Origin of the sequence: Tepidimonas taiwanensis (assembly GCF_020162115.1) — a bacterium.
Classification (GTDB): domain Bacteria; phylum Pseudomonadota; class Gammaproteobacteria; order Burkholderiales; family Burkholderiaceae_C; genus Tepidimonas; species Tepidimonas taiwanensis.
Genome location: NZ_CP083911.1, coordinates 1304975 through 1750273, shown reverse-complemented (window position 1 = coordinate 1750273; position 445299 = coordinate 1304975). Strand labels below are relative to the sequence as shown.

Sequence of the window (445299 nt, the reverse complement as noted above, 5' to 3'; positions counted from 1 at the left end):
TCTTCCGCCTGCGTGGCGTTGATCAACATGCGTTTCATCGTTGGTTCCTCGAACACGGTCAATACGCGCCCGATACGGGCGCACCTGCCGCGAACCGCGGACCGGTCGAGCGAACGGGGAGGAATTGCCGGAGAGCCACGGGGGGACGCGAGGTCTGCGCGGCGGCACGGCCGGGCAGGGGCTCACGCGCTCCCGGGCATGGGCGCGTGGATCACGGTGAACTGGGACGTCGGGCCGCAGGTCGTCACGGCGGGGGTGGGCGTCTCGGTGGTCACGTCAATCCGCGTGCAGCCGACCGGCTCACACCAGGCATCGCGGCCCGGCTGCACGTTGGGGGTATTCCGTATCGGGTTCGCTACAACAGCACGTCGGTTCAGCCCGGCGAAGACGGGTTGTCGCGATACCCTCGATGGCGCCATCGCGCACCGGGCAGGGGACAAACCGCCGCTCCGTCGGGGGATCGGCAACGGGTCGTCCGGCGGGCGCTGGGGGCGGGCGTGCCGTACACTTCGCGGCAATTCGCGCCACCGTTCGTTTCGCTTGGCGCTCGACCAGACCCGCCAATTATAGGCGCCGCGGCGCGTGCGTGTGCGCCGGGGCCGCCTCCCCTTGCCGTATGCCCGATGCCGCCGTCCGCCACCTGACCGTCGACGCCGAATCCGCCGACCAGCGGCTCGACAATTTCCTGCTGCGCGAGCTCAAGGGGGTGCCCAAGACGCTGGTGTACCGCATCATCCGCAGCGGCGAAGTGCGGGTCAACAAGGCGCGCGCGCGGGCCGACACGCGCCTGCGTGCCGGCGACGACGTGCGGCTGCCGCCGGTGCGGCTGCCAGAGCGGGCGGTGGCCGCGCCGGCGGCCGTGCCGGCGCGCACGTTTCCGGTGCTGTACGAGGACGAGTGGCTGCTCGCGATCGACAAGCCGGCAGGGGTCGCGGTGCACGGAGGCAGTGGGGTCGCCTTCGGCGTCATCGAGCAGCTGCGCCGGGCGCGGCCGCAGGCGCCGCTGCTGGAGCTCGTGCACCGGCTGGACCGCGAAACCAGCGGCGTGCTGCTGGTCGCCAAGCGTCGCAGTGCGCTCAAGCGGCTGCAGGACCAGTTTCGCGACCGCAGCACCGGCAAGACCTACCTGGCGCTGGTGCGGGGGGCGTGGCCGGCGCAGCGCAAAGTGATCGACGTGCCGCTGCACAAATACCTGTTGCCCGATGGCGAGCGGCGTGTGCGCGTGACGGATGCGGCCGACCCGCAGGGGCAGCGGTCGATTTCGCTCGTGCGGATCATCGGGACGGTGCATCCGCCGGCCGATGCGCCGGCGGATGCGCCGGTGATGAGCCTGTTGGCGGTGACCATCAAAACCGGCCGCACGCACCAGATTCGCGTGCATCTGGCGCATGCGGGGCATCCGATCGCGGGTGACGACAAATACGGCGACTTTGCCTGGAACCGGTGGCTGGCGCGCTGGGGGTTGAAGCGGATGTTTCTGCACGCCTGGCGTCTGTCCGTGCGACATCCGGTGCACGGCACGCCGTTGCAATTGGAGGCCCCGCTGCCGCCGGAATTGGGCGATTGGCTGGACGTGCGTCGGTTTTTGGCATTACAATAAAAACGCTGTTTGCGCGATCAGCGCATTTTCATCAATCAGGAAACGTCGTCATGCCCACTTACGCAGAACTCAAAGCCCAAGCCGAAGCCCTGCTCGCCCAGGCCGAGCAATTGCGCCAGCAGGAGCGCGCCGGTGTCATTGCCGAGATTCGCGCCAAGATGGCCGAGTACGGTATCACGGTCGACGAATTGAGCGGGTCGTCGCGCGCCAGCAAGGGCGCCGGCCGGCGCCGTTCCAAGGCCGAGCCGAAGTACCGCGGCCCGAATGGCGAATTGTGGTCCGGCGGCCCGGGGCGCAAACCCGAGTGGGTGCGCAAGATCCTGGCCGCTGGCGGCAATATCGAGAACTTCCGCATCGCCTGACGCCTCTCACCGACGTGGCCGCAAAAGGCGCCCGGTGCGCCTTTTGCTTTTTTGGGCGCGCGCCCCGCGGCGTAGCGCCCGTTGTCTCTCGTGGATCGAAGACCGATCGTGACCGCCGTTGCCGAAGGAACCGCCGAAAGGGCCGCGACGCCCTTGCGGCGTCGCTATGACCTGATCGCGTTCGATTGGGATGGGACGCTGTTCGATTCGACCGCGCTCATCGTCGGGTGCATCCAGGACGCCGTGCGCGACGTCGGCGGGCGGGTGCCCTCGCGCGAGCGCGCGGCCTGGGTGATCGGCATGGGGCTGGCCCAGGCGCTGGCGCACGCGGCGCCCGACGTGCCGCCCGAACGCCAGCCGCTGCTCGTCGAGCGCTACCGGCACCACTGGTTCGCGCGCCAGCACGCGGTGACGCTGTTCGACGGCGTGTTGCCGCTGCTGCACGAGCTGCGCGAGCGCGGCCACTGGCTGGCGGTGGCCACGGGCAAGAGTCGCCGCGGGCTGGACGTGGCGCTGCAGTCGGTGGCGCTGCATGGGGTTTTCCACGATTCGCGCACGGCCGACGAGACCGCGAGCAAGCCGGATCCGCAGATGCTGCACGAGCTGATGGCCGCCTTCGACGTGCCGCCCGAGCGCACACTGATGATCGGTGACACGACGCACGATCTGCTGATGGCGCGCAACGCCGGCTGCAATGCGGTCGCAGTGACCTACGGTGCCCATTCGCACGAGGACCTGCGCGGCTGCGACCCGGTGTTCGTCGCCCACACGGTGGCGGAGCTGCACGACTGGCTACGGGCCCATGCGTGAGCGCGGGATGACCCAGGGTCCGGCGGGTGTGGCGGCCGCGGCGCTGGCGGCTGCAGCGATGGAGGGGCGGCCCGCTCGTCGCGTCGCGCTGTCCGGTTCACGGGGCGTGTCCGACGCGGCGGGACCCACGGAGGCGCTGGCATGAGTGTGCAATGGTTCCCCGGCCACATGCACGCGACGCGCAAGGCGCTCGCGGAGCGACTCAAGACCATCGACGTCGTGATCGAGCTGCTCGACGCGCGGCTGCCGGGCTCCAGCGCCAACCCGCTGCTCGCGGAGCTGATCGGCGAGCGCCCCACGCTGAAGGTGCTCAACAAGGAGGACCTGGCCGACCCGGCGCGCACCGCGCAGTGGCTGGCACACTACAACGCCCAGGCGCGCACGCGCGCCATCGCGCTGCATGCGCACACCCCGGGGCCGGCGCGCGCGCTGGTGGCGGAGTGCCGCCGCCTCGCGCCGCACCGGGGCGGGATGGTCAAACCGTTGCGCGTGCTGATCGCGGGCATCCCCAACGTCGGCAAATCGACGCTGCTCAACACGCTGCTCGGGCGGCGCGCGGCCAAGGCCGCCGACGAGCCCGGGGTGACCCGGCAGGAGCAGCGCGTGGCGCTCGCCGACGACGTCTATCTGTACGACACGCCGGGCCTGCTGTGGCCGAAGATCGTCGTGCCGGAAAGCGGCGACTGGCTCGCCGCGAGCGGTGCCGTCGGACGCAACGCCTACGACGAGGAACTGGTGGCGCTGGCGCTGCTGCGCGTGCTGCAGGCGGACTATCCCGACCGGCTGCAGGCGCGCTACCGGCTGCCGCAGACGGCGGACGCGATCGCCGCGATGCCCGCGGACGAATTGCTGGCCGCCATCGGCCGCAAGCGCGGCGCGTTGCTGGCGGGCGGGCGGCTCGATCCGCACAAGGCCGGCGAGGTGCTGCTGGCCGATTTCCGCGCCGGGGCGCTGGGACGCATCACGCTGGAGACGCCCGAGCGGTACGCGGCGTGGCGCGAGGCCGCGCTGCAGGCCGAAGCGCGGCGACAGGCCGAACGGGCGGCCCGGCGCCCGGTGCCCGCGGGGCCGCGGCCCCGTCGACCGTCAGCGGCGGAGGGCGGCCCTGCGGTGCCGCCCGATCCCGGGTCTTGATTCGCCGCGAGGGCCGTGTGGCGGAGGCAGGCGTTCCACGGGGTCAGTGGCGCGGGCGGACCGGCGCGAACGCCACGGGCGGTGGTCGGGGCCATCGCATCTTGCTACAGTCGCTCCCGTGATGCGCCATCGCAAAGCCCTCCTGGACACCGCGTCCGCCGACGCGCCGGCGGACGACGGCCTGACGCCGCGCCAGCGCGAGGTGCGTGACTTCATCGAGCGCCACGTGCGCGAGCAGGGCGTGCCGCCGACGCGCGCCGAGATCGCGCGCGCCTTCGGCTTTCGCTCGCCGAACGCGGCGCAGGCGCACCTCTTGGCGCTGGAGCGCAAGGGGGTGCTGCAGCTCTTCGACGGCAGCGCGCGCGGCATCCGGCTGCTGAGGGTGGCGGGCCCTGGTGCGCCCGCGGCCGATGCGGTGCCGGTGGCCGACGGTGGCGCGGCACCGGGGGTCGCCACGGGCGAGTGGCGCCTGCTGTCGCTGCCGCTGATCGGCCGCGTGGCGGCGGGGTCGCCGATCCTCGCGCAGGAGCACGTCGAGGCGGTGTACCCGGCGGATGCGCGCTGGTTTGCGCGCCGACCGGACTACCTGCTGCGCGTGCGCGGCTGGTCGATGCGCGATGCCGGCATCCACGACGGCGACCTGCTCGCGGTGCAGGCGACGCGCGAGGCGCGGCCCGGGCAGACCGTGGTGGCGCGGCTCGGCGACGAGGTGACGGTCAAGCGCCTGCAGCGCGAAGGCCGCGGCTGGCGGCTGCAGGCGGCCAACCCCGAGGTGGCGGATATCGTCGTGCGGCCCGGCGACGCGTTCGCCATCGAAGGGGTGGTGGTCGGGCTGCTGCGCCCCCACGGGTGGGTGTGAGTGCACCAGGCATACACAGGCGCACGGACGACAGGCGTACGGACGGCGGCGGGCAAATTGGCGGGCGCGTGGCGATCGAAACGACGCGACGCGCATGGAAAACGACGCAAGGCGCATGAAAAGCCGCGCTTCCCACAACGTTCAGTGAAAGTCGTGGCTGGCCACGGGCAGCGTGCCGAGCCGGTCGCTCCAGTCCTGTACGTGGCCGGCGATCAGGTGGCACACGGCGTGTTCGCCCTCTCCCTGGCGCTGCCACTGGCCGCGGATGGCCAGCAGCCGGCCGTGCCGCAGCGCCTGCGTGTGGCAGGCCTGCACGCCGCGCCAGACGATCACCTGCACGGTGCCGGTTTCGTCCTCCAGCGTCAGAAAGAGCACCCCGTTGGCCGTGGCGGGTTGCTGGCGCGTGATGACCAGCCCGCACGTGGCGACCAGCCGACCGTGTGGCTGTTCGCGCAGGCGTGCCGCCGACAGCCACGGTCCTGGGGGCAGGTCGGACCGCAGCAGCGCCAGCGGATGGGCGCGCAGGCTCAGGCCCGTGCCGGCGTAGTCTTGCCAGACATCCTCGCCCATTGGGGCGGGGGATGGTTGCCAATCGTCATCCAAGTCCGTTTTACTGATCCAGTACGAAAAAGTTTTGACTCTCCCGCAGCGTTCTGTGTTCACACGGAAAGCGGGGGACTCAAGACAAAACCGTGCCGGCGCAATAGCGGCTTCGGTGGATTCGGTGGGGGCGTCGCGTGAGGGGACGATGGTTGTGCAAGGGGCGCTGTGCGGCGTGACGTTCGTGGCCGCGCCGATCGCGACCGCGCTGATGGCCTTTGCGGCGGGAGGCTCCGCCACCGCCGCGCGCTCCAGTGCCAGTGGCGGTGACCAGCCGCTCACCGCCCACCACTGCACCCGCCGGTGACCCGCGAGCCCCTGCAGCGCGTCGGCGCGGGCGAGCGCCTGCAGCGCCGCGCGATCCAGCGCCGCGCGCCGGGCCAGATCGTCGACGTCGGCAAACGGCCGTTCCTGCCGCGCCGCCGCGATGTGCCGCGCGCTGGCCTCACCCAGCCCGTGCACCAGCCGCAGCCCCAGCCGCACCGCGGGCTGGGCCGGGTCGTCGCGGCGCGGCTCCAGCGTGCAGTCCCAGTCGCTGTGCCGCACGTCCACCGGGCGGACCTCGACGCCGTGGCGCCGCGCGTCCTGCACCAGTTGGGCGGGGGCGTAAAAGCCCATTGGCTGGGCGTTGATCAGGGCGGCGAGGAAGGCCGCCGGCTCGTGGCATTTGAGCCATGCACTGGCGTAGGCCAGCAGCGCAAAGCTGGCCGCGTGGCTCTCCGGAAAGCCGTACGAGCCAAACCCGCGGATCTGGCGCACGATCGCGTGGGCAAACGCGGCGTCGTAGCCACGTGCGGCCATGCCCTCCAGCAGCCGCTGCTCGAAGCGCTCGAGCTCGCCGCGGCGACGCCACGCGCCCATCGCGCGGCGCAGCGCGTCGGCTTCCTCGGCGGAAAAGCCGGCCGCCAGCATCGCGATCTGCATCACCTGTTCCTGAAAAATCGGCACGCCCAGCGTGCGCTCCAGTGCGGGGCGCAGGTCCTCGCGCGGCAACTGGAGGGGCTCGCCGCGGCGCTGGCGCTCGCGCGCGGCCAGATACGGGTGCACCATGCCGCCCTGGATCGGCCCCGGGCGCACGATGGCGACCTGCACCACCAGGTCGTAAAAGCACGCCGGGCGCAGCCGCGGCAGCATGCTCATCTGGGCCCGGCTTTCGATCTGGAACACGCCCACGGTGTCGGCACGCTGGATCATCGCGTAGGTGGCGGCGTCCTCGCGCGGGATGTCGGCCAGCGTCAGCGTCCGGCCGCGCCAGTGGCTGACCAGCCGCAGCGCCCCGTGCAGCGCGCTCAGCATCCCCAGCGCCAGCACGTCGACCTTGAGCAGCCCCAGGGCGTCGATATCGTCCTTGTCCCACTCGATGACGGTGCGCCCCGGCATGGCGGCGGGCACTACCGGCACGGTGTGGGTCAGCGGCTCGCGCGTGAGCACGAAGCCGCCCGTGTGCTGCGAGCGGTGGCGCGGCGCGCCGACGAGCGCCTGCGCCAGCGTCAGCCAGCGCTGCACCGCGGGGTCGTCGGCGCGCAGGCCCGCCGCGGCGAGCGCGCTGGCGTCGAGGTCTCGCGGCTCGTGGCGGCGGCACTGGCGCGCCAGCGCGTCCACGGCTTCGGGGGGGAAGCCCAGCGCCTTGCCCACGTCGCGGATGGCGCTGCGGCCCTGCCAGCGGATCAGGCTCGCGGCGAGTGCCGCACGATCGCGTCCGTATTTGGCGTAGAGGTACTGAATGACCTCTTCGCGGCGCTGGTGCTCGAAGTCGACGTCGATATCGGGCGGCTCGGCGCGCGCGCGGCTGATGAAGCGCTCGAACAACAGCGTGTGCTGGCTCGGGTCCACTTCGGTGATGCCCAGGCAATAGCACACGGCCGAGTTGGCCGCCGAGCCGCGGCCCTGGCACAGGATGTCGCGCGCGCGCGCAAAGCGCACGATGTCGTGCACGGTCAAAAAATAGTGCTCGTAGCGCAGCTCGGCGATCAGCGCCAGCTCGTGTTCGAGCTGGGCCTGCACGCGCGGCGGCACGCCGCCGGGGTAGCGCCGCCGGGCGCCGTCCTGGACCAGCGCGCGCAGGTGTTGCGTCGGCGTGAGGCCCTCGGGGACGACCTCGGGCGGGTATTCGTAGCGCAGCTCGTCCAGGCGGAACGTGCAGCGCGCGACGATCTCGCGTGTGGCGTCGATGAGCGCCGGGGCAAAGCGCCGCCGCCAGCGCGCCAGCGGCCACAGGTGCGCGTCGGCGTTGGCGCTGAGCGCCAGCCCGCACGCCGCCAGCGGACGCTGCAGCCGGATGGCGGTGAGCGTGTCCAGCAGCGGCTGTTCGTCGGGGCGGGTCATGCGCACGGGCGGCGCGGCGACCGCGGGAACACCGGTGCGCCGCGCGGCCGCGACCAGCCGCGCCTGCCACGCCGCGTCGTCGAGCCGGCCTTCGGCGGTGACGCCCAGCCAGACCCGATCCGGCCCGCGCGCGCGCAGCCAGTCCAGCACAGCGGCCAGCGCCGCGTCCCACGCCACATCGTCCGCCAGCGGCAGCGCCCAGGCCCACGGTACGGCCATCAGCAGGCAGCCCGGCAGCTCCGGCGCCTCGGCGGCGTCGGCGTGGGTGGGCAGCGCCTGTGCGTCATCGGGCAGCGGCGCTCCATCACCGCGCTGGCGCAGGCGGCTGATCCAGGCGCTGAGCGCTCCGTAGCCGGTGCGGTCGGCGGCCCAGGCCACCAGCGTCAATCCCCCGCCGGGCAGCGCCGGCCAGCGCAATCGCCAGTGGCTGCCCACGAGCAGCGGCAGGGCGCAGCGGCGCGCCGCCACGTGCGCCTGCACCACGCCGCCCAGGGTGTTTTCGTCGGTCAGCGCCAGCGCGGCGTAGCCAAGGTCGTGCGCACGCTGCACCAGCGCCTCGGGGCTGGCGCTGGCGCGCAAAAAGCCGTAGTGGCTCTGCACGTACAAAGCCGCGGGGGCACCTGTGTCGGTGCCGCGTCGCGGAGTCATGCGTACACCCCGGCGACTTCCCACGGCCCCCAGGTGCCGTCGCCGGATACGCGCGTGCGCTGCAGCCACCAGCAGCGGCCATCGGGCGTCGTGGCCACACACACGAGGCGCTCTACCGGCGCGTCCCACCAGCCGGTGGCCACGCGCTGGGGAGCCAGCAGCCGGCGCAGCGGCTGGCCGTCGAGCCGTGGACGTCCGGCCGCGTCCTCGCTCAGGCAATGCGGCTGCGGCAACCACCACGGCGGCTCCCAGTGGCTGGCCCGTACAACATGGCGGTGGGCTGCCGATGCCGTCTGGGGCTTCGGCCGGGCATCGGTTGCCGCGTTGCCGCTGCGCACCGGCTGCCAGCGCTGCCGCTGCACCGGGTCTCCGTGGGGAATCAGCGTCACCTGTTGCACCCGCTCGGCTCCCAGCCGGGCCGAGAGGCGCTCCAGCAGCGCGTCCCACGGCAGCGCGTCGGCCCCCGGCTGGCCCGGCAGCAGCCCCGCGGTGTCCGGCACCCACGGCGCGGTTTGCAGCGTCTGCAGCCACACGCCTTCGACGGCGTCATTCAGTCGGGTGCGCGCCAGCGCCTCCTGCACCAGCGCGCGCAGCAGGCCGAGGTCTTGTAGCGGCCGGCGGTGCTGGAAGTGCAACGCCGCCTCGGGCGGCTGGCCCTGCCAGCCCAGCCGCCAGCGCAGCACACCCCATTGCCGCTGGCGCAGCCAGTGGCACAGCCGCACGAGCAGCCGCTGCGCGGCAAAGCCCAGTGCTGCGGCGTCCGTGGTCGGCGCGGGCAGCGTGACCGTGTCCTCGAACACCGGGGTGGCCGTCCATGGCGACAGGGGCTGCGGCGCATGGCCGTACAAAGCGTCCAGCGCCACCAGCAGGGCAGGAGCGGTGCGGCGCGCCAGCGCGGCACGCGGGCAGCGGCGCAGCGCCCCCAGCGTGCGCAGCCCCGCGGCGGCCAGCACCTCGCGGTGGGGTTCCGTGGCGTCCAGCCGCTCGATCGGCAGTGCATCGAGCCGTGCCCGCCAGTCGGCGCCCAGCGCACAGCGCCAGCCACCATCGGGCGGGGTGTCGCGCGCCAGCGCCAGCGCCGCCAGCGCCGTCGGGGCCACCCCGATGCGCGGCCAGCCGCGCGCGGCGGCTTCCGTGCGCAGCCGCTGCAGCAGTGCCACACGTCCGCCGAACAGGCGCGCGCTGGCCGACAGCTCGATGACCCAGCCCCCGCCCAGCGGGGCCGGCTGCGGGCCGTAGCGGGCCAGCCACGGCCCGGCCTCAGGTGCCGACGAGCCGCAGCCGCTCAGGCACGCGAACCACAGGGGTGTCGGGGGCATCGGTGTTCTGCTTCTCATCGTCGTCGGCGCACGGGTGCGTGAGCCGCGTCAGCGGCAGCGGGGCGCGCAGGCGCAGCGGCCCCGGCAGCGGAGGGCCGCGCCGCTTGTGCACGTGCACGGTCACGCCGTCGGCGTCGCTGTCCAGCAATTCCAGCCGCAGTACCGCCGCCGACGTCGCCAAACCGCGGGTGGCGTCGAGGCTGGCCAGCACCAGCGGGGCTGGCCACGCACCGGGCCGCGTGGCGTCACGCCGGCTGGCCGCCGCCGCGAGTTGCAGCCGCCGCATCGCCGCGCCCGTCGGACGCCGCCAGTGCACCCAGCACGCGGCCACATCCGGGCAGCGCAGCACCTGCTCGGCGGCCCACAGTGCCTGGGCGTCGTCGTCTGGCGTAAGCCGCAGCAGCCGCTCGGGCGCGATCCCGTGCGCCGCCCACACCGCGGCGTGCGGCAGCAGCGGCAGCCCGATCAACACCACCGGGCCTTGTGCCGCGGCGGCGCGTAGCGCCGGCTGCCACAGCCGCCACGGCAGGGCATGGGCCGACGGCACTGTGCATTCGACGACCGCGCCCAGCGGCCACCCCCCGCCGGGCAGCGCGGCGTCCAGCGCCGGCCAGCCCGTGGGGGTGACGGGCTGGTCCGCGGGGGCGACCTGATTGGCCCACCAGACATCGGTGCGGGGCAGCGGCAGCGACATGCCAATACTGTACAAAAAAACAGTATTGGTGTCGCGCGGTGGGCCCAACGGTGTGTCCGGCCCGCGGCACGCCGTCCGTCCACCCGCCGGACGGTCGCCGACACGTTGCCCCGTCCGAGAAGGAAAGCCCTACAATGGGCTCGTTGTCGCGTGGCCGACAGCCGGTGCGTGGCGCTCGTCGCGGCGCGGCGGTGGCACGGGGCAACATCTCTTGCGTTTGTGTTCCAAGGAAAGTCATGTCTGGATTCGAGTTGGCTGGGAATGTTGTGATCGACTTCCTCGCCCAGGGGCTGACCGCCGCCCCGTGGTGGCAGATCGTTCTGTTCACCCTGGTGATGACGCACATCACCATCGTCAGCGTCACGCTGTTTCTGCACCGCCACCAGGCGCACCGCGCGCTGGACCTGCACCCGGTGGTGTCGCACTTCTTCCGCTTCTGGCTGTGGTTGACCACCGGCATGGTCACCAAGGAGTGGGCCGCCATCCACCGCAAGCACCACGCCAAGTGCGAGCAGGAGGGTGACCCGCACAGCCCGCAGGTGTTCGGCATCCGCAAGGTGTTCTGGGAAGGCGCCGAGCTGTACCGTACCGAAGCCAAGAACGAAGAGACCCTGCGCCGCTACGGCCACGGCACGCCGGACGACTGGATCGAGCGGCACCTGTATACGCGCCACTCGCGCCTCGGGGTGAGCCTGATGCTGATCCTGGACGTGGCGCTGTTCGGCGCGGCGGGGCTGGCCGTGTGGGCCGTGCAGATGGTGTGGATCCCGTTCTGGGCCGCCGGGGTCATCAACGGCATCGGGCACTTCTGGGGTTACCGCAATTTCGAGTCGCCCGACGCCAGCACCAACGTCTTTCCGTGGGGCATCGTGATCGGCGGCGAGGAGCTGCACAACAACCACCACACCTACCCGACGTCGGCCAAGTTCTCGGTCAAGCCGTATGAATTCGACATCGGCTGGGTCTATATCCAGGCGCTGGCCAAGCTGGGGCTGGCCCGGCCGAAGAAGGTCCCGCCGAAGCTGGCCTTCGGCGACGTCAAGCCCGTGCCGGACGAGCAGACGCTGGAGGCGATCGTCGCCAACCGCTACGAGATCATGGCGCGCTACGCCCGCGAAATGCGCGCGGCAATCCGCGCCGAGTGGGACGCGCTGCGCGCGCAGGTCGGGGACGAATCGCTGCTGAAGCTCGCGCGCCGCTGGCTCCACCGGGACGAAGACAAGGTGCCGCCGGCCGTGCGCGAACGGCTGCAGCGCCTGCTGGCCAGCGCGCCGACGCTGGCGCAGATGCACGCGATGCGCGAGGAGCTGCGGCAGCTGTGGTCCAACACGGCGCTGACGCGCGAGCAGATGGCACGCGAGCTGCAGGCGTGGATCGAGCGCGCCGAGCGCAGCGGCATCCAGGCGCTGCGCGATTTTGCCCAGCGGCTGCGGGCGGCGCGCCTGTCGGCACCGGTGGCGGCCTGAACCGGACGCCCGGCAATCCCGCCGGGCCATGAACCGCCGCCATGAACGGCCGATAACGCCGGGCCATAAAAAAACCGCCAGCACGGCTGGCGGTTTTGTTTTGGGAAACATCCGCGCGGCCGGCGCTGCCGACCGCTCGTGGGCTCACTTGAGCTTGGTTTCCTTGTACTCGACGTGCTTGCGCGCGACCGGGTCGTACTTCATGAACGACAGCTTGTCGGGCGTCGTCTTCTTGTTCTTGGTCGTGGTGTAGAAGTGGCCGGTCCCCGCGGTGGATTCCAGCTTGATCTTTTCGCGTCCGCCTTTGGCAGCCATGATGAACTCCTATCGGTGATCAGGCCTGACCGCGCGCACGCAGGTCGGCCAGCACGGCATCGATGCCGACTTTGTCGATCAGGCGCAGCGCCGCGCCCGAGACGCGCAGACGCACCCAGCGGTTTTCGCTCTCGACCCAGAAACGGCGGGTTTGCAGGTTCGGCAGGAACCGGCGCTTGGTTTTGTTGTTGGCGTGGGAGACGTTGTTTCCCACCATGGGCTTCTTGCCCGTGACTTCGCACACGCGTGCCATGTGGCCACTCCAGTTATAAAACAAGCCGCCCCGGGGCATCCCCCAGGGCCGCACCTCATCCGCGTCCTGTGTTGTGCCGCCTGCCACCGGTGGAGTGCCTGATTCGAAGGTTCAATTCAAGCCCGGTGGACGGCTCCGGCTCGCGGATGGCCCATTGCTGCCCACGTGCCAAGCCGGCGATGCCGGCGTGGCGAATCGGCAACAAACTGAGCATTATAGCGGATAACGCTGGCCGCGCCCCGAAGCGCGGTGGTCGCGTGGATGGGGTGCCGGACAAATGGTGGCAGCGGCGGCGCATGGGGGAGCAGGGCACTCGCGCCTCCCGGTAGCGATTGCGCGCCGCATTGGCTTCTCTGCGACCGCGGGGGCAGGTGGCCTAACCGCGTGCCGCCGCCGCGCTTGCCCTGCACCGGCTCGCGAGGGGCGGTCAGCCCGTCTGCTGTTCCAGAAAGCGCTGCGCGTCCAGCGCAGCCATGCAGCCGGTGCCGGCGCTGGTGATGGCCTGCCGGTAGACGTGATCGGCGACGTCACCGGCCGCGAACACGCCGGGCACGCTCGTCATCGTGGCAAAACCGTCCTGCCCGCTACGGGTGACGATGTAGCCGTCCTTCATCGCGAGCTGCCCTTGGAAGATCTGTGTGTTGGGGCTGTGACCGATCGCGATGAACACCCCCTGCAGCGCGATGTCCTCGGTCGCACCGCTTTGCACGTGGCGCACGCGCACACCGGTCACACCGGTGGCGTCGCCCAGCACCTCGTCGAGCACGTGCCAGAGCTTGAGCTCGATCTTGCCCTCGCGCACCTTTTCCATCAGCTTGTCGACCATGATGGCCTCGGCGCGGAAGGTGTCACGGCGGTGGATCAGCGTGACCTTGCGCGCGATGTTGGCCAGGTACAACGCTTCCTCGACGGCGGTGTTGCCGCCGCCGACCACACACACGTCCTGCCCGCGGTAGAAGAACCCGTCACAGGTGGCGCAGGCGCTCACGCCCTTGCCCATGTACGCCTCTTCGGAGGGCAGGCCCAGGTACTTGGCCGATGCGCCGGTGGCGATGATCAGCGCGTCGCAGGTGTAGGTGCCGCTGTCGCCGGTCAGGGTGAACGGACGCTGGCCCAGATCGACCGTGTGGATGTGGTCGAAGACGATCTGCGTCGCAAAGCGCTCGGCGTGCTGCTGGAAGCGCTGCATCAACTCCGGGCCCTGGACCCCGTGCACGTCGGCCGGCCAGTTGTCGACCTCGGTGGTGGTCATCAGCTGCCCGCCCTGGGCCAGGCCGGTGATGAGCACGGGCTTGAGGTTGGCGCGGGCGGCGTAGATGGCGGCGGTGTAGCCGGCGGGGCCGGAGCCGAGGATGAGGACACGGGCGTGGATCGTCATGCGCCGCATTGTACGTAGCCCCCGGGTGCCCCGCGCCGTGCCCGGCCTTCCGGCCTCGGACGCCGGCGGTTGTGACGGTTGTGACGGCGGTGTTGATGGCAGGACGGTAACGCACCCCGATCCGGCGCGCAGAAGCTTCCTATTCCCGCAGTGCTTTGTGCCTTCGACAGAAGCGGGGGACGTACGACTCAGCCGTGGCACCGCGATCACGTGGTCTGCGGGATCCCGGTCGGTGCCAACAAGCGGCCCATCCCACGGTAAGCTAGGGGGTGTTGCCACGTGCGTCCGTCATTTTTTCCATGAGCCGATCCGCCAACGTCCTCAACGCCGATCTCTCCGTGCCCGTGCGGGGGTGGCAGCGCTTCGCGCAGGAGATCGCGCTGCTGCTCGGGGCGGTGGCACTGGGGTTCTGGCTGCTCGCGATGCTGAGCCACGACCCGGCCGATCCGGCGTGGTCCACGTCCGGCACCGGCGTCGGGGTGCGCAACTGGGGCGGGCGGCTTGGCGCATGGGTGGCCGATATCGGGTACTACGTGTTCGGGGCGTCGGTGTGGTGGCTGGTCCTCGCGGCGGGGCGGGCGTGGCTGGCCGGCCTGGCCCGCTGGTTGCGCGCGGGGGCACCGCGCACCGAGGCGCCAGTCCCGGCGCCCCGCTCCGGGTGGCAAACGGCCGCGACCGTGGTCGCGCTGGTGGGGCTGATGCTCGCCAGCGCCGTGCTGGAGTGGAGCCGCATGACGCGCTGGGACGGTTGGCTGCCGGGGCACGTTGCCGGTGGCGTGGTCGGTGGTCTGGTCGGGCCGTGGGCGCTACGCTGGCTCGGCGAGACCGGCTCGGCGCTGGTCGCGCTGGGGGTGTGGGCGGTCTGTCTGGCGTGGGTGATGCGCTTTTCCTGGGCCGACGTGGCCGAGCGCATCGGCGCGGCGGTGGAAGGGGCCGTGTTGCGCTGGCGCGCGCAGCGCGAGCGCGACGAGGATTTGCGCATCGGCCGTCAGGCGGCGCGCGAGCGTGGGCGCGGCGCGGCCGCCGCCCATCCGGCGACGGCGGCGGCACGCGAGCCGCGCTGGGACGAGCCCCCCGCCGCGGCTGGCCGGGACGAAACCCCGCCGGTCAAGTCGGCCTCGTCCGAGGAACCGGGGGGCGCGGCGGCGGCTGCCGAAGGGCGCTCGGAACGGGGCAAGGCCGCGCCGGCGCCGCGCGTTCACATCGAACCGGCGGCCGCCGCCGTGGAGCCCAGTGCGCGCGCCCTCCAGGAAAAACAAAAGCCGCTGTTTGCCGAAGCCGAGTCGCCACTGCCGCGGCTGGACCTGCTGGACCCGCCGTCGCGTCAGGCCGCCACCGTCGCGCCCGAAACACTGGAGATGACCAGCCGCCTGATCGAGAAAAAGCTCGCCGACTTCGGCGTCGAGGTGCAGGTGGTGGCCGCGCAACCCGGGCCCGTGATCACGCGCTACGAGATCGAACCGGCCACCGGCGTCAAGGGCTCGCAGATCGTCAACCTGGCCAAGGATCTGGCCCGGTCGCTGTCGCTGGTGTCGATCCGCGTCATCGAGACCATCCCGGGCAAGAGCCTGATGGCGCTGGAGTTGCCCAACGCCCGGCGCCAGACGATCCAGTTGAGCGAAATCCTGGGCTCGCAGGTGTATCACGAAGCGAAGAGCCTGCTGACCCTGGGGCTGGGCAAGGATATCGCCGGCCACCCGGTGGTGGCGGATCTGGCCAAGATGCCGCACTGCCTGGTCGCGGGCACCACCGGCTCGGGCAAGTCGGTCGGCATCAACGCGATGATCCTGAGCCTGCTCTACAAGGCCGAGCCGAAGGACGTGCGGTTGCTGCTGATCGACCCGAAGATGCTCGAGCTCAGCGTCTACGAGGGCATCCCGCACCTGATCGCGCCGGTCGTCACCGACATGAAGCAGGCCGCCAACGGACTGAACTGGTGCGTGGCCGAGATGGAGCGGCGCTACCGCCTGATGAGCAAGCTCGGCGTGCGCAACCTGGCGGGCTACAACGCCAAGATCGACGACGCCGCGGCGCGCGGCGAGTCGATTCCGAACCCGTTCAGCCTGACGCCGGAGGCACCGGAGCCGCTGCAGCGGCTGCCTTACCTCGTGGTCGTGATCGACGAGCTCGCCGACTTGATGATGGTGGTGGGCAAGAAGATCGAAGAGTTGATCGCGCGGCTCGCGCAAAAGGCCCGTGCCGCCGGCATCCACCTGATCCTGGCCACGCAGCGCCCGAGCGTGGACGTGATCACCGGGCTCATCAAGGCCAACATTCCGACGCGCATCAGCTTCCAGGTCAGCAGCAAGATCGACAGCCGCACCATCCTCGACCAGATGGGGGCGGAGGCGCTGCTCGGCATGGGGGACATGCTCTACCTGCCCTCGGGGGCGGGGCTGCCGACGCGCGTGCATGGCGCGTTCGTCAGCGACGACGAGGTGCACCGCGTGGTCGCGTTCCTCAAGGAACGCTACGGCGAGCCGGACTACCTCGACGACGTGCTGGAGGCCCCTGCAGGTGAAGGCTTCGGCGGCCCTGATGGCGCAGGCGACGGCAACGCCGGCGGCGAGAAGGACCCGCTGTACGACCAAGCGGTGGCCATCGTGCTGCAGGACCGCAAGGCCAGCATCAGCTATGTGCAACGCAAGCTCAAGATCGGTTACAACCGCGCCGCGCGGCTGCTGGAGGACATGGAAAAAGCGGGGCTCGTGAGCGCGCTGACGGCCAGCGGCCAGCGCGACATCCTTGTCGGGGGGCGCCCGGAATGAGCCCGCGCATCCGCTCCGGCGTTGGCGGGGAACCCGGCGCCCGTCTGCGACTCCCTGTGGGCATGATGCAGCGACGAATCACACTGCTCGCGCTTACCGCCCTACTGGGTGCGCTGGCGTGGCCCGCGGCCCGGGCACAGGGCCCGGCGCTGCGCGCGCTGGAGGCGTTTCTCGCCGGGGTGCAGCAGGGCCGTGCCACCTTCACCCAGACCGTGACCGCGCCGCTGCGCGACGGCGAAGCCGCGCCGCGCACGCGCACCAGCCGTGGCGAGTTCGCCTTTCTGCGGCCGGACCGCTTTCGCTTCCACTACACCCACCCGTTCGAGCAGCTCATCGTCGCCGACGGGCAGACGCTGTGGCTGTACGACCCGGACCTGAACCAGGTGACCGCGCGCCGGCAGGCGGAGGCACTGGCCAACACGCCGGCCGCGTTGCTCGCGTCGGCACCGGACCTGCGGGCGGTGCGGCAGGTGTTCACGCTCGCCGAAGGGGAGCCGCGCGACGGGCTGGACTGGGTGGAGGCCGTGCCGCTGGGGCGCGATGGCCAGGTGCAGCGCATCCGCATCGGTTTCCGTCAGGGGCAGCTCGAGGTGTTGGACATCCTGGACAGCTTCGGTCAGCGCTCGGTGCTGCGCTTCGGCCCGCTGGAGCGCGCGGCGGGCCTGACGGCGGCCAGTTTTCGCTTTCAGCCACCGGCTGGGGCCGACGTGCTGCGTCCCTGAGGCGCGCGGGCGACGCTGCACCGGTTGCCGGGTTTGGGGGTCAGGTGCAGTGGTCAGGCGCGCAGGGGCAGGGCGGCCCCCACGGCCATGAACACCCCGCCACACGCCTGATTGAAGCGCCGCCCCACCCGACGCAGCCACGGTGTCAGGCGTGACGCGGTGCTGGCGATCAGCACTTCGGTGGCCACCTCGATCGCCGCGAACGTGCCGGCCATGATCACGAACTGCCCCCAGAGGCTGCGGTGCGGGTCGATGAACTGGGGTAGAAAGGCTGCGAAGAAGAGCAGCCCCTTGGGATTGGTCACCGCCGACAGCAGGCCCTGACGGGCCATCGACGCGCCCGAGCGCTGCTCGCTGCGGGCCTGGATGTCCATCCCGATCGGGGGCGAGCGCCAGACCTGGATGCCGAGAAACACCAGGTACAGGCCCCCCACCCACTTCATGACCGTGAGCCAGACCAGCGAGGTCTGCAGCAGCGCGCCGATGCCGAACATCGACAGCGCGATGACGATCACGAAGCCTAACGCGCCGCCGGCGATGGTGTAGAGCGTGCGCCGACCGCCGTACAGCGCCCCGTGCGTCAGCGCCAGCAGGCCGTTGGGGCCGGGCGACAACGACAGGCCCAGCGCAGCCAGAGTGTAGAGTAGCCACGTCTCGAGAGCCATGCTTGCATCATGCCACCGCCACGGGCGCGGTCAACTGGCAGGGATCCGCTGCGCGACAATCCCGTCATGGCTGTCTCCCTCCCCGTTCCCCTGGCCGAGCGATTGCGACCCCGCACCTTGGGCGAGGTCATCGGCCAGGCCCATCTGCTGGGGCCCGGCATGCCGCTGCGGCTGGCGTTCGAAAGCGGCCGCCCGCACAGCTGCATCCTCTGGGGGCCGCCCGGGGTGGGCAAGACGACGCTGGCGCGCCTGATGGCGCAGGCGTTTGACGCGCAGTTCATCGCGATCAGCGCGGTGCTCGGTGGCGTCAAAGACATCCGCGACGCGGTCGAGCGCGCGCAGGCCGCGCGCGAGGGGCTGCATCCGCAACCGACCATCGTCTTTGTCGACGAGGTGCACCGCTTCAACAAGGCGCAGCAGGATGCCTTCCTGCCGCACGTGGAAAGCGGGCTGTTCACCTTCGTCGGCGCCACGACAGAAAACCCCAGCTTCGAGGTGAACGCGGCGCTGCTGTCGCGCGCCACCGTGTACGTGCTGCAGCCGCTGACCGAGGCCGAGCTGCAGACCCTGATCGATCGGGCGCTGGCCACCGGCGAGGTCCCGACGCTGGACGCCGCGGCGCGCGCCCGGCTGGTGGCGTATGCGGACGGCGACGCGAGGCGGCTGCTCAACACACTGGAGACCGTGGCGGTGACCGCGCGCGCGCAGGGGCGCGACGCGATCGACGACGCGTGGCTCCTGCACACGCTCGGCGAGCGGCTGCGCCGCTACGACAAGGGTGGGGAGCAGTTCTACGACACGATCAGCGCGCTGCACAAGAGCGTGCGTGGCTCGGACCCGGACGCTGCGCTGTACTGGTTCGCCCGTATGCTCGACGGTGGGGTGGACCCGCGCTATATCGCGCGGCGCCTGATCCGCATGGCCAGCGAAGACATCGGATTGGCCGATCCGCGCGCGCTGCGCCTGGCGCTCGACGCCACCGAGGTGTACGAGCGCCTGGGCAGTCCGGAGGGCGAACTCGCGTTGGCCGAGGCGCTGGTGTACCTCGCGGTGGCACCCAAGAGCAACGCGGTGTACCGCGCGTACAAGGCGGTGCGCACCTTCGTGGCGCGCGATGGCACCCGGCCGGTGCCGCTGCACCTGCGCAATGCCCCCACGGCGCTGATGAAGCAGCTCGACTACGGCAAAGGTTACCGCTACGCGCACGACGAACCCGACGCCTTTGCCGCGGGGGAGGACTATTTCCCGCCCGGGGTGCAGCCGCCTCCGTTTTACGAACCCGTGCCGCGGGGGCTGGAAATCCGCATCGGCGAGCGGCTGACCGAGCTGCGGCGGCGCAACGCCGAGGCGCGCGGACATGGCGCGGCGGCCGGCCCATCGCCCGGGGGCGACGAAAAGCATTAGCGAATCTAATGCTAGTCGAATCTGATTGATCCGGCTATTGCGATGCCCGCCACCGGCCCGCGAACCTCAGGGTAAACCCGCAGGTGTTCTCCCCGACCTAGGGCAAACACGCACCCGCCGTCGAAGACCCCTTCGCTACAATCCGCCCACCCGAACCCGCCCCAATGGCCCGACACGGACCGGCGCTGGCGGGTTTTTTGCTAACCCGTTCGGCCAGCAGCCGCAGGGGTTGGTGGTTCCACACAACGGAGATCTCTCATGGATGTTTTGCTACAGCAGATCATCAACGGTCTGGTGCTGGGCAGCATGTACGCGTTGGTGGCGCTTGGCTACACCATGGTGTACGGCATCATCGGGCTGATCAACTTCGCCCACGGTGACGTGCTGATGGTGGGGGCGCTCACGAGCTGGACGATCATCGCCCAGGCGCGTGACGCGATGCCGGGCATGCCGGGCTGGGCGGTGCTGATCCTGGCGGCGCTGATCTCGATGCTGGTCTGTGCGGTGCTCAATTTCTCGATCGAGAAACTCGCCTATAAGCCGCTGCGCAACTCCCCGCGTCTGGCACCGCTGATCACCGCGATCGGCATGAGCATCCTGCTGCAGACGCTGGCGATGATCATCTGGAAGCCGGCGCCGAAGTCCTACCCGACGCTGCTGCCGAGCGAGCCGTTCAACCTCGGGGGCGCGGTGATTTCGCCGACGCAGGTGGCGATCCTGGCCACGACGGCGATCGTGCTGTCGCTGCTGATGTTCGTCGTCAACAAAACCAACCTGGGCCGCGCGATGCGCGCCACCGCCGAAAACCCGCGCGTCGCGGCGCTGATGGGCGTCAAGCCCGACGTGGTGATTTCCGCCACCTTCGTCATCGGCGCGATGCTGGCGGCCATCGCCGGCATCATGTGGGCGTCGAACTACGGTACCGTGCAGCACTCGATGGGCTTCATGCCCGGCCTGAAGGCCTTCGTTGCCGCGGTGTTCGGGGGCATCGGCAACCTGGCCGGCGCGGTCGTCGGGGGCATTTCGCTCGGCCTGATCGAGTCGCTCGGGGCCGGTTATCTCGGGCCGCTGACCGGCGGCTTCCTGGGCAGCCAGTACTCGGACATCTTTGCCTTCATCGTGCTGGCCATCGTGCTGATCTTCCGTCCGTCCGGGCTGCTGGGCGAGCGGGTGGCGGATCGCGCCTGACGCACCGGGACAGGAGACGCTGACATGAGCCAATCGTCCAACAAGTCCAAACTGATCGCGTTTGCGCTGGCGGCCATCGGGCTGCTGGTGCTGCCGCTGCTGCTGCAGGCCACGGGCAGCAACTCGTGGGTGCGCATCGTCGACATCGCGTTGCTGTACGTGATGCTGGCGCTGGGCCTGAACATCGTGGTCGGCTACGCCGGCCTGCTCGACCTCGGCTTCATCGCGTTTTTTGCCGTCGGGGCGTATCTGTACAGCCTGCTGGCATCCAGCCACCTGGCCGACAACTTCCCCGCGATCGCGGCGATGTTCCCCAACGGTATTCACCTGAGCTTCTGGATCGTGATCTTCCTCGCGGCGGTGCTCGCTGGGATGACCGGTCTGATGCTGGGCTACCCGGTGCTCAAGCTGCGCGGCGACTACCTCGCGATCGTGACGCTGGGCTTCGGCGAGATCGTGCGCATCTTCATGCTCAACCTCGACCGCCCCATCAACATCACCAACGGCCCCAAGGGCATCGCCGGGGTGGATGCGGTGACGGTGTTCGGCCACAACATGGGGCAGCGGCTCACCGTCTCGCTCGGTGACTGGTCGTACACGTTCGAGTCGGTGACGCTGTACTACTACCTGATTCTGTTCTTCGTCGTGATGACGGTCATCGTCGCGCACCGCATGGGCAACTCGCGCATCGGCCGTGCCTGGATGGCCATCCGCGAGGACGAAATTGCCGCCAAGGCGATGGGGATCAACACGCGCAACCTCAAGCTCGCGGCGTTTGGCTCCAGTGCGACGTTCGGGGGGATCGCGGGCGTGCTGTTCGCGTCGCTGATGCGCGGCGTGTATCCGGAGTCGTTCGTGCTGATGGAGTCGGTGATGATCGTCGCGATGGTGGTGCTGGGTGGCCTGGGGCACATCCCCGGCGTCATCCTCGGCGCGCTGCTGCTGGCCGGCCTGCCGGAGCTGTTGCGCCACCTCGCCGGTCCGTTGCACCACCTGACGGACGGGCGGCTGGCGCCGGAAATCCTGCGTCAGCTGCTGATCGCGCTGGCGATGATCATCGTGATGCTGCTGCGTCCGCGCGGCCTGTGGCCCGCGCCCGAGCACGGCAAGGCCCTGAGCAAGTGAGGAGCGCGACATGACCGATACGATTCTGAAAGTCAGCGGCGTCTCCAAGCGCTTCGGCGGCCTGCAGGCGCTCTCCGACGTCGGCATCCAGATCCAGCGTGGCCAGGTCTATGGCCTGATCGGCCCCAACGGCGCCGGCAAGACGACGTTCTTCAACGTGATCACGGGGCTGTACACGCCCGACAGCGGCACGTTCGAGCTCGGTGGCAAGCCGTATGTCCCCACCGCCGTGCACGAGGTGGCCAAGGCGGGTATTGCCCGCACATTCCAGAACATCCGGCTCTTTGCCGAGATGACGGTGCTGGAAAACGTGATGGTCGGCCGGCACGTGCGCACGCGCACCGGGCTGATCGGCGCGATCCTGCGCACCCCCGGCTTCAAGGCCGAGGAAAAGGCCATCGCCGAGCGCGCGATGGAGCTGCTGGAGTACGTCGGTATCGCCAAGTACGCCGACTACAAGGCGCGCACGCTCTCGTACGGCGACCAGCGGCGCCTCGAGATCGCGCGGGCACTCGCCACCGACCCGCAGCTCATCGCGCTGGACGAGCCGGCGGCCGGCATGAACGCCACCGAGAAGGTGCAGTTGCGCGAGCTGATCGACCGCATCCGCCGCGACGGGCGCACCATCCTGCTCATCGAACACGACGTCAAGCTCGTCATGGGCCTGTGCGACCGCGTCACGGTGCTGGACTACGGTAAGCAGCTCGCCGAAGGCACGCCCGCCGAGGTGCAGCGCAATCCCAAAGTGATCGAGGCCTACCTGGGCACCGGAGGACACTGAAAATGGCCAACACCCTGTTGAAAGTCACGGGCCTGAAGGTCTCGTACGGCGGCATCAAGGCCGTCAAAGGCGTCGATCTGGAGGTGCGCGAGGGCGAGCTCGTCACGCTCATCGGCTCCAACGGTGCCGGCAAGACGACGACGATGAAGGCCATCACCGGCATGCTGCTGGCCGAGGCCGGCGACATCGTCTACCAGGGGCGCAGCATCCGCGGCATGGGGTCGTGGGACCTGGTCAAGCTGGGCCTGGTGATGGTGCCGGAGGGTCGGGGGGTCTTCACACGCATGACCATCACCGAAAACCTGCTGATGGGCGCCTACGTGCGCACCGACAAGGCGGGCATCGAGGCCGACATCGAGCGCATGTTCGCGCTGTTTCCGCGCCTGAAAGAACGGCGCGACCAGCTCGCCGGCACCATGTCCGGCGGCGAGCAGCAGATGCTGGCGATGGCGCGCGCGCTGATGGCGCGACCCAAGCTGCTGCTGCTCGACGAGCCGTCGATGGGCCTGTCGCCGATCATGGTCGACAAGATCTTCGAGGTCGTGCGCGACGTGCACGCGCAGGGCATGACGGTGCTGCTGGTCGAGCAGAATGCCCGCCGCGCGCTGCAGGTGGCCGACCGCGGCTACGTGATGGACTCGGGTGAGATCCTGATGACCGGCGAGGCCAAGGCAATGCTGGACGACCCGAAGGTGCGCGCCGCGTACCTGGGCGAAGCCGCCACCGCCTGAGCAGCGGGCCGCCCGGCGTGTGTCGGGCCCCGCCACCTACAATAACGGGCTTTGCGCACCGGTGCCGCAAGGCCCGTTTTTCGTTGCCGACGCCATGACCACCCAGCCCCCGACCGAACCGACCCCCGCCGACGCCCACGCGGACAGCCCGCTGATCGCCGAGCGCCGCGAGAAATTGCGGGCGTTGCGTGCCGCAGCCCAGCAGGGCGGGCCGGTGGCATTCCCCAACGATGTGCGCCCGCAGCACACGGCCGAGGGACTGCAGGCCGAGTACGGCCACATGAGCAACGAGCTGCTGGAGCCGCTGCAGGCGCGCGTGAGCGTGGCCGGGCGCATGATGCTCAAGCGTGTGATGGGCAAGGCGAGCTTCGCGACCATCCAGGACGCCTCCTTCGGGCCCACCGGTGGGCGCATCCAGCTCTACCTGACCAAGGATGCGCTGGGCGAGGCGACCTACGAGGCGTTCAAGCATTGGGATCTGGGCGACATCCTCTACGCCGAGGGCACGGTGTTCAAGACCCGCACCGGCGAGCTCTCGGTAAAGGCGGACCGGCTGCGACTGGTCGTCAAGAGCCTGCGCCCGCTGCCGGACAAGTTCCACGGCGTGCACGACCAGGAGCTGAAGTACCGCCAGCGCTACGTGGACCTGATGACCGACGTCGCGGCGCGCGAGCGCTTCGTCGCGCGCAGCCGCGCCGTCACCGCGCTGCGCGAGGTGATGGTGAGCAACGGCTTTCTGGAGGTGGAAACGCCGATGCTGCACCCCATCCCCGGGGGGGCCAACGCGCGGCCGTTCGTCACCTACCACCACGCGCTGGATCAGGAGATGTACCTGCGCATCGCGCCGGAGCTGTATCTGAAGCGCCTGCTGGTTGGCGGGTTCGACCGCGTGTTCGAAATCAACCGCAACTTCCGCAACGAGGGGATCAGCGTCCGCCACAACCCCGAGTTCACGATGATGGAGTTCTACGCCGCGTACTGGAACCACGCGGACATGATGGCCTACACTGAGCGGCTCATCCGCCAGGTGGCGCATGCGGTGTGCGGGGGCGGGCGGCTCGTCTATCAGGGGCGTGACGTCGATCTGGACGCGCCGTTCGAGCGCCTGACCATCCGCGAGGCGATCCTGCGCCACACCGACGCGGGCGAGCGCGTCGACGATCCCGAGTGGCTGCGGACGCAGTTGCGTCGCCTCGGCGTCGATCCGGTGAAGGAGCGGCTGGACAGCCGCAGCCTGGCCGGGCTGCAGGTGCTCTATTTCGAGGAGACGGTGGAGGACAAGCTCTGGCAGCCGACCTTCATCTGCAACCACCCGACCGAAATCTCGCCGCTGGCGCGTGCCAGCGACACCGACCCCACCATCACCGAACGCTTCGAGCTCTACATCACCGGGCGCGAGGTCGCCAACGGCTTCTCGGAACTCAACGACCCGGAAGATCAAGCGGCGCGCTTCCACGCCCAGGTCGCCAACAAGGACGCCGGCGACGACGAGGCGATGTACTTCGACGCCGACTACATCCGCGCGCTCGAGTACGGCATGCCGCCCGCGGGCGGCTGCGGCATCGGCATCGACCGGCTGGTCATGCTGCTGACCGACAGCGCCAGCATCCGCGACGTGATCCTCTTCCCGGCGCTGCGCCGGGAGGGTTGAGGGCGCTGACGCTTCGCGGCCGCTTTGTCGGCTGGCGTGAAACGCGCCGTGCCCTGTTAGCGTCGCCCACGTGCTAGGATAGTTGCGCCGCACGTGGCGGATCATGCTGCGCAGCCGAAGGGAACCCGAATGCATCGCCTGGATCCGGATACCGAGCGGGCCGCGCGCCAGTTCCTCGACCGCATCCGCGGCCGGTACGATCTGGCGGGTGCCATCGTTTACGGGAGCCGCGCCCGTGGAAATCCACGGCCGGACAGCGACGTGGATCTTGCGGTCATCCTGCGCGGGGAACGCCGGCGCACCCTGCCCATCAAGCTCGACATGGCCGATGCGGCCTTTGATGTCCTGCTGGCAACGAACGTCTTGATTTCGCCGTTGCCCGTGTGGCTGGACGAGTGGGAGCACCCGGATACCTTCTCCAATCCGGCGCTGCTGCGCAATATCGAGCGCGAGGGCGTGCCGCTGTGACCGCCGACAACCCCGCCACCACTGCGTTGATCCGCAAGGCAAAAACGGCCTTGGCCTCTGCTGAGGCGCTGTTCGCGCTGGGGGATGTGGACGGTGCGGTCAACCGGGCCTACTACGCGATGTTCGATGCGGCCCGCGCCGCGCTATTGGGTGTGGATGGCGGCATGGACCCCTCCGTCGCACGGACGCACAGCGGCCTCATCGCCATCTTCGGCCAGCGGTTGGTCAAGGGCGGGCACGTGAAACCCGAACTGGGCCGCTGGCTCAACCGGGCGCACGAAATCCGCATGGTTGCGGACTACGGTGGCGAGGCCGTGCAGCCGGAGGACGCCCACACCCTGATTGGCCAGGCCGCCACTTTTGTCGAGGCGATGGCTGCGTTGCTGGAATCCCGCGCGGCCTGAAGCGACCGGTCACGCCGCGTACGCTTCCAGCGCCTTGCGCAATTTTTTTAGCGCCGCCGCTTCGATTTGGCGGATGCGCTCGGCGCTCACGCCATACTCATGGGCCAGCTCCTGCAGCGTCGCGCCGCCGCTGCCGTCGTCGTTGACCTGCAGCCAGCGCGCGGTGACGATGCGGCGCGAGCGCTCGTCGAGTTGCGCGAGCGCGCGCTCGATGCCTTCGCTGGCGAGCAGCTCGCGCTCGCGCGCCTCCAGCACCGCGGTCGGCTCGTGGCGGTGGTCGGCCAGGTAGGCGATCGGGCCGTGGGTGTCTTCGCCGTCGTCGCCCGGCAGCGGATCGAGCGCGACGTCGCCGCCCGACAGGCGGGTTTCCATCTCGATGACATCGTCACGGCTGACCTTGAGCTCGCGCGCGACGACGTCGATTTCGGCGTCGCTCAGGCGTTCGCGCACGGCATCCTCGTCGGCCGCGCCCGCGCGCAGGTCGCGCTTGAGCGCGCGCAGGTTGAAGAACAGCTTGCGCTGCGCTTTCGTGGTCGCGACCTTGACCATGCGCCAGTTGCGCAGGATGAACTCGTGGATCTCGGCCTTGATCCAGTGCACCGCGTAGCTCACGAGCCGCACGCCCTGCGCGGGATCGAAGCGCTTGACCGCCTTCATCAGGCCGATATTGCCCTCCTGGATCAGGTCCGCCTGCGGCAGCCCATACCCCAGGTACTGGCGCGAAATCGCTACCACCAGCCGCAGGTGCGACAGCACCAGACGCCCCGCGGCCTCCAGGTCGTGCTGCTCGCGCCAGCGGCGCGCGCAGTCGCGCTCCTCCTCGGCCGTGAGCATCGGGATGCGGTTGACCGCGCTGATGTACGCGTCCAGATTTCCCAGCGGCGGCAGCGTCAGCGACGTGCTCGACCACACCGGCGCGGGTACCGGCGCGGCGCTCGACAGGGCAGGGGTCATCGCGGTCATGGGGCCTCCTCTCCGGATCAGTGATTGTGTGTTCATATTAGCACTCTCTTTGATCGAGTGCTAACGGCGGGGTTCCCGCCTTCGCTTGGGGTTGCCCGGCGCCGGGGCAACCCTGTTACGATCGTCAGTTGGGCGCGAGGGGAGCGCTGCATCCAGGGGTTCAACGTGTCGACGACACCTCCACGTCAAACGGCCGACAAAATCCAGCGTATCGCCAGCATCTTGCTGTCCTTGGTGCCCAGCGACGGTCGAGCGGTTGGAAACGTGTGGCTGCGGCGCGAGATCGAGGCCCGGCTCGCCACCGACGGCCTGACGCTGAGCGAAGACGAATACTGGCAAGTCCACGGCACGCTGGTCGCACAGGGCGTATTGGTCAAAGGGCAGGGGCGTGGCGGCTCCGTGCGGCGTGCCGTGCCTGCGCCAGACGGCCATCCGGCCGAAATATCCGTGTCCGAAAGCCACTCTGCGCCACCGGACGACTTTGACCTGCGACCCGTGGAGGCGCCCGCGACGGCGACCACCGCCACGACACCCCGGCGGACCAGCACGGCCGGCCGCGCGGCTGTCGGCCGGCCGCCGCGCGGCGTGGGCGATGGACCAGCGCAAATCCTCTCCTACCGGCACGGCGACCGCCGCGTGAACAACCCTGAGGTGGGGATGGTCACCCCCGCCACCGACCCGGACGCGGGCAAAACCCGCTGGACCTACGACCCCCACCTCGACCCGGCGCTGCAGTTCGACCCGCAGCGCGCCCGCATCGAGGCGCTGATCGACGACGCGCTGGCGTCCGGCGACGCCGAGCGCATGCGCGCGGCCTTGCAGGAACTCAAGCGCCTGCAAGCGCCGTATCTCAATTGGGCGGGCAAGGCCGAACGCACCAGCTTCGAGGTCGACACCGTCTCCCTGCACGTGCACGAGCGCATCGACCCGATGAGCATCCTGGCCGCGGTGCGCAAGGCGATGAAGGGCGAAGGCAAGGTCCGGGGCGAGCAGTCATCCGGCCCCTTCCAATACGGGCTGTTCAACGCGCCGTTCGAAAACCTGCCGCTGCGTGACGCCATTGATTTCTACCGGCACGAAAAAGGCTGGGCCAACCGCCTGATCGCCGGCGACAGCCTGCTGGTGATGAACAGCCTGCTGCAAAAGGAGAGCATGCGCGGTCGGGTGCAGATGATCTACATCGATCCGCCCTATGGCATCAAATACGGTAGCAACTTCCAGCCCTTCGTCAACCGGCGGGACGTGAAAGACCGCAACGACGAAGATCTGACGCAGGAACCCGAACAGATCCGCGCGTTCCGCGACACCTGGGAGCTGGGCATTCACTCCTACCTGACCTATCTGCGCGACCGGCTGTTGCTCGCGCGCGAGCTGTTGCACGAATCCGGCAGCATCTTCGTGCAGATTTCTGATGAAAATGTCCATCATGTTCGGGAACTGATGGATGAGATTTTTGGAATAGATAATTTTTATGCGCAGATAAATTTCAGAAGCATGTCCCCTTTAGGCCAAGCGGGGCTCGCATCTGTATATGACTACATCGTGTGGTACGCGAAGGACAGGTCGAGGACTAAATATCGACCGATATATCGTGCCCGTGAGATTGAGGATGAGCCTGAATTTTGCTTCCTTGACAGCGGTGGCGGAATTTTCAAGAAGATCGGCAAGGAAGAAATAGCAGAGCTAAACGCAGAGGCAAGACAAAGAATTTTCAAACGCTCGGTGCTTACCTCATCTGGATATACGCCTTCATGCACGTATGTGTTTGATGCTCTCGGTGATAGCCACTCCCCGCTTAGCGGAAAGAGTTGGCGAACACATCATGACGGCATGGCTCGACTAGTTAAGGCTAATAGGCTCGTCATCTTAGGCAGCAATCCTTATTTTCGCCAATTTCATTCGGATTTTGGTCTAGTACAACTTGAGAACTCATGGATTGATACTGCTGCTGGTTACAGCGATCAAAAGGTCTACGTAGTCCAAACATCTGACCGTGTTATTGAACGCTGTCTATTGATGACCACCGACCCCGGCGATCTGGTGCTCGACCCGACCTGCGGCTCCGGTACCACCGCTTTCGTTGCCGAGAAATGGGGCCGACGCTGGATCACTTGCGACACCTCGCGCGTGGCGGTCACACTCGCCAAGCAGCGGTTGATGACGGCGAGCTACGACTATTACGAGCTCAAGTACCCGCACGAGGGGCTCAAAGGCGGCTTCATCTACAGAGCACAGCCTTACATCACCCTCAGTACTATTGCTAATAACCAGGAAATCGACGCGATCTACGATCGCATGCACCCGGCGATCGAGGCGGCGCTGGCCGATCTCAACGCCGCGCTGCGTGCCGCGCCGCCAGCGCCCTACGTGGTGACGGAAGGCGGGCGCAAGGGCAAGGCCGTCGATTTTTCGCTGCCGGCGAGCAAAAAGGAAACCCTGCCTTGCGGCGACGAGGTGATGGCCGGCGCCCTGCTCGAATGGGAGGTGCCGTTCGACTTCCCGGCCGACTGGCCGGAAGCGGCCCGCGCCGCCTTCGAGGCCTTTCACGCCGCGCGGCAGGCGATGCAGCGCGCGATGGATGCGTCGATCGCCGCCCACGCGGATCAGGAGCTGCTCTACGACCAGCCGGCGGTGGCCAAAAACAAGCTGCGCATCACCGGGCCGTTCACCGTGGAGGCGGTGCCCTTCCCGACAGTGAAATCGCTCGACGAGCCGCTCGGGCCGGCGCAGGCCGACGCAAGCGTCGCGCGGCTGGGCGAGAGCGGTCGGCAACACCAATGGCGCGACGAGCTGCTGAAGACCGGCATCCGTGGCGGGGGCGGTCAGGTGTTGCGCTTCGCCGACCTGGAGCCGCTGCCCAGCGACCCCGCAATCCGCTACCTGCATGCGGCGGGGCACCTGGATTCCGGCGAGCGGGTGGTGGTGAGCTTCGGTCCCGAGCACGCGGCGCTGGAGCAGCGACAGGTGGCGCACGCCCTGAACGAGGCCGGCACGCTCTTTCCGCTGCCGAAGATGATCGTGTTTTGCGCCTTCGCCTTCGACCCGGAGGCGGCCAAGGACATCGACGCGATCCGCGGCATCACGGCGCTCAAGGCGCAGATGAACCCGGACCTGCTGACCGAGGACCTGAAAAGGGCGCGCGCCAGCAACCAGAGCTTCTGGCTCATGGGGCAGCCCGAGGTGGAGGTGCGCCGCCGCCGGGACGGCCTGTACGAGGTCGAGGTGCACGGTTTTGATTATTTCGATACCGTCAAGGGCGAGTTGGTCTCGGGCGGCAAAAGCAAGATCGCGATGTGGTCGCTCGACACCGATTACGACGACCGCTCGCTGTTTCCGCGCCAGGTGTTCTTCCCGATGGCGGGCAAGGGCGAGGGTTGGGAGAAACTCAAAAAGAACATCCGCGCGGAGCTGGACGAAGCCAAACTGCAGGCGTTCCACGGCACGGTGAGCCTGCCATTCGCGGCCGGCGATCATCGCAAGATCGCGGTGAAGATCGTCGACGATCGGGGAATCGAGTCGCTGAAGGTAATGCTGTTGAAGGATTGAGTATGCAAATTACCCGATTGATATTAAAAAATTGGCGGAATTTCCGTTCGGTGGATGTCACGCTCGGTCCGAGGACTTACGTACTAGGACCAAATGCCGCGGGCAAGTCGAACTTGCTGGAGGTTTTCCGTTTTTTGCGCACCATCGTGCAAGCCAAGGGCGGCGGCCTGCAGCAGGCGGTGGAACGCTGCGGTGGACTAAGCCGCCTGCGTAGCCTGCATGCGCGCAGAGACCCAGAAGTCCGCATCGAGGTCGAGGTAACGGACGATACGGCCCATAGCCCCCCCCACATATGGCACTACGTGTTGGCGCTGAAGTCCGAAGGCAAGGGGCAACAGCGACCTATCGTGACGCAAGAGCGTGTCATGCTGAACGGTCGTGAGATCGTTGTCCGTCCTAACGACGAAGACCGTAAGGACCCGGAACGGCTCACCCAGACGCATCTGGAACAGATCGCCACCAATGTCGAGTTTCGGGATTTATATGATTTTTTCGGCGCGACGACTTATCTACATTTGGTTCCCCAATTACTTAAACACGGCGACGAGATCAGCGGCCGTGTGCTGGAGCAGGATCCGTTCGGCCAGGGGTTGATGCAACGCATTGCAGCTACCCCGAAAAAGGTGCGCGATGCACGATTGCGGCGAATTCGATGGGCCGCACTCGATAAAGCCGTGCCGCTCTTTTCCGAGTTGCGTTTCGAACAAGATGTCGTAACAGGTATGTGGCATCTCGAGGCGAATTTCAAGCATTGGCGCGATAAGGGCGCATGGCAGCGCGAGAACCAGTTTTCCGACGGTACGCTGCGTCTCGTCGGCCTGCTCTGGGCCTTGCAGGACGGAGAAGGGTTACTCCTGCTGGAAGAACCCGAGCTCTCTCTGCACGAGGAGGTGGTACGAAGAATTCCACTACTCATCGACCGTGTGTTACGCGACTTGAAGCGGCGCGCCACCTCGCGACAAGTCATCGTTAGTACGCACAGTAAGGCGCTGTTGGACAGTGTATCGGATGCCACGATCTTGGTGATCGAGCCAGGCCCCAATGGGTCGACCGTCCGCCTACCGACGCCCGCAGAAACTGAACAAATGGAGCACGGCCTTACACCTGCTGAAGTCTTCGTTGCCAAAACGTGTCCTAAATCGGTCGAGCAGTTGGGGCTGTTCGAATGAAGCGGATACTCGTCGTTGGCGAAGATGCGTTGTGTTGCGCGCTGGGCAAGCGACTGGTGGAGGAAGTGATGCCTGGCTGGTCGTTGGCAGGCGAACCGATCAACAAGCGCGGCATCACAGAACTGGTACCGGCATTGCCGCGTTACCTCAATCAAGCGCGCTATGTGCAGCCCGTGTTGTGCATCGCGGATACCGATGGGCGCTGCGTGCGAGATTTGCTTCGGAAGTGGCTGTCGAGTTTGGAGATTCGGTCATGTGCATTCTATCTTAGGCTGGCCGTTACAGAGGCCGAAAGTTGGGTGCTGGCGGACAGAGAAAAGTTCGCAGTTCATTTTGGGGTCTCTGTGACTAAAATTCCTCATTGCACTGATGAAATCGATGATCCAAAGCGGTTAATTCTTTCTCTTGTTCGTAAATCGCGTAGTCGAATTCATCGGGTGGAAATGGTATCGGAGTCTGATGCCGGTAAGCCGGGTAGCGGTTATAATGAGCATTTGCAGTTTTTTGTAAAAGAGGTATGGCGTCCGTTAGTGGGTTGTTCCAATTCGGAGAGCCTTGCTCGAGCTGTTCGTCGGTTACGAGAGTTTGTTGGATCGATGGAAAGTATCTCGTGAATTATGTGTCGTTCGGTCATGATGCATGATGATGTTTGCCGGAGAGTTCTGCATTGAGACGAAGGTTACCGCGTGAATGCGTCTAAGATCATGATCGTCTATTCTAACTCCCGCCGCATTACCCGCCGTGCGCGGTGGACCACTGGCAGGCGACACGAGCAAGACAAGGCCAATTGCGTCCCTATCCACCGCGCGGTGAGCCTGCCGTTCGCGGGGGGTGAGAACCGCAAAATCGCGGTGAAGATCGTCGACGACTGGGGGATCGAGTCGCTGAAGGTGGTTCCCCTAGATTGAGCCCATGGGCATGGATTTGCTCGATCGGATCCTCGCCGCGGCGCTTGCGGGCGAGACGGACGACTGGGAGTTCAAGTCGGCCAAAGGTGGCTTGCCGCGCAGTTTCTGGGAAACCTATAGTGCCATGGCCAATTCGCAGGGGGGTGTCGTGGTGCTCGGGGCTGTCGAACACGAGGGGCGGATTCGGCTCGAAGGCTTGACGGACGCAGAGTTGTCGCGCTGCCGAAAGGCCCTGTGGGATGGGCTCAACAACCGCGGGCTGGTTAGTATCAATCTGGTACAGCCCGGACATATCCGCGTCATCGACATCGATGGCAAATCGTTACTCGTCGTCACCATTCCCCGCGCCAGCCGCACCCAACGGCCGGTTTATTTGCGGGGCAACCCGTTGGGTAACACCTACCAGCGCCGTCATGAGGGTGACTACCGGCTTGGTGACGTGGAGGTCCGCCGGATGTTGGCGGATGCCGACGAGTTACCCGTCGATCAGCGCATTCTTCCGGGTTTCGGTCTGTCCGATCTGGATGCGGCCACACTGCTGCAGTACCGCCAGCGCTTGCGTTTGGTCAAGGGTGATCATCCCTGGCTGGCCCTGCCGGACCAGGATCTGCTGGAACGACTGGGCGGCTGGCGCCGTGATCGCGTGACCGGACAGGAGGGGTTGACACTCGCGGGGCTGCTGATGTTCGGCAAAGATGCGGCCCTGCGCGACGCGGCGGCGGTTCCAAATTATTTCGTCGATTACCGGGAGAAGCTGGATCCGGCGCTGCGTTGGACCGATCGACTCTGCCCCGATGGGACTTGGGAGGCCAATCTGTTCCAGTTCTACACGCGGGTGTGGCCCAAACTGTCCGCGGGATTGCCCCAGCCCTTCCGTCTGGAGGGCGAGATGCGGCGTGATGAAACGCCCGCGCACGAGGCGCTGCGCGAGGCGTTCGTCAACGCCCTGATCCATGCGGATTACGTGGGTGTCGGAGGCGTGGTGGTCGAGCGCTATCCCGACCGGTTCGTGATCGAAAACCCGGGGACACTGCTGGTGTCGCTGCGGCAATACCACCAAGGGGGTGTGAGTGAGTGCCGCAACAAGTCGCTCCAGCAGATGTTTCTCCTGATCGGCGGTGGAGAGCGCGCGGGTTCCGGTGCCGACAAGATCCGTTCGGGGTGGCGAACGCAGCACTGGCGAGCACCGCGCCTCGATCTGTTCACGGAGCCCGACCGGGTCCGGTTGACCTTGCCGATGGTGAGCCTGATACCGGTGGAAACTTTGGAGTGGTTGCGCCGCTGGCTGGGTACGCGCATGGAGACGCTGACGTCGTCGGAGTTGCAGGCGTTGGCCACCGCAGCGCTGGAGGGTGCGGTATCCAACGCCCGTCTACAGGAACTGTTGAACGCGCATGCCGCGGACATCACGCGTACGCTGGCACGGCTGTGCGCCGAGGGGTTGTTGGTCTCCGACAACCGCCGGCGCTGGACGACGTACCGCTTGCCCGTCCATGGCAGCCAGGACGCATCGGCTGACGGCCACGAGGCTGTACGCACCGGCTCCGCACATTGGGATCCGGACTTCGCACATGTGGGGCCGGACTTCGCACATTTGCCTGCCGACTCCGTACGTTCCCCCTTGGGCTCCGCACGTTTGCGACCGGACTTCGCACACTCTCCAGAGGAATGGTCGGCGATGCAGGCCCTCGCGGCCAATGTGGCACAAACGCGCAAGGCTGCGCCAGAGCAGGTGCGACAGGCGATCATCGCGTTGTGCACCGGGCGCTTTCTGACCGCGGAGGCGCTGGGCGTGCTACTGGGGCGGCATCCCGGCGGTTTGCGCAGTCGTTATCTGAAGCCCATGGTGGAACAGCGCTTGTTGCGTCTGCGTTACCCGACCAGCGTACACCGTCCCGACCAAGCTTACACCGCGACGGAGACGACCGCGTGAATACGCCCAAGACGTTGATCATCAACTCCCCCTTCGAGCGCCCCACCCACCACTGGCGGCGCGGCAGCGACACGCGGCTGGAGCTGGTCGAGGGTCGCCGCCCGGCCGGCTACGAGATTTTCGACACGCGCAACAACACGGTGCGCGGCGTCGCGCTCGAACTCGTCAACCGCATCCGCGAGCGCGTGGATGCGTGGCGCGCAGTGGGCTATCCCGGCGTGACCGCCGTGACGCGGGCACTGCTCGACCATTGGCGCGACCCGGAGGCCAAGCGGCCCTATGCGTTTTACTTTTGCCAATTGGAGGCAATCGAGACGCTGATCTGGCACGTCGAGGCATCGCCTGAGTTTCGGCAGGGGATTGCCGTTCCCGGCGACGGTGGCCCGTTCGAGCGCCTGTGCAACAAGATGGCCACCGGCACGGGCAAAACCACCGTGATGGCGATGATCGTCACGTGGCAGGCGCTGAACGCACTCGCCTACCCCAAGCGCACCAAGGATTTCTCGCGCGCGATTTTCATCGTGGCACCAGGGCTCACGGTGAAGGAGCGGCTGCAGGTGCTCCAGCCGGGGCACCCGGAAAACTACTATGACGCCTTCGCCCTGTGCCCGAACGAGGCACTGCGGCAAAAGCTCAATCAGGTCGAACTGCTGATCGACAACTGGCACAGCCTGCTGCCGCTCAAGGACCCCGAGCGCTCGGTGGTGAGAAAGGGCGCGGAGAGTGACGAGGCGTATGTGCGCCGGGTCCTTGGCCGGCTCTCCGGCTACCGGGACATCGTCGTCATCAACGACGAGGCGCACCACGCGTATCGCAAGCCGGCCGAGGTCAAGATCAGCAAGAAGGATGCAGAGGCACTGGGCATCGACCTTGACGAGGCGACCCGCTGGATCGAAGGCCTGGACCGCATCCACAAGATGCGCCGCATCCGTCGCTGCTTCGACCTGTCGGCGACTCCGTTTGCGCCGACCGGTAAGACCAGCACCGAGGCGGCGCTTTTCCCCTGGGTGGTGTCGGACTTCGGATTGAACGATGCGATCGAGGCGGGGCTGGTGAAAACCCCGCGCGTCGTGATCCGCGACAACGCCCTGCCCAACGCACAGACCTATCGCAGCAAGCTGTATCACCTTTACCGCGAGCCCGAGGTGGCGGAGGATCTGAACCGGCGCGGTGCTGAAGCGCACGAGGCGCTGCCGCAACTGGTGCAGGAGGCGTATACCTTGCTGGGCGCGGATTGGCGGGAGACGCTACGGGCGTGGCGCGAGGCCGGCCACGTCTCGCCGCCGGTGATGCTGACCGTGTGCAACCGCACGGAAACGGCCGCGCGTATCGAGCACTACTTCCGGCACGGGGATGCGCACTGGCCGGAGCTCAATGCACCGCAGCGCACGTTGCGCGTCGATTCCAAGGTGCTGGAGAAGGCAGAAAGGGGTGAAGCCGCCTCGAGCGACAAGGCCTACGAGGAGGTGCTGCGCGCAATCGTGGAGGCTGCCGATATCCCCGAAGCGCGCAAGGTGCCCCTGCGGGAGATGAAGAAAGAGGAACTGCTGCGCGCGATTGTCGATAACGTGGGCAAGCGTGGCACGGCGGGGCAGGATCTGCAGAACGTGATCTCCGTGGCCATGCTGTCCGAAGGCTGGGACGCCAAGAACGTCACGCACATCATGGGCTTGCGCGCCTTCACCAGTCAGCTACTGTGCGAGCAGGTGATCGGCCGCGGCCTGCGCCGGGTGTCGTATGACACGGAACCGGTGGTCTGTCCGGACGGACAGATACGCGAGCTGTTCCGACCCGAGTTCGTCAACGTCTTCGGCGTCCCGCTGTCCATCTTCCAGGACATCGAGGGCGGGGGTGAGGCGCCGCCGCCGCCCAAACCCAGCACGCAGATCGAGGCACTTGCAGAGCGTGCCGAGCTGGAAATCGGCTGGCCCAACGTGCTGCGCGTCGATGTCATGTTGCGTCCCGAGCTGGTTGTGGACTGGTCGAAGATGCTGCCGCTCAAGATCGACCCTGCGCAAGTCCACGTCAGCGCCGATCTGGCGCCGGCGCTCGGTGGTGCGGCCGATCTGTCGAAGGCGGTATCCATCGACCTCGAGGCGCTGCCCGAGGAGTTTCGACTGCAACGGCTGCTGTTCCGTGCCGCGCACAAGGCCATGAACACGCTCGAGCATGGCTTCACGGGCGGTCGCGAGTTACTGATCCAGCAGCTCGTGCGGCTCACCGAGCAGTTTTTCAACTCCGACCGGCTGCAGATTCCGTCGTTGTTCCATCAGGATCCGCTGCGCAAACGCATCCTGATCGCGCTGTCCATCGACACGATCGTCGGGCACGTCGTCGCACAGATTCAGCAACAGAACCGCGAGCAAATGGAGCCCGTTTTCGACCCCGAGTTGCCAATCGGCTCGACCCGTCTGATGCGCACCTGGTACACCACCAAACCCTGTCTGGAGACGCGCAAGTCGCAAATCAGCCACGCCGTCGCCGACAGTACGTGGGAGCATTACACGACGTCGAGGTTGGAGGCGAGCGAGGAGGTCGTCGCTTACGCCAAAAACGATCATCTGGGCTATCAGATCCACTATTTGTGGCGGGGCAGCAAGCGCCGGTTCGTGCCCGATTACCTGATCCGCCTCGCAAACGGCAAACACCTAGTGCTCGAAATCAAAGGCGAGGACTCCGACCAGAACCGGGCCAAGCGCATGGCGCTGGATGCCTGGGTGCGCGCGGTCAACGCCCACGGCGGTTTCGGGGTTTGGTGTTGGGACGTGGTAAAGGCGGAGCCGTCGCGACTGTTCGATATTCTGCGGCACCATGCGCAGAGTGGAATCCACAGCGAACCGGTCGGTGAGCAGGTTCCTCGGATGGTCTGTGCTTGAATCGGGCTGTGATGGACGCGCCCCCACGCTTGCCAAACACTGGTTCCATGCACGGCATGCCAGTCAAACGACGTCGACCGCGTCCCGCGTTGGTGAGATGGGTCCGTGCAACATTGGCGGCCGGGCTGATCTCTTTGGCGAGCGGGGCCGCGTTCGGTGCCACGGACGGGCTGCGCGTCGAGGTCGTTGCCACGGGGCTCGTTCACCCGTGGGCGGTGGCGTTCCTGCCGGACGGGCGTTTTCTGGTCACCGAGCGGCCCGGGCGGCTGCGGGTGATCGGCGCGGACGGGCGCGTCGGCCCCCTGGTGGCCGCGGTGCCGCGCGTCGATGCGGTGGGGCAGGGCGGACTGCTGGACCTGGTGCTCGACAGCGACTTTGCGCGCAACCGCACGCTGTATTTTTGTTATGCCGAGCCGGACCCGCAGGGGCAGGGCAATTCGACCGCGCTGGCGCGGGCGGTGTTGTCGGCGGACGCCAGCCGGCTGCAGGAGGTGCGGGTGATTTTTCGCCAGCAGCCGCGCACCGCGAGCCGCCTGCATTTCGGCTGCCGTATCGTCGAGGCGCCGGACGGCACGCTGTTCCTGACGCTGGGGGAGCGCTACCAGCGCATGGCCGACGCTCAGACGCTGGACAATCACCACGGCAAGGTGGTGCGCGTGACCAAAGAGGGCGCGGTGCCGCCGGACAACCCGCTCGTGGGGCGCGCCGGCGCGCTGCCCGAAATCTGGAGCTGGGGGCATCGCAATCCGCAAGGTGCGGCGTGGGGGCCGGACGGGCGGTTGTGGATCCACGAGCACGGCCCGCAGGGCGGCGACGAGCTCAACCGGCCCGAGCGTGGGGGCAACCACGGCTGGCCGGTGGTGACGTTCGGCGAGCAGTATGGGGGCGGGCCGATCGGTGAGGGCACGCACAAGCCCGGCATGGTGTCGCCGCTGTACCACTGGACGCCGTCGATCGCGCCGTCGGGTATGGCGTTCCTCACGAGCGACCGCTACGGCGCGGCGTGGCGCGGCAACCTGTTCATCGGCGCGCTGCGCGGGCAGCACCTGGTGCGGCTGGAGCTGGACGGCACGCGGGTCGTGCGGGAACACCGGCTGCTCACCGGGGGGCGCGAGCGCATCCGCGACGTGCGCCAGGGGCCGGACGGCTGGCTGTACGTACTGACCGACGCGCCGGATGGTCGGTTGCTGCGGTTGCTGCCGGCGCGCTGAGCCGGTCCGAAGCCTCCCTCAGGTGGACCAGGGATTGAGGGTCACGACGGGCAGACCGGCGAAATCCTTGCTGTTGCGTGTGACCAGCACCAGGTCGTGGGTCAGCGCCGTGGCGGCCAGCAGGCTTTCGATCGCGGGCAGTGGGCGGCCTGCCGCGGCCACCAGCCGGCCCCAACGATCGGCGACGGCGCGGTCGATCGGCAGCACGCGCCCGGTGAAAAAAGCCGGCAAATCCGTTTCCAGCCAATCGAGCAGGGCCTGTCGCCGGCGGTCGTCCGTCACCCCCTCGATGCCCTTGCGAATCTCGCCGAGGGTCAGGACCGATACGTACAGCGTCGTGGCGGGCCGCTGCGCAAACCACGCGGCCACACCGGGGTCCGGAGACCTGCGCCGCAGTTCGGACAGGACGTTGGTATCGATGAGGTAGCTCAAAGCACCACCTCGCGCGTGCGGCTCGGATCACGCGCGAAAGCGATGTCCTCCTCGCCGTAGAGCGGCGAGCGCCGCATGAAGTCCAGCAGCGACTCGCTCGCCTGGGCCAGACGTTCGAACGTCTCGCGCGAGACGACGATGGCCACCGGTTCACCGTGGACCGTGATCGCCTGGGGCTGTTCGCGGGCGCACTTGACCAGCTCGGACAACCGGGCTTTGGCTTGTTGCATTTGCCATGTCTGCATGGCGTCACCTCGCTTCTGACCAGTTAGGTCAGATTCTAAGCGGCGTCGCGCCGGCCGGTGATCCGCTCGGTTCGCCGCCGGTCGGCCACGCCCGCGGTACGATCGGGGCATGACCGTTTGGACGTTGCAACAGGCCGTGCGCGCCAATCCCGTGCTCGCCGACGTGGCCGAGCGCGCGTGGGCGTCGCGCCGGCTGCTGCAGCGCGTACAGGTGCACCTGCCGCCGATGTTGCGGCCACAGGTGACGGCCGGGCCGCTGGAGGCGCAGACGTGGTGCCTGCTCGCGGCCAATCCGTCGGTCGCGGCCAAGGTGCGGCAGCTCGCGCCGGTATTGCTGGCGGCCGCGCGTGCCACCGGTGCCGACGTGCAGACGCTGCAGGTTCGGGTGATGGGCCGCGAGACCCGGGAAGGCCGCGGGAGCGCGCCGCGCTAGCGCCCGGCCGCGCGGGGCTACAATGCCCGGATCGCCGGGACCGGGTGCGGACCCGGTGTCTTCGTTGCGCCGCCGTAAAAGCGCGCGATCCACGCATTGCAAGAGCCGCGCACCCCGCTGGGGCCGGCGCGGTAGAGACTTCATGGCCATTCCTCTGTTGACCAAACTGTTTGGCAGCCGCAACGACCGGCTGCTCAAGGGTTACCGCAAGATCGTCGAGCGCATCAACGCGCTGGAGGCGGGGCTGCAGGTGCTCAGCGATGAGCAGCTGCAGGCCAAGACGGCCGAGTTCAAGCAGCGGCTGGCCAATGGCGAGACGCTCGACGCGCTGCTGCCCGAGGCCTTTGCCGTCGTACGCGAGGCGAGCCGGCGCGTGATGAAGATGCGCCACTTCGACGTGCAGCTGATGGGCGGCATCGCGCTGCACCAGGGCAAGATCGCCGAGATGCGCACGGGCGAGGGCAAGACGCTGACCGCGACGCTGCCGGTGTACCTCAACGCCCTCACGGGCAAGGGTGTGCACGTGGTGACCGTCAACGACTACCTCGCCAGCCGCGACGCCGAGTGGATGGGGCGGCTGTACAACTGGCTGGGCTTGAGCGTCGGCGTGAACCTGCCGATGATGTCGCGCGAGCAAAAGCAAGCTGCCTACGCCGCCGACATTACCTACGGCACGAACAACGAGTACGGTTTCGACTACCTGCGCGACAACATGGTGTACGAGCCGCGCGACCGCGTGCAGCGCGGCCTGCACTACGCGATCGTGGACGAGGTGGACTCGATCCTGATCGACGAGGCGCGCACGCCGCTCATCATCAGCGGGCAGGCGGAGGACCACACGGAGCTGTACCGCAAGATCCGCACGCTCGTGCCGCTGCTGACGCGCCAGGAGGGCGAGGCCGATCCTCGCACCGGCGAGGGCGTGATCAAGCCCGGCGACTTCACCGTTGACGAAAAGTCGCACCAGATCCACCTGACCGAGCAGGGGCACGAGCGCGCCGAGGAGCTGCTGGCCCGCGCCGGGTTGCTGCCGGAGGGGGCGTCGCTGTACGACCCGGCCAACATCACGCTGCTGCACCACCTGGTGACGGCGCTCAAGGCCGAGCACCTGTACCACCGTGACCAGCACTACGTGGTGCAAAACGGCGAGGTCGTGATCGTCGACGAGTTCACCGGCCGCCTGATGGCGGGGCGGCGCTGGAGCGACGGGCTGCACCAGGCGGTGGAGGCGAAGGAAGGCGTGGCGATCCAGCCGGAGAACCAGACGCTGGCCTCGATCACGTTCCAGAACTACTTCCGCCTCTATGAAAAGCTGGCCGGCATGACCGGCACCGCCGACACCGAGGCGTACGAGTTCCAGGAGATCTACGGGCTGGAGACGGTGGTCATTCCGCCCAACAAGCCCAGCCAGCGCCGCGACGAGCAGGACCGCGTCTACAAGACGACGGCGGAGAAATACCGCGCGGTGATTGCCGACATCCGCGAGTGCCACGAGCGGGGCCAGCCGGTGCTGGTCGGGACGTCGTCGATCGAAAACTCCGAAATCGTCTCGCAGCTGCTGCAGCGCGAAGGGCTGCCGCACGAGGTGCTCAACGCCAAGCAGCACGCGCGCGAGGCCGAGATCATCGCCCAGGCCGGGCGTCCCGGGGCCATCACCATCGCGACCAACATGGCCGGGCGCGGCACCGACATCGTGCTCGGGGGCAACCTGGAGAAGATGATCGCCGCGGTCGAGGCCGACGCCGCGCTGGACGACGCGGCCAAGCAGCAGCGCATCGAGCAGCTGCGCGCGCAATGGCAGGCCGACCACGAGAAGGTGAAGGCCCTGGGCGGCCTGCGCATCATCGGCACCGAGCGGCATGAGAGCCGCCGCATCGACAACCAGCTGCGCGGCCGCGCCGGTCGCCAGGGCGACCCGGGTTCGTCGCGCTTTTACCTGTCGCTGGACGACCCGCTGATGCGCATCTTTGCGGGCGATCGCGTGCGCGCGATCATGGACCGGCTCAAGATGCCCGAGGGCGAGGCGATCGAGGCCGGCATCGTCACCCGCTCCATCGAAAGCGCGCAGCGCAAGGTCGAGGCGCGCAACTTCGACATCCGCAAGCAGCTGCTCGAGTATGACGACGTCGCCAACGACCAGCGCAAGGTCATCTACCAGCAGCGCAACGACATCCTGGACGCCGAGGACCTGTCGGCGCAGGTCGCGTCGCTGCGCGAGGGGTGCCTGACGGACCTCGTGCGCCGGTACGTACCCGCGGGCAGCGTCGAGGAACAGTGGGACCTGCCGGGCCTGCAGAAGGTACTGGCGGAGGAATATGGCCTTGCGCTCGACCTCGTCGGCGAACTGGAGCGCGCCGAGGCGATGGACGACGAGGACATCGTGCGCCGCGTGGTCGAGGCCGCGCACGCCGCGTATGAAGCCAAGGTGGCGCAGGCCGGGCGTGCGGCGTTCACGCCCTTCGAGCGCGTGGTGCTGCTGCAGACGCTGGACCAGCACTGGCGCGACCACCTGAGCGCGCTGGACTACCTGCGCCAGGGCATCCACCTGCGCGGCTACGCGCAAAAGCAGCCCAAGCAGGAGTACAAGCGCGAGGCGTTCCAGCTCTTTGCGCAGATGCTCGACGCCGTGCGCGACGAGGTCACGCGCATCCTGATGAACGTGCGCGTGCAGTCGCCCGAGCAGGTGAGCGACGCGGCGCAGCAGATGGAGCACGACGCCGAACGGCTGCGCAACGTGACCTACACCGCGCCGACCGAGACCGGCGAGGCCGAAACCACCGCCGACCAGGGGCTGCTGAGCCAGCCCGCGGCGCCGGCCGTGCCGCGCGTCGGGCGCAACGACCCCTGTCCCTGCGGCAGCGGCAAGAAATACAAGCACTGCCACGGCAAGCTGACCTGAACCTTGGAGCCCCCCCCATGGCCGTCAACTGGACCGCGCCCGAACCCCACACCTTGTTGCCCGTGCCGGGCGTGCGCCTGGGCGTCGCCGAAGCGGGCATCCGCAAGGCCGCCCGCAAAGACCTGACCGTCATCGCACTCGACCCCGGGGCGGCGGTGGGCGGGGTCTTTACGCGCAACCGCTACTGCGCCGCGCCGGTGCAGGTGTGCCGCGAGCACCTGGCGGCGGATATGGGCATCCGCGCGCTCGTCATCAACACCGGCTGCGCCAACGCCGGTACGGGGGAGCAGGGTCTCATCGATGCCCGCACCGTGTGCGTGGCGCTGGCGCAAAAGCTCGGCGTATCGCCGCAGGAGATCCTGCCGTTTTCGACCGGGGTGATCATGGAGCCGCTGCCGGTGCAGCGCGTGATCGACGGGCTGCCGGCGGCGATTGCCGACCTGGGTGAGGACGGCGCGTACTGGTTGCGCGCGGCCGAGGGAATCATGACCACCGACACCGTGCCCAAGGCCGCCAGCAGCCGCGCCACCGTCGATGGCGTGCCGGTGACGGTCACCGGCATCGCCAAGGGGGCGGGCATGATCCGCCCCAACATGGCGACGATGCTGGGCTTCGTCGCCACGGACGCCGCGGTGGACCCGGCGCTGATGCCGACGCTCGTGCGCCGCGTGGCCGACGCGTCGTTCAACCGCATCACGGTCGATGGCGACACGTCCACCAACGACTCGTTCATCGTCATCGCCACGGGCCGTGCGGGGCACCCGCCGGTGACGTCGCTCGACGGCCCTGCGGGGGAGGCGCTGCTGGCGGCGCTGACCGAGGTGGCGCGGACGCTGGCGCACGCGATCGTGCGCGACGGCGAGGGGGCCACGAAGTTCATCACCGTGCGCGTCGAGGGTGGCCGCGACGCCGACGAGTGCCTGAAGGTGGCGTATGCGATCGCGCACTCGCCGCTGGTCAAGACGGCGTTCTTCGCCAGCGACCCGAATCTCGGGCGGATTTTGGCCGCGGTGGGCTACGCCGGCATCGACGACCTGGACCAAGGCCGTATCGAGCTGTACCTGGACGACGTGCACGTGGTCACGCGCGGCGGACGCCACCCGGCCTACCGCGAGGAGGACGGTGCGCGCGTGATGAAGCAAAGCGAGATCACCATTCGGGTGGATCTGGGGCGCGGGACCGCCAGCGAAACCGTGTGGACCTGCGACCTCAGCCACGACTACGTCAGCATCAACGCCGACTACCGCAGCTGACGCGCCCATGAACGAACGGTTCGAACGACTGCTCGCGCGGGCGGACGCGCTGATCGCCCGCATCGAGGCCATCCTGCCGCAGCCGCTCGGCGCGCCGGACTGGGGAGCGTCCGTGGCCTTCCGCTACCGCAAGCGCGGCGCGCACGGGGTGCTGGAGCCGGTGCGGCACGTCGCAACCATCCGGCTCGACGACCTGCGCGAGATCGACGAGCAAAAAGCCAAGGTGCAGCGCAACACCGAGCGCTTCGTCGCGGGGCTGCCGGCCAACAACGTGCTGCTCACCGGCGCCCGCGGCACCGGCAAGAGCTCGCTGATCAAGGCCTGCCTCAACGCCTACGCGGACCGGGGGCTGCGCCTGATCGAGGTGGACAAGGCCGACCTGACCGACCTGCCGGACATCGTGGACGTGGTCGCGGGGCGGCCGGAGCGCTTCATCGTTTTTTGCGACGACCTCAGCTTCGAGGAGGGCGAGTCCGGCTACAAAGCGCTCAAGTCGATCCTCGACGGGTCGGTGGCGGCGGCCAGCCCCAATGTGCTGATCTACGCCACCAGCAACCGGCGCCACTTGCTGCCGGAGTACCTGCGCGAAAACCTCACCTACACCCACACCGACGACGGCGAGGTGCACCCCGGCGAGGCGGTGGAGGAAAAAATTTCGCTTTCCGAGCGCTTCGGGCTGTGGGTGAGCTTTTACCCGTTCAGCCAGGACGAGTACCTGGCCGTGGTGGCGCAGTGGCTGCGCCACTATGGGTTGGACGAGGCGGCGATCGAGGCGGCGCGGCCGCAGGCGCTGGTGTGGGCGCTGGAGCGTGGCTCGCGCAGCGGCCGCGTGGCGTATCAGTTTGCCCGCGATTATGTCGGGCAGCGCGATCGGCAGGCGGCGCCCCCTGCATGAGGGCATGCGGTCCCCAACCGAGGTGCTCACCGTGGACCCCGCATCCGATGTGCTGATCGTGCACCCGGAGCAGCCGCGCGTGGGCGATCGGCGCTTGATCGACGTCGCAGTCGGCATCGTGTGGGACGGGCAGGGGCGGTTCCTGCTGACCACCCGTCCGCCGGGCAAGGCGTACGCGGGGTACTGGGAGTTTCCGGGCGGCAAGCTGGAGGCAGGCGAGACGGTGGCGCAGGCCCTGACGCGCGAGCTGCACGAGGAAATCGGCATCGACGTGCACGCGGTGCAACCGTGGCGCGAATGGGTGGTGGACTATCCGCACGCCCGGGTGCGGCTGCACGTGGGCTGTGTGTGGGACTGGTCCGGCGCGCTGCACATGCGCGAGGGGCAGCAGTCCGCCTGGCAGCACCTGCCGGTGAACGTATCGCCGGTGTTGCCGGGCACGGTGCCGATCCTCGAAGCCCTGGGGCACGCGCGGGACATGCGGGCATTCCCGATGACACGTCCCCCCACCCAGGGGTAAGATGCATCGCCAAGGGCGGGGAGGTCCCGCGCAGGAGGCGATGGCATGCAAGGATTGGTGACGTTCCGCTTTCCCCCGGGCACCTGCATCGTGCAGGCCCAGCCACCCGAGCGCCCGGCGGTGACGCTACTGTCGCCGGGCGTGTCCGTGATGACCGACCTGACCGAGGTGCGCGCTGCCACCACGAGCCCGCGTGAGACGCTGCGCGCCGCGCGCGAAACGATGATCCACCAGGGGGTGCGGCTGCTGTTCGTGGTCGAGACGATGCCGTGCGTCGAGGGGGTGGTCACCGCTGCCGACCTGGAGGGCGAGCGGCCGATGCAGGCGCTGCAGCGCCGCGGCGTCACCTACGACGAGCTGACGGTGGCCGACGTGATGACGCCGCTCAGCGAGTTCGATGCGATCGACTACGCCGAGCTGCGCCGCAGCAACGTCGGCGACGTGATCCAGACCCTCAAGCGCGTGGGGCGGCGCCACCTGCTGGTCGCCGAGGCCGCCACGGCCGCGGCCGGCCCGCGCATCCGCGGCATCATCTCGCACACGCAGATCGAGCGCCAGCTGGGGCAGCCGATCGACGTGCTCGACGTCGCGGCGACGTTCTCCGAGATCCGGGCGTCGCTCGCGGCTTAGTGCAGCGCCGGCGGATTGCCGGCAGCGTCGGCGTCCGGCGGAGTCGGGTCGGGGACGCGAAATCGCTCGCTCGCCCAGCCGCCCAGGTCGATCTGACGGCAGCGCTCGCTGCAAAACGGCCGCCAGCGGTTGTCCGGCGCGTAGCGCGCCGGCCCGCCACATGTCGGGCAGCGCACGGTGCGGGGCGTCGGCGTTTCGTTCATGCGCACAGGTGCACTTCAAACTCGGCGTCGGCGTCCGCCGCGTGTTCCAGCCGTCCGTCCTCGGTGCGGCGCAGCAACCGCACCGAAAAGAGCAGCCGGTTGCCGCTGATTTCCGGAATCAGCCCGCTGCTCGGATCGATCCACAACCGCAGCAGCTGGAAGGTGCGCGTTTGCGGCAGGTTCTGCTGATACTGACCCTGCGTCGCATAGACCTTTTGCGCGAGGCCCGATTCGCGCAGGAGCTTGAGCAGCAGTTGCACCGGCTCGGCCAAGCACGCGATCTCGCCGGCCCAGCGCGCCAGATCGGCCTGCCGCTGCTCCGGGGGGCGGTGCTGCCAGTCGTGGTAGGCCGGCAGGTCGAAAGCGCAGGTGCCACCGGGGATCGCGATGCGGTTGCGCACCGACGTCAGCCACTCGATGCCCGCCAGCGCGTGACCGGCCTTGCCCTCGTCGTCGCGCAGGGCGGTATAGCACGCATCGATGTGCGCAATGAGCTGTTCCAGCGCGGTTTCCGAGATGGCTGGGTTGCCCCGATACCCGTTGAAGACCTGCTTGTGCCGCTCCAAGTCCTTCAGGATTTCGGTCTTCAGGTCCGCGCGCGCCCCGACCTCCATGATTTCGAACAGCGTCTGAATCGCGAAGTGGTGGTCGAGCGGGTGGGTGCGCCCGATCAGCGCCGCCAGCCGCCGCAGCAGGTGCTCCAGCCGCAGATAGGTACGGATGCGCTCGTTGAAAGGGTATTCGTACAGAATCACGCGGGCATCATAGCGGCATTCCCCGCCATTCCCACGCGGCGCGCACGCGCGCGCGCAGGGTGTCGAGGTCGATGCCATCGTTGTCGATCACCACGTCGGCGGCGGCCAGCCGCTGCGCCCGGCTGGCCTGCTGCGCCAGCACGGCGAGCACCTGTTCGCGCGGCCAGCCGTTGCGTGCCATGACGCGCTGAATCTGTGTCTCCGGCGTGCAGTCCACCACCCAGACGCGATCGCACCGCTGCCGCCACGCGTCGGACTCGACCAGCAGCGGCAGGTCGAGCACGATGGTGTCGGCCGTGCACGCGGCGATACGGCGGTCGATCTCGGCGCGCACGATCGGGTGGATGATCGCCTCCAGCCGCGCCTTGGCCTCGGGGTCGGCGAAGACGAGGGCGCGCATGCGGTCGCGGTCCAGCGCGCCGTCCGCCCGGATGTAGTCGGCGCCGAAGGTCCGGCGGATGGCGTCGATCGCGGCGCCACCGGGCGCCGTGCTGGCGCGCGAAAGGGCGTCGGCGTCGACCACGGGGGCGCCCAGTTCGGTCAGTATCGCGGCGACCGTGCTCTTGCCGCTGCCGATGCCGCCGGTGAGCCCGATGCGCAGCGGCCGCCGGGTCTCAGGCGCGCTCACAGGCCGAGCACCCCCAACACCTGCCGCGGCCCCAGCGCCCACACCAGCAACCCGCCAAAGGCCAGAAACGGCCCGAACGGCACGTAACGCCCTTCGCGCAGCGTCTGCATCGCCTTCATCGCCAGCCCGACCACGGCACCGAGCGCGGACGCCACCAGCACGATGGGGATCAGTGCCTGCCAGCCGAGCCACGCCCCGAGTCCCGCGAGCAGCTTGAAGTCGCCGTACCCCATGCCTTCCTTGCCGGTCAGGAGCTTGAACGCCCAATACACGCTCCACAGGCTCAGGTAGCCGGCCACCGCGCCCCACAGCGCATCGGCGAGCGTCACGCCGCTCCAGCCGAGCGCGGCGGCGATCAACCCCGCCCACGCCAGCGGCAGCGTGATGTCGTCCGGCAGCAGCGTCGTGTCCCAGTCGATGAACGCCAGCGCCAGCACCGCCGCCGCAAAGCCCCACCACGCCAGCGTCGGCCACGCGGCCCCGTGGCGCGCGAACACGATGGCAAACGCCACCCCGGTCAGCACCTCCACCAGCGGGTAGCGCCACGCGATGGGCGCACCGCACGCCGCGCAGCGCCCGCGCAGCAGCAGCCAGCCGAGCACGGGGATGTTGTGGTACCAGCGTATCGGAGTCTTACACGCCGGGCAGTGGGAGGCGGGGTAGAGCAGGTCGAAGCGGGACGATTCGCTGGGTAGGGGGGGCGCGCCACTCTGGGGGGCTTGCAGCGCCGCGCACTCCGCGGCCCAGCGGCGTTCCAGCATTCGTGGCAGGCGGTGGATAACCACGTTGAGAAAACTGCCGACGATCAGCCCAAGCAGGGCCGCCGCCGACCAGCCCCACGGCCCGAGCGCGGCCGGATCGAGTAGCGTCGTGGACATGCCGCGATCGTAACCGCAACGCCGCGGCGCCGGTCAGGCCGCCAGCCGGAAGCGGTTGATCTGGCGCCGCAGCCGGTGCACCGAACCTGCTCGCGACGGGGATGCGTGCACAGCGAAGCGCTCACCCCGGCTCGGGGGCTGCCACGCAAGGGGGCCCCGGGGATCATTGGCATGGAGGTTGCTCCTGATCGGGAGTGACGCATGCGACGCTACCCCCCCCTGCTCATGGTCGCCCCCGAGCGGGGCACGCTGGGCGAAGAAGACCGGCGGGCCATCCTGGGCGTTCTGGTCGACTACCTGGCCGATGGCCGCTATAGGGCGTGGCGGCATGAGGCGCGTCGAGATCGAGTGCCACGTGCGGCTGGCGATGAACGCTCTGGCGCGCTGTTGGGAAGTGAGTACGATGTGCCGTGGTGTCTCGGCTCGCACATGCCCGCGCTATGTTGCTAAGATGTAATGATGAGCGCAGAGTACTGGTACCACCTTCACTTCAAGCTGAGGCTCTACGAGGCGGACGGCAACGCTTTCCAGCGCTTGGTGGCAGATATTCTGCACGCCGCTTTTCCGGACTTTGAGCCCGTTGCTCCGGCGGGCCGCTACGGCGATGGTGGTAACGACGGCTTCATTCGCGGCGAGGGGAGGTATTTTCAGGTCTACGGCCCGCATGCTGGGTCTGCACCACAGCCAGCCGATGTCGTGCGAAAGGTCAAGGAGGACTTTGCCAAACTGCGCCAACGCTATCCGAACTTACAGCGCTACAGCTTTGTGATGAACGACCGCTACCGAGGTGTGCCGGCGAATGTATCCGATGCGCTGCTGGCGCTCGAGCAGGAAACCGGTGTTGCCTGTGACGCCGTGGCCAGCCACGTTCTGGCCGACCTTTTCATGAAGCTGCCTGAGGTCCGGCGACAGATGATCCTTGGTGGCGTTCCCACGACGCTTCCCGAATATGTCGACCCGCGCGCGGTGGCCGAAGTTCTGCAGCACTTGGCCGATGCCCCTATGCGCGTTGACCCTAGCCGCGAACGCGCCCCCGATTTCGAAGAGAAAATCCGTTTCAACGGCCTGCCACCGGCGGTGGCTGACCGGCTGCGGTCGATGTCCTATCAGTGCGGGACTGTTGAAGATTTTCTGGCATCGCGTGGCCGGCATCTGGCGCAGGCTATCGCCATGGAGTTGCGCGAGCTGTATGCGCAAAGTCTTGCGACTGTAACGAGCGACGATGCCGATACGTCGGCATTGCGTTATGTCTGGATGATCGAGCAGCTCCTTCCGCCCGTGGAGCACCCGCACAGCCTGAAAGCCTATCGTGAGGCGGCCGAGGTGGTGCTGGCCAAATATTTTGAGAGTTGCGACGTCTATGCACAACCTGGCCCTGGCCGTTGCGCCCCATGAACATTTGGGCTTTGCCGATAGCCTGATCGGGCTTGCGGGTTGGCTCCGCACGCGGCTCGATGCGCCGCGCACGCTCGATGAGCTGTATGCCATGCTCTCGCAAGAGGAAAGCGGGTGGCCGCGGCGTCCAAGCTTCGAGCAGGTGGCGCTGGCGGTGACGCTGCTTTTTGCCATCGGCGTGGCTCGGTTTGCCCATGAAGATCGCATTGAGCGGGTGAAGTCATGAGGCTGCTGTCCCTGCAATGCGATCGCCCCTCGTTTCGGCAGATCGATTTTCGGCCAGAAGGGCTGTCGGTGATCGTGGGCGATGCGAGCCAGCAGCAGGCCAGCGCCAACGGCGTGGGCAAGACGCTGGCGGTCAAGCTTGTGCACCACTGTCTGGGGGCGCGCCGCGACGAAACACTGGCGCGTGGCGTGGGCGATTGGCGCTTTGCGCTAGAGCTTGAGCTTGCCGACGGACGGCACCGTATCGAACGCAACGGTGACGGCTCCGACATCACGCTCGATGGGCGCGAGATGAACCTGAGTGCGTTGAGGCAATGGCTCGATACGCATGGGCCGTTCGTTCTGCCGGGGGATGTACCGGGGTTTTCGTTTCGTGCGCTGTACGCTCGCTTTGCCAGACGCAACCGCGACGGCGATTTTGCCGATCCGATACGGTTGCACCGGGAAGAGCAGCATGAGGCGCTGGCGCGCACGCTCTACCTGCTGGGGGCAGATATCACGCTGGTGACACGCAAGGCGGTGTTGCGCGAGCGGGTGTCGGCCATCGAAAACGCGCGCCGCCTGCTCCAGGACAGCGACCAGCGGCTGCGGAATCTCCTGCGCACAGGAATCGACGTGCAAGCGCAGCTGGCCGACCTGGGCGAGCGCATCGAGCGGACCCGCGAAAGGCTTGAGGCCATGCAGGTGGCCGAAGAGTACGCCGCGGTGCAGCAGGAAGCCGACCGGCTGACCCGTGAGCTGCGCGCGCTCGAAACCCGCGTCGCGCAGATCGACTTTGCGCTTGTCGGGATCGCGCGCGCCCTGGAGATGCGTCCCGATATCGAGCGCGAGACGCTGCTGGGTTTTTACCGTGGCCTGGAGCACGTGTTCAGGCCCGAAGCATTGGCCGACTTCGAGCGGGTGGAGCGCTTTCACCGGTCGTTGGCCGAGCAACGCCGCCAGCGGCTCACCCGCGATAAGCTGCGCCTCATGGCCGAGCGGGAAGAGTGCGAAGCCAAGCGCCGCAAACTAGCCGGAGAGCGCGACGCGCACCTTGCCTTTCTTCAACAGCACCACGCAATCGACGACTATATGGCCGTCGCGCAGCAACTGGCGCGCATGCAGGCCGACCATCAACTGCTTGCTCAATACCGCAGCGTTAAAGAACAGTGGGAGTCGGAGATACTGGAGCTACGCGAAGCCATGACGCACGACGACCGGCTGGCAGCCGAGTACGTGGCAAGCAACCCGCTCTGCTGGGCCGATCAGCGTTTCCGCGAACTGATCCACGCACTCTACCCGCGCGAAGCAGCCGGTATCGTGCTCGAAAACAACACCGGCACCAACAAGCTACGGTACGACCTGAAGGTGCAAGTAGAGGGGCAAGGCTCGGATGGCATTCACGCCGCACGCATCATGGCGTTTGACTGGATCGTCTATCGGCACGGCTCGTATCACACGATGCGCCATCTGTGGCACGATAACCATCTCTACGATCCGGTCGATCCACACCAGCGCGCCGCTTGGTTGCGGCTGACCCATGCTGCCCTTGCTGGCAGCGGTTCGCAGTACATCCTGTCGATCAACACCGAGAACTACGGCTCGACCCGCGCATTGCTCGGGACAGAGGGGGGCTGGCTCGATGACGCAGTGGTTGCCCGCCTCTCGGGCGACGCGGACGCACACAAGCTGCTCGGGGTGCGCATTGGGGTGGCGGTGTAGGGTCCGCGCGCTGGCCGCCCAGACCGGCGAGGCGCAGATCGAAGCCAAGGGCGAGGAGGTGGCCGCCTTCGTCGGCCTGGTGCGCGACCTCATCCGCCGCGCGCGCGAAGAGGCGCGCTTTATGCCCGTCTGCGCGGCGAGCTGGATGAGGGCGGCAGGGGTGGCACTGAACGCGTCGAACGTGGCGGTTTGTTGGCCCGGCTGCACTTGGGCGGTGCGCATGGCCTGCTGCACCGAGGACCACGTTGAGGCGGTGCCGAGAGAGGCGCCCAGCGCCTGTTCTTCACGCTGCAGCGCCTCGAGCGCCGTCTGCAGCTTGGTTTGGCTCTCCGCCAGCGGTGCGTTGGCGTTGCCAGCCGCCTGGGCGCTGGCGTCGCGTCGCACGTCGAGCGACGCCAGCAGCGCGGGGTAGAGCGCGCGCAGGTACCGTACGCTCTCGCGCTCCTTCGCCGAGAACGCGATCTGGTCGCGTATCGCCAGGAAGAAAGCGGTCGCGGGCACGGCGATCGTGGCGATGAGCGCCACCATCAGGATCGCCATCTTGGGCGCAAAGCGCAGCCGGCGCATCAGCAGCACGCCCGGCGTCCAGATGCCGTGGGCGCCGAAGGCGGACACGGCGGCGGGCTGACTGAGCGGCGCCGGTCGGTCCAGGACCGTGACCGCGTCGCGCGGGGCGTGTGTGTGGGACGGTGGCGGCAAGGACGGCACGATTCCCTCCGTGGTTCGTGTGGGGTGCAAAGGTGGGCAGCCTGCTGCGTGCAGACCTTACCGCGAGCCTACGGTCGAATCGACAGCCCCATGTCCCCAAAGGTCGTGAGGAAAACGCCGCCCCGGGGTACCCAGGGGGTCCATACCCACCCATCCGGGCGGTCGCGGCACGTCAGCCCACGACCGCTGACCCCCTGCATGGCGCGTCGATCGCGTGGCCCGCGGTACCGAACCGACAAGCAAGCGCCGTGCCGGGGGGGCGCCGTGCGGGCGCGGGCCGCCGGGGCGTCCCCCAAGGCGCCCCGTGCCCGTGTAAGCGGATCACGCCGGCGCGTGCACCGCCACCTGTGCCGCCGCCACCGCCGTCATGTTGAGCACGCGCCGCACCGTCGCCGCGGGGGTGAGGATGGTGGCGGTGCCGTTGACGCCCATCAGAATCGGGCCCACCGTCACGCCACCGCTGGTCGTGGTCTTCATGACGTTGTAAAGGATGTTGGCCGCGTCCAGATTGGGGCACACGAGCAGGTTGGCGCTGCCCGACAGCGTCGAATCCGACAGGAAGCGCGCGCGGATGTCGGGCTCCAGCGCCGCGTCGCCGTGCAGCTCGCCGTCGCACTCGATGTCGGGGTGGGCGGCGACGAAGAGGTCGCGCGCGTCGCGCATCTTGCGCGCGCTGGCGCGCTTGGACGAGCCAAACGTCGAGTGCGACAGGAAGGCCACCTTCGGCACGATGCCAAAGCGCTGCACCTCCTGCACGGCCATCGCGGCGATCTCGGCGAGCTGCTCGGCCGTGGGGTCCTCATTGACGTAGGTGTCGGTGATGAAGATCGGCCCGCGGTCCGTGTTGACCGCGTTGAGCGCGGCGTACAGCGATGCGCCCGGACGCCGTCCGAGGATGCTGTCGATACGCTCCAGGTGCGTGGTGTACGTGCCCACCAGCCCGCAAATCAGCGCGTCCGCGTCGCCCAGGTGCAGCATCAGCGAGCCGATGATGGTGTTGGAGCGGCGCACGGCGGCCTTGGCGACCTCGGGTGTGGCGCCGTTGCGCTTCATCAACTGGTGGTACGCCTCCCAGTACTGGCGGAAGCGCGGGTCGTCTTCGGGGTTGACGTTTTCCACGTCCACGCCCAGGCGCAGGTGCAACCCGGCCTTGCGGATGCGGGCTTCGATGACGGCGGGCCGTCCGATCAGGATCGGCTGCGCGATGCCTTCTTCCAGCGCCAGTTGTGCGGCACGCAGTGCCCGCTCGTCCTCACCGTCGGCGTAGGCGACGCGCGCCTTGCGCGGGGCGGCCTTGGCCACGTGGAAGATCGGCCGCATCAGGATGCCGGTCTGAAAGACGAAGCGCTGCAGGCTGTCGCGGTAGGCGTCGATGTCGGCGATGGGGCGCGTGGCCACGCCGGAGTCGGCCGCCGCCTGCGCGACGGCCGGCGCGATGCGCAGGATGAGGCGCGTGTCGAACGGCTTGGGGATCAGGTAGTCCGGGCCGAACTGCAGCTCCTGTCCGGCATAAGCCGCCGCGACCTCGTCGCTGATTTCGGCCTTGGCCAACGCGGCGATTTCGCGCACGCAGGCAAGCTTCATCGCTTCCGTAATGCGCGTGGCCCCGCAGTCCAGCGCCCCGCGGAAGATGTACGGGAAGCACAGGACATTGTTGACCTGGTTGGGGTAGTCGGAGCGGCCGGTGGCGATGATGCAGTCCGGGCGCGCGGCCTTGGCCACTTCCGGGCGGATTTCCGGCTCCGGGTTGGCCAGCGCCAGGATGATCGGGCGCTCGGCCATCGTTTGCACCATCTCGGCCGTCAGTACCCCGGGGGCCGAGCAGCCGAGGAACACATCGGCCCCGCGCACCGCGTCGGCCAGCGTGCGCGCGTCGGTGCGCCGGCAGTAGCGGCGTTTGGATTCGTCCAGCCGCCCGGCCAGCGCGTCCTCGCGCTGGTCGTGGATGACGCCTTTGGAGTCGCACACCAGCATGCGCTGCGGATCCGCCCCCAGCGCGACGAAGAGGTCGAGCACGGCGATCGCCGCCGCCCCGGCGCCGGAGACGGCGATGCGCACCTCGCCAATCGGCTTGCCCACCAGCTCCAGCGCGTTGATCAGCGCCGCCGAGGCGATGATCGCGGTGCCGTGCTGGTCGTCGTGAAAGACCGGGATGTTGAGCCGCTCACGCAGCTGGCGCTCGATGTAGAAGCACTCGGGGGCTTTGATGTCCTCGAGGTTGATGCCGCCGAGCGTGGGCTCCAGCGCGGCAATGATGTCGACCAGCTTGTCGGGGTCTTTTTCATTCAGCTCGATGTCGAAGACGTCAATGCCGGCAAATTTTTTGAACAGACACCCTTTGCCCTCCATCACGGGCTTGCCCGCCAAGGGGCCGATGTCGCCCAAGCCCAGCACCGCCGTGCCGTTGGTCACGACGCCCACCAGGTTGCCGCGGCTGGTGTAGTCGGCGGCCTTGGTCGGGTCGGCCGCGATTTCCAGGCACGGATACGCCACGCCGGGCGAATAGGCGAGGCTCAGGTCGCGCTGGTTCGAGAGGGCCTTGGTCGGGGTGACGGCGATCTTGCCGCGGGTGGGGGTGCGGTGATATTCGAGCGCGGCGTCGCGCAGGGCTTGTTCGGCAGGGGTCATGATGCAAAGTCGAAACGATTGGCCAACCTATAATAAACCGCGATGACATCCCCCCGCGTCCGATGGCCTCTGTGGCTCGCCGCCTTGGCGATGCTGTGGGCGTCACTTTCTTCGGCGTTGGCGCGCGTGTGGGTGGAGGATGGCCCGGGGCGCATCGAGATCTGCACCAGCACCGGGGTCGTCTGGGTTACCCCTGATGGGGGCATCGATGGGGGCGCATCCGACGATGCGCCGTCCACGGGTCTGGCGTCCATCCACTGCGATTGGTGTCTCTTCAGTGCCGCGGCGCTGGGTTTGCCCGCGGACGCCAACCCCACGTGGGTCGACACCGCCCGGGTTGCCGACGCGCCCACTGGGGAGGGCGGGCTGCGCGCAGCCGACGGTGGCCGATGGTGGCGACCGGCGCTGCGTGCGCCACCGCATTGAATTCCTCTGTTGACCTGGGACGGGTCGCCCCCAGTCCCGCGCGCGCCCCGTGCTGACACCGGCACGATCGGGAACACGTCGTGGCATCGGGCGACCGTGTTCGGCGTGCATCGCCGTCGCGCGCCGTTGAACGCGCTGCCGCGACGGCGGAGGAGTTCAGAACATGTTCGATCGGTGTGGGCCCCAGGTGGGTCGCTGCACCCGACGTCGGGGTTTGGGGCTTGCCGTTGCGTTGGCAGCGGCTTGGACACTCGCGGCGTGTCAGCCGAGCCGGCCGGCGTTTCGCGGGATCGACGTGACAGGGGCAACGTACGGCAAAACATTGCGGCTGACCGACCAGCACGGCCAAGTGCGCACGCTCGACGACTTCCGCGGGCGCGTGGTCATGCTGTACTTCGGGTTCGTCCAATGCCCCGACGTCTGTCCCACGGCGCTGGCGCGTGCGGTGGAAGTGATGCAGCGGTTGGGCCCCGACGGGACGCGTGTGCAGCTGCTGTTCGTCACCGTGGACCCGGAACGGGATACGCCCGCGTTGCTGCGTGAATACCTGGCGGCATTCGATCCCGGGTTCATCGGACTGACCGGCACGCCCGAAGACATTGCGCGGGCGGCCCAGGAGTTCAAGGTGTACTACGCCAAGGTGCCCACCGGCAGCGGCTACACCATGGACCACTCGGCCCAAACCTATCTGATCGACCCGGCGGGGCGGTTGCGAATCGTGCTCAAGCACGAGCAAAGCGCCGACGACTACGCGCACGACATCGCGCTGTTGCTGCGCGAGTTCGACGCGGGCGCTTGACCCCCGTACGGCGCCAAAGCGTTGTTGCACGCGCTGTCGCCGCCTGACGGTTTTTTGCGGATCCAAATTGACTGTTGACCGAAGAGGAATTCCTACTATGGTGAACAAAGAATGGCTTTTTTGGCGCACTCGGGCGTGTGCCCTGCTCGTGGCGTCCGCTCTCGTGTCCGGGGCCCAGGCGTCGGGCTTGCCCAGTGCGGTGGCCGATGAGAGCTACCCCATCGTGGAGTTGATGCCCATCGTGATGAAACACGAGGCAGAGCTGGCGCTATCGCCCGAGCAATCGGCCGCTTTGGTGGAGTTTCGGCGCGCCGCGATGCCCAAACGCTTGGCGTTGCAAAGCGAAATCAAGCAAGTCCGTGCCGAGTTGCGGCAGCGCATTCTCGATGGCGCGGCGCCGGCGCAGCAGCAAGCGCTGCTCGAGCGCTGGTTGCGCGCCGAGCGCGAGCACGCCGAGATGCGGGCGCGCTGTGCGGAATTTTTGCGCACGACGCTCACGCCGCAGCAAATGGCGCTCGTGCAGCAGCGCTACGTGGAGAGCTTGCGTTGATTCCCGTTGACCCCCGTTAACCCCGATACGAAGGAGTGTCGTTCATGAACCATATTCGATCGATCATCGCCCTGGCCGCGCTGTGCGGCTTTGCCATGGCACACGCCCAGACGGTCAAAGTCGAAGAACCGTGGGTGCGCGGCACCGTCGCGCAACAAAAAGCCACCGGGGCATTCATGCGCCTGACGGCACCGGAGCCGATGCGTTTGGTGGCCGCCGAGTCGCCCGTCGCGGGTGTCGTGGAAATTCACGAAATGGCGATGGAAAACCAGGTCATGCGCATGCGCGCCATCCCGGCGTTGCCCTTGGCGGCGAACCGGCCGGTGGAGCTCAAACCCGGCGGCTACCACGTGATGTTGATGGATCTGAAGCAGCCGTTGACCGGCGGGCAGGAAGTGCCGATCACCCTCGTCTTCGAAAATGCCGCGGGGCAGCGCGTCACGCAGACGATCGCGGCACCTGTGAAGGCGCTGGGGACGGCAGGGGGCATGTCCGGCGGTCAGGGCGGGGGGCATCAGCATGGCGGCCACGGTGGGCACAAGCACTGAACACGATGCGCTCGGCCACGACAGCCCCGTGCGTCGCCTGGAGGCGGGCGAAATGTTGTTCGAGGCCGGCGAGCGCGGCGGATGCTGGCGTGTCCAGCGCGGCATCGTGCGGCTGGACCGTCCCACCGCGGACGGCCACGTGTTGGTGATGCTGGCGTTGCCCGGCGACTGGCTGGGCACCGATACCCTGTGCGATCACCCGCACCAGTGGCGTGCGACGGCCGTGACTCCCGTGCGGTTATTGCCCTGTCGGCCATCTGACGAGGATCAGCGACGCGCGTGGCAGGTCGAAGCGTTGTTGCAGCTGCCTCAGCGCTGTCACGATATGGCGCGACTGCGCACCGGTTCGGTGGCGGATCGCGTGGCGGCGCTGTTGCGCATGCTGCATGGCGTGACGGCACCGGCGTGGGTACGGCCCGAGGCGTGGAACGTGCAAGGCTTACGCGGCGCTTTGCCGCCTCTGCGCGTGATGGCGGATCTCGTCGACGCGAAGCACGAGACCGTCTGCCGTGTGTTGGGCCAGCTCTTGCCGCGAGATCCGCGTCCGATGACGGGCATCGTGGCCGTCGCCGCCGGCGCTTCAGCCGCCGACGTGTGAGGGCGCATCGGCATGCGTCACGGCACGGCCTCGGCGGTGGCGCGGGTGTGCCGCGCCACCGCCGGGGCGGGCGGCTCCGCCGCGCCGGCCCCGCGGGCGAACGTCACCACGTGGTCCATCGCCACGCGGATGCCGATCCATTCGCCGACCGCGTGGTTGTGGTGCGAGGGCACCAGCGCCATCACCGTCTCGCCGCTGGCCAGGCGCAGCGTGTAGAGAAACTCCGAGCCGCGGAAGGCCTTGCGCACGATCTGCGCCTTCACCGGCGCGTCGTCGTCGTGCACGATATCGTCGGCGCGCAACAGCACGTCGCACAACCCGTCGGGGTAGGCCGACGGCAGCGGGCACTCCTCCATGTCGAGGAGATCGCCCAGCGGGGTCTCGACCACCACGTCGTCGCCGCGCTGGCGGATGCGCGCGGGGGTAAAGACGCCGTGCCCGATGAACTCGGCGACGAAGCGCGTGGCCGGCCGGTGGTACAGCGAGTAGGCGTCGTCCCACTGGTGTAGCCGCCCCTGGTGCATGACGCCGATCACGTCCCCGATCGCGAACGCCTCCATCTGGTCGTGTGTGACGAACAGTGCCGTCAGCCCGGCCGACTTGATGATCGCGCGGATCTCGTGCGCCAGCCGTTCGCGCAGGTCCACGTCCAGGTTGGAAAACGGCTCGTCGAGCAGCAGCAGGTGCGGCTGTGGGGCGAGCGCGCGCGCCAGCGCGACGCGTTGCTGCTGGCCGCCGGAGAGCTCGTGCGGGTAGCGCCGCTGCAGGCCGTCGAGCCCGACGAGCGCGAGGGCCTGCGCCACCCGTTCGCGCCGCTGCGCCGCGTCCAGGTGGCGCAGCCCGAAGGCGACGTTGCGCCCCACGTCCAGGTGCGGAAACAGCGCGTAGTCCTGAAAGACCATGCCAACGCGCCGCGCCTCCGGCGGCAGGTGGACACCGTCGGCGCTGACGAGCCGCCCGCCGAGCGCGATGCTGCCTTGGGCGATGCGCTCCAGCCCCGCGACCGCGCGCAGCAGCGTCGTCTTGCCGCAGCCCGAAGGGCCGATCAGCACGCCGATGTCGCCGGTGCGTAGGCCCAGCGTCACGCCCTCCACCGCCGCCTGCGCGGCGCCGGGGTAGCGCACACCGACCTGGGTGACCGACAGTTCCATGCCGCCATTGTAGATAATGTGCATTCTCATTCAAAGTTCCGATGCGCGCACCCGTCCCTTCTTCCCCCGCCGCTGCAGTGCCCCCGGCCGGTCCCGGGGCCTCGGCCGTGCGACGCGCTGCCGCGCGGCTCGTGGGGCAGGGGGCGGTCGTGGCGCTGGCGGTGGCGCTGGCCTTGCCCGTCGTGGCGCTGGCGCTGGCGGCGCTGCTGGGTGAAGCGGCGTCGTGGCAGGTGTTGCGCGAGATGGCGGCAACCGTGCTGCCCGAGTACGTGCACACGACCGTATGGCTGTGCGTCGGGGTGGCGGTGGCGGTCGCGATGGTCGGTACGGCCACCGCCGCGGCGGTGACGCTGTTCGACTTTCCCGGCCGGCGCGTGGCGGAGTGGCTGCTGCTGTTGCCGTTGGCAATGCCGGCCTATGTCGTCGCCTACGCCTACACCGATTTTCTGCAGTACGCCGGGCCGTTGCAGACCGCGCTGCGTGAGGCTTTCGGCTGGCAGGGGCGGGTCTTTCCGGAAATCCGCAACGCCTGGGGCGCCGGCTGGGTGTTCACGTTCACCCTCTACCCCTATGTCTACCTGCTGACCCGCACCGCGCTGACCGAACGCGCGCCGCAGCTGCTGGAGGCGGCGCGGCTGCTCGGCGCGCCGCTGTCGCGGCGCATCCGCGAGGTGGCGCTGCCGCTGGCGCGGCCCGCGATCGCCGCGGGCGTGGCGCTGGCGTTGATGGAAACGCTGGCCGACTACGGCGTGGTCAGCTATTTCGGGGTACAGACTTTCACCGCCGGGATCTACAAGGCGTGGCTGGTGATGGACGACCGCGCGGCAGCGGCGCAGCTGGCGCTGCTGCTGCTGCTGACCGTGGCGGCGGTGTTGTGGGTGGAGCAGCGCGCGCAGCGGCGCCTGCGCTTCGCGGGGCAGCGTCCCGCCCGCGGCGGTGCCGAGGCGCGGCCGACGGCCCTGCGCGGCGCGGGCGTTGCCCTCGCGTGGGCGGTGTGCGGACTGCCGGTCCTGTTCGGTTTCGTCCTGCCGGTGCTGTTCATGCTGCGGCCGCTGCTGGAGGCGTGGGACGTGCTGCCGTGGGCGTCTTTCATCGGGTGGGCGCGCAACAGCCTGACGCTGGCGGCGGTGAGCGCGGTACTGGCCACCGGGGTGGCGCTGGCGCTCGGGTTTGCGCTGCGGCGGCTACCGACGGCGCTCAACCGCCTGGCCGTGCGGGTGGTGGGCCTGGGCTACGCGGTGCCGGGCGCGGTGGTCGTCGTGGGCCTGCTGCTGCCACTGGGTTGGGTGCAGGCGCGCTGGCCCGAGAGCCCGGCGGCCGCGTGGCTGCTGACGACCGTGCTCGGGGTCGTGTGGGCGTACCTGGTGCGCTTCACCGCGGTGTCGCTGCAGTCGGTGCAAAGTGGCTACAGCCGCCTGCCGGCGAGCTGGGACGACGCGGCGGTCACGCTGGGCGTCAGCGGCGCGGCGCTGTGGTGGAGCGTGCACTGGCCGCTGCTGCGGCGCTCGGCCATCGCGGCGTTGCTGCTCGTTTTCGTGGACGTGATGAAGGAGCTGCCGGCGACGCTGGTGTTGCGCCCGTTCGACTTCGACACGCTGGCCGTGGTGGCGCACCAGATGGCGCGCGACGAGCGGCTCGGCGAGGCGGCGTTGCCCGCGCTGACGCTGGTGGCCGTGGGGCTGATCCCGGTGGTCCTGCTCAGCCGCGCGCTGCGCCGCGGCGAGGCGGCGGCGTGCTGAGCGGGTGCCTTGGTCCCCCCGCCAGGAATCGAACCTGGATTTGCCGCTTAGGAGGCGGCCGTTCTATCCATTGAACTACGGGGAGGCACCTAGGAAGCGCTGCCAACGACGCCTCTATTTTCTCTGCGATGGCCGCTGATGCTTTGTTATGCTAGTGCTACGAACTGCTACGCGTAGCACTCACATGGCAAGCATCATCCAGCACTACGGCAAGTGGCGCGCGCAGGTGCGCCGCAAGGGGTGGCCAGTCTACACCAAGTCGTTCGACACCAAGGCTGCGGCCGAGAAGTGGGCGCGGCAGATCGAGGCCGACATCGATCGCGGCGTGCTGCCAGGCGCGTCCGTCGTAGCAGCGCGGCGCTACACCGTAGCAGACCTGATCGAGGACTACCGGCGCCTGCGCGCGCAGTCGCGCCCGGTGCTGGACACCACCACCGAGCACTACAACCTGCGCCGCCTGGCCGATCACCTGGGGACGCTCGATGCCGCCAGGCTGCGGCCAGATGATCTCGTGGGATACGCGCAGATGCGCGCCGACGAAGGCGCGGGGCCGTACACGGTCAACATGGAGGTGTCCAAGCTCGGTACCGTCATGCGCATGGTGGCCAGCATCAAGCACATGACGCTGCCGGACGTGGTGCAGCAGGCGCGGCCGCTGCTGGCGCACCTGGGGCTGATCGGCGGCGGCGGCAGGCGCGAGCGCAGGCCCACCGATGATGAGCTCGACCGCATCATCGCGCACATGCACGATACCTACGGCCAGGTGTGGGCCGATGCGGTGCGCTTTGCGGTGGGCACGGCGATGCGCCGTGGCGAGATCGTGCGCATCCGCTGGGACGACCTGGACGCCGCCAGGCGGCTGGTGCTGGTGCGGGATCGCAAAGACCCGCGCCAGAAGGCCGGCAACGATCAGTGGGTGCCGCTGCTGGCCGACACGGCGATGGGCGACATGTGGGCTTTGGTGCAGCGCCAGCCGCGCGTCGATCCGCGCATCTTCCCCATCGGCGACTCGACGCTTTCGAAGTACTTCACGTGGACATGCCGCGCGCTGAGCATCCCAGACCTGCACTTCCACGACCTGCGCCACCATGCGATCAGCCTGCTGTTCGAGCGCGGCTTTCGCATCGAGCAGGTGGCGCTGGTGTCCGGCCACAAGTCGTGGCAGCACCTGAAGCGCTACACAAACCTGCGGCCGGAGGATTTGCACCGCGGGCCGTAAGGCTCAGTGCGCCGCTTCTGAATACTCCGGCCAGTCGCTCAGCAGCGCGCGCGAGCGGTCGGTGACGAAGAGCAGGTCAGCGCGCAGCCAGTTTGGCAAATCGGGCTCACTGGCCAGCAGGCCGCCGATCTTGGCGCGCTCGGCGGCGGCGAACTCCAGCAGCGTCTCCTCGGCCAGCGGCCCGCGCAGGATGTGGCGGATGACTTGGCTTTCGATATCTTGCACGAATTCGCGCGCCTTCATGGCGTAGGCCAGCAGGCGGCCCAGCAGCGCGGCGATGCCGGGGAGCTGGTCCACGTACCACGGGTTTGGCGCAGGGTGCTGGAGTTCGCGGCGCAGGAACTTCCAAACCGCCTGGGCGAAGGCGATGTCGTGGTGGAAGCACGTGGCGATCTGCCATATGACGCGGCGGATGGCGCGCATGTCGCGCTCGCTGACGCGTTCGCGGGCCTGCGGCGCGTCGGGCGGCGGGCAGCCGTGCAGGTCCATCTTGAGCACGTAGGCGATGGCCTCCACCAGCTGGTGGCGCGGAAGTTGCTGATAGCGGGCGATGCGGAACCTGTGGTGGATGCGGCTCCAGATCTCGGCGCGGGCCTTGCCTTGCCGCTCTGGCGGCAGGCCATGGCAGCGCATGTTGACCGCCTCCTGAAGCTGCTGCTGCTCGGATGGGGTCAGCGTCTCGGTGGCGTCGGCGGGCAGTTGCTGGACGTACTGATCCAGCACGTCCAGCACCCAGCGGCGGAAGGCGCGGGCGCGCTCGGTGCGGGCGAACATGCCCAGCAGGTGCGCGCCGCGCAGGCTGAAGACGCGCACCGTTTGCTCGCCTCCAGCGGTGGGAAGCTTGACCAGGCGCGTCATCTTGTCGGTGAACTCCGAGGCGTTGGCGTTGTAGAGGTTGGTGACGCTCTGCAGCGGCTTGCTGTAGCCCAAGGCTTCACCGATCTCGTGAACCCTTAGCCACATCTCGTTATCGAGGTGCACCACGTCGAGCGTGACGCCCTCAAAGTTCAGGGTGGCGGGAAGGTGGGTGGTGGAAGCGGTCATGGCATGCCCCTTGGTTTGCCGTTGAAACCGCCTGCAACCCCCTGTCAACGGGGTGGCAGGCACGTGGCGGGTTGACAGACCGGAACCAAGGGACCGGCGGGCCTTTCGGCCCCCCGCACACGGCCCGCCAGAAACTGGCTGCGCATGCGCCACAGCCAGCTTCGGCAACGCGTGCGCCGAAGCAAAAACCGCGCAAGCGGTGCCATCTCGGCATGGCTGGCGCGGCGGCTGCGCCTTGGTTTTCCGGCTGTCACCCCGGGCCAGTGCAGCGGCACTGGCAGGGTGGAGGATACCACAGGCGCGTCGGGTGTCAATGGGCGTGTAAAGCGTCTTGGGCCTCCTGCCGCTTGATGTCAAGGTACTCGGCCACGTCGCGCACGTCGGCAAACCGCATCTTGCCGTCCACGTAGGTCGGGATGCCAAGCTCGCCACGAGCGATGCGCGCGTGCAGCGTCGCCACGGCCAGCCCCAACACCTGCGCGAGCTGCTCCATGCTCAGGCGCAGGCCGTAACGCTCGATCAGATACACGGTGGTGAGCATGCTCATAGGTCCATGACCTCCACATCGTGGGGCAGGCGCTTGCCCGCCAGAATCTCGGCGATGCGCTGCTCGGTCAGCCGGTGGCAGCGCACCATGGCGCGCGCGCTCAGCGCCTCCAGCGCATCGGCGTAGCTCTCCAGCACCGCGCGCACGGCTTGGATGCCAGCGCCATCCAGCCGTATCGGCTTGCCCTCGAGGCTGCGCCTGCCGGCCATTGCCAGCGCGGCAATCGCGTCATTCAGCAGCCCGGTGGTGTCGTGCACGTCCACCATGTCGCCGGTGCAGGCCAGCCACGGGCCGCGGGCGATGAGAGTCTCAAGCATGTTCACGGCGTCGCTGCACACGCGCCAGTCGTCCGTCGTCGGCTGCGGCGCGGTCTCCAGCGCCACCAGCCCTTGCCACATGCGCGTCAGGTGGTGCGTGCGCCACTCCAGCGGCAGCGGCTCGGTCGGGCTCGCCATCAGTTCGTGCCACGGCGTGTAGCTGCGGATCACGCGGGGCTTCTGGCGCCTGCGCTTGGGCTTGGTGCGGCCTGCCATTTCAAGACTCCGTACATTTGCTGCACCAATACGGATTTGGCGGTACTTCACGGTCGTGCCCATTGTCGGCCGGTCCTCCACAGTTGGGGCAGCGGGTTAGGTCATTGGCGGTTTCTGCTAGTCGCTCGCGCAGGGCGAGAGCAATTTCGTCAAGGAACACACAGCCGCGTTCGTGGTGGCGCAGGTGCAGTTCAATGCCTTCCAGCGCCTGCCTCAGCAGGGCTTCGTCGCGCTGCTCGCGCTCTTCCATCACCAGCAACGCTTCGGTCATGGCTCTGTTCGTCTCGGCGTGGGCCTCGCGCTCTTTCTTGAGCGCGTCCGTGGCCTGAACCGCCATCAAGCGGTTGCATTGAAGCCCTTGCTGAAAGCCACGATTCCACGATGTTTCGGCCCACCTGCGCAGTTGTTCTACTTCTGCCTGCAAGCGCTCGACCTTCCCAACAGCGCACTCGTAGTGCCCATGTCCCCTCTCCTGTTGGGTCCCCCGTGATTCGCCGCCATCCCACCTCGGGATGACCAGATGCGCATACCGCATCTCACGCTCCAGACACTCGGGGGCGGCTGGGGCTGGTTCAATGTCCACCTGTACTTCGAGTTCTGTTTGTCGAAATAGGCGCGACTCGCCAAGCGCGATTTCTTTGGCGTCGTGCTCATCCTCGTCATTTGAAATTTCGACGAGGATTTTCTCGCTGACAACAACATCGACTATGTACCACTTCCCACATCCATCGGCGCTGGTGCTGGCACGGGATTTATAGCGGTCAGTCATTGGTTGGCTCCGTTTCCATACCTGCGTCGTGGTAGTAAACGACCGCCTTGCTGTCGTTTTTGCAGGCGCGCATAAGTCGAGCGAGGTTTTCAAGACGTAAAGCGGCGCTCTCAAAAAATTCGTCGCGCGACTGGCTACCAATAACCTCAGACAGACTCACGTCGATGACGCACTCTTTTCTCGGCATGTAGTTAAGGATTCGAGCATCCTTGCCATCCTCGTCAGGCCACACCTGCAGCGGAAGGTTGTATGTCCAATAGACCTGGTTCTTGTCAGTCATTGCAGTTCTCCTGTTTCGACTCGCGCCCAACGTGTACGTTCGGCCAGTTTCCAACGGCCTCGATGATGCTTGGCATGGTGGATTTTTAGTTAGTTTGTGTGATTGTTGGCAAACGCGCGAATCAGGCGTGGGTAGTCGGCCGAAATATCCCTTGCGTATAAATCCCCAGTGAGGGCGTGACGCAGGATTACATACTCACGTCCCTGATGCTGAATCCTGCCGACTTCCCTCAGACTCCAATCGAACGGCGACAGACGCACGAGGTAGTCTTCTTCCCGATTGCCGAGCTTCAGTCGTTCGGTGCTCATGGCTTTACACCTTTCTGGCCGGTGGCCTTGGCGATTGCTGCGCGGGCTTTTGAAAATGTGGCATCAAGTTGCGACCACCCTTCCCCATCTGCTGCCGATACGATCTCTTGTAAAGCCTCAAGTAGATCAGGCGCTGCGGCAATCAGTCTGGCGTTTGCGGCGCATTCTTCGCTCCACGCCTTTTCTCCAAGCCAAGCTGGGCCAGCTTTCCAGCCCATTCCTCGCCCATTCCTTTCCTCAGCAGTCCACGGGCCGGGGGTATGTTTCGTTTCCATAATCGCTCCATGCTGATCAATGACGGTTAGCAATTCGTCCAAGCCGACGCCTTCGGCGCGCTGCGCCGTGTTACCGGCGTAGACGCCAAGGTCAACACCGGCTTGGGATGAAATGCGGTACATGTTCATGCTGCTCTCATTGGTGTCGCGCGACCAGATTAGGGCTCAGCCTTCATCGCCGCATCAATCGTGGAGTCGATATTGTTTGGATGCAACGGAATCCACTCCCCGTCGCTCGTGCAATCGCATACCGTGATCGAGTCAGCCTTGTCCCTTAGCCACCGATACCGCTCTGCATCGGTGCGGAGTGACTCGACCTCGGCGTGCAGGCGGCGCAGTTCGGCGGCGGCGTAGGGCAGCAAGTGCAGTCTCATGCCCTCGGTGTCTTCGAGTTGAGCAGCCAGCCGCAGGGCTTCGGGTTGGGTTTTGTAGGTCATGCTTGTTCCTTCATGCCTTCTGTTCCATGCCTTTTCCAAGCTGCTCGCGCAGGGCGTCCCGTTCTTCCAGCAGCGCCCGGATCGTGTCGGGGTCGCAGGCAGCGATATACACCGCGCGCGACCCATGACCGTACCGCTCGTCTGGCTGCCAGTGGACGGTGCACACCGGGTACCCCTGGACGCTCTCCACCGTATCAGTACGGCCGTCTTTGATTTCCCACGGCCCAGGCGTCAGCTCCTTCTCCAGAGCCTTGCGGATGCGTTCGTAGCGGTCAGTCATTGTCTTTCTCCTTCGCCAGCGCAGTATCTGCGATATGGTGGATGTCGCCCAACATGACGGTGAGCGCGAACGGATTGGGGTTCATCGCAGAATTAATCGAGCTTAGGCTTCGGATATCTTTCAACGCCTTCTCCATCCCCTCGGCGCGGAACACAAGGGATTGAGCGGCTTTGATTGAATCGTAGTCGCCATGAACGAATAGATTTCCGTCACCTTTCCCGATGCCAATCGTCACAGCAGTCATGGGCTTCAGCCACTCCACCTCTGTATGCAATCGGCGCAGTTCGGCGGCTGCCCTCTGTCGGGTGTCGATCTCGTGCAACCACGCTCTGGCGCTTTCCTCGCACGCGGCAGCCAGCCGCAAGGCCTCTGGTTTCGTGCTCATTCCTCTCCCCTCAAAACGCGCTCGGCGGTCTCCAGGCGCAGCTCCACCTTACCGCCCCCGGTGCTGCCAAAGCCGCCCACGCCGCGCGCCGTGGCGCTCAGTTCCTCCACCTCGGTGAAGGTCACGCGCGGCACCGCGCACACGTAGGCTTGCGCAATGCGGTCGCCCGGATCGATGCGCACCGGCGGCTCGTCTTCGTCCAGGTGCCAGCACTTGAGCAGCACCTTCACCGGCCCGCGGTAGTCGCTGTCGATCACGCCCGGGAAGGCGTCGATGCCGTGCTTGAAAGCCAGCCCGGATCGGCTGGCAATGCGGAGCATGTAGCCCTCGGGCACCTCGAAGGCCAGCCCGGTGTCCACCACGACTGGATGGCCGGGATAGCAGATGTCGCCGATCTGCGCTGCGCCGTTGACGGTGGCCGCATACAGGTCAAAGCACGCAGCGCCGTCGGTGGCGTAGGTCGGCATGGTGGCGTTTGGGTGGGTCTTCTTGATCTTGATCTTCATTGCGATCTCTTTCCGGTTACGAAAAACTGCGGCGGCTGGTACGCCACACGCTCATTGCCGCGACGGCTTGGGATGCGCTCGTGGTCCAGACACCCAGGGCGCGCGGTGGCGTGCGTCCAGTCTGTTCCTGTCCACGCTTGACTCTGCGCGATAGGCTGGCTTCTGCGTGTCGAATGAACGAGCCCGTATTTCGGCTCGCAACCTTTTTTCCAGTACTCTGAATCCATGCGTTGCACAACGCATTCAATGCACAGCAGCCGAATCGCGGATCAGCACTTCACTGACAGGCTGCCGGATTGCGTCTGCAATTTCCTGCGCAGTGGCGATTTCTGCTTTTTTCAGATGCTGCTTGATGAGGTCATGAATGGATTTCATGTTCACAACTCAAAACGGCACCCCGTCAAACCGCCACTCAGGGCACGCGCCCTCGTCGCGGCGGAATTCCTCCGGCGGCTCTGCGTTGAAGCGCCTGCACATCGGCGGCTGCGCGTAGTGCTCGCAGTGCTCGCATGTGGCGCGGATGGCGTCGAGCTCGGCAAGCCTGGCGCGCAGCGCGTCGCGCACGGCGACAAGCTCGATGGCGGTCATGGATGTCATGTCGTGATTGCCTCCTTACTCGTGTCGAACCGGCAGGCGACGACGCGCGGGTATTTGCCATCCATCTGCACGGCGATGGGGCTGGGTTCGCGCAGCTCGCTCGTGCGCGCAAGCGCCTCGTCGATGGTGTCGGGCGGCGGCATCTCGCCGCGTTGCTGCCACCACTGCCGCGCCTTCATGCGCGCGTAACCCTCGTGCTCCAGGCAAATGAACTCGCTGGCCACGCGCCGCCAGGCGCTCCAGTAGTCCACGCGCAGGGTGTCGGGTTTGCCGTCTTTGCCAGGGTGTCGTGAGTAGGCCACCTCGGTCACGCTGTGCCACACGATGTCGGTGCTGAGCACGGCGGATGATGTGTCGGCCACGCGCATGTGCTGCACGCGCTCGGGCTCCGGGAGCGCGTGCCCGCAGGCGGCGCATTTGCGCGCACCTGCGGGGTTGGGGTTGCCGCATGCCTCGCAGTGCTTGATGGGGGCTTCGCCGCCGCCTTTGGCCTGCTTGACGCGGCCCTTGACCTGATCCACAGGCCCGAGCGTGGCCGTGGTGTCGGTGAAGTCCAGCCACAGGCAGTCGCGCTTGCCCGGCGCGGTGCGCATGCCGCGCCCTGCGATTTGCACGTAGAGCACGGGGCTGCGGGTGGCGCGCAGCAGCGCGATGCAGTCGAGCTCCGGCACGTCAAACCCGGTGGTGAGCACGGCGACGTTGACCAGCGCGCGCAGCCGCCCGGCGCGAAAGTCGCGGATCAGCCGCTCGCGCTCGGCCTTTGGCGTCTTCGCGCTCACGACATCACAGGCGATGCCGTGCGCCACCTGCAGCTCCATGGCGATGTGCTGCGCGTGCTCGATGGTCACGGCAAACACCAGCCAACGCTGGCGGTCTGCGGCCAGGCGCACGATTTCGGCGCAGGCGGCGCGCACGATTTCGGTCTTGTCCGACGCCTGGGCCAGCGCCTGCACCACGTAGTCGCCGCCTTGCAGGCGCACGCCGCTGGTGTCGATGCGGGCGGAGGTCTCGGCGCGCACCAGCGGGGCAAGGTAGCCATCGTCGAGCAGCTCGCGCATGGTCACGCGCGCGGCGATGTGGGTGAACAGGCCGCTTTGCGTCAGCCATACGCCGTCGCCACGGAATGGCGTGCCCGTCCAGCCAATGACCCGCAGATGCGGGCAGTAGCGGCGCAGCTCGTCGATCAGCTTGCGGTACATGGTGGTCTCGCTGTCGCTGATCAGGTGGCACTCATCCACCAGCAGCAGGTCGAGGTGCCCGAGCTGGTGCGCGCGGTTGCGCACGCTGCCGATGGTGGCGTAGGTGATGGCGCGCCCAAGCTGGCGCGCGCCCATCGAGGCGCTATAGGCCCCAACAGGCGCATCCGGCCACACCGCGATCAACTTGGCAAGGTTTTGCTCGATCAGCTCCTTGCTGTGCACCAGCATCAGAATGCGCGTGCCGGGGTATTGCGCAATCGCGCGGCGGCACAGCTCGGCAATGAGCACGCTCTTGCCAGCGCCGACGCACGCTTCGACGATGGGGTCGCCGTCCGGGTGGTCGGCGAACCACTGCCAAAGCTCGTCGAGCACGCGCTGCTGGTAAGGGCGCAGGGTCAGGCTCATGCCACCACCTCCGCGCCTGGCCATTCGGCCTTGACCTTTTGCACCTCAGCATCGGCCAGCATGACCTTGTGCTGCGCGGCCCGGATTTCGCGGCTGGCAAAGTGCGGTGGCGCGCCGTTGACGAACTCGCCGCCGTCTGGCGTGCGGTAGCGCACGGCGGCGTTGCCGTCCGGCTCTGCCGTGGCGTCCACTTGCTCGCCGATGCGCTCGAGCAGCAGCGGGATGTAGCGGTGCCCGTCGCAGCCGGCGTGCTGGCGGCTGATGTCGATTGCCGTGTTGCGTAGCTCGCACTTCCAGCCGCCTTTACCGTCCGGAACGGGCGTGGAATGTGCGCAGGTGCGGCAGTTGACCAGCGGCGCTTGCTCGCCGTGGCACAGCCCGTGCATCGCGCAGGTCTTGCATTGCCACCATGCGGGGTCGCTGGAGATGCGCGGCGGCGGCTCAGGCGACTCGATGATGGACAAGGCCCGCGCGCGCAGGCGCTCGAACGCCACGGCGTCAAACTCCACGCGCTCGCTGTAGAGCTCGCTGGTGTTCTTGTTCTCGGCGATGTACATCGCGCGCGTCATGCCGGTCAGCCCCATGTACACCTGCATCTGCGCGTAGTGCATGGGCTTGGCATCACGCACTCCTTTTGCCTTCAGCTCTTCAAAGCTCTTGGCGTTGTGGGTTTTGAACTCGAGCACGTGCCAGGTGGCCGGCGCTTCCGGCAGGCCCAGCGCCGCACCGTCGAGGCTGCCGGCAAAGTGCCCGCCGTGGTCGGACACGCGCCACTGGCGTCCTTGCTCATCAACATCGGTAACCTGCACGCCGATGGCGCGCAGCTCACCGACGATGCGCTGCTCGAACTGCCGGCCGGCCTCGAACAGACGCAGCATGCGCCCGTCGAAGGCTTCCTTGTCGGCCCAGCGCCAAGACAGCCACAAGTAACGCGCGCATGGATGCCCGATCAGGCTGGCCCCCAGGTGCGGCCGGTGGCCGGCCTGCGCCTCGCGCTGCTCGTGCAGGCGGTAGATGGCCTGCACGGTGGCGTGAGCGGGTTGCGGGATGCTGGCCATGGCGGTCAAGCTGCGCGCTTGGCCCAGGGCGGAGTTGCGGCTGGCGCGGCAGGCTGCGCGGCGACTGGCATCGAGGGAATGGCCACCCCTTGCGCGGCCTCGTAGCCGGTCACTTCGTTGCGGTCGCCGTACTGGCCGCTTTCGTCCTTGCGGACCTTGACGCGGATGCGCACAGGCTTCATGTGCAGCTGCGTGCTGTCGGAGAGCTTGAGCACGCCGGTGGCATGGCACAGCGCCGAGAGCTGCGCCTGCGCGATGCGCTCGGCATCGGGGCTTCCACGGTGCTGGACGTTGAGCTGGGTGAACACCTTGCGGCCACGGTAGGGGCCGTCCAGCACCTCGAAGGTCAGCGCCAGGGCTTGCCCCATTCCGCTTTTGAGGGGGCGCACCTCGGAATCGATGATGTGCGCCAGGTACGTTCCGGCCGGGATGGGCGAGAGCGATTCTTGCGGGGCGACTTGCGTCGCGTCGAACATGATTTGGGCCATGATCGGCTTCCTTTCAGGTGTTGGCCGCCGCAAAGGCCGGGGCGGCGTCGGCTTGAGAGATGGAGGCACGCACCTTGTGTGCGATGGCGCCAAGGTCCGGCGGCTCGAACATGGCCAGCGCGCCGGAGCGGTCTTTGGCCTCGTGCGTGAAGTCGCGCCCGGTCTGCAGCCAGCGCGTCACGTTGCCTCCCTGGTCGCGCTCCACGCGCAGCGCGAACACGAAGTCGAAGAAGTAGGCGATGCCCTGCCCCAGCATCTGCCCAGGCAGGCTCGGGAAGTACAGCGTCGCGCCGGTCGCGGCGTCCTGCTGGCGCGCTTGCTTGCAGGACATGTAGACATTGCGCCCTGGCAGGTCGCGGAACGCGCGGATGAGCCCCCCCATCTGGTCGGCCAGTGCGCCGTAGGCTTGGCGCGGGTCTTTGGCGCCGGCTTTCTCGCGCGCCAGCACGACCTCGGCGATCTCGCTGATGCTGTCCAGGCACACCCAGCGGAAATCGCGCGCCTCGGCGCTTTCCGCCACGAAGCGGTACGCCTCGTGCACGTCCTCGATGCTGCCGACCTCGATCACCGGGATGTCGTGCCCGCGCAGGGACAGCAGCCCCGCCTCCGCGCTGATGATCACCGTTGGCTCGCCGGTGGTGGCGCACAGCGTGGTCTTGCCGGCGCCAGCCGGGCCGTGCACCAGGACCTTGATGCCGTTGTCGCGCGCGGCTTGCGCGGTGGTGGTGAGCTTGATGGCCATGGCGTCACACCTTCACAGCCACGCTGGTCTTGGCCGGTTTCACAGTGATGTGCGGGGCCAGCACACGCGCCCAGTATTCGGGCTCGTGGGCGCGCAGCCACTTCGCGCCGGTGGCGTCGAGCTCCACCACGGTCTTGACCGGGATCATGCTGGCGGGCGCGCCCGCTGCCGCGCACGCGGCGGCCAGCGCCTGCGGGTCTTCGCAGGCGTAGTTGAGACGCGCAGTCAGCGTCACCTTGACGCCGCCGGCCTCAATGGTCTGGCTGCCTTCTTCCTTGTTGAAATTGGCCAGCGCGGCGATGCGCTCCTCGGCCTCGATGCGGCGCTTGCGCGCAAAGTCTTCATCGCGCTTGGCATCGATGAGCGCCTGCACGGCGTCGGTCAGCGGGTCGGTGGTGGAGATGGGTTTGAGCACTGCGGTCATGGTTTGCTCCTTGGGTGGTGCGGGCGATCAGCCCGCAATGGGTCCGGCCAGCACCAGCGCCAGCAGGGCGATGACGATGCAGGCGGCGATCAGCACGCCGTCGATGTCGTAGCTGCGCTGCTGTTGCAGGTGCGCACGCAGCAGCGCCTCTTGCAAGCGCAGCGCGTCGCGGTCGTGATCCGGCCGCTGGCGCGACACGTAGGCGATGCCGATCTGCACCTTGCCGGTGTGGTAGGGCGGCACGGTGCGCGCCGGGCGGGGCAGGGTTGGGCGGGATGCCCCGAGGTTTGCGTTTTCACCCATGGCACTTCCTTATAAGGTTGAGGTTGACCTGCCCCGGCCGCTGCGCGCCGGCCGGGCTTGTTGCCGTGTCAGTAGTCATTCGGCCCGTCGTAGTCCTCGACTTCGAAGTCGATGCGCTGCAGTAGCGCGTCTCGTGCCGGGTCGGCCATGGCTAGAAGGGCGTGATCCGGCATCTCGACAATGCCGGTGATCTCCACCAGCTCAAGCTGGTTGGTGCGCTCGCACCAGGCGTCATCCAAGAAGATGCCGACCACTTCGTTCGGCACGCCGCCGCGCACCGTATAGCGCATCAGGGCGCTGATCGGCCCCAGCTCGATGAGCGCCTCGTACAAGCCGTCGCGCGGCTCGTACTGGACGCAGTACTCGTCCAACTGGCGATCCAGAAACCTGTCATACGCCCCGTGCTCGTACTCGTACATCTCGGCCTCCTGAAAAAAAAGCCCGCCAGCCCGGCGGGCAAGGTCCCGACGACCCCAAGTCAAAGGACGGCGTGCCGCCCTTTGGTTTGGCGCCTGAGCTCTTCCCGCGTCTTGCAGCGGCTCCCAGGCCAGTCGCCCCATCCTTGGCGGTGCGGGGGCAGCACCTTCATGGCACCTCGGGCCTTTGCGCCCTTCCCGACCCCGAGCATGGGGCCGCCGGTTGACCATCTGGCCGGTGCGCCAGCGCGTGAGTGCTGGCGTTGAGGGAAGTATAGGCAACACCTAACATCAAGTCAATAGGTAAACCTTAGTGCATGAGTAAGGGAAAACCCTAACCGTCGCCTTCCTGCAACACCGGCCCGCTGACGCAGGCAACAAAAAACCCGCCTCGGGGGGCGGGTTGGAGTGGATGGCGCGCTGGCGTTGGGTGTGGGGCGGCCTGGGTGAAAGTGGCGGCTGAAAGATTCAGCGCCGAGCCGTGGCGCTGGGACTGTCGTTACGCCAGCGGCAGCTCGATCTGCGCTGCGCCCTGGCGATGCTCCAGCACGCGCGCGATGGTGTATTCCGTGCGCAGTCCGTGCGCCGTTTGCCACTGCGTGACGCGGGTTTCGGCCAGCAGGATGTCGCCCTTGGCAAAGCGCACCAGGTTGCGGTCCACGCGGGCGAGGAAGTCACGGTCGGCCATGGTCACGAAGACGGCGTTTTGCCCATCGTGCAAGCGCCACTTGTTGTCCTCGCGGAACGACAGGCTCACGATGGAAAAGGCGATCGTGCGCACCTCCTCCATCAGCAGCACATCCTCGGGCGGCGGCGCGTGGAACCACGGTGCCTGCGCGCGCTCGATCGTGACGCTGATGCGCTCGTCATCCCCAAGCGCAAGACGTTCGATGCCATCGCGCTCGATAGGTTCGACCACCTTGGCCAGCGCCTCGCGCACCGCACGGCGCTGAAACAGCACGATCACGCGCTCTTCCACCACGGCGATGTCGCCGTCCTCCACTGTCAGGCGGCGGCCTTTGGGTGTCGTCTCCACGCGCGTGATCCGGCGCCCGCGCAGCCACTGTATCAGCCCGATCAGCCCAGCCCCACCCACGCCAATGACCTCCAGGATGGTCTTGGCGTTGGCAAACGCCGTGGCGCCATCGCCAGACAGCCACGTGATGAGCTGTTGCGCAAGCTGGGTCGAGACCGACAAATCGATGCCAAAGCTGCCGGTGCGAAAGCTCGCCCGCACATCCACCCGCACACGCAACGACTCGCCAAACAGCGCGCGGCCTGACTCTTCGCACAAGTCGCCCAGCGCCAGCAAGGCGGGAGCCAGGTCGCGCACGTCCATGGTGTGCGCCTGAAGCGCCGGACCGTCGTAGGTGATGCGGAAGGCACCCATGGTGGCATTGTATAGGCGCGCAGCACCAGAAGCCAGCCTCGGCGGGCGGGTTGGTGGCGGCGCGGTTACAGCGTCATCCAGCCGTCTCGATGACGCGCACGGCTCCTTCGGCCGCGTTGTGCACGGCGTGCCAGCGCATGCCAACGGAATCGGCCTCGCGCTCGATCTCGGCGCGGCTGGCGCGCAGCGCCTCGCGCTGCTTGGGGCCCAGCATCGGGTCGTCGTCGCGCGGCACAGCAGCAATCAGCGCGGCGCGCTCGATGCCGGCCACATCGCGTGCGCGTTGCAGCTCAAACAGCCGCGCCCGCGCATCGCGCAGCGAAGCCGGGATGCGCACAGGGTGCAGCACCGTGAAGTGCAGCACGGCCTTGGGGCTGAAGTAGCCAAAGCGCACGCGCTGCCCGCCGGGCACCAGCTCGCCGCCCTGGCCGAACCCTGGGGCCAGATCAGGCCGCAGGCGCAGCACCTCGTCGCGTACCTCGGTGCCAAAGCGCCGCCCGATCTCTTCCTGCTGCGGCACGTCGGCCTCTTCCATCTCGTCGAGCTTGTCCAGGTTGGCCAGGCTGCTGTAGAGCAGCGCTGCAGTGTGCAGCAGCTCATTGACGTTGCGCGCTGCCGTGCAGCGCAGGGGCCCAGGGTGCAGCCCCAGGACGGGGTGCTCGATGGCGTCGAGCGGGCCGGCCTTGGCCATCTCGGCATACATCTCCAGGGCGGCATCCAGCAGGTTGCGAACGCCGCTGCTGGCCTTGCCGTACAGGCAGTCCAGCACGTCGTCGCGGATCAGTCGCGCAGCCGCACCCTGGCCGCCGTAGGCGTGCACCACGCCCACCATGATGCGCTCGCCGGTGTCGGCCACCGGCTCCCAAAAGAGCGGCCGCCAGGCGTGCATGGGGGCGTTGCGGATGTCGTCGATGATCTCGCTCATGGCCCGGAGAATAAATCATCCGGCGTTGGAAAGCGAGAGATCAGCGCATTTGCCACGTTGGCGATGCGCTGGCTGACCATGGTGGCAAGCGAATGCGCGCCGAGGTGTGTCGGCACTTCTTGCGCGGCCAGCTCGACGGCATCGCGGTTGAGCGCCAGCGCCTGGGCCACGGCGCTGCGAAGCAACTGCTCCGATGCTTGAACGGCGCGCGCCATGTCGCACAGCTTGTTGGCGTCTGGCAGGCTGCCCTGGCCCAGCGCGTAGGCGTGGTCGATCCAGGCCTCGCTGGCGCCGTCCCAAAGGATGTTGCCCAGGTTGCGGTCGTGATTGGCAATGGCCTCGTCTGCGGCAGCGGCCAGCGGCGCTGTGCGCAGGCCGACCGCGATGCGGCAGGCAACCCATTCCGCGCGGCTCCTTTGCTCGCCTGGCGGCAAGCCGTGCAGCCCAAGCCGCTGCTTCAGGCTTGGGTAGCCGTCGTCCGCGCTGGCAAAAGCAGGGTGCGGGTCTTCCTCCACCAGGAATGGCTGCGGCACGGGCAGGCCCCATGCGCGCAAGAGCAAGGCCGCGAATGCCTCGGCGGCAATCTGTCCAATGGGGCCCCGCTTGACCACGGCTGCGCGCCGGCTGCCGTCTGGCAGGATGATCGCGCAGCGCGCAGCGCCGGTGCTCCCGTCACCGGCTGGCCTCTCGCTGCCTGGAACGATGGCGGCTGTCTGGATCATGGTTGCTGGATGACGGCGCAGGGCCGGCAAAGTCGCTGGTCTCGATCAGTCCTGGCGGGATTGATGGCGGCGCAGACAGCAGCTCCGCCAGCCGCGCCCGGTACGCCGGCGCGTCGTGATCCACCAGCAGCGCCAGCAGCGTGCGCAGCTCGTCGCGGTGCGGGCAGGCGGCAATGGCGTCCAGGACGACGGGGAGGGCGGCGTGAATGGTTACGCCGTTAGACCCTTCATCAGCGCTTGGATGGTCGTGCTCATGGTCATCCTCCCTTGGCCTTCCTCTCCCCCAAACGAGCCATTCAAGGCGCACTCCAAGCACTGCTGCTGCCCTGACTGCTGTTTCGAGCTTGAGCCGCTTTGTCTTTCCTGATAGCCAATCGTTGACGCTTGGCTGGGCTATACCAACGCGACGAGCAAGCTCGGCCTGCGTCATCCCGGCAGCATGCATGGCCTCCCTCACACGCTCACTGAGCGTGGTCTGCGGCGGCGATGTTGACTGCCTCATTAGGGAATCCTAATACAAGCAGATATAGGTGTTTCCTTGACGAATGCTTAGGTGCATCCTATACTCGCTCACCATGAGCGATGTCATCACCGAGCTTGGCGGCCCATCCCGCGTGGCAAGGATGCTTGGGATCAAGCCGCCTTCTGTCATCGGCTGGGGCGGGCGAGTGCCGCCTCAGCGCTGCCCCGCCATCGAGCGCGCCACCCACGGCACCGTAACGGTCGAGCAGCTGCGCCCCGACGTGCGCTGGGTGCGGGTGCCGGACACAGCCTGGCCGCACCCGGATGGCAGGCCGTGCATTGATGTGGCGGCGGTCAAAGAGGTAGCTTGAATGCACCGGGCCACCGAAATCCGCTTTGAGGTGGATGCGGCCGAAGTCGCCGTGCTCGATGGCTACTGCCAGGCTACAGGCAAGAGCCGGGGCGAGGTGATGCGCAGCCTTCTGCGCGGTTGGAGCGATGAGCAGCTTCATGTTGCCACTCTGATTTGCCGCACAGCCGGGGTCAATCCGGCCGCGCCGGAGACCAGCCGGAACAGCAGCGTGGGCCGCATTCAGTGATGGCTCAGCAGCCTTTTTCCACCGCCCCTAGGGTAGCTCCCGAACAGCACGCTCCCGCCGTGCCCGGGGCGGTGGTTCCTTTCACTCAGCGGGCAGGGGCGGGAGCCCAACACGACATGACGGATACCAAGATGCTGGAGGCCGCGCTGTCTTACGCGCGGCTTGGGTGGCACGTGTTCCCGTGCTGGTGGCCAGAGCAGCGCCACGATGGCAAATGGCGCTGCGCCTGCGGCAACGACGAGTGCAAGTCGCCGGCCAAGCACCCCATCGGGGCGCTGGTGCCCGGCGGGCAAAACAACGCCACCACGGATGAGGAAACAATTCGCGCGTGGTGGTCGCGCTATCCGCAGGCCAACATCGCGGTGGCGCTGGCCGCCTCCGGCCTGTGCGCGGTGGATGTCGATCCGCGCAACGGCGGGCTGGAGACGGTGGAGCTGCTGGAAGCCAAGTTCGGCAGCCTCCAGTCGGACGTAATGCAGTTCACCGGCGGCGGAGGCTGGCACTCGGTGTTCCAGTTGCCGCGAGATGCGTCGTCGCTGCCGGGCAGGCTCGGGCCCGGCGTGGACTTCAAGATCAACGGCTACATCATGGGCGACCCGTCGCTGCACGTCAGCGGCAAGCGCTACGGATGGGAGGCGAGCAGCGATCCGCGCGAAGGCGTGGTGCCCAGCCCGCTGCCGGACTGGGTGCGCTCGATGGCGTCAGCCGCGCCGGCGCATCACACAGCGGGCGACGGCGTGGGTTCACGCTACCTTGGCCCCACGGTGGTCGAAGACCTGCAATCGGCGCTGGAGGCTGTGCCGTCGGACGACCGCGACCTGTGGGTGCGATTCTGCCTGGCGCTCAAGCCCTGCGGCCAGCAGGGGTGGGCGCTGTGGGACGCCTGGAGTCGCAAGAGCGTCAAGTATGACCCGGTGGACGCCGCGCGGGTGTGGTACACAGCCAGGCCGCGCGGGGAGATTGGCTACGAGACGATCTTTGCCGTGGCGCAGGAGCACGGCTGGAAAAACCCGGCGCGCACGCAGCCTGCCGCGCCGGTGGCCGCCGCGCCGGTGGCCGACGAGCCTGCGGCAGAGGTTGCCGGGCAGCGCTTCGATGAGGCGCTGCCGCCGTGCCCGGTGGATGCGGTCAACCGCCTCGCGGCATGGGTGGAGGCGCGATCCGACCAGGCGCACCCACTGGTGTGCCAGGCGGTGGCGCTGTCCATCGTGAGCGCGGCGGCGGCCAGACGCTATGTGAGCGAGCACGGGGACCCGGCTTCGCTGTACCTGGGCATCATCGCGCCGGCAGCGAGCTTTGGCCGCACGGCCTTCAGCGCGGCAGAGGACGCGCTGATGCTCTCGGGCCTGTCGGAGATGGTGCGCGGTGTGCGCATTTCCAGCCCGCAGCAGCTGTTTTCATCGCTGTACAACGCCCCGGCTTTGTACTACCTGGCAGACGACTGGGGCGAGCAAATGTACTTCGCCCGCCGTCAGCCTTCGGGCTTGCTTGGGCACACGATGTCGATCATCAACGGGCGCATCTGGGCCGCGCCAGCACAGATTGCGCTGGACAACTGGGCCGAGGTGGGTCTAGGCCGCGCCCGCAGCGAGGAAGAAGGGCCCAGACCTATCTTGCAGCGCCCGACGCTGAACCTGCTGGCGCTGATTGCGGGCTCGCAGGTGGAGCAGACGCTGCGCCGCAGCGAACTCAGCCGTGGCGCGGTGGACAGCATGGTGTTTGTCTGCGCCGAAGACCCGGCCCGCTGGACAGACCGGCCCAGCCAGCGCGAGCGCCCGCTGGACGCGGCGGTGCACGAGACGCTGCGCCGGCTGCGCGGGTTTGGCCCAGGAGAGACGGCGCTGACGCACGAGCAGCTCTTTGGCGGCCTGGCCGTTGTGGTGCCGGCCATGAAAACCGTGCGTGTCACTGGCGACTTGCAGGGGGCGCAGATGGCGCTGGCGCAAGCCTATGCCCAGCGCGGCCCGCTGGCACGGATGCTGTCGGCCGGGGCCCGGCGCAACATGGCCCGCATCTGCACTGCGCTGGCCGCTGCCGCCAACCCGGACGACCCCATCGTGACCGAGCCCATGGTGGAGTGGGCCAGCGCCTTCATCCGCCAGGCGCTGGAGGCCACGCTGCGCGTCTTCCGCGACCGTGGCGGAGCAGAGGACGGCGAGACGGGCCGTCCTTCGGTCTATCACAAGGTGGAGTCCTTCCTGCGCGACTGCGGCTCGCACGGGGCCAGCAAGCGCGAGCTGGTCAAGGGCGTGCGCATGTTCCGCGAGCTGGCCGACGACAAGCGCGACGAGCTGCTGGAGCGCATCGCCAAGGACGGCGTGGCCGTCGTGCTGTCCAAAAAGGGCGTGCGCGGGCATCGCTACGTGCTGGCTGAGTTCTGCCAGCAGGGGGAGCAATCGCCGACATCGCCGACAAACGCCGACAACGTGTCGGCGATTGCTCTTGATGCTAAGTCTTTGACTGCAAAGGAGATTTCGGAGCAATCGCCGACGCCGACGTTCGCCGACGCATCTCTATATAAGGAAATGAACACTCCTTATAGGTCGGCGTCGGCGATGTCGGCGATTGCAAATTTTCCTTATGAATCAAATGGTTAGGTCAAAAGCAATCGCCGACAGGGTTGTCGGCGATTGTCGGCGATTGCTCAAAAAATAGGCAACAAACAGGCGTTTTCTGTGGATAAGTCGGCTGGAATGTCGTTCTACGACCTCAATGCAGACCAACAACGGGCCTACAACCTGCTGATGCCGGTCATTTCCGGGCGTCATGGCCTGTCAGCGACCCTGCAAGGCTATGCCGGTACCGGCAAGACGACGCTGGCGGCCTGCATGGTCAGGGCGCTGCGGGAGCAGGATCACACGGTGCTGGTCACGGCCCCCACGCACAAAGCGCTGGGCGTGCTGCAGGAGCGCATCGGCGATGGGCCGACCTACATGACCATCCACGCCGCGCTGGGGCTCAAGCTCGTCAACCAGCAAGACGGCAGCGGCAAGCTGGTCAGGCACAAGGCCCCGGTGCTGGCCGAGTACGACGTGACGGTGGTCGATGAGGCATCGATGCTGGGCGCAGACCTGTTCGCCCCGGCCATGGCCGCCTGCCAGACCTACGGCACGGGCTTGCTGTTCATCGGCGACCCGGCGCAGCTGCCTCCGGTCACGCCCAACGCGCCAGCGGCGCTGTCGCCCGCATTCGGCCCGCTGGTGCCGGTGCACGCGCGGCTGGATCGCATCGTGCGCCAGGCGCAGGACAACCCCATCCTGCGCTGGTCTGAGACGCTGCGCGAGGCCATCGAGCGCGATGCGCCGCCGGATATAGGGGTGCTGGCCGATCAGCTTCGCCGCGGCGATGAGCGTCTGTGCCAGATCGTGCACGGCGATGACGACCTCATCGCACGCTGGGCAGCAGACGCCTACGCGCATGGCCACGACATGCGGGTGCTGACCTACACCAACGCGGCCGCCGTGCGGCACAACCGGGCGGTGCACGCGCGGCTGTTCCCTGGCGGCGCGCCGTTTGAGTCAGGCGAGCCGCTGATCGCCGCCGACGGCGATATCGACCTGCCGCACGGCGGAAGGCTGTCCAACGGGCAGCTGCTGGTGGTCGATGGCGTCGAGCCCGGCGCCGTGCAGGTCGAAGGCTTCGAGGCGCGCGAGGTGCACCTGCGATCCGACGGCGGCTGGGCGGGCCGCGCACTGCTGGCCGTGCAGCCCGACGCGGTGCAGGCCGAGATCGCCGCGCGCTTTGCCCGCGTGCGCCGCGCCAAGGCCGAAGGCAAGGAGGATGAGGCTGGCCGGTGGTCACGCTCGGCCTACGCGCTCAAGGCGGCCCTGCCAGACATACGGCACGCCTACGCCATGACCATCCACAAGAGCCAGGGCAGCACGTTTGACACGGTGCTGGTGGATTGGCGCGAGGCCCAAAAGGCTCGCATGGCCGGGGCCGATCTGTCGCGTCTGTTGTACGTGGCTATCACGCGCGCATCCCAGCACTGCGTCATCGTCACATGAAGGAAAACACATGGGGAGCATGAGCCGAGAAAAGGGAAAGCGCGGCGAGCGTGAAGTCGCCGCCATCATCAGTGATCTGCTGGGGGTCAGCGCCAGCCGCCGCGTGCGCCAGCACGATGGCGACAGCGACATCCTGGGGGTGCCGGGCTGGACGATCGAGGTCAAGCGCTGGAGCCTGCTGCGCGCCTACGAGATCCACCAGGCCTGGGCGCAGGCGGTGGCGCAAGCCCGGCGCGATGGCGGCATCCCGGCGCTGTTCTTCCGCGCCAACTACCAGCCGTGGCGCGTGATGTGGCCGCTCTCAGTGCTGCTGACGATGCAGTCGGCCGACATGTGGACCGATCCGCTGTGGGCTGCCACCACCAGCCCGGAAGGCTGGGCCGCCGCCGTGCGCGAGTGCTGGATGCATGAACACGTTCAGGCCGACGCCGCGCATCCGCTTCAGCCAGCATGCGGGCTGCTCAAAGTGGAGGAACCTGCGTGATGGAGCCAATCCCGGCGTCTGAGTGGGAGCGTTACAACCGCGGCGCGCTCGACATGATCGTGCACAAGGTCAGCAAGATCGACGTGCTGGTGGAGGCCACGCGAAAGCTGGAAGATCAGCACTCGCGGTTGGAGTCGTCCATCACCAAGATGGCCGACGCCGTGACCAAGCTGGCCGTCATCGAAGAGCGGCAGGATCAGGACCGCAAAGAAATGGCTGACCTGCGCTCCATGCTGGCCGAGATGGCGCGCAAGCATGACTCGAGCATGGAGCGCGTCATGACGGCCATCGGCCGCGTCGAGGACCGCGTGGACGAGCTGGAAAAAGCCGAGCCGATGAACGCGCAGGCCAGGCGCTGGATGTTCGGCGCGCTTGGCCTGCTGGCGACGATCTTCATCTACGCCGTCGCCAACACGCTGGGGCTGCGGTCATGAGGCTGTCAGCACGTCAATGGGGCGGCATCGGCGCTACGGCTGCGCTGGTGGCCGCGCTGGCCGGCTTCGAAGGGTACCGGGAGCGCAGCTACGACGACGGCGTCGGCGTGCAGACGGTCGGCTTTGGCACGACTCGCCACCAGGACGGCCGAGCGGTGCAAAAGGGCGACCGGCTGGACCCTGTACGGGCTGTGGTGGCTTTGCAGGCGGACGCGGACCGCCATGCAAAGGAACTCGCGGCGTGCATCGGCGATGTTCCGCTGACCAAGGGCGAGTGGGACGCCTACGTCTCGTGGGCCTACAACGTCGGCACGGGCGCAGCGTGTAAGTCCACGCTCGTGCGCAAGCTCAAGCAGACGCCGCCCGACTACGCCGGGGCGTGCGCCGAGCTGCTGAAGTGGACGAAAGCGGGCGGGCGCGAGCTGCCGGGCCTTGTCAAGCGGCGTCAGGCCGAGTACCGCATGTGCATGGGGGAGCAGCCGTGACCCCGTGGCCGCTCATCATCGCCGCCGCCGCATCGGCAGCCATCGGATCCGCTGCTGGCTACCGCTACGCGCAGGCCAAGGGGCAGGCGGCGCTGGCCGCGTGCGAACAGGCGCGGGCCGAAGACTCGGCAGCCGCAGCAGCAGCCACGGCCGCGCTGATGAAGCGCGCCGAAGACGCTGAAGGCCGGGCCGCGCGCAGCCTGGCCGAAGCCCGCGCATCCGTCAACCGTCGAATCCAGGAGGCCAAACGTGAAGCTTACGAACTGGCTGGCAGCGGCTGCGGCGTCTCTGGCGCTCTCCGGCTGCGCCTCAACGCCGCCATCGCCGGCGACATGCCCGCGGGTGCCGGCCATGCTGCTGGAGCCGATGCCGGAGCTGCCGCCGATTCCGGCGAGCGCGAAGTAGCGCAGTGGGTGCTGGATGCCGTGCAGCGCTACGAGGAGTGTCGCGCGCGCATCGAAGCCATTCGGCAGTGGGATAACGCCACGCACGGGGAGGGGCCCTGATGCCGCGTCTGTCTGCAGACCAGTGGGAGACGATCCGCGCCGAGCGCGAGGCCGGGGCGAGCTTTCCTGAGCTTGCCGCCAAGTATGGCGTCAGTCATCAGGCCATCCAGAAGCGTGCCAAGGCCGAGGGCTGGGGCGACGGTCAGGACGTTGGCGAGATCGTCCGGCGCAAAGTTGCAGAGAAGGTTGCAGGGGTTGTTGCAGCCTGCAACCCGAAAAAACGCGCAGAGGCAATCAATGCCGCGGCTGAACGCAGCGCCGAGATCATCAAGCGGCATCAGGAGGAATCGAGCGAAATCCGTGAGCGGCTCTATGCTGGGCTGAAGGCGCATCGGGCAGCGGAGACGAAGGAGCAGAAGCAGCTCGCATTCGAGGACCTCAAAGCCGCCAAAATCGCAAGCGAGACGCTGCTGAACATTCATCGCGCCGAGCGGCAGGCGTGGGGACTGGATGAGGAACGCAGCCGTGCTGACGTCGTGATCCACTGGGACGGTGATGAGTAGTGGCCATCGTCATCAAGCGGTTGCGGTTGCATGATGGGCAGAGGGCAATCGTCACCCACCCTGCTCGGTACAAAGTGGCGGCGTGCGGGCGGCGGTTCGGCAAGACGAAGCTGGCGCTTTATTGGCTTACGACGCGAGACAATGGATCTGCAATCAGCGGCAAGCGGGTCGCGTGGTTTGCTCCGACGAACAAGTTGCTGATGGAAGTGTGGGAAGAAGCCGAGCGTACACTGCGGCCGGTGACGCGCAAAAGTAATAGGCAGACGATGCGCATCGAACTCGTCACTGGCGGGGTTATCGACTTCTGGACGCTCGAGGACAAGGATGCCGGGCGTGGGCGCCGCTACCACCGCATCGTAATCGACGAAGCCGCGCACGCGCGCTACCTGAAGGAAGCCTGGGAGCGGGCCGTCAGCCCGACGCTGACCGACTACCGCGGGCAGGCCTGGTTCATCAGCACGCCCAACGGCCTGAACTACTTCTACGAGCTCTTCCGGCGCGGGGAAGACCCGTCCTACCCGGACTGGGAGAGCTTTCACATGCCCAGCACCGCCAACCCGCACCTGCGGCCAGAGGAGATCGAGGCCAAGCAGCGCGAGCTGCCGGAACTCGTCTTCCGGCAGGAGTACCTGGCCCAGTTCGTCACCTTCGGTGGCGGCCTCATCAAGCCCGAGATGCTGGTCATGGGCGAGTGCCCGCCGCATCTGCGCCCGGTGCTGGGGGTGGACCTCGCGATTTCCGAGCGCGACGGCGCGGACTACACGGCCATCGTCGCGATGGCGCGCGACCCTGACACTGGCATCGTGTACATCAAGGAAGTCGAGCGCTTCCGCGCGGGCTTTCATGAGGTGCTCACGCGCATCAAGGCCGCAGCCGCGCGGCACACCCCGTCCATCGTCGCCATCGAGCAGACGCAGTTCCAGGCCGCCGTGGTGCAGGAGCTGGCCCGTACCACGACGCTACCGGTTCGCGGCGTGCGGCCCGACCGCGACAAAGTGACGCGCTTTGCGCCGCTGCTCACGCGCTTTGAGCAGCGCCTGGTGCGGCTCGACCCGTCCGGATGCCCGGCAGCCTTCCGAGATGAGTTGCTAGCCTTCCCGGACAGCGCCAACGACGACATGGTGGACGCGGCGAGCTACGCCTTTGCGGCGCTGGGCATGGGGCAAGGCGGCTACGTGGCCGCAGGCGGGAGGGTGTTCCGATGGTGCAGCGGGTGGCGGGCCTGACGATGCTGGCCGAGTACATCGGCGATGAAGCAGCCGAGAAGCTGCGCGCGGCCTTCGGCGGCTGCCAGGTCAAGGTGCCCAAGACGCGTGCGGGCTCGTGGTGGCAGAGGCTGGTGGAGACGCTGGGCGAGCGCGACGCGGCCGATTTCTGCGAGGCCTTCGGCGGCGAGACGGTCTACATCCCGCGCCACGCGGCCGAAGAGCGCGAGGCCATCCGCCAGCAGGTGCGCGACATGCTGGCGGCCGGGATGACGTACCTCGAGATCGCGCGCACGCTGACATGGACGGTTCGCTACACCGAGCGCGGGCTGCGCAAGATGATGGAAGCCCGCTGCGCTGCGGCGGCGCGGCGCGCGGATGATCCGCGGCAGATGAGCCTGCTGGCCAACTGGTCTAATCTCCAAGATGCCATGCTTGGGTCGGCGGAACGCGCTCCTGCCGACAGTCGGCCCGTCATGGCCGACCATGCCGGCCATGGCACGATCTGACCGCATCCGGGGCGACGCCCTGCCAGCCTTCGGCTCATCCAGCGCCATCGAGCGCATGCTGGCGCGCTTCGGGTGGCTGGCCGGCGGCGACTACGACGATCTGCTGCAGCAAATCGGAATCGGCCGCACCAAGCTGCGCGCGCTGCTCGCTGACGACGAGATCAGCGCTGCCGTGGAGACGCGCCGCCATGCCTGCATCAACACGCCGTGGCGCGTGGAGCACCCTCAGGCGCGCGCGCGGGCGTTTCTGACGCAGGCGCTGGAGCCGCACGCGCACGCCATCATGACGGCTGCGTGGGACGCGGTGCTGTTTGGCTACGCGGTGCAGGAAGTTGTGCTGCAGGAGCAGGGCGGGCGCATCGGCATCGCGCAAACCGTCGCCTGCCCGTTCGAGTGGTTCGCCGTCAAGCCGGACGGGACGCTCTGGTGGCGCGACGATCAGAAGCCAGCCGAAGGCGGCTTCATCCTCGCGGTGCACGAGCCGAGCCTGCGCAAGCCGATGGGCGAGGCGCTGCTGGCCAAGGCCTACTGGCCGTGGTTCTTCCGCACGCACGGCTGGCGTATGTGGGCCAAGTTCCTGGAGCAGGCGGCCGTGCCGCTCATGTACGGCACCACGGACGCCGCCGACAAGCAGCCTCTCTTGGAGCTGCTGCGCACGCTCTCCAGCGGGCCGGTCGCGGTCATCAACAACACCGACACGCTGAAGGCGCTGGAGCAGCCCGGCAACAGCCCGAACAAGTTCGCTGAGTTCGAGACCGCCATCTGCCGGCGCATCCAGCGCTTGATCCTGGGGCAGACGCTGACCAGCGGGACGGACGGCGGGTCCGGCAACCGGGCGCTGGGCGAGGTGCACGAGCGCGTGCGCGACGAGAAGCGCCGCGCCGATGTGCGGCTGGTCACCCACGCCCTGCAGCAGGTGGCCGACATCCTGGCCGACGTCAACGGTCTGCCGCGCGGCACCATCGTGCTGGAAGACCAGCACGGGCTGGAAATGGAGCGCGCCCAGCGCGACGAAATCCTGGTCAAGGCCGGCATGCTGCGGTTCACGCGCGCCTACCTGGAGGAGAAATACGGCCTGGAGTCGGACGATTTCGAGGAGCTGCCAGCCGCCGAGGCCGCTGCGATTGCCGACGTGGGCGCAGGCGGCATCGGGCGCGCCAGCCAGCCATCCGAGACGGCCGCCAGCCTCGTGACGCTGGCCGACAAGCGAGCCGACAGCACCAAGCCAGACCGCCGCCGCTTCACCGCCGCGCAGCAGGCCGTCGAGGACGAGATCGAGCGCACGCTCGTCAACCTCGGCGGCGGGCCGATCGCGCCGGGCGCCATCGCCAGCGCCATCCGCGCGGCCAAAGACCCGGAAGACCTGATGGAGCGCCTGGCGGTCGTCCTGGCCGACGCCGACGACCGTACCTTCCGCCAGACGCTGGAGCGCGCGATGTTTGCCGCCGAGATCATGGGCTACGCGGCCGCCCAGCGCGAGGCACTGAGCGATGGCGTGAAAAATGGCTGATGATGCCGACATGACCGACGCGCATCTGGAGCGCGAGATGGCGGCGCGCTTGGCGTGGCTGCGCCGCCCACAGCAGGCGCTGCCGTACAGCGGTCAGTGCTACTGGTGCGGCGAGAATGTGCATGCCCCGAAGCGCTGGTGTGACGCTGATTGCCGCGACGAGTGGGGGCGCCAGCAGCGGCGAGGAGCGTGACGCATGGCCGTCAGAATCGACTTCGATGCAGATTTTGATGAGCAGGCCGCCCAGGCGCGCGCGCAGCGCGTCATGCTGCCCAATGACTTCTACCGCCTGCCAGCCGAAAAGCGCGCGCAGGCCTTCACCGTCTCAGGCCTTGCAAGGCTCGATCAGGTGCAGGCCGTGGCCGATGCGCTGGCGAAGTTCCAGGCCGACGGCGGCACGTTCGAGGACTTCCGCAAGTGGGCCGCCGGACAGGACTGGAGCCTGCCGCGCCACCGGCTGGAGACGATCTACCGCAACGCGGTGCAGGCGGCCTACATGGCCGGGCACTGGCGGCGCTTCGATGAGGTCAAGGACGACCTGCCCTATCTGATGTACGACGCCATCAACGACAGCCGCGTGCGCCCGTCGCACCTGGCGATGGATGGCGTGATCCGGCCGGTGGATGACCCGCTGTGGAAGCGCTGGACGCCGCCCTGCGGTCACCGCTGCCGGTGCACGCTGCGGCAGGTCTCGGCCCGCGAGGCGCAGCGCAGGGGCGGCGTGACGCAATCCATCCCGGCCGAGGCGGTGCCGGATGAGGGCTGGGGGGGAGACACGAGGCGGTGGGGGGAAAGGCTCAACAAGCTGCGCGATGAGAGGCTATCCGTCTGCAAGCGGCAGAGCCTGGCCGGCAAGCGTCAAGCCCCGTCCGTCGGATGCGTGCCGCCGGCCTACGGCTGGCTGTCCGGCCTGAATGCGCAAGTCCCCAAGCCAAGGCTGGCATCGCTGGATTTCTGGGGCGAGCGGCCAAGCTTGGCGCAAATCGGCGTGGTCCCGGTGGTCGAGATCACGGGCAACGAGTTCGGGGCCAATCTCGCCTACATGCAACTGGCGCGCGCGGCCAATGCACACTTGCGCGCGCTGCAGGCCGAAAGCGGCCTGCCCAACGAGGATACGGGTTGGCTGCTCAGGATCAACAAGCGCTCGCGCAAGAAAATGGGCGACAACGCCGACCAGAGCGCCGATGAGCTGCGCGCGTTGGCCGCTTTGGAGCAGCTGGCGCTGACGGCGGTCGTCGGCGAGCGGCACGAAGACGAGCGGCACCGCAACCCAGATGTTGTAGCCGTGCTCAGGATGTGGGCGGCGCTGATGATCGGCGACCGCCTGTTCCGTGTGCAGCTGACGGTCAAAGACTATGGAGACCCGCGCCTGCTGCACGCCTTGGCTGCCGTGCAAATAGAAAGCGCCCCGCCGGGGATCTTACCGTCCTACTCCGCCCCACAAGGGGTTCAGACAGCCCAGCCGACCACGGGGCGCTTCGTCAGTATACGGGAATTGCTGCGCGGCGCCAAGCTGCAGGACGGGCGCGACTACGCATTGCGCTGAGCTGCGGCAGCAAGCCAGATGCGCCGCGACGCGATCGCTGCCGACGAACCCGTTCACGCCGACAAACCGGCACCAGCTCGCCACCATCGGCGAGCATGGATGCATACCAACGCCTGCACACCCTGACGTTTGCCGTCCGGCCCGCCGAAAAGCCGACCGAGGACGGCCCGCTGCGCTTCGAGGGCGTGGCCTACTCCGGCGGCGTGGTGCCGGCCTACGGCTGGCATGGCGACGTGGTGATCGACCTCTCGGGGCTGCAGAACGCCGACGGCGAGGAGCTGCCGGTGCTGGTCGATCACCAGGCCAGCGTCGAGGCAATTGCCGGCAAGGGGCGCATCTACCGCTTTCGCCAGCCCGACGGCACGCAAGGGCTGCGCATCGAGGGCGAGGTGCTCTCAGCCACCGACGCCGGGCGGCAGATCGTGGCGCTCTTGCAGGCCGACTTCCCGCTGCAGATGTCGGTGGGCATGAATGCCAACTTCCGCGAGGTCACCGAGCCTCTCGTGGTCAACGGCCGCGAAGTGCGCGTCTCGGGCGTCTTTGAGCAGCCGCACATCCGCGAGGTGTCCTTCGTGCCGGTGGGCGCGGACCCAGCCACGTCGGCGGCGGCGCTGCGCTTTGCCTTCGACCCCGTTTCTCAACCCAGCCCCGCAAAGGAGCAAGCCACCATGTCTCGCACTGCCGAAGACGAAGCCCTGATTGCAGGGCTGCAAGAGCAGGTCAAGAACCTGCAGGCCGAACTCGACCGCCTGCGCGAGCAGCGCCGCGTCGAGCAACTGTCCGCTCTGTTCGAGGAGGTCGGGCGCGATGTCCCGAATGGCGATGCCGTCAAGCCGTACCTCGAGATGAGCGAGGCGGCCTTCGCCGCCTTCGCTGCCGACCTGCGGGCGGTGGCCAAGCGGCCGCAGGCCAACCCGGCGCTGTTTTCGTCGCAGGCGCTCAGCCGCGCCGCCTCGACGGCCCAGGATGAGCCGCAAGACCGCCTCAAGGCGCTGCTGGCCGCCGTGGAGCGCATCAGCGCCAGCGCGCAGACCTTGAACGCCATCTGAGAGGAGCATTGCCATGCCGACCATGACCAAGACCATCGGGGACTTCCTGAAGTACGAAGCCCCGCACGGCTACAGCCGCGAGGATGTGACTGTGGCCTCCGGCCAGACGCTGGTGCCGGGCCAGGTGGTGGGTCGCATCACCGCCAGCGGCAAGATCGCCGCCTTCAACCCAACCGCTTCCGACGGCACGCAAAACGCCGTTGGCATCGCCTTCGACGCCGTGGACGCCTCCGGCGGCGACAAGCCCGGCGTGATCATCGCGCGCCACGCCATCGTGGTGGACCGCGACAACCTCGTTTTCGCCGGCAGCCCCACCAACGCGCAAAAGGATGCGGCGGTGGCGCAACTGAAAGCGCTGGGCATCCTGGCCCGCAAGACTGTCTGACCTGGAGGACAACATGAACATCAATGATTTCACCGTCGGCGAGCTGACCGCTGCCATCAACAAAATCCCGCGCCGCTGGGGCCGCATCGGCGAACTGGGCATCTTCAGCAGCCGCCCGCTGGCTACGCGCGACGTGGTGATCGAAGAGCAGTCCTCAGGTCTGGCACTGCTGCCCGATCACGAGTGGGGCGGCGAAGGCACCAAGGCGGGCGCCTCCACCCGCCGCACGCTGTCCTTCCGCATCAAGCAGACGGTGCACGAGGACTTCCTGCACCCGTCTGACGTGATGGGCATCCGCGCGTTCGGACAGGACGCCGGCATGTCTTCCGTGAACGACGGTATCGCGCTGAAGCTGCAGCGCATGCGCGCCAAGCACGACCAGACGCTTGAGTGGAAGCGCTTCAGCGCCATCAAGGGCGTGGTGACGGATGGCGCCGGGACCGTGCTCTACGACCTCTATCAGCACTTTGGAGTGACGCAAGCCAGCGTCGATTTCACGCTCGGCACCAGCACCACGAACATTCGCGCCAAGTGTGAGGCCGTTGTCAACCAGATTGAAGACAACCTCATGGGCGACACGATGACCGGCGTGCACGTGTTCGTCTCGCCGGAGTTCTGGGGCAAGCTGGTGACGCATCCGCAGGTGGTGGACTACATCAAGAACACCCCGACGGCGCAGCAGTTCATGGCGTCTGCAATGAACCAGATTCAGGTCTACGGCGTGGTGTTCGAGCAGTACCGCGCCAGCGTCAACGGCCAGCGCTTCATCGCCGCCAACGAAGGCCATGCGATCCCGGTTGGCACGACCGACACGTTCGCCACCTACTTCGCCCCGGCGGACTTCAACGAGACCGTCAACACCGTGGCGTTGCCGTTCTACGCCAAGACCTGGCCGCAGGAAGGCGACCGCGGCTACGTGCTGCATACGCAGAGCAACAGCCTGCCGCTGTGCCACCAGCCGGCCGCGCTGGTCAAGGTCTTCACCAGCAACTGATGGGAGCCGTCATGCGTGTGCTGATCCTGCAGCAGGCGGTTCTGGCCGGGCAGATGCTCGCCCCCGGCGTCGTGGTCGATGTGGACGACGCTACTGCCGCCTGGCTGATCGAGGCGGGAGCCGCGCAGGCGCTGGATCAGCCTGCGCCTGAGTCGCAGCCGCGCAAGCGCGCCAAGACGCAGGAGTGACGCGCCATGCCGATCCTCACCAGAGCGGAGCTGGAAGCGCGCATCGGCTCGGACGACATCGTGCGTCTGGCCGACCGCGACGCTCCGGCTGGCGAGGATGCGGGCGCGGTGCAGGCTGCGATCGACGACGCCGAGCACGAGGTGCTGGCCTACGTGCGCAAGGCAACGTCCGCGCCGATCCCTGATCCGGCCCCGCCGGTGCTCAAGCGCCTGGTGGCCGTGATCGCGCGCTACAACCTGTGGCGGCGCGACGTGCCGGTGGAGCACCCGGCCTATGTCGCCTACAAGGACGCCATCCGCGAGCTGCAGGCGATTGCCGCAGGCCAGGTGGCGCTGCCGTTCGATGATGGCGGATCGCCTGTGGTGAGCCTGGGCGCTGGCATCGGCTGGGCGCCGCCGCGCGTCATGACGGACGCTGCACTGGCGGGGATGGGGCCATGATCACCGTCACCCTCGACGACCGGGCGCTGAAGGTCGCCATCGATGGGCTGCAGGGGCGCATCGCCAACATGCGCCCGGCGCTGGCGGCGGCCGCGCAGGTGCTGCGCGAGGCGGCCATGCAGGCGTTCGACGAGAGCCGCTCGCCTGACGGCAAGGCATGGCCGCGCCTGAAGCCCGCCAGCATCGTCTCGCGCGCGCGGCGGCACTCGCCCAAGGGCTACGTCAAGAACCGCGCACGCACGTTGGCCCGCTACGCCGACGCCAAGCCGCTGCTGGACACCGGCCAGCTGCGCAACAGCATCCAGGTGTACAGCGTCACCGACACCGAGGCCGTGGTCGGCACCAAGCTGCCGCACGCGGCCATTCACCAGTTCGGGGGCCGGGCCGGGCGCGGGCGGCGCGTCAGCATCCAGGCGCGGCCATTCCTTGGGCTGTCTGAGCAGGCCAAGAGCGAGATCGAGGACATCATCCGCCGCCACGTCGCAGGCGGTGTGGGGGGCGCGTGATGCCAATCCTCGCCGCCCTCGCCTCCCTCAAAGACCGCATCGCCGCGGCCGTGCCGGGCGCGGCCGTGGTGGCCGTGCACGCCGAAGACCTCTCCGGACGCAAGGTCAGCGAGTGGCTCATCAAGCTGCCCGGCATCTACGTCACCTGCGAAGGCGTGGATGTCAAGGCCCGCGAGGCCACGCTGCGCTTGCGCGTCTACGTGCTGGCGCGGCTCGCTGACCTGCGCCGGGTGCCCGCCGAGGCGGGCTGGGCGATGGCCGAGGTGGCGCTGGCGGTGGTGGCCGCCGACCCGCTGGTGACCGATGCGCGCCTCATCTACCGCGACGAGGCGGGGCTGGATCAGCCCGGCATCGGCCTGTGGGAGATCGAGGCCAGCCGGCGCTACGAGCTTGCGCCCGTCGATCCGGCGGCGCTGCCATCGTGCCTGCTGCACCAGCGCTACGAGGCGCTGTATTCGAGCTGGGCGCCATGGATCGGCTCAGCCCACGAGCCCCAATACGAACGTGTTCAGGGCGACGCGCCGGGCGTGGGCGAGCAGGATATCGGCGAGCTGCTGCCATGACTACCACGCCTGACACCCTCACGCTGGAGGCCGCCGACTGGGGCCGCGGCGGCGCGGTGCGGCTTGGCACCGTGACCGACTTCGACGCGCAGCGCTGCCGCGCGCGCGTGCGCATCGCGGGCGACGGCGAGGCGTCCGTGCGCACCGGCTGGCTGCCGTGGGCCACCTGGGCCGCCGGGCACCTGCGCGTCTGGAGCCCGCCCGCGGTTGGCGAGCAGTGCCTGGTGCTGGCGCCCTCGGGCGACATGGCGCAGGCGGTGGCCGTGCCCGCCCTTTTCCAGCAGCGCGGCGCGTTCCCCGCGCCGTCAGATAACCCAAATCACACGCTGCTGGCCTGGGACGATGGCGGCTACATCCGCTACGAGCGCGACACGCACCGGCTGATCCTGCACGCATCCTGCGTGGTGCGCATCGAGGGTGATCTGCTGGTCACGGGCGACGTCTTTGCAGGCGGAGTCAGCCTGCGCCGCCACCGGCACACTGGCGTGCGCCGCGGCGATAGCACAAGCGACGGCCCGACGGGCGGGGAGGCGCCGGCATGTCAGTGATCGACCTGTCGCGCCTGCCCGCGCCGCAAGTGGTCGAGCCGCTGGACTATGAGGCGGTGCTGGCCGCGCTCAAGGCCGATCTCATCGCGCGCGCGCCGGAGCTGGAGCCGGTGCTGGCGCTGGAGTCCGAGCCGCTGACCAAACTGCTGGAGGTGGCCGCGTGGCGGGAGATGGTGCTGCGCCAGCGCGTCAACGACGCCGCGCGCGCCGTGATGCTGCCGTGGGCCACCGGCGCCGACCTCGACAATCTCGCGGCCCGCTACGACCTTGCCCGCCTGCCGGGCGAGGATGATGAGCGATTCCGCCGCCGCGTGCTGATCGGCTATCACGCGCTGTCGGCGGCTGGCAGCCGCCAGAGCTGGATGCTGCGCGCGCTGTCGGTCTCGACCGACATCCGGCAGGTGGACGTGTGGGCCGACCGCCCTGGGCGCGTCAAGGTCTGCCTGCTGGCGCGCGTAGCCGCGCAGGCCGCCGCCATGACCGAGGCGCAGGCGGCCATCGGCGAGGCGCTCTTTGGCCGCCACCCGCAGCACGACGCAGCCACGCCCATGCGCTGGCGCGCGGCGACGGCGGCGGACGCCATCGTCGCGCAGGTGGCCGCCGCGCTGCTCGCGGAGGACGTGCGCCCGCTGTCGGTGGAGGTGGACGTGACGACCGCCACCGTCAAGCCGGTGCAGGTGGTCGCGACGCTCGTGCACCCTCCAGGGCCGGACGGCGCGCTGCTGGCGGCTCAGGCGCGCGCACGGCTCATGGCGCTGGCCGCGCAGATGCGCTTCCGCGTGGACCTGACGCGCGCGCAGATCACGGCCGCCCTCATGGGCGAAGGCCTGCGCGATGTGGTCCTCGCGCAGCCGACGGCGGATGTGTCCGTGGGGCAAGGCGAGATCGCCGCCGTCACCGCGGTGACGATCCTCACGGAGGCGCGTCATGACTGAGCGCGCAGACCTCCTGCCGCTGGCGGCCACCGAGATCGAGCGCGACATCAGCCGCGCCATCGGCCCGTGGACGCCCGGCGCGGAGGTGCTTTCCACGCTGGCCGACCCGGCACGCATCCCGGCCGCGCTGCTGCCGCACCTGGGCGCGGGCGAAGACCTGCCGCCCGTGTGGCCCGGCGACGATGCCAGCCGCCGCGCGCTCATTCAATACAGCCCCAGGCTGCATGCGCTCATCGGCACCCCGAAGGGGCTGCGCGAGCTCGCCAGGCTGGCTGGCGCGCACATCGCGCGGCTGGAGATGCCGCCCGCGAAAACCTTCCTCGGCTTCTGGGACGAGGCGAGCCGCCGCCAGTGGCTGGATGCACACCCGCAGATGCGTATCCGCACGCATCGGCGCAGGAGCGGAGCAGAGGGCCTGATGCTGGGCCGCGCCTTCGTCGGCCATCCCGCCGAGCCGCCCGCCCGCACCGCCGCGATGGCGCGCTCGGCCATCGCGGCCGAGATCGTCTGGCCCGATGGCCGCACGGAGGCGCTCACCAGTCACGGCTGGACGACGCTGGACAACGATGCCAGCGGCACCGTAGATCTGGCACGGCGCGCCGTGGCCGTGGGGCAGGTGATCGGCGATCCGCTAGCCGGTCAGGTCAGCCGCGCCGATGCGAGCGCCAGGCTGTGGCGCATCGCGCGCGTGAGCTACCGCGAGCGCGTGCACCTGCTGACGCTGCGCCAGACCGCGCCGTCGCTGTCGCCGCTGTCGCCGGACGTGGAGCTGGTGGCCGAGCGTGTGCCCCGCGCGGGCGTGCTCGCATTCGGCGCGACGCTGGGTGGCGCGCACACCGTGCGCTCGGACGCCACGGCGCGGCTCTATCACCGCATCCGGCTGCACGATCCGGCCGTGGCCGCGCGCCCGAAGCACGGGCCGACCTATCTGGGCTTCACGCGCCTGACCAGCCCGCCGTTCGTGGCGCTGGCGCACGTGCGCATGCCGCCCAGGCGGCTGCCGATGGCCATTGCCTCCACCGCCATGCGTGCAGCGCTCTCGATGGGCGACGCGCGCGAGCGCATCGCGCCGGTGCTCGCGGCCATGGACTGGGCGCGCGCTGCGCACGACAAGGTGCTGGTGCGCACCCGCCTGCATGGCACCGCGCGCGCCTCCCGAATCCACAAGGCCGGCGGCGTGCTGGCCGGCCAGACCATCCTCAGGAGCTAATCGATGGAACAACAGGTCATCTACCGCGACCGGCAGGAGCTGCAAGCCGCCGACCTCAACAACACGCAAGGCTGGATGGATGAGGCGCAGCGCCACCTGGTGACGGACGCCATCACGCCCGAGCGTCAGTTCGTCGGGCTGACCGTCACCGCGCGCAGCGCCACCGAGATCGAAGTGGCGCCGGGCCGCCTGTACGACGGCTCTAGCGGCAAGGTGTTTGCCATCGAGAGCGCCCAGGTGCACTCGGTCTTTGCCATGCTGCCCTTGCAGGACAGCAAGTGGCTGGCCGTCTCCGCCTTCGGGCAAGAGGAGGACACCGACATCCAGCCGCGCGACTTCCTGATCGACCTGCAAACGCGCGAGGTGGAGCCCGAGGCCGTGGCCATGCAGCGCCGCCGCGTGGCTGTGATCCACATCGCGCAGGGGCTGGAAAGCCCCACGCCCGAGCGCCCCGAGCCGCCGACCGGCTACACGCTCTTGGCGCACGTGCGACTTTCGCCCACCGGCATCCAGGAAGTGGTGCTCGCGACCAGCCGCAAGCTGCCCAACCTGTTCGCCGTCGATCAGCGCCTGCGCGCCGCCGAGGGCTGGATCGCCAGCGCCGAGCCGCGCATCGCGCACATCATGAGCGACATCGCCGGGCTGGGCTCCGACCTGCAGACCCGCGCCAGCATCGAGCACGTGGTGCAGCTCGGCATGGACATGGCCAAGCTCAAGGAGCGCATGGAGATCCCGGACGACTACACGTTCTACGGCGCCGACCACTACCTGAACGAGGACGAATCCGATCCGGCGCAGTCCGGCTACAGCGCAGACGTGCGCGAGGGCATCCGTCCGGCCGTCGTGGCCAGCCAGACCGGTGCGCTTTCGCTGCTCAACCCCATGGACCCCGAGGCGCGCGTGTCGGCCAACGGGCTGTTGCTGCCGGCCTACGAGGAGATCACCCGCCTGCGCATGGAGACGCGCGCTGGCGAGATGGCCATCAACGCCTACCAGTACCAGACGCTGAGCGCCACGCAGCGCAGCATGAGCCGCGAGCGCATCCGCTACGGGGAGACGCTGACCTACTGCACCAACAGCGCGTTCTGGCGCTCCGGCGTCTATGACCCGGTGAGCGGCATCCTGCGCCGAGGCGATGAGACCTGGCTGGTCGATCCGGCCGACCGGCAGGCGGCGCTGCGGCACGCCTTCGTGCGTGTGACGCGCGTGTGGATCGACCACTGGGAAGAGCCGTACTGGGACATCGTGACCACCACCCACACGGTGCAGGGCTCGATTCTGGCGCAGACGGTGCTGATGGCGCAGACCGGCTGGCTGACGTCGCTGGAAGTCTTCGTCACCAGCGCCGATCCGGCGGGCGGCCTCACGGTGCTGGTCACCGAGGCAGCGCTCGGTCAGCCAGACATCACCAAGGTGCTCTCGCGCGCCACGCTCGCCCCCGGCGCCGTGACGGCCGGCTGGCTCAAGGTCACGCTGCCCGACCCGCTGCTCGTCGAATCCGGCAAGCGCTACGCCATCGTGCTGGCCTCCGGCGCCGCGCACCGCGTGGGCTACACCGCCGGCACCGAGTACACGCAGGGCCTCTTGATGTACGCCCAGGACGGCGCGTACTTCACCGCGGCCGCCGAGCGCGATCTGATGCTGCGACTGAACTTCGCGCGGTTCACCTCGCCGCGCGCCGTGGTGCAGATGCAGCCGCTGCAACTCGCCGGAGGTATTCAGGAGCTGGACATGCTCTACGAGAGCGCCGTTCCGGCTGGCTGCCGCCTGGTGTGGGAGTACCAGACGGGCGGCATGTGGCGCCCCGTCACGACGGAGAGCGCGCCGCAGTTCGGCGGCGCGGCCTTGGTGCCGCTGCGCGCGGTGTTCATCGGCACCACCGACCTGATGCCCGCTGTGCGCCACGGCACCGCGCAGGTGACCGTGCGCCGCCGCGGCACGTCTTTCGTGCACATCAGCACCGCCCGCACGCTGGCGCAGGCCTCCAGCAACATCCGCGTGCGGCTGCTGCTGGAAGACTTCTCGCCGGCCGCCGGCCACACCGTGGACTGCAAGCTCATCATCGGCGGCTCGCCGGTGACGGCGGCGAGCTACCGCGACGAGATCGTCGACGGCCGCAGCCGCTGGCGCGAGTATAGGTTCACGCCTGCGGCCACCACGAGCTACCGCATCCGCATCGAGGGCACTGGCGTGACGGCTGCCGCGCCGTGGCACGTGGCCGAGCGCTACGACCTGGCGCTGTGACGGGAGACTGACCCATGCCCACGCGCTTCGAAGCCTACCGCATGCGCGATGGCGTCACGCTGCTGGCGGAGGACTACTTCAACCCGGTGCTGGCGGACATCGACGCCCGCATCGCCGAACTCGAAGGCCGTCGCGCCGACCTGCAAGGCGTCATCGATGACCTGACGCGCTTTGGCCTGGCCCGCATCGATACGCTGATCGGCCCGGCCATGAGCGCCGTCAACGCCATGCTCGACGAACTCACGCAGCGCCGCGACGAGCTACTGTCGGCCATCGGCAACGTCGGCAACCTGGCCACGCAGGCGCAGCTTGATGCGGCCATCGCATCCCACACCCACCAAGCCAGTCAAATTTCCGATAGCACCGCCGTCGGCCGTTCGGTGCTGACTGCCGCTGATGCGGCTGCCGCACGTGCGGCGCTTGGCGTCGCGCCGCCTATCTCCATCACCGGCCCCACATCGGCCTACGTGACCACGACGGTGACGTTGACGATCACCGATCTGGACGATTTCGATGCGTACACCGTGACCGCATCGCACGGCACGGTGAGTAGGTCTGGCGCGACGATCACCTATACCGCGCCAGCTACGGTGCCATCCGGTGGTACGGCCAAGCTCACTATTCAGCGCGGAGCAGGGTCTAGGTCAGTGACCATGCAGATCTTGCCTGCATCGGTTCTGCCGCCAACTGTTACCGTGACCGGATCACCGTCTGACGTGCCAGAGTCGCCGCTGATTGGCACCAGTGCTTTCCAGACCGCAGGCGCTCCCGACACTCACGCATCGACGACGTGGCGCGCGCGTCGGGTCTCTGACGGTGTTGTTGTGTGGGAGTCGGTTAATGACACGGCCAATCTGACGCAAATCGTCGTGCCGAACGGCATCCTGCAAGAAAATACCCAGTATCGGTTCGAGGCTATTCATAACGGAGCGACGCTGGGCGCGTCTGCCGTCGGCTTTATTCAAGCCACGACCAAGGCGCAATTTGCGCTGATCATTGGCCTCCTGCAAGTTGCCACCGGCGGCGGCGCGGGCACCTACAGCCGCATTGACAAAGACTTCAACACCATCAGCAACCCCGGCGCTGCGTATTTCAACAACCACCCGACCTACGCTGGCATCGTCACGCAGACCATCGACGGGCAAGCGATGGTGCGAATCCCTAAATTCTGGTTCAAGGCAGGAGCCGTGCCGTCTGGCCCTCATGCTGGCAAGGTGTACTGGATGATCTCCGACCAGCCTGTCTCAGGATTCTCTGTGCATCCTGCCTTCATCGGCGCGGGCGGCGTTGAGATGAATCAGGTCTGGGTTGGCAAGTATCAAGCCAGCTCTTCTGGCGGCAAGCTGCAATCCGTACCAGGTGTGGCACCGCGCGTAAGCATGGACTTCCCCACGGCGCGTGCCGAAGCCTACGCCCGCAATACAGGTGGCGTGTCTGGATTTCGCCTTTGGTCGGACTACGACATTGCCGCCATCCAGATGCTCGCAAGCATCGAACTGGGCGGGCTGGACACGCAATCGCTCATCGGCCAAGGGCGTGTCAGCCAATCCTCCGCAGCCAACGTCGATGCGTCGGATGTGGCACAGGCCACCTGGCGCGGCATCGTCGGTCTCTGGGGCAACGTCTGGCAAATGGTCGATGGGATCAAGCGCAACGGCGGCAACTGGTGGCGCTGGCAGTACAACGTGCCGGGCAACACCACCACGTCGGACTTCGCAACCGGCTATGTAAATACGGGCCGAGCGGCGCTGACGTCCAGCGGGTACCCGGTGACCTTCGACACGACACTGCTGTCGGCGGGGATCATCGTCCCGGCCACCGTCGATGGCACGCAGTCCAACGGCTCGACCGGCGATTATTTCTGGAGCAACACCAACACTGATGATCGCATCGCCTACCACGGCGGCTACTGGAGCAACGGCGCGGACGCCGGGCTGTTCTCCCTGTCCGTGGGCGTCGCCCCGTCGGATGCGAACGGCACCCTCGGTGCCCGCCTGGCGAAGGTGTGATGAGTCACGACATGACGGGTCACGAGTCAAGCGCCGCGCCGACGCGCGGCGCGTATGAAGAAAGGTTGCCAGAGGCTTACATCGAGCTTTTGACGTTACTGGAAGACATGGACGTGTACGTGCATCAGATCACGCAAAACTGGCCGAAGACCGAGCGCCATGGGCTGGCTGCTGCCGCGCGGCAGCAGGTCACAGCTTTGCAGCGCCTCACCGCCGTGGCGTGGAAGCGCAAAAGCAAGTCGGGCGCGCTGTTCGATTTGGACATCGAGCTGCACGTCCTCAAGACAATCATCCGCAAGGCGTACCGGCTGGGCTACATCAACGCCAATCGGCTGGAGGTGTGGAGTCGGCACGCGGCGGAAATCGGTCGCCGCGTCGGCGCGTGGATCAAGCACGAGTCGGCCAAGGCGAAGGGGTGCGACCTATGAACGGCGGCAACTGGAGCAACGGCGCGAACGCCGGGCTGTTCTACCTGAACGTGAACAACGACCCGTCGAATGCGAACAGCAACATCGGTGCCCGCCTGGCGATGGACGATACGGCCAGAAACGGCGCGGCCACGGCTGCGCTGGCAGCGCCATATCCTTCGGGGTCGCGCTCCTGCCCACCCGTGGGCGAATGTGAACAGGCGGGCGCGGGCCAAGTGCTGGCGTCCGCCGATCTTTTTGGGCGCATTACCGCCTGGGACAACCTGATCGCCGCATGGCGCGAGGCGCGACGCGGCAAACGCAACCGTCCAGAGGTGCGCGCGTTCGAGCACGACCTGGAAGCCAACCTCATCAACCTGCACGAACACCTGCTGCGCGGCACCTGGCGCCCTGGCGAGCCGCGGCGCTTCTGGGTGCGAGACCCCAAGTGGCGCGAGATTACCGCACCGCCATTTCCCGACCGCATCGTGCATCACGCCCTGGTGCGCGTGGTCGAGCCGCCGTTCGAGCGACGCTTTATCCACGACAGCTACGCCTGTCGCAGGGGCAAAGGCACACACCTGGCGGTGCAGCGCACGCAAGCCTTTTTGCGGCGCGCCAAGCGGCGCTGGGGCGACGCCGCCTACATCGTCAAGATCGACGTCAAGAGCTACTTCGTCGCCCCTGAAATATTCATAACAGCATGATTTTTCTTGTGTTATTGTCTGTTTGCGAGTACAATTTCCCCCAGATTTGATGGTCTGATGCGCCGTTTTCTGGGAGTTTTGCGATGTTTGCCTGCCCCGCCACCGAGGACTTCTTCCGCGCCCGGCTCGATCAGATGATCGACCTGCGCCATCCGCTGGCGGTGTTGTCCTCACGCATGCCGTGGCAGGAGTTGGAAGCAAGGCTGTCGCACCTGTTCATGCGCAAAGCGCGCGCAGGTGTCGCGATGCCCGATCTGGACCTCTTTGGCGAATCTCCGGTGCGCGCAGCTCGGGCGTCCAACGCAGGCCGACCCCGCGTGCCGCTGCGCGTGATGATCGCGCTGCTGTATCTGAAGCACGCCTTCAACGAGTCGGACGAAGGGGTGGTCGAGCGCTGGGGCGAAACCCCCACATGGCAGTTCTTCTCGGGGCGGGCGTACTTTGAACATCGCCGGCCGTGCGACGCCACGACGCTGGTGAAGTTTCGCCGGCTGCTGGGCGAAGAAGGCGTGGAAGAACTCTTGGCGCAGACCATCAACGTGGCGGTGGAAACCGGACTCATCAAGCCGCAGGAACTCAAGCGCGTGGTGGTGGACACCACCGTACAACCCAAGGCGGTGGCGCACCCCACCGACAGCCGGCTGCTGGAGACGGCACGCACCAAGCTGGTGGAGGCGGCCAAGGCCGCCGGCATCGCCTTGAAGCAGACCTTTGCCAAGGAAGGCAAGGAGCTGGCCCGCAAGGCAGGACGCTATGCGCACGCGCGGCAGTTTGCGCGCATGCGCCGGGTCATCAAGCGCCAGCGCACGATCGTGGCCAGGCTGCAGCGCGAGATCGAGCGCAAGGCCAGCCGCCTGGGGCAGGCCATCCAGAGTGCTCTTGGCCACACCCTCAACAAGGCGGCGCGTCTGGTGGCGCAGACTGCCAACCGAAAGACCGCCGACGGGACTCGAAAGCTCTACGCCTGGCACGCGCCGGAGGTGGAGTGCATCAACAAGGGCAAGGCCCGCTGCCCTTACGAGTTCGGCGTCAAGGTCGGCATTGCCAGCACCCTGAAGCACAGCCTCATCGTCGCAGCCCGGGCCTTCCATGGCAACCCCTACGACGGGCACACGCTGCAAGCGCAGCTGGAGCAGGCCACGATCCTGATGCAGGACACTGGCATCAAGCCCAGCACAGCGTTTGCCGATCTGGGCTACCGCGGGGTGGAAGCCGACATTGCGGATGTGCGCCTGGTGCACCGCGGCAAGATCAAGCGCCTCACGCAGCAGGAGCGCAAGCTGCTCAAGCGCCGCCAGGCCATCGAGCCGGTCATCGGGCACTTGAAGCAGGATCACCGCATGGACAGGTGCCACCTCAAGGGCGAGCAGGGTGACCGGCTGCACGCGGTGCTGTGCGCGGCGGGCTACAACATCCGCTGGCTGCTGCGCATGATCACGAAGAAGGGCGTGCCCTTCTTGAGGCGAGCTTTTTTGCGCCTCATTGCGGCCGTGCGCCTCATCGGCCGGTGGCTCGCCCAGCGGCGGCCAACCGAGTCCAGTGGCGCCAACCCTGCCCAGCTGCGGCTAAGGGCGGCGTGAAAATGAATTTTTCAGGGACGACTACTTCGCCAGCATCGACCATGACATCTTGCTGCGCCAGGTGGTGCGTGTCGTGACGTGCGAGCGCACGCTGGCGCTGTGGCGCACGGTGCTCTCTGGCTACGGTTTCGATGGCGTTGGTATGCCGGTCGGCGCACTCACCAGCCAGCTTGCAGCCAACATCCTGCTGGACGCGCTGGATCACCGCATCAAAGATGACTGGGGTGTGCTTGAGTACGTCCGCTATATGGACGACATGGTGCTCATTGCGCCCGACAAGGCGTCTGCCGCCCGGCTGCTGGACGCCATCGCCGACGAACTCGCAGCGCTTGGCCTGCGCCCGAACCCCAAGAGCGGCTACTGGCCGCTCAAGCGCGGCGTGGACTTCTGCGGCTACCGCATCTGGACGACGCACATTCGCCCGCGCCGACGCGCCATCCGCGCGTGGAAAGCGCGCTTTCGTCGCCTGGCTGCCCTGTACGCGCGCGGCGCAGTGGCGCTTCGCCGTTGCCGCGAGGCGGTCATGTCGTTCGTGGCGGTGATGCGTCCGGCCAATGCCGACGTGACGACACGCCAGATGCTCCATCGCTTTGTCCTGAAAGGCATGCCATGCTGACCATCACCGATCACATCCTCACCATCGACGACCAATCCATCCCCTTGCCGCACCTGACCAAGCCCGCCACCGTGCGCGTCTGGCGCGTGCCGACGGAGTACCGCGAAAACGGCATTTTCGTCTCGGTCACGCCCATCGGCGAGCCGCAGGAAATTCCCGCGTGCGATCTGCGCCAGTGCGAATACCTGGGCGAAGCGCCGCTCGACCCGCACCCCGACGCGCTGCTGACCGAAGCGAAGGCTGCAAAGAAGCGCCAGATCGAAGCCGAGCGCGATGCCGCGTGCGAGCAACCAGTCACGGCTCTCGGTCGGGTGTGGGACGCCGACAAGCGTAGTCAGGAGCTACTGGCGTCTGCGATCACTCTGGCACAAGCAGGCGCACCGCTGCCGCCTGTCTGGCGCGACCACGACAACGACAACATGTCGGTCACCGGCATCGCCGACTTGCTGGCGATTTCCGGCGCGATTGCGGCTCAGGTGCAGCAAGCCTACGCCACGTCGTGGGCGCGCAAAGCGGCGGTGGATGCAGCCACCACGATTGAAGAGGTCAACGCAGCATGAAACAGCGCCTGCTCAACATCTTGATCGCGCTCGACCAGCTGCTGTGGGTGGTGTTGACGCTGGGCAAAGGCAGCCCGGACGAGACCATCTCGGCGGCCGCGTGGCGCATGGAGCAGCAGGGCAAGGTCGCCGGGCGCGTGCTGCGCCCGCTGATCGACGCGCTGTTTTACCCGCTGGAGCGCGACCGCTGCCGCCTGAGCTTCGAGAGCGAGCGCGACGGCAAACAACTCCCACCCCTGTACCGAAAGGAGATCAACCATGTCTGAAGCCTTCCACCATGGCGTCGAGGTCGTCGAGATCGACAACGGCGTCCGCCCGATTCAGACCGCGCGCAGCTCGGTGATCGGCATCGTCGGCACCGCGCCGGCGGCCAGCGATGCGAGCGTTCCGCTCAACACCCCCATCCTGCTCACCACCCCGCGCAGCGCCGCGATTCTGGGTGGCACGGGCACGCTGCCGGCGGCGGTGGCGGCCATCCACGCGCAGGGGTATAGCCCGCTGATCGTGGCGATCCGCGTGGCCGATGTCGCCGACGATCCGAATACGACTGCCGTCAACGAGCGGCTGGAGGCCATCATCGGCGGCACGGATGCGGGCACCGGTGCGCGCACGGGTATCGCCGCGCTGGAGACGGCGCGCAGCGTGCTGGGCGTGGTGCCGCGCATTCTGCTGGCGCCCGGCTTTTCGCAGCACAAGACGGTGGCCGACGCGCTGATCGCGCAGGCCATCAAGCTGCGCGCGGTGGCCCTGATCGACGGCCCCAACAGCACCAGCGCCGCGGCCATTGCCTACCGCGCCCAGTTCGACTCCAGCCGCGCCTACCTGATCGACCCCTGGGCGGTGGTCGATGGCAGCGTGGTGCCGGTCAGCCCCCATGTGGCCGGGCTGATCGCCAAGATCGACAACGAGCGCGGCTTCTGGTGGAGCCCCAGCAACAACCCGCTCTTGGGCATCGACCGCCCGGCGCGGCCGATCGATTTTGGCCTGGGGCGCGTGGACTCGGAGGCCAACCTGCTCAACGAGCCCGGCGTGGCCACGCTCATCACCGAGCAGGGCATCCGCCTGTGGGGCAACCGCACCTGCTCGTCCGACCCGAAGTGGGCCTTCCTGTCCGTGCGCCGCACCGCCGACATGATCCACGAATCCATGCTGCAGGCGCACCTGTGGGCGGTCGACCGCGCGGTTGGCAAAGCCTACATCCGCGACGTGCAAGAGTCGGTCAACGCCTATCTGCGGCACCTCAAGAGCGTGGGCGCGATCCTGGGCGGCCGCTGCTGGCTCGATGAGGAGCTCAACACCCCGGCCAACCTCGCGGCAGGCAAGGTGTATTTCGACTTCGACTTCACCCCGCCCGCACCGGCCGAGCGCGTCACCTTCCGCTCGCACCTGGTGGCCGACTATGCCGCCGCGGTCTTTGAACAGTGATGAAAGGAGCTTGAAATGGCGATTCAACACGTTTTGAGCAACCTCTCGGCTTTCGTGGCGGGCAAGGGGTATCTGGGCCGCGTGGCGGAGTTTTCGCCCCCGAAGCTCGCGCCCATCGTGCGCGACTACAAGGCCGGCGGCATGGGCGCGGAAGTCGCCATCCCCATGGGCGCGGTCGAAAAGCTCGAAGCCTCCTTCACGATCACCGGCTACGACCCCGATCTGTTCGCGCAGTTTGCCGTGGTCCCAGGGCGCCTGGTGCCGCTGCGCTTTACCGGTGCGATGGTGGACTACGACGGCACCTGTCGGCCGATCGAGATCACGCTGCGCGCGGTGCTGTCGTTTGAATCCGACGCATGGAAGCCCACCGAGGCGAGCGACCTCAAGGTCAGCGCGATGTGCCACTACTACAAGCTCGACATCGATGGCCGCACGCTGGTGGAGCTCGACCCGGTCAACATGGTGGCCGTGATCAACGGCCAGGATCAACTGCAGGCCGTGCGCGCCGCGCTGGGGGTGTGACATGGACACCGTGACCGTCACCGTGCTGGTGGGCGGCTGGTGGCTGCCCGGCCGCCACCTCGCCGCGGGCGACACGCTCACGCTCGATGCCGCCACCGCCGAGGCCCTGGCCCGGCGCGGCATCGTGCGCCTGCAAGCCGCCGATGTCGCATCGAATGCGGGCACGGAGGAAGCGCCCGCGCCCATCAAGACCCGCCGCAACCGCAAGGAGACCGCTCAATGACCATGACCATCAAGCTGCGCGAGCCGGTGCAGATCAACGGCGCCACGGTTGGCGTGCTACATCTTCGCCGCCCCAAGGTGCGCGACCTGGAAGCCATCGACAAGGTGGCGGGCGAGACCGCCAAGACCGTGGCGCTCATCGCCAACCTGGCCGAATGGACGCCCGACCAGGTGCGCGAGCTCGACGCCGCCGACTTCGCCGCGGCCAGCAAGGCCGTGGCCGAGATGCTGGGAAACGGCTGATCCAGCCGATGGACGGGCTGGAGATGCTGGCGCTGGCCTACCACTGGCCGCCCGATGTCGGGCGCGGCATGGACGTAGCCGAGTTTGCCGAGTGGGTCAAACGCGCCGAGCGCGTGCTCAAGGCGCGCGGTGGCCTGTGAGGATGTGGTGCAACCATCCGACGATGGCGCGCATGATGGCCACCAGCGGCCACAGCGCCAGCGTGAGGATGGCCACGGCAGCCGCGCCTTGCCATGACCAGCCATCCACCGCCAGCGGCAGCGCCGAGGCCAGCAACGCGAGCAGGAATGCCAGAATGAACGAGGTCATGCCATGAGTCTAGCCGGGATGACGGTTGGCGTCATCATCAGCGCCATCGACCGCGCCAGCGCCCCCATCAAGCAAATCCAGGGCGCCACCTCGACGCTTGGGCGCGCGCTGGAGTCCATCTCGACCAAGGCGGCGATGGCCGGGGCCGCGCTGCATGGCGTGGCGCTGGCCACCTCCGGCCTGTCTAGCCGCATGCAGCAGATCGGCATGCAGGCCGTGCATGCCTTCGCGGCGTTCGATGACGCGCGCGCCACCATCGCTTCGATGCCTGGCGTCACGCAAGAGGCGCTGGCCAAGATGCAGGCCTCGGCCTTTGCCTTCACCCGGCAAAACCGCGCCACGCTCGCCGACTACTACAACACCGCCTACAACATCCTGTCGGCTGGCATCCCGGAGGCGCTGGCTACTTACGCCACCGAGGTCTCGATCAAAGTCGGGCAGGCCACGCGCGGCAGCGCGGACGAGGCCGGCGAGGCGGTGGCGATCCTGTGGAACAACATGCGCGACGGTAGCCGCGATGCGGCAGCCGAGTTCGCGCGCATGGGCGACATCATCACCGCCACGCAGCAGCGCTTCCAGATCAAAAACCTGTCGCAGCTCACCGAGGGGCTGAAATACGCCACGCCGGCCGCCAAGACCGCCCGGCTCGCGGTGGACGACATGGGCGCGGCGCTTGGGCGGCTCAACAGCGCAGGCCTGCAAGGCTCCATGGCCGGAACGGCGCTGGCCAACCTGCTGGCCAACCGCTTCAAGGCGGCGCAGGAAATCGGCTTCAAGGTGGCGGTCAAGAAAGGCACGGGCGAGCTTGACCTCTTGCGCACCCTGGAAAACCTCAAGGCCAAGATCGGCGACATCAACCGCCTCACGCCCGAGATGGAGGACAAGCTGCGCAAAGGATTTGGCGAAGAAGGCTTCCGCGCCGCGATGCTGTTGCTCGGTCAGACCGAAGTGCTCAAGGAGGATTTGGCCGCCATCCGCGGCAGCGCCGGCGCGTTCGATGCCGCCAGCCGCGTGCTGAACGAAAGCGCCGGCGCCAAGTGGCAGCAAATGCTCAACCGTTTCGAGCAGCTATGGATACGCCTGGGCGAAGCGCTGATGCCGCTCAAGGACGCCATCGCCGTCCCGGTGCTGGCGGTGGTGGACAAGATAGACGCGCTCATCACCAAGTTCCCATCGCTGACCCGCTGGGTGGTTGGCGGCGTGGCCGCGCTCTCAAGCCTGGCGGCGGCCGCCGGCACGGCGTTGATTGCCATCGGGGCACTGGGCAAGCTGCGCGGGCTGTTTGGGCGCGGCAAAGCCGGCGCCGAAGCGCCAGGGGGAGGTCTGCTCGGCAACCTTGCCGGCGGCGTGCAAAAGGTGTGGGTCGTCAACATGCCTGGAGGCGGCCTGCCCGGCATGGGGGTGCCCGACACCGGCGGCAAGGCCGGAAGCGCTGCGCGCAGCATCGGCAGCCGCATCCGCTCGGCTGTGGCCGGCGTGATGATGCAGGCCAGCCTCGCCTGGCAGGCCATCGCCGCCTGGGGCGGAAAAGCCTGGGGCGTCATTGCCCGCATCGGCGCAGCGCTTGCGCCGCTGGCCGCCCGCATCTGGGCCGTGGTGTCGCCGCTCGGCAAGCTGGCTGCCGCATTCGCCGCAGGCTACGCTGTTGGAACGCTATTGAACAAGGGCATCGATGCGCTGCTGTCGAAGCTGCTGGGTGTGCCGACCTCGCTGGGCAGCGTGATCTACGACATCGTGCAAGCCGTCAAGGACGTGCCGCAGCGCATGCTGGCCATCGGAGGGCAGATCGTCGATGGTCTGCTCGCGGGATTGCGCCAGCGCTGGGCCGCGCTCAAGGAAGGCGTCACCGACATGGGGTCGGCCATTTCAGGCTGGTTCAAGGACAAGCTGGGCATCCGCTCGCCCAGCCGGGTGTTCGCCGAGATGGGTGGCCACCTCATGGGCGGCCTGCGGTTGGGCATCCAGCGTGCCGCCGGTCTGCCGCTGTCGGCCATGGGTGCGGTGGCCGGGGCGCTGGCCACGCCGATTGCCGCCGGGACGCTGGCCATGGGCAGCGCAGCGGGCGCGCTGGCTGCACCACTCACTGCCATGGCGCCGCTCGCACCGACGCCTGCCGCCGCGCTGGCTGCACCACTCACTACCATGGCGCCGCTCGCACCGACGCCTGCCGCCGCGCCGATCCACATCACTGTCAACCTCAACGGCCCCGCCACGCCAGAGGCCGCGCAGGACGTGGCCGCCGCCGTGCGCCGCGAAGTCGAGCGCGCGCTGGCTGAGTCCGCCCGGCGCGAGCAGCTCGCCCGCCGCGCAGCGCTCATCGATGGAGGGATGGCTTGATGGACGTGCTCATGACGCTTGGCGATGGCACGCAGGTGTTGCGCTTTGCCATCGAGACTGCCGCCTACCAGTCACTCACCCGCCGCACCGAGTGGCGCTGGCCCGCGCAGGATCGGCTGTGGGCGGAGCCAGCGCGCCAGTTCACCGGGCGCGGCACCGACGAGATCACCATCGAAGGCGTGATCCTGCCGGCCTACCGTGGCGGCCTTGGGCAGATCAAGGCCATGCGTGCGCTGGCCGACGCGGCACTGAAAGACGGCAGCGCCGCGCGGCCGCTGATGCTGACCACCGGCTACGGCGACGTGCTGGGAGAGTGGGTCATCACCGGCCTGGAAGAGGAGCAGCCCGTCATCGGCCCATCCGGCGCGCCGCTGGAGCAGCGCTTTCGCCTGACGCTGGCCGCCTACGCGAGGGACGCCGCATGATGCCCATCTACACCACGCAGCAAGACGGCGAGCGCCTCGACCTCATCTGCTATCGCTGGTATGGCACGCTCGCAGGCCGCATGGTCGAGCGCGTGCTGGAGGCCAATCCTGGCCTGGCCGCGCGTGACCCGGCCAACCTGCCGGCGCGCACGTCCATCGCCATGCCGCCCGCGCCTGCGCGCGCAACGCCTGCGCCGAGGATCATCTGATGCGCCCGGTGTTCTACCTCTTCAGCGTGGACGGCGCCGACCTCACCGACACGCTGATGGATCGCGTGACACGGCTGACCGTGGTGGACGCCGAAGGGCTGGCCAGCGACACGCTGGAAGTCGAGCTCGACGACCGCGGGCAGCGCATCCCGCTGCCGGCCGCTGGCGACCGGCTGCGGCTGCTGCTGGGGTATCTTGATCGGCCGCCCATCCCCACCATCGGCGATTTCGTCGTGGACGAAGTGCGGCTATCTGGCCCGCCGCTGACGGTCTCGTTTTCCGCCAAGGGCGCGGACATGGTGCGCACGTCGGTCAAAGCCCCGCGCATCGATGCCGGTGACGACGACACGCTGGACAGGCTTGCGCGTCGCATCGCGCAGCGCCAAGGGCTTGAGCCCCACATCCATCCGGACGCGGCCCACATCCCCATCGGCCACATCGACCAGCAGGGTGAGAGCGACATGGCGCTGCTCACCCGCGTGGCCAGGGCGCGCGACTGGGTGCTGCGGCTGGACGGCGAGCGCCTGACGCTGCGCCCGCACGCGGGCAACCTGCCACCGGCGCGCGAGCCGCAGCCATGGCGCCCGGCGCTGCACCGGCTGGATGCCAGGCGGATCACGCGCTACGACTACACCAGCAACAGCCGCAGCCAGTACAGCCGGGTGCGCAGCTACTACTACGACCCGGACACCGGCCGGCGCGTGCCGGTGGAAGTCGGCGACGGACAGCACCCGGATGCGCCCGTCATGGAGGTGCGACACGACGCCAAAGACGAGCGCGCCGCGCGCGATGCCGCAGCCGCCCGCCTGCGCCAGCTGCGGCGCTCAAGCGGCAGCCTGACGCTTGAGCTGCCCGGCGACACACGCCTGCTGGCGGGTCATCACGTGCTCGTGACTGGGCTATCCGATCCTGTCGGCGGGCAGTGGGTCATCCAGCGCGCCGAGCACACGCTGGATGCCGAAGGTCTGCGCACGCGCATCGAGTGCGTGCCGCCCTCCGAAGGCGGCCGCGCCAGTCAAGACCTGATCGACGAGATCATCGAGGAGGTGGAATGAGCGACGTCAGCCTGATCGACATCCTGCCACGCCGTGCGGCAAGCCTTGCCGCGCTCAAACGCTGGATCGGCCTGTCAGCGCGAAGCGCGCGGCCCATCGACGGCATCGACCACCTGCGCCAGTCGATCCTCGACATCCTCAGCACCTACCCCGGCGAGCGCATCATGCGCCCGGAATACGGCAGCCGCATCCGCGACCTGATCGACCGACCGGTCAACGCGCAGTGGCTGGCCGACCTCTATCACGAGGTGGCAGTCGCCATCCAGCGCTGGGAGCCGCGCGTCAAGGTGCAGCGCGTAGCAGCCAGCATGGACACGCCTGGCCACGTCACGCTAGACCTGACGCTGCGCATCGGCGCGCAGGAGCAGCCGCAGACGCTGCGCGTGGAGGTGTGACGGTGGGCATCCAGCAGCGCATCCTCAACGTCCTGATCGCGCTCGATCAGCTTGCGTGGGTACTGCTCACGCTGGGAAGAGGGCACCCGGATGAGACCATCAGCGCGGCCGCCTGGCGCATGGAGCGCCAGGGCAAGCTGGCCGGGCGCATCCTACGCCCGCTGATCGACGCGCTGTTCTGGCCGCTGGAACGTGACCACTGCCGGCGCGCGTACCAGTCGGAGGCTATGGGGCGGCAGTTGCCGGATGTGTACCGTTGCCGTTGATTGCATTGAGCGCGTCGGTGGTACGAATTTGCTACTGACGGCGATCAATCCCTAGCATTCAACCCATTGAACTACGGCGGGCCCGCAGGGCGACCGATTGTACCGGTCGAGGGCGGGCTGGCGCTGGGGCGCCGGGCAGAGCGCGGGCGGCGACCCGGGAGGAGCAGGGCGCGGGGCGCGCCGATCAGATGTCGCGGGCCATACGTTGCGGACCGCTTCCGGTGCGCGCAGGCGCGGGCCAGCCCGACGATGCAGCGATCATTTCGACAGCAGCCGCATTGCGTCTTCCAGGCCCTTGAGCGTTAGCGGGAACATGCGCCCGCCCATCAGCTGCTGGATGATCGCGATGCTCTGCCGGTAGGACCACACACCCTGCGGTTCGGGGTTGATCCACACGTGGTGCGGAAACGCGTGGGTCAGGCGCTGCAGCCACTCGGCGCCGGGTTCCTCGTTGTTGTATTCGACGCTGCCGCCGGGCTGCAGGATTTCGTAGGGGCTCATCGTCGCGTCCCCGACGAAAATGAGCTTGTAGTCCTTGTTGTATTTGCGGATCACGTCCCACGTGGGGTGCTTTTCCGCGAAGCGGCGGCGGTTGTTCTTCCACACATAGTCGTAGACGCAGTTGTGGAAGTAGTAGAACTCGAGGTGCTTGAACTCCGCGCGCGCGGCCGAGAACAGCTCTTCGACGCGCAGGATGTGCTCGTCCATCGTGCCGCCCACGTCCATCAGCAGCAGCACCTTCACGTGGTTGTGGCGCTCCGGCACCATCCGGATGTCCAGACAGCCCGCGTTGGCTGCGGTGGCGCGGATGGTGCCCGGCAGGTCGAGTTCCAGCTCCGAGCCCTCGCGCGCAAAGCGCCGCAGCCGCCGCAACGCCATCTTGATGTTGCGCGTGCCCAGCTCCTGTGTGTCGTCGTAGTCGCGGTAGCTGCGCTGCTCCCAGACTTTGACGGCGCTTTTGCCCCCGCCCTTGCCGCCAATGCGGATGCCCTGTGGGTTGTGGCCGCCGTGGCCGAAGGGACTGGTGCCGCCGGTGCCGATCCACTTGCTGCCGCCCTCGTGGCGCTCCTTCTGTTCCTCGAGCCGCTTGCGCAGCTCCTCCATCAGCTCGTCCCACTCCAGGCGCGGGGCGTTGGCCTTCTGCTCTTCGGACAGCAGCCGCTCGAGCGTCTGGCGCAGCCAGTCGGCCGGGATTTCCTTGGAAAAATCCGCGATCTGCTCGACGCCGTGGAAGTACGCCGCGAACGCGCGGTCGAACTTGTCGTAGTGCCGCTCGTCTTTCACCAGCGTCGTGCGCGCCAGGTAGTAAAAATCGTCGATCGAGCAGGCGTCCGGGTTGCGCGGACCGACCACGCCCGCCTGCAGCGCCTCGAGCAGTGTCAGGTATTCCTTCACGGACACGGGCAGCTTGGCCGCGCGCAGGGTGTAGAAGAAGCCGGTCAGCATGGCAGTCTCATGCGCGGAAGCGGGGGCGTCTCCGGCAAGGCGGAGCCATTCTTTCAGCGGTTGCGCTGGTTCATGAAGACGAGCTTCTCGAACAGGACGAGATCCTGTTCGTTCTTCAGCAGTGCGCCGACCAGTGGGGGCACGGCCAGCTTGCCGTCGGGGCCCTGCAGCGCCTCGGGCGCGATGTCTTCGGCCGCCAGCAGCCGCAGCCAGTCCAGCAGCTCCGAGGTGGAGGGTTTTTTCTTCAGGCCCGGCAGCTGGCGGATGTCGAAAAAGGTGCGCATCGCCGCCGCGACCAGCGCGTCTTTCAGGCCCGGGAAGTGCACGTCCACGATTTGCTTCATCGTGGGCGGGTCGGGGAACTTGATGTAGTGGAAGAAGCAGCGGCGCAGGAACGCGTCGGGCAGCTCCTTTTCGTTGTTGGAGGTGATGAACACCAGCGGCCGGTGTCGGGCGCGGATGAGCTCGCGCGTCTCGTAGCAGTAGAACTCCATGCGGTCGAGCTCGCGCAGCAGGTCGTTGGGGAACTCGATGTCGGCCTTGTCGATTTCGTCGATCAGCAGCGCCACGGGGCGGTCGGCCTCGAACGCCTGCCACAGCACGCCCTTGACGATGTAGTTGCGGATGTCCTTGACGCGGTCGTCGCCGAGCTGGCTGTCGCGCAGGCGGCTGACCGCGTCGTACTCATACAGCCCCTGCTGGGCCTTGGTGGTGGACTTGATGTGCCACTGCAGCAGCGGCATGTCGAGCGCGCGCGCGACCTCCTCGGCCAGCATGGTCTTGCCGGTGCCGGGTTCGCCTTTGAGCAGCAGCGGGCGCTGCAGCCGGATCGCGGCGTTGACCGCAAGCAAGAGGTCGGGGGTGGCGACGTAGGAGTCGGAGCCTGTGAATCGCATCGGTGATCCTGCAACGAAGGGGCGGCCCGCGCGGGGCGTGCCCTTGGGTTTCCCCGGGGGTGGGGGGCGGGAACGAGTCTATATAATCGGTCGTTGATTTTTGTCAAACGTCCCTCGCATTGTGCTTGCAAGATGAAACAAACGTTGACCTCCACGCTGAAAACCGTTGTCGCAAGCGCGACTGTTCTGTTGGCCTCGGTATCGCACGCCCAAACGGCCGCGGGGGACGTCAAGGCCGGTGAGGCGAAGGCCGCGATGTGCATCGGCTGCCACGGCATCCCGGGGTACCAGAACAGCTTTCCGGAAATCCACCGCGTGCCGATGATTTCGGGCCAGACGGCCGGCTACATCTCCGCCGCGCTGCAGGCGTACCGCAAGGGTGACCGCAAGCACCCGACGATGCGCGGTATCGCGGGGTCGCTGACGGACCAGGACATCGCCGACCTGGCGGCGTTCTACAGCGCGCACAACGCGGGCGTGACCGCGCCCGAGCAGCCCAAAGCGCCGCCCGCCGCGGTGGCCGCGCTGCTGGAAAAGGGTGCCTGCACGTCGTGCCACGGGGCCAACTTTAGCAAGCCCATCGACCCGAGCTATCCGAAGATCGCCGGCCAGCACGCCGACTACCTGTTCGTCGCGCTGAAGTCGTATAACGTGCAGGGCAACCCGTACATCGGCCGCGCCAACCCGATCATGGGCGGCATCACGCAGCAGTTCAGCAACGCCGAACTCAAGCAGATCGCCAACTACCTCGCCACCGTGCAAGGCGAGCTGGCGACCAAGCCGCAGCCGCGCTTCCGCTGACCCGGTGCCAGCTGCCGCACCGCGACCGGCCCTGCGAGGGCCGGTTTTGTTTGGGTGCTCAGTAGGGGCGTTTGTGCGCCCAGCAGGGGCACAGCCCAGGATGCCTGCCCCCGAGGCCGATTGGGTGGCGGTTCGGCGTCGGGGCGTGGTGCGGGGGGTATAATCGTTAATTTCGTCCAGGCCGGGTCGGTCTGGTGGTTCATCACGATTGGATGGGGGATCGAGCCATGCAAGGGCTTCATCTGACGGCTGATCTGTACGACTGCCGAGGGGCCGAAGGTCTGATGACCGATGCGGCGGTGCTGGCCGAGCTGTGTCGGCGCCATACGATTGGGGTGGGGTTGACCCTGGTCGATGAGAAGTGGTACCCGTTTCCGCCCTACAACGGACAGCCGGGCGGCGTGACCGGGATGCTGCTGCTGGCGGAGTCGCACCTGGCCGTGCATACGTGGCCCGAGCGCCGCGCCGTAACGCTCGACGTGTACGTGTGCAACTTCACCACCGACAACTCCGCCAAGGCCGAGGCGCTGCTGCGCGAGATCGTCGCGGCGTTCGAGCCCGGCCGCACCGAGATCCACCGGCTGCAGCGCGGCAGCGAGCAGCGCCCGCCCGCGGAGACGATCCTGGAATCGCTCAACGATGCCGGCGATGCCGTGTACGGCTACGTCAGCAGCGAGCGTGTGCTGGCCAAGCGCAGCCCGTATCAGACGATCGAGCTGATGCGCACGCCGCGCTTCGGGCTGGCGATGCGCATCGACGGGCACTTCATGACCTCCGAAGGCGAGGAGTTCTACTACCACGAGTGCCTGGTGCATCCGGCGGCGGTGGCGCACGGGGCGGTGCGCAACGTCCTCATCATCGGGGGCGGCGACGGCGGTGCCGCGGAGGAGGTGCTCAAGCACCGCGGCGTGGAACGCGTCGTGATGGCCGAACTCGACGGCGACGTGGTCGCGATCGCGAAAGAGCACCTGCACGCGGTGCACCGCGGGGTGTTCGACGACCCGCGGCTGGAGGTGAAGATCGGGGACGGGCTGGCCTTTGTCGCCGAAACGTCGGAGCGGTTCGACCTGATCCTGTTGGACCTGACGGACCCGGAGACGCCGGCCGGGTCGCTGTACCAGGAGCCGTTTTTCCGCTCGCTCAAGCGCATTCTCCGTCCGGGGGGCGCGGTGGTGCTGCACACGGGCACGCCGGTGTTCGAGCCCGAGCAGGTGCGGCGCATCAACACCGCGTTGCGCGCGGTGTTCGAGCAGGTGCACCCCTTCGGCCTGTATGTGCCGCTGTACGGGGCGTACTGGGGCTTCGCGGTGGCGTCGGACCGGCTGCAGCCGCGCGCCATCGACGCGGCGACGCTCGACGCGCGCGTGGCGGCGCTGCCCGATCTGCAGTACTACAACGCCGAGGTGCACCACGCGCTGTTTGCGCTGCCCACCTACTACCGCCGCCTGGTGACGCCGGCGGCGGGTGACGTGCGCATGGTCGAGCCGCAGCCGTCCGCGCTGCAGTGTGCGCAGGCGTGCGTGTAAACGGCGGATCGACGAACGAAACGGCCCGGCGGGTGCCTGTCACGTGCAAGGCGGCCTTCGTGCGGAGGCGCAAGCGGCGCCCCGATTGGCGCGAGTAGCCCTGTCACGGCGGGGGGTGACTGGCGACCGTCGTCGCGTCGCCCGCCGCCGTGGTGGCGTGGCGTGCCCGTCAGGCCCCGGTACCGAGCCGGGCGCGGTGGCGCGCGATCTGCCGCTGGACCTGGGCCGGGGCGGTGCCGCCGACCGTGTTGCGCGCCTGCAGGCTGCCGCGCAGGCTCAACACCTCGTACACGTCCGGCCCGATCGCGGGGTGGAAGGCCTGCAGGTCCGCCAGCGGCAGCTCGGACAGGTCCCGCCCGCGCTCGCTGGCCGCGCGCACGGCGGCCGCCACCGTCTCGTGTGCGTCGCGAAACGGCACGCCTTTTTTGACCAGGTAGTCGGCCAGATCCGTGGCGGTGGCGAAGCCCCGGCGCGCGGCAGCCTCCATCGCGTCGCGGTTGACGGTGATGCCGCCGGACTTGGCCCCCGTGGCCGGGTCGCGCTCGCCGCCGATCATGTCGACGAAGATACGCAGCGTGTCGCGCACCGTGTCGACGGTGTCGAACAGCGGCTCCTTGTCCTCCTGGTTGTCCTTGTTGTAGGCGAGCGGCTGCCCCTTCATCAGCGTGATCAGGCCCATCAGGTGGCCCACCACGCGCCCCGTCTTGCCACGCGCGAGTTCCGGCACGTCCGGGTTCTTCTTCTGCGGCATGATGGAGCTGCCGGTCGTGAAGCGGTCGGCGATGCGGATGAAGCCGAAGTTCTGGCTCATCCACAGGATCAGCTCCTCGCTCAGGCGGCTGATGTGCACCATGATCAGCGACGCCGCGGCCGTGAACTCGATGGCAAAGTCGCGGTCGCTCACCGCGTCCAGGCTGTTGAGGCACAGTTGCGGCTCGCCCCGTTCGTCTACCATGCCCAGCGTGCGCGCCACGCGCTCGCGGTCCAGCGGGTAGGTAGTGCCGGCCAGCGCGGCACTGCCGAGCGGCAGCCGGTTCGTGCGCCGGCGCACGTCGCGCAGCCGCTCCTCGTCGCGCGCGAACATCTCGACATACGCCAGCAGGTGGTGGGCAAAGCTCACCGGCTGCGCCACCTGCAGGTGCGTAAAGCCCGGCAGGATCACGTCCACGTGGCGTTCGGCCACGTCCACGAGGGCCCCCTGCAGTTCGCGCAGCAGGGCGATGAGTCCGTCGATTTCATCGCGCAGCCACAGCCGCACGTCGGTGGCGACTTGGTCGTTGCGGCTGCGGCCGGTGTGCAGCCGCTTGCCGGCGTCGCCGACGAGCTGCGTCAGCCGTGCCTCGATGTTGAGGTGCACGTCCTCCAGCGCCAGCTTCCACTCGAAGGTGCCGGCTTCGATTTCCTGCGCGATCTGCTGCAATCCGCGCTGGATGTCGGCCCAGTCCTGCGCGCTGATGATGCCTTGGGCGGCCAGCATCTCGGCATGCGCCAGCGACCCCTGGATGTCGGCTTTCCACAGCCGTTTGTCAAAGAAGACGCTGGCGGTGTAGCGCTGCACCAGCTCGCTCATGGGTTCGGCGAACAGGGCCGACCAGGCGTGGGCTTTGGCATCGAGCTGGTTGTGGGTCATGGCGTCAGGATGGCGCCGGCCCCGGATGGACGCGTCCGCGGCGCTGGCGTATAAAGTGCACGTGGCGTTGCATGGATTTTACCGGGGCGGTCCGCCGGGCCGACCCGGCCCAGGAGGGCGCACGATGGGCACGCGGGTATTGGTGGTGGACGATGAGCCGTTGGCGCGCGAGCGGCTGCGCGACCTGCTTGGCCGGCTGGGCGAGCCGGTCGACGTGGGCGAGGCGGCGGACGCCCGCAGCGCCTACGCGCGGCTGGTGAGTGAACCGTGGGACGTGGCGCTGCTGGACGTGCAGATGCCCGGGCTCGATGGGCTGGGGCTGGCGGCGTTGTTGCGCGGGCGCGCCGACGCCCCGGCGGTGGTCTTCGTCACCGCCCACGCGGAACACGCGCTGCGCGCGTTCGAGCTCGACGCGGTGGACTACCTGACCAAGCCGGTGCGGCTGGAGCGCCTGCGGCAGGCGCTGGAGAAGGCACTGCGCTGGCGCGCCGCCGCGGCCGCGCGGGGTGCCGGGCTCGAAGGGCACTCCGGGCCGCGGGCGGAAACCCCGGCGGAGCCGGACCGGGTGGGGGCCTACCTGCTGATCCACGACCGCGGCCGCACCGAACGGGTGCCCATCGACGAGGTGATCTACCTCAAGGCGGAGCTCAAATACCTGACGGTGCGCACGCGCGAGCGCAGCCACATCTACGACGGGTCGCTGCACGAGTTCGAGCGTGCGCAACCGCAGCGCTGGCTGCGCATCCACCGCAACGCGCTCGTGGCGCGCGACCGCGTGCGCGCGCTGGAGCGCGTGCACGAGCGCGGCGGTGACGGGAACGGGGAGGTTTTCGACGGCTGGGTGGTGCGGCTCGACGGCGTGCCGGAGCGGCTGCAGGTGTCGCGTCGCCAGTTGCCGCTGGTACGCGAGGCGCTGCTGGCCGAGCGGGTGGCGTGCTAGCATGCCAGGATGTCCGATGCTGCCGTTCCCATCGTTGCGTCTTCTGCTACGACCGCCCGCGCTGCCGCGCTCGACTTGACGATCGCCACCCGCGAAAGTCGCCTCGCTCTGTGGCAGGCGGAGCACGTGCGCGACCGCCTGCAGCGTCTGGGCCACCGCGTGCGGCTACTCGGGATGACGACGCGCGGGGACCAGATTCTGGACCGGGCGCTGTCCAAGGTGGGCGGCAAGGGGCTGTTCGTCAAGGAGCTCGAAGTCGCGCTGGAGGAGGGGCGGGCCGACCTGGCCGTGCACTCGCTCAAGGACGTGCCGATGGCGCTGCCGGACGGGTTCCGGCTCGCCTGCGTGATGGCGCGGGAGGATCCGCGTGACGCCTGGGTGTCGCCGCACGCGGCGGACCTGGCGGACCTGCCGGCGGGGGCGGTCGTCGGGACGTCGAGCCTGCGCCGCGTCGTCCTGCTGCGGGAGGCCTTCCAGCGGCTGGGGCGCGCCGACGTGCGCATCGAGCCGCTGCGCGGCAACCTCGACACGCGGCTGCGCAAGCTCGACGAGGGGCAGTACCACGCGATCGTGCTGGCGGCGGCTGGTCTGCGCCGGCTGGGACTGCAGGATCGCATCCGGCGCGTGTTCGCGCCGCACGAGATGCTGCCGGCGGCGGGGCAGGGGGCGCTGGGCATCGAAATCCGCGTCGAGCGCGCCGACGTCGCCGAAGCCCTCGCGCCACTGGCGGATTGGGCGACGTGGGCCGCGGTCACGGCCGAGCGGGCCGTCTCGCGCGCGCTGGGGGGCAGTTGCTCGGTACCGCTGGCCGCGCACGCGACGTGGCTGGAGGCGGCCCCGGCGGCCGCCGGTGACGTGCGCCGACTGCACATCGCCGCCGCGTGGGGGGAGCCGGAAGGCGCGGGGCCCCTGTTGCGGGCCGAGGCCGAGGCCGCGGTGGGCGATCTGGCCGCCGCCGAGGCCGCGGGCCGGTCGGTGGCCGAGCGGTTGATCGTCCAGGGGGCACGCGTCGTCGCCGCGGGGTGAGCCGTGAGTGCCACCTCGGCCACGCGGCCCACGGTCGTCGTGACACGCCCACGCGAGCAGGCGGCCGCGTGGGTCGAGGCGCTTGGCGCGGCGGGTTGGCCCGTGGTGGCGCTGCCGCTGATCGAGATCGCCCCCGCCGTCGAGCCCGCCGCGCTGCGAACGTTGATCGACGGCTGGCGCGGGGTGGACGCGGTGTTGGTCGTCAGCCCGGCGGCGGTGGCGGTGTTGCGGCAGGCACAGGTGCCGCCGCCCGCGGCACCGGTGCGCTGTTGGACGCCCGGTGCGGGCACGGCGGACGCCCTGCGGGCCTGGGGCGTGGCCCCGGCGGCGATCGATCAGCCCCCGCCCGACGCGGCCCAAATGGATACGGACGCGCTGTGGCCGGTCGTGGCACCGCAGGTGCGGCCGGGCTGGCGTTTGCGCGCGGTGCGGGGGGTCTCCGCCGACGGCTACGAAGGGCGTGACACGCTGCTGCAGCGCTGCATTGAACGCGGCGCCACCGTCGAGACCGTGACCGCCTACCGGCGCCAAGGGCCCCGCTGGGATGCCGCGCAGCGGCAGGCGGCTGAGCGGCTGGTGGGGCCGGGTGCGATCTGGCTGTTCAGCAGCAGCGAGGCGATCGGATACCTGCGGGCGTTGATGCCCGGCGCGCCGTGGTCGGCGGCGCGGGCGCTCGTCACGCATCCCCGCATCGCCGCGGCGGCGCGCGCGCTCGGTGTGGGGCAGGTCGTGATGAGCCGTCCGGCACTACCGGAGGTCGTACAGGCCCTAGAATCGATGGCGTGAGCGACGCCCCGACCCTCAACGTTCCCGCTGCCGAGCCGCGCCCCGTGCCGCGGCGGGCGGGGGCGTGGGTGGCGGGCGCTGCCCTCGCGCTCGCGGTGCTCGCGGGGGCGGTGTCGCTGTGGACGTGGCAGCGGCTCGCGCGTACGCAGGAAGAGCTGGCCCGCCGCAGCGCCGAGTGGCAGGCGGAACAGGCGACCACGCGCGCCCTCGCCGAACAAGCGCAGGCCACGGTCAACGAACTGCAGGCCCGCCTGGGCGTTGCCGAGGTCAAGTTGTCGGAAGTCGCACTGCAGCGCGCGCAGCTCGAGGAGTTGATGCGCTCCGTGTCGCGTTCGCGCGACGACGCGCTGGTGCAGGAGCTGGAGGCCGCGCTGCGCCTTGCGGTTCAGCAGAGCCAGCTTACCGGCAGCATCCAGCCCGTGGTCACCGCGCTGCAGGTGGCGCAGCAGCGCATCGAGCGCGCGGCGCAGCCGCGCCTGAACCCGGTGCAGCGGGCCATTGCGCGCGACCTCGGGCGCATTCGCTCGGCGGCGCTGGTGGACGTGCCGGCCCTGGTGATGCGGCTCGACGAGCTCGCCCGCGCGGTGGACGAGTGGCCCCTGCGCGCCGACCCGCCGCGCGACGAGCCGCCCGTGGCGCGGGACGAAGGGGCGCGCCGCGCCGCGCCGAAGGCATCCGAGGTGGCCCCCCTTCCAGCGGTCGCCGCCGGCGGCGAGGCCGCGTCGGTCAGCTGGTGGGCGCGCGTGCAGGCCACGGCGATTGCGTGGGGTCAGACCGCGTGGGCCCGGCTGCGCGCCGCGTTCGGGGATTTGGTGCGCATCCGCCGCATCGACGTGCCCGAGGCGGTGTTGCTCGCACCGGAGGAGGCGTATTTCCTGCGCGAGAACGTGCGGCTGACGCTGCTCAACGCCCGTCTGGCGGTGCTGGCGCGCCAGTTCGACAGCGCGCGCGCCGATGTGCGGGCGGTGGAGCGGCATCTGCGGCGCTACTTCGATATTGAGGCGCCGCGCCTGCGGCCGGTGTTACAGACGCTCGACGAGCTGCAGCGTGACCTGCGGCACGAGACGCTGCCCCGGCCCGATGACACGCTCGCGGCGCTGGCCGCCGCGGCGGAGGGACGCTGACGTGCGGATCGTCGCAGTGAGAGGCCCGGGGCGCGGCCGCGCCGATGGGGACGGGTGTCGGCCATGAAGGGGGTGTTCGGGTTCCTCTTCATCGCGGCGCTGGCCGTGGCGGCGGCGCTGTTCATGGGCGACAACCCGGCCACAGTGACGCTGTTTTGGCCGCCGTGGCGGGTCGACGTGTCGTTCAACCTCGTGTTGGTCGGGGTGGTGCTTGCCTTTGTGGTGGGCTACGCTGCGCTGCGCGGGGTGGCGTTGTTGCGTGCGTTGCCGCGCCGGGCGAGCCGCTGGCGCGCGTTGCAGCACGAGCGCGCGGTCGTCGGCCTGCTGCTGCAAGCCTGGGGGCAGTGGCTGGGCGGGCGTTTCGTGCGCGCGCAGCGCGCCGCCCGCGAGGCCATCGAACACCTCGCCGCCGGGAACCGCGACACGCTGCCGCACGCCGACGCGCTGTGGGTGCTGGCGCACCTGGTTGCGGCCGAGAGTGCGCATCAGCTCGGGCAGCGCGAGCAGCGCGACGCGTGGCTCGCCGCGGCGATCGACCCCGTGCGCGGACGCGAAGCGCCCCAGGCGCGCGAAGGGGCGTTGCTGCGCGCGGCGGAGTGGGCGCTCGACGCGCGGGATGCCGACGCCGCCGCGCAGTGGCTGGCGCAGTTGCCGCAGGGGGCCGCGCGGCGCATCCAGGCGGTGCGGCTGCGCCTGCGGCTGGCGCAGCTGCGGCGCGACAGCCGCTCGGCGCTGGAGTTGGCGCGGCTGCTGGCCAAGCACCGCGCGTTTTCCGCGGAAGCACTGCGCACCGTGGTGCGCGGCATCTGGCTCGAAGCGCTGCGCGATGCGCGGGACATCGACGCCGTGACCGCGGTTTGGCGCCGCCTCGAGGGCGAGGAGCGGCGCGACCCGACGCGCGCGGTCGCGCTGCTCGCGCACGTCGAATCGCTGGTGCATGCCGGCATCGTTGCCTCCGACGGGCCGGTACCACACGTCGTCGACGAGGCGATTCGCACCGCCTGGGCCGGTTACGCGACGCTGGACGCGTCCGAGCGGCTGCGCGCGGTGGCGCTGGTGGAGCCGTGGCTGGCGCGGCTGGATGCGGCGTGGCTGCCGCGGCTGGAGGAGGCGCAGCAGCGCCAGCCCGACGACGCCGGGCTGCAGTACCTGGCGGCGCAGGCGTACCGGGCGCGGGGGCTGTGGGGCAAGGCCCAGACGCTGCTGCAGCAGGCCGTGCGTGCCCTGGACGACCGCGAACTGCGCCGGCGCGGCTGGTGCGCGCTCGCCGAGTTGGCGGAGCGGCGCGGCGACGAGGCGGCGGCCCGCGATGCGTGGAAGCGTGCCGCGCAGGGGTGAGCCATCCCCCCGCGGCTTACGCGACAGGCGATTGGTTCGAGGCGGTCCCGACCCGCCGTATGCGCCGCCGACGGCGCCAACGCACGGCACCGATCCACAGCAAATGCACCGCGGCATACGTGACGACGGCGGCCACCGTTGCGACGATCATCAGCCCGACGACCAGCGGCTTGCCCACACTCGTCACCCACGCCCACATCGACGCGAGCTCCTCCCGCAGCCCGGCACCTTCGGGGGCGTCCCGGCCGGCGGGTGTGTAGGCCAGCGCCTGTGCCTCGTCCGCGGCACGTGCGTCCTGCGGGGTGTCCAGCACCCATTCGCCGAGCTTGTAGGCGCCGAAATACACCGGCCCGAACGTCACGGGATTGGTGACCAGCGTGCTGGCCACCGCCGCCGGCAGGTGCGCCCGCAGCAGCACGGCGAGCGTCGCCGAGGCCGGGATCTGGGCCACCGGAATCAAGAAGCCGAAAAACACCCCCAACGCCAGGCCGAGCGCGAGCCCGCGCCGGTTCAGGTGCCACAGGCGCGGATGATGCAGATACGGCCCCAGCCAGCGCAGCCAGCGGCTGGTGGCCAGCCGTTCCCGGCTGGGCAGGAGCGAAAGCAGGCTCGATTTCATCGGTGTTGGATCGATTTCTTTGATTGTCCCCGATTTCGCCGCGACCCCGGTGGCGGGCGCCGTTATGCTGCGGGCATGCGCTGGGAAGATGTGCTGTATACACAGGGTTTTGGCACGCGCCGCGAGTGTCGGTTCCTGATCGCCGCGGGCGCGGTGCAGGTGGGGGGCGACCGCCGTCCCGTGACCGACCCCGACGAACCCTTCGCTGGCGGCGGCCCGGCGCCGGGCATGGTGTTCTGGGTGCAGGGGCAACGCTGGTGCTACCAACCGCGGGCGTATCTGATGCTGCACAAGCCCGCGGGTTACGAGTGTTCGCAGCGGCCCGGGGCCTGGCCGCCGGTGCGCGCGCTGCTGCCCCCGCCGCTGCGCCGGCGCCCGGGGCTCGCGACCCGGGGGGTGCAGCCGATCGGGCGGCTCGACCAGGACACGACGGGGCTGCTCTTGCTGTCGGACGACGGCGCGTTCATACACCGCCTGTCGTCGCCGCGCCATCACGTGCCCAAGGTGTACGAAGTGACGTGTCGCCACCCCGTGGACGCGGCGCAGCTCGCGCGCCTGCGCGAGGGGGTCGTGTTGCGCGACGATCCGCGGCCCGTGCGGCCTGCGGCGCTGGAGGTGATCGGCGAGCGCCGGCTGCGCCTGACGCTCACCGAGGGGCGTTACCACCAGGTCAAGCGCATGGTCGCGGCGGCGGGCAACCGGGTCGAGGCCCTGCACCGCAGCGCAATCGGGCCCGTGCAGTTGCCGCCGGACCTCCCGCCCGGCGCGTGGCGCTGGCTCTCGCCCGACGAGATCGCGGCGCTGCACGCCGCGGGCGTCAGAGCGGATCGACCAGAAACGCGCTGACGGCGGCGAGCAGCGCCGCGGGTTGGTCGGGGTGCGGGCTGGGGTATTCGTGTTCGCGCACGTATGGGATGGGATCGTAAGCGTTGGTACCACATCGCTACCGTCCCGGGCCCCTCGTGGAGGAACACGAGGTGGCGCGCGCCGCCCGAGGGGGGCGGTTATGCTTACGCCTCATGCGTTTGTTGTTGGGATCGTTCTGGCGCGCCGTGGCCTATTGCCTGCACCCGCGGGTGATGGCGCTGTCGCTGCTGCCGCTCGTGCTGCTGGTGGCGGGCGCGTTCGCGCTCGGCTACCTGTTCTGGGACCAGGCGGTCGACGCCGTGCTCGCGTGGCTGCAGAGCTGGTCGCTGGTCGAGTTCGTGCTCGGGTGGCTGGAGAGCGTCGGGCTGGGCGGGTTGCGCGCGGTCGTGGCGCCGTTGCTGGTGCTCGTCTTCGTCACACCGCTCATCGTCGTGCTGTCGCTGCTGGCCGTGGCGCTGCTGATGACGCCGGCGATGGTCGATCTGGTCGCAGCGCGCCGGTTTCCGGACCTCCAGCGCCGCCGCGGCGGCGGTTTCTGGGGCGGTGTGGCGTGGTCGCTGTGGTCGACCGTGCTTGCGCTGCTGATGCTGCTGGTGTCGCTGCCGTTCTGGCTGATCCCGCCGCTGGTGCTGGTGCTACCGGCGCTGATCTGGGGCTGGCTCACGTACCGCGTCTACACCTACGATGCGCTGGCCGAACACGCGACGGTGCAGGAGCGCCGCGCGCTCGTCGCGCGCCACCGAGGGCCGCTGCTGGCGATGGGCGTGCTCATCGGGCTGCTGAGCGCCGCGCCCAGCGTGCTGTGGGCGTCCGGCGCGATGTTCATCGCCCTGGCGCCGCTGCTCGTGCCGCTGGCGATCTGGGTATACGCGCTCATTTTTGCGTTTGCGTCGCTGTGGTACGCGCACTACCTGCTGCAGGCGCTGGACGAGGCACGGCGGGCCGACGCGGTATCGCCCGCAAGCGCGCTGAGCGGCACCCCGGTGCCGGGCCCGGCCACCGCACCGTCTGCGCCGTCCGCGCCCGCTGCCGACACCGTCATCGACGTCGACGCCCGACCGTTGCCTCCCGCTGGATCATGACCACCCCACACACGCGCCCTTCCCGCTTCGGCCTCATCGTCATCGGCGACGAGATCCTCTCCGGCAAGCGCCAGGACAAGCACCTGACCAAAGTCATCGAGCTGCTGGCGGCGCGCGGGTTGCGCCTGCACTGGGCGCGCTACGTCGGCGACGACCGCGACGGCATCACCGACGTGCTGCGGCAGGCGTTCGCCAGCGCCGATGTGGTGTTTGCCACCGGCGGTATCGGCGCGACCCCGGACGACCACACGCGCCAGGCCGCGGCGGCGGCCTTGGGTGTGGAGGCTGTGCTGCACCCGGAGGCGAAGGCCCTGATCGAGCAGCGCATGCGCGAGGTCGCGGCCGAGCAGGGCGTGCCGTTCGAACCCGACCGTCCCGACAACGTGCACCGGCTCAACATGGGGGTCTTTCCGCGGGGGGCGCGCATCATCCCGAACCCGTACAACCGCATCCCGGGCTTTTCGTGCGACGGCCCTGGGGGCGGCACGGTGCACTTCGTGCCGGGGTTTCCGGTCATGGCCTGGCCGATGATCGAGTGGGTGCTCGACACCCACTACCGCGACCGTTTCGGCGCCGACGCGCAGCAGGAGCGTTCGGTGATCGTTTTCGGCGGCATCGAGGCGACCCTGACGCCGCTGATGGAGCGCATCGAGGCCGAGCACCCGGGGGTCAAGGTGTTCAGCCTGCCCAGTGTCGACCACCCCGAGTACGGCCGGCACATCGAACTCGGCGTCAAAGGGGCCGCCGACGCGGTGGGCGCGGCGTATGATGCGCTGCTGACCGGCCTGCGGGCGATGTCGGTGCGGCTGGGCCCCGAATTGGTGCGCAGCGGCGATGCATCAAAACAGGGCATGACGCACCAAAACGGTTCATCGTGATCGTGGACGGTTACGTTGTCGTGCTGACCGGTGTTGGCACGAAAACTGCTTGGACTTGCTGACCCTTTTTCGTCCCCCGTTATCTCTGCAGGAGCACACTGATGGCCAAGACCGTCGCCGACGTGATGAACATGGTCAAGGAAAACGACGTCAAGTTCGTCGATTTCCGCTTCACCGACACCCGTGGCAAGGAGCAGCACGTGACCGTGCCGATCTCCGCCTTCAGCGAGGACAAGTTCACGTCGGGCCACGCGTTCGACGGCTCGTCGATCGCGGGCTGGAAGGGCATCGAAGCCTCCGACATGCTGCTGATGCCGGACCCCAACACCGCCAACATCGACCCGTTCTTCGAAGAGACCACGCTGTTCCTGCAGTGTGACGTGATCGAGCCGAGCGACGGCAAGGCCTACGACCGCGACCCGCGCTCGATCGCCAAGCGTGCCGAGGCGTATCTGAAGGCCTCGGGCCTGGGCGACACCGCCTACTTCGGCCCGGAACCCGAGTTTTTCCTGTTCGACGGTGTGCGCTGGAGCACCAACCCGGGCAACTGCTTCTACGAGATCGAGGAGTACGAGGCCCCCTGGAACACCGGCACCAAGTTCGAGAATGGCAACCGCGGCCACCGTCCGCGCACCAAGGGCGGCTACTTCCCCGTCCCGCCGGTGGACAGCACGCACGACATGCGCGCCGAGATGGTGCTGATCCTCGAGTCGTTGGGCATTCCCGTGGAAGTGTTCCACCACGAGGTGGCGGGCGCAGGCCAGTGCGAGATCGGCACGAAGTTCAGCACGCTGGTGGAGCGCGCGGACTGGACGCAAACGCTCAAGTACGTCATCTGGAACGTGGCCAACAGTTACGGCAAGACGGCGACCTTCATGCCCAAGCCTTATCACGGCGACAACGGCAGCGGCATGCACGTGCACCAGTCGGTCTGGAAGGACGGCAAGAACCTGTTCGCCGGTGACGGCTATGCGGGGCTGAGCGATTTCGCGCTGTACTACATCGGCGGCATCATCAAGCACGCCCGCGCGCTCAACGCCATCACCAACCCGACGACCAACAGCTACAAGCGCCTGGTGCCGCACTTCGAGGCCCCGGTCAAGCTGGCGTACTCGGCCAAGAACCGCTCGGCGTCGATCCGCATTCCGTACGTCGCGAACCCGAAGGCCCGCCGCGTCGAGGCGCGCTTCCCGGACCCGATGGCCAACCCGTACCTGTGCTTTGCCGCGCTCCTGATGGCGGGGCTGGACGGCGTCGAGAACAAAATCCACCCGGGCGAGGCGGCGACCAAGGACCTGTACCACCTGCCGCCGGAAGAGGACAAGCTGGTGCCCACCGTGTGCCACAGCCTCGACCAGGCGCTGGAGTACCTGGACAAGGACCGCGCGTTCCTGACCAAGGGCGGCGTCTTCACCGACTCCATGCTCGACGCCTACATCGAACTCAAGATGCAGGAAGTCACGCGTGCGCGCGTCGAGGTCACCCCGACCGAGTACGACATGTACTTCAGTTTGTGATGGGGATGGCCGCCCCGATGGGGGCGGCTTTCTGTCACCCCGGGGGCGGCCACGTGCCGCCCCTTGCGTTTTGAACGATACTGTGGCGTCGTGTGTCCTAACGGTGCATGAAAATGACGGGTTCAGACAATCTATCAGGGATGACCAAAGCGGCCATCGGTGCGATGGCAGTCGCGATGTGGCTTGCAAGCGACGTTGTCGGGGTTGCGGTTGCGCAAGGCAGCACCATTTGGCGCTGCGGCAACGAATACACCAACAGCCCTGGCCCCAATCCGGCCGCGCGCGGCTGCCGCGAGGTGCAGGGCGGCAACCTGACGGTGGTGGAGGGGACGCGCCCCGCGGCGACGGCCGGCGCCAAGGACGGCGGGGCGCGCAACGGTGCGGGCGAGGCGGGCGGTGGCTCCGCCGGCGGCGCGCGCAGTGCGAGCGAGCGTGTGGATCCGGACCAGCAGCGCCAGCGCGACGCCGAGGCGCGCCGCATCCTGGAGCAGGAGCTGCGCCGCGCGCAGGAGCGGCTCGAACAGGCGCGCGCCGATTACGCCGATGGCAAGCCGCCGCGCCTGGCCAACGAGCGCACCGACTCTCCGCGCTACCAGGCGCGCGTGGAGGAGCTGCGCACCCGTGTCGAGCGTGCCGAGGCGGACGTCGCCGCGATCCGCCGCGAAATGGCGCGGCTCGACGGCTCGCGCTGACGCCCCGATGCCGACCACACGCGCAAGACGCGGTGGGGAGGTGGGGGCGGCGGGGTCGGCCTACGCCGCACTGGACCTGCTCGCCACCCTCGTGGCCGTCATCGACGACGACGGCCGCATCCAGTATGCCAACCACGCGCTGGAGGATGCGATCGGCCTGTCGCGCCGCACGCTGGCCGGGGTGCCGCTGGCGGAATGGATCACGCAGCCGGAGCTGCTGCACAACGCGCTCGCGGGCGCGCGCGGTCACGAGTACGCGGTGATCCGCTACGACACGCACCTCAAGCGCCTGATGCGCGCTCCGCTACCGGTGCACCTGGTGCTGGCGAGCACCGAGGCGGCGGACCGCCGCATCGTCGAGATGCTGCCGCTGGAGCAGCAGGCGCGGCTGGAGCGCGAAGAGCGGCTGCTCGAGCAGGCGCAGGCCAACAAAGAGCTGATCCGCAACCTTGCGCACGAGATCAAAAACCCACTCGGCGGCATCCGCGGGGCGGCGCAGCTGCTGCAGATGGAGCTGGCCGACCGCGAGGACCTGACTGAATACACCGCGGTCATCGTGCACGAGGCCGACCGGCTGCAGTCGCTGGTGGACCGGCTGTTGGCACCGCACCGGCGCGCACCGGTGATGGGCGATGTCAACATCCACGAGGTGTGCGAGCGCGTGCGCACCATCATCCTCGCGGAATTTCCCCGGGGGTTGCGGGTGGTGCGCGACTACGACACGTCGATCCCCGAATTCCGAGGCGACCGCGAGCTGCTGATCCAGGCGGTGCTCAACCTCGCGCACAATGCCGCCCACGCGCTCAAAGATCGCATCGCCGCCGGGGATGCGTGCATCACGCTGCGCACGCGCGTGCAGCGCCAGGTGACGTTTGGCAAGCGACGCTTCCGGCTGGCACTGGAATTGCATGTCATCGACAACGGTCCCGGTGTGCCCGAGGACATCAAGGACCGCATCTTCTACCCCTTGGTGTCGGGGCGGGAGGGTGGCTCCGGGTTGGGGCTGACGCTGGCGCAGACCTTCGTGCAGCAGCACCAGGGGCTGATCGAGTGCGACAGCCGTCCCGGGCACACGGACTTCAAGATCCTGATTCCGTTGCCGTGAGCGCGGGCGGGGTCGGAACACGTGACCAGGAAACGAGCCGCGCATGAAACCGATCTGGATCGCCGACGACGACCCCTCCATCCGCTTCGTGCTGGAGAAGGCGCTGGCGCGCGAGGACCTGCCCACACGCAGCTTCGACAGCCCCAAAGCGGTGCTCGACGCGCTCGCCGACGGGGCGGACGAGGGGCCGCAGGTGCTGGTCAGCGACATTCGCATGCCGGGGGGATCGGGCCTTGATCTGCTGGAAAAGGTCAAGCGCCGCTACCCGAACCTGCCGGTCATCATCATGACCGCGTACTCGGATCTGGACAGCGCCGTCGCGGCGTTCCAGGGCGGGGCGTTCGAGTACCTGCCCAAGCCGTTCGACCTGCCCAAGGCGGTCGAGCTGATCCGCCGCGCGGTCGAGGAAAGCCAGCGCGACGAGGTGGCGCAGGAGGCGCTGGCGGCCACGCCCGAGATTCTGGGCCAGGCACCGGCGATGCAGGACGTGTTCCGCGCGATCGGGCGGCTTAGCCAAAGCCACGTCACCGTGCTCATCACCGGCGAGTCCGGCACCGGCAAGGAACTGGTCGCGCGCGCGTTGCACAAGCATTCGCCGCGCGCCAAGGGGCCGTTCGTCGCCATCAACACCGCGGCGATCCCGAAAGACCTGCTCGAGTCCGAGCTGTTCGGCCACGAGCGCGGGGCGTTCACCGGTGCGCAGACGCTGCGCCGCGGCCGCTTCGAGCAGGCGGAGGGCGGCACGCTGTTCCTCGACGAGATCGGCGACATGCCGTTCGAGCTGCAGACGCGCCTGCTGCGCGTGCTGTCGGACGGCCACTACTACCGCGTCGGCGGGCACAGCGCGCTCAAGGCCAACGTGCGCGTGATCGCCGCCACACACCAGAACCTCGAGCAGCGGGTCAAGGAAGGTGCCTTCCGCGAGGACCTGTACCACCGCCTCAACGTCATCCGGCTGCGCCTGCCGCCGCTGCGCGAGCGGCGCGAGGACATCCCGCTACTGGCGCGCTTCTTCCTGCAACAAAGCGCCCGCCAGCTGGAAGTCGAACCGAAGCGCCTGTCGGATGCGGCGTTGCGCGTGCTGCAGGCGTTCGACTTCCCCGGCAACGTGCGCCAGCTGGAGAACCTCTGCCACTGGCTGACCGTGATGGCGCCGGCGCAGGTGGTCGAGGTCAAGGACCTGCCGCCGGAGGTGCGCGCCGCCTCGCGAGCGACGCCGGGGCGTGAGGGGGCGGGTGCGTCGCTGACGGCTGGTGTACCCGTGGCGGCGATGCCCTCGGAGCCGGCGGTTTCGGCCGCGGCGTGGAGCGTGCCGTTACCGGCCGAGACGGCGGACTTACCCACCACCCCCCACGGCACCACCGAGGGTGGCGGCGTTCCCACCACGCCGCAGGCCGCTGCGGTGCCGACCTTTCACAGAAGGGCGAGTGGGGCCTCGGCCCCAGTGGGTGCCGATTGGGAGGCCGGCCTGATGGCTGAAGCCACCGCATTGCTGGCCGAAGGGTGCCCCGATGTCTGGGATACCCTCGTACGTCGGGTCGAGGCGCGTTTGATACAGGCGGCATTGCAAACGACCCGTGGTCGCCGTATCGAGGCCGCGCAGCGCTTGGGGATCGGGCGCAACACCATCACGCGCAAGATGCAGGAGCTCGGCATGGAGTGAGGACCGTTGCGCGCATCAGGGAAATGAACGGGGTGGGATCATTGGTTGCACCTGTGCACCCCAACGTGGCCGCGCCCGCAACGCTGCGCTGTTAGCTATTTCAGGCGTCGGCGAGGGTGAGCAGCACCGGCGCATGGTCGCTGGGCTGAGGCCGCTTGCGCAGCGAACGCTCGATCGTGCAGGCCCGTGCCAAGTCTTTCAGCGCATCGCTGATCCAGATGTGGTCGATGCGCAGCCCACGGTTTTTCTGGAACGCGAGCTGGCGGTAGTCCCACCACGAATAGCTCTTGGGCGGCTGGGGAAACAGGCGAAACGCATCGTGCAGGCCCAGCGCGCGCAGCGCCGCCAGCTTGGCGCGTTCCTCGGTGGTGCAGTGGATGGTCTCGCGCAGCCCCTCGGGGTCCCACACGTCCTCGTCGTCCACCGTGATGTTGAAGTCACCCATCAGCACGAGCCGCGGGTGGCGCGTGAGCTCCTGCGCGATCCAGTCACGCAACGCGTCGAGCCAGCGCATCTTGTAGGCAAACTTGTCCGTCCCCGGCGCCTGCCCGTTCGGGAAATACGCCCCCACCACCCGCAGCGGCGCCGCGCCCGACGCCGGCTGCACGGTCGCCGCGATCACGCGTGCCTGCTCGTCCGCAAAGCCCGGGATGTTGCGTTGCACCTCGGTCAGCGTTGCGGGCGAGCGCACCAGCAGCGCCACGCCGTTGTAGGTCTTTTGGCCGAACCACGCCGCCGCGTAGCCAGCCTGCGCCAGTGCGTCCGCGGGGAACTTGTCATCGGTGAGCTTAAGCTCTTGCAGCGCCACCACGTCCGGCGCCGCCGTCGTCAGCCAGTCGATGACGTGCGGCAGACGGACGGCGAGGGAGTTGACGTTCCAGGTGGCCAGCCGCATCGGCTCATCCTTGCGATCAGCTCGACGCCGCGGGGTGCACCGTATCGGCGACCATAACCTCTCCCCGCAACGAGTGCGGCAGCGCTTGGGTGATGCGCACGTCGATCATCTGGCCGATGAGGCGCTGGCCGTGGGGACCGCCGTCGAAGTTGACGATGCGGTTGCACTCGGTGCGGCCCATCAGCTCCTGTGGGTTCTTCTTCGAGGGGCCTTCGACCAGGATGCGCTGCACGGTGCCGACGCGGCTGGCGCTGATGCGCGCGACGTTCGCCTCCAGCGCCTTTTGCAGCGTCTGCAGGCGGCGCAGTTTGACCTCGTGCGGGGTGTCGTCCGGCAGGTTGGCCGCCGGCGTGCCGGGGCGGGGGCTGAAGATGAAGCTGAAGCTCGCGTCGAAGCCGACGTCCTCCACCAGCTTCATCAGTTTGGCAAAGTCCTCCTCCGTCTCGCCGGGGAAGCCGACGATGAAGTCGCTCGAGAGGCTGATGTCCGGCCGCACCGCGCGCAGCCGCCGGATGGTGCTCTTGTACTCCATCGCGGTGTAGCCGCGCTTCATCGCCATCAGGATGCGGTCGCTGCCGTGCTGCACGGGCAGGTGCAGGTGGCTGACGAGCTTGGGGATGCGGCCGTAGGCCTCGATGAGGCGCGGGGTGAACTCGTTGGGGTGGCTGGTGGTGTAGCGGATGCGCTCGATGCCGGGGATGTCCGCCACGCACTCCAGCAGCAGGGCGAAGTCCTCACCGTCACCGCCACGCCAGGCGTTGACGTTCTGGCCCAGCAGCGTCACTTCCTTGACGCCCTGCTCGGCCAGGCCCGCCACTTCCACCAGCACGTCCTCCAGCGGGCGCGAGACCTCCTCGCCGCGGGTGTAGGGCACGACGCAGTAGCTGCAGTACTTGCTGCAGCCTTCCATGATGCTCACGAAGGCCGAGGCCCCCTCCACCCGCGCGGGCGGCAGGTGGTCGAATTTTTCGATTTCGGGGAAGCTGATGTCCACCTGCGGCCGCGCCTGTTGCTGACGCTGGCGCAGCAGTTCCGGCAGGCGGTGCAGCGTCTGCGGGCCGAACACCACGTCCACGTACGGCGCGCGCTGGATGATTTCCTCGCCTTCCTGGCTCGCGACGCAGCCGCCCACGCCGATGAGCACGCCTTTTTTCTTCAGGTGCTTGACGCGACCGAGGTCGGAGAAGACCTTTTCCTGCGCCTTCTCGCGCACGGAGCAGGTGTTGAAGAGGATCAGGTCGGCCTGCTCGGGGTCGTCGGTGGGTTCGTACCCCTCGGCGGCGGCGAGGACGTCGGCCATCTTGGCCGAGTCGTACTCGTTCATCTGGCAGCCGAAGGTGCGGATGTAGACTTTTTTGCTCATGGCGGCAACAGCGGTTCGTGGTGTAGATCCAGAGGCTGCGGAAAGCCTGCCATTGTAGGGCGCTTATGCCAACGCCGATACCCCTCATGCCGGTTGGTGCCCGCACCGTGTTCTGTAGGCCATCGTATCGGGTGAGGAAAGCGTCTGCCGTGACGGCGGTGTCGGGAAAGTGCCGGGAGTGGACCCCCCGTGGCAGCGCCGCACCGGCTGCAGGGTGTCGGTTTAGCGCAGCCTGCGCAGGATGCCCTTTTCCAGCTCCAGCGCCACCAGCACGCCCGCGCCCACCGCGGCGCTGACGAACAGCAGTTCTGGCGGCAGGGCCGCGCTGCCAAAGGCCGCCTGCATGAACGGGGCGTAGGTGAACAGCGCCTGCAGCGCACAGGCCGCCGCCACCGCGGCGAGCACGCGCGGCGTGCCGCGCACGCCCACCCAGGTAAACGAGCGCGCCCGCAGGTAGCGCACGCTGAAGAGATAGAAGATTTCCATCGCCACCAGTGTGTTGACCGCGAGCGTCTGGGCGACTGCCGTCGGGTACCCCGACGCGAGTGCCCAACGGTAGGTGCCGAAGATGCCGAGCGCGAACAGCCCCGACACCAGCCCGATGCGCCACAGCACGAAGGGCGAGAGCATCGGCTCGTCCGGGCGCCGCGGGGGGCGGTGCATCACGTCGGGCTCGGTCGGCTCGAAGGCAAGCACCATCGCCAGCGCGATCGAGCTCACCATGTTGACCCACAGGATCTGCACCGGCGCGATGGGCAGCGCGAGCCCAAAGAGCACCGCCACCAGCAGCGACACCGACTCGCCGCCGTTGATGGGCAGCAGGAACGTGACCACCTTGCGCAGGTTGTCATAGACCGTGCGGCCTTCCTCCACCGCGCGGGCGATGGTGGCGAAGTTGTCGTCGGCGAGCACCATCGCCGCGGCGCGCTTGGCGGCCTCCGTCCCCTTGTGGCCCATGGCCACGCCGACGTCGGCGGCCTTGAGGGCTGGCGCGTCGTTGACGCCGTCGCCGGTCATCGCGACGATCTCGCCGTTGGCCTGCAGCGCACGCACGAGGCGCAGCTTGTGCTCCGGCGCGGCGCGCGCGAACACATCGGTCGTGCGCACGGCGTCGCGTAGCGCCGCGTCGTCCATCGCCTCGATGTCCTGTCCCGTCAACGCGGCCCCGCCAGTGCTCAGCCCCAGCTGGCGCGCGATCGCCGATGCCGTGACGGCATGGTCGCCGGTGATCATCTTGACGCGGATGCCGGCGCTTTGACAGGCGGCCACGGCCGCGACGGCCTCCTCGCGCGGCGGGTCGATGATGCCGACCAGGCCAACGAGCACGAGGTCGTGCGCGACCGCGTCGTGGGTGAGCGGCTCGCTGACGTGCCATGGGCGCCGGGCGATGGCCAGCACGCGGCGGCCTTGCGCGGCCTGTTGCTCCACCTGCGCATGCCAGTGGTCGCGGCGCAGCGGGCGGGCGTGGCCGTGGGCGTCCAGCTCCTGGCTGCACATCGCGAGCAGCCGCTCCGGCGCGCCCTTGACCCACACCTCCGCGCCGGCGTGGCCGGTGGCGCGCCGGTGGGCCGTGGCCATGTAGCGCCGTGCCGATTCGAACGGCAGCACGCCGATGCGCGGGCGCTCCTCGGCCAGCCGGCGCGCGTCGATCCCGGCCTTCATCGCCAGCGTCAGCAGCGCGCCTTCGGTGGGGTCGCCCGACAGCCGCCAGTCGGGCGGGTCCCCTTCGCCCGGGCGCAGCTCGGCGTCGTTGCACAGCGCCGCGCCTTCGGCCAGCGCCAGAAGCGCCGGGGCCTCGCGCCACAGCTCGGCGGGCTGCAGCGGTATTCCGTGGCGTCGCAGCGCACCGGTGGGGGCATAGCCGACGCCGTCCACCTCGACGACGCCGTCGGCCAGAACCACCTGCTGCACCGTCATCTCGTTGCGGGTGAGCGTGCCGGTTTTGTCGGAACAGATGACCGTCACACAGCCGAGCGTTTCCACCGCGGGCAGACGCCGCACGATGGCGCGCCGCTGCGCCATGCGCTGCACACCGATCGCCAGCGTCACGGTCATGATCGCGGGCAGCCCTTCGGGAATGGCGGCCACCGCCAGCCCCACCGCGGCCATGAAGGTCTGCAGCGCCGGCAGCTCTCGCACGCCCCAGCCGAAACCGAACAGCAGCGCGGCCGCGGCCAGCACCGCCAGCGTGATCCAGCGGCCGAGCTGCGCCATCTGCCGCACCAGCGGCGTCGTGGTGTCCCCCACCGTTTGCAGCAGCCGCCCGATGCGCCCCATCTCGGTCGCCATGCCAGTGGCAACCACCACCGCCCGGCCCTGACCGCGCGTGACCAGCGTCCCGGCGTAGCCCATGCTGCGCCGGTCACCCAGCGGTGCGTCCGGTGTGACCGGTTCCGCCTGTTTCGCGGTGGGGACCGACTCACCCGTCAGCGCCGACTCGTCGATCTGCAGCTCGTGCACCTGCAGCCAGCGCACGTCGGCGGAGAGGCTGTCGCCGGCGGCGACCTGCACCACGTCGCCCGGCACGAGGTGCACCGCGTCGATCTCCAGCAGGCGCCCGTCGCGCCAGACTTGGGCGCGCGGTGCCAGCAGGCCGCGGATCGCCGCCAGCGCCCGCTCGGCCTTGCCTTCCTGAATCACACCGATGCCGACGTTGAGCAGCACGACGGCGAGGATGACGAGCGCGTCGATGCCGTGCCCGATCGCGACCGTGATCCCCGCCGCAGCCAGCAGCACCCAGATCAGCAGGTTGTCGAACTGCCGCGCAACGCGCCGCCACAGCGGCACGGGCGGGGCTTCCTGCAGCCGGTTGTCGCCGTGGCGTTGGCGCCGCGCGGCCGCCTCGGCGCTGGTGAGCCCCTGCGCCTCGGCGCCGAGCCGGTGCAGCACCGCGTCGGCAGGAAGCGCGTGCCAGGGGACGGTGTCGCGGGCGGACGTGTCGGCGGGCGCAGGGGAGGCGGCGTGATCTTTTACCATGACTGGATCAGGGTTTTAGGGTGGCGGTTGTCCGATGAAGGGAGAGTTGAAAGGTGTGGTTTCGCGGTGGTGCTTACGCCCTGGCAGCCGACGACTCGGCGTGCCGGATCGCAGCCGCCACCCCGCGCAGGTAGGCGGCCAGCCTCGGGTCGGCGTGGAGTTGGAGGAGCAACTCCGCCGCGCGTTCCATGTCGCGCCAGCTGCCGATGCGCGTCTGCCAGGCGCGGGCGTTGCGCTGCCAGCGGTCGAGCCGGCGCGCCGCCTTGGGCGCGAGGGTCGATGCCACCGCCTCGGCGCCGTAGCGCAGGCGTTTGGCCAGCAGCCGCGCGGCGTGCAGTGCGTCGGCCGCGTCCCCGGCGGCATCCGGGTGCAGGCGCTGGCGCAACCGCGCGTGCCAGCGCGCCAGCCGTTGCGCCGCCCAGTCGGCCGGGGCGTCGATGCGCTCGGGCAGCGCCAGCAGCCACCGGCCGTGTGCGAGCAGTGCCTGTCCCACCGCCGGATCGCCGAGGCGGGCGCGCAACGCCCGCCGCTCGCGGCGGGCCGCGGCCTGCAGCCGGCGCTGGGCGCGCTGCCACGTCCGCTCGCGCGTGGCGTCCGGTGGACTGCCGACGAACGCCGCTGCCCAGGCGGGCAGCGTCTCGGTGGCGGCGACGTCCAGGTCCCGCACGGCCCCGAGCGCATCGAGCAGCGGCTGCAACGGTTCGCGCGCCGGGGGCTCGGGTAGCCACGGGCGCAGCAGCCGCAGCAGGCTGCGCCAGCGTCGCCAGCCAACGCGTGCCTGGTGTACATACTCGGGGTCGTCACCACGGACGGCGAGCGCGAGGTTGTCGCACACTTGCCCCAGCGCATCGCCGAGCGCGGCGCGGGCCACCGCCATCGGGTCCGCATGCCGCGGCAGCGCGAGTCGCTGGGCGTGCACGGGTTGGTCCCAAGTGCCGTCGAGCAACTGCTGCGCTCGCTGGGCCTTGCTCAGCCGCGCGGGCAGCAGCGGCAGGCTTTGCGCCAGCGCGTCGGCGACGCGGTCCAGTGCGGCCGGGTCGCCGCGCAGCAACTCCAGCTCCAGCTCCAGCAGCGGCGCGTGGCGCCCGCCGGCGCGCACGGTGCCGGCGTCCAGTGCCACCTCCACGACGCCGTCGGGGGCGTGCACGACCCACGTCGTGCGCACGCAGCGCGTTTCGTACACGGCCTGGAGGCTGGCGAGGCGCTGCGCGGCTTCCGGGTGCTCGCCCAGCGGCGTGGCGAGCAGTGCCCGCCGGTCCAGCCGGGGGCGGTTGAGCGGCACGGTCCACTCCCCGCGCGCGCTCCACGCCCCGGTCTGGGTGCCGGCGGTCTTGAGCGTCTGTTCCCACAGGGCCGTGGCACGGGCTCCGTCGGCCGACGCAGGGGCCGCGAGTGGGGTGATCGCGCGCACGCGCAGCGCGCAACGCTGTTCGCGCAGCCAGCCGTCCGGCGTGTCGTAGTACCGGTTGACCAGGCGTTGCTGGCGGGCGCGCCGGCGGCGCAGCAGGGGGTGCGTCCGCAGGCGGGCGAGCGCCTGCGCGGCCCGCAGGCCCGGTAACGCGAACTTGAGCTCGATTTCTTGCGGCACAATGCCCTCCGGCCAAGTTGACCCACCGATCCTAGCCGCAAGTCGTGTCATGAACCACCCCTCCCGCGACCTTTCGCACGTGGCGCCCACCGACCGCGCCGAAATCCTGAGCCAGGCGCTGCCCTACATCCGCCGCTATCACGGCAAGACGATGGTCATCAAATACGGCGGCAATGCGATGACCGATCCGGCGCTGCAGGCCGCGTTCGCGGAGGACGTGGTGCTGCTCAAGCTCGTCGGCATCAACCCCGTGGTCGTGCACGGGGGCGGCCCGCAGATCGAGACGCTGCTCAAGCGCCTGGGCAAGCAGGGCCAGTTCATCCAGGGCATGCGCGTCACGGACGCCGAGACGATGGAGGTCGTCGAGTGGGTGCTGGCCGGCGAGGTGCAGCAGGACATCGTCGGCCTGATCAACCGCGCCGGGGGCAAGGCCGTGGGCCTGACCGGCCGCGACGGCGCGATGATCCGTGCCCGCAAGCTGCGCATGGTGGACCTGCAGGACCCTGCCGTCGAGCACGACGTCGGGCAGGTGGGGGACATCGTCTCCATCGACCCGTCGGTCGTGCGGGCGTTGCAGGAGGACCAGTTCATCCCCGTGGTCAGCCCGATCGGCTTTGGCGAGCACAACGAGAGCTACAACATCAACGCCGACGTCGTGGCGGCCAAGCTCGCGACCGTGCTGCAAGCCGAGAAGCTGCTGATGCTGACCAACATCCGCGGCGTGCTGGACAAGGACGGCAGCGTGCTGACGGAGCTCACGCCGCGGCGCATCGACGAACTGGTGGCCGACGGCACGATCAGCGGCGGCATGATCCCCAAAATCGCCGGGGCGCTGGATGCGGCCAAGAGCGGGGTGAAGGCCGTGCACATCATCGACGGGCGCGTGCCGCACGCGCTGCTGCTGGAGGTGCTGGGCGACCAGCCCTTCGGCACGATGATCCGCTCGCACTGAAGGCGCACGGCCCCGCTGCGCCCGCGGTCGCGGCACACCCGTGCGCCGGGGGGACCAGCGCTTGGACGGCGCCGGTTTGGAGTAAACCCGCGTTTCGGTAAAACGCACGTTCACCAAAACGCACGTTTCAGTCAAACCCGCGTTTCGCTACAACGCGCGTTTCACCAAAACGCAAGTTTCACCAAAAAGCGGTTGACAAGCACTCGGTGGGCTCTAAAATAGAACGATCGTTCGTTTTATTTTGAGGCTCGCATGGCCATCACCGATACCCCGTCCGCGACGGGCACTGCCCGCAAGCGCCGCCCCCACTCCGGCGGTAACGCCCGCGGCGCGAAGGCCGTCCACAAAGGCCAGCAGACCAAGGCCGCGATCATCGACGCGGCGCTTGCGATGGCGTCGCATGTCGGGCTGGAGGGCCTGAGCATCGGCGCGATCGCCGAGGTGATGCAGATGAGCAAGTCGGGCGTGTTCGCGCACTTCGGCTCGCGCGAGGAGTTGCAGATCGCGGTGGTGCGCGAGTACCACGAGCGCTTCGAGCGCGAGGTCTTTCGCCCGGCGCTCGCCGCCCCGCGCGGGCTGCCGCGGCTGCGTGCGCTGTTCGACAACTGGATGCGCCAGACGTCGCTGGAAATCGATTCCGGCTGCATCTACATCAGCGGGGCGGTCGAGTTCGACGACCGTCCTGGTCCGGTGCGTGACGCGCTGGTCGACACCGTCAACACCTGGCAGGCGGCGGTGCGCCGCGCCGTGCAGCTGGCGATCGACGAAGGGCACCTGCGCGCCGACGCCGACCCGGCGCAGATCGCCTTCGAGATCCACGGTCTGATCCTCGCGCTGCACTACGAGGCGCGCTTCCTGCGCAGCCCGGACGGCGTGCAGCACGCCCGCGCCGGTTTCGACAACATTCTGGCGCGCTACCAACCCTGAGCATCGGGTCCGCTCCCGACTTCTTCCGTTCCCAACCCTTGACACCCGCCCTCTGAAGGAGACCATACCATGCCCCAGTACAACCCGCCCCTGCGCGACATGCAATTCGTCCTGCACGAAGTGCTGCGCGTCGTCGACGAGCTCAAGGTCTGCCCGCCGCATGCGGAGGTGGACGCCGACACCATCAACGCCGTGCTGGAGGAGGGGGGCAAGTTTGCCGCCGAGGTGGCGTTCCCGATCAACATCACCGGTGACGCCGAGGGGTGCCGCCTGAACAAGGAGACCCACGAGGTCACGACGCCCAGCGGCTTCAAGGCCGCCTACGAGCAGTACGTCGCCGGTGGCTGGCCCGCGCTGAGCTGCGATCCGCAGTATGGCGGGCAGGGGCTGCCGTTCGTCGTCAACCAGGCGTTTTACGAGATGCTCAACAGCGCCAACCAGGCGTGGACGATGTACCCGGGCCTGAGCCACGGCGCGTACGAGTGCCTGCACGCGCACGGCACCGAGGAGCAAAAGCGCCTGTATCTGCCCAAGCTGACGAGCGGCGAGTGGACCGGCACGATGTGCCTGACCGAGCCGCACTGTGGTACGGACCTGGGCCTGTTGCGCACCAAGGCCGAGCCGCAGCCCGACGGCACCTACAAGCTCACGGGCCAGAAGATCTTCATCTCCGCGGGCGAGCATGATCTGGCGGAAAACATCGTCCACCTGGTGCTGGCGCGCCTGCCCGACGCCCCGGCCGGCACGAAGGGCATCAGTCTCTTCGTCGTGCCCAAGTTCAAGGTCAACGCCGACGGCAGCCTGGGCGAGCGCAACGCCATCTACTGCGGCGGCATCGAGCACAAGATGGGCATCCACGGCAACGCCACCTGCCAGATGATCCTGGACGGCGCGGTCGGCACGATGGTGGGCCAGCCGAACAAGGGCCTGCAGGCGATGTTCGTGATGATGAACGCGGCGCGCCTGGGTGTGGGCAACCAGTCGGTCGGCCTGACCGAGGTCGCGTTCCAGAACGCGCTCGCCTACGCGAAGGACCGCATCCAGATGCGCAGCCTCTCCGGCCCCAAGGCGAAGGACAAGCCGGCCGACCCGATCATCGTGCACCCGGACGTGCGCCGCATGCTGCTGACCGCCAAGGCGTATGCCGAAGGCGGGCGCGCGCTGTTGATCTACTGCGCGCTGCTGCTGGACAAGGAACTGCACCACCCCGACGAGCAGGTGCGCAAGGACAGCGCGGAGTTGCTGGCGCTGCTGACGCCGATCGCCAAGGCGTTCCTGACTGACAACGGCTTCATCGCCGTCAACGAGTGCCTGCAGGTCTTCGGCGGCCACGGCTACATCAAAGAGTGGGGCATGGAGCAGTTCGTGCGCGATGCCCGCATCAACATGATCTACGAGGGCACCAACACCGTGCAGAGCCTGGACCTGCTGGGCCGCAAGGTGCTGGCCAACCAGGGCGCGACGCTGAAGAAGTTCGGCAAGCTGGTGCAATCGCTCATCGAGGAAGAAGGCGTCAACGAGAAGATGAGCGAGTTCATCAACCCGCTGGCGCAGCTGGCCGAGCAGATGACCAAGTTCACCACCGAGATCGGCTTCAAGGCGCTGCAAAACCCGGACGAGGCGGGCGCGGCGGCCGTGCCCTACCTGCGCGTGGCGGGGCACCTGGTGTTCGCGTACTTCTTCGCCCGCATGGCGTCGGTGGCGCTCAAGGCCATCGCCGCCGGCAGCACCGATCCGTTCTACCGCGGCAAGCTGCAGACGGCGCGCTTCTACTTCGCGCGCCTGTTCCCCGAGACGGCGACGCTGATGCGCCAGGCCCGCGCCGGCGTGGCGTCGCTGCTCGACACCGACGCGGCGCTGGCCTGAACCCGCACAGACGCAACAGGAGACCGGCATGAAAACCCGTATCGTCGCCCCCCGTATTGCCGCACTGCTGCTGGCGCTGGCGGCGCCGGCCTGGGCCCAGATGACCCCCGTGGGTCGTTGGCACACCATCGACGACGAGACCAAGGAGGTCAAGAGCGAAGTCGTCATCACCGAGAAGGACGGCGTCCTGACGGGCCGCATCGACAAGCTGCTGCGCAAGGGCGCGGATCCGAACCGCCGCTGCACCGCCTGCGAGGATGACCGCAAGGACCAGCCCTTCATTGGGCTGGAGATCATCCGCGGCGTGCGCAAGGTCGAGGGTAAGGAGGTGTGGGATGGCGGCACCATCCTCGACCCCGAGAAGGGCAAGATCTACAGCGTTCGGCTGACGCCGGTCGACGGCGGATCGAAGCTCGAAGTGCGCGGTTACTTCCTGTTCATCGGTCGCACGCAGACCTGGGTGCGCGTGAACTGACGCGCCCCTTCACACGCAAGGATTCACCATGTCCCGATTCACCGTCAAACGCGTCGCCGTGTTGGGCGCCGGTGTGATGGGCGCGCAGATCGCCGCCCATCTCGTCAACGTGCGCGTGCCCGTGGTGCTGTTCGACCTGCCGAAGGACGGCGCCGACAAGAGCGCCATCGCCCGCCAGGCGATCGCCAACCTGAAGAAGCTCAAGCCCAGCCCGCTCGGGGTGGCCGACGAGGCCGACCTCATCCAGCCCGCCAATTACGACGAGCACCTGGGGCTGCTGGGCGAATGCGACCTCGTCATCGAGGCCATCGCCGAGCGCATGGACTGGAAGCACCAGCTCTATGCGCGCATCGCGCCGCACCTGGCCAGCCACGCGATCCTGGCCACCAACACCTCCGGGCTGCCGATCCGGCAGTTGGCCGAACCGCTGCCCGCCGAGCTGCGCCCGCGCTTCTGCGGCATTCACTTTTTCAACCCGCCGCGCTACATGCCGCTGGTGGAGCTGATCGCCACCGCCGACACGCGCGCCGACGTGCTCGACGCGCTGGAGGGGTTCGTGACCACGACGCTGGGCAAGAACGTCGTGCGGGCCAAGGACACGCCCAACTTCGTGGCCAACCGCATCGGCATCGCGGGGATGCTCTCGACGATGCGTGAGGCCGAGCGCTACGGGCTGACCTTCGACATCGTCGATGACCTGACGGGTAAGCGCCTCGGGCGCGCCTCCAGCGGGACGTTCCGCACCGCCGACGTCGTGGGACTGGACACGCTGGCGCACGTGATCCGCACGATGCAGACGCAGCTCAGCCCCGAGACCGATCCGTTCTACGAGACCTTTGCCACGCCGGCCGTGCTGCAGGCCTTGCTGGACAAGGGCCACCTGGGCCAGAAGACCAAGGCGGGTTTTTACAAAAAGGCGGGGCGCGACGTGCTGCGCTTCGACCTCGCCAAGGGTGAGTATGTCCCCGCCGGGGCCAAGGCCGACGAGGTCTACGGCCGCATGCTCAAAAAACCCGCGGCCGAGCGCCTGAAGCTGCTGCGCAATGCCGAAGGGCCGCAGGGGCAGTTCCTGTGGGCCATCCTGCGCAACGGGTTTCATTACGCGGCGCTGCACCTGCAGTCGATTGCCGAGACCGCGCGCGACGTGGACCAGGCGATGCGCTGGGGCTTTGGCATGAGCCAGGGCCCGTTCGAGCTGTGGCAGGAGGCGGGCTGGCTGGAGGTCGCCCGCATGGTGCAGGAGGATATCGACGCCGGTCGCGCCCTGTGCCGCGCACCGCTGCCCGACTGGGTCTTCCACGGCCCGGTGGCCGAGCGTGGCGGCGTGCATCAGCCGGAGGGATCCTGGAACCCGGCGACCGGGCGCTTTGAGCCGCCGCGCACGCTGCCCGTGCACCAACGTCAACTCTACCGCGAGCGTGTCTTTGGTGAGGGTGGCCCGGACTGGCGCACCGACGGCACGACGGTGTACGAGGACGACGCGATCCGCCTGTGGACGCTGGATCGTCCGGGCCTGGACGACGTGTTGATCGCGTCGATCAAGACCAAGATGCACGCCATCAGCCCCGCCGTGGTCGAGGGGCTGGACCGCGCCGTGGACGAGGCCGAGGCGCGCTTCAACGGTCTGGTCGTGTGGTCCGGGGACGAGCCGTTCTCGGTCGGCGCGGATCTGCAGGCGACGCTGCCCGCGTTTGCCGCGATGGGCGTGCAGGCCATCGAGTCGGTCGAAGCCGAGATGCAGCGCGTGATGCTGCGCCTGCGCTACGCCCAGGTGCCCACGGTGGCGGCTGTGCGTGGCATGGCGCTCGGCGGCGGCTGCGAACTGGCCGTGCACTGCGCGCGCCGTGTCGCGCACATGGAAAGCTACATGGGACTCGTGGAAGTGGGCGTGGGCCTGATCCCCGGCGCCGGTGGGCTGACCTATATCGCCCGCCGCGCGGCTGAAAATGCACGCGCCTCCACCGGCACGGACCTGCTGCCCTTCCTGACCGAAGGTTTCAAGGCCGCCGCGATGGCCACCGTCGGCACGAGCGCCCTGGAGAGCCGCAAGATCGGCTACCTGCTCGAGAGCGACGTGATCGTCCCGCACCGCGACGAGCTGCTGTTCGTGGCGCTGCGCACCGCACAGGCGATGCACGAAGCCGGCTACCGGCCGCCGCTCAAGCGCCTGTTCCCGGTAGCGGGGCGCTCCGGCAAGGCCACGATCCTCGGGTCGCTCGTCAACATGCGCGACGGCGGCTTCATCACCGCCTACGACTTCGAGATCGCCAGCCGCATCGCGCACGTCGTCACCGGCGGTGACGTCGAAGCGGGCACGCTGGTGAACGAGGAATACCTGATGAAGCTCGAGCGCGAGGCCTTCTGTGCCCTGATCGCGCAGCCCAAGACCCAGGAGCGCATCCTGGGCCTGCTCAACACCGGCAAGCCGGTGCGCAACTGATCCGACGCGGAGATACCCGACATGAAAACCCTCCAAGACGCCTACATCGTGGCGGCCACCCGCACGCCGATCGGCAAATCGCACAAGGGGTACTTTCGCCAGACGCGCCCGGACGACCTGCTGGCGCACACGCTGCGCGCGGCGCTGGCCCAAGTGCCGGGGCTGGATCCGGCAGCGATCGAGGACGTGATCTGCGGCTGCGCCATTCCCGAAGCGCAGCAGGGCCTCAACGTCGCCCGCGTCGCCGCGGTGCTGGCCGGGCTGCCCAAGAGCGTGGGCGGCATCACCGTCAACCGTTTCTGCGCCTCGGGCCTGTCGGCCGTGCAGATGGCGGCGGACCGCATCCGCGTCGGCGAGGCCGACGTGATGATCGCCGCGGGCGTGGAGAGCATGAGCATGGTGCCCATGATGGGCAACACGCCGAGCCTCTCGCCCTCCATTTTCGCTAAGCTCGACAACGTCGAGGATTACGGCATCGCCTACGGCATGGGGCTAACGGCCGAAAAAGTGGCCCAGCAGTGGAAGGTGAGCCGCGAAGCGCAGGACGCGTTCGCGCTGCAATCGCACCAACGGGCGATTGCCGCACAACAAGCGGGCGAGTTCGCCGACGAGATCACCCCGGTGGACGTGGTGGAGCGCGAGCTGGACCTCGACAGCGGCGAAGTGCGCACGCGCACCCGGACCGTGACGCTCGACGAGGGGCCGCGCGCCGACACGAGCCTGGAGGCGCTGGGCAAGCTGCGACCGGTGTTCGCCACGCCGCGCCGCGCCGATCTGACGCCGACCGGGCTGGGCACTGTCACGGCCGGTAACAGCTCGCAGACTTCGGACGGTGCCGGCGTGCTCATCCTGGCCAGCGAGGCGGCGGTCAAGCGCTTTGGTCTCACGCCGCTGGCGCGTTTCGTCTCCTTCGCCGCCCGCGGTGTACCGCCGCACATCATGGGCATCGGTCCGATCGAGGCGATTCCCGCGGCGCTGCGCGCCGCGGGCCTCCAGCAGGACGACCTCGACTGGATCGAACTCAACGAGGCCTTTGCTGCGCAGTCGCTGGCGGTGATGAACCAGCTCGGGCTCGATCCGGCCAAGGTCAACCCGATGGGCGGCGCCATCGCGCTCGGGCACCCCTTGGGGGCGACTGGGGCCATCCGCTCCGCCACGGTGGTGCACGCGCTGCGCCGCCGCAACCTGCGCTACGGCATGGTCACGATGTGCGTGGGCATGGGGCAGGGTGCGGCGGGCATCTTCGAACGGGTATGATGGAGCGCACCATGGCCGACATCCTGCAACACGCCGAAGGGGGGGTGCTCACGCTGACCCTCAACCGTCCCGAGCGTAAGAATTCGCTGACCAGCGCGATGTACGCCACGCTGGCCGACGCGCTGGCCCAAGCGGCGACGGACGACGCCACGCGCGTCGTCGTCATCCAGGGCAACGAGGCGATGTTCTGCGCCGGCAACGACATCGAGGAGTTTCTGCACCAGCCGCCGATGGGGGCGGACAGCCCGGTGCTGCGCTTTTTGCGGGCGATCGCGACCTTCCCGAAGCCGCTGCTGGCGTCGGTGTGCGGCCCGGCGGTGGGCATCGGCACGACGATGCTGTTTCATTGCGACCTGGTGTATGCCGGGGACAACGCGGCGTTTTCGATGCCGTTCGTCAACCTCGGCCTGTGTGTCGAGGGGGCGGCAAGCCTGCTGGCCCCGGCGATGTTTGGCTACCACCGCGCGGCCGAGGCGTTGCTTCTGGGTGAACCGATCTACGCCGAGGCCGCGCTCGAGGTCGGCCTCGTCAACAAGGTCCTGCCGCCGACCGAAGCCAACGCCTACACGCAGCAGATCGCGGCCAAGCTGGCGGCCAAACCGGCGGTGTCGCTCGTGGAAACCAAGCGCCTGATGAAAGGCAGCCAGCAGGAGGCGGTGGTGCAACGCATCGTCGACGAAGCGACGGTGTTTGCCCGGCTGCTGCGCGGTCCGGCCGCGAAGGAGGCATTCACCGCCTTCCTGGAGAAGCGCGCCCCCGACTTCAGCCGCGTCTGAGGAGGCAGGTGATGACGCGGGCCACGCAGACGCCGGTGGAAGCGGTCGCGTTCGAGCCCGCGTTCATCGCGGGCGTCAAAGAGATCTTCGAGCGCAAGATCGCCTTCAACGCCGTCTTGGGCCTGCGCATCACCGAGATCACCGCCGACCGGGTGCGGGCGCGCATCGACATGCGCCCCGAGCTGGTCGGCCACTTCGCCTACAACCGCATCCACGGCGGTGTCATCAGCGCCGGGCTGGACGCGATGGGCGGGCTGGCAGTGATGGCCGCGATCGGCGCGCGCCACATGGACGAGCCGCCCGAGCAGCGCCTGCACCGCTTCGCCAAGCTCGGCACCATCGACCTGCGCATCGACTACCTGCGCCCCGGCATCGGCGAAGCCTTCATCCTCGAAGCCGAGGTGCTGCGCCTCGGCTCCCGCGTGGCCTCGACCCGCATGGCGTTTCTAGCACTCGACGGTAAGTTACTGGCCACGGGGGCGGGGGCGTATATCGTCTCCTGACCGGCAGCGTCGATGTTGCCCATCGTCTATATCAATCTCGACCGGGATGTGCATCGGCGTGAGCGCATGGAGGCGTTGCTCGGCGCGCTACCTTTCCCATACCGCCGTCTGCCGGGGGTGTTGTGGCGTGAGCTCGACGCCGCGCAGCAAAGCCATCTGTATTCCCCGGACGTGAACGCGCGGCAGTTTTTCCGCCCCCTGGTGGACGGTGAAAAAGGCTGCTACGCCAGCCACTTGCGGGCGTGCGAGTACCTGTTGGATTCGGGCAGACCGGCGATGGTCGTGCTGGAGGATGACGTGGCGCTCGACGACGGGTTTGCCGATGTGGTGCACGCGATTGCCACCATCTCGCCGGATCGCTGGGACATCATCAAGCTCTACAGCCGGAACGACGAACGTCCTCGCGATCACTGCCCCCTGACGCTGCGTCACCGGCTGGTCAGCTACCAACGGGTGCCCAGCATGAACAATGGGTATGTACTCAGCCGCAGCGGGGCGGTCAAACTCCTTGCCGGTCGACGCCCGTTCGGGCGGCCCGTCGACGTCGACGTGCGCTATTGGTGGGAGTGTGATCTCCGCGTTCTGGGGGTGGTGCCATCCGTCGTCGGGATGGGGGCAGCGTCGGAAGCCAGTAGCATCTGGCGGGAGGCCCGGCCGCGCCGTACCTGGTCCGAGCGCTGGCGACGCTGGGTGCTGCAGGTGGATTACTCCATCCGCAACGCCCGGTATCGTGCTCGGCAGGTGACCCCCGGCAGCTGCCTACCTCCATCATGAGGCGGCGCTGCGATCGGGGCTTGCGGTGCCGTTGAAAGGGTTTCCTGCGAGCCCGGCGAAGAGATTCGTGTACCGTTGCAGCATCAACCGCCGGTCGAAGCGTGTCCGTACCACGCGCTGGCCGGCGTCGGCCAGACGCTGGCCTTCATGCGGGGTCGCCACGAGACCTGCCAAAGCATCCGCAAGCGCGTGCGGATCTTTGGGGGGAACCAGCAACCCCGTCTGGCCGTGATCGATGATCTCGCGCACCCCCTCGACGGCCGAGCCGATCGCGCAGCAGCCGCTGGCCATGCCCTCGAGCAGCGACAGTGCCAACCCTTCATAGTGCGTGCTGAGAACACAATAGCGCACCCGCCCATACAGAGTGGGTAACGCATCGGTCGCGCCCAGAAATCGCACCCAGGGGGTGACGCCCAATCGTTCGGCAAGCCGTTCTGCGCGGAGGCGCCAACGTCGGCTGCCGCCGCCGGCCAGATAAATGATCATCGGGGTGCCGCGGTCCATCAGCAGGCGTGCCGCACGGATGAGCGTTTCGTGATCTTTTTGCCGCGCAAAACGCGCCGCCATGACCACGGCGGACTCGCGTTCCCCCCATGGAAGACCGTGTCCCCAGCGTTGTGTGTCGATACCGTTGTGAATGGTTACGCACCGGTCGGCGGGATGGCCCAGCCGAATCAGCGCGTTGTGCACGGCGTCGGAGACGGCCACGATGGCATCGGTGCGGCGAGCCAGCCAAATCGACTGACGCAGGCGCCACCACGTATAACGCTCGCGCACATTGTGCTCGACGTGCACGAGGTGGGGCACGCCGGCGAGCCAGCCGGCGTACCGCCCCCACAGGTGGTCGCTGAATCCATGCGCGACCAGGATATCCGGCTGCCATGCACGACAGATTTGCCACAGTCGCCACACGGCGTACGCGTGAGGCCGCCGTGGCACGGTTTCGACGGCCAAGCCGCGACGGTGCAATTCGGCCACCCGGTTCGAGATGTCCTGGGATCGACGCCTCAACACCAGCAGCGTCTCCTGCTGCCCGTCGGTCTGGCAAAGGTCCAGGGCAACCTGCGTCGCGCCGGAGAATCCCCCGGTCACGAAATGCAAAATCTTCAGCCGGCGCGCCGTCCCGGTCGCCGATGGGGAGGGCTCACGCGGCGCTTGCATGCGGGTGGTGTGTTCCGGGGGTATGGGCGCGCAGCACACCCAGCCACAAAACGTTCATAAACAGGTAGATCATGTGGCCACTGTTGTGGGCAAACAGGACTTGGGTCATGCCGAATCCTATAAATCCGACAACCGTCACCACGCCGCACGCCGCGATCGTGACGGCCGTCTCTCGCGCCAAACCCGGTGGTTCCGAGCGCAATCGCCGCAGCGCCTGCCCGCAAATCACCAGTGGCACTGCATAAAACAGGGCCAGCGTGGCGACGCCCCATAAGCCAGCCTTGGCCCACAGGTCCAGCCATTCGTGGTGCGCGTGGCCGAATCGCAGCACGACGTTAGGAGCGGCACCGGCTTCGACGAGCCGTTGTTTCTCCGCCGCGTAGCCGGCCTCGCTCCAGCCCACCCAAGGCCGCTGCAGACCCATGGACCATGCCAGCCGCCAGTGCGCCAGTCGGTGCCCGACGGAATTGTCACTTTCGCCCGCCGTCCGGAAGCGTTCCCATTCCTGCCAGGCCAAGGCCACCCGTTCGCCGATGCTATCGCGGGTGACGGGCAATGCCATGGCGATGAACATGAGACCCGTGGCCAGCATACCGATCATGCGCCAGCGCCGTCGGAATCTCGCAGAACCCCCTGGAGACCCATCGCGCATGCGTACCCACGCGATCCAGAGCAACAGAACGGGCGCGACGATCCAGGCGCCCCGGGTGCCGGAGGCGATCGCCGCATACAGCCCGGCTGCCACCGAGCCGGCGGCCCATAACCGCATGATGCGGGTCGCTGCGTGTCGCCACCACAACGCGCTCCAGCAGGCCAGCAGGACAGCAATGTCGCCAAACTGGATCGCGTTGGTGTAACCGGCGGCGCGCTCCCAGCCCAGGCCATGCCACTGCCAGGCGGCCGTCAGCCCCGCCAGCCAGGCTCCGGTCCAGCAGCCGTGCTGTAACCACTGGGCGGGCGGCGCGTGCCGGGTGACGGCAATCCACGCCACCAGTGCGAGCAAATATTTGACGGTTCGGTCGAAATCAGATGACCCGATAGAACCCGACCAGTCCACGTCCACCCGCACGAGCCGCATCAACGCCATGGCCAGGACGGCGGTGACAAAGGCCCAGAAACTCGCATCACGGGGTAACACCAGACCGGCTCGCCACGCCATGACGCCGGCGATCACCAGCAACAGCGCGCCCCACGAGTAACCACTGGGCAGCGCCAGGCTGAATGCTGGCAGGGTGAAAGCCGCCGCCGCCACCAGGCGTGGCGGGATGGCTGCGCGCTCCATGCTGGCGGGACGGACGTCGTGGTCGGTGCGTAACGGGCTACGGCTTCAGTGACCGCTTCCCACCATCTCGCCTGCCCGCAACCGATACACCGTCCCGCAATACGGGCAAGCCACCTCACCGGTCTTGGCGACATCGAGGAACACCCGCGGGTGGCTGTTCCACAGCTCCATGCCAGCCTTGGGGTGCGGGCAGTGGATGCCGCCGTGGGCGTTCAGGTCGGCAGCGGTGAGTTCGACGACGGCGGTGGGGGTCGAGGTCGCGGTGGTCATGGACGTGTTCACACCAGGGTCAGCCAGTGGGCATACTTGGGGTTGCGCCCGTTGACGATGTCGAAGAATGCGCTCTGAATCTTTTCGGTGATCGGGCCGCGCATGCCGGCACCGATCTGCACGCGGTCGAGTTCGCGGATCGGAGTCACCTCGGCGGCGGTGCCGGTGAAAAACGCCTCATCGGCGATGTAGACCTCATCGCGCGTGATGCGTTTTTGCACCACGTCGAGGCCCAGGTCCTTCGCGATGTGCAGCACCGTGTTGCGGGTGATGCCGTTGAGCGCGCCGGCCGACAGGTCCGGGGTGTAGATCACACCGCCTTTGACGATGAACAGGTTTTCCCCCGCACCTTCGGAGACGAAGCCGCTCGGGTCCAGCAGCAGGGCCTCGTCGTAGCCGTCGTCGGTGGCCTCCATGTTGGCCAGGATCGAGTTCGTGTAGTTCGACACCGTCTTGGCCTGCGTCATCGTGATGTTGACGTGGTGACGCGTGTAGCTGGAGGTCTTGACGCGGATGCCGCGCTTCATGCCTTCCTCGCCGAGGTATGCCCCCCACGCCCAAGCGGCGACCATCAGGTGCACGCGGTTGCCCTTGGGGCTGACGCCGAGTTTTTCCGAGCCGATCCACGTCAGCGGCCGGATATAGCCGCTTTGCAACCCGTTGGCGCGGATGACGGCGCGCTGTGCCTCGTTTACTTCCTCCTGCGTGAACGGGATCTGCATGCGCAGGATCTTGGCGCTGTTGAACAGCCGCTCCGTGTGCTCCTGCAGGCGAAAGATTGCGGTCCCGCGCTCGGTCGCGTAGGCCCGTACCCCCTCGAACGCGCCGCAGCCATAGTGCAGCGTGTGCGTCAGGACGTGCACCTTGGCGTCGCGCCAGTTGACGAGTTCGCCGTCCATCCAGATCTTGCCGTCGCGGTCGTGCAGCGGGAGGGGGGTCGCCATAGCGGAAATCCTTCGATGAGGCGGGCCCGACAGGCCGCTCCACAGGGGCGGCGAGGCGCGGGCGCCGGAGGTGGAAGAAATGCGCTCATTTTACGTGGGTCACCGCAGGGGTGGCGCTCGGTGTGGGGCATGCCCAGAGCCGCGGTCGCATCGCTGGCGGGGTGTGATCAGAACGGTAAGACAAGGGCCGCAGCGCAAGGGCTGTCGTGCGGTTGTCAACACGCACGGGCCGCAGTGCTTGAAAAAAAGGGGCATTTACCCCTAAAGTCCCGCTCAAGCCGGCCGATAACCCGGATGAGCCCGGGGCGTGTAGCCCTACGTGGGGTGAGATGAGGGTAGCGCCATGTTGACCATTTCCTCGATTGCCGTGGCACCGGCGCCGCAGATGACGCCGACCGTGCGGGCCCAGCCGGTGACGCCGGCGCGGCCCGGCAACGCCGTGAGCCGGGACAGTGCGGGCGGCGCCGTGGTGGCGCCGCAGGGCGAGGCCGCGCGGGTGCAGGTCCAGGCCCCGCCGCCGCTGGCACCGGTGACGCCCCCGCAGGAGGCGCAGCGCGCCGACGGCTACCCCAACGCCGCCGCGCCGGAGCGCACCGGGTTGCCGCCACCGACGGCCGCGGCGGCCCGGGCGGGTGATCCGGCGGCAGACGGTGGCCGTGCGTCCATGCGCGCGGCCGAGGATGGCCGGCGTGCACAGGAGGCCGAGGCCCAGCAGCGGGCCCAGGCAGCGCAGCGCCGGGCGCAGGAGCGGGTACGTGCGGAGGAATCCGTGCAGGCGCGTGAGGCGGCGGACGAGCGCGCCGACGAGCCGGCGTTTCCCGAGGTCAAAAACCCCGCGCTGGAGGCGCTGGACACGCAGATCAAGGAGCTGCTGCCCAACATGTGGAAGGCCAGCCGGGCGGCGGTGGACATGGTGATCGGCGAGGAGGCGCGAAAGGCCGCCGAGGAACGCGCCAAGCGACTCGAGGAACTGCAGGCGCGGCTCAACGCCCGGCCGCTGGCCAACCTTCCACCCGACGAGGCCGCGCAGACCTACGGCGCGACCGCCAACGCGGCCGAGCGGCCTTCAGCGGGTGCGCAGATCGACCGGCTCGTCTGACGGCAGACCGGCGCCGTTCGCGCTCAGATGCGGTGGCGCACCCCGGCGGCCGCGACGCGCTCCATGATCGCGCGCGCGATCTGCTTGAGGGGCAGCACCTCGTGCACCGCACCGGCCTGGATCGCCATCTTGGGCATCCCGAAGACCACGCAGCTCGCCTCGTCCTGCGCGATGTTGTAGGCTCCCGCGTCGCGCATCTCTTTCATCGCGGCGGCACCGTCGGCCCCCATGCCGGTGAGCATGACGCCGATTGCATTGGGGCCCAGCACCCGAGCGCAGGAGCGAAACAGCACCTCGACCGACGGCTTGTGGCGGTTGACGGGGGGCGAATCGTCCACCACCGCGATGTAGTTCGCGCCGCTGCGGGCGAGGGAAAACTGCTTGCCACCCGGGGCGATGTAGGCATGGCCGGGCAGGATGCGTTCGCCGTCGCGCGCCTCCGCGACGCGGATGCGGCACAGGCTGTCCAGCCGGGCGGCAAAACTCGCCGTGAAGCCCGGCGGCATGTGCTGCGTGATGACCACTGCTGGCGCGTCGGGCGGCAGCTCCATCAGGATTTCCTTGATCGCCTCGGTGCCGCCGGTCGACGCGCCGATGCAGATCACCTTCTCGGTGGACAGGCGCGGGATGCCCGATGTCGCCGGCGGCGCCGCGCTCAACGCGGGCTTGGCGACCGGGGCAGGGGGCGCAGCGCCGGGCGCCGCGGCAACGCGCCGCACGCGTGCCCGCGCCGCGATGCGGATCTTGTCCACGATGTCGTCAGCGAGCTGCTGCAGGCCGCTGGCCACCCCGACGCGGGGCTTGGTGACGAAGTCCACGGCCCCCAGTTCGAGGGCCCGCAGCGTCGTTTCCGCCCCCTGCTCCGTGAGGGTGGAGACCATCACGACCGGCGTCGGGCGCAGGCGCATCAGGCGCGAGAGAAACTCGAGCCCGTCCATCTTGGGCATTTCGACGTCGAGCGTGATCACGTCGGGGTTGCGCTCGCGAATGACTTCGCGCGCCTGCAGCGGGTCGGCGGCAGTGCCGACGCAGATCATGTCGGGTTGCTGGTTGATGATTTCGGTGAGCAGACTGCGCACCAGCGCCGAGTCGTCCACCACCACCACCTTGATCTTCGGGGACATGGGGGATCGTCAGAATCAGAACAGATCGACCGTCCCGCCGGCGTTGCTTTGTGCGAGGCGCGTGGCCGCGCCTTGGCGCTCCTGGCGCTCCAGGACGTCCGGGTGTGCGTGTGCCAAGCGCTTGACCATCGCCTTACCGGTGACGGGGAAGAACACCACCTTGCGCGGGTAGATGTCGAGGACGTCCTTGGAGACGACCGGGATACGCTCGGTCGCCAGGTAGTCGAGCACGAACTGGGTGTTGCGCTCGCCGACGTTCATGCTGGTCATGCCAGAGATGACGGCGCCACCGCCAAACACCTTGGCCTGCATATATTCGCGGGTCGAGCCGCGCTTGATCAGTTCGTTGATCAGCAGTTCCATCGCGTACGAGCCGTAGCGACCGGACGTGTCACCGCCCCCCTCGGGCAGCATGAAGTGGTTCATGCCGCCAATGCGCAGGCGCGAGTCCCAGATGCACGCCGCGATGCACGAACCCAGCACCGTCATGATCACCACGTCTTCGTCACTGACATAAAACTCGCCCGGCAGGACCTTGACCGCGGCGTATTTGAAGTGCTGATCGTAGAAAAAGAACGACGCCTCCCCCGGCCGGCGCGGGCGTTGCTTGAGCTGCTGCACATGCTGGGGGGTGCGCACCAATGCGTTCATACTTTTTCGTAGATGGTCTTGCCACGCAGGCGAAAGAGGTCGCGCGCGTCGCTGAAATTCTCGGCGTGGCCAACAAAAAGCGTGCCGTGGGGGCGCAGCAGCCGGTGCAGCCGTGCCAGCACCCGGCGCTGGGTGTCGTGGTCGAAGTAAATCATCACGTTGCGGCAGAAAATCGCGTCGAACTCCTCGCGCAGCGGCCACGACTCGTCGACCAGGTTGAGGGTGAAGAACTGCAGGTGCTTTTGCAGCTCGGGCTTGACGCGGGCCAGTCCTTCGTTGGCTCCTTTGCCACGCAGAAAATATTTGCGCAGCTGCTCCGGCGCCACGGTGCGCAGCTGCTCGAGCTTGTAGATGCCGCGCGCCGCGGTTTCCAGCACGCGGGTGTCGATGTCGCTGGCCCAGATGCGAAACGCCCCCTGCATGCCCAGCACGTCGGCCATCGTGATCGCGATGGAGTAGGGCTCTTCCCCCGTCGAGGCCGCGCTGCACCAGATCTTCCACTCGCGCCCCGCGCCCCCTTCGCGGACCATGCGCGCGAGTTCGACGAAGTGGTGGTTTTCGCGGAAGAACGACGTCAGGTTCGTCGTCAGCGCGTTGACGAATTCCTGCCACTCGGCCGGGTCGCGCGACGACTCCAGCCAGTCCAGGTACGAGCGGAAGCTGTCGTGTCCCGTCTCGCGCAGCCGGCGCGAGACGCGGCTGTACACCATTGCCTGCTTGCCTTCGTGCAGGCTGATGCCCGCGTGCTGGTAGATCAGACGCCGGATGCGGTCGAAGTCCGCCACCGTCCACGCGAATTCGCGGGATTGCAGCGCGGCGGGCGTCTCGGCCATCATGGACGGGGCGGGGTTACTGCCGGGCGCGGCGCACCAGGGCCGAAATGTCCAGGATCAGCGACACGCTGCCATCGCCGAGGATGGTGGCGCCGGAGACGTTGGGCACCTTCTTGTAGTTGGCCTCCAGGTTCTTGATGACGACCTGCTGCTGACCCAGTAACTCATCGACCACCAGGGCGACGCGCGCGCCGTCCGATTCGACGACCACCATGATGCTGTTGGCTGACGCGTCCGTCGTCGGCCGCGGCACCTGGAACAGCCGGTCGAGCTCAATGACCGGCATGTATTCGTCGCGCACCTTGACGAGCTGCGCGCGCTGCGCGACGGTGTTGATGTCGGTCGCTTGCACCTGGAACGATTCGACCACCGACGACAGCGGCAGGATATAGACCTCGTCGCCGACGCGCACCGTCATGCCGTCCATGATCGCCAGCGTCAGCGGCAGGCGCACCTTGACGCTCATGCCGTAGCCCTCGGCCGAGTCGATCTCGACCGAGCCGCCCAGCGACGCGATATTCTTCTTGACGACGTCCATGCCGACGCCGCGGCCCGAGACGTCGGTGACGACCTCGGCCGTCGAGAAGCCCGGCGCGAAGATGAGCTGCCAGACCTCCTGGTCGCTCATGTCGTCGGAGCAGGGGATGCCTTTTTCCCGCGCCTTGGCCAGCAGCTTGGCACGCGACAGGCCACGGCCGTCGTCGCGCACCTCGATCAGGATCGAGCCGCCCTGGTGCGCGGCCGACAGCGTGATCGTGCCGACCTCCGGTTTGCCCTTGGCCAGCCGCTCGTGCGGCAGCTCGATGCCGTGGTCGCAGCTGTTGCGGATGAGGTGCGTGAGCGGGTCGGTGATCTTTTCGATCAGCCCTTTGTCGAGTTCGGTGGCCTCCCCGTGGGTAATCAGCTCGACTTTCTTGCCGAGCTTGCCCGCGAGGTCGCGCAGCATGCGCGGGAAGCGGCTGAACACCACCGACATCGGGATCATGCGGATCGACATCACCGATTCCTGCAGATCCCGCGTGTTGCGCTCCAGGTCGGCCAGACCCGCGAGCAGCTGCTGGTGCAGCGTCGCGTCGAGGTCGCGGCTGTACTGCGCCAGCATCGCCTGGGTGATCACGAGCTCGCCCACCTGGTTGATTAGCTGGTCGATCTTGCTCACCGACACGCGCAGCGTCGTGGTTTCGAGCTGGGCGCTGGCCGCCTGGCGGGCGGCCTTGGCGGTTTCGCGAGCGCGCGCATCGACGGCGGCAGGAGACGCGGCCGCAGGCGACGCCGCGGCGTCGGTGGCGGCACCGTCCGCGGCGCGGGTGTGGGCCTGCAGCTGCGCGACGTGTTCGCTGGGTGTCACGGGGTTGCCCGGCGCACCCGAGAAGAGGCCGTAGCCCTGCACGAGATCGGGTGCCGGCGTGGGGGCGCCGCCCGCACCCGGCACGGTGCCCGCCACCGGGCTACCCGGTGCTCCGGCAAAGAGCCCGTAGCCCTCTTCGATCACGTCGGCGCTGTGCTCCTCCGGGGCCGGCGCCGCGGGGGGGGCGTCGGCCGGTGGTGCGGCCACGGCCGTCGTGCCGATCGGGGTCAGCGATACCTGCTCCCGCGCCACGTGGAACGCGAACAGGTCGAGCAACTCGTTATCGCTGCTGCTCGTGTCGATCTCGTAGACGCGATGGTCGCCCTCGTCGCGCTCGGCCGTGATGGTGCCGAGGCCCGCGATGTCGCGAAACAGCTCCTTGATCGCGTCGGCCTGCTCCCGATGGGTGAGCGGCCCGATGCGGGCCAGCAGGCGCCGCGGCGCACCGGGCGGTGCAGCCGCCGGCATCCCGCCGGGGCCGGTGGTCACGGCCGGGGCTGGTGCCGGGGGCGGAGGAGGCGGCGGCGGGGGCGGCGCGACCGCTGGGCCGGGCGGTGGCGTCTGACCGCTCGCCAGGGCGCGGATCCGCGCGACGAGGCTCGCGGTCTCCGGCGGTTCGCCACCCAGCCCCTGGTGCCGCGCCAGCAGGCCCTTGAGCACGTCGCTCGATTCCAGCAACACGTCCACCATCGGCGGCGTCGGCACCAGCTCGTGGCGGCGCAGCTTGTCGAGCAGCGACTCCATCTGGTGCGTGAGCTCCGCGACGTCCTCGAAGCCGAACGTCGCCGCGCCCCCTTTGATCGAGTGGGCGCAGCGGAAGATGGCGTTCAGTGTCTCGTCGTCGACGGTGTCGAGGTCGAGGTTGAGCAGCAACTGCTCCATCTGCTCCAGGTTCTCACCGGCTTCCTCGAAGAAGATCTGGTAGAACTGGGTCAGGTCGAAGCCGTCGTTCGCGGTATCAGCCATGGCGGGGTCTCGGTCGGCGGTGTCGGTCGGCGGGGCGCGTCAGCGGATCACCTTGCGGATGACCTCGATCAGCCGGTTGGGGTCGAACGGCTTGACCAGCCAGCCGGTGGCACCGGCGGCGCGGCCCGCCTGTTTCATCTGGTCGCTGGACTCGGTCGTCAGGATCAGGATCGGCGTCGTCGCGTACTGCGGGTGCTCGCGCAGCTTGCGCGTCAGGCCGATGCCGTCCAGCCGCGGCATGTTCTGGTCGGTGAGCACGAGGTCGAAGCGTTGTTTCTGGGCCTTTTCGTAGGCGTCGACGCCATCGACCGCCTCCACCACCTGAAAGCCGGCGCCCACCAGGGTGAACGACACCATCTTGCGCATGGACGCGGAGTCATCAACGGCCAGGATCGAGTGCATGGGCGAACCTTGTCGGAAAAGAAATTGTCAGAACAGTTCGATCGACCCAGCGTCCATTTCGCTCTGGGTCACGGGGTTGGGTTTTTGCGGCAGGTAGGTGACGACCGACCCGACCTCTTCTTCGTCGGGCTCCATCGCCTGTTCCGCCAGCAGGTACGCGCAGCCGCGCAGCACCTTGCCGGTGTGCACGAGCAGCTGGGTGGCCATGTCGTGAAACTGCAGTTCGAGCACCGCCTGGTTCAGCGTCTGGCGCAGCTCGTTTACTGTTGCGTCCTCGCCACGGGCTGACAGCGCGTCGACGAGCGCGATCGCGCGATTGAACCTATCCAGTAGGTTGACCGTCGCGTGGTCGAGCAGGCCTTCGAGCCGTTTGAGGTCGTTCATCGCCACCAGCAGCGAATCCTGCAGGTCCGCCACGGCGGCGACGCGGATCGAAACGGCCGGTTCGTCTTCCACCGCCTTGGGGTCGGGCCGGGGTTCGACCACGGTGACTTCCTCCCGCGGCCAGCGTCGCCGCTGCGGGGTGGGTGTCGATGAGCAGGTGGGTGGATCGGACATGCGGGGCCCCATGCGGACGCATCGATGCGGTGACTGTAAATATACCGGTTCTGGGGCACCAGGGGGCGAGGGTTGACCCCGATTTCGCTCTTGGGGGCTGACAATTGCCGCGCAGCCCGGCGTGTGTCCGTTTGCGTGTGCACCGCCAGCGGCCGAATCCGCGACAATTAGGCCGGTGTCTTGCGGCGGGATGACACCCCGTGTCATCCCGGCCGTGGGCGAAACAACCGTCGCCGACCGTGAACGCGCTGCGCCTGTTGCACCTGGAAGACAACCCCGTGGACCATGGGCTGCTGCTGCGCGCCCTGCGCCGTGCCGAGGTCGACGCCGACGTGGTGTTGGTCGACACGCTGGAGGCGTTCCAGGCCGCGTTCGCGCCGCCCGCGCCGGCGATCGACGCGGTGCTCGCGGACTACCACCTGCAGGGTTTTTCGGGCATGGAGGCGTGGGAGTGGCTGCGCGGCGCGGGGCACGACACGCCCTTCATCCTGGTGTCGGGCGCCATCGGCGAGGCCACCGTCGCCGACGCGATGGTGCGCGGGGTGAGCGACTACGTGGACAAGGCGCAGTTGACGCGCCTGCCGCACGTGCTGCAGCGGGCGCTGGAGCTGGCCGCGACGCGCCGCGCGCAGGCCGAGGCCGCGCGCGAGCTGGCCGCGTCGCGCCAGCGGCTGCTGGAGCTGACCGAACACCTGCAGACGAGCATCGACCGCGAACGCGCTGACATCGCGCGCGAGATCCACGACGACATCGGCGGTGCGCTCGCTGCGGTCAAGCTCGATCTGGCGTGGCTGGCGCGCCGCTTGACCGATGAAGAGGCGCTCGGGCACGTGCGCTCGGCGCTGGCGATGGCCGAGCACGCCCTGGGCGCGAGCCAGCGCATCATGCGCAACCTGCGGCCGGCCGTGCTCGATCAGGGGCTGATGCCGGCGCTGCAGTGGCTCACCCGCACCTTTGCCGAGCGCACGGGGCTGGAAGTGGTGCTGCGCGGCGCGGTGCGCGCGGCGCTGTCGGCGCGGCAGGAGATGGTGGCCTACCGCACCGTGCAGGAGGCGCTGACCAACGTGCTCAAGCACGCGCAGGCGCGGCGCGTGGTGATCGACGTCAGCGACCTGGAAGGGCACCTGACGATCGAGATTGCCGACGACGGGCGCGGGGCGTCGGCGCCGGAGCTGACCAAGGAGCGCTCGTTTGGCCTGCTCGGTTTGCGCGAGCGCGCGCAGTCGGTCGGTGGCTGGCTGGACGTGGTCACCGCGCCGGGGCAGGGGATGACCTTGATTTTGTCCGTTCCGCTGGATGGCGCGGTGTCGACCAAGCAAGAGGAGGACGACGCATGATCCGAGTGGTGTTGTGTGACGACCACGCCGTGGTGCGCCGGGGGGTGCGCGACACGCTGATGGAGGCCACCGACATCCGCGTGGTCGGCGAGGCCGACAGCTACCCGATGTTGCGCGAGGTGCTGCGGCGGGAGAAGCCCGACGTGCTGCTGCTCGACGTCGACCTGCCCGGACGCAGCGGGCTGGAAATCCTGGCCGTGCTGCAGGAGGAAGGCAACCCCGTGCGCACGGTGATGGTCAGCATGTACCCGGAGGACCAGTACGCGATCCGCTGCCTGCGCGCCGGGGCGATGGGGTATCTGAACAAGGGCGGCGACCCGCAGGCGCTCATCGCCGCCGTGCGCACCGTCGCGCAGGGGCGCAAATACATCACACCGGAGATCGCGGAGCTGCTGGCCAACCACCTGCAGGCACCGGAAAGTGGCGAGTTGCACGACAGCCTCTCCGAGCGCGAATTGCAGACGCTGCGCCTGATCGCGTCGGGCAAGAAGCTGTCGCAAATCGCCGAGGCGCTGATGATCAGCCCCAAGACGGTGAGCGTCTACCGCGCGCGCGTGCTGGAAAAGCTGGGCCTGTCGAACAACGCCGAGCTCACGGTGTACGCGATCCGCAACAAATTGGTGTGATCGGGTGGGATGGGTTGCCCACGGCGGTACCGCCACGGGCGCCGCGGCCGTGGCGCTCGAAAGCGGTGGGGCCCGCTCGGCGGCAAAGGTGTCACACCCGGAGGCGTCACACCCCGTACAGGTCAGCGAGCAGCCGCATCAGCCGCGCCATCGGCTCGGCCAGCATCGGCAGCGACGCGGCGATGCCGATCAGCCCCACCGACAGCGTCAGCGGAAAGCCGATGGCGAACACGTTCATCTGCGGCGCGATGCGCGAGATGATGCCCAGCACCACATTCACGAACAGCAGCAGCGCGATCAGCGGCAGCGCGATCCACAGCCCGTGGGCGAAGATCGCCGCGCCCAGCTCGTGCAGCCGCATCTGCCGCAGCGCCGACCACGTGCCGTCGCCCACGGGAAAGGTGGCAAAGCTCGCCGCCACCGCCTGCAGCAACAGCAGGTGGCCGTTGAGCACGATGAACAGCAGCATCGTCGTGTTGCCATAGAAGCGCCCGACCGTGCTGCTTTGCGCCCCCGTGCTGGGGTCGAAAAAGCCCGCAAAGTTCAACCCCATCTGCAAGCCGACGATCTCGCCGGCCATCTCGATCGCGGCAAAGACGATGCGCGCCGCAAGTCCAATGGACAGCCCGATGGCGAGCTGTTGCACCACCGCGCCCAGCGCGCGCGGGTCGTTGAGCGACAGGTTGGGGGGCTCTGGCAGCGCGGGCTGGATACACACCGCCATCACGAGGGCAAAGCCGATGCGCGTGCGCAACGGCACCGAACGCGCGGAAAACAGCGGGGCTGCCGACATCAGCGCCAGGATGCGCAGAAACGGCCAGAAGACCGGCGTCAGCCACCCCATCAGCTGCGCTTCGGTGAAGGTCAGGAAAACACCGTCCATCGTCGCGGCCGGAGCGTGCGTTGCCTCGCGCGGGGTCAGACTGCGTACTCGGGCAGCGCCAGTAGGATGCGGCGGATGAACTCCACCAGCGTCGTCAGCATCCACGGGCCGGTCAGCGCGAGCACCGCCACCGCCGCGACGAGCTTGGGCACGAAAGAGAGCGTCGCCTCGTTGATCTGCGTCAGCGCCTGAAACAGGCTGATCACCAGCCCCACCACGAGCACCACGCCCAGCACCGGAGCGGACACCGCCAGCAGCGTGAACATCGCCTGCTGTGCCAGCGTCAGAACGGCTTGCGGTTCCATACGGGGCTCCTCACGTCGGTCGGCGGTGTCGGGTGGCAATCAGGGGGACGGTCAGGGGGTGGCAAAGCTCGCCGCCAGCGACCCGACGAGCAGGTTCCAGCCGTCGGCGAGCACGAACAGCATCAGCTTGAACGGCAGCGCCACCAGCACGGGCGACAGCATCATCATCCCCAGCGACATCAGGACGCTGGCCACGATCATGTCGATGACCAGAAAGGGGATGAAGATCATGAACCCGATCTGGAACGCGGTTTTGAGTTCGCTGATGACGAACGCCGGCACCAGCACGCGCAGCGGCGCGTCGTCTACGGTCGTCGTGGGCGGCAGTTTGGCCAGGTTGACGAAGAGCTGAAAGTCCGCCTGCCGCGTCTGCGCCTTCATGAAGGTGCGCATCGGGGCCTCGGCCGCGGCGACGGCCTGCTCGAACGTGGCCTGTCCCGTGCTGTAGGGGCGGTAGGCGTTTTCGTACACCTGATCGAGTGTCGGCCCCATGACGAAGAAGGTCAGGAACAGCGACAGCCCGATGATGACCTGGTTGGGCGGGGACGCCTGCGTGCCCAGCGCCTGCCGCAGCAGCGACAGCACGATGACGATGCGCGTAAACGCCGTCATCATCAGCAACACGGCCGGCAGGAACGACAGCGCCGTGAAAAACAGCAGCGTCTGGATCGGCACCGAGTAGCTCGTCCCTTGTGGCCCCTGGCCGATGATCAGGGGCAGCTGACCCGGCGGCGTCGCGGTCTGCGACCATGCGGCGGCACCGCCGAGGGCCGCCAGCACGACCGCGCCGTGGCGCAGCCACCGGGGGCGTCGCAGGCTCATGGCGTGGACTCCCGACCGTCCGGCTCCCCCCGCAGCGCGCGGGCGACGTCGGCGTAGCGCGGCGCGGCCCCGTTCGGCACCTCGTCAGCGGGTGCCTCACGGGTCGGCGCGCCGGCGCGCGGTGCGGTGCCCAGCGGCTGCACATGCAGCGTGCGCACGTGCTGTGGGGTGACGCCGAGCGTGAGCCGCACCGTGCCGGTGGGGCCGTCGAGCTCCACGACCACGACGCGCTGCTGCGGCCCCACCATCAGCTGGGACACGACCCGCAGCGTGGTGCCGCCCCCGCCCCCGGCCTGCAGGCGCTGCCGCCACCACTGCACGCCCCACGCGAGCAGCGCCAGCAGCGCGAGCAGCGCCAACGCTGGCAGCCACGAGGCCCAGTTGCCCGCCATCACCGCGCGCTCTCAGTGTTTGCTCAGACGCCGCAGCCGCTCGGACGGGGTCACGATATCGGTCAGGCGGATGCCGAACTTTTCGTTGACCACCACCACCTCGCCCTGCGCGATCAGGTAGCCGTTGACCAGCACGTCCATCGGCTCGCCCGCCAGCGCGTCGAGTTCGACGATGGAGCCCTGGGCGAGCTGCAGGATATATTTGATCGGCACCTTGGTGCGGCCGAGTTCCACCGACAGCGTCACCGGGATGTCGAGCACCAGGCTGATGTCGTTGTTGCCGGTGGGCGCGGGGGCGGCGCCGTCGAAGTGCGGCGCGCCGGCAAAGACGTTGTCGTCGCCGCCGCCACTGCCGCTGCTGGCGGCCTGCTCCTGCAAGGCCTGCGCCCATTCGTCGGCCAGCGCCTGCTCGTCCACCGGGCCGGCGGGCGGGTTGTCGTTGTCACTTGTCATAGCTCGTCGCTCCGTGTCCGTGCCAGCTCTGGTCACTGCTGCGGATGGTGCGCACCACCTTCAGCGCGTACTTGCCGTTGTGCGTGCCATACTCGCATTCCAGCACCGGCACGCCGCCGACCTTGGCCTGGATGATGCGCTCGCGCTCCAGCTCGATGAAATCGCCGACCTTCATCGCCAGCAGCTGCTCCACCGTGGCCTCGGCGGTGGCGAGCTCCGCCACCAGTTCGACCTCGGCGGCCTGGATTTCTTGGCTGAGCAGTTTCACCCAGCGCCGGTCCACCTCCATCGAGTCGCCCTGCGTGTTGGAATACAGCAGGTCGCGGATCGGCTCCAGTGTGGAGTAGGGGATGCACACGTGCAACGAGCCGGTGATATCGCCAATTTCGAGGGCGAAACTGGTGCTGACCACGATCTCGCTCGGGGTGGCGATGTTGGCGAACTGCGGCTGCATCTCCGATCGCTGGTAGACCAGCTCGAGCGGATAGATGCCCTTCCATGCCTTCTTGTATTCCTCCGAGACGACATCGACCATGCGGTTGATGACGCGCTGTTCGGTGGGCGAGAAGTCGCGTCCCTCGATTCGGGTGTGGAACTTGCCAGTGCCGCCGAAGAGGCTGTCGATGACACCGAACAGCAGTGTGGGCTCGCACACGACGAGGCCGCTGCCGCGCAGCGGCCGCACCGCCATGATGTTGAAGTTCGTCGGCACCACCAGCTCGCGCAGGAACATGCTGTACTTTTGCACCTGCACCGGGCCGACAGAGATCTCGGGACTGCGTCGGATGAAGTTGAACAGCCCCACGCGCAGGTTGCGCGCAAAGCGCTCGTTGATGACCTCCATCGTGGGCATGCGCCCACGGACGATGCGCTCTTGTTTGGAGAGGTCGTAGGTACGGATACCGCCAGTCTGGACCTCTTCCTTGGCCAGTTTCTGGCTCTCGCCGGTGACGCCCTCGAGCAGGGCGTCGATCTCGTCCTGGGACAGAAACGCGTCGCTCATGGTGTCACCAAAGGTTTTGGGCGGCGTGTGCTCGCCTCACTGCACGATCAGGCTGGAAAACAGCACCGCTTCAACGGGGCTGTAGCCTCTGTATTCCTCCATGCCGGTGGTTTCGCGCACGAATTCGAGGATGTCGCTGGCCAGCTGCTCCTTGCCTTCCACGGATAGCAGCTGGTCCGCCGTGCGCTTGGAGATCCGCAACAGGATGCCGTTGCGGATCGCCGGCATGTATTTCTTGACTTCGTTGGCCGTGGCCTCGTCTTCCACCTGCAGCGTGATGCCGACCTGGGCGTAACGGGCCGAGCCGGTATCGGCCAGGTTGACCACCACCGCGTCCAGCGGCATGAACGTGGGTGCGACGGCGGGGTCCTTCTTCTTGGGCTTGGGTTTGGCATCCTTGGCCGTCTTGGCGGGGGTGTCGCCGACTTCCTCCTCGTCTTCCGGATGGCCTTTGAGCAAGAAGAACCCCGCGGCACCCGCGCCGATCAGCACCACCACCAGGGCGATGATGATCAACAGGAGCTTTTTGCTCTTGGGCTTTTCGCCAGCGGCGGGGGCTTCAGCAGGTTTGGACATGGTCGGTTCAGCGCAAGTGGCAGGGTCGGGGGCGCCCGGTTGGCGCCGACGCCGGCTATTGTGTCACGCATCCCGTTCGCTGCATTGTCGGGCGGCGGCCCCGCGCGGCCAAAGCCCGATCAACCGCCCGTGGGACCCCTTTATCCGGGTTTCGCGACCTCAGGCGTAGACGTCGAGTCCGACGCCACCGGTCGATCGCATCGGGCGCGCCAGGCCCGGCACGGCCGCCCCCTCCGCTGCGGCGGTCAAGGTCAGCGTGGCGCGTTTCGCGGGGTGGGCGTCCGCGGGGGCGCCTTGGCGCTCCCGCGCCGTGTGGGCGCCGACGTCGAGCTGCCCCAACGCCAAACCCGCGCGGGCGAGCGCGTCGGCCAGCGCGCCCGGCGCCTGCGCCTGGATCATCTGACGCAACGCGCCGTCGTCGGTGCGAAAGCTCAGCTGTGCCACCCCGTCCGACACCGTTACTTCCACCGCCAGCGGATCGTCCAGTCCTTCCTCGACCGAGAAGCTCGCGCGCTGGGCCTTGCCGGCGGCCCACAGGCTGATTTGCGCGCCGATGCTGTCGAACGCTTCGCCCAACGCCTGTTGCCACGCGGCCGCTGCTTCGGTGGCGGCGGGGGCCTCGCTGCTGGCGCCGGCCGGTGCATCCCCCCAGCCTGCGGCGCCTTTGGCGGTGATGTCGTCCCCCCGACGGTCGCGCGATGCCTGGTCCGGCGCGAGGCCCGGTGGGGCCATCTCGGCCATCGCGACCGCGATCATGGGCGGAGGCATCAGTGCCACCGATACGGTCCGTTCCCCGTGGCGCCCAGGGCCAGTGGCGGGCGTAGCAGCATCGGTGGTCGCACCGGTGTCGCGGGCGTTGGCCTCCATCCCCCGGACCGCCGGCCCCGCACGTCCCTTGCCGCGCGCCACCGTCGACACCCACGCGCCGAAGGGCTGGGCCGACGCCGGTTGACCGCTGCCGACCGTCGCGGACGTACCAGTGGGGTCGGCTGGCGAGCGACGGCCGGCTGACGCGTCGTCGGCGGCAGGATCACCAGCCTCGGCCGCGTCGGCGACCGGCTGTCCGACCTCCGGTGGTGGCGTCCAGGGGGCGATCCCCGGCGGGGTCACGCCGTCGGCGGTAGCCGTCGTCGTATCCGTTTCGTCCTGCGCAGGGAGGGTGTCGGCTTCCGCAAACAGCCCGGCCAGCAGGTCGGCAAACGGATCGTCCCCCGCGGCGTCGGGCGTGGCGGGCTGGGCACGGCCCGCGCGGGCGGGGCCGTGGGCGTGTGCGTGGGCCGCCGGGGTGGCGGTGACTTCGGTCTTCATCGCGGACCTCCTTCGTCGGGGTGGCGGGTGTGGCGGTGGCGGTGCAGCGTGGCGGCCATTTCGTCGGTCGCCTTTTGCTCGAGCCGCTGCTGGCGGCGCTGCCAGTCGTGCAACCAACGCTGCTGCACGCGCTGCAGCGCGGCGAGCTCGCGCTCGGCCTCGGCCAGCGCGCCCAGCAGTTGGCCGATGCGCTGATCCAGCTGCTGCAGCACGTCCGTCTGGTAGCGCACGGCGTCTTCGAGTTTGAGCATGAACTGCCGGTGCGTGGCGAGCAGCGTGGGGGTGACGCCCGTGCGCGTGCGGTCGCGCCAGCGGGCATCGGCGTCCCGCGTGTAGGCCTGCAGCTGCTGCATCTGGGCCTCGGCGCTCGCGCGTTCGCGGCGCGCGTGGGCGAGCGCCTGCGCCGCCTCGTCGCGGCGGCGTTCCGCCAGTGTCAGCAGCGGCCCCAAGTCGCGCGGGCGGTTCATGCGCGGCCTCCTGCCGCCGCACGCGCGGCCGCGCCGGTCGCGGGGCGCAACACCTCGGCGAGCTGCTGCACGCTGTCGTCGAAGGGCGCTCCCTCGCGCATGTCCTGCATCAGGAAGGCCTGCATCGCCGGGTGGAGCTGGATCGCCAGATCAGTCTCGGGGTCGCTGCCGGCCACGTACGCGCCGAGCTGGATCAGGTCGCGGCTCTTTTGGTAGCGCGAGTAGAGTTGCCGGAAGCGCCGCGCCAGTGCCCAATGCTCGGGTGTCACGACGTTGTGCATCACGCGCGAGGCCGACGCCTCGATATCGATGGCCGGGTACACGCCCGACTCGGCCAGCGCGCGCGAGAGCACGACGTGTCCGTCGAGGATCGCGCGCGCGGCGTCGGCCACTGGGTCCTGCTGGTCGTCGCCTTCGGACAGCACGGTGTAGAACGCCGTGATCGAGCCGCCGCCCTCCGGCCCGTTGCCGGAGCGCTCCACCAGTTGCGGCAGCCGCGCGAAGGCACTGGGCGGGTAGCCCTTGGTGGCCGGTGGCTCGCCGATGGCCAGCGCGATTTCGCGCTGCGCCATCGCGTAGCGCGTCAGCGAGTCCATCAGCAGCAGCACGTGGCGCCCGTCGTCGCGGAAGCGCTCGGCGATCGCGGTGGCGTAATGCGCCCCTTGTAGCCGCACCAGCGGCGGCGCATCGGCCGGGGCGGCGACGACGACCGCGCGCCCGCGGTCCTGCGGTCCCAGGATATCCTCGACGAATTCCTTGACCTCGCGCCCGCGCTCGCCGATCAGCCCGACGACGATCACGTCCGCCTGCGTGTAGCGCGCCATCATGCCGAGCAGCACGCTCTTGCCCACGCCGGAGCCCGCAAACAGCCCCAGCCGCTGGCCGCGCCCGACGGTCAGCAGCGCGTTGATCGCGCGCACGCCGGTATCCAGCGCCCGCCGGATCGGGGCGCGGTTCATCGCGTTGATCGGCGGCCGCTCCAACGGCTGCGACTGCACGCCCTGCAGCGGGCCGCCGTGGTCGAGCGGGTGGCCGTAGGCGTCCACGACGCGCCCGAGCAGGCCGTCCCCCATCGGCACGCGCAGCACGCCGCGGTCGTTCGGGACGATGGGGTGGGGTTCGTCGCCCAGGCGCGGCCGGGGGCGGTACGGCGGCAGCGGCCGCACCCGCGCGCCCGGGGCCAGGCCCAGCATCTCGCTCGCCGGCATCAGGTACGCGCGGTCGCCGGCAAAGCCCACCACCTCCGCCAGCACCGCCGGGTCGTTCGGCGGGGGCGGGGCGAGCGGGTCGGGGTTGGGGTCGATCAGGCACTGCGAGCCCACCGGCGCGCGGATGCCCTGCGCCTCCAGCACCAGGCCGGCGAGTCGCGTCAGGCGGCCGCTCGCCTCCAGCGGCGTCGGCTGGCTCGCAGCCTGCCGCGCCGCCGCCAGAAAGCGCTCCCACGTGCTGCGGTCAGGCATCGCCACCCTCCTGCGGCTCGTCGTCGGCCCACGAGAGGTCGAGCCCGAGGTTGCCCACCGCCCGCACCCAGCGCCGCTCCACCGTCGCGTCCACCGAGCCGAGCGCCGTCTCCAGCACACACCCGCCGGGCGTCAGGCGTGCGTCGGGCTGCAGCGTCACGCGCTGGCGCTGCAACGCGTCGCCCAGGTGCGGCTGCAGGCGCTGGGCGTCGTCCGGGTGCAGCCGCAGCACCGCCGGGCGCGCGTCGTCGGTGAGCATCCCCAGCGCTTCCTCCACGACCGCCCGCACGGGCCCCAGCGGCTGCGCGAGCTCGCGGCGCACCACCTGCCGCGCGATGTCGCAGGCCAGCAGCAACACCTGGTCGGCCAGTTCGCGCTGGACGGCGTCGAGCTGCTCCTGTGCCTGTTGCAGCAGCGCCGCGATGCGCTCGGCGTGTTCGCGCGCCTGCTGGCGCAGCGGCTCCTGCAGCGCGTCCCGCGCCTCCTGGGCCCCGGTCTGGCGGCCCTGTTCGAAACCCTCGGCGAACGCCTGCGCCCGAGCAGCTTCCACCTCCTCCGCGCTGAAGGTGGGCTCTTTTTCTTCTTCGGGCGGGGCAGGCGCGGCGCGCGCCGCCCGCTCCTCGTCGCTGACGGGCTCGAACGCCCACGCGACGACCGCCTGCACTTCCTCGCGCGGGATAAAGCGCTGGTACGGGTGCGTGCCCCGGTTAGACGAAGGCATCGTCGCCGCCTCCTCCCAGCACGATCTGGCCCTCGTCGGCCAGTCGGCGCACCACCTTCAGGATTTCCTTCTGCTGCGCCTCCACCTCCGACAGTCGCACCGGCCCGCGCGACTCCAGGTCTTCCTTGAGCGCCTCGGCCGCGCGGCTGGACATGTTGGAGAGGATTTTTTCCCGCAGCTCCTGCGACGCGCCCTTGAGCGCGACGACCAGCTGGTCCGACGACACCTCCTTGAGCACCATCTGCAGCGACTTGTTGTCGAGCTTGAGCAGGTCCTCGAAGGTGAACATCTTGTCCATGATCTTCTGCGCCAGATCCGGGTCTTGCTCGCGGATCGAATCGATGACGCTGGCCTCGAGGCTCGCGCCCAGCAGGTTGATGATCTCGGCCGCGGTCTTGATCCCGCCCAGCGAGCTCTTGCGGATCTTGTCGCCGCCGGCGAGCACTTGATACAGCGCCTCGTTCAGGTCTTTGAGCGCCGTGGGCTGGATGCCCTCGAGCGTTGCGATGCGCAGCATCACCTCGTTGCGGGTGCGTTCGGTGAAGTGTTTCAGGATGTTGGCCGCGTGGTCCTGGTCCAGGTGCACGAGGATCGCCGCCAGGATCTGCGGGTGCTCGTTGCGCAGCAGCTCCGCCACCGAGATCGGGTCCATCCACTTCAGGCTCTCGATGCCCGAGACGTCGCCGCCCTGCAGGATGCGGTCGATCAGCAGCGCCGCTTTGTCGTCACCCAACGCTCGCCGGAGCACGGCGCGGACGTAATTATCGGTGTCCGACACCAGCAGGCTTTGCGACTGCGCCTCGCGCGTGAAGCGCTCGATGACCGACTGTACCTTTTCCTTGGGTACGACGCGCATGCGCGCGATTGCCTCGCCCAAGCGCTGTACCTCCTTGGGCGAGAAGTGCTTGAAGACCTCCGCGGCCTCCTCCTCGCCCAGCGACATGAGGAAGATGGCCGCGTCCTGCAGTCCGTCGTCGGTGTCTGCCATGTCCGCTCACCCGTTGCCGCGGCTGGCTCAGGCGGCCGCCCCCTCACCGCTGATCCAGCCCTTGATGATGTTGGCCACGGCGACCGGATTTTCCTTCGCGAGACGGCGCGCATCCGCCAGCCGCAGCTCCTCGGGGCTGGGTTCATTGTGCACCGGTTCGGGCAATCCGGGGCGCTCCACCACCTCGCCAACGACGGCCTGCAGCTGGCTGCCGGGGGCGGGCAGGGCGGCCGCGCCCTCGGCGCTGGCGGTCACCGGTGCGGCCGGCGGCGGCTGCATCATCTTCAGCGCCGGGCGCACCATCCCCAAGTACAGGATCAACGCCACCGCCAGCAACCCGAGCGACGGCGCGAGGCTGCGCACCAGCTCCATCGTGTCCGGGCTCTGGTACCACGGAACCTCGACCGGCTCCGGCTTGGTGGCGTTGAACGGTGCGTTGACCACGTTGACCGAGTCGCCGCGCTCGGCGCTGAAGCCGATCGCCTCGCGCACCAGCGCCTGGATCTGCTCCAGCCGCTCCGGCGGCAGCGCCGCGGTCGCCGGCCCCTTCTTCGCGTCCGGGTTGGGCAGGTGGTTGATCACCACCGCGGCGGTCACGCGGCGGATGGTGCCGGTCGCGCCGCGCGTGACGGAGATGGTCTTGTCCACCTCGTAGTTCACCACCTGCTCGCGGCGGCGGCGGGCGTCCGCGCCGGTGCCGTCCTGGCCGACGACGCCCACCGGCGCGCCGGGACCGTTGATCGGGGCGTTGGTCGCCCCCGGTGCCACGTTGGTCACCGCTCCGGGAACGCCGGCCGGTCCGGTGGCAGCGGCCACGCCTTCTTCCACCGTCTGCGAGCTGCGCACCGCCGCGGGCTCATCGCCCTGGTTCGGGCGGTGCTGCTCGCTCGTACGCTCCGTCAGCGAGAAGTCCACGTCCGCCGTCACCGCGGCGCGCACGTTCTCGCGCCCGACCACCGGCTCCAGCAGGTCCAGGATGCGCTGCGTGTACATCTGCTCCAGCGTGCGCACGTACTCGATCTGCCGCGCATCCGCGCCGAGGCCGCCTTCGTCCCGCTGCGACAGCAGCGCCCCGTGCTGGTCGATGACGCTCACCGCCTTCGGGTCCATCTCCGGCACGGAACTGGCCACCAGGTGCACGATGCCCGCCACCTGGGCGCGGTCCAGCGTACGCCCCGGGTGCAGCGTCAGCAGCACGCTGGCCGAGGGCTTCTGCTGCTCGCGGAAAAAGCCGTTCTGGTTGGGCAGCGCCAGATGCACGCGCGCGTCCGCGACGGAGCTCAGCGACAGGATCGTGCGCGTCAGCTCCCCCTCCAGGCTGCGCTGGAAGTTGACCCGCTCCTGGAACTGCGTCATTCCCAGGCGCGTGTGGTCCATCAGCTCGAACCCCGTCACCGTCCCCTTCGGCAAGCCCAGGCTCGCCAGCTTCATGCGCACGTCGTTGACGCGGTCGGCCGGCACCAGGATCGCGTTGCCGCCGTCGGCGTGTTTGTACGGCACGTTCATCTGCGACAACTGCGCCAGGATCGCGCCACCGTCCTTGTCCGACAGGTTGGCGTACAGCACCCGGTAGTCCGGCCGGTTGATCAGATAGAAGGCCGTGGCGAGCAGGGCGACGAGCGCGATCACCCCGGCACCGAGCGACACCTTGCGTGCAGTGCTCAGGCGCTGCCAGCCGGCCAACAGCGGCGGCGTGCGCTCCCCTTCGGCGGGCAGGGCGGGTTCCAGTTCGGCAACAGCGGTCGTCGTGGTAGCCATGCGCCGCATTATCAAAACGCGGTGCCGCGCGCTAAAGCCCGAACAGCCGGCCGTTCGTCGGCCTCTTTGCGCTTATGTTGCGCGGGGTCGCGGCCCTACGATCAAGGCCATCCTTAGCGCCACCCCACACCATCGATCGGAGCCGCCATGGACCTGCGACTGCTTCCCATGACCACCGCGTCGATGAGCCCGGCGCAGGCCGCCGCGCTGCGCGCCGCGCAAAAAGCCTTGGCCGCGAAGGCCGCGATGAACCCCGCGGGCGCGTCGGGTGTCGCCCCCGCTGCTACCGGCGCGTCGCTCCCGACTTCCGCCGTCGCCCCCACACGCGGGTTCGGTGACGCGTTGCGCACCGCGCTGCAGGACGTCAGCGCCGCGCAGAACCGCGCCAGCGAGCTGCAAAACCGCGTCCAGGCGGGCGACCGCAGCGTCAGCCTGGAGGAAACGATGGTCGCGATGCAGAAGGCGCAAATCGGCTTTCAGGCCGCGCTGCACGTGCGCAACCGCATGATGCAGGCTTACACCGACGTGATGAACATGCAGGTGTGACGACTGTCCGCGATGGCGCCCTCAGCGATGGCGTACGGTCACGCCCACCGACCGTTACGCGGACACGCGGCAGCAACGCCATCTTTGGGGCATCAGTGCAACAGCGGCGGCCGCGTACCCAGCCCTGCGTCGTCCCACACCTCCAGCCACGGTTCGGCCAGCGCCCGGATCTGTGCGTCATGCCGCAGGATCGCCAGCATGATGCGGTGCTTTTCCGCGCGCTCCTGGGGCGACAGCGGAGCGCGCTCGGCCTGCTCGCGCAGCCGCTCGATCAGCACCGCGCACACGCCCTCCAGCTCGACGACGCGGTCCCAGTCGTCGAGCTGCGCGGCTTCCAGCATGCGCGCGCTCGCGGCTTCCAGGGCTTTGTAGAAATCCAGCACATTGGCGGGGCTAGTCGTGGCGGGGGTGTTCATGATGCGGGCTTCGCGGGGTGTTGCTGGGGGCATCGGGTCGGGCATCATTGGGGGCGGATCTGGTTCCACGCGTCCGCAATCGGCTCCAACAGGCCCCGTACTTCGTCGATGATCGCCGCGTCGTTGCGCAAATTGGCCTCCGTCAGCCGCCGCAGGCAATAGTCGTACAGCCCGCGCAGGTTTTCCGTCAGTTCGCCCCCCTGCGGGTCCAGCGCGGCGCGCAACCCCTCGTCCAGGATCCGTACCGCCTTGCCGATGGCCGCGCCCTTGGCGGGGATGTCGCCGCGTTCGATCGCCCCCTTGGCGCTGAGCAGACTTTGCTGCAGCCCTTCGAACAACATGCCGATCAGCTCGTGCGGGGTGGCGGCGGCCACGCGTGTGGCCATGGCCTGACGGGTATACGCGTTGACCGAACGTTGGGTGGGAGAGGTGTACATCTTGCTGCTCCGTGTCACAGGTGGGTGTCTGAGCGGTTTATCGGTCATCGGCTGGACTCCTTGAGCGCATACGCGTTTCTCGCTTGCGATGAAGAGCCACCGCACACGGGAGCAGTTCACACTTTAGCGTAGCGGACACATTCCGGCTCCGGTTGCCGACGTGCTATCACGCCTGTCTCATGCAACGACTATCAGCGATAGCAACAAAAAAGCCGGGGTGTTCCCGGCTCCGTGCACGGCGCGTGTGCGCCAGCCACATGATATGGCCACGTAACGGCAGCTGCCGTATCTGCTTACCCTTGCAGCAGGCGCAGGACGTTTTGGGGGAGCTGGTTGGCTTGCGCGACCATGGCGGTGCCCGCCTGCTGCAGGATTTGGGCGCGGCTGAGGGCGGCGGTCTCAGCGGCGAAGTCGGCGTCTTGGATGCGGCTGCGCGCGGCTGCCAAGTTCTCGCTGGTGTTTTGCAAATTCGTGATCGTATTTTCAAAACGGCTCATCAACGCGCCGTAGTTGGCGCGCAGGGCCGAGATGGTTTGTAAGGCTTGATCCACGATACGGATGGCCATGCTGGCCTTGTCGAACGTGGTCAGACTGATGGTGTTGACAGTGTTGTCACCATTCGAAGTGTTGTTAGCCGCCGCAAAGACGTTGGTTCCGGTTTGCGAGACTGCAAACCCAGTGGCCGAATCCAGCGCCACATAGCCCAGCGAGGTGGCGGAACCACCCAAGGCCAAGGTGGCCGCTGTGCTCACCACATAGGTGCCTTGGTTGTCCAGACGCCCCTGGGCCAAGGTGGCGGTGCCGGCGCTGCTGGCCCCATTGGCAATGGTGATGTTGCTACCCGTGGCGTTTTCCAGCAAGATCGCGTCGCCGGCCTCGTTGAGCTTGGCCGACACGCCCGTCTGCGCTGAGACCTTGTTGATCTCATTGACGGCTTGCGCCAAACCTTCGGATGAGTCGACGTTGCTGACATTGAACGAGATCGTGACCGCGGACGAGTTGGCGGACGTGATGCTGATGCTGTAGGCTCCGGTGGCCTGGAAGTCCAGCGTGGCCAGGCTGCGGGCGCTGGCGGTGACCCCCGTCTCGGCCGAGACCGCGTTGATTCGGTCGGCCACCACTTTGGCGGTATCGTTGTTGGCGATCGAGACGGTTTTGGTCGTCAGACCGGCGATGGTCAGTGTGCCTGCGTTGTAGCCTGCCGACGCGTTGGGTACTGCCGCTGCGCTGACCAGCGTGTTGAGTCCGTACTTGTTGGTGCGCGCGTCCGCGCCGCCGACGGTGATGGTTTGGTATGCGTTGGCCCCGACCTGGAAGGTCTGGGCACCAAAGGCACCGTTGAGGACTTTGAGTCCGTTGAATTCGGTGGTGTCGGCGATGCGCTGCAGCTCGGCGACGAGCTGGTTGGCCTCGGCGTTGAGGGCTTGGCGGTCGGCCCCGGAGTTGGAGCCGTTGGCGGCCTGCACGGCCAGTTCGCGGATGCGCTGCAGGATGGAGGCCGAGGAGCCCAGCGCGCCCTCGATGGTTTGCGCCAGCGAGATGCCGTCGTTGGCGTTGCGCACGGCCTGATTGAGGCCGCGCACTTGGGTGGTCATGCGCTCGGCGATGGCCAGCCCCGCGGCGTCGTCGCGGGCGCTGTTGATGCGCAGGCCCGACGACAGACGGGCAATCGTGGTGCTCATGCCCATTTGCGAGGTGTTGAGGTTGCGCTGCGCCGTCAGCGACATGATGTTGGTGTTGATGGTCTGCGGCATGGTTCGATCTCCACGAAGTCAGGATGGGCGGGACGGGTCCCGCGGTCCGTCGCGCAAGCGCCACCCGCGGGGAGCGTCGATCGAGTGGCTCCCAACGCCTTCGATCGTGAGCGTGATCGTGCCGCAGCGGCAGCTGGGCATAGGCACAAAAAAAGCGCCCAAGCGGGCGCTATTCAAAAGCTTGTGGGTTGCCTGTGGTGTTTATTTACTGGTCTTGTTCCACTGAGCAACTTGCTGGCTGACGTACTGATTGAGGGCGTTGAACTGGGACAATGTTGCGTCCAGCCGCGCATACTGCGCCAGCAGCCGTTCTTCGGTGCGCACGGCCTTTTCGTTGATACGTTTGGCCTGCTCTTGCAAGCGCTGGATCTCGCTCTCCACAGCCTTGACTTTTTGGCCCATGCGCCCGTCTGAGGCCAGCGCTCCGCTCGTGAAGTCCCGCAGCTGGACCGCCAAGCCGCGCACCGGTCCATCGGCTTTGGCCAGCAGGTTACGCACCGCGTCGGGCTGTGCCAATGCGCTCTCTAAACGTGCGCCGTCGATCGTGAGGCTGCCGTCGCGCGCCAAGCGTACACCGATATCGGACCACCGTTGTTGCGTGTCGGTACCGGGGCCAGCCATCCCGATCAGCCGACGCAGCGCCGACTGCAACGTCACGATCGTGCTGTCACCCTGCAGCGGACCAGCCGTGCCCGTCTGGGCGTCGTAACGGGTCGCCTCGGTCAGCGTTTGATTCAACTGGTTGAAGGCACTGACAAACGCTTCGATGGCTTTGCGCGCGCCGGAGGTGTCGCGCGCCACATCGACCGTCACCGGCGTGGCAGTTGTTGCCGAGACCTCCAGCGTCACGCCCGGAATGACGTCGGCGATCGTGCGGTTGCTGGAGGTGACCGCCACACCATCGACCGTTGCAACGGTGTTTTGCGCGGCCTGTGTCAGCGACAAGCCAGCGGTGCCCGCTGCGGGATCATAGGCCAAGCGCGACAGCCCCGCGTTGTCCACGTCATTGCCGTCGCCGTCCGTGACCTGGACACGAAAGCCGCTGTCGGCCCCGATGCCTGTCGAGCGCAACACCAAACGCTGGTTGGCACCGTCATTGACCACCACCGCCCGCACCGAACCGTTGGCATCGTTGATTTTTTGGGCGATATCGGCCAGTGTGTCGGTGGCGGAAACCGAGATCGTCATGGCCGTGCCACTCGGCGTGAAGACGGGCCCCGTGTCCCATCGACCGGTGGTGATAGTCAACGTCCCGCTGCCCACGGGAACCGACGGTGACAAGGCGTCCGAGCGTGCGACTTGACCCTGCGCGAGTTGAGAAACGCTGACGGTGTACTGACCGGGCAATGCTGTGCTGGAGGCCGTGCCGCGTACCGCCTCGGAGGTGGACTTGACGCTCATGCCCTGGTAAGTACTCCCGAGCGTCAGCGCGCGCAGGCTGTCGTCCAGTGCAGCCAGCTGCGACTTGATCTGCCCCACCACCGACAAGCGCGTCTGCGCCGCCGTCGTGCGCAACTGCACCAGGGTAAGCGGCTTTTTTTCCAGCTCCACCAACTGGCCAACAATGGACTTGACGTCCAGGCCACTGCCGATACCGGGGGAAGAGATGGTGGGCATGATGGGCTCCGATCAGTGACAGCAAGTTTCCCAATCTTCGCACCGATCGATGGGCGCGGCAAGGGGAAAAGCGGACAAGGTCACGCCCTCGTCCGCTTACCGCTGCCGCGATTACCGCAGCAGCGCCAGCACGCCTTGCGGCAGCTGGTTCGCCTGGGCCACCATCGCGGTGCCGGCCTGTTGCAGGATTTGCGCGCGCGACAGCGCCGCCGTCTCTTGCGCAAAGTCCGCGTCCTGGATACGGCTGCGAGCCGCCGCGACGTTCTCGCTGGTCGTCTGCAGGTTGTTGATGGTGCTCTCGAACCGCGACTGGATGGCACCGTAATTCGCGCGCAGCGTGGAGATCGTCTGCAACGCCTGATCCACGATACGGATCGCCAAGCTGGCTTTGTCCACAGTGGTCAGGCTCAGCGTGTTGACCGTGTTGCTGCTGTCAGAGTTGGTGGCACCGGAAGCGAAGACGCTGGCCGCAGAAGCGTTGACAGAGAACCCCGTCGCGGAGTCCAGGCTCACGTAGCCCAAGGAGATGGCATCCATGCCCGCCGCAATGGTCGTGGCAGTGCTGGCAAGGTATGTGCCTTGGTTGTCCAGGCGCCCTTGGGCAAGCGTGATATCCCCCACACTGCCCGCACCATTCGCTATTCTGATGTTGTTGCCACTTGCGTTTTCCAGCAAGATGGCATTACCGGCCTCGTTGAGCTTGGCCGACACGCCCGTCTGCGCCGAGACCTTGTTGATCTCATTGACCGCTTGCGACAGCCCTTCGGACGAGTCGGCGTTGCTGACGTTGAACGACACGGTCACCGCCGTCGTGTTGTTAGATGTGATGCTGATGCTGTAGGCCCCCGGGCTGGCGGACGCAAAGTCCAGCGTGGCCAAGCTGCGGGCGCTGGCCGTCACCCCCGTTTCGGCCGAGACGGCGTTGATTCGGTCAGCCACCACCTTGGCCGTGTCGTTGGTCGCGATCGAGACGGTTTTGGTCGTCAGACCGGCGATCGTGAGAGTGGCCGGGTTATAACCGGCGGAGACACCAGGTTGCGCCGCCGCGCTGACCAGCGTGTTCAGTCCGTACTTGTTGGTACGGGTGTCCGCGCCGCCGACGGTGATGGTTTGGTATGCGTTGGCCCCGACCTGGAAGGTTTGAGAGCCAAAGGCACCGTTCAAGACCTTGAGTCCGTTGAACTCAGTGGTGTCGGCGATGCGCTGCAGCTCGGCGACGAGCTGGTTGGCCTCGGCGTTGAGGGCTTGGCGGTCGGCCCCGGAGTTGGAGCCGTTGGCGGCCTGCACGGCCAGTTCGCGGATGCGCTGCAGGATGGAGGCCGAGGAGCCCAGCGCGCCCTCGATGGTTTGCGCCAGCGAGATGCCGTCGTTGGCGTTGCGCACGGCCTGATTGAGGCCGCGCACTTGGGTGGTCATGCGCTCGGCGATGGCCAGCCCCGCGGCGTCGTCGCGGGCGCTGTTGATGCGCAGGCCCGACGACAGGCGGGCAATCGCGGTGCTCATGCCCATTTGCGAGGTGTTGAGGTTGCGCTGCGCCGTCAGCGACATGATGTTGGTGTTGATGGTTTGCGGCATGGCAAGCTCCTAGGTGACACTGGACCAGACGACAGCGACTGACGCTCGCTGTTGACTGCTTTATCGGAGGCCATGCGCAAGACTTTAGGGCAATGCGGGCTGCACCGGTGAAGCCCGTTGCCCGACTTCCGCGGGACCAGGCCACTCGCCGCCGGGCCGCTGGCGCACGATCGTTGCGTTGGGGAACCAGGGGGTTCGCTCGCCCGCGATGAGCCAGCGCCACTCGGGCGGTTGGGGTACGAACACGGTGCAGGGCAAGCCGATGCTGGCCGCGAGATGCACGTTGGCGTTGCTGACCGCGTAGTAGTGATCCAGGCACGCCAGCAGGCCCAGCATCCGCTCCAGGTCGTCGTTGAAGACCGCGGCGTCCAGCACCGGCCGCCCGATGGCCTGAGCCAACGCCGAAACCTCTCCCGGCAGGGGCTTGCGCTGCAACGAGACGATGGTGGCCCCACGTGGCAGCCACTGTGCGATGCTTTCGATCGGAATGCTTTTGTCCAGCAAGCGTTTGCGCGGGCCGTCCTTTTCGCGAAGCGGGTTGGTGCCCCCCTGCCACGTGACGCCGACGTAAGGCGGAGAGCCAAATGCCTGAAGAATGAGGCGGGCTTGTTCGATGGTTTCGGGCTGCGGGGCAATCGCAATGGGCGGTGGGGGTTGGTCGGTGTCGCGCATCCCCACCAGATAGGGTAAGTCCCCAATGTTGATGGCGGCGTCGTGTACGTCTGGAGGGGGCAGCGTCCGCCAAACCGTGTCAATCCAACCCAAGCGCTCAATGAGTGGCGCGATTTTGCTGGGGGTGTAGTAGTCCAGCACGGCACCGCGCTGCTGCAACAACGGCACAAATCGCAGAAAGAACCACTCGTCGCCAATGCCTTGGTCAGCCACGAGCAACAACCGATCCCCGTCCATACGCTCGGGCAGCCGGGTGGCGTAGCCAAGCCCGTTGGGTGCGGCACCGATATTGTGCCGAGACGGGCGAAAGAGGTATTCGCGAAATCCGAGCTCGAACTGTCCCGTGCCCAGCAGGTTCCACGCGATCTGAAAGCGCACGGAGGGTTCACTCGGGTGCTTGTGTACCAGTCGCTCCAACACTGGCAGTTGTTGTTCGAGTTGTCCCAAGTGAGCCAGACAAACGCCCAAAAAATTCATCGCATCCGGATGATTCGGCGCTCGTTGGAGGGCGGTTTCGAAGGATTCGAGCGCGCGCTGATAGTCCTTGCGATCAAAATGCCACAGTCCCAAATTGGTGAGCACGTCGGGGTTGCCGGGGCTGAGCTGCAACGCGTTGTGGTACGCCTCGATGGCTTCGGGCCAATCCCGCAGCCGATGCCGTATCTGCCCCAGGGCGTGCCAGTACAACATGTGGGCTGGGCGGCGCGGCTGCCAGGGCAGCAGCAGCGCCAAGGCCTGTCGTAGCTCGTCGTCCGAGCCATCCATCCGGATGGAGGCGAGGTTGACGGCACTGTCGAGATGGTGGGGGTTGATGGCCAGAACTTTTTCGAATACCTGCGCCGCCGCGGCTTTGTCCTTTAGGCCGTCTTTGAGCACGACGCCCAGGTTGTTGAGCGCGTAGATATGATCGGGTTCGATTTGCAGGCACTCGCCCAGCGCGCGCGCGGCTTGCGGCCACTCTTGCCGCATCAGATGGGCGGACCCTGCCAAAAAGTGCAGCGATGCACGCTGTTGCGGCGTGAGGCGATCGGCGTTGGCTTGAAGTGGCGCGAGTTGGGCCAGCGCTTCGTCTGTGGCTTGTTCATGTAGCGCGCAACGCGCCAAGCCCAACGCCGCCTCAACTCCAATGCTGGAGTCGTCGGAGGGGTGGGGCTCTTGCAGTGTGTGATAAACACCTCGAGCCATCGTGACATCGCCTTTGTCCAGCAGCAGTGCTGCGAGGTCTAACCGCTCGTCGGGGGGCAGACGCTCGATACGCTGCACCCGCTGCAAAGCTTGTGTGGCTTTGCCGTGTTGCTCCCCCCCCCAATAGAGCTTGGCAAGCCACAGCCAGCCTCTTTCATCTTTGGGGTGAGCCGCGGTGTGCTGCTTTAGCCAACGCAGCGCGGCGTCACGGTCACCTTGGCGGTGTGCCGCAATGGCTCGATCGAGTGCCGTGGAGAGACCAGAGGTGGGGCGTCGTTTGCTCATGCGTTGACTCCTGCGAGGGACTTGGGCATCATGCCACAGGCCAAGCCACAGTGGGTGCGGAGGTGAGGGAGGGCAACGCTGTATTTCCGGTGTAAATCTCCCGTTTTTTTGATGATGGGTCTTCCGGTGCGTGCTTAGACTGTCGTTCTGGAGATTCCCTAAATTTTGATGGTGATGGTGATGACGTACAGTGGCAACCCGCTCATTTCTGAAGCGTATCGTCTCGAGCAGCAGCGTTTGCATGAGAATCCAAATTATGGGGTGGCCTCTGTGCAATTCGCGCCGCTTGTCACCGCGTTCATTAATCAGTTTGGTGTACGCAGGGTTCTCGATTACGGGGCTGGCAAGGGAAGATTGGCTCAAAACATCCGCCCGGATCATGAAATTTCCATGACATTTTATGATCCGGCGGTGCCGGCTTGGTCTACCCTGCCTGGCCCGCATGAAATGGTTGCGTGTATCGATGTGCTGGAGCATATTGAGCCGGATTTGCTGGATAATGTGCTGGATCATCTTGCGGTGCTGACGGAGAGATTGGGGTTTTTTACGGTGCACACCGGGCCTGCCGTCAAGACGTTGAGCGATGGTCGCAATGCGCATTTGATACAAATGCCGCCGAGTTGGTGGCTGCCGAAAATTTTGGATCGTTTTGAGTTGGTGACCTTCCAAAGAACGGGGGCTGGTTTTTGGGTGTTGGTGGCCAATCGAGGCGCGCAGATTTCGTAGGATGTGCTATTGAATGGGGGTGATTGTGATTCGGCTTTTCATTGGTTATGATCCGCGCGAGTCCATTGCTTGGCACGTGCTGGCGCACAGCATATACGCTCGCTCCTCCGTGCCGGTTAGTTTTGTTCCGCTGGCGCTGAGCACGCTAGGCGGTTTGATGTGGCGAGAGCGCAGCGCATTGCAGTCGACGGATTTTTCTTTTTCCCGCTTCTTGGTGCCGTATTTGTCAGGCTACGAAGGGTGGTCTATTTTTATGGACTGCGATATGCTGGTGCGTGATGATATTTCGAACTTGTGGGCGCTGCGTGATGATCGTTATGCGGTCATGTGCGTTAAGCACCAGCACGAACCGACTGAGACGGTCAAGTTTCTGGATGCTCCGCAGACCCGCTACGAGAAAAAGAACTGGAGCAGCGTCATGTTGTTCAACAATGCGCGGTGCCGAGCATTGACGCCGGAGTATGTCAATACGGCCAGCGGTCTGGAATTGCACCAGTTCAAGTGGCTGGCCTCCGATGACGAGATCGGTGAAATTCCGGCGGAATGGAACCATTTGGTCGGCTATCAGCCCCCGCGTTCAGGGGTCAAGAACGTACATTACACACTGGGCGGGCCGTATTTTCGGGAATTTGCGGATTGTGAGTACGCGTTGGATTGGTTTATCGAGCGTGACCGCATGATGCGGGTAGACCAGCGCGTGTAGAGGTGGAGTCGTTGCGGCTATTTGGGGTTGTCGGGAGGGCGCTTCTTTGCGCGGAGCTCGGCCTCTCAAAATTCCGCAATCGGTGCTGGTGGTGATCCACACACCGGCGTGGCAGGTGCTGCTGCTGGAGCGTGCGGACGCGCCGGGGTTTTGGCAGTCGGTCACCGGTGCCAAGGACAGCCCGGACGAACCCTGGGCCGTGACCGCCGCGCGCGAGGTGTCGGAGGAAACCGGCATCGACGCCCATGCACCGGGGTGCGTGCTGACGGACTGGGGGCTGGAAAATGTGTACGAGATCTACCCCCGCTGGCGGCACCGCTACGCGCCCGGGGTGACGCGCAACACCGAGCGGGTGTTCGGCCTGTGCGTGCCGGAGGACACGCCCGTGCGCCTGTCGCCGCGCGAGCACACGGCGTATGCGTGGCTGCCCTGGCGCGAGGCGGCCGAGCGGTGCTTTTCCCCCTCCAACGCCGAGGCCATCCTGTGGCTGCCGCGGTTCGCGGTCACGAGGCCAGCGCCCAATCCTCCAGCCGCAGGCCCGGGACCCGGGCAAACTCCCGCGTGTTGTGGGTGACGAGGGTGGCGTCTAGCGCGAGGGCATGCGCGGCGATCAGGGTGTCCATCGCGCCGATCGGGGTGCCCTGTTGCTCGAGCGTGGCGCGCAAACGGCCGTACACCCAGATGGCCTGTGTGTCGAACGGGTGGATCTCCAGCGGGGCGAGAAACAGTTCCAGCGCCTGTTGGTTGCGCGCCGATCCACTTTTGGCGACACCGTAGGCCAGCTCGGCGGCGACGATGGAGGACAGCCCGATCTCCCCGGCGCGGTAGGCGCGGAAGCGCTGCAGCACCGCGGGCGGTTTGCGGTTGATGAGGTAAATGCAAATGTTGGTGTCGAGCAGGATCATGCGGCAATCTCGGGCCGGGCTTGTGGCGGGGGTTGATCGCGCTTCAGCTCGAACCCGGGTTCGAACAGGTCGAGCGCCTGTTCCAGCACGCTCCACGGGTCGTCGACCGGAAAAAGCAGAATCCCGGCCCCCACGCGGCGTATGCCCACTTCACGGCCATGGAACCGGTAGGGTTTGGGCAGGCGGACAGCTTGGCTGCGGCCCGTGGTGAAGAGCTTGGCGGTTTCCATGGGGTGCTCGCAGTCGGTGGTGGAGGACAGTCATGGAGTATATGCCAATGATAGATACCGAGGTCAATCGAGGGTGGACACAGCAGGCTGTGGGCCCAGCACCAGTCGGCTGACTGGTGGCATCATCCGCGCATGACGACGGTGCGCGTGGCGACCTACAACATCCACAAGGGCGTGCAGGGGGTGGGGCCGCTGAAGCGGCTGGAAATCCACAACCTGGCGCATGCCGTGGCGGCGCTCGGGGCCGACATCGTATGCCTGCAGGAGGTGCGCGCGTTTCACCGCCGGCTGCAGCGGCGCTTTGCGCACTGGCCGTCGGCGGATCAGGCGCGGTTTCTGGCGCCGGACGGCTACGAGGCCGTCTATTGCACCAACGCCGTGACGCGCCACGGTGAGCACGGCAACGCGGTGTTGAGCCGCTTTGCCGTGCTGGCGCACACGCATCAGGACGTGTCGGACCACGGGTTCGAGCAGCGCGGCCTGCTGCACGTGGTGCTGGCGCTTCCGTCGGGGAGTGGGTTGGTGGATGACGCCTCATCGCGGACGCTGCACGTGATCGTCGTGCACCTCGGGCTGATCCATGCCAGCCGCGAGCGGCAGGTGCGGGCGCTGGGGCGGTTCATCGCCCAGGCGGTGCCGGCGGGGGCGCCGCTCGTGGTGGCGGGTGATTTCAACGACTGGGGGGAGCGCCTGCACGAGCCGATGGCGGCGCTCGGTTTGCACACGGCGCGCGGCGCGCGGGTGCCGACCTACCCGGCGCGCTGGCCGCTGTTGCCGCTGGATCGCGTGTACGCGCGCGGGGCCGAGGTGCGGGCGCTGCAGGTGCCGCACGGCCGGGGGTGGGCGCGCTGGTCGGATCATCTGCCGCTGGTGGCGGAGGTGGCGTTGCCGTGAACACGGGCTTGCGTCCCGGCCACCGGCTGCGCCTGCTGGAGGGCGGGCGCGAGCTGTTCCCGGCGATGGTGGCGGCGATCGACCGCGCGCGCCGCCTCGTGCACGTGGAGACGTATATCTTCGTCTTCGCGAACGCGGCGCTGGCGGTGGCCGAGGCGCTGGAGCGCGCCGCACGGCGCGGCGTGGAGGTGCGGCTGGTGGTGGACGCGGTGGGGACGCCCGAGGTGCCCGCCGAATGGCAGCGCCGCTTCGCCGAGGCGGGGGTGCGGTGGCGCATCTACGCGCCGCTGGGCTGGCTGGGGTTGTTGATCCCGAGCCGCTGGCGGCGCCTGCACCGCAAGCTGTGTGTCGTCGATGGCGTGGTGGGGTTTTGCGGCGGGATCAACCTGATCGACGACCGGGACGACGTCGTGCTGGGCCGGCTGGCCGAGCCGCGACTCGACTACGCGGTGGAGGTCAGCGGCCCGCTGGTGGCCGAGATGCTGGCGACGATGGAGCGGCTGTGGTGGCGGCTGCAGGCCGTGGGGCGGGTGCGGGAGCGCGACTTTCGCGCCGCGTGGCTGGCGGTGCGCGCCGGACAACGCGGTCGCCGGCGCTGGCGCGCGCGGTCCCCGTCATACGAGTCGGGGGCGGGTGGCACAGCAGGCGCGGTCGTCCACGGCGCGGCGGCGGCCGTTCTGTGGCGTGACAACGTGCGTCACCGCTACGATATCGAGCAGGCTTACTTGCGCGCGATCGCCGCCGCGCAGCGGGAGGTGTTCATCGCCAACGCGTACTTCATCCCCGGGCGGCGGCTGCGCCACGCGCTCGCGGACGCGGTGGCGCGCGGCGTGCGCGTGCGGCTGCTGGTGCAGGGCAAGTACGAGCGTTTTTTGCAGTACCACGCGCCGCGCCCCGTGCACGCGTGGCTGCTCAAGCGGGGGGTGGAGATCCGCGAGTACGCGCCCAGCTCGCTGCACGCGAAGGTGGCGGTGGTGGACGAGGACTGGGCCACGGTGGGCTCGACCAACCTGGATCCGATCAGCCTGTTGCTCGCGCGCGAGGCCAACATCGTCACCACCGACCGGCGCTTCGCCCGTCACGTACGCGATCGGCTGGTCCACTGGCTCGGCACCGCGGGTGCGGCGCTGGAAGTGGCGACACTGCAACGCCGCCCTTGGCACGAGCGGGCGCGCGACTGGGTCGCGTTCGCCGTGATGCGCGTGGTGTTGTTTCTCACCGGGCACCGCTATTGAGCGGCAGGTGTCCGGGGCGTGGATCGACCCAGTGCGTCCGTGGCACCACAAGGATTCCCCGTGCATCGATCGACAGCCGGCGGGGCGTAGCCTTGGCGACGTGGGGTGTTCGGACGAGCGGGCGGATCAACACCCCCACACCCCGATCGTACGCGGCCCGGTATCGCCACGGATCGTGCGCGCGCCGTCACCGCTGCCACCATCGACGGCGCTGCGCACCGCCTCGCTGCGCTGCCAGATTTTGTCTTCCCACGCGATGCCGGGCCGACGGTCGAAGATGACCAAGTGCGCCTCGTCCGCCCCCGCTTTGTCGGCGTAGTCGGCGGTCTGGGTGAGCCCCTCGGCGATGAGGGTGTCGAGGCTGCCCTTGCGGTAGAGCTTCAGTTCGATCACCACCCGCTGCACCGGGCCGAAAAAGCCCTGCTGCTCATCCAGCGGCCACTCGATCAGCAGGTCCGTGCGGCGCCGGCCCAGGCCGTACTCGCGCTGGATGCGCCCGCCGCCGTTGACGATTCTTTGCAGAAAGGCTTGCATCAGCAACTGCGGGCCGGCCTCCTTGTAGTCAAACCCCTCGATCCACGCCTCCGAGTGCTCGCGGAAAAACTGCTGAAACGCAGTGAGCAGCTTCGGGATATCCAAGCGCCGGTCGGCGCGCAGGTACCACGGTTGTTCGTGCGTGATGTAGGACTGTGCCACCCAGGTGAGCTCGCGCGGGATCACCTCGCGGTAAATGCGATTGGCGATGCGGATCTGCGGCCGCGTGACGATGAGCCCCAGATCCTCCACGTACTGCTTGTCGTCGGGGCTGATGTCGGCCAGCGTCACCGGCTCTTCCGAGGCCAGCAGCGCGCTCATGACCCGGTGCACCCGTGGCTCTCGCAGCTTGTCGGTGAGCTGGTCCAGGTGCGTGGCGCGTGACTGGATCAGGTTCTCGCGCGCCTGCCAGTAGTGGGTGAGGGTGATCGGGCGGCTGCGGTCCCTGAGTTCCCGCATATTCCAGGTCAGTTCATGCCCCAAGGCATTCACCAGCCACGGCTGCCCCTCGGTGTCGGCCCAGAGTTCCGGGTAGATGGCGGGATCGAAGGTTTGTCCGGTTTCGGCCTCGTGCTGCTGCCAAAGCTGCTCGCACTCGGCGCGCGAGAAGTTGCTCAACCGCAGCGACACCGCCTTGATGTTGAAGGCTGAGCCGCCGGTGATGATCTCGCCGCCGGAGTGGATGCGGTAGTCGCGCACGTCGCGCACGCCGCACAGCACGACGGTTTGCGGAAAGGCCTCGGGCCGCTGGGCGTAGCCGGCGCGGATTTGGCGCAGCAGCGAAATGAGCGTGTCACCCACCAGCGCGTCGACTTCGTCGAGGAAGAGCACGGCGGGCTTGGCGTCCAGCTGCGCCCAGTGGCGCAGCAGGGCGGTGAGCCGGTCCTGCGGCTCGATGTGCACGCCCGTTTCACGATACCAGCGGTGCACGGCGGCTTCGCCGGTGTAATCCTCGATCGAGCGGGCGATCGCGCTGCACGCGGCTGGGATGCCTTGCGTCTCGTCGCCGCGGGCGGCCTGCGCGCCTTCGATGTTGGCGTAGGCGCAGCGGTAGCGCCCCTGGGCGTTGAGATGGTGCATCAGCGCCAGCAGCGCCGTGGTCTTGCCAGTCTGGCGCGGGGCGTGCAGGACGAAGTAGCGCTTGGCGTCGATCAGCGCTTCGATCTCGGTTAGATCGATGCGCGCCAGCGGATCGAGCATGTAGTGGTCGCCCGGAATCGAGGGGCCGGCGGTGTTGAAGGTTTTCATGCGGGCGCAGGTGGGCGGTGGATTGCAGCGGGGGTGCTGCGCCCCGCGGATCGGGCGGCGCATTAACCGCGCCGTTTGGCGGGGCCTTGATCTGATGCTAGCATGGGCGCATGCTGATGAAAGCCCCCGAGACCATGACCGACGACACCCGACCCGACGAGGAGGGCGTGCCCGTTTCCGTGCGCATCCGCGAGCGCATCCGGGCGGCGCGCAAGCGTTTCCACGCCAACGACAACATCGCCGAGTTCATCCGTCCGGGCGAGCTGGAGCAGCTGCTCGACGAGGTGACCGAGAAGATGCAGGCCGTGCTCGATGCAATGGTCATCGACACCGCGAATGACCACAACACCGAGGACACCGCGCGGCGGGTGGCGAAGATGTACCTCAAGGAGGTGTTCGCAGGCCGTTACGTGCCGGCACCGACGATCACCGAGTTCCCGAATGCGGAGCATCTCAACGAGCTGATGATCGTGGGACCGATCACGGTGCGCAGTGCGTGCAGCCACCATTTCTGCCCGGTGATCGGCAAGGTGTGGATCGGCGTCATGCCCAACGAGCACACCAACGTGATCGGACTGAGCAAATACGCGCGGCTGGCCGAGTGGGTGATGGGCCGGCCGCAGATTCAGGAGGAGGCGGTGGTGCAGCTCGCCGACCTGATCCAGGAAAAAACGCAGCCCGACGGGCTGGCGATCGTGATGGAGGCGACCCACTACTGCATGGCGTGGCGCGGCGTGAAGGACATGAACAGCCGCATGATCAACTCGGTGATGCGCGGCGTGTTCCTGAAGGACGCGAACCTGCGGCGGGAGTTTTTGTCGCTGATCCCGCGGGAGGGCTGAAGGCATGCTGGTGCGACTGCTCTATGTCAGCCGGGCGGTGGACCCGGATACCTCGCACGCGATCGAGTCGATTTTGGCTGCCGCGCGACGTAATAACCTGCACAACGGCATCACCGGCATCCTGTGCTACGGCGGTGGGATCTTCCTGCAGGCGATCGAGGGCGGGCGTGGGGCGGTCAACCGCCTCTACAAGCAGATCATCGAAGACCCCCGCCACAAAGACGTGGAGCTGTTGCTGTACGAGGAAATCTCGGAGCGGCGCTTTGGTGGCTGGACGATGGGGCAGGTCAACCTGACCAAGCTCAACACGTCGATCGTGCTCAAATATTCCGAGCGACCGGAGTTCGACCCCTACAGCGTCTCGGGCAAGGTGTCGCTGGCGCTGCTGGAGGAGCTGATGGCGACCGCCAGCATCATCGGGCGCGTGTGATCGGGGCGTGACGGCTCAAGCGGATAGCGGCCGGTGCCCGCACACCGGACAGTCCGGGTGGCGGGCGAGCTGCACCTCGGAGAACGCCATGCCGCGTCCGTCCAGCATCAGCAGCCGACCCACCAGCCGCGAGCCGAGTCCCACGATGACCTTGAGCGCCTCGGCCGCCTGAATCGTGCCGACGATTCCCACCAGCGGCGCGAACACGCCCATCGTCGCGCAGCGCGTCTCCTCCAGCCCCTCGGTCTCGGGGAACAGACATGCGTAGCAGGGCGAGCGTGCGTCGCGCGGGTCGTACACCGACAGCTGCCCATCGAAGCGGATCGCCGCGCCGGACACGAGCGGCACACGGTGGCGCACGCTGGCCCGGTTGATCAGGTGCCGGGTGCGGAAGTTGTCGGTGCAGTCCAGGACGACGTCGGCGCCGGGCAGCACGGCGTCGAGCAGCGCGTCGTCCGCGCGTTGCACGAGCGGCGTGATGCGCACCTCCGGGTTGATGGCGTGCATGGCCACCTGCGCCGACTGCGCCTTCGGCAGGCCGACGCGCGCGAGGTCGTGCGCGATCTGCCGCTGCAGGTTGGTGGCGTCCACCGTGTCGTGGTCGATCAGCGTGATGCGCCCGACGCCGGCACTGGCCAGATACAGCGCCACCGGGGAGCCGAGGCCGCCTGCACCGACGATGACCGCGTGCGCGGCGAGCAGCCGCTCCTGGCCCTCGATGCCGATCTCGTCGAGCAGGATGTGGCGCGAGTAGCGCAGCAGTTGCTCGTCGGTCATCGCCGCTGCATCAAGAGCCGCTGTCGGGCTTGGCCGCCGGGCGCTCGGTCGCCGTCTTGCTGGCCACCACGGGCAGGCCCTTGAGCTGGTTGAGCGCCTGCTGGAGCTGGAAGTCCTTGTCCGAGCCGAACTCCGGCAGCAGCCGCGCGCCGGGGTTCTTGCGCTGTTCTTCCTCCAGCCGCTGGCGGGCGGCCTCGCGCTCGCGCTCGCGCTGGCGCTGGGCTTCGCGCTCGGCCTCGCTCATCGGCGCCTCGTCGCGGCCGGCCAGGTGTTTCTCCAGGTCGGCCTCGCGCGTGCGCAGCGCGGCAAACAGGTTGCCCTCCGGCGTCTCGTCCACCCACACGTCGGGCACGATGCCCTTGGCCTGGATCGAGCGCCCGCTCGGGGTGTAGTAGCGCGCGGTGGTGAGCTTGAGCGCCGTGTCCGGCCCGAGCGGTCGCACCGTCTGCACCGACCCCTTGCCGAACGTCTGGCTGCCCATGAGCGTCGCGCGCTTGTGGTCCTGCAGCGCGCCGGCGACGATTTCACTGGCGGAAGCCGACCCTTCGTTGACCAGCACCACCACCGGGATGCGCTTGAGCAGGCCCTGCGTCTGTTCGGTCAGGCGCGCGATCGGGTCCGCGCCGGCGCGGCGCCAGTAGTCACGCGGCTGGGCGCGGTAGGTGGCCTTGCTTTCCTCGAGCTGCCCGTTGGTCGTGACCACGACCGCGCCGTCCGGCAGGAACGCGGCCGACAGCCCCACGGCGGCATCGAGCAGCCCGCCGGGGTCGTTGCGCAGGTCGAGCACCAGCCCCTTCAGGTTCGGTTCGGTGCGCACGATTTCCTCGACCTTGCGCGCAAAGTCCTCGAGCGTGCGCTCCTGGAACTGCGACACGCGCACCCACGCGTAGCCGGGCTCGACGACCTTGGCGCGCACGCTCACCGTCTTGATTTCCTGTCGGGTGATGGTGACGGGGAAGGTGCGGTTCTCGTCGCGGCGAAAGACCGTCAGCGTCACCTTCGTGTTGGGCTCGCCGCGCATGCGCTTGACGGCCTCGTTGATCGTCAAGCCCTTGACCGGTGTGTCGTCGATCTTGGTGATGAGGTCGCCGGCCTTGAGCCCGGCGCGAAACGCGGGGGAGTCCTCGATCGGCGAGACGACCTTGACCAGGCCGTCTTCCATCGTGATCTCGATGCCGACGCCCACGAAGCGCCCCGAGGTGCCCTCGCGGAATTCCTTGAAGCTCTTCTTGTCGAAATACTGCGAGTGCGGGTCGAGCGCGGACACCATACCCGCGATCGCGTCCGTGATGAGCTTTTTCTCGTCGACCGGCTCGACATAATCGCTCTTGATCATGCCGAACACCGCGGCGAGCTGCTGCAGCTCCTCCAGCGGCAGCGGCGCCAGCGCCGCGCGGGCGGTCGCCTGCAGTTGTACGGTCGTCAGTGCGCCGGCCAGCGCCCCCAGGGCCACCCAGCCGGCGATCTTGAGTTTGTGCCCCATCGCCATCTCGAGTCGTCTACGCGTATCGCGCCCACTATACACCTTGGACGACGCCGGTGCAGACGCGGTTCCGCGCGTCCGCTGTCGGTGTGGGGCCAGGAGGTGACCGCGGGTGTCCGTGCGCCGACCGCGTCCGTCCAGGTGAAAGGGGCTCAGGCCTTGCCCTGACGCGCGACCGCGGCCGCCGCCGCTTCGGCCGCCGCCGCGTCGCCCAGGTAGTAGCGCCGCAGCGGGCGCAGCTCGTCGTCGAACTCGTACACGAGCGGGATACCGTTCGGGATGTTCAGGCCCACGATGTCGGCGTCCGAGATGCCGTCGAGGTGCTTGATGAGCGCGCGGATCGAGTTGCCGTGCGCGGAGATCAGCACGCGCTGGCCGCGGCGCATCGCGGGCACGATGGTGTCGTTCCAGCACGGCAGCACGCGCGCCACCGTGTCCTTCAGGCACTCGGTCAGCGGAATCTGCTCCGGCGCCAGCGCGGCGTAGCGCGGGTCACCGCGCTGCCCGCGCGGGTCGGCCGGGTCGAGTGCGGGCGGCGGCACGTCGTAGCTGCGGCGCCAGATCAGCACCTGCTCCTCGCCGTACTGCCGCGCCATGTCGGCCTTGTTGAGGCCCTGCAGCGCGCCGTAATGGCGCTCGTTGAGGCGCCAGTCCTTGATGACCGGTAGCCAGATGCGGTCCATCTCGTCCAGCGCGTAGTGCAGCGTGTGGATCGCGCGCTTGAGCACGCTGGTGATGCACAGGTCAAACTCCCACCCCTCCGCCTTGAGCAGCCGCCCGGCCGCCATCGCCTGCGACACCCCGGTCGGCGTCAGCTCGACATCGGTCCAGCCGGTGAAGCGGTTTTCCAGGTTCCAGATCGATTCGCCGTGGCGGATGAGGACGAGCTTGTGCATGGGTGTGGGGGTATGGTGCGGGATCCGATGGGAGACAGCCCGCCATTCTAGAATACCGGTCCGACGGGCCCGCGCTGGGCCTGGTGTCTGTTCAACGCTGCTGGACGTTTCCGTGGATTTTTTGCTTCAGAACTGGATGTTGGTCGCCGTCGCCGTCGGGTCGGCGGCGATGCTGATGTGGCCGGCCTTCTCCGGTGGCGCCGGGGCGGGCGTCTCGCCGACCGAGGCGGTACAGCTCATCAACCGCGACAAAGCGGCGGTGATCGACGTCTGCACGCCGCAGGAGTTCGCGCAGGGGCACGTCACCGGTGCGCGCAACATCCCGCTCGACGCGCTGGAGCAGCAGCTGCCGCAGGCGGTCAAGAACAAGGCCACCCCGCTCGTGTTCGTGTGCGCGTCGGGTGTGCGGTCGCGGCGCGCGGTGGCGATCGCCAAGAAGCTCGGCTACGAGCGGGCGGTGTCGCTCGCCGGCGGCATGGCCGCGTGGCGCAGCGCCAGCCTGCCGGTACAGAAGGCCTGACGTCCCGAGCGAGGAGACCCGCATGGCCCAGGTGACGATTTACAGCAGCGACTACTGCCCCTACTGCCAACGCGCGAAGGCGCTGCTGCGCGCGCGTGGCGTGACCGCGTGGGACGAGATCAACGTCGACGGCCGCCCGGAAGTGCGCGCCGAGATGGCCCAGCGCGTCGGGCGCACCAGCGTGCCGCAGATTTTCATCAACGGCCAGCACGTCGGCGGCTGCGATGACCTGCACGCGCTAGACGCGCGCGGCGGCCTCGTGCCGCTGCTGCAGGCGGGCTGACGCGCCGCGCTGTCATAATCGCGGGCGGTTCCGCCCACGGCGCCGTCACCCGTGCGGGTGCGCGGTGTGTGGCGGCCGTCCCCTGAGTCGCTTTCCACGTGGAAAGCGGCGCCGATCTTGCTACCGTTCCACCATGTCCGACGATCAAACCCCGGTTTTTTCCATCCAGCGCGTGTACCTCAAGGAGGCGTCGCTGGAGCAGCCCAATTCGCCCGCCATCTTCCTCGAGCAACAGCAGCCCAGCGTCGACGTGCAGCTTGGCGTCGAGGCGCAGCCCCTCGCCGATGGAGTCTTCGAAGTGGCGGTGTCGGCCACCGTGCACACCAAAATCGGTGAGCGCACGGTGTTCCTGGTCGAGTGCAAGCAGGGCGGCATCTTCGAGATCCGCAACCTGCCGCAGGAGCAGATGGGGCCGATCCTCGGCATTGCCTGCCCGCAAATCGTCTATCCCTACCTGCGCGGTAACGTCGCTGACCTGATCAACCGCGCCGGCTTTCCGCCCGTGCACCTGGCCGAGATCAACTTCCAGGCCATGTACGAGCAGCAGCAGGCGCAGCAGGGCAACGGCAGCGCGATGGCCTGACGCGCGCCGGCCGGGCCCGCGGCGGCGGGCCGGCGGGGGCGCTGGCCGGAGACGGCACCGATGCACATCACGGTGATCGGCGCGGGGGCCTGGGGCACGGCGCTGGCCATCGCGGCGGCCGGGGCGCACACGGTGCGCCTGTGGGCGCGCGACGCGCAGCAGGCAGCGAGTTTGCAGGCGCAGCGCGTCAATGCGCGCTACCTGCCGGGCGTGCCGCTGCCGGCGGCGCTCGTCTGCGACGGCGGCGACGCGGCGGCCCTTGCCCCGACGCTCGCGCACACCGATCTCGTCGTGATCGCCACGCCGATGGCCGGGCTGCGCGCGTGGCTGCAGTGGCTGGCGGCGGCGCTTCCCGCCGCGGGCCGGGCCACGACGCCGGTCGTGTGGTTGTGCAAGGGGTTCGAGCGGCCGCAGGAGGACGCGGCCGTCGGGCTGCTGGGCCACGAGATCGCGGCGCACGTGGCACCGGCGCTGCGCGTCGGGGTGCTCAGCGGGCCGAGTTTTGCGCAGGAGGTGGCCGCGGGCCTGCCCACGGCGCTGGTGGCGGCGAGCCTCGACGCCGCGGTGCGCGAGGCGCTAGTGGCGGCGTTCCACGGGCCGACGCTGCGCATCTACGCCAACGACGACATCGTCGGGGTCGAGGTGGGCGGGGCGGTCAAGAACGTGATGGCCATCGCCACCGGGCTGTGCGACGGGTTGCGGCTCGGGCACAACGCGCGGGCGGCGCTGATCACGCGCGGCCTGGCGGAGATGACGCGGCTCGGGCTCGCGCTCGGGGCACGCGCCGATACCTTCATGGGCCTGTCGGGCTTGGGCGACCTGGTGCTAACCGCCACCGGTGACCTCAGCCGCAACCGGCAGGTGGGCCTGCTGCTGGCGCAGGGGATGACGCTGGCGCAGGCGGTCGATTCCCTCGGGCACGTGGCCGAAGGGGTCTACAGCGCGCGCACCGTCGCGCGCCGTGCCGCGACGCTGGGCGTGCGCATGCCGATCACCGACGCCGTGGTGGCGCTGCTGGACGGCGCATTGCAGCCGCGCGAGGCGGTGGCGTGGTTGATGGGGCGCGACCCGGTGGCGGAGTGACCGGATCAGCGGCCGCCGTCAGCGCCACCGTCGACGTCCCGCCGCGAAAATCCCATCCCCATCGTTGCACCGTGACGACGTTCGGTGTACCCCGCGGCGTGCTGCGTCGTCGATGAACGCAAGAAACCCGAGACAACACCTCGCCCCAGCGATGGGCGAGGCAACGGGTCAGAACTCCCAGTTGTCGATCAGGCGCGTGCGGCCCAGCCGCGCGGCGCCCAGTGCGACCAGCCGCCCGGGTTGCAGATCCTCGGGCGCCGGGGGTTGCAGGTCCTCGCGCCGGCGCACGGTCAGGTAGTCCACCTGCCAGCCGCGCGCGGTGAGGGTCTGCTGCGCGTGCTGCTCCAGCGCCGCGAGGTTGTGCTCCCCCGCCAGCACGCCGGCGGCGAGCGTGCGCAGCGCCAGCACCAGTTGCGGCGCTTCGGCGCGCTCGGCGGGCGTCAGGTAGCCGTTGCGCGAGCTCAGCGCCAGCCCGTCCGGGGCGCGCTCGATCTCGCCCCCGTGGATGGTGACGGGCAGCGCGAACTGCCGCACCATCTGGCGGATGACCATCAGCTGCTGGTAGTCCTTCTTGCCAAAGACGGCGTGGCGCTCGCCCTTGGCCTGCGCGAAGACGCACTGAAACAGCTTCATCACCACCGTGCACACGCCGGTGAAGAAGCCCGGTCGGAAATGCCCCTCCAGCAGATCGGCCAGTGCCGGTGGCGGCTGCACCTTGAAGGTTTGCGGCTCGGGGTAGAGCTCCGCCTCGCTCGGCGCAAAGACGATGTCGCAGCCCACCTCGCGGAGCTTGTCGCAGTCGGCGTCCAGCGTGCGCGGGTAGGTATCGAAATCCTCGTGCGGCAGGAACTGCAGCCGGTTGACGAAGATGCTGGTGACGGTGACGTCGCCCAGCGTGCGGGCGCGCCGCACCAGCGCCAGATGGCCGTCGTGCAGGTTGCCCATCGTGGGCACGAAAGCGGGGCGGTCGTAGGGGGCCAGCGCGCGGCGCAGCTCGGCGATGGTGTGGATGACTTGCATCTCGGGGGGTTACCAGGCGTGTTGGGTGTTGTCGGGGAAGGTGCCGGCTTTGACCGCCGCAACATAGGCGGCCATCGCGTCGCGCACGCTGGCCGCGCCCTCCATGAAGTTGCGCACGAACTTGGGCGTCTTGCCGAGGTGGATGCCGAGCATGTCGTGCATCACCAGTACCTGTCCCGCGGTGCCGTTGCCAGAGCCGATGCCGATCGTGTGGCAACGGGGCAGCTGTTGCGTGATCTCGGCGGCCAGCGCCGCGGGCACCATCTCGAGCACCAGCATGCTGGCGCCCGCGTCCTGCAACGCCAGCGCGTCGCGCCGCAGCTGCTGCGCCTCGGCGTCGGTGCGGCCCTGCACGCGGTAGCCACCCAGCGCGTGCACGGTCTGCGGCGTCAGCCCGAGGTGTGCGCAGACGGGAATGCCGCGCTCGACGAGGAAGCGCACCGTCTCCACCGTCCAGCCGCCGCCTTCGAGTTTGACCATGTGCGCCCCGGCCTGCATCAGCGCCGTGGCGCTGCGGATGGCCTGCTCGCGCGATTCCTGGTAGCTGCCGAAGGGCAGGTCGCCGATCACCCACACGGTGCCCTGCACGCGCCGCACACCGCGCACGACGCTTTCGGTGTGGTAGCACATCTCCTGCAGCGTCACGCCCACCGTGCTCGGGCGGCCCTGGCACACCATGCCCAGCGAATCGCCAACCAGCAGGCAGTCCACGCCGGCGGCGTCGGCCACCGCGGCGAACGTCGCGTCGTAGGCGGTGAGCATCGCGATCTTTTCGCCGCGCTCACGCATTTCCTGCAGGCGTGGCAGGCTGATGGGCTTGCGCGGGGGCAGGGGCGCGGCCGCCGGCAAGGTGCCGTAGGGGGTGCGGGGGGTCTCGTTCGTCATCGCGCGGCGTCCTTTCGGGGCGCAAGTCTAGACGAAACGGGCCCGTGTGCCTGGCCCCAGCCTCGCTCCGGTCGGGCGGATGTCGCTATGCTTACGCTTGTGACCGTTTGCCGCGCTCGCCTGCCGTTTGGCGCACCGCACCGTCCACCGGGTTGCTCGCTGCCCGCCGGCTCGCTGTGCGTTGGGTGTGCCCCGCGATGAGGGCGGCAGTCTGTCGTTTGCCGTACCGATACCGCTGTCCCGATCCTCCATGCATTCTCCTTCGTGCCCCGATCCCCTGTCGCTGCAGCCGCCGCTGCCGGATATCGCCGCCCAGGCGGCAGCCGATGTGGCGCGCGCGCTCGCTGAAGACGTGGGTCCGGGCGATCTGACGGCGGCGTTGGTGGATCCGGATCTGCGCATGCGCGCCCGTGTCATCGCGCGCGAGGCGGCGGTGGTGTGCGGCGAGCCGTGGGTGCGCGCGGCGGTGCAGGCGCTGGACCCGGACGCGCGCTGGCACTGGCACGTCCCCGACGGGCAGCGCGTGGCGGCCGACGGCGTGGTGTTTGAGGTCGAGGCACGCGCGCGGGCGCTGCTGTCGGCCGAGCGCACGGCGCTCAATTTTTTGCAAACGCTGTCGGCGGTGGCGACGCAGACCGCGCGCTACGTGGAGGCCGTGGCCGGCACCCGCGCACGCATCTGCGACACGCGCAAGACGCTGCCGGGGCTGCGCGTGGCGCAGAAGTACGCGGTGCGCGTCGGCGGCGGACTGAACCACCGCATGGGCCTGCACGATGCGGTGCTCATCAAGGAAAACCACATCGCCGCTGCGGGCGGCGTCGCGGCGGTGCTGGCGCGGGTGCGCGAGATGGCGCCGCAGGCGCTGTTCGTGCAGATCGAGGTCGAAACGCTGGCGCAGCTGCGCGAGGCGCTGGATGGCGGCGCGCGCGTGATCCTGCTTGACAATATGGACCTGGCGACCCTGCGCGAGGCGGTGCGCCTCAACGACGCGCACCCCAGTGGCGGGGCGGTGCTGGAGATTTCCGGCGGCGTCAACCTGCAGACCGTGCGCGCGCTGGCCGAAACGGGGGTGGACCGCATTTCGGTCGGCGCCCTGACCAAGGACGTCAAGGCCATCGACCTCTCGATGCGGCTGCAACCCCTCTGAACTTGCATCGGCGTCCGGGGACAGGCGGACGCGGAAGGACCCCGACATGGCATCCATCATCGAAGTCGACGTCGAACAGCCGGCGTGCACCACCCGCCACGCGTGGGCGCGCGTGCCCGAGGAGCCGTCGCCGTCCGAGCGCGAGGCGCTCAAGGCGCGCATCCGCACCCTGTTGCGCGAGCGCGGGGCGATCATGGTGTCGCACTACTACGTGCACCCGGACCTGCAGGATCTGGCCGAGGAGACCGGCGGCCTCGTCAGCGATTCGCTGGAGATGGCGCGCTTCGGCCGCGACCACCCGGCGCGCACGCTGATCGTCTCGGGCGTGCGCTTCATGGGCGAGACGGCCAAGATCCTCTCGCCCGACAAGACGGTGCTGATGCCGGACCTGGACGCGACCTGCTCGCTCGACATCGGCTGTCCCGCGGACGACTTTGCCGCCTTCCGTGCCCAGCACCCGGACCGCACGGTCGTCGTGTACGCCAACACCAGCGCCGCGGTCAAGGCGCAGGCCGACTGGGTGGTGACGTCGAGCTGCGCGCTCGACATCGTGCGGGCGCTGCGCGACCAGGGGCACAAGATCCTGTGGGCGCCGGACAAGCACCTGGGCGCCTATATCGAGCGCGAGACCGGCGCCGACATGGTGCTGTGGCGGGGCTCGTGCGTGGTGCACGACGAGTTCAAGGCGTTCGAGCTGGAACAGCTGCGCCGCGATCATCCGGGCGCGAAGGTGCTGGTGCACCCGGAGAGCCCGGCCGAGGTGGTGGCGCAGGCCGACGTCGTCGGCTCGACGTCGCAGATCCTGAAGGCCGCGGCGGAGCTGGATGCCGAGGTCTTCATCGTCGCCACCGACAACGGCATGCTGCACAAGCTGCGCACGCTCAACCCGGGCAAGCGCTTCATCGAGGCGCCCACCGCCGGCAACAGCGCCACCTGCAAGAGCTGCGCGCACTGCCCGTGGATGGCGATGAACAGCCTGCGCGGCGTGCTGGAGGTGCTGGAGACCGGCCTCAACGAAATCCACGTCGACCCGGCGCTGATCCCGCGCGCGCGGCAGCCGATCGAGCGCATGCTGGCCTTCACCGCGGCCTGCAAGCGCGGTGAGCCGGCCGGGGCGCTGGTGCCGGGCATCGGCGCGGCCTGACGCCGCGATCCCGAGGCGCGCGCAGGGGCATACACGCGCGGCGTGCCCACCGGTGCGGCGACGGCCCCACAATGGGGTTCACACATCGAACAGGAGACGCCTGCCCGTGAGCGGTCCTGAGGGGTCCGTTTCAGGGCGGTTCCACACCGATGAGGAGACGCCCCATGTTGGCCATCCTGCGACGCACGATCGCCACCGCCGCGGCGGGTCTGGTGCTGGCGGCGGGTTCGAGCGCCCATGCCCGCCCGCTGGAGCTGGACGACGTGGCCCGCGAGGGCGAGCTGCGGCTGCTGCCCGAGCGCCCCGACCCCGAGGGCTACGGGTATGTCTCGCACGTCGTCATCGACGAGGAGAGCCTGCGCGACGGCGTGGTGCGCGTGCACACCTGCCACCAGCGGCTGGACCCCAACGCGCGCATCGTCGTGCTGTTTAACCGCGAGCGCGTGCGCTCGATCGATATCGTGCGGGCGGAGGGGGTGGAGCGCGCGTGGGTGGACGGCCACCGCGTGGAGCTGGCGGGCGTGCAGCGCGGCGGCACGGTCTGCATCGATCTGCGCTCGCGCGCCCTCGATCCTTTGGGCGAGGGCCGCTGGCGGCTGCACGCGGGGCCGCTGATGCGGCGCTACCTGGACGGCTACCTGCCGATGGAGGCGCAGCTGCGCGTGAGCTGGCCGCCGGGCCTGCTGGGCGTGACGGCGGTGGAGCCGGCGCCGCAGCCCGGCGTGCGCCTGCAGACCGCCGCGGACGGCGCGCACCTGAACGTCATTTTTGCCGGGCGCCTGTCGGCCCGGTGGGAGTTGCAGCAGCGCGTGCCCTCGGACGGTGCGCGTTGATCGTGATTCCGCTATGCGGAAAGCGGCTTCGCGATCGTAAAACGCCGCGCTCGGTCGCGCGGCCACGCTTTTTGCATCCCAAAAAAAGCATTCCGCGATACGGGATGGTTGTTGTAAATGTTTGATTTCTCCTGCGTCGCAAAAGTCTTCTATAAGACACAAGACTGGTGTTATGTCTTATAGAAGACTTATACTGGAGGGGACGATGACGGGCGCCGATCGTGCACGGCGCAACCGGGACATCGGGGCGGTTTTCCCATCCTCCACAGGAGTATCGACATGACGCAACAACTGACCCGCGAACAACAGATCGCGGCCCTGGAAAAAGAGTGGGCCGAAAACCCGCGCTGGAAGGGCATCAAGCGCGGCTACAGTGCCGCCGACGTGGTGCGCCTGCGCGGCTCGGTGCAGATCGAGCACACGCTGGCCAAGCGCGGCGCCGAAAAGCTCTGGCGCCTGATCAACGGCGAGGCCAAAAAGGGCTACGTCAACGCCTTCGGCGCGGTGACGGCCGGCCAGGCGATGCAGCAGGCCAAGGCGGGGCTGGAAGCGGTGTACCTGTCGGGCTGGCAGGTCGCGGCCGACGCCAACACCTCCGAGACGATGTACCCGGACCAGTCGCTCTATGCCTACGACTCGGTGCCGACGATGGTGCGCCGCATCAACAACACTTTCAAGCGCGCGGACGAAATCCAGTGGTCGCGCGGCATCGGCCCCGGTGATGCGGGCTACATCGACTACTTCCTGCCCATCGTGGCCGACGCGGAGGCGGGCTTCGGCGGCGTGCTCAACGCGTTCGAGCTGATGAAGAACATGATCGCCGCCGGCGCGGCGGGCGTGCACTTCGAAGACCAGCTCGCCGCGGTCAAGAAGTGCGGCCACATGGGCGGCAAGGTGCTGGTGCCGACGCAGGAGGCGATCGAGAAGCTGATCGCCGCGCGCTTTGCGGCCGACGTGATGGGCGTGCCCACGATCGTGCTGGCCCGCACCGACGCCGAAGCGGCCAACCTGCTGACCAGCGACCACGACGAGCGGGATCGTCCGTTCCTGACCGGCGAACGCACGCAAGAAGGCTTCTTCCGCGTCAAGAACGGCCTGGAGCAGGCGATCAGCCGCGGCGTGTCGTATGCCCCCTACGCCGACCTGGTGTGGTGCGAAACCGGCACCCCGGACCTGGGCTTCGCGCGCGAGTTCGCGCAGGCCGTGCACGAGAAGTGCCCGGGCAAGCTGCTGGCCTATAACTGCTCGCCCAGCTTCAACTGGAAGAAGAACCTCGACGACAAGACCATCGCCGAGTTCCAGGACAAGCTCTCCGAGATGGGCTACAAGTACCAGTTCATCACGCTGGCGGGCATCCACATCAACTGGTACAACACCTTCATGTTCGCGTACCACTACGCGCGCGGCGAGGGCATGAAGCACTACGTCAACATGGTGCAGGAGCCCGAGTTCAAGGCGCGCGAGCTGGGCTACACCTTCGTGTCGCACCAGCAGGAAGTCGGCGCGGGCTACTTCGACGACGTGACCACCGTGATCCAGGGCGGTTCGTCCAACGTCAAGGCGCTGGCCGGCTCGACCGAAGAAGAGCAGTTCCACTGATCCGGCGCGCCGCGCCGCTGCCCCGCCGGGGGTGGCGGCCGGTGTCGGTTGGAACCCGTGGAATGGAAGGCCCGTGGGCTGCTGGAAGGCAGCCCACGGGCTTTTGCCGTTTTCGCGCCGTCGGGCGGCGGGTCAGGCCGTTGTGGAACGCATCAGAGGATGCGGCACGCCTCCTCGAACGGCAGGCGCGGCCCGCGCGGGTGCAGCGCCGCCGGGTCGCCGTAGCCCAGGTTGCACAGGAAGTTGGTGCGCACGGTCGTGCCGGCCCAGAACGCGGCGTCCACCGCGGCGGCATCAAACCCGCTCATCGGCCCGCAGTCCAGGCCCAGCGCCCGCGCGGCCAGGATGAAGTAGCCCCCCTGCAGGCTGGCGTTGCGCAGCGCCGTCGTCTCGATGACGTCGGGTTTGCCGGCGAACCAGCTGCGCGCGTCCGGGTTGTGCGGGAACAGCCGCGGCAGGTGTTCGTAGAACGCCATGTCCATGCCGATGATTGCGGTCACCGGCGCGGCCGCTGTCTTGTCGCGGTTGCCCTCCATCAGGCAGGGCAGCAGCCGGGCCTTCGCCTCGGGCGACTGTACGAACAGGATGCGCGCGGGCGAGCAGTTGGCCGACGTCGGTCCCCATTTCATCAGGTCGTAGAGCTGGCGCAGCGTCGCTTCCGGGATCGGGCGCGGCTGCCAGCCGTTGTGCGTGCGGGCGTGGTCGAAGAGTTGTTCGGTCGTGATCTGCATGGTGTCAGTGAAAAGGGTCACACAGGTGGGGACTGATTGTGCCGCGTCGCCAGGGGGGCGTGGGGCCTCGGGTCATGGCTGGCCAGCGCACCGCCGTGGCCGCTGCGCGTACCGGATCACCGCGGGCCAGGGTGGATCTGTGCGAAAATAGTATGAATCGGCACCCGACCGTGCCGCTACACCGTGCAGAAACGCACGGCTTCCGGTTCAGCCTTTCATTCCTTCTGTTGGACGCGACGGTTATGACACCGCGAACTTGCCAGGAGACCCCCCGGGCCCGTTGAGGCCCCGGCAGTTCGCGCCTGCCCGTGTCAAACCCACCTTTCCAGCGCGGCCCCGGTGCCGCGCTTTTCGTTTGCAGGACCCGTTCCACCATGATCCAGATCACGCTCCCCGACGGTTCGCAGCGCACGTTCGATGCGCCGGTGACGCTGGCCGATATCGCTGCTGCGATCGGGCCCGGGTTGGCCAAGGCCGCCGTTGCCGGCAAGGTGCAGACCGCCGAGGACGCCGCCCCGCGCCTGGTCGACTTGAGCCACCGCGTCGAGCGCGATGCCCGGGTGTGGATCGTGACGCCGAAAGACCCGGAAGGGCTGGAGATCATCCGCCACTCGACCGCGCACTTGCTGGCCTACGCGGTCAAGGAGCTGTACCCGGACGCGCAGGTGACGATCGGCCCGGTGATCGACAACGGCTTCTATTACGACTTTTCGTACAAGCGGCCGTTCACGCCGGAGGACCTGGCGGCGATCGAGAAGAAGATGGCCGAGCTCGCCGCCAAGGACGAGCCGGTCGTGCGTCGCGTGCTGCCGCGCGAGGAGGCGGTGGCCTATTTCCGGGGACTGGGCGAGCACTACAAGGCCGAAATCATTGCCAGCATCCCCGAGGGCGAGGAGGTGAGCCTCTATCGCGAGGGCAACTTCGAGGACCTGTGCCGCGGCCCGCACGTGCCCTCGACCGGCAAGCTCAAGCATTTCAAGTTGATGAAGGTCGCGGGCGCCTACTGGCGCGGCGACCACCGCAACGAGATGCTGCAGCGCGTCTACGGCACCGCCTGGGCGAGCAAGGAGGAGCTGCAGCAGTACCTGACGATGCTGGAGGAGGCCGAGCGGCGCGACCACCGCAAGCTGGGCCGGGAGCTGGACCTGTTCCACCTCGACGAGCACGCGCCGGGGCTGGTGTTTTGGCACCCCAAGGGCTGGACGCTGTGGCAGCAGGTCGAGCAGTACATGCGCCAGGTCTACCGCGACAACGGCTACCTGGAGGTCAAGGGTCCGCAGATCCTCGACAAGGCGCTGTGGGAGAAGACCGGTCACTGGGACAAGTACCGGGAGAACATGTTCATCACCGAAAGCGAGAAGCGCGACTACGCGCTCAAGCCGATGAACTGCCCGGGCCACATCCTGATCTTCAAGCAGGGTGTCAAGAGCTACCGCGACCTGCCGCTGCGCTATGGCGAGTTCGGCCAGTGCCACCGCAATGAGCCTTCGGGCGGCCTGCACGGCATCATGCGCGTGCGCGGCTTCACGCAGGACGACGGCCACATCTTCTGCACCGAGGACCAGATCCTGGCCGAGTGCGATGCCTTCACCAAGCTGCTGAAGAAGGTGTATGCGGACTTCGGCTTTACCGAGATCCTCTACAAGGTCTCGACGCGGCCGCCGGCGCGCATCGGCTCGGACGCGCTGTGGGACAAGGCCGAAGCGGCGCTGATGCAGAGCCTGCGCGACGCGGGGTGTGACTTCGTGATTTCCGAGGGCGATGGCGCCTTCTATGGCCCGAAGATCGAGTACACGCTGAAAGACGCCATCGGCCGCGAATGGCAGTGCGGCACGATCCAGGTCGACTTCAACCTGGCCGAGCGGCTCGACGCCGAGTACGTGGCCGAGGACGGCAGCCGCCAGCGCCCGGTCATCCTGCACCGCGCCATCGTCGGCAGCCTCGAGCGCTTCATCGGCATCCTGATCGAGCAGCACGCCGGCGCGCTGCCGGTTTGGCTGTCGCCGGTGCAGGTCGCGGTGCTCAACATCACCGACGCGCAGGCCGACTACTGTGGCGAAATTGCCAAGGCGCTGCAGGATCAAGGGTTTAGGGTCACGCTCGATCTTGGCAAAGACAAGATCACCTATAAAATTCGCCAACAGGCGATGCAGAAAGTGCCGTACCTCCTCGTCGTCGGCGACAAGGAGAAGGCGGCCGGGACGGTGGCCGTGCGCGCGCGCGGCAACCAGGATCTCGGCGTGATGCCGCTGGCGGACTTCGTGCAGCGCCTGCGTTCGGACATCGCGTCCAGGCATTGACAAAGGAAATACACCATCGCTACCGCAAGACCCAGCAACTTCCGTGACCGCCGCCAGCGCGAGGAGCGGCAACACCGGCTCAACCGCGAGATCACCGCACCCGAGGTGCGGCTGACCGGACCGGACGGCCAGCAGATCGGCGTCGTCCCGCTGCAGGAGGCGCTGCGCATGGCCGGGGAACTCGACGTCGATCTGGTCGAGATCGCGCCGATGGCCAATCCGCCGGTGTGCCGTCTGATCGACTACGGCAAGTTCAAGTACGCCGAGCAGAAAAAGGCGGCCGAAGCGAAGGCGAAACAAAAGGTCATCGAGGTCAAGGAAGTCAAGTTCCGCCCCGGCACCGACGAGGGCGACTACCAGGTCAAGATGCGCAACATCCGCCGCTTCCTGGAAGACGGCGACAAGTGCAAGGTGACGCTGCGCTTCCGCGGGCGCGAGATCACGCACCAGGAGCTCGGCCTCGCGTTGCTGGAGCGCATCCGCACCGACTTGGGCGATAGCATCGTCGTGGAGCAGTTCCCGAAGCTCGAGGGGCGGCAGATGATCATGATGATCGCCCCGTCGCGCAAAAAGGGTGGCTCTGCCAAGGCCGAACCGGCGGCGCCCGCGGCGGCGTCCTGACGGGCGGTGGGTTGTGGGGATGCCGCGGGGTTGACGCGCCGTTCCTGCCACGCGTGTGCTGCGCGGTGCAATCCATCGCCCGCCAACCCGCCGTCTCTTCCGCACGTGTGCTGCGCGGTGGGCGGGCGCCCCGCGTTCCCGGGGCGACCCGGCAGGCTGACCCGACCGTTCGGGTCAAACGGGATATAATCCAAAGCTTCGCGCGGTACGGGCGCGTCTTGGTCGGTTGGCTGGGGCGTGCGCCGGTGCCCGTGAACGGGTGGGGGCGGCTGGCGCGAGCCGGTCGTCGCTTTCCCTACAAGTGGCTCGGGGCCTGCAAGCCCCCGGCGGCGATGCCGGGGCGCCTCACGAGCACAACGCACAACAAAAGGAAGCCTTCATCATGCCCAAGATGAAAACCAAGAGCAGCGCGAAAAAGCGGTTTCGCGTTCGTCCCGGTGGCACCGTCAAGCGCGGTCAGGCGTTCAAGCGCCACATCCTGACCAAGAAGACGACCAAGAATAAGCGCCAGTTGCGCGGCCCGGCCAACGTCCACGAGCGGGATTTGGGCCACATCGCGCAGATGATGCCGTTTGCCGGCCTGTGATGGGCGGCACTGCCCCGTAACGAACCAAGGAGTCGACCATGCCTCGCGTCAAACGTGGTGTCACCGCGCGCGCCCGTCACAAGAAAGTCCTCGCCCTGGCCAAGGGCTTCCGCGGCCGCCGCAAGAACGTCTTCCGCGTCGCCAAGCAGGCGGTGATGAAGGCGCAGCAATACGCCTACCGTGACCGCCGTGCCCGCAAGCGCGTCTTCCGCCAGCTCTGGATCGCTCGTATCAACGCGGCGGCGCGCGAGCTGGGCCTGACCTACAGCCAGTTTGCCAACGGCCTGCGCAAAGCGGCCATCGAGATCGACCGCAAGGTGCTGGCCGATCTGGCCGTGAACGACAAGGCCGCCTTCGGCGCCATCGTCGAGCGCGTCAAGGCCCAGCTGCAGGGCGCCGGCGCTGCGACGGCCGCCTGACGCCAACGCGCCGCCCGCTCGCCGGGCGGCCGTGTCCGTCCCCAACGGGCCAGTCGCCTCGCGCGCTGGCCCGTTTGTCGTCTTCAGGGCGCTTCGCGCCGCAACGGATCCCCGCATGAACGACCTCGAATCCCTGGTGCAATCGGCGCGCGAGCAGTTCGCGCAGGCCCACACCCCGCAGGAGCTGGAAAACGCCAAGGCGCGCTTTCTGGGCAAGAGCGGCGCGATCACCGAGCGGCTCAAGGCGCTGGCGGCGCTGTCCCCCGAGGACAAGAAGACCGCCGGCGCGGCCATCAACCAGGCCAAGCAGGCGATCGAGGCCGCGCTGCAGGCGCGCCGCGCCGAACTCGCCGAGGCGGAGCTGCAGCGCCAGCTGCAGGCCGAGGCGCTGGACGTGACGCTGCCCGGGCGTCAGCGCGGCGTCGGCGGCCTGCACCCGGTGAGCCTGACGATGGAGCGCATCGAAGCGATCTTCGGTTCGATGGGCTTCGAGGTCGCCGACGGCCCCGAGATCGAGTCGGACTGGTTCAACTTCACCGCGCTCAACACCCCGGCGGACCACCCGGCGCGCTCGATGCACGACACGTTCTACGTCGAGGGTGGCAGCGCCGATGCGCCGTACCTGCTGCGCACGCACACGAGCCCGATGCAGATCCGCCACGCGGTGCAGCACGTCAAGCGCGCGCGCGCCGCGGCCGGTGTCGGCGGGGAGGGGTTGTTTGCCGGCGAGATGCCGGAAATCCGCGTGATCGCGCCGGGCCGCACCTACCGGGTCGACAGCGATGCGACGCACTCGCCGATGTTCCACCAGTGCGAGGGGCTGTGGATCGGCCGCAACGTCAGCTTCAAGGACCTCAAGGTCGTCTTCACGGCGTTTTGCCGCGCGTTCTTCGAGCGCGACGACCTGGCGCTGCGCTTTCGCCCGAGCTTTTTCCCGTTTACCGAGCCCAGCGCCGAGATCGACATCCAGTTTGCCAGCGGGCCGCTGGCCGGGCGCTGGCTGGAGGTGGCCGGCTCCGGCCAGGTGCACCCGAATGTCGTGCGCAGCATGGGGCTGGACCCGGAGCACTACATCGGCTTTGCGTTCGGCATGGGGCCGGACCGGCTGACCATGCTGCGCTATGGTGTCAACGACCTGCGCCTGTTTTTCGATGGCGATCTGCGCTTCCTGTCGCAGTTCCGTTGAGGTGGAAAGAAAGAGCCCGCGATGCAATTTCCCGAATCCTGGCTGCGAACGTTTTGCAACCCCGCGCTGGACAGCCAGCAGCTCGCCGACCTGCTGACGATGGCGGGGCTGGAGGTGGAGGAGGTGGCCCCGGTGGCGCCACCGTTCCACCGGGTGGTGGTGGGGGAGATCCTCAGCGCCGAACAGCACCCCAACGCCGACCGGCTGCGCGTGTGCCGCGTGGATGTGGGGCAGGGCGAGCCGCTGCAGATCGTCTGCGGCGCGCCCAATGCGCGCGCGGGCATTCGCGTGCCGTGTGCGCTGGTGGGCGCGGTGCTGCCGCCCGGTGACGATGGCAAGCCGTTCGAGATCCGCGTCGGCAAGCTGCGCGGCGTCGAGAGCCACGGCATGCTGTGCTCGGCGCGCGAGCTGCGCCTGTCCGACGACCACGGTGGCCTGCTGGAGCTGCCGGGTAACGCGCCCATCGGGCGTGACCTCCGCGAGGTGCTGGCGCTGGACGATCGGCTGTTCACGCTCAAGCTCACGCCCAACCTCGCGCACTGCCTGAGCGTGTACGGGGTGGCGCGCGAGGTGGCGGCGCTCACCGGCGCGCCGCTCGTCACGCCCACCATCACCCCGGTTGCGCCGCGCATCGCGGACGTGCTGCCGGTGCGCATCGACGCCCCGGACCTGTGCGGGCGCTTTACCGGCCGCGTCATCCGCGGCATCGACCCGACGGCCAAGACGCCGGACTGGATGGTGCAGCGCCTGGCGCGCTGCGGGCAGCGCAGCATCTCGGCGCTGGTCGATATCTCCAACTACGTGATGTTCGAGCTGGGGCGGCCGTCGCACATCTTCGACCTCGACAAGATCCACGGCGGGCTGCAGGTGCGTTGGGCGCGCGCGGGCGAGACGCTCAAGCTGCTCAACGGCCAGACGGTGACGCTGGACGAGACCGTGGGTGTGATCACCGATGCGCAGGGCGTGGAGTCGCTCGCGGGCATCATGGGCGGCGAGGCGACCGCGGTGTCGGACGAAACGCGCAACGTCTACGTCGAGGCGGCTTTCTGGTGGCCGCGCGCGATCGCGGGCCGTTCGCGGCGCTTCAATTTCAGCACCGACGCGGGCCACCGCTTCGAGCGCGGGGTCGACCCCAGCACGACGCGCGAGCACGTCGAGCGCATCACGCAGCTGATCCTCGAGATTTGCGGTGGCGAGGCCGGCCCGGTGGATGACCACATCGTCAACGTGCCGCAGCCGCAGCCGGTGACGCTGCGCGTCGAGCGCGCCGCGCGCGTGATCGGCATGCCGCTGACGCAGGCGCAGTGCGCCGAGCCGCTGCGCCGCCTGGGCCTGGCGGTGACCGAGGGCGACGGCACGCTGACGGTCACGCCGCCGCCGTACCGCTTCGACCTGCAGATCGAGGAAGACCTGATCGAAGAGGTGGCGCGCGTCATCGGCTACGACCGCCTGCCCGATGCGCCGCCGCTGGCCCCGGTGGTGCCGCGCGTGCGGCCGGAGGCGCAACGCTCCCCCCACGCGCTGCGGCGGCAGCTGGCGCAACTGGGCTACCAGGAAACCATCAATTTCAGCTTCGTCGAGGAGCGCTGGGAGCGCGACTACGCGGGCAACGCCGACCCGATTAGGCTGCTCAACCCGATCGCGAGCCACCTGAGCGTGATGCGCTCCAGCCTGATCGGCAGCCTGCTCGCGGCGCTGAAATACAACACCGACCGGCGCGTGCCGCGCGCGCGGCTGTTCGAAATCGGCCGCGTGTTCCGGCGCGATCCGTCGGTGCCGGACAGCGATACGACCGTGGCCGGCATCGAGCAGCCGCGGCGCGTCGCGGGGCTGGCGTGGGGCGACGAGGCCATGCTGCAGTGGGGCGTGCCCGCGCGCCCGGTGGACTTCTACGACGTCAAGGGGGACGTGGAGGCGCTGCTCGCCCCGCGCCGCGCCACCTTCGAGCCCGCGCAACACCCGGCGCTGCACCCGGGGCGCTGCGCGCGCGTGCTGCTCGATGGCAAGCCGATCGGCGTCATCGGCGAGCTGCACCCGCGCTGGCGGCAGGCGGAGGGCTGGACGCACGCGCCGGTGCTGTTCGAGCTGGATCTGGACGCGGTGCTCGCTCGCCCGGTGCTGCAGGCGCAGCCGGTGGGACGCCACCAGCCGGTGCAGCGCGATATCGCCGTCGTGGTCGCCGAAGCGGTCACGCACGCGCAGCTGATGGCCGCGATCACGGCAGTCGACCAGCCGTGGTTGCGCGACGCGGTGCTGTTCGACGTCTACCGCCCGAAGGCCGGTGGCGCGGCGGGCCTCGCCGACGGTGAAAAGAGCCTGGCGGTGCGCCTGACGCTGGAGCGCGACGATGCGACGCTGACCGACGCGGAGATCGACGCCGTCGTACAGGCGGTGCTGGCGTCGCTGCAGCGGAGGCTCGGCGCACGGTTGCGCACGTGACGCCGGGGGCGCCCGCCGCGGCGGGCGCCCCTGCTACGATTGCGCCATGGCCACGCGCAAACCCCCCACGGACACCGGCACCGCCGACGCGGCGGGCACCCTGACGAAGGCCGAGCTGGCCGAGCGGCTGTACGAGCGCATCGGCTTCGCCAAGCGCGAATCCAAGGACATCGTCGACGCGTTTTTCGAGCTGATCGCGGAGCGCCTGATCGCGGGCGAGGAGGTGCGCATCGCGGGCTTCGGCCAGTTTCAGGTACGCGACAAGTCCCCCCGGCCGGGGCGCAACCCGCGCACCGGGGAGCTGGTGCCGATCGAGGCGCGGCGCGTCGTGACCTTCCACGCCAGCCCCAAGCTCAAGGCCGCGTTGCAGGGCGATAGCGAAGCCGCAGGCGAGCCGGATCGATGACACCGGTGGCGAGCGCCACCCCCACCAGAATCACCGCCCCGCACCCCACCATCCACGGCGTGATCGCCTCGCCCAGCAGCAGCGCGCCGTACGCGATCGCGAACACCGGGATCAGAAACGTGACCGTCAGGGTCTTGGCGGGGCCGGCCGCCTCGATCAGGCGAAAGTACAGCAGGTACGCCAATGCCGTGCACAGCACGCCGGCGGCGATCACGGCCGCCCAGGCCGACCACGGGGCCGGCTGGGCGGGCCAGCTCCACCACGTCGGCAGCAGCAGCCCCAGCGTCGCCCCGAACTGGCTGCCGGTCGCGGTGGCCATCGGCGGGATGCCCATCAGGTAACGCTTCGTATAGCTGGCGGCGATCGCGTACAGCGTCGTGGCGGCGAGGCACGCGAGCACGGCCCAGCCGGTGCCCCCGGGGGTGAAGCTCGCCTTGTTCCACGACAGCAGCACGACCCCGAGAAAGCCGAGCGCCAGCCCCAGCGCGCGCCAGCGCCCCGGGCGCTCGCCCAGCCACGCCCACGCGACCAGTGCGCCGAACAGCGGCACGGTGGCGTTGAGGATCGCGGTCAGCCCGGTGCTGATCGACAGCACCGCGTACGCGAACAGGCCGAACGGAATGCCGGCGTTGAGCAGCCCGACGAAGAGGATGCGGCCCGCGTGGTCGCGCAGCGCCCGCCAGTGCCCGCTGGCGATCAGTATCGGCAGCAGGACGACGCTCGCGACCGCAACGCGCAGCCCCGCCGTGGCCAGCGGCCCGAACGCCACCGCCGCCTGGCGCATGAACAGGAACGACGCGCCCCACAGGGCGGCCAACAACACGAATTCAGCAGCGAGCTTCGGCGACATGCGTTCGGGGGGCGGGAGCGGATGGGCGGGCCAGCGGCGACACATGGGCGGTTCGGTACCCCCGCGCCGCGCGCGCCGGCGGTGAACGGGTGCCCCTGGCGCCGCGGGTCGTCCCCAAGCGGGCGGGGCACTGGCCGTGGGCGACGGGGGAGGGCCGGCGCCAACGAGGCCGCATGATAGCCCCTCTACAATCGGCGCACTGTCACACAGCCGACCTCCCGACGATGACCGAGACCCTCCACCGCCCATTCCCCGCGCACGCGTTCAAGGCCTACGACATCCGCGGCGTGGTCCCGGATGTGATCGACGAGGCGTTTGCCCGTGCGCTCGGGCGGGCCTTCGGGGCGCGGGCGCTGGCGGCAGGGGAAACGGTGGTGGCCGTGGGCCGTGACGGGCGTCTGAGCAGCCCGGCGCTGGCTGCCGTGCTGATCGACGGGTTGGCGGATGCGGGCGTCGACGTCCTCGACATCGGCATGGTCACGACGCCGATGCTCTATTACGCCGCGGCGACGCACTGCCGCAGCGGCATCCAGGTCACTGGCAGCCACAACCCCAAGCACCACAACGGCTTCAAGATGGTGCTGGGCGGACAGGCCATCTACGGCGACGAGATCCAGGCGCTACGCGCGGCGATGGAGGCGGGTGCGGCCCCCGTGGCGGTGCGCGGCACGGTGCGGTCGATCGACATCCAGCCCGAGTACATCGCGCGCATCGTCGGCGACGTGCGGCTGGCGCGGCCGCTCAAGCTCGTCATCGACTGCGGCAACGGTGTCACCGGGGCCAGCGCACCGGATCTGTTCCGGGCGCTGGGGTGTGAGGTGACGGTGCTCTATGGCGAGGTGGACGGTGAGTTTCCGAACCACCATCCCGACCCGTCCAAGCCGGAGAACCTGTGCGACCTCATCGACGCGCTGCGGCGGACCGGCGCCGACCTGGGCTTTGCCTTCGACGGCGACGGCGACCGCCTCGGGGTGGTGACGCCCAGTGGTCAGAATATCTTTCCGGATCGGCAGATGATGCTGTTCGCGGCCGACGTGCTCACCCGCGTGCCCGGCGGCACCATCGTCTTTGACGTCAAGTGCAGCCAGCGCTTGCCGCAGGCGATCCGCGCGGCCGGGGGCGTGCCGCTGATGCACCGCACGGGCCATTCGCTCATCAAAGCCAAGATGCGCGAGGTGGGGGCCCCGCTCGGCGGCGAGATGAGCGGGCACATCTTTTTTCAGGAGCGCTGGTACGGGTTCGACGACGGCAGCTACGCCGGCGCGCGGTTGCTGGAAATCCTCAGCCGCCATGCCGACCCCGGCGCGGTGCTCGACGCGTTACCGACCAGCCACGCCACGCCCGAGCTCAACGTCGCCTGCGCCGAGGGCGAGCCGCACCGCGTCGTGGCCGAGTTGCAGCGCATCGCGCACTTCGATGCGCCGGCGCAGGTGTGCACGGTGGATGGCCTGCGCGTCGACTGGCCCGATGGTTTCGGGCTGATCCGCGCGTCCAACACCACGCCGGTGCTGGTGCTGCGCTTCGAGGGGCAGACGCCCGAGGCGCTGCAGCGCATCCAGGCGGCGATGCTGACCCTGCTGCGCCGCGTCAAGCCCGACGCGGTCGTCGGCGATGCCGCGCACTGACGGCGCATCGGCAAAGCCCGTGACCCCTGAATCCCCCGTGAACGCCACCGTGCTGACCCCCGACCCCGATCCGGAGGTCATCGTCTTCAACCTCAAGCGCCGCTACACCGGGGTGTCGGCGACGGTCAATGCGCTCGTGCCGCTGCAGGCCCGGCAGTGGCGGCTGGCGTATTGCGGCACGCCGCTGCCACATGGCATGCCGGGCATGACGCTGCGCGAGGCGATCGCGTTGTCGCGCCGGCCGCCGGCGGGGCGACCGTTTCGGATCTGGCACGTGCGGCGCGACCATGAGATGGCTGCGGGCCTGTGGGCACGCGACGTCTTGCGCTTGCCGATCCGGCTGGTGTTCACCTCGGCCGCGCAGCACCGCCACGGCTGGTTCCCGCGCTGGCTGATCAGCCGCATGGACGCGGTGATCGCGACGACACCGAAGGCGGCGAGCTTCGTGCCCAACACCACCGCGGTGGTGCCGCACGGTATCGACCTCGCGCGCTTCAGTCCGCCGCCGGACAAGCTTGCCGCGTGGGCCGACAGCGGGCTGCCCGGGCGCTACGGGATCGGTGTGTTCGGGCGCGTGCGGCCCGACAAGGGCACCGACGTTTTCGTGGACGCAATGATCGCGGCGCTGCCGCACCTGCCGGAGGTGACGGCGGTGATCGCGGGCCTGGCGCAGCCGCAGCACCAGGCGTATCAGCGCGAGCTGCAGGCGCGTATCGACGCGGCGGGCCTGCACGAGCGCATCCGCTTCCTCGGCGAGATCCCGGCCGCGGAGGTGCACCGCTGGTACCAGCGCTGCCTGGTGTGTGTGGCGTGCCCGCGCTATGAGCCGTTTGGCCTGACGCCGTTCGAGGCGGCGGCCACCGGCTGCGCGGTGATCTGCTCGCGCACCGGCGCGTTCGAGGAGCTGGTGCAGCCCGGTGTCAACGGCGCGCTGGTCGACACCGGCGACGCGGTGGGGCTGGCACAGGCGGTGCGCGTGGTGCTGGCCGACCCGGTCGCGGCGGTGCGCATGGGCGAGGCGGCGCGTGCGCGCGTGGTCGAGCATTTCTCGCTGGAGCGCGAGGCCGCTGGCATCGGGGCCGTGTACGAGCGGTTGTTCCGTGGCGACTGAGCCATTGACGCGGGGGTGGGCCGAGCGGCTCGCGCTCGGTGTGTATGGGGCCGCGATGACCGCGCTGCAGCCGCTGCTGCGGCGCAAGCTCGCGCGGCGTGGCGTGGCCGAGCCGGGGTACCGGGAGGCCATCGAGGAGCGGTTCGGCCGTTACGACAGTGCGCCGTCGTCGGGGTGGCTGTGGGTGCACGCGGTCTCGCTGGGCGAGACGCGCGCGGCGGCGCTGTGGCTCGCCCCGCTGCGCGCGGCGCGGCCGGACATCCGCGTGCTCTGGACGCACGGCACCGCCACCGGCCGCGCCGAAGGGGCGCGCCACCTGCGGCCCGGGGACGTGCAAGTGTGGCTGCCGTGGGACGCGCCGGGGCCGGTGCGACGGTTTCTGGCGCATTTCCGCCCGCGGCTGGGGGTGCTGATGGAGACCGAGGTGTGGCCGGGGCTGGTCGCCGGCTGCCGGGCGGCGGGGGTGCCGCTGCTGCTCGCCAACGCGCGGCTCAACGAACGGTCGTGGCGGCGGGCGCAGCGGCTGCGCTGGCTGTCGCGCCCCGCCTACGCGGGCTTGTCCGGGGTGCTGGCGCAGACCGTGGCCGACGCCGAACGGCTGCGCGACCTCGGGGCGCCGGTCGATCCGCCGGCCGGGGCGGTGATCGGCAATGTCAAGTTCGACGTGCCGTGGCACCCGCAACCTTGGTCCGCCGGGCGGGCGTGGCGGCAGGCGTGGCAGCGCGCGACGGCGACGCCCGATGCCCCCATGGGGCGGCCGGTGCTGATGCTGGCCAGCAGCCGCGAGGGGGAGGAGGCCGCATGGTCCGCCGCTTGGTCAGACGTGTGCGCTTCCCCTTCGGAGGCGCCGGGCGGGCCGGACGATTCGGGTGCGGCCGTCCCCGGAGGACGCCCGCTGTGGCTGGTGGTGCCGCGCCACCCGCAGCGCTTCGACGCGGTGGCGGAACAGCTGCGCGCGGCCGGCTGGCGTGTGGTGCGTCGCAGCGCCCTGGGGGCGCTCGACGCGGAGCCGGTCTGGCCCGCGCCGGCGCTGGACGCCGACGTGCTGCTCGGCGACACGCTCGGCGAGATGCCGTGGTACTACGCGCTGGCCGATGTGGCGTTGCTGGGTGGCAGTTTCGCACCGCTCGGGGGGCAAAACCTGATCGAAGCGGCGGCGTGCGAGTGCCCGGTCGTGATGGGCCCGCACACGTTCAACTTCGCGCACGCGGCGCAGGCCGCGCAAGCGCACGGCGCCGCGGTGCGCGCGCCCGACATGGCGGCCGCCATCGGGCAGGCGCTGGCGTGGCTGTCGGCGCCGGATGCGTTGGCCGCGGCGCGCGCGGGGTGCCAGTCGCTGCTGGCCGAACACGCCGGCGCGGCCCAGCGCTGCGCCGACGCGGTGCTGCGCTGGTGGGACGTCAGCGCGGCTGCAACAGCGCGTTGATCGGCTGGATGTCCTCGGCCTTCAGCACGCCGGCGGCCTGACGCAGGCGCAGTCCGCCCACCAGCACGTCGTAGCGGGCCTTGGCGAGCTGGGCCTTGGTCTGGTAGAGCTGGCTCTGCGCGTTGAGCACGTCGATATTGATGCGCACGCCGACCTGGTAGCCGAGCTGGTTGGCCTCCAGGGCGCTCTGGCTCGACGCTTCCGCGGCTTCCAGCGCGCGCACCTGGCCCAGCCCCGAGCGCACACCAAAAAAAGCGGCGCGCGTGGCCTGGCTCACGGCGCGCAGCGCGCCTTCGACGTCGTTGCGCGCCTTGTCTTCCAGCGCGACGGTTTCCTTGACGCGGTTGTCCAGCGCCCCGCCGGTGTAGAGCGGCAGGTTGAACTGCACGCCGATGCTGGCCGTCTGGTTGCGCAGGTAGCCGGGCATGGCGGCGACCGACGACGGGGCGCGAGCCCATTGGTACTGCGCCACGGCATCGAGCGTCGGCCCCTTGGCGGCTTCCGCTTTGCGCACTTCGAGCCGGGCGATGTCCAGCGCTGCCTGCGCCGCGCGCACACTCGGGTGCTCGGCGGTCGCACGGCGGACCCAAGCGTCGACGTCATCCGGGGTCGGCGCCGGCAGGGTAACGGGGGCGGGCAGCCGCCACGGCTCGGTGCCGGTCTTGCCCACCAGTTGGTCCAGCGCCAGCTTCTTCACGCGCAGGTCGTTTTCGGCGGCGATTTCCTGCGCGACGACGAGGTCGAAACGCGCCTGCGCCTCGCGCGTGTCGGTGATCGTGGCGGTGCCGACCTCGAAGTTGCGCTGGGCGGCGGCGAGCTGCTCGCTGACCGCGGCTTTTTGCGCGCGCACGAAGGTCAGCGTGTCCTCCGCGCCCAGCACGTCGAAGTACGCCTGCGACACGCGCACGATCAGGTCCTGCTCGGCCGCCTGCAGCTGCGCCTCGGCCGCCGCGAGCGAGCGCTCGGCCTGCTCGACTTCCAGTCGGTTGCCGGGTCGGTACAGCGGGTGCGACGCGCCGAGTTTGAACGTCTGATTGTTGAACGTGTCGTCCAGCGCGCCACCGGGCGCGGAGCTGTCGCGGCGATTCACGAACGCTTCGGCCGACAGCCCGACGGTGGGCAGCACGCGCGAGCGGGCCTGCTCGGCCTTGGCGCGGTTGGCCTCGAACTGGGCCTTGGCGGCCAGGTACGCGGCGTCATACCCCTGTGCGGCCTCCAGCAGTGCCTGCAGGCTCTGCGCCTGGGCGCCGGCGGAACCGAGCGACAACAGCGCGGCGAACCACACCGGGTGCCACGCCCCCTTCACACGATGACCCAAAGCATGGCCCAGAGAAGACGAGACGGGTGACAGCATGGTGAACGTTCCCTCGCGTGATCGATACAGTCGGGAGTATATGACGGGTCGCCGGAACGTGCAGGGCCACCGACTCAGTACTGGGGGATCGACGGATCGACCTCGGCCGACCAGGCATGGATGCCGCCGGCGATATTGACCACGTCCGGATACCCCTGGCGGTGCAGGAAGTGCGCGACCTGGGCGCTGCGCCCCCCGTGGTGACACAGACAGGCGATCGGTCGGTCCGCGGGCAGCTCGGCCAGCCGCATCGGGATGGTGGCCATCGGGATGTGGCGCAACTCGAAGCCGTCCGGGCGCACGCTCGCGGTGCGGACTTCCCACGGCTCGCGCACGTCGAGCACGATCGGTTCGGCGTCCGGGTGTTCGGCGCGGCATTGGCGCAGCCAGTCGGCCAACTGCGCCGGGCGGATGTGGGGTACCATCGCGTGATCGCTCAGAAGCGGAAGGGGGACGGCTGCGGGAAATGGCGCAGCCGCGGGATGACGATGTCCCACGGCTCGACGCTGTGGTAGCTGGCCTCGCCGGTGCGCTCGATGAGTGTCGCGCGCATGATGGGTTCGTCGCCGACGACGGCAAACAGCCGACCGCCGACGCGCAGCAGCTCCAGCAGGTCCGTGGGCACCTCGGCCACCGAGCCGCTGAGCACGATCACATCGTAGGGCGCGTCGTCGGCGCAGGGGGCGAAGCGCGCCGTGGTGGCGTCGGCCGTCTTGACCCGCACGTTGTCGATGCCTGCGCGGGCCAGGTTGGCGCGCGCCATGTCAGCGAGCGCGGGGTTGATCTCCAGCGTCAGCACGCGGCGCGCGAGCCGCCCCATCAGCGCCGCCATGTAGCCGGAGCCCGCGCCGATCTCGAGCACGTTGTCCGTGGGTTTGAGCGCGAGGTCCTGCAGGATGCGCGCCTCGACCTTCGGCGCTAGCATGCACTCGCCCTCGACCGGCGGCTGCGTGAGCGGAATCTCCAGGTCGGACAACGCCAACGCCTGATAGGCAGCGGGCACGAAGGCTTCGCGCTTGACCTGACCCAGCAGCGCCAGCACCGTGGCGTCGAGCACCTCCCACGGGCGGATCTGCTGCTCGATCATGTTGAAGCGGGCTTTTTCGAAATCGAACCCAGCGGCGCTCATGCCATACTCCTCGTGGTATCAAAAGTGGCAATCCGGGGCATTTTACCGGAGCGCGTCTGCGTGAATCGTCGCCCATTGGCCCGGTGGGGGCAGGAAACGTCGCGCCGGCCGATCGGCCCCGGTGGCCCCGATCGGCCAAGGGGGGCCGCCTGCGGGAGCCGGTGTGGCGCCCCCGCACTTCAACCCGGCCCCAGCAACCCGCGCAGCCGGTACAGCGCCTCCAGCGCCTCGCGCGGGCTCATCGCGTCCGGGTCCAGCTCGGCGAGCCGTTGCAGCACAGGGTGTTTGTCCGCCGCCGTCGGCTCGGGCTCCGGCGCGGCGGCAAACAGGTCGATCTGCTGCTGGGCGCGCAGCGATTCGGCCTCGAGCTGTGCCAGCGTGTGGCGCGCCTGGTGGACGACCGCCGCCGGCACCCCCGCCAGGCGCGCGACCTGCACGCCGTAGCTGCGGCTCGCCGGCCCCGGCTCGATCTGGTGCAGAAAGACGATGTAGCGCCCCTTGCCCTCGACGGCGCTCACGTGCACGTTGACCGCACCCGGGTGCTGGGCGGGGAATTGCGTCAGCTCGAAGTAGTGCGTGGCAAACAGCGTGAAGGCGCGCACCTTGTCGTGCAGGTGCGTCGCGATCGCCCCGGCGAGCGCCAGCCCGTCGAAGGTGGAGGTGCCGCGCCCGATTTCGTCCATCAGCACGAGCGAGTGCTCCGTGGCCTGGTGCAGGATCTGCGCCGCCTCGGTCATCTCCAGCATGAAGGTCGATTGCGCGTTGGCCAGATCGTCCGCCGCGCCGATGCGGGTGTGGATGGCGTCGATCGGCCCGAGGCGGCAGCTTTGCGCGGGGACGTAGCTGCCGATGCTGGCCAGCAGCACGATCAGCGCCACCTGCCGCATGTAGGTGGACTTGCCGCCCATGTTGGGGCCGGTGATGATCTGCATGCGCGTGCGCGCGTCGAGCACCGTGTCGTTGGGGATGAAGGGGCCCGCGCCCGTTTCCTGCAGCCGGGCTTCGACCACGGGATGGCGGCCTTGGCGGATTTCGATGCGCGGCTCCGGCACGAACGTGGGCGCGTTCCACTGCAGCGTCAGCGACCGCTCCGCCAGTGCGGCCAGCACGTCCAGCGTCGCCAGCGCCTTGGCCAGTGTGGCGAGCGCCGGCACGTGCGGTTGCAGTTCGTCGAGCAGTCGCTCGTAGAGCCACTTTTCGCGTGCCAGCGCGCGTTCCTGGGCGCTGAGCGCCTTGTCCTCGAAGGCCTTCAGCTCGGGCGTGATGAAGCGCTCGGCGTTTTTCAGCGTCTGGCGGCGGCGGTAGTCGTCCGGCACCTTGTCGAGCTGGCCCTGCGTGACCTCGATGTAGAACCCGTGCACCTTGTTGTACTGCACGCGCAGGTTGGCGATGCCCGTGCGGGCGCGTTCGCGCGCTTCCAGTTCCAGCAGAAACGCGTCGGCGTTGGCCTGGATCGCGCGCAGCTCGTCGAGCTCCGCGTCGTATCCGGGGGCGATCACGCCGCCGTCGCGGATCAGGGCCGCCGGTTCGGGCAGCAGCGCGCGCGACAACAGCTCGGCGACCGCGGTGGGCGGGCGCAGATCGGTGGCGAGTCGCCCCAGCAGGCCGTCCGGCGCCGGCGCGGGCGGCAGGGCCGCGACCGCCTCGGCCAACGTGTGTGCGCGCTGTAGCGTCTGCACCAGGCCGGCCAGTTCGCGCGGGCGCGCCTGCCGCAGCGCGATGCGGGCGGCGAGCCGCTCCACGTCGCTCACGCCGCGCAGCATGCGCCGCAGCGCCTCCGGGCCGTGCTCGCGCAACACGCCGATGGCGGCCAGCCGCTCGCGCGCAATGGCGCGGTCGCGCGGCGGCTCCAGCAGCCAGCGCCGCAGCAGCCGGCTGCCCATGCCCGTCGCGCAGGTGTCCAGCAGCGACAGCAGCGTCGGGGCGGGTTCGCCGCGCAACGTCTGCGTCAGCTCCAGGTTGCGGCGCGTGGTCGCGGGCAGCTCGATCCACTCCTGCGGGCGCACCACCCGCAGCGCGCGCACGTGGCCCAGGCGCTGCCCCTGTGTGTGCTCGGCATAGTCCAGCAGGGCGGAGGCCGCCGCGTGCGCCTCCGGCAGATCCTGCGCGCCCCAGCCCGCCAGCGTCGCCGCCTGCAATTGATCGCACAGCTTGCGCTGGCCCAGCGTGGCGTCGAAGGCCCAGGCGGGCCGCACGGTCAGCGCCGGGCGCACCGGCGCGGCGACCTGTTCCAGCCAGCCGCGCAGCTCGGCCTCCGCCACCGGGGCCAGATCGCCGCCGTGCAGGACTTCGCTGGGGCCGATACGCTGCAGCCAGCCGCGCAGCGCCGCCCAGTCGCACTCGGCCAGGTGCACCGTGCCTTCCGTGACCGCCAGCCACGCCAGCCCGCAGCGCCGCCGCGCCCCCACGTGCAGCGCGAGCAGCACCGCGTCGGCCTTGTCGGCGAGCAGCTCGCCATCGGTGAGCGTGCCGGGCGTGACGATGCGCACGACCTGCCGTTCCACCGGCCCCTTGGCGGTGGCGACGTCGCCCACCTGCTCGCAGATCGCCACCGACTCGCCCAGGCGGATCAGGCGCGCCAGGTAGGTCTCCACCGAGTGCACCGGCACGCCCGCCATCACCACCGGCGCGCCGGCCGACTGCCCGCGCGTGGTCAGCGTGATGTCGAGCAGCCGCGCCGCCTTGTGCGCGTCGTCGTAGAACAGCTCGTAAAAATCCCCCATGCGGTAAAACACCAGCGTGTGGGGGTATTCCGCCTTGATGCGCAGATACTGCTGCATCATCGGCGTGTGGGCCTCCAGCGGGGCCGGCGGCGTACCGCTGGGTGCGAGGGCGTCCGCAGGGGGCGTCGTCGCCATCGTCAGCGCGACCCGCTCACCACGGCGCGTCGGCCAGCCCGGCGGTGCCCGAGGGGCGCTGCGTGCCGCGGGCCGCGTCGGCTGCCGCAGGGGACGGATCGGTCACTGTGCCATGGTCTTCCGCGCCTTGACCGGCTGAACCATCGCCCGCCGCGCCGTCACGCGTGGTCTTCTCGCTCGCCGGGGCGAACTTGCTGTACTTGCCGAGCAGCCCGACGAGCTGGCCGTAGATGCGCGGGTTGGCGGCGAGGCATTCTTTCTGTTCGAGGAAATCGGCCTCGCCGGTGAAGTTGCCGATCAGGCCGCCCGCTTCCGTGACCAGCAGCGCGCCGGCCGCGACGTCCCAGGGGCTCAGGCCCATTTCGAAGAAGCCGTCGCTGAAGCCCGCAGCGACATACGCCAGATCGAGCGCCGCCGAGCCCGGGCGGCGGAGGCCCGCCACGCGCGGCATGACCTCGCCGAACATGCGCAGATAGGTCTGGAACGCGTCACCGGGGCGGAACGGAAAGCCGGTGCTGAGCAGGCAGTCCGCCAGCCGGGTGCGCTTGGCCACGCGGATGCGCCGGTCGTTGAGATAAGCGCCGCGCCCCTTGCTCGCGGTGAAGAGGTCGTTGCGCGTGGGGTCGTAGATGACCGCCTGGTCGAGCTTGCCGTCCACCATCAGCGCGATGCTGACACAGTAGACCGGAAAGCCGTGGATGAAGTTGGTCGTGCCATCGAGCGGGTCGATGATCCACGTGTACGACCGCCCTTTGCCCTTGCCGTCGCGGCGGCCGGACTCTTCCGCCCAGATGCCGTGATCCGGGTAGGCGCCCAGCAGCGTGTCGATGATCGCCGCCTCCGCCGCGTGGTCGACCTCGGTGACGAAGTCGTTGGTCTGCTTGGCGCCGACGCGCAGCGCATCGAGGTCGAGCGAGGCGCGGTTGATGAGGGCGCCGGCGGCGCGCGCGGCCTTGATGGCCACGTTGAGCATGGGGTGGAGGTGGGCGGTCATGGATTGTGGGCAAGAGCAAGCGGGGGCTGCGCGATGGCAGCGACAATAGCGAGATTGTACCGGTCGCCCTCTATTTCACCAAACCGACCAAACCGTGGAGTCCGCCGTCCCGACACGCTTCGTGCTGATCGAGCCCAGCCATGCCGGCAACGTGGGTGCGGTGGCGCGCGCGCTCAAGGTCATGGGGTTCGACGATCTGGTGCTGGTGCGGCCGCGTTGGCCCGATGTGCTGCAGTGCCCCGAGGCGGTGGACCGGGCCAGCGGCGCCACCGACGTGCTGGCACGCGCCCGCGTGGTGGCGACGCTGGACGAGGCGCTCGACGGCATGGGCTATGTGTGCGCGACGGCGATGACGCCGCGCGACTTCGGCCCGCCCACCGCGGCGCCGCGCGAGCACTTGGCGGCGCTGGCGCCGCGGGCGCGTGCCGGTGCCGTGGGCGGGGTGGCCTTCCTGTTCGGGCCGGAGCGCTATGGCATGGCCAACGCCGATGTGTACCGCTGCCACGTCTGTCTGCGTATCCCGACGGCACCGGCATACGGGTCGCTGAACCTGGCGGCGGCGGTGCAGCTGATCGCCTACGAGTGGCGGCAGGCACTGGGCGGGTTCGAGATGGGCGGTCGCACGGGCGAGCGTCGCGATGGCGAGGTCTGCACAGGTGAGGTCCGTGATGGAGCGGGCTGCAATGGAAGGATCCGCCGCCGTGCGCCGTCTGCCGCCGATGCACCGGCGGACGCGCCCACCGTGTCGGCGATGCTCGCCCACTGGGAGGAGGCCCTCATCGCCGTGGGCTTTCTCGACCCCGCAGCGCCGAAAAAGCTGATGCCGCGGTTGCGACAGTTGTTCTTGCGTGCGGCCCCGACGATGGCCGAAATCCACATCCTGCGCGGGGTGGCGCGCGCGATGATCGAGGCCGCCCGCGGTGGCAGGCGCTAGACTCCATCCTCTTCGTCGCTGCGCGTGGGCCCCGGTCTGGTGGGGTCTGCCCGCCCGAGCCGCTTTTCGACATGCTGCAACGCCTCAAAGCCGATATCGACGCCATCCTGGAGCGTGACCCCGCGGCGCGCTCGCGCTGGGAGGTGCTCACGTGTTATCCGGGGCTGCACGCGATCTGGCTGCACCGGGTGGCGCACGCGTTGTGGCGGCGAGGATGGCGCTGGCTGGCGCGGTGGATTTCGCACTGGAACCGCTGGCTCACGGGCATCGAAATCCACCCCGGCGCGCGCATCGGCGAGCGGGTGTTCATCGACCACGGGATGGGGGTCGTGATCGGCGAGACGGCCGAGGTCGGCGACGGCTGCACGATCTACCACGGCGTGACGCTGGGGGGCACGTCGCTGTACAAAGGCACCAAGCGCCACCCGACCCTGGGGCGCGACGTGATCGTCGGCGCCGGGGCCAAGGTGCTGGGCGGGTTCACGGTGGGCGATGGCGCCAAGATCGGCAGCAACGCCGTCGTCACCAAACCGGTGCCGGCCGGCGCGACCGCGGTGGGCAACCCGGCGCGCATCATCGTCGCCGACGCCGACGAAAAACGCGAGGCCGCCGCGGCGAAGATGGGCTTCTCCGCCTACGGCGTGACGCAGAACGACGACCCGCTGAGCCAGGCGATGCGCGGGCTGATCGACAACGCCGCGGCGCACGAGCACCAGATCGCGCTGCTGTGGCAGGCGATCGAGAAGCTCGCCTGCGCGCAGCGCGGCGCCTGCCTGCCGAGCGACGCGGCCAAGACCGAGCACTTCGAGGCCGAGCGGCTCAACCAGCTCATCGGCAAGTGAGCGGCACGCCGTGTGCGCCGCGGGCCGTCGGGTGTCGGTCGCACGTCGGCTGGATCGTTGACCAGAGCCCGACCGAAACACGCACCGCCGCTGCCTGGCGGTTCAGTCGCGTGGCGGGCGGATCGCCGACTTCGGCCGAAAGGCCGCGCACACCGCCGGATCCGTCTCCAGATACGGCCCGCCGATGAGGTCGATGCAGTAGGGCACCGCCGCGAAAATCCCGTGCACCACCGGCTTGCCGTCGGCGTCGCGCACGCCCTCGAGTGTCTCCGCGATCGATTTGGGCTGCCCCGGCAGGTTGATGATCAGGCTCTTGCCGCGGATGACCGCGACCTGCCGTGACAGGATGGCAGTGGGCACGAAGTGCAGGCTGATCTGCCGCATCTGCTCGCCAAAGCCCGGCATTTCCTTGTCCGCAACGGCGAGCGTTGCCTCGGGCGTGACGTCGCGCGGGGCGGGGCCAGTGCCACCGGTGGTCAGCACCAGTGAGCAGCCGGCCTGGTCGGTGAGCTCGATCAGCGTCTGGCTGATGCGCTCGCGCTCGTCCGGGATCAGCCGTTCGACGAAGGTGATTGGGTTTTTCAGCGCGCGGGAGAGCCACTCGCGCAGCGCGGGCAGGCCTTTGTCCTCGTACACGCCGGTGCTGGCGCGGTCGCTGATGGAGACGATGCCGATCGTGACGGGGTCGTGGGTGCTCATCGGGGTGGGGTCTGCGTCGTGGGGAATTGGGTCGGGTCAGGTCGCCGGGGCGTGCGCGTCAAGCGCGGCGCGCACGAGTTGAAACAGCTCACGGTACGCCCGGCCGTGCTGGGGTGTCTGGCCCGCATGGTTTCCCGTTTCCGCGGTCGGCGCCGCGGCGGCGCTGGCCGCATCCTTGCGCGCCTGGCGGATCAGGGCGCGCAGCCGCTGCCAGTCGGCCTGGGGGTCGATGGCACGCCAGTCGTCGAGCGCCGCGTCGTCGGCGATGAGTCGCTCGCGCCAGCGCTCGGCCTCGTGCAGCCGCTGCGTCTCGGCGGCGCTCCCCTGGTGCTGCTCGGCCACGGCCGCCTCGATCGCCGCGACCTGGGCCTCGTCGAGCCGCCGCATCAGCTTGCCGATGTATTGCAGCTGGCGCCGCCGGCCCTCGAAGTCATCGATGCGCTTGGCCTCGGCCACCGCTTCCAGCAGCACGTCCGGCAGCGCCAGGCGCTGCAGCAACGCGGCCTTGAGGGTCAGGAGCTGCTCGCCCACCGCCTGCAGGTGGGCGCTGCGCTTTTTCAGGTCGGTCTTGCTGAACTCCGCGTCCCACTTGGCGGCGCGCTTGAGTTCGGCGTCCTCCTCGCTGCCGTAGGCGACGAAGTGACCGCGGACGAAGTACCCTTTCGGTGGCTTGCGTGGCATGGCCGCTATCATAGCCAGCGACATGAAACGCACCACCCGCTCCGCGCCCGCGCGCTCCCGCACCGGCGACCCCGCCGCCGCGGGCTTTCAGTTCACGCAGACCCAGTTCCAGTCGTTGGCCGATCTGGCCCTCACGCACGCGCGCCAGCTCGGCGTGGCCGACGCAGCGGTCGAGGTCTCGGAGGGCAGTGGCCTGAGCGTCTCGGTGCGACGGGGGGCGTTGGAGAACGTCGAGCGCAACCGCGACAAGTCGCTCGGCGTCACCGTCTATCTGGGACAGCGGCGTGGCAACGCGTCGACCTCGGATTTTTCGCCGGAGGCGATCCGGCGCACCGTACAGGCCGCCTATGACATCGCGCGCTACACCGCCGAGGACCCGGCTGCCGGCCTGCCGGACGAGATCGACATCGCCAACGACTACCCCGACCTCGAGCTGTTTCACCCGTGGCCGATCACGGCGGAGCAGGCCGTGGAGCTTGCGCTGCGCTGCGAGGCCGCGGCGTTCGCGGTCAGCCCGCGCATCACCAACAGCGAGGGCGCGTCGGTGTCGGCGCAGCAGTCGCACTTCTGGGCCGAGCACATGCGCGGCGGCGAGCGTGGGCGGCAGGGTATTTTTGCGGGCGGCTATGCGAGTTCGCGCCACAGCCTGTCGGTGTCGCCCATCGCCGGCAAGGGCGACGGGATGCAGCGCGACTACTGGTACACGTCGATGCGCAACCCCGCGGAGCTGGCCAGCCCCGAGGCGGTGGGCCGCTACGCCGCCGAGCGGGCGCTGGCGCGCCTGAAGCCCCGCAAGATTGCCACCACCGAGTGTCCGGTGCTGTTCGAAGCGCCGCTGGCGGCCGGGTTGCTCGGTGCGTTCGTGCAGGCGGTCAGTGGCGGCGCGCTGTACCGGCGCACCACGTTTTTGCCCGACAGCCTTGGGCGGCAGGTGTTTGCGCCGCACATCGACATCGACGAAGACCCCCACCTCATTGGCGCCAAGGGCAGCGCCCCCTTCGACGACGAGGGCGTGCGCACGCGCGCCCGCCCGGTGGTCGGCGCGGGCTGCGTGAAGGGCTATTTCCTGAGCACGTATTCGGCGCGCAAGCTGGGGCTGCGCACGACCGGCAACGCCGGCGGGTCGCACAACCTGCGCATGAAGAGCCGCCTCACGCAGCCCGGTGATGACCTGCCGGCGATGCTGCGCAAGCTCGGGCGCGGTTTGTTCGTCACCGAGCTGATGGGGCAGGGCGTCAACCCGGTCACCGGCGACTACTCGCGCGGCGCGGCCGGTTTCTGGGTCGAGGACGGCGTCATCGCCTATCCGGTGCAGGAGATCACCATCGCCGGCAACCTCAAGGACATGTTCCGCGGGATTGTGGCGATCGGGGCGGATGTCTACAATCTCGGGGCCAAATACGTCGGCTCCGTGCTGATCGACCGCATGACGGTCGCGGGGGCGTGACGCGGCGGCCCCGACGGCAGCCGGGGGATCGAACCCAGCAGAGAGGGGAACGGGCGTGGACCACAGACAACCCGATTGGCCGCAGCGGACGCGGCGCCAGGCGCTCGCGATGCTGGTGGCGGGCGCGGGGCTGCTGGGCGCGGGCCGCGGCCGGGCGCAGGAGCGGGTCGCGACCCTCGGCATCGTGCCGTACCTGCCGGCGCAGCGGCTGGTGACGCTGTACGCCCCGCTGCAACCGGTGTTGCAGGCCGCGCTGGACATGCGCGTGGAGCTGGCCAGCGCGCGCGACTACCGCGCGCACGTCCAGCGCCTGCGCGACGGGGCCTACGACGTCGTCGCCGACTCGCTGTTCATCGCGCGCCTGGCGCAGCGGGAGCTCGGGCACGTGCCGGTGGCGCGCACCCAGGTGCCGCTGGAGCCGCTGCTGGTGGTGGCCGAAGACAGCGCGGTCGCGGACGTGGCGCAGCTGCGCGGGCGCGCCATCGCGGTGACGGACCGGTTGGCGGCGCTGACCGTGCTGGGCACGCGGGGCCTGCGCGAGCGGGGGCTGCTGGTCGACGTGGACTACACCCTCGTCGTCAGCGGCTCGCACGCCAACTCGCTGCACCGGGTGCTGGTCGGCGACGCGGCCGCGGCCATCGTGTCGGTGACCACGCTCGCGCAGGTGGACCCGTCGCTCGCCAGCCGGGTGCGCGTGCTCGTGCCGCTGCCCAAGGGGCTGTCGGCGGTGGTGTACCACGCCGCGCCCCGCTGGCGCTCGCGCGCGGCGGCGCTCTCACAGGCGCTGGTCACGTTCGCTGCGACCCCGCCCGGACGGGCGTTCGTGCGTTCGCTGGGTCACGGTGGGCTGCTGCCGGTGCGTGAGGAGGAGTTGCGCGACCTCGACCCGTTCGTGCTCGAGTACTACCGCCTGTCATGAAATCTTCCCACGCAAGGGCCGGCTGGTGGCCGGGCAAATGGCGAACGGCGCTGATGCGGCGCATCGACGCGTGGCCGTTCCGGGTGCAGATCGGGTGGCTCACCGCGGTCATCGCCGGTGTCGTGGTGCTGCTCGCGCTGGGGCTGGGCTGGTGGGCGCTGTCTTTGGGGGCGCAACGCCTGCTGGCGGCACAGGAGCGGCTGCTGCGGCCCATCGTCGAGGCAGCACTGCTGACCCCGATGATCGAGCGCGACCAGGCCACGGTGGCGGAAGTCGTGCGCGAACTGGTGCGCGGCGAGTCGATCGACCGCGTGGTCGTGCTGGGCCACGACGGCCGGGTGTGGCAAGAAGTGGCTGCCCCGGCGTCGCCGCCATTGCCTTGGAGCAGCGAGTTGCGCATTCCGCTCACGCAAGGGAGCCTGTATTTCGGCGAGGTGCGGGTGCGCCTCAACGCCGCGGCGCTGGCCGACGCGGCCGGCTACCTCGTCGCCAGTGCCCTTGCTGTGCTGGGCATCGGCGTCGGGGTGGCGGTGTGGCTGCTGCTTGGCTGGGGGCGGCACGTCGGTGCGCGGCTGGCGCGGCTCGAGCAGGCGGCGCAAGGGTTGGCGCGGGGCGATTTTTCCCGGCGCGCCGGCGGTGACGATCTGGGCTGCGACGAGATCGGGCAGCTCGGACGGGTGTTCGACGACATGGCAGCGCGCATCGGGCGCACCGTCGATCAACTCGTCGTCAGCGAGAGCCGCGTCAGCGCGATTCTGCAGTCGATCGGGGATGGGTTGGTGGCCACCGACGCGGCGATGCGGGTGACCTACCTGAACCCGATCGCGCAGGCGCTCACCGGCTGGACGGAGGCGGAGGCGTTGGGGCGTCCAGTCAGCGAGATCATGCGCATCGCCAACGCGCTCACCGGGCAGCCGGTGGACCTGCCGATCGCGCGTGTGCTCGAAACGGGGCACATCGTCGGGCTGGCCAACCACACCGAGCTGATCGCGCGCGATGGGACACGCCGCCACATTTCGGACAGTGCCGCGCCGATTCGCGACGCCAGTGGCGCGCTGGTGGGGGTGGTGATGGTGTTTCACGATGTGTCGGAGGCCTACCGCCTGCGCACGTCGCTGGAAGACAATCGCACGCGGCTCGCGCTGGCGCTGGAGGCATCGGGCTTTGGCCTGTGGGACCTGCAGCTGACCGACGACAGCATGCTGCTGGATAAACGGGCGCGCGAGCTGCTGAACGTGGACGCGTCCCGCACGGCAATTTCGCGCGGTGAATGGGTGGAGCGGATGCACCCGGAGGACCGCATGGCGGCGCAGCGGCGCTTCAGCGCCCACCTCGCGGGCGAGGTGCCAACCTACGAAGCCGAGTTTCGCGTTGCCGACGGCCGTGGTGGCTGGCGTTGGCTGGGCTCGCGCGGTCGGGTGACGGAGCGCCTGGCGGACGGCTCGCCGCGGCGCGTCACCGGGACGCTGGCCGACGTCTCCGATCGCAAGGCCGCGCAGGCGCAGATACAGTACTTGGCGTTCTATGATGTGCTGACCGGGCTACCAAACCGGCGGTTGTTGCAGGACCGCCTGCACCAGGCCGAGGCGCTGGCGCGGCGCGTGGGTGAACGCGGCGCGCTGATCTTCATCGATCTAGACCGTTTCAAGAACGTCAACGATTCGCGCGGGCATGCCGTCGGTGACCAGCTGTTGCAGCAGGTGGCGGCGCGGCTGGGCAGTCGCCTGCGCGCGGCGGACACGCTCGCGCGGCTGGGCGGGGACGAGTTCGTGGCCATCGTCACCGAACTGCCGCCGGCGCTGCCCGTGGCCGGCAAGCACGCGCACGAGGTGGGCGAATCGCTGCGGCAGGCGCTGCATGCGCCGTTCGACATCGGCGGGGTGTCGTATCACATAACGGCCAGTGTCGGCATCGCGCTGTTTCCGGACGGTAATCGCAGTGCGGATGAGTTGCTGAGTTCGGCCGACGCGGCGATGTATGCGGCCAAACAGCAGGGACGTGATCGCGTGTGCTTTTTCGATCCCGCGATGCAGCAGGCGGCCACGGAGCGCTTGCAGCTCGAGAACGATCTGCACGATGCGCTGACCCGCGGCGAGCTGGAGCTGTACCTGCAGCCGCAGGTGGACGCCCAGGGGCGCACCGTCGCGGCCGAGGCGCTGATGCGCTGGCGGCATCCAACGAAGGGGCTGGTCAACCCCGGTGCCTTCATCCCGCTGGCGGAGGAAACGGGGCTCATCGTCGCGATGGGCGATTGGATGCTGCAGCGCGCGTGCGCGATGCTGCGCCGGCTGGACGACGCCGGGCTGCCGATCGAAATCAGTGTCAACGTCAGTGCCCGCCAGTTGCGGGAAGCCGACTTCGTTGCGCGGCTGCAGCGCATCCTCGGCGAAGAGGGTGTGTTCGCCTCTCGACTGACCCTGGAGATCACCGAGAGCATGCTGCTGACCGACGCCGACCAGGTGGTCGCGCGCCTGTACGCGTTGCATCGCACCGGCGTCAAGCTCTCGATCGACGATTTTGGGACCGGCTACTCGTCGATGACGTACCTGAAACAATTGCCGCTGCACGAGATCAAGATCGACCGTGCCTTCGTCGACGGGTTGCCGGACGACGCCAACGACAGCACGATCACCCGCGCGATCCTCGGGCTGGCGCGGGACTTCGGCCTGCAGGTGGTGGCCGAGGGCGTGGAAACCGATGCCCAGGCCGAGCGCTTGCGCGCGCTGGGTTGTCCACGCATGCAGGGCTACCTGTTCGGTCGGCCGCAGCCGGCCGAGCACTACCTGCGGCAGTGGCTCGGGCACTGAACCGCACGGACGCGACCGACAGCCACCGACAGTCCGACCCGCCCGGTCGACGCGCCCGGTTGCGCCATCCCGGGCGCTGCCGACAAAGCACCGGGCAGCCCGCGCGGGCGTTCCTGCGGTCCCGCGGTGGGGGCGCGCGGCGGAGGCCCGCGGTGGGGGCGATTCGACCGGCCCGAGGGATGGCATTGTTCACGGATTGTGTATACCATGAGGAGTATAAGCAAAGGTCGAGCATGTCCGTTTTGCCCCAAACCCTGAACCAATGGCCCCGGCGGCAGCCCGTCGGGTTTCTTCTCCTGGCGGCCGTTGCCTGGTGGGGGCTGTACCAGTCGCTCGTCCCGGCGTCCGAGGCGCTCGTCGCTGCGCTGCCGGTGGCGCGCGACAGCCATCTGGGCAGCGCCCTGCAGTTCTTCTTTTACGACACGCCCAAGGTGCTGTTGCTGCTCACCGGCGTCGTGTTCGTGATGGGCATGGTCAACAGCTACTTCACGCCGGAGCGCACGCGGGCGCTGTTGGCGGGGCGTTCGCAAGGCCTGGCCAACGTGCTGGCCGCGCTGCTCGGCATCGTCACGCCGTTTTGCTCGTGCTCGGCGGTGCCGCTGTTCATCGGCTTCGTGCAGGCGGGCGTGCCGCTCGGGGTGACGTTTTCGTTCCTGATCGCCGCGCCCATGGTCAACGAAGTGGCGCTGGCGCTGCTGTTCGGCCTCTTTGGCTGGAAGATCGCGGCGCTGTACCTGGGGCTGGGGCTGACGGTGGCGATCGTGGCCGGTTGGGTGATCGGGCGGCTGAAGATGGAAGCCCACCTGGAGGACTGGGTGCGCGACATCCCGAAAGTGTCGGCCGCCTACGAGGCGCAGCGCCTGACGCTGGCCGATCGCATCCAAGCCGGGCTGGCGTCGGTGCGTGAAATCGTCGGCAAAGTGTGGCCCTATATCCTGGCGGGGATCGCCATCGGTGCCGGTATCCACGGCTGGGTGCCGCAGGACTTCATGGCCGCGATCATGGGCAAGGACGCGTGGTGGTCGGTGCCGCTGGCGGTGGTGATCGGCGTGCCGATGTACACCAACGCGGCGGGCGTCATTCCCATCGTGCAGGCGCTGCTGGCCAAGGGCGCGGCGCTGGGCACGGTGCTGGCGTTCATGATGAGCGTGATTGCGCTGTCGCTGCCGGAGATGGTGATCCTGCGCAAGGTGCTCAAGATGCGCTTGATTGCCACGTTCGTCGCCGTGGTGGCCAGCGGTATTCTGGCGGTGGGGTTTGTTTTCAACGCGGTGCTGTGAGGCGCAACGATACCGGAGTGGGTATGGACGGATGGATGATCTCGACGGCGCGCCGCGCGCGGGCCGTGCGGTGGCTGGTGGCGGCGGCGCTGGCGTGGGTGGCCGCGCAGGCGTGGGCGCTGACGGTGCGGTTCGAGCCCGTCGCGCCGGGGGTGTACGCCTACATCGGCGATCTGGAGGGGCGCACCTACGAGAACGAGGCGCTCAACGCCAACATCGGGCTCGTCGTCACGCCGGCAGGTGCGCTGTTGATCGATTCGGGGGCCACGTTCCAGAGCGCGCGCCAGATCGCGGAGGCGGCGCGGCGCGTGACACCGCAGCCGATCCAGTGGGTTTTCAACACCGGCGGGCAGGACCACCGCTGGCTGGGCAATGGCTACTTTGCGGCGCAAGGCGCGGAGATCATCGCCCACGCCAACGCCCGTGCCGACATGATCGCGCGCGGGCCGCAGCACCTGCAGGCCCTGGCCCCGGTGCTCAAGGACAAGCTTGCGGGCACCGAACCCGTGCTGCCGACGCGCTGGCTCACCGATCCGGACACGACGCTCGATTTGGGCGGCGTGCGCGTGCAGGTCATCCACCGCGGCGGCGGCCACACGCCGGGCGACAGTATGGTTTGGCTGCCCGACGCGGGTGTGGTTTTCACTGGGGACGTGGTCTATGTCGACCGTATCCTCGGGCTGCACCCCATCAGCCGCACCAAAACGTGGCTGCAGTCGTTCGAGGCGCTGGAGGCGCTGCAACCGCGTGTCGTCGTGCCGGGGCACGGGCGTGTGACCGACTTGGCCCAGGCGCAGCGCGACACGGGGGCGTTGCTGCGGGCGCTGCGCGCGCACATGGCCAAGGCGGTGGAGGCGGGCGTCGATTTGAGCGAGGCGGTGCGTACGTTCGACGCGACACCGTTTCGGCATCTCAAGCACGTGGAGGTGTGGCTGCCGCAACTGGCCAACCGCACATATCTGGAACTGGAACAGGAGTAAGACACGATGGACATCAAGGTACTCGGCACCGGTTGTGCCAATTGCCGCAACACGATCGCCCTGATCGAGCAGGTGGCGCAGGCCAAGGGCGTGTCCGTGACCGTAGGCAAGGTCGAGAACCTGCAGGACATCATGCGCTACGGCATCATGAGCACGCCGGGCGTGGTGATCGACGGCAAGGTCGTGCACGCGGGCGGCGTGCCCAGCCGCGAGAAGGTCGAGCAGTGGTTCGCGGCCGCGTGACGGCGGCGTGACCGGGATGCACCGACGCTGGCGGCGGATCGGTCATGGGTGAGCACGCGCACCATCATCACCACGACGCCCCGGCGGGGTTCGACCGGGCGTTCGCGATCGGGATTGCGCTCAACGTCGGCTTCGTGCTGATCGAGGCGTTTTACGGTTGGCGGATCGGATCGCTTGCGCTGCTGGCGGATGCCGGCCACAACCTCAGCGACGTCGCCGGCCTGGTGCTGGCGTGGGCGGGGGCCCTGGCGGGTCGGGTGGCGCCCAACGCGCGCCACACCTACGGCTGGCGGCGCGCCACTATCCTCGCGGCGTTCGGCAACGCCGTGCTGCTGCTGGTGGCCATCGGCGCACTGCTGTGGGAGGCGGTGGAGCGCCTGCTGAGCGGCGTGGCGATGCCCGCGGAGCAGGGCGTGACCATCATGGTCGTCGCGGGCATCGGCATCGTCGTCAATACCGCGACGGCGCTGCTGATCCTGCGTGGGCAGCAGGAAGACCTCAACATCCGCGGCGCGTTCTGGCACATGGCCGCGGACGCGCTGGTGTCGGCGGGGGTCGTCGTCGCCGGCCTGCTGACCTGGTGGCTGGGCTGGATCTGGCTGGACCCGGTGGTCAGCGTCATCATCGCCGTCGTGATCCTCGTCGGCACGTGGGGGCTGCTGCGGCAGTCCGTGCACCTGTTGTTCGACGGGGTGCCGCCGCACATCGACCCGCAGGCGGTGCACGCCTGCTTGCGCAGCCTGCCCGGGGTGGCGCGCGTGCACGACCCGCACATCTGGGCGACGGGCACGTCACAGGTCGTGCTGACGGCCCACCTCGTGATGCCCGATGGCCCGCCGGACGACGCCTTCCTGCAATCGGCGACGGAGGCGCTGCACGATCGCTTCGACATCACCCACGTCACGCTGCAGGCCGTGCGCGAGCCGTTTACGCCCGCTTGCGGCCGGTGGCTCGACGAGCCGGTCGTGCCGGTCAGAAAAGGAAAAGAAAAAGGGCTTACGCGATCGCTCACGTAAGCCCTTGATTTTATTGGTCGGCGTGGCGGGATTCGAACTCGCGACCCCTTGCACCCCATGCAAGTGCGCTACCAGGCTGCGCTACACGCCGAAGACCTCCATTATAGGGGCATTTCGGCTGCGTGTTCGCGGCTGGTAGGGATGTCGAGCAGCGCCCGGATGGCGCGCAGCTCGGCCAACAACGCGGCGCGGTCGATGCCGCGCGGGCTGTCCAGGTTTTCGATGGCGTCCACCACACGGCGGTCGTCGGGCTCGCCGACCGGATCCGCGGGGTGGGTGGCGGGGTGTGCCATGGGGCGGGCGCGCTCCTGCTGCGCGAGTTCGGCCAGCCGGTTGCGCGCGCCGTGGATCGTGAAACCCTGGTCGTAGAGCAGCTCGCGGATGCGCCGGATCATCAACACCTCGTGGTGCTGGTAGTAGCGCCGGTTGCCGCGGCGCTTGAGCGGCCGCAGTTGGGTGAACTCCTGCTCCCAATAGCGCAGCACGTGCGGTTTGACGCCGCACAGCTCGCTCACCTCGCCGATGGTGAAGTAGCGTTTTGGGGGGATGGGCGGCAGCGCGTCAGTACGGTACATGTTGGTGGGCTTGTGAAAACCCCAAAATTTACTGTATCGCCGTCAAATTTTCATGATCTCGGGCCCGCCTTTGGCCAGCGCCCGTTGGTAGGCGGGCCGCGCCCGGTATCGGGCCCGATAGGCCGACAGATGGGGGTAACGGTCGGCTGTTTGCGATCCACTCCGGGCCACCGCGGCTTCGATGGCAAAGCTCATTTGAAAGTCCGCCAATGCGAGGTGCTCCCCCGTCAACCACGGCCGGTCGCTCAAGGTCTGCTCCAGCAACTCGAGCGCCGCGTCGATGTTGGGGTCAACCAAGCGTTGCAGAACCTGCTGGCTGATCGCACGAGCCACGGGACGGGCAAAGAAGGGCATGCGCTGCCGGGGGATTTGGACGAACACAAGCTTCATGACGAGCCAGTTCATCAGCGATCCCTCGGCGAAGTGCAACCAAAAGCGGTTGGCCCGGTGCGCGGCGCTGCCCGGCGGTGGTAGGAGGCCCGCCAGGTCGCCGTCTCGTGGGGGCGGGAATGTTTCCACCAGGTATTCCAGAATGGCGGCAGACTCCGCGACCGTGATGTCACCGTGGGTGATGACAGGGGATTTGCCCAGCGGGTGCACCGCCTTGAGCTCGGGCGGGGCCAATCGCGTGCGTGGGTCTCGCGCGTAGCGCCGCAGCTCATAAGGGACACCCAACTCCTCCAGCAGCCACAGCACCCGCTGGGATCGCGAGTGTTCCAAATGGTGGACAACGACAGTCGACACGGCAGCGGTCCCTCCTGAGTTTAGTGACGCGACGCGATGAGGGCGTCCAGTCGCCGCGCATCCGCACAGAACAGCCGGATGCCTTCGGCGAGTTTTTCGGTGGCCATCGCGTCCTCGTTGAGGGCGAAGCGGAACGCGGCCTCTTCGCCCGCGCGGTAATGCACCGCCGGCAGCTCGGCCCGGGCAGCCTCCGCCGGGTCGAGGCGGCGCGGAACGTCGCCCTCGGTGGTCGCGAGTTGCGCGAGCAACTCCGGGCTGATGGTGAGCAGATCGCAGCCCGCGAGCGCCCGGATTTGCCCCACGTTGCGAAAGCTCGCCCCCATGACCTCGGTGGGGATGCCAAAGCGCTTGTAGTGGTGCCAGATGCGGGTGACCGACTGCACGCCCGGGTCGTTCGGGCCGGCCATCGCGGCCTCGTCCCACTGCGCGCCGGCGCGCGCCTTGTGCCAGTCGTAGATGCGCCCGACGAAGGGTGAGATGAGCCGTACGCCCGCGTCGGCACAGGCCACGGCTTGGCAGAAGGCAAAGAGCAGCGTCAGGTTGGTGTGGATGCCCTCACGCTCCAGCGCCTCGGCGGCGCGGATGCCTTCCCACGTGGCGGCGATTTTGATGAGCACCCGCTCGCGGGGGACTCCCTCTGCCTCGTAAAGGGCGATGAGGCGGCGCGCTCGGGCGATCGTCGCGGCGGCGTCGAAGCTCAGGCGCGCGTCCACCTCGGTCGACACGCGCCCGGGCACGACACGCAGGATCTCGGTGCCGAAGCGCACCAGCAGGCGGTCCACGACCTCGTCCAGCGGCCGTCCCCGGTGTTGGACGAGCACGGCATCGAGCAGCGGCGCGTACGCGGGCTTGAGCACGGACTTCAGGATCAGCGACGGGTTGGTCGTCGCGTCGCGCGGCTGGTACTGCGCGATCTGCAGGAAATCGCCGGTGTCGGCGACGACGGTGGTGTGCTGCTTGAGGGCGTCGAGCTGGTTCATGATGCAAGGGAACGATCAGGCGAGCGGCACGCGCAGCCGCTCGATCACGGGGAGGGTGGTGGGACGCACGCCACGCCACCAGGCGAAGGTCTCGGCCGCCTGCTCGACCAGCATGCCGAGACCATCGGCGAGCCGACCGGCACCGGCGTCACGCGCCTGGCGCAGGAAAGGGGTCAGGCCTTTGCCGTACACCATGTCGTAGGCCAGGGTGTCGTGGCCAAACACGCCGGGCGGCAGGGGAAGGGGCTCGGCCGTCAGGCTGGCCGACGTGGCGTTGATCACGATGTCGTATGCGCCGCGCGCGGCCAGATCGTCCCATCCGCCACCGGCGAGGACGCCCGCACCAAGCCCCAGCGCGTGGAAGGCGTTGGCGAGTTCCGCGGCTTTGGCGGCGCTGCGGTTGGCGATGAACAGTTCGGTCGGGCCGGCCGCCAGTAACGGCTGCAGCGCGCCGCGCGCTGCACCGCCGGCCCCCAGCATCAGCACCCGTTTTCCGGCGATGGGATGCCGCAGGTTGGTCACGATGTCGCGCACGAGGCCGACGCCATCGAAATTGTCCGCGCGGCAGTGCGTGCCGTCGAACGCCAGGGCATTGGCCGCGCCTGCGATGCGCGCACGCTCGCTGACCTCGGTGGCGTAGGCGCAGGCCTCCAGCTTGAAGGGCACGGTGACGTTGACGCCGCGCCCCCCGGCGGCGCGAAATGTGTTCACCGTCGCCGCGAAGCCGTCCAGCGGGGCCTCGATCGCGGTGTATTCGAGCGCCTGGCCCGTGGCGGCGGCGAACAGGGCGTGGATCAGGGGGGACTTGCTGTGGCCGATGGGATGGCCGATCACGGCGTAACGGTCCATGGCCGGATTGTCGCCGATGGCGAGCGGGTGCGCCGGCCGTTGCCGACGCCTGTGGTTCGGTGGCCGCCAACGACGGCGTCGCCGAACGGTGTCATCAAAGCGATTGAGCGAAAAGGGGCCCCTTCGTTGCTACGATGCAAACGATGATGCCGACCGCCCCGACCGTCGTTCCCCCCGTGTCCCCATTGCCCGCGTTGTTCGTCTCGCACGGCTCCCCGATGATGGCGCTGGCGTCGGGGGCGGCCGGGGCTGCGTTGCAGGCCTACGGGCGGACGCTGGCGGCGCGTGAGGACCTGCGCGCCGTGGTGGTCATGTCGCCGCACTGGATGGATGACGTGGCCGCGGTCGGCAGCCACCCGCAGCCGCCGACGTGGCACGACTTCGGCGGGTTCCCGCCCGCGCTGTACCGCCTGCAGTACCCAGCCCCCGGCGATCCGGCGCTGGCGCACGCGATCGTCGCGCGGCTGCGCGCGGCGGGCGTGGCGGCGGCGGAAGACCCGCAGCGCCCGCGCGACCACGGGGTGTGGTCGCCGTTGCGCTTTCTGCTGCCCCAGGCGCGCTGGCCGGTGGTGCAGGTCGCCTTGCCGCTTCACGCCGACCCGGCGGCGGTGTATGCGATCGGCGCTGCCCTGGCCGATCTGCGCGATTCGGGTGTGCTGCTGATCGGCTCTGGCAGCCTCACGCACAACCTCGGCGCGTTCTTCGGCGGACGACCGGCCATCGACGATCCGGCGGCGCCCTACGTCGAGGCCTTTGCGGCGTGGGTCTGGGACGCGTTGCAGGCGCAGAATCTGGCGGCCCTGCTGGATTACCGGCGACGGGCCCCCCACGCCGAGCGCGCGCATCCCACCGACGAGCACCTGCTGCCACTCTTTTTTGCGCTCGGTGCGGCGCGCTGGCCGCGGACGGACGCCGCGGCGGTGACACCGATCACGCGCGAGGTCCAGTACCGCCACCTGGCGATGGACAGTTATGCCTTCGGGTGAGGGGATATGAAGCTTTCGGCGCTTTGGATGGCCATCGAGGTGGGTGGAACGGTGGCGTTTGCGATGTCCGGCCTGATCGAGGCGATGCGCAAGCGCATGGACATCGTCGGGGTGTTTTCGGTGGCGTTCGTCAGCGCCTTTGGCGGCGGGACGGTGCGCGACGTGCTGCTGGACCGCCGGCCCCTGTTCTGGGTGGAGCACGAGGCGTACCTGTGGCTGGTGCTGGCGATGGTGCTGACGGCACCGTGGTGGCTGCAGGTGGCGCTGCGGGAGACGGGGGCGCGCCTGATGACGGTGGCGGATGCGCTCGGGCTCGGCTTGTTTGCGATTTCGGGGGCCAGCATCGCGGTCGCGGCGGGTATGTCGCCGCTGGTGAGCGTGCTGATGGGCACGACGACGGCGGTCGTGGGCGGCGTGGCGCGCGACGTGCTGTGCAACGAGGTGCCGCAGATTTACCGCGATCACCGCCCGTACGCGCTGTGCGCGGTGGCGGGCGGTGCGGTGTTTCTCGCGCTGGCGGCCCACGGGGTCGCGGGCGAGTGGGCGAGCGCCGGCGGCGTCGCCGTCGCGACGGGGACGCGGTTGCTCGCCGTCGCGTTCGACTGGCAGCTGCCCGGGTGGGGGATCCGCCGCTCCTGAAGGGCGCGCATACGCCGTCGGCGGGCGTGGTGTGTGGCGGGGCTCGCGGGTGCGATTGACACGGCCGCGGCCGCCGCGCCGGTCAGCGCGGCATTGCCGCTGCCGATGGAGCGGCCCCCTCCTAGCGGGGGGGGCCACACGATCAGTTACACGCTTGTATGTTTCATACCAGACCAGTGCGGTAGAGTTTGACTGCCGACGAGGCGGCCAGACCGGCCCGTGCAGTTTGGTATCCGCTGGGGTGATCGAGCCCGTGTCTGAGTACAGAGCGCACGGCCGCCGCGCTGGTCTTCCTCAAGCCCGAACGGTTACGCGCGCCGGCCTGTCCGAGCGCGCATGCACAAGCAAGGGAAACGAAGACCATGTCTGCTTCCTGCGTGGTGGTGGGCATCGACGTGGCCAAGGCGCACGTCGATGTCTGTGTGCTGGGTGCCCAGTTCAAGGCCCAGCGCTTTGACAACCAGGCCGAGGGCCACTCGGCCTTGACGGCGGCGTTGCAGCCGCTGGGCGTGGCGCTGGTGGTGATGGAGGCCACCGGCGGGTATGAAACGGAACTGGCCTGCGCGCTGCAGGCGGCCGGCTTGCCGGTGGCGGTGGTCAATCCGCGTCAGGCGCGAGACTTCGCCAAATCGATGGGCCGCCTGGCCAAGACCGACGCCATCGATGCGCGTGTGCTGGCCGAGTACGCGGCGGTGCTGCTGCGCCGCGAGGACCTCACGCGCTTGCTGCGCCCGCTGCCCGATGCGCAGCAGCAGTGGCTCGCCGCGCTGGTCACACGCCGTCGGCAGCTGCTGGCCATGCTGCTGGCCGAACGCCAGCGCCTGCAGATCACGCCCCGCGGGCTGCACCCGAGCATCGAGGCCGTCATTGCCGTCATCAAGGCCCAGCTCGACGAGATCGATGGCCAAATGGTGGGCCACGTGCGCGAGCACTTTGGCGAGCTCGATGCGCTGCTGCAGTCGGCCCGTGGCATCGGCCCGGTGGCCAGCGCCACGCTCATTGCCGAGCTGCCCGAGCTCGGGCGGCTCAATCGGCGCGAAATCGCCGCGCTCGTGGGCATCGCCCCCATGGCCAACGACTCGGGCGCGAGCAAGGGGCGACGACGCATCCAGGGCGGGCGCTTCGACGTGCGCCGCGTGCTCTACATGGCCACACTCACCGCCTGCCGCGCCAACCCCGTCATCAAGGCCTTCTACGAGCACCTCATCGCTGCGGGGAAGTTGCCCAAGGTGGCACTGGTGGCGTGCATGCGCAAGCTGCTGACCATGCTCAATGCCATGGTCAGATCCAACAAACCTTGGGACAGCTCGCTTCACAACTCGCCTCTCGGCGCTTGACAGAAAAGACGGTTACTCAGGCCGCGGCCGGGACCAGCTCCGCCACCGGCACGCAGCTGCAGAACAGGTTGCGGTCGCCGTAGACGTTGTCCACGCGCCCCACCGGCGGCCAGTACTTGCTGTCGGCGCGGCCGTGGGCACGATGGAAGGGCAGGGCCGCCCCCTGCTCGCGCGGGTAGGGGTGTGGCCAGTCTTCGGCCAGGCACCGCTGCGCCGTGTGCGGGGCGTTTTTCAGCGGGTTGTCCTCGCGCGGCCACACGCCGAGTTCGACGGCGCGGATTTCCTCGCGGATCGCAACCATCGCGTCGATGAAGCGGTCCAGTTCCTCCAGTGTCTCGCTCTCGGTGGGCTCGACCATCAGCGTGTTGGGCACCGGGAAGGACAGCGTCGGCGCGTGGAAGCCGTAGTCCATCAGCCGCTTGGCGATGTCCTCGGCCATCACGCCGCTGCTGTCCTTGAAAGCGCGGCAGTCGAGGATGCACTCGTGCGCGACGTGGCCGTTGGCGCTGGCGTACAGCGTCGGGTAGTGCGCGCGCAGCCGGGCGCTGACGTAGTTGGCGGCGAGGATGGCGGTTTGCGTCGCGCGCAGCAGCCCGTCGGCCCCCATCATGCGGATGTACATCCACGAGATGGGCAGCACCGCGGCGTTGCCCAGCGGTGCGGCCGACACCGCGCCCACCGGGGCGTTGGCCCGCGCGCCGCCCGCGTACGCGCCAGCCGCCAGCGCCGTCGCGTGGCCCGGCAGGTAGGGGGCGAGTTCCTCCACCACGCACACCGGGCCGACGCCGGGGCCGCCGCCGCCGTGCGGGATACAGAAGGTCTTGTGCAGGTTGAGGTGGCTGACGTCACCGCCGAACTGTCCGGGTGCGGCCAGCCCGACGAGCGCGTTCATGTTGGCACCGTCGATATAGACCTTGCCGCCGTGCCGGTGCACCAGCTCACACAGCGCCTGGACACCCGTCTCGAACACGCCGTGCGTGCTGGGGTAGGTGATCATCACGCACGACAGGCGCTCGCTGTACTGCTCGCACTTGGCGCGCAGGTCCTCCAGGTCGACGTTGCCCTGCGCGTCGCACGCCACGGGCACCACTTGCAGGCCGACCATCTGCGCGCTGGCCGGGTTGGTGCCGTGGGCCGAGGTGGGGATGAGGCAGATGTCGCGCTGCGCCTGTCCGCGCGCCGCGTGGTAGGCCTGGATCGCCAGCAGCCCGGCGTACTCGCCCTGCGAGCCGGCGTTGGGTTGCAGGCTGATCGCGGCGTAGCCCGTGGCCTGGCACAGCCACGCGCGTAGCTGCTCGTCCAGCAGGCGGTAGCCCTCCAGCTGGTCGGCCGGCGCGTAGGGGTGGACCAGCGCAAACTCCGGCCACGTGATGGGGATCATCTCGCTGGTGGCGTTGAGCTTCATCGTGCACGAGCCCAGCGGGATCATCGTGCGGTCCAGCGCCAGGTCCTTGTCCGACAGGCGCCGGATGTAGCGCAGCATCGCGGTTTCGCTGTGGTGCGTGTTGAACACCGGATGCGTGAGGTACGCGCTGGTGCGGCGCAGGGCGGCGGGGATGAGCGTGTCCGCGCCTTCGGCGCACGCATCGAAGGCCGGCAGCGCCTGCCCCGGCGTGGCAAAGACCGCCCACAGCGCCTCGATGTCGGCGCGGGTGGTCGTCTCGTCCAGCGAGATGCCGAGGTTGCCGTGACCCATGTCGCGCAGGTTCATGCCGCGGTCGCGCGCGCGCGCCAGCAGCGATGCCGTCGCCGCACCGGTGTGCAGGCACAGCGTGTCGAAGGCGCTGCCGTTGGCCGGGGCGTACCCGAGGGTGCCCAGGCCGCGCGCCAGGATCGCCGTGTAGCGCGCCACCCGCTCGGCGATGCGGCGCAGCCCCTGCGGCCCGTGGTAGACGGCGTACATGCTGGCCACGACGGCGGGCAGCACCTGCGCGGTGCAGATGTTGGAGGTGGCTTTCTCGCGGCGGATGTGCTGCTCGCGCGTCTGCAGCGCCAGGCGATACGCCGGGTTGCCGTGGGCATCGACGCTCACCCCGACGAGGCGCCCGGGCAGCGAGCGCTTGAAGGCGTCCCGGCAGGCCATGAAGCCCGCGTGCGGGCCGCCCGCGCCCATCGGCATGCCAAAGCGCTGCGCACTGCCGACGACGATGTCGGCCCCCCACTCGCCCGGGGGCGTGAGCAGGGTGAGCGCCAGCAGGTCGGTGGCGACGATGAACGCCGCGCCCTTGGCGTGGACGGTGGCGACGTCACCGCGCAGGTCGTCGATGCGGCCGTGCGTGGCGGGGTACTGGGTGAGCACCGCGAAATAGTCGTCGCGCTGCAGCGCCTGCGCCCACTCCTCGGCGCTGTGGGTGACGAGCACCGCGATGCCCAGCGGCCGCGCGCGCGTCTGCACCACCTCGATCGTTTGCGGGTGGCAGTCGGCCGAGACAATGATCGTCTGGCCCGGGGCCTTGACCGAGCGGCGCGCCAGCGTCATCGCCTCGGCGGCGGCGGTGGCCTCGTCCAGCATCGAGGCGTTGGCGATGTCCATCGCCGTGAGGTCCGTCACCAGGGTCTGGAAGTTGACCAGCGCCTCCATGCGGCCCTGCGAGATTTCCGCCTGGTACGGGGTGTAGGCGGTGTACCAAGCGGGGTTTTCCAGGACGTTGCGCAGGATCACGCCCGGCGTGTGGGTGCCGTAGTAGCCTTGGCCGATGAAGCTGCGCAGGATGCGGTTTTTCTGCGCGATGGCCTTGAGCTCGGCCAGCGCCTGCGCCTCCGGCAGCGGCGCGGGCAGCTGCATCGCGGCGATGCGCGCGATCGCGCGCGGCACGATGCTGTCGGTGAGCGCCTGCAGGCTGTCCTCGCCGATGGCGGCCAGCATCCGGCGCTCGTCCTCGGGGCCGATGCCGACATGGCGCGCAACGAATTCCGCCGCGTTTTCCAGCGCAGCGAGCGGGGTGGGGGTCGTCATGGGGCGGCTCCGGTCACTGCGTCAGCTGGCCATACGCCGTCTCGTCCAGCAGAGCCTCGAGCTCCGCCGGGTTGGCCAGGCGCACCTTGAAGAACCAGCCCGCACCCAGCGGGTCGCTGTTGGCCAGCGACGGGTCGGCGCGCAGCGCCTCGTTGACTTCGACTATCTCGCCGCTGACGGGCATGTACACGTCGGCCGCGGCCTTGACGGACTCGACCACGCCGGCCACGTCTTTTTGCGCCAGGGTCTTGCCGACCTCGGGCAGCTCGACGAACACGACGTCGCCCAGCGCATCCTGCGCGTGGTGTGTGATGCCGACGGTGGCGATGTCGCCGTCGACGCGGATCCACTCGTGGTCGGGGGTGTACTTCAGGGTCATGGCAGGCTCCGGACAAAGGTTGGGAAAACGGTGGAGGGATCAGCCGCGGTGGTAGCGCGGCGGCAGGAAGGGCATCGGGGCGACCTCCATCGGCACGGGCTTGCCGCGCACGAGGGCCTGCAATCGGGTGCCGACTGTGGCGTGGTCGCTCGCGACATAGCCCATCGCGATCGGGCGGTCCAGCGTCGGCGACAGCAGCCCGCTGGTGACGTGGCCGACCGGCGTGCCCTCAGGCGTTTGCAGCGGCGCGGGTTCGCGCACGGGGACGCGCTCCAGCGCGACCAGACCGACGCGCCGGCGCGCCACCGGCGCGCTGCCATCCAGCTGGGCCAGCACGCGGTCCGCGCCCGGAAAGCCCCCGGCGCGCTCGCCGCCGGTACGACGCACCTTCTGGATGGCCCACGTGAGCGCCGCTTCCACCGGGGTCGTGCCGGTGTCGATGTCGTTGCCGTAAAGGCACAGACCGGCTTCGAGCCGCAGCGAGTTGCGCGCGCCCAGCCCGATCGGCTTGACCTCCGGCTGCGCCAGCAGTGCCTGCGCAAACGCGGTGGCCGCGTCGGCGGGTAGCGAGATTTCGAAGCCGTCCTCGCCGGTGTAGCCGCTGCGCGTGACGTAGAGCGACACCCCCTGCCAGTCGAACGCGCCGCCGGTCATGAAGACGAGTACCTCGACGCCCGGCAGCAGCCGCGCCAGGGCGGTGACGGCTTGCGGCCCCTGCAGCGCGAGCAGCGCCTGCTGCGGCAGCGGCTCCACGCGGCAGCGCTGGCCGATGCGCGCCTGCAGGTGCGCGATGTCGGCGGCCTTGCACGCACCGTTGACGACCAAGAACAGGTCGCCCCCGTGGGCGACATCGCGGTTGACGAACATCAGGTCGTCGAGGATGCCGCCATCGTCGTTGAGCAGCAGGCCGTAGCGCTGGCGGTGCGCCCCCAGGCCGATGACGTCCATCGGGATGAGGCTCTCCAGCGCGGCGGCCGCGTCCGGGCCGACGAGGCGCACCTGCCCCATGTGCGAGACATCGAACAGCCCCGCGGCGCTGCGCGTGTGCTGATGTTCGCGGATCAGCCCGTCCGGGTATTGCACCGGCATGGCGTAGCCGGCGAACGGCACCATGCGTGCGCCCAGCGCCACGTGCAGGTCGTACAGCGGGGTTCGGAGGAGGGATTCAGAGGCAGCGGCAGCGGACATGGTCGGTCGAGCAAACAGGTGGTCACGGCCGGCGCCCGAGGGCGCCGGGGCACACCTGCTGTCCGCTTTACCTGAGAGATTCACGCGGCGGCCGCCACCCCCGTGGCACGGCGCTGGGCGTTTGCTCCTTCGGTGGGCGGCGCGGCGGGCACGGGGCCGGCGCGGCGACGCCTCTCTCCAGCAGGCAAGCACCCCGCGGGGTGCTGCATCAGTCCTTTTGCCTGAGCGTTCGGCAAGCAGCCTGCGCCTTCGGCGGTGGGCGACGGTACCCGACAACCGAGCAACCACGCCCACTCTCTCCTGATGCGCGGCATTGTAACGGCTCGCGCCGCCAACGGCTCGCGCTGGAAACCGAACGCGCCATTTTCAAGGACGTGCCCGGCATGGCCACGGCACCGCGGGCCCGGGCGCAACGGGGTAGAGGGTTGTCCCCCTGCTTCCTCGTGCGCCGGTGGCGAACACGCAAGCGGCTATGTCGCCGCCGGGTCACATCCCCGCGTAGTTGGGGCCGCCGCCGCCTTCCGGCGTGACCCAGACGATGTTTTGCGTCGGGTCCTTGATGTCGCAGGTCTTGCAGTGCACGCAGTTTTGCGCGTTGATGACGAGCTGCGGCGCGCCGTCCTTTTCGACGAACTCGTACACCCCCGCCGGGCAGTAGCGGCTTTCCGGCCCGCCGTAGCGGGCGAGGTTCACCGCGACGGGCACCGTCGGGTCCTTGAGCGTCAGGTGCGCCGGCTGGTTCTCCTCGTGGTTGGTGTTGGAGAGGAACACGCTGCTCAAGCGGTCGAAGGTGAGCACGCCGTCCGGCTTGGGGTAGCGGATCGGCTCGACCTGGCTGGCCGCGTGCAGCCGCGCGTGGTCCGGCGTGTGGCGGCGCACGGTCCACGGCGGGCTCTGGATACCGAGCTTGGGCAGCAGCCAGTGCTCGATGCCGGTCATCAGCGCGCCGATCGTGTTGCCCTTCTTGAACCAGGTCTTGAAGTTGCGCGCGCGGTGCAGCTCCTGGTAGAGCCAACTCTGTTCGAACGCCGCCGGGTAGGCCGTCAGCTCGTCGTGCTGCCGGCCGGCGCGCAGTGCCTCGAACGCCGCTTCGGCGCACAGCATGCCGGTCTTGATCGCCGCGTGGCTGCCTTTGATGCGCGCGGCGTTGAGGTAGCCGGCGTCACAGCCGACGAGCGCGCCGCCGGGGAAGACGGTCTTGGGCAGGCTCATCAGGCCGCCGGCCGTGATGGCGCGCGCGCCGTAGCCGATGCGCTTGCCACCTTCGATGTGCGCGCGGATCGCCGGGTGGGTCTTCCAGCGCTGCATCTCCTCGAAGGGACTCAGCCACGGGTTCTGGTAGTCCAACCCGACGACGAAGCCCAGCGTCACCTTGTTGCCTTCGAGGTGATAGAGGAAGCCGCCACCGTAGGTGTGCTCGTCCAGCGGCCAGCCGGCCGTGTGCACGACCAGCCCCGGCTTGGCTTTCTCGGGCGGGATTTCCCACAGCTCCTTGATGCCGATGCCGTAGGTCTGCGGGTCCTTGCCCTCGTCGAGGCGAAAGCGCGCGATCAGCTCCTTGCCCAGGTGGCCGCGCGCGCCTTCGGCAAAGACGGTGTACTTGGCGCGCAGCTCCATGCCGAGCTGGAACGCGTCGGTCGGTTGCCCGTCCTTGCCCAGCCCCATATGGCCGGTGGCCACACCCACCACGCGCCCCTGCTCGTCGTAGAGCACCTCGGCCGCGGTGAAGCCGGGGAAGATCTCCACACCCAGCGCTTCGGCCTGCTCACCCATCCACTTGGTCACCGCGCCCAGGCTGATGACGTAATTGCCCTCGTTGTGGAAGCACTCGGGGATCAGCCACTGGGGCGTGCGCATCGCGCTCGCTTCTTCGAGGAACAGCACCTCGTCACCGGTGACGGGTTGGTTGAGCGGCGCGCCGCGTTCCTTCCAGTCCGGGAACAGCTCGGTGATCGCGCGCGGGTCCATCACCGCGCCGGAGAGGATGTGCGCGCCCGGCTCGGAGCCTTTTTCCAGCACGCAGACACTGACGTCGTGCCCTTTTTCGGCGGCGAGCTGCTTGAGCCGGATCGCGGTGGCCAGCCCCGCGGGGCCGGCACCGACGACGACGACGTCGTACTCCATGGCTTCGCGGGGGCCGAACTGTTCGATCAGGTGGGCCGGGGTCTTCATCGTGGTGGTCTCTCTCGCGGCAGGGCCGCCCGGCAGCGCGGGGCGGCGGGGGTGTCGGATGCGCGACGCATTGTAGTGGTGGCTGCGCTAGCATCGCTGTCCACTGCCCGACAAAGCCCGACACACCCGATGCGACTCGACCTGCCTGCCGACAAACGCCTCGTCCACACCATGACGATCCCGATCCGCTGGGGCGACATGGACGCGATGGGGCACGTCAACAACACGATCTACTTCCGCTACATGGAGACGGCGCGCCTGCAGTGGATGGGCGAGTGGGGCATGCCCGCCAATCCGCAGGGCGAGGGGCCGGTGATCGTCAATGCGTTTTGCAACTTTCTGCGCCAGCTCGAATACCCGGGCGAGGTGATCGTGCGCACCTATGTCGGGGCGCTGGGCCAGCGCTCGTTCGACATGTTCCACGAGATGCTGCGCACCGACGGGGGCGACACGATTTACGCCAACGGCGGCGCCACCGTGGTGTGGGTGGATTTCCCGGCGCAGCGGTCGATGCCACTGCCGGCGGCGCTGCGCGCACGGCTGGCACCGGCGGTGTGATGCGGTCCGCGTGATCCGCGACGGCGCAGCGCTCGGCGCACCCGCGCGGGCCGCTACCGTCGTGGGGGTCACTGGCCCTTGGGCAGGCGCCCGATCAGGTAGAACTCGGGATTCGGCACCATGCCGCTGAACGACGCCATGCGGTTGGAGAGGCCAAAGAACGCGGTGATCGCGGCGATGTCCCAGATGTCCTCGTCGTCCAGCCCGTGCGCGTGCAGCGCGGCAAAGTCCGCGTCGTCCACCTCGTGCGAGCGCTGGCACACCTTCATCGCGAAGTCCAGGATGGCGCGCTGCCGCGGGGTGATGTCGGCCTTGCGGTAGTTGACCGCCACCTGGTCGGCGATCAGCGGTTTTTTCTCGTACACGCGCAGGATGGCGCCGTGCGCGACCACGCAATAGAGGCACTGGTTCGCGGCGCTCGTCGCCACCACGATCATCTCGCGCTCACCCTTGGTCAGGTTGGAGGTGCGCCCCACGGTCTCCGGCATCATCAGCGCGTCGTGGTAGGCGAAGAACGCGCGCCACTCTGCCGGCCGCCGCGCAAGCATCAGGAACACGTTGGGCACGAAGCCCGCCTTGGCCTGCACCTCCAGGATGCGCTGGCGGATGTCGTCGGGTAGATCGGCGAGTTCGGGCAGGGGATAGCGGGTGCTCATCGCGGCTCCTTCGGTTCGGTGTCAAGGGGTTGTCAGTCGTCGAGCGAGGCGCTCCAGCGCGCGTTCCACGCGGGCGGGGGTGCCGCGCCGCGCCAGCGGTCGAGCGCGCGTCGGTCGCGCTTGGTGGGGCGGCCCTGGGTGTAGCTGCTCGCCGGCTCGGGGGCGAGGCGCCGCAGCTCGGCGCGGCGCTCGCGCTCCGCGATCGATTCCGGGGTTTCCTCGTACAGCAGCGCCGCCTGCGGGGCCGGGCCGCGTACGCGGCTCAGCGCCTTGACCACCACCGTGCGGGTGACGTCGCCGGTGCGCAGCCGGATCACGTCGCCCGGCCGCGGCTCGCGCCCGGCCTTGGCGGGCGCGCCGTTGACCAGCACACGCCCGTGCTCGATCGCCTCCGCCGCGAGCGCGCGCGTCTTGTAAAAGCGCGCCGCCCACAGCCACTTGTCCAGGCGCACGCGCGCGTCGTCGGGGTCGGTCTTCTGCGCTGCGCGGCTCATGATGTCATTGTGTCGCGCCCAGCGCCAGCGCCCGCTCGCGGTTGGCCTGCCGCGCCGCCGGATCGTCGGGCGCCGTCGTGGGCCAGCCGGCCAGGTGCCGCTCGGCGATGTCCGCCAGCGCCCGCAGCCACGCCGGGGTGTCGTTCAGGCACGGGATGTAGTGGAACGTCTGGCCGCCCGCGGTCAGGAACGCCGCGCGTGCCTCCTGGTCGATTTCCTCCAGCGTCTCGATGCAGTCGCCGGTGAAGCCGGGGCAGACGACGTCGGCGCGCCGCACACCCTGGCGCGCCAGCGCCACCAGCGTCGGCTCGGTGTAGGGCTCCAGCCACTTGGCCTTGCCAAAACGCGATTGGAAGGTCACGACGTACTGCTCGCGCGACAGGCCCAGCGCCTCGGCCAGCAGGCGGCCCGTCTTGTGGCATTCGCAGTGGTACGGGTCGCCGCGCTGCAGCGTGCGCGCGGGCATGCCGTGAAAGCTCATCACCAGCCGGTCCGGTTGGCCGTGCTGCGCCCAGTGCGCGCGCACGCGCTCGGCCAGCGCCGCGATATAGCCCGGGTCGTCGTGGTAGTGGTTGACGAAGCGCAGTTCCGGCACCCAACGCAGCGCGCCCGCCCAGTCGTACACGGCGTCGAACACGCTGGCCGTGGTCGCGGCGCAGTACTGCGGGTACGCCGGCAGGATCAGGATGCGGGTGCAGCCGGCGGCCTTGAGCGCGTCGAGTTCGTGCGCCACCGACGGCCGCCCGTAGCGCATGGCCCAGCGCACCTGCAAGCGGTGGCCGCGCTCGCCCAGATAGCCCTGCAGCAGCTTGGCCTGCCGCTCGGTCCATACTTTCAGTGGCGAACCGTCTGGCGTCCAGATCGTCGCGTATTTGGCCGCGGACTTGCGCGGTCGCACGTTCAGGATGATGCCGTGCAGGATGGGCCACCAAAGCGCGCGCGGCAGCTCGACGACGCGCGGGTCGCCCAGGAACTCGGCCAGGTAGCGCCGCAGCGCCGGGACGGTCGGCTCGTCCGGGGTACCCAGGTTGACCCAGAGTATGCCCGTGTGGGCCGGCTGGCCATGGGAGTAGGGGGGCTCGGTGCGCATGGTCATGCGCTATTCTCGCGCAGTGATGTTCGACCCTGCACGCGTGCGCGCGATCACCCTCGACCTGGACGACACCTTGTGGCCGGTGCGGCCCACGATCGAGCGCGCCGAAGCCGCGCTGCAGGACTGGCTGCGCGACCACGCCCCGGCGACGGCCGCGCTGCTCGCGGATGCGCCGCTTCGACAGGCGATCCGGGCCGACGTTGAGCAGCGGCACGCCGACCACTGGCACGACCTGACCTTTCTGCGCCGCGAGGCGATCCGTGAGGCGCTGCGCCGCGCCGGGGACGATCCGGCGCTGGCCGATCCGGCGTTCGAGGTGTTCTATGCCGCGCGCCAGCGCGTCGAGCTGTACGCCGACGCGCGGCCCGCGCTGGAAGCGCTGGCGGCGCGCTATCCCGTCGTCGCCTTGTCCAACGGCAACGCGGACGTGCAGCGCATCGGCATCGGCCACTGGTTCGTGGCGCAGGTGGGCGCGCGCGAGGCCGGGGTGGCCAAGCCCGATGCCCGCATCTTCCACACCGCGGCCGAGAAGGCGGGCGTGGCGCCCGCGGCCGTGCTACACGTGGGCGACGATGCCCATCACGACGCGCTGGGCGCGCTGCGGGCGGGGATGCAGTCGGCCTGGATCGACCGCGCCGGGCACGGCTGGCCCCATGCGCTGGCGCGCGGCGGCTGCTCGCCGATGCACCGGCGCCACGGCCCGCCCGACGCACAACCGCACGAACGCCCCCACATCCACGTGCGCGACCTGCTGGCGTTGTGCGATGCGCTGGGGCTGTCCTGCCCCGCGTCGGTGGCCGTGCCACCCCCCGTTTCTGCCCCCTTGGAGACTTGTCGATGCTGACCATCCATGGCATTTTTGCCTCGCGCGCGGTGCGGCCCCTGTGGGCGGCGCAGGAGCTGGGCGTACCGTTCGAACACGTGCCCACGCCGTACCAGGGCGGGGCCACGCGCACGCCCGAATTTCTCGCCCTCAACCCCAACGGGCACATTCCGGTGTTGATCGACGAGCGGCCGGAAGGGCGCGTCGTCGTGTGGGAGTCGATGGCGTGCGCGCTGTACCTGGCGCGCCACCACGGCAAGGGCGACGGCAGCGACATCGCGCCGGCCAACGCCGCCGAGGACGCGGAGGCGCTGCGCTGGGCGTTCTGGGCCGTGACCGAAGTCGAGGCCGACGCGCTGACGGTGCTGATGCACCGCATCGGGCTGCCGGAGGAGCGGCGCGACGCGGCCAAACTCGCGGCCGCCGAGCAGCGGTTGCGCGTGCCGCTGGCGGTGCTGGAGTCGCACCTCGCGGCGCAGGCGGCGCGGGGCTGGGAGCATCTGGCGGCGCAGCGCTTCACCGTGGCCGATCTGTGCGTCGCCTGTGTGGTCAACTGGGCGCGGCCGTCGGCCGAGCTGATGCACGCCTTCCCGCGGGTGCACGCGTGGGTGCAGCACTGCCACGCCCGCCCCGCGTACCAGGCGCTCAAGCAGGCGGCGCGTCAGAGCCGCTGAGCGCGGCCACCGCCGTGTATCCGCTGCGCACGGCACCCTCCAGCGTTGCCGGGTACGGGCCGTCGATGGCGTCACCGGCGGCCAAGAGTCCGGGCGCGATGGCCGCGGGCGGCCGCCGCAAGCCCGGCGTGCACGCGAAGGTGGCGCGTTTTTCGACGACGGTGGCCAGCCACCGCCCGCCGCTCAGCGCCAGTTCGTGCATGGCCTGCCGCTGCACCGCCGCGGTCATCGCGGCCCGGTCGGTGGCAAGCCCGGCGTCCGGGGCGCTGGCGACGAACGCGAGATATCGGCGGCCCGTCGCACTGTCGGTGCGGTGAAAGACGAACTGCGCCGGCGCCCGGCGCGCGTCGGCGCGCAGCGCCAGCATCGGCACCGGCGCGGGCCACGCCCAAGCGGACGGTGGTTCGACATAGACGGTGGCGATCGGCTGGTGCGCGATGGTCTCGGCGTCTTCGATCCACGCCTCGGCGGCGTGCCGCCACGGCGCTCGATCGACACAGGCGGTGCGCAGCAGCCGGGCCGACTCGATAACCGGGGCAGCCAGCACGACGGCGTCGGCGGGGTGCGATGCGCCGTCGGCCGTCTCCACCCACCAGCCGCCCCCTGCAGAGGACGACAGTGCGGTGGCCCGTGCGCCCGGGCGCAGCCGCGCACCCGCGCGCTGCAGCCACGCGACGGCGGCGTCCGGCAGCAGCGCGCCGAGGTCGGTGCGCGGCAGCAGCAGGTCGCTCGGGCCATAGGGCGCCGCCGCCGGGCCCCTCAGCGCGTCGTGTAGCACGCGCAGAAAGACCGTGCCGCTCGCGTGCGCGATCGGGGTGTTGAGCGCGGCGACGCACAGCGGCTCGATCAGCGTTTGCGTCACGCTGGGCGGCAGGCCGACGCACAGGTCCGTCACCGTGGCCCAGGTGTCGCAGGCAAACCCGCGGCGCGCCTGCCGCGCCGCCCAGCGCAGCGCCGCCAGGCGCGCGGACCACGGCCAGCCCCGCACGGTGAGCAGCGCCGCGGCGAGCGCCAGCGGTGCTCCCGCGCCACGCAAAAGCCGCGCCCACCCGGGCAGGGCCAGCCCCGACCCGTCCGCGTAACGCAGCGTCAGCGGCACCTGCTGCAACATCGCAGTCGGTTCCACGCCGACGCGGCGCATCAGCGCGAGCGTCGCGGTGTAGGCCCCGATCAGGATGTGCTGCCCGTTGTCCAGCGTCCAGCGCGTGCCGTCCGGGGCGGTCAGCGGCAAGCGCCGGGCGCGCCCGCCCCAGTGGCGCGACGCCTCCAGCACCGTGACGTGCCAGCCGGCGTCCACCGCGGCCACGGCCGCGGCCAGCCCCGCCCAGCCGCCGCCGACGACGATCAGTGCGCGCCCCACCGGGGTACCCCGAACCGGTTCACAGACGCCCCAGCGCCTGCACCTTCCACGCCAGCCAGAACTTGCGCAGCGGCGTCAGCGCGATGCGCTCGGTCAGCACCGACAGTGGCTCGCGCGCGATTTCGCGCAGCAGCGCGCGGTAGATGCTGGCCATCATCAGCCCGGGCTTTTGCGCACGGCGGTCGGCGGCGGGCAGCAGCGCGATGGCCTCGTCGTAGGTGGCCAGCGCCCGCTCGATCTGAAAGCGCATCAGCGCCGTGAAACGCGCGTCGAACGACGCGTCGCTACCGATGCCGCGGCGCAAGACTTCGTGCGCCTTGACGTCGAAGCGCTGCAGCTCCGCCACCGGCAGGTACAGCCGCCCGCGCAGCGCGTCCTCGCCCACGTCGCGGATGATGTTGGTGAGCTGAAACGCCAGCCCCAGCCGGTGCGCGTAGGCGGTGGTCTGCGGGTCCGTCTGGCCGAAGATGCGCGCGGCCACTTCGCCGACGACGCCGGCGACCCGGTGGCAGTACTGCTGCAGCGCGGCAAAGTCGAGGTAGCGGCTTTGGTGCAGGTCCATCTCGCAGCCCTCGATGACCTGCAGCAGCGGCTCGGCGCGCAGGCCGTATGGACCGATGTGCGGTTGCAGCGCGACGAGCGCCGGGTGCTCCGGCGCCGCGCCGGCGAAGGTGCGGCGCACCTGGTCGCGCCACCACGCGAGCTTGGCCTGCGCGACCATCGGGTCGTGCACCTCGTCGACGATGTCGTCCACCTCGCGGCAAAACGCGTAGAAGGCCGTGATGGCCGCGCGCCGCGGCGGTGGCAGGAACAGAAATGCGTAGTAAAAGCTGCTGCCCGCCGCGGCGGCGCGCTCCTGTGCGTAGGCTTGCGCCTGTTGAAGACGATCGTGGTTCATGCCACGGCCTCCCGCGCCGTGCGGCGGGTGGCGCCCCGCCGCATGAACACCAGTACCAGCAGCGGCACCATGAACAGCGTCAGCGCCGTCGACACGAGCAGCCCCCAAACGATCGCCGAGGCCACCGGCCCCCACAACAGGCTGTGACCGCCGAGGCCGAAGGCGAGCGAGATCAGCCCGCCGATGGTCGTCGTGCTGGTGATGAGGATGGGCACGACGCGCCGCCGCGCCGCGTACAGCGTCGCGTGCATCAAGCCCATGCCGTTGCGCAGCCGCTCGTTGACCGCGTCGATGAGGACGATGGCCGAGTTGACGGCGATGCCGGTGAGGGCGATGACGCCGTACAGCGTGTAGAGCGACAGCGGGTTGCGCGTGATCGCCAGCCCGATGGCCACACCGGCAAACGCCAGCGGCACCGTGACCAGAATCAGCAGCGGCTGTCCGTAGCTGCGGAACTGCGCCGCGAGGATCAGATAGATCAGCCCGACGCCGAGCAAAAAGAGCTGCTGCATCGCCGAGAGGCTTTCCTCGATGTCTTCCAGCTCGCCGGAGAAGTCCAGGTCCACGCCTGGGTGCTGCAGCCGCAGCGACTCCCACGCCTGCCGGATGCGGCGGTTGGCTTCGGCCGTGTCGGTGACCGCCTTGTCGAGGTCGGCTTCGACCGTGATGGCGCGGCGCAGGTTGTGGTGGCGGATGAAGCCGCGCGTCGGCTGCGTCTCGGCCTGCACCAGCACCCCCAGGCGCGTGGTCTGGCCACTGGGCAGGGCCACCGGCAGGTCGAGCAGCGCCGACGGATCGGCCGGCTGCGCGTCGGCGAGCCGCTGGCGCACGCGCAGCTCGATCTTGTCCCCGGCGTCGCGCGTGAACGCGACCACCTCCCCATCGACCGCGAGGCGCACCAGCCGCGTGGCCTGGGCGGGCGAAAGGCCCAGCTCGCGCAGCGCCTCGGATTTCAGCGTCAGCCGCAGCACGCCACGGCCGGGCAGGTTGTCGTCCTGCACATCGCGCGCGCCGGGGATCGCGGCGATGACGGCTTTGAGCGCGTCGGCCGCGGCCTGGATCTGCGCAAAATCGTCGCCGCGCACCTTGACGTTGATCGGTTTGCCCGCGGGTGGGCCGCCGGAGAGCAGCGTGAAGCTCTTGCGTCCCGGGCCGGGCAGGGACTCGACCTCGCCGCGCATCGCCTCGACCACCTCCTGCACCTCCCGCCCATCGGGTGTGCGCGGGTTCAGCGACACGAACACCTGGCCGTACGCGTCACCATAGACCGGCTCGGTCTGCGTGAACTTCAGCCCCGCGGTCGTGGTGACCGCGCGCGCCTCGTGCCCCTCGGCCGCGTCGCCGACGCCGCGCAGGTGGCGGCGCACGACTTGTTCCACCCGTTCCGTCTCGGCCAGGGTTTCCTCCAGCGCCGCGCTCGCGGGCATGTCCACGTTGACGTAGAACGCCCGGATCGGGTCGAAGGCGAAAAACTGCACGCGCACGATGCCCGTCGCCACGAGCGCCGCCGCCCCGGCGATGACCAGCGCCCCCAGCCCCAGGAAGCGCCACGGCCGCCGCAGCACGTACGCCAGCGCCTGGCCGTAGCGCAGCCGCACGGCGCGGTTGAAGCCGTTGCGCCACTGTTGCACGCGCGACGGCCGGTCCAGCCGCACATTGAGCGCCGAGACGTGCACCGGCAGCATCCAGAACGCTTCGACGAGCGAAATCAGCAGCGCCAGTGTGACGACGAAGGGGATCACGAACATGAATTTGCCGACGATCCCCGGCAGCAACATCAGCGGCAAAAAGGCCGCCAACGTCGTGGCCACCGACGACAGCACCGGCTGCCACACCTCGGCGATGCCGTCGAGGCTCGCCTGCAGCGCCGTTGCCCCACGTTCGAGCCGGTAGTAGATCGCCTCCACCACGACCACGGCGTCGTCCACCAGCATGCCGAGCGCGATCACCACGCCCAGCAGCACCGAGATGTTGACCGTGTAGTCCAGCGCCTGCAACACGGCAAACGTGCCCAGCAGCGAAAACGGAATGCCCAGCGCCACCAGCACCCCGATGCGCCAGCCGAGGAACAGCCAGCACACCGCCAGCACCAGCAGCATCCCATACAGCGCGTTGGTCTGCATGATGTCGATCGCTTCGCGCGTCGGGATGGTCTGGTCGTCGGTCAGCGTCAGTTGCAGCCCCTGGGTGGCGAGCACGGCGTTTTCGCGCGCGATGAAGTCGCGCACGTCTTCCAGCAGCTGCAGCGTGTTGACGCGCGCCTTCTTCGTCAGCGCCAGCGAGATCGCGGGCTGCCCGTCCATCGACGCGAGCTGGCTCGGCTTGGCGCGCGCCCACTCGATGCGCGCCACGTCGCCGAGCCGCGCCCAGGCACCGGGGCGGCCCGCCGACGACACCGTCAGGCCGGCGAGGCGCTCCGGGTCCAGCGTCACGCCCGAGAGGGCAATGCTCCACACCCCCTGCTGCGTGGTCAGCGTCCCGGCGGCCGTGTCGCGCCAAAACGCGCGCAGCGCGTCGGCGACGTCGGCGGCGGTCAGCCCGCGCGCGGCCAGCGCCATCGCGTCCGGGCGCACCAGGATTTCCGGGTCGCGCAAGCCCGAGGCGAACACCTGGTCCACGCCGCGCAGCCGCTCCAGTGCCTGGCGGATGCGCCGCCCCTCGCGGCGCAGCACCTCGTCGTCCGCCGGGCCGGTCAGCCGCATGATCGCGGTCGGAAAGCCGTTGGAGGTCGAGATCTCCAGCACACGCGGTTCGCGCGCCTCGTCTGGCAGCTCCTCCACCGCCTTGTTCTGAATCTCGCGGCGCAGGTCGTTCATGCGCTTGTCGAAGGTGCGCTCGTCCAGCTCGCCAAAGCGCACCAGCAGGCTGGAGACGTTTTCGCGCGAGCTGGAGCTGACGAAGCGGATGTCGGCCACGCCCTGAATGGCGTCTTCCAGCGGGTTGGTCACCAGCCGCTCGACCTCCTCGGCGCTGGCACCGGGCAGCACGGTGGTGATATTGACCCAGTTGAAATTGATCTCCGGGTCGCGCTCGCGCGGCATCTGGACATAGGCCAGCAGGCCCAGCAGCATGACGACGACGAAGGCGATGTTGGCCAGCGGGTGGTTGGTGATGAGGGCGCGCATCAGCCGCATGGGGGTCTCCCGCGCACCCGTTCAGGGGGCCACCGCAATGGCCTGGCCGTCGCGCAACGCCTGCTGTCCGCGGGTGACGAGCCGCGTCGTCGGCGACAGCGTCACGGCGGCCGGTCGACCTTCCTGGGCCAGCGGCAGCGGCACGAAGCGCGCGCGCAGGGCTGCGCCGTCCCCCTCGGCGACGAACACGCCCAGCGCCGCACCGCGCCGCACCAGCAGCGCCGCCGGCACGTGCGGATCCGGGGCCTCCCAGCGCAGCAGTCCCGCGCTGCCCGCGGGCACCGGCTCACCCTGCAGCGCCAGCCGCACGGTCTGCAGCCGGGTCGCGCCGCTGACGGTGGGCACCACGCGCAGCAGCCGGGCGGGGCGTTGTTCCCCCGCATCGGTCTCGAAGCGCAGCGCGCGCGCCCGCCGCAGCTCCTGCGCCTCGGCCGGGCTGACCGCGGCCTGCAGCTCGGCCCCGTCGGTTTGCGCCAGCACGAAGAGTGGCGTGCCCGCCGCCACCGTCTCGCCCTGCTGCGCAAGGCGCTGCGTCACCACACCGGCAAACGGCGCGCGCACCACGGCCTTGGCCAGCTGCCGCTCGGCGGTGCGCAGCGCGGCGGTGGCCTGCGCCACGTCGGCGCGCTGCAGGGCTAGCTCCGTCTCGCGCGCCGCCAGCGCCTCGGGCGAGAAAAAGCCCTGCGCCTGCAGCTCGCGCGCGCGCCGTGTCTGCGCCTCGGCCAGCGCCAGCCGCGCCTGCGCCGCCTGCAGCGCCGCGCGCGCGCGCTCGGCCGCCAGTGCCAGATCGGTGTCGTCCAGCCGCGCCAGCACCTGGCCGGCGCGCACGGCGGTGCCCACGTCGGCCTCCCAGCGCAGCAGCACGCCGCCGACCTCGGCGGCGATGCGCGCTTCGTTGCGCGGCACCACCTGCGCGCTGGCGCTGCGCAGCGGGTGCACGGCGACGTCGGCGAGCGGCTGCACGCCCACGGCGGCGGCTTGCGCCGAAGACGCCGGCACGGCAGCGTTGGCGTTCCCCGCGGTGGCGGGTGCGGTGCCGGCGCCCGCAGGTGCGTTCGCCCACAGCGTGCCCGGGCCCGCGCACGCGAGCAGCACGGCGCAGGCAAGGGTTCGAACGGTGTTCACGAATTCATCCTCCCGAAACGGCGGGGGGCTGCCAACGCCACGCCCGCCACAGCAGGCCCGCAGTGTCCCACGGATGCAGCCGCGGCCGCCGCTGTCGTGTCCGGTAACCCCAGGCGGCGATGCGCGCGAGCACCGTCGCCGCCCCGGCCCCCACCAGCCGCAGCTCCCAGCCGAAGCGCCCGCCGATGCGGCGCGGCAGCCGCCAGCCGTACCGCAGGTGCTCGTTCGCCAGCCGGCATCCGCGCTCGACGACGCGGGCCAGGCGCGCGTCGTCCCACGTGGCCGGCGCGGCCTCCGGTCGCAGCCCCGCGTCGCGCAGCCACGCGTCCGGCAGATAGCACCGCCCGCGCGCCAGATCGACGCCGACGTCCTGCCACAGATTGATCAGTTGCAGCGCCGTGCACCACGCGTCGCTTTCTCGCTGCGCCGTCGTGTCGCCAACGCCCGCGAGGTGCAGCAACAGCCGCCCCACCGGGTTGGCCGAGCGCTCGCAGTAGGCCAGCAGTTCCGCCGCGTCGCGGTAGCGCCGCCCCTCGGCGGTCCAGCGCACGTCCTGCTCGAACGCCTCCAGCAGCGCGAGCAGCGGCGCCAGCGGCAGCGCGTGGCGTCGGCGCGCGTCGTCCAGCGCCGTCCACATCCCGACCCACGCGCCAGGGAGGGTCGGCGGACCCGACGGCAGGCGGCCGTCGCCGTGCCAGAGGGCGAGCAGCCCGTCGCGCAGCGTCGCCAGCGCCGCGAGCCGCGCCTCGGGCGGTGCGTTGCCCTCGTCGGCCACGTCGTCCGCCGTGCGCGCGAACCGGTACAACGCCACGACCGCGGCACGCCACCGCGGCGGGCACAGCACGGAGGCGACGGGAAAGTTTTCGTAGTGGTCGATGCGCGAGCCCCAGGCCATCCCCCGATGTTGCCACAGCCCCCCCGAGACAACCCCATGTTGCGCGGCCGGCGATGCTGTTACGATCGGCGCGTGAAGACGCGTCGGGCATCGGGCCGGAGCCCCGCCACCCGGCCGCCGCAACGGACGACAACCAGAACAACACCCGACCCCCGGCGAGCGATGCGCCAAGTCCTGCAGCACCTCGAACACCTGGCCCGCCTGACGCGCGGCAAGGACCGCGATAGCCTCGATGTCACGCTGGTGGAGGTGTTGCGTTCGCTGCTCGACGCCCGCTCCGTGGCGCTGCGGGAGGTGCTGGTCGAGGACGGGGTGGACCGGCTGCTGACCCGTGGGCAGCTGGAGGAAGGGATGACCGCGCCGGCCGCGCCGCCGCCGCCCGATGCCCTGTCGGCGTTGCCCCGGTTGGATGCCGACCCCGAGGCGGCCGAGGCCTTGCGCGCCCGGCACACCCGCGTACACGCCGGCCCCAACGGTTACCGCATCCTTGTGCCGGTGCTGACCGAGTCCGGCCGCCGCCTGCTGATCGACGCCGTGCGCGACCACGAGCCGGAGGAATACCAGCTGCGCGTCGTCGAGGGGATGGCGCGCATCTTCGAAAACGTCGTCAACCTGCTGGACGCGAGCGAGCGCGACACGCTCACCGGGCTGCTCAACCGCAAGTCGTTCGACGACACGTTCTACAAGGTCACGCGCGGCGCGGCACTGGCGTCGGAGGGCCGCGGGCAGCGCCGCGCCGACGACGGGACGTACTGGCTCGCGGTGGTGGACGTGGACCACTTCAAACAGGTCAACGACCGCTATGGCCACCTGATCGGTGACGAGGTGCTGCTGCTGATGGCGCGCCTGCTGCGCGGCAGCTTCCGCCATGACGACCGGGTGTACCGCTTTGGCGGCGAGGAGTTCGTTGCCCTCGTGCGCGCGGGGGATCCCGCGGCCGCTGCGGCGGCGTTCGAGCGGCTGCGCCGTACCGTCGAAGCGCACCCCTTCCCGCAGGTCGGGCGGGTGACGGTGAGCATTGGCTTTACCCGCCTGCGCCCGCACGACACGCCCGCCGATGCGTTCGAGCGCGCGGACCGCGCGGTGTACCTGGCCAAGGCGCAGGGTCGCAACACCGTGCGCTGTTTCGACACCGACATCGGCGCCGACGCCGCCCCCGCTCCGCGCGAGTCGCAGGGCGACGTCGAGCTGTTCTGAGGTGTGGCCGTCCAAGGCACCGCGGCAGGCAGCCGCTACAATCGCGCCCATGCCTGTCGGACGACGATCGCGTCCGGCGCGCGCGGGTGGCGAAATTGGTAGACGCACCAGGTTTAGGTCCTGACGCCAGTCGATGGCGTGGGGGTTCGAGTCCCCCCCCGCGCACCAGCGGCGGCGAGCGCCGCCCCGTCGGCCCCTGGCACAAGGGGGCTTATTCCTTTCCCCGCCGATGACGCCGCTCCCGCTCGATCCCGAATGGCGCACCGCGCTGACGGTCGCGGTCTTCGTCGTCGTCTACCTGGGGATGTTCCTCGGCGGCCTGCCGCGCCTGCGGCTCGATCGCACGGGCGTGGCGGTGCTTGGGGCGATCGCGATGATTGCGATCCAGGGCTGGTCGGTCGCCGAAGCGGCCGCGGCCATCGACCTGCCGACCATCGTGCTGCTGTTCGCGTTCATGGTGGTGTCGGCGCAGATGCGGTTGGGTGGCTTCTACACCGCGGTGACGCGCGCGGTCGGTGCCTGGGCGCTGCCGCCGCCGGTCTTGTTGGGCGTGCTGCTGCTGGTGGTGGCGGTGCTGTCGGCGGTGTTTTCCAACGACGTGGTGTGCCTCGCGGTCACGCCCATCGTCGCGCGCATCGCGTGGCGGCGCGGCTGGGACCCGGTGCCGTGGCTGGTCGCGGTGGCCTGCGCGTCGAATATCGGTTCGGCGGCCACGCTCATCGGCAACCCGCAGAACATGCTGATCGGCTCGGTCATGCAGGTGCCCTTCGGTGCCTATGTGCGCGAGGCGGGCCCGCCCGTGTTGCTGGCGCTGCTGGCCACCTGGGGGTGGATGGTGGGCGTGATGCGGCGATCCGGCCCCCGGGCTGCGCTGCCGCCCGCCACCGCGGCCGCGCTGGCGCGGGACACCGGGCCGGCGTTCGACCGCTGGCAGTCGACCAAAGGCTTGGCGGTGGCGGCCGCGGTGCTGGTGGCGTTTCTGTTCACCGACTGGCCGCGCGAGGTGGTGGCGCTGGTTGCCGCGGGCGTGCTGTTGCTCAGTCGCCGCTTGCACTCGGCCGAGGTGATGGGGCTCGTGGACTGGCCGCTGCTGCTGCTCTTCATCGGGCTCTTCATCGTCAACCACGGGTTCGAGGCCACGGGGCTCGCCGCGCAGGGCGTGGCATGGCTGGCCGCGCAGGGCCTGGCGCTTGCCGATCCGGTGGTGCTGGCGGTGGCGGGCGTGACGCTGTCCAACCTCGTCTCCAACGTGCCGGCGGTGATGCTGATCCTGCCGCACCTGAACGACCCCACGCAGGCGGTGACGCTCGCCCTGGTGAGCACCTACGCGGGGAATTTGCTGCTGGTGGGGTCGATCGCCAACCTGATCGTCGCCGACCTGGCCGGCCGGGACGGGCTGGTGATCGACTGGCGCCGCCATGCGGCGATCGGGGTGCCGGTGACCGCCGGGAGCCTGCTGACCTGGTGGGCGTGGCAGGCGGTGGCGGGCTGAAGGCGCTCGCTGGAGGTGCGGGCGGCAACAGCCGGCTTCGCTACAATGGCGCGTTTACCCGCCCCGACCGACGGGTCGCGGGTCGGCGCGTGCGGCCGGCACGGGCGGCTGTCCGTGGCGAGCGTCGGGCGCGGCCGTCCGGTGGACGAGGCGGCCGGCCTCGCGCCGGTGCAGGTCTTGCGGCGCCGGGTCCGCGCCGCACACGAATGTTGCTGGATTTGTCCTGCGGGCAGGTCCGTTTCTCGATACTCAGGAGCAATCATGGCAGTCAATGTCGAAACCTTGGACAAGCTGGAGCGCAAAATCACGCTCGAGCTGCCCGTGGAGGCGATTCAGAAGGAGGTCAACGCGCGGCTCAAGCGCCTGCAGCGTCAGGTGAAGATGGACGGCTTCCGCCCGGGCAAGGTGCCGCTGTCGGTGGTCGCGCAGCGTTACGGCTACTCGGTGCACTATGAGGTGATGAACGACGAGGTCGGCCGCGCATTCAACGCCGCCGTCGCCGAGGCGCAACTGCGTGTCGCCGGACAGCCGCGCATAACCGAAAAGGAAGGCGCCCCGGAAGGCGTGGTCGCCTTCGAGGCGGTGTTCGAGGTCTTCCCGGACGTCAAGCTTGGTGACCTGTCGGCGGTGTCGCTGGAAAAACTCGAAGCCGAGGTGGACGAGGCCGCGATCGAGCGCACGCTCGAGATCCTGCGCAAGCAGCGCCGCACGTTCAGCCCGCGTCCCGAGGGAGAGGTCGCGCAGAACGGCGACCGCGTCACCATCGACTTCGAAGGCAAGATCGACGGCGAGCCGTTCGAGGGCGGACAGGCCACGGACTTCGTCTTCGTGCTGGGCGACGGCCAGATGCTCAAGGAGTTCGAGGACGCGGTGCTCGGCATGAAGGTGGGCGAGTCGAAGACCTTCCCGCTCGCGTTCCCGGCCGACTACCACGGCAAGGAGGTCGCCGGCAAGACGGCGGACTTCCTCGTCACCGTCAAGAAGATCGAGCAGCAGCACCTGCCGGAGGTCGACGAGGCGTTCGTGAAGTCGCTCGGCATCGAGGCCGGCACGATCGAGGCGTTGCGCGAGGATATCCGCCGTAACCTCGAGCGCGAGGTCAAGTTCCGCCTGCAGGCGCGCAACAAGGTGGCGGCGCTGGACGCGCTGGCGGCCGCGGCCGAGCTGGACCTGCCCAAGGCGGCGGTCGAGGCGGAGATCGACCGCCTGATCGAGGGCGCGCGTAACGACCTCAAACAGCGTGGCGTCAAGGACGCCGACAAGGCGCCAATCCCGCGTGAGCTGTTCCAGCAGCAGGCCGAGCGCCGTGTGCGCCTCGGGCTGGTCGTGGCGGAGCTGATCAAGGCCCACGACCTGCGCGCCACGCCCGAGCAGATCGATGCCCACCTGCGCGAGCTGGCCTCGTCCTATGAGTATCCGGAGGAGGTGGTGCGTTGGTACAAGTCCAACCCCGAGCGCCTGTCGGAAATCGAAGCCATCGTGCTGGAAAACAACGTCGCCGACTTCATCTTCGGCCAGGCCCAGGTGACGCCGAAGCGCATCGGCTTTGCCGAGCTGATGGGCCAGGGCTGATTTGCCCTCGCACCGCCACGGGGCGGTGGCACGGCGCATCCGGGCGGGCCGCGTGGCGCGGCCGCTGCCCGACTCCAGGGCGACCGCGGTCGCCCTTTTTGTGCTCCAAGGCCCGCTCGGTGGCGGCGCAATCCGCCCCACGCGCGCCGGGACGGCCGTGAGCGGTTACAGTAAGCACTGACGCACGGCTTTCGCAAAGCATCGGAGTGAATCTGCACATGAGCGCACTGGACGCACAAAACCTCGGCCTCGTCCCCATGGTCATCGAGCAATCGGGCCGGGGGGAGCGCGCCTACGACATCTACTCGCGCCTGCTCAAGGAGCGCGTCGTTTTCCTCGTCGGCCCCGTCAACGACCAAACCGCCAACCTGGTCGTGGCGCAGCTGCTGTTCCTGGAAAGCGAAAACCCGGACAAGGACATCTCGCTCTACATCAACTCGCCCGGCGGGTCGGTCAGCGCGGGGATGGCGATCTTCGATACGATGAATTTCATCAAGCCCGACGTCTCGACGCTGTGCGTGGGCATGGCGGCGAGCATGGGGGCGTTTTTGCTGGCCGCCGGTGCCAAGGGCAAGCGCTTCGCGCTGCCCAACTCGCGCGTGATGATCCACCAGCCGCTGGGCGGTGCCCAGGGGCAGGCCACCGACATCGAGATCCACGCGCGCGAGATCCTGCGCCTGCGGGCCGATCTGAACCGCATCCTGAGCGAACGCACTGGCCAGCCGCTGGAGAAGATCGAGCGCGACACCGAGCGCGACTACTTCATGTCCGCCGCCGAGGCCGCTGCCTACGGGCTGGTCGATAAGGTGATCGACAAGCGCGGCTGACCGGTCCCCGGATCCGCTACCTTTGGCGTCGACGTCGTTTTCGTAACCCCGTACCGAACCCTCCATGGCCGAGAAAAAAGGCAGCCGCGACAAAACCCTCTACTGCTCGTTCTGCGGCAAGAGTCAGCACGAGGTGAAAAAGCTCATCGCCGGACCGTCCGTGTTCATCTGCGACGAGTGCATCGACCTGTGCAACGACATCATCCGCGACGAGCTGCCCAGCACGTCGCTCGGCCCCACGGCGACGCGCGAGGCGCTGCCGACCCCGGCCGAGCTCAAGGCGCACCTGGACCAGTACGTGATCGGCCAGGAAGCAGCCAAGAAGACGCTGGCGGTGGCGGTGTACAACCACTATAAGCGCCTGCGCCACAACGACGCCGGCAAGAAAGACACCGTCGAGCTGGCCAAGAGCAACATCCTGCTGATCGGCCCGACGGGCTCGGGCAAGACGCTGCTGGCGCAGACGCTGGCGCGCAAGCTGGACGTGCCGTTCGTGATGGCCGACGCCACCACGCTGACCGAGGCCGGCTACGTCGGTGAGGACGTCGAGAACATCATCGCCAAGCTGTTGCAGACCTGCGACTACGACATCGAGCGGGCGCAGCGCGGCATCGTCTACATCGACGAGATCGACAAGATCACGCGCAAGTCCGAAAACCCGTCGATCACGCGCGACGTTTCGGGCGAAGGCGTGCAGCAGGCCCTGCTCAAGCTGATCGAAGGGACGGTGGCAAGCGTGCCGCCCCAGGGCGGACGCAAGCACCCGAACCAGGACATGCTGCAGGTGGACACGACCAATATCCTGTTCATCTGCGGCGGGGCGTTTGCGGGGCTGGAAAAAATCATCGAGCAGCGTACCGAGGCGTCGGGCATCGGCTTTGGCGCGGCGGTGCGCAGCAAGCGCGAGCGCCCCGTCACCGAGCTGTTCGCGCAGGTGGAGCCGGACGACCTCGTGCGCTACGGACTGATCCCGGAGCTGGTCGGGCGCCTGCCGGTGGTGACGGCATTGGCCGAGCTGACCGAGGACGCGCTGGTGCAGATCCTGACCGAGCCGAAAAACGCGGTCGTCAAGCAGTTTGCCGAACTCTTCGCGATGGAAGGGGTCGAACTGGAAGTGCGGCCGGCGGCGTTGCGCGCGATCGCCCGCAAGGCGCTGCAGCGCAAGACCGGTGCGCGCGGCCTGCGCTCGATCCTGGAGCAGGCGCTGCTGGACACGATGTTCGAGCTGCCGAGCCTGCGCGACGTTGAGCGCGTGGTCGTCGAGGAAGCCACCATCACCGAGGGCAAGCCCCCGCTGCTCGTGTACCGCGAGGCGGCCAAGCAGGCTTGACGCGACGCGCCGCCGTTCACGCGGGGGCGCGCTTGAAGTCCGGCTTCGGCGCCCCCAACTGAGCCGCCAGAAAGGAATTCCGCATGTCCGGACAAACCCCGCTGCCCCCCCGACCCGTCGAGCTGCCGCTGCTGCCGCTGCGCGACGTGGTCGTCTTCCCGCACATGGTCATCCCGCTGTTCGTCGGGCGGCCCAAGAGCATCAAGGCGCTCGAGGCCGCGATGGCGCACGAGCGGCGCATCATGCTGGTGGCGCAAAAGGCCGCCGCCAAGGACGAGCCCAAACCGAGCGACCTGTTCGAGATGGGCTGCGTCGCGAGCATTCTGCAGATGCTCAAGCTCCCGGACGGCACCGTCAAGGTGCTGGTCGAGGGCGTGCAGCGCGCCAAGGTGCTGCAGGTCGAAGAAGGCGAGGCCCACTTCAGCGCCAACGTGATGCCGGTGGACGCCGAAGCCGAGCGCGCCGACGCCGACCCCACCGAACTGGAGGCGCTGCGCCGCGCGGTGATGCAGCAGTTCGACCAGTACGTCAAGCTCAACAAAAAGATCCCGTCGGAAATTCTCACTTCGATCGCCAGCATCGACGATCCGGGGCGCTTGGCCGACACGATCGCCGCGCACCTGCCGCTCAAGCTCGAGGCCAAGCAAAATGTGCTCGACCTCGAGCGCCTGGTGCCGCGGCTGGAAAACCTCTTTGCGCAACTCGAGGCCGAGGTCGAGATCCTCAACGTCGACCGGCGTATCCGCGGGCGCGTCAAGCGCCAGATGGAAAAGAACCAGCGCGAGTTCTACCTGAACGAGCAGGTCAAGGCCATCCAGAAGGAACTCGGCGAGGGCGAGGAGGGCGCCGACCTCGAGGAGCTGGAGAAGAAGATCAAGGCCGCGCGCATGCCCAAGGAGGCGCGCAAGAAGGCCGAGAGTGAGCTCAAGAAGCTCAAGCTCATGTCGCCGATGTCGGCCGAGGCCACCGTCGTGCGCAACTACATCGACGTGCTGGTCAACCTGCCGTGGAGCAAGAAGACCAAGGTCCGTCACGACCTCGCCTATGCCGAGGAGGTGCTCAACGCCGACCACCACGGGCTGGAGAAGGTCAAGGAGCGCATCCTCGAATACCTCGCGGTGCAGCAGCGCGTCGACAAGGTCAAGGCGCCGATCCTGTGCCTGGTCGGGCCGCCGGGCGTGGGCAAGACGTCGCTCGGGCAGTCCATCGCCAAAGCCACCGGCCGCAAATACGTGCGCATGGCGCTGGGCGGCATGCGCGACGAGGCCGAAATCCGCGGGCACCGGCGCACGTACATCGGCGCGCTGCCGGGCAAGGTGCTGCAAAACCTCACCAAGGTGGGGGTGCGCAACCCGCTGTTCCTGCTCGACGAGATCGACAAACTGGGCATGGATTTCCGCGGTGACCCGGCGTCGGCGCTGCTGGAAGTTCTCGACCCCGAGCAGAACCACACCTTCCAGGACCACTACGTCGAGCTGGACTTCGACCTGTCGGACGTGATGTTCGTCGCGACGTCGAACTCGCTCAATATCCCGCCGGCGCTGCTGGACCGGATGGAGGTGATTCGGCTATCGGGCTACACCGAGGACGAGAAGGTGGCGATCGCGCTGCGTTACCTGCTGCCCAAGCAGCGCGCCCACAACGGCGTCCAAGACGACGAGCTGGAGGTGACCGAAGCCGCGGTGCGCGACATCGTGCGCTACTACACGCGCGAAGCCGGCGTGCGCGCGCTGGAGCGCGAAATCTCGCGCATCTGCCGCAAGGTGGTCAAGGGCCTGCTGCTGGGTAAGATGAGCAAGCCGGTGGTGGTGACGCCGGAGAATTTGGCGGACTTCCTCGGCGTGCGCAAATACACCTACGGCCGCGCCGAGCAGCAGAACCAGGTCGGGCAGGTCGTGGGCCTGGCGTGGACCGAGGTCGGCGGCGACCTGCTGACGATCGAGGCGGCGCTGATGCCCGGCAAGGGCAACGTCATCCGCACCGGTTCGCTGGGCGACGTGATGAAGGAGTCGGTCGAGGCCGCGCGCACGGTGGTGCGCAGCCGCGCGCAGCGGCTCGGCATCCCGGACGAGCTGTTCGAGAAAAAGGACATCCACATACACGTGCCCGATGGCGCGACGCCCAAGGACGGGCCGAGTGCCGGTATCGCGATGACGACGGCGATGGTGTCGGCGTTGACCGGCATCCCGGTGCGGGCCGACGTCGCGATGACCGGCGAGATCACGCTGCGCGGCGAGGTCACGGCCATCGGCGGCCTGAAGGAAAAGCTGCTGGCGGCCCTGCGCGGCGGGGTACGCACCGTGCTGATCCCTGAGGACAACGTCAAGGATCTGGCTGAGATCCCGGACAACGTCAAGCAGGGGCTGGAGATCGTCCCGGTCAAGTGGATCGACAAGGTGCTGGAGCTGGCGCTGGAGCGTCAGCCCACGCCGCTGCCGGAGGCCGAGCCGGTGGTGACGCCGCCGACCGTGGCCGAGGGGAGCGTGACCGCGGTCACGCACTGACGCACGCCACGGCGGAGGCGGCCATTTTTGGTATAAAATAATGGCTTCAGACGACGCGCTGCCGGTGCAGCAAATCGTCTGAAGACCATGCGGGAATAGCTCAGTTGGTAGAGCGCAACCTTGCCAAGGTTGAGGTCGCGAGTTCGAGACTCGTTTCCCGCTCCAGATTTCGGGTGAGCGGCCACTGGCCGGTCATCCCATCCGGCGGTCTGTCGGGTTGAACCAGACAAGGCGCGGTAGCAAAGCGGTTATGCACCGGATTGCAAATCCGAGTAGGTCGGTTCGACTCCGGCCCGCGCCTCCAGTTTTGCGCCGCTTGCCGATGGCAGGCGGCACAGGCGGGAATAGCTCAGTTGGTAGAGCGCAACCTTGCCAAGGTTGAGGTCGCGAGTTCGAGACTCGTTTCCCGCTCCAAATTTCATCTCAAGGCAAGCCGAGGCGGCTTGCCTTTTTTGTTTGTGCGCCCGGCATGGACGTGCACGCCGGTGGCTGCTACCCCAATTCCGGCGACGTGACGCCACGCAATAGCCGGGGGCGGTAGGCCAGCCCCCTAGATGTCGCATCCCGGATGATTGGATAGTGCCATCACGCCATGCGTACCTGCTGGCGGTAAGCGTTCTGCGCGAGCTGCTGGGCAGCGGGTCAAGGCGTTGACGACCATCATCGGGAGATGCCCTCATGAACATCAAGCTGCATGCCCTGGCGCGTACAACGCCAGCCATACGGCGCGAGATCGCGCTGTCGGATGAGCCGGCTGCGGTGTTGGCTGAGCGTTACGGCGTTTCGCTCATGACGGTGTACAAGTGGAAGCGCCGCGAGGATTTTCTGGATCGCTCCCACACCCCGCACCGGCTGCGTACCACCATGACCCCGGCGCAGGAGGCCATTGCAGTGGAGCTGCGCAAGACGCTGCTGCTGCCGCTGGATGATCTGCTGTCGGTCATGCGCGAGTTCGTCTGTCCTGACGTGTCGCGCTCGGGACTGGATCGCTGCTTGCGACGCCACGGCGTGGGGTCGCTGCGATCCCTCAAGCCCCAGGTGCCCAAACCCGCACATCAGCCCTTTGCCGCTTACGAGCCGGGCTTCATTCATATCGACGTGAAGTACCTGCCGCAAATGGCCGATGAGACGCGGCGGCGCTACCTCTTTGTGGCCATCGACCGTGCCACGCGCTGGGTCTTCATTGCCCTGTACGCCTCCAAGAGCGCGAGAAACGCGCGCGCCTTCCTCAAGTCGCTGCTCACGGCGTGCCCGATCAAGATCAACAAGATCCTCACAGACAATGGCAAGGAGTTCACCGCACGGCTGCTGGGGCAGCCCAGTGCCACCCACGCCTTCGAGAGCCTGTGCGAGGCACTCGGCATCGAGCACCGCACCACGCGCGTGCGACGCCCCCAGACCAACGGGATGGTAGAGCGCTTCAACGGCCGCATCGAGGAGGTGCTGCGCAGCCACCACTTCATCAGCGGCGAGGATCTCGAGAAGACCCTGCTGCGCTATGCTTGGCTTTACAACCACCAGCTGCCCCAGGCCGCACTCAAGGGTCTCACGCCCATGCAGGCCATGAAACAGTGGTACACGTCACACCCGCATCTGTTCCAAAAACGGCCATATGATCATCCGGGATGTGACACCTAGAAAACTGGTCAGCGCACGCCCGACTGCGCGGTGCGCACGGTGGGCGAAGAGGGGGAGCGCTTCTTCGCGCCGGCGGCCGTCTGGGCCGCGCTGCCACGCTTCGCGGCGCGGGCGGTGGTTTTCCGGGTGTCGCGGGCGTGCGCCGTCGTGGTTTTGGCGGGCAGCTGAACCACCAGCGTCTGGCCCGCCCGCAGCTTGGCCCCGGGGTTCAGCCGGTTCCACTCGGCCACTTGCTGTGCACTGACGCGGTAGCGACGCGCGACCGTCGCCACGGTGTCGCCTGGGCGGACTTTCACCCGCACGCTACGCACTGGCGGGCGGTCCGGCGCGAGCAGCAGTTGCCCGTTGTCGGCGAGGTGCTCGGGCACGTCGCGGTCCAGCGCGCCTTCGCGTGGCACCAGGATGGTCGACCCTGCCTTGAGCCGCATGCGCGGCGGCACGCGGTTGAGCTCGCGCAGCGCGTGCTCGTCCCAGCCCAGATGCTGCGCCGCCTGGGCCGGCGTCATGTCACGCGGCACGCGCCACGCGGTCCAGCTCGCGGTCGGTCCGTCGTAGCGGCGCAGCCGCTCGGTGAACTGCAGCGCGTTGTCCCATGGCAGCAGGATTTCCGGCGTCCCCGCGGCCATCACGATCGGCTGGCGGTGCGAGGGGTTGAGCGTGTGGAAGTCCGCCTCGCTGATGCCCGCCAGGCGCGCGATCACCGCCACGTCCAGGTCGCGGTCGATCGTCACGGTGTCGAAGAACGGGTGGTTGCCGATCACCGGCAGCCGCACGCCCGCGTGGCGGTGCGACTTGACGAGGTTTTCCATCGCCTGCAGCTTGGGCACGTAGTGGCGCGTCTCATCGGGCATGCGCAGGTCCAGATAACCGGTGGGCAGCCCCGCCGCCTGGTTGCGGCGGATCGCCCGCTGGACGTTGCCCTCGCCCCAGTTGTAGGCGGCCAGCGCCAGGTGCCAGTCGCCGAACATGCGGTGCAGCCGCTCGAGGTAGTCGAGCGCCGCGCGGGTGGAGGCGAGCACGTCGCGCCGGTCGTCACGGAAGGCGTTTTGTTTCAGGTCGAAATGCTTGCCCGTGGCCGGCATGAACTGCCACATCCCCGCGGCCTTGGCGTGCGAGACGGCCTGCGGGTTGAAGGCGCTTTCGATGAAGGGCAGCAGCGCGAGTTCCAGCGGCAGGCCGCGCCGCTCGATTTCCTCGACGATGTGGAACAGGTATTTGCTTGCACGGTCGGCCATGCGCTGTAGGTAGTCGGGGCGGCTGCCGTACCAACGCTCCCACTGCGCCACGCGCTCGTCGTCGAGGTCGGGCATCGCGAGCCCGCGTTCGATGCGCTCCCACAGGTCCGCGGGGGCGACCACCGGAGCCACCGGCCGCTGGCTGGGCAGCGGGGCGGGCTCGAGCGTGGCGTGCGGGCTGGGGAGGGCGGCCGACGCCGTCGGCGACGCGGGGGCGGGCGGGGCCGCGCCCTCCACGGTTCTCGGGGCCGGCGCGGGCGCCGCCACCGGCGGGAGGTCAGCGGTGGCTGCACCCGGGTTGGGCAGTTGGGCGCACGCCGCGAGGGTCAGGGCGCCCCACAGCAGCGCCAATCGTTGTAAAACCGTCATGTGTCAGGGTGTCCGGTGCGGGGTTCGTCGTCAGGGGCGGGGTCCGCGCCTGCGGTCAGCGAAAGCCATCCTTCCAGCGCCGCAACGCCGCGAACGCGGCGGCGTCGGTGTCGGCCGACGGGTCCCATTGCTGGATCGCCCGCCGCACGCCGGGTTCCCGGCTGCGCAGAAACGGGTTGACGCGGCGCTCGACACCGACGGTGCTCGGCAGCGTTGGCTGTCCCGCGGCGCGGCGCACCTCGCATGCCTCGGTGTACACGCGCAGCGCGTCGTTGTCCGGCTCGACCGTGCGCGCAAAGCGCAGGTTGCTCAAGGTGTACTCGTGGGCACAGCACACGTGTGTATCGTCCGGCAGGGCAGCAAGCCGGTCCAGCGAGGCGAGCATCTGCGCGGGCGTGCCCTCGAACAGGCGGCCACAACCGGCGGAAAACAGCGTGTCGCCGCAGAACAGCCAGCGCGGCGCGCCCGGTGGGGCGTCGTTGACGTAGGCCACGTGCCCGGCGGTGTGGCCGGGCACGGCCAGAACGCGCCACCGCTGGCCCAGCGCCTCGACGCTGTCGCCGTCCGCGACGCGCTGCACCGGCTCGGGCAGCGGCTCACCGGCCGGCCCGAACACCCGGCAGCCGGTGGCGTCGCGCAGCGCCGCCACGCCGCCCGTGTGGTCCGCGTGGTGGTGGGTCAGCAGAATGCCCGTGAGGCGCAGGCCGTGTTCGTGCAGCGCGCGCCGCACCGGGGCGTCGTCGCCCGGGTCGACCACCCAGGCCTCGCGGCCATCGTTCAGCAGCCAGATGTAGTTGTCGCTGAAGGCGGGCAGCGGCAGCACACGCAGCGCGGACGCCGCCGCACCCGCCGGGGGCGGTACCATTGTCATATGGGGATGATAGCGGGCGATGACGCGCTGGTCGACCGGTTCGTCGATGCGCTGTGGCTGGAGGACGGCCTGTCGGCGCGCACGCTGGCGGCGTACCGCAGCGATCTGGTGGCGCTGGCGGGTTGGCTCGCGGCATCGGGGCGGGGGCTGCGGCAGGCGTCGGTGGCCGACCTGCAGGCGTACATGGCGGCCCGCCTGCCGGGCAGCCGGGTCAGTTCCAGCAACCGGCGGTTGACGGTGTTTCGGCGTTTTTACCGCTGGGCGCTGCGCGAAGGGCTGCGCACCGACGATCCGACGCTGCCGTTGCTGTCGGCCAAGCGGCTCGCGCGCGTGCCCAAGACCTTGACCGAGGCGCAGGTGGAGGCGCTGCTGGCCGCGCCGGACACGGGTGACCCCCTGGGCGTGCGCGACCGCGCGATGCTGGAGCTGCTGTACGCGACGGGGTTGCGGGTGAGCGAGCTGGTGGCGCTGCGGCTGTACGAGGTCAGCCTGCCGGATCAGGTGCTGCGCGTGACCGGCAAGGGGAACAAGGAGCGGCTGGTCCCGTTCGGCGACGTGGCCGCCGACTGGCTGCGCCGCTACCTGACGGAGGCGCGGCCCGCGCTGTTGGCGGGGCGGCGCAGCGACGACCTTTTCGTCACCGGACGCCACGGGCAGGCGATGACGCGTGTGATGTTCTGGATGCTGGTCAAACGCTACGCGCGTGCGGCGGGCATCGCGGTGCCGTTGTCGCCGCACACGCTGCGCCACGCGTTTGCGACGCACCTGCTCAACCACGGCGCGGACCTGCGCGCGGTGCAGCTGCTGCTCGGGCACGCCGACATTTCGACGACGACGATCTATACCCACGTCGCGCGCGAGCGGCTCAAGGCACTGCACGCGCGCCACCATCCGCGTGGCGGTGGAGGCTGAGCGCTTTTGGACGGCGGGCCATGCGGTCCGGCCCTCCCCCGGTATCACCCCACTGCCTGCTCCAGATAGGCCAGCTCCTCGTCGGTGAAGCCGGCGCGGCGGCGCGCGGCGTCGTTGAACGGGGGCTTCGGGCGGGGGGCTTGATAGGTGCGCGCGAGCGTCCGGTAGTGGGCGACGGGGTCGAGTCCGGCGCGCTCGCAGAGCCACCGGTACCAATGGTTGCCGATCGCGACGTGGCCGACCTCGTCGCGCAGGATGATGTCGAGAATCTCGCAGGCGGCGCGCGCCGCGGGCGTGCCCGCGCGGCGCAGCTTGGCCTGGATCAGCGGCGTGGCGTCGAGTCCGCGCGCTTCCAGCGTGCGGGGGACGAGCGCCATGCGGGCCACGATGTCGCCGGCGGTTTTTTCGCACATGGTCCACAGCCCGTCGTGCGCGTCGAAGTCGCCGTAGTCCCAGTGGCCGCCCGCGGGATGCGGCAGCGCGCGCAGGTGCTCGCGCAGCAGCGTGAAGTGCTCGGCTTCCTCGGCCGCGACGCGCAGCCAGTCCGCGTAGAACGCCACGGGCATGCCGCTGAAGCGCCACACCGCGTCGAGCGCGAGGTTGATCGCGTTGAACTCGATGTGGCAGATCGCGTGGACCAGCGCGGCGTGGCCCTCCGGCGTGAAGGGCGAGCGCGGTGGCACGGACCCCGGCGGGATGAGGCGCGGCCGCGGCGGGCGGCCGGGCAGTGGTCGGTCCGATGGGGGAACGAGGATGGCCTCCGAGTCCAGGCCGATGGGGCGCTCTTCGGCGCGCGCCGCGGCGACCGAAGCCCAGAGGGCGCGCACGCCGGCAACCTTGGCCACCGGATCACACTCGGTGAGCCAGTGCAGCGCCTGTACCCGTAGGTCGGGATCACCCGCGGGCACCGCGTTGGAGGGGGGAGGGGACATCTTTACAATTCTACGGATGAGCCTCTTCCAACTCGACGACATCGCGCCGCAGGTGCACCCGAGTGCCTTCGTGGCCGACACCGCGCGCGTGATCGGGCGCGTGACGCTGGCCGAAGACAGCAGCGTCTGGTATGGCGCGGTGCTGCGGGGGGATACCGACCCCATCACCGTCGGCCGCGGCAGCAATATCCAGGACGGCAGCGTGCTGCACGCCGACATCGGCGTGCCATTGACGATCGGCGCGTACGTCACCGTCGGGCACCAGGTGATGCTGCACGGGTGCACGATCGGCGACGAGTCGCTGATCGGCATTGGCGCGATCGTGCTCAACGGGGCCCGCATCGGCCGCCACTGCCTGGTGGGCGCCGGCGCGCTGGTCACCGAGGGCAAGGTGTTTCCGGACGGCTCGCTGATCCTGGGCAGCCCGGCCAAGGTGGTGCGGCCGCTGACCCCGCAGGAGATCGAGGGGCTGCGCCAGAGCGCGCAGCACTACATCGAGAACGCGCGGCGTTTTCGTCACGGGCTGCGGCCGCTGGGTTGACGGCCGTGTCCGAACTGCACAAGTTTTTGTTCGACGGCGTGCCCTTGCGCGGGGCGCTGGTGCGGCTGACCGATGACTGGCAGGCGCTGTTGCAGCGGCGCGCGGCGTCTGGGGGCTATCCGGAGGCCGTGACCGAGCTGCTCGGCGAGATGACCGCCGCCGCGGTGCTGCTGCACAGCAACATCAAATTTGCCGGGGCGCTGGTGTTGCAGATCTTCGGCGACGGACCGGTCAAGGTGGCGGTGGCCGAAGTGCAGCCGGACATGGCCTTTCGTGCCACGGCGACGGTGCAGGGGGCGGTCGCGCCCGGCGTGCCGCTGTCGCACATGGTCAACGTCCTGGGGCAGGGGCGCTGTGCGATCACGCTCGACCCGCGCGAGCGCCAGCCGGGGCAGCGCCCGTACCAGGGGATCGTGCCGCTGCACGACGCCCACGGGCGCGCGTTCGAGCGCCTGAGCGACGTCATCGGTCACTACATGCGGCAGAGTGAGCAGCTCGACACGCAGCTCGTGCTCGCCGCCGACGATCGGGTGGCCGCGGGGCTGTTGATCCAGCGCATGCCCGCCACCGGCGAGGCCAACCTGAGCGGAACGGCGGCTGTTGCGCACGAGGCGGACGCGCTCGACGCCAACGAGGACTACCGGCGCATCGCGACGCTGGCCGCGAGCCTGACGCGCGAGGAGCTGCTCACGCTCGACGCGGACACGATCCTGCACCGCCTGTTCTGGCAGGAGAACCTGCTGCGGCTGGCGCCGCCGTCCGCCGCGCAGGCCCACCCGCGCTTTGCCTGCACCTGTTCGCGCGAGCGGGTCGGCGCGATGCTGCGGGGGCTGGGCGTCGCGGAGGTGGAGGCGATTCTCGCCGAGCAGGGCGAGGTGGACGTTGCCTGCGATTTTTGCGGCCAGCACTACCGCTTCGACCCGGTGGACGCGGCGCAGCTGTTCCTCGAACAGGCGCAGCAGCCGCCCGGGTCGGACCGCGTGCAATAGAGACGTACGCGGTGGCGTGGCGCCTCGCGACGGCGGTGGGCGCGTCGGCAGGCCGGATCAGCGCGGGGGCGCAGGCGCCGCCGCGCCCGAAGCCGACGAGGTGCCTCCCTCCCGCGCCGCGGCCGGTACCTGGATGTGCACGAAGATTTCGTTGGGCTTGACCATGCCCAGCTCCTGCCGGGCGATTTCTTCGACGGTCTCCAGCCCGGTCTGCAGGTCGCGCACTTCGGCCGCGAGCCGCTCGTTGCGCGCGCGCGCGACCTCGTTGGCCTGTTCCAGTTCGGCCAGTTCGCGCCGCAGCGCCTCGACCTGAAAGACGCTGCCGCGCCCCCACCAGATGTCGGCGTGGACCACGGCCAGCAGCGCCAGCAGCAGGGCCGTGATCCAGCGGGGGCGCATCGGCTACCGCATCAGCGCAGGTTGTAGAACGCGTCGCGGCCCGGATAGACGGCCACGTCGCCGAGGTCTTCCTCGATGCGCAGGAGCTGGTTGTACTTGGCCATGCGGTCGCTGCGGCTCATCGAGCCGGTCTTGATCTGACCGGCGTTGGTGCCCACCGCAATGTCGGCGATGGTCGAGTCCTCGGTCTCGCCGGAGCGGTGGCTGATGACGGCGGTGTAGCCCGCGCGCTTGGCCATCTCGATCGCGGCGAAGGTTTCGGTGAGCGTGCCGATCTGGTTGATCTTGATGAGGATCGAGTTGGCGATGCCCTTGTCGATGCCTTCCTTCAGGATCTTGGTGTTGGTGACGAACAGGTCGTCGCCGACGAGCTGCACGCGCTGGCCCAGCCGATCGGTCAGGCCCTTCCAGCCGTCCCAGTCGCCTTCGGCCATGCCGTCCTCGATGCTGATGATCGGGTATTTGTCGCACCAGGTGGCCAGGATGTCGGTCCACTCCGCGGCGGTCAGCACCAGCCCTTCACCCTTGAGGTGGTAGCGCCCGTCGCGGTAGAACTCGCTGGAGGCGCAATCCAGCCCCAGCGCGACCTGCGTGCCGGCCGTGTAGCCCGCCTTGTCGATCGCTTCCAAGATGAGCTGGATGGCCGCCTCGTGGTTGGCCACGCTGGGCGCAAAACCACCCTCGTCGCCGACGGCGGTGCTCATGCCGCGGTCGTGGATGATTTTTTTGAGGGCGTGGAAGACCTCGGCGCCCCAGCGGACGGCCTCGCGGAACGACGGTGCCCCCACCGGCAGGATCATGAACTCCTGCAGGTCGAGATTGTTGTTGGCGTGCGCGCCGCCGTTGATGACGTTCATCATCGGCACGGGCAGTTGCACCGCCGAGCTGCCGCCAAAGTAACGGTACAGCGGCAGGCCCGACTCCTCGGCCGCCGCGCGCGCCACCGCCATCGACACCGCCAGCATCGCGTTGGCGCCCAGGCGGCTCTTGTTCTCGGTGCCGTCGAGCTCGATCAGCGTCTTGTCGAGGAACGCCTGCTCGCTCGCGTCCAGCCCGAGCACGGCTTCGGAAATCTCGGTGTTGATGTGCTCGACGGCTTTGAGCACGCCCTTGCCGAGGTAGCGGCTCGGGTCGCCGTCGCGCAGCTCGATTGCCTCGCGGCTGCCGGTGGAGGCGCCGGAGGGCACGGCCGCGCGGCCCATCACGCCGGACTCCAGCAGCACGTCGCATTCGACGGTGGGGTTGCCGCGGCTGTCCAGAATCTCGCGGCCGACGATGTCAACGATGGCACTCATGGGGGGTCCTTTTTCGTGGCAATGGAAAAAACCGGTGGTGGGGCGTCAGAGGCCCTCGACACAAATCATGCGCATGACCGCCGCACCCGTGCGGGCCTCCCGTGCACGGCGGTACTCGGGCGAATCGTGGAAGGCGCGCGCCGCCTGGAACGACGGGAACTTCAGCACCACGATGCGGCCCGGTTGCCAGTCGCCTTCCAGCGTCTCCACGCGCCCGCCGCGCACGCAGATCTCGGCACCGTGGGCCTGGATCGCCGCGCTGGACCAGCGCTTGTATTCCTCGTACTGCTGCGGGTCGGTCACGTCGACCCAGGCGATGATGTAGCCGCTGGACATGGTGTTTGGGGTGAACGTGCGGTCAAAAAACGTGGCTCCGGTAGCCGTCTTCAGGCGTCGAACGCGTCTTCCAGAAAGCCTTGGCGCTTGGTCACCTGGTCGAGCGCGACCAGGGTTTCGAGCAGGGCGCGCATGTGTTTGAGCGGCACGGCGTTCGGGCCGTCGGACAGGGCACGGGCCGGGTCCGGGTGGGTTTCCATGAACAGACCGGCCACCCCGACCGCCACCGCGGCGCGCGCCAGCACCGGCACGAACTCGCGCTGGCCGCCGCTGCTGGTGCCCTGGCCGCCGGGCAGCTGCACGCTGTGCGTGGCATCGAACACCACCGGCGCGCCGGTGCGGCGCATGATCGCCAGGCTGCGCATGTCCGACACGAGGTTGTGGTAACCGAAGCTCACCCCGCGCTCGCACGCCAGGAAGCGGTCTTCGCTCAGCCCCGCCTCGCGGGCGGCGGCGCGCGCCTTCTCAATGACGTTGACCATGTCCTCTGGGGCGAGGAACTGGCCTTTCTTGATGTTGACGGGCTTGCCGGACTGCGCCACTGCGCGGATGAAGTCCGTCTGGCGGCACAGAAACGCCGGGGTCTGCAGCACGTCCACGACGGCCGCGACCGCCGGCACCTCCGCTTCGGTGTGCACGTCGGTCAGCACCGGCACGCCGATCTCGCGCCGCACCTTGGCCAGGATCTCCAGGCCCCGCTCCATCCCGGGGCCGCGGTACGAGCGGCCGCTGGAGCGGTTGGCCTTGTCGTAGCTGCTCTTGAAGATGAAGGGAATGCCCAGCGCCGCCGTGATGGCCTTGAGCTCGCCGGCCACGTCCATCTGCAGCTGTTCGCTTTCGACCACACAGGGGCCGGCGATCAGGAAAAACGGCCGGTGCAGACCGACCTCGAAGCCACAGAGGTTCATGCCGTTGCCGCCTCCTGCGGGGCACGTCGCCGCTGGTGTTGCAGCGCCGCGGCAATATAAGCGTTGAAGAGCGGGTGGCCGTCCCACGGGGTGGACTTGAACTCCGGGTGGAACTGCACGCCCATGAACCACGGGTGTACGTCCTGCGGCAGCTCGATGATCTCGGTGAGCTGCTCGCGCTGCGTCAGCGCCGAGATGACCAGCCCCGCCTGCCGCAACCGGTCGAGGTACTGCGTGTTGGCCTCGTAGCGGTGGCGGTGGCGCTCGGTGACCACCGGGCCGTAGATCTGGTACGCGAGCGTGCCGGGCATCACGTCGGCACTCTGCGCCCCGAGCCGCATCGTGCCGCCCAGATCGGTGTTGGCGTCGCGCTTTTGCAGCGTGCCGTTGGCGTCCAGCCACTCGTCGATCAGGGCGATGACGGGGTGGGGCGTGTGCGGGTCGAATTCGGTGGAATTGGCCCCCTCGAGCCCCGCGACATGGCGCGCGAACTCGATCGTGGCGACCTGCATGCCCAGGCAAATCCCCAGGTACGGCACGCGCTGCTCGCGCGCAAAGCGGGCGGCGCGGATCTTGCCCTCGACGCCGCGCTTGCCAAAGCCGCCCGGCACCAGGATCGCGTCGAAGCCGCCGAGCCGCGCGGCGACGTTGTCATCCTCCAGCGTCTCCGAGTCGATGTAGGTGATGGCCACGCGCACGTGGTTCTTCAGCCCGGCGTGGCGCAGCGCCTCGTTGAGCGACTTGTAGCTGTCGGAGAGGTCGACGTACTTGCCGACCATCGCGATGCGCACCTCGCCCTGCGGGTGTTCGACCTCGTAGACCAGATCGTCCCAGCGCTTGAGGTTGGCCGGCGGCGTGTGCAGGCGCAGCCGGTCGCAAATGAGGCCGTCGAGCCCCTGCTCGTGCAGCACGCGCGGCACCTTGTAGATGGTGTCCACGTCCGGCATCGAGATGACGCCCCACAGCGGCACGTTGGTGAAGAGGCTGATCTTCTCCCGCTCCTCGTCCGGGATCACGCGGTCCGCGCGGCACAGCAGCGCATCGGGCTGGATGCCGATTTCGCGCAGTTTCTGCACCGTGTGCTGCGTCGGCTTGGTCTTGAGTTCACCCGCCGCGGCGATGTAGGGCACGTAGGTCAGGTGCACGAACGCCGAGTTGTTCGGCCCCAGGCGCAGGCTCATCTGCCGCGCGGCCTCGAGGAACGGCAGCGATTCGATGTCGCCCACCGTGCCGCCGATTTCGGCGATGGCCACGTCCACCCCGTCGGCGCCGCGCTGGATGAAGGCCTGGATTTCGTTGGTGACGTGCGGGATGACCTGCACGGTCTTGCCCAGGTAGTCGCCGCGGCGCTCCTTTTCCAGGACGGATTTGTAGATTTGCCCGGTCGTGAAGTTGTTGCTGCGCTTCATCCGCGTGGTGATGAAGCGCTCGTAGTGGCCGAGGTCCAGGTCCGTTTCCGCGCCGTCGTCGGTGACGAACACCTCGCCGTGCTGGAACGGGCTCATCGTGCCCGGGTCGACGTTGAGATAGGGGTCCAGTTTGATGAGGGTGACCCGCAGGCCGCGCGACTCCAGCAACGCGGCCAGCGACGCAGAGGCGATGCCCTTGCCCAGGGACGACACCACGCCGCCAGTGACGAACACGTATTTGGTCATGACGTTGGGCGGGCCGCGACGGGCCCGTCTGTGGAAAGGCCGATTATAAAAGCCGACCATGTCGCAGCGCAGGGGCGGCTGGTTACGCGCGGGGCGAGCGGGGTATAGTGCGGCCGCATGAAGGAACTCGACGGCAAGCGCATCGTTCTGGGGCTGTCTGGCGGTATCGCCTGCTACAAGTCGGCCGAGCTGTGCCGGCTGCTCGTGCGCGCCGGCGCGAGTGTGCAGGTGGTGATGACCGAGGCGGCCGCGCAGTTCATCACTCCGGTGACGATGCAGGCGCTCAGCGGCCGGCCCGTCGTGACGAGCCAGTGGGATGTGCGCGAACCGAATGCGATGGCGCACATCAACCACGGTCGTGAGGCGGATGCAATCGTCATCGCGCCGGCCAGCGCCGACCTGATCGCGCAGCTGGCGCAGGGGCGTGCCGCCGAGATCCTGACGCTGCTTTGCCTGGCGCGGCCGCTCGCGCGTGTGCCGCTGCTGCTCGCGCCCGCGATGAACCGCGAGATGTGGGCGCACCCGGCGACGCAGCGCAATGTCGCGCAGGTGGTGGCCGACGGCGCGGTCGTGCTGGGGGTGGGGCAGGGCGAGCAGGCCTGCGGCGAAGTCGGCGACGGCCGCATGCTGGAACCGGAGGAGATCCTCGAAGACGTGATCGCCCATGTGCAGCCGCCGCTGTTGGCGGGACAGCGCGTGCTCGTCACGGCGGGCCCGACGTTCGAAGCGATCGACCCGGTGCGGGGCATCACCAACCACAGCAGCGGCAAGATGGGCTTTGCCATCGCCCGGGCGGCGCGCGAGGCGGGGGCCGAGGTCACGCTGGTCGCGGGGCCGGTGCACCTGCGCACGCCGCGCGGCGTGCGCCGTGTGGACGTGCAGTCCGCACAGCAGATGTTCGACGCCGTCATGGCCGAGGTGGCATCCGCCACGGTGTTCGTCGCGGCCGCCGCGGTGGCCGACTGGCGCCCCGCCCAGCCGGCCGAGCGCAAGCTCAAGAAGGACGGCAGCGGCCAGCCGCCGGCGCTCACCTTCGTCGAAAACCCGGACATCCTGGCCACCGTCGCTGCGCTGCCGCGCGCGCGCTCGGGGGAGCTGTACTGCGTCGGCTTCGCGGCGGAGAGCCACGACCTGCTCGCACACGCGCAGGCCAAGCGCGCGCGCAAGGGGGTGCCGCTGCTGGTGGGCAATATCGGGCCGGCCACCTTCGGACGCGACGACAACGCGTTGCTGCTGGTGGATGAGCGCGAGGTCGTCGAGCTGCCGCCCGCCCCGAAAATTGCCCTGGCGCGCCAGCTCGTCGCCGAAATCGCGCGGCGGTTGCGGGGCGTGTGAACGCACGCAAGCCGGATGTCCCAGGGTTCCAGAAACAAGGTACCATTGAGAGCACCACGAAAAGTGCTTTTGGAAAAGGCACTTCGGAATCCCAGGAGCTTGTCATGCCCCACGTGTTGCTCGCCCCCGTTGCGGCCAGCGTCACCGAACTCAAGCGCGATCCGATGGGCACGGTTCAGGCGGGTGAGGGGGGGCCGGTGGCGATCCTCAATCGCAACGAGCCCGCCTTCTACTGCGTGCCCGCCACGGCTTTCGAGGCCTTGATGGAGCGTCTGGAGGATCTGGAGCTCAACGCCCTCGCGGACGCCCGGCTGCGGGACGGACAACCCTTGCAGCGGGTGTCCCTCGATGCGCTATGAGCTTGCGTTTCACCCCGCCGCTTGGCGGGAGTGGCAAGCGCTCGACGGCAGCGTTCGCACGATCCTCAAGCGCAAGCTCGCCGAGCGTCTCGAGCAGCCCCGGGTGCCGGCCGCGCAGCTGGCAGGGCATCCGGACCGTTACAAAATCAAGCTGCGCAGCGCCGGTTACCGTCTCGTGTACGAGGTGCGGGACGCCGAGGTGGTGGTCATCGTGATCGCCGTGGGCAAGCGCGAGCGCAGCGCCGTGTACCGGGCCGCCGACAGGCGTTGAGCGGCAGCCCTCAGCTTGACGCCCCTTGGCTGGCCGGCCGGATGCGGAACCACAGCGCGTACAGCGCCGGCACGAAGAGCAGCGTGATGAGGGTGCCGACCGCCACGCCGCCGATCAGCACGTAGGCCAGCGGTCCCCAGAAGCTGTCCTGGGTCAGCGGCACGAACGCGAGCACCGCCGCCAGCGCCGTCAGCACCACGGGGCGCGCGCGCTGCACCGCGGCCTCGACCACGCCGTCGAAGGCGTTCATCCCGGCCTCGAAGTTGTCGCTGACCTGCTGCGTCAGGATCAGCGTGTTGCGCATCAGGATCCCCGCAAGGCCCGTGAGCCCCAGCAGCGCGACGAAGCCGAACGGCTGCTGGAACACCAGCAGCGCCAGCACGGCCCCGATCAGCCCCAGCGGCGCGGTCGCCACGACCATGAACGTCCCGGGGAACGAGCGCATCTGCAGCATGATGAAGATCAGCATGCAGGCGACCATCACCGGCTGCAGCTTCTGGATCGACGCGTCGGCCTTGCCGGACTGTTCGACCGAGCCACCGATGGCCACCCGATAGCCCGGCGGCAGGTCCGCGCGCACCGTCTCCAGCGCCTGCCACACTGCGGCGGTGACGTCGTTCGGTTGCGCGCCGCGCACCTCCGACTGCACCGCGACGAACGGCTCGCGGTTGTAGCGCTTGATCACCGGCTCCTCGTAACGCACGTCCAGCGTGCCCAGCTGGGTCACGGGGATCTTGCGGCCGTCGCGGTTGAGCAGTTCCAGTGCACGCAGCGATTGCGCGTCCAGCCGCTGGCCGCCCATCGCGCCGCGCGCGATCAGATCGACGCTGCGCGTGTCGCGGCGCAGCTGCGTCACCGGCACGCCGTCCAGCAGGAACTGCAGCTGTTGCGCGACGTCCTGCGGCGTCAGGCCCATCAGGCGCAGCCGCTCCGGGTCGGCCCGCAGGTGCAGCACCGGCACGCGTTCGTCCCATTCCAGGTGCGGGTCGACGACGTGCGGGTTGGCCGCCATCACGTCGCGCACGCGGTAGGCGATCTCGCGCACGCGGTTGGGGTCGGGCCCGAAGACGCGGAACTGTACCGGCCACGCCACCGGCGGGCCGTAGAGCAGCCGCGCGATGCGCACGCGCGCTTCCGCAAACTCGCCGTTGCGGATGTGCTCTTCCAGCGTCGCCATCACCCGATCGCGCGCGGCCTCGTCCTGCGCCACGGCGATGATCTTGCCAAACGCGGGGTTGGGCGGCTCGGGGTTGGCCGAGATGAAGAAGCGCGGCGCACCCGCGCCGACGTAGGTCGAGAGGGTCTTGACCTCGGGCATCGGCGCGAGGATCGCCTCCAGCCGGCGCATGGTCTGGTCGGTGACGCCGACCGACGTGCCTTGCGGCAGGTAGACGCTCACCAGCACCTCGGTGCGGTCGGAATTCGGGAAAAACTGCTTTTGCACGACGGTGGCCATGCCCACGGCGGAGAGCACGAGCAGCGCGACGGTGCCGAAGACGACCGTCTTGCGCTGCGTGACGCACCACGTGATGACGCTGCGCAGCCGCTGGTACATCGGCGTCTGGTAAAGGCTCGCGTGATCGTGGCGCTGCGCCACCGGCACGTCGCGCAGCATCTTGACACCCAGGTACGGCGCAAAGACCACAGCCACCAGCCACGACACCAGCAGCGCGATACCCAGCACCCAGAAGATGTTGCCGGCGTACTCGCCGACGCCCGAGCGGGCAAACCCGATCGGCAGAAACCCCGCCACCGTGACCAGCGTGCCGAACAGCATCGGCGCGGCGGTGACATTCCACGCGTGGGCGGCGGCGCGCACGCGGTCCCAGCCTTCCTCCATCTTCACCAGCATCATCTCCACCGAGATGATGGCGTCGTCCACCAGCAATCCGAGCGAGATGATCAGCGCCCCCAGCGTGATGCGGTCGAGGTTGATGCCCATCAGCTTCATGATCAGAAAGCTGATGCCCAGCGTCACCGGCACCGCGATACCGACGATGAGGCCGGCGCGCCAGCCGATGGCCAGCATGCTCACCCCCATCACGACGATCACCGCGACCAGGAACTTGAGCTGGAACAGGTCGACCGCCTTGCGGATCGCGTCGGCCTGGTTGGTGAGCTGCGTCAGCGCCATGCCGAGCGGCAGCTCCGTCTTCTCTGCCTGCAGGTAGGCCTCGAGCCGTTGGCCGAGTGCGAGGCCGTTTTCCCCCTTGTTCATCACGATGCCGATCAGCACCGCGTCCTGGCCGCGCGCACGCACGAGGTAGGAGGGCGGCTCCTCGTAGCCGCGGCGGATCGTCGCGATGTCGCCGAGGCGCAGCACCTTGTTGCCCGCGCGGATCGGCACGGCAGCCAGCGCCTCGGGGTCGGACAGGTCGGCGTCGAGCCGGATGTGCAGGCGCGGGCCGTCCGTTTCGATGCGGCCCGTGGGGACGAGCCGGTTGCTCGCGTCGATCGCTTCGAAGATGGCTTGCGGGGACAGGCCGAGGTTGACGAGGCGGGCGCTGTCGAACTCGACGTAGACCCGCTCGGTGCGCTCGCCGATCAGCACCGCCTTGTGCACTCCCTCGATGCGCTGCAGCTGGTCGCGCAGGCGGTCGGCCTCGCGCGCCAGATCAGCCATCGGCAGGCCCGGGGCGGTGAGCGCCAGCAGGCTGAAATACACGTCGGAGAAGTCGTCGTTGGCGATCGGGCCGATGACGCCCGGCGGCATCTGGCGGGCCTCGTCCCACATGCGTTTGCGCACCTGGTAGAAGAGCTCCGGCACCTTGGCCTGCGGCGTGTAGTCATGAAACTCCACCTGCAGCGTCGCCTGTCCGGGGCGTACCGTACTCTCGATGCGGTAGAGGTATTCGACCTCCTGGATGCGCTTTTCCAGCCGGTCCACGACCTGCTGCTGCAGCTGCTCGGCCGACGCGCCGGGCCAGGCGACGTTGACCTGCATCACCCGCACCGTAAACGCCGGGTCCTCCGCGCGCCCCAGCGACAGAAACGCGTACAGGCCGCCGAGGATCGACAGGATCAGCAAAAACAGCGTGACGGCGCGCTCGCGCACCGCCAGCGCGGAGAGGTTGGGCAGGCTCATCGGGGCAGCTCCCGCACCGCCATGCCTTCCTGCAGCAGATGGGTGCCGAGCGCGACGATGCGGTCGGTCGGCTCCAGCGCGCCGGCGACGATCGCGTGCCGGTCGTCGAGCGCGCGCACCTGCACCGCGACGGGCTCGGGCTTGCCGTCACGCAGCCGCCACACGCGCGGGCCGTGTCCGCGCTCGTCCAGCGCCCCGACCGGCACCTGCCACAGCGCCTCCGCGCCCGTTGCCCCGGGCAGGGCAAAGCGCGAGGTGACGACGCTGCCCAGCGCCACGGTGGGCGGCAGGTCCGCGATCGTGTAGCGCGCCCGGCGCGTGCGGCCCAGCGGATCGACGGCCGGCGCCGCTTCGCGCAGCCGCAGCGCGCGCCGCTGGCCGTCGGGCAGCAGCGCCTCGCCTTGCGCGGGGGGCGGCACGCCGTCGGGGAAGTGGACTTCCACTTCCCGCTCCCCCTGTTGTGCGAGCGTCGCCACCGGCTGCCCGGCAGCGACGACCTGCCCGGGCTGGCCCGACACGTCGATCAGCACCCCGGCCGCGGGGCTGCGCAACTGCGCGTACCCGCGCGCGTTGCGCGCCTGCGTCAGCCGGGCGGTGGCGGCGTCGCGGCGGCTGTGGGTCTCGCGTACCGCCAGTTCCGCGCGCTCCAGCGCCTGCGCGCTGACGAAGCCGCGTGATTGCAGCTCGCGCACGCGCGCCCACTCGGCTTGCGCCGTGCGCCACGCCGTTTCGGCCGCCGCCGCGTCCGCTTCGGCCGCCCGCACCGCCTGTTCCAGGTCCGCCGGATCGAGCTCGAACAGCACCTGCCCCGCGGAGACCGCTTGTCCGGCGTCGACGCGGCGTGCGATGATGCGCCCACCGACCTGAAAGGCCAAAGGGGCCTCGATGCGGGCACGCACGATCCCTGACAAACCTTGTGCCGCGGCACCGACGGGCTGCACGGCAGCCGTGCGCACATAAGGGACAGTGCCGGCGCTGTCTGTTGCGGGTGCCTGTTGACACGCCGTGAGTACCGCGCCAATCACCAAAACGGTGACCAGTGTGACCAGGCGGGAGGCGTAAACGGCCATACGGGTGACTCCTGAGGGCCTCGTCTGTGGGGCTTGTGATAATTGAACGCAATCGTATCTTAATTGGTGGCTGTCGTGCACAACCGTCGAGCGTCCAAAGAGCTGGCGTCCCCTCGTGGACGGCCCATCGACCGCAGCAAAGACCGGGCAATTTTGCGGGCCGTGCGCACGCTGCTGCGGCAAGCGGGGCCAGCGGCTGTCACGATGGAGCGCGTGGCGCAACTGGCCGGGATTTCCAAGGCAACCCTGTACCGGCGCTATCCCAACCGACAAGTGTTGTTGGAGTCACTGGTGACGCGGCGGGCCACAGATCTGACCCGTACGCTGCGCTCCGAGCCCACGTCCAAGGCAGAAGTGCGGGCACAGCTGCACCAGTACGTGGTGGACTTGGCAGGCCTGTTGTGCACCACCACACACCAGCGCTACCTGCTGGCATTGGCCGATGGGGCGGCTGCGGGGCTGGACTTTGCTGGCATCTGGCGCCGCGGACCCGCGCAGGCGCACGCCGAGCTGAGCCGCTTCCTCGCACGGGCACACCGGGCGGGGTGGTTGTGCTGCGACGACCCGGACGACGCCGCTGAGTTGCTGCTGGGCATGGCGGTGGGGTTGGAGCTGGTGCGGTCGCTGTACCGGGTGCCGCTGGCGCGCCACCGGCTCGCCGAGCGGCACGCGCACGCCGCGCGGGTCGTCGACCGGTTTTTGTCGTGGTACGCCGCGGCCCCGGCGGCGGGATGCTAGGGCCACTGGTGGCGTCGCGCTAGGGCAACCCCAAGGCCGATCGCGCCGCGGTGTCGTCGATCCCGTCGATCTCGACCCGCTTGATGCGGCTGGTGTGGCCGTGGACGATGTGCACGCGGGATTTGGGCACCCCGCAGCGCGCGGCGATCCAGGCGATCAGCGCGGCGTTGGCCGCGCCGTCCACGGGCGGCGCCTGCAGCTGGATCTTGGGCTTGCCGTCGTGCAGGCCGGCGCAGCGCGTCTGGCGCGCGCCGGGCTGGCAGTAGACGACGAGGGTGGCCATCGAAACACGAAGGCCCGCGCACTGGCAGGCCGAAACGTCAAGAGGATGCTGATGGTCAACAACAGCCCTGACTTTGCCCCCGTCGAGTGGAGTTTCTAGCCCGACGCTCAAGCGGTCTGTTGCCGCTTTGGTTCGCGCCAGCGCTGCTCGTGCTGCATCGGGCTGAGATAGGCCAGCGACGAGTGTAGCCGGCGGTGATTGTAGAACACCAGCCCGTCCATCACGGCCTGCCGGGCCTGCTCGTGAGTCGCAAATCGCTGCCCATGCACGCTGGCCGCTTTCAATCGTCCCCAAAAAGCTCTCTGTTGGCGCATTGTCTCAGCAGTTGCCTTTGCGGCGGAATATTTCAGGGGCGATGGTAGAAGGGACGCTTACTCACGGCATCAGATCGCCGATTTTCAGCTCCTCGTACCAATGCCGGTAGAGCTTGCAAAAGCGCGTCGTGATCGCCCGCACCAGCGCCTGTCGTGCTACACCATAATCGGCGTAGGCCAGATACTGCACCGGCTGCTCGCCCGCTTCGACTTCCTCGGGTACCGAAGCGCACCAGTCGTCCCAGTCGTCCTCCTCGTAGCCGACGAAGCTGGCGTTGCATTCGTCCTGGGACGTGGTCATGTGATACCGCCGCTCCCGGTCGCTGACTTTTGAGAACTTGGTCTTGGGCGAGAGATCGCCATCCGAGCGATTTGCTTCCAGTGGCCATGCACGGAGGTTACCGATCGAACGATGCCAGTCCCGGATGATCTGCGGGATGTTGTGCCGGCTACGGCCCGTTTCAGTAGTCAGGTAGCGTTCGGGATGAATATGGTCGTAATCCCAGGGTCGGTTCTTGTCCTCGACCTGATCCGGCACCGAAGGGTCGTAATCGGGAAACCATTTGTTCAACCAGGCGCGCTGTACATAGTTGCCCCTGAAAAATTCACCCCACCGCTCGCAGCGTCCCTGGCATGGGGGTGGTGAGCGCGCGCTTTGCCTGCTCGATGGTTTGTAGCAGGCGCAGCAGCAGACGCAAAAGAACCGCCACAAGGGGGCCGATGCCCCGCTTGGCGATCATGCGCAGCAGCCAGCGGATGTTGTAGCCGGCCGCGCACAGCACCGCGTGCAGCCGATCGCCCCGCTCGCCCTTGAGGTGACAGCGATCCATGCGGCAATCGGCCTTCAGGTGCCCGATGATGGGTTCGATGGCCTGGCGGCGCTTGAGCCGGCGCCGATCGGAGCGACTCAGGCACCGCCAGCGCCCGCGGTGCACGATGCGCACCTGTGGGTTGTCGGCCTCCACCCCGCGGTAGCCCAGGTCCACGTACACCTCGGTGGGAGCGACGGCGTTGTCCTGCATCAGGATGGTGGCCTGTTCGAGCTGCGCCCACAGGGTGTGTCCGTCGTAGGGATTGCCGTGAAAGGCGCGCGCACCCACGACCAGGTTGTGCTGCAGGGTGCTGGCCACACCGACCTTCACCCCGAACTCGTAGGGGCTGCGCGCCTTGCCTTTGCTGATGCAATCGACCTCCGGTGCGTGCCAGGCATACAGCTTGGGATGCCCTGCGTTGGCCTTGCGCTGGCGGCTCTGCGCCATGATCTGTTGCGCCTTGGCCAGCGACTCGCCCAGGGCCTCGCGTGCAGCCTGCGTCAGTGCCGTGGCTTTGCGCTCGATCTCGCGCGCCAAGCGTCCCACGATCGTGGCCTGGCGCTCGATGGTGCGGCGCAGCCGCTTGAACTGCCTGGCATGCGCGTAGCCGGCAGCCTTGCGCCGCAGTCGCTGCCCCTCCTTCGCAAAGGTCTGCTTGAGCTGCACCCCGGCGTTCTTGGCCGCCGCCACGAGCTTGACTCGCGCCACCTCCAGCAGCCGGCTGTCGCTGGGGTGGGCGATGGCCTTGTGCTGCACGGTGCTGTCCACCACCAGGTGCTCGAGCGCCTGCGGCTCGATGAGCTCGAGTTCGACCGCCACATTGATCGTCTGCGCCAGCAGCTCCTCCACCCCTTCTTCCCCGAGCCACTGGCGAAACTTCACCAGCGTCGTGGCATCGCACGGCAGCCGATCCTCGTAGTAGGCACAGCCCGAGAAATACTGCCAGCGGGGCGTGTCTCTCCAGCGCTGCACCACGCCTTCATCGGACTCGTTGAAGGCGTGCTTGAGGTACAGCAGGCTGATCATGATGCGCAGCGGCACGCGCGGCCGCCCCGCGCGGCTGGTGCGCCGGGTGCGCGCGCGCTGCTCACCGAAGAGGTCGATCGCGTCGTCCAGCGCCTCGACAGCCTGGCTGCGGGGTGCGCGCGCCAGGCGCTGCGCGATCGCGTGCTCGAGCCGCTGCCACGGCATGCGCTGTGCCAGCACCGCCAGTGGGTGGCGCACATCGATCATGTGCTCCAGACGCAGCCGGAAAAAATCCTCGCTGTGCATGCACTCGGCCATGGTCAGAACTCCCAGCAACCGCGTCGAGGGTGGCAAAAAGCTGGGAGAAATTGTACCGCAAAACAGCCAAAAACGAACGCTTTATCAACGGGTTAGGAATATTTCAGGGGCGACTACATAGAGCAACAGGCTTTTCTTGACCCATAGCTGGTGGGAAAAATGTCCCCAGGCTTCGCTGCGCTTGTTGATCAGGACATTCTGATCTACGCCATCGCCTTTTTGCCAGATGTGATCGACATGCTGCTCGAACCACCGCCTCCATTCTTCGGGGGGTGTTTGTTGCAGGTCGTCATACCATCGCCATTTGCTCCAGAAGTCGCTGTCCGGCTTGTTGAAGCCTCCATGCCGGGTTGATTTGGTCACGCAAACAGCGACGACCGCCTCAAGTACTTCCGGCGTTGGCAAGGGGCAAGCCAGCAACTTGTCGTTCTGGCCCAGTTGCAGCGCTTTCTCGAATGCGGGACGGGCAAAAAAGTCCGGCAAGGTCGCGGGACTCGCCTGCTTCAAGTCCGACCACACCGCCGCCACGGCGTTGTCGGCGTCGGGGGCAAACCAGGCCAAGGCGGTGAGAAACCCCAGCAGGCGGCGCCGCTGGTCTTCCGTAATCCCGGTCGGCGCCAGCTTAGCCTCTCGCATGCGCATGACCCAGTAAAGCAGCAGCAGAGCGACATCCGGCGACTTGTGGGCCAGTTCGAAGGCCAGCACCGGCGGCAGAGCATATTCGCCGCCGGGTAGGTTGGTATCGACCAGCAATTTCTTGGCCTCTTCGAAAACCGCTTTTCCCTCGCTTTGCACGAAGTCGGTCAGAAGGGCCTTGAAATCGGGTCGATCTTTGTCCTGACCATGCACCAGCCGGCGGAACTGGGCCACACCCGGCACCGCCGGATGCCGCGTGTCGTTATTTCTCTGCATCTTGGCCAGTACCAGCCGGGTGGCCAGCATGACCAGGCGCGGCGGATGTGCCAGTCTATGTGCCAGTCGCTCGACAAATCGGGGTGCCTCGGTCCAGCTGGACTTGAGGATGGAGTACATCAGTTCCTCACCCTCCAGCTGGGTGCCCGCCTGATTGACGCGGATGAACAGCGTTTCCAGCGGGTCGGCCTGCAAGCCAGAATCCGGTCGGACGGTCTGGGGCAGGATCAAGGCCGGCACGCCGTAAGCGGCTTTTAGGGTGGCGCTGGCGCGCAGGTGTTCGACCAAGGTGGGCCAGATGCCTTCGCGCGCGTCAATAGCCTCCTCGACCTTTTGGCGGATGGCGGGCCAGGAACCTTCCTTGGCATCCCAGAAGGGCAAGCTGGCCAATTTTGCACGCAGTTTGTCAGTCACCTGGTCGAGACTCGCCGTTTCGTCACTCATCAAGGCTTCGATGACGAAGACCAGCGGTACAGGAGCTTCCGCATCCGCCGGCCAGACGTGGGTCAGCGGTATCTGGTGCGGTGGGAGCGCTCTCATCTTTGGGTCCGACATGGCAGGACGAAAACCTTCATCCAGCGCTTTGCGAATGGCGGAGATCGATAGCGTTACTTCGGCATTGCTGCGCCGATAACCCCACGGGTGCGACCGGGTCACGACGCGGAAGACGAACTCGGCATCCGATTTTTCGTCGGCGGGCGCCAAGTCTACCCACAACACGGCGCTGACTCGAGAAGTCGAATCCTCGCTAGTGGTCTTGTTCGACGCAGGCCCCCAAGCGTTGAGAAAACCTAGCGCGATGGCCGTCGAACGCTGCTGGCCATCTAGCAGATGGTAATTGGCTGGTTGGCTTGCCTGTCCGTACTTGCTCTGCTGTACACCGCGCGCGTCCACATAGGGAGCGAGAAAAAACGCGCCGATGGGAAAGCCGCGGACTATCGAATCCCAAAGCATCTCGACCTGTTTCGGCTTCCATACCTGTCGCATCCCGGATGATTGGATAGTGCCATCACGCCATGCGTACCTGCTGGCGGTAAGCGTTCTGCGCGAGCTGCTGGGCAGCGGGTCAAGGCGTTGACGACCATCATCGGGAGATGCCCTCATGAACATCAAGCTGCATGCCCTGGCGCGTACAACGCCAGCCATACGGCGCGAGATCGCGCTGTCGGATGAGCCGGCTGCGGTGTTGGCTGAGCGTTACGGCGTTTCGCTCATGACGGTGTACAAGTGGAAGCGCCGCGAGGATTTTCTGGATCGCTCCCACACCCCGCACCGGCTGCGTACCACCATGACCCCGGCGCAGGAGGCCATTGCAGTGGAGCTGCGCAAGACGCTGCTGCTGCCGCTGGATGATCTGCTGTCGGTCATGCGCGAGTTCGTCTGTCCTGACGTGTCGCGCTCGGGACTGGATCGCTGCTTGCGACGCCACGGCGTGGGGTCGCTGCGATCCCTCAAGCCCCAGGTGCCCAAACCCGCACATCAGCCCTTTGCCGCTTACGAGCCGGGCTTCATTCATATCGACGTGAAGTACCTGCCGCAAATGGCCGATGAGACGCGGCGGCGCTACCTCTTTGTGGCCATCGACCGTGCCACGCGCTGGGTCTTCATTGCCCTGTACGCCTCCAAGAGCGCGAGAAACGCGCGCGCCTTCCTCAAGTCGCTGCTCACGGCGTGCCCGATCAAGATCAACAAGATCCTCACAGACAATGGCAAGGAGTTCACCGCACGGCTGCTGGGGCAGCCCAGTGCCACCCACGCCTTCGAGAGCCTGTGCGAGGCACTCGGCATCGAGCACCGCACCACGCGCGTGCGACGCCCCCAGACCAACGGGATGGTAGAGCGCTTCAACGGCCGCATCGAGGAGGTGCTGCGCAGCCACCACTTCATCAGCGGCGAGGATCTCGAGAAGACCCTGCTGCGCTATGCTTGGCTTTACAACCACCAGCTGCCCCAGGCCGCACTCAAGGGTCTCACGCCCATGCAGGCCATGAAACAGTGGTACACGTCACACCCGCATCTGTTCCAAAAACGGCCATATGATCATCCGGGATGTGACAGGTACCAATATCCGCAGCAGCCAGAGATGAATGATGGGAGAGAGATCACTCGCATAGCCTTTGTAAAGCGAATGGCGTCGTACCATGACAGTTTCTCCTTGCTGACAGGAGCCATCATCCATGTGGATGCGACGTAATGTGTCGCAGATTGCCTGGCTCAGTGCGGGCCGTTCCTCGTTGAGGCCCTGACCGCCGACGTGCACGGCGATAACGTGGGCCGGGTGCACGCGGTTCCAAACGTCGCTGGGCCACTGGCGCACGTGGGCCATGCCGATGGAGTTGCTGCGCGGTTCCGGCGAAGAGCTGCGCGGGGAACTGCTGCGGCAAGGGTTGGAAATAGACCCGACCCATCGGGCGCGGCTGTCGCAGTACCTGCTATGGCGAACCCCGCGCCGCCGGGTGACGTGCACGGCTGCCACCGGCTGGGCCGGCGATACCTTCGTCCTGGCCGACTGCGCCATCGGCCCGCAGGCCGGGGAAGTGATCTCCCAAGCGGACGCATCCGCCGCAGAGTACGCCACAGGCGGGGTGCTGCGCGGCTGGGTCGAGGGCGCTGGCGCGTTGGCGTTGCATGGTGTTGTCGACGGGCGAACGGACGATCGCCGCATCGATGGCCGAAGGCGGCAAGCGCGCCAAGGCCGGGCAAGGGGTGCGGCTGTTGGACGTGTTCGTCGATCGCAAGCATGGCGCATGGGACACCCAGCACGGATACCCAGACGGGCGCGCACTGTCGGACGCGATCAAGCGCGCCGCCGCGCAGCACTACGCGGGCACGCGGGCCGGGTGTTTCTGGAGCGGCTGACGCAGGACGATACCGACCTGACGGCAGCGCTGGCAGACATCAAGGCCCTACCGGTGTTCGATGCGCCAGTGGACGATGGGCAGCGCACGCGCGCCGCTGGCCGCTTCGCGCTGATCGCCTTGGCCGGTGAGCTGGCGACACAGTACGGGCTGACCGGCTGGCCCGAAGGGGCCGCGATCGACGCCGCAGCCGAAGCCTACCGGCTGTGGTGCAGCACGCGCACCGCCGGGCGCGCGGAGGCCGCGCAGGTGGTGGAGGCCGTGACCGCGTTCATCGATCGGCACGGTGACGCGCGTTTCAGCGCCATCGATGCGGACGAGGGCATTGCGCGACTGGTGCGGGATCGCGCGGGCTGGTGGCGCTCGCGAGGCGGTCGGCGGGAGTGGCTGTTCACTGCCGACGGGCTACGCGAAGCGCTGCGGGGGTCGGAGGTCAAGCCTGCACTGGAAACGCTGGTCGCCCTGAAGATGCTGCCCGCGCAGGGCGCGGACGGCAAGCATGCCAGGCCCGTGCGCATCGATGGCCGCGTGGTCAAGGTGCACCACATCACGGTCAACGAGGAGGCCAACGATGGCGCCGCCTGACGTGATCCGCCGCTACCGCGAGCGCGCGTGCAACACCGTAACACGCGGTGGGTTACGGGCGGAGTTACAGGTTACGCATGAAAAAAACAAATGGTTATGACTCCTGTAACCCCTGTAACACCGTAACACCAAAAATCGCACAAAGTCGACATGCATGCGCAGCGATCAGCCCCCCGTCCTGCCCGCTGCCGCCGGAGGTGCTGCGCGAAGCCTTTGAGGAGTGGGCGGCGATCGCCCAGTACGACGGGGGGCTAACCCGCGAAGCGGCTGAAGCGCTGGCCTGGCAGGAGGTGCTGAAGCTGGCCCGACGGCCGTAACACCCCCACGCAAACCCGAAAAGCAATGCCCGGCGAGAGCCGGGCTTTTGCTTGGTGCTAACATCCGCAGTTACATCCGGTGCACCACTCCGAAAACAAAGCCCGCCAAAGCGGGCTATGTTTTTGATTTTTTTTGGTGCCGCAAAGAGGAGTCGAACCTCCGACCTACTGATTACGAATCAGTTGCTCTACCAACTGAGCTATTGCGGCATGGCGACTTGCCGACCGGCGGCTGGCAGTATCGCAGAAAGCGCCATTATAGCGCGGCGCCGGCGGGCTGGGCGGCATCCGCCTCGTGGTGGTAGCGCGTCACGCGCTCCACCTCGTGGCGCGAGCCGAGGATCACCGCCACGCGCTCGTGCAGGCCGCGCGGTTCGATGTCGAGGATGCGCCGGCGCCCGTCGGTGGCGGCGCCGCCGGCCTGTTCGACGATCCAGCCCATCGGGTTGGCCTCGTACATCAGGCGCAGCTTGCCGGGCTTGTTCGGCTCGCGCTTGTCCCACGGGTAGAGGAAGATCCCGCCGCGCGTCAGGATGCGGTGCACGTCGGCCACCATCGAGGCCACCCAGCGCATGTTGAAGTCCTTGCCGCGCGGCCCTTCTTTGCCCGCCAGGCACTCCTCGATGTAGCGTCTCACGGGCGGTGCCCAGTGACGCCAGTTGCTCATGTTGATGGCGAATTCCTTGGTGTCTTCCGGGATGCGGACCTGGTCCTGCGTCAGCACCCACGCCCCCAGCTCGCGGTCCAGCGTGAACATCGCGACCCCATTGCCAACGGTGAGCACGAGGGTCGTCTGCGGCCCGTAGATGCAGTAGCCAGCGGCCACTTGTTGGCGGCCGGGCTGCAGAAAGTCGGCTTCGCTTACCGGATCGATGCGCGTGGGGTCCTCGCGGTGTTTTTTCAGTACCGAGAAGATCGTGCCGATGCTGACGTTGACGTCGATGTTGCTGGAGCCGTCCAGCGGGTCGAACAGCAGCAGGTATTCGCCGGCCGGGTAGCGATTGGGGATCGGCAGCACGCCGTCGAGTTCTTCGGACGCCATCGCGGCCAGGTGGCCGCCCCACTCGTTGGCCTCGATCAGCACCTCGTTGGCGATGACGTCGAGTTTTTTCTGCACCTCGCCCTGGACGTTCTCGGTCCCCGCGGAGCCCAGCACGCCGCCCAGCGCCCCTTTGCCGACGCTGATGGCGATGCGCTTACAGGCGCGGGCCACTACCTCTAGCAGCAACCGCAGCTCCGGCGTGATGCGGCCGTGCACGCGTTGCTGTTCGATGAGGTAGCGGGTGAGCGAAATGGCGGCGGTGGACATGGGGCGACTCCTCGGATGGCCAACGGGGCGGTGGATGAAACGACCATCAAGCGGCCGGTGTCAATCGGCCAGCGCGCGCGTGACGACCTCGCGCACGTCGGTGCTCAGCGTCGGCTGGGCGGCGACGGCCTCGATCGCCGCGCGCGCGGCGCTGCGGTAGGGTTCGGCCAGCTTGCGCCAGCGGTCCAGCGCGCGCGCGAGCCGGGCGGCGACCTGCGGGTTGAACGCGTCGATCTCCTGCACGCGGTCGCGCCAGAACGTGTAGCCGGCGCCGTCCGCACGGTGAAAGCCCGCCGGGTTGGCGTGGCAGTAGGTGCTGATGAGGCTGCGCGCGCGGTTGGGGTTGCGCAGGTGGAAGTCCGGGTGCTGCAGCAGCGCCTGCACGCGCGGTAGGGCGTCGCCGCCGCGATCGGGCGCGCCGGCCTGCAGCGCAAACCACTTGTCCAGCACCAGTTCCTCGTGGCGGAACAGGTCGTGGAAACGTTCGAGCGCCTTGGCCGCGAGCTCGTGGCCCGTCACCACCAGGGCGCTCAGCGCCTGGTAGCGGTCGGTCATGTTGGTCGCGTCCTTGAAGCGTTGGTAGGTCTTGCCGGGCCACACGGGGTTGCCGTTGTCGCGCGCGGCCAGGCACAGCATCTGCAGCGCCAGGCCGGTGAGCGCGCGGCGGCCGCTGCTGACCGGGTCGGGCTGGTACGCGCCGTTGTCGTGGTGCGCCTCGTAGGCCCACACCCAGTCCTCGTGCAGCGCGTGCGCCATCTGCTGGCGCATCGCCTCGCGCACCGCGTGGACGCGCTGCGGATCGACCTCGTCGAGCTGTTCGGCGATGTAGGTTTCGGCCGGCAGCGTCAGCACCAGTTCCTTGAACGCGGCGTCCAGCGTCGGGTGGCGCAGCACCTCGCGCATCGCCTGCAGCACGGCGGCGTCCAGCGGCTCGTGTACCGGGCCGCCGGCGCGTATCGCGGCCAGCGCGCGGCGCAGCAGCAGTTGCTGGCCCGCTTCCCAGCGGTTGAACGGGTCCGTGTCGTGCGCCAGCAGCACGCGCAGCTCGTCGTCGTGGAGGTCGTGCTCCAGGATCACCGGCGCGCTGAACCCGCGCAGCAGTGACGCGATCGGCGCGGCGTCGATGCCTTCGAAGGTCACCGTCATTTCCGGCTCGTGCAGCACGAGCAGCCGTTCGGTGCCGGGCAGGGCATGACCCTGCCGGTCGAGCAGTCCCATCGCCACCGGGATGACGAACGGCTCCTTGGTCGGCTGCCCCGGTGTGGGCGGGCAGCTCTGGCGCAGCGTGAGCGTATACGTGCGTGCCTCGGCGTCGTAGCTGCCGCGGGCGTGTACCCGCGGCGTGCCGGCCTGGCTGTACCAGCGCTTGAACTGGGGCAGCAGCCGGGCCAGTTCGCTGTCCGGGTTGGCGTCGGCAATCGCCTGCGCGAAGTCGTCGCACGTCACCGCCTGGCCGTCGTGGCGCTGGAAATAGAGCTTCAGGCCCCGGGCGAAGCCATCGCGCCCGACGAGCGTCTGCATCATGCGCACGACTTCGGCGCCTTTTTCGTACACCGTGACGGTGTAGAAGTTGTTGATCTCGGCGTACTGGTCCGGGCGCACCGGGTGCGCCATCGGGCCCGCGTCCTCGGGGAACTGCGCGGTGCGCAGCACGCGCACGTCCTCGATGCGCTTGACCGCACGCGCCGAGGGGCTGCCGGCCATGTCCTGGCTGAACTCCTGGTCACGGAAGACCGTCAGACCCTCTTTCAGGCTCAGCTGGAACCAGTCGCGGCAGGTGACGCGGTTGCCGGTCCAGTTGTGGAAGTACTCGTGCGCCACGACCGACTCGATGTTGGCGTAGTCCGTGTCGGTGGCGGTGGCGGGGTTGGCCAGGATGTACTTCGTGTTGAAGATGTTGAGGCCCTTGTTCTCCATCGCGCCCATGTTGAAGTCGCTGGTGGCGACGATCATGAAGCGCTCGAGATCCAGCGGCAGGCCAAAGCGCGTCTCGTCCCAGGCGATGGCGGCCATCAGCGACTGCAGCGCGTGGTCGGTTTTGTCGAGGTCGTGCGGCCGCACGTAGATCTGCAGCAGGTGGTCGGTGCCGCTGCGGCTGCGGATGGGCTGGCTGCGACAGGCGAGCTTGCCCGCCACCAGCGCGAACAGATAGCACGGCTTGCGGTGCGGATCCTCCCAGCGCGCCCAGTGGCGGCCATCTTCAAGGTCGCCCTGCGCCACCAGGTTGCCGTTGGACAGCAGCACCGGGTACTGCGCCTTGTCCGCGCGCAGCGTCACCGTGTAGGTGGACATCACGTCCGGGCGGTCGAGGAAGTAGGTGATGCGGCGGAACCCCTCGGCCTCGCACTGGGTGAAAAACGTGCCCTGGCTCACGTAGAGGCCCATGAGCTGGGTGTTCTTCTCCGGCGCGCAGGTGGTGAAGATTTCCAGCTCGAAGGGCTCGTCGCCTTCGGGCAGTTTTTCCAGCACCAGTTGTCCGCCGTCGAGGCGGAAGCTCGTGCCCTGGCCGTTGACCAGCACGCGCGCCAGGTTCAGGTCTTCGCCGTCGAGCCGCAGTGGTTGCGCGGGCTGATCCGGGTTGCGGCGCACGCGCATGCGGTTGAGCACGCGCGTCTTGGCCGGGTCGAGGTCGAAGGTGAGGTCGACCGTGTCGATCCAGTACGCCGGCGGGGCGTAGTCCTCGCGGCGGACGATGCGGGGGGAGCCTTCGCGGGCAGCGGTCATGTTGCGGTCCTGTGGCAGTGGAGGGTCAGACGCCTTGCTTGAGCGAGGCTTCGATGAAGACGTCGAGGTCGCCGTCGAGCACCTTTTGCGTGTTGGAGACTTCGACGTTGGTGCGCAGGTCCTTGATGCGGCTCTGGTCCAGCACGTACGAGCGGATCTGGTGGCCCCAGCCGACGTCGGTCTTGGACGCTTCCAGCTGCTGCTGCGTTTCCATGCGCTTGCGCATCTCCAGCTCGTACAGCTTGGAGCGCAGGCGCTGCCACGCCAGGTCGCGGTTGGAGTGCTGGCTGCGGCTGTCCTGCGCCGTCACGACGATGCCCGTGGGGATGTGCGTCAGGCGCACGGCCGAGTCCGTCTTGTTGATGTGCTGGCCGCCGGCGCCGCTGGCGCGGTAGGTGTCGACGCGCACATCGGCCGGGTTGATCTCGACCTCGATGGAGTCGTCGATTTCCGGGTAGACGAACACCGACGCGAACGACGTGTGCCGCCCCCCGGAGGAGTCGAACGGCGACTTGCGCACCAGCCGGTGCACGCCCGTTTCGGTACGCAAGAGCCCGAAGGCGTAGTCACCCTCGACCTTGATCGTCGCACTCTTGATCCCGGCGGTGTCGCCGGGCTGCTCGTCCTCGACCGTGGCCTTGAAGCCCTTGCGCTCGGCGTAACGCAGGTACTGGCGCAGCAGCATCTGCGCCCAGTCGCAGGCTTCGGTGCCGCCGGCACCGGCCTGGATGTCGATGAAGCAGTTGTTCGGGTCGGCGGGGTTGTTGAACATGCGGCGGAACTCCAGCCGCTCGACCTCCGGCGCGATGCGCTCGACATCGGCCTCGATCGTCTCCAACCCCGCGTCATCGCCCTCGGCGCGGGCCATCTCGAACAGCTCGCGGTTGTCGGCCAGCTCTTGCGCGAGCCGGTCGAGCACGAGGACCACGTCCTCCAGCGACTTCTTTTCCTTTGCGAGGTCCTGCGCGCGCTTGGGGTCGTTCCAGACGTTGGGGTCTTCCAGCGCGGCGTTGACCTCCGAGAGTTTCAGTGCCTTGGCATCGTAGTCAAAGAAACCTCCGCAGGTCGGCGACGCGCTGCGTCAGATCCTGCAGGCGGTTGGACAGGGCGTTGAGGCGTTCGGCTTCCATGGCGTCGACTTTCCGGTTGGGGTTTTTCAAAACCCTTCATTTTCGCACGCGAGCGCCGTTTCATGCGGGGGGGCGCGCGCCGTCGCCAGCGCAGACGTGGATCCCCCGGCATGGTCGGCACAACCCCGCTTGGCCTGCGGTGCAAGGGGCGGTCGGGCTGTACAGCGAGCCAGGGCGGGGTGCCTTCTGGCTGGGTGGCCTGCGTGGCGCATCCACAGGGGGCACGCTCAATGGCGTCGCCCCAGTTGCGCGAGCAGCATGCCGGCGAGGATCAACGCAGCGCCGCCCCAGCCGCGCCAGCCGATCACCTCACCCAGAATCCACCAGCCGCCGATGGCCGAGAACACCCCCTCGCTGCTGTAGATGATCGCCGCGTGCGAGGCCTTGGCGGTGCGCTGCGCGACGACCTGCAGCGTGTAGGCGATGCCGATCGACAGGATGCCGCCCCAGGCGATCGCGCCCGCCGCGCCGCTGAGCGCCACCCACGTGATGGGTTCGCCGCGCCACAGCGCCGCGGCCCACGACAGCGCGCCGGCCACCGCGTACTGCACGATGGACAGGCGAATCGCGTCGTGCCGCCGCGCCCAATGCCCGACGAGCAGTACATGCACCGCCCACAGCCCCGCGCCGCCGAGTTGCAGCCAGTCGCCCGGGGCGATCGTGGCGTCCGGCTTGACGCTGAGGAAGTACAGCCCGGCCGTCGCCAGCCCGACCGCCAGCCACACCGGCAGGCCGACCGGCTGTCCGAAGATCCGCATCAGGATCGGCACCAGCACCACGTACAGCCCGGTGATGAACCCGGCGTTGGAGACGGTCGTGCCCAGCAGCCCCACCTGCTGCAGGTTGATCGCCGCAAACAGCACCAGGCCGAGCAGCGTGCCATCGCGCCACAGCCCGGTGCTGTCCACGCGCGGGATGGTCGCAAACGGGCCGCCGCGCCACCACCACAGCGGGGCGATCAGCGCGGCCCCCAGCGCCATGCGCGCCGCGGTGTAGGTGAACGGCCCGACGCTTTCCATCCCGAGCTGCTGCGCGACGAAGGTCGAACCCCAGATCGCCGCGACGCCGACCATCAGCAGGTCGGTTTTCCAGGTGGCGTGGGCCATGTCAGCCCTCCCACGCGCGCGCGGGCACGCCGACGGAGCCGGGGGCGTCGAGGTGGGCCTCGATCAGTGCCGCCACCTGTTGCGGCTGGTCGTGGTGCAGCATGTGGCCGGCGTCGTCCACCCGGGCGATGCGGCAGTCGGGGACGACCTGCAGCCGCCGGTGGTACTCGGCCAGCGAGTGCTCGCCGCGCGGGAACCACTGCGCCAGGCTGTCGTCGCTGGCCTCGACCGCCAGCACCGGGGCCGTGATGGCTGCGTGCACCGCCAGCACCTCATCGAGGCGGTAGAGGTGGCTGCTGCGCACCTTGTGGGCGGGGTCGCCCAGGATCACCCACTCGCCGTCCGGATTGGCCGGGTCGAGTGGCCGCGCCCAGTGCGTGGCGAGCCAGCGGGCGCGCGACTCGGCCAGGCGTCGGTTGGTTTTCATCAGGCGCTGCGCCACGCCGGCGAGCCCCGTATAGGTCTTGAGGGTGATCTCCCCGCGCGTGAGCTGGTGCAGCTCGTCGATCCACGCGGCGTAGCGGCGCGGGGCCTGCTCGGGGCGCGTGGCCGGCAGACCGAAACCCTCGAGGTTGACGAGCCGCCGCACGCGCGCCGGGCGCACGCCGGCGTAGAGCATCGCGACATTGCCGCCCATGCTGTGCCCGACGAGGTCGATCGGGGCGTCGGGCGCGCGCCCGAGCCGCTCGTTGACGCGCGTGATCAGGAAGTCGAGGTCCGCCAGATAGTCGGCGAAGAGGTATTGATCGGCGTCGCCGTACGGGGGCGGACCGTCGGCATCCCCGAGGTGCGCCGCGCGCGTCAGTCCAAAGCCGCGCCAGTCGGGGGCGAGGCAGTGGCGCTCGTGCGCGAGCGCATCGACGACGAACTGCCACGAAGCGGAGACGTCCATCCAACCGTGCAGCAGCCACAGCGGCGGGCGCGCCGCATCGGGTTGTCCCCACTCGCGGACGTGGTAACGTTGGCCGCGCAGCGTCTCGAAGGTGCTGCGCGAGGGTCGCAGGACTTGATACATTCCCGCCATTATTGAGGAGACCCACGGCCATGGCTTCCCAGACCCGTCGTGTGCAAGACAGCCCCCCCGTGCCGGCCGATGCCTATGCGGCGCTGTACCACGCGTTTCGCTGGCACGTGCCGCCGCGCTTCAACATCGCGCACGCCGGCGTGCGGCGCTGGGCGGTGAAGAAAGCCACGGCGGCGGCCGTCGCGATCATCGAGGACCGCCCCGGGCGGCCGCGGCCGCGCCGGTATACGTACGGGGAGCTGGCGGATGAGGCCAACCGGCTGTCGAACGCGCTGCGCCTACTGGGGGTGCAGCGCGGCGACCGGGTGGCCATCGTGCTGCCGCAGCGTTTCGAGACGGCGGTCGCGTACATGGCGGTGCTGCAGCTCGGCGCGGTGGCGATGCCGCTGTCGCAGCTCTTCGGCCCGGAGGCGCTGGAATACCGCCTGCAGGACAGCGCGGCGAGCGTCGCTCTCGTCGACGACGCCACCGGACCCGGGGTGTTGGCGGTGCGCGGCCGCTGCCCGGCCCTGCGCCACGTGGTGGGGCTGACCGGTGCCTTCGACGTCGATGTGGTCGACTGGCCCGGCGCGCGCGAGGGCCTGCGTTCGCGCTTCGAGGCCGTGGACACCGCCGCCGATGACCCGGCGGTGCTCATCTACACCAGCGGCACCACCGGCAACCCCAAGGGGGCGCTCATCCCGCACCGGGCGCTGATCGGCAACCTGAGCGGCTTCGTCGCCAGCCAGAACTGGTTCGGCTTCGATCCGTGGGATGCGCGCGCCCAGAGCGAGGCCGTTTTCTGGAGCCCCGCCGACTGGGCGTGGACCGGCGGCCTGATGGACGCGCTGCTGCCGACGCTCTATTTCGGGCGGCCGATCGTCGCGTGGCACGGGCGCTTCGATCCACTGGAAGCGTTTGCGCTGTTGCAGCGGCACCGCGTCACGCACACGTTTCTGTTTCCGACGGCGCTCAAGGCGATGATGAAAGCGGTGCCCGAGCCGCGACGGCGCTACCGTTTGCGCCTGCAGGCCATCATGAGCGCCGGCGAGGCCGTCGGCGACGCGGTGTTTGCCTACTGTCGCGACCAGCTCGGCGTGACCGTCAACGAAATGTTCGGCCAGACCGAGATCAACTACGTCGTCGGCAACTGTGCGCGGCTGTGGCCCGCCCGCCCCGGCAGTATGGGCCGCGCCTACCCGGGGCATCGGGTGGCCGTCATCGACGAGGCGGGCAAGCCGGTGCCGCCGGGCACGGTGGGCGAGGTGGCCGTGCACCGGCGCGACGTGCACGGTGATCCGGACCCGGTCTTCTTCCTCGGCTACTGGGGCAACGAGGCCGCGACGCGCGGCAAGTTCACCGGCGACCCGGCCGACAGCTGGTGCCGCACCGGGGATCTGGCGGTGCAGGACGCCGACGGCTACCTGTGGTACCAGGGGCGTGCCGACGACGTGTTCAAGTCCGCCGGCTACCGCATCGGCCCAAGTGAAATCGAAAACTGCCTGGTCAAGCACCCCGCGGTGGCCAACGCGGCCGTGGTGCCGAAACCGGACGCGGAGCGCGGCGCGGTCGTCAAGGCCTATGTGGTGCTGGCGCCGGCGTGGGCCGAGCGGCGCGAGCGCTGCGCCGATCCCGCCACCGAGTTCGACGCGCCGCTGGTGGCCGAGCTGCAGCAGCACGTGCGCGGGCAGCTCGCACCTTACGAGTACCCGAAGGAGATCGAATTCATCGACGCGCTGCCGATGACCACCACCGGCAAGGTGCAGCGGCGCGTGCTGCGGCTGCAGGAGGAGGCGCGCGCCCGTGCTGCGGGCGGCCCGTCGTCTGTGCCGTGAAGTCCGTGCCACAGCGGAATGTGCGCTCGAACGGCGACCTGGCGTCCCGACCATTCGGTGAAGGTCGTGCCGCAGGAAAATGAACCCTTGACAGGAGAACCGATGCCCCCCACCGCGATACCCACCACCCCGCTGGGCCAGACCGGCCTGCACGTCACCCGCATCTGTCTGGGGACGATGACCTTTGGTGAGCAGGTCAGCGAGGCGGACGCCCACGCCATTCTGGACCGCGCCGTCGAGCGCGGCGTCAACTTCCTCGATACCGCCGAGATGTACGCGGTGCCGGCGCGGCCCGAAACCTGCGGCGCGACGGAGACGATCATCGGCCGCTGGCTGGCGGCGCGCCCGGGGATGCGCGAGCGCATCGTGCTCGCCACCAAGGTCGCGGGGCCGTCGCGCGGCATGCCGTGGATCCGCGGCGAGCAGGCCGGGTTGACGAAGGCCGAGATCATCGCCGCGTGCGAGGGGAGCCTACGCCGTCTGCAAACCGACGTGATCGACCTGTACCAGATCCACTGGCCGGCGCGCAACGTGCCGATGTTCGGGGCGATCACCTTCGACCCGGCCAAGGACAAGCCCTGCGCCAGCATCCTGGAGCAGCTCGAGGCGATGGACGCGCTGGTGCGCGCGGGCAAGGTGCGCGCGATCGGTTTGTCCAACGAGACGCCGTACGGCGTGCACGAGTTCGTGCGCCTGGCGCAGCAACACGGCCTGCCGCGCGTCGCCACGGTGCAAAACCCGTACTGCCTGATCAACCGCAGTTTCGAAAACGCGCTGGACGAGACCTGTTACCGGCTCGGGGTCGGGCTGCTGGCGTACTCGCCGCTGGGCTTCGGGCTGCTGACGGGCAAGTACGACGAGACGGGGCTGGTGCACGCCGGGCCGCCGCAGGGGCGCATGGCGCTCTTCGAGAGCATGCGCAAACAGCGCTGGGGGCGGCCGGAGGCGCTGGCCGCGGCGCGGCGTTACAACGCGCTGGCCCGCGAGCACGGCCTGACGCCGGTGCAGCTGGCGCTGGCGTTTTGCTACCACAACTGGCGCGTGGCCAGCACCATCATCGGGGTGACGTCGCTCGCCCAGCTCGACGCGTGTCTGGATGCGTGGGACGTGACGCTGTCGCCCGAGCTGCTGGAAGCGATCGACCGCATCCGCTGGGAGATCCGCGACCCCGCGCAGTGAGCGACCGTCCCAGTCGATCGGCTCGGTAGAGAGGGGGGTTTCCCTCTGCAGCCTGTGTGCCTGTGACGAAGGCAGGGAACCGAAGACAGCGCCGTGGCGGAGCAAGATGAGCGACGCCCCGGCTCCCCGTGGCCGCTGGCACAATTAGGCCCCCGGCGCAAGCCCCCGTTACCCTGACAGGAGCCCCGTTCGTGTCCGACGCTTCCCTGACCTGGCTGCCCGCATTGGCGGTGGCGCTGGCGTACCTGATCGGTTCGTTGTCGTTTGCGGTGCTGGTCAGTCGCATGATGGGGCTGGCGGACCCGCGCACCTACGGCAGCAAGAACCCGGGGGCCACCAACGTGCTGCGGTCCGGCAGCAAGGCGGCGGCGGCGCTGACGCTGCTGCTGGACGCGGTCAAGGGGTGGCTGCCGGTGTGGGCGGTGGCGCACTGGGGGGCGGCTTGGGGCCTGGGCCACGGCACGCTGGCGGCGGTGGGGCTGGCGGCGTTTCTCGGGCACCTGTTCCCGGTGTTTTTCCGCTTCCGCGGGGGCAAGGGCGTGGCCACCGCGGCGGGCGTGCTGCTGGCGCTGGAGCCGTGGCTGGGCGTCGCGGTGATCGCGAGCTGGCTGCTGGTGGCGGTGTTTTTCCGCTATTCGTCGCTGGCGGCCATCGTCGCGGCGGTGTTCGCACCGCTGTATTACGGCTTCGGTGACGGCGTGGCGTGGACGGCGAACGCGCCGGTCGGTGCCGCGGTGGCGGCGATGAGCGTGCTGCTGCTGTGGCGGCACGCGGGCAACATCCAGCGGCTGCTCGCCGGACAGGAAAGCAAGATCGGCAGCCGCAAAAGCCCGGGCGGCCGCGGGTGAGTGAGCTGGTCAGTTCGCGTCAAAGACCGGCATTGTCGCGCGTGGCGAAAAGCAACGGCAGCAGCGCGTCGACGGAGGGGACATCGGCGACCGACGTCCCGTGCAACGCCGAGACAACCGCCCATTCCGGCTGACGGGTGTCGACAGCGAACGGTGAGGGTGGCTTCTTGCCGTCCGGGCCGAAAATGACGGCGACCTGCGGGTCTCCCGGGTTTTCCCCGCGCCGCAGGGCGATCGCGGTCGAGTCGTCCGCCAAGCGGACCAACGTTCCCGGCGGAAACAAGCCCAACTCGTGGACGATGGACCTGCCCACATCGTCGATCTTCTCCGTGCCCTGTGTCGTCAGGTGGTGCCCGGTTTCCACCAGATGACGCCCGTCTCGCGTTTGGCGCGGGCTGATCAAGGCGCCGTAGCGATCGAGCCGCTGCAGAACCCGCGTCGAAAAATCCAGGCACGCCGTATCGTGGTGGTACTTCACGACGAACAGCCAGCGTTCATCCTTGACGCCGTGCGATTGCAACAGCTCGACCGATCGGGACGGATGAGCGTCGATCTGCGTCCGTTGCGAGGGTGTGATCGGTGCGGTCTGCATCGCCAGCAGGTTTTGCAGGCGGGTCATCCCGATGTTCATGGTCAGCGCGGCGCGTTCGAGGGTGTCGGCGTCCGCGGCAGACAAGGCCAACGCCGGACTGACCACGCGCGCCAATGCCCAACACAGCAGCGCGTGGATGCTGCTGTAGCCCACGCGCGTCGTCGAGGCGAGCCGGAAAATCCAAAACAGTCCGGCGTCGGTGTCCGCATCGAGGTGGGAGCGCGCATGTTCCAGCCAATCCGAAAACGCCAGTGGCCAATCGTCCCGCCCGGACGGTGCCGCCAACAGCAGGGCGGCGAGGCGGGATTCCAGATCGGACCACCGGTGCAGCCACTCTGCCGGGGTTGCGGCACCGTGATACGCAGACGGCATGTTCATGAACACCCAGCGGTCAGTCGCGGAAGTTGGTGAAGCTCAGCGGCAGCTGCGCCATCTGCTGCCGGATCAGCGCGATTGCGGCCTGCAGGTCGTCGCGCTTGGCGCCGCTGACGCGCACCGCGTCGCCCTGGATCGCGGCTTGCAGCTTGAGCTTGCTGCCCTTGATGAGCTGCTGGATCTTTTTCGCGTCTTCGGTGGCGATGCCGCTGCGCACGCGAAAGACCTGCTTGACCTTGTCGCCGCCGATTTTCTCGACCTTGCCGGGGTCGAGGAAGCGCACGTCCACGTTGCGCTTGGCGAGCTTGTTGCGCAGGATGTCCTCCACCTGCTGCAACTGGAAGTCGCTGTCGGCGTGAACGGTGATGTCTTTGTCCTGCAGCGACACGGCGGCCGACGATCCCTTGAAATCGAAGCGCGTGCCGATTTCGCGCTGGGTCTGTTCCACGGCGTTTTTGACTTCGACCAGGTTGGGTTCGAGCACGGTATCGAACGAAGGCATGCGGGGGTTCCTCGGGTGGTACGAGCGGGTTTGCGACAATCCGTGCATGGTAGTCGAGAACCACGTGTCGTTGCAGCCCTTCAACACGTTCGGCATCGCGGCGCGTGCGCAGCGGCTGGCGCGCATCCGCCGCGATGACGACGTGCTCGCGCTGGTGCGGCACCCGGACTGGCGGCCGCAGGAGACCTTCATCCTCGGTGGGGGCAGCAACATCGTGCTCACGGGCGATCTGCGCCAGCTCGTCTTGAAGGTCGAGATTTCCGGCCGGCGCCTGTTGCGCGAGGATGAGCGGGGCTGGCTGGTGGAGGCGGGTGCTGGCGAGCGCTGGCACGATTTCGTCGCGTGGACGCTGGCGCAGGGCTGGCCGGGGCTGGAAAACCTGGCGTTGATCCCGGGGACGGTCGGCGCCGCGCCGGTGCAGAACATCGGCGCGTATGGGGTGGAGCTGCAGGACCGCTTCCACTCGCTGGATGCGATCGACCTGGAGACAGGCGAGCCGCTCACCTTGCGCCACGAGCACTGCGCCTTCGGCTATCGCGATTCGGTCTTCAAGCACGAGCGCTCCGGCGCGCACGGGATGGGGCTCAAGGGGCGGGCGCTGATCACGCGCGTGCGCTTCTGGCTGCCGCGGCGCTGGCGACCCGCGCTCGGATACCAGGACCTGGCGCGCAAGGTCGCGGAAACCGGTATCACCGATCCGACGCCGCGGCAGGTGTTCGATTGGGTCTGCGAGATCCGCCGCGCCAAGCTGCCGGATCCGGCCGTCCTCGGCAACGCCGGCAGTTTTTTCAAGAACCCGACGGTCACCCCGGAGCAGTGCGCGGACATCATCGGCCGTGATCCGCAGGTCGTGCACTATCCGCTGCCCGACGGCACCATCAAGCTCGCGGCCGGCTGGCTGATCGACGCCTGCGGCTGGAAGGGCAAGAGCGTCGGCCGCGCGGGCGTGTACGAAAAACAGGCGCTGGTGCTCGTCAACCGCGGCGGCCGCGAGGATCCGTGCACCGGCGGCGAGGTGATGACGCTGGCGCGGCTGATCCAGACCAGCGTGTACGAACGCTTCGGCATCCGGCTCGAGCCCGAGCCGGTGGTCGTCGGCTGAACGCCGGTCAGGCCGCCAGCGGCTCGCTCACGACGGCGGCGTTGGCGGCGCCCGGGGTCACCTCCGCGGCGGCGGACGTCGCGCGCCGCTCGTGGCCCATCGCGGCCAGCGTGTCCACCATCGGCTGGGCGGCGAGGCTGCCGGCCCGCACCAGCGCGGCAAAGTCATCCAGCGCGCGCTGGCGGGCCCGTTCGATGCGTTGCGAGGGGTGGCCGATTGCCGGGTCCGCGGCGCGCTCGGCGCAAGCCAGCATCGAGCGGGGGATCCACGTCTGGGTGTGGCCACAGGTCGGACAGACGAGCCCGCGGCGCTGCGCGACGAGCGTTCCCAGATAGCCCCCCGCGAAGGCGTGCTGGCCGTTGCGCGCATTCGGGCAGGTGAGCGGGTGCACCGGCGCGGGGACGACGCCCGCTTGAAGACGGTTGATGAGATCCACCTGCGCGGGGTCGAAGGGGGCATGCAGCCACATGGGAGGTCTCCTGGGTGGGCGCTCGGGCGCCGTCGTGACGAACGCTCGCATTCTTGGGAGTGAGGCGCCCTTTGCCAAGGGGTTTTTGCAATGAGAGAGGGTTGTTACCGTCGGTTACAGTTCGGTCGGAACCGATAACACCAGCCGGCGTGACGGCGGGTGGCGTGCGGGCCGGCGGGTAGGCTGGTGGTGTTCTGCAGGTGGCTGGAGGAAGGGAATATGACGTACGGCATGCGGGCGTCGTCGTGGCGATCAGGCGCGCTGCGGGCAGTGCGATCGATGGCGGGCCGGGCCCGCACGTGGCTGCTCGGCGGGCTCGGGGTGCTGGCGGCACTGGTGGTGCTGTGGTTCGCGGGGCCGCGCTACCCGTACGGGCCGGACGAGCCGGCGCCACGGGCTCAGCCGCCGGCGGTCGCGGTCGCCATCGACGCCTGGCTGACGGCGCAGGAGGCGGCGCAGCCCGGTCTGCGGCCCGGCGCGGCCAAGGGGGTCGTCTGGGCGGGGGAGGCCGGTCGGCGCACCCCGTGGGCGGTCGTGTACCTGCACGGCTTTACCGCGACGCGGGTGGAGACGTATCCGCTGGCCGAACGCGTCGCGCAGGCGCTCGGCGCCAACCTCTTTCACACCCGGCTCGCCGGGCACGGTTTGCCCGCCGAGGCGCTGGCCACGGTGCGCCCGCAGGACTGGCTGGCCGATGCGGTGGAGGCGGTGCGCATCGGTCACGCGATCGGCGAGCGCGTGTTGCTCATCGGCACCTCCACCGGCGCGACGCTCGCGGCGTGGCTGGCGCTGCGCCCGGACGCGGCGGGTGTGCCCATCGAACGCCAGGTGTGGATCTCGCCGAACTTCGGCCCGGCCGACAAGCGCACCGAGCTTTTGCACGGCCCTTGGGGGGCGCAGCTGGCGCAGGCGATCACCGGCGGCACCGTCGGCGCCCCCAGCGGCGACCCACGCATCGACGCGGGCTGGACGCGCGTCTATCCCGTGCAGGCGCTGCTGCCGATGATGGCGCTGGTCGAGCGCGTGCGGGAAGCGGACCTGTCGGCCGTGCGCACGCCGGTGCTGGTGCTGTACAGCCCGCGCGACCGCACGGTCGATCCGCGGCTGACGCAGGCGGTCTTCGAGCGGCTGGGCAGCCCCGTCAAGCGGCTGGAGGCGGTGGAGGACAGCACCGACCGCGACCAGCATGTGCTCGCGGGTGAGCTGCGCTCACCGGGCACGACCGAACGGCTGGCCGAGCGCATCGTGCGCTGGGCGCGCGAGGGCGTGTAGGGTGCACGTAGGGCGCGCGTAGGGCTGTGCGCGTAGGACGGCGCGTACGTGCCGCAGCGCCGTCCCGACCGCCGGCGAGGCCTCAGCCGCCGAGTTTCAGCAGGTCGCCGTCCTGGCCGATGGCGAGCAGCCCGGCCTGCGTGTAGATGCCGAGCTTGTCGCGCGTGTCGGTGATGTCCAGGTTACGCATGGTGAGCTGCCCGATGCGGTCGCGCGGCGTGAACACCGACGCGCCCTTTTCCATCGTCAGCCGCTCGGGGTGATAGGTCAGGTTGGGGCTTTCGGTGTTGAGGATCGAGTAGTCGTTGCCGCGGCGCAGCTCCAGCGTCACCTCGCCGGTGATCGCGCGCGCTACCCAGCGCTGCGCCGCCTCGCGCAGCATGATGGCCTGCGGGTCGAACCAGCGGCCCTGATACAGCAGGCGGCCGAGCTTGCGGCCGTTGTCGCGGTACTGCTCGATCGTGTCCTCGTTGTGGATGCCGGTGACCAGCCGCTCGTAGGCAATGAAGAGCAGCGCCATGCCCGGCGCTTCGTAAATGCCGCGGCTCTTGGCCTCGATGATGCGGTTTTCGATCTGGTCGCTCATGCCCAGGCCGTGGCGGCCGCCGATGCGGTTGGCCTCGAGAAACAGCTCGACCAGATCCGGGTATTCGCGGCCGTTGAGCGCGACCGGGCGGCCCTCTTCGAAGCGCACCGTGACCTCTTCGGGCCGGATGTCGCAGTCCTCGCGCCAGAACGGCACGCCCATGATGGGGTTGACGATGCGGATGCTGGCGTTGAGGTGCTCCAGGTCCTTGGCCTCGTGCGTGGCGCCGAGCATGTTGCTGTCGGTGCTGTAGGCCTTCTCGACCGACATCTTGTAGTCGAAGCCGTTGCGGATGAGGAATTCGCTCATCTCCTTGCGGCCGCCCAGCTCGTCGATGAACGCCTGGTCCAGCCACGGCTTGTAGATCTGCAGCGACGGGTTGGTCAGCAGGCCGTAGCGGTAGAAGCGCTCGATATCGTTGCCCTTGTAGGTGCTGCCGTCGCCCCAGATGTGGACGTCGTCTTCCTTCATCGCGGCCACCAGCATCGTGCCGGTGACGGCGCGGCCGATCGGCGTGGTGTTGAAGTAGGTCACGCCCGCCGTGCTGATGTGGAAGGCGCCGCACTGCAGCGCGGCCAGCCCTTCGGCGGCGAGCTGCGGACGGCAGTCCACGAGCCGCGCCTTCTCGGCACCGTAGGCCAGCGCCCGCTTCGGGATGGCCTCGTAGTTGGGCTCGTCCGGCTGGCCGAGGTTGGCGGTGTAGGCGTAGGGGATGGCGCCTTTTTGGCGCATCCACAGCAGCGCGGCGCTGGTGTCGAGGCCGCCGGAGAACGCGATGCCGACCTTCTGGCCGACGGGCAGGCTTTGCAGGATGGTGGACATGGGCGTGGCGAGGATGGATGGCGAAAGAAAACTATCGAGCGGCGGCGGCAAACCCGATCGGGTTCAACCGAAATGGCAAATGTAGTGATATGGCTCGTCGCTGACCCGGATCTGGAAGGTCGCGTTGCCGGGCACGGCAAAGCGCTCGCCGGGGCCGAAGCGCTGCCACGCGGTCGCCCCCGGCAGCAGCACCTCGCACGTCCCGGCCACGCCCTCCATGACCTCGGGCGCGCCGGTGTTGAACGTCAGCGTCGAGGGCAGGATGACGCCGACCGACAGGCGTTTGCCGTCGGCGAGCGTCAGCGTGTGGCTCACGCACTGGCCGTTGAAATACACGTTGGCGCGGGTGGTGACGTCGGCGCCGCGGACGGTGTCGGTGATGGCATTCATGGTGTCCGGATTGTAGGTGCAGCACTGCCCACGCCGGGCGGGATGCCCCGCGGGCGCATGCCGCGTTTTTCTGCGCCGCGGCGGCGCGGGGCGTCCGCCCGTGGCCGGATGTGCCGTGCGGCGGAATGCTTGCGCCCGACCAGGGCGGTGCTTGACCGGGTGGCGCAGCGCCAATTCTCACCGACGCGTCGCGTGGCGCGCCCAGTCGTCCGGATCGAAACCGGCGGTGATGCGGTCGCCCCAGTCCACCACCGGGCGGCGGATCACGCTGGGCTTGGCCAGCATCAGGGCGCGGGCGCTCGCTCCGTCCGTAACACCGGCCCGCGTCGCGTCGTCGAGCTGGCGCCAGGTCGTGCCGCGGCGGTTCAGCAGCGCCTCCCAGCCCAGTGCGGCCAGCCACGCATCCAGCCGTTCGGTCGGTACACCCTGCTTTTTGAAATCGTGGAACGTGTACGCGACGCCGTGCGCCTCCAGCCACGCACGGGCTTTCTTGACGGTCTCGCAGTTCGGGATACCAAAGACGTGGATCATGGACGCATGGTAGCGCAGCCACATCGGCGCATGGCCGTGCAGCCACCGCGTTACCGTGCCCAGGGCGCGACTGGGCTTTTGTCGTCGGTGCCTGTACGCAAGCCTCTGCCGCTGTGCACCGCAGCGGTCCTTGGCGCCCGGTCGCGTGCTGGTCCCGGACTTTTGACCCTTTCCCCCGCGGGGCGGCGGGCGGCCTTCCTTGGCACAATGGGCGCCCCGATCATCGCAGCCCGAACAGCCCATGTCCGTTCCCCCGACCGACGTTCCCCCGACCGCGCCCGTGGCCGATGCCGCGCTCGCCGAGTGGCTGGCGTATCTGGAGCACCTGCACGGCCAGCGCATCACGCTGGGATTGGAGCGCGTGCAAACGGTCGCGCACCGCCTGGGGGCGGCGGTGCGGCCGGCGTGTCCGGTCATCACGGTCGCGGGCACCAACGGCAAGGGTTCCACGTGCGCGATGCTGGAGGCGATCTACCGCGCCGCCGGCTACCGCACCGCGCTCTACACGTCGCCCCACCTGGTGCACTTCGAGGAACGTGCGCGCCTCGACGGGCAGCCGATGGCCAGCGCCGACCTCGTGCCCTCGTTCGCGGCGGTGGAAGCCGCCCGCACCGCGGGCGACCCGGTGGTGCTGAGCTACTTCGAATTCACGACGCTGGCGCTCGTGCATGCCATGCTGGCGCAGCGCCCCGATGTGCTGATCCTCGAAGTCGGCATGGGCGGACGGCTGGATGCGGTCAACGTGTGGGACGCCGACTGCGCGGTGATCACGAGCGTGGACCTGGATCACATGGAGTACCTGGGGCCGGACCGCGAGGCGATCGGTTACGAGAAGGCGGGCATCCTGCGCACCGGCCGCCCGGCCGTGGTGTCGGACCCGGAGCCGCCGCGCAGCGTGCTGGAGCGCGCGCGCGAAATCGACGCCGACCTGTGGCTGGGTGGCCGGGATTTTCGCCACAGCGGCGACCGGCAGCAGTGGGCGTGGCAGGGGCGTGCACGCCGCTATGCCGGGCTGGCGTACCCCGCGTTGCGCGGGGTCAACCAGCTCACCAACGCGGCGGGTGTGCTGGCGGTGCTGGAGGCGATGCACGTGCGCCTGCCGGTGACGGCGCAGGCGGTGCGGCAGGGGCTGGCCACGGTGGAGTGGCCGGGGCGGTTCCAGATCGTGCCGGGCGAGCCCGTGCTGGTGCTGGACGTGGCGCACAACCCCCACGCGGCGGCCGCGCTGGCGGAAAACCTGGACGCGATGGGCTTTTACCCCCAGACGCAGGCGGTGTTCGGCGCGATGGCCGACAAGGACGTGCGGCCGATGTTGGAGCGGCTCGATCCGCTGATCGACGTGTGGCATTTTTGCGACCTGCCGACGGCGCGTGCCGCGCGCGGCGACGCGTTGCACGCGCTGTGGCAGTCGGTGACGCGCCGGCGCGACGCGACCGCGACCGTGCACGAAGGCCCCGCGGCGGCCCTGAAAGCCGCGCTGGCGCAGGTGGACCCCGCTGGTAGAATCGTGGTTTTTGGGTCGTTCTACACGGTCGGTGGTGTGCTGCAAGAGGGCGTGCCCCGCCTGGCTGCCCGGCACCTACAGGGCTGACGCATGTTCCAACTCGGTTCCGGTTCTGCCAAGTCCCCTCCCGCCTCCGGTGCGGAGAACCCGGCGTCCGTGGAAGCGCTGCGGCAGCGGGCGCGCCGCCGCCTGATCGGTGCGACCATCCTCGTGGCGCTGGCGGTCATCGTCGTGCCGATGGTGCTGGAGTCGCAGCCGCGCCCCATTCCGGTGGATATCGCCATCGACATCCCGGCGCGCGACGGCCTGCCGCCACTGGAGCGGCCGGCGGCCCGCGGGGCGGAACCCGCCGGCAGCGCAGTGGTGGCGGGTGCCGCGCCGGCGACGGCGACCGTCACCCCGCCGGCTACCGCGGCAGCGCCGGCCCCGGGCCCGATCCCAGTGCCGACAGCGGGGGGGCCGCGCCGGCGGGCCCCGTGACCGAGGGGGCTGCCGCGCCTGTCCCGTCGACGCCGCCGGCGCAGACGCCGGCCAGCCCGCCTCGCCCATCGTCCGCCGGCGGTTCGGCGGCCCCCGCACCCGCCACGGCACCCGCGGCAGGCAGCGCCACGGCCGCCAAAGGGGGCGCGACCGATGCGCCGCGGGTGCGCGTCGTCGTGCAGGTCGGTGCCTACGCCGAGCCGGCGCGCGCGCAGGAGGTGCGCCAGCGCCTCGAGCGCGCCGGGCTCAAGACCTATACCCATGTCGCCGAGACCCCCGAGGGCAAGCGCATCCGCGTGCGCGTGGGGCCGTTCGACTCGCGCGCCGAAGCGGAGAAGGTGGCGGAGAAAGTCAAGAAGCTGGGCCTGCCGGCGGCGGTGCTGACGCTGTGACCCATGGCCGTGGTCGATGTGATCCTGCTCGCGGTGCTCGCGGCCTCGGTCTTGCTGGGGGTGTGGCGCGGGCTGCTGTACGAGGTGCTGTCGGTGCTGGCCTGGGTCGTCGCGTTCGTCGTGGCCCAGCGCTGGGCGCTGGCGGTGGCGGGGTGGCTGCCGCTGCAGGGCTGGAGCGATCCGCTGCGCTACGGTGCCGGGTTTGCGCTGACGTTCGTCGTCGTGGCATTCGTCGGCGGCTGGGTGGCGGCGCTGGCGCGCCGCGGGGCCGAGGCCACGGGCGTGCGGCCGGTGGACCGTGTGCTGGGGGGCGTGTTCGGGCTGCTGCGCGGGGGGCTGATCCTGGCCGGCGTGGCGCTCCTCGTACACCAGACACCGTGGGCGGACAGCGCCGCGTGGCGCGAGGCGGTGGGGCCGCGCTGGCTCACCCAGGGGCTGCTGGCGGTCAAGGTGCTGGTGCCGGCCGAGGTGGCCGTGTATTTTCCGTAGTTCGAGGGCATCGAGATGTGTGGCATCGTCGGGGTGGTCAGCACCCAGCCGGTCAATCAGCTGATCTATGACGCGTTGCTGCTGCTGCAGCACCGCGGTCAGGACGCGGCGGGGATCGTGACCCAGCAGGGGCACAAGTTCTTCATGCACAAGGCCAAGGGCATGGTGCGCGACGTCTTCCGCACGCGCAACATGCGGGCGCTGCCCGGCACCTGCGGGCTGGGCCAGGTGCGCTACCCCACCGCGGGCAACGCCGCCAGCGAGGAGGAGGCGCAGCCCTTCTACGTCAACGCCCCGTTCGGGCTGGTGCTGGCGCACAACGGCAACCTGACCAACGCGCGCGCGCTGAAAGAAGAGCTGTTCCGGCTCGACCACCGGCACATCAACACCGAGAGCGACTCGGAGGTCCTGCTCAACGTGCTGGCGCACGAGCTGGAGCGCGCCACGCGCGGTGTGCCGCTGCGGGTGGACGATGTGTTCGACGCGGTGGCGGCGGTGCACCGGCGCGTGCGCGGCAGTTACGCGGTGGTGGCGCTGATCGCCGGGCACGGCATGCTGGTCTTCCGCGATCCCTACGGCATCCGGCCGCTGTGCATCGGCCGCGGGGCCGACGGCACGGTGATGGCGGCGAGCGAGTCGGTGGCGCTGGAAGGAACGGGGCACCGTTTCGAGCGCGACGTCGCACCGGGCGAGGCGATCTTCGTCACGTTGGACGGCCAGATGCACGCGCGCCAGTGCGCCGACGCGCCGTCGCACCATCCGTGCATCTTCGAGTTCGTGTATCTGGCGCGGCCGGACTCGGTCATCGATGGCATTTCGGTGTACCAGGCGCGGCTCAATATGGGCGAGGCGCTGGCCACGCGTGTGATCTCGACCGTGCCGCCCAGCGAAATCGACGTCGTCATCCCGATTCCCGAGTCGAGCCGTCCGGCGGCGATGGAGGTGGCGCGGCTGATCGGCCTTCCGTACCGCGAGGGGTTCGTGAAAAACCGCTACGTCGGCCGCACCTTCATCATGCCGGGGCAGGCGGTGCGCAAAAAGTCCGTGCGGCAAAAGCTCAACGTCATCGCCAGCGAATTCGCCGGCCGCAACGTGCTGCTGGTCGACGATTCGATCGTGCGCGGTACCACCAGCCGCGAGATCGTGCAGATGGCGCGTGAGGCCGGCGCGTGCAAGGTCTATCTGGCCAGCGCCGCGCCGCCGGTGCGCTACCCCAACGTCTACGGCATCGACATGCCCACGCAGCAGGAGCTGGTGGCGCACGGCCGCTCCGTCGAGGAGGTGCGCGCGCTCATCGGCTGCGATGCGCTCATCTACCAGGACGTGGAAGCGATGAAGCGCTCGGTGGCGGCGCTCAACCCGTCGCTGTGCGGCTTCGAGGCGTCGTGCTTCGACGGCGTATACATCACCGGCGACGTGACGCTCGAGTCGGTGGCGGCGATCAACGCCCCGCGGCAGGGGGGCGCCAGCGTCGAGGACGATGAGGGCGGTGGCACGCGCCTGACGCTGCCGAACGCGCAGGAGTCGTGACGAATGGCGTCGTGTAACGAGGGGGGCGCGCACCCCGGCAACGCGTGGCACCCGCAGACGGCGGCGGTGCGCGTGGCCGTGCCCCGCACGCCGTATGGCGAGAACAGCGAGGCCCTGTTTCTGACCAGCGGTTTCGTGCAGCCGAGCGCCGAGGCCGCGGCGGCGCGCTTCGCCGGGGACGAGGAGGGCTACACCTACGCCCGCTATGGCAACCCGACGACGGCGAGTTTCGAGCAGCGGCTCGCCGCGCTCGAGGGCACCGAGGCGGCGATCGGCACCGCGTCCGGCATGGCGGCGATCCTGATGCTGTGCATGGGGTTGCTCAAGGCCGGCGACCACGTCGTGTGCTCGCAGTCGATGTTCGGCGCGACGATCAAGCTGATCGGATCGGACCTGGCCAAGTTCGGCGTGGCCAGCACCTTCGTGCCGCAGACCGACCTGGACGCGTGGCGTGCGGCGGTGCGGCCTGAGACACGGCTGCTGCTGGCCGAAACACCCACCAACCCGCTGACCGAAGTCTGCGACATCGCGGCGCTGGCCGACATCGCCCACCGCGCGGGTGCGCTGCTGGCGGTGGACAACTGCTTCGCCACGCCCGCGCTGCAGCGCCCGGCGGCGCTCGGGGCCGACATCGTCGTGCACTCCGGCACCAAATACCTGGACGGGCAGGGCCGGGTGATGGCCGGTGCCCTGTGCGCCAGCCACGCGCTGGTGCAGGAGGCGTTTCTGCCCGTGTTGCGCAGCGCTGGCATGACACTGGCACCGTTCAACGCCTGGGTCGTGCTCAAGGGGCTGGAAACCTTGCACCTGCGCCTGCAGGCGCAAAGCGCCACCGCGCTGCGCCTGGCGCAGTGGTTGCAGGCGCATCCGGCGGTGGCGCGGGTGTACTATCCTGGTCTGCCGGAGCACCCCCAGCACGCGCTGGCGATGCGTCAGCAGTCGGGCTGTGGCGGCGCCATCGTCGCCTTCGAGGTGCGCGCCGACGGGGCCGAGCAGGCGCGCGCGCGTGCGTTTGCCGTGCTGGACGCGTTGCAGACGCTGTCGCTCTCCACCAACCTGGGGGACACGAAGACGCTGTGCTCGCACCCGGCCAGCACCTCGCACGGGCGCCTGAGCGAGGCGCAGCGACAGGCCGCCGGCATCACGCAGGGCCTGATCCGCGTCTCGGTCGGCCTGGAACACATCGACGACATCGTGGCCGATCTGGCGCGCGGGCTCGACGCCTGCGCACGCTGACCGACGCCGCGTCTTCCACTGCATCGGATCATCATGACCGCTCGCATCCGCACCCGCTTCGCCCCGTCGCCGACGGGGTTCATCCACCTCGGCAACATCCGCTCCGCGCTCTACCCATGGGCCTTCGCCCGCGCCAACGGCGGCGACTTCATTCTGCGCATCGAGGACACCGACCAGGAGCGCTCGACCCAGGAGGCGGTTGACGTGATCCTGGAGGCGATGGACTGGCTGGGGCTCACGCCCGACGAGGGGCCGTACTACCAGATGCAGCGCATGGACCGTTACCGCCAGGTCATCGCCGAGATGCTCGCGGCGGGGCTGGCGTACCACTGCTACATGACGCCGGCGGAGCTGGACGCGCTGCGCGAGCGGCAGATGGCGGCCAAGCTCAAGCCGCGCTACGACGGCACGTGGCGGCCGGAGCCCGGCAAGACGCTGCCGCCGGTACCGGATGGGGTGCTGCCCGTGATCCGCTTCAAAAACCCGACCAGCGGCAGCGTCGTGTGGGACGACAAGGTCAAGGGCCGCGTCGAAATCCGCAACGACGAACTCGACGACCTCGTCATCGCGCGGCAGGCCCCGGTGGGCGAGATCGGCACGCCGACCTACAACTTCTGCGTCGTGGTGGACGATATCGACATGCGCATCACGCACGTCATCCGCGGCGACGACCACGTCAACAACACCCCGCGCCAGATCAATATCTTTCGCGCGCTGGGCCACGAGCCCCCGGTGTACGCCCACCTGCCCACCGTGCTCAACGAGCAAGGCGAGAAGATGAGCAAGCGCCACGGCGCCAAGCCCGTCACGTGGTACCGCGACGCCGGCTTCTTGCCGGAGGCGATGATCAACTACCTGGCGCGCCTGGGCTGGAGCCACGGTGACGACGAGATCTTCACGCGCGAGCAGTTCCTGCAGTGGTTCGACCTCGAGCACCTGGGGCGCAGCGCGGCGCAGTTCGACGAGGCCAAGCTGCGCTGGGTCAACGCGCAGCACATCAAGATGACGCCCGACGAGCGGCTGGCGCCGCTGGTGGCGCAGCAGCTCGCGCGCCGGGGCCTCACGGCCGACGAGCGACTGCCCGCCCTCTGCGCGCTGTTCAAGGACCGCTGCGACACCACGGTGGCGCTGGCGGACTGGGCGCAGCCGTACTACGCCACGCCCACACCGCGCCCCGAGGATTTGGCCCAGCACGTCACCGACGCGGTCCGCCCGGCGCTGCGCGCACTCGCGGCACGGCTGGCCGACACCGAATGGACCCCGGCCGCAATCGGTGCCGCGATCAAGGCGACGCTGGCCGAACACGGGCTGAAGATGCCGCAGCTGGCGATGCCCGTGCGCGTGCTCGTGATGGGCACGCCGCAGACGCCGTCGGTGGACGCGGTGCTGGCGCTGCACCGGCGCGAGGACGTGCTGGCGCGGCTGGCCGCGGCGTGAGGGGGGCGGGAAGAAAATCCGCCGCCCCGGCCGAAAAGGGCGGCCAAAATATGGCTATAATGCAGGTCTTGCTGATGCACGACGACGGCGGTAATCGAAAGCGACAACCGCATCGCCGGAAATCACAAGCCGTGGGGGTATAGCTCAGCTGGGAGAGCGCTTGCATGGCATGCAAGAGGTCAGCGGTTCGATCCCGCTTACCTCCACCACGAATTCAGACCCTATCGTCTAGAGGCCTAGGACATCACCCTTTCACGGTGAGTACCGGGGTTCGAATCCCCGTAGGGTCGCCACAATTGGAGCGGTAGTTCAGTTGGTCAGAATACCGGCCTGTCACGCCGGGGGTCGCGGGTTCGAGCCCCGTCCGCTCCGCCAACGGTTAGTTTTCGACGACCCTATCGTCTAGAGGCCTAGGACATCACCCTTTCACGGTGAGTACCGGGGTTCGAATCCCCGTAGGGTCGCCACAATTGGAGCGGTAGTTCAGTTGGTCAGAATACCGGCCTGTCACGCCGGGGGTCGCGGGTTCGAGCCCCGTCCGCTCCGCCAACGCTTCTTCGCAACCCCGCCACCCGGCGGGGTTGCGTTTTTCCGGGCCCTGTTTCGTTTTTCCGGGGCCCTGCCCGGCGGGAAAAGGGCGGGGGCGGGCCCCCGGGGCAACACAGGCATTTCCGGGGAGTCAGAGCGGGGGTCAGGACGCCGCCGCCGGCCTCGCCGCATCGGCCATGAAGTCCACCAGCGCGTCCCACGGCATGGGTCGCGCGCAGTAGTAGCCCTGCACGTGCAGCGGCGCCATCGGCTGGAAGAACCGCCACTGCTCCTCGCGCTCGAGTCCTTCGACGATGACGTGCGCGCCCACCGCGCCCGCGATGTCGAACACCGCCTGCACGATGCGCTCCGACGGGCCGCCGTGGCCCACGTGTTCGGTGAACGACTTGTCGAGTTTGAGGTAGTCGATCGTCAGCCGCTGCAGGTACGCGAGGCTCGAGTAGCCGGTGCCGAAGTCGTCCAGCGCGATTTGCGCGCCCGCTTCGCGCAGCCGCATCAGCCAGCGCCAGTGGTTGACGTTGTCCTGCATCAGCAGCGACTCGGTCACCTCCATCACGAGGTGCGGCAGCACCGCCTCGTGCTCGCGCCGCCACGCCTCGATCTCCGGCCCGCCGAACTGCGCCACCGACAGGTTGACCGCGAGGCGAAAGTCCGTGCCCCAGCGCTGCGCGGCCTGCGGGGCCAGCCGAGCCACCTCGCGCAGCGCCCACGCCCCCAGGCGCCGGATCTGTCCGGTCGTCTCGGCCACCGGGATGAACTCGCCCGGGGGGACCAGCCCGCGTTCGGGGTGGCGCCAGCGCAGCAGTGCCTCGGCGCCGATGGGCTGCCCGAGCGGCAGCGCGATCACGGGTTGAAAGTACAGCTCGAACTCGTCGTTGACCAGTGCGCGCTCGATGCCCAGCTTGATGCCGGACTGCCGGCGCGTGGCGCTGTCCATGTGCGGCGAGAAAAACCGCAGCCGGTCCTTGCCCTGCGCCTTGGCGGCATACATCGCGGTGTCGGCCAGCCGCAGCAGCTCGTCCGCATTGTCGCTGTCGGTCGGGAAGGTGGCGATGCCGACGCTGGCGGTCAGCGTCACCTGGTTGTCCGGCACGTCGAACGGGCGGCGCAGCGCCTCCAGGATCGCGTGGCCGACGCGCTCGGCCGCCATCGGGCCGTTGGCCCCGTCGATCAGCACGACGAATTCGTCGCCGCCAAAGCGCGCCACGGTGTCGGCCGGCCGCAGGCAGCCGCGCAGCCGCTGTGCCGCTTCGATCAGCAGCGCGTCGCCGCTGTCGTGGCCGTACAGGTCGTTGACCTCCTTGAAGCCGTCCAGGTCCAGGAACAGCACGAAGACGTAGCCGCCCTCGCGCGCCTCGCGCCGCAGCGCCTGCAGCAGCCGGTCGCGCAGCAGGTTGCGGTTGGGCAGGCCGGTCAGGGGATCGAAATTGGCCTGGCGGTAGATGGTCTGTTCGCGCGCCTTGACCTCGTCGAGGTTTTCCAAAATGACGACGACGAAGTCGTCGCCGCGTTCCGGGTCGCGCGCGAGCGTGAGGTGCCGCCGCACCCAGTGCGGGTCCCCGCCGACGGCGCGCAGCCGCATCTCCAGCGCCACGCTGCCGGCGCCGCCGACGACGGCCTGCCACTGGTTCAGCGCCGGCAGGCGCTCCTCCACGTCCGCGAGCGCGTGCAGCGACTGCCCCACCAGCGCGTCGACCGACGTGTTGAGCAGCCGCGCCAACGCGTCGTTGACTTCCAGCAGCCGGCCGGCCACGTCGCACATCGCCATCCCGACGTTGGGGTTGTGCCACAGCGCGCGCATGCGTGCCTGGGTCGCGCGTTCGCGCTGCTCGACCAATGCTGCCTCGGTGATGTCGAGCAGCGAGGCGGCGATCGGCGGGGTTTCGCCCTTTTCGGCGTCGGCGCGCGCGGCGCGCTCCAGCACCAGGCGCCGCTGGCCGTCCGGTCCGATCAGGTGGTAGCGCTGCTGCCACTCGGTGTCGTCCGCCGCCTCCCAGCGCGCGAGGACACGGTCGCGGTCCTCCGGCGCGATCGCCGCGCGCAGCCGGGCCGGCTCGCGCAGCAGGGTCTCCGTGCTCGTGCCCAGCCACTCCGCGAGCCGCGGTGAGACATGCTGCAGCTGCTGCAGCCCCGGCGTGGCCATCAGCACGGCCTCCTGCAGCGCGTTGGTCAGCGCGCTCAGGCGGGCCTGCAGCGCCAGCCGCTGCGCCTCGACGCGGCGCACCTCCGTCAGGTCACTCACCGCCAGCAGCACGCCGGCGCGCGCGTCGCGCGTGTGCCACGGCGCCATCTGCAGCAGGTAGTGGCGCTCACCGACCAGCACCTCCTCTTGTGTCGGGGTGAGGTCCGGTGCCAGCAGCCGGCGCAGCAGTCGGTCCGGCTGCGGCCACGCGACGGGGCCACGCCCGAACGACCACGCCTGTCCGATGTCGGCGTCCGTCACCCCCAGCCACTGCGCCGCGCGGGCGTTGTAGCGCAGCACGCGCCCCTGGGCGTCGAGCACCAGCAGCGCCTGCTGCGAGTGGCGCAGCACGGCGTCGAGCAACTCGTTGAGCCGGCGCTGCTCGCGCAGCGACTGGTCGAGCTGCTCGTTGAGGCTGCGCAACTCCTCGTTGGACGCCTGCAGTTCCTCGTTGGAGGCTTCGAGCTCCTCGTTGGCGACCTCGAGCTGCTCGTGGGCGGCCTGGAGCCGGTCGTTGACCTCCTGCAGCTCGCGCTGCGCCTGCTCCAGCACGTTGATCAGCACGTCCTGCCGCGCGGGCTCCAGCCCACCGTCCGCCGCGGCTGCACCGGCGGCGACCGGCCGCGCCGGCGCGATGAAGCTCAGCGCGACGAAGTGCCGCTCCTGCACCGTGACGCGCTGCGTCTGCAGCGCATAGGGCGTGTGGCCGGGCGGCAGCGCGGGCAGCGGCAGCTCGAAGCGGTCGGAGGCGCCCCGCAGCACCTGCTGCAGCGCGAGCGACACGTCGCGCTGCCATTCCGCGGGCACCAGCTCGGTGACCGTCAGGCGCACCGAAGGGCCGCGCGGCCAGCGCAACAGATCCTGCACCGACCCCACGAGGTGCAGCGGGTGGCCCTGCGCGTCCGCGAGCACGGTCGCCGGTGCGTAGCGCTCGATCAGCAGGTCCAGCAGCCGCTCGCGCGCCGACGTCTCCAGCGTGTCGGCGGCCTGCCGGTGGGCCCGCGCCGATGCCGGCGCTGCGCCAGGAGCCGGGGCATGGATCGGCGCGGTCCAGTCGATGCGCGGTGACGCGCCGGGACGGCGACGGAACAGGTAAGGGCTGCCCGCCACGGGTTCGAACAGCTCGTGCACGCCGCGTGCCCCGCCTTCGGCCGCACCCAGCAGCAACAGCCCGTCGTCGAGCAACGCATGGTGTAGCCGCCCCAGCACTGCGGCTTTCGTGGTCGGCTTCAGGTAGATCAGCAGGTTGCGGCACGCGACCACGTCGATGCGGGCGAACGGCAGGTCCTGCGTGACGTCGTGGCGCACGAACAGGCAGCGCCGGCGCAGCTCCGGCACGACGCGGCCGTGGGTTCCGTCGGACTCGAGGTAGCGCTGGCGCCATTCCGCGGGCAGGTGCTGCAGTTCGTCGAGCGGATACAGCGCCTCGCGCGCCGTGGCCAGGTAGGCCGGCTGCACGTCGGTGCCGATCACCAGAAACTCGCGTCGCAGCCCCAGCTCGCGCAGCAGGTCGTCGAGCAGCATCGCCAGGCTGTAGGTTTCCTGCCCGGTGGCGCAGGCGCACGACCACACGCGCACGGGGGTGTCCTGGGGCCCGGCGCGCGCGAGCCGCTCGCGCAGCGCGGCGCGCAGCGACAGGAACGCCGCCGGATCGCGCAGCCACTGGGTGACGCCGACCGACACCGCCGCCGCCATGCGCCGCAGCAGTTCCGGGTCGGCGTCGAGCCGCTGCGACAGCGTCGCCCAGTCCGGGATGCCCTCGTCGCGCATCACGCGCTCGAACTGGCGCCGCAGCGTCGCGCCCTGATAGCGGGTCAGATCGAGCCCGGCCGCCTGGCCCACGCGCTGCGCGATGCGGTCGAGCGCCAGTTGGCGCGCACGCGCCTGTGCCCGGCGCGACCGTGGCGCGCCGGGGGCGTCCGTCCCCGGCAGCGTTTGCAGCCGGCGTCCCAGCGCGGCCGGCGTGCCGACCATGTCCGCCAGGCCCGCGTCGAGCAGCGCCCGCGGCATCGAGGGGAATGCGCACGTGGCCGGATCCTGCAACCAGACCGCGCCACCCGCACCGTGAATGTCGCGCGCACCGGCGAGGCCGTCGTTGCCCGTGCCCGACAGCACGATGCCGATGGCGTGCGCCCCGTGCGTGCGGGCGATCGCCGCGAACAGGCGGTCGATGGAGGGGCGCGGCAACGACTCGGCACGCCGCAGCCGCAGCCGCGTGTCTTCCAGGTCCACGTCGAGGCCCGGGGGGCACACGTGCACCGTGCCGGGGGTGAGGGCGTCGCCGTCGGCGATCGCGCGCACCGTCCACGCGGTGCTGCGCTGCAGCAGCTGCACCAGCACGTCGCCGTCCGGGCCACTCAGGTGCTGGGCCACCACGATTGCGGTGTCGTTGCGTGGCCGCGCCGCCCCCAGCAGCGCCCGCAGCGGGTCCAGCCCCCCGGCCGAGGCGCCGATCGCGACCAGCCAGCGCAGCGCGGGCGCGGCGTCGGGGTGGGGAACGGCGGTGTCGTTCATGGGGTTTGCGACGCCGTGGCGACGTCGTGAACACAGCATACCACCAGGGGGCTGCGCCGGCCAAGCCGTACACTGTGCGGATGCGCATCTTGGGGATCGAATCGTCGTGCGACGAGACCGGCGTCGCGGTGGTGGAGGCGTCGGCGTCGGGCGTGCCGCGGCTGCTCGGGGCTGCCCTGCACAGCCAGGTGGCCATGCACCGCGACTACGGCGGCGTCGTGCCGGAGCTGGCCAGCCGCGACCACATCCGCCGTGTGCTGCCGCTAACCGAGGCCGCGCTGGCGCAGGCGGGGGTGTCGCTGCACGCCATCGACGCGGTGGCGTACACACGCGGCCCCGGACTCGCCGGCGCGCTGCTGGTGGGGGCGGGTGTCGCGCACGCAATGGCGCTGGCGCTGGGGGTGCCGGTGGTCGGCGTGCATCACCTGGAAGGGCATTTGCTGTCGCCGTTCCTCAGCGCCGATCCGCCGGCGTTCCCGTTCGTCGCGCTGCTCGTCTCTGGCGGCCACACGCAGCTGATGCGGGTGGACGGGGTGGGGCGCTATACGCTGCTGGGCGAGACCATCGACGACGCCGCGGGCGAGGCCTTCGATAAGTCCGCGAAGGTGCTGGGGCTGGGCTATCCCGGGGGGCCGGCGCTGTCGCGCCTCGCGCAGCAGGGGGACCCGGCCGCGTTCGCGCTGCCGCGCCCGCTGCTCCACAGCGGGGATCTCGATTTCTCGTTTGCGGGCCTGAAGACGGCGGTGCTAACGCAGGCGCGCAAGCTGGGCCCGGCGCTGGAGGCACGCAAGGCCGACCTCGCCGCCGCGACCGAGGCCGCGATCGTCGACGTGCTGGTGCACAAGGCGCTCGCGGCCCTGCGCGCCACAGGCCTGACGCGGCTGGTCGTGGCCGGTGGGGTCGGTGCCAACCGGCGCCTGCGCGAGCGCCTCGCGCAGGCGGCGCAGCGCGACGGCTGGCGGGTGCACTACCCGGAGGTGGCGCTGTGCACCGACAACGGCGCGATGATCGCGCTCGCGGCGGCGATGCGCTGGCAGGTCGGGGCGGGGTCCGCCGCGGACGCGCCGGGGGCGTTCGACGTGTTGCCGCGCTGGCCGCTGGAGGCGGTGGCCCTGGACGGGGCGCGAGCGACGGCGTCGGCTGCCGGGCGTTGAGCGGATGACCGAGGGCTGAAGGTGTGGCCCTCCGCGGCGATGCGACGGGCGTGGTGACGGGTCGCTGCGGTCCTTGCGTCACCCATCCGTAATTATGAATTACAAATCGGCTAGAATCGCGCCCCGCACCCGACGCCGCCAATGGCTTGCGGTCGGCGGTGCGGGCGCATCGGCAGGATCACGACACACGAAAGGACGCACACGCATGACGCGGGATACACGATGGGGACGGCGGCGCTGGTTGGTGGGCGGCGGCGCGCTGCTGCTGGCGGGCTGGGCCGGCGGGCTGGCGGCACAGCCGGGCGCGGCCCGGGGCGAGGCGGCCATCCGGCTCGCGCTGATCGAGGGACTCTCCGGCCCGATGGGCAACGCGGGCGAAGCCGTGTTTCGCAACCTCGTCTGGGCGGCCGAGCGGGTCAACGCCCGTGGCGGCATCGAGGTCGCGCCCGGGGTGCGGCGGCCGCTGCAGATCGTGCGCTACGACAGCAAGGGGCAGCCGCAGGAGGCGCTGTCGGCGCTGCAGTCCGCGCTCGACGACGGCATCACGCTGGTCGCCCAGGGCAACTCGTCGGCCGTGGCGGCGGCGCTGATCGAGGCGATCAACCGCCACAACGAGCGCGAGCCGCAGCGGCAGGTGTTGTTCCTCAACTACTCGGCCGTCGATCCGGTCCTGACCAACGAGCGCTGCAGCTTCTGGCACTTCCGCTTCGACGCGCACGCCGACATGCGCATGGCGGCGCTGATGGGGGTGCTCAAGGCCGATCCGAGCGTGCGCAGCGTCTACCTGATCGGGCAGGACTACAGCTTCGGCCAGGCCGTGCTGCGCGAGGCGCGGCGCCAGCTCGCGCTGCAGCGGCCGGACGTGCGCATCGTCGGCGAGGAGCTGCATCCGATGGCGCGCATCAAGGACTTCCTGCCCTACGTCACCAAGATCAAGGCCAGCGGCGCGCAGGCCGTCATCACGGGCAACTGGGGCAACGACCTGACGCTGCTGGTGCGCGCGGCGCGCGAGGGCGGCTTCGACGGCAAGTTCTACACCTTCTACGGCAACGCGCTGGGCGCGCCGGCGGCGATCGGCGAGGCCGGCGTCGGCCGAGTCATCGCGGTGGCGGACTGGTTCCCGAACGCGCCGGATGCCGAGTCGCGGCGCTTCTACGAGGCGTTCCGCCAACGTTTCCCGAATCCGGCCGACGATTATGTGCACATGCGCATGCAGCTGATGATCGAGGCGCTGGCGCAGGCGATCGAGCGCGCCGCCCGCGCCGCCCGCGCCGCCCCGGGCGGGGCCGCGGGGCCGTCGGCGGTGGCCATTGCGCGCGCACTCGAACAGGCGGACGTGACACTGGCCGGGCAGCGGCTGCGCATGCGCGCCGACGATCACCAGGCGCAGCAGCCGCTGATGGTGGCGGTGATGGAGCGCCAGGGCGCCCCGGGCGTGCCGTTCGACGTGGAGGGATCGGGCTTTGGCTTCCGGGTGCTGCAGCGCCTGGACGCGGCCGCCGCCGAGCAGCCGCACACCTGCCGCATGGTGCGGCCCTGACGGTAGCTGCGACCACTCGGCTATAATGCTTGGCTGCCCTGCTTTGACGGGGCGGGTTCACGCCGTCTGCGGCGCAGCGCGGAAGGTCCCGGTTGCCGGGTGACCAGGCAACCGGCCGGCGCCCACCTGCGGACGGTCGCTTGTCCAACCGAGGTTGATTCATGATCACGTCCGAAACCAAAGCCAAGGTCATCGCGGAACACGCCCGCGGTGCCAACGACACCGGCAGCCCCGAAGTTCAGGTCGCGCTGCTGACCGCGCGCATCAACGAGCTGACGCCGCACTTCAAGACCCACGCGAAGGACCACCACGGCCGTCGCGGTCTGCTCAAGCTCGTCAGCCGCCGCCGCAAGCTGCTGGACTACCTGAAGTCCAAGGATACCGACCGTTACGTCGCGCTGATCCAGAAGCTCGGTCTGCGCAAGTGATCGACGCGGCAGCCGCCGACGCCACCGGGTGATTGCCCGTCGTCCACCGAAAGCGCCCCGGGCCGCGTGTCGGCCCCGGGCGTTTTTTGTTGCATCATCGCGTTTTACCGTCGCCCGCGCCGCGCGCACGGGCGTCATCACCGGCCGAGCCGGCCCAGAGCGAAGCTGTGTCATTCCACCGCCGTCCCGGGGGTGGCGCTGGAATGGCATCGTGTTCTGTGCTGGTGGCCACTCTCTTGAGGAGACCCATCCATGAGCCTGTTCAACAAGCACACCAAGACCTTCCAGTGGGGTCGTCACACCGTCACGATGGAAACCGGCGAAATCGCGCGCCAGGCCACCGGCGCCGTGCTGCTCGACATGGACGGCACCGTCGTGCTGGCCACCGTCGTGGCGCGTCCCGAGGCCAAGCCCGGGCAGGATTTCTTCCCGTTGACCGTCGACTACGTCGAGAAGGCTTACGCCGCGGGCAAGATCCCGGGCAGCTTCTTCAAGCGCGAAGGCCGCCCCAGCGAGTACGAGACGCTGACGAGCCGCCTGATCGACCGGCCGATCCGCCCGCTGTTCCCGGACGGGTTTTTCAACGAGGTGCAGATCGTCGTCCACACGCTGTCGCTCAACCCTGACGTGGACGCCGACATCCCGGCGATGATCGCCTCCAGCGCCGCGCTGGCGATCAGCGGCATTCCGTTCAACGGCCCGATCGGGGCGGCCCGTGTCGGCTATGTCAACGGCGAATACGTGCTCAACCCGGGCCCGACCGAGAAGGCCAATTCGCGCCTGGACCTCGTCGTCGCCGGCACCGAGTCCGCGGTGCTGATGGTCGAATCCGAGGCCGACCAGCTCCCGGAGGAAGTGATGCTGGGCGCGGTGGTGTTCGGCCACGAGCAGGGCAAGATCGCGATCGAGGCGATCCACGATCTGGTGCGCGTCGCCGGCAAGCCCGCGTGGAACTGGCAGCCGCCGCCGCGTGACGAGGCGCTGATCGCGCAGGTGACGGAGCTGGGCGAGGGGCCCCTGCGCGCGGCCTACCAGATCCGCAACAAGCAGGCGCGCACGCAGGCCTGCCGTGAGGCGTATGCCGCGGTCAAGGCGGGGCTGGCCGAGCGCGGCGTCGCGTTCGACGAGGTCAAGGTCGACGGTTTGCTGTTCGAGATCGAATCGCGCATCGTGCGCCAGCAGATCCTCAACGGCGAGCCGCGCATCGACGGGCGCGACACGCGCACCGTGCGGCCGATCGAGATCCGCACCGGCGTGCTGCCGCGCACGCACGGCTCGGCGCTGTTCACGCGCGGCGAGACGCAGGCGCTGGTCATCGCCACGCTGGGCACCGAACGCGACGCGCAGATCATCGACGCGCTCTCTGGCGAGTACCAGGACCGCTTCATGCTGCACTACAACATGCCGCCGTTCGCCACCGGCGAGACGGGGCGGGTCGGGGCACCGAAGCGGCGCGAAATCGGCCACGGGCGGCTGGCCAAGCGCGCGCTGATCGCGTGCCTGCCGAGCAAGGACGAGTTCCCCTACACGATCCGCGTCGTCTCGGAGGTCACCGAATCGAACGGCTCTTCGTCGATGGCCACCGTCTGCGGCGGGTGCCTGGCGTTGATGGACGCGGGCGTGCCGATGAAGGCGCACGTCGCCGGCATCGCGATGGGCCTGATCAAGGAAGGCAACAAGTTCGCGGTGCTGACCGACATCCTCGGTGACGAGGACCACCTCGGCGACATGGACTTCAAGGTTGCCGGCACGACGCAGGGCGTGACCGCGCTGCAAATGGACATCAAAATCCAGGGCATCACGAAGGAGATCATGCAGGTCGCGCTGGCGCAGGCCAAGGAGGCGCGGCTACACATCCTCGAGAAGATGCAGGCCGCCATCGCCGGCGCGCGCGAGGACATCTCCGTCTACGCGCCGCGCCTGTACACGATGAAGATCAACCCGGAGAAGATCCGCGACGTCATCGGCAAGGGCGGCGCCACCATCCGCGCGCTGACCGAGGAGACCGGCACGACGATCGACATCGCCGAGGACGGCACGATCACGATCGCCTCCACCGACCCCGACCGCGCGGCCGAGGCGCGGCGCCGCATCGAGGAGATCACCGCCGAGGTCGAGGTCGGGCAGATCTACGAAGGCCCGGTGACCAAGATCCTGGACTTCGGCGCGCTCGTCAACATCCTGCCGGGCAAGGACGGCCTGCTGCACATCAGCCAGATCGCGCACCAGCGCGTCGAGAAGGTGTCGGACTTCCTCAAGGAAGGGCAGATCGTCAAGGTCAAGGTGCTCGAGACCGACGACAAGGGCCGCATCAAGCTGTCGATGAAGGCGCTGCTGGACGACCGCGGCGGCGCCGGCGGCCAGTCGCAACAGTGAGCTGGCGAGACCGGCAGGAGGTGCTCCGTGGCTCCGTTGATGCGCGCGATCGAAATCAGCGCCTACGGCGCGCCGGACGTGCTGCGGCTGGTGCAGCGTCCGCGGCCCGAGCCCGGTGAGGGCGAGGTGCGCATCCGTGTCAGTGCGTCGGGCGTCAACCGGCCCGACGTGCTGCAGCGCCGCGGCCAGTACGCGCCGCCGCCCGGGGTGACCGACCTGCCGGGACTGGAGGTCGCCGGTGTCATCGACAGCGGTGACGTCGAGGCGATGGAGGCCGCGGGCCTGCGCATCGGGCAGCGCGTGTGCGCGCTGGTGGCCGGCGGGGGCTATGCGGAGTACTGCGTGGCCCCGGTCGGGCAGGTGTTGCCGGTGCCGCACGGCTGGAGCGACGTCGAGGCCGCGGGTATCCCGGAGACGTTTTTCACCGTCTGGAGCAACGTCTTCGACCGCGGCCGGCTGCAGGCCGGCGAGACGCTGCTCGTGCAGGGCGGCGCGAGCGGCATCGGCGTCACCGCGATCCAGATGGCGCGCGCGATGGGCGCGCGCGTGTTCGTCACCGTCGGTTCCGCCGACAAGGCGGACGCGTGCGTGCGGCTCGGGGCGGAGTACGCGATCCGGTACCGCGAGCAGGACTTCGTCGCCGAGGTCGCGCGCCTGACCGCCGGGCGCGGCGTGGACGTGATCCTCGACATGGTGGCCGGGCCCTACGTGGCGCGCGAGGTGCAGTGCCTGGCGGAGGACGGGCGCCTCGTGATCATCGCGGTGCAGGGCGGGGTGCAGGCCGGGTTCGACGCCGGCCTCGTGCTGCGCCGGCGCCTGACCATCACCGGCTCGACGCTGCGTCCCCGTCCAGTGGCGTTCAAGGCCGCGATCGCGCGCGAGCTGCACCGGCACGTGTGGCCGCTGATCGAGCGCGGGGCGATCCGCCCGGTCGTTTACCGGGTGTTCCCCGCGGCCGAGGCGGCCCGTGCACACGCCCTCATGGAGTCCAACCAACACATCGGCAAGATCGTGCTCGACTGGACGGGCACGGCGGCCTGAATCCCTGTAGCGGAGACACCCGAACGATGCGCAAGCTGATTGCCGGCAACTGGAAGATGAACGGCAACCTCGCCGCCAACGAGGCGCTGCTGACCGCGGTCCGCGCGGGGTTGGCGGCGGAACCGGCCGCCGACGTCGCGGTGTGCGTGCCCGCGCCGTACCTGGCGCAGGTGCAGGGCCTGTGCGCCGGCACGCCGATCGCGTGGGGCGCGCAGGACGTCTCGGCGCACGAGGCGGGCGCTTACACCGGCGAGGTCAGCGCCGCGATGCTGCGCGATTTCGGTTGCCGCTTCGTCATCGTTGGCCATTCGGAGCGCCGCCAGTACCACGGCGAGACGGACGAGGTGGTGGCGCGCAAGGCCCAGCGGGCGCTGGCGTGCGGCATCACCCCGATCGTCTGCGTCGGCGAGAGCGAGGCCCAGCGCGAGCAGGGCGACACCGAGCAGGTCGTCAAGCGCCAGCTCGCCGCGGTGATTCACGCCGTCGGACACTGCGTGTCGGAGATCGTCGTCGCCTACGAGCCGGTGTGGGCCATCGGCACCGGCCGCACCGCCACGCCGGAACAGGCGCAGGCGGTGCACGCCGTGCTGCGCGCCCAGCTGCGCGCGGCCACGCCCAACGAGCGGCGCGTGCGCATCCTCTACGGCGGTAGCATGAACGCGGGCAACGCGGCGGCGCTGCTCGCGCAGCCGGACATCGACGGTGGCCTCATCGGCGGGGCGTCGCTGAAGGCCGACGACTTTTTACGCATCATCGCCGCGGCGTCCTGACGCGCGCGGAGACCCCCATTTGTCGTTTCGAGGAGTTGGTATGAACGTACTGTTGACCCTGTTGATCATCGTGCAGGTGCTGTCCGCCTTGGTCATGATCGGCCTGATTCTGCTGCAGCACGGAAAAGGGGCGGACGCAGGTGCCGCGTTTGGCGGCGGTGCCTCCGCGAGCCTCTTCGGTGCCGCCGGCGGCGCGAACTTCCTGTCGCGCAGCACCGCGGTGCTGGCGACGGTGTTCCTCGCCTCGACGCTGGCGCTGGCGTTCCTGGGGTATCAGCGCCCGCAGGCGTCGTCGGGCAGCGTGCTCGAATCGGTGCCAGCCGTGCCCGTCACGCCCGCGCCCGGTGCGGCACCGGCCGCCGACAGTGCGTCGCAGATTCCGGGTCAGTGATCCATTCGGGTGCACCGGGCCCGGAAACGGGTCCAATTCCGGGTACAATGCACCCCATCGCTGCGGATGAATGTTGCCGGTGAGGTGAAGCCAGATCCAGCGCCCAGCGACAGTCCCTTGCCGACGTGGTGGAATTGGTAGACACGCTATCTTGAGGGGGTAGTGGCGAAAGCTGTGCGAGTTCGAGTCTCGCCGTCGGCACCAATCAATGACACGACCCAGCGCCCCCAGGGCGCCGCAACCCGGAGACGCGTGTGAGCCCTGAGCAGTATCTGCCCGTACTCCTGTTTATTTTGGTGGGCTTTGCGGTCGGTGTACTCCCCCAGGTATTTGGCTATCTGCTTGGGCCGAATCGTCCGGATCCGGAGAAGAACTCCCCCTACGAATGCGGCTTCGAGGCGTTTGAAGATGCGCGCATGAAGTTCGATGTGCGCTACTACCTCGTGGCCATCCTGTTCATTCTGTTCGACCTGGAAATCGCCTTTTTGATCCCGTGGGCCGTCGCCTTCGCGGACATCGGCGCGACGGGCTTCTGGGCGGGCGTGATGTTCCTGGCGATCCTGGTGGTCGGGTTTGCCTACGAGTGGAAAAAGGGCGCGCTCGACTGGGAGTGAACGGGCGCTACGCAGCGCGGACATGAGCGGGAGCCACCGATGATCGAAGGCGTGTTCAAGGAAGGTTTTTTCACCACCAGCTACGACGCGGTGGTGAACTGGGCCAAGACCGGCTCGCTGTGGCCGATGACGTTCGGTCTTGCCTGCTGCGCGGTGGAGATGATGCACGCCGCGACGGCGCGCTACGACCTCGCGCGCTTCGGTGCGGAGGTGTTTCGCGCCAGTCCCCGGCAGTCGGACCTGATGATCGTCGCCGGCACGCTATGCAACAAGATGGCGCCGGCGCTGCGCAAGGTGTACGACCAGATGGCCGAGCCGCGCTGGGTGCTGTCGATGGGCTCGTGCGCCAACGGCGGCGGCTACTACCACTACAGCTACTCGGTCGTGCGCGGGTGCGACCGCATCGTGCCGGTCGACGTCTATGTGCCGGGCTGTCCACCGACGGCCGAGGCGCTGCTGTACGGCATCATCCAGCTGCAGCACAAGATCCGCCGCACCGAAACCATCGCGCGGGTGTGACGGCGCCCGCGGTTTGCCAGGAGACGTCCCGATGACCTCGACGACGCAGGGCGCCGATTGGGCGGCGCTCGCAACACAGGCGGTGCGTCCCGCGCCCGAGGCGGTGCGCGACGCGGTGGCCGCGGCGCTGGGCGAGCGCGCCAGCGGCGTGGTGCTCGAACGTGGCGAAGTCACGGTGGTCGTGCCCGCGGCACAGTACCTCGGCGCGATGCAGACGCTGCGCGACGCGCCGGGCTGCCGCTTCGAGCAGCTGATCGACCTGTGCGGGGTGGACTACTCGACCTACCGCAACGGCGGCTGGGACGGCCCGCGCTTCGCAGTGGTGTCGCACCTGCTGTCGGTCAGTCTGAACCAGCGCGTGCGCGTGCGCACCTTTTGTCCGGACGACGATTTTCCGGTCATCGATTCGGTGACGTCGGTGTGGCCGTCGGCCAACTGGTACGAGCGCGAGGCGTTCGACCTGTTCGGCATCGTGTTCGAGGGGCACGCGGACCTGCGCCGCATCCTCACCGACTACGGCTTCATCGGGCACCCGTTCCGCAAGGATTTCCCGCTGTCGGGGCACGTCGAGATGCGCTACGACCCCGAGCGCCGGCGCGTCATCTACGAACCGGTCACCATCGAGCCGCGCGAGATCACGCCGCGCATCATCCGCGAAGACCACTACGGCGGCCTGCACTGAGCGGGTGTTCACGTCATGGCTGAGATCAAGAACTACACCCTGAACTTCGGTCCGCAGCACCCGGCCGCGCACGGCGTGCTGCGCCTGGTGCTGGAGCTCGACGGCGAGGTCGTGCAGCGCGCCGACCCGCACATCGGGCTGCTGCACCGCGCCACCGAAAAGCTCGCCGAGCACAAGACGTTCATCCAGTCGCTGCCGTACATGGACCGGCTGGACTACGTCTCGATGATGTGCAACGAACACGCGTACTGCCTGGCGATCGAAAAGCTCCTCGGCATCGAGGTGCCGATCCGCGCGCAGTACATCCGCGTGATGTTCTCGGAGATCACGCGGCTGCTCAACCACCTGATGTGGCTCGGCTCGCACGGCAATGACTGCGGCAGCTCCACCATTCTGCTGTATTGCTTTCGCGAGCGCGAGGACCTGTTCGACATGTACGAGGCGGTGTCCGGCGCGCGCATGCACGCGGCGTATTTCCGCCCGGGCGGCGTGTACCGCGATCTGCCGGACACGATGCCGCAGTACAAGGTCAGCAAGATCCGCAACGCCCGCCAGCTCGAGGAGCTCAACCGTAACCGGCAGGGCTCGCTGCTCGACTTCATCGACGACTTCACGCAGCGCTTCCCGAAATACTTGGACGAATACCACACGCTGCTGACCGACAACCGCATCTGGAAGCAGCGCACGGTGGGCATCGGCGTCGTGCCGCCCGAGAAGGCACTGGCCATGGGCATGACCGGCCCGATGCTGCGCGGCTCCGGCATCCCGTGGGACCTGCGCAAGAAGCAACCCTACGAGGTGTACGACCGGCTGGATTTCGACATCCCCGTCGGGACGAACGGCGACACCTACGACCGCTACCTGGTGCGCATGGAAGAGATGCGCCAGTCCAACCGCATCATCAAGCAGTGCGTGGACTGGCTGCGCGCCAACCCGGGCCCAGTGATCACCGACAACACCAAGGTCGCGCCGCCGAAGCGCGAGGCCATGAAGGCCGACATGGAGTCGCTGATCCACCACTTCAAGCTCTTCACCGAGGGCTTCCACGTACCCGAGGGCGAGGCGTACGCCGCGGTGGAGCACCCCAAAGGGGAGTTTGGGATCTACCTGATCAGCGACGGCGCCAACAAGCCGTATCGCCTCAAGATCCGCGCGCCGGGGTTTGCGCACCTGTCCTGCCTGGACGAGATGGCGCGCGGTCACATGCTGGCCGACGCGGTGGCCATCATCGGCACGCTGGACATCGTGTTTGGAGAGATCGACCGATGAGCACCGAGCAACCGCGCACCGTCGAGCCGATGGTGCTCTCCGAATCGACGCTGGCGCGCTTTGCGCGTGAGGTGGCCAAATACCCGGCGGACCAGCGCCAGTCGGCCGTCATGGCGTGTCTGGCGATCATCCAGCAGGAGCAGGGCTGGGTGAGCCCGGCGGCGGAGCGGGCTGTGGCCGACTACCTCGGCATGCCCCCGATCGCCGTGCACGAGGTCACGACCTTCTACAACATGTACAACCAGCAGCCGGTCGGGCGCTTCAAGCTCAACGTCTGCACCAACCTGCCGTGTCAGTTGCGCGACGGCGCCAAGGCGCTGCAGTACCTGGCCGACAAACTCGGCATTCAGCCGGGCGAGACGACGGCCGACGGGATGTTCACGCTGCAGCCGTGCGAGTGTCTGGGGGCGTGCGCGGACGCGCCGGTGATGCTGGTCAACGATCGCCACATGTGCAGTTTCATGACGACGGAGCGGCTCGATCAGCTGATCGACGGCCTGCGTACCACGGCGGCGGAGGGGCAGGCATGAAGGTCGAACAGCTGTTGCAGCAATTCCAGGCCACCGGGGTGCAAACCTGCTTCCATGGCCGGCACATCGCGCCGCAGATCTACGCGGGGCTCGACGGCACCAACTGGCGCCTGAAGGACTACGAGGCGCGCGGCGGCTACCAGGCGCTGCGCAAGATCCTGGGCCAGGACGGCGGCGAGGGCATGACCCCCGACCAGGTCATCGCCGAGGTCAAGACCAGCGCGTTGCGTGGCCGCGGCGGTGCGGGCTTCCCGACCGGGCTGAAGTGGAGCTTCATGCCGCGCCAGTTCCCGGGGCAGAAGTACCTGGTGTGCAACTCGGACGAGGGTGAGCCCGGCACCTGCAAGGACCGCGACATCCTGATGTACAACCCGCACATCGTCATCGAGGGGATGGCGATCGCGGCCTACGCGATGGGGATCTCGGTCGGCTACAACTACATCCACGGCGAGATCTTCCAGGTCTACGAGCGCTTTCAGGAGGCCCTCGAGGAGGCGCGCGCCGCAGGGTATCTGGGCGACAACATCGTCGGCAGCGGCTTCAGCTTCCAGCTGCACGCGCACCACGGCTTCGGCGCCTATATTTGCGGCGAAGAAACTGCGCTGCTGGAGTCGCTGGAAGGCAAGAAGGGCCAGCCGCGCTTCAAGCCGCCGTTCCCGGCGAGCTTCGGCCTGTACGGCAAGCCCACGACGATCAACAACACCGAGACCTTTGCCGCGGTGCCGTGGATCATCCGCCACGGCGGGCAGGCCTACCTGGAGGTGGGCAAGCCCAACAACGGCGGCACCAAGATCTTTTCGGTCAGCGGTGACGTCGAGCGCCCGGGCAACTACGAGATCCCGATGGGCACGCCGTTCGCGAAGCTGCTGGAGCTCGCCGGCGGCGTGCGCGGCGGGCGCCGGCTCAAGGCCGTGATCCCCGGCGGTTCGTCGGCGCCGGTACTGCCGGCCGAGATCATGATGGACCTGACCATGGACTACGACAGCATCGCCAAGGCGGGGTCGATGCTGGGCTCCGGTGCCGTCATCGTGATGGACGAGACGCGCTGCATGGTCAAGTCGTTGCAGCGGCTGAGCTACTTCTACATGCACGAGTCGTGCGGGCAGTGCACGCCGTGCCGCGAGGGTACCGGCTGGCTGTGGCGTGTGGTCGACCGCATCGAGCGCGGCCTCGGCAAGCCCGCGGACCTGGAGCTGCTCGACAACGTGGCGGAAAACATCATGGGCCGCACCATCTGCGCGCTGGGCGACGCGGCCGCGATGCCGGTGCGCGGGATGATCAAGCACTTCCGCCACGAATTCGAATACCACGTCGAACACAAGACCTGCATGGTCCCGGCGTATGTCTGAGGGAAAGCCCACCATGGTGGAAATCGAACTCGACGGCAAGAAGGTGGAGGTTCCGCCGGGCAGCATGGTCATGCATGCGGCCGAGAAGGCGGGCGTATACATCCCCCACTTCTGCTACCACAAGAAGCTCTCCATCGCGGCCAACTGCCGCATGTGCCTGGTCGACGTGGAGAAGGCACCCAAGCCGATGCCGGCGTGCGCCACGCCCGTCACGATGGGCATGGTCGTGCGCACCAAGAGCGAGAAGGCCATCAAGGCGCAGAAGGCCGTGATGGAGTTCCTGCTGATCAACCACCCGCTGGACTGCCCGATCTGTGACCAGGGCGGTGAATGCCAGCTGCAGGACCTCGCCGTCGGTTACGGCGGCACGAAATCCCGCTACGAAGAAGAAAAGCGCGTCGTTTTCCACAAGAACGTCGGGCCGCTCATCTCGATGGAGGAGATGAGCCGCTGCATCCACTGCACCCGTTGCGTGCGCTTCGGGCAGGAAATCGCCGGCGTCATGGAACTCGGCATGAGCCACCGTGGCGAACACTCCGAAATCGAAACCTTCGTCGGCCAGACGGTCGATTCCGAGCTGTCGGGCAACATGATCGACCTCTGCCCGGTGGGGGCGCTGACCAGCAAGCCGTTCCGCTACGCCGCGCGGACGTGGGAGCTGTCGCGCCGCAAGAGCATCAGCCCGCACGATTCCACCGGCGCCAACCTGATCGTGCAGGTCAAGGGCGACCGCGTGCTGCGCGTCGTGCCGCTGGAAAACGAAGCCGTCAACGAGTGCTGGATTGCGGACCGGGACCGCTTCAGCTACGAGGCGCTCAACAGCCCTGACCGGCTGACGCAGCCGATGATCAAGCAGGGCGGCGAGTGGCGTACCGTCGACTGGCAGGCGGCGCTGGAGTACGTCGCCAACGGCCTCAAGGGCGTGCGCGAGCAGCACGGTGCCGGGGCCATCGGGCTGCTGGCGAGCCCGCACGCGACGGTGGAGGAGCTGGCGCTGGCCAAGGCGCTGATGGCGGGCCTGGGCAGCGCCAACATCGATTACCGGTTGCGCGCGGCGGCGTTCGACAACGCCGCGCCGGCCGGTCGGGCGCGCTGGCTGGGCCTGCCGATCGCCGAGCTGTCGACGCTGGATCGGGCGTTCGTGATCGGCTCGAACCTGCGCAAGGACCACCCGCTGTTCGCCCAGCGCATCCGCCAGGCGGCGCGCAAAGGCGCGCAGGTCAACGCGCTGGTGGCGGCGGCGCCGGACTGGGCGATGCCGCTGCACCGCGTGCTGACCGCGCCGGCGGCCGACTGGGCGGCGGCGCTGGCGCGCGTGGCCGTCGCGGTCGCCGAGGCGCGCGGCGTGACGCCGCCGGCGGGGGTCGAAGGCCTCGCCGCGGATGACGCGGCGCGCGCGATCGCGCAGTCGCTGCTCGGTGGTGAGCGCAAGGCCGTTCTGCTGGGCAACGCCGCGGCGCACCACGCGCGCGCCGCGACGCTGCTGGCGCTGGCGCAGTGGATCGCGCAGCAGACCGGCGCCCGCTGGGGCTACCTCACGGAGGCGGCCAACACGGTCGGGGCGCAGCTGGTCGGCGCGCTGCCGGGGGCCGGGGGGCTGGACGCCGCGGCGATGCTGGGCGGCGCGCTCAAGGCCGTGCTGCTGCTGGGCGTCGAGCCCGGGGAGGACACGGCGGTGGGCGGTGCCGCGCTGGCCGGGGCGGAAATGGTCGTGACGCTGAGCCCCTTCAAAACCAACCTCGAGATCAGCGACGTGCTGCTGCCGATTGCGCCGTTCACCGAGACGTCCGGCTCGTTCGTCAACGCCGAGGGCCGGCTGCAGAGCTTCCAGGCCGTCGTCAAGCCGCTGGGCGAGACGCGTCCGGGCTGGAAGGTGTTGCGCGTGCTGGGCAACCTGCTGGGCCTGTCGGGGTTCGAGCAGACCACGTCGCAGGAGGTGCTGGCGCAGGCACTGCCCGGTGTCGCCCACGGGGCGTTCGTGTCCGCGGAGCGGCTCGACAACCGGGCCAGCGGGGGGGTCGACCTCACGCCCGCGCCGGGCGAGCCGTGCGTGGCGGCCATCTACCGGCTCGACGCCCTGGTGCGGCGTGTGCCCGCGTTGCAGGCGACCGCCGACGGTCGTGCCGGGCGCGCCGTTCGTGCCGCGGCTGCCGCTGAAGGAGTGTGCGCATGATCGACGCCATCTATCAAGGGGGCCTGAACCTGAGCACGGCGGCGTGGTGGACCCAGGCCGGCTGGCCGGTGATCTGGATCCTGCTCAAGATCGTCGTGCTGCTGGCGCCGCTGATGCTGCTGGTGGCGTACCTGACGTGGTGGGAGCGGCGGCTGCTCGGCTTCATGCAGGTGCGCCTGGGCCCCAACCGGGTGGGGCCGTTCGGCCTGCTGCAGCCGATCGCCGATGCGCTCAAGCTTCTGACCAAGGAGCTGATCCGCCCGACGGCGGCCAACGGCGGGCTGTTCCGCCTCGGCCCCATCATGGCCATCATGCCGGCGCTGGCCGCGTGGGTGGCCGTGCCGTTCGGGCCGGACGTGGTGCTCGCCAACGTCAACGCCGGGTTGCTGGTGATCCTCGCGATCACGTCGATCGAGGTGTACGGCGTCATCATCGCCGGCTGGGCCTCGAACTCGAAGTACGCCTTCCTCGGGGCGCTGCGGGCATCCGCCCAAATGGTGAGCTACGAGATCGCGATCGGCTTTTGTTTCCTCGTGGTCGTGATGACGGCGGGCAGCCTGGAGCTGGCCGAGATCGTCGCGTCGCAGTCGCGCGGCGTCGGTGCCGAGATGGGGCTGAACTTCCTGTCGTGGAACTGGCTGCCGCTGCTGCCGATTTTCATGGTGTACCTGATCTCGGCCGTCGCGGAGACCAACCGCCACCCGTTCGACGTCGTCGAGGGCGAGGCCGAGATCGTCGCCGGTCACATGGTCGAGTACTCGGGCATGGGCTTCGCGATCTTCTTCCTGGCCGAGTATGCCAGCATGTGGCTCGTGTCGATCCTCGCGGTGCTAATGTTCCTCGGCGGCTGGTTGCCGCCCATTGACAGCGCGCTCTTCAACGCGATCCCGGGCTGGGTCTGGCTGGGCCTGAAGACCGCGATCGTCGTGTCGATGTTCATCTGGATTCGCGCCACGTTCCCGCGCTTCCGCTACGACCAGATCATGCGTCTGGGCTGGAAGATCTTCATCCCGGTGACGCTGATCTGGCTGCTGCTGGTGGGCGCCGTGATGCAGACGTCGTGGAACCCGTGGAAGTGAAGGAGGGCGTCATGTCTGCCACCGCCGTTGCGCCGTTCTCGCTGAAAGATTTCTTCAAGAGTTTCCTCCTCGTCGAACTGTTCAAGGGCATGGCCCTGACCGGACGCTATGCGCTGCGGCGCAAGGTCACGATACAGTACCCGGAGGAAAAAACCCCGCTGTCGCCACGCTTTCGCGGCTTGCACGCGCAGCGCCGCTACCCGAACGGGGAGGAGCGCTGCATCGCCTGCAAGCTGTGCGAGGCGGTGTGCCCCGCGATGGCGATCACCATTGAGTCGGCCGAGCGCGAAGACGGCACGCGCCGCACGACGCGCTACGACATCGACCTGACCAAGTGCATCTTTTGCGGTTTCTGCGAGGAGGCCTGCCCGGTCGACGCGATCGTCGAGACGCACATCTTCGAATACCACGGCGAAAAACGCGGCGATCTCTATTTCACGAAGGAGATGCTGCTCGCCGTCGGGGATCGCTACGAAAAGGAGATCGCGGCGGCGAAGGCGGCCGACGCGAAATACCGCTGAGCGCCAGTCGCGCACGGAACCATCATGGAATTCGTCACCGGTTTCTTTTACTTTTTTTCGGCGGTACTGCTGTTCGCCGGGTTTCGCGTCATCACGGCGCGCAACCCCGTGCACGCCGTGCTGTACCTGATGCTGGCGTTTTCGCAGGCGGCGGCGCTGTGGTTGCTGCTGAAGGCCGAGTTTCTCGGCATCGCGCTGGTGCTGGTGTATCTCGGTGCGGTGATGGTGCTGTTCCTGTTCGTCGTGATGATGCTCGACATCAACGTCGACGCGATGCGCGCCGGGTTCTGGAAGCACCTGCCGCTGGCGCTGCTGCTCGGGGCGCTGGTGAGCGCCGAACTGATCGCGGTGCTGTGGACGGGCTTCCCGACCGCGACCGCCGATGCCGCCGTCACCGGCCGGGCGATGCACGCCGCGGACCACCGCAACACGTATGAATTGGGGCGGCTGCTCTACAGCGACTACCTGTACCCGATCCAGGTGGCGGCGGTCATTCTGCTGGTGGCGATGATCGCGGCGATCGCGCTGACGCTGCGCGGCCGCAAGGACACCAAGACCATCGATCCGGGCCTGCAGGTTCGCGCCCGCGCGGCGGACCGCCTGCGGGTGGTGAGCGTGCCGGCGGCGAAGGTGGCGGCGGCGCCCGAGGCGGCGAAGGAGGAGCAGGCATGAATACCCTCGGTACCCTCGGGGTGGGGCATTTCCTGTCGGTCGGCGCGATCCTGTTCGCGCTGTCGGTGGTGGGGATCTTTCTCAACCGCAAGAACCTGATCGTGCTGCTGATGGCCATCGAGCTGATGCTGCTGGCCGTCAACATCAACTTTGTGGCCTTCGCGCACTACCTCGGTGATCTGCACGGACAGGTGTTCGTGTTCTTCATCCTGACCGTCGCCGCGGCGGAGTCGGCCATCGGTCTGGCGATCCTGGTGCTGCTGTTCCGCAACAAGTCGTCGATCGACGTCGAGTCGCTCGACACCCTCAAGGGCTGATGGGCCACCCGACAACCACTCGACCCACACCATGACGACACTCTCCGCAAGCATGTTGTTGGCCGTGCCGCTGGCCCCGCTCGTGGGCGCGGCCGCCGCCGGCATCCTCGGCACGAAGCTGGGCGGCAACTGGATCGGCCGGCGCTGGTCGCACAGCCTGACCATCCTCGGCGTGCTGGTGTCCTTCATCCTGTCGGCGATCACGCTCAAGCGCGTCGCGCTCGACGGTGCCTACTTCGACCAGACGATCTACGAGTGGATGGTCATCGGTGGGCTGAAGATGGAGATCGGTTTTCTGGTCGACGGGCTCACCGCGATGATGATGTGCGTGGTGACCTTCGTGTCGCTGATGGTGCACATCTACACCATCGGCTACATGGAGGACGACCCGGGCTACAACCGCTTCTTCGCCTACATCTCGCTGTTCACGTTCTCGATGCTCATGCTCGTCATGAGCAACAACCTGCTGCAGCTCTTCTTCGGCTGGGAAGCGGTGGGGCTGGTGTCGTACCTGCTGATCGGCTTCTGGTTCCACAAGCCGACGGCGATTTTCGCCAACATGAAGGCCTTCCTCGTCAACCGGGTGGGGGACTTCGGTTTCATCCTCGGCATCGGGCTGCTGGCCGCGTATACCGGCACGCTCAACTACAACGAGATCTTCGACAAGGCCCCCGAGCTCGCCGCCATCGAATTCCCGTGGTATGTCTTCGGGCAAGAGGCGATGCTCGTGACGGTCATTGGCATCTGCCTCTTCATCGGCGCGATGGGCAAGAGCGCGCAGTTCCCGCTGCACGTCTGGCTGCCGGATTCGATGGAAGGCCCGACCCCGATCTCGGCGCTGATCCATGCCGCGACGATGGTGACGGCCGGCATCTTCATGGTCGCGCGCATGTCGCCGATCTACGAGCTGTCGGATGCGGCGCTGAACTTCATCCTCGTGATCGGCGCGATCACGGCGCTGTTCATGGGGTTCCTCGGCATCATCCAGAACGACATCAAGCGCGTCGTCGCGTACTCGACGCTGTCGCAGCTCGGGTACATGACGGTGGCGCTCGGTGCGTCGGCGTACTCGGTGGCGGTGTTCCACCTGATGACGCACGCGTTCTTCAAGGCGCTGCTGTTCCTGGCGGCGGGGTCGGTCATCATCGGCATGCACCACAACCAGGACATCCGCTGGATGGGCGGCGTGCGCAAGTACATGCCGATCACGTGGATCACGTTCCTGCTGGGCACGCTCGCGCTGATCGGCACGCCGCTCTTCTCGGGCTTCTACTCCAAGGACGCGATCATCGAGGCGGTGCATTTCAGCAACCTACCGGCGTCGGGCTTTGCGTACTTTGCGGTGCTCGCGGGCGTCTTCGTGACGGCGTTCTATTCGTTCCGCGTGTACTTCCTCGTTTTCCACGGCGCGGAGCGCTACGACCAGAACCCGGACGCCCACCACGGGCATCACGGCCACGATGACGAGCACGGCGACGGCAAGCCGCACGAATCGCCGTGGGTGGTGACGGTGCCGCTGCTGCTGCTGGCCATCCCGTCGGTGGTGATCGGTTACCTGACGATCCAGCCGATGCTGTTCGGCGACTTCCTTGCCGCGTCGATCGAGGTGCACGCCGACAAGCACCCGGCGATGGCGAAGTTCGCCGAGATCTTCCACGGGCCGCTGGCGATGGCGCTGCACGCGTTCAGCACGCCGCCGTTCTACCTGGCGCTCGCCGGGGCGCTGTCGGCCTGGTACCTGTACATGGTGCGCCCCGAGCTGCCGGCGCGCATCGCGGCGGCGCTGCGGCCCATCGTCGTCGTGCTCGAAAACAAGTACTACATGGACTGGATCAACGAGCACATCATCGCCGCCGCGGCGCGCGCCATCGGCGTGGGGCTGTGGAAGGGCGGCGACCGTGGCGTGATCGAGACCGGTATCGTCAACCTGAGCTGGAAGGTCGTCGGCGCGGTGGCCGCCGTGGTGCGCCGCGTGCAGACCGGCTACCTCTACCACTACGCCTTCGTGATGATTTTGGGCGTCCTGGCCTTCATGACCTACTTCGTGTGGCTCGCGAAATAAGGAGAACGAAAGCATGGGTTTGCTGAGCCTTGCGATTTGGACGCCGATCTTTTTTGGCGTCGTGCTGCTGGCGCTGGGGCGCGATGAACACGCCGGCGTGGTGCGCTGGCTGGCGCTGATCGGCGCGCTGCTGGGTCTGGCGGTGACGGTGCCGCTCTACACCGGGTTCGAGGTCGGCTCGGCGGCGATGCAGTTCGTCGAGAAGGCCCCGTGGATCGAGCGCTTCAACGTCCACTACCACCTCGGCGTCGACGGCATCTCGCTGTGGCTGGTGCTGCTCACCGCGTTCATCACGGTCGTCGTCGTGATCGCCGGCTGGGAGGTGATCACCGAGCGGGTCAACCAGTACATGGGGGCGTTCCTGATCCTCTCGGGCCTGATGATCGGCGTGTTCGCATCGCTCGATGCGATGTTGTTCTACATCTTCTTCGAAGCGACGCTGATCCCGATGTACATCATCATCGGCATCTGGGGCGGGCCGAACAAGATCTACGCGGCGTTCAAGTTTTTCCTCTACACGCTGCTGGGCTCGCTGCTGATGCTGGTGGCGCTGATCTACCTCTACAACGTCTCGGGCGGCAGCTTCGACCTGGCGACGTGGTACCAGCTCCCGCTGAGCGGCCCGGCCCAAACCGCGCTGTTCTTCGCGTTCCTGGCGGCGTTCGCGGTCAAGGTGCCGATGTGGCCGGTGCACACCTGGCTCCCGGACGTGCACGTCGAGGCGCCCACTGGTGGCTCGGCCGTGCTGGCGGCGATCATGCTCAAGCTCGGCGCGTATGGCTTCCTGCGCTTTTCGCTGCCGATCACGCCGGACGCCGCGCACGAGTGGGCGGACCTGATGATCGCGCTGTCGCTCGTCGCCGTGATCTACGTCGGGCTGGTGGCGATGGTGCAGCAGGACATGAAGAAGCTCGTCGCCTACTCGTCGGTCGCCCACATGGGCTTCGTCACGCTGGGCTTCTTCGTCTTCAACGACCTCGGGGTGTCCGGCGCGATCGTGCAGATGATCGCGCACGGCTTCGTCTCGGCCGCGATGTTCCTGTGCATCGGTGTGCTGTACGACCGCGTGCACTCGCGCGAAATCCGCGACTACGGCGGTGTGCTGCAGACGATGCCGGCGTTCGGGGCGTTCGCGCTGCTGTTCGTGATGGCCAACGCGGGCCTGCCGGGGACGGCCGGTTTCGTCGGTGAGTGGATGGTGATCCTTGCGGCTGTCAAGGCGAATTTCTGGATCGGGCTGCTCGCGGCCACTTCGCTGATCCTCGGTGCGGCCTATTCGCTGTGGATGTTCAAGCGGGTCTACCTCGGCGCGCCGGTGCACGAGCACGTCAAGGCGCTGCAGGACATCAACGCCCGCGAATTCCTGATGCTCACGCTGCTGGCGGTCATGGTGCTGTACTTCGGCATTCATCCGAAGCCGTTCACCGATGTGATGGACCCGGCGGTGCAGCAGCTGCTCAAGCACGTCGCCGTCTCCAAGCTGGCCTGACGCGTTGCAACCCTCTCGATGGAAAGCCGACTCCCCATGATCGATGCCATCAGCTGGGCCGCCGCCACCCCCGAGCTGTTGCTGCTCGCGATGGCGTGCGTGATCGCCCTGTACGACCTCTTCGTCGATTCGCCCCGGCGCGACGCGACCTTCCGCCTGACGCAGCTCACGCTGGCCGTCGTCGCCGCGCTCGAGGGTTACCTCGCGCTCAGCGGCCAGACCCTGGTGGGCTTTGGCGGCATGATCGTCAGCGACCCGATGGGTGCGTGGCTCAAGTGCTTCGCCACCGTCGCGCTGATGGTCACGCTGCTGTATGCGCGCCCCTATGCCGGGCCACGGCAGATGCTGCGCGGCGGCGAGCTGTTCACGCTGTCGATGTTCGCGCTGCTGGGCATGTTCGTGATGATCTCGGGGCAGCACCTGCTCGTGATCTACCTGGGGCTGGAGTTGCTGACGCTGTCGAGCTATGCGCTGGTGGCGCTGCGTCGCGACGACGCGCGTTCGACCGAGGCGGCGATGAAGTATTTCGTCCTCGGCGCGCTGGCCAGCGGCTTTTTGCTCTACGGACTGTCGCTGGTGTATGGCGCGACCGGCACGCTGCTGCTGTCGGGGGTGGCGGAAGTGGTCGCCGCGGGCGTGCAGCAGCCGATGGTGCTGACGCTCGGCGTGGTGTTCGTCGTCGCGGGCCTGGCTTTCAAGCTCGGCGTCGTGCCGTTCCACATGTGGGTGCCGGACATCTACCACGGCGCGCCGACCGCGATCACGCTGATGATCGGCGGGGCGCCGAAGCTCGCCGCCTTTGCGATCGTCGTGCGTCTGCTGGCCGAGGGGCTGGTGGCGGTGGCGGTCGAATGGCAGCAGATGCTCGCGGTGCTGGCGGTGGCGTCGCTGCTGGTGGGCAACCTGGCTGCGGTTGCGCAGACCAACCTCAAGCGGATGCTGGCATTTTCGACCATCGCGCAAATGGGCTTCATGCTGCTCGCGCTGGTCGGCGGCGTCGTGGGCGGCGACCGCGCGGGCATGGGCGACGCGTGGGGTGCGGCGATGTTTTACGTCGTCACCTACGTGCTGACGACGCTGGCGACCTTTGGCGTCATCTTGCTGCTGACGCGGGACGGCTTCGAGTCCGAGGAAATCGCGGATCTGGCGGGGCTCAACCAGCGCAGCCCGCTGTACGCGGGGGTGATGGCGGCGTGCATGTTCTCGCTCGCGGGGGTGCCGCCGCTGGTGGGGTTCTATGCCAAGCTCGTCGTGCTGCAGGCGCTGCTCGCCGCCGGCGGCGGTGTGTACGTGGGGTTGGCGGTGTTCGCGGTGCTGGCGTCGCTGGTCGGGGCGTTCTACTATCTGCGTGTGGTCAAGGTGATGTACTTCGACGCGCCGACGCAGACCGCGCCCATCGAGGCCCCCGTCGCGGTGCGCGCGGTGCTCTCGCTCAACGGCGCGGCCGTGCTGCTGCTGGGCATTCTGCCCGGGGGCTTGCTGACGCTGTGTGTCCAGGCCGTGCGCTCGGTCTTGTGAGACCGGGTACCATCGGCGCATGAGTCTGGATCTGGCTGTCGGGCTGGTCATCGTGCTGGCCCTGGTGGGGGCGAACGTCCCGTTTTTGAACGATCGCTGGCTGGCGGTGTGGCGGCACGGCGCGTCGCCCAAGCCGCTGTGGGGACGGTTGGTGGAGCTGGTGCTGCTTTACTTCGCCGTCGGGGCGGTGGCGATTGGGCTGGAGCAGCACCTCGGCCAGCGCTACCCGCAGGGATGGGAGTTCTACGCGATCACGGCGGCGATGTTCCTGACCTTCGCCTTTCCGGGCTTCGTCTATCGTTACCTGGTGCGCCGCTGACGCGGCGGTGTGGAGCGTGGCCGTGGTCGAGCCGTCTCCCCTGTTGCCGGACCGGCAAGCGCCCCATCTGCGCGAGCGCACGCAGGCGTCGGCCTGCGTCTGGCGCGGCTACTTCCTGTCCGTGCACTGTGACGAGGTCACGCTGCCCGACGGCCGTCGGGCGACGCGAGAGTATGTCCGGCACCCCGGCGCGGTGTTGATCGTGCCGGCACTGCCGGACGGGCGCTTGGTGGTGGAGCGGCAGTACCGCTACCCGGTGCGGCAGGCGGTGATCGAGTTCCCCGCCGGCAAGCGCGATCCGCGGGAATCGGCTTTTTGCTGTGCGCAGCGTGAGCTGTGGGAGGAGACCGGCTACCGCGCCGCGCAGTGGGCGCGCGCGGGCGTGCTGCACCCGACGATCGGCTATTCGGACGAGGTGATCGAGATCTGGTTCGCGCGGGGTTTGGAGGCGGGCGAGCGCCGACTCGACGACGGCGAGTTTCTCGACGTGCTGGCGGTTGCTCCGGACGAGCTGCTCGCGGCCGTGCCGCGCGGTGAGGTGACGGACGGCAAGACGCTGACGGCGCTGTTGTGGTGGCAAAACGTGGCCAGTGGCGCCTGGCCCATCGACTGGCGCGACGCCGCGGCGTGGGCGTCCGAGGCGGATGCGGGCATCCCGGCGGGCGAGCAGGAGGGCGCGGCATGAAGGTGCTCGACCTGGGGTGCCGGCACGGCCACGTGTTCGAGGGCTGGTTCGCCTCCGAGGACGACTACCGCGACCAGCGCGAGCGGGGCCTGCTCGAATGCCCGGTGTGCGGCGATCAGGCGGTGGAAAAGCGCCTGAGCGCGCCCTACGTGCAGACGCGGCGGACGGAAGATGCGGGGGCGCGCCAGGGAGGGAGCGAGCAGGCCGGCGGGGGTACCCCAGCGGCGTCCGTGCCGGCGCTGACGCCGCAGCAGCAGGGGCGCCTGCTGCGGGCGCTGCGCGCGTGGGTGCGCGACAGCGAAGACGTCGGCGAGCGCTTCGCCGCCGAGGCGCGGGCGATCCACCAGGGCGAGGCCCCGGCGCGCAGCATCCGCGGTGTGGCCACGCCCGACGAGGCCTTGGCCCTCGTCGAGGAGGGCGTCCCCATCCTGCCGCTGCCGGACTTACCGCTGCTGAAAGAGCCGCTGCAGTGAGTCCGGCGTCGGTGCCACCGCACCGGCGGTGGCCGTCGCGTCAGGGGTAGAGGCCGCGCAGGTCGCGCGCACGCAGGATGCGCTCACAGGCGACGATGAAGGTCGCCGTGCGCAGGCTCACGCCCTTGTCCTCGGCCACCTGCCAGACGGCCTCCAGCGCGCCCTTCATGATCGCCACCAGCCGCTGGTTGATCTCCTCCTCGCTCCAGAAGAAGCTGGAGAAGTCCTGCACCCACTCGAAATAGCTGACGGTCACGCCGCCGGCGTTGGCGACGACGTCGGGCACGACGAGCACGCCGCGGTCGCGCAGGATGTCGTCCGCCTCGGGCGTCGTGGGGCCGTTGGCGCCCTCGATGATCAGGCGCGCGGTGATGCGCGGCGCGTTGGCGGCCGTGATCTGCTGTTCCAGCGCCGCCGGGATCAGGATGTCGCACGGGACGTCCCAGAAGGCGTCGTGCGCAATGGCCTCGGCCTGCGGAAAGCCGGCGACCGTGCCGTGTTGCTTGGCATGCGCCAGCAGCGCGGGGATGTCCAGCCCCGCCTCGCGGTACACGCAGCCGGCGTGGTCCTGCACCGCGACGACGCGCGCGCCCGCCTCGGCGAACAGGCGCGCCGACACCCCGCCGACGTTACCGAAGCCCTGCACCGCCACGCGCGCGCCGGTGAGGTCGAGCCCGATGCGGCGTGCCGCTTCCGCGCCGACCGTGAACACGCCGCGGCCCGTGGCCTCGTGGCGGCCGAGCGAGCCGCCCAGGCTGATCGGCTTGCCGGTGACGACGCCGGTGGCGGTCTCGCCGACGTTCATCGAGTAGGTGTCCATCATCCACGCCATCACGCGCTCGTTGGTGTTGACGTCGGGCGCGGGGATGTCCTTGGTCGGGCCGATGATGATGCCGATTTCGCTGGTGTAGCGGCGCGTGACGCGCTCGAGTTCCCCCGCCGAGAGGCGTTTCGGGTCGACGCGCACGCCGCCTTTGGCGCCGCCGAAGGGGACGTTGACGGCGGCGTTCTTGATCGACATCCACGCCGCCAGCGCCATCACCTCCGAGAGCGTGACGTCCTGGTGGAAGCGCACGCCGCCCTTGCCGGGGCCGCGCGAGGTGTTGTGCTGCACGCGGTAGCCCTCGAAGTGCGCGACGGTGCCATCGTCCATCTGGATCGGCACGTCCACGACCAGGATGCGCTTGGGGCGCTTGAGGGTTTCGACCCAGCGCGCGAGGTTGCCGAGGTAGGGCGTTACGCGGTCCACCTGTTGCAGGAAGATGCCCCACGGGCCGAGGTGCTGCGGGTCGAGGTACGAGGGCAGCGCGTGGCTCGCGCGTGCCGTGTCGGGGTGTTGTGTCATGGGTTTTTGCTGTCCGAGTGGAACATGGCGCGCAGCATACGGGGAGCCGGCGGCGCTGTCCAAAGCCGGTTTGCCATGCTGTCATGCAAAAGATGCATCGTTGGCGCGCCGCGGATGCTCCGCCGCGGGTGCGGCACAATCCCTCTCCGATGCGACCGCCCCCCGCGCCTCCGCCCGCATTCGACCCCCGCCAGGTGCCCGTGGTGGCGCGCGACGACGGCCTGCCGCCCGTGCCGGTGGAGGCGCTGGACCCGGCCACCCTGCGCGGCTGGTTTGCCGCACCGCCGCCGTGGACGCCGGAGATCCGCGCGGAGCCGCGCTGGGTGGAGGGGCCGGCCACGCCCGCCGCCGTGCTGGTGCCGCTGGTGTGGCGGGCGCGGCCGACGGTGCTGCTGACGCAGCGCACCGCGCACCTGCCCACGCACGCGGGGCAGGTGGCCTTTCCCGGCGGCAAGCTCGACGCCTGTGACGATGGTGACCCGGTGCGCTGCGCGTTGCGCGAGGCAGCCGAGGAGGTGGGCGTCGCGCCGGCGTGGGTGGAGCCGCTGGGCACGCTGCCGGTGTATGCGACCGGCTCGGGCTTTCACATCACCCCGGTGGTCGCGCTGGTGCGGCCGCAGGGGCCGTGGCGGCCCAACCCGCAGGAGGTGGCCGATGCGTTCGAGGTGCCGCTCGCGTTCCTGATGGATCCGCGCCACCACCGCCACCACGAGCTCGACGTCGGCGGCGTGCGTCGCCGCTGGCTGTCGATGCCTTATGACGACGGCGGCGTCGAGCGCTACATCTGGGGCGCGACCGCGGCGATGCTGCGCAACCTGTACCGCTTCTTCGTCGCCGCCGGCGCTATCATGCGCGCATGACGTTCTTCGCGGTGCTGTTGGCCTTGGTGCTGGACCAGGCGCGCCGTCCCGGGGCCGACGCCGTGTGGCACGGGCCGATGGGCGCCTGGGCCGCGTGGGTGCAACACCAGTTCGACGCCGGCCACCCGCGTCAGGGCTGGCTGGTGTGGGGCCTGGCCGTCGGGGTGCCGGTGCTCGCGGTGACGGCTGTTTACCTGGCGCTGGCGGCGGTCAGCGGCCTGCTCGCGTTTGCGTGGACGGTCGCGGTGCTGTACGCGACGCTCGGTTTTCGGCAGTTCAGCCACCACTTCACGGCGATACGCGCGGCGCTCGAGTCCGGCGACGAGGCGCGCGCCCGGGCGCTGTTCGCCGAGTGGAGCGGCGCGCCGGCCGTCGACTGGCCGCGCGAGGAGCTGCTGCGCCGCGTCATCGCGCAGGCCGTTCTGTGCGCCCACCGGCACGTGCTCGGCGTGCTCGGCTGGTTCGTCGTCCTGGCAGCGCTGGGCCTCGGCCCGGCGGGGGCGGTGCTTTATCGGGCGGCGTCGTGGCTGGCGCAGCAATGGCCACTCGACGCCCCGCGGCCTGCGGTGGTGAGCGAGTCCGTGGCCCGCGCGACGGCGCGGGCCTGGTGCGGGATCGATGCGCTGCCGGCGCGCCTCACCGTGCTGGGCTTTGCGGTGGTGGGGCACTTCGAGGAGGCCCTGGAGCGCTGGCGTGCGCACGCCACGGCATGGTGGGAGCCGAGCGATGCGTTGCTGCTGGCGGTGGCGGGCGGGGCCATGCAGATGCGCCTGTGGCCACGCGCCCCGGCGGATGAGGGCGACCGCGCCGAGGGGGCGGCACCGCAGCTCGCGCACCTGGCCAGCACCGTCGGCCTCGTGTGGCGCAGCGTGGTGCTGTGGCTGCTGGTGCTCGCGCTCGCGCTGCTGGCGCGCATCTTCTGACGGGCGTGCGCGGACCGGGGTGGCCGTGGCGCAAGGGGGCTCAATGGGCGCGCGCGGCGCTCAATTCGTCGTAGAGCTCGACGTAGAGCTGCCAGCGCTGCGGCGCGATCGGCCCGTGGGGGGCGAGCGCCGCGCGGATCGCGCAACCGGGTTCCTGCCGGTGGGTGCAGTTGTGGAAGCGGCACTGTCCCTGATACGCCGCGAAGTCCGGCATCCAGTGCGCCAGCGCCTCCGGCGCGATGTGGTGCAGTCCGAACTCGTGAAAGCCCGGCGAGTCGATCACCGCGCCGCCCGCCCCGTCACGCAGCCAGTACCAGCTGGTGCGCGTGGTCGTGTGGCGGCCGGTGCCCAGCGCCTGCGAGATGCGCTGGGTCTGTGCCTGTGCCTCTGGGACGAGCCGGTTGACCAGGGTGCTCTTGCCGACCCCGGAGGCACCGATCACCAGCGTCACGCGCCCGTGCAACCGCTGCTGCAGCGCGGCCAGCAGGGCCTCGTCCGGGGCGTCGCCGAGTTGCAGCGGTAGCACGGTTTCCCCCATCGCGCGGTACGGCGCAAGCCGCGCCCACGCCTCGTCGAAAGCGGGTTGCACGTCGCGTTTGTTGAGGGCGATCAACGGCTCGATGCCGGCGTGGCGCGCGGCGATCAGTGCCCGCGCGAGCTGGCGTTCGGAGTAGACCGGTTCCGCCGCGAGCAACACCAGCACCTGGTCGACGTTGGCGGCGAAGACCTTGGTGCGCACGGCGTCCTGGCGGAACAGCACGGTGCGCCGCGGCTGCACGGCCTCGATCACCCCTTCGTCGCCGGAGGCGCGCCAGTGCACCCGGTCGCCGACCACGGCCTCCTGCCGTTTGCCACGGGGGTGGCAGCGGATGCGGGTGCCGTCGTTGTCCTCCACCAGCAGGTGGCGGCCGTAGCTGGCCACGACCAGCCCGTCGCGCGTCGCGGCGGCTGCCGCGCCCGGTCCGCGGTCCGCGGTCATGGCCTGGCCCCCGACGCCGAAACGCCGAGCCTCGCCAGCCGGTCCGCCGCTGGCGGGTGCGTGTAAAAAAAGCGCACGTACCACGGGTCCGGTGTCAGGGTGCTGGCGTTGTCGCGCACCAGCGTCAGCAGCGCCTGCGCCAGCGCCCCGGCGCTGGCGTGGCGCGCGGCGTAGCGGTCGGCCTGGTATTCGTCGCGCCGCGACAGCGCGCTCAGCAGCGGCGCCACGACCGTGCCCGCGAGCGGCGCGACGAGGCCGAACGCCAGCAGCGCCAGCGCCCCGTTGCGCCCGTCCAGGCTCGGGGTGACGCCCAACCCGAAATAAAACCACAGCTGCTGCGACAGCCACCCCAACACGGCCAGCGCCACGCCGCTGGCCAGCGCGAGCCACACGAGACGCCGCAGCACGTGGCGGTGGTGGGCGTGGCCGAGCTCGTGCGCCAGCACGGCCTCGACCTCGTCGGGCCCGAGGCGCTGCAGCAGGGTGTCGAACAGCACGACGCGCTTGGCGGGCCCAAAGCCCGTGCAATACGCGTTGGCGTGCGCGCTGCGCCGGCTGCCGTCCATCACGTACACGCCGGCGCTGCGCAGGCCACAGCGCCCCAGCAGCGCCTCCACCCGCGCGCGCAGGTCCGCGTCCGTCAGCGGTTCGAAACGGTTGAACCACGGCGCGATCCAGCGCGGGTAGAGCAGCAGCAACGCGGTGTTGAAGCCCATCCATGCCGCCCACGCCCACAGCCACCAGAGCGCGCCGGCGGTGTCGTACAGCCACAGCACGAGCGCGGCCAGCGGCAGGCCCAGCGCCGCGCCCACGATCGCGCCCTTGAGACCATCGATCAGCCACTGCCGCAGCGTCATGCGGTTGAAGCCGTGCGCTGCCTCCAGCCGGAAGGTGCGCCACCACGCCAATGGCAGCTCGAGCAGCGCGCCGATTGCGAAAAACGCGCCCACCAGCGCGACCTGCTGCGCGAGGCCCGGCCCCATCACCGCCAGCAGCGCGCGGTTGAGCGCGTCCAGGCCCCCCAGCAGCGTCCAGCCCACGACCAGCGCCGCCCCCCACACCGCCTCCAGCAGCGTCAGGCGCGTCTTGTCGAGCGTGTAAGCAGCGGCTTTGGCGTGCTGTTGGGGCGAGACATGGCCCGCGAACGCCGGCGGCACCCGGTCGCGGTGGCGCGCGACGTGGCGCATCTGGCGCGAATACAGCCAGACACGCAGCACCAGGTCCAACAACAGCAGGGCGACGAAGGCCCAGGTCCACGCGACGTGTGCGGGCACGGCAGCAAGCTCCATGTCCCGCAGTCTAGCCAAAGTCGCGTGGCGCTGCCGCGGCGCAGGTCTCGGGGATGGGCCGTGTGGGGTGAGTCGCCCCTCACCGCGCGTCCTGCCGTCGGCGACAATAGCGGGCATGACGAACGCCGCATCCCTGCCCGAACCCCTGTCCACAGAGGCGCTGACGCTGCCCAAGAGTGACCAGAACCTGGTCTGGATCGACTGCGAGATGTCGGGGCTGGACCCCGAGCGCGAGCGCCTGCTGGAGGTGGCGGTGGTCATTACCGGCCCGCACCTGACCCCCCGCATCGAAGGGCCGGTGCTCGTCATCCACCAGAGCGACGCCGTGCTCGACGCGATGGACAACTGGAACAAGGGCACGCACGGGCGCAGCGGCCTCATCGACAAGGTCAAGGCCAGCACGCTCACCGAAGCCGACGCCGAGGAGCAGTTGCTCGCGTTCATCGCGCGCTACGTGCCGAAGGGGGCGTCGCCGATGTGCGGCAACAGCGTCGGGCAGGACCGGCGCTTCCTCGTCAAATATATGCCCAAGCTGGAGGCGTACTTCCACTACCGCAACCTCGACGTCAGCACCCTCAAGGAGCTGGCCAAGCGCTGGCGGCCGCAGGTGTACGACGCCTTCAAGAAGCAGCAGCGGCACACGGCGCTGGCCGACGTGCACGAGTCGATCGACGAGCTCGTGCATTATCGGGAGCACTTCCTGCGCCTGTCGGCCTGAATGGCCGCCCCAGCGGCCCGGTGTATGCTCACGGAATTTTGACCATTCCGTGACACGTCATCATGTCCGCCATCCTCTCTCCGGTCACGCGCTCGGGACGTGAACAGCTCGAGCAGTCACTGCGCCTTGCGGCCGCCGTCGCCGCGCTCCTGATCGCCGGGCTGTACGCCGCGCTTTCTGTGAAGGCGCTGCCCGGGCTGTCGACCCAAGCGCTGTGGTTCCTCGTCATCGCCGCCGCCGTCGGCGCGTACATGGCGATGAACATCGGTGCCAACGACGTCGCCAACAACATGGGCCCGCCCGTCGGCTCCGGCGCCATCAGCCTCGGCGGCGCAATCGTCCTGGCCGCAATCTTCGAGGCGCTGGGGGCCATCGTCGCCGGCGCGGACGTGGTCGGCACCATCAAGGGCGGCATCATCGAGATGCGTGACTTCGCCGAGCCCGAGCGCTTCACCTGGCTGATGCTGGCGGCGCTGCTGGCCGGGGCGCTGTGGCTGAACGTGGCGACGGTGCTCGGCGCGCCCGTGTCGACCACGCACTCGATCATCGGCGCCGTCGCCGGTGCGGGCATCGCGGCCGGCGGCTGGGCCGTCATCAACTGGGGTACCATCGGCGCCATCGTCGCGAGCTGGATCGTGTCGCCGCTCTTCGGCGGGGCGGTCGCGGCGGCGGTGCTATACATCACCAAGCGCACCATCACCTACCAGGCCGACATGGCGGCCGCGGCGGGCCGTCGCGTGCCGCTGCTGATCGCCGCGATGGCGTGGGCGTTCGCCACGTACATGCTGCTCAAGGGGCTCAACAACGTGGTGAAGGTCGGCTTCTGGCAGGCCCTGCTGGCGGGCTTCGGGGTGGCGGTGCTGACCTTCTGGGTCGTGCGCGGTCCGATCGCGCGTCACGCCGCGACGCTGCCGGGCACGAAGGCCGCGGTCAACGAACTGTTCACCTGGCCGCTGGTGTTCGCCGCCGCGCTGCTGAGTTTTGCGCACGGTGCCAACGACGTCGCCAACGCGATCGGTCCGCTGGCGGCGATCTACGAGGCCGTGCTGCACGGTGCCGTGGTGGCCAAGGCCGCCACCCCGCTGTGGATCCTGATCCTCGGGGCGCTCGGGTTGTCGGTGGGCCTGGCCCTCTACGGCGGCAAGCTGATCATGACGGTCGGCAAGGAAATCACCGAACTCGACCGCATGCGCGCCTATGCCATCGCGATGGCGGCCACCGTGACGGTCATCCTGGCGTCGCAGCTCGGCATGCCGGTGTCGACCACACACGTCTCGATCGGCGCGGTGTTCGGCGTCGGCTTTCTGCGCGAGCTGCTCAAGGTCAACTACGCGAAGATGGAGGCCGTGGTGCGGGCTGCCCACCAGGGCGAGGACCGCGAGGCGGTCGAGGCCTATCTGGTGCGCTTCGAGGCCGCCCCGGTGGAGGAGAAAAAACGCATGCTGGCCGAGATGAAGCGCCGCGCCAAGGAGATGGAGCGCCGCGGCGAACTCGCGCCGGGCTGGTTCAGCAAGAAGGAGCGCAAGGCCTTCAAGAAAGCGTACAAGCAGGAGATCGTCAAGCGCTCGGTCGTGTTGCGTATCGTGGCGGCGTGGATCGTCACGGTGCCCGCGACGGCGCTGCTCGCGGCGCTGCTGTTCCGCGTGGTGGAGCTGCTGCTGACGCGCTGACGCGGCGTTTGTGTCATAATGCGAAGCGCGGTGGCAATGACTGCCACCGCTTTTTTGTTGCATCTGCTGCTCGTCGCTTCCGTTCAAGGTGGGATTCGTTGGGGGTCGATGTGATGACAACCCAACGGATAGACCGATGAACCCGATTTCCTCCACGGCCACCGGCCGCGACGGCGGCTTTGCCGCGCTCGACCTCGCTGAACCCCTGCTGCGCGCCATCGCCGACCTCGGCTACGTGCAGCCCACGCCCGTCCAGGCGGCGGCCATCCCGCCCGCGCTGACCCGCGACGCTGGTGGCGCCGACCTGATGGTCTCCAGCCAGACCGGCAGCGGCAAGACCGCCGCTTACCTGTTGCCCGTGCTCGACGCACTGAGCCGCCAGCCGGTGGCCGAGGCGCCCCGCGACGGCGCGCGTCGCGGTCGTGCCCCCGCCCGAGGCCGCTTCGAACCGGCGGCACCGCTGGCGCTGGTGCTGTGCCCCACCCGCGAGCTGGCGCAGCAGGTGGCCGGCGACGCCATCGACCTGCTGCGGCACACCCGCGGCCTGCGCGTGGCGACGGTCGTCGGCGGCATGCCGTATCCGGTGCAGCTGCAGCGCCTTGCGGGCGCCGCCGTGGTGATCGCCACGCCGGGGCGCCTGCTCGACCTGCACCGCGGCGGGCACCTGCGCCTGGACGCCGTGCAGCACGTCGTCCTCGACGAGGCGGACCGCATGCTCGACCTCGGCTTTGCCGAGGACCTGGCCGAGATCCACCGCCTGACCGAGAGCCGGCGCCAGACCCTGATGTTCAGCGCCACCTTCGCGCCGCGCATCCAGGCGCTGGCCGCGCGCATCATGCGCGATCCGCAGCGCGTGGCGCTGGAGACCGCGCAGGACCGCCACACCCACATCGAGCAGCGCCTATATTGGTGCGACAGCCCGTCGCACAAGCGCCGCGTGCTCGATCACTGGTTGCGGGACGAGGCCATCGAGCAGGCCATCGTCTTCGCCAGCACGCAGATCGAATGCGACGAACTCGCGCAGGATCTGCAGCAAGCCGGCTTTGCCGCCGTCGCGCTGCACGGCGCGCTGAGCCAGGGTCTGCGCAACCGCCGGCTGCAGGCGCTGCGCCAGGGGCAGGTACGCATCCTCGTGGCCACCGACGTCGCCGCGCGCGGCATCGACGTGCCCACCATCACCCACGTGTTCAACTACGGTCTGCCGATGAAGGCCGAGGACTACGTGCACCGCATCGGCCGTACCGGCCGCGCCGGGCGCCGCGGGCTGGCCGTCACGATGGCCGAGCCGCGCGACCGCCGCCGCATCGGCGCGATCGAAGCGTTCAGCCGCCAGCCGATTCCGGCGCTGACGATTCCCGGCCTCGAGCCGCAGCGGCTGCCGGAGGCACCGCGCCACGGCCGCCGCCCCGACGGCAACCGGGGATGGGCGGGCCGTTCGGGCGCGCCGCGCGCCCAACGCGCCGAATTCGCCGCGGCCCGCCGGCCGGCGGCCCGCTGAGCGCAAACCGGCCGGCGCGGGGCGGCCGATCGGGTGTGCGAATATCGGGGTGCACCGCACCCCGTAGAGGAGACAGCTTGGGGCGGCGTCCGCCCCGGCGTCACATCAGCAGGTGTTCGCCCGCGTTTTCGCCGCCGAGGATGACGTAGTTGACCTTGCGCAGGTCGGCCAGCACGCGCCCGCCGGCGTAGCTGATGGAGCTTTGCAAGTCCTCGCGCATCTCGCGCAGCGTGTCGGCGAGTTTGCCCTTGATCGGCTCGAGGATGCGCTTGCCCTCCACGTGCTTGTACTCGCCCTTGTTGAAGTCGCTGGCCGACCCGTAGTACTCTTTGTACAGCTTGCCGTCGACCTCGACCGTGGCACCGGGCGACTCCTCGTGCCCGGCGAACAGCGAGCCGATCATCACCATCGCCGCGCCGAAGCGCACGCTCTTGGCGATGTCGCCGTGGTGGCGGATGCCGCCATCGGCGATGATGGGCTTGGTGGCCACGCGGGCGCACCACTTCAGCGCCGAGAGCTGCCAGCCGCCGGTGCCAAAGCCCGTTTTCAGCCGCGTGATGCACACCTTGCCCGGGCCGATGCCGACCTTGGTCGCGTCCGCCCCCCAGTTCTCCAGGTCGATCACGGCCTCGGGCGTGCCGACGTTGCCCGCGATCACGAAGGTCTGCGGCAGGTGCTCCTTGATGTAGGCGATCATGCGCCGCACGCTCTCGGCGTGACCGTGCGCGATGTCGATCGTGATGTAGTCGGCACCGACGCCTTCGGCCGCGAGGCGGTCGATCACCGCCCGGTCGGCGTCCTTGACGCCAGAGCTGATCGAGACGAACAGCCCCCGCTCGCGCATGCGTTTCGCGAACGCGACGCTGTCGAGGTCGAAGCGGTGCATCACGTAGAAGTAGCCGTTGGCCGCCAGGTACTCGGCGATGGGCTCGTCGATCACGGTCTTCATGTTCGCCGGCACCACCGGCAGCACGAAGCGGCGGCCGCCAAACTCGACCGAGGTGTCGCATTCGCTGCGGCTGTTCACGCGGCACTTGCGTGGCAGCAGCAGCACGTTGTCGTAGTCGAAGATATCCATGCGTTGGGCTCCTGTGTGGACGGCCGTCCCGCGGGGATGACACAACGGGGGGCGCGGGACGGAGGCGGCGCGTTGGGGCAGTGCGCGGCCCAATGGCTGCAGGCAGGGGGCGAGGCGGGGGCGGTGCCGTTGCGATCGGCGGCCCGATGGTGGCGCCGAGCAGACAAAAACCGGGCGCGCTCGCGTGGCCCGGTGACCGATTCTATCCCAGCCCGCGGCGCTGGGGCACAATAGGTCCCCAGGGGCGGCCGGGCGCGCCGCCCGGCGTGGCCGGCACTGCGCGGCGTTGGCGCGGGCCCCGCCTCTCGTTTGGAGTGCCGTCGATGAATCCCTCGACCCTGATCGGCATGATCGCCAGCGTCGTGCTGCTGGGTGTCCTCATCTTTTTCGCCGCGGACGATCCGTGGCTGTTCATCGACCTGCCCAGCATCGGCATCGTGCTGGTGGGGACGATGGCCGCGACGTTTCTGAGCTACCCGATGGGCGAGGTGCTGCGGGTGTTCAAGCTCATCGGCACCGTGATGCGCAACGAGCGGCTCTACACCGAGCGCGACATCGAGGAGCTGGTGGACGTGTCGCGCCTGTGGATGCGCGACGATCCGGTGCTCGTGGAAAAGGCGCTGCCGCGCATCTCCAACCCGTTTCTGCGCACCGGGGTGCAGCTCGTCATCGACCGCATCCCGGAGGAGGACATCCTCGACCTGCTGCAGTGGCGCATCTCGCGCATGAAGGCCAAGGAGGCGGCCGAGGCGCAGCTCTTTCGCGTGATGGCCAACTATGCACCGGCGTTCGGGATGATCGGGACGTTGGTGGGCCTCATCAACTTGATGGACGTCGTCGCCAGCGGCGATCTGGTCGTCATCGGCCGCCATCTGGCGGTGGCGCTGATGACGACGTTCTACGGCATTCTGCTGGCGAACCTGATCTTCAAGCCGGTGGCGGTGAAGCTCGAGCGCCGCACCGAGCAGCGCGTCGTGCTGATGAACATGGTGCTGCAGGGCATCTCGATGATGTGCGCGCGGCGCAGCCCGTCGCTGATGCGCGAGACGCTGAACTCCTTCGTCGCCCACCGCGAGGACGAGATCCGCGACAGCACCGACCGCACGGCGGTGGGGGCGGGCGCCGGCGGCGGCGTCGGTCCGACGGCGGCGGGGGCACGCCCGGCCAACCGTGGCGGAGGGCGATCCACGTGAACGAGCGGGAGCTGCACGACGCGCTGGCCAAGGCGCTACAGGCTGCCCGCGCCAACGGAGCGGGGGCGGCCGCGGCGGGCGCTGCAGCGCCGCTGCCCGGCGTCTCGGCCGGTGCGGGGGCGAAGCCCGCGATGGCCACCCCCCGCCCGCCCGTGCTGCAGAAGGGCCGCTTTCAACGCTGGCACGCGGAGCCCGACGCCGTGCCGGAGGAGGAGGGCTGGCTCATCACGTATCTGGACGTGATGACGCTGCTGCTCGTGATGCTGGTGCTGATGCTGGCGTTTTCCGAGCCGATCGCGCGCAAGCCCCCGCTGGGCCGGGCCGAGGCGCAGGGTCAGGCTGCCCCGAGCGCGGGGCAACCGCTGCCGGGCGGCGGGGGCAGCATCGTGCCGCCGATCGGGTTGCCGGCGGCGACCCCCGGCCCCGGTACGCACCCCAGCGAGCAGCGCGCACCCGATGCCCCGTCCACCGCGCCTGGCGGGCCGGCGGTGCCGTCTACGGCGCCGGGTGCCGGCACTGCCCCGACCGTGCCGCTGGGCGACCTTGGCAAGGACATCGAAATGCTCGTGCGCGACGAGGGGGTGAGTTTTCGCATCCCGTCGGAGGTGTTGTTCGCCTCCGGCGAGGCGACGCTCACACCATCGGGTCTGGCCGTCATCGACCGGCTGCTGCCGGCGATGAACCGTGTGCCGGACTACACCATCGTCGTCGAGGGACACACGGACAACGTGCCGATCCAGACCGCGCGGTTTCCGTCGAACTGGGAGCTCTCCGCCGCGCGCGCGAGCAGTGTGGTGCGGCACCTCGAGGCACGTGGCCTGAACCCCACGCGGCTGCGCGCCACCGGCTACGCCGACACGCGGCCGCTGGCTCCCAACGACACGCCCGAGGGCCGCGCGCTGAACCGCCGCGTCGAGATCACGCTCGAGCCCCCGCTGCGGCGGCGCGACTGACCCCGCTGCCTACAATCGCGGCATGACCGATCCGTTTGCCGGCGGGGGGACGCCGGCCTTCAGCAACGCCCCGTCCCTGCCCCCCGACCACCCGCTGCTGCGCGACCTCAACCCGGAGCAGCTCGCTGCCGTCACGCTGCCGCCGGTGCACGCGCTGGTGCTGGCCGGGGCCGGCTCCGGCAAGACGCGCGTGCTGACCACCCGCATCGCGTGGCTGCTCGCCACCGGACAGGCCACGCCCGGCGGCATCCTGGCCGTGACGTTCACGAACAAGGCGGCCCGGGAGATGCTCACGCGTCTGTCGGCGCTGCTGCCACTGAACGTGCGCGGGATGTGGATCGGGACCTTTCACGGCCTGTGCCACCGCCTGCTGCGCGCGCACCACCAGCTCGCCGGACTGCCGGCCACCTTCCAGATCCTGGACACGCAGGACCAGCTCAGCGCCATCAAGCGGCTGCTCAAGGCCCTCAACATCGACGAGGAGCGCGTCAAGCCCAAAGAGCTGCAGTGGTTCATCGCCGGGGCCAAGGAGGACGGGCTGCGTCCCCACCACCTGCCGGCGCGCAATGACCTGGAGCGCCTGCAGGTCGAGCTCTACCAGGCGTACGAGGCCCAGTGCCAGCGCGAGGGCGTGGTCGATTTTGGCGAGCTGATGCTGCGCTCTTACGAGCTGCTGCGCGATCACGAGCCGCTGCGCGTGCACTACCAGCGGCGCTTCCGCCACCTGCTGATCGACGAGTTCCAGGACACCAACCGGCTGCAGTACGCGTGGATCAAGCAGCTCGCCGGCCACGAGGTGGACGGGCGCTTCGTGCCGTGCGGCAACGCGGTGATGGCGGTTGGCGACGACGACCAAAGCATCTACGCCTTCCGCGGTGCGCGCGTGGGCAATATGCGCGACTTCGTGCGCGAGTTCGGCATCGCCGAGCCGATCAAGCTCGAGCGCAACTACCGCAGCGTCGGCCACATCCTGCACGCGGCCAACCACCTGATCGACCACAACCGCCAGCGGCTGGGCAAAAATCTGCGCACCGAGCAAGGCGAGGGCGAGCGCCTGCGCGTCGTCGAGCTGCCCAGCGACCACGAGGAGGCGCAGTGGGTGGTGGATGAAATCCGACAGCTCACCCGCAACGACGGCATTCCGCCGCACGAAATCGCCGTGCTCTACCGCAGCAACGCGCAAAGCCGCGCGATCGAGGGCGCGCTGTTCAACGCCGGCATCCCGTACCGGGTGTACGGAGGCTTGCGCTTTTTCGAGCGGGCCGAGATCAAGCACGCGCTGGCGTACCTGCGCCTGCTGGAGAACCCGCACGACGACACGAGCTTTTTGCGCGTGGTCAACTTCCCGCCGCGCGGCATCGGCGCGCGCACCATCGAGCAGCTGCAGCAGGCGGCGCGCGACGCCGGCTGCTCGCTGCATGACGCGGTGACGGCCATCGGCGGGCGTGGCGGAGCGGCGCTCGGGGCGTTCGTCGCCCGGTTGGACGTGATGCGCGAGCGCAGCGTCGGCCGCCCGCTGCGCGAGATCATCGAGGGCGTGCTCGCCGACAGCGGGCTGCTGGAGCACTACCGCGCCGAGCGCGAAGGGGCCGAGCGCATCGAGAACCTGCAGGAGCTCGTCAACGCCGCCGAGAGCTTCGTCAGCCAGGAGGGCTTTGGCCGCGACGCGGTGGCGCTGCCGCTCGATGAAACGGGCACTCCGGCCCCCGCGGCCGGCGCGACGGCTGGGGGAGTCGAGGCCGAGACCGGCGAGACGCTCAGCCCGCTGGCGGCGTTCCTGACCCACGCGGCGCTGGAGGCCGGCGACCATCAGGCGCAGGCCGGGCAGGCCGCGGTGCAGCTGATGACCGTCCACGCGGCCAAGGGGCTGGAGTTCGACGCGGTCTTCATCACGGGGCTGGAAGAGGGGCTGTTCCCGCACGACAACAGCCTCTCCAGCGTCGACGGGCTGGAGGAGGAGCGGCGGTTGATGTATGTGGCGATCACCCGCGCGCGCCGGCGGCTGTACCTGACGCATGCGCAGACGCGGCTGCTGCACGGGCAGACGCGCTACCACATCCCGAGCCGCTTTCTGGACGAATTGCCGGCGGAGAGCCTGCAGTGGCTCAGCCCGCCGCGGGCGCGTGCATCCGGCGGGTTCGGCGGCTTCGGTGGCTGGGGCGGGGCCGCGGCGGGCGTGCCGCAGCCGGCCTGGGGCCGCAGCGGCCTGACGGACGAGCGGCCGGCGGGCCTGGCGGGTGTCCCGCTGGCCGCCCCTCCGGCGCGCAGCGCCCCCGCGGTCAGCGCCAGCGGGGCCGAGATCCGCACCGGGATGGCGGTGTTTCACACCAAGTTCGGCGAGGGCACGGTTCTTGCCATCGAAGGGCAGGGCGCCGACGCGCGCGCGCAGGTGGACTTCCGCCGCCACGGCACGAAGTGGCTGGCGCTCGCCGTCGCCAAGCTCACGCCCGTGTCCTGAACCTTTGCGCCCAGGACCCGCGATGACCCACCCGGTTGCGTCAACCCCCGCGCGTCGAGCGATCGTGCTCGGCGCCGGGATGATCGGTACCTGCACCGCGCTGCACCTGCAGCAGCGCGGCTTCGACGTCGCGCTCGTCGACCGGCGCGAGCCGGGTCAGGAAACCTCCTACGGCAACGCCGGCCTGATCCAGCGCGAGGCCGTCGAGCCGTATCCCTTCCCGCGCCAGTGGGGCAAGGTGTTGCAGGCCGCGCTCGGGCGGGGCGTGGACGTGCACTACCACGCGGCGGCGTTGCCGGCCCTGGCGCGGCCGCTGTGGCGCTACTGGCGCGATTCCGGGCCGACGCGCTACCCCCAGCGGGTGCAGGCCTACGCGCGGCTGATCGCGCATTGCCTGGACGAGCACCGGCCGTGGATCGAGCAGGCGAATGCCACCGATCTCGTGCGGCCTATCGGGTATCTGGACGTGTTCCGCACGGGCCCCGCCTTCGAGGCCGCGGCGCGCGACGCCGCTCGGCTCGCCCACGCGTTCGGGCTCGATGTCGAGGTGCTCGACGCGGCGGCGCTGGCGCGGGCCGAGCCGGCGCTGCGTCCAGGGCTGGCGGGTGCGGTGCACTGGCGCGACCCGTGGGCGTGCGCGGACCCGGGGGCGCTGGTCGCGCGTTACGCGCGGCTGTTCGTGCAGCGTGGCGGCCGTCTGGTGCGGGCGGACGCCATTGCGCTTTCGCCCCACGGGGGTGGCTGGCGCCTTCCCCTGCCCGGCGGGGACACCCTCGACGCCCCGGTCGCCGTGGTCGCGCTCGGGCCGTGGTCGGACACGCTGCTGCGGCGTCTGGGCTACCGGCTGCCGCTGTTTGTCAAGCGCGGCTACCACCAGCACTACGCGGATGGCGCCGTCCTGCAGCGCCCGGTGCTGGACGTGGAGCGGGGGTATGTGCTGGCCCCGATGCGGCGCGGCCTGCGGCTGACCACGGGGGCCGAGTTTGCGCACCGCGATGCCCCCGTCACCCCCGTGCAGGTGGGGCGGGCCGAGCACTGCGCGCGCGAGCTGATCGAGCTGGGCCACGCGGTGGAGGTGTCACCGTGGTTGGGTGCGCGCCCCTGCACGCCGGACATGCTGCCCGTCATGGGGCCGGCCCCGCGCCACCCCGGTCTGTGGTTCAACTTCGGCCACTCCCACCAGGGTTTCACGCTCGGGCCGGTGGCCGGGCGGCTGTTGGCGGAGATGATCGCCGGTGAGCCGCCGTTCCTGGACCCGGCCCCGTACCGGCCCGGACGCTTCGCCGGGTGAAGCGCCCGGGCGCCCACGCGCCGGGGCTCAGGTGCCGATGCGGCCGCCGTCGGTGCGCGTGATGACGACCGTCGCCGACCGCGGGCGCTGGCCGGGGCCGTAGCCGGCCTTCGCGGGCCACTGGCTTTCGTACTTCGACGGGTCGTTCACGTCCGCCATGCGGGTGTTTTCACCCGGGTGCTGGATGTTGACGAACAGCGCGCGACCGTCGGGCGATTCGGCGATGCCCGTGATCTCGCAGCCTGGCGGCCCGACGAGGAAGCGCTTGACCTCGCCCGCGCGGCCCACGTAGGTCGTGACCGTGAACTCGCTGCCGTCGGCCTTGCGGTAGCGCAGCGTGCGCCGTTCGCCGTCGCCCACGCGGCCCGGCAGCGCCGCCAGCATCATGCAGTTGGTCACGTCGGTGTAGGCACCGTCGTCCGTCTGGATCCAGCAGATGCCCGAGTACGGGCTGAACCACAGCCCGTCGGGGCTGGAGAAGTCGTTGTCGTCCGTCAGGCCCGAGAGGTTGATCAGGCCGCGGTCGGCATCCGCCTGGGCGCCGAACAGGTACACGTCCCACACGAAGCGCGTGCTGGCCGCGCCGCCGTCCTCGCGCAGGCGCACGATGTGGCCGTTGGGGTTGCCCTCTTGCTTCTTGTCGCCCTTCATGTCCACGTAGACGCGCGGGTTGGCGGCGTCCGGGGCCAGTTCCGCTCCCTTGGCGGGCTCGACGCGGCGGTTGCTGTTGTTGGTCAGCGTGAAATACACTTCGCCGTTACGCGGGTGGATGCCGCCCCACTCCGGGCGGTCCATGCGCGTGGCCTTGACCGCGTCGCCGGCGATGCGGGCGTGCACGACGACGTCGGCCTGCGACTCGAAGCGGAACTTGTCGTATCCCGCCACCGCCGGGTTGCGCAGGCTCAGCTCCACCCACTCGCCGCGGCCGTCCGCGTCGAAGCGGGCGACATACAGCGTCCCGTGGTCCAGGTATTTGCTGCCCACCGCGATGCGGTCGGCGGCCTGCGCGTCGGCCGGGTCCCACGGCGCGCTGCTGACGAACTTGTAGATGTACTCGTTGCGCGCGTCGTCACCCATGTACACCACCACCGGTTCGCCGGCCTTGACCGGGGCGAACACCGCATTTTCGTGCGCGCAGCGCCCCAGCGCCGTGCGTTTGACCACGGGCGCACTCGGGTTGTAGGGATCCATCTCGACGATCCAGCCGAAGGTGTTGATCTCGTGCCGGTAGTCGTCGCTGCCGTCGGCGCTGCTGCCGGTCTTGCTGCAGTCGAAGCGCCGGTAGCGGTCGGCCTCACCCGCCGTCTCCCAGCCGTGGCGGCTGGCCGCGCCGGCCTTGCGGCCGTAGCGGTTGAGCGCCACGACCTCGCGCGCGTCGTTGCGGGCGTCGTCGTCGTCGGCGCGGCGGGTGAAGTAGCCGAACCAGTTCTCCTCGCCGGTCACGAACGTGCCCCACGGCGTCTTGCCGGTGCCGCAGTTGTTGAGCGTGCCGCGGCAGCGCGTGCCGTCGACGCTGTATTGGGTCACCATCCAGCGGCTGCCGCGCGCCGGGCCGCTGATTTCCATCGGCGTCTCGGGCGTCAGGCGCCGGTTGAACGGTGAGCCGACGATGGTCTGCCAGCGCTGCCCGTGGCGCTGGATCTCGACGACCGACACGCCGTGGATCGCGATCTCCTTGTCCACCTCCGCCGCGGGGCGGGGCAGCGCGGCCTTGCCGCCGTCGGCATGCAGGAAGAACGAGGTCAGCTTCTCGTCCGTGGTGGCCTCGTGGTTGACCACCAGCAGCGCGCGCTGGCTGCTCGTGGGGTCGGGCTGGCCGCGGCGGCTGAGCCCGAAATACTCCATCCCGTCGTGGTGGTCGCCGGCGCGGCGTTCGAACTGCGTGTCCGTGCCGTCGTTACGGAACGCCGGCACGTCCGCGAACAGCGGGTCGCCCAGCGCGTAGAGCACCTGCACCTGGTAGCCGGGCGGCACCAGCACGGTGTCGGCCTTGCTCTTGCCAACCGCGGCAAAGCCCAGCCGTTGCAGCGGTGCGGGGCCGGTACTCCCGGCCCGGGCGGCGCCCGCAGGCGGGGCGGCCAGGGCGGGTGCGGCTGCAGACGTGGCGACCGTGGCGGCGGCTGCACCGGCTACCGCCATGACTTGGCGGCGGCTCAGGCGCTGCGCGAGGATGTCCTCGAAGCTGGCGTGCCGGTGGGGGTTGGAGTTCTCGTCGTTGAAGAAGGTGTCGGGACGAGCGGTGTCGTGACGCATGGGGTTGTCGGGCCGTGGTTGAACACGCCGACAGTGTGCGCAGCGCGTGTGAAAGCTTTGTGACGGCCCGCGCGCCGTTCAGGCCGGCGGCGCCCCGTCGTCCGTCAGGAAGCTGTCGCGGAACGTGAAATACAACGACGTGAAGAACGCCGCGCTCAGCAGCGAGGCGACCGGGAACAGCAACACCTGCACCGCGCCCGCGCCCCCCAGCGCCGACGCGAGCAGCACCAGCACCAGCGAGACGACGAGAAAGACCGCCGACCAGCCGAGCAGGAATACCATCAGCGCCGCCTTGTTGGTCCAGCAGGCGACCCAGCTGAAAAACAGGCTCTTGACCGGGTGCACCCTGTGCCAGTGCACCAGCGCCGGCGCGTGCCAGAACAGCATGCCCAGCGGCAGGTAGAGCACCCCCTGCCACGCGAGGTTGCGCAGCACCGCCGGGTCGTCGAAGATCGCCCGCGCGTCGTCACCGTTGGCGGCCGGGGCCCCGCCCGCCAGCAGCGCGGCCAGCGTCATCGCTACCAGTGACCCCAGCGCGTACAGCGCCCCGAGCAGCAGCATCGCGCGCGCGCGCTCGCGCCCGGCGCGAAAGGCGCTGGCCAGCACCGTCGGCATCGGAAAGCGGCCGCTGGCCGCCTCCTTGGTCGCCGCCATCAGGCCCAGCGTCGCCGCCGGCAGCAGCGCCAGCGCCAGCGGCGCGCCCAGCACCGGCACCATCGCCAGCACGCTCACCCCGAGGATGAACATGAAAAACAGCCCGCCCATCGCCAACGGCTGCCGCGCGAAGGTGCGCAGGCCCAGGCGGACCCAGAGCCAGCCGGTGCGCGCGGGGACACGGTTGAGCTTCATCGGTGCCGTCCTGTCCTCAGCATTCCGCCAGCCGCGCACGCAGCACGCGCTCGAAGTGCGTGGGGTCGTGCGGCTGCAGCGCCGCCGCGGGACGCGGCAGGTACCAGTCCCACAGCCGCGAGATCCAGAACCGCAGCGCCCCCGCGCGCCGCATCGCGGGCAGCAGGGCGCGCTCCGCTGCCGTCAGCGGCCGCACCGACTCGTACGCCTCCAGCAGGGCGTGGGTGCGCGCCGGGTCCGCCGCCCCGCTGGTGAGGTCGATGCACCAGTCGTTCAGGCACACCGCCAGGTCGAACAGCCACGTGTCGCAGCCGGCGAAATAAAAGTCGAACACGCCGCTGAGGCGATCGTCCTCGAACAGCGCGTTGTCGCGAAACAGGTCCGCGTGCACCGGGCCGCGCGGCAGGCCCTGGTACGCCGGGGTCGCCGCGATGTGGTTCTGGTACGCCAGCTCCGCGGTCAACAGCGCCGCCTGCGCCGGCTCCAGGTGCGGCAGGATCACCGGCACCGTCTCGTTCCACCAGGCCAGTCCGCGCAGGTTGGGCTGCTCGCGGTCGTAGTCCTGCCCCGCGAGGTGCATGCGCGCCAGCAGCGCGCCGAGCTGCCGGCAGTGCGCCGGCGTGGGGTCGAGCACGCTCGCACCGGGCAGCCGGTTGACCACCGCCGCGGGCTTGCCGCACACGGTGTGCAGGATCTCGCCGTGCGCGTCGGCCTGCGGGTCCGGCACCGGGATGCCCTTGGCCGCCAGGTGCTGCATCAGGTACAGGTAAAACGGCAGCTGCGCGTGTGTGAGGCGCTCGAACAGCGTCAGCACCCACTCGCGCCGCTCGCCGTCGCGCTCGGTGGTGACGAAATAGTTGGTGTTTTCGATACCGCCGAGGATGCCGCGCAGATCGACCAGTTCACCCAGGCCGAGCCGCTGCATCAGGTCCGCCGCCTCGTCGCGGCCCACCTCCGTGAAGACGGCCATGGCGCCTCAGAAATCCAGCACCCGCCAGCGGCGCGACCCCGCGCCCGAGCGCTCGTCGCTGACGCCCGGGTCGATCGGCCGCACCTCGTAGCCCGGCAGTGCCGAGCGTGTACGCACATCGATCGAGCGCGTCTGCCCGCCGATGCGCAGCTCCTCCACCCGCGTGTGGCCGTCCTGGTGCAGGATGCGCTCGACCTTCGGTTCCGGCGCGCGGGGGGCGGGCGGCTCGGCCGCGGGCTGGGCGACGGCCGATGCGGCCGGCAACACGAACAGGAGGGGAAGGGGGCGTAGGCGGGCGGGCATGACCCCGCGATTGTAGGCAAACTGGGCGGTGCGCGGCCGGCCGGGCACAATAGCGCGATGAGCGAAACGACGAGCGATCGCGCCCCCGGGGCCCCGCTGCTGGTGCTGGTGGACGGCTCCAGCTACCTCTACCGTGCTTTTCACGCGATGCCCGATCTGCGGGCCAACCCGGACGACCCGACCAGCCCGCCGACCGGCGCGATCCGCGGCATCCTCAACATGCTGCAGGCGCTGCAGAAAGAACACCCGACCGACCACCTGGCGGTGGTGTTCGACGCCTCCGGCCCCACCTTCCGCGACGCGCTGTACCCGGCGTACAAGGCGCACCGCGCGCCGATGCCGGACGACCTGCGCGCACAGATCGAGCCGATCCACGAGGTGATCCGCCTGCAGGGCTGGCCGGTGCTGGTGGTGCCCGGCGTCGAGGCCGACGACGTCATCGGCACGCTGGCGCGCACGGCCGCACGGCAGGGCTGGCGCGTGATCGTGGCCAGCGGCGACAAGGACTTGAGCCAGCTCGTCGACGAGCGCATCACCATCGTCGACACGATGAGCGGCAAGGTGCGCGACGTCGCCGGGGTGGAGGCGGAGTTCGGCGTGCCGCCGCGCCTGATGGTGGACTATCAGACGCTGGTCGGCGACGCCATCGACAACGTGCCCGGCGTCGACAAGGTGGGGCCGAAGACCGCCGCCAAGTGGCTGCAGACCTACGGCTCGCTCGACGCCATCGTCGCGCACGCACACGAGATCAAAGGCGCCGTGGGCGAGCACCTGCGCCGCGCGCTCGACTGGCTGCCCACGGGGCGGCAATTGCTGACCATCCGCACCGACTGCGACCTGGCTGAATACGTCCCAGGGTGGCCGTCGCTGCAGGCGCTGCAGCGCCGCGCGCCGGACACCGATGCGCTGCGCGCGTTTTACGAGCGCTACGGGTTTAAGTCCCTGGCGCGTGCGCTGGCCGACGCCGGCCGCCGCCCATCCGGTGCTGCCCACGCGGCCGGGGGCGATCCGATGCCGCGGGGGCTGTTCGACGAGCCCGAGGCTGCGCCGACGGCGTCCACCGCGGCGGCACTGCGCGTCGAGGTCGTGCGCGACGCCGCTGCGCTGCAGCGCTGGGTCGATCGCCTGCGCGCGGCGCCGCTCGTCGCGCTGGACACCGAAACCACGTCGCTCGACGAGCAACAGGCGCGGCTGGTGGGGATGTCGTTTGCCGTCACGCCGGGCGAGGCGGCGTACGTGCCGCTGGCGCACACCGGCCCGGGCGCGGAGGAGGGCCAGCTGCCGCTGGACGAGGCGCTCGCGCTGCTGCGGCCGTGGCTGGAGGACGCCGCCGCGCCCAAAGTCGGACAAAACACCAAGTACGACCGCCACGTGCTCGCCAACCACGGCATCACCGTGCGCGGGTATGTGCACGACACGCTGCTGCAGAGCTACGTGCTGGAGGTGCACCGCCCGCACGGCCTCGACAGCCTGGCCGAGCGCCACCTCGGGCGGCGCGGGCTGAGCTACGAGGACGTCTGCGGCAAAGGCGCGGCGCAGATCCCGTTTGCGCAGGTGCCCGTCGAGCGCGCGGCCCAGTACGCCGGCGAGGACGCCGAGATGTGCCTGGCCGTGCACCACGTGCTGTGGCCGCGGCTGCAGGCGCAGCCGGCGCTGCAGCGCATCTACGAACTGGAGCTCGCGGTCAGCGACGTGCTGTGGCGCATGGAGCGGCACGGCGTGCTCGTCGACGCCGATGCGCTGCGCGCACAGAGCGCCGCGCTCGGCGAGCGCATCGCGGCGCTGGAGGCCGAGGCGCACGCGCTCGCCGGCCGACCGTTCAACCTCGGCTCGCCCAAGCAGATCGGCGATCTGCTGTTTGGCGAGCTGGGTCTGCCCGTGGTGAAAAAAACCGCCACCGGTGCCCCCAGCACCGACGAGGAGGTGCTGGAAAAATTGGCCGAGGACTACCCGCTGCCCGCGCTGCTGCTGCAGCACCGCAGCTTGTCCAAGCTCAAGAGCACCTACACCGACAAGCTGCCCACCATGATCCACCCGGTCACCGGGCGCGTGCACACCCACTACGCGCAGGCGGTGGCGGTGACCGGGCGGCTCGCCAGCAACGAGCCCAATCTGCAAAACATCCCCGTGCGCACGCCCGAGGGGCGGCGCATCCGCGAGGCATTCGTCGCGCCGCCTGGCTGGTGCATCGCCAGCGCCGACTACTCGCAGATCGAGCTGCGCATCATGGCGCACCTGAGCGAAGACGCCGCGCTGCTGCGCGCCTTTGCCGAGGGGCAGGACGTGCACCGCGCCACCGCGGCCGAGGTGTTCGGCGTGGCCCCGGCGCTCGTCACGCCCGAGCAGCGCCGCTACGCCAAGACGATCAACTTCGGCCTGATTTATGGCATGAGCGCCTACGGGCTGGCCAAGGCGCTGGGCATCGACGCCACCGCCGCCAAGAACTACATCGAGCGCTACTTCGAGCGCTTCGCCGGCGTGCGCGCGTACATGGAGCGCACGCGCGAGCAGGCGCGCGAGCGCGGCTACGTGGAAACCGTCTTCGGGCGGCGGCTGTACCTGCCGGAAATCCGCTCGCCCAACGGGCCGCGGCGCGCCGCGGCCGAACGCGCCGCGATCAACGCCCCGATGCAGGGCACGGCCGCCGACCTCATCAAGATGAGCATGGTGGCGGTGCAGCACGCGCTGGACGACGCGGGGCGGCAGGCGCGGCTGATCCTGCAGGTGCACGACGAACTGGTGTTCGAGGTGCCGCCGGACGACATCGACTGGGTGCGCACCGAGGTGCCGCGTCTGATGGCCGCCGTGGCCACGCTGCGCGTGCCGCTGGTGGCCGAGGTGGGCGTGGGCCCGAACTGGGAGCGCGCGCACTGAGCCACGGGCGGGTCGCTGTAGCCGGCCGCGAGGGAGCGGGGCACGAGGGAGCGGGGCACGAGGGCCATCGTGGCCGCCGGCCACCCGCCATTTGAGCGTCGCCGGGCGCTGCCCGTCGCCGTGCCGCGGGGGGCGAGGCGGTCGGCGGCCGATTGGGCAGCCGATTGGGCGGCGCCCGGTGCGGTCATCGCGTCACCCCAGCCGAAACCGCGCCACCTGCTGTTTCAGGTGTTCTGCCTGTTCGCGCAGGGCGGCGGCGGCGGCGGACGCTTCCTCCACGAGCGCGGCGTTTTGCTGCGTGACGCCATCCATCAGCGCGACGGCCTGGTTGATCTGGCCGAGCCCGTCGGCCTGTTCGGCACTGGAGGTGGCGATCTGGCGCATCAGCTCGGTGACGCGCTCGATGCTGTGCACGATTTCGGCCATCGTGGCCCCCGCGGCGTCGACCTGTTCCTTGCCCGCGGCGACGGTGGTGACGGAGGCGTCGATCAGGGCCTTGATCTCGCGTGCGGCCTCGGCGCTGCGGCTGGCGAGGTTGCGCACCTCGGACGCGACGACCGCAAAGCCGCGGCCCGCCTCGCCGGCGCGCGCGGCTTCCACCGCAGCGTTGAGGGCCAGAATGTTGGTCTGGAACGCGATGCCGTCGATGACGCTGATGATGTTGGCGATGCGCTGCGACGATTCGTTGATGCCGTTCATCGTCTCCACGACCTGCCGCACGACCGCACCGCCGCGCTCCGCGACGGCGGAGGCCTTTTCGGCCATCTCGTCGGCCTGACGCGCGTTGGCGGCATTCTGGTGCACGGTGCTGTTGAGCTGTTCGGTGGCCGAGGCGGTCTGCTCGAGCGAACTGGCCTGTTGCTCGGTGCGCTGCGACAGGTCCAGCGTGCCGCTGGCGACCTGGCCCGCCGCCGCGGCGATGCTGTCGGCCGCCGACACGACACTGCCGATGAGGTCGCGCAGGCCGCGGCGCATCGTCTCCATCTGCTGCAGCAGGTGCGTGATCTCGTCGCTGCCGGTGGCCGTGACGGGGCGCGAGAGGTCGCCCGCGGCGATCGCCGAGGCGGTCTCATCCGCGATCCGAAAGCCGGCCGACATGCGGCGTTGGGTGGCGACCATCAGCGCGGTCATCGGCAGCGCGCCGAGCAGGATGGCCGCGATCACCAGTGCCCAGTTGAGCTGGTAGCGCCGCTCGGCGATGGCGGCCTCCTCCTCGGCTTTCTTGAGCTGGTAGTTGCGCAGCGCCTCCATCGCCTTGACGAACGCGGTGCCTTCGGTGCGACCGGCGACGAGGAAGGCCTGCATCACGTCGACGCCGAAATTCTCGGCGCGGATGGCGTCGAGCGCCTGATCACGCTTGGCCTGCCAGGCTTTGCCCGTCGCGGCGACCGCCTCGTACAGGCGCCGCTCCTCGTCGTTCATCATCGGCAGCGTGTCCTCGTTGCGTTTTTGCGCCGCGTTGTTCGATTCGCGCTGCGCCGCGATCGCGTCCAAGTGCATCGAGGTGGGGTGGTCGTGCAGGGAGCGTGTCGGGCTGTCCGGCGCGTGCTGGAACGCCAGCAGCACGTGCAGCCGGTTGTCGTAGAAGTTGTGCAGCATCGTCGCCAGCGACTCGGCCACCGCCATGCGGTGCGCGTGGATTTCGCGCAGGCTGGTCTTGGCGTTGTACAGCCCCCACAGGCCGGAGGCGACCACCAGGGCAAGGACGATGAGATAGCCGACGATGACGGCAAAAACCCGTTGGGTGAGGCGCAGGCGGTCGAACAGCATGGTGCAGGTGGTGGGGGCGGGATATCCCTGGGGCGCGCACGGTCAACGGCGACGTCTACCGAGCGTGGCGTGCCGAGCATACAACATGAACTTGGCAGAAAACATTGGAACAAACGCCGAAACAGCGGCCTCACGACACGTCCCGTCCCCACGCCGCACGATACGGATCACACCCACGACAGCGAGGAGACAGTCGATAGACACAGCAGATCAGATCCGCGGTGCCCAGGCGCTCGGGTTTTCGCCCGAGCGACTCATCTTTGAGATGGCCGAGGTGGAGAAAATCCGCGACCAGCAGCACGCGCTGTCCATCGCGCGCGACTACCAGCAGCGCGGGTTTCTGACGGCGATAGACGAGTTCAGCGCCGCCTATTCGGGGCTGAACCTACTGGCGCGCGTGATCGGGCGCACGTGTCAGACGGCCCGCGCGCACGGCAGCCCGGGCGTCGTGCACCACTCGCTCCAGCTGCCGGCAAAGAGCGCGGGCTCGGGCAACACGGCGACGCGCATGGCGAGAACATGGGGGATGGCGCTGACGCCGCTGCCGCAGTACGCGACGACGGTGGCCGGGTCGCGGCCGGCGAGCAATGCAGTCCACTCGGCGCGCAGTTGCGCGGCCTGCTTGTAGCGCCCGTCGGGGCCGAAGTTGTCCGTCCAGGGGCGGTTGAGCGCGCCAGGGATGTGGCCGGCCACCGGGTCCAGCGGCTCGGCCTCGCCGCGGTAGCGGGCTGGGGCGCGGGCGTCGACCAGCGTCTGGTGCGGGCGGCCCAGATGCCGCGCGACGTCGTCGAGCGTACGCAGCGTGACGAGCGGCTCGGCGAGCGCGAAATCCCCGGCGGCAGGGACGGGTGCGTCCCCGCTGGCCACCGCGCCACCCGCCGCCAGCCACGCCGCCCAGCCGCCGTCGAGCACCGCCACCGGGGCGTGGCCGCACCAGCGCAGCATCCACCACAGCCGCCCGCCCACCATGCCGCCCTGGCGGTCATACACGACCACGGGTTCGTCGCAGCGCAGCCCCCAGCGGCGCAGGCGCTCGGCCACCACCTCGCGCGCGGGCAGCGGATGGCGGCCGCCACTGGCGGCAGGGACGCCGGCGCCGGCGCTCAAATCGTCGTCCAGGTGGACGTAGTGGGCGCCCGGGATGTGCCCCTGCCGGTACTGCGCGCGACCGGCCGCCGGGTCGGTCAGCTCGAAGCTGCAGTCGAACACCCGTGTCGGTGCGCCGCGCGCAAGCCGTTCGCGCAGCGCCTCGGCCGTGATCAGGGGGCAGGACAGGTCGTCGCGGTGGGGCGTCATGCGTGTTCCTCGGCCGGCAGGCGCGGCACGGCGCGCTCGCGCAGGAAGGTGGCGGCGATGCCGCTGCCGACGATCAGCGCCATGCCGACCCAGCCGAGCAGCGGCAGCCGATCACCGAACACCACGAGGCCGTACAGCGCCGCGAATGCGATGCCCGAGTATTGCAGATTGGCGACGACCAGCGTGGCGCCGCTGGCGTACGCGCGCGTCATGCACAACTGGCCCAGCACCGCGAGCAGCCCGATCGGGATCAGCCACAGCGCCGCGGGGGTGTTCAAGGGGCTGGCACCGACGATGGCGGTGCCGGCAAAGCCGACGACGGCCGCACCCAGCGAGAAGTAAAACACCGTGCGGCTCTCGGGCTCGCCGGCGCGCGACAATGCCGCGACCTGCATATACGCGAGGGCCGACGTCAGCCCGGACAGCAACCCCGACAGGCCGCCGAGGGCCGCCGTGCCGTCGAACGTCGGGCGCAGCACGAGCGCCACGCCGCCGAAGCCGATGAGCACCGTGAGAAACAGTGGTGTCTGGTCCCGCAGCGGCTGGCTGCCGCGCTGCAGCAGCAGCGCGCCGCCCAGCAGGAAGGCCGCGACCCAGACGCTGCTCATGTAGTTGAGCGTCATCGCGGTGGCCAGCGGCAGTTGCGCGATCGCATAGAACCACGCCAGCAGCGAGATCGTGCCGACGATGGTGCGCCACAGGTGCATCAGCGGCACGCGCGTCGCCAGCGACACGCCGCGCGCGCGCGTGAGCGCGAGCAAAAACAGCAGGCCGATCAGCCCGCGGTACCCGACGACTTCGAAGCTGTGGAAGTGGCTGGAGGCGAACTTGATGCACACCCCCATCGACGCGAACAAAAACGCGCCCAACACCATCCACAGCGCCTGGGCCGGGCGCGCGGCGGGACGCATGGCCGGGCGCGGTGGGGCTACCACCCCGCCGCCCGGACCCGGCGGCGCGGGGCGCCGCATCAAACGCTGCCGCCCGCGGGCATGCCCATCTTGGCGCGGTACCACTCGTGGAAGTGCTGCATGCCGTCTTCCATCGGGCTTTGGTACGGCCCCACTTCACTGGTGCCGCGCTGCAGCAGCGCCTTGCGCCCGGCGTCCATGCGCTCGGCGATCTCGTCGTCCTCCACCGCGGTTTCCATGTAGGCCGCGCGCTGCGCCTCCATGAACTCCGGCTCGAACGCGGCGATTTCCTCGGGGTAGTAGAACTCGACGAGGTTGAGCGTCTTGTCCACCGCGATCGGGTGCAGCGTCGAGACGGTGAGCACGTGCGGGTACCACTCCACCATGATGTGCGGGTAGTAGGTCAGCCACACGGCGCCGTGCTCGGGCAGCTGGCCGTCGCGGTGGCGCATCAGCACCTCGTGCCAGCGCTGGTAGACGGGGCTGCCGGCCTTGGCGGCGAGGTTTTGCACGCCCACCGTCTGCACCGAGTATTCACGCGCGAACTGCCAGCGCAGGTCATCGCAGGTGACGAAGTTGCCGAGGCCCGGGTGGAAGGGCACGACGTGGTAGTCCTCCAGGTAGACCTCGATGAAGGTCTTCCAGTTGTAGTTGCACTCGTGCAGCTCCACGTGGCCGAGCACCATGCCTTCGAAGTTGAAGGCGTTGCCCACGGCCATGCCGGCGAGGTCCGCGGCGATGTCGCGGCCGTTGTCCTCGAACAGCAGCCCGTTCCACTCGCGCAGCCGCCAGCGCTGCAGGTTCAGGCACGGGTCCTGCGCGAAGTGCGGCGCGCCGACGAGGGTGCCGACCTCCATCATGCCGTTGAGCCCGCCGCTGTAGGTCCAGCGGTGTAGCGGGCAGACGATGTGCCCGCCGGCGTGTGCCTTGCCGTCCTGCAGCAGGTTGCCGCGGCCCTTGAGCATCACGGCCTGCCGGTGGCGGCAGACGTTGCTGACGAGCTCGACGCCGCGCTCGGTGCGCACGAGCGCGCGGCCTTCCCCTTCCTGCGGCAGGGCGAAGTAGTCCCCCACGTTCGGAACCGCGTTGGCGTGCCCCACATAGCGGGGCCCGGACTGAAAGATCGTCTGCAGCTCGCGCTCGAACAGCGCCTCATCGAAATAGACGGACACCGGCAGTTGGCTCTCGGCCTGCTGCAATGGAAGACTCAAATCAGACATGATGATCCTGACCTCAGACTCCCCGAGGGGAAACAAGCGCTTGCACGACGCGATGGCGGTTGGGCGCGGGGTTGGCGAGAAACACCTCCTTGTGGGGTGAAAGCATTGTCCCCCGTCGGCCCAAGACCGGACCGCGGGGGACATAGAAATTGTACCCCGCCGCCGTCGCGGGGGCAACCGACTACAATGGCCAATCCTTGAGCCGGATCAAATATCCGTCGTGTCCGGGGCGGCCGCGCCGCGACCCGTCACCGGCCGACGGCAACCCTTTGCACCATGGCACGCACACCCGCTAGCGCTTCCGCCGAGTCCCCCGCGCCCCCGTCGCCGATGCCGGCGACGTACGAGGCCGCGGTGCAGGAGCTGGAGGCGCTGGTGGCGCGGCTGGAATCGGGCCAGATGCCGCTGGATGAACTGCTGGGCGCGTACCAGCGCGCGTCCGCGCTGCTCGCGTACTGCCGCAGCCGGCTGGAGGCGGTGGAGCAGCAGATCCGCGTGGTGGAGGAAAGCGGCCAGACGCGCGCGTGGGAGCCCGGCGCATGAGCGACGCGGTGGTGAGCACGGCGTCCGGGGCGGACGCGCAGGCCATGACCGATTGGATCGGGCGCCGCCTCGCGCAGATGGAGGCGTGGCTGGCGGCACGGCTGCCGGCCGACGCGCCCGGCGGCCTGGCCGAGGCGATGCGCTACGCCGTGCTCGACGGCGGCAAGCGCCTGCGGCCGCTGCTGGTGCTGGCGGCGTGGGAGGCCGTGGCCGACGCCGAGCCGGCGCCGGAGGCGCCCGTGTGGTGGGCGGCGGGTGCGGTGGAGTTGATCCACGCGTATTCGCTGGTGCACGACGACCTGCCGTGCATGGACGACGACGTGCTGCGCCGCGGCAAGCCGACCGTGCACGTGCGCTTCGGCGAGGCGCTGGCACTGCTGGCCGGCGACGCGCTGCAGGCGCTGGCGTTCGAATGGCTGGTGGCGCCCGCGTGGGCGCAGCGCGAGCCGGCGCTCGCGGTGGCGCTGGCGCGGGAACTCGCGCTGGCGGCCGGTGCCGGCGGTATGGCCGGCGGGCAGGCGATCGATCTGGCGGTCGTCGGCCAACGGATGGATCAGGCGGCGCTGGAGGACATGCACCGGCGCAAAACCGGTGCGCTGTTGCTGGCGAGTGTGCGCATGGGGGCGCTGAGTGCCGGTGCCGACGCCGCGACGCTCGCGGCGCTGGATCGCTATGGCCGCGCGCTCGGGCTGGCGTTTCAGGTCATCGACGACGTGCTCGACGCGACGGCCGATTCGGCCACGCTGGGCAAGACCGCGGGCAAGGACGCGCGGGCGGACAAGCCCACGTTCGTGTCGCTGCTGGGGGTGGGGTCCGCACGGGCATACGCCGAGCGGCTGCTGGCCGAGGCGCTGGCGGCGCTGGCGGGCTTGCCCGCGCACGCCACGCCGCGGCTGGCCGCGCTGGCGCGCTGGGTCGTGCAGCGCCAACACTGACGGCGTCATCCGACAGGGAAGCCAACAGGCCGGAGCGGGAAGGAGCCAGCGGGGAGGGCGCCACCGGGGTCATCGATGAACCCGTGGCCGCAACGATCATCCGAGGATTCATCATGAGTGGACTGCTGTCGACCATCGATTCGCCGCACGATCTGCGGCGGCTGCCGCGCACGCAGTTGCGCCCGCTGGCGGATGAGCTGCGCGAGTTCCTGGTGCAGACCGTGTCGCGCACCGGCGGCCATTTCAGCTCCAACCTCGGGACGGTGGAGCTGACCATCGCCGTGCACTATGTGTTCGATACGCCGCACGACCGGCTGGTGTGGGACGTCGGCCACCAGACCTATCCCCACAAGATCCTCACCGGGCGGCGCGAGCGCATGCACACGCTGCGTCAGCTGGGGGGCATCAGCGGTTTTCCGGTGCGCAGCGAAAGCGAATACGACGCCTTCGGCACGGCACACTCGTCGACCAGTATCTCGGCTGCGCTGGGCATGGCGCTGGCGGCACAGGCCAAAGGCGAGCGGCGCCGGGCCATTGCCATCATTGGCGACGGCGCGATGACCGCCGGCATGGCGTTCGAGGCGCTCAACAACGCCGGGGTGACCAAGGCGCCGCTGCTGGTCATCCTGAACGACAACGACATGTCGATCAGCCCGCCGGTCGGGGCCCTCAACCGCTACCTGGCGCAGTTGATGAGCGGGCGCTTCTACGCCGCCGCCAAGCAGGTAGGCAAGCAGGTGCTCAGCGTCGCGCCGCCGCTGTTGGAGCTGGCGCGGCGCTTCGAAGAGCACGCCAAGGGCATGGTGGTGCCCGCCACCTTGTTCGAAAAATTTGGTTTCAACTACATCGGCCCCATCGACGGGCACGACCTCGACTCGCTGATTCCCACGCTGGAAAACATCCGTCGGCTGCTCGACGATGGGGCAGGCCCCCAGTTTTTGCATGTGGTCACGAAAAAGGGGCAGGGCTACAAACTGGCGGAGGCCGACCCCATCGCCTACCACGGCCCGGGTAAGTTCGATCCCGCGGTGGGGCTGGTGCCGCCCGCCCAGCCGCCCAAGCCGACGTTTTCCCAGGTCTTTGGCCGCTGGTTGTGCGACATGGCCGAGCGCGACAAGCGGCTGGTGGGCATCACACCGGCGATGCGCGAGGGCTCGGGCATGGTGGAGTTCCATCAGCGCTTTCCCGATCGGTATTACGACGTGGGGATTGCCGAGCAGCACGCGGTGACGTTTGCCGCGGGACTCGCGTGCGAAGGGCTCAAGCCCGTGGTGGCGATTTACTCGACGTTTTTGCAGCGCGCCTACGACCAGGCGATCCACGACGTGGCGCTGCAAAACCTGCCGGTGGTATTTGGGCTGGACCGCGCGGGCATCGTCGGGGCCGACGGGCCGACGCACTGCGGCGCGTACGACATCGCGTACCTGCGCTGCATCCCGAACGTGTCGATCGCCTGTCCGTCGGACGAGGCGGAGTGCTACCGGCTGCTGACCACGGCGTTCGAGCAGTCGCACCCGGTGGCGGTGCGGTATCCGCGCGGCGCGGGCATCGGCGCGGCGCTGCCCGCGCAGCCCGAGGCGCTGCCGTTCGGCAGGGGCGAGGTGCGCCGCCGCGGCCGTGGCGTGGCGATCCTGGCGTTTGGCACGCTGCTGCACGCGGCGCTGCAGGCGGCGGAGTCGCTTGGCGCGACGGTGGCCAACATGCGCTGGGCCAAGCCGCTGGATCGCGAATTGGTGTTGGAACTGGCGAACAGCCACGAGGCGCTGGTGACGGTGGAGGAGGGGGCGGCCGCCGGTGGGGCGGGCAGCGCGGTGCTGGAGCTGCTGGCGGAGGCCGGTGTGGTTCGGCCCGCGCTGGTGCTGGGGCTGCCGGACCGCTTCATCGAGCATGGCGACCCGTTGGCGCTGCTGTCGCGCGTGGGGCTGGACGCCGTGGGCATCGAGCGGCGCGTGCGCGAGCGCTTTGGCGATCGTCTGTCGCAGCGCCCGGCCCTGACGGTGGTGGCGGGTGAGCGCTGAGGGCCGCTTGTGAAGCACATTGCACGCGCGTTGAAATCTCTTCATTTCCGCGGCAATGCGGCGGCTCATTAGGGAAAACACGGACGGGTGGCCCAAGGGGCGCGGCATACACTGCCCCCATGAGGTCGATGATGCACTGCGGTAGCGGTCGTGTCATCGACATATCTGAAGTTTTTTGACAAGGAGTGAGCATGGATCGTCGTTCTGTCATCAAGCACGCTGGACTGGCCGGCATTTTGGCGACGGCAGCGGCCCCCGCCGCGCACGCACAACCCACGGTCCGTTGGCGTCTGACGTCGAGCTTTCCGAAGTCGCTCGACACCATCCACGGCGGGGCCCAGGTGTTTGCCGACGCCCTCAAGGCCATGTCCGGAGGAAAGTTCGAGGTGACCGTGCACGCGCCGGGTGAGTTGGTGCCCGCGTTTGGGGTCGTGGACGCTGTGCAGCAGGGCACCGTGGAGGCAGGGCACACGTGCGCGTATTACTACTTCGGCAAGGACGACACGTTTGCCATCGGTACCGCCATTCCGTTTGGCATGAACAGCCGTCAGCTCACCGCGTGGTACTACGAGGGCAACGGCCTGAAGCTGTTCCGGGAGTTTTATGACCAGTACAACATCGTCAACTTCCCTGGTGGCAACACCGGTGCGCAGATGGGCGGCTGGTATCGCAAGGAGATCAAGTCGCCCGAAGATATCAAGGGCTTGAAGATGCGCATCGGCGGCTTTGCCGGCAAGGTGCTCAGCCGCTTGGGAGCCGTGCCGCAAAACATCCCCGGCGGGGAAATTTACCAAGCACTCGAGAAGGGCACCATCGATGCCGCGGAGTGGATTGGGCCCTACGACGACGAGAAGCTGGGCTTTTACAAGGTCGCGAAGAACTACTACTACCCGGGTTGGTGGGAAGGCGGTGCAGAGGTAGATTTCTACATCAACAAGAAGGCGTACAACGATCTCTCCGCTGAGTACAAAGCGATGGTGCAGGCGGCCGCCTCCCACGCGCACGTGGAGATGCAGGCCAAGTACGACGCGCAAAACCCGGCGGCGCTCAAGCGCCTCGTGGCCAACGGTGCCAAGGTGCTGGCGCTGCCGAAGTCGGTGATGGATGCCGCCTTCAAAGAAGCGATGGCGCTGTACGACGAGCTCTCGAAGTCCAACCCGAACTGGCGCAAGGTCTACACCGACTACCGCAACTTCCAGCGCGACGCCAATCTGTGGTTCCGCTTCACCGAAGCGCGCTTCGACAGCTACATGCAAGCGGCCAAACTCTGAGGCGCGACCGTCCGCGGTCGGCGACCCCGCGCAAGCGGGGTTTTTTGTGGGCGGGGGGCACCGCGATCCAGGGGTGCCCCGCACCGGCTTTGGGACGGGAGAGCGGCGCGGCTATACTGCGGCGCTTTCCGCAAGCGGATACCCTGCGACCCGGGGGATAAGGATATGAAAGCTCTGTTGTCTTTCTGTCGCTGGATCGACGCGTTGGGTGAGGCGATCGGCAAGCTGGGCATGTGGCTGATCCTGGCCGCGACGCTGATCAGCACCGGCAACGCGATCGTGCGCAAGGCGTTTTCCATCAGCTCCAACGCCTTTCTGGAGGTGCAGTGGTACCTCTTCGCGGCCGTCTTCATGTTGGGTGGCGGTTACGCCTTCCTGCGCAACGCACACGTGCGCATCGATTTCATCGCTGGCAAGTTTTCCGCACGCACGCGCAACTGGATCGACATCGTCGGCATCGTGGTGTTCGTCTGGCCGCTGTGCTATCTGATGATCACGCTGGGCTGGCCGGTGTTCGAGCGGGCCTGGGTGTCGGGCGAGATGTCGTCCAACGCCGGCGGGCTGATCCGCTGGCCGGTGTATCTGCTGATTCCCGCCGGGTTTGCGCTGCTGGCGCTTCAGAGCGTGAGCGAGCTCATCAAGCGCGTCGCGTTCCTGACCGGACAGGGGCCGGACACGTTGGCGCACAGCGGTTCGAGCGAGGCGCTGGAGACGGCCAAAGCCATCGCCGAGGCGGAGCATGCCCAAGCCCATGGTGGGCCGGGACGCACGAACTGATGCATCCGGGATGACGATCATGGTGGCGTTTCTGACCCAGAATTTTGTCCCGGTGATGTTCGCCGGGCTGCTGCTGTTCCTGCTCAGCGGCTTTCCCGTCGCGTTTGCGCTGGCGGCGACGGGGCTGTCGTTCGGTTTCCTCGGCATGGAGCTGGGCCTGTTCCCGGACACGCTGTTCCAGGCGTTGCCGCTGCGGGTGTTCGGCATCATGCAGAACGAGACGCTGCTGGCGATTCCGTTTTTCACGCTGATGGGGATCATCCTCGAGCGCAGCGGCATGGCCGAAGACCTGCTCGAGACGGTGGGCCAGGTGTTCGGCCCGGTGCGCGGGGGGCTGGCCGTCGCGGTGATCCTGGTGGGCGCGCTGCTGGCGGCGACGACCGGCGTGGTCGCGGCGGCGGTGATCTCGATGGGCCTGATCTCGCTGCCCATCATGCTGCGCTACGGCTACAACCGCACGATCGCCACCGGCACGATCACCGCGTCCGGCACGCTGGCGCAGGCCATCCCGCCGTCGCTGGTGCTGATCGTGCTGGCGGACCAGCTCGGCCGCTCGGTGGGCGACATGTACGCGGGGGCGCTGCTGCCGGCGATGTTGCTGGTGGGCAGTTACCTGTTGTTCATCGTCGCGGTGGCCGTGCTGCGGCCGTCGTGGGTGCCGCCGCTGCCGCCGCAGGCGCGCATTTACACCGAGGTCGACGGCCGCAGCGGCCACCGGTCGCTGTTCGTGCTGCTGCTGATCGCGGCCGTGGCTGGCTGGGCGTGGGCGCAAAACCACGACGCGTTGATGCAGGCGTGGACCGGCCGTGAAGGCCCGTCGCCCGGCGACGAGCGCGTCATCTTTTCGATCGCGATCGCTTCCTTCGTCGCGCTGGGGCTGGCGATCATCAACCGCGTCTCGCGGCTCGGGCTGCTGTCGCGGTTGGCGGAGCGCGTGACCTTCGTGTTGATCCCGCCGTTGATCCTGATTTTCCTCGTGCTCGGCACGATTTTCCTGGGCCTCGCCACGCCCACGGAGGGCGGCGCGATGGGGGCGGTCGGGGCGCTGATCATGGCCGCGGCGCGCCGGTGCCTGAGCTTCGGGCTGCTGAAGCAGGCGCTGGAAAACGCCACCAAGCTCAGCATCTTCGTGCTGTTCATCCTGATTGGCTCGACGGTGTTCAGCTTCACGTTCAACGCGGCCGACGGTCACATCTGGGTCGAACACCTGTTCGACAAGCTGCCGGGCGGGGCGCTGGGCTTCCTGATTTTCGTGAACCTGCTCGTGTTCATCTTGGGCATGTTCATCGACTTCTTCGAGATCGCGTTCATCGTGATCCCGCTGCTGGCACCGGTGGCCGAGAAGATGGGCATCGACCTGATCTGGTTCGGCGTGATCCTGGCGATGAACCTGCAGACGTCGTTTTTGACGCCGCCGTTTGGCTTTGCGCTGTTCTACCTGCGCAGCGTCGCGGCGCGGGAGGACTACACCGACAAGGTTACGGGCCAGCGCATTCCGGCGGTGACGACCGCGCAGATCTACAAGGGGTCGATCGCCTTCATCATCCTGCAGTTGATCATGGTCGCGGTGGTGATCGCATTCCCGGGGCTGGTCACGGACAGCGTCGGCAAGAAGGTCCAGGTCGACGATGCGGCGGTGATGCAGCAGCTCGACCAGCTCAGCGGCGATGGCGAGGCCTCGCCGTGGGGCGAGGAAGAGCCGCCAGCCGAGGGTGAGGACGCACAGCCGCCGGCCGACGGCGCGGCCGAGGAGCCACCCGCCCAGGAGGGCGGCGAGATCGATCCCGTGAAGGCGCTGGAAGAGGCCGCGAAGCAGGGGAAGCAGTGACCGTGCCGCGGTGGTGGGGTGGCCGGAGCTGCCCTGCTGCTGCGCCGGGAAGGGAATGCGATGCGGGTCGAGCTGAAAATCCTGGACGAGCGGCTGCGCGAGCGGCCACCGGCGTACGCCACCCCGGGCAGCGCGGGGGTCGATCTGCGCGCGTGTGTGGACGCGCCGTTGACGCTGGTGCCGGGGGCGTGCGAGCTGGTGCCCACGGGACTGGCCATCCACCTGGCCGACCCGGGTTACGCCGCGCTGATCCTGCCGCGCTCGGGGCTGGGGCACAAGCATGGACTCGTGCTCGGCAACCTGGTCGGGCTCATCGACAGCGACTACCAGGGGCAGCTGATGGTCAGCGCCTGGAACCGCAGTGCCGTCCCGTTCACGATCGAGCCGCTGGAGCGTATCGCGCAGCTCGTGATCGTGCCGGTCGTACAGGCGCGCTTCGAGGTCGTCGAGACCTTTGCTACGGTGACGGCGCGCGGCGAGGGGGGGTACGGCTCCACCGGCCGCGGCTGACGCGGGCCGCGGCGTCCACGGCGCACCGCCCCCCGGGCCGACCGCTGCCGGTGGCTGCGCCGGGCGCGTCAGTCGCCCACGCGCACCTGGAAGAAGCCGCTGCCGGCGCTGCCGCGGCCGACTTCGTCTACGGTTGCCTCGCGCACGTCGTGCACCCGCATCGACAGGCGCAGCGCCATGCCCGCGAGCGGATGGTTGGCATCCAGCACCACGTGGTCCGGGTAAATTTCGCTGACGAAGTAGAGGCGGTCACGTGGCGCATCCGGCGTGCAACCGGGGGGCAGTCCCTCAAACGCCATACCAACCGCCAGTTCTGCCGGGAAGGCCGAGCGCGGCTCCAGATAGATCAATTGGTCGTCGAAGTCGCCGAACGCATCCTTGGGCTCCAGGTGCAGGTCGATGCGGTCACCCGGCGACAGACCGACGAGGGCCTGTTCGATGCTGGCCAGCAGGTCGCGTCCGCCGACCAGAAACTCGACCGGCTCGTCCGATGCGTCGAGCACGTCGCCCATGGTGTCTTTCAGGGTCCAGCTCAGGCTGGCCACGCAGGGAGGGGTGATTTTCATCGGACAATTGTCCCATGACTCGTGCTCGACCGCGCCTTGTATCCCCCGTATCCTCCTCGTCGCCGGCATTGTCCGGCTCCACCACGAATGCCCTGGTGCAGCCCACGCCGTTGCTGGGCGGCCTGTCGCCGAAGCAATTCATGCGCCGGCACTGGCAACGCCGTCCGCTGTTGATCCGGCAGGCGATCCCGGGTTTTCGGGCACCGCTGTCGCGGTCGGCCCTGTTCGCACTGGCCGCCCGCGACGACGTCGAGTCGCGCGTCGTCGAACAGCACCCGCAGGCCGACGACCCGGGCCAGACGTGGCGGTTGCGGCACGGGCCGTTCGACCCGCACGCGCGCCGCGGTCCGCGCGCGCTGCCGCCGCTGTCACGGCCGGGCTGGACCTTGCTCGTGCAGGGGGTCGACCTGCACGACGACGGCGTGCACGCGTTGATGCAGCGTTTCCGCTTCGTGCCCGACGTGCGGCTGGACGACGTGATGATTTCATGGGCGAGCGCCGGAGGCGGCGTCGGGCCGCACTACGACAGCTACGACGTGTTTTTGTTGCAGGCCAGCGGCCGGCGGCGCTGGCGCATCGGACGCCAGCGCGACCTCACGCTGCGCCCGGATCTGCCGTGCAAGATCCTGCAGCGCTTCGAGCCGCAGCACGAGTGGGTGCTGGAACCTGGCGACATGCTCTACCTGCCGCCGCGCTGGGCGCACGACGGCGTGGCCGAGGGGGGCGACTGCATGACGGTGTCGATCGGCTTTCGGGTGCCACAGCGCGGCGGGCTGGCCGCGGAACTGGCGCAGCGCCTGGCCGACGAACACGAGGACGACGTGCTGTACCGCGATCCGCACCAGGGCGCGACGACCGAGCCGGCGCGCATTCCGCCCGCGCTGCACGCTTTCGCGCGCGAGGGGTTGCAGCGCCTGATTGCCGACGAGCGTGGGCTGGCCGTGGCGTTGGGTGAGGTGTTGACGGAACCGAAACCGAGGGTGTGGTTCGAACCCGCGCAGACACCGTGGCAGCCCGGTGCCGTGGTGCTCGACCGGCGCACCCGCATGGCCTACGATGACGATCACGTTTTTATCAACGGCGAGGCGCTGCGCGCCGCTGGCCGCGACGCGCGGCTGATGCGGCGGCTCGCGGACCAGCGACGGCTGGACGCGGACACGGTGGTGCGCGCCAGCGCCGCGGCGCAGCAGGTGCTGGCGCAGTGGTTTGAGGCGGGCTGGTTGCACCGCGAGCTGTGACCCGCGCACGGCCATCGTTACGACTGTTACGATTGCTTACAAGGGTAAACCCTAGGTTCGACCCATAATGCACTGGTTGGGTGCGTGGTCGGAGGGCTGCGCACCAAAACCACGTTGCCGCTCCGTGCCGGCGGGGCGGTGGTTGTGCAACACGGATTGCCGGTTGTCTTATTTGCATCGACCCGCTATGAACAAGAACGCTCTGATTGCCGCTCTGATCGTCGCCGCTGGCCTGGCCGCCTGCGGCAAGAAGGAAGAAGCCGCTGCGCCCGAGGCGGCTCCCGCGCCTGCCGCCGCGCCGGCACCCGCCGACAACGCGCAACAGCCGGCCCAGCAGCCCGCTGGCGACCAGGCGCAACAGCCCGCGGGTGACCAGGCCCAGCAGCCCGCGGGTGACCAGGCCCAGCAGCCCGCGCAGCAGCCCGCTGGCGAGCAGAAGTAATCATTGGTTGACCTGTCCGAGCCCGCTGCGGCGGGCCGGGTGCCGTCTGACCCACACGACACCGCCCCCTCGTGGGGCGGTTGTCGTTTGATGGCGTCCGTTTTTTGGGGCGTTGCCTCGCCGCGGATCAGAGCCGCTTGACCAGCACCTGGCTGCGCCGATCCCAGTCGTATTTGCGCTTGCGCGCCTCGGGCAGCCAGTCGGGGGCGACGGGCTGAAAGCCGCGCTTGAGGAACCAGTGCATGGTGCGCGTGGTGAGCACGAAGATGCTCTCCAGCCCCATGAGCCGGGCGCGCTGTTCGATGCGCTTGAGCAGCTTTTCGCCGTCGCCCTGGCCCTGCGCTTGCGGGGCCACCGTGAGCGACGCCATCTCGCCGGTGCGCGCCTCGGGGTAGGGGTACAGCGCCGCGCAGCCAAAAATCACGCCATCGTGCTCGATGATCGTGTAGTTGGCGATGTCGCGCTCGATTTCGGTGCGGCTGCGCTTGACGAGCGTGCCGTCTTTTTCGAACGGTTCAATCAGTTGCAGAATGCCGCCGACGTCGTCGGCCGTTGCCTCGCGCAGGTGTTCGAGCTTCTCGTCCACCACCATCGTGCCGATGCCGTCGTGTACGTAAACTTCGAGCAACAGCGAGCCGTCCACCGCAAAGGGGATGATGTGGCTGCGCTCGACGCCGCCCTTACAGGCGCGTACGCAGTGCTGCAGGTAAAAGCCCGGGTCGGTCGGCTGCACCGGTGGCGGTCCCTCGGCGAGGATGCGTTCGGCGTCGCGCAGCGGCAGCTCGGTGTCGATCGGGTTGTCGTCACCCGGTGGGTCGAACGGGCGCACGCGGATGCCCGGCACCTCGGTAACGAATATGAGTTTGTCGGCTTGCAGCGCGACGGCGACGCTGGTGGCGACTTCCTCCATGCTGAGGTTGAACGCCTCGCCCGTCGGCGAAAACCCGAACGGCGACAGCAGCACCAGCGCCCCCATGTCCAGCGCGCGCACGATGCCCGCGGTGTCCACCTTGCGCACGACGCCGGAGTGCTGGAAGTCGATCCCGTCGACGATGCCAACCGGCCGCGCGGTGATGAAGTTGCCGGAGATCACGCGCACCGTGGCACCGGCCATCGGCGTGTTGGGCAGCCCCATGCTGAAGGCGGCTTCGATTTCGAAGCGCAGCTGGCCGGCGGCCTCCTGCGCGCAGTCGAGCACCACCGCGTCGGTGATGCGGATGCCGCGGTGGTAGCGCGCCTCGTGCCCCTTGGCGCGCAGCTGCTCGTTGACTTGGGGCCGAAAGCCGTGTACGAGCACGATGCGCACGCCCATGCTCTGGATCAGCGCCAGGTCCTGCACCAGGTTGGGCAGCTTGCCCGCGGCGATGGCCTCGCCCGGCACCCCGACCACGAAGGTTTGGTGGCGGAACTTGTGGATGTACGGGGCCACCGAGCGGAACCAGGGCACGAAGGTGAAGTTGAAGACGGTGGACATCGCGGGGCAGCGGTGTTGGGGCGGATCAGGGGCAGGGACGCGATCACGAACGCATGGACAGCCGACGCCGTGGGCAGACGACGCCAAAGGGGGAGCCCGATCGGGATAATCGCGCGGTCATGTCACAAAACGTAGTGTGCCATCAGCCGGCAGTGTCGCCGGTGATCGAGTTTCCCGAACAACTGCCCGTTTCCGCCCAGCGCGCCGCGATCGAGGCGGCGCTGCGTGACCACCAGGTCATCGTGGTGTGTGGCGAAACGGGCTCGGGCAAGACGACGCAGCTGCCCAAAATCGCGCTGGCGATGGGGCGTGGCGGCGGGATGGATTGGTGCCCGCAGCCGGGCCAGCGGCGTCCACTCATCGGTCATACGCAGCCGCGGCGGCTGGCGGCGACGTCGGTGGCGGCGCGCATCGCCGAGGAGACGCAGACCCCGCTGGGCGCGCTGGTCGGCTACCAGATCCGCTTCCACGACCGGCTGCAGCCGGGCGCGGCGATCAAGCTGATGACCGACGGCATTTTGCTGGCCGAGACGCAGCGCGACCCGCTGCTGCGCGCCTACGACACACTCATCATCGACGAGGCGCACGAGCGCAGCCTCAACATCGACTTTTTGCTCGGGTACCTGAAGCAGCTGCTGCCTCAGCGGCCGGACCTGAAGCTTATCATCACCTCCGCGACGCTCGACGCCGAACGCTTTGCGCAGCATTTCGCCTCCACCAGAGGGCCGGCACCCGTGATCCACGTCAGCGGCCGCACTTACCCGGTGGAGATCCGCTGGCGGCCGTTCGAGGACAGCCGTGACTACGGGCTGGAGGAGGCGATTGCCGACGCCGTCGACGAACTCTGGCGCGGCGGCGCGCACGCGGGCGATATTCTGGTGTTCCTGCCGGGTGAGCGCGAGATCCGCGACGCGGCCGACCACCTGCGCCGGCACCTGTCGCACCAGCCGGCGCTGCGCGACACCGAGGTGCTGCCGCTGTACGCGCGCTTGAGCGCCGCCGAGCAAAGCCGCATCTTCCACCCCAGCGGGCGGCGGCGCATCGTGCTGGCCACCAACGTGGCGGAGACGTCGCTGACGGTGCCGGGCATCCGTTACGTGATCGACTCGGGGCTGGCGCGCGTCAAGCGCTACAGCCTGCGCAGCAAGGTGGAGCAGCTGCTGGTCGAGCCGATCAGCCAGGCGGCGGCCAACCAGCGCGCCGGGCGCTGCGGCCGCGTGGCCGAAGGGATTTGCATCCGGCTCTACGACGAAAAGGACTTCGCCGCGCGGCCGCGCTACACCGACCCGGAAATCCTGCGCTCGTCACTGGCCGGGGTGATCCTGCGCATGAAGTCGCTGGGGCTGGGCGACGTGGAGGCGTTTCCGTTTCTGGAGGCCCCGTCGCGCCGCGCGATCACGGACGGCTACCAGCTGCTGCAGGAGCTGGGGGCGCTGGACGAGCGGCTCGCCCTGACCCCGCTCGGGCGGGAGCTCGCGCGCCTGCCGCTGGACCCGCGCGTGGGGCGCATGATTCTGGCTGCGCGCGACCGTGGCGCGCTGGCCGAGGTGCTGGTGATTGCCAGCGCGCTGAGCGTGCAGGACGTGCGCGAGCGTCCGCTGGAGGCGCAGGCCAAGGCCGACCAGGCGCATGCGGCGTTCGACGACGAACGCAGCGAGTTCGTCGGTATCCTCAAGCTGTGGGACTGGCTGGAGAAAGCTCGCGGCGGTGTGCACGCGCCGGGTGAGCCGCCGACCCACCGGCTGTCCAACCGCCAGTACGAGGCGCTGCTGCGCGAGCGCTTCATCCACCTGCGCCGGCTGCGCGAGTGGCGCGACGTGCATCAGCAGCTGCACACGGTGGCGGCCGAGCACGGCTGGAAGCCCAACACGCAGCCCGCGACCTACGAGCAGATTCACCTCAGCCTGCTGGCCGGGCTGCTGGGCAACGTCGGCTGCAAGCACGAGACGGAGGACGTCTATGTCGGCGCGCGCGGCATCAAGTTCGTGCCGCACCCGGGCGCGCGGCTGAAAAAACGCCCCGGCCGCTGGGTGCTGTGCGCGGAGCTGGTGGAGACCACGCGGCTGTTTGGCCGCGGCATCGCCACCATCGAGCCGCAGTGGATCGAGGAGGTCGGCGCGCACCTGATCCGCCGTCAGGTGGGTGACCCGCACTGGGAAAAGCGCAGCGCCGAGGTCGTTGCCCACGAGCGTGGCACGCTCTATGGCCTGACCGTGTACAGCCAGCGGCGCGTGTCGTATGGCCGCATCGACCCGACAGCGGCACGCGAGATCTTTATCCGTGAGGCGCTGGTGGCGGGGCTGACCGAGGACACGTGGGACACGCGCCTGCCGTTTTGGGCGCACAACCGCCGCGTGCTGCGCGAGGTGCAACAGCTCGAACACAAGGCGCGGCGGCAGGACGTGCTGGTCGACGAGGCGCTGATTTACGCCTTTTACGACAGCCAGATCCCGCCCGAGGTGTGCAGCGGGCGCGATCTGGAGCGCTGGTGGCGCGAGGCGTCGCGCACGAACCCGCGGCTGCTGATGCTGTCGCGCGAGGAGCTGATGCGGCACGAGGCGGCGGGCGTGACCACCGACGCCTACCCGCCGGTGGTGCGGCTGGGGGGCGTGGACTGCCGCGCGCACTACCTGCACGAGCCGGGCGACCCCCGCGATGGCGTGACGGTGGACGTGCCGCTGTTTGCCCTCAACCAGGTCAGCCCGGAGCGCTGCGAGTGGCTGGTGCCGGGCCTTTTGCGCGAGAAAGTGCTGGCGCTGCTCAAGAGCCTGCCGCAAAAGCCGCGTGCACGGCTCGTGCCGTTGCCGCAGACCGCGCAGGCGATGGCCGACGCGCTGCTGGCCCCCGACCGCTGGGCGCAGGGGAGCCTGCTGGATGCGGTGCTGCAGCAGGTGCGCGAGCGCACGGGGCTGCCGGTGCAGCGCAGCGATTTCAAGCTCGAGACGGTGCCGGCGCACCTGTGGCTGAATGTCCGCGTCGTCGACGAGCACGGGCGGCAGTTGGCGATGGGCCGCGACCTCGCGGCGCTCAAAGCCCAGTGGGGCGCGCAGGCGCGCGGGGCATTTCAGGCGCTGGCGGCGCTCAAGCTCGGCGGCGGGGCGTCCGGTGGTCAGCCCGGCTGCGGCGGGGCGGGTGGCGCGCCAGCCCGCCCGACGCCCGGGGGCACCGCTGCCACCGCCGCGGGGGCACGGTCCGTGGGCGGCAAGCCCGCAAGCGGCGACGAGACGGGGGCGCAGGGCACGGCGGGGACGGCACCCGAGCCGACAGGCGGGCGGGCAGGGCAAGGGGCACGGCCGGGGTCTGCAGCGGCAGCGCCTGCCGCTTCACCCCCCGACACCGCCGCGCTACCCGATGCGAACGCGCGCCACACGCGCTGGGACTTCGGCCCGTGGCCGGAGATCATGGAAATCCGCCAGGGCCAGCAAACGCTCATTGGCTACCCGGCGCTGATCGACGCGGGCGATGCCGTGACGCTGGCGGTGTACGACGAGCCGGAGGTCGCAGCGCGTCACCACCGCCAGGGCCTGCGGCGGCTGTTCGCGCTGCAGCTGCGCGACACGCTCAAGGCACTGGACAAGGGCCTGCCCGATCTGCAAAAGACCGCAGTGCTGTACATGCCGCTGGGCACGCTGGAGGAACTGCGCGCGCAGATCGTCGACGTGGCGCTGGAACGCGCGTTTCTGACCGCGCCGCTGCCCACCGACGCGGCGACGTTCGAGCTGCGGCTGCAGGAAGGGCGCAGCCGCTTCGTGCTGATCGCGCAGGAGGTGGCGCGGCTGGCCGCGCAGGTGCTCACCGAGTGGGCGGCCGCACAGCGCAAGCTGCGCGACGGCAAGCCACCCGCGGCCACTGCGGCGGACGAGCAGCAGCACCTGCTGCGCCTCGTGGGCAAGCACTTCCTGCGCGACACGCCATGGGAGCAGGCGGTGCACCTGCCGCGCTACCTCAAGGCCGTGCAGCTGCGGCTGGACAAGTGCCGCGCCGATCCGGCGCGCGACGCCGCGCGGCTTAACGAACTGCGGCCGCACGAGCAGCGCCTGTGGCGGCTCATCGCCGAGCGCAAGGGGCAGTGGGACGCGCGCCTGATGGAGCTGCGCTGGATGCTGGAGGAGCTGCGCGTGAGCTTTTTCGCGCAGGAGCTGCGCACGCCGTACCCGGTCAGTGTCAAGCGGCTGGAAAAGGTGTGGGCGCAGATCGGCGGCTGAGCGGCGTGATCGGCGGGTAGGGCGGTCACAACCGTGCCAGCCGGGCGAGCGCCGCGTCCAGCGTCTCATCGCGCTTGGCAAAGCAGAAGCGCACGACGTGCTGGTCGAACCCGTCGCCATAGAACGCCGACAGCGGAATCGCCGCGACGCCCACTTCGCGCGTGAGCCACTCGCAAAACGCGGCCTCCGGCAGGTCGCGCTCCGGCACGGACAGGCCGCTGTAGTCCACACACTGGAAATACGTGCCCTCGCACGGCAGCAGCCGAAAGCGCGTGCGCGCCAGCCCGGCGCGGAAGCGGTCGCGCTTGGCCTGGTAAAAGGCGCTCAGGCCCAGGTACGGCGCGGGATCGGCCAAGTACGCTGCCAGTCCGTGCTGCATCGGCGTGTTGACGGTGAAGACGTTGAACTGGTGGACCTTGCGGAACTCGGCCATCAGCGGCGCGGGGGCCAGTACGTAGCCGACCTTCCAGCCGGTGACGTGGTAGGTCTTGCCGAAGCTGCTGACGATGAGCGCGCGCGCCGCCAACCCCGGGTGGGTGGCCAGGCTGTGGTGCGGCTGCCCGTCGTAGACCATGTGTTCGTACACCTCGTCGCTGATGAGCCAGACGTCGGTGTCGGCGACGAGGTCGTACAGGCGTTGCAGGTCGTCGGCGCGCCAGACCGTGCCGCTGGGGTTGTGCGGGGTGTTGACGAGGATGGCCCGCGTGCGCGGCGTCAGCGCCGCGGCGATGCGGGCGAAATCGGGCCGGAACGTCCCCGGTGTCAGCGGCACGCGCACCACGGTGCCGCCGGCGAGCTCGATGTTGGGGACGTAGCTGTCGTAGCAGGGCTCCAGCACGATGACCTCGTCGCCCGGGTGCACCAGGGCCAGGATCGCGGTCAGGATGGCCTGCGTCGCGCCGGCCGTTACGGTGATCTCACGGCTCGGGTCGTAGCGGTGGCCGTAGATCGCCTCGACCTTGCGCGCGATACCTTCGCGCAGCACGGGCACGCCGGCCATCGGCGGGTACTGGTTGTGGCCGGCCTGCATCGCCGCCGTCACCGCCTGGATCAGGCGCGGGTCGCAGTCGAAGTCCGGAAACCCCTGACCGAGGTTGACCGCGCCCACCTCCTGCGCCAGCGCGGACATGACGGTGAAGATCGTCGTGCCGACGTGGGGCAATCGGCTGGCCAGCGCGGGGGTGCGGGGCGGGATCGGCAGGGCCTGGGCGTGTCGCGGCGCAGGCAAGTTGGGGGCGTTCATGTAGGTCGTCCGGGCGTGTCGGGGCTCACAACGGGAGGGTCATCATGTGCGCGCGGCGGGGCGGCGTTCGGTTGCCGGGTCACAGGCGGTCGTCGTGGCCGCCGCCCTCCATCGCGCGCAGGATCAGCTCGCGCGAGAGGCGGTCGCTCAAAAATTCGGCAAAGCGCAGCACGAACTGGCGCAGGTAGGCCCCGCGCTTGAACGCGACGCGCGCCACGTTTTGACCGAACAGGTGGCCCGCCGGGCGCGCGATCAGGTCGGGGGAGCGCTCCTCGCCCTGGACGGCCATCTCCGCGACGATGCCCACGCCCATGCCCAGGCGCACATAGGTCTTGATCACGTCGGAGTCGATGGCCTCCAGCACGATCTGCGGCGTCAGGCCCCGCTGGGCGAACGCCTGGTCGATGCGCGTGCGGCCGGTGAACGTGGGGTGGTAGGTGATGAGCGGCTGGGCGGCCAGGTCGTCCAGTCCGATTTGCTCGCGCTCGAGCAGCGGATGGCCGGCGGGCAGCACCAGCGCGTGCTGCCATTCGTAGCAGGGCAGCGTCACCAGATCCTCGTAATGCGCGAGCGACTCGGTGGCGATGCCGATGTCGGCCACGTCGTCCAGGACCCAGCGCGCCACCTGGTCCGGCGATCCCTGGTGCAGGCGCACCCCCACCTTGGGGTAGGTCTGGCGCAGCCGCGCCACCGGCGCGGGCAGCACGTAGCGCGCCTGCGTGTGTGTGGTCGCGATCGAGAGTGTGCCGCTGTCCTGCGCGGCGTACTGCTCGCCGATGCGCTTGAGGTTTTGCACCTCGCGCAGGATGATTTCGATGCTGCGCACGACCAGTTGCCCGGGCTCGGTCAGGCGCTTGATGCGCTTGCCGTGGCGGGCGAAGATGTCGATGCCGAGCTCGTCTTCCAGCTCCAGGATGGCCTTGGAGACGCCGGGCTGCGAGGTGTGTAGCGCCTTGGCCGCCTCGGTAAGGTTGAGGTTGCGCCGCACGGCCTCTTGCACGAAGCGGAACTGGTGCAGGTTCACGTCGGGGCTCCGAGGGATGGTCAGCGGCGCAGCACCAGCCAGCCGAAGGCCAGCAGCGACAGCAGCAGGTACAGCGCCGACGGCGCCCCCGCGGCCAGCCACGGCTGCCAGCCCTGCAGGTTGCCGATGTGGCCAAAGATAGTGTTGATGAGGAAGAAACTGATGCCGATCATCACGCCGGCGAAGACATAGGCCGACAGGCCCTGATCGCGGAAGTGCAGGTAGGCGAACGGCAGCGCCAGCACCACCATGACGATGCAGCTCAGCGGGTAGAGCAGCTTGCGCCAGAACTCGATTTCGTAGCGCTGGGCATTTTGAGCGTTGGCCTGCAGGTGCTGCACGTACTGGAACAGGTCCAGCGTGCGCATGCGCTCGGGCTTGAGCAGCGCGACGTGCAGCATGTCCGCCGTCAGCGTGGACGGCCAGTCGAACGTGGGCAGGGCCTCGCGCGGGGCCTGCTGGGGATCGTCGAGGCGCTGCCGCTCGACCCCCTGCAGGCGCCAGACGCCGGCGTCGGGGTCGATGGTCCCACTGGCGGCGCGCAGCGTCTCGCGCACGCGCCCTTGTTCGTCGAAGACGAACAGCCGCACGCCGCGCAGCGTCCCGTCCGGCGCGAGCGCGCGCACGTTGACCGCGGTGTGGGTGCCGTCGCCGCGTTCGCGCAGCCAGGCGCCGGTCTGGCCGATGCTGATCGCGCCGCGGTATTGCGCCTTGTGCAGCTGTCCGTACCGCTCGGCCACCGGGGCGACATAGTCGCCGATCAGGAACGTGACGACCGCGAAGACGGCCCCCAGCGCCGCCACGAGCCGCAGCGCGCGCGCCGGCCCCAAGCCGCTGGTGCGCAGGATCGTGAACTCCGAGTCGCGCGCCAGCCGCGCCAGCGCGTACACGGTGCCGATCAGCACGGCGATCGGCATCAACTCGTAGGTGCGGCTGGGCAGCAGCAGCGCGACCGTCAACAGAGCGTCGTCGATACCGTAGCTCGCCCCGGCGCGGGTCAGCGACGGGCGGCCGAGGTGGGACAGCTCGTCGATCAGGTCGAAAAACGAGAACAACGCCAGGAACGCGAGCAGCACGAACACCACCGCGGCGGCGATCTCGCCGTAGATGAGGCGGCGCACGATCCTCATGGCGCGGCCTCCGCCATCCGTGCGCGCGCGAGCCGAGACCACAGCGGTTGCTCGCGGTGCAGCAGCCACAGCCACGCCGCCAGCGCCACGCCCCCGTGCAGCGCGAGCATGAACGTCCCCGCCCCGACACGGCCGCGCGCGATCCAGTCCTTGCCGACGCCGAGCAGGTTGTAATACGTGACGAAGGCGAGCAGCATGAACAGGGTGTTGCCGCTCTTGCCCAGGCGTGGGTTGGCTGCAGCCACGGCCACCGCCAGCAGCGCGAGGTTGATGGCACTCAGCACCAACCCGGCGCGCCACGCCAGTTCACCGTGGCTGGCGGGGCTGCCATCCCGCAGCAGCACCCACGTGGGCTGGGCACTGCGCCTCGCGCTGTCCGTCGGTGCCGCGCTCGCGCCCTCCACCCGCAGCCAGTAGCGCGCAAACTCGCTCATCTGCAGCGCGCCATCGGCGTCAGGGTCGGTCGGCCGCCACAGCCGCTGCCCGTGCTCCAGCACCAGGTAGGTGCCACCCTCCTGCGTCACCACCCGGGCGCTGCGCGCCGTGACGATGCTCTCGCCGCCGTCGCGCTCGCTACTGGCGATGAAGACGTTGCGTCCCTCCCGGCCGCCGTTCGTGTCGCGGTCGATGAAAAAAACGCGTCGTCCGCCGCTCGACTCCTGGAACTGCCCGGGCGTTACCCGCTCGAGGTCCCCACGCTGCTCGTAGCGCGCGCGCATCTCGTCGCGCTGCTGCTGCGCCCACGGCGCAACCCCCAGGGTCAGCACGGCGACCGCCAGCCACACGGGCCACGCGAACCGCGCCACCGGCCCCAGAAAGCGCCCCAGCCCCACGCCGCTCACGTGCCAGATCACCATCTCGCTGTCGCGGTACAGGCGCGACAGCGTCCCGACCGTGGCGATGAACAGCGCCACCGTCAGCACGAGACCCAGCTGCCCCATCAGCGCGTAGGTGAGAAACAGCACCAGGGTCTGCGGGTCGACCTCGCCGCGGCTGGCCTGGCCGAGCGTGCGCACGAGCAGCATGGTCAGCACGACGGTCAGCATCACGACCAAGGCGGCGCCGAAGCTGCGCGCCAGTTCGCGGCGGAGCGAGGATTCGAATAACATCGACGGCAAAGGCTAACGACAAACCGCATTATGGACTTCCGACTGCAGACCCTCACGCCGCACGAAGCGGCTTCCCTCGACGCCGACGCGCTCATCCTGCTGTGGCCCGACGCCTGGGACCGGGCGGACGCGGCACGCGCCGATGTCCTGACCGTATGGGGCCGGCAGGCGCTGGCCGACGGCGACGTGGGGGCCGAGCCGGGCAAATGGCTGGCGGCGCACCGGCTGCCCGGTGTGCGCCCGCGCCGCGTGGTGCTGGTGCGCTGCGGTGACGGCAGCGCCGCGGCGGTGCGCAAGGCGACCGCCGCGGCGTGGGCCGCGCTGGAAGGCGCGGCACCGGTGCGCTCGCTGGTGCTGTGGGTGGGGGACCTGCCGGCCGCGGCGCTGTCGGCCACGGTGCTGGCGCTCGCGGCGGTGACCTACCGTTACACCTCGACATTGTCGCAACCCAAGCCGCGCGCCCTGCAGACCGTGACGGTGGGGGTGACGGAGGCCGACACGCGGCGTGCCGCGTTCGAGGAGGCGGTGGCGATCGCGCACGGTCAGGAGCTCGCCCGCGAATGGGCCAACCGGCCGGCCAACCACTCGACGCCGGCGCTGCTGGCCGAGGCGGCGCAGGCCCTCGAAGGGCGCGGCATCGACGTCGAGGTGTTGGGCCCGAAGGAGGTGGCCAAGATCGGCATGGGCGCGTTCCTGGCCGTGGCGCAGGGGTCGTCGCAGCCGCTGCGCTTCATCGTGCTGCGCTACCGTGGGGCGGCCAAATCGGTGCCCCCGGTGGCGTTGATCGGCAAGGGGATCACCTTCGACACCGGGGGGATTTCGCTCAAACCCGCGGCCGAGATGGACGAGATGAAGTTCGACATGAGCGGCGCGGCCAGCGTGCTCGGCACCTTCGAGGCGCTGGCGCGGTTGCGGCCCGCGATCAACGTCGTCGGCCTCATTCCCGCGTGCGAGAACATGCCGGGAGGCGGTGCGGTCAAGCCCGGTGACGTCGTGCGCAGCCTCAGCGGCCAGACGATCGAGATCCTCAACACCGACGCCGAAGGGCGGCTGATCCTGTGCGATGCGCTGACCTACGCGCGGCAGCGCTTTGCGCCACGGGCGATGATCGACGTCGCGACGCTCACCGGCGCGTGTGTGATCGCGCTGGGGCACGTGCGCTCGGGCCTGTTCGCCACCGACGAGGGGCTCGCACAGGCGCTGAGCGCGGCGGGCGACGCGGCGGGGGATCCGTGCTGGCGCATGCCGCTCGACGACGAGTACGGCGAGGCGTTGAAGTCGCCGTTCGCGGATGTCGCGAATGTCGGCGGGCGCGCGGCCGGCGTGGTGACGGCCGCCAAATTTCTGCAGCGCTTCGTGGGCGACGTACCGTGGGCGCACCTGGACATCGCCGGCACCGCGTGGAAAAGCGGCAAGGACAAGGGGGCGACGGGGCGGCCGGTGCCGTTGCTGGTGCGCTACCTGCTCGATCAGGCCGCCTCGGCCGCCGCTCCGGAGAAGGCCGCGGCGCGCACGGGCCGCCGTCGGCGCGGATGAGGGCGGCGATGGAGGTCGCGTTTCACCTGAATGTCCCGGCGGCGTGGCCCGAGCGCAGCAGCTACCTGTGCCGTTTGTTGGCCAAGGCCCACGCCAGCCGTGCGCGCGTGTGGGTGGTGATCGCCGAAGGTGAGGCGGAGCCGCTCGACGTGGCCCTCTGGGCGTTGCCAGAAAACGACTTCGTGCCCCACGTGCGCAGCGGCGAACCGGCGCTGCTGCTGCGTCACTCGCCGATCGTAATCGCCACACCTGGGGACGCCGTTGCCGGTGAGCGCTCGGTTTTGGTCAACGCGCAGTCGCAGTGGCCCGCCGTGCTCGACGCGACTGCCGCTTTCAAGCGCGTTATCGAGGTCGTCTCTGACGACGAAAATGACAAAGCCGCGGCGCGTCAGCGCTGGCGGCGCTACCAGGCGATGGGGCTGACGCCCGTGGTCTACGACCGTGCGGCGCGTCCTCCTCGCGCCGCAACCGGAGAAAATCGGCATGTTGAACGGTAACCGCAAGCCCCCTGCCGTGGTGCCCACCTTGACCGATGTGGTCGATAGCTTCGCGGTACAGGAGGGTCCGGCTCCAAAGTCCGCGGCGTTTGCACGCGCTCCGGCGGGGGAGTCCCCCCAGCGCGCTACCGACGTGGACGTCGATGCCGTCGTGGACCAGTTGATGGCACGCTGGAACGATGAGTTGGAGTTGCGTGTCGCGTTGGCGTTGGAAGTTTGGTGGGAGCGTCAACGGCGGCGCTGCGCGCGTCGGGTGGCAGCGGCGGTGCGGCGGGAGCTGGCGACCGATTTAAAGGCCGTGTTGCGTGGCACCCTAGGGACAACCCGTAAATGACGGGTTCGGCGGGGGTGTTCAAGCAATGCGCCTTGTTTTTTCGTGTATCGTAAAGCTCCGTGCGGAAAGTTCCGTGTTGCGCACACCGTTCAACCATTCGTTTTGATGAGGGTATCCATGCAGATGCAATACAAACTGGCCATTGTCGCTGCCGCTGCTGTCGCGCTGGCGGCCTGTGGGAAGAAGGAGGAAGCCCCCTCGGCGGCGGCTCCCGCACAGGGCCCGGCCGTTGAGCAGCTGGTCGTCAAGATTGGTCACGTCGGCCCCACCAGTGGCCCGATCGCACACCTCGGCAAGGACAACGAAAACGGCGCCCGCATGGCGATCGACGAGCTCAACGCCGCCGGTATCCAGCTCGAAGGCAAGCCGGTGAAGTTCGAACTGCTGGCCGAAGACGACGCCGCGGACCCGAAGCAGGGCGTGGCGGCGGCGCAGAAGCTGGTCGACGCCAAGGTGCACGGCGTGATCGGTCACCTGAACTCGGGCACGACCATCCCCGCGTCGCAGCTGTACAACGCGGCTGGCATTCCGCAGATCTCGCCGTCGGCGACCAACCCGAAGTACACCCGCCAGGGCTTCAACAACGTCTTCCGCGTGGTGGCGGATGACACGCATCTGGGTGGCACGCTGGGTAAGTACGCGATCCAGAAGCTGGGCGCCAAAAAGGTGGCCGTGATCGACGACCGCACCGCCTACGGCCAGGGTGTGGCGGATGAGTTCGAGAAGGGCGTCAAGGCCGCCGGTGGCGAGGTCGTCGACCGCGAGTTCACCAACGACAAGGCGACCGACTTCAATGCGATCCTGACCAAGATCAAGGCCAAGCAGCCGGACGTGATCTTCTTCGGCGGCATGGACGCGGTGGCCGGCCCGATGCTCAAGCAAATGAAGCAGCTCGGCATCAACGCCAAGTTCATGGGCGGCGACGGCATCTGCACGAGCGAGCTGCCCAAGCTGGCCGGCGACGGCATGGCCGACGAGCAGGTCTACTGCGCCGAGGCCGGTGGTGTCGAAGGCGAACAGAAGGCCGGGATGGACAAGTTCCGCGCCGACTTCAAGGCCAAGTTCGGCACCGACGTGCAGGTCTATGCGCCGTACGTGTATGACGCCGTGCACGTGATGGTCAAGGCCATGCAGAACGCCAACTCGCCCGACCCGGCCAAGTACCTGCCGGCGCTCAAGGCCATCAGCTACAAGGGTGTGACGGGCCAGATCGAGTTCGACGAGAAGGGCGACATCAAGAACGGCGCGCTGACGCTCTATACCTACAAGGGCGGCCAGCGTTCGGAGATCGCGGTCATCCGCTGATCGGCGACATGCCAGCAAAAAGCCCCGCTGCGGCGGGGCTTTTTGTTGCCCAGTCGGTTTATGTGTTTACCCGACCGGACGCTGTGTCATCGGCCGGGTACCCGCGGCGGGGCCGGCCGGTCATGGTCTCACGACAGGTGCGTGCTGATGATCTTGGTCATTTCGAACATCGACACCTGCGGCTTCTTCAGCACGGCCTTGAGCTTGGCGTCGGCGTTGATCATGCGCTTGTTGGTGGCGTCCTGCAGCTTGTTGTTCTTGATGTAGTCCCACACCTTCTTGGTGACCTCGGTGCGCGGCAGCGGCTTGGCACCCACGATGGCCGCCAGCTCAGCGCTGGGCGTCATCGGCTTCATGAAGGCCGAGTTGACGGCCCGCTTGGGCGCCGCGCTGGCCTTGGCCGCCGGCTTGGCGGTCGCCTTCGCAGCGGGCTTGGCGGCGGCGGTGGACTTGGCAGAAGTGGCAGCTTTTTTTGCAGTGGCCATGTGGAGATTTCCTTCGGTTGGTTGCAAGCTCGCCACGGAGCGCCAGGCGCTCGCATGGATAAGCGCATCGTATCCGCAAAGCGGCGATTTTTCCAGAGTGCAGAAGGGCTTTTGCGCCGTGGGTCGGGTTTTCCCCGGTAGGCGGGCCGGGGGGCGTTGCGCGGAACCGACGTCTGGCGCATGCCCTGGACGTGTGTTCTATGATGCGCGGCGGTTTCAACGGCGATGACCCCAATGGCAACGACTTTGTCTTTTTCCACCTGTGACCTGTGCGATGCCCACAAGGGCGACCTGGACGGGCGCTTCCGCGTGCTGCCCCCGGTATTTCGCGATTTCGGGGCGATGCCCCACTTCGCAGGGCCGGTCAGCACCGTCAAGTGCCACGAGGACAACAGCCTCGTGAAAGCGGCGCTGGACGAACCGGGGCGGGGCCGCGTGCTCGTCGTCGATGGCGGCGCATCGCTGCGCCGTGCGCTGGTGGGCGGCAACTTGGCCGCGGCGGCGGCGCGCAATGGCTGGGCGGGTATCGTCGTCGATGGCTGCGTGCGCGACGTGGCCGAGCTCGCGGTGGCGGCGGTGGGGATCCGGGCCCTGGCGGCGATGCCGCTGCCGACCGACAAGCGCGGCCAGGGGCTGCGCGATGTCGCGGTGCAGATCCAGGGGGTGTGGGTGCGGCCCGGCGATTGGCTCTACGCCGATGCGGACGGCATCGTGGTCGCGGATCAGCCGCTCCACGCCTTGTAAGCCATGCTGGCCGCGAGAGCATAGAGCAGCAGGGCGAAGGCACGCTTGAGCGTGGCCACCGGCAGGGCGTGCGCGACACGCACCCCCACCGGTGCCATCAGCACGCTGGCGCTGGCGATGACCGCGAGTGCCGGCAAGAAGACGAATCCGAGCGAACCCGGCGGGCGTCCCGCGACACCCCAGCCGGACCATATGTAGCCGATCCCGTTGGCCAGCGCGATCGGAAACCCCAGGGCGGCGCTGGTCGCCACGGCCTGATGCATCGGGACGTTGCACCAGGTCATGAACGGCACGCTGATGAACCCGCCGCCCGCGCCGACCAGGCCCGACAGAAACCCGATCGCGCCGCCCGCGCCCCACTGGCCGGCGGGACCGGGCAGCCCACGGGTCGGTTTGGGTTGCCGCGCCAGCAGCATCTGGGTCGCGGAGAAAGCCACGAAGGCGGCAAAGAACAGCGCCAGCCAGCGGCCTTGCACGACGCGGAATACCCCGGCGCCGGCGAGCGCGCTCCCGAGCACGATGCCCGGTGCCAGCCGCGCGACCAGGTCCCAGCGTACCGCGCCCCGGCGGTGGTGCGCCCGCACGCTGGAGATGGACGTGAACACGATCGTGGCCATCGACGTGGCGATCGCCATCTTCACCGCGAGGTCGGCCGACACGCCCCGGTGGCTGAGGATGAAGGTGATGAACGGTACCAGCATCATGCCGCCGCCGATGCCGAGCAGCCCCGCCAGAAAGCCGGTCACCAACCCCAACGCGACGAGTTCGGCAATCAGCAGGGGATCGAGCATGACGGGCGGAGGCGATGCGCACGGAACCACCGGCGCACGACGAGGCGGGCGGTGGCGCGTGGTTCGAAGGCGATGGGTGTCCGCCACACCGCCGGACCGGCATCCTGAACACGGGGTTCAGGTGGGCGAGGGCAGCGCGGCTTCGGGTTCGTCTGACGCGAGACGATCGCGCCCACCGCGCGATGTACCAAGCCCGGGCTCAATGAGCATTGGTTCAAGGAATATATGGCCCGGCGGATGGCGGACAACCCCATTGTAAGCCCTCGTTGCCCCGGCAGGCGGCGTCACAGCAACCGGTCGTCGGCTGCGAGGGCGTCGTCGATGCGCGCCACCAGCGCCCGCAACGCTTCCTCCGCGGCGGCGGAAAGCGCGGGTGCCGCTGCCGTGTCAGCGCCCTCGGGCGTGCCGAAGGACGACGGGCGAAACGCCGGCGCCGCGTCGCGCTGCGACGCGTCGAAGGCGATGTTGAGCGCGGCGAGCACCGCGATGCGGTCGCGCGCCTTGACCTTGCCCGCGTCGCGGATGCGGCACATCGCGGCGTCGACTTTGGCCACCGCTTCGCGCAGCGCCTCCTCGCCGTCCACGGGACAGGCGAGCAGGTAGGTCTGGTTCATGATCTGGACTTCGACCTGCTTGATCGCGGGCGGGGTCATCGGGGCGGCTCCTCCGTGGCCAGGCGCGCGATCAGCGCGTCCAGCCGCTGGCGCGCGGCCTGGCACTGCGCGCGCAGGTGATCGCGCTCCTGCGTCAGGCGCTGCACCTCCTGTTGCAGCAGTGACTGCGTGCGCAGCAGTTCCTGATGGCGCAGCAGCAGCCGGTCGACGCGCTGGGCGAGTTCTTCGATGATGACGGGCGTCATGACCCGTGCATTGTAGGCTTTGCGCAAGGCGCGGCGCTACAATGGGCCGCTGTTGGTGCTCGCGGTGCGGTTCTCGCGCCGCAGTTAAACGGGAAGCTGGGGGGTGCGCCGCCGTCGGCGGTCACCTAACCAGCGCTGCCCCCGCAACGGTAAGTGGACGGACACGCCCCCTGTGGGGGGTCCCGCTTTCGCCCGTCGGCCACTGGATGCCCCGCGCATCTGGGAAGGCCTGCGAAGGTCGCTTCCACCAGCCCGGATACCGGCCAACGGGGTGGCATGTGCCTCATCTCTTTGGGGTCGTGCCGTGTCGAGCGTACACCGTCGGGGTGAACGGTGGGGCTCTTTCACTGCTGCCTTTCGCCATGTTTCAGTTGAAAGCCGGGGTCCGTGCGTGTTTGTGCGCATGGGGTGTCGTGGGTTCTGCTCTGGCGCAAACGGCGCTGCCACCGACCGTCGTGGTGGCCAATCGCGCCGAACAGCCGTTGACCGATGTCCTTGCCGATGTCGCGATCATCGACCGCGCCACCCTCGAGGCCAGCGGGGCCGCGGGGGTGGCCGATGTGCTGGCGACGCTGCCGGGGATCGAGATCGCGCGCAATGGCGGCGTGGGCAACACCACCAGTGTGTTCATCCGCGGCGCCGAGTCGCGCTTCGTCGCGGTCTTCATCGACGGCGTGCGGGTGGACTCGCAGTCCACCGGCGGCGCGACGTGGAACGCCATTCCGTTGGCGTTGATCGACCGCATCGAGGTCGTGCGCGGGCCGGCTGCCGCGGTGTACGGGTCGGATGCGCTGGCCGGCGTGGTGCAGATCTTTACCCGGCGTGGCGACGGTGGCTGGCGGCCCAGCGTCGAGGTCGGCGCAGGCAGCGACGGACTGCGGCGCGTTCAAGCCTCCGTCGCGGGCCGCCAAGGGGACTGGGACGCCGCGGTGGCGGTGCACGGTGAGCGCAGCGACGGCTTCAACGTCCAACCCGCAGCCAATCCCGATCGGGACGGGTACCGCAGCCACGGGGTCAGCGCGAGCGTCGGTTGGGCCGTGGCCAATGGTCACCGGCTGGAGGCGACGGTGGTGGAGCAGCGCCTGAAAGCCGAGTACGACGGCTTCAGGTCGACCGTGCAAGACTGGTCCGTCCACGACTTGCGCACCGTGGGACTTCGCTGGTCGGCGCAGTGGAGTTCCGAACAGCGCTCGGAACTATCGCTGGGGCGGGGGACCGACCGCTACGAGACGCGGCCGTCGCCATACGTGACCGAAACCGACGTGACGACGGCACTGTGGCGCCATGAGTGGCTGCTCGGCGCTCACCGCTGGCAGGTGCTGCTGGAGCGGCGTGAAGACGATCTGCGCAACAGCTCATTGGCGGGCGGGCGCGGCCAGCGGCATCAAAGCGGTGTCGGACTGGGATGGGGCTGGCAGGCCGGCGCCCATGCGGTGCAACTGAATGTGCGGCACGACGACGACAGCGAATTCGGTGGGGAGACGACGGGTTCGGCTGCTTACGCGTGGCGTTTTGCGCCGGGGTGGAAAGCCCGCGCGGGAGTGGGCACGGCGTTTCGGGCGCCGACTCTGTACCAACGCTTCAGCGAGTATGGATCGGCCGGCCTCCAGCCGGAGCGGGCGCGCAACGCCGAAGTGGCGCTGGAGTACGCGCGCGATGGCTGGCAGGCCGGGTTGGTCGCCTACCATGCGCGGGTGCGCGACCTGATCCAGTTTGGCGCGGCGGGGCCTTGTGCCAGTGCCTACGGTTGTTACGAAAATGTCGGCCGCGCGCGGTTGCGTGGCGTGTCCCTGCGGGGCGGCATGCCGGTGGCGGGTGGGCGAGTCGAAGCGTCGGTCGACTGGAGCGATCCGGAAAACGCCGCAACGGGAAAACGGCTTGCCCGGCGAGCGGCGCGTTCGGCGAAGCTGCAGTGGACCCAGCCGCTGGCGACGGGGCGGTTGGGTCTCGAGTGGCAGGTGGCGGGTGAGCGCTTTGACAACGCGGCCAACACCACGCGTCTCGGTGGCTACGGCGTGGTCAACCTGAGCTGGCGGCAACCGGTGGCGCGGGACTGGGCGCTGCTGGCGCGCATCGATAACCTGGGTGACAAGGCCTACGAGACGGCCCGCGGCTACGCGACGGGTGGGCGGCAGGTCTATGTGGGCCTGAGCTGGACACCCCGCTGATCGGCCGTGGACGCACTGCAACGCCCCGCCGTACTCATCGCGGCCCCGGCCTCCGGCCAGGGCAAGACGAGTGTGGCCGCAGGGCTGGCGCGGTTGTGGACGCGCCAAGGGTGGCGGGTGCGGGCGTTCAAGTGCGGGCCGGATTTTCTGGATCCGCAGTGGCTGGCGTTGGCGACCGGGCAACCGGTAGACAACCTCGACCTGTGGATGAACGGCGAGACCGATGTGCGCGCCCGCCTGTGGCGGGCTGCGCAGGCGGCTGACATCTTGCTGATCGAGGGCGTGATGGGGCTGTACGACGGCCAGCCCAGTGCGGCCGATCTGGCGCTGGCCTGGGATTTGCCCGTGCTGGCGGTGGTGTCGGCGGCGTCGATGGCCGGCACGTTCGGGGCGATCGTCCACGGCTTGCGCCATTACCGGTCTGGGCTGCGCTGGGTGGGCGCACTGGCCAACCGCGTGGCTGGCGAGGCGCATGCGGCGATGCTGCGCGCCGCGGTGCTGGGTGGTGGCGAAGCGGTGACCGATGAGGAGGCCGTGGCTCGCGGGTGGTTGGGGGCGCTGCCGCGCACGGACGTGGTGGCGCTGCCCGAGCGGCACCTGGGTTTGACGCAGGCTGCCGAGCTCTCCGACAGCGTCGCGCGGCTCGATGCGTTGGCCGATGCGTTGGCCCAGACACCGTTGGGCCGTATGTCACGTGCCGCATGGCAGCGTTGGTCGGTGCGGTTGACACCGCCGATGCCGACGCCGCTGGAGCCGGTGTTGGCGGGGCGGCGCATCGCGGTGGCGCGTGATGCAGCCTTTTCATTCATCTATCCCGCCAATGTGCAGACGCTGCAAGACCTCGGTGCCCAGGTGCTGTGGTTTTCACCGCTGGCCAACGAGCCGTTGCCAGACTGCGACGCGGTGTGGCTGCCCGGTGGTTACCCCGAGTTGCACGCCCCGGCGCTGTCGGCGGCGCGGATCACGCGCGATACGCTGGCCGCCCATGTGGCGGCGGGTCGGCCGCTGTGGGCGGAGTGCGGTGGAATGTTGGCATTGTTGGAGGCGCTCACACTGGCGGATGGGACGTGTGTGCCGATGTGGGGGATCTTGCCCGGGCGGGCACGCATGCAACCGCGGCTGGCTGCGCTGGGGATGCAGGCATGGTCGACGCCGCAGGGGGAGTTGCGGGGGCACACCTTTCATTACTCGGCGCTGGAGACTTCTTTGACGCCCGTTGCCCACACGGTGCCGCCGCAGGGGGGGCGCCGCGCTGAGGCGGTGTATGCGCACGGCAGTGTGCACGCGAGTTACTTCCACGCCTGGTTTGCGTCGAATCCGGCTGCGGTGGGCTGGTTGTTTAGGGGAGGCGATGGGCGGTGCATTTGAATTTGCCGGGGACGGCACGCAGGCTGGCACGCACATGGTCGAGCCCGCGGGTGGGGCAATGGCGTGGCCGTTGGCGCAGCGCGCTGCGGTTTACCGGGCGATTTTCGAGCGGCGCGATATGCGGCATTTTGCCGGGGGCGAAGTGGCGACGGCCGTTTTGCATCGCTTGCTGCTGGCGGCGCACCACGCGCCCAGCGTCGGCTTCATGCAGCCGTGGCGGCTGATTCGCGTGCGCGACGCGGCGCTGCGGCAGCGCTTACACGCTTTGGTGGAGCAGGAGCGACAGCGCACCGCCGAGGCCCTCGGTGAGCGTGGGGCTGCGTTTTTGCGGCTCAAGGTCCAGGGTATTTTGGACGCGGCGGAAGTGTGGGTGGTGGCACTGGCCGAGGGGCGTGAGTCGCACGTCTTTGGACGGCGCACGATGCCGTTCATGGATGTGGCGTCGGCGGCGTGTGCGATTCAGAATATGTGGCTGGCAGCGCGGGCGGAGGGCGTGGGGCTGGGGTGGGTGTCGATTTTCGAGCCCGCGGCTGTCGCCGCCGTGTTGGACATGCCCGCGGGTGCGCTGCCGATCGCCATCCTGTGCTTGGGGCCCGTCGAGCGGTTTGACGATGCGCCGATGCTGCAACAGGCGGGGTGGGCGCAACGGCTGCCGTTGGCTGAAGTGGTGTTCGAAGATCGCTGGGGGCGGCCGTGCGCGTGGGTGGGGCGGGCCCCGAACCCCAGGGATTTGGTGGCCGCTGTACAGCCCGGCTGCGCGGACATGGGGCCGCGGCGCATCGTATGTTTGACGGAAGAGACGACCGAATGGCTCTACCTGCTGGGGCAGGAGCACCGCATCGTCGGCATCAGTGGCTACACGGTGCGGCCCCGACGTGCGCGGCAGGAGAAGCCCCGGGTCAGCGCTTTTTTGTCGGCCAAGATCGATCAGCTCCTGGCCCTCAAGCCCGACCATGTCTTCGGGTTTTCGGACCTGCAGGCCAATATCGCCGCCGAGCTGATCCGAGCCGGGGTGGCGGTGACGGTGTTCAACCAGCGCAGCGTCGAGCAAATTTTGGCCATGCTGGCGCAAGTGGCGGCGCTGGTGGGGTGTTCCGATGTCGCTGCGGGCCACTTGGCGGCGATGCGTGCCCGCTTGCAGGGTATGCAGGAGGCGGTGGCGCAGCGACTGGCCGCGGGACAGCGGCGCCCACGCGTGTATTTCGAGGAGTGGGATGAGCCGCTCATCAGTGCGATCCGCTGGGTGTCGGAGTTGATCGGCATCGCCGGAGGCGAGGATATTTTTCCCGAGCTGGCCACGCAGCCGCACGGCAAAGACCGCATCGTTCACGATCCGCAAGAGGTGGTGCGCCGGGCCCCCGACGTCATCATCGGCTCGTGGTGTGGCAAGAAGTTTCGTCCTGAGCGGGTGGCGCAGCGTCCCGGCTGGTCGGACATCCCGGCCGTGCGACACGGGCAGGTGTTCGAGATCAAGTCGGCGGATATCTTGCAGCCGGGGCCGGCGGCGTTGACCGACGGGGTGGAGCAGCTGCACCGCATCATCACCGAGTGGATGGATCGCCATGGCCACGATCGCACGGTCTGAGTTGATCCTGGGCGGGCAAAAAAGCGGCAAGTCGCGTCGCGCCGAGGTGTTGGCGGCGCAGTGGCTGGCGATCGACGCCGCACACCGCGCCGTGTTGGTGGCCACCGCCACCGCGGCCGACGCCGAGATGCGCGAGCGCATCGAGCGGCACCGGCGTGAGCGCTCGCAACGGGTGCCCGAGCTGTTGACGGTGGAGGAGCCGCTGGCGCTGCCGCGCGCGATCGAGGTCCACAGCGCCGGGGATGTGCTGCTGGTGGTGGATTGCCTGACGTTGTGGCTGAGCAATCGGCTTTTTCCGCCGTCGGGCCAGCCGCTGCCCGAGGGGGGGCAAGCGGCCGATGCCGCCATCGAGGCGTTGTTGGGGGCGTTGGCAGCGGCGCGCGGGCCAATCGTTTTGGTCAGCAATGAGATCGGTCTGGGAGTGATTCCGCTGGGCCCGCCGGTGCGTGCCTTTGTCGATGCGTTGGGCACGCTCAATCAACGGGTGGCGGCGGTTTGTGAGCGGGTGACCTGGATGGTGGCAGGGTTGCCGATGACGCTGAAGGGGCGGCCATGACGCTGGGGGTGGGGTGGCGCGATTGGCACCGCAAGCGCCCGAATGCGCGCGCATGGCGGGCGTGCTGGCTGGCGGTGTGTTGGCTGGCACTGGCCCCACTGTTGCGTGCACAAGTCGTGGTCACCGACGATCAGGGGGTGAGCGTGCGGCTGGCGCAGCCGCCGCAGCGTATTGTGAGCCTGTTGCCCTCGCTGGCCGAGACCGTGTGCGAGCTCGGGCAATGCCACCGGCTGGTGGGTGTGGATCGCTACACGAATTGGCCAGCGGTTTTGCGCGATGTGCCGCGCGTCGGGGGCGGTTTGGACCCTCACATCGAGCGAATCGTTGCGCTGCGGCCCGATGTGGTCTTGCTGGCCACGTCGTCGCGCGCCGGAGAGCGCTTGCGTGCGCTGGGCATCCCGGTGGTGGCGCTGGAGCCCAAGACGCATGCGGACGTGCAGCGGGTTTTGCTCCGGATCGGCGCGTTGTTGCAGGTGTCCGATCCATTGCGCGTGTGGCAGTCCATCGACGCCGCGGTGACGGCCGCGGCGCGCTCGCTGCCCGATCATGCGCGGGGGGTGCGTGTGTATGTGGAGGTCAGCCCCGGGCCTTATGCGGCCGGTGAGGCGTCTTTCATAGGCGAGACCCTGGCCCGGCTGGGGGTGCGCAACGTGGTGCCGGCCTCGATGGGGCCGTTCCCCAAGCTCAACCCCGAGTGGGTAGTACGCGCCGATCCGGACGTCATCGTGGTGGGGGCGCGCAGCGCGGTGGATTTGCTGCAGCGTCCGGGCTGGGGTGCGATGCGCGCGTTGCGCGGCGGGCATTTTTGTGTGCTGACGCCCGCGGACAGCGATGTGCTGTTGCGGCCAGGTCCCCGCATGGGGGAGGCGGCCGCGATCCTGGCGCGTTGTCTGGCGAGCAAGGCACCGCGGGATCCAGGGGGGCGGTCGTGATGCGGTTGCTTGCGCCGTCTCGTCTGCTGCTGTTGTTGAGCGCCACAGCGGTAGTGTTGCTTGGGCTCGGGGTATGCGTGGGCAGCACCGGGTTCGACAGCGTGTCGGTGGTCATGTTGGGCCGCGATGTCTCTGACGAAGCGGCCGCCGTGGCGCGGCAGATTGTGTGGGACATTCGTCTGCCGCGCACGGTGGGGGCGTGGTTGGCCGGCGCGCTCTTGGGGTTGGCGGGGGCTATCGCCCAGGGCTTGTTTCGCAACCCCTTGGCCGACCCGTACTTGCTGGGCAGTGCGGCCGGTGCGTCGCTGTTGGTGGCGTTGACGCTCGTGGCGCTGGGCAGCGCGGCGCAGGTGGATGCGGCAGCGTCGGTGCTCAGCCCGATGTCGGGTGTTTGGGGTGGCAACGTGTGGGCACGGCTGGGCTTGACCGGTGCGGCCTTCTTGGGGGCGGTGCTGGCGGTGGTGTTGACCTTGGTGCTCTCGCGTGGCACGCAGCACACGGTGCGCCTGTTGCTCGCAGGGGTGGTGGTGGGGGTGGTGCTGGGGGCGCTGACGCAGCTGGTGTTGTTGCTGGCACCCGATGCGCTGCAGGCCATGCAGGCCTTTTTATTGGGCTCAACAGGGTTCGTCGGATGGACGGCGGTCGCGCTGATGGGTGGGGCGTGGCTCGTGTGTTTGTCCGTTGCGTGGGCGCTGGCGCGCGTGCTGGATGGTCTCGGCCTTGGAGAGGCGACGGCGCTCAGTTTGGGGCTGCCGCTTGAGGCAGCGCGCTGGGCGTTGGTGGCGGTGTTGGCGCTGGCGACGGGGGCCGCGGTGGCGCAAACGGGCTTGATCGCGTTTGTGGGGTTGGTTGCACCACATCTGGTGCGTGCGTTGGCGCGTTGCACCCACGGGTGGCTTGTGCTGTTGGCCAGCGCCATGGGCGGGGCGTTGTTGATGGCGGCCGACACACTGGCGCGGTGGGTGGTCGCGCCGCAAGAGTTGCCGGTCGGGGTGCTCACGGCGGCGGTGGGTGGCGGCCATCTGCTATGGCTGATGGGGCGCGGGGCCGTCGGGAGGTCGATGGGATGACCGATGTGTGGGCGCGGGACGGGGACTTGGCCTTGGAGGCCCACGGGGTGAGCGTGCGGGTGCACGAGGCAACGGTTTTGCACGATGTCTCCTTGGGCGTGCCGCGCGGTCGTTGGACGTGTGTGGTCGGCCCCAACGGAGCCGGGAAGTCCACGCTGCTCAAGGCGCTGGCCGGTTTGGTGCCGCACGCGGGGACGATCACGTTGCTGGGGCGGCCGTTGTCGGTGTGGCCGCGGCAGCAGCGTGCACGCACGCTCGTTTGGATGGGGCAGGGGGAAGCCAGCGCAGACGATCTGACGGTGTGGGATGTGGCGATGCTGGGGCGCTTGCCCTACCAGCGCTGGATGCAGCCCCCCAGTGCCGTGGATCGCTTGGCGGTCGAGCACGCCTTGCGTGCGACGGGGGCATGGGCGTGGCGCAGCCGGGCACTGGGTCAGCTCTCCGGTGGTGAGCGCCAACGCGTACTGCTGGCGCGGGCGTTGGCGACGCAGGCAGCGGTGCTGTTGATGGACGAGCCGCTGACGCACCTGGACCCGCCGTACCAGGCGGATTGGCTGGCGCTGGTGCGATCCCTGGTGGCCCAAGGCAAGACGGTGGTGAGTGTTTTGCACGAGATCAACATGGCGCTACAGGCCGACGTCTTGGTCATCGTGGCGGCGGGCCGTGTGCTGCACCAGGGGGCCAGCAGCGACGCCGCGACGCACCGGGCGCTCGAGCGCGTTTTCGAGGGGTGTTTGCAGGTGCTGCAGCTGCCACAATGCCGCATCGCCGTGCCCGTGCGGGCAGGCGCATCCACCCATGCCCACCACTCAACTGGAGCTTGACCGTATGTCCAACACAGAGACTGAAAACGTCGTCACCATGGTGCAGCGCCGCGACGCGGCGAATCGAGCCGACGGTGTGTACACCGACGGTGGCGCGCAGCGCTGGTCGGTGCAGGCCGTCGAGGCGCTGCTAGATTTGCCCCTGCCCGAGCTGATGTACCGCGCGCAGACGGTGCACCGGCAATTCCACGATCCGCTGCGCATGGAGTTGGCCACGTTGTTGTCGGTCAAAACGGGAGGGTGCCCAGAGGACTGCGCATACTGCCCGCAGTCGGTGCACCACCCCACGGGGGTCAAGGCCACCAAGTTGATGTCGGCGCATGAAGTGCGGCAAGCGGCGCGTGCGGCCAAAGCGTCGGGGGCCACGCGGTTCTGCATGGGGGCCGCCTGGCGGGCACCGAATGACCGGGATCTCGACAACGTCGCCGCGTTGGTGGAAGTGGTCAAGGCCGAGGGGTTGGAGGCTTGTTGCACGCTGGGGATGCTGACGCCCGCGCAGGCAGGGCGGCTCAAAGCGGCGGGGCTTGACTACTACAACCACAACCTGGACACGGCCCCCGAGCTCTACGGCCACATCATTACCACGCGCGACTACGAGGACCGGCTCAACACGTTGCGCCACGTGCGCGATGCGGGTATCCGCGTCTGTTGCGGTGGCATCGTCGGTATGGGCGAGTCGCGGCGGGGACGCGCGGGGCTGATTGCACAGCTGGCCAATCTGGACCCCTACCCCGAGTCGGTGCCGATCAACCAACTGGTGAAGGTCGAGGGCACGCCGCTGGCCGAACAGCCAGACCTCGATCCATTGGAGTTCGTGCGTACCGTGGCGGTGGCACGCATCACCATGCCGCGGGCCAAGGTGCGGCTGTCAGCGGGACGCCGCCAGATGCACGAGTCCACGCAAGTCTTGTGTTTTCTGGCGGGGGCGAATTCGATTTTTTATGGCGATCGGCTGTTGGTCACTGGCAATCCTGACGTTGCCTCCGATCGCTCGTTGCTCGAGCGTTTGGGCATGTCCTGCGACGCCCCGTCGGCACAAGGCAAAGCGGTTTTTTAACCCGGACGTCCGTGATGGCGTCCATCGCACACAAGGAGGTCAGACCATGCACATCGAACCCGGAGTCGTGGAAGGCGGCAAACTCGTCCTGGGCTATGCCACCGGTGCGGCCGCGCTGGCGTACGCGGCGCGGCTGGCGTGGCAGACAGCACGTCAGGAGGGATGGGGGGCGTTGCTCGCGCGCGCGGCGATTGCCACGGCGTGCGTTTTTGCGTTTTTTGAAATTCTGCCCACCAAACCGGTCGGGGTTTCCGAGGTGCACCTCATCTTGGGCAGCACCCTGTTGTTGATATTGGGGGTGGGACCAGCCGCCGTCGGTCTGGCCGCGGGGCTGTTGATCCAGGGGCTGTTTTTCGTGCCGGAGGATTTGCCGCAGTACGGCATGAACGTCACGACGTTGTTGGTGCCGCTGTTTGCCATTCATGCGCTGGCGCGCCGCATCATCCCGCCGCAGACGCGCTATGTGGACATCCGCTACGGCCAAGCGCTCCAGCTGTCGACGGCTTATCAAGGGGGCATCGTCGCGTGGGTGGCGTTTTGGGCGCTGTACGGCCACGGTCTGGAGGCGGAGAATTTGGCCAACGTGGCGCGCTTTGGTGCGGCCTACATGACGGTGGTGTTGCTCGAGCCCCTGGTGGACTTGGGGGTGCTCTGGGTGGCCAAGCAGTGGCACCGGTTGCAGGGGACGCGCTGGGTGGAGCCGCGTCTGTACCGCGGGGCGTGATCGATCGTGGCGACCGTTGACGGCTTGGCCTCGGCTGCTACGACCACCCCGGGTGTGCGCGGGTGGTGCCCCGGGGCGTGGCAGCCGATGCGCGCCGCGGACGGTTGGGTGGTGCGCATCAAGCCGTGGTGTGGGCGCGTCAGTGGTGAACAAGCGCTGGGACTGGCGGCGCTGGTGCGGCACCATGCGCATCCCACCGTGACGCTGACGCAGCGCGCACACTTGCAGCTGCGCGGTGTCAGCGATGCCGCGCTGCCGGCGCTGCAAGACGGCCTGCGTGCTTTGGGGCTGCTGGACGCGGATGTCAGATGCGAGGCGCGGCGCAACGTGTTGGTGCAACCGTTTTGGCAGGCGGGCGATGATACCGCCCGGCTGGCGGACGCGCTCAGCACCGCGTTGTGTGCCCGGCCATCGTGGAGCCTGCCAGCGAAATTTGGCTTCGCGGTCGATGCAGGGCAGCAGCCGTGTTTGCGCGCCGCATCGGCAGACATTCGCCTGGAGCGCGTCGGGACGGACGCGGTATTGGTGCGGGCTGATGGTGCGGCGGCCGGTTGTGTGGTGGCCATGGCCGATGCGGTGGAGGCAGCGCTGGCGCTGGCGGATGCATTCGTGCGTGGCGGCGGCATTGCCAGCGGGCGCGCTCGCATGGCACAGTGGGTGCGACAGGGCGCACTGCCGCAGGCATGGCAAACCCACCCGTGTGCGCCGAGCGCGACGGTGGACGCCCCCGCGCTGGGCCCAACGCCCGTGGGGTGGTTGGTCGGCGTTGCTTGGGGGCAGTTGTCGGCCGACACGCTGGCGCAGCTGGGCAGTCGCAGCGGGTTGCGTTTGACGCCATGGCGGGCGCTGCTGTGCGAGGGCGATGAGCCGCTGCCGGCGGCACCGGAGTGGATTTGGGACGACCGCGACCCCCGTTGGCGGGCGGCGGTGTGCACGGGGTTGCCCGGGTGTGCACAGTCAGCGGGCGATACGCAGGCGCTGGCGCGAGCGCTGCTGCCCGACGTGCCACGCGGTGTGGCCTGGCATGTGACGGGTTGCGCCAAGGGATGCGCCAATGCAGCCGCGGCATGGACGGTCCGCTTGGGCCCGATGGGTTGGGAGTGGCTCGGTTGGGCAAGAGCGAGAGGTGCGGCGCTTTCGGTGGGCGAGTCGCTCGAGGCGCTGCGCGAGTGCTTCAGAAAGATTCCGACATGATGTCATACGAACGGGACGCAGCGGCGATTTATCGGCAGTCGTTTGCCATCATCCGCGCCGAGGCCGATTTGGCGCGTTTTTCCGCGCTGGAGGAGCCGGTGGTGGTGCGCATGATCCACGCGTGCGGATGGGTGGGGCTGGCCGAGCAGATCGTCCTGCGTGGCAACGTGGTCGAGGCCGCGCGTGCCGCATTGCGCCAGGGTGTCCCGGTGTTGTGCGACGCACGCATGGTCAGTGAGGGTATTACCCGTGCCCGGCTACCCGCGCATAACCCCGTTTTGTGCTGGGTGGACGATCCGACGGTACCGGCGCTGGCGCAGCGTCTGGGTACCACCCGCAGTGCGGCGGCGGTCACGCTGTGGCGGCCGCACCTGGCGGGTGCGGTGGTGGCGATCGGCAACGCGCCCACGGCACTGTTCCAACTGTTGGAGATGTTGCGTGAGCCGGATTGCCCGCGTCCCAGCGCCATCATCGGGTGTCCCGTAGGGTTTGTCGGGGCGGCGGAGTCCAAGGAGGCGTTGCTACAGGCCGACGTGGCCCCCGCGCTGGTGGTGCGGGGACGCTGGGGAGGCTCGGCGATGACGGCGGCTGCGGTCAACGCTTTGGCGTGCGAGTGGGAGGTCTGATGGGGCGCATCATCGGCGTCGGCTTGGGGCCCGGCGCGGCAGACTTGATGACCGTGCGCGCGCGCGAGTGGTTGGGGCGTGCGCGCCACGTGGCGTATTTTCGCAAGCGCGGTCATCCCGGGCAGGCGCGCCGCATCGTGCAGGGGTTATTGGCACCAACGGCCGTGGAACACGCAATGGAGTATCCCGTCACGACCGAGCTGCGTTTTGACAGCGTCGCATACAACGATGTGCTGGCGCGCTTTTACGACGAGTGGGCGGCACGACTGCTGGCACTGACCGCGCACGACGATGTGGTGGTGCTGTGCGAGGGCGATCCGCTGTTTTATGGCTCGTTCATGCACTTGCACGTGCGGCTGTCGCACCGTGTGGCGGTGGAGGTGGTACCGGGGCTGCCGGGCATGGTCGGCTGCTGGGCGGCGCTGGGGATGCCGATGACTTGGGGCGATGATGTCCTGACGGTGGTGCTGGGGACGCTGCCGCCGGACCGGTTGGTGGCGCATATGCAGGCGGCGGATGCCTTGGTGGTCATGAAGGTAGGGCGTCATCTGGCGCAGGTGCGGCGCGCGTTGGACCTGGTGGGTCGGCTCGATCAAGCGTGGCTGGTGGAGTTTGGCACCATGCCGCAGCAGCGGGTGCGGCGCTTGGCAGAAGTGGACCCCGACGAGCGTTGTCCGTATTTTTCGCTGGTGCTGGTGCACGGCCATGGACGGCGCCCCCAGGAGCGTGGCGCATGAACGGGGCGGTGGCGGTCGTGGGCTTGGGGCCCGGCGCGGCGGAATTGATCACGCCCGAGGCGCAAAGCGCGCTGGACAGTGCCACCGACGTGGTGGGCTACGCGCCGTACGTCCAGCGCGTGGTGCCGCGTCCGGGGGTGCGCTACCACACGTCAGACAACCGTGCGGAGTTGCAGCGGGCGCAGCTGGCGCTGGCGCTGGCGGCGCAGGGGCGGCACGTGGCCGTGGTGTCGTCTGGCGATCCCGGGGTTTTTGCAATGGCGGCGGCCGTCTTCGAGGCCATGGAAGGAGCGCCACAGTGGCAGTCGATCCCGGTGCGCGTCTTGCCCGGCATCACGGCGATGCTGGCGGCGGCGGCACGCGCCGGTGCCCCATTGGGGCACGATTTTTGCGCACTCAACCTCAGCGACAACCTCAAACCATGGTCGCTCATTGAGCGCCGGCTTTGCGCCGCTGTGAGCGCGGACTGGGTCATCGCCATGTACAACCCGCGCTCTCGGGCGCGGCCCGAGGGTTTCGGTCGCGCTTTGGGCTTGCTGCGCCAGCACTGCGAGCCCCAACGCCTGGTGGTGTTGGCACGGGCCGTCTACACGCCGCAGGAGTCGATACGCGTGCTGCCGCTGAGCGAGGTGCATGCCGACATGGCCGACATGCAAACGCTGGTCATCGTCGGCAGCCGCCAGACACGGCGGGTGGCTTCGTATGTCTACACACCGCGGGGGGGGGATGAGCATGGCTTCACTTCCGCGCGTCTTGCCGCAGCCATTGCAGCGCGTCGTCCACGGTGTGTACCGTCGCGCGCGGGGGCATCGGCGGGCGCTCGATCAGGATGACCGGGCAGCCGAGGTGGCGTGCCGCGTCCAGCTTGGCCCGTCCGCCGCTGCCACCGGCGTTTTTGGCCACGATCCACTCGATGCGGTGCCGCTGCAGCAACGCCAAGTCACCCGCCACGGTGAACGGGCCGCGCTCGACCACCACGTGCCCTTGCGCTGGCGACAGGGCCAAGCCACCGTCGACCACGCGCAGCAGCCACCAGTGTTGCGGGGCGTGCTGCAAAAAGGACTGGACGTGTTGGCGGCCGATGGCCAAAAAAATGCGCTGGGGCTCGCGGGGCAAGGCCGCGGCTGCGCTCGCCATGTCGGGCACGCGTACCCAGCGGTCGCCAGGCTCGGGCTGCCATGGGGGGCGCTCCAGGGCAAGCACGGGCGTGCCAGTGGCGGCGCACGCCTCGATGGCGTGCAGGCTCATTTGCACCGCAAAGGGGTGTGTGGCATCGATGACGTGTGTGATGCCCTCGCTGCGTATGAAGGCGCACAGCCCCGCCACACCGCCAAAGCCACCGATGCGGGTGGGCAAGGGCTGCGGCAGCGGGTCGGCGGTGCGGCCGGCGTACGAGAAGATGGCATCGATTCGGGCGGCGGCCAGGGCTTGTGCCAGCTCGCTGGCCTCGCGGGTGCCGCCCAGCAGGAGAACGCGTGGCATGGATGAGCCGTGGTTGACGATCGTAGGCATCGGTGAGGAGGGACTGTGTTGCGGCCACGATGGTATCCGCATGGCCTTGCAGCGTGCCCAGCGCATCTTTGGGGGGCAGCGCCATTTGGCGATGGTGCAGGCGGGTGAGCGCGGGCAAGCGTGGCCAGTGCCGTTCGATATCGCGCCCGTGCTGGCGTGGCGCGGACGGCCGGTGGTGGTGTTGGCCTCGGGCGATCCGTTTTGGTACGGCGTTGGCTCGACGTTGGTGCAGTCGCTCTCGCCGCAGGAGTGGACGGTGTTTCCCGCGCCCTCAACGTTTTCGTGGGCGGCGGCGCGGCTGGGCTGGCGGTTGGAGGCGGTGGAGTGTGTGGGGCTGCACGCGCAGCCGCTGACGGTGTTGCGGCCGCTGTTGCGCCGCGGGGCGCGCCTGATCGTGTTGTTGCGTGACGCGGCGGCACTGCACGCAGCGGCGCAATGGCTGACGCAGCTGGGCTACGGTGGCAGTCTGGCGTGGGCCTTGCAGTGTTTGGGTGGGCCGCGCGAGCGGGTGGTGCCCTTCGTGCTGCATCAAGCCGCGGAATTGCCCCCTCTGCAAAGCCCGGTGGCACTGGCGCTGGCCCTGGACGAGGGGCCGCGCGGCTTGCCCGTCACACCGGGACTGCCGGACACGGAATTTGTGCACGACGGCCAGATCACCAAAGCACCGATGCGCGCGTTGACCCTGTCGGCGTTGGCTCCGCGGCCCGGGGAGGTGTTGTGGGATTTGGGGGCGGGCAGCGGCTCCGTGGCCATCGAGTGGTGTTTGGCCGGCGGCTCGGCGCATGCGGTGGAGCGTCGCAGCGACCGCGTTGCGCACATCCGGGCCAATGCCGAGCGTTTCGGGGTGGTCCATCGGCTGACGGTGCACGAGGGGCGCTACGAGGCGCTGCTGGCCTCTTTGCCCGCGCCCGACGCCGTCTTCGTCGGTGGTGGTTTCGATGAGGGGATTTTTGCCGCGCTGCAAGCCAGCTTGCCGCAGGGGTGTCGCGTGGTCGTCAACGCGGTGACGTTGGAGACGGTGGCGCTTTTGCAGCGCTTGCACGCGCGCCGGGGCGGTCAGCTGTGGCAGCTGTCGTGGTCGGCCGCGCAGCCGTTGGGTGCGGGCACGGCGTGGCAGCCGTCGCGGCCTTGGGTTCAATGGGCTTGGGAGGTGGAAGGATGACCGTGCACTTCATCGGTGCCGGGCCAGGTGCGCCGGATTTGCTGACGCTGCGCGGGCGGGAGTTGATCGCCGCTTGCCCGGTGTGCCTCTATGCCGGCTCACTGGTGCCGCCGCAGGTGTTGCAGTATTGTCCGCCCGGCGCGCGATTGGTGGACACGGCCCCGTTGTCGCTGGAGGACATCATCGAGGAGATGCGGGCGGCGCACGCGCAAGGGCTGGATGTGGCGCGGCTGCACTCGGGCGATTTGTCGGTGTGGTCAGCAACGGGCGAGCAGCTCAGCGCGCTGCGCACCTTGGGGATACCCTATACCATCACGCCGGGTGTGCCGTCGTTTGCCGCGGCGGCGGCGGCGCTGGGGTGTGAGCTCACGGTGCCCGGCCAGAGCCAGTCGGTGGTGTTGACACGGCTGCAGGGGCGTGCCTCGCCCGTTCCGCCGAGTGAGTCTTTGACCGCCTTTGCCCGCACCGGTGCCACGCTGGCGATTCATTTGTCGGTGCACGCGCTGGCACAGGTGGTGGAGCAGTTGACACCGCTGTACGGGGCGGACTGCCCGGTGGCGGTGGTGTGGCGTGCGTCGTGGCCCGACGAACAGGTGGTGCGTGCCACCCTGGCGACGGTGCTGGAGGTGGCCGCGGGCAAGGGCCCGCCGCACACGGCGATCATCTTCGTCGGGCGCAACCTCGATCCTGCGCTGAGTGGGCGCAGTCGTCTCTATGCATCCGACTACGACCGGCGGCATCGCCGACGCGTCGCGTCAAGCGGGTTGTCCGACCATTCCGGTCAGGCCAGCGGGGAGGGCGCATGCGCATCGAGCTGACCCTCGTGGGCATGGGGACGGGCAACCCGCAGCACATCACCCAGGAAGGGGTGCAGGCGTTGCGGGCGGCGGACGTGATTCTGTTGCCACGCAAGGGAGAAGAAAAAGCCGCACTGGCCGCCGCTCGGCTGGAGGTATGTCGCCAGGTGTGGCCGCAAGGGGACGGGCCCCGCTGGGCGTGGTTCGACATGCCCTATCGGCATGCTGCGTCGACCACCGATGCGTATCGAGCCGAGGTGCAACGCTGGCACGATGCCATCGCGCAGGCGTGGCGCGATGCCTTGTGTGCGGCGCTGCCGCAGGGTGGCCGTGTGGCGATGTTGGTGTGGGGTGACCCGTCGATCTACGACAGCACCCTGCGCATCGCCCAGCGGCTGGCGCAGCGGGTGCCCATGACGACGCGCGTCGTCCCCGGCGTGAGTGCTTTGCAAGCACTGGCAGCCGCACACGCCATTGCACTGACAGAGGTGTCCGCGCCGCTGCTCGTGACCAGCGCGCGCTGGTTGCGCGAAAACGGCTGGCCCGAGGGGATCCAGACGCTGGCGGTGATGCTCGATGGGGAGGGGGTTTTTCAGGCGCTGTCTGCGCCCGACGTGTACATCTGGTGGGGGGCGTATCTGGGCATGCCGCAGCAATTGTTGTGCGCCGGCCCGCTGGCGGCGGTGGGGGCGGACATCGCAGCGCTGCGACGCCAAGCACGCCAGCAGCACGGTTGGATCATGGACACGTATTTGTTGCAGCGGCGCATGCCCAACGCGCCACAGGAGTGACTGTTCGATGGACATTACCCCACCCCCGACCAGACGCGATACCCCGAAGCCCACAGGGGAGCGCCGTGGCCTCATCATGGTTCACACCGGACTGGGCAAGGGCAAGAGCACAGCGGCGTTCGGTTTGGCGCTGCGCGCCCACGGGCGTGGCAAAGCGGTCAAGATTTATCAATTCATGAAGGTGCCCAGCGCACGTTTTGGCGAGCACCGCGTGTTTGCCCAATTGGGTATCCCCATCGAGGGGCTGGGCGACGGCTTCAGTTGGAAGAGCCGTGATTTGGAGCACTCAGCCGAGCTCGCACGCCAAGGTTGGGCCAAGGCCGAGGCCAGCATCCGCAATGGCCAGTATTTCATGGTGGTGCTCGATGAAATCATGTACCCCTTGCGCTATGGCTGGATTGCGCTGGAGCAGGTACTGGCCTGCTTGCAAGAGCGGCCGCGCGATGTGACGGTGGTTTTGACGGGGCGGCATGCACCGCAGGAGTTGATCGACGTGGCCGACACCGTGACCGAGATGGGTCTGGTCAAGCACCATTTCCAGGCGGGCGTTCCCGCGCAACGCGGTATCGAAGACTGAGCGGAAGGGTTTGAGCATGTTGAATTTGCGCAAAATTCCCAGCACCATCGTGACTGGCTTTCTGGGGGCCGGCAAAACGACTTTGTTGCGCCATGTGTTGACGCATGCGGGTGGACGGCGCATCGCGGTCATCGTCAACGAGTTTGGCGAGCTCGGCATCGATGGTGAGTTGCTGCGCGGCTGTGGCATCGGTTGCGACGAGCAGGGGGGGGACGATGGACGGCTCATCGAGCTGGCCAACGGCTGTCTGTGTTGCACGGTGCAGGAGGCGTTTGCGCCGGTGATGGAGCAATTGGCGCAGCGGCGTGACGCCATCGACCACTTGATCATCGAGACGTCGGGGCTGGCGCTGCCCAAACCGCTGGTGCAGGCGTTTCAATGGCCCACGATTCAACATGCGTTCACCGTCGATGCGGTGGTCACCGTGGTGGACACCCCTGCGGTGGCACAGGGACGCTTCGCTCCCGACCCGTTGGCGGTGGAGGCGCAGCGCCGTGCGGACGAAAATTTGGATCACGAGTCCACTTTGCAAGAGCTGTTCGAGGACCAGCTGCTGACGGCCGATCTGGTCATTCTCAACAAGGCTGATGAGCTGTCGCCCGAGGCCCTGCGGGCGGTCGAGCAGCGGGTGCGCGCGCGCGTGCAACCTGGGGTGCAGTGTGTGGCCGTCAGTCGCGGGCAGGTGGACGTGGATGTGCTGCTGGGCATGCAGCGTGCGGTCGAAAGCGTCATCGATACCCGCCGCACCCACCACGACGAGGAGGACGATCACGACCACGACGCGTTTGGGGCCGTGGCGCTGCGGCTGGAGGTGACCGATCGCGCTCGCTTGCTCGAGGCGTTGCTTGGGTGCACGCGCCAATGGCCCATTTACCGCGTCAAGGGTTTTGTGGCCTTGCCGCAGGCGGCCATGCGATTGGTCGTGCAAGGGGTGGGGCAACGCTTCGAGAGTTATTTCGACCGCCCCTGGTTGCCGGGTGAGCCGTGCGTGTCGCAATTGGTGTTCATTGGTGCCGCGTTGCCGGTGGCCGCTTTGCAGCGTTATCTGCGGCAGCAGTTGGGTGGTGCGGTGAGCGTGGTGCAGCCGCAGGCGTCCGCCACTGTTGATTGAGAGGGTGGTTGCGGGACGCGACTGAGCGTACGGAGAAGAACGCGCCATGCACATCTTGGCGGCCCGACCGGGCGGGTTTGTCGACGACGCTGCAGCCGGGGTGGTGCGTGTTGCGCAAACGCCCGGCGACATCGTGGTGTTGTCGGCAGCGGATACGACGTTGGCGCTCTTGGCAGAAACAGCCGAGACTTTGCCAGATGGCTATCCCTCGGTGCGCCTGGCCAATTTGATGGCGCTGCGCCAGCCCGCCTCGGTCGATCTTTACGTGGACGATGTGCTGGGCCACGCGCGTGCGGTGGTTATCGACCACTTGGGAGCGCCGTCCGATTGGGCGTACTTGGTCGATCGTGCTTGGGCGTGCGCGCGGCAGCGCGGGCAGTGGTTGGCGCTGTTTTCGGGGGATGCGCAAGAGGATCCGCAACTGCTGCTGCGCTCGACCGCGTCGGCCGATGATTGCCGCTTGCTGTGGCGTTACCTGCGCGAGGGGGGGAGGGTCAATGCCCAGCGGTTTTGGGCGTTGATACGGCACCGCGTTTGGGGCATGGGTGAGCCGCCGCCAGCGCCCGAGCCAATGCCTGCGGTATTTGCGTACACGCCCGCCAGCGACTCGGCGGTAGCCACCGTGCGCGATGTCCAGAGTCACGCGCTGCTGCTTTTTTATCGGGCGCACGCGCTGGCGGGCAACACCGCCGTCTTCGATGCCCTTTGGCAAGCCCTGCGCCAGCGTGGGCTGCGCGTCAGTGCGCTGGCCGTGGATTCGTTGAAATCGGTGGCGACACAGCAAGCGCTGCGCGCACTGTCGCAGCGCGAAGGGGTGGATGTGGTGCTCAACGCCACGGGGTTTGCCAGCGGCAGGCTGGACGGGGTTTCCACGTTGCTGGATGGTTTGGTGGGCGACGCACCGGTGCTGCAGCTCATTACCGCGGGCACCACGGTGGAGCGTTGGCGCGATGACCCGCACGGGCTCACACCGCGTGACCATGCCATGCACGTGGTGATGCCCGAGGTTGACGGGCGCATCATCACCCGTGCCATCAGCGGCAAAAGCACAGGGTGGCGCAGCGGGCGCGCCGAGGTGGAAGTGGCACGCTACGAGCCCATTGGCGAGCGCATTGAATGGGTGGCGGAGTTGGCGCGGCGTTGGTGTGCGCTGCGCCGCGGCGAACCCGCGCAGCAGCGCTTGGCGTTGATTTTGGCCAACTACCCCGGTGAAGACAGTCGCATCGGCCACGCCGTGGGGTTGGACACACCGGCGTCCGTCGTGGTCATCTTGCGCGCGCTGCAACAAGCTGGCTACACGGTGGGTGAAGTTCCCGACGGAGCCGAGCAACTGATGCAGCGGTTGCTGGCGGGCGTGACGCACAGTGTGCCAAGCAACGCGGTTCGGGCTGCCCATCAAAGTTTGGCGCTGCAGGATTACCGCGCAGCGCTGGCGGCGCTGCCACCGCCGTTGTGCGAGCAGCTGATGCAGCGCTGGGGGCCGCCCGAGCATGACCCCATGGTCAGGCGGGGGCGCTTTCTTATCCCGGGGGTGCGGCTGGGCAACGTCTTCGTGGGCATCCAGCCTCCACGGGCGTACGGTGTCGATCGCGTGCGCAGTTACCATGACGCCACATTGGTGCCGACACATGCTTATGTAGCGTTCTATGTTTGGCTGCGCCAGCACTGGCGGGTCGACGCGTTGGTGCATGTCGGCAAACACGGCAGCCTCGAGTGGTTGCCGGGCAAAACTGTGGCGCTATCCGACGGGTGTTGGCCGGATGCGATCCTGGGGCCGCTGCCCCACCTCTATCCCTTCATTGTCAACGACCCCGGCGAGGGTTGCCAAGCCAAGCGGCGCACGCAAGCCGTCATCATCGACCACCTGATGCCGCCGCTGACGAGGGCCGAGACGTACGGACCGCTGCAGGCGCTGGAGCGCTGCATGGATGAGTACTATGAGGCGGTGCTGCTCGACCCGGCGCGGGCGCAGCGCTTGCAACAGCAGCTGTTGCAAGAAGCCCTGCGGCACCAGTTGCACACCGAGCTCGGTATGGCCCCTCCGCGGGATGAAGCACAGCGCATGGCGCTGTTGCAGCGGCTCGACGCATACTTGTGCGAAATCAAAGAGACGCAAATTCGCAGCGGGCTGCACATCTTCGGGCAGTCGCCGCGCGGCGAGGCCCTTTGGCACACGGTGTTGGCGTTGGTGCGGTTTCCGCGCGGTGCCTCTGCCGGCGAGGACAGCCTGCTGCGTGCGTTGGCGGCGGATCTGGGGTTGACGGGCTACGATCCGCTACAGGGTGACGCCACACAGCCGTGGAGCGGACCCCGTCCGGCCGAGCTGCAAGCCGTGTCCACGCAGCCCTGGCGGCACGCAGGGCACACGCGTGAGCGGCTGGAGCGTTTGGCGCTGCAGTGTTTGCGCGATCCGTCGCGCGTGGATGCGCTGGCATGGCCACGCACCGCGGCCGTGTTGGGTTGGGTGCAGGAGGTGCTGTTGCCGCGCTTGGCGCTGTCTGGCCCGAATGAAACGGCGCATTTGTTGGCGGGATTGCGGGGGCGGTTTGTGCCGCCGGGACCCAGCGGTGCACCCTCGCGCGGCCGCGCCGATGTGCTGCCCACCGGGCGCAATTTTTACGCCGTGGATACACGCGCCGTGCCCACGCCCACTGCTTGGTCCATGGGTCAGCAGGCCGCGCAGCGGTTGCTGGAGCGCTATGTGCAAGAGCACGGCATATTTCCCCAGTGCGTGGGTATGACGGTGTGGGGTACCAGCACCATGCGAACCGGTGGCGAGGATGTGGCCGAGGCGCTGGCCCTGCTGGGAGTGCGGCCGCGCTGGGCGGACGGTAGCGCACGGGTGGTGGATGTGGAGGTGGTGCCGGCCGCGGTGTTGGGGCGTCCGCGGGTGGATGTGACGCTGCGGATTTCGGGGTTTTTTCGCGACGCGTTTCCCGCACTCATCGATCTGTTTGACACGGCGGTGCAGGCCGTTGCCGCCATCCCCGAGGAAGAGGAGCCCGACGAGCTCAATCCGGTGCGGGTGCGCATCCAGCGCGAGCAGCGTGCGCTGCAAGCGCAAGGAGAGGATGCGCAGCGCGCTTGGCGGGTGGCCACTTGGCGCGTCTTTGGCCCGGGCGCGGGCGACTACCGCAACGGGGTGCAGGAACGCATCGAAAGCGGTCAGTGGCACAGCAGCCACGATTTGGCGCAGGCCTATGTTCAGGCGGGGGGGTATGCCTACGGGCGCGATGGGCACGCGCTGCCGGCGCGCGCCGCTTTCGAGCGGCGGTTGGCGGCGTTGGATGTGGTGTTGCAAAACCAGGACAACCGCGAGCACGATATCCTCGACTCTGACGGCTACTACCCGTTTCTTGGGGGGATGGGCGCGGCCAGCGCCGCGCTGCGTGGGCAGCCCGTTGCGCTCTACCACGGGGATATGACGGTACCGGGTGCTCCACGCGTACAGCCGTTGGCGCACGAGCTGGCGCGCGTCGTGCGCGCGCGTGCACTCAATCCCCAGTGGTTAGAGGCCATGCGAGAACATGGCTACAAAGGGGCCGCTGAGATGGTCAACACGGTGGAGTTGTTGTTCGGTTTTGCCGCCACCACCGGGTTGGTGCACGACCACCAATTTGCGCTGCTGGCCGAAGCCTACGTGCTCGATGAGCAGAACCGGCGCTTTTTGCAACGCCACAATGCGCAGGCGCTGCGGCAAATGGGGTTGCGCCTGCTGGAGGCGGCGCAGCGGGGACTATGGCGTGATCGGGGAGACTGCGTGGAGCGTATTCGCGACGTATTGTTGGCGCAGGAGGAGGCGTGGGAACAGAGTATTCCCGCGACACGGCCATGACGGCGGCACAGCCTGAAGCCTTGTGGGCGGGGGAGCAGCCCCCAGCGTTCCCGCTGGTGGCGCTGGTGGGGCAGCCGCAGCTGCAACTGGCGCTGCTGTTGGCCGCGGTCGACCCCAGCATGGGAGGGGTGCTCATCAGCGGGCCTCGAGGAACCGCCAAATCGACGGCAGCGCGTGCGTTGGCAGCATTGATGCCGGAGGTGCCGTTCGTGACGCTGCCCTTGTCAGCCACGTTGGAACAGGTGGTGGGCACCCTCGATCTCGAGGGGGCGTTGCGTGACGGGCGGGTGCGGTTTGCGCCGGGGGTGCTGGCCCGCGCACACGAGGGCGTTCTCTACGTCGACGAGGTCAATCTGCTGGCCGATGTGTTGGTGGATGCCTTGCTCGATGCCGCTGCCAGCGGGGTCAATACGGTCGAACGCGACGGCGTCTCACACCGCCACCCGGCGCGCTTCGTCTTGGTGGGCACGATGAATCCCGAGGAGGGGGAGCTGCGCCCGCAGCTGCTCGACCGCTTCGGCCTGTATGTGGCCATGCAAAATCCGCCCGATTCGGCCACGCGGGCCGCCATTGTGCGCCAACGCTTGGCCTACGAAGCCGACCCCGTCGGGTTCGTGCAGCGACACGCGGCGGCGTCGGCATCCGTCGCGCAGCGCCTGCGCTGCGCGCGCGAGCGGCTGGCGACTGTCACGTGGGACGACGCGATCCTCGAGCACGTTGCCCAATGCTGCCAAGCGGCGCGGGTCGACGGGGTGCGTGCGGATTTGGTGTTGCTCAAAGCCGCCCGCGCACACGCGGCGTGGCATGGGCGCGCTACCGTGGCGGTGGACGATGTCGAGGCGGTCCAGGCGTTGGCCTTGGCGCATCGCTGTGGAGGGAGCCCGGCGAGCGGGAGGGAGCCGTCGCCGCCGCCGCAATCGATGTCAGCCAGCATGGCAGCGCCAACGTCCCAGGGGGGATCACCGGCACCGCTCGATGGGACAGCAGCGGGGCATCACCCCGCACCGGTGCGCGCCGCACCGGGTGACGTGAGTCCAGGGGGGGGCGATGCGTCCGCCGGCGACTGGGGTGCCATGGAGCCGGAGCCGATCACAGTGCCTCAACCCGCGTTACCGCAATGGGCAGACTGGTGGCCAAAAAAGCCCTAGCCCCCCGTGCCGGTCGGGTCTCTTGGGTGGCCCATACCACAGGCGGCCCAAGGCGCGATCCAGCGGCAACGGGGGGGCAAAGGCCGGCGGGCCATGGGTGGGAGCCGACGGCTGCCGTGGATTGGCCCACGACACTGCGCCGCAAGGGGCCGCGCGCGCTGCAGCGACGGCATGTGCAGTGGCGGTTGGGCGCGGTGGTACCGGTCGCCATGCACGTGATCGTCCTGGATATTTCGGGCTCCATGGCTTGGGGGCAGCGCGCGGCAAGGGCCAAAGCGTACGCAGCGGCTATCGTGGAGGGCGCGCGGCGCAGCGGTGCGTGGGTGGCGCTACTGGCAGTCGGAGGGCAGCACGCGCAGTGGGTGCTGCGGCCACGGGCGGCGCGCCGCTCCGCAGTGCAGCGCATGCAGGCGCTGGGTTGTGGTGGCGGCACGCCCATGCAGCAGGCGGCGCTGCAAGTGGAGGAGGTCCTTTGTGCGCACGCGCGCCACTACCCGGCGGCGTATCGGCACGTGTGGGTGCTCACCGATGGTCGCGTGCGTACCGTGCCGATGCGACCGCTGGCCGCGCATGAGGTCACGGTGGTGGATTTTGATGATGACCCGGTGCCGCTCGGCCAAGCGCGGCGCTGGGCCGCCGCTTGGGGCGCGCGTTGGTTGTTGGCCGCGGCTGGCTGCCCGGGCCTGGCGGGGGGGCGCGATGGTTGAGAGTGGGGGGGGCATCGGGGTGCCACCTGCGCCATGGCTGGTGGCGGCCGCGATCCCGATTGCCTTGATGATCGATTGGCTGTGGGGAGAGCCCCCGGCACGCTGGCACCCCGTCGTGTGGATGGGAGCGTATTTGCAGCGTGCCGGTGCGTGGGCAGCACCGCCCGTGGAGGCGCCCGCCCACGCGCAGCGCTGGGCGGGCGTGCGCGGTGCGCTCGCGTGGGTCGCGGGGGCGGTGGCGTGTGTGGTACTTGCACTCGGTTTGCAAACGCTGGTGGCTGCCTTGCCCGTGGCGGTGCAAGCCGTGCTGTATGGCGTGCTCCTCAAGCCGCTGCTGGCGTGGCGTATGTTGCACGACGAGGTGGCGGCGGTGGAGGCGGCCTTGGGCGTGTCGCTGCAGGCGGGGCGGCAACAGGTGGCCCGGCTGGTCAGTCGCGATGTGAGCGCGTTGGATGAGGGGGAGGTGCGGCAAGCCGCCATCGCCACGCTGGCGGAAAATTTGAACGATTCGGTCGTGGCACCGCTGTGCTGGTGGTGGCTGGCGGGACTGCCGGGCGTGGTGTTGTATCGCTATGCCAACACAGCCGACGCCATGTGGGGCTACCGCGGTGAGCGCGGGGGGCGCGTTTGGACGCGCGCGGGGTGTTGGGCGGCGCGTGCCGACGATGTGTTGTCCTGGTGGCCGGCACGCGCCACCGCCATGTTGCTGTGGCTGGCTGCGCCGCAGCGCTTGCCGTGGCGAGCATGGCGGGCGAGTGTGCTGGCAACCCCTTCACCCAACGGGGGATGGCCGATGGGAACGATGGCGTGTCTGTTGGGGGTGGTGTTGGGTAAGCGGGGGGTGTACACCCTCAACCCCCAGGGGGTGATCCCTGCCGCGACCCACATGCGACGGGCGTTGGTTGTGTCGCGGCGGGCGGTGCTCGCCGTGGCGGTTGGGGCCGCGTTCGGGGCGATGGCAGCGGTGACGGCGGGATGAACGAGGGGGCTGGCATGGACGAAGGGGTTGGTGCGCGGCGCGAGCACGGTGGGCCCGATGCACTGGGGGTGCCGTGCTGGGACTTCTCGACCAATACCCATCCCTGCGGGCCCTGTCCGCTGGCTTGCCCCGAGATAGCGCAAGCGGCTCGGCAACACTATCCGGATCCCGCGTATACCGCTTTGCGCCAGGCGTTGGCCCAATGGCACGGCGTGTCCGCTGAGCGCATCCTCATCGCCGCCAGCGGCAGCGAATGGATCATGCGGTTTGCCGCTTGGGCATGCCGCCGGGGGTGGCGGCGCGCTTGGTGGCCCACTCCGGGCTATGGGGACTACGCACACGCGGCGCGCGTGTGGGGGCTTCAACGCTGTGACAACGCTTCTGTCGTGGAGGTGGGGTGGCTGTGTGATCCTGGCAGCCCCACCGGCGAGCCGTTGGACGCCGCGCAAGCACACGCGCTGCTGTCGGCCGCCGCGCAGCTGACGCTGGACTTGGCCTATGAACCCTTGCGGTTGGAGGGCAGTGGGGTGCCAGACGACATCCGTCGGCGCTGCTGGCAGCTCATTACCCCCAACAAAGCGCTGGGGCTGACGGGGGTGCGTGCGGCATACGTGATCGCCCCCGAGCACGCGTCGCTGCAGGATATCGCCGCGTTGAATGCCTTGGCACCGTCGTGGCCCATCGGTGCCGATGGCGTGGCGATGTTGCGCGCATGGGTGCGCCCGGCCGTGCAGCAGTGGCTGTGCAGCAGCTTGCCGACGTTGCGGCAGTGGAAGGTGGAGCTGATGATGTGCTTGCAAGCGTTGGGGTGGGTCGTTGCGCCGGGGCAGGCGTCCTTCCTTTGTGCCAGCCCCCCCGCGCCGATATCGGCCCAGGCGTTGCGCGCAGCCGGTGTGAAGTTGCGTGACGCCACTTCGCTGGGGATGCCGGGTTGGTGGCGGTTGAGTGTGCAGCCCCCGTCGGCGGTGGCGGCGTTGGCGCGCCAGTTGCGTCGCCAGGCCCCGCGCCCCGTGCAGGAGGAGCGGTGATGGCGGCACGGGCCGTGATGGTGCTGGGCACGAGCAGCGGTGCCGGCAAGAGCTGGCTGGCCACCGCGCTCTGTCGGTACTACGCCCGAGAGGGGTTTCGCGTCGCGCCCTTCAAGGCGCAGAACATGAGCAACAACGCGCGCGTGGTCGCCACACCCGAAGGGGGCGAGGGGGAAATCGGTGCCGCGCAGTATTTTCAGGCGCTCGCAGCCGGCGTCGAGCCCGACGTGCGCATGAACCCGCTGCTGCTCAAGCCCGAGGCCGATACGCGCAGCCAGGTGGTGCTGCTCGGCCGTGTGGACCCGGCGCTGTCGGCGCTGCCGTGGCGCGCGCGCGGTGCCGTGGTGTGGCCTCGCGTGGCGCAGGCGCTGGACGCGCTGCGTGCTGAACACGACGTGGTGGTGATCGAAGGGGCAGGGTCGCCAGCGGAAATCAACCTGATGGACAGCGACATCGTCAACCTGCGCGTGGCGCGCCATGCCCAGGCGCGCTGCCTGCTGGTGGCCGATATCGACCGCGGTGGGGCGTTTGCGCATCTGTACGGGACGTGGGCGCTGCTGCCGCCCGAAGACCGGGCACGCATCCGTGGCTTTGTGCTCAACAAGTTCCGCGGGGATGCGGCGCTGCTGGCCCCGGCACCCGAGCGGCTGCAGGCGCTGACCGGCATCTCGACGGTGGCCACGGTGCCGCTGCTGCGTGGCCACGGCCTGCCGGAGGAGGACGGTGTATTCGACGATCGTGCCACGGCGTGCGGTGCGGTGCGGCTGACGGTGGCGGTGGTCGTGTATCCGCGCATCAGCAACCTGGACGAGTTCGAGCCGTTGCGCGCCGTGCCCGGTGTGCGCCTCGTGTGGGCGCGCACGCCCGCGGATGTCGTCGGGGCGGACTGGATCATTCTGCCGGGCTCCAAGGCCACGGTGGCCGACCTCGCGTGGCTGCGCGCGCAGGGACTGGATCAGGCGGTGGTGGCGCACGCGGCGCGCGGCGGCGCGGTGCTGGGCATTTGCGGTGGGTTGCAGATGCTGGGCGAGGCCATCGTCGACCCCCACGGCGTCGAGGCGGTGGGGCAGGGCGATGCGCCGGGGCTGGGGCTGCTGCCGCTGGTGACGGCGTTCGAGCGGCAAAAAACCGTGCGCCGCACGCGCGTGACGTGCGGCCGTGTGGCGGGGCCGTGGGCCGCACTGTCCGCGCTAACCCTCGTGGGCTACGAGATTCACCACGGTCAGACGGTGCCGCACCCGGCGATGGTGGCCGCGGGCGCGCGTGTGCACGAGGTCGTGCCCGGCCTGGTGTGGCAAAACGCCGCGGGCAACGTACTGGGCTGTTACGTGCACGGGCTGTTTGAAAATGCCGCGGTGTTGCGGGCGCTTTTCGGCGCGGCAGTACCGACGTTGGAGACGGTATTCGATCGATTGGCTGACACGGTCGCGCGGAGCTTCGCGCCCGGGACGCTGGATGCGCTGGTTGCCAAGGAGTAAGAAATATGGATATTTTGAGCCGGGTGATCGACGACATCGAGGACGCCGCGCTGGCGGCGCGCCTGCAGCACCAGCTGGACAACAAGACCAAGCCGCGCGGCTCGCTGGGGCGGCTGGAGGCGCTGGCGCTGCGGCTGGGGATCATCCTCGGCACGGAGGCGCCGCTGCTGCAGGCGCCGCAGCTGGTGGTGTTCGCCGGTGATCACGGTTTGGCGGCGCACGGCGTATCGGCGTATCCGAGCGACGTCACGTGGCAGATGGTGGAAAACTTCCTCGCGGGTGGGGCGGCGGTCAGCGTCCTGGCGCGCCAGCACGGGCTGGCGTTGACCGTGGTGGACTGCGGCGTGCGCCATGACTTCGCGCCGCGGCCCGGGCTGGTCATCGCCAAGGTTGCGCCCGGCACCGCCGACGCGCTGCAGGGCCCCGCGATGACCGAGGCGCAGTGTCGTCAGGCCATCGACAACGGCGCGCGGCTGGTGCAGGGGCTGCCGGGCAACGTGCTGCTGCTGGGCGAGATGGGCATCGGCAACACGTCGGCCGCGGCGCTGTTGATGAGCCGGCTGACCGGGCTGGACATCGCCGACTGTACCGGGGCGGGCACCGGGCTGGACGCCGACGGGGTGCAGCGCAAGGTCGAGGTGCTGCGCGCGGTGTTGCAGCGGCACCCCGACGCGCGCGCGCCGCTGCAGGCGCTGGCGGCGCTGGGCGGCTTCGAGATCGCGACCATGGTCGGGGCCGTGCTGCAAGCCGCGGCCGAGCGGCGCGTGATCGTCGTCGATGGCTTCATCACCAGCGCGGCCGTGCTGGTGGCGGCCCGTATGCAGCCCGCGGTGCTGCAGCGTTGCGTCTTCGCGCACCGGTCGGGCGAGCGCGGGCATGCGTTGCTGCTGGCCCAACTGCGCGCGGAGCCGCTGTTGGATCTGGGGCTGCGGCTGGGCGAGGGGTCGGGGGCGGCGCTGGCGTGGCCGCTGCTCGTGTCGGCGTGCGCCATCCTGCGCGAGATGGCCAGCTTCGACTCAGCGGGGGTTTCGCGTGCCAGCGCGGCGACGGTGGTTTGAGACGCACGTCAGCGCCACCGGACCCGTGTGCACCGGCGCACACGGCACGCACGGCACGCACGGCACGCACGGCACGCACGGGCGCGGCTGTTCATGGAGGGGGAGCAGCCGATGGCGAGGTTGACCGCGCCGCTGCGCCACTTTTTGCTGGCGCTGCAGTTTTTTACCCGCATCCCGGTGACAGGGCGGCTGGCGGCGTGGGTGGGGTATTCGCCCGCGATGCTGCGCGCCAGCGCCGCGTACTTCCCGGCGGTGGGGTGGGTCGTGGGCGGCGTGACGGCCGCGGTGATGGCCGCCGCGCTGTGGGGGCTGCCGCCGCTGGCGGCGGCACCGTGGGTGGCGGCGTTGCTGGCCACGGCGGCCGGGGTGGCGCTCACGGGGGCATTTCATGAGGATGGCCTCGCCGACACCGCCGACGCGCTGGGCGGTGTGGTGCCGCGCGAGCGGGCGCTGGCGATCATGAAGGACTCGCGCATTGGCAGTTATGCGGCGGTGACGCTGGTGCTGGCGCTGCTGCTCAAAGTCGGCCTGCTGGCGTTGCTCGCGCAGGCTGGCGTGCACACGGCGGTCGCGGCGCTGTTCCTGGCGCACGTGGTCTCGCGCTGGACACCGTTGTGGATCATCCGCACATTGCCCTATGTGGGCGATGAGGCGCACACCAAGGCCAAGCCGCTGGCCGACGCCATTTCGACACGGGCGCTGGCGGTGGGGACGCTGTGGTGCATCGGTGCCGGGCTGGTGGCGGGGCGTTGGCTATCGGTGGAGGTGTTGGGCGCTGCCGCCACGGGTGCGCTGCTGGCGCTCGCGGCGATGCGGGCGTGGCTCGACCGGCGCTTGCAGGGCTTCACCGGCGATACGCTGGGCGCGACGCAGCAGGTGACCGAGCTGGCGGTGTACCTCGGCATCGCGGTGGCGTTGGGGCTGACCGCGCGGTTCGGGGGGTGACGGCGATGCGCCTGTGGCTCGTGCGTCACGCGGCCACCGCCGTGCCGGCGGGGGTGTGTTGCGGGCGCTGGGACGTGCCCGCCGATCCGGCCGCCACCGCGCGGGCGGCCGACGTTCTGCACGCCGTGCTGCCCCGCTCGGCTCTCTGGTGGGCCTCGCCCCAGCGCCGCGCGCGGCAGCTGGCCGACGCGCTGGCGGCGCGACGCCCGATGGCGCCCCCGGTCGTCGATACGCGGCTCGCGGAATTCGACTTTGGCACCTGGGAGGGCCAGCCGTGGGACGCGCTGCCGCGCGCGGCGCTCGACGCGTGGGCGGCCGATTTTGCCGATCACATCGTGGGCGGCGGCGAGTCGGTGCGCGCCTTGTTGACCCGGGTGCGCGCCGCGCTGGGCGACACGCTGCGGGCGCTGCAGGACCATCGCGACACCGACGCCGTGTGGTTCACGCACGCCGGGGTCATCCGCGCGGTGCGCTACACCGTCGACCGCGGCTGGGACGCCGTGCCGGCGCGCGGCGAGGACTGGCCTGCCGCCGCGCCCGCGTGCGGCGGGTGGTGCGCGGTCGACATTGACCCGGCCCGCGTGACCGGTGGCCATTGATCCGGCACACATAACGCTCGCCTCCGCTGCGGCGTTTGTGCTGGCGAGGAAAACGGGGGGCTCAAGCCAAAACCGTGCCGCAGCAACAAGGGCTCGTCGCGGAATGGGCCGACGCCTGTTTGGGCGTCTAAGGACTTTCCCTAGGTTTTGGGCCTCCGGCGCCATTTCATCAGCGCCCTGTAAGCATTGCCCGCGACAGTCAAGTCGGAAACATTGCACCTGGCGGTGATGTTTCGGTCGGCGGTGCGTGCCGTGCTGCCGTTTCGAAAAGGTGTATCCGAGGAGAGTCTGATCCATGTCCCAAGACAACAACGCCCGGGCCTACTGGTCCGCGACGCTGGGGCTGCTGACCAAAGTGCTGGTCATCTGGTTCCTGGTGTCCTACGGCGCCGGCATCCTGTTTGCCGATGCGCTCAACGCCATCAAGCTGGGGGGCTACCCGCTCGGGTTCTGGTTCGCCCAGCAGGGTTCCATCTACGTGTTCATCGCCCTGATCTTCTGGTACGCGGCGCAGATGCGCAAGATCGACCAGAAGTTCGGCATGGCCGAAGATTGACGCGGAGGTCATCACGATGAGTCTGCAACTCTGGACCTATCTCGTCGTCGGGGCGACCTTCGCGCTCTACATCGGCATTGCCGTGTGGTCGCGCGCGGGCAGCACATCCGACTTCTACGTCGCGGGCGGCGGCGTGCACCCGGTGACCAACGGCATGGCCACGGCCGCCGACTGGATGAGCGCGGCGTCGTTCATCTCGATGGCGGGCCTGATCTCCAACATGGGCTACGGCGGTGCCGTGTTCCTGATGGGGTGGACCGGCGGCTATGTGCTGCTCGCTTGCCTGCTGGCGCCGTACCTGCGCAAGTTCGGCAAGTTCACCGTCCCCGAATTCATCGGCGACCGCTACTACTCGCAGACCGCGCGCAACGTCGGCGTGATCTGCCTGCTGGTGGCCTCGATCACCTACATCATCGGGCAAATGACCGGTGTGGGCGTGACGTTCTCGCGCTTCCTGGGCGTCTCCAGTGACATGGGCATCTACATCGGGATGGCGATCGTCTTCGCCTACGCGGTGTTTGGTGGCATGAAGGGCATCACCTACACGCAGGTGGCGCAGTACATCGTGCTGATCCTGGCCTACCTGGTGCCGGCATTCTTCATTTCGCTGGCGCTCACCGGCAACGTGCTGCCCCAGCTGGGCCTCGGCGCCGATCTGAAGGGCACCGACGTGTCGCTGCTGGCCAAGCTCGACCAGGTGCTCAACGACCTGGGCTTCGGCCAGTACACGACGTCGGTGGCGGGCAGCAAGCTCAACATGTTCTTCTACACCGTCTCGCTGATGATCGGCACGGCGGGCCTGCCGCACGTGATCGTGCGCTTCTTCACCGTTCCCAAGGTGGCCGACGCCCGTGCCTCCGCCGGCTGGGCGCTGGTGTTCATCGCGCTGCTGTACACGACGGCGCCGGCCGTCGGTGCGATGGCGCGCCTGAACCTGATCGGTACCGTCAACACCGCGGTGGGGGTCGAGCCCGATCCGGCCGGTGGCGTGCGCGTGAACGCCGAGAAGGTCAAGGCCAGCGCCGACCTGCTCGCGCCGGAGGCGGCGCTGCCCTACGAGCAGCGGCCGGACTGGTTCAAGCGCTGGGAAAAGACCGGGCTGCTGAAGTTCGAGGACAAGAACGGCGACGGCCGTGTCCAGTTCTACAACGACAAGACCAAGAGCGAAGCGGTCAAGGCCAAGGCCGAGGCGGCGGGTCTCAAGGGCAATGAGCTCACGGTCAACGCCGACATCATCGTGCTGGCCAACCCCGAAATCGCGCTGCTGCCCAACTGGGTGATCGCGCTGGTGGCGGCCGGTGGTCTGGCGGCGGCGCTGTCCACCGCGGCGGGTCTGCTGCTGGCGATTTCGTCGGCGATTTCGCACGACCTGATCAAGGGCGCGATCAAGCCCGACATCAGCGAGAAGGCCGAGCTGCTGGCCGGTAAGATCGCAATGGCCGGTGCGATCGTCGTCGCGGGCTACCTCGGGCTGAACCCGCCGGGCTTCGCGGCCGGGACGGTGGCGTTGGCCTTCGGTATCGCCGCCTCCACGATCTTCCCCGCGCTGATGATGGGTATCTTCAGCAAGAAGGTGACCGGTTCGGGCGCGGTGGCCGGGATGCTCGCGGGCCTGTTCGTGACGCTGTTCTATGTGTTCGCGCACAAGGGCATCTTCTTCGTCAAGGGCACCGAGTACCTCGACCTGATCGGTGGCGCCAACAGCTTCTTTGGCATCACGCCGGAAGCGTTCGGCACGGTGGGCGCGATCGTCAACTTCATCGTGGCGTTCGCGGTCAGCGCGGTGTCCAAGCCGGTCCCGGCGCACATCCAGGCGCTGGTCGAGTCGGTGCGCGTGCCCAAGGGCGCTGGCAAGGCCGTCGCGCACTGATGGTGCGCGCTGCCGGGGCTGGGGTTTCCCCCGCACCCCGGCGGCTGGGCGAACCGACGACAATCTCACCCCGCCGGGCATCGCCACCCCGCGGGGTTTTTCGATGGCGCACCATGATCACCGTCTATCCGCTCAAGATCCTGTTTTTTCTGGTCCTCTTTCCCGTGGCGTTTTTCTGGCTGCGGCGGGCATGGCGCATCGCGGTGCGCCGGGATTTCTCCGAGGTCGCCCTCAAAAAGGGCGAGCCGCCCGCCGACGCCGAGCGCTGGGCGCCCTATGAACTCGCGATCAACCTCATCGCGGGCGGTGTGCTCGTCGGCGTGATCGTCTCGGTGCTGATGGGCTGGCTGGCGTATCAGGACTGGGTCGCCATCGCCGGTACGACGCTGTGGATGAAGATCTTCTTGTCGTTCGCGCTGGCGCGGCACGCGCACGGCATTGCGCAGCCCAAGGCGCGCACCCCACGCGGCCGCGGGGCGTGACGCGAGCCATCGGAGCGGCCGGCCGTGGCGCGGTCGGCCCCGGTCAGCGCGCCGTCTTCGCCTCCAGATCCTGCCGGATGATGGTGGCGATTTCCTCGATCGACTTGTGGGTCGTCGACAGGATCCGGATGCCCGCGCGGCGCATCAGGGCTTCGGCCTCGCGCACCTCGTACTGACAGTTTTCCAGGCTCGCGTAGCGCGAGTTGGGGCGCCGTTCGTGGCGGATTTCGCTCAGGCGCTTGGGGTCGATCGTCAGGCCAAAGAGTTTCTTTTTGTGCGGCAGCACGGCCGGTGGCAGCTGGCGACGCTCGAAGTCCTCCGGGATGAGCGGATAGTTCGACGCCTTCAGGCCGAACTGCAGCGCCAGGTACAACGACGTCGGCGTCTTGCCGCTGCGGCTCACGCCCACCAGGATGACGTCGGACTTTTCCAGGTTCTCGTTCGTCTGTCCGTCGTCGTGCTCGAGCGTGAAGTTGATCGCCTCGATGCGGTCGTGGTACTCGCGGCTCTTGGTCACGTCCGAGAAGCGGCCGACGCGGTGGTTGGACTTCATCCCCAGCTCGTGCTCGAGCGGGGCGATGAACGTGCCGAACATGTCGATCAGCATGCCCTCGCAATCGCGCCGCAGCACGTCCATCACGTCCATGTTGACCACGGTCGTGAAGACGAGCGGCCGCTTGCCGTCGACGTGGGCGGCGTGGTTGATCTGCCGCAGTGCCTGGTGGGCCTTGTCGACGTTGTCGACGAACGGCAGCCGCACCATCTTGGGCGAGATTTCAAACTGCGTCAGGATCGCGCGCGCGAACGTTTCGGCCGTGATGCCGGTGCCATCGGAGACGAAAAAAGCGGTGCGGTTGGGCATGCGTCGGGGCCGGCGCGTGCCGGCGACAGGGGTGGGAACTTACAATCGCCGCATTATCGCGGCTGGCGGCGGCGCGCTTGGGTGCGCGCGCCCCGTCCGACACCGGTGGGCACCAACGACAACCAGTAAGCCCCCGTGACACGCGAGCGGGTTTTTCAACATCGTGGAGTCTGTAACCATGTCCGATCGCTTTCCCCCCGACGCGCTGGTGGTGCCGTTCGAGCAACTGCGCATGGCCGACGTCGAGATCGTCGGCGGCAAAAACGCCAGCCTCGGCGAGATGATTTCGCAACTGCCGCAGGGTGTGCGCGTGCCCACCGGCTTTGCCACGACCGCGCATGCATTCAGGGAATTCCTCAAACACGGCGGGCTCGACCAGCGCATCCACGCGATGCTGGCGGCGCTGGATGCCGACGACGTCAAGGCGCTGGCCGCCACCGGGGCCGAAATCCGCGCGCTGGTCGAGGCGCAGCCCTTCCCGCCGGCGCTCGAGGCCGCCATCCGCGAGGCCTACGCCCGGCTCGACGGTGGGGCCAACGCGAGCTACGCCGTGCGTTCCTCCGCCACCGCGGAGGACCTGCCGGATGCCTCCTTCGCGGGGCAGCAGGAGACGTTCCTCAACGTCGTCGGCATCGAGCAGATTCTGCACAAGATCAAGGAGGTGTTCGCCAGCCTCTACAACGACCGCGCCATCAGCTACCGGGTGCACAAGGGCTTCGCGCACAGCGAGGTGGCGCTGTCGGCGGGCATCCAGCGCATGGTGCGCTCGGACCTCGGCGCGTCGGGCGTGATGTTCACGATCGACACCGAAAGCGGCTTCGAGGACGTGGTGTTCATCACCGCCAGCTACGGCTTGGGCGAGACGGTGGTGCAGGGTGCCGTCAACCCGGACGAGTTCTACGTGCACAAGCCGATGCTCAAGGCCGGCAAGCACGCCATCATCCGCCGCAACCTGGGCAGCAAGCTGATCCAGATGGTCTTCGCAACGCCCGAGGAGAAGGCCGCCGGCGGCAAGCTCGTGAAGACCGTGGACGTGCCGGTGGAGCAGCGCAACCGCTACAGCCTCACCGACGCCGAGGTGCTGGAGCTGGCGCGCTACGCGCTCATCATCGAGCAGCACTACGGCCGCCCGATGGACATCGAGTGGGGCAAGGACGGCGTCGACGGGCAGATCTACATCCTGCAGGCGCGGCCGGAGACGGTCAAGAGCCAGGCCGCGGGCCAGGTGGAGCTGCGCTACCAGCTCAAGGCCAAGGGCCCGGTGCTGGCGCAAGGGCGCGCGATCGGCCAGAAGATCGGCACCGGCAAGGTGCGCATCGTCCACTCGATCGCCGAGATGGACAAGGTGCAGCCCGGCGACGTGCTGGTCACCGACATGACCGACCCGAACTGGGAGCCGATCATGAAGCGCGCCAGCGCCATCGTGACCAACCGGGGCGGGCGCACCTGCCACGCGGCCATCATCGCGCGTGAGCTGGGCATTCCGGCTGTCGTGGGATGCGGCAACGCGACCGACACCCTCAAGGACGGACAGCTCGTCACGGTCAGCTGCGCCGAGGGCGACACCGGCCACATCTACGAGGGGCTGCTGGAGACCGAGGTCACCGAGGTGCAGCGCGGTGCGATGCCCGAGCTGCCGGTCAAGATCATGATGAACGTCGGCAACCCGCAGCTCGCCTTCGACTTCGCGCAGCTGCCCAACGGCGGCGTGGGGTTGGCGCGCCTGGAGTTCATCATCAACAACAACATCGGCGTGCACCCGAAGGCCATCCTCGACTACCCCAACGTCGACGCCGATCTGAAGCGCGCGGTGGAATCCGCCGCCCGCGGCCACGCCAGCCCGCGCGCGTTCTACGTCGATAAGGTGGCCGAGGGCGTGGCGACGATCGCCGCGGCTTTCTGGCCCAAGCCGGTGATCGTGCGGCTGTCGGACTTCAAGAGCAACGAGTACCGCAAGCTGGTGGGCGGCAGCCGCTACGAACCCGACGAGGAAAACCCGATGCTGGGCTTCCGCGGCGCGGCGCGCTACATCAGCGACGACTTCGCCGAGGCGTTTGCGATGGAGGTGGAGGCGCTCAAGCGCGTGCGGCTGGAGATGGGCCTGACCAACGTGCAGGTGATGGTGCCGTTCGTGCGTACGCTGGCGCAGGCGCAGCGCGTCACGGAGCTGCTGGCGTCGATGGGGCTCAAGCGCGGCGAGCACGACCTCAAGCTCATCATGATGTGCGAGATCCCGAGCAACGCCATCCTGGCCGAGCAGTTCCTGCAGTATTTCGACGGCTTCTCGATCGGCTCGAACGACCTGACGCAGCTCACGCTGGGGCTGGACCGCGACTCAGGGCTGGAGCTGCTGGCACACGACTTCGACGAGCGCGACCCGGCGGTGCTGGCGCTGATCGAGCGCGCGATCGCGGCGTGCCGCGCGCAGGGCAAATACATCGGCATCTGCGGGCAGGGCCCCAGCGACCACCCGGACTTTGCCCGCTGGCTGATGGAGCGCGGCATCAGCTCGATCTCGCTCAACCCGGACACGGTGGTCGACACCTGGCAGCGCCTCGCCGCCCAGGGTTGAGGCGAGGACGGGGGCCCCGGCCATGCGGCAGCACGACGCGACATCCCCGGAAGCGTCGCGGCTGTGGGCCCTGTTCGGCGCCGGGGTGCTGGCGCTGAATTTCCCGCTGCTCGCGGTGTGGGCGTTCTGGGGGGAGCGCCTGGGCGGCCCCGCGGGGTTCGTCGTGGCGCTGTTTCTCGTATGGGGCGCGCTCATCGGCGCGCTCGCGTGGTGCATGGAGCGCGCGCCGGACTGAGCGACGGCGGCGCCGTGGTCCGATGTCTCCTGTCGTCGTCCTCGCCGCCGCGTTCGCGTACCTTGGTGGTTTGTTCGCGATCGCGCACTGGGCGGACCGGCGCGCGCAGCAGGGCCGTTCCGTCATCGGCAACGCGTGGGTGTACACGCTGTCGATGGCGGTGTACTGCACCGCGTGGACGTATTTCGGCAGCGTGGGCCGTGCCGCGAGCGGCGGGCTGTGGTTCCTGCCCATCTATCTGGGGCCGACGCTGGCGCTGGTGTTGGGCTGGGTGGTGCTGCGCAAGATGGTGCGCATCGCGCACACCTACCGCATCACGACGATCGCCGATTTCATCGGCAGCCGCTACGGCAAAAGCCCCGCGCTCGCGGGGGCGGTGACGCTGATCACGGTCGTCGGGATCGTTCCCTACATCGCGCTGCAGCTCAAGGGCATCGCGGTGGCCTCCGCGGTGGTGATCGACGGCTCGGCCGCCGGGGCGCTGCACCAGCCCTGGTGGCACGACAGCACGCTCTACCTTGCGCTGGGGCTGGCGGTGTTCACCATCGCCTTTGGCGTGCGGCACTGGGACAGCACCGAGCGGCACGAGGGGATGGTGGCGGCGATCGCCTTCGAGTCGCTCGTCAAGCTTGCCGCCTTCCTCGCGGTCGGGGCGTTCGTCACCTGGGGGATGTTCGACGGCTGGGGTGACCTGATCGCGCGGGCGCAGGCCGACCCCGCGTTGACGCGGCTGCTCACCCTCGGGGATCCGGGGGCGTTTGCGTGGTCGTCGTGGCTGGCGCTGACGGTGCTCGCGGGGCTGTCGGTGCTGCTGCTGCCGCGGCAGTTCCAGGTGATGGTGGTGGAGGCGGTAGATGAGCGCCACATCCGCCGCGCCGCCTGGGGGTTTCCGCTGTACCTGTGGTTGATCAACCTGTTCGTGCTGCCGTTGGCGCTGGCGGGGGGGCTGACGTTCGGTGCCGGGTCGCCGCAGGCGGAGGTGTTCGTGCTGCGGCTGCCGCAGGTCGCGGGGGCCGAGGCCCTGCTGCTGCTGGTGTTCCTGGGCGGGCTGTCGGCGGCGACGGGCATGGTCATCGTCGAGTCGATCGCCGTGGCGACCATGGTGTGCAACGATCTGGTGCTGCCGTGGTGGCTGCGCCGGCAGGGGCGGCACCGTGCGCCGACCGACCTGACGCGGGTCATCCTGCGTATCCGGCGCGGTGCGATCCTGCTGCTGTTGCTGCTCGGCTACGGCTACTACCGGCTGGCCGGCGATGCCTACGCGCTGGTGAGCATCGGGCTGATCAGCTTTGCGGCGGTGGCGCAGTTTGCTCCCGCGCTCCTGGGCGGGATGGTCTGGAAGGGAGCAAGCCGCGCGGGTGCGATGGCCGGGCTGCTCGGCGGCTTTGCGGTGTGGGCCTATACCCTGATGCTGCCGTCGCTGGCCAAATCCGGTTGGCTCAGCGCCGCTTTCGTTACCGAGGGGCCGTGGGGCATCGACTGGCTGCGCCCAGAGGCGCTCTTCGGGCTGCAGGGGTTCGATCCGCTGACGCACGCGCTCTTCTGGAGCGCACTGGTCAATGTCGGGTTGTACGTGGGCGTCTCGCTCGCGCGTCCCCCGGGCCCGGTCGAGACGAGTCAGGCCCTGCTGTTCGTGGACGTTTTCGACCGAACCACGGCCGAGGAGCGCCCGGTGTTTTGGCGCGGCGAGGCGTCGCTCGCCTCGCTGCAGGCGCTGCTCGCACGGGTGTTGGGCGCGGAGCGCGCGCAGGCGTTGCTGCAGGAGCAGGCGCGCGCCCGCGGTGTGGCCCTGCCGGACCTGCCGGCGGATGCGGCGCTGGTGCACTGGGTGGAGACGCAGCTCGCGGGCGCGGTCGGCAGCGCCTCGGCGCGCTGGCTGGTCGCGTCGGTGGTGGAGGAGCAGCCGCTGCGGCTGGAGGACGTGTTCGACATCCTGCGCGAGACGGGGCGGCTGCGGGCGCTGTCGCGGGCGCTGGAGGACAAGTCTCGGTCGCTGGAGCGCGCCACGGCCGAGCTGCGTGCGGCCAATGAGCGGCTGCAGGAGCTCGACCGGCTCAAGGACGACTTCATGTCGTCGGTGACGCACGAATTGCGCACGCCTTTGACCTCGATCAGGGCGCTGACGGAGATCCTGCGTGACGATCCCGGCATGGACGTGGCGCAGCGCCAGCAATTTTTGGACATTGTCGTGGCCGAGAGCGAGCGCCTGACGCGTCTGGTCAACCAGGTGTTGGATCTGGCCAAGATCGAGTCCGGCCACGCCGACTGGCACGTGGGTGAGGTGGTGCTGCAGGATCTGGTGGAGCAGGCCGCGCGCGCGGCCGAGCCGTTGCTGCAGGCCCGCGGCGCCCGCCTGACGGTCGAGGTGCCCGATCGCCCCGTCGTCGTGCGCGCCGACCCGGACCGGCTGCAGCAGGTGCTGATGAACCTGCTGTCCAACGCCGCCAAGTTCGTGCCCGAGGGGTGCGGCGAGGTGGTGCTGCGGGTGTCGATGGTGGCCGATGCGCGCACGCCGATGGCGCGGGTCGAAGTGCAGGATAACGGGCCCGGTGTGCCACCCGAGGAACAGGCGGTGATCTTCGAGAAATTCCGTCAGGGACGCGACGCGCGCGAGCGCCCCGGGGGCACGGGGCTCGGGCTGCCGATCAGCCGCCGCATCATCGAACACCTGGGCGGCCGCCTGTGGCTGCGGTCGGCACCAGGGCAGGGGGCGTGTTTCGGCTTCGACGTGCCGCTGGCCATGCCCTACACTGCGAACGACGAACCGAGCAGAGGAGACGAGCTCCGTGAGCAAGCGCGTGCTGATCGTGGATGACGAGCCGAACATCCTGATTCCGCTGGAGTTCCTGATGCGGCGCGAGGGCTACGAGGTGCGGCTCGCGCGCGATGGCGACGAGGCGCTGCAGACGGCTGCGCAGTGGTGTCCGGACCTGGTGCTGCTCGATGTGATGATGCCGCGCAAGAGCGGCTTCGATGTCTGTCAGGCGATCCGCGCCGACGCCCGCCTCGCCGGGATGCGCATCGTGCTGCTCACGGCCAAGGGGCGCGATGCCGACGTGGCCAAAGGGCTGGCGCTGGGTGCCGATGCGTACATCACCAAGCCGTTTGCGACGCAGGATCTGGTGCGGCGCGTGCGCGAGCTGCTGGAGGACGCGGCGTGAGCCGCCGCATCGACCCGCGCCTGTGGTGGCTGCTCGCCGGTGCCGGCGTGGTGTCTCTTGCGTGGCTCGGGGTCACGGTCGGGCTGATCGCGGTGACGCTGGAGCCGGATGCCCGCGCGCGGATGTTGGACCTGCTGGGCGACCGCTGGGGGTTCGTGCTGCTGATGTGGCTGTTTGGCATGGGCGGCATCGCGTGGGGCCTGCAGCGGGCCTTCGACGTGGGGGTGCACCCCTGGCGGCGGCTGGCGGAGGAGGCGCAGGTGCTGCTCACCGCCGAGGGGGCGCCCGCGCTGCGCGAGCGGGGGCCGGCCGAGGTGCGGCGCGTCGCGCGGCTGTTCAACCAGCTCGTGCAGCAGCGCGAGGACTGGCGCGCGCAGGTCGAGCAGCGCGTGCGTGAGGCCGCCCGCGGCATCGAGCAGGAGAAGTCCCGCCTGGCCGCGCTGATGTCGGAGCTGACGCAAAGCGTGGTCGTGTGCAACCGCGACGGGCGCATCCTGCTCTACAACAACCGCGCGCGCCTGCAATTTCGCGCGCTGTCGCAGGCGCCGACGCTTGCCGGCGGGGCCGAGCTCATCGGCCTCGGGCGGTCGATCTACACCGTGTTCGACCGCGCGCTGATCGCGCACGCGCTGGAGAGTATCCAGCAGCGCCTGCGCCGCGGGGCGGCGCACCCCAGCGCGCAGTTCGTCACGGCCACCCGTGCGGGGCAGTTGCTGCGGGTGCAGGTGGCGCCGGTGCGGCCGGTCGAGGGCGGAGACGCCGACCCATCGGCACTCGCCGGTTTCGTGCTGCTGCTCGACAACATCACGCGCGAGCACGAACAGGCCGCGCAGCGCGAGCGCCTGTGGCTCGATCTGACGGAAGGCAGCCGGCGCAGCCTGGCCAACGTGCGCGCGGCGTTGGAGGTGCTGGCGCTGCCGGACGCCGACGCGGCGTTGCGCGAGCGGTTGCTGCAGGTGGTGCGCGACGAGGTGCTGGGCTGGGGCGAGCGGGTGCAGCGGCTCGTTGCCGAGGGCGCGGCGCTGTGGACCCAGTCGTGGCCGATGGAGGACATGCTGGGCGCCGATCTGGTGGCGGCGCTCGAGCGGCGGCTCGCCGAAGTGGACGGGGTGCCGGTGGACATGGGGCCGGTCGATGCGCAGGTCTGGTTGCGCGTCGACAGCTTCGCGCTCATCCAGGCGGTCGTGTACCTCGCGCGCCGTTTGCACACCGAGCGTGCAGTCCCGCGCGTCGGCCTGCGCCTGCAGGCCGCGCCAGCGGAAGACGGGCCGCGCGCGCATCTGGACCTCGTCTGGCCCGCTGCCGCCGCTGATGGGGCCATCGACGGCGTGATGGGCTGGGAGCTCGACCCGATGGGCATCGGCACGGGCGGCGCGATTGCGTGCGTGCGGGACGTGGTCGAGCGCCACGGCGCGGCGCTGTGGGCAGAGGTCGACGCCGCGCGGGGCGAGGCGTTTTTCCGCTGGCGTCTGACCGCGATCGAACCGGCGGAGTCCGCCGAGAGCATGCCGGCCGTGCGCACCGAGAGCCGCCCCGAGTTCTACGACTTCGACCTGTTCCGCGTCTCGCCCGCGACCCAGGCGCTGGACGACGTACCGCTGACCGAGCTCGCCTACACGGTGTTCGACACCGAAACCACCGGGCTCAATCCGTCGGAAGGTGACGAGATCATCCAGATCGGGGCGACGCGCATCGTCAACGGCAAGCTGCTGCGGCACGAGAGCTTCGAGCAGCTCGTCAACCCCCGCCGCAGCATCCCGCGCGAGACGATCCCGATCCATGGCATCACGCCCGAGATGGTGGCCGACCAGCCCGACATCACCGAGGTGCTGCCGGCGTTTCACGCCTTTGCGCGCGACACCGTGCTCGTGGCGCACAACGCGGCCTTCGACATGCGTTTCCTGCAGCTCAAGGAGAAGCGCACCGGCGTCGCATTCGACCAGCCCGTGCTCGACACGCTGCTGCTGTCGGCGGTGGTGCACCCGGCGCAGCCCTCGCACCGGCTGGAGGAAATCGCGGCGCGCTTTGGCATCCCGGTGATCGGGCGCCACACGGCGCTTGGGGACGCGTTCGTCACGGCCGAGGTGTTCTTGCGCCTGATCCCGCTGCTGCAACAGCAGGGCATCCGCACACTGGGCGAGGCGCGACGGGCGTCGGAGCGCACCTACTACGCCCGGTTGACGTATTGACGGGCGAGCCCTCTCTGTGGGACTTAGAGAGGCGACGCCCTCCATGCACGGTCTGGCATTCGGCCGCCGAGGGGCGGGGCGCGCGGTGCGGGGCGGTCGATCATGACCGGATGGGGATGCCATCGCAGCCTTGATCGCTCCTTCTTTTCCGATACGTGCTTCCGAAATCTTAGATCATACGTTCCGAACTTTACGATATCACGATCCGAAATTTACGATACCATTGGCCGATGAGCACGACTTCACTTTTTCCGCGCTGGATCGAACCACGCATCGCGGAAGCCCTGCTGGACACCCCCGTCGTGTTGCTCGCTGGCCCCCGTCAGGCTGGCAAGACCACACTGGTGCGACAGGTGGCCAAGCTGCAGGGTCTGCGCTATCTGACACTGGACGATGAGCTGACCCTGTTGGCTGCTCGCGAAGATCCGGTCGGGATGATCCGCAGCCTGGATCGCGCCGTGATCGACGAGATCCAGCGGGCACCGCCGTTGTTGCTGGCGATCAAAAAGAGCGTCGACGAGGACCGGCGTCCCGGGCGTTTTCTGCTGACCGGATCGGCCAACGTGATGGCGTTGCCGACGGTGGCCGACTCGCTGGCCGGCCGGATGGAGACGCTGACTTTGCTGCCTTTGTCGCAAAGCGAAATCGAGCGGCACTCCACCAATTGGATTGACAGCGTTTTTGCCGGTCGTCTGCCCAAGGTCGGTCAGCCGGCGCTGGGCGGCGATTTGATCGAGCGCGTTCTACGGGGGGGCTACCCGGAAGCGGTGGCGCGCACATCAAACCGGCGTCGGGTGGCGTGGGCTCGTCAGTACCTCGACGCCATCATCCAGCGCGACGTGCGCGATGTAGCGGAAATCGACAAGCTCGATCATCTGCCCAGACTGCTGCGAGCGCTCGCCCAGACAGCCGGTCAGATGTGCAACTACACCCAGCTCGGTGGTCAGGTCGGCCTGGATGGTAAGACCGCTTCACGCTACATTGGGATACTTGAGCAGATGTATCTGCTCAAGCGCGTCGAGGTTTGGTCGCGCAACCGCCTGACCCGTGTCGTGAAAACCCCGAAGCTGCAGTTCGTCGATGCCGGTTTGCTGGCGGCGCTGCTGGATCTCACGGTGGATGGTGTACAACAGGATCGCGTCCGGTTTGGTCATGTACTGGAGACCTTCGTTTTTGGGGAGTTGCTCAAGCACACGACCACAGCAGACGGCGACTACCGCTTGATGTATTACCGGGACGCGGACAAAGTCGAAGTCGATGTCGTCATCGAAAATGCTGCGGGACGGCTGGTCGGGGTCGAAGTCAAGGCGGCCGCTACCGTTAGAGAGAGCGATCTTCGCGGGCTGAGGAAGTTGGCGAGCCTTGCGGGCAGTCAATTCACGATGGGGGTATTGCTGTATGATGGAAACGAGGCTTTGCCCCTCGGGGACAGGATTTGGGCGGCACCGCTGTCGTCGCTTTGGGGTGAGTTGTAGCGGCTCAGTGCCTCAAGTTTTGTTTGGATCAATAAAATGTCGCATCCCGGATGATTGGATAGTGCCATCACGCCATGCGTACCTGCTGGCGGTAAGCGTTCTGCGCGAGCTGCTGGGCAGCGGGTCAAGGCGTTGACGACCATCATCGGGAGATGCCCTCATGAACATCAAGCTGCATGCCCTGGCGCGTACAACGCCAGCCATACGGCGCGAGATCGCGCTGTCGGATGAGCCGGCTGCGGTGTTGGCTGAGCGTTACGGCGTTTCGCTCATGACGGTGTACAAGTGGAAGCGCCGCGAGGATTTTCTGGATCGCTCCCACACCCCGCACCGGCTGCGTACCACCATGACCCCGGCGCAGGAGGCCATTGCAGTGGAGCTGCGCAAGACGCTGCTGCTGCCGCTGGATGATCTGCTGTCGGTCATGCGCGAGTTCGTCTGTCCTGACGTGTCGCGCTCGGGACTGGATCGCTGCTTGCGACGCCACGGCGTGGGGTCGCTGCGATCCCTCAAGCCCCAGGTGCCCAAACCCGCACATCAGCCCTTTGCCGCTTACGAGCCGGGCTTCATTCATATCGACGTGAAGTACCTGCCGCAAATGGCCGATGAGACGCGGCGGCGCTACCTCTTTGTGGCCATCGACCGTGCCACGCGCTGGGTCTTCATTGCCCTGTACGCCTCCAAGAGCGCGAGAAACGCGCGCGCCTTCCTCAAGTCGCTGCTCACGGCGTGCCCGATCAAGATCAACAAGATCCTCACAGAC

Annotated in this window: 427 protein-coding genes, 13 tRNA genes, 5 pseudogenes and 3 riboswitches (2 of these 448 only partly in view); of the genes and pseudogenes, 279 read left to right on the top strand and 166 right to left on the bottom strand. The window is 68.9% G+C overall.

Translation table 11 applies throughout. The annotated features are described in order from the left end of the window. Positions 1-38 (bottom strand): annotated as a pseudogene (locus LCC91_RS08210) (Rne/Rng family ribonuclease) (it extends 3051 nt beyond the left edge of the window). A gap of 578 nt (positions 39-616) precedes the next feature. On the opposite strand from LCC91_RS08210, the gene LCC91_RS08205 reads away from it, so the two are divergent. The 6 genes from LCC91_RS08205 (at position 617) to lexA (ending at position 4765) form a co-directional block, all read left to right on the top strand. Continuing rightward, a complete protein-coding gene (locus LCC91_RS08205; RefSeq protein ID WP_052231394.1) occupies positions 617-1600 on the top strand; it encodes an RluA family pseudouridine synthase in 984 nt (327 codons plus the stop codon). A gap of 50 nt (positions 1601-1650) precedes the next feature. Continuing rightward, the gene (locus tag LCC91_RS08200) at positions 1651-1962 is read left to right on the top strand and encodes an H-NS histone family protein (RefSeq protein ID WP_043698885.1); all 312 of its coding nucleotides are present in this window, start codon (positions 1651-1653) and stop codon (positions 1960-1962) included. Between the two features lie 108 nt (positions 1963-2070). Then, positions 2071-2772, top strand: a complete 702-nt coding sequence (locus LCC91_RS08195; RefSeq protein WP_224440887.1) for an HAD family hydrolase — start codon at positions 2071-2073, stop codon at positions 2770-2772. 7 nt (positions 2773-2779) lie between these two features. Further along, positions 2780-2917 carry a hypothetical protein gene (locus LCC91_RS08190; RefSeq protein ID WP_156137217.1) on the top strand — a complete coding sequence of 46 codons (138 nt, stop codon included), beginning with the start codon at positions 2780-2782 and terminating at the stop codon, positions 2915-2917. Further along, positions 2914-3906, top strand: a complete 993-nt coding sequence (gene ylqF, locus LCC91_RS08185; RefSeq protein ID WP_043698881.1) for a ribosome biogenesis GTPase YlqF — start codon at positions 2914-2916, stop codon at positions 3904-3906. Before LCC91_RS08190 ends, ylqF begins: the two co-directional genes overlap by 4 nt. Positions 3907-4027: 121 nt before the next feature. Next, positions 4028-4765, top strand: coding sequence for a transcriptional repressor LexA (gene lexA, locus LCC91_RS08180; RefSeq protein ID WP_052231393.1), 738 nt, complete (start codon positions 4028-4030; stop codon positions 4763-4765). Positions 4766-4906: 141 nt separating this feature from the next. Here the strand turns inward: lexA and LCC91_RS08175 are convergent, their stop codons facing one another. From LCC91_RS08175 to LCC91_RS08165, 3 genes are read right to left on the bottom strand one after another with little or no spacing between them, the layout of a single operon-like run. Beyond that, positions 4907-8338, bottom strand: a complete 3432-nt coding sequence (locus LCC91_RS08175; protein ID WP_052231392.1) for an error-prone DNA polymerase — start codon at positions 8336-8338, stop codon at positions 4907-4909. Then, complete coding sequence (locus LCC91_RS08170) at positions 8335-9657, bottom strand: Y-family DNA polymerase (RefSeq protein WP_043698880.1); 1323 nt, start codon at positions 9655-9657, stop codon at positions 8335-8337. Before LCC91_RS08170 ends, LCC91_RS08175 begins: the two co-directional genes overlap by 4 nt. Then, positions 9599-10351 carry a hypothetical protein gene (locus LCC91_RS08165; RefSeq protein ID WP_052231391.1) on the bottom strand — a complete coding sequence of 251 codons (753 nt, stop codon included), beginning with the start codon at positions 10349-10351 and terminating at the stop codon, positions 9599-9601. The genes LCC91_RS08170 and LCC91_RS08165 overlap by 59 nt, the downstream gene beginning before the upstream one ends. A 236-nt stretch (positions 10352-10587) precedes the next feature. On the opposite strand from LCC91_RS08165, the gene LCC91_RS08160 reads away from it, so the two are divergent. After that, positions 10588-11817, top strand: a complete 1230-nt coding sequence (locus LCC91_RS08160) for a DesA family fatty acid desaturase (RefSeq protein ID WP_043698879.1) — start codon at positions 10588-10590, stop codon at positions 11815-11817. Positions 11818-11961: 144 nt separating this feature from the next. Here the strand turns inward: LCC91_RS08160 and rpmG are convergent, their stop codons facing one another. The 3 genes from rpmG to trxB form a co-directional block, all read right to left on the bottom strand. After that, positions 11962-12132 carry a 50S ribosomal protein L33 gene (gene rpmG, locus LCC91_RS08155; protein ID WP_043698878.1) on the bottom strand — a complete coding sequence of 57 codons (171 nt, stop codon included), beginning with the start codon at positions 12130-12132 and terminating at the stop codon, positions 11962-11964. Between the two features lie 19 nt (positions 12133-12151). Further along, positions 12152-12385, bottom strand: coding sequence for a 50S ribosomal protein L28 (gene rpmB, locus LCC91_RS08150; RefSeq protein ID WP_043698877.1), 234 nt, complete (start codon positions 12383-12385; stop codon positions 12152-12154). A gap of 427 nt (positions 12386-12812) precedes the next feature. After that, positions 12813-13763, bottom strand: coding sequence for a thioredoxin-disulfide reductase (gene trxB / locus LCC91_RS08145; RefSeq protein WP_143897540.1), 951 nt, complete (start codon positions 13761-13763; stop codon positions 12813-12815). Between the two features lie 299 nt (positions 13764-14062). On the opposite strand from trxB, the gene LCC91_RS08140 reads away from it, so the two are divergent. Beyond that, positions 14063-16531 (top strand): DNA translocase FtsK, encoded by a 2469-nt coding sequence (locus tag LCC91_RS08140; RefSeq protein WP_043698872.1) that lies wholly within the window; start codon positions 14063-14065, stop codon positions 16529-16531. A gap of 65 nt (positions 16532-16596) precedes the next feature. After that, positions 16597-17253 carry an outer membrane lipoprotein chaperone LolA gene (gene lolA, locus LCC91_RS08135; RefSeq protein WP_043698920.1) on the top strand — a complete coding sequence of 219 codons (657 nt, stop codon included), beginning with the start codon at positions 16597-16599 and terminating at the stop codon, positions 17251-17253. Positions 17254-17306: 53 nt separating this feature from the next. Here lolA and LCC91_RS08130 read toward each other — a convergent pair whose 3' ends face one another. Next, entirely contained in the window at positions 17307-17918 is a 612-nt protein-coding gene (locus LCC91_RS08130) for a LysE family translocator (protein ID WP_043698869.1), read from the bottom strand. 66 nt (positions 17919-17984) lie between these two features. Here LCC91_RS08130 and LCC91_RS08125 point away from each other — a divergent pair, with 66 nt between their 5' ends. From LCC91_RS08125 to LCC91_RS08090, 8 genes are all read left to right on the top strand, one after another. Beyond that, positions 17985-19322 (top strand): replication-associated recombination protein A, encoded by a 1338-nt coding sequence (locus tag LCC91_RS08125; protein ID WP_052231390.1) that lies wholly within the window; start codon positions 17985-17987, stop codon positions 19320-19322. Positions 19323-19580: 258 nt separating this feature from the next. Next, entirely contained in the window at positions 19581-20510 is a 930-nt protein-coding gene (locus tag LCC91_RS08120; protein WP_043698868.1) for a branched-chain amino acid ABC transporter permease, read from the top strand. Positions 20511-20534: 24 nt separating this feature from the next. Beyond that, a complete protein-coding gene (locus LCC91_RS08115) occupies positions 20535-21635 on the top strand; it encodes an ABC transporter permease subunit (protein WP_043698865.1) in 1101 nt (366 codons plus the stop codon). 10 nt (positions 21636-21645) lie between these two features. Continuing rightward, positions 21646-22416, top strand: coding sequence for an ABC transporter ATP-binding protein (locus LCC91_RS08110; RefSeq protein ID WP_043698862.1), 771 nt, complete (start codon positions 21646-21648; stop codon positions 22414-22416). Between the two features lie 2 nt (positions 22417-22418). After that, the gene (locus LCC91_RS08105; RefSeq protein WP_043698859.1) at positions 22419-23147 is read left to right on the top strand and encodes an ABC transporter ATP-binding protein; all 729 of its coding nucleotides are present in this window, start codon (positions 22419-22421) and stop codon (positions 23145-23147) included. 94 nt (positions 23148-23241) lie between these two features. Next, positions 23242-24798 (top strand): lysine--tRNA ligase, encoded by a 1557-nt coding sequence (lysS, locus tag LCC91_RS08100; protein ID WP_043698916.1) that lies wholly within the window; start codon positions 23242-23244, stop codon positions 24796-24798. A 129-nt stretch (positions 24799-24927) separates the two neighbouring features. Further along, positions 24928-25266: a nucleotidyltransferase domain-containing protein gene (locus tag LCC91_RS08095; protein ID WP_043698857.1), complete on the top strand. Its 339-nt coding sequence runs from the start codon at positions 24928-24930 to the stop codon at positions 25264-25266. Further along, positions 25263-25670 (top strand): HEPN domain-containing protein, encoded by a 408-nt coding sequence (locus LCC91_RS08090; RefSeq protein WP_043698855.1) that lies wholly within the window; start codon positions 25263-25265, stop codon positions 25668-25670. Before LCC91_RS08095 ends, LCC91_RS08090 begins: the two co-directional genes overlap by 4 nt. A gap of 9 nt (positions 25671-25679) precedes the next feature. On the opposite strand, the gene rpoH is transcribed toward LCC91_RS08090, so the two are convergent. Beyond that, entirely contained in the window at positions 25680-26633 is a 954-nt protein-coding gene (gene rpoH, locus LCC91_RS08085) for an RNA polymerase sigma factor RpoH (protein WP_143897542.1), read from the bottom strand. A 165-nt stretch (positions 26634-26798) separates the two neighbouring features. Between rpoH and LCC91_RS08080 the strand changes: the two genes are divergently transcribed. The 7 genes from LCC91_RS08080 (at position 26799) to LCC91_RS08050 (ending at position 38276) form a co-directional block, all read left to right on the top strand. Continuing rightward, entirely contained in the window at positions 26799-30179 is a 3381-nt protein-coding gene (locus tag LCC91_RS08080; protein ID WP_197052538.1) for a site-specific DNA-methyltransferase, read from the top strand. Between the two features lie 2 nt (positions 30180-30181). Beyond that, a complete protein-coding gene (locus LCC91_RS08075; protein WP_043698853.1) occupies positions 30182-31348 on the top strand; it encodes an AAA family ATPase in 1167 nt (388 codons plus the stop codon). After that, positions 31345-31962 (top strand): hypothetical protein, encoded by a 618-nt coding sequence (locus LCC91_RS08070; RefSeq protein ID WP_143897544.1) that lies wholly within the window; start codon positions 31345-31347, stop codon positions 31960-31962. Before LCC91_RS08075 ends, LCC91_RS08070 begins: the two co-directional genes overlap by 4 nt. Before the next feature lie 90 nt (positions 31963-32052). Further along, positions 32053-32256 carry a hypothetical protein gene (locus LCC91_RS08065; protein WP_043698851.1) on the top strand — a complete coding sequence of 68 codons (204 nt, stop codon included), beginning with the start codon at positions 32053-32055 and terminating at the stop codon, positions 32254-32256. Between the two features lie 10 nt (positions 32257-32266). Beyond that, positions 32267-34189, top strand: coding sequence for an RNA-binding domain-containing protein (locus LCC91_RS08060; RefSeq protein WP_185974871.1), 1923 nt, complete (start codon positions 32267-32269; stop codon positions 34187-34189). Further along, positions 34186-37065, top strand: coding sequence for a BPTD_3080 family restriction endonuclease (locus LCC91_RS08055; RefSeq protein WP_143897546.1), 2880 nt, complete (start codon positions 34186-34188; stop codon positions 37063-37065). The genes LCC91_RS08060 and LCC91_RS08055 overlap by 4 nt, the downstream gene beginning before the upstream one ends. A 56-nt stretch (positions 37066-37121) precedes the next feature. Next, positions 37122-38276, top strand: a complete 1155-nt coding sequence (locus LCC91_RS08050) for a PQQ-dependent sugar dehydrogenase (protein WP_082007453.1) — start codon at positions 37122-37124, stop codon at positions 38274-38276. An 18-nt stretch (positions 38277-38294) separates the two neighbouring features. On the opposite strand, the gene LCC91_RS08045 is transcribed toward LCC91_RS08050, so the two are convergent. Continuing rightward, positions 38295-38708, bottom strand: a complete 414-nt coding sequence (locus LCC91_RS08045; RefSeq protein WP_143897548.1) for a type II toxin-antitoxin system VapC family toxin — start codon at positions 38706-38708, stop codon at positions 38295-38297. Beyond that, the gene (locus LCC91_RS08040; protein WP_043700651.1) at positions 38705-38953 is read right to left on the bottom strand and encodes a type II toxin-antitoxin system Phd/YefM family antitoxin; all 249 of its coding nucleotides are present in this window, start codon (positions 38951-38953) and stop codon (positions 38705-38707) included. The genes LCC91_RS08045 and LCC91_RS08040 overlap by 4 nt, the downstream gene beginning before the upstream one ends. A 109-nt stretch (positions 38954-39062) precedes the next feature. Between LCC91_RS08040 and LCC91_RS08035 the strand changes: the two genes are divergently transcribed. The 6 genes from LCC91_RS08035 to LCC91_RS08010 all read left to right on the top strand — a co-directional run bounded on the left by LCC91_RS08035 (position 39063) and on the right by LCC91_RS08010 (position 45583). After that, a complete protein-coding gene (locus tag LCC91_RS08035) occupies positions 39063-39386 on the top strand; it encodes a DciA family protein (protein WP_052231543.1) in 324 nt (107 codons plus the stop codon). A 142-nt stretch (positions 39387-39528) separates the two neighbouring features. Continuing rightward, positions 39529-42285: a preprotein translocase subunit SecA gene (secA, locus tag LCC91_RS08030; protein WP_043700650.1), complete on the top strand. Its 2757-nt coding sequence runs from the start codon at positions 39529-39531 to the stop codon at positions 42283-42285. Positions 42286-42302: 17 nt separating this feature from the next. After that, on the top strand, positions 42303-43538 hold the full coding sequence (argJ, locus tag LCC91_RS08025; RefSeq protein WP_043700649.1) for a bifunctional glutamate N-acetyltransferase/amino-acid acetyltransferase ArgJ: 1236 nt from the start codon (positions 42303-42305) through the stop codon (positions 43536-43538). Between the two features lie 7 nt (positions 43539-43545). Further along, entirely contained in the window at positions 43546-44433 is an 888-nt protein-coding gene (locus tag LCC91_RS08020) for an ATP-binding protein (protein WP_043700647.1), read from the top strand. Between the two features lie 4 nt (positions 44434-44437). After that, positions 44438-44953, top strand: coding sequence for an NUDIX domain-containing protein (locus tag LCC91_RS08015; protein ID WP_052231546.1), 516 nt, complete (start codon positions 44438-44440; stop codon positions 44951-44953). A 45-nt stretch (positions 44954-44998) separates the two neighbouring features. Further along, positions 44999-45583, top strand: coding sequence for a CBS domain-containing protein (locus tag LCC91_RS08010; RefSeq protein WP_043700646.1), 585 nt, complete (start codon positions 44999-45001; stop codon positions 45581-45583). Here the strand turns inward: LCC91_RS08010 and LCC91_RS08005 are convergent. Genes LCC91_RS08005 through LCC91_RS07990 form a run of 4 tightly spaced genes read right to left on the bottom strand, consistent with a single transcriptional unit; the run spans position 45580 to position 48047 of the window. Further along, a complete protein-coding gene (locus LCC91_RS08005) occupies positions 45580-45786 on the bottom strand; it encodes a DNA gyrase inhibitor YacG (protein WP_043700645.1) in 207 nt (68 codons plus the stop codon). The two genes, LCC91_RS08010 and LCC91_RS08005, sit on opposite strands and share 4 nt — an antisense overlap. After that, positions 45783-46541, bottom strand: coding sequence for a cell division protein ZapD (zapD, locus tag LCC91_RS08000; protein ID WP_043700644.1), 759 nt, complete (start codon positions 46539-46541; stop codon positions 45783-45785). Before zapD ends, LCC91_RS08005 begins: the two co-directional genes overlap by 4 nt. A gap of 7 nt (positions 46542-46548) precedes the next feature. Next, complete coding sequence (gene coaE / locus LCC91_RS07995) at positions 46549-47169, bottom strand: dephospho-CoA kinase (protein WP_043700642.1); 621 nt, start codon at positions 47167-47169, stop codon at positions 46549-46551. Continuing rightward, positions 47166-48047, bottom strand: coding sequence for a prepilin peptidase (locus LCC91_RS07990; protein WP_043700641.1), 882 nt, complete (start codon positions 48045-48047; stop codon positions 47166-47168). Before LCC91_RS07990 ends, coaE begins: the two co-directional genes overlap by 4 nt. Positions 48048-48506: 459 nt before the next feature. Between LCC91_RS07990 and LCC91_RS07985 the strand changes: the two genes are divergently transcribed. From LCC91_RS07985 to LCC91_RS07970, 4 genes are read left to right on the top strand one after another with little or no spacing between them, the layout of a single operon-like run. Then, the gene (locus LCC91_RS07985; RefSeq protein ID WP_143897550.1) at positions 48507-49442 is read left to right on the top strand and encodes an ABC-three component system protein; all 936 of its coding nucleotides are present in this window, start codon (positions 48507-48509) and stop codon (positions 49440-49442) included. After that, positions 49408-49668, top strand: a complete 261-nt coding sequence (locus LCC91_RS07980) for an ABC-three component system middle component 6 (protein WP_043700639.1) — start codon at positions 49408-49410, stop codon at positions 49666-49668. Before LCC91_RS07985 ends, LCC91_RS07980 begins: the two co-directional genes overlap by 35 nt. Then, complete coding sequence (locus LCC91_RS07975) at positions 49665-51368, top strand: DUF2326 domain-containing protein (protein WP_043700637.1); 1704 nt, start codon at positions 49665-49667, stop codon at positions 51366-51368. The genes LCC91_RS07980 and LCC91_RS07975 overlap by 4 nt, the downstream gene beginning before the upstream one ends. Further along, positions 51352-51780, top strand: coding sequence for a hypothetical protein (locus LCC91_RS07970; protein ID WP_043700636.1), 429 nt, complete (start codon positions 51352-51354; stop codon positions 51778-51780). The genes LCC91_RS07975 and LCC91_RS07970 overlap by 17 nt, the downstream gene beginning before the upstream one ends. A gap of 617 nt (positions 51781-52397) precedes the next feature. Here the strand turns inward: LCC91_RS07970 and LCC91_RS07965 are convergent. Continuing rightward, positions 52398-54704 (bottom strand): NADP-dependent malic enzyme, encoded by a 2307-nt coding sequence (locus tag LCC91_RS07965; RefSeq protein ID WP_058616041.1) that lies wholly within the window; start codon positions 54702-54704, stop codon positions 52398-52400. A 42-nt stretch (positions 54705-54746) separates the two neighbouring features. On the opposite strand from LCC91_RS07965, the gene LCC91_RS07960 reads away from it, so the two are divergent. The 5 genes from LCC91_RS07960 to LCC91_RS07940 all read left to right on the top strand — a co-directional run bounded on the left by LCC91_RS07960 (position 54747) and on the right by LCC91_RS07940 (position 57625). After that, positions 54747-55130, top strand: a complete 384-nt coding sequence (locus tag LCC91_RS07960; RefSeq protein WP_082668345.1) for a DUF2946 domain-containing protein — start codon at positions 54747-54749, stop codon at positions 55128-55130. Positions 55131-55293: 163 nt separating this feature from the next. Then, entirely contained in the window at positions 55294-55929 is a 636-nt protein-coding gene (locus tag LCC91_RS07955) for an SCO family protein (RefSeq protein ID WP_058616039.1), read from the top strand. Between the two features lie 97 nt (positions 55930-56026). Beyond that, positions 56027-56479 (top strand): Spy/CpxP family protein refolding chaperone, encoded by a 453-nt coding sequence (locus tag LCC91_RS07950; protein ID WP_058616038.1) that lies wholly within the window; start codon positions 56027-56029, stop codon positions 56477-56479. A gap of 44 nt (positions 56480-56523) precedes the next feature. After that, positions 56524-57027, top strand: a complete 504-nt coding sequence (locus LCC91_RS07945; protein ID WP_058616037.1) for a copper chaperone PCu(A)C — start codon at positions 56524-56526, stop codon at positions 57025-57027. Beyond that, positions 56999-57625 carry a Crp/Fnr family transcriptional regulator gene (locus LCC91_RS07940; protein ID WP_058616036.1) on the top strand — a complete coding sequence of 209 codons (627 nt, stop codon included), beginning with the start codon at positions 56999-57001 and terminating at the stop codon, positions 57623-57625. Before LCC91_RS07945 ends, LCC91_RS07940 begins: the two co-directional genes overlap by 29 nt. Positions 57626-57642: 17 nt before the next feature. On the opposite strand, the gene LCC91_RS07935 is transcribed toward LCC91_RS07940, so the two are convergent. Continuing rightward, entirely contained in the window at positions 57643-58776 is a 1134-nt protein-coding gene (locus tag LCC91_RS07935) for an ABC transporter ATP-binding protein (protein ID WP_058616035.1), read from the bottom strand. Positions 58777-58817: 41 nt separating this feature from the next. On the opposite strand from LCC91_RS07935, the gene LCC91_RS07930 reads away from it, so the two are divergent. After that, positions 58818-60515 carry an ABC transporter permease gene (locus tag LCC91_RS07930; protein WP_082668344.1) on the top strand — a complete coding sequence of 566 codons (1698 nt, stop codon included), beginning with the start codon at positions 58818-58820 and terminating at the stop codon, positions 60513-60515. A gap of 10 nt (positions 60516-60525) precedes the next feature. On the opposite strand, the gene LCC91_RS07925 is transcribed toward LCC91_RS07930, so the two are convergent. Then, positions 60526-60600 (bottom strand) — tRNA-Arg (locus tag LCC91_RS07925). Between the two features lie 99 nt (positions 60601-60699). On the opposite strand from LCC91_RS07925, the gene LCC91_RS07920 reads away from it, so the two are divergent. Further along, positions 60700-61734 carry a tyrosine-type recombinase/integrase gene (locus LCC91_RS07920; protein WP_143897554.1) on the top strand — a complete coding sequence of 345 codons (1035 nt, stop codon included), beginning with the start codon at positions 60700-60702 and terminating at the stop codon, positions 61732-61734. Positions 61735-61737: 3 nt separating this feature from the next. Here the strand turns inward: LCC91_RS07920 and LCC91_RS07915 are convergent, their stop codons facing one another. The 24 genes from LCC91_RS07915 to LCC91_RS07805 form a co-directional block, all read right to left on the bottom strand. Then, a complete protein-coding gene (locus LCC91_RS07915) occupies positions 61738-62778 on the bottom strand; it encodes a BRO family protein (protein WP_143897556.1) in 1041 nt (346 codons plus the stop codon). A gap of 310 nt (positions 62779-63088) precedes the next feature. Beyond that, positions 63089-63325, bottom strand: a complete 237-nt coding sequence (locus LCC91_RS07910) for a hypothetical protein (protein ID WP_143897558.1) — start codon at positions 63323-63325, stop codon at positions 63089-63091. Further along, entirely contained in the window at positions 63322-63858 is a 537-nt protein-coding gene (locus tag LCC91_RS07905; RefSeq protein ID WP_143897560.1) for a hypothetical protein, read from the bottom strand. Before LCC91_RS07905 ends, LCC91_RS07910 begins: the two co-directional genes overlap by 4 nt. A 1-nt stretch (position 63859) precedes the next feature. Further along, positions 63860-64627 carry a hypothetical protein gene (locus tag LCC91_RS07900; protein WP_143897562.1) on the bottom strand — a complete coding sequence of 256 codons (768 nt, stop codon included), beginning with the start codon at positions 64625-64627 and terminating at the stop codon, positions 63860-63862. Beyond that, positions 64620-64907, bottom strand: coding sequence for a hypothetical protein (locus tag LCC91_RS07895; RefSeq protein ID WP_143897564.1), 288 nt, complete (start codon positions 64905-64907; stop codon positions 64620-64622). The genes LCC91_RS07900 and LCC91_RS07895 overlap by 8 nt, the downstream gene beginning before the upstream one ends. An 89-nt stretch (positions 64908-64996) precedes the next feature. Then, the gene (locus LCC91_RS07890) at positions 64997-65215 is read right to left on the bottom strand and encodes a hypothetical protein (RefSeq protein ID WP_143897566.1); all 219 of its coding nucleotides are present in this window, start codon (positions 65213-65215) and stop codon (positions 64997-64999) included. Beyond that, the gene (locus LCC91_RS07885; protein ID WP_143897568.1) at positions 65212-65619 is read right to left on the bottom strand and encodes a hypothetical protein; all 408 of its coding nucleotides are present in this window, start codon (positions 65617-65619) and stop codon (positions 65212-65214) included. The genes LCC91_RS07890 and LCC91_RS07885 overlap by 4 nt, the downstream gene beginning before the upstream one ends. Positions 65620-65648: 29 nt before the next feature. Then, the gene (locus LCC91_RS07880) at positions 65649-65927 is read right to left on the bottom strand and encodes a hypothetical protein (RefSeq protein ID WP_143897570.1); all 279 of its coding nucleotides are present in this window, start codon (positions 65925-65927) and stop codon (positions 65649-65651) included. 10 nt (positions 65928-65937) lie between these two features. Continuing rightward, the gene (locus LCC91_RS07875) at positions 65938-66207 is read right to left on the bottom strand and encodes a hypothetical protein (RefSeq protein ID WP_143897572.1); all 270 of its coding nucleotides are present in this window, start codon (positions 66205-66207) and stop codon (positions 65938-65940) included. Beyond that, a complete protein-coding gene (locus LCC91_RS07870; protein WP_143897574.1) occupies positions 66200-66592 on the bottom strand; it encodes a hypothetical protein in 393 nt (130 codons plus the stop codon). Before LCC91_RS07870 ends, LCC91_RS07875 begins: the two co-directional genes overlap by 8 nt. Continuing rightward, complete coding sequence (gene dut / locus LCC91_RS07865; protein ID WP_143897576.1) at positions 66589-67098, bottom strand: dUTP diphosphatase; 510 nt, start codon at positions 67096-67098, stop codon at positions 66589-66591. The genes LCC91_RS07870 and dut (LCC91_RS07865) overlap by 4 nt, the downstream gene beginning before the upstream one ends. A gap of 243 nt (positions 67099-67341) precedes the next feature. Next, positions 67342-67473, bottom strand: coding sequence for a hypothetical protein (locus LCC91_RS13840; RefSeq protein WP_260679954.1), 132 nt, complete (start codon positions 67471-67473; stop codon positions 67342-67344). A 9-nt stretch (positions 67474-67482) separates the two neighbouring features. Further along, the gene (locus tag LCC91_RS07860; protein WP_143897578.1) at positions 67483-67695 is read right to left on the bottom strand and encodes a hypothetical protein; all 213 of its coding nucleotides are present in this window, start codon (positions 67693-67695) and stop codon (positions 67483-67485) included. Further along, positions 67692-69299 carry a DEAD/DEAH box helicase gene (locus tag LCC91_RS07855; RefSeq protein WP_185974872.1) on the bottom strand — a complete coding sequence of 536 codons (1608 nt, stop codon included), beginning with the start codon at positions 69297-69299 and terminating at the stop codon, positions 67692-67694. Before LCC91_RS07855 ends, LCC91_RS07860 begins: the two co-directional genes overlap by 4 nt. Beyond that, complete coding sequence (locus LCC91_RS07850; RefSeq protein ID WP_185974873.1) at positions 69296-70357, bottom strand: oxidoreductase; 1062 nt, start codon at positions 70355-70357, stop codon at positions 69296-69298. Before LCC91_RS07850 ends, LCC91_RS07855 begins: the two co-directional genes overlap by 4 nt. Before the next feature lie 5 nt (positions 70358-70362). Beyond that, positions 70363-70845 carry a DUF669 domain-containing protein gene (locus LCC91_RS07845; protein ID WP_143897582.1) on the bottom strand — a complete coding sequence of 161 codons (483 nt, stop codon included), beginning with the start codon at positions 70843-70845 and terminating at the stop codon, positions 70363-70365. 13 nt (positions 70846-70858) lie between these two features. Further along, a complete protein-coding gene (locus LCC91_RS07840; protein ID WP_143897584.1) occupies positions 70859-71587 on the bottom strand; it encodes an ATP-binding protein in 729 nt (242 codons plus the stop codon). Between the two features lie 4 nt (positions 71588-71591). Beyond that, the gene (locus tag LCC91_RS07835) at positions 71592-72011 is read right to left on the bottom strand and encodes a hypothetical protein (protein WP_143897586.1); all 420 of its coding nucleotides are present in this window, start codon (positions 72009-72011) and stop codon (positions 71592-71594) included. 27 nt (positions 72012-72038) lie between these two features. Beyond that, complete coding sequence (locus LCC91_RS07830; protein WP_143897588.1) at positions 72039-72314, bottom strand: hypothetical protein; 276 nt, start codon at positions 72312-72314, stop codon at positions 72039-72041. A 68-nt stretch (positions 72315-72382) separates the two neighbouring features. Next, entirely contained in the window at positions 72383-72733 is a 351-nt protein-coding gene (locus tag LCC91_RS07825) for a hypothetical protein (RefSeq protein ID WP_143897590.1), read from the bottom strand. 496 nt (positions 72734-73229) lie between these two features. After that, complete coding sequence (locus LCC91_RS07820; RefSeq protein ID WP_143897592.1) at positions 73230-74120, bottom strand: hypothetical protein; 891 nt, start codon at positions 74118-74120, stop codon at positions 73230-73232. 73 nt (positions 74121-74193) lie between these two features. Next, positions 74194-75045, bottom strand: coding sequence for a hypothetical protein (locus tag LCC91_RS07815; RefSeq protein WP_143897594.1), 852 nt, complete (start codon positions 75043-75045; stop codon positions 74194-74196). After that, the gene (locus LCC91_RS07810) at positions 75042-75767 is read right to left on the bottom strand and encodes a hypothetical protein (protein WP_143897596.1); all 726 of its coding nucleotides are present in this window, start codon (positions 75765-75767) and stop codon (positions 75042-75044) included. The genes LCC91_RS07815 and LCC91_RS07810 overlap by 4 nt, the downstream gene beginning before the upstream one ends. Then, entirely contained in the window at positions 75718-76269 is a 552-nt protein-coding gene (locus tag LCC91_RS07805; protein WP_143897598.1) for a helix-turn-helix domain-containing protein, read from the bottom strand. Before LCC91_RS07805 ends, LCC91_RS07810 begins: the two co-directional genes overlap by 50 nt. A 73-nt stretch (positions 76270-76342) precedes the next feature. On the opposite strand from LCC91_RS07805, the gene LCC91_RS07800 reads away from it, so the two are divergent. The 37 genes from LCC91_RS07800 to LCC91_RS07620 all read left to right on the top strand — a co-directional run bounded on the left by LCC91_RS07800 (position 76343) and on the right by LCC91_RS07620 (position 105511). Continuing rightward, a complete protein-coding gene (locus LCC91_RS07800) occupies positions 76343-76600 on the top strand; it encodes a transcriptional regulator (RefSeq protein ID WP_143897600.1) in 258 nt (85 codons plus the stop codon). Continuing rightward, a complete protein-coding gene (locus LCC91_RS07795; protein ID WP_143897602.1) occupies positions 76601-76828 on the top strand; it encodes a hypothetical protein in 228 nt (75 codons plus the stop codon). A gap of 116 nt (positions 76829-76944) precedes the next feature. Continuing rightward, entirely contained in the window at positions 76945-79425 is a 2481-nt protein-coding gene (locus tag LCC91_RS07790; RefSeq protein WP_185974875.1) for a bifunctional DNA primase/polymerase, read from the top strand. Between the two features lie 96 nt (positions 79426-79521). Further along, positions 79522-80835, top strand: a complete 1314-nt coding sequence (locus tag LCC91_RS07785) for an ATP-dependent DNA helicase (protein WP_143897606.1) — start codon at positions 79522-79524, stop codon at positions 80833-80835. A gap of 19 nt (positions 80836-80854) precedes the next feature. Continuing rightward, positions 80855-81319, top strand: coding sequence for a putative PDDEXK endonuclease (locus LCC91_RS07780; protein ID WP_143897608.1), 465 nt, complete (start codon positions 80855-80857; stop codon positions 81317-81319). Continuing rightward, entirely contained in the window at positions 81319-81753 is a 435-nt protein-coding gene (locus tag LCC91_RS07775; RefSeq protein ID WP_143897610.1) for a DUF7201 family protein, read from the top strand. Before LCC91_RS07780 ends, LCC91_RS07775 begins: the two co-directional genes overlap by 1 nt. Continuing rightward, positions 81750-82238 (top strand): lysozyme, encoded by a 489-nt coding sequence (locus tag LCC91_RS07770; protein WP_143897612.1) that lies wholly within the window; start codon positions 81750-81752, stop codon positions 82236-82238. The genes LCC91_RS07775 and LCC91_RS07770 overlap by 4 nt, the downstream gene beginning before the upstream one ends. Next, positions 82235-82744, top strand: coding sequence for a hypothetical protein (locus LCC91_RS07765; RefSeq protein ID WP_143897614.1), 510 nt, complete (start codon positions 82235-82237; stop codon positions 82742-82744). Before LCC91_RS07770 ends, LCC91_RS07765 begins: the two co-directional genes overlap by 4 nt. Continuing rightward, positions 82744-83247: a helix-turn-helix domain-containing protein gene (locus LCC91_RS07760; RefSeq protein WP_143897615.1), complete on the top strand. Its 504-nt coding sequence runs from the start codon at positions 82744-82746 to the stop codon at positions 83245-83247. Before LCC91_RS07765 ends, LCC91_RS07760 begins: the two co-directional genes overlap by 1 nt. Further along, on the top strand, positions 83247-84473 hold the full coding sequence (gene terL / locus LCC91_RS07755) for a phage terminase large subunit (RefSeq protein WP_318010110.1): 1227 nt from the start codon (positions 83247-83249) through the stop codon (positions 84471-84473). The genes LCC91_RS07760 and terL overlap by 1 nt, the downstream gene beginning before the upstream one ends. After that, on the top strand, positions 84449-84961 hold the full coding sequence (locus LCC91_RS07750; protein WP_143897618.1) for a hypothetical protein: 513 nt from the start codon (positions 84449-84451) through the stop codon (positions 84959-84961). The genes terL and LCC91_RS07750 overlap by 25 nt, the downstream gene beginning before the upstream one ends. Continuing rightward, on the top strand, positions 84948-86471 hold the full coding sequence (locus LCC91_RS07745; protein WP_185974877.1) for a phage portal protein family protein: 1524 nt from the start codon (positions 84948-84950) through the stop codon (positions 86469-86471). Before LCC91_RS07750 ends, LCC91_RS07745 begins: the two co-directional genes overlap by 14 nt. A 10-nt stretch (positions 86472-86481) precedes the next feature. Further along, positions 86482-86664, top strand: a complete 183-nt coding sequence (locus LCC91_RS07740; RefSeq protein ID WP_143897622.1) for a hypothetical protein — start codon at positions 86482-86484, stop codon at positions 86662-86664. Between the two features lie 3 nt (positions 86665-86667). Further along, entirely contained in the window at positions 86668-88017 is a 1350-nt protein-coding gene (locus tag LCC91_RS07735) for a phage minor head protein (protein WP_143897624.1), read from the top strand. A 95-nt stretch (positions 88018-88112) separates the two neighbouring features. Further along, positions 88113-89066, top strand: coding sequence for an HK97 family phage prohead protease (locus tag LCC91_RS07730; RefSeq protein WP_143897626.1), 954 nt, complete (start codon positions 88113-88115; stop codon positions 89064-89066). Between the two features lie 13 nt (positions 89067-89079). Continuing rightward, on the top strand, positions 89080-89451 hold the full coding sequence (locus LCC91_RS07725; RefSeq protein WP_143897628.1) for a head decoration protein: 372 nt from the start codon (positions 89080-89082) through the stop codon (positions 89449-89451). A gap of 13 nt (positions 89452-89464) precedes the next feature. Further along, complete coding sequence (locus LCC91_RS07720; RefSeq protein WP_143897630.1) at positions 89465-90445, top strand: major capsid protein; 981 nt, start codon at positions 89465-89467, stop codon at positions 90443-90445. Between the two features lie 11 nt (positions 90446-90456). Continuing rightward, a complete protein-coding gene (locus tag LCC91_RS07715) occupies positions 90457-90633 on the top strand; it encodes a DUF7302 family protein (protein WP_165902870.1) in 177 nt (58 codons plus the stop codon). Positions 90634-90639: 6 nt separating this feature from the next. Further along, positions 90640-91074, top strand: a complete 435-nt coding sequence (locus LCC91_RS07710) for a DUF1320 domain-containing protein (RefSeq protein ID WP_143897633.1) — start codon at positions 90640-90642, stop codon at positions 91072-91074. After that, on the top strand, positions 91071-91580 hold the full coding sequence (locus LCC91_RS07705) for a phage virion morphogenesis protein (RefSeq protein ID WP_143897635.1): 510 nt from the start codon (positions 91071-91073) through the stop codon (positions 91578-91580). Before LCC91_RS07710 ends, LCC91_RS07705 begins: the two co-directional genes overlap by 4 nt. Next, entirely contained in the window at positions 91580-92143 is a 564-nt protein-coding gene (locus tag LCC91_RS07700; RefSeq protein ID WP_143897637.1) for a hypothetical protein, read from the top strand. Before LCC91_RS07705 ends, LCC91_RS07700 begins: the two co-directional genes overlap by 1 nt. Beyond that, entirely contained in the window at positions 92140-92691 is a 552-nt protein-coding gene (locus tag LCC91_RS07695) for a phage baseplate assembly protein V (protein ID WP_185974878.1), read from the top strand. The genes LCC91_RS07700 and LCC91_RS07695 overlap by 4 nt, the downstream gene beginning before the upstream one ends. Continuing rightward, positions 92682-93626, top strand: coding sequence for a baseplate assembly protein (locus LCC91_RS07690; protein ID WP_143897641.1), 945 nt, complete (start codon positions 92682-92684; stop codon positions 93624-93626). Before LCC91_RS07695 ends, LCC91_RS07690 begins: the two co-directional genes overlap by 10 nt. Beyond that, complete coding sequence (locus LCC91_RS07685) at positions 93619-94836, top strand: phage tail protein (protein WP_143897643.1); 1218 nt, start codon at positions 93619-93621, stop codon at positions 94834-94836. The genes LCC91_RS07690 and LCC91_RS07685 overlap by 8 nt, the downstream gene beginning before the upstream one ends. Before the next feature lie 3 nt (positions 94837-94839). Continuing rightward, positions 94840-97080 carry a hypothetical protein gene (locus LCC91_RS07680; protein ID WP_143897645.1) on the top strand — a complete coding sequence of 747 codons (2241 nt, stop codon included), beginning with the start codon at positions 94840-94842 and terminating at the stop codon, positions 97078-97080. A gap of 14 nt (positions 97081-97094) precedes the next feature. Beyond that, positions 97095-99089 (top strand): hypothetical protein, encoded by a 1995-nt coding sequence (locus LCC91_RS07675; protein ID WP_185974879.1) that lies wholly within the window; start codon positions 97095-97097, stop codon positions 99087-99089. Between the two features lie 11 nt (positions 99090-99100). Then, the gene (locus LCC91_RS07670) at positions 99101-99517 is read left to right on the top strand and encodes a four helix bundle protein (protein ID WP_185974880.1); all 417 of its coding nucleotides are present in this window, start codon (positions 99101-99103) and stop codon (positions 99515-99517) included. Then, positions 99514-100203, top strand: coding sequence for a reverse transcriptase family protein (locus LCC91_RS07665; RefSeq protein ID WP_143897649.1), 690 nt, complete (start codon positions 99514-99516; stop codon positions 100201-100203). The genes LCC91_RS07670 and LCC91_RS07665 overlap by 4 nt, the downstream gene beginning before the upstream one ends. 83 nt (positions 100204-100286) lie before the next feature. Beyond that, a complete protein-coding gene (locus LCC91_RS07660; protein WP_224440884.1) occupies positions 100287-101783 on the top strand; it encodes an IS5 family transposase in 1497 nt (498 codons plus the stop codon). A gap of 34 nt (positions 101784-101817) precedes the next feature. Further along, positions 101818-102399 carry an RNA-directed DNA polymerase gene (locus LCC91_RS07655; protein WP_143897454.1) on the top strand — a complete coding sequence of 194 codons (582 nt, stop codon included), beginning with the start codon at positions 101818-101820 and terminating at the stop codon, positions 102397-102399. Continuing rightward, positions 102393-102959, top strand: coding sequence for a DUF4376 domain-containing protein (locus LCC91_RS07650; RefSeq protein WP_143897453.1), 567 nt, complete (start codon positions 102393-102395; stop codon positions 102957-102959). The genes LCC91_RS07655 and LCC91_RS07650 overlap by 7 nt, the downstream gene beginning before the upstream one ends. Next, positions 102956-103225 (top strand): pseudouridine synthase, encoded by a 270-nt coding sequence (locus LCC91_RS07645; RefSeq protein WP_143897452.1) that lies wholly within the window; start codon positions 102956-102958, stop codon positions 103223-103225. Before LCC91_RS07650 ends, LCC91_RS07645 begins: the two co-directional genes overlap by 4 nt. Continuing rightward, positions 103218-104384 (top strand): phage tail sheath subtilisin-like domain-containing protein, encoded by a 1167-nt coding sequence (locus tag LCC91_RS07640; RefSeq protein WP_143897451.1) that lies wholly within the window; start codon positions 103218-103220, stop codon positions 104382-104384. Before LCC91_RS07645 ends, LCC91_RS07640 begins: the two co-directional genes overlap by 8 nt. Positions 104385-104399: 15 nt before the next feature. Further along, complete coding sequence (locus LCC91_RS07635; RefSeq protein WP_143897450.1) at positions 104400-104906, top strand: phage major tail tube protein; 507 nt, start codon at positions 104400-104402, stop codon at positions 104904-104906. Between the two features lies 1 nt (position 104907). Next, on the top strand, positions 104908-105129 hold the full coding sequence (locus LCC91_RS07630; protein ID WP_143897449.1) for a hypothetical protein: 222 nt from the start codon (positions 104908-104910) through the stop codon (positions 105127-105129). Then, positions 105126-105371, top strand: a complete 246-nt coding sequence (locus LCC91_RS07625; RefSeq protein WP_221934149.1) for a phage tail assembly protein — start codon at positions 105126-105128, stop codon at positions 105369-105371. The genes LCC91_RS07630 and LCC91_RS07625 overlap by 4 nt, the downstream gene beginning before the upstream one ends. 8 nt (positions 105372-105379) lie before the next feature. After that, positions 105380-105511: a GpE family phage tail protein gene (locus tag LCC91_RS07620; protein WP_143897448.1), complete on the top strand. Its 132-nt coding sequence runs from the start codon at positions 105380-105382 to the stop codon at positions 105509-105511. Here the strand turns inward: LCC91_RS07620 and LCC91_RS07615 are convergent. After that, a complete protein-coding gene (locus LCC91_RS07615) occupies positions 105489-105680 on the bottom strand; it encodes a hypothetical protein (protein WP_143897447.1) in 192 nt (63 codons plus the stop codon). The genes LCC91_RS07620 and LCC91_RS07615 overlap by 23 nt on opposite strands. Positions 105681-105683: 3 nt before the next feature. On the opposite strand from LCC91_RS07615, the gene LCC91_RS07610 reads away from it, so the two are divergent. Genes LCC91_RS07610 through LCC91_RS07585 form a run of 6 tightly spaced genes read left to right on the top strand, consistent with a single transcriptional unit; the run spans position 105684 to position 110367 of the window. Then, complete coding sequence (locus tag LCC91_RS07610; protein ID WP_143897446.1) at positions 105684-108017, top strand: phage tail tape measure protein; 2334 nt, start codon at positions 105684-105686, stop codon at positions 108015-108017. Beyond that, positions 108017-108442, top strand: coding sequence for a phage tail protein (locus tag LCC91_RS07605; RefSeq protein WP_221934148.1), 426 nt, complete (start codon positions 108017-108019; stop codon positions 108440-108442). The genes LCC91_RS07610 and LCC91_RS07605 overlap by 1 nt, the downstream gene beginning before the upstream one ends. Next, positions 108439-108651 (top strand): tail protein X, encoded by a 213-nt coding sequence (locus LCC91_RS07600; RefSeq protein WP_143897444.1) that lies wholly within the window; start codon positions 108439-108441, stop codon positions 108649-108651. The genes LCC91_RS07605 and LCC91_RS07600 overlap by 4 nt, the downstream gene beginning before the upstream one ends. Beyond that, positions 108651-109706, top strand: coding sequence for a phage late control D family protein (locus LCC91_RS07595; RefSeq protein WP_143897443.1), 1056 nt, complete (start codon positions 108651-108653; stop codon positions 109704-109706). Before LCC91_RS07600 ends, LCC91_RS07595 begins: the two co-directional genes overlap by 1 nt. Then, on the top strand, positions 109703-110101 hold the full coding sequence (locus LCC91_RS07590) for a GPW/gp25 family protein (RefSeq protein ID WP_143897442.1): 399 nt from the start codon (positions 109703-109705) through the stop codon (positions 110099-110101). The genes LCC91_RS07595 and LCC91_RS07590 overlap by 4 nt, the downstream gene beginning before the upstream one ends. Before the next feature lie 2 nt (positions 110102-110103). Then, positions 110104-110367 carry a hypothetical protein gene (locus LCC91_RS07585; RefSeq protein WP_224440883.1) on the top strand — a complete coding sequence of 88 codons (264 nt, stop codon included), beginning with the start codon at positions 110104-110106 and terminating at the stop codon, positions 110365-110367. A 258-nt stretch (positions 110368-110625) separates the two neighbouring features. Here LCC91_RS07585 and LCC91_RS07580 read toward each other — a convergent pair whose 3' ends face one another. Together LCC91_RS07580 and LCC91_RS07575 are read right to left on the bottom strand one after the other, a co-directional pair. Continuing rightward, positions 110626-111813: a vWA domain-containing protein gene (locus LCC91_RS07580; RefSeq protein WP_143897441.1), complete on the bottom strand. Its 1188-nt coding sequence runs from the start codon at positions 111811-111813 to the stop codon at positions 110626-110628. 53 nt (positions 111814-111866) lie between these two features. Continuing rightward, entirely contained in the window at positions 111867-112709 is an 843-nt protein-coding gene (locus LCC91_RS07575; RefSeq protein WP_143897440.1) for an AAA family ATPase, read from the bottom strand. A gap of 132 nt (positions 112710-112841) precedes the next feature. Here LCC91_RS07575 and LCC91_RS07570 point away from each other — a divergent pair, with 132 nt between their 5' ends. Continuing rightward, positions 112842-113510: a c-type cytochrome gene (locus LCC91_RS07570; RefSeq protein WP_143897439.1), complete on the top strand. Its 669-nt coding sequence runs from the start codon at positions 112842-112844 to the stop codon at positions 113508-113510. 227 nt (positions 113511-113737) lie between these two features. Beyond that, entirely contained in the window at positions 113738-115036 is a 1299-nt protein-coding gene (gene speE, locus LCC91_RS07565) for a polyamine aminopropyltransferase (protein WP_052231541.1), read from the top strand. Positions 115037-115205: 169 nt separating this feature from the next. On the opposite strand, the gene argH is transcribed toward speE, so the two are convergent. After that, on the bottom strand, positions 115206-116666 hold the full coding sequence (gene argH, locus LCC91_RS07560; protein ID WP_043700627.1) for an argininosuccinate lyase: 1461 nt from the start codon (positions 116664-116666) through the stop codon (positions 115206-115208). Positions 116667-116790: 124 nt separating this feature from the next. On the opposite strand from argH, the gene LCC91_RS07555 reads away from it, so the two are divergent. From LCC91_RS07555 to LCC91_RS07535, 5 genes are all read left to right on the top strand, one after another. After that, the gene (locus LCC91_RS07555) at positions 116791-117606 is read left to right on the top strand and encodes a LytR/AlgR family response regulator transcription factor (protein WP_043700625.1); all 816 of its coding nucleotides are present in this window, start codon (positions 116791-116793) and stop codon (positions 117604-117606) included. A 9-nt stretch (positions 117607-117615) separates the two neighbouring features. Further along, entirely contained in the window at positions 117616-118632 is a 1017-nt protein-coding gene (hemC, locus tag LCC91_RS07550) for a hydroxymethylbilane synthase (RefSeq protein ID WP_052231540.1), read from the top strand. A gap of 3 nt (positions 118633-118635) precedes the next feature. After that, entirely contained in the window at positions 118636-119418 is a 783-nt protein-coding gene (locus LCC91_RS07545; protein WP_043700624.1) for a uroporphyrinogen-III synthase, read from the top strand. Further along, a complete protein-coding gene (locus LCC91_RS07540) occupies positions 119415-120542 on the top strand; it encodes a uroporphyrinogen-III C-methyltransferase (protein ID WP_043700623.1) in 1128 nt (375 codons plus the stop codon). Before LCC91_RS07545 ends, LCC91_RS07540 begins: the two co-directional genes overlap by 4 nt. A 63-nt stretch (positions 120543-120605) precedes the next feature. Beyond that, a complete protein-coding gene (locus LCC91_RS07535; RefSeq protein WP_043700622.1) occupies positions 120606-121880 on the top strand; it encodes a heme biosynthesis HemY N-terminal domain-containing protein in 1275 nt (424 codons plus the stop codon). 16 nt (positions 121881-121896) lie between these two features. On the opposite strand, the gene LCC91_RS07530 is transcribed toward LCC91_RS07535, so the two are convergent. Further along, complete coding sequence (locus LCC91_RS07530) at positions 121897-122499, bottom strand: DUF2062 domain-containing protein (protein ID WP_043700621.1); 603 nt, start codon at positions 122497-122499, stop codon at positions 121897-121899. 75 nt (positions 122500-122574) lie between these two features. Here LCC91_RS07530 and LCC91_RS07525 point away from each other — a divergent pair, with 75 nt between their 5' ends. The 7 genes from LCC91_RS07525 to ntrC all read left to right on the top strand — a co-directional run bounded on the left by LCC91_RS07525 (position 122575) and on the right by ntrC (position 130303). Next, positions 122575-123345: a 16S rRNA pseudouridine(516) synthase gene (locus tag LCC91_RS07525; RefSeq protein WP_043700620.1), complete on the top strand. Its 771-nt coding sequence runs from the start codon at positions 122575-122577 to the stop codon at positions 123343-123345. 173 nt (positions 123346-123518) lie between these two features. Next, positions 123519-124448 carry an EI24 domain-containing protein gene (locus tag LCC91_RS07520; RefSeq protein ID WP_082007555.1) on the top strand — a complete coding sequence of 310 codons (930 nt, stop codon included), beginning with the start codon at positions 123519-123521 and terminating at the stop codon, positions 124446-124448. After that, positions 124445-125326 carry a competence/damage-inducible protein A gene (locus LCC91_RS07515; RefSeq protein ID WP_052231537.1) on the top strand — a complete coding sequence of 294 codons (882 nt, stop codon included), beginning with the start codon at positions 124445-124447 and terminating at the stop codon, positions 125324-125326. Before LCC91_RS07520 ends, LCC91_RS07515 begins: the two co-directional genes overlap by 4 nt. Positions 125327-125427: 101 nt before the next feature. Then, entirely contained in the window at positions 125428-126843 is a 1416-nt protein-coding gene (gene glnA, locus LCC91_RS07510; RefSeq protein ID WP_043700619.1) for a type I glutamate--ammonia ligase, read from the top strand. Between the two features lie 140 nt (positions 126844-126983). Continuing rightward, positions 126984-127535 (top strand): hypothetical protein, encoded by a 552-nt coding sequence (locus tag LCC91_RS07505; protein ID WP_052231536.1) that lies wholly within the window; start codon positions 126984-126986, stop codon positions 127533-127535. A gap of 7 nt (positions 127536-127542) precedes the next feature. Further along, entirely contained in the window at positions 127543-128640 is a 1098-nt protein-coding gene (gene glnL / locus LCC91_RS07500) for a nitrogen regulation protein NR(II) (protein WP_052231535.1), read from the top strand. Between the two features lie 43 nt (positions 128641-128683). Next, a complete protein-coding gene (gene ntrC / locus LCC91_RS07495; protein ID WP_043700617.1) occupies positions 128684-130303 on the top strand; it encodes a nitrogen regulation protein NR(I) in 1620 nt (539 codons plus the stop codon). Between the two features lie 100 nt (positions 130304-130403). Here the strand turns inward: ntrC and LCC91_RS07490 are convergent, their stop codons facing one another. From LCC91_RS07490 to LCC91_RS07475, 4 genes are all read right to left on the bottom strand, one after another. After that, positions 130404-131198 carry an exodeoxyribonuclease III gene (locus LCC91_RS07490; RefSeq protein ID WP_043700616.1) on the bottom strand — a complete coding sequence of 265 codons (795 nt, stop codon included), beginning with the start codon at positions 131196-131198 and terminating at the stop codon, positions 130404-130406. Between the two features lie 16 nt (positions 131199-131214). Continuing rightward, entirely contained in the window at positions 131215-132561 is a 1347-nt protein-coding gene (gene miaB, locus LCC91_RS07485; RefSeq protein WP_143897438.1) for a tRNA (N6-isopentenyl adenosine(37)-C2)-methylthiotransferase MiaB, read from the bottom strand. Positions 132562-132783: 222 nt separating this feature from the next. After that, on the bottom strand, positions 132784-135537 hold the full coding sequence (locus LCC91_RS07480; protein ID WP_043700614.1) for a cation-translocating P-type ATPase: 2754 nt from the start codon (positions 135535-135537) through the stop codon (positions 132784-132786). 73 nt (positions 135538-135610) lie between these two features. Then, positions 135611-137125, bottom strand: coding sequence for a CYTH and CHAD domain-containing protein (locus LCC91_RS07475; RefSeq protein WP_185974862.1), 1515 nt, complete (start codon positions 137123-137125; stop codon positions 135611-135613). Positions 137126-137174: 49 nt separating this feature from the next. Here LCC91_RS07475 and argB point away from each other — a divergent pair, with 49 nt between their 5' ends. From argB to LCC91_RS07430, 9 genes are all read left to right on the top strand, one after another. Further along, the gene (gene argB / locus LCC91_RS07470; protein ID WP_043698140.1) at positions 137175-138077 is read left to right on the top strand and encodes an acetylglutamate kinase; all 903 of its coding nucleotides are present in this window, start codon (positions 137175-137177) and stop codon (positions 138075-138077) included. Positions 138078-138329: 252 nt separating this feature from the next. Then, the gene (locus LCC91_RS07465) at positions 138330-139004 is read left to right on the top strand and encodes a TetR/AcrR family transcriptional regulator (protein ID WP_043698143.1); all 675 of its coding nucleotides are present in this window, start codon (positions 138330-138332) and stop codon (positions 139002-139004) included. 69 nt (positions 139005-139073) lie between these two features. Next, positions 139074-140870: an acyl-CoA dehydrogenase C-terminal domain-containing protein gene (locus tag LCC91_RS07460; protein WP_043698146.1), complete on the top strand. Its 1797-nt coding sequence runs from the start codon at positions 139074-139076 to the stop codon at positions 140868-140870. 28 nt (positions 140871-140898) lie between these two features. Further along, a complete protein-coding gene (locus LCC91_RS07455; RefSeq protein ID WP_043698150.1) occupies positions 140899-141345 on the top strand; it encodes a DUF2147 domain-containing protein in 447 nt (148 codons plus the stop codon). Positions 141346-141373: 28 nt separating this feature from the next. Next, positions 141374-143785 (top strand): 3-hydroxyacyl-CoA dehydrogenase/enoyl-CoA hydratase family protein, encoded by a 2412-nt coding sequence (locus LCC91_RS07450; protein ID WP_043698154.1) that lies wholly within the window; start codon positions 141374-141376, stop codon positions 143783-143785. A 21-nt stretch (positions 143786-143806) separates the two neighbouring features. Further along, entirely contained in the window at positions 143807-145042 is a 1236-nt protein-coding gene (locus LCC91_RS07445; RefSeq protein ID WP_043698158.1) for an acetyl-CoA C-acyltransferase, read from the top strand. Between the two features lie 11 nt (positions 145043-145053). Then, a complete protein-coding gene (locus tag LCC91_RS07440; protein WP_143897436.1) occupies positions 145054-145818 on the top strand; it encodes an enoyl-CoA hydratase in 765 nt (254 codons plus the stop codon). A gap of 11 nt (positions 145819-145829) precedes the next feature. After that, positions 145830-146321 carry a thioesterase family protein gene (locus tag LCC91_RS07435; protein WP_043698164.1) on the top strand — a complete coding sequence of 164 codons (492 nt, stop codon included), beginning with the start codon at positions 145830-145832 and terminating at the stop codon, positions 146319-146321. Positions 146322-146333: 12 nt separating this feature from the next. Further along, positions 146334-147095 carry a glycosyltransferase family 25 protein gene (locus tag LCC91_RS07430; protein WP_043698168.1) on the top strand — a complete coding sequence of 254 codons (762 nt, stop codon included), beginning with the start codon at positions 146334-146336 and terminating at the stop codon, positions 147093-147095. Here the strand turns inward: LCC91_RS07430 and LCC91_RS07425 are convergent. Genes LCC91_RS07425 through LCC91_RS07410 form a run of 4 tightly spaced genes read right to left on the bottom strand, consistent with a single transcriptional unit; the run spans position 147090 to position 150752 of the window. After that, positions 147090-148256, bottom strand: coding sequence for a glycosyltransferase (locus LCC91_RS07425; RefSeq protein WP_143897435.1), 1167 nt, complete (start codon positions 148254-148256; stop codon positions 147090-147092). The two genes, LCC91_RS07430 and LCC91_RS07425, sit on opposite strands and share 6 nt — an antisense overlap. Beyond that, positions 148240-149538, bottom strand: coding sequence for an O-antigen ligase family protein (locus LCC91_RS07420; protein ID WP_052231315.1), 1299 nt, complete (start codon positions 149536-149538; stop codon positions 148240-148242). The genes LCC91_RS07425 and LCC91_RS07420 overlap by 17 nt, the downstream gene beginning before the upstream one ends. A 45-nt stretch (positions 149539-149583) precedes the next feature. Then, positions 149584-149808: a zinc-finger domain-containing protein gene (locus LCC91_RS07415; RefSeq protein WP_043698245.1), complete on the bottom strand. Its 225-nt coding sequence runs from the start codon at positions 149806-149808 to the stop codon at positions 149584-149586. An 8-nt stretch (positions 149809-149816) separates the two neighbouring features. Continuing rightward, complete coding sequence (locus tag LCC91_RS07410) at positions 149817-150752, bottom strand: branched-chain amino acid transaminase (protein ID WP_043698171.1); 936 nt, start codon at positions 150750-150752, stop codon at positions 149817-149819. Between the two features lie 343 nt (positions 150753-151095). Between LCC91_RS07410 and LCC91_RS07405 the strand changes: the two genes are divergently transcribed. Then, a complete protein-coding gene (locus tag LCC91_RS07405) occupies positions 151096-151851 on the top strand; it encodes a hypothetical protein (protein ID WP_043698174.1) in 756 nt (251 codons plus the stop codon). A gap of 23 nt (positions 151852-151874) precedes the next feature. Here LCC91_RS07405 and LCC91_RS07400 read toward each other — a convergent pair whose 3' ends face one another. Genes LCC91_RS07400 through LCC91_RS07375 form a run of 6 tightly spaced genes read right to left on the bottom strand, consistent with a single transcriptional unit; the run spans position 151875 to position 157733 of the window. Further along, positions 151875-152975 (bottom strand): protein-glutamate methylesterase/protein-glutamine glutaminase, encoded by a 1101-nt coding sequence (locus LCC91_RS07400; protein ID WP_043698177.1) that lies wholly within the window; start codon positions 152973-152975, stop codon positions 151875-151877. A gap of 15 nt (positions 152976-152990) precedes the next feature. Next, positions 152991-153626, bottom strand: coding sequence for a chemoreceptor glutamine deamidase CheD (gene cheD, locus LCC91_RS07395; RefSeq protein WP_043698180.1), 636 nt, complete (start codon positions 153624-153626; stop codon positions 152991-152993). Next, positions 153623-154462: a CheR family methyltransferase gene (locus LCC91_RS07390; RefSeq protein ID WP_052231316.1), complete on the bottom strand. Its 840-nt coding sequence runs from the start codon at positions 154460-154462 to the stop codon at positions 153623-153625. The genes cheD and LCC91_RS07390 overlap by 4 nt, the downstream gene beginning before the upstream one ends. Positions 154463-154475: 13 nt before the next feature. Next, entirely contained in the window at positions 154476-156773 is a 2298-nt protein-coding gene (locus LCC91_RS07385; RefSeq protein ID WP_043698183.1) for a chemotaxis protein CheW, read from the bottom strand. A gap of 39 nt (positions 156774-156812) precedes the next feature. Next, positions 156813-157175, bottom strand: a complete 363-nt coding sequence (locus LCC91_RS07380) for a response regulator (RefSeq protein ID WP_043698186.1) — start codon at positions 157173-157175, stop codon at positions 156813-156815. A gap of 27 nt (positions 157176-157202) precedes the next feature. Then, positions 157203-157733 (bottom strand): hypothetical protein, encoded by a 531-nt coding sequence (locus LCC91_RS07375; RefSeq protein WP_313904186.1) that lies wholly within the window; start codon positions 157731-157733, stop codon positions 157203-157205. A gap of 239 nt (positions 157734-157972) precedes the next feature. On the opposite strand from LCC91_RS07375, the gene LCC91_RS07370 reads away from it, so the two are divergent. Next, positions 157973-159070 (top strand): hybrid sensor histidine kinase/response regulator, encoded by a 1098-nt coding sequence (locus LCC91_RS07370; protein WP_043698189.1) that lies wholly within the window; start codon positions 157973-157975, stop codon positions 159068-159070. Beyond that, positions 159067-159696: a response regulator gene (locus tag LCC91_RS07365; protein WP_043698192.1), complete on the top strand. Its 630-nt coding sequence runs from the start codon at positions 159067-159069 to the stop codon at positions 159694-159696. The genes LCC91_RS07370 and LCC91_RS07365 overlap by 4 nt, the downstream gene beginning before the upstream one ends. 106 nt (positions 159697-159802) lie before the next feature. Here LCC91_RS07365 and fliR read toward each other — a convergent pair whose 3' ends face one another. The 13 genes from fliR to fliF all read right to left on the bottom strand — a co-directional run bounded on the left by fliR (position 159803) and on the right by fliF (position 170832). Continuing rightward, positions 159803-160579 (bottom strand): flagellar biosynthetic protein FliR, encoded by a 777-nt coding sequence (gene fliR, locus LCC91_RS07360; RefSeq protein WP_224440882.1) that lies wholly within the window; start codon positions 160577-160579, stop codon positions 159803-159805. A 35-nt stretch (positions 160580-160614) separates the two neighbouring features. Next, the gene (gene fliQ, locus LCC91_RS07355; RefSeq protein WP_058616729.1) at positions 160615-160884 is read right to left on the bottom strand and encodes a flagellar biosynthesis protein FliQ; all 270 of its coding nucleotides are present in this window, start codon (positions 160882-160884) and stop codon (positions 160615-160617) included. Between the two features lie 51 nt (positions 160885-160935). Beyond that, complete coding sequence (fliP, locus tag LCC91_RS07350) at positions 160936-161706, bottom strand: flagellar type III secretion system pore protein FliP (RefSeq protein ID WP_143897434.1); 771 nt, start codon at positions 161704-161706, stop codon at positions 160936-160938. After that, the gene (locus LCC91_RS07345) at positions 161703-162098 is read right to left on the bottom strand and encodes a FliO/MopB family protein (RefSeq protein ID WP_143897433.1); all 396 of its coding nucleotides are present in this window, start codon (positions 162096-162098) and stop codon (positions 161703-161705) included. The genes fliP and LCC91_RS07345 overlap by 4 nt, the downstream gene beginning before the upstream one ends. A gap of 12 nt (positions 162099-162110) precedes the next feature. Continuing rightward, positions 162111-162551: a flagellar motor switch protein FliN gene (gene fliN / locus LCC91_RS07340; protein ID WP_043698205.1), complete on the bottom strand. Its 441-nt coding sequence runs from the start codon at positions 162549-162551 to the stop codon at positions 162111-162113. Continuing rightward, complete coding sequence (fliM, locus tag LCC91_RS07335) at positions 162541-163554, bottom strand: flagellar motor switch protein FliM (RefSeq protein WP_143897432.1); 1014 nt, start codon at positions 163552-163554, stop codon at positions 162541-162543. Before fliM ends, fliN begins: the two co-directional genes overlap by 11 nt. A gap of 36 nt (positions 163555-163590) precedes the next feature. Then, positions 163591-164130, bottom strand: coding sequence for a flagellar basal body-associated FliL family protein (locus LCC91_RS07330; protein WP_143897431.1), 540 nt, complete (start codon positions 164128-164130; stop codon positions 163591-163593). 159 nt (positions 164131-164289) lie between these two features. Beyond that, complete coding sequence (locus LCC91_RS07325; RefSeq protein WP_043698211.1) at positions 164290-165438, bottom strand: flagellar hook-length control protein FliK; 1149 nt, start codon at positions 165436-165438, stop codon at positions 164290-164292. Next, entirely contained in the window at positions 165435-165905 is a 471-nt protein-coding gene (gene fliJ / locus LCC91_RS07320) for a flagellar export protein FliJ (RefSeq protein ID WP_052231319.1), read from the bottom strand. The genes LCC91_RS07325 and fliJ overlap by 4 nt, the downstream gene beginning before the upstream one ends. Next, positions 165902-167365 (bottom strand): flagellar protein export ATPase FliI, encoded by a 1464-nt coding sequence (fliI, locus tag LCC91_RS07315; RefSeq protein WP_052231320.1) that lies wholly within the window; start codon positions 167363-167365, stop codon positions 165902-165904. The genes fliJ and fliI overlap by 4 nt, the downstream gene beginning before the upstream one ends. After that, positions 167358-168086, bottom strand: coding sequence for a FliH/SctL family protein (locus LCC91_RS07310; protein WP_043698214.1), 729 nt, complete (start codon positions 168084-168086; stop codon positions 167358-167360). The genes fliI and LCC91_RS07310 overlap by 8 nt, the downstream gene beginning before the upstream one ends. Beyond that, the gene (fliG, locus tag LCC91_RS07305) at positions 168073-169074 is read right to left on the bottom strand and encodes a flagellar motor switch protein FliG (RefSeq protein ID WP_043698218.1); all 1002 of its coding nucleotides are present in this window, start codon (positions 169072-169074) and stop codon (positions 168073-168075) included. Before fliG ends, LCC91_RS07310 begins: the two co-directional genes overlap by 14 nt. A 27-nt stretch (positions 169075-169101) precedes the next feature. After that, positions 169102-170832: a flagellar basal-body MS-ring/collar protein FliF gene (gene fliF / locus LCC91_RS07300; RefSeq protein WP_143897430.1), complete on the bottom strand. Its 1731-nt coding sequence runs from the start codon at positions 170830-170832 to the stop codon at positions 169102-169104. Between the two features lie 246 nt (positions 170833-171078). Between fliF and fliE the strand changes: the two genes are divergently transcribed. Next, positions 171079-171378, top strand: a complete 300-nt coding sequence (fliE, locus tag LCC91_RS07295) for a flagellar hook-basal body complex protein FliE (RefSeq protein ID WP_143897457.1) — start codon at positions 171079-171081, stop codon at positions 171376-171378. 92 nt (positions 171379-171470) lie between these two features. Here the strand turns inward: fliE and LCC91_RS07290 are convergent, their stop codons facing one another. From LCC91_RS07290 to LCC91_RS07265, 6 genes are all read right to left on the bottom strand, one after another. Next, entirely contained in the window at positions 171471-171794 is a 324-nt protein-coding gene (locus LCC91_RS07290) for a flagellar protein FliT (RefSeq protein WP_043698227.1), read from the bottom strand. Positions 171795-171838: 44 nt separating this feature from the next. Next, positions 171839-172231 carry a flagellar export chaperone FliS gene (fliS, locus tag LCC91_RS07285; RefSeq protein ID WP_043698230.1) on the bottom strand — a complete coding sequence of 131 codons (393 nt, stop codon included), beginning with the start codon at positions 172229-172231 and terminating at the stop codon, positions 171839-171841. 293 nt (positions 172232-172524) lie between these two features. Then, positions 172525-173985, bottom strand: a complete 1461-nt coding sequence (locus LCC91_RS07280) for a flagellin N-terminal helical domain-containing protein (protein WP_143897429.1) — start codon at positions 173983-173985, stop codon at positions 172525-172527. 201 nt (positions 173986-174186) lie between these two features. Next, a complete protein-coding gene (gene fliD, locus LCC91_RS07275) occupies positions 174187-175602 on the bottom strand; it encodes a flagellar filament capping protein FliD (protein ID WP_043700889.1) in 1416 nt (471 codons plus the stop codon). Positions 175603-175713: 111 nt separating this feature from the next. Next, a complete protein-coding gene (locus LCC91_RS07270) occupies positions 175714-177177 on the bottom strand; it encodes a flagellin N-terminal helical domain-containing protein (protein ID WP_143897428.1) in 1464 nt (487 codons plus the stop codon). A gap of 84 nt (positions 177178-177261) precedes the next feature. Beyond that, positions 177262-179562 (bottom strand): tetratricopeptide repeat protein, encoded by a 2301-nt coding sequence (locus tag LCC91_RS07265; RefSeq protein ID WP_185974861.1) that lies wholly within the window; start codon positions 179560-179562, stop codon positions 177262-177264. A 27-nt stretch (positions 179563-179589) separates the two neighbouring features. Between LCC91_RS07265 and LCC91_RS07260 the strand changes: the two genes are divergently transcribed. From LCC91_RS07260 to nudB, 3 genes are read left to right on the top strand one after another with little or no spacing between them, the layout of a single operon-like run. Further along, complete coding sequence (locus LCC91_RS07260) at positions 179590-180045, top strand: methyltransferase domain-containing protein (RefSeq protein WP_185974860.1); 456 nt, start codon at positions 179590-179592, stop codon at positions 180043-180045. Between the two features lie 13 nt (positions 180046-180058). Continuing rightward, positions 180059-180748 (top strand): glycosyltransferase family protein, encoded by a 690-nt coding sequence (locus LCC91_RS07255; RefSeq protein WP_043700880.1) that lies wholly within the window; start codon positions 180059-180061, stop codon positions 180746-180748. 46 nt (positions 180749-180794) lie between these two features. Next, a complete protein-coding gene (nudB, locus tag LCC91_RS07250; RefSeq protein WP_082007573.1) occupies positions 180795-181322 on the top strand; it encodes a dihydroneopterin triphosphate diphosphatase in 528 nt (175 codons plus the stop codon). Here the strand turns inward: nudB and vapC are convergent. Both vapC and LCC91_RS07240 read right to left on the bottom strand, forming a co-directional pair. Next, a complete protein-coding gene (vapC, locus tag LCC91_RS07245) occupies positions 181252-181653 on the bottom strand; it encodes a type II toxin-antitoxin system tRNA(fMet)-specific endonuclease VapC (RefSeq protein ID WP_043700878.1) in 402 nt (133 codons plus the stop codon). The two genes, nudB and vapC, sit on opposite strands and share 71 nt — an antisense overlap. Beyond that, complete coding sequence (locus LCC91_RS07240; protein WP_043700875.1) at positions 181650-181883, bottom strand: antitoxin; 234 nt, start codon at positions 181881-181883, stop codon at positions 181650-181652. The genes vapC and LCC91_RS07240 overlap by 4 nt, the downstream gene beginning before the upstream one ends. Before the next feature lie 132 nt (positions 181884-182015). Between LCC91_RS07240 and LCC91_RS07235 the strand changes: the two genes are divergently transcribed. Continuing rightward, positions 182016-182777, top strand: coding sequence for an endonuclease/exonuclease/phosphatase family protein (locus LCC91_RS07235; RefSeq protein ID WP_043700873.1), 762 nt, complete (start codon positions 182016-182018; stop codon positions 182775-182777). Continuing rightward, positions 182774-184012, top strand: a complete 1239-nt coding sequence (clsB, locus tag LCC91_RS07230; RefSeq protein WP_043700871.1) for a cardiolipin synthase ClsB — start codon at positions 182774-182776, stop codon at positions 184010-184012. Before LCC91_RS07235 ends, clsB begins: the two co-directional genes overlap by 4 nt. A 126-nt stretch (positions 184013-184138) precedes the next feature. Here clsB and LCC91_RS07225 read toward each other — a convergent pair whose 3' ends face one another. Beyond that, complete coding sequence (locus LCC91_RS07225; protein WP_143897426.1) at positions 184139-185794, bottom strand: AAA-like domain-containing protein; 1656 nt, start codon at positions 185792-185794, stop codon at positions 184139-184141. A 116-nt stretch (positions 185795-185910) separates the two neighbouring features. Here LCC91_RS07225 and folE point away from each other — a divergent pair, with 116 nt between their 5' ends. Beyond that, a complete protein-coding gene (gene folE / locus LCC91_RS07220; protein WP_143897456.1) occupies positions 185911-186636 on the top strand; it encodes a GTP cyclohydrolase I in 726 nt (241 codons plus the stop codon). Positions 186637-186640: 4 nt separating this feature from the next. Next, entirely contained in the window at positions 186641-187066 is a 426-nt protein-coding gene (locus tag LCC91_RS07215) for a BLUF domain-containing protein (protein WP_043700540.1), read from the top strand. Between the two features lie 15 nt (positions 187067-187081). On the opposite strand, the gene LCC91_RS07210 is transcribed toward LCC91_RS07215, so the two are convergent. The 3 genes from LCC91_RS07210 to gpmA all read right to left on the bottom strand — a co-directional run bounded on the left by LCC91_RS07210 (position 187082) and on the right by gpmA (position 190222). Beyond that, a complete protein-coding gene (locus LCC91_RS07210) occupies positions 187082-187843 on the bottom strand; it encodes a HesA/MoeB/ThiF family protein (protein ID WP_043700541.1) in 762 nt (253 codons plus the stop codon). Positions 187844-187853: 10 nt separating this feature from the next. Continuing rightward, entirely contained in the window at positions 187854-189326 is a 1473-nt protein-coding gene (locus LCC91_RS07205; RefSeq protein ID WP_043700606.1) for a S41 family peptidase, read from the bottom strand. 152 nt (positions 189327-189478) lie between these two features. Next, a complete protein-coding gene (gene gpmA, locus LCC91_RS07200; protein ID WP_043700543.1) occupies positions 189479-190222 on the bottom strand; it encodes a 2,3-diphosphoglycerate-dependent phosphoglycerate mutase in 744 nt (247 codons plus the stop codon). A gap of 112 nt (positions 190223-190334) precedes the next feature. Between gpmA and LCC91_RS07195 the strand changes: the two genes are divergently transcribed. The 4 genes from LCC91_RS07195 to LCC91_RS07180 all read left to right on the top strand — a co-directional run bounded on the left by LCC91_RS07195 (position 190335) and on the right by LCC91_RS07180 (position 192691). After that, entirely contained in the window at positions 190335-190742 is a 408-nt protein-coding gene (locus LCC91_RS07195) for a rhodanese-like domain-containing protein (protein ID WP_043700545.1), read from the top strand. 22 nt (positions 190743-190764) lie between these two features. Then, complete coding sequence (gene grxC, locus LCC91_RS07190) at positions 190765-191025, top strand: glutaredoxin 3 (RefSeq protein WP_043700547.1); 261 nt, start codon at positions 190765-190767, stop codon at positions 191023-191025. 133 nt (positions 191026-191158) lie between these two features. Then, on the top strand, positions 191159-191608 hold the full coding sequence (gene secB, locus LCC91_RS07185) for a protein-export chaperone SecB (RefSeq protein ID WP_043700549.1): 450 nt from the start codon (positions 191159-191161) through the stop codon (positions 191606-191608). A gap of 60 nt (positions 191609-191668) precedes the next feature. Then, positions 191669-192691, top strand: a complete 1023-nt coding sequence (locus LCC91_RS07180; RefSeq protein WP_043700551.1) for an NAD(P)H-dependent glycerol-3-phosphate dehydrogenase — start codon at positions 191669-191671, stop codon at positions 192689-192691. A gap of 168 nt (positions 192692-192859) precedes the next feature. Here LCC91_RS07180 and panC read toward each other — a convergent pair whose 3' ends face one another. Both panC and panB read right to left on the bottom strand, forming a co-directional pair. Next, positions 192860-193711, bottom strand: a complete 852-nt coding sequence (gene panC / locus LCC91_RS07175; protein ID WP_043700553.1) for a pantoate--beta-alanine ligase — start codon at positions 193709-193711, stop codon at positions 192860-192862. Positions 193712-193720: 9 nt separating this feature from the next. Further along, on the bottom strand, positions 193721-194596 hold the full coding sequence (gene panB, locus LCC91_RS07170) for a 3-methyl-2-oxobutanoate hydroxymethyltransferase (RefSeq protein WP_043700555.1): 876 nt from the start codon (positions 194594-194596) through the stop codon (positions 193721-193723). Positions 194597-194846: 250 nt separating this feature from the next. On the opposite strand from panB, the gene nadC reads away from it, so the two are divergent. The 4 genes from nadC to aceA all read left to right on the top strand — a co-directional run bounded on the left by nadC (position 194847) and on the right by aceA (position 199319). Further along, the gene (nadC, locus tag LCC91_RS07165) at positions 194847-195743 is read left to right on the top strand and encodes a carboxylating nicotinate-nucleotide diphosphorylase (RefSeq protein ID WP_143897425.1); all 897 of its coding nucleotides are present in this window, start codon (positions 194847-194849) and stop codon (positions 195741-195743) included. Positions 195744-195789: 46 nt separating this feature from the next. Then, positions 195790-196887: a quinolinate synthase NadA gene (gene nadA, locus LCC91_RS07160; protein WP_043700557.1), complete on the top strand. Its 1098-nt coding sequence runs from the start codon at positions 195790-195792 to the stop codon at positions 196885-196887. A 164-nt stretch (positions 196888-197051) separates the two neighbouring features. Next, the gene (locus LCC91_RS07155; protein ID WP_043700559.1) at positions 197052-197720 is read left to right on the top strand and encodes a hypothetical protein; all 669 of its coding nucleotides are present in this window, start codon (positions 197052-197054) and stop codon (positions 197718-197720) included. Positions 197721-197999: 279 nt separating this feature from the next. Continuing rightward, a complete protein-coding gene (aceA, locus tag LCC91_RS07150; RefSeq protein ID WP_043700561.1) occupies positions 198000-199319 on the top strand; it encodes an isocitrate lyase in 1320 nt (439 codons plus the stop codon). 152 nt (positions 199320-199471) lie between these two features. Here the strand turns inward: aceA and LCC91_RS07145 are convergent, their stop codons facing one another. Beyond that, on the bottom strand, positions 199472-200050 hold the full coding sequence (locus tag LCC91_RS07145; protein ID WP_043700563.1) for a malonic semialdehyde reductase: 579 nt from the start codon (positions 200048-200050) through the stop codon (positions 199472-199474). 374 nt (positions 200051-200424) lie between these two features. On the opposite strand from LCC91_RS07145, the gene thrS reads away from it, so the two are divergent. The 7 genes from thrS to LCC91_RS07110 all read left to right on the top strand — a co-directional run bounded on the left by thrS (position 200425) and on the right by LCC91_RS07110 (position 208007). Next, a complete protein-coding gene (gene thrS / locus LCC91_RS07140) occupies positions 200425-202350 on the top strand; it encodes a threonine--tRNA ligase (protein WP_043700565.1) in 1926 nt (641 codons plus the stop codon). Between the two features lie 15 nt (positions 202351-202365). Then, positions 202366-202971, top strand: a complete 606-nt coding sequence (gene infC, locus LCC91_RS07135) for a translation initiation factor IF-3 (protein ID WP_082007550.1) — start codon at positions 202366-202368, stop codon at positions 202969-202971. Positions 202972-203353: 382 nt separating this feature from the next. Further along, positions 203354-203557 carry a 50S ribosomal protein L35 gene (rpmI, locus tag LCC91_RS07130; RefSeq protein WP_043700569.1) on the top strand — a complete coding sequence of 68 codons (204 nt, stop codon included), beginning with the start codon at positions 203354-203356 and terminating at the stop codon, positions 203555-203557. Positions 203558-203595: 38 nt separating this feature from the next. Further along, entirely contained in the window at positions 203596-203976 is a 381-nt protein-coding gene (gene rplT / locus LCC91_RS07125; protein WP_043700571.1) for a 50S ribosomal protein L20, read from the top strand. A gap of 115 nt (positions 203977-204091) precedes the next feature. Continuing rightward, positions 204092-205162, top strand: coding sequence for a phenylalanine--tRNA ligase subunit alpha (gene pheS / locus LCC91_RS07120; RefSeq protein ID WP_143897424.1), 1071 nt, complete (start codon positions 204092-204094; stop codon positions 205160-205162). Positions 205163-205183: 21 nt separating this feature from the next. Then, positions 205184-207601: a phenylalanine--tRNA ligase subunit beta gene (pheT, locus tag LCC91_RS07115; protein WP_043700575.1), complete on the top strand. Its 2418-nt coding sequence runs from the start codon at positions 205184-205186 to the stop codon at positions 207599-207601. 46 nt (positions 207602-207647) lie between these two features. Further along, positions 207648-208007 carry an integration host factor subunit alpha gene (locus LCC91_RS07110; RefSeq protein ID WP_043700576.1) on the top strand — a complete coding sequence of 120 codons (360 nt, stop codon included), beginning with the start codon at positions 207648-207650 and terminating at the stop codon, positions 208005-208007. Here the strand turns inward: LCC91_RS07110 and LCC91_RS07105 are convergent. Further along, the gene (locus LCC91_RS07105; protein WP_043700578.1) at positions 207955-208857 is read right to left on the bottom strand and encodes a DMT family transporter; all 903 of its coding nucleotides are present in this window, start codon (positions 208855-208857) and stop codon (positions 207955-207957) included. The two genes, LCC91_RS07110 and LCC91_RS07105, sit on opposite strands and share 53 nt — an antisense overlap. Before the next feature lie 224 nt (positions 208858-209081). Between LCC91_RS07105 and LCC91_RS07100 the strand changes: the two genes are divergently transcribed. The 3 genes from LCC91_RS07100 to LCC91_RS07090 are packed head-to-tail and all read left to right on the top strand — an operon-like array spanning position 209082 to position 213019. Continuing rightward, entirely contained in the window at positions 209082-210482 is a 1401-nt protein-coding gene (locus LCC91_RS07100) for a phosphomannomutase/phosphoglucomutase (RefSeq protein WP_043700580.1), read from the top strand. A gap of 37 nt (positions 210483-210519) precedes the next feature. Continuing rightward, positions 210520-211593: a glycosyltransferase family 4 protein gene (locus tag LCC91_RS07095; RefSeq protein ID WP_224440880.1), complete on the top strand. Its 1074-nt coding sequence runs from the start codon at positions 210520-210522 to the stop codon at positions 211591-211593. A gap of 55 nt (positions 211594-211648) precedes the next feature. Beyond that, complete coding sequence (locus tag LCC91_RS07090) at positions 211649-213019, top strand: 3-deoxy-D-manno-octulosonic acid transferase (protein WP_052231533.1); 1371 nt, start codon at positions 211649-211651, stop codon at positions 213017-213019. Here LCC91_RS07090 and LCC91_RS07085 read toward each other — a convergent pair. The 5 genes from LCC91_RS07085 to LCC91_RS07065 form a co-directional block, all read right to left on the bottom strand. Then, a complete protein-coding gene (locus LCC91_RS07085) occupies positions 212994-214373 on the bottom strand; it encodes a TolC family outer membrane protein (protein WP_082007553.1) in 1380 nt (459 codons plus the stop codon). The two genes, LCC91_RS07090 and LCC91_RS07085, sit on opposite strands and share 26 nt — an antisense overlap. A gap of 74 nt (positions 214374-214447) precedes the next feature. Then, the gene (locus LCC91_RS07080) at positions 214448-214798 is read right to left on the bottom strand and encodes a rhodanese-like domain-containing protein (RefSeq protein WP_043700583.1); all 351 of its coding nucleotides are present in this window, start codon (positions 214796-214798) and stop codon (positions 214448-214450) included. An 11-nt stretch (positions 214799-214809) separates the two neighbouring features. After that, on the bottom strand, positions 214810-215502 hold the full coding sequence (locus LCC91_RS07075; RefSeq protein ID WP_043700585.1) for a protein-L-isoaspartate O-methyltransferase family protein: 693 nt from the start codon (positions 215500-215502) through the stop codon (positions 214810-214812). A gap of 179 nt (positions 215503-215681) precedes the next feature. After that, positions 215682-218360 (bottom strand): DNA mismatch repair protein MutS, encoded by a 2679-nt coding sequence (gene mutS / locus LCC91_RS07070; protein WP_052231530.1) that lies wholly within the window; start codon positions 218358-218360, stop codon positions 215682-215684. A gap of 16 nt (positions 218361-218376) precedes the next feature. Continuing rightward, positions 218377-219354, bottom strand: coding sequence for an inositol monophosphatase family protein (locus LCC91_RS07065; RefSeq protein WP_043700590.1), 978 nt, complete (start codon positions 219352-219354; stop codon positions 218377-218379). A gap of 94 nt (positions 219355-219448) precedes the next feature. Between LCC91_RS07065 and LCC91_RS07060 the strand changes: the two genes are divergently transcribed. Both LCC91_RS07060 and cysE read left to right on the top strand, forming a co-directional pair. After that, positions 219449-220288, top strand: coding sequence for an RNA methyltransferase (locus LCC91_RS07060; protein WP_143897423.1), 840 nt, complete (start codon positions 219449-219451; stop codon positions 220286-220288). 71 nt (positions 220289-220359) lie between these two features. Then, positions 220360-221130 carry a serine O-acetyltransferase gene (gene cysE, locus LCC91_RS07055; protein WP_058616161.1) on the top strand — a complete coding sequence of 257 codons (771 nt, stop codon included), beginning with the start codon at positions 220360-220362 and terminating at the stop codon, positions 221128-221130. A 102-nt stretch (positions 221131-221232) separates the two neighbouring features. On the opposite strand, the gene mog is transcribed toward cysE, so the two are convergent. Continuing rightward, entirely contained in the window at positions 221233-221829 is a 597-nt protein-coding gene (gene mog / locus LCC91_RS07050; protein WP_058616162.1) for a molybdopterin adenylyltransferase, read from the bottom strand. Between the two features lie 36 nt (positions 221830-221865). Further along, on the bottom strand, positions 221866-222510 hold the full coding sequence (yjgA, locus tag LCC91_RS07045; RefSeq protein ID WP_058616163.1) for a ribosome biogenesis factor YjgA: 645 nt from the start codon (positions 222508-222510) through the stop codon (positions 221866-221868). Positions 222511-222532: 22 nt separating this feature from the next. On the opposite strand from yjgA, the gene pmbA reads away from it, so the two are divergent. The 7 genes from pmbA (at position 222533) to LCC91_RS07010 (ending at position 231202) form a co-directional block, all read left to right on the top strand. Next, on the top strand, positions 222533-223957 hold the full coding sequence (gene pmbA / locus LCC91_RS07040; protein WP_143897422.1) for a metalloprotease PmbA: 1425 nt from the start codon (positions 222533-222535) through the stop codon (positions 223955-223957). A 55-nt stretch (positions 223958-224012) separates the two neighbouring features. After that, positions 224013-224876, top strand: coding sequence for a PhnD/SsuA/transferrin family substrate-binding protein (locus tag LCC91_RS07035; RefSeq protein WP_143897421.1), 864 nt, complete (start codon positions 224013-224015; stop codon positions 224874-224876). Then, positions 224873-227683: a bifunctional diguanylate cyclase/phosphodiesterase gene (locus LCC91_RS07030; protein ID WP_143897420.1), complete on the top strand. Its 2811-nt coding sequence runs from the start codon at positions 224873-224875 to the stop codon at positions 227681-227683. The genes LCC91_RS07035 and LCC91_RS07030 overlap by 4 nt, the downstream gene beginning before the upstream one ends. Before the next feature lie 233 nt (positions 227684-227916). Then, positions 227917-228963 (top strand): permease, encoded by a 1047-nt coding sequence (locus tag LCC91_RS07025; RefSeq protein WP_143897419.1) that lies wholly within the window; start codon positions 227917-227919, stop codon positions 228961-228963. A gap of 23 nt (positions 228964-228986) precedes the next feature. After that, entirely contained in the window at positions 228987-229943 is a 957-nt protein-coding gene (locus tag LCC91_RS07020; RefSeq protein ID WP_224440879.1) for an MBL fold metallo-hydrolase, read from the top strand. Positions 229944-229949: 6 nt separating this feature from the next. After that, positions 229950-230186 carry a thioredoxin family protein gene (locus tag LCC91_RS07015; RefSeq protein ID WP_143897418.1) on the top strand — a complete coding sequence of 79 codons (237 nt, stop codon included), beginning with the start codon at positions 229950-229952 and terminating at the stop codon, positions 230184-230186. A 44-nt stretch (positions 230187-230230) separates the two neighbouring features. Then, entirely contained in the window at positions 230231-231202 is a 972-nt protein-coding gene (locus LCC91_RS07010) for a cation diffusion facilitator family transporter (protein ID WP_143897417.1), read from the top strand. Positions 231203-231216: 14 nt separating this feature from the next. Here LCC91_RS07010 and LCC91_RS07005 read toward each other — a convergent pair. The 5 genes from LCC91_RS07005 to aroE all read right to left on the bottom strand — a co-directional run bounded on the left by LCC91_RS07005 (position 231217) and on the right by aroE (position 234350). Continuing rightward, a tRNA-Pro gene (locus LCC91_RS07005) sits at positions 231217-231293 on the bottom strand. Between the two features lie 10 nt (positions 231294-231303). Continuing rightward, on the bottom strand, positions 231304-231777 hold the full coding sequence (locus LCC91_RS07000) for a MerR family transcriptional regulator (RefSeq protein WP_052231532.1): 474 nt from the start codon (positions 231775-231777) through the stop codon (positions 231304-231306). Between the two features lie 42 nt (positions 231778-231819). Further along, positions 231820-232521: a glutathione S-transferase family protein gene (locus LCC91_RS06995; RefSeq protein ID WP_043700601.1), complete on the bottom strand. Its 702-nt coding sequence runs from the start codon at positions 232519-232521 to the stop codon at positions 231820-231822. A gap of 20 nt (positions 232522-232541) precedes the next feature. Continuing rightward, positions 232542-233501, bottom strand: coding sequence for a transaldolase (tal, locus tag LCC91_RS06990; RefSeq protein WP_058616167.1), 960 nt, complete (start codon positions 233499-233501; stop codon positions 232542-232544). A 15-nt stretch (positions 233502-233516) separates the two neighbouring features. Continuing rightward, the gene (gene aroE / locus LCC91_RS06985; protein WP_143897416.1) at positions 233517-234350 is read right to left on the bottom strand and encodes a shikimate dehydrogenase; all 834 of its coding nucleotides are present in this window, start codon (positions 234348-234350) and stop codon (positions 233517-233519) included. Positions 234351-234493: 143 nt separating this feature from the next. On the opposite strand from aroE, the gene LCC91_RS06980 reads away from it, so the two are divergent. The 3 genes from LCC91_RS06980 (at position 234494) to LCC91_RS06970 (ending at position 237312) form a co-directional block, all read left to right on the top strand. After that, positions 234494-235336 (top strand): DODA-type extradiol aromatic ring-opening family dioxygenase, encoded by an 843-nt coding sequence (locus tag LCC91_RS06980; RefSeq protein WP_058616169.1) that lies wholly within the window; start codon positions 234494-234496, stop codon positions 235334-235336. A gap of 6 nt (positions 235337-235342) precedes the next feature. Further along, positions 235343-235975, top strand: coding sequence for a trimeric intracellular cation channel family protein (locus LCC91_RS06975; RefSeq protein WP_058616170.1), 633 nt, complete (start codon positions 235343-235345; stop codon positions 235973-235975). Positions 235976-236337: 362 nt separating this feature from the next. After that, positions 236338-237312 (top strand): IS110 family transposase, encoded by a 975-nt coding sequence (locus LCC91_RS06970; RefSeq protein WP_224440878.1) that lies wholly within the window; start codon positions 236338-236340, stop codon positions 237310-237312. Positions 237313-237328: 16 nt separating this feature from the next. Here LCC91_RS06970 and gcvP read toward each other — a convergent pair whose 3' ends face one another. The 4 genes from gcvP to LCC91_RS06950 all read right to left on the bottom strand — a co-directional run bounded on the left by gcvP (position 237329) and on the right by LCC91_RS06950 (position 244007). Next, positions 237329-240268, bottom strand: coding sequence for an aminomethyl-transferring glycine dehydrogenase (gene gcvP / locus LCC91_RS06965; RefSeq protein ID WP_043702228.1), 2940 nt, complete (start codon positions 240266-240268; stop codon positions 237329-237331). 13 nt (positions 240269-240281) lie between these two features. Further along, on the bottom strand, positions 240282-240647 hold the full coding sequence (gene gcvH / locus LCC91_RS06960; RefSeq protein ID WP_043702231.1) for a glycine cleavage system protein GcvH: 366 nt from the start codon (positions 240645-240647) through the stop codon (positions 240282-240284). Positions 240648-240686: 39 nt separating this feature from the next. Further along, on the bottom strand, positions 240687-241835 hold the full coding sequence (gene gcvT / locus LCC91_RS06955; protein ID WP_043702234.1) for a glycine cleavage system aminomethyltransferase GcvT: 1149 nt from the start codon (positions 241833-241835) through the stop codon (positions 240687-240689). Positions 241836-241883: 48 nt separating this feature from the next. Then, a riboswitch (glycine riboswitch) is annotated at positions 241884-242026 on the bottom strand. A gap of 8 nt (positions 242027-242034) precedes the next feature. Beyond that, positions 242035-242148, bottom strand: a riboswitch (glycine riboswitch). Between the two features lie 173 nt (positions 242149-242321). Next, positions 242322-244007, bottom strand: coding sequence for an electron transfer flavoprotein-ubiquinone oxidoreductase (locus tag LCC91_RS06950; RefSeq protein ID WP_043702237.1), 1686 nt, complete (start codon positions 244005-244007; stop codon positions 242322-242324). Between the two features lie 129 nt (positions 244008-244136). Between LCC91_RS06950 and LCC91_RS06945 the strand changes: the two genes are divergently transcribed. After that, positions 244137-244565, top strand: coding sequence for an acyl-CoA thioesterase (locus LCC91_RS06945; protein WP_043702239.1), 429 nt, complete (start codon positions 244137-244139; stop codon positions 244563-244565). A 68-nt stretch (positions 244566-244633) separates the two neighbouring features. Here LCC91_RS06945 and LCC91_RS06940 read toward each other — a convergent pair whose 3' ends face one another. The 3 genes from LCC91_RS06940 to hemH are packed head-to-tail and all read right to left on the bottom strand — an operon-like array spanning position 244634 to position 246811. After that, positions 244634-245221, bottom strand: coding sequence for a peroxidase-related enzyme (locus LCC91_RS06940; RefSeq protein ID WP_043702242.1), 588 nt, complete (start codon positions 245219-245221; stop codon positions 244634-244636). A 32-nt stretch (positions 245222-245253) separates the two neighbouring features. Continuing rightward, positions 245254-245715, bottom strand: coding sequence for an RNA-binding S4 domain-containing protein (locus LCC91_RS06935; RefSeq protein ID WP_043702246.1), 462 nt, complete (start codon positions 245713-245715; stop codon positions 245254-245256). Positions 245716-245719: 4 nt separating this feature from the next. Next, positions 245720-246811: a ferrochelatase gene (hemH, locus tag LCC91_RS06930; RefSeq protein WP_043702249.1), complete on the bottom strand. Its 1092-nt coding sequence runs from the start codon at positions 246809-246811 to the stop codon at positions 245720-245722. Between the two features lie 19 nt (positions 246812-246830). On the opposite strand from hemH, the gene LCC91_RS06925 reads away from it, so the two are divergent. Continuing rightward, the gene (locus LCC91_RS06925) at positions 246831-247652 is read left to right on the top strand and encodes an HAD family hydrolase (protein WP_185974918.1); all 822 of its coding nucleotides are present in this window, start codon (positions 246831-246833) and stop codon (positions 247650-247652) included. Further along, positions 247646-248305 (top strand): glutathione S-transferase family protein, encoded by a 660-nt coding sequence (locus LCC91_RS06920; RefSeq protein WP_043702252.1) that lies wholly within the window; start codon positions 247646-247648, stop codon positions 248303-248305. Before LCC91_RS06925 ends, LCC91_RS06920 begins: the two co-directional genes overlap by 7 nt. Here the strand turns inward: LCC91_RS06920 and hpnE are convergent. Genes hpnE through hpnC form a run of 5 tightly spaced genes read right to left on the bottom strand, consistent with a single transcriptional unit; the run spans position 248277 to position 255717 of the window. After that, positions 248277-249665 (bottom strand): hydroxysqualene dehydroxylase HpnE, encoded by a 1389-nt coding sequence (gene hpnE, locus LCC91_RS06915; RefSeq protein ID WP_043702254.1) that lies wholly within the window; start codon positions 249663-249665, stop codon positions 248277-248279. The two genes, LCC91_RS06920 and hpnE, sit on opposite strands and share 29 nt — an antisense overlap. A gap of 19 nt (positions 249666-249684) precedes the next feature. Continuing rightward, positions 249685-250563, bottom strand: a complete 879-nt coding sequence (hpnD, locus tag LCC91_RS06910; protein WP_043702259.1) for a presqualene diphosphate synthase HpnD — start codon at positions 250561-250563, stop codon at positions 249685-249687. After that, on the bottom strand, positions 250560-253697 hold the full coding sequence (locus tag LCC91_RS06905) for an efflux RND transporter permease subunit (RefSeq protein ID WP_043702262.1): 3138 nt from the start codon (positions 253695-253697) through the stop codon (positions 250560-250562). Before LCC91_RS06905 ends, hpnD begins: the two co-directional genes overlap by 4 nt. Before the next feature lie 21 nt (positions 253698-253718). Beyond that, the gene (locus LCC91_RS06900; protein WP_082007646.1) at positions 253719-254822 is read right to left on the bottom strand and encodes an efflux RND transporter periplasmic adaptor subunit; all 1104 of its coding nucleotides are present in this window, start codon (positions 254820-254822) and stop codon (positions 253719-253721) included. 4 nt (positions 254823-254826) lie between these two features. Beyond that, the gene (gene hpnC / locus LCC91_RS06895) at positions 254827-255717 is read right to left on the bottom strand and encodes a squalene synthase HpnC (RefSeq protein WP_058616517.1); all 891 of its coding nucleotides are present in this window, start codon (positions 255715-255717) and stop codon (positions 254827-254829) included. Positions 255718-255879: 162 nt separating this feature from the next. Here hpnC and LCC91_RS06890 point away from each other — a divergent pair, with 162 nt between their 5' ends. From LCC91_RS06890 to LCC91_RS06840, 11 genes are all read left to right on the top strand, one after another. Further along, positions 255880-256914, top strand: a complete 1035-nt coding sequence (locus LCC91_RS06890; protein ID WP_043701592.1) for a GGDEF domain-containing protein — start codon at positions 255880-255882, stop codon at positions 256912-256914. 80 nt (positions 256915-256994) lie between these two features. Beyond that, positions 256995-257082: transfer RNA gene (locus tag LCC91_RS06885), tRNA-Leu, on the top strand. A gap of 61 nt (positions 257083-257143) precedes the next feature. After that, the gene (locus LCC91_RS06880) at positions 257144-258406 is read left to right on the top strand and encodes an SLC13 family permease (protein ID WP_052231620.1); all 1263 of its coding nucleotides are present in this window, start codon (positions 257144-257146) and stop codon (positions 258404-258406) included. Positions 258407-258667: 261 nt separating this feature from the next. Then, positions 258668-259978 (top strand): trigger factor, encoded by a 1311-nt coding sequence (gene tig, locus LCC91_RS06875; RefSeq protein ID WP_043701594.1) that lies wholly within the window; start codon positions 258668-258670, stop codon positions 259976-259978. Between the two features lie 218 nt (positions 259979-260196). Beyond that, positions 260197-260805 carry an ATP-dependent Clp endopeptidase proteolytic subunit ClpP gene (clpP, locus tag LCC91_RS06870; protein WP_043701596.1) on the top strand — a complete coding sequence of 203 codons (609 nt, stop codon included), beginning with the start codon at positions 260197-260199 and terminating at the stop codon, positions 260803-260805. Between the two features lie 64 nt (positions 260806-260869). Further along, the gene (clpX, locus tag LCC91_RS06865) at positions 260870-262135 is read left to right on the top strand and encodes an ATP-dependent Clp protease ATP-binding subunit ClpX (protein ID WP_043701599.1); all 1266 of its coding nucleotides are present in this window, start codon (positions 260870-260872) and stop codon (positions 262133-262135) included. Between the two features lie 83 nt (positions 262136-262218). After that, the gene (gene lon / locus LCC91_RS06860; RefSeq protein ID WP_043701602.1) at positions 262219-264639 is read left to right on the top strand and encodes an endopeptidase La; all 2421 of its coding nucleotides are present in this window, start codon (positions 262219-262221) and stop codon (positions 264637-264639) included. Between the two features lie 89 nt (positions 264640-264728). Beyond that, positions 264729-264804: transfer RNA gene (locus tag LCC91_RS06855), tRNA-Gly, on the top strand. Between the two features lie 65 nt (positions 264805-264869). Then, positions 264870-264943, top strand: a tRNA-Cys gene (locus tag LCC91_RS06850). A 34-nt stretch (positions 264944-264977) separates the two neighbouring features. Further along, a tRNA-Gly gene (locus tag LCC91_RS06845) sits at positions 264978-265053 on the top strand. Positions 265054-265317: 264 nt separating this feature from the next. Next, on the top strand, positions 265318-266277 hold the full coding sequence (locus tag LCC91_RS06840; RefSeq protein ID WP_224440877.1) for an IS481 family transposase: 960 nt from the start codon (positions 265318-265320) through the stop codon (positions 266275-266277). 8 nt (positions 266278-266285) lie between these two features. Here LCC91_RS06840 and LCC91_RS06835 read toward each other — a convergent pair whose 3' ends face one another. After that, positions 266286-267881, bottom strand: coding sequence for a transglycosylase SLT domain-containing protein (locus tag LCC91_RS06835; protein ID WP_082007464.1), 1596 nt, complete (start codon positions 267879-267881; stop codon positions 266286-266288). 55 nt (positions 267882-267936) lie between these two features. Continuing rightward, on the bottom strand, positions 267937-268752 hold the full coding sequence (gene gloB, locus LCC91_RS06830) for a hydroxyacylglutathione hydrolase (protein WP_224440876.1): 816 nt from the start codon (positions 268750-268752) through the stop codon (positions 267937-267939). Positions 268753-268758: 6 nt separating this feature from the next. Here gloB and xerD point away from each other — a divergent pair, with 6 nt between their 5' ends. After that, positions 268759-269664 (top strand): site-specific tyrosine recombinase XerD, encoded by a 906-nt coding sequence (gene xerD / locus LCC91_RS06825; protein ID WP_052231412.1) that lies wholly within the window; start codon positions 268759-268761, stop codon positions 269662-269664. Positions 269665-269708: 44 nt separating this feature from the next. Here the strand turns inward: xerD and LCC91_RS06820 are convergent, their stop codons facing one another. After that, positions 269709-270596, bottom strand: coding sequence for a ferritin-like domain-containing protein (locus tag LCC91_RS06820; RefSeq protein ID WP_143898494.1), 888 nt, complete (start codon positions 270594-270596; stop codon positions 269709-269711). Between the two features lie 16 nt (positions 270597-270612). Between LCC91_RS06820 and LCC91_RS06815 the strand changes: the two genes are divergently transcribed. Together LCC91_RS06815 and hslO are read left to right on the top strand one after the other, a co-directional pair. Then, the gene (locus tag LCC91_RS06815; RefSeq protein ID WP_043699041.1) at positions 270613-271137 is read left to right on the top strand and encodes a gamma carbonic anhydrase family protein; all 525 of its coding nucleotides are present in this window, start codon (positions 270613-270615) and stop codon (positions 271135-271137) included. 5 nt (positions 271138-271142) lie between these two features. Continuing rightward, positions 271143-272126: an Hsp33 family molecular chaperone HslO gene (hslO, locus tag LCC91_RS06810; RefSeq protein WP_043699072.1), complete on the top strand. Its 984-nt coding sequence runs from the start codon at positions 271143-271145 to the stop codon at positions 272124-272126. Positions 272127-272183: 57 nt separating this feature from the next. Here the strand turns inward: hslO and ftsB are convergent, their stop codons facing one another. From ftsB to LCC91_RS06785, 5 genes are read right to left on the bottom strand one after another with little or no spacing between them, the layout of a single operon-like run. Beyond that, complete coding sequence (gene ftsB, locus LCC91_RS06805) at positions 272184-272525, bottom strand: cell division protein FtsB (protein WP_052231410.1); 342 nt, start codon at positions 272523-272525, stop codon at positions 272184-272186. 11 nt (positions 272526-272536) lie between these two features. Then, positions 272537-273820 carry a phosphopyruvate hydratase gene (gene eno, locus LCC91_RS06800; protein ID WP_043699044.1) on the bottom strand — a complete coding sequence of 428 codons (1284 nt, stop codon included), beginning with the start codon at positions 273818-273820 and terminating at the stop codon, positions 272537-272539. A gap of 45 nt (positions 273821-273865) precedes the next feature. Next, complete coding sequence (locus LCC91_RS06795; protein WP_043699046.1) at positions 273866-274156, bottom strand: DUF1330 domain-containing protein; 291 nt, start codon at positions 274154-274156, stop codon at positions 273866-273868. Between the two features lie 50 nt (positions 274157-274206). Beyond that, a complete protein-coding gene (gene kdsA, locus LCC91_RS06790; protein ID WP_043699049.1) occupies positions 274207-275064 on the bottom strand; it encodes a 3-deoxy-8-phosphooctulonate synthase in 858 nt (285 codons plus the stop codon). After that, a complete protein-coding gene (locus LCC91_RS06785) occupies positions 275061-276719 on the bottom strand; it encodes a CTP synthase (RefSeq protein ID WP_043699051.1) in 1659 nt (552 codons plus the stop codon). The genes kdsA and LCC91_RS06785 overlap by 4 nt, the downstream gene beginning before the upstream one ends. Before the next feature lie 117 nt (positions 276720-276836). Between LCC91_RS06785 and coaBC the strand changes: the two genes are divergently transcribed. From coaBC to LCC91_RS06770, 3 genes are all read left to right on the top strand, one after another. Beyond that, a complete protein-coding gene (gene coaBC / locus LCC91_RS06780; RefSeq protein ID WP_043699053.1) occupies positions 276837-278054 on the top strand; it encodes a bifunctional phosphopantothenoylcysteine decarboxylase/phosphopantothenate--cysteine ligase CoaBC in 1218 nt (405 codons plus the stop codon). A gap of 104 nt (positions 278055-278158) precedes the next feature. Then, on the top strand, positions 278159-278413 hold the full coding sequence (locus tag LCC91_RS06775; protein WP_043699054.1) for a type II toxin-antitoxin system Phd/YefM family antitoxin: 255 nt from the start codon (positions 278159-278161) through the stop codon (positions 278411-278413). After that, positions 278403-278684: a type II toxin-antitoxin system RelE family toxin gene (locus LCC91_RS06770; protein WP_043699056.1), complete on the top strand. Its 282-nt coding sequence runs from the start codon at positions 278403-278405 to the stop codon at positions 278682-278684. Before LCC91_RS06775 ends, LCC91_RS06770 begins: the two co-directional genes overlap by 11 nt. A gap of 10 nt (positions 278685-278694) precedes the next feature. Here LCC91_RS06770 and LCC91_RS06765 read toward each other — a convergent pair whose 3' ends face one another. After that, complete coding sequence (locus LCC91_RS06765; RefSeq protein ID WP_043699058.1) at positions 278695-281769, bottom strand: efflux RND transporter permease subunit; 3075 nt, start codon at positions 281767-281769, stop codon at positions 278695-278697. Beyond that, entirely contained in the window at positions 281766-282839 is a 1074-nt protein-coding gene (locus LCC91_RS06760) for an efflux RND transporter periplasmic adaptor subunit (protein WP_143898492.1), read from the bottom strand. The genes LCC91_RS06765 and LCC91_RS06760 overlap by 4 nt, the downstream gene beginning before the upstream one ends. 162 nt (positions 282840-283001) lie before the next feature. Between LCC91_RS06760 and LCC91_RS06755 the strand changes: the two genes are divergently transcribed. Further along, positions 283002-283577, top strand: a complete 576-nt coding sequence (locus tag LCC91_RS06755; protein WP_043699060.1) for a TetR/AcrR family transcriptional regulator — start codon at positions 283002-283004, stop codon at positions 283575-283577. Between the two features lie 19 nt (positions 283578-283596). On the opposite strand, the gene LCC91_RS06750 is transcribed toward LCC91_RS06755, so the two are convergent. From LCC91_RS06750 to LCC91_RS06730, 5 genes and pseudogenes are all read right to left on the bottom strand, one after another. Next, the gene (locus LCC91_RS06750; protein ID WP_043699062.1) at positions 283597-283860 is read right to left on the bottom strand and encodes a DUF167 domain-containing protein; all 264 of its coding nucleotides are present in this window, start codon (positions 283858-283860) and stop codon (positions 283597-283599) included. Positions 283861-283967: 107 nt separating this feature from the next. Further along, positions 283968-284196, bottom strand: a pseudogene (locus LCC91_RS06745) (IS3 family transposase); the annotation flags it as partial. Between the two features lie 39 nt (positions 284197-284235). Further along, on the bottom strand, positions 284236-284745 hold the full coding sequence (locus LCC91_RS06740; protein ID WP_185974928.1) for a GmrSD restriction endonuclease domain-containing protein: 510 nt from the start codon (positions 284743-284745) through the stop codon (positions 284236-284238). A gap of 34 nt (positions 284746-284779) precedes the next feature. Then, on the bottom strand, positions 284780-286258 hold the full coding sequence (locus tag LCC91_RS06735; RefSeq protein ID WP_390612153.1) for an IS5 family transposase: 1479 nt from the start codon (positions 286256-286258) through the stop codon (positions 284780-284782). Between the two features lie 96 nt (positions 286259-286354). Then, on the bottom strand, positions 286355-288169 hold the full coding sequence (locus LCC91_RS06730) for a DUF262 domain-containing protein (RefSeq protein ID WP_185974947.1): 1815 nt from the start codon (positions 288167-288169) through the stop codon (positions 286355-286357). Between the two features lie 115 nt (positions 288170-288284). Between LCC91_RS06730 and LCC91_RS06725 the strand changes: the two are divergent. From LCC91_RS06725 to LCC91_RS06705, 5 genes and pseudogenes are all read left to right on the top strand, one after another. Beyond that, positions 288285-289238 (top strand): annotated as a pseudogene (locus LCC91_RS06725) (IS481 family transposase); the annotation flags it as partial. Between the two features lie 208 nt (positions 289239-289446). After that, positions 289447-289791, top strand: a pseudogene (locus LCC91_RS13925) (DUF927 domain-containing protein); the annotation flags it as partial. Positions 289792-289810: 19 nt separating this feature from the next. Then, the gene (locus LCC91_RS06715) at positions 289811-290041 is read left to right on the top strand and encodes a hypothetical protein (RefSeq protein WP_224440873.1); all 231 of its coding nucleotides are present in this window, start codon (positions 289811-289813) and stop codon (positions 290039-290041) included. Continuing rightward, complete coding sequence (locus tag LCC91_RS06710) at positions 290023-290625, top strand: hypothetical protein (RefSeq protein WP_043701275.1); 603 nt, start codon at positions 290023-290025, stop codon at positions 290623-290625. Before LCC91_RS06715 ends, LCC91_RS06710 begins: the two co-directional genes overlap by 19 nt. Positions 290626-290702: 77 nt before the next feature. Continuing rightward, a complete protein-coding gene (locus tag LCC91_RS06705; protein WP_143897357.1) occupies positions 290703-290942 on the top strand; it encodes a hypothetical protein in 240 nt (79 codons plus the stop codon). Positions 290943-291076: 134 nt separating this feature from the next. Here the strand turns inward: LCC91_RS06705 and LCC91_RS06700 are convergent. From LCC91_RS06700 to LCC91_RS06675, 6 genes are all read right to left on the bottom strand, one after another. Then, a tRNA-Thr gene (locus LCC91_RS06700) sits at positions 291077-291152 on the bottom strand. A gap of 46 nt (positions 291153-291198) precedes the next feature. Further along, on the bottom strand, positions 291199-292251 hold the full coding sequence (locus LCC91_RS06695) for a class 1 fructose-bisphosphatase (protein ID WP_043701272.1): 1053 nt from the start codon (positions 292249-292251) through the stop codon (positions 291199-291201). A 60-nt stretch (positions 292252-292311) separates the two neighbouring features. Further along, a complete protein-coding gene (gene pepN, locus LCC91_RS06690; RefSeq protein ID WP_043701269.1) occupies positions 292312-294975 on the bottom strand; it encodes an aminopeptidase N in 2664 nt (887 codons plus the stop codon). A 25-nt stretch (positions 294976-295000) separates the two neighbouring features. Beyond that, positions 295001-296105 (bottom strand): peptide chain release factor 2 gene (prfB, locus tag LCC91_RS06685; protein ID WP_143897358.1). Its coding sequence is split into 2 segments (ribosomal slippage): positions 295001-296023 and positions 296025-296105, totalling 1104 coding nucleotides; the frame shifts between segments, so codons are not numbered across the junction. A gap of 227 nt (positions 296106-296332) precedes the next feature. Beyond that, the gene (locus LCC91_RS06680; protein WP_043701260.1) at positions 296333-297211 is read right to left on the bottom strand and encodes a DMT family transporter; all 879 of its coding nucleotides are present in this window, start codon (positions 297209-297211) and stop codon (positions 296333-296335) included. Position 297212: 1 nt separating this feature from the next. After that, complete coding sequence (locus LCC91_RS06675) at positions 297213-298226, bottom strand: alpha/beta fold hydrolase (RefSeq protein WP_052231591.1); 1014 nt, start codon at positions 298224-298226, stop codon at positions 297213-297215. 29 nt (positions 298227-298255) lie between these two features. On the opposite strand from LCC91_RS06675, the gene LCC91_RS06670 reads away from it, so the two are divergent. From LCC91_RS06670 to plsY, 3 genes are all read left to right on the top strand, one after another. Next, positions 298256-300049: an acyl-CoA synthetase gene (locus LCC91_RS06670; RefSeq protein WP_052231590.1), complete on the top strand. Its 1794-nt coding sequence runs from the start codon at positions 298256-298258 to the stop codon at positions 300047-300049. Between the two features lie 102 nt (positions 300050-300151). Continuing rightward, positions 300152-301228 (top strand): aldo/keto reductase, encoded by a 1077-nt coding sequence (locus LCC91_RS06665; RefSeq protein ID WP_043701256.1) that lies wholly within the window; start codon positions 300152-300154, stop codon positions 301226-301228. 191 nt (positions 301229-301419) lie between these two features. Continuing rightward, positions 301420-302076, top strand: a complete 657-nt coding sequence (plsY, locus tag LCC91_RS06660) for a glycerol-3-phosphate 1-O-acyltransferase PlsY (protein WP_224441050.1) — start codon at positions 301420-301422, stop codon at positions 302074-302076. A 19-nt stretch (positions 302077-302095) separates the two neighbouring features. On the opposite strand, the gene LCC91_RS06655 is transcribed toward plsY, so the two are convergent. Together LCC91_RS06655 and LCC91_RS06650 are read right to left on the bottom strand one after the other, a co-directional pair. Next, positions 302096-303046 carry an HD-GYP domain-containing protein gene (locus LCC91_RS06655; RefSeq protein WP_052231589.1) on the bottom strand — a complete coding sequence of 317 codons (951 nt, stop codon included), beginning with the start codon at positions 303044-303046 and terminating at the stop codon, positions 302096-302098. Between the two features lie 13 nt (positions 303047-303059). Next, entirely contained in the window at positions 303060-303545 is a 486-nt protein-coding gene (locus tag LCC91_RS06650) for a YajQ family cyclic di-GMP-binding protein (protein WP_043701253.1), read from the bottom strand. 46 nt (positions 303546-303591) lie between these two features. Between LCC91_RS06650 and murB the strand changes: the two genes are divergently transcribed. Continuing rightward, the gene (gene murB / locus LCC91_RS06645) at positions 303592-304647 is read left to right on the top strand and encodes a UDP-N-acetylmuramate dehydrogenase (protein WP_043701250.1); all 1056 of its coding nucleotides are present in this window, start codon (positions 303592-303594) and stop codon (positions 304645-304647) included. A 7-nt stretch (positions 304648-304654) separates the two neighbouring features. Here murB and LCC91_RS06640 read toward each other — a convergent pair whose 3' ends face one another. Beyond that, on the bottom strand, positions 304655-305116 hold the full coding sequence (locus tag LCC91_RS06640; protein WP_043701247.1) for a hypothetical protein: 462 nt from the start codon (positions 305114-305116) through the stop codon (positions 304655-304657). A 279-nt stretch (positions 305117-305395) separates the two neighbouring features. Between LCC91_RS06640 and LCC91_RS06635 the strand changes: the two genes are divergently transcribed. Next, positions 305396-306388, top strand: a complete 993-nt coding sequence (locus LCC91_RS06635; RefSeq protein WP_043701244.1) for an alpha/beta hydrolase — start codon at positions 305396-305398, stop codon at positions 306386-306388. An 82-nt stretch (positions 306389-306470) separates the two neighbouring features. Here the strand turns inward: LCC91_RS06635 and argG are convergent, their stop codons facing one another. The 3 genes from argG to LCC91_RS06620 all read right to left on the bottom strand — a co-directional run bounded on the left by argG (position 306471) and on the right by LCC91_RS06620 (position 308717). Beyond that, entirely contained in the window at positions 306471-307796 is a 1326-nt protein-coding gene (gene argG, locus LCC91_RS06630; protein WP_043701242.1) for an argininosuccinate synthase, read from the bottom strand. A 63-nt stretch (positions 307797-307859) separates the two neighbouring features. Then, positions 307860-308186 (bottom strand): pyrimidine/purine nucleoside phosphorylase, encoded by a 327-nt coding sequence (ppnP, locus tag LCC91_RS06625; RefSeq protein ID WP_043701240.1) that lies wholly within the window; start codon positions 308184-308186, stop codon positions 307860-307862. 177 nt (positions 308187-308363) lie between these two features. Beyond that, entirely contained in the window at positions 308364-308717 is a 354-nt protein-coding gene (locus LCC91_RS06620) for an ArsC family reductase (RefSeq protein WP_043701285.1), read from the bottom strand. A 241-nt stretch (positions 308718-308958) separates the two neighbouring features. Between LCC91_RS06620 and folC the strand changes: the two genes are divergently transcribed. From folC to LCC91_RS06560, 12 genes are all read left to right on the top strand, one after another. After that, on the top strand, positions 308959-310308 hold the full coding sequence (gene folC, locus LCC91_RS06615) for a bifunctional tetrahydrofolate synthase/dihydrofolate synthase (protein WP_143897359.1): 1350 nt from the start codon (positions 308959-308961) through the stop codon (positions 310306-310308). Between the two features lie 3 nt (positions 310309-310311). Next, positions 310312-310701, top strand: a complete 390-nt coding sequence (locus LCC91_RS06610; RefSeq protein WP_224441049.1) for a hypothetical protein — start codon at positions 310312-310314, stop codon at positions 310699-310701. After that, positions 310698-311093 (top strand): SPOR domain-containing protein, encoded by a 396-nt coding sequence (locus LCC91_RS06605; RefSeq protein WP_224441048.1) that lies wholly within the window; start codon positions 310698-310700, stop codon positions 311091-311093. Before LCC91_RS06610 ends, LCC91_RS06605 begins: the two co-directional genes overlap by 4 nt. A 3-nt stretch (positions 311094-311096) precedes the next feature. Then, entirely contained in the window at positions 311097-311582 is a 486-nt protein-coding gene (locus LCC91_RS06600; protein ID WP_143897361.1) for a CvpA family protein, read from the top strand. A gap of 15 nt (positions 311583-311597) precedes the next feature. Next, positions 311598-313112, top strand: a complete 1515-nt coding sequence (gene purF / locus LCC91_RS06595; protein ID WP_143897362.1) for an amidophosphoribosyltransferase — start codon at positions 311598-311600, stop codon at positions 313110-313112. Between the two features lie 3 nt (positions 313113-313115). Further along, the gene (locus tag LCC91_RS06590) at positions 313116-314348 is read left to right on the top strand and encodes an O-succinylhomoserine sulfhydrylase (protein WP_143897363.1); all 1233 of its coding nucleotides are present in this window, start codon (positions 313116-313118) and stop codon (positions 314346-314348) included. A 33-nt stretch (positions 314349-314381) separates the two neighbouring features. Further along, positions 314382-315785, top strand: a complete 1404-nt coding sequence (gene gltX, locus LCC91_RS06585; protein ID WP_058615423.1) for a glutamate--tRNA ligase — start codon at positions 314382-314384, stop codon at positions 315783-315785. 133 nt (positions 315786-315918) lie between these two features. Beyond that, positions 315919-315994 (top strand) — tRNA-Ala (locus tag LCC91_RS06580). An 8-nt stretch (positions 315995-316002) separates the two neighbouring features. Further along, positions 316003-316078: transfer RNA gene (locus LCC91_RS06575), tRNA-Glu, on the top strand. Positions 316079-316083: 5 nt separating this feature from the next. Continuing rightward, positions 316084-316160 (top strand) — tRNA-Asp (locus LCC91_RS06570). Between the two features lie 16 nt (positions 316161-316176). Next, positions 316177-316252: transfer RNA gene (locus LCC91_RS06565), tRNA-Glu, on the top strand. Between the two features lie 5 nt (positions 316253-316257). Further along, positions 316258-316334, top strand: a tRNA-Asp gene (locus LCC91_RS06560). 142 nt (positions 316335-316476) lie between these two features. Here LCC91_RS06560 and LCC91_RS06555 read toward each other — a convergent pair. Beyond that, on the bottom strand, positions 316477-321030 hold the full coding sequence (locus LCC91_RS06555; RefSeq protein ID WP_185974854.1) for an EAL domain-containing protein: 4554 nt from the start codon (positions 321028-321030) through the stop codon (positions 316477-316479). A gap of 80 nt (positions 321031-321110) precedes the next feature. Between LCC91_RS06555 and tsaD the strand changes: the two genes are divergently transcribed. The 25 genes from tsaD (at position 321111) to LCC91_RS06430 (ending at position 345001) form a co-directional block, all read left to right on the top strand. Next, complete coding sequence (gene tsaD, locus LCC91_RS06550) at positions 321111-322184, top strand: tRNA (adenosine(37)-N6)-threonylcarbamoyltransferase complex transferase subunit TsaD (protein WP_052231419.1); 1074 nt, start codon at positions 321111-321113, stop codon at positions 322182-322184. 205 nt (positions 322185-322389) lie between these two features. Beyond that, complete coding sequence (locus LCC91_RS06545) at positions 322390-323724, top strand: branched-chain amino acid ABC transporter substrate-binding protein (protein ID WP_082007473.1); 1335 nt, start codon at positions 322390-322392, stop codon at positions 323722-323724. A 161-nt stretch (positions 323725-323885) separates the two neighbouring features. Next, positions 323886-324152, top strand: coding sequence for a 30S ribosomal protein S15 (gene rpsO, locus LCC91_RS06540; RefSeq protein ID WP_043699173.1), 267 nt, complete (start codon positions 323886-323888; stop codon positions 324150-324152). Between the two features lie 252 nt (positions 324153-324404). After that, complete coding sequence (pnp, locus tag LCC91_RS06535) at positions 324405-326528, top strand: polyribonucleotide nucleotidyltransferase (RefSeq protein WP_043699171.1); 2124 nt, start codon at positions 324405-324407, stop codon at positions 326526-326528. 39 nt (positions 326529-326567) lie between these two features. Further along, complete coding sequence (locus LCC91_RS06530; protein ID WP_043699168.1) at positions 326568-327569, top strand: NAD(P)H-quinone oxidoreductase; 1002 nt, start codon at positions 326568-326570, stop codon at positions 327567-327569. Between the two features lie 26 nt (positions 327570-327595). Beyond that, positions 327596-328339 carry a triose-phosphate isomerase gene (gene tpiA / locus LCC91_RS06525; RefSeq protein WP_043699166.1) on the top strand — a complete coding sequence of 248 codons (744 nt, stop codon included), beginning with the start codon at positions 327596-327598 and terminating at the stop codon, positions 328337-328339. A gap of 40 nt (positions 328340-328379) precedes the next feature. Further along, on the top strand, positions 328380-328730 hold the full coding sequence (secG, locus tag LCC91_RS06520; RefSeq protein ID WP_043699164.1) for a preprotein translocase subunit SecG: 351 nt from the start codon (positions 328380-328382) through the stop codon (positions 328728-328730). Between the two features lie 119 nt (positions 328731-328849). After that, positions 328850-328934: transfer RNA gene (locus LCC91_RS06515), tRNA-Leu, on the top strand. A 50-nt stretch (positions 328935-328984) separates the two neighbouring features. Next, positions 328985-329344: an NADH-quinone oxidoreductase subunit A gene (locus LCC91_RS06510; RefSeq protein WP_043699162.1), complete on the top strand. Its 360-nt coding sequence runs from the start codon at positions 328985-328987 to the stop codon at positions 329342-329344. Positions 329345-329383: 39 nt separating this feature from the next. Continuing rightward, the gene (locus tag LCC91_RS06505; protein WP_043699160.1) at positions 329384-329863 is read left to right on the top strand and encodes a NuoB/complex I 20 kDa subunit family protein; all 480 of its coding nucleotides are present in this window, start codon (positions 329384-329386) and stop codon (positions 329861-329863) included. Positions 329864-329894: 31 nt separating this feature from the next. After that, positions 329895-330545: an NADH-quinone oxidoreductase subunit C gene (locus LCC91_RS06500; protein WP_052231418.1), complete on the top strand. Its 651-nt coding sequence runs from the start codon at positions 329895-329897 to the stop codon at positions 330543-330545. 15 nt (positions 330546-330560) lie between these two features. Continuing rightward, the gene (locus LCC91_RS06495) at positions 330561-331814 is read left to right on the top strand and encodes an NADH-quinone oxidoreductase subunit D (RefSeq protein ID WP_043699157.1); all 1254 of its coding nucleotides are present in this window, start codon (positions 330561-330563) and stop codon (positions 331812-331814) included. Continuing rightward, the gene (gene nuoE, locus LCC91_RS06490; RefSeq protein WP_185974855.1) at positions 331811-332344 is read left to right on the top strand and encodes an NADH-quinone oxidoreductase subunit NuoE; all 534 of its coding nucleotides are present in this window, start codon (positions 331811-331813) and stop codon (positions 332342-332344) included. The genes LCC91_RS06495 and nuoE overlap by 4 nt, the downstream gene beginning before the upstream one ends. Further along, a complete protein-coding gene (gene nuoF, locus LCC91_RS06485) occupies positions 332341-333693 on the top strand; it encodes an NADH-quinone oxidoreductase subunit NuoF (RefSeq protein ID WP_143897365.1) in 1353 nt (450 codons plus the stop codon). Before nuoE ends, nuoF begins: the two co-directional genes overlap by 4 nt. Positions 333694-333706: 13 nt before the next feature. Further along, positions 333707-335866 (top strand): NADH-quinone oxidoreductase subunit NuoG, encoded by a 2160-nt coding sequence (gene nuoG / locus LCC91_RS06480; RefSeq protein WP_143897391.1) that lies wholly within the window; start codon positions 333707-333709, stop codon positions 335864-335866. Continuing rightward, the gene (nuoH, locus tag LCC91_RS06475; RefSeq protein WP_043699151.1) at positions 335863-336945 is read left to right on the top strand and encodes an NADH-quinone oxidoreductase subunit NuoH; all 1083 of its coding nucleotides are present in this window, start codon (positions 335863-335865) and stop codon (positions 336943-336945) included. The genes nuoG and nuoH overlap by 4 nt, the downstream gene beginning before the upstream one ends. Positions 336946-336956: 11 nt before the next feature. Next, on the top strand, positions 336957-337466 hold the full coding sequence (gene nuoI / locus LCC91_RS06470; protein ID WP_058615438.1) for an NADH-quinone oxidoreductase subunit NuoI: 510 nt from the start codon (positions 336957-336959) through the stop codon (positions 337464-337466). Positions 337467-337490: 24 nt separating this feature from the next. After that, positions 337491-338138 (top strand): NADH-quinone oxidoreductase subunit J, encoded by a 648-nt coding sequence (locus LCC91_RS06465; protein WP_043699149.1) that lies wholly within the window; start codon positions 337491-337493, stop codon positions 338136-338138. Next, positions 338135-338455, top strand: a complete 321-nt coding sequence (nuoK, locus tag LCC91_RS06460; protein WP_043699147.1) for an NADH-quinone oxidoreductase subunit NuoK — start codon at positions 338135-338137, stop codon at positions 338453-338455. Before LCC91_RS06465 ends, nuoK begins: the two co-directional genes overlap by 4 nt. 31 nt (positions 338456-338486) lie before the next feature. Continuing rightward, positions 338487-340517 carry an NADH-quinone oxidoreductase subunit L gene (nuoL, locus tag LCC91_RS06455; protein ID WP_224441047.1) on the top strand — a complete coding sequence of 677 codons (2031 nt, stop codon included), beginning with the start codon at positions 338487-338489 and terminating at the stop codon, positions 340515-340517. Positions 340518-340530: 13 nt separating this feature from the next. Then, positions 340531-342006, top strand: coding sequence for an NADH-quinone oxidoreductase subunit M (locus LCC91_RS06450; RefSeq protein ID WP_058615415.1), 1476 nt, complete (start codon positions 340531-340533; stop codon positions 342004-342006). A gap of 36 nt (positions 342007-342042) precedes the next feature. Further along, on the top strand, positions 342043-343524 hold the full coding sequence (gene nuoN / locus LCC91_RS06445; protein ID WP_058615414.1) for an NADH-quinone oxidoreductase subunit NuoN: 1482 nt from the start codon (positions 342043-342045) through the stop codon (positions 343522-343524). Positions 343525-343543: 19 nt separating this feature from the next. Beyond that, the gene (locus tag LCC91_RS06440; protein WP_058615413.1) at positions 343544-343843 is read left to right on the top strand and encodes a DUF2818 family protein; all 300 of its coding nucleotides are present in this window, start codon (positions 343544-343546) and stop codon (positions 343841-343843) included. A 22-nt stretch (positions 343844-343865) separates the two neighbouring features. Then, positions 343866-344528: an NUDIX domain-containing protein gene (locus tag LCC91_RS06435; RefSeq protein WP_313904184.1), complete on the top strand. Its 663-nt coding sequence runs from the start codon at positions 343866-343868 to the stop codon at positions 344526-344528. Further along, on the top strand, positions 344525-345001 hold the full coding sequence (locus LCC91_RS06430; RefSeq protein WP_043699137.1) for a DUF1178 family protein: 477 nt from the start codon (positions 344525-344527) through the stop codon (positions 344999-345001). The genes LCC91_RS06435 and LCC91_RS06430 overlap by 4 nt, the downstream gene beginning before the upstream one ends. 40 nt (positions 345002-345041) lie before the next feature. Here the strand turns inward: LCC91_RS06430 and LCC91_RS06425 are convergent, their stop codons facing one another. Further along, positions 345042-346346, bottom strand: a complete 1305-nt coding sequence (locus LCC91_RS06425; RefSeq protein WP_043699135.1) for a Glu/Leu/Phe/Val family dehydrogenase — start codon at positions 346344-346346, stop codon at positions 345042-345044. 149 nt (positions 346347-346495) lie between these two features. On the opposite strand from LCC91_RS06425, the gene LCC91_RS06420 reads away from it, so the two are divergent. Both LCC91_RS06420 and LCC91_RS06415 read left to right on the top strand, forming a co-directional pair. Further along, positions 346496-347206, top strand: coding sequence for a CoA pyrophosphatase (locus LCC91_RS06420; protein ID WP_043699133.1), 711 nt, complete (start codon positions 346496-346498; stop codon positions 347204-347206). Beyond that, entirely contained in the window at positions 347203-348129 is a 927-nt protein-coding gene (locus LCC91_RS06415; RefSeq protein WP_043699131.1) for a cobalamin biosynthesis protein, read from the top strand. Before LCC91_RS06420 ends, LCC91_RS06415 begins: the two co-directional genes overlap by 4 nt. Before the next feature lie 40 nt (positions 348130-348169). Here LCC91_RS06415 and rsgA read toward each other — a convergent pair whose 3' ends face one another. Both rsgA and LCC91_RS06405 read right to left on the bottom strand, forming a co-directional pair. After that, a complete protein-coding gene (gene rsgA / locus LCC91_RS06410) occupies positions 348170-349108 on the bottom strand; it encodes a ribosome small subunit-dependent GTPase A (RefSeq protein ID WP_043699128.1) in 939 nt (312 codons plus the stop codon). Next, positions 349105-350397, bottom strand: coding sequence for a M48 family metallopeptidase (locus LCC91_RS06405; RefSeq protein ID WP_043699125.1), 1293 nt, complete (start codon positions 350395-350397; stop codon positions 349105-349107). The genes rsgA and LCC91_RS06405 overlap by 4 nt, the downstream gene beginning before the upstream one ends. 115 nt (positions 350398-350512) lie before the next feature. Here LCC91_RS06405 and orn point away from each other — a divergent pair, with 115 nt between their 5' ends. The 3 genes from orn (at position 350513) to LCC91_RS06390 (ending at position 354283) form a co-directional block, all read left to right on the top strand. Beyond that, positions 350513-351115, top strand: a complete 603-nt coding sequence (gene orn, locus LCC91_RS06400) for an oligoribonuclease (RefSeq protein WP_043699123.1) — start codon at positions 350513-350515, stop codon at positions 351113-351115. A 62-nt stretch (positions 351116-351177) separates the two neighbouring features. After that, entirely contained in the window at positions 351178-352785 is a 1608-nt protein-coding gene (locus tag LCC91_RS06395) for an inorganic phosphate transporter (RefSeq protein ID WP_143897366.1), read from the top strand. Positions 352786-352921: 136 nt separating this feature from the next. Then, the gene (locus LCC91_RS06390; protein ID WP_143897367.1) at positions 352922-354283 is read left to right on the top strand and encodes a DEAD/DEAH box helicase; all 1362 of its coding nucleotides are present in this window, start codon (positions 352922-352924) and stop codon (positions 354281-354283) included. 100 nt (positions 354284-354383) lie between these two features. Here LCC91_RS06390 and LCC91_RS06385 read toward each other — a convergent pair whose 3' ends face one another. After that, entirely contained in the window at positions 354384-355361 is a 978-nt protein-coding gene (locus LCC91_RS06385; protein ID WP_143897368.1) for a GMP reductase, read from the bottom strand. A 323-nt stretch (positions 355362-355684) separates the two neighbouring features. On the opposite strand from LCC91_RS06385, the gene LCC91_RS06380 reads away from it, so the two are divergent. The 4 genes from LCC91_RS06380 to LCC91_RS06365 are packed head-to-tail and all read left to right on the top strand — an operon-like array spanning position 355685 to position 361256. Beyond that, a complete protein-coding gene (locus LCC91_RS06380; RefSeq protein ID WP_082668234.1) occupies positions 355685-356554 on the top strand; it encodes a motility protein A in 870 nt (289 codons plus the stop codon). Next, the gene (locus LCC91_RS06375) at positions 356551-357507 is read left to right on the top strand and encodes an OmpA family protein (protein WP_052231416.1); all 957 of its coding nucleotides are present in this window, start codon (positions 356551-356553) and stop codon (positions 357505-357507) included. Before LCC91_RS06380 ends, LCC91_RS06375 begins: the two co-directional genes overlap by 4 nt. Positions 357508-357529: 22 nt before the next feature. Next, positions 357530-359965, top strand: coding sequence for a UvrD-helicase domain-containing protein (locus LCC91_RS06370; RefSeq protein ID WP_082668233.1), 2436 nt, complete (start codon positions 357530-357532; stop codon positions 359963-359965). 22 nt (positions 359966-359987) lie between these two features. Further along, entirely contained in the window at positions 359988-361256 is a 1269-nt protein-coding gene (locus tag LCC91_RS06365; RefSeq protein ID WP_082007470.1) for an NAD(P)/FAD-dependent oxidoreductase, read from the top strand. A 27-nt stretch (positions 361257-361283) separates the two neighbouring features. On the opposite strand, the gene LCC91_RS06360 is transcribed toward LCC91_RS06365, so the two are convergent. From LCC91_RS06360 to LCC91_RS06345, 4 genes are all read right to left on the bottom strand, one after another. After that, positions 361284-363509 (bottom strand): PhoX family protein, encoded by a 2226-nt coding sequence (locus LCC91_RS06360; RefSeq protein WP_058615407.1) that lies wholly within the window; start codon positions 363507-363509, stop codon positions 361284-361286. A gap of 78 nt (positions 363510-363587) precedes the next feature. Continuing rightward, entirely contained in the window at positions 363588-364358 is a 771-nt protein-coding gene (locus LCC91_RS06355; protein WP_143897369.1) for a BPSS1780 family membrane protein, read from the bottom strand. Positions 364359-364374: 16 nt separating this feature from the next. Further along, a complete protein-coding gene (locus tag LCC91_RS06350; protein WP_058615406.1) occupies positions 364375-365328 on the bottom strand; it encodes a homoserine kinase in 954 nt (317 codons plus the stop codon). A 6-nt stretch (positions 365329-365334) separates the two neighbouring features. Further along, positions 365335-365631: a hypothetical protein gene (locus tag LCC91_RS06345; protein ID WP_058615405.1), complete on the bottom strand. Its 297-nt coding sequence runs from the start codon at positions 365629-365631 to the stop codon at positions 365335-365337. Between the two features lie 57 nt (positions 365632-365688). Between LCC91_RS06345 and polA the strand changes: the two genes are divergently transcribed. Continuing rightward, a complete protein-coding gene (polA, locus tag LCC91_RS06340; RefSeq protein WP_143897370.1) occupies positions 365689-368505 on the top strand; it encodes a DNA polymerase I in 2817 nt (938 codons plus the stop codon). A 192-nt stretch (positions 368506-368697) separates the two neighbouring features. On the opposite strand, the gene LCC91_RS13880 is transcribed toward polA, so the two are convergent. The 4 genes from LCC91_RS13880 to LCC91_RS06310 all read right to left on the bottom strand — a co-directional run bounded on the left by LCC91_RS13880 (position 368698) and on the right by LCC91_RS06310 (position 373702). Continuing rightward, positions 368698-370275: a methyl-accepting chemotaxis protein gene (locus LCC91_RS13880; RefSeq protein ID WP_143897371.1), complete on the bottom strand. Its 1578-nt coding sequence runs from the start codon at positions 370273-370275 to the stop codon at positions 368698-368700. A 414-nt stretch (positions 370276-370689) separates the two neighbouring features. Beyond that, the gene (locus LCC91_RS06320) at positions 370690-371571 is read right to left on the bottom strand and encodes a sulfurtransferase (RefSeq protein WP_043699108.1); all 882 of its coding nucleotides are present in this window, start codon (positions 371569-371571) and stop codon (positions 370690-370692) included. Next, positions 371568-372482 (bottom strand): DMT family transporter, encoded by a 915-nt coding sequence (locus LCC91_RS06315; protein WP_043699181.1) that lies wholly within the window; start codon positions 372480-372482, stop codon positions 371568-371570. Before LCC91_RS06315 ends, LCC91_RS06320 begins: the two co-directional genes overlap by 4 nt. A 59-nt stretch (positions 372483-372541) precedes the next feature. Then, positions 372542-373702, bottom strand: a complete 1161-nt coding sequence (locus tag LCC91_RS06310) for an aromatic ring-hydroxylating oxygenase subunit alpha (protein WP_143897372.1) — start codon at positions 373700-373702, stop codon at positions 372542-372544. A gap of 276 nt (positions 373703-373978) precedes the next feature. On the opposite strand from LCC91_RS06310, the gene xseB reads away from it, so the two are divergent. The 7 genes from xseB (at position 373979) to dut (LCC91_RS06275) (ending at position 381584) form a co-directional block, all read left to right on the top strand. Further along, positions 373979-374245 (top strand): exodeoxyribonuclease VII small subunit, encoded by a 267-nt coding sequence (gene xseB / locus LCC91_RS06305; RefSeq protein WP_143897373.1) that lies wholly within the window; start codon positions 373979-373981, stop codon positions 374243-374245. Then, positions 374242-375180 carry a polyprenyl synthetase family protein gene (locus LCC91_RS06300; RefSeq protein WP_143897374.1) on the top strand — a complete coding sequence of 313 codons (939 nt, stop codon included), beginning with the start codon at positions 374242-374244 and terminating at the stop codon, positions 375178-375180. The genes xseB and LCC91_RS06300 overlap by 4 nt, the downstream gene beginning before the upstream one ends. Before the next feature lie 113 nt (positions 375181-375293). Continuing rightward, positions 375294-377198 (top strand): 1-deoxy-D-xylulose-5-phosphate synthase, encoded by a 1905-nt coding sequence (dxs, locus tag LCC91_RS06295; protein ID WP_143897375.1) that lies wholly within the window; start codon positions 375294-375296, stop codon positions 377196-377198. Positions 377199-377389: 191 nt separating this feature from the next. Continuing rightward, positions 377390-378469, top strand: coding sequence for a TRAP transporter substrate-binding protein (locus tag LCC91_RS06290; protein ID WP_143897376.1), 1080 nt, complete (start codon positions 377390-377392; stop codon positions 378467-378469). 165 nt (positions 378470-378634) lie between these two features. Next, positions 378635-379246 carry a TRAP transporter small permease subunit gene (locus tag LCC91_RS06285; protein WP_143897377.1) on the top strand — a complete coding sequence of 204 codons (612 nt, stop codon included), beginning with the start codon at positions 378635-378637 and terminating at the stop codon, positions 379244-379246. 19 nt (positions 379247-379265) lie between these two features. Then, on the top strand, positions 379266-381074 hold the full coding sequence (locus LCC91_RS06280) for a TRAP transporter large permease (RefSeq protein ID WP_143897393.1): 1809 nt from the start codon (positions 379266-379268) through the stop codon (positions 381072-381074). 60 nt (positions 381075-381134) lie between these two features. Beyond that, complete coding sequence (dut, locus tag LCC91_RS06275; protein WP_143897394.1) at positions 381135-381584, top strand: dUTP diphosphatase; 450 nt, start codon at positions 381135-381137, stop codon at positions 381582-381584. Positions 381585-381652: 68 nt separating this feature from the next. Here dut (LCC91_RS06275) and LCC91_RS06270 read toward each other — a convergent pair whose 3' ends face one another. Next, the gene (locus tag LCC91_RS06270) at positions 381653-382150 is read right to left on the bottom strand and encodes an FKBP-type peptidyl-prolyl cis-trans isomerase (protein WP_143897378.1); all 498 of its coding nucleotides are present in this window, start codon (positions 382148-382150) and stop codon (positions 381653-381655) included. 140 nt (positions 382151-382290) lie between these two features. Here LCC91_RS06270 and LCC91_RS06265 point away from each other — a divergent pair, with 140 nt between their 5' ends. Then, complete coding sequence (locus tag LCC91_RS06265) at positions 382291-383388, top strand: JmjC domain-containing protein (RefSeq protein WP_224441071.1); 1098 nt, start codon at positions 382291-382293, stop codon at positions 383386-383388. A gap of 187 nt (positions 383389-383575) precedes the next feature. Further along, entirely contained in the window at positions 383576-383830 is a 255-nt protein-coding gene (locus LCC91_RS06260) for a hypothetical protein (RefSeq protein WP_143897380.1), read from the top strand. A gap of 127 nt (positions 383831-383957) precedes the next feature. On the opposite strand, the gene argA is transcribed toward LCC91_RS06260, so the two are convergent. Beyond that, positions 383958-385304, bottom strand: coding sequence for an amino-acid N-acetyltransferase (gene argA / locus LCC91_RS06255; protein WP_143897381.1), 1347 nt, complete (start codon positions 385302-385304; stop codon positions 383958-383960). Positions 385305-385423: 119 nt separating this feature from the next. Between argA and hrpA the strand changes: the two genes are divergently transcribed. Further along, positions 385424-389509 (top strand): ATP-dependent RNA helicase HrpA, encoded by a 4086-nt coding sequence (gene hrpA, locus LCC91_RS06250; protein ID WP_224441046.1) that lies wholly within the window; start codon positions 385424-385426, stop codon positions 389507-389509. A gap of 25 nt (positions 389510-389534) precedes the next feature. On the opposite strand, the gene LCC91_RS06245 is transcribed toward hrpA, so the two are convergent. From LCC91_RS06245 to lptF, 4 genes are all read right to left on the bottom strand, one after another. Beyond that, complete coding sequence (locus LCC91_RS06245) at positions 389535-390752, bottom strand: pyridoxal phosphate-dependent aminotransferase (RefSeq protein ID WP_052231640.1); 1218 nt, start codon at positions 390750-390752, stop codon at positions 389535-389537. Positions 390753-390831: 79 nt separating this feature from the next. Then, on the bottom strand, positions 390832-391776 hold the full coding sequence (locus LCC91_RS06240) for a CysB family HTH-type transcriptional regulator (RefSeq protein ID WP_043701821.1): 945 nt from the start codon (positions 391774-391776) through the stop codon (positions 390832-390834). Positions 391777-391796: 20 nt separating this feature from the next. After that, positions 391797-392906: an LPS export ABC transporter permease LptG gene (gene lptG, locus LCC91_RS06235; RefSeq protein ID WP_043701912.1), complete on the bottom strand. Its 1110-nt coding sequence runs from the start codon at positions 392904-392906 to the stop codon at positions 391797-391799. After that, complete coding sequence (gene lptF / locus LCC91_RS06230; protein ID WP_043701825.1) at positions 392903-394015, bottom strand: LPS export ABC transporter permease LptF; 1113 nt, start codon at positions 394013-394015, stop codon at positions 392903-392905. Before lptF ends, lptG begins: the two co-directional genes overlap by 4 nt. A gap of 30 nt (positions 394016-394045) precedes the next feature. Between lptF and LCC91_RS06225 the strand changes: the two genes are divergently transcribed. The 4 genes from LCC91_RS06225 (at position 394046) to LCC91_RS06210 (ending at position 397687) form a co-directional block, all read left to right on the top strand. Beyond that, positions 394046-395551: a leucyl aminopeptidase gene (locus LCC91_RS06225; protein ID WP_043701828.1), complete on the top strand. Its 1506-nt coding sequence runs from the start codon at positions 394046-394048 to the stop codon at positions 395549-395551. Between the two features lie 8 nt (positions 395552-395559). Continuing rightward, positions 395560-396048 carry a DNA polymerase III subunit chi gene (locus LCC91_RS06220; protein WP_052231641.1) on the top strand — a complete coding sequence of 163 codons (489 nt, stop codon included), beginning with the start codon at positions 395560-395562 and terminating at the stop codon, positions 396046-396048. After that, complete coding sequence (locus LCC91_RS06215) at positions 396035-396382, top strand: hypothetical protein (RefSeq protein WP_143897383.1); 348 nt, start codon at positions 396035-396037, stop codon at positions 396380-396382. Before LCC91_RS06220 ends, LCC91_RS06215 begins: the two co-directional genes overlap by 14 nt. 123 nt (positions 396383-396505) lie before the next feature. After that, positions 396506-397687 (top strand): branched-chain amino acid ABC transporter substrate-binding protein, encoded by a 1182-nt coding sequence (locus LCC91_RS06210; protein WP_143897395.1) that lies wholly within the window; start codon positions 396506-396508, stop codon positions 397685-397687. A gap of 128 nt (positions 397688-397815) precedes the next feature. Here the strand turns inward: LCC91_RS06210 and LCC91_RS06205 are convergent, their stop codons facing one another. Beyond that, positions 397816-398172, bottom strand: a complete 357-nt coding sequence (locus LCC91_RS06205; RefSeq protein ID WP_043701834.1) for an SWIB/MDM2 domain-containing protein — start codon at positions 398170-398172, stop codon at positions 397816-397818. Positions 398173-398406: 234 nt separating this feature from the next. Here LCC91_RS06205 and rraA point away from each other — a divergent pair, with 234 nt between their 5' ends. Then, a complete protein-coding gene (gene rraA / locus LCC91_RS06200) occupies positions 398407-398916 on the top strand; it encodes a ribonuclease E activity regulator RraA (protein ID WP_043701837.1) in 510 nt (169 codons plus the stop codon). On the opposite strand, the gene LCC91_RS06195 is transcribed toward rraA, so the two are convergent. The 3 genes from LCC91_RS06195 to LCC91_RS06185 all read right to left on the bottom strand — a co-directional run bounded on the left by LCC91_RS06195 (position 398895) and on the right by LCC91_RS06185 (position 400566). Continuing rightward, positions 398895-399707: a sulfite exporter TauE/SafE family protein gene (locus LCC91_RS06195; RefSeq protein WP_043701840.1), complete on the bottom strand. Its 813-nt coding sequence runs from the start codon at positions 399705-399707 to the stop codon at positions 398895-398897. The two genes, rraA and LCC91_RS06195, sit on opposite strands and share 22 nt — an antisense overlap. Positions 399708-399991: 284 nt before the next feature. Then, complete coding sequence (locus LCC91_RS06190) at positions 399992-400345, bottom strand: cell division protein ZapA (RefSeq protein WP_043701916.1); 354 nt, start codon at positions 400343-400345, stop codon at positions 399992-399994. A gap of 11 nt (positions 400346-400356) precedes the next feature. Then, positions 400357-400566 carry a hypothetical protein gene (locus tag LCC91_RS06185; protein ID WP_043701842.1) on the bottom strand — a complete coding sequence of 70 codons (210 nt, stop codon included), beginning with the start codon at positions 400564-400566 and terminating at the stop codon, positions 400357-400359. A 36-nt stretch (positions 400567-400602) separates the two neighbouring features. Further along, positions 400603-400848: riboswitch (cobalamin riboswitch) on the top strand. A 131-nt stretch (positions 400849-400979) separates the two neighbouring features. On the opposite strand from LCC91_RS06185, the gene LCC91_RS06170 reads away from it, so the two are divergent. The 14 genes and pseudogenes from LCC91_RS06170 (at position 400980) to cobJ (ending at position 414240) form a co-directional block, all read left to right on the top strand. After that, positions 400980-402734, top strand: coding sequence for a TonB-dependent receptor domain-containing protein (locus LCC91_RS06170; RefSeq protein WP_052231647.1), 1755 nt, complete (start codon positions 400980-400982; stop codon positions 402732-402734). 6 nt (positions 402735-402740) lie between these two features. Next, positions 402741-404102, top strand: coding sequence for a cobyrinate a,c-diamide synthase (locus tag LCC91_RS06165; protein WP_390612121.1), 1362 nt, complete (start codon positions 402741-402743; stop codon positions 404100-404102). Positions 404103-404136: 34 nt separating this feature from the next. Then, positions 404137-404802, top strand: a pseudogene (gene bluB / locus LCC91_RS06160) (5,6-dimethylbenzimidazole synthase); the annotation flags it as partial. A 63-nt stretch (positions 404803-404865) separates the two neighbouring features. Then, the gene (locus LCC91_RS06155; RefSeq protein ID WP_043701922.1) at positions 404866-405687 is read left to right on the top strand and encodes a cobalamin-binding protein; all 822 of its coding nucleotides are present in this window, start codon (positions 404866-404868) and stop codon (positions 405685-405687) included. Continuing rightward, positions 405665-406243 (top strand): bifunctional adenosylcobinamide kinase/adenosylcobinamide-phosphate guanylyltransferase, encoded by a 579-nt coding sequence (locus tag LCC91_RS06150; RefSeq protein WP_043701844.1) that lies wholly within the window; start codon positions 405665-405667, stop codon positions 406241-406243. Before LCC91_RS06155 ends, LCC91_RS06150 begins: the two co-directional genes overlap by 23 nt. Next, positions 406240-407175, top strand: a complete 936-nt coding sequence (locus tag LCC91_RS06145) for an ABC transporter substrate-binding protein (protein ID WP_082007627.1) — start codon at positions 406240-406242, stop codon at positions 407173-407175. The genes LCC91_RS06150 and LCC91_RS06145 overlap by 4 nt, the downstream gene beginning before the upstream one ends. Next, on the top strand, positions 407175-408245 hold the full coding sequence (locus LCC91_RS06140; protein WP_043701847.1) for a FecCD family ABC transporter permease: 1071 nt from the start codon (positions 407175-407177) through the stop codon (positions 408243-408245). The genes LCC91_RS06145 and LCC91_RS06140 overlap by 1 nt, the downstream gene beginning before the upstream one ends. Then, a complete protein-coding gene (locus LCC91_RS06135; protein ID WP_143897384.1) occupies positions 408242-409069 on the top strand; it encodes an ABC transporter ATP-binding protein in 828 nt (275 codons plus the stop codon). The genes LCC91_RS06140 and LCC91_RS06135 overlap by 4 nt, the downstream gene beginning before the upstream one ends. 37 nt (positions 409070-409106) lie before the next feature. Then, positions 409107-410126, top strand: a complete 1020-nt coding sequence (gene bioB / locus LCC91_RS06130; protein ID WP_143897396.1) for a biotin synthase BioB — start codon at positions 409107-409109, stop codon at positions 410124-410126. Positions 410127-410172: 46 nt separating this feature from the next. Further along, complete coding sequence (locus LCC91_RS06125; RefSeq protein ID WP_043701852.1) at positions 410173-410850, top strand: energy-coupling factor ABC transporter permease; 678 nt, start codon at positions 410173-410175, stop codon at positions 410848-410850. A 6-nt stretch (positions 410851-410856) separates the two neighbouring features. After that, positions 410857-412044, top strand: coding sequence for a precorrin-3B synthase (locus LCC91_RS06120; RefSeq protein ID WP_143897385.1), 1188 nt, complete (start codon positions 410857-410859; stop codon positions 412042-412044). After that, positions 412041-412670: a precorrin-8X methylmutase gene (locus LCC91_RS06115; RefSeq protein WP_197052567.1), complete on the top strand. Its 630-nt coding sequence runs from the start codon at positions 412041-412043 to the stop codon at positions 412668-412670. Before LCC91_RS06120 ends, LCC91_RS06115 begins: the two co-directional genes overlap by 4 nt. Continuing rightward, the gene (gene cobI / locus LCC91_RS06110; RefSeq protein ID WP_185974856.1) at positions 412670-413407 is read left to right on the top strand and encodes a precorrin-2 C(20)-methyltransferase; all 738 of its coding nucleotides are present in this window, start codon (positions 412670-412672) and stop codon (positions 413405-413407) included. Before LCC91_RS06115 ends, cobI begins: the two co-directional genes overlap by 1 nt. Next, positions 413404-414240, top strand: a complete 837-nt coding sequence (gene cobJ, locus LCC91_RS06105) for a precorrin-3B C(17)-methyltransferase (RefSeq protein WP_224441045.1) — start codon at positions 413404-413406, stop codon at positions 414238-414240. Before cobI ends, cobJ begins: the two co-directional genes overlap by 4 nt. On the opposite strand, the gene LCC91_RS06100 is transcribed toward cobJ, so the two are convergent. Next, positions 414146-414889, bottom strand: coding sequence for a cobalt-precorrin-6A reductase (locus LCC91_RS06100; RefSeq protein ID WP_043701858.1), 744 nt, complete (start codon positions 414887-414889; stop codon positions 414146-414148). The genes cobJ and LCC91_RS06100 overlap by 95 nt on opposite strands. Between LCC91_RS06100 and LCC91_RS06095 the strand changes: the two genes are divergently transcribed. From LCC91_RS06095 to LCC91_RS06015, 17 genes are all read left to right on the top strand, one after another. Further along, the gene (locus tag LCC91_RS06095; RefSeq protein WP_043701860.1) at positions 414888-416081 is read left to right on the top strand and encodes a bifunctional cobalt-precorrin-7 (C(5))-methyltransferase/cobalt-precorrin-6B (C(15))-methyltransferase; all 1194 of its coding nucleotides are present in this window, start codon (positions 414888-414890) and stop codon (positions 416079-416081) included. The two genes, LCC91_RS06100 and LCC91_RS06095, sit on opposite strands and share 2 nt — an antisense overlap. After that, complete coding sequence (gene cobM / locus LCC91_RS06090; RefSeq protein WP_043701863.1) at positions 416078-416899, top strand: precorrin-4 C(11)-methyltransferase; 822 nt, start codon at positions 416078-416080, stop codon at positions 416897-416899. The genes LCC91_RS06095 and cobM overlap by 4 nt, the downstream gene beginning before the upstream one ends. Next, positions 416884-417669 carry a precorrin-6A synthase (deacetylating) gene (gene cobF, locus LCC91_RS06085; RefSeq protein ID WP_043701865.1) on the top strand — a complete coding sequence of 262 codons (786 nt, stop codon included), beginning with the start codon at positions 416884-416886 and terminating at the stop codon, positions 417667-417669. The genes cobM and cobF overlap by 16 nt, the downstream gene beginning before the upstream one ends. Before the next feature lie 7 nt (positions 417670-417676). Then, positions 417677-418246 (top strand): cob(I)yrinic acid a,c-diamide adenosyltransferase, encoded by a 570-nt coding sequence (gene cobO / locus LCC91_RS06080; RefSeq protein WP_043701868.1) that lies wholly within the window; start codon positions 417677-417679, stop codon positions 418244-418246. 19 nt (positions 418247-418265) lie between these two features. Beyond that, complete coding sequence (gene cobW / locus LCC91_RS06075) at positions 418266-419357, top strand: cobalamin biosynthesis protein CobW (RefSeq protein WP_143897397.1); 1092 nt, start codon at positions 418266-418268, stop codon at positions 419355-419357. Between the two features lie 46 nt (positions 419358-419403). Continuing rightward, complete coding sequence (gene cobN / locus LCC91_RS06070) at positions 419404-423192, top strand: cobaltochelatase subunit CobN (RefSeq protein ID WP_143897386.1); 3789 nt, start codon at positions 419404-419406, stop codon at positions 423190-423192. Continuing rightward, positions 423189-424340 (top strand): ATP-binding protein, encoded by a 1152-nt coding sequence (locus LCC91_RS06065; protein WP_043701872.1) that lies wholly within the window; start codon positions 423189-423191, stop codon positions 424338-424340. The genes cobN and LCC91_RS06065 overlap by 4 nt, the downstream gene beginning before the upstream one ends. 116 nt (positions 424341-424456) lie before the next feature. After that, positions 424457-425047, top strand: coding sequence for a vWA domain-containing protein (locus LCC91_RS06060; RefSeq protein ID WP_043701875.1), 591 nt, complete (start codon positions 424457-424459; stop codon positions 425045-425047). A gap of 67 nt (positions 425048-425114) precedes the next feature. After that, positions 425115-426026: an adenosylcobinamide-phosphate synthase CbiB gene (gene cbiB / locus LCC91_RS06055; protein ID WP_231572196.1), complete on the top strand. Its 912-nt coding sequence runs from the start codon at positions 425115-425117 to the stop codon at positions 426024-426026. A gap of 14 nt (positions 426027-426040) precedes the next feature. Continuing rightward, positions 426041-427054, top strand: a complete 1014-nt coding sequence (locus LCC91_RS06050) for an aminotransferase class I/II-fold pyridoxal phosphate-dependent enzyme (protein WP_043701937.1) — start codon at positions 426041-426043, stop codon at positions 427052-427054. Next, entirely contained in the window at positions 427054-428532 is a 1479-nt protein-coding gene (locus LCC91_RS06045) for a cobyric acid synthase (RefSeq protein WP_043701881.1), read from the top strand. The genes LCC91_RS06050 and LCC91_RS06045 overlap by 1 nt, the downstream gene beginning before the upstream one ends. 5 nt (positions 428533-428537) lie before the next feature. After that, positions 428538-429590: a nicotinate-nucleotide--dimethylbenzimidazole phosphoribosyltransferase gene (gene cobT, locus LCC91_RS06040; protein WP_043701884.1), complete on the top strand. Its 1053-nt coding sequence runs from the start codon at positions 428538-428540 to the stop codon at positions 429588-429590. A 111-nt stretch (positions 429591-429701) separates the two neighbouring features. Then, complete coding sequence (locus LCC91_RS06035; protein WP_043701886.1) at positions 429702-430535, top strand: adenosylcobinamide-GDP ribazoletransferase; 834 nt, start codon at positions 429702-429704, stop codon at positions 430533-430535. Between the two features lie 5 nt (positions 430536-430540). After that, on the top strand, positions 430541-431134 hold the full coding sequence (locus LCC91_RS06030; protein ID WP_043701888.1) for a histidine phosphatase family protein: 594 nt from the start codon (positions 430541-430543) through the stop codon (positions 431132-431134). 295 nt (positions 431135-431429) lie between these two features. Next, positions 431430-431690: a DUF4212 domain-containing protein gene (locus LCC91_RS06025; protein ID WP_043701890.1), complete on the top strand. Its 261-nt coding sequence runs from the start codon at positions 431430-431432 to the stop codon at positions 431688-431690. 16 nt (positions 431691-431706) lie between these two features. Further along, complete coding sequence (locus LCC91_RS06020; protein ID WP_143897387.1) at positions 431707-433560, top strand: sodium:solute symporter family protein; 1854 nt, start codon at positions 431707-431709, stop codon at positions 433558-433560. 113 nt (positions 433561-433673) lie between these two features. After that, entirely contained in the window at positions 433674-434042 is a 369-nt protein-coding gene (locus LCC91_RS06015; RefSeq protein ID WP_143897388.1) for a hypothetical protein, read from the top strand. A 43-nt stretch (positions 434043-434085) separates the two neighbouring features. On the opposite strand, the gene ppsR is transcribed toward LCC91_RS06015, so the two are convergent. After that, positions 434086-434904: a posphoenolpyruvate synthetase regulatory kinase/phosphorylase PpsR gene (gene ppsR, locus LCC91_RS06010; RefSeq protein ID WP_143897389.1), complete on the bottom strand. Its 819-nt coding sequence runs from the start codon at positions 434902-434904 to the stop codon at positions 434086-434088. A 178-nt stretch (positions 434905-435082) separates the two neighbouring features. Here ppsR and ppsA point away from each other — a divergent pair, with 178 nt between their 5' ends. The 7 genes from ppsA to LCC91_RS05975 all read left to right on the top strand — a co-directional run. Beyond that, the gene (gene ppsA / locus LCC91_RS06005) at positions 435083-437476 is read left to right on the top strand and encodes a phosphoenolpyruvate synthase (RefSeq protein ID WP_043701900.1); all 2394 of its coding nucleotides are present in this window, start codon (positions 435083-435085) and stop codon (positions 437474-437476) included. A 22-nt stretch (positions 437477-437498) separates the two neighbouring features. Further along, the gene (locus tag LCC91_RS06000) at positions 437499-437711 is read left to right on the top strand and encodes a hypothetical protein (protein ID WP_043701903.1); all 213 of its coding nucleotides are present in this window, start codon (positions 437499-437501) and stop codon (positions 437709-437711) included. Between the two features lie 22 nt (positions 437712-437733). Continuing rightward, the gene (locus LCC91_RS05995) at positions 437734-440526 is read left to right on the top strand and encodes a sensor histidine kinase (protein ID WP_052231645.1); all 2793 of its coding nucleotides are present in this window, start codon (positions 437734-437736) and stop codon (positions 440524-440526) included. Further along, entirely contained in the window at positions 440498-440872 is a 375-nt protein-coding gene (locus LCC91_RS05990) for a response regulator transcription factor (protein ID WP_043701905.1), read from the top strand. The genes LCC91_RS05995 and LCC91_RS05990 overlap by 29 nt, the downstream gene beginning before the upstream one ends. Further along, on the top strand, positions 440869-443061 hold the full coding sequence (locus tag LCC91_RS05985; RefSeq protein WP_224441044.1) for a 3'-5' exonuclease: 2193 nt from the start codon (positions 440869-440871) through the stop codon (positions 443059-443061). Before LCC91_RS05990 ends, LCC91_RS05985 begins: the two co-directional genes overlap by 4 nt. A gap of 230 nt (positions 443062-443291) precedes the next feature. Continuing rightward, on the top strand, positions 443292-444536 hold the full coding sequence (locus tag LCC91_RS05980; protein ID WP_043701907.1) for an ATP-binding protein: 1245 nt from the start codon (positions 443292-443294) through the stop codon (positions 444534-444536). Positions 444537-444696: 160 nt separating this feature from the next. Then, positions 444697-445299, top strand: the 5' portion of a protein-coding gene (locus LCC91_RS05975; RefSeq protein ID WP_224440934.1) for an IS481 family transposase. 357 nt of this gene lie beyond the right edge of the window; the window shows 603 of its 960 coding nt (coding positions 1-603); the start codon lies at positions 444697-444699; its stop codon lies off the right edge, out of view.

Bases quoted from the DNA above. Each gene is read 5' to 3' on its own strand.
- LCC91_RS08205 (WP_052231394.1), top strand. From the start codon at position 617: ATGCCCGATGCCGCCGTCCGCCACCTGACCGTCGACGCCGAATCCGCC.
- LCC91_RS08200 (WP_043698885.1), top strand. From the start codon at position 1,651: ATGCCCACTTACGCAGAACTCAAAGCCCAAGCCGAAGCCCTGCTCGCC.
- LCC91_RS08190 (WP_156137217.1), top strand. From the start codon at position 2,780: ATGACCCAGGGTCCGGCGGGTGTGGCGGCCGCGGCGCTGGCGGCTGCA.
- ylqF (WP_043698881.1), top strand. From the start codon at position 2,914: ATGAGTGTGCAATGGTTCCCCGGCCACATGCACGCGACGCGCAAGGCG.
- lexA (WP_052231393.1), top strand. From the start codon at position 4,028: ATGCGCCATCGCAAAGCCCTCCTGGACACCGCGTCCGCCGACGCGCCG.
- LCC91_RS08175 (WP_052231392.1), bottom strand. From the start codon at position 8,338: ATGACTCCGCGACGCGGCACCGACACAGGTGCCCCCGCGGCTTTGTAC.
- LCC91_RS08170 (WP_043698880.1), bottom strand. From the start codon at position 9,657: ATGCCCCCGACACCCCTGTGGTTCGCGTGCCTGAGCGGCTGCGGCTCG.
- LCC91_RS08165 (WP_052231391.1), bottom strand. From the start codon at position 10,351: ATGTCGCTGCCGCTGCCCCGCACCGATGTCTGGTGGGCCAATCAGGTC.
- LCC91_RS08160 (WP_043698879.1), top strand. From the start codon at position 10,588: ATGTCTGGATTCGAGTTGGCTGGGAATGTTGTGATCGACTTCCTCGCC.
- rpmG (WP_043698878.1), bottom strand. From the start codon at position 12,132: ATGGCTGCCAAAGGCGGACGCGAAAAGATCAAGCTGGAATCCACCGCG.
- rpmB (WP_043698877.1), bottom strand. From the start codon at position 12,385: ATGGCACGCGTGTGCGAAGTCACGGGCAAGAAGCCCATGGTGGGAAAC.
- trxB (WP_143897540.1), bottom strand. From the start codon at position 13,763: ATGACGATCCACGCCCGTGTCCTCATCCTCGGCTCCGGCCCCGCCGGC.
- LCC91_RS08140 (WP_043698872.1), top strand. From the start codon at position 14,063: ATGAGCCGATCCGCCAACGTCCTCAACGCCGATCTCTCCGTGCCCGTG.
- lolA (WP_043698920.1), top strand. From the start codon at position 16,597: ATGCAGCGACGAATCACACTGCTCGCGCTTACCGCCCTACTGGGTGCG.
- LCC91_RS08130 (WP_043698869.1), bottom strand. From the start codon at position 17,918: ATGGCTCTCGAGACGTGGCTACTCTACACTCTGGCTGCGCTGGGCCTG.
- LCC91_RS08125 (WP_052231390.1), top strand. From the start codon at position 17,985: ATGGCTGTCTCCCTCCCCGTTCCCCTGGCCGAGCGATTGCGACCCCGC.
- LCC91_RS08120 (WP_043698868.1), top strand. From the start codon at position 19,581: ATGGATGTTTTGCTACAGCAGATCATCAACGGTCTGGTGCTGGGCAGC.
- LCC91_RS08115 (WP_043698865.1), top strand. From the start codon at position 20,535: ATGAGCCAATCGTCCAACAAGTCCAAACTGATCGCGTTTGCGCTGGCG.
- LCC91_RS08110 (WP_043698862.1), top strand. From the start codon at position 21,646: ATGACCGATACGATTCTGAAAGTCAGCGGCGTCTCCAAGCGCTTCGGC.
- LCC91_RS08105 (WP_043698859.1), top strand. From the start codon at position 22,419: ATGGCCAACACCCTGTTGAAAGTCACGGGCCTGAAGGTCTCGTACGGC.
- lysS (WP_043698916.1), top strand. From the start codon at position 23,242: ATGACCACCCAGCCCCCGACCGAACCGACCCCCGCCGACGCCCACGCG.
- LCC91_RS08095 (WP_043698857.1), top strand. From the start codon at position 24,928: ATGCATCGCCTGGATCCGGATACCGAGCGGGCCGCGCGCCAGTTCCTC.
- rpoH (WP_143897542.1), bottom strand. From the start codon at position 26,633: ATGACCGCGATGACCCCTGCCCTGTCGAGCGCCGCGCCGGTACCCGCG.
- LCC91_RS08075 (WP_043698853.1), top strand. From the start codon at position 30,182: ATGCAAATTACCCGATTGATATTAAAAAATTGGCGGAATTTCCGTTCG.
- LCC91_RS08070 (WP_143897544.1), top strand. From the start codon at position 31,345: ATGAAGCGGATACTCGTCGTTGGCGAAGATGCGTTGTGTTGCGCGCTG.
- LCC91_RS08065 (WP_043698851.1), top strand. From the start codon at position 32,053: ATGATCGTCTATTCTAACTCCCGCCGCATTACCCGCCGTGCGCGGTGG.
- LCC91_RS08060 (WP_185974871.1), top strand. From the start codon at position 32,267: ATGGATTTGCTCGATCGGATCCTCGCCGCGGCGCTTGCGGGCGAGACG.
- LCC91_RS08050 (WP_082007453.1), top strand. From the start codon at position 37,122: ATGCCAGTCAAACGACGTCGACCGCGTCCCGCGTTGGTGAGATGGGTC.
- LCC91_RS08040 (WP_043700651.1), bottom strand. From the start codon at position 38,953: ATGCAGACATGGCAAATGCAACAAGCCAAAGCCCGGTTGTCCGAGCTG.
- LCC91_RS08035 (WP_052231543.1), top strand. From the start codon at position 39,063: ATGACCGTTTGGACGTTGCAACAGGCCGTGCGCGCCAATCCCGTGCTC.
- secA (WP_043700650.1), top strand. From the start codon at position 39,529: ATGGCCATTCCTCTGTTGACCAAACTGTTTGGCAGCCGCAACGACCGG.
- argJ (WP_043700649.1), top strand. From the start codon at position 42,303: ATGGCCGTCAACTGGACCGCGCCCGAACCCCACACCTTGTTGCCCGTG.
- LCC91_RS08020 (WP_043700647.1), top strand. From the start codon at position 43,546: ATGAACGAACGGTTCGAACGACTGCTCGCGCGGGCGGACGCGCTGATC.
- LCC91_RS08015 (WP_052231546.1), top strand. From the start codon at position 44,438: ATGCGGTCCCCAACCGAGGTGCTCACCGTGGACCCCGCATCCGATGTG.
- LCC91_RS08010 (WP_043700646.1), top strand. From the start codon at position 44,999: ATGCAAGGATTGGTGACGTTCCGCTTTCCCCCGGGCACCTGCATCGTG.
- LCC91_RS08005 (WP_043700645.1), bottom strand. From the start codon at position 45,786: ATGAACGAAACGCCGACGCCCCGCACCGTGCGCTGCCCGACATGTGGC.
- LCC91_RS07990 (WP_043700641.1), bottom strand. From the start codon at position 48,047: ATGTCCACGACGCTACTCGATCCGGCCGCGCTCGGGCCGTGGGGCTGG.
- LCC91_RS07985 (WP_143897550.1), top strand. From the start codon at position 48,507: ATGAGCGCAGAGTACTGGTACCACCTTCACTTCAAGCTGAGGCTCTAC.
- LCC91_RS07980 (WP_043700639.1), top strand. From the start codon at position 49,408: ATGCACAACCTGGCCCTGGCCGTTGCGCCCCATGAACATTTGGGCTTT.
- LCC91_RS07975 (WP_043700637.1), top strand. From the start codon at position 49,665: ATGAGGCTGCTGTCCCTGCAATGCGATCGCCCCTCGTTTCGGCAGATC.
- LCC91_RS07965 (WP_058616041.1), bottom strand. From the start codon at position 54,704: ATGACCCCTGCCGAACAAGCCCTGCGCGACGCCGCGCTCGAATATCAC.
- LCC91_RS07960 (WP_082668345.1), top strand. From the start codon at position 54,747: ATGACATCCCCCCGCGTCCGATGGCCTCTGTGGCTCGCCGCCTTGGCG.
- LCC91_RS07955 (WP_058616039.1), top strand. From the start codon at position 55,294: ATGTTCGATCGGTGTGGGCCCCAGGTGGGTCGCTGCACCCGACGTCGG.
- LCC91_RS07950 (WP_058616038.1), top strand. From the start codon at position 56,027: ATGGTGAACAAAGAATGGCTTTTTTGGCGCACTCGGGCGTGTGCCCTG.
- LCC91_RS07945 (WP_058616037.1), top strand. From the start codon at position 56,524: ATGAACCATATTCGATCGATCATCGCCCTGGCCGCGCTGTGCGGCTTT.
- LCC91_RS07940 (WP_058616036.1), top strand. From the start codon at position 56,999: ATGGCGGCCACGGTGGGCACAAGCACTGAACACGATGCGCTCGGCCAC.
- LCC91_RS07935 (WP_058616035.1), bottom strand. From the start codon at position 58,776: ATGGAACTGTCGGTCACCCAGGTCGGTGTGCGCTACCCCGGCGCCGCG.
- LCC91_RS07930 (WP_082668344.1), top strand. From the start codon at position 58,818: ATGCGCGCACCCGTCCCTTCTTCCCCCGCCGCTGCAGTGCCCCCGGCC.
- LCC91_RS07920 (WP_143897554.1), top strand. From the start codon at position 60,700: ATGGCAAGCATCATCCAGCACTACGGCAAGTGGCGCGCGCAGGTGCGC.
- LCC91_RS07915 (WP_143897556.1), bottom strand. From the start codon at position 62,778: ATGACCGCTTCCACCACCCACCTTCCCGCCACCCTGAACTTTGAGGGC.
- LCC91_RS07910 (WP_143897558.1), bottom strand. From the start codon at position 63,325: ATGAGCATGCTCACCACCGTGTATCTGATCGAGCGTTACGGCCTGCGC.
- LCC91_RS07905 (WP_143897560.1), bottom strand. From the start codon at position 63,858: ATGGCAGGCCGCACCAAGCCCAAGCGCAGGCGCCAGAAGCCCCGCGTG.
- LCC91_RS07900 (WP_143897562.1), bottom strand. From the start codon at position 64,627: ATGACTGACCGCTATAAATCCCGTGCCAGCACCAGCGCCGATGGATGT.
- LCC91_RS07895 (WP_143897564.1), bottom strand. From the start codon at position 64,907: ATGACTGACAAGAACCAGGTCTATTGGACATACAACCTTCCGCTGCAG.
- LCC91_RS07890 (WP_143897566.1), bottom strand. From the start codon at position 65,215: ATGAGCACCGAACGACTGAAGCTCGGCAATCGGGAAGAAGACTACCTC.
- LCC91_RS07885 (WP_143897568.1), bottom strand. From the start codon at position 65,619: ATGAACATGTACCGCATTTCATCCCAAGCCGGTGTTGACCTTGGCGTC.
- LCC91_RS07880 (WP_143897570.1), bottom strand. From the start codon at position 65,927: ATGACCTACAAAACCCAACCCGAAGCCCTGCGGCTGGCTGCTCAACTC.
- LCC91_RS07875 (WP_143897572.1), bottom strand. From the start codon at position 66,207: ATGACTGACCGCTACGAACGCATCCGCAAGGCTCTGGAGAAGGAGCTG.
- LCC91_RS07870 (WP_143897574.1), bottom strand. From the start codon at position 66,592: ATGAGCACGAAACCAGAGGCCTTGCGGCTGGCTGCCGCGTGCGAGGAA.
- dut (WP_143897576.1), bottom strand. From the start codon at position 67,098: ATGAAGATCAAGATCAAGAAGACCCACCCAAACGCCACCATGCCGACC.
- LCC91_RS13840 (WP_260679954.1), bottom strand. From the start codon at position 67,473: ATGAAATCCATTCATGACCTCATCAAGCAGCATCTGAAAAAAGCAGAA.
- LCC91_RS07860 (WP_143897578.1), bottom strand. From the start codon at position 67,695: ATGACATCCATGACCGCCATCGAGCTTGTCGCCGTGCGCGACGCGCTG.
- LCC91_RS07855 (WP_185974872.1), bottom strand. From the start codon at position 69,299: ATGAGCCTGACCCTGCGCCCTTACCAGCAGCGCGTGCTCGACGAGCTT.
- LCC91_RS07850 (WP_185974873.1), bottom strand. From the start codon at position 70,357: ATGGCCAGCATCCCGCAACCCGCTCACGCCACCGTGCAGGCCATCTAC.
- LCC91_RS07845 (WP_143897582.1), bottom strand. From the start codon at position 70,845: ATGGCCCAAATCATGTTCGACGCGACGCAAGTCGCCCCGCAAGAATCG.
- LCC91_RS07840 (WP_143897584.1), bottom strand. From the start codon at position 71,587: ATGGCCATCAAGCTCACCACCACCGCGCAAGCCGCGCGCGACAACGGC.
- LCC91_RS07835 (WP_143897586.1), bottom strand. From the start codon at position 72,011: ATGACCGCAGTGCTCAAACCCATCTCCACCACCGACCCGCTGACCGAC.
- LCC91_RS07830 (WP_143897588.1), bottom strand. From the start codon at position 72,314: ATGGGTGAAAACGCAAACCTCGGGGCATCCCGCCCAACCCTGCCCCGC.
- LCC91_RS07825 (WP_143897590.1), bottom strand. From the start codon at position 72,733: ATGTACGAGTACGAGCACGGGGCGTATGACAGGTTTCTGGATCGCCAG.
- LCC91_RS07820 (WP_143897592.1), bottom strand. From the start codon at position 74,120: ATGGGTGCCTTCCGCATCACCTACGACGGTCCGGCGCTTCAGGCGCAC.
- LCC91_RS07815 (WP_143897594.1), bottom strand. From the start codon at position 75,045: ATGAGCGAGATCATCGACGACATCCGCAACGCCCCCATGCACGCCTGG.
- LCC91_RS07810 (WP_143897596.1), bottom strand. From the start codon at position 75,767: ATGATCCAGACAGCCGCCATCGTTCCAGGCAGCGAGAGGCCAGCCGGT.
- LCC91_RS07805 (WP_143897598.1), bottom strand. From the start codon at position 76,269: ATGAGGCAGTCAACATCGCCGCCGCAGACCACGCTCAGTGAGCGTGTG.
- LCC91_RS07800 (WP_143897600.1), top strand. From the start codon at position 76,343: ATGAGCGATGTCATCACCGAGCTTGGCGGCCCATCCCGCGTGGCAAGG.
- LCC91_RS07795 (WP_143897602.1), top strand. From the start codon at position 76,601: ATGCACCGGGCCACCGAAATCCGCTTTGAGGTGGATGCGGCCGAAGTC.
- LCC91_RS07790 (WP_185974875.1), top strand. From the start codon at position 76,945: ATGACGGATACCAAGATGCTGGAGGCCGCGCTGTCTTACGCGCGGCTT.
- LCC91_RS07785 (WP_143897606.1), top strand. From the start codon at position 79,522: ATGTCGTTCTACGACCTCAATGCAGACCAACAACGGGCCTACAACCTG.
- LCC91_RS07780 (WP_143897608.1), top strand. From the start codon at position 80,855: ATGAGCCGAGAAAAGGGAAAGCGCGGCGAGCGTGAAGTCGCCGCCATC.
- LCC91_RS07775 (WP_143897610.1), top strand. From the start codon at position 81,319: ATGGAGCCAATCCCGGCGTCTGAGTGGGAGCGTTACAACCGCGGCGCG.
- LCC91_RS07770 (WP_143897612.1), top strand. From the start codon at position 81,750: ATGAGGCTGTCAGCACGTCAATGGGGCGGCATCGGCGCTACGGCTGCG.
- LCC91_RS07760 (WP_143897615.1), top strand. From the start codon at position 82,744: ATGCCGCGTCTGTCTGCAGACCAGTGGGAGACGATCCGCGCCGAGCGC.
- LCC91_RS07750 (WP_143897618.1), top strand. From the start codon at position 84,449: ATGGTGCAGCGGGTGGCGGGCCTGACGATGCTGGCCGAGTACATCGGC.
- LCC91_RS07745 (WP_185974877.1), top strand. From the start codon at position 84,948: ATGGCACGATCTGACCGCATCCGGGGCGACGCCCTGCCAGCCTTCGGC.
- LCC91_RS07740 (WP_143897622.1), top strand. From the start codon at position 86,482: ATGACCGACGCGCATCTGGAGCGCGAGATGGCGGCGCGCTTGGCGTGG.
- LCC91_RS07735 (WP_143897624.1), top strand. From the start codon at position 86,668: ATGGCCGTCAGAATCGACTTCGATGCAGATTTTGATGAGCAGGCCGCC.
- LCC91_RS07730 (WP_143897626.1), top strand. From the start codon at position 88,113: ATGGATGCATACCAACGCCTGCACACCCTGACGTTTGCCGTCCGGCCC.
- LCC91_RS07725 (WP_143897628.1), top strand. From the start codon at position 89,080: ATGCCGACCATGACCAAGACCATCGGGGACTTCCTGAAGTACGAAGCC.
- LCC91_RS07720 (WP_143897630.1), top strand. From the start codon at position 89,465: ATGAACATCAATGATTTCACCGTCGGCGAGCTGACCGCTGCCATCAAC.
- LCC91_RS07715 (WP_165902870.1), top strand. From the start codon at position 90,457: ATGCGTGTGCTGATCCTGCAGCAGGCGGTTCTGGCCGGGCAGATGCTC.
- LCC91_RS07710 (WP_143897633.1), top strand. From the start codon at position 90,640: ATGCCGATCCTCACCAGAGCGGAGCTGGAAGCGCGCATCGGCTCGGAC.
- LCC91_RS07705 (WP_143897635.1), top strand. From the start codon at position 91,071: ATGATCACCGTCACCCTCGACGACCGGGCGCTGAAGGTCGCCATCGAT.
- LCC91_RS07700 (WP_143897637.1), top strand. From the start codon at position 91,580: ATGCCAATCCTCGCCGCCCTCGCCTCCCTCAAAGACCGCATCGCCGCG.
- LCC91_RS07695 (WP_185974878.1), top strand. From the start codon at position 92,140: ATGACTACCACGCCTGACACCCTCACGCTGGAGGCCGCCGACTGGGGC.
- LCC91_RS07690 (WP_143897641.1), top strand. From the start codon at position 92,682: ATGTCAGTGATCGACCTGTCGCGCCTGCCCGCGCCGCAAGTGGTCGAG.
- LCC91_RS07685 (WP_143897643.1), top strand. From the start codon at position 93,619: ATGACTGAGCGCGCAGACCTCCTGCCGCTGGCGGCCACCGAGATCGAG.
- LCC91_RS07680 (WP_143897645.1), top strand. From the start codon at position 94,840: ATGGAACAACAGGTCATCTACCGCGACCGGCAGGAGCTGCAAGCCGCC.
- LCC91_RS07675 (WP_185974879.1), top strand. From the start codon at position 97,095: ATGCCCACGCGCTTCGAAGCCTACCGCATGCGCGATGGCGTCACGCTG.
- LCC91_RS07670 (WP_185974880.1), top strand. From the start codon at position 99,101: ATGACGGGTCACGAGTCAAGCGCCGCGCCGACGCGCGGCGCGTATGAA.
- LCC91_RS07665 (WP_143897649.1), top strand. From the start codon at position 99,514: ATGAACGGCGGCAACTGGAGCAACGGCGCGAACGCCGGGCTGTTCTAC.
- LCC91_RS07660 (WP_224440884.1), top strand. From the start codon at position 100,287: ATGTTTGCCTGCCCCGCCACCGAGGACTTCTTCCGCGCCCGGCTCGAT.
- LCC91_RS07650 (WP_143897453.1), top strand. From the start codon at position 102,393: ATGCTGACCATCACCGATCACATCCTCACCATCGACGACCAATCCATC.
- LCC91_RS07645 (WP_143897452.1), top strand. From the start codon at position 102,956: ATGAAACAGCGCCTGCTCAACATCTTGATCGCGCTCGACCAGCTGCTG.
- LCC91_RS07640 (WP_143897451.1), top strand. From the start codon at position 103,218: ATGTCTGAAGCCTTCCACCATGGCGTCGAGGTCGTCGAGATCGACAAC.
- LCC91_RS07635 (WP_143897450.1), top strand. From the start codon at position 104,400: ATGGCGATTCAACACGTTTTGAGCAACCTCTCGGCTTTCGTGGCGGGC.
- LCC91_RS07630 (WP_143897449.1), top strand. From the start codon at position 104,908: ATGGACACCGTGACCGTCACCGTGCTGGTGGGCGGCTGGTGGCTGCCC.
- LCC91_RS07625 (WP_221934149.1), top strand. From the start codon at position 105,126: ATGACCATGACCATCAAGCTGCGCGAGCCGGTGCAGATCAACGGCGCC.
- LCC91_RS07620 (WP_143897448.1), top strand. From the start codon at position 105,380: ATGGACGGGCTGGAGATGCTGGCGCTGGCCTACCACTGGCCGCCCGAT.
- LCC91_RS07615 (WP_143897447.1), bottom strand. From the start codon at position 105,680: ATGACCTCGTTCATTCTGGCATTCCTGCTCGCGTTGCTGGCCTCGGCG.
- LCC91_RS07610 (WP_143897446.1), top strand. From the start codon at position 105,684: ATGAGTCTAGCCGGGATGACGGTTGGCGTCATCATCAGCGCCATCGAC.
- LCC91_RS07605 (WP_221934148.1), top strand. From the start codon at position 108,017: ATGGACGTGCTCATGACGCTTGGCGATGGCACGCAGGTGTTGCGCTTT.
- LCC91_RS07600 (WP_143897444.1), top strand. From the start codon at position 108,439: ATGATGCCCATCTACACCACGCAGCAAGACGGCGAGCGCCTCGACCTC.
- LCC91_RS07595 (WP_143897443.1), top strand. From the start codon at position 108,651: ATGCGCCCGGTGTTCTACCTCTTCAGCGTGGACGGCGCCGACCTCACC.
- LCC91_RS07590 (WP_143897442.1), top strand. From the start codon at position 109,703: ATGAGCGACGTCAGCCTGATCGACATCCTGCCACGCCGTGCGGCAAGC.
- LCC91_RS07580 (WP_143897441.1), bottom strand. From the start codon at position 111,813: ATGCTGACCGGCTTCTTCTACACCCTGCGCGCGGCCAAGCTGCCCGTG.
- LCC91_RS07575 (WP_143897440.1), bottom strand. From the start codon at position 112,709: ATGCGATTCACAGGCTCCGACTCCTACGTCGCCACCCCCGACCTCTTG.
- LCC91_RS07570 (WP_143897439.1), top strand. From the start codon at position 112,842: ATGAAACAAACGTTGACCTCCACGCTGAAAACCGTTGTCGCAAGCGCG.
- speE (WP_052231541.1), top strand. From the start codon at position 113,738: ATGCAAGGGCTTCATCTGACGGCTGATCTGTACGACTGCCGAGGGGCC.
- argH (WP_043700627.1), bottom strand. From the start codon at position 116,666: ATGACCCACAACCAGCTCGATGCCAAAGCCCACGCCTGGTCGGCCCTG.
- LCC91_RS07555 (WP_043700625.1), top strand. From the start codon at position 116,791: ATGGGCACGCGGGTATTGGTGGTGGACGATGAGCCGTTGGCGCGCGAG.
- hemC (WP_052231540.1), top strand. From the start codon at position 117,616: ATGTCCGATGCTGCCGTTCCCATCGTTGCGTCTTCTGCTACGACCGCC.
- LCC91_RS07535 (WP_043700622.1), top strand. From the start codon at position 120,606: ATGAAGGGGGTGTTCGGGTTCCTCTTCATCGCGGCGCTGGCCGTGGCG.
- LCC91_RS07530 (WP_043700621.1), bottom strand. From the start codon at position 122,499: ATGAAATCGAGCCTGCTTTCGCTCCTGCCCAGCCGGGAACGGCTGGCC.
- LCC91_RS07525 (WP_043700620.1), top strand. From the start codon at position 122,575: ATGCGCTGGGAAGATGTGCTGTATACACAGGGTTTTGGCACGCGCCGC.
- LCC91_RS07520 (WP_082007555.1), top strand. From the start codon at position 123,519: ATGCGTTTGTTGTTGGGATCGTTCTGGCGCGCCGTGGCCTATTGCCTG.
- LCC91_RS07515 (WP_052231537.1), top strand. From the start codon at position 124,445: ATGACCACCCCACACACGCGCCCTTCCCGCTTCGGCCTCATCGTCATC.
- glnA (WP_043700619.1), top strand. From the start codon at position 125,428: ATGGCCAAGACCGTCGCCGACGTGATGAACATGGTCAAGGAAAACGAC.
- LCC91_RS07505 (WP_052231536.1), top strand. From the start codon at position 126,984: ATGACCAAAGCGGCCATCGGTGCGATGGCAGTCGCGATGTGGCTTGCA.
- glnL (WP_052231535.1), top strand. From the start codon at position 127,543: ATGCCGACCACACGCGCAAGACGCGGTGGGGAGGTGGGGGCGGCGGGG.
- ntrC (WP_043700617.1), top strand. From the start codon at position 128,684: ATGAAACCGATCTGGATCGCCGACGACGACCCCTCCATCCGCTTCGTG.
- LCC91_RS07490 (WP_043700616.1), bottom strand. From the start codon at position 131,198: ATGCGGCTGGCCACCTGGAACGTCAACTCCCTCGCCGTCCGTCTGCCG.
- miaB (WP_143897438.1), bottom strand. From the start codon at position 132,561: ATGAGCAAAAAAGTCTACATCCGCACCTTCGGCTGCCAGATGAACGAG.
- LCC91_RS07480 (WP_043700614.1), bottom strand. From the start codon at position 135,537: ATGGTAAAAGATCACGCCGCCTCCCCTGCGCCCGCCGACACGTCCGCC.
- argB (WP_043698140.1), top strand. From the start codon at position 137,175: ATGAACCACCCCTCCCGCGACCTTTCGCACGTGGCGCCCACCGACCGC.
- LCC91_RS07465 (WP_043698143.1), top strand. From the start codon at position 138,330: ATGGCCATCACCGATACCCCGTCCGCGACGGGCACTGCCCGCAAGCGC.
- LCC91_RS07460 (WP_043698146.1), top strand. From the start codon at position 139,074: ATGCCCCAGTACAACCCGCCCCTGCGCGACATGCAATTCGTCCTGCAC.
- LCC91_RS07455 (WP_043698150.1), top strand. From the start codon at position 140,899: ATGAAAACCCGTATCGTCGCCCCCCGTATTGCCGCACTGCTGCTGGCG.
- LCC91_RS07450 (WP_043698154.1), top strand. From the start codon at position 141,374: ATGTCCCGATTCACCGTCAAACGCGTCGCCGTGTTGGGCGCCGGTGTG.
- LCC91_RS07445 (WP_043698158.1), top strand. From the start codon at position 143,807: ATGAAAACCCTCCAAGACGCCTACATCGTGGCGGCCACCCGCACGCCG.
- LCC91_RS07440 (WP_143897436.1), top strand. From the start codon at position 145,054: ATGGCCGACATCCTGCAACACGCCGAAGGGGGGGTGCTCACGCTGACC.
- LCC91_RS07435 (WP_043698164.1), top strand. From the start codon at position 145,830: ATGACGCGGGCCACGCAGACGCCGGTGGAAGCGGTCGCGTTCGAGCCC.
- LCC91_RS07430 (WP_043698168.1), top strand. From the start codon at position 146,334: ATGTTGCCCATCGTCTATATCAATCTCGACCGGGATGTGCATCGGCGT.
- LCC91_RS07425 (WP_143897435.1), bottom strand. From the start codon at position 148,256: ATGCAAGCGCCGCGTGAGCCCTCCCCATCGGCGACCGGGACGGCGCGC.
- LCC91_RS07420 (WP_052231315.1), bottom strand. From the start codon at position 149,538: ATGGAGCGCGCAGCCATCCCGCCACGCCTGGTGGCGGCGGCGGCTTTC.
- LCC91_RS07415 (WP_043698245.1), bottom strand. From the start codon at position 149,808: ATGACCACCGCGACCTCGACCCCCACCGCCGTCGTCGAACTCACCGCT.
- LCC91_RS07410 (WP_043698171.1), bottom strand. From the start codon at position 150,752: ATGGCGACCCCCCTCCCGCTGCACGACCGCGACGGCAAGATCTGGATG.
- LCC91_RS07405 (WP_043698174.1), top strand. From the start codon at position 151,096: ATGTTGACCATTTCCTCGATTGCCGTGGCACCGGCGCCGCAGATGACG.
- LCC91_RS07400 (WP_043698177.1), bottom strand. From the start codon at position 152,975: ATGTCCCCGAAGATCAAGGTGGTGGTGGTGGACGACTCGGCGCTGGTG.
- cheD (WP_043698180.1), bottom strand. From the start codon at position 153,626: ATGAACGCATTGGTGCGCACCCCCCAGCATGTGCAGCAGCTCAAGCAA.
- LCC91_RS07390 (WP_052231316.1), bottom strand. From the start codon at position 154,462: ATGATGGCCGAGACGCCCGCCGCGCTGCAATCCCGCGAATTCGCGTGG.
- LCC91_RS07385 (WP_043698183.1), bottom strand. From the start codon at position 156,773: ATGGCTGATACCGCGAACGACGGCTTCGACCTGACCCAGTTCTACCAG.
- LCC91_RS07380 (WP_043698186.1), bottom strand. From the start codon at position 157,175: ATGCACTCGATCCTGGCCGTTGATGACTCCGCGTCCATGCGCAAGATG.
- LCC91_RS07375 (WP_313904186.1), bottom strand. From the start codon at position 157,733: ATGTCCGATCCACCCACCTGCTCATCGACACCCACCCCGCAGCGGCGA.
- LCC91_RS07365 (WP_043698192.1), top strand. From the start codon at position 159,067: ATGATCCGAGTGGTGTTGTGTGACGACCACGCCGTGGTGCGCCGGGGG.
- fliR (WP_224440882.1), bottom strand. From the start codon at position 160,579: ATGGACGGTGTTTTCCTGACCTTCACCGAAGCGCAGCTGATGGGGTGG.
- fliQ (WP_058616729.1), bottom strand. From the start codon at position 160,884: ATGGAACCGCAAGCCGTTCTGACGCTGGCACAGCAGGCGATGTTCACG.
- fliP (WP_143897434.1), bottom strand. From the start codon at position 161,706: ATGAGCCTGCGACGCCCCCGGTGGCTGCGCCACGGCGCGGTCGTGCTG.
- LCC91_RS07345 (WP_143897433.1), bottom strand. From the start codon at position 162,098: ATGGCGGGCAACTGGGCCTCGTGGCTGCCAGCGTTGGCGCTGCTCGCG.
- fliN (WP_043698205.1), bottom strand. From the start codon at position 162,551: ATGACAAGTGACAACGACAACCCGCCCGCCGGCCCGGTGGACGAGCAG.
- fliM (WP_143897432.1), bottom strand. From the start codon at position 163,554: ATGAGCGACGCGTTTCTGTCCCAGGACGAGATCGACGCCCTGCTCGAG.
- LCC91_RS07330 (WP_143897431.1), bottom strand. From the start codon at position 164,130: ATGTCCAAACCTGCTGAAGCCCCCGCCGCTGGCGAAAAGCCCAAGAGC.
- LCC91_RS07325 (WP_043698211.1), bottom strand. From the start codon at position 165,438: ATGAAGACCGAAGTCACCGCCACCCCGGCGGCCCACGCACACGCCCAC.
- fliJ (WP_052231319.1), bottom strand. From the start codon at position 165,905: ATGAACCGCCCGCGCGACTTGGGGCCGCTGCTGACACTGGCGGAACGC.
- fliI (WP_052231320.1), bottom strand. From the start codon at position 167,365: ATGCCTGACCGCAGCACGTGGGAGCGCTTTCTGGCGGCGGCGCGGCAG.
- LCC91_RS07310 (WP_043698214.1), bottom strand. From the start codon at position 168,086: ATGCCTTCGTCTAACCGGGGCACGCACCCGTACCAGCGCTTTATCCCG.
- fliG (WP_043698218.1), bottom strand. From the start codon at position 169,074: ATGGCAGACACCGACGACGGACTGCAGGACGCGGCCATCTTCCTCATG.
- fliF (WP_143897430.1), bottom strand. From the start codon at position 170,832: ATGGCTACCACGACGACCGCTGTTGCCGAACTGGAACCCGCCCTGCCC.
- fliE (WP_143897457.1), top strand. From the start codon at position 171,079: ATGAACCCCGCGGGCGCGTCGGGTGTCGCCCCCGCTGCTACCGGCGCG.
- LCC91_RS07290 (WP_043698227.1), bottom strand. From the start codon at position 171,794: ATGAACACCCCCGCCACGACTAGCCCCGCCAATGTGCTGGATTTCTAC.
- fliS (WP_043698230.1), bottom strand. From the start codon at position 172,231: ATGTACACCTCTCCCACCCAACGTTCGGTCAACGCGTATACCCGTCAG.
- LCC91_RS07280 (WP_143897429.1), bottom strand. From the start codon at position 173,985: ATGCCGCAGACCATCAACACCAACATCATGTCGCTGACGGCGCAGCGC.
- fliD (WP_043700889.1), bottom strand. From the start codon at position 175,602: ATGCCCACCATCTCTTCCCCCGGTATCGGCAGTGGCCTGGACGTCAAG.
- LCC91_RS07270 (WP_143897428.1), bottom strand. From the start codon at position 177,177: ATGCCGCAAACCATCAACACCAACATCATGTCGCTGACGGCGCAGCGC.
- LCC91_RS07265 (WP_185974861.1), bottom strand. From the start codon at position 179,562: ATGCAAACGCTGCTGCTCGAGACGATACGCTTCAGAAATGAGCGGGTT.
- LCC91_RS07255 (WP_043700880.1), top strand. From the start codon at position 180,059: ATGGGGGTGATTGTGATTCGGCTTTTCATTGGTTATGATCCGCGCGAG.
- vapC (WP_043700878.1), bottom strand. From the start codon at position 181,653: ATGATCCTGCTCGACACCAACATTTGCATTTACCTCATCAACCGCAAA.
- LCC91_RS07240 (WP_043700875.1), bottom strand. From the start codon at position 181,883: ATGGAAACCGCCAAGCTCTTCACCACGGGCCGCAGCCAAGCTGTCCGC.
- LCC91_RS07235 (WP_043700873.1), top strand. From the start codon at position 182,016: ATGACGACGGTGCGCGTGGCGACCTACAACATCCACAAGGGCGTGCAG.
- LCC91_RS07225 (WP_143897426.1), bottom strand. From the start codon at position 185,794: ATGAAAACCTTCAACACCGCCGGCCCCTCGATTCCGGGCGACCACTAC.
- folE (WP_143897456.1), top strand. From the start codon at position 185,911: ATGAAAGCCCCCGAGACCATGACCGACGACACCCGACCCGACGAGGAG.
- LCC91_RS07215 (WP_043700540.1), top strand. From the start codon at position 186,641: ATGCTGGTGCGACTGCTCTATGTCAGCCGGGCGGTGGACCCGGATACC.
- LCC91_RS07210 (WP_043700541.1), bottom strand. From the start codon at position 187,843: ATGACCGACGAGCAACTGCTGCGCTACTCGCGCCACATCCTGCTCGAC.
- LCC91_RS07205 (WP_043700606.1), bottom strand. From the start codon at position 189,326: ATGGGGCACAAACTCAAGATCGCCGGCTGGGTGGCCCTGGGGGCGCTG.
- gpmA (WP_043700543.1), bottom strand. From the start codon at position 190,222: ATGCACAAGCTCGTCCTCATCCGCCACGGCGAATCGATCTGGAACCTG.
- grxC (WP_043700547.1), top strand. From the start codon at position 190,765: ATGGCCCAGGTGACGATTTACAGCAGCGACTACTGCCCCTACTGCCAA.
- secB (WP_043700549.1), top strand. From the start codon at position 191,159: ATGTCCGACGATCAAACCCCGGTTTTTTCCATCCAGCGCGTGTACCTC.
- LCC91_RS07180 (WP_043700551.1), top strand. From the start codon at position 191,669: ATGCACATCACGGTGATCGGCGCGGGGGCCTGGGGCACGGCGCTGGCC.
- panC (WP_043700553.1), bottom strand. From the start codon at position 193,711: ATGCAAGTCATCCACACCATCGCCGAGCTGCGCCGCGCGCTGGCCCCC.
- panB (WP_043700555.1), bottom strand. From the start codon at position 194,596: ATGACGAACGAGACCCCCCGCACCCCCTACGGCACCTTGCCGGCGGCC.
- nadC (WP_143897425.1), top strand. From the start codon at position 194,847: ATGCATTCTCCTTCGTGCCCCGATCCCCTGTCGCTGCAGCCGCCGCTG.
- nadA (WP_043700557.1), top strand. From the start codon at position 195,790: ATGGCATCCATCATCGAAGTCGACGTCGAACAGCCGGCGTGCACCACC.
- LCC91_RS07155 (WP_043700559.1), top strand. From the start codon at position 197,052: ATGTTGGCCATCCTGCGACGCACGATCGCCACCGCCGCGGCGGGTCTG.
- aceA (WP_043700561.1), top strand. From the start codon at position 198,000: ATGACGCAACAACTGACCCGCGAACAACAGATCGCGGCCCTGGAAAAA.
- LCC91_RS07145 (WP_043700563.1), bottom strand. From the start codon at position 200,050: ATGCAGATCACGACCGAACAACTCTTCGACCACGCCCGCACGCACAAC.
- thrS (WP_043700565.1), top strand. From the start codon at position 200,425: ATGATCCAGATCACGCTCCCCGACGGTTCGCAGCGCACGTTCGATGCG.
- rpmI (WP_043700569.1), top strand. From the start codon at position 203,354: ATGCCCAAGATGAAAACCAAGAGCAGCGCGAAAAAGCGGTTTCGCGTT.
- rplT (WP_043700571.1), top strand. From the start codon at position 203,596: ATGCCTCGCGTCAAACGTGGTGTCACCGCGCGCGCCCGTCACAAGAAA.
- pheS (WP_143897424.1), top strand. From the start codon at position 204,092: ATGAACGACCTCGAATCCCTGGTGCAATCGGCGCGCGAGCAGTTCGCG.
- pheT (WP_043700575.1), top strand. From the start codon at position 205,184: ATGCAATTTCCCGAATCCTGGCTGCGAACGTTTTGCAACCCCGCGCTG.
- LCC91_RS07110 (WP_043700576.1), top strand. From the start codon at position 207,648: ATGGCCACGCGCAAACCCCCCACGGACACCGGCACCGCCGACGCGGCG.
- LCC91_RS07105 (WP_043700578.1), bottom strand. From the start codon at position 208,857: ATGTCGCCGAAGCTCGCTGCTGAATTCGTGTTGTTGGCCGCCCTGTGG.
- LCC91_RS07100 (WP_043700580.1), top strand. From the start codon at position 209,082: ATGACCGAGACCCTCCACCGCCCATTCCCCGCGCACGCGTTCAAGGCC.
- LCC91_RS07090 (WP_052231533.1), top strand. From the start codon at position 211,649: ATGACCGCGCTGCAGCCGCTGCTGCGGCGCAAGCTCGCGCGGCGTGGC.
- LCC91_RS07085 (WP_082007553.1), bottom strand. From the start codon at position 214,373: ATGCTGTCACCCGTCTCGTCTTCTCTGGGCCATGCTTTGGGTCATCGT.
- LCC91_RS07080 (WP_043700583.1), bottom strand. From the start codon at position 214,798: ATGGTACCCCACATCCGCCCGGCGCAGTTGGCCGACTGGCTGCGCCAA.
- LCC91_RS07075 (WP_043700585.1), bottom strand. From the start codon at position 215,502: ATGAGCGCCGCTGGGTTCGATTTCGAAAAAGCCCGCTTCAACATGATC.
- mutS (WP_052231530.1), bottom strand. From the start codon at position 218,360: ATGGCGACGACGCCCCCTGCGGACGCCCTCGCACCCAGCGGTACGCCG.
- LCC91_RS07065 (WP_043700590.1), bottom strand. From the start codon at position 219,354: ATGACCGCCCACCTCCACCCCATGCTCAACGTGGCCATCAAGGCCGCG.
- cysE (WP_058616161.1), top strand. From the start codon at position 220,360: ATGCTGCAACGCCTCAAAGCCGATATCGACGCCATCCTGGAGCGTGAC.
- mog (WP_058616162.1), bottom strand. From the start codon at position 221,829: ATGAGCACCCACGACCCCGTCACGATCGGCATCGTCTCCATCAGCGAC.
- yjgA (WP_058616163.1), bottom strand. From the start codon at position 222,510: ATGCCACGCAAGCCACCGAAAGGGTACTTCGTCCGCGGTCACTTCGTC.
- pmbA (WP_143897422.1), top strand. From the start codon at position 222,533: ATGAAACGCACCACCCGCTCCGCGCCCGCGCGCTCCCGCACCGGCGAC.
- LCC91_RS07030 (WP_143897420.1), top strand. From the start codon at position 224,873: ATGAAATCTTCCCACGCAAGGGCCGGCTGGTGGCCGGGCAAATGGCGA.
- LCC91_RS07025 (WP_143897419.1), top strand. From the start codon at position 227,917: ATGTCCGTTTTGCCCCAAACCCTGAACCAATGGCCCCGGCGGCAGCCC.
- LCC91_RS07020 (WP_224440879.1), top strand. From the start codon at position 228,987: ATGGACGGATGGATGATCTCGACGGCGCGCCGCGCGCGGGCCGTGCGG.
- LCC91_RS07015 (WP_143897418.1), top strand. From the start codon at position 229,950: ATGGACATCAAGGTACTCGGCACCGGTTGTGCCAATTGCCGCAACACG.
- LCC91_RS07010 (WP_143897417.1), top strand. From the start codon at position 230,231: ATGGGTGAGCACGCGCACCATCATCACCACGACGCCCCGGCGGGGTTC.
- LCC91_RS07000 (WP_052231532.1), bottom strand. From the start codon at position 231,777: ATGTACCGTACTGACGCGCTGCCGCCCATCCCCCCAAAACGCTACTTC.
- tal (WP_058616167.1), bottom strand. From the start codon at position 233,501: ATGAACCAGCTCGACGCCCTCAAGCAGCACACCACCGTCGTCGCCGAC.
- aroE (WP_143897416.1), bottom strand. From the start codon at position 234,350: ATGGACCGTTACGCCGTGATCGGCCATCCCATCGGCCACAGCAAGTCC.
- LCC91_RS06980 (WP_058616169.1), top strand. From the start codon at position 234,494: ATGATGCCGACCGCCCCGACCGTCGTTCCCCCCGTGTCCCCATTGCCC.
- LCC91_RS06975 (WP_058616170.1), top strand. From the start codon at position 235,343: ATGAAGCTTTCGGCGCTTTGGATGGCCATCGAGGTGGGTGGAACGGTG.
- LCC91_RS06970 (WP_224440878.1), top strand. From the start codon at position 236,338: ATGTCTGCTTCCTGCGTGGTGGTGGGCATCGACGTGGCCAAGGCGCAC.
- gcvP (WP_043702228.1), bottom strand. From the start codon at position 240,268: ATGACGACCCCCACCCCGCTCGCTGCGCTGGAAAACGCGGCGGAATTC.
- gcvH (WP_043702231.1), bottom strand. From the start codon at position 240,647: ATGACCCTGAAGTACACCCCCGACCACGAGTGGATCCGCGTCGACGGC.
- gcvT (WP_043702234.1), bottom strand. From the start codon at position 241,835: ATGTCCGCTGCCGCTGCCTCTGAATCCCTCCTCCGAACCCCGCTGTAC.
- LCC91_RS06950 (WP_043702237.1), bottom strand. From the start codon at position 244,007: ATGAAGACCCCGGCCCACCTGATCGAACAGTTCGGCCCCCGCGAAGCC.
- LCC91_RS06945 (WP_043702239.1), top strand. From the start codon at position 244,137: ATGCGACTCGACCTGCCTGCCGACAAACGCCTCGTCCACACCATGACG.
- LCC91_RS06940 (WP_043702242.1), bottom strand. From the start codon at position 245,221: ATGAGCACCCGCTATCCCCTGCCCGAACTCGCCGATCTACCCGACGAC.
- LCC91_RS06935 (WP_043702246.1), bottom strand. From the start codon at position 245,715: ATGAGCCGCGCAGCGCAGAAGACCGACCCCGACGACGCGCGCGTGCGC.
- hemH (WP_043702249.1), bottom strand. From the start codon at position 246,811: ATGACCATGCGCACCGAGCCCCCCTACTCCCATGGCCAGCCGGCCCAC.
- LCC91_RS06925 (WP_185974918.1), top strand. From the start codon at position 246,831: ATGTTCGACCCTGCACGCGTGCGCGCGATCACCCTCGACCTGGACGAC.
- LCC91_RS06920 (WP_043702252.1), top strand. From the start codon at position 247,646: ATGCTGACCATCCATGGCATTTTTGCCTCGCGCGCGGTGCGGCCCCTG.
- hpnD (WP_043702259.1), bottom strand. From the start codon at position 250,563: ATGAACCACGATCGTCTTCAACAGGCGCAAGCCTACGCACAGGAGCGC.
- LCC91_RS06905 (WP_043702262.1), bottom strand. From the start codon at position 253,697: ATGCGGCTGATGCGCGCCCTCATCACCAACCACCCGCTGGCCAACATC.
- hpnC (WP_058616517.1), bottom strand. From the start codon at position 255,717: ATGGCCTGGGGCTCGCGCATCGACCACTACGAAAACTTTCCCGTCGCC.
- LCC91_RS06890 (WP_043701592.1), top strand. From the start codon at position 255,880: ATGCGCCAAGTCCTGCAGCACCTCGAACACCTGGCCCGCCTGACGCGC.
- LCC91_RS06880 (WP_052231620.1), top strand. From the start codon at position 257,144: ATGACGCCGCTCCCGCTCGATCCCGAATGGCGCACCGCGCTGACGGTC.
- tig (WP_043701594.1), top strand. From the start codon at position 258,668: ATGGCAGTCAATGTCGAAACCTTGGACAAGCTGGAGCGCAAAATCACG.
- clpP (WP_043701596.1), top strand. From the start codon at position 260,197: ATGAGCGCACTGGACGCACAAAACCTCGGCCTCGTCCCCATGGTCATC.
- clpX (WP_043701599.1), top strand. From the start codon at position 260,870: ATGGCCGAGAAAAAAGGCAGCCGCGACAAAACCCTCTACTGCTCGTTC.
- lon (WP_043701602.1), top strand. From the start codon at position 262,219: ATGTCCGGACAAACCCCGCTGCCCCCCCGACCCGTCGAGCTGCCGCTG.
- LCC91_RS06840 (WP_224440877.1), top strand. From the start codon at position 265,318: ATGAACATCAAGCTGCATGCCCTGGCGCGTACAACGCCAGCCATACGG.
- LCC91_RS06835 (WP_082007464.1), bottom strand. From the start codon at position 267,881: ATGACGGTTTTACAACGATTGGCGCTGCTGTGGGGCGCCCTGACCCTC.
- gloB (WP_224440876.1), bottom strand. From the start codon at position 268,752: ATGACAATGGTACCGCCCCCGGCGGGTGCGGCGGCGTCCGCGCTGCGT.
- xerD (WP_052231412.1), top strand. From the start codon at position 268,759: ATGATAGCGGGCGATGACGCGCTGGTCGACCGGTTCGTCGATGCGCTG.
- LCC91_RS06820 (WP_143898494.1), bottom strand. From the start codon at position 270,596: ATGTCCCCTCCCCCCTCCAACGCGGTGCCCGCGGGTGATCCCGACCTA.
- LCC91_RS06815 (WP_043699041.1), top strand. From the start codon at position 270,613: ATGAGCCTCTTCCAACTCGACGACATCGCGCCGCAGGTGCACCCGAGT.
- ftsB (WP_052231410.1), bottom strand. From the start codon at position 272,525: ATGCGCCCCCGCTGGATCACGGCCCTGCTGCTGGCGCTGCTGGCCGTG.
- eno (WP_043699044.1), bottom strand. From the start codon at position 273,820: ATGAGTGCCATCGTTGACATCGTCGGCCGCGAGATTCTGGACAGCCGC.
- LCC91_RS06795 (WP_043699046.1), bottom strand. From the start codon at position 274,156: ATGTCCAGCGGCTACATCATCGCCTGGGTCGACGTGACCGACCCGCAG.
- kdsA (WP_043699049.1), bottom strand. From the start codon at position 275,064: ATGAACCTCTGTGGCTTCGAGGTCGGTCTGCACCGGCCGTTTTTCCTG.
- LCC91_RS06785 (WP_043699051.1), bottom strand. From the start codon at position 276,719: ATGACCAAATACGTGTTCGTCACTGGCGGCGTGGTGTCGTCCCTGGGC.
- coaBC (WP_043699053.1), top strand. From the start codon at position 276,837: ATGAAGGAACTCGACGGCAAGCGCATCGTTCTGGGGCTGTCTGGCGGT.
- LCC91_RS06775 (WP_043699054.1), top strand. From the start codon at position 278,159: ATGCCCCACGTGTTGCTCGCCCCCGTTGCGGCCAGCGTCACCGAACTC.
- LCC91_RS06770 (WP_043699056.1), top strand. From the start codon at position 278,403: ATGCGCTATGAGCTTGCGTTTCACCCCGCCGCTTGGCGGGAGTGGCAA.
- LCC91_RS06765 (WP_043699058.1), bottom strand. From the start codon at position 281,769: ATGAGCCTGCCCAACCTCTCCGCGCTGGCGGTGCGCGAGCGCGCCGTC.
- LCC91_RS06760 (WP_143898492.1), bottom strand. From the start codon at position 282,839: ATGGCCGTTTACGCCTCCCGCCTGGTCACACTGGTCACCGTTTTGGTG.
- LCC91_RS06750 (WP_043699062.1), bottom strand. From the start codon at position 283,860: ATGGCCACCCTCGTCGTCTACTGCCAGCCCGGCGCGCGCCAGACGCGC.
- LCC91_RS06735 (WP_390612153.1), bottom strand. From the start codon at position 286,258: ATGCACAGCGAGGATTTTTTCCGGCTGCGTCTGGAGCACATGATCGAT.
- LCC91_RS06730 (WP_185974947.1), bottom strand. From the start codon at position 288,169: ATGCGACAGGTATGGAAGCCGAAACAGGTCGAGATGCTTTGGGATTCG.
- LCC91_RS06715 (WP_224440873.1), top strand. From the start codon at position 289,811: ATGGTGTTGTCGACGGGCGAACGGACGATCGCCGCATCGATGGCCGAA.
- LCC91_RS06705 (WP_143897357.1), top strand. From the start codon at position 290,703: ATGAAAAAAACAAATGGTTATGACTCCTGTAACCCCTGTAACACCGTA.
- LCC91_RS06695 (WP_043701272.1), bottom strand. From the start codon at position 292,251: ATGTCCACCGCCGCCATTTCGCTCACCCGCTACCTCATCGAACAGCAA.
- pepN (WP_043701269.1), bottom strand. From the start codon at position 294,975: ATGACCGCTGCCCGCGAAGGCTCCCCCCGCATCGTCCGCCGCGAGGAC.
- LCC91_RS06680 (WP_043701260.1), bottom strand. From the start codon at position 297,211: ATGGCCCACGCCACCTGGAAAACCGACCTGCTGATGGTCGGCGTCGCG.
- LCC91_RS06675 (WP_052231591.1), bottom strand. From the start codon at position 298,226: ATGTATCAAGTCCTGCGACCCTCGCGCAGCACCTTCGAGACGCTGCGC.
- LCC91_RS06670 (WP_052231590.1), top strand. From the start codon at position 298,256: ATGGCTTCCCAGACCCGTCGTGTGCAAGACAGCCCCCCCGTGCCGGCC.
- LCC91_RS06665 (WP_043701256.1), top strand. From the start codon at position 300,152: ATGCCCCCCACCGCGATACCCACCACCCCGCTGGGCCAGACCGGCCTG.
- LCC91_RS06655 (WP_052231589.1), bottom strand. From the start codon at position 303,046: ATGAACATGCCGTCTGCGTATCACGGTGCCGCAACCCCGGCAGAGTGG.
- LCC91_RS06650 (WP_043701253.1), bottom strand. From the start codon at position 303,545: ATGCCTTCGTTCGATACCGTGCTCGAACCCAACCTGGTCGAAGTCAAA.
- murB (WP_043701250.1), top strand. From the start codon at position 303,592: ATGGTAGTCGAGAACCACGTGTCGTTGCAGCCCTTCAACACGTTCGGC.
- LCC91_RS06640 (WP_043701247.1), bottom strand. From the start codon at position 305,116: ATGTGGCTGCATGCCCCCTTCGACCCCGCGCAGGTGGATCTCATCAAC.
- LCC91_RS06635 (WP_043701244.1), top strand. From the start codon at position 305,396: ATGGCGGGCCGGGCCCGCACGTGGCTGCTCGGCGGGCTCGGGGTGCTG.
- argG (WP_043701242.1), bottom strand. From the start codon at position 307,796: ATGTCCACCATCCTGCAAAGCCTGCCCGTCGGCCAGAAGGTCGGCATC.
- ppnP (WP_043701240.1), bottom strand. From the start codon at position 308,186: ATGAATGCCATCACCGACACCGTCCGCGGCGCCGACGTCACCACCCGC.
- LCC91_RS06620 (WP_043701285.1), bottom strand. From the start codon at position 308,717: ATGATCCACGTCTTTGGTATCCCGAACTGCGAGACCGTCAAGAAAGCC.
- folC (WP_143897359.1), top strand. From the start codon at position 308,959: ATGTCCGTTCCCCCGACCGACGTTCCCCCGACCGCGCCCGTGGCCGAT.
- LCC91_RS06610 (WP_224441049.1), top strand. From the start codon at position 310,312: ATGTTCCAACTCGGTTCCGGTTCTGCCAAGTCCCCTCCCGCCTCCGGT.
- LCC91_RS06600 (WP_143897361.1), top strand. From the start codon at position 311,097: ATGGCCGTGGTCGATGTGATCCTGCTCGCGGTGCTCGCGGCCTCGGTC.
- purF (WP_143897362.1), top strand. From the start codon at position 311,598: ATGTGTGGCATCGTCGGGGTGGTCAGCACCCAGCCGGTCAATCAGCTG.
- LCC91_RS06590 (WP_143897363.1), top strand. From the start codon at position 313,116: ATGGCGTCGTGTAACGAGGGGGGCGCGCACCCCGGCAACGCGTGGCAC.
- gltX (WP_058615423.1), top strand. From the start codon at position 314,382: ATGACCGCTCGCATCCGCACCCGCTTCGCCCCGTCGCCGACGGGGTTC.
- LCC91_RS06555 (WP_185974854.1), bottom strand. From the start codon at position 321,030: ATGAACGACACCGCCGTTCCCCACCCCGACGCCGCGCCCGCGCTGCGC.
- tsaD (WP_052231419.1), top strand. From the start codon at position 321,111: ATGCGCATCTTGGGGATCGAATCGTCGTGCGACGAGACCGGCGTCGCG.
- LCC91_RS06545 (WP_082007473.1), top strand. From the start codon at position 322,390: ATGACGCGGGATACACGATGGGGACGGCGGCGCTGGTTGGTGGGCGGC.
- rpsO (WP_043699173.1), top strand. From the start codon at position 323,886: ATGATCACGTCCGAAACCAAAGCCAAGGTCATCGCGGAACACGCCCGC.
- pnp (WP_043699171.1), top strand. From the start codon at position 324,405: ATGAGCCTGTTCAACAAGCACACCAAGACCTTCCAGTGGGGTCGTCAC.
- LCC91_RS06530 (WP_043699168.1), top strand. From the start codon at position 326,568: ATGCGCGCGATCGAAATCAGCGCCTACGGCGCGCCGGACGTGCTGCGG.
- tpiA (WP_043699166.1), top strand. From the start codon at position 327,596: ATGCGCAAGCTGATTGCCGGCAACTGGAAGATGAACGGCAACCTCGCC.
- secG (WP_043699164.1), top strand. From the start codon at position 328,380: ATGAACGTACTGTTGACCCTGTTGATCATCGTGCAGGTGCTGTCCGCC.
- LCC91_RS06505 (WP_043699160.1), top strand. From the start codon at position 329,384: ATGATCGAAGGCGTGTTCAAGGAAGGTTTTTTCACCACCAGCTACGAC.
- LCC91_RS06500 (WP_052231418.1), top strand. From the start codon at position 329,895: ATGACCTCGACGACGCAGGGCGCCGATTGGGCGGCGCTCGCAACACAG.
- LCC91_RS06495 (WP_043699157.1), top strand. From the start codon at position 330,561: ATGGCTGAGATCAAGAACTACACCCTGAACTTCGGTCCGCAGCACCCG.
- nuoE (WP_185974855.1), top strand. From the start codon at position 331,811: ATGAGCACCGAGCAACCGCGCACCGTCGAGCCGATGGTGCTCTCCGAA.
- nuoF (WP_143897365.1), top strand. From the start codon at position 332,341: ATGAAGGTCGAACAGCTGTTGCAGCAATTCCAGGCCACCGGGGTGCAA.
- nuoG (WP_143897391.1), top strand. From the start codon at position 333,707: ATGGTGGAAATCGAACTCGACGGCAAGAAGGTGGAGGTTCCGCCGGGC.
- nuoH (WP_043699151.1), top strand. From the start codon at position 335,863: ATGATCGACGCCATCTATCAAGGGGGCCTGAACCTGAGCACGGCGGCG.
- nuoI (WP_058615438.1), top strand. From the start codon at position 336,957: ATGTCTGCCACCGCCGTTGCGCCGTTCTCGCTGAAAGATTTCTTCAAG.
- LCC91_RS06465 (WP_043699149.1), top strand. From the start codon at position 337,491: ATGGAATTCGTCACCGGTTTCTTTTACTTTTTTTCGGCGGTACTGCTG.
- nuoK (WP_043699147.1), top strand. From the start codon at position 338,135: ATGAATACCCTCGGTACCCTCGGGGTGGGGCATTTCCTGTCGGTCGGC.
- nuoL (WP_224441047.1), top strand. From the start codon at position 338,487: ATGACGACACTCTCCGCAAGCATGTTGTTGGCCGTGCCGCTGGCCCCG.
- LCC91_RS06450 (WP_058615415.1), top strand. From the start codon at position 340,531: ATGGGTTTGCTGAGCCTTGCGATTTGGACGCCGATCTTTTTTGGCGTC.
- nuoN (WP_058615414.1), top strand. From the start codon at position 342,043: ATGATCGATGCCATCAGCTGGGCCGCCGCCACCCCCGAGCTGTTGCTG.
- LCC91_RS06440 (WP_058615413.1), top strand. From the start codon at position 343,544: ATGAGTCTGGATCTGGCTGTCGGGCTGGTCATCGTGCTGGCCCTGGTG.
- LCC91_RS06430 (WP_043699137.1), top strand. From the start codon at position 344,525: ATGAAGGTGCTCGACCTGGGGTGCCGGCACGGCCACGTGTTCGAGGGC.
- LCC91_RS06425 (WP_043699135.1), bottom strand. From the start codon at position 346,346: ATGACACAACACCCCGACACGGCACGCGCGAGCCACGCGCTGCCCTCG.
- LCC91_RS06420 (WP_043699133.1), top strand. From the start codon at position 346,496: ATGCGACCGCCCCCCGCGCCTCCGCCCGCATTCGACCCCCGCCAGGTG.
- LCC91_RS06415 (WP_043699131.1), top strand. From the start codon at position 347,203: ATGACGTTCTTCGCGGTGCTGTTGGCCTTGGTGCTGGACCAGGCGCGC.
- rsgA (WP_043699128.1), bottom strand. From the start codon at position 349,108: ATGACCGCGGACCGCGGACCGGGCGCGGCAGCCGCCGCGACGCGCGAC.
- LCC91_RS06405 (WP_043699125.1), bottom strand. From the start codon at position 350,397: ATGGAGCTTGCTGCCGTGCCCGCACACGTCGCGTGGACCTGGGCCTTC.
- orn (WP_043699123.1), top strand. From the start codon at position 350,513: ATGACGAACGCCGCATCCCTGCCCGAACCCCTGTCCACAGAGGCGCTG.
- LCC91_RS06395 (WP_143897366.1), top strand. From the start codon at position 351,178: ATGTCCGCCATCCTCTCTCCGGTCACGCGCTCGGGACGTGAACAGCTC.
- LCC91_RS06390 (WP_143897367.1), top strand. From the start codon at position 352,922: ATGAACCCGATTTCCTCCACGGCCACCGGCCGCGACGGCGGCTTTGCC.
- LCC91_RS06385 (WP_143897368.1), bottom strand. From the start codon at position 355,361: ATGGATATCTTCGACTACGACAACGTGCTGCTGCTGCCACGCAAGTGC.
- LCC91_RS06380 (WP_082668234.1), top strand. From the start codon at position 355,685: ATGAATCCCTCGACCCTGATCGGCATGATCGCCAGCGTCGTGCTGCTG.
- LCC91_RS06370 (WP_082668233.1), top strand. From the start codon at position 357,530: ATGACCGATCCGTTTGCCGGCGGGGGGACGCCGGCCTTCAGCAACGCC.
- LCC91_RS06365 (WP_082007470.1), top strand. From the start codon at position 359,988: ATGACCCACCCGGTTGCGTCAACCCCCGCGCGTCGAGCGATCGTGCTC.
- LCC91_RS06360 (WP_058615407.1), bottom strand. From the start codon at position 363,509: ATGCGTCACGACACCGCTCGTCCCGACACCTTCTTCAACGACGAGAAC.
- LCC91_RS06355 (WP_143897369.1), bottom strand. From the start codon at position 364,358: ATGAAGCTCAACCGTGTCCCCGCGCGCACCGGCTGGCTCTGGGTCCGC.
- LCC91_RS06350 (WP_058615406.1), bottom strand. From the start codon at position 365,328: ATGGCCGTCTTCACGGAGGTGGGCCGCGACGAGGCGGCGGACCTGATG.
- LCC91_RS06345 (WP_058615405.1), bottom strand. From the start codon at position 365,631: ATGCCCGCCCGCCTACGCCCCCTTCCCCTCCTGTTCGTGTTGCCGGCC.
- polA (WP_143897370.1), top strand. From the start codon at position 365,689: ATGAGCGAAACGACGAGCGATCGCGCCCCCGGGGCCCCGCTGCTGGTG.
- LCC91_RS13880 (WP_143897371.1), bottom strand. From the start codon at position 370,275: ATGCTGTTCGACCGCCTGCGCCTCACCCAACGGGTTTTTGCCGTCATC.
- LCC91_RS06320 (WP_043699108.1), bottom strand. From the start codon at position 371,571: ATGACGCCCCACCGCGACGACCTGTCCTGCCCCCTGATCACGGCCGAG.
- LCC91_RS06315 (WP_043699181.1), bottom strand. From the start codon at position 372,482: ATGCGTCCCGCCGCGCGCCCGGCCCAGGCGCTGTGGATGGTGTTGGGC.
- LCC91_RS06310 (WP_143897372.1), bottom strand. From the start codon at position 373,702: ATGTCTGATTTGAGTCTTCCATTGCAGCAGGCCGAGAGCCAACTGCCG.
- xseB (WP_143897373.1), top strand. From the start codon at position 373,979: ATGGCACGCACACCCGCTAGCGCTTCCGCCGAGTCCCCCGCGCCCCCG.
- LCC91_RS06300 (WP_143897374.1), top strand. From the start codon at position 374,242: ATGAGCGACGCGGTGGTGAGCACGGCGTCCGGGGCGGACGCGCAGGCC.
- dxs (WP_143897375.1), top strand. From the start codon at position 375,294: ATGAGTGGACTGCTGTCGACCATCGATTCGCCGCACGATCTGCGGCGG.
- LCC91_RS06290 (WP_143897376.1), top strand. From the start codon at position 377,390: ATGGATCGTCGTTCTGTCATCAAGCACGCTGGACTGGCCGGCATTTTG.
- LCC91_RS06285 (WP_143897377.1), top strand. From the start codon at position 378,635: ATGAAAGCTCTGTTGTCTTTCTGTCGCTGGATCGACGCGTTGGGTGAG.
- LCC91_RS06280 (WP_143897393.1), top strand. From the start codon at position 379,266: ATGGTGGCGTTTCTGACCCAGAATTTTGTCCCGGTGATGTTCGCCGGG.
- dut (WP_143897394.1), top strand. From the start codon at position 381,135: ATGCGGGTCGAGCTGAAAATCCTGGACGAGCGGCTGCGCGAGCGGCCA.
- LCC91_RS06270 (WP_143897378.1), bottom strand. From the start codon at position 382,150: ATGAAAATCACCCCTCCCTGCGTGGCCAGCCTGAGCTGGACCCTGAAA.
- LCC91_RS06265 (WP_224441071.1), top strand. From the start codon at position 382,291: ATGCGCCGGCACTGGCAACGCCGTCCGCTGTTGATCCGGCAGGCGATC.
- LCC91_RS06260 (WP_143897380.1), top strand. From the start codon at position 383,576: ATGAACAAGAACGCTCTGATTGCCGCTCTGATCGTCGCCGCTGGCCTG.
- argA (WP_143897381.1), bottom strand. From the start codon at position 385,304: ATGTCCACCGTCTTCAACTTCACCTTCGTGCCCTGGTTCCGCTCGGTG.
- hrpA (WP_224441046.1), top strand. From the start codon at position 385,424: ATGTCACAAAACGTAGTGTGCCATCAGCCGGCAGTGTCGCCGGTGATC.
- LCC91_RS06245 (WP_052231640.1), bottom strand. From the start codon at position 390,752: ATGAACGCCCCCAACTTGCCTGCGCCGCGACACGCCCAGGCCCTGCCG.
- lptG (WP_043701912.1), bottom strand. From the start codon at position 392,906: ATGAGGATCGTGCGCCGCCTCATCTACGGCGAGATCGCCGCCGCGGTG.
- lptF (WP_043701825.1), bottom strand. From the start codon at position 394,015: ATGTTATTCGAATCCTCGCTCCGCCGCGAACTGGCGCGCAGCTTCGGC.
- LCC91_RS06225 (WP_043701828.1), top strand. From the start codon at position 394,046: ATGGACTTCCGACTGCAGACCCTCACGCCGCACGAAGCGGCTTCCCTC.
- LCC91_RS06220 (WP_052231641.1), top strand. From the start codon at position 395,560: ATGGAGGTCGCGTTTCACCTGAATGTCCCGGCGGCGTGGCCCGAGCGC.
- LCC91_RS06215 (WP_143897383.1), top strand. From the start codon at position 396,035: ATGTTGAACGGTAACCGCAAGCCCCCTGCCGTGGTGCCCACCTTGACC.
- LCC91_RS06210 (WP_143897395.1), top strand. From the start codon at position 396,506: ATGCAATACAAACTGGCCATTGTCGCTGCCGCTGCTGTCGCGCTGGCG.
- LCC91_RS06205 (WP_043701834.1), bottom strand. From the start codon at position 398,172: ATGGCCACTGCAAAAAAAGCTGCCACTTCTGCCAAGTCCACCGCCGCC.
- rraA (WP_043701837.1), top strand. From the start codon at position 398,407: ATGGCAACGACTTTGTCTTTTTCCACCTGTGACCTGTGCGATGCCCAC.
- LCC91_RS06195 (WP_043701840.1), bottom strand. From the start codon at position 399,707: ATGCTCGATCCCCTGCTGATTGCCGAACTCGTCGCGTTGGGGTTGGTG.
- LCC91_RS06185 (WP_043701842.1), bottom strand. From the start codon at position 400,566: ATGACGCCCGTCATCATCGAAGAACTCGCCCAGCGCGTCGACCGGCTG.
- LCC91_RS06155 (WP_043701922.1), top strand. From the start codon at position 404,866: ATGGGGCCGCGGCGCATCGTATGTTTGACGGAAGAGACGACCGAATGG.
- LCC91_RS06150 (WP_043701844.1), top strand. From the start codon at position 405,665: ATGGCCACGATCGCACGGTCTGAGTTGATCCTGGGCGGGCAAAAAAGC.
- LCC91_RS06145 (WP_082007627.1), top strand. From the start codon at position 406,240: ATGACGCTGGGGGTGGGGTGGCGCGATTGGCACCGCAAGCGCCCGAAT.
- LCC91_RS06140 (WP_043701847.1), top strand. From the start codon at position 407,175: ATGCGGTTGCTTGCGCCGTCTCGTCTGCTGCTGTTGTTGAGCGCCACA.
- LCC91_RS06135 (WP_143897384.1), top strand. From the start codon at position 408,242: ATGACCGATGTGTGGGCGCGGGACGGGGACTTGGCCTTGGAGGCCCAC.
- bioB (WP_143897396.1), top strand. From the start codon at position 409,107: ATGGTGCAGCGCCGCGACGCGGCGAATCGAGCCGACGGTGTGTACACC.
- LCC91_RS06125 (WP_043701852.1), top strand. From the start codon at position 410,173: ATGCACATCGAACCCGGAGTCGTGGAAGGCGGCAAACTCGTCCTGGGC.
- LCC91_RS06115 (WP_197052567.1), top strand. From the start codon at position 412,041: ATGATGTCATACGAACGGGACGCAGCGGCGATTTATCGGCAGTCGTTT.
- cobI (WP_185974856.1), top strand. From the start codon at position 412,670: ATGGGGCGCATCATCGGCGTCGGCTTGGGGCCCGGCGCGGCAGACTTG.
- cobJ (WP_224441045.1), top strand. From the start codon at position 413,404: ATGAACGGGGCGGTGGCGGTCGTGGGCTTGGGGCCCGGCGCGGCGGAA.
- LCC91_RS06095 (WP_043701860.1), top strand. From the start codon at position 414,888: ATGGATGAGCCGTGGTTGACGATCGTAGGCATCGGTGAGGAGGGACTG.
- LCC91_RS06100 (WP_043701858.1), bottom strand. From the start codon at position 414,889: ATGCCACGCGTTCTCCTGCTGGGCGGCACCCGCGAGGCCAGCGAGCTG.
- cobM (WP_043701863.1), top strand. From the start codon at position 416,078: ATGACCGTGCACTTCATCGGTGCCGGGCCAGGTGCGCCGGATTTGCTG.
- cobF (WP_043701865.1), top strand. From the start codon at position 416,884: ATGCGCATCGAGCTGACCCTCGTGGGCATGGGGACGGGCAACCCGCAG.
- cobO (WP_043701868.1), top strand. From the start codon at position 417,677: ATGGACATTACCCCACCCCCGACCAGACGCGATACCCCGAAGCCCACA.
- cobN (WP_143897386.1), top strand. From the start codon at position 419,404: ATGCACATCTTGGCGGCCCGACCGGGCGGGTTTGTCGACGACGCTGCA.
- LCC91_RS06065 (WP_043701872.1), top strand. From the start codon at position 423,189: ATGACGGCGGCACAGCCTGAAGCCTTGTGGGCGGGGGAGCAGCCCCCA.
- cbiB (WP_231572196.1), top strand. From the start codon at position 425,115: ATGATCGATTGGCTGTGGGGAGAGCCCCCGGCACGCTGGCACCCCGTC.
- LCC91_RS06050 (WP_043701937.1), top strand. From the start codon at position 426,041: ATGGACGAAGGGGTTGGTGCGCGGCGCGAGCACGGTGGGCCCGATGCA.
- LCC91_RS06045 (WP_043701881.1), top strand. From the start codon at position 427,054: ATGGCGGCACGGGCCGTGATGGTGCTGGGCACGAGCAGCGGTGCCGGC.
- cobT (WP_043701884.1), top strand. From the start codon at position 428,538: ATGGATATTTTGAGCCGGGTGATCGACGACATCGAGGACGCCGCGCTG.
- LCC91_RS06035 (WP_043701886.1), top strand. From the start codon at position 429,702: ATGGCGAGGTTGACCGCGCCGCTGCGCCACTTTTTGCTGGCGCTGCAG.
- LCC91_RS06030 (WP_043701888.1), top strand. From the start codon at position 430,541: ATGCGCCTGTGGCTCGTGCGTCACGCGGCCACCGCCGTGCCGGCGGGG.
- LCC91_RS06025 (WP_043701890.1), top strand. From the start codon at position 431,430: ATGTCCCAAGACAACAACGCCCGGGCCTACTGGTCCGCGACGCTGGGG.
- LCC91_RS06020 (WP_143897387.1), top strand. From the start codon at position 431,707: ATGAGTCTGCAACTCTGGACCTATCTCGTCGTCGGGGCGACCTTCGCG.
- LCC91_RS06015 (WP_143897388.1), top strand. From the start codon at position 433,674: ATGATCACCGTCTATCCGCTCAAGATCCTGTTTTTTCTGGTCCTCTTT.
- ppsR (WP_143897389.1), bottom strand. From the start codon at position 434,904: ATGCCCAACCGCACCGCTTTTTTCGTCTCCGATGGCACCGGCATCACG.
- ppsA (WP_043701900.1), top strand. From the start codon at position 435,083: ATGTCCGATCGCTTTCCCCCCGACGCGCTGGTGGTGCCGTTCGAGCAA.
- LCC91_RS06000 (WP_043701903.1), top strand. From the start codon at position 437,499: ATGCGGCAGCACGACGCGACATCCCCGGAAGCGTCGCGGCTGTGGGCC.
- LCC91_RS05995 (WP_052231645.1), top strand. From the start codon at position 437,734: ATGTCTCCTGTCGTCGTCCTCGCCGCCGCGTTCGCGTACCTTGGTGGT.
- LCC91_RS05980 (WP_043701907.1), top strand. From the start codon at position 443,292: ATGAGCACGACTTCACTTTTTCCGCGCTGGATCGAACCACGCATCGCG.